This is a genomic window from Neobacillus sp. PS2-9 (genome assembly GCF_030915525.1).
Taxonomy (GTDB): domain Bacteria; phylum Bacillota; class Bacilli; order Bacillales; family Cytobacillaceae; genus Neobacillus.
In genome coordinates this window covers 2,205,001-2,666,373 of record NZ_CP133269.1, presented here as the reverse complement: position 1 = coordinate 2,666,373, position 461,373 = coordinate 2,205,001, and the positions used below count along the sequence as shown (strand labels likewise).

Sequence of the window (461,373 nt, the reverse complement as noted above, 5' to 3'; positions counted from 1 at the left end):
TTTCATTAATAATCTGTGTAAAACCTGTTATTGAGGTTAAGGGATTCCGGATTTCATGAGCAATTCCTGCTGCTAATTCACCAACGAGCGATAATTTCTCCATTTGCCTCAGCTTGATTTCGTTTTCCTTTTCGGTTGTAATATCGATGGCTGTTCCGTTAACTTCAACTGTTTGACCGTTAACGACCATCGGATTTAATGAGGCAATATAGTAGTAGCCATTCATTTGGCCTTCATAATTAACTGGAGTTCCTCTCCACGCTTGTTCATAAAATTCATTCTTCTGTTTCGCAATTTCCTTTGGTAAAAAATCAAAGAGTGTTTTTCCTTTAATCCAAGTTGAGTCAATTCCTAATGTAGTAAGAAAGTCACCCTCACTAAATGTATGGATAAAATGTTCTTCTTTTTTTTCAAACTTAAAGACAAACCCTTTTTGCCTTGGAATTAAGTCGCGGTAATTAATATGAGTGGGAGAAGTTTTCATAAAATACATCCTTTTAAAAATCTATTATCAACTAAATAATAGTTCTTTTTCCAGAGTGAAAACTCCTTTCTTTTTTAAAATTTGTTTTTGCTAAGATGAGTTTTGGTTCATTTCTCTATCTCCTAGACATACATTTATAGTGGAAGGCAAGAAGTGAAAGTGATGGGGACAAGCCTTCTTTCTTTTGCAATTTACTAAATTGAATGAAAGGGAGAAAAAATGGAATTCCTACTAGAACTGCTGAATAGCTATAGTACATTCTTTTCATTAGATGAATTACGAGAAGTTTTTTCAAATCCCGCTAGTTGGGGAGTAATTGGTTCTCTTGTTATTCTTGAGGGGTTATTATCCGCCGATAATGCGCTTGTTCTTGCAGTATTGGTGAAGCATTTGCCAAAAAAGCAGCGTAAGAAAGCTCTTTTCTATGGGATCTTCGGTGCGTATCTGTTTAGAATCATAGCGATTGGTCTTGGAGTGACCTTAATTAATGTGGGGTGGATCAAAATTGTAGGTGGTCATTATCTACTTTGGATTGTGTTTCAAAACTTTATGAAGAAGGATGAAGAAGACGAGGTTCAAAATAAGAAAATGAGTTTTTGGAAAACCGTGATAACTGTTGAGTTAATGGATATTGCGTTTAGTTTGGATAGTATCATCGCTGCATTCGGTGTTTCCAATCAGGAATGGGTATTATTTCTTGGGGGAGTATTAGGAATCTTACTGATGCGCGGAGTGGCCAATTTATTCCTTGCTTTAATTGAGAGGATACCAGAATTTGAGACTACTGCTTTCGTGTTAATTGCTATTATCGCCATAAAAATGATTACCTCTGCATTTGGCTATCATTTAGATGAATTTGTTTTCTTTTCTATTTTAATTATTGTGTTTTTAGGAACATTTGTGGTTCATGCCATAAAGGGGAACTCCGGCAAGGAGAGAACAATGTAAGGGGAGCGAATAGATTCGCTCCTTATTTAATTGCTTACCCAGTAGGCCAGCTGTTCCTACAAACAATGCATTTCCGCTTCCGCTTGATCCCAAGGTACAGAATAGCCTTGTCCCTTTGAGCAAAAAATGGATGACGAAGAATAGTCTGGGTCTGCGTCCTTGTTGTAGTTAATTCTCTCCATTACCTGGTTGGGATTGTGACAAGGGTAATAACCGCCAAACACTAGGTTCAATGTGCCTTTTCCTTGTGTAATCGAAGCAAATTCCGGGCCATAGTTCATAAATGTAGCAACAGGAACTTTACCAGTTAGAATAGCCTTGTTCCCTTCTGTAAGAGGGACATCAAAGGTACCATGTGCATTTTGTATATCAGTTAAAATCTTACCTAGTTGATCTAATTCTAGTTTCATTTTAAAAGCATAGAAAGGTTCCAACAGCACATTTGCAGCTTTTTCCAAACCTTGTCGTAAAGCGCGGTAGGCAGCCTCTCTAAAGTCGCCACCAGAGGTATGCTTATTGTGGGCCCGCCCTGTCAAAAGAGTGATTTTCACATCCGTAAGAGGAGAACCCGTTAACAATCCATGGTGATCCCGCTCATAAAGGTGATGCCGTATAAGGTTTTGGGTTCCAACGGGTAAATCATCCGTATGGCACACAATCTCAAAAGAAATACCGCTATTTCTATCTGCGGGCTCTATTTTAAGGTGAACCTCTGCATAATGGCCCAACGGTTCAAAATGTCCATACCCACAAACTACAGACTCAACCGTTTCTTTGTATAATATTTCTGGTTCCCCAAATTGGACATCCAAGTGAAACCGTTCCTTAACTAATTGCTTTAACACCTCTAGCTGGATTGTACCCATGACCCGAATGTGAATTTCCTGTGATCGTTCCTCCCACGTAACATTTAATGAGGGGTTTTCTGCATCTAAAATATGGAAGTACCGTAATACCTCTTTTACGTGTATTGAAGGGTCAAAGATGACCCTGGATTTTAGCGCAGAACTCATTTCGTAAACGGCTTTTTCCTTTAATGCTCCTAAACCATCCCCAGCACGAGCGGATGAAAGTCCTGTCACGGCGAAAATCTCACCAGCAGACACCTGGTCGACGGTGATAAATTTATTTCCATTGTATATACGAATCTGAGTGATTTTTTCGCTAAGGACGACATCAGCATTAGCATAGCTCACTTCTTCACGAACTTTAAGGGTCCCGCTAACAGCTTTTATAAACGTAATCCTTGTACCTTTGTCATCATAGCGTATCTTATAGACTCTACCTGCAAAGGGTAAATGATGATCATAATTCGTCGAGGTTAATAAGTCCATTTTTCTAAGAAAGCTCTCCACACCGATGTCTTGCAATGCAGAGCCGTATGCACACGGATAGAGTTCGTTTCCGTTTATCATTGTCCTCATTGTTTCCAGCCAAATATCTGGCTGATAACCGGTTTCCATATATTTTTCCAAAAGTGTCTCATCTCGTTCGGCTAAAAATTCAATTAATTCCTCTTTCATTTCCTTTTCGTTCAGAGTCTCGGTTATATCACATACATCTAGTGTTAAATTGTTTCGAATTTCTTCCTTGACCCTGAGCACATCCGCACCTACTCGGTCTGTTTTATTGATAAAGAAGAATGTTGGAACTTGATGTTTTTGTAAAAGTCTCCAAACTGTCTCGGTATGACCCTCGATCCCCTCAACGGCACTAATAATGATTACTGCATAATCCATTACCTGAATGGCTCGTTCCATTTCAGGTGAAAAGTCCACATGGCCCGGAGTGTCTATCAGATAATAGTCTGATTGATTAAAAGTAAATTTAGCCTGGTCTGCAAATACGGTAATGCCTCTTTGTTTCTCTATTTCATGTGTATCGAGAAAGGTATCCTTATGGTCTACACGACCTCTTTGTCTAATCGCTTTCGTATGAAAAAGAAGCTGCTCTGCCAATGTGGTTTTTCCTGCATCCACATGCGCAAACATACCTATTGTTTTCTTCATGATGCACCTCTTTTTACGTTCTTCTTATGTAAAATATTATACCAAATTGAGCGTAGGCCCTCCTAAAAAGTTGCCAACGACTCGAATATATAGAAAAATAGACTTATAGCTAGTAGAAAGCTGAGGTGTTTGATCGTTGAAAAAACTCATCGTTCTTTTTCTAGGGGCATATGCTTTTTTTTATCTTGGGCAAAAAGACCTTCTTCCTTCAAATGATCAAGTGAAAAATTTCTTAGACTACCTTGATTCTCCGTTGAAAGAGGAATCACAACTTGAGAGTGCTCCGAGTTTACCGCAGGTAACAAATCAGGAAACCGTTGATGAACAGGCGGCAACATCGTCGGTTCCAACTACAGCTACTGATGGGAAATATCAGGCTACTGAAATCCAAACTTATCTGGTAACGGTAGAGAGCGGAAAATTAGTGGTTTCAGGAAAACCAACACCCTATGGAAAATACAATCAGGCAGATGGGGTCATTTTATATATTCAAGAACAGCGGGCAGATAAGAAAACAACGATAAAGGTTCCTTTTAAAAAAGGGAAGATTCAATATGAATATCCGCTTTCCTATACAGTTGGAGATGTTATTATCAATTTGGATGAGTATTATAACGGCAAAGAAGATGACCCAGAACGGGTTCTCGGTTATGCTCAATACCATTTAACGGATGGTGATCCTTATTTATTACCAAGCTTTATGGTACAGAGCAAAGACCCGGGTCTAGTCGCGCTCGCACAAAATATAACTAATGGCAAAAAAACGGATGTAGAGAAATCTAAAGCTATTTTTTCCTGGGTAGCGAAAAATGTTGCTTATAATGCACCACTTGTTAATTCAACCAATCCACCTATGTATACTTCACTGCAAGCCTATCAATCTCGTAATGTTCTTTGTTCAGGATATGCGCATTTAAGTGCTGCGCTACACCGTGCGGTAGGGATTAAAACGAAAGTGTCTTACGGTGAAAACCACGCATGGAATGAAGTCCTGCTAAATGGTGTCTGGCAGGCAGAAGACCCAACCTATGGCTCAGGGTTTATTAACGCGAATACCCGAAAATTTGTTCCTCATTATCAACCAGCATATTTTTCGAAAACGGATAAACAAAAGGAAGGCGAATATCCGTGGTAATCGGTTGCGCCTGCAGCTATAAGTGAGAGATACCTTATCTATAACTAACAATAGGAAAAAGCCAAATCCATATATACAAGGATTTGGTTTTTTACGTTCTTATCACTTTTTGGACATGACTTTGTATTTTCTACATAAAATGTACAAGTTGATATTACCGTGTGGTAGGGGTGGCTTTATTGTTGAGTACTAGTATATTAATTAGCTATATTATCTTGGGATTTACCTTAGCAGCACCAATTGGACCAGTGAATTCTGCTCGGTTGGATAAAGGGATAAAAAATGGTTTTTGGCATGCATGGATTGTGGGTGCTGGATCCATGATTGCAGATGGAGTTTTTATGCTTTTGGTCTATTTAGGAATGGTCCAATTTTTAGGGATTCCAGTTGTTCAAATCTTCCTTTGGTTATTCGGAGGGTTTGTTTTAATTTATTCAGGGATTGAAAGTATTAAGAATGCAAATACCATATCTCTTTCGTATAGTAGACAGAAGGACTCACTATTTAAGTGTTTTTTAACTGGATTCATTATGTCGATAACTAGCCCTTTATCCATTTTGTTTTGGTTAGGGATTTATGGATCGGTCTTGGCCAAAACAGCTCAAACAAACGGGACGGAGTCATTATTAATTTATAGTAGTATGATATTTCTTGGGCTCACTTTTTGGGACGTGTTTGTTGCAGCACTGACGACAGGGTTCCGAAGATTATTAAATGTGAAAAGTCTAATTGCTATTTCTATTGTATCCGGGGCATCGTTAATCGTATTTGGTTTATATTTTGGATATCAGGGAATCGACGCACTATTGGGTGATAGGTAAAGGTTATTTTTCCTAAAATATTTATCTTAAGGGTTTTAGCTGTGAATGTTTTTCTTTCCTATGGTATAACATGGATGGATAGAGAGTCAGCGAAAGGATTAAGGATAGACATGAATATCCTATTATCATTTATACATACACTTCTAATTAGTTTTGTTGAGTTGGTTTATCTCTTCGGTGTCATCATGGCTGTGGGAGTAGTTTTAGGGATTTTGGAAAGGTATTCGAATTCGTTTCTTATAAGAGCGTTTGGCCCAAGAGGAGTTTTGTTTACCGCATGGATTGGAACTCCTATTCATGAAATTGGTCACCTAATTCAGTGTTTTATCTGGGGACATCGCGTCACAAGGGTTAAATTACTGCAATTTAATAGTCCTTCAGGTATCCTAGGTTTTGTAGAGCACCAATATAACCGGAACAGCTGGTATCAACAGGCTGGCAATTTCTTTATTGGCCTAGGACCCATTTTTAGTGGGATTGGTTCTTTAATTTTATTTATGTACTTCTTAGTACCGGAAACGTATAAGGCCTTTGTTAAGGAAATACAACTGCACGTTACTTTAGAAAAAATTGATTTTACATTTATACGGATTTTAACAGGAGCCATACTAGCAATTAGTAAGAACCTCTTTACACTTGAAAATATAATCAATCCGCTATTCTGGATTTTTTTAATAGTAGGGATTAGTATTTCTTCACATATTGCACTAAGTAAAGCGGATATTGAGGGAGCTGCAAAGGGACTATTAACCATTTATTTCATTCTTTTATTGATCAATGTTATAGCGGCTGTATTCAAACTCAATAGCTACGGAATGATTGTGAAAATTGCAGAATTAAATGCGTATGTCCTCGCTTTTTCGAGTATCGCTTTATTTTTCTCAGCTGTTGGGTTAGTGGTGAGCATCGTTCTCTTTTATATTAAAAAGCAAAAACGCTAGGAAAATTACAGGTGTTTCATAACTCATTAGAATGAGCACGAAATAAAAACGGCAAACTATAGCGTGGTCGAAAGAATGTATCGATGATTTTAAAAGCTGGAGGGACATTGATCATGAATTCTAAGTATAGTGCATTATTTGAGTCGTTTACGTTTCGGAGTAATGTTTCGTTGAAGAATAGGATCGTGATGGCTCCTATGACCAATTTCTCATCCAACCCGGATGGGACTGTCACAGATGCTGAAGTTAATTATTATGCAAGACGTTCTGCAGGTGTGGGTATGGTTATTACTGCTTGCACATATGTTACAGAAAATGGGAAAGGGTTTCACGGGGAATTTGGGGGAGACCGTGATGAATTGATTCCGAGCCTTCGACAGCTGGCTTCAGGGATTAAGGACCAAGGTGCAAAAGCGATTCTGCAAATATTTCACGGTGGCCGCCAAGTGCCACCTGAATTAGTTCCGAATGGGGATGTGGTTAGCGCAAGTGCTGTTCCTTCCGAAGGTGAAGGGAAACCAGTTCCAAGGGAATTAACGGATCAGGAAGTAGAATCCATTATAAATGACTTTGGTGAGACTACTCGTCGGGCAATAGAAGCGGGGTACGATGGGGTAGAAATTCACGGAGCAAACGGATACCTTATTCAACAATTTTTTTCTCCACATTCGAATCATCGTGAAGATCGATGGGGAGGAAGTTTGGAGAAACGACTTACGTTTCCGCTCGCTGTTGTCGACGAAGTTAAGAGAGTAGCCGCGGAACATACAACCGGACCGTTTTTGATTGGCTATCGCTTCTCACCTGAAGAGGCAGAAACACCTGGGATTACGATGGCAGATACATTGGTTTTAATTGATGCATTAGCTAAAAAAGATCTTGATTATTTACACGTTTCCCTTCAGGATTTTTGGTCCAAGCCAAGACGTGGGGTGGACGATACTCGCTCTCGAATTGAAATTATTCAAGAACGGGTTGGTGATCAGGTTCCTGTTATTGGAGTGGGCTCGATTTATACCGTGGATGATGCAATACAAGCAATTCAAACGGGAGTGCCATTAATTGCATTAGGACGCGAAATCATTATTGATCCTGATTGGGTGCAAAAGGTAGCGGATGGCAGGGAAGACGAAATTGTTACAAAAATAGATAAAGATAAGCAGCAGGAACTGGTTATCCCTGATCCACTCTGGCAAGCAATTATCCATTCACCAGGTTGGTTTCCAGGGATTGAATAAATTAACTAAGAAGGTATCCCATTTATTGGGATGCTTTTTTTGGTATAGCTTTGTTAACTATCAGATAAATCTCCTCTCCAATTAACAAAAATTAAATAATGACCATTATTGCTTTCATTAAAAAAATACTTTGCCCCGTACTTCGGACAGGGTAAACGGAAATAACAGAAAAATGTTATGTGGATTTTTTTTTACATTTTTTATTTGAGACTAGTTTAGCTGGAATTTCGGTGCGCTAGAAGAGGAATTCTACAAATACAAGGACGAATTCTACAAAATTTCAAGTAATTCTACAAAATTACGGGTGAATTCTACAAAACTTGGTAATTACCTTCCAATTATAAAAGTTTCAGAGGAAGATTGAGGATTATTCTACAAATTAAGAGTGGAATTCTACAAAAAATTGATTTATTCTACAAAATTGAAGTTGTATTCTACAAAACATGGAAATCAATTTCCAACTAACGATTGATTGAGCAAAATCGATCCCCAAAATAGGATCATCCACCACGCAAAACTTTTCTATAAATGAATTCACTTTATTATTTGTAAAGTATCTTATTTTTATCAAGTAAGGTATGAAAAATATGCCTTTTACAAGACTGAAGTTATAATAGAGGTATCGTAAAAAATGGAGAGGACAGCATCATGAAATTTTTAGATCAAGCATTGGCTCAGGAAATCGTCGATCGAACGATGAAAATTATTAAGCGAAATATTAATGTCATGAATGATAAAGGGATTATTATTGGCTCAGGAGATCCAACTCGAATTGATTCCATTCATGAAGGGGCTCTGCGTGTTATTGAAAACCAAAAGGAATTTGAAATCGAGGAACACGATACAAAAGGGCTACATGGAGTGAAAGCAGGAATCAACCTTCCGATTAATTTTAATAATCAGGTGGTAGGTGTTATTGGAATTACTGGAGCTCCTGAAGAGATTCGTAACTACGGGGAACTGGTAAAAATGGCAGCGGAAATGATTCTGCAACAGGCTGTTTTAATCGATCAAATGCAGTGGGATGAACGCTTGAAGGAAGAATTAATTAGCCAGCTTCTGCATGGAACAGAAAACCTCAATTCTCTCTATTTTGAAAGAGTTCGCCGCTTAGGAATCAATTTGGATATCCCGCGTCTTGCTGTGATTGTAACAGCTAAGGACAGGGCGAAGGTATTCAAGACTTTACGCGACCGATTGGATAAGGAAGATTTATTAGTCATGCATCCAGATTATTTGATTCTTCTTAAAAAAGTTACGAGCCAGAATGTAGTTAGGATTAGGAGTGAACTAGAGAAATGGACTGAAGCAACTGTTAAATATCTGGGGTTACACAGTAAACTTAGTATCGGAAACTATCATCCTGAATTAAAAGGAATTGCCGATTCCTATCGTGAGGCTGTTGAAACTTCATTTGTTGGTGAGCGTATTGATCCGGTAAAAATGATTTATTTTTATGATGATTATAAAATTCCTGTCCTGCTAACAAGAGCAAAGAATCTTGGAATTGGGGAAGAACTACAAAATTATTATCGAACCCTACAAGAGAATGATAAAAAAGGGGAATTGGTTGAAACGTTATTGGCGTTTATTGAGGAAAACGGGGATGTACATAATATTACAGGAAAGTTATTCATTCATCGAAATACATTAAGATATCGGCTGGATAAGATAACTGAAATAACAGGGAAGGACCCGAGAAAGATTAAGGATTTGCTCGAAATTTACTTATCTGTTATTCAAGTGTTGATAAAGTAATTGTGCAAATGAACAAAAGACCTGATTGAAATGGGTCTTTTTTTTGATGGTTTGCCCAATGAAAACGCTGTAGCAAACGCTTACAATGAGTATACAGACAACCAAGGAGGGATTTACAAATGGATGCAAATATTCAAGTAAGCGCTTTAGGAGCTATTTGTGCACTTGTAATAGCTATTATTTTAATTTTGAAAAAGGTTTCTCCTGCCTATGGCATGATCGCTGGAGCGTTAATCGGCGGACTAATTGGTGGGGTAGATATTACTAATACCGTAACCTTAATGATGGAAGGTGCGAAAGGCATTATTCCAGCTGTACTACGAATCTTAGCTGCTGGTATTCTTGCCGGTGTATTAATTGAATCGGGAGCAGCTGCGGTTATTGCAGAGACAATCGTCAAAAAATTAGGTGAAACAAGAGCTCTACTTGCCCTAGCGGTAGCTACCTTGATTTTAACAGCTGTTGGAGTTTTCATCGATGTAGCCGTTATCACTGTATCACCTATTGCCCTTGCGATTGCGAAAAGAGCGGGCATTTCGAAAACTGCGATCTTGTTTGCTATGATTGGTGGCGGTAAGGCAGGTAACCTCATGTCACCAAATCCCAATGCCATCGCCGCATCGGATGCCTTTAAGGTTCCCTTGACATCCATTATGGCGGCGGGTATTATCCCTGCCATTGTTGGGTTAACCATTACTTATTTTATAGCGAAAAAGCTAGTGAAAAAAGGATCAGCTATTAAAGATATTGAAATTCAAACACACAATGGAGGAAAACTTCCGCTCTTTTTACCAGCGATCGTTGCTCCACTTATAACCATAATTTTATTAGCATTAAGACCACTGTTTGATATCAGCATTGATCCGATGATTGCTCTACCAATTGGAGGGATTATTGGTGCATTGGTCATGGGTAGAGGAAGAAAAATCAATGAGTATGCTGTTTCTGGCTTAGGAAAAATGTCAGGTGTTGCGATTATGTTACTTGGAACAGGAACACTCGCAGGAATTATTGCTAATTCTGGTTTGAAGGACTTGTTAATCGAAGGTTTAAATGCACTAGGACTCCCAGGCTATGTACTTGCTCCAGTATCAGGTATTTTCATGTCAGCAGCAACTGCGTCCACTACTGCAGGAACAGCAGTGGCGAGCCAAGTGTTTAGTGGCACGATTTTAGGTATGGGTGTATCAGCTATTGCTGGTGCAGCTATGATTCATGCAGGTGCTACCGTATTAGATCACCTGCCACACGGAAGCTTTTTCCACGCAACTGGCGGAAGCGTAAACATGGAAATCAAAGAACGTTTGAAAGTTATTCCTTATGAAACGCTAGTTGGTTTAACCATGGCGATTATTTCAACCTTGATTTATGGAGTGTTTCACTTTTTCGGATAGATACATGTGCAAAAGAGGAGCGCAAACACTCCTCTTTTCACATCAACCAATGTAATTGACAGGAGAGGGATCGAGATGAAGATAGTTATTGCACCTGATTCATTTAAAGAAAGCCTCTCAGCTCTTGAGGTAGCTGAGGCAATTGAAAAAGGCTTTAAGTATCATTTTCCAAATGCAGAGTATGTAAAAATACCGATGGCAGACGGTGGAGAAGGGAGTGTTCAATCTCTTGTTGATGCAACCGGTGGAGAAATTATCCGCAAAACTGTCACGGGCCCTCTAGGAGAACCAGCCGAAGCGTTTTTCGGAATGCTTGGTAATAAACGTACGGCAGTAATTGAAATGGCGGCAGCTTCTGGGTTACACCTCGTTCCAAGAGAGAAACGAAATCCGTTAATTACCACAACGAGAGGAACAGGAGAACTAATATCAGCTGCTCTTGATTATGGTGCCACTCATATCATTATTGGAATCGGTGGAAGTGCTACTAATGACGGTGGTGCAGGGATGGCTAAAGCCCTTGGTGTGGGATTATTCGATAAGAATGGGATGGAAATTGGAGAAGGCGGTGGGGCGCTTGGTAAGTTAGCTTCAATCGACTTAGCTCAATTAGATTCACGTTTAGAGAATATTAAAATTGAGGTTGCCTGTGATGTAGATAATCCATTAACAGGAGAAAGAGGAGCTTCTGCTATTTTTGGTCCGCAAAAAGGAGCGACACCGGAAATGGTAGAGCAATTGGATTGTAATCTTGACCACTATGCTTCCGTTATTGAACGTGAACTTGGAAAAAATATTAAAGAAGTATCAGGAGCAGGAGCCGCTGGTGGGCTTGGAGGAGGATTGTTAGCCTTCTTACCGTCCGTATTAAAACGTGGTGTCGACATCGTGATTGAGGCAACTTCTCTTTCCAAAGCGGTAGGAGATGCTGATTTGGTCATCACGGGTGAAGGAAAAATTGATCATCAAACTATTTTTGGCAAGACACCAATTGGCGTAGCAAAAACAGCTAAAAAGTATGATGTACCTGTGATTGGAATTGCCGGAAACCTCGGAAAAGAGAGTCAAGTTGTTCATGATTATGGAATTGATGCTATTTTTAGTATTGTTCCTGGTGTTGTTTTACTTGAAGACGCCTTCGAACATGCAGCAGAATACGTAGAAAGAACAGCTGCCAATATCGCAGCCATTTGGAAGATGAAATAATAAAAGCAAGCCTATCTCTCGGTACAAAGCGAGGGGTAGGCATTTTTATTTATAATACTATATAATGGAAACAACAAACCAACTATCTAAAGGGGAAATCATGATGGGTGAAGAGAGATTCATTGAAGTAACTGGGGGGAAAGTATGGGTACAAATATTTAATGAAAGCGCACCAGGTACGCCAGTTATTATTTTACACGGGGGACCAGGATCTTCCTCCTATTCGCTTCAAGGACTGAAAGCACTAGCAGAGGACAGACCAGTTATCTTATATGATCAACTAGGATGTGGAAGGTCGGACAGACCAATAGATACCTCACTTTGGCGTATGGAACGATTCGTGAAAGAATTAGGACAAGTAAGACAGGCCTTAAATCTCGATGTGGTCCATATTCTCGGTCATTCCTGGGGAACCACCCTTGCTGCTGCCTATTGCTTAACACAGCCAAGCGGTGTAAAAAGTGTGATCTTTTCAAGTTCTTGCTTAAGTGCACCACTATGGGAACAGGACCAGAAGCGAAATCTACAAAAACTGCCTCTTGAGGTCCAAGAAACGATCAAACGATGTGAGGAAAATGGGACAACCGATTCCAAGGAATTCAAAGAGGCAACTGATGAATTTAACAAAAACTTTGTTTGCCGTTTAGATCCTTTTCCTGACTGGTTAAAGCAAGGCTCTCAATATAGAAATCCAGAAGTATACAATATCATGTGGGGGCCATCTGAATTTACGGTATTAGGTAACCTTAAAGAGTTTGATTGTACCGCTCAATTAAAGGATATTTCGTGTCCAACCCTTTTTACATGCGGGCGCTTTGATGAAGCTACCCCAGAGTCTACTGAGTATTTTAGCAGTTTAACACCAAATTCACGCTTCCATGTGTTTGAAAACAGTGCGCATATGCCATATGTTGAAGAGCCAGAGGAGTATTTACAAGTAGTTGGAGAGTTTTTAAGAGAGGTTGATTCAAAATAAATCGTTGGCGGGACACATGGTCTCGCCATTTTTTTTATTTCCTCTCGAAATATGAAACAATTTAGTGAATATGTAGGGAAGGGAAAAGGAAAATTACTGGATTTGTCGAATGGTATAGGAAAATATATCTATATAAGAGGGAAAATATCATGAAAAGATTGGGCCAACTTATTCTCGTTTCCATTTCAATTTTATTTACCATTTATCAGTATCTATCCGAGAAGGATCCAATATTTGAAATTGACTTCTTTCTCTTTACCTTGTTAGCATGGTTTGTCGGCTGGCAATATGATAAGTCACGTTACTATGAAAAAAGGGCACAAGCTGGAGAGATAAGTTATAAGAGATTGATTGATTCGTTGCCCGAACCCGTTTATATTACTAGGGATCATAGATTACTTTATGTGAATAATGCTGCAGTAAGTATGCTTCGTGCTCAGCATAAAGACGAAATCATTGGAAAGTCAATTTTTGACTTCATTGTTCCTGAATATATGGATCGTTTATTAGAGCGCTATAAGCAAATAAAGAAAGAGAAACAGCCAATCCACACGATTGAATATAGAGCAAAGCGTATAGATGGAACCACTTTCTTTTTTGAAGTATCTTCCCTATCTATTGTCTTTGGTGAAAAAGAGGCCGTTCTATCAATTGGTAAGGATATTACGGAGAAAAAGGAAGAAACCGAGCGACTTCTTCAAAAGTCTGAAAAATTGGCTCTACTTGGGCAAATGGCTGCAGGGATTGCACATGAAATTCGGAATCCACTTACTTCCATTAAAGGATTTATTCAGCTAATGAAATCTGGCGCGAAAAATAATCAATACCTCGATATTGTTTTAACAGAACTTGACCGGATTAATTCAATCGTTGGAGAATTTCTTGTCCTTGCAAAACCAACGGCAGCTGTTTTTGTTGAACAAAATATCAAGACATTACTAACTGATGTTATCACCTTAATTAACAACCAGTCTATCTTGAACAATGTCCAAATTCTCACCGAGTTTAGTCCTGAACTTCCCAGCATCAGCTGTGAGGAAAATCAATTAAAACAGGTTTTCTTAAACCTTTTGAAAAATGCAATCGAAGCCATGCCGAAGGGTGGAACGATAGAGGTAATCGTAAAAGAAAAGCAGGAAGGGGAAATTTCAGTACAGATTAATGATACAGGATTGGGAATACCTGAAGAACGAATTTCTACACTTGGAGAGCCTTTTTATACCACAAAAGAAAAGGGAACTGGACTTGGATTAATGACTTGTTTTAAGATAGTTGAAAATCACCATGGTACATTAAACATAACTAGCAAAGTAAATGAGGGAACGTGCATTGAAGTTCTTCTACCAACAATGACACAGCCATTATTAAAGCAGGAACTTGCTCATTCTTAAAGATGTTATTTGGAAATAATATTCCATTGTCGTAACTTAATCTAATACTATATGATTATCCTAACAGCTGGTCCTATATTACTAGTTTCGGAGGGATATCATTCGTTGAATAAAATCATACTTTGTGTAGCAGTGTTATCTTTATTTTTATCTGTATTTCCATTTGGTCACGGGTTTGCAGAAGTGCAGTCAGAACCAATTGTTAAGGTGAAATTGATTAATTTTTTAGGTAACAAATCAGAAGTTACCCTTAAACCAAACGGTGACTATAAAACGAATGACCCAAATATCCTTTTAAAATCTGGAAGCACCTATTTAATAAAATTAGAAAATGAAAAAATAGCACTATATAAAGATAATAATCTTTTACATTCATATGATTCATTTTCGGCCAGTCCTATTCAATCCAGCTCACAACTTTCCATTAATAGTCGTCTCTATTTAGGCAGCTTTGATTTTATGATTGAAAACAAAAAATATATCCGCCCACTAAACTCCGTTTCGATGGAGAATTACTTAAAGGGCGTTGTCCCGATTGAAATGTATCCATTTTGGAATATTGAAGCGTTAAAAACTCAAGCTGTAGCAGCAAGAACGTATGCGATGAGTTATATTAACCGCGGTTTGATAGATGACACAATTTTATATCAAGTATACGGTGGCTACATTTGGACACCTAATACAACTAGAGCAGTGGATGAAACGAAAGGCCAGGTTGCCCAGTATAATGGGCGTTTAATCGATGCTGTATATTCTGCCAGTAATGGCGGTCGGACTGAGAGTAACGCCAATGCATGGGGCACAACTGCTGTACCTTATTTGACCATCAAACAAGATCCTTATGATCCAAAAACAAGTTGGAAATTTGCATTTCATCAAACACAAATAGATATAGCCTCGTTAGACTTAACAAAACCATCAGAATGGTGGTCCTCAACAATAGAACTTGATTCAACGATTTCATCTAATATTAAACTGTGGCTAACCAACAATGGTTATGCAAACAAAGAAATTAAAATTATTTCCATTCCTGAATTCTCACTTCATAGTGTAGGTTCTGGTCAACGTGTCTCAAAAGGAAACATAACAGTAGAGTTTTTTGTAAAAGATAAGGTAGACGAACTAGGTAACTTACTTACACAACGTATGTCGCTTTCAAATGTAAGTATATCTAAAGTAAGGTCTATAATAGGTAACCGTATGATGCTTAGTTATTTAGTAAATGAAGTGAAATCTGAAAATGGTATGATTAATGTTTCAGGTACAGGTGATGGCCATGGTGTGGGGATGAGTCAATGGGGTGCCCAAAACATGGCAGGAGCAGGAAAAAATTATCAAGAAATATTGAAGTTTTATTATTCAGGAATTGTTGTTACGCAAATGTATGAAGGAAATACCCAAGCCATTGCTACAGCTAAAAAGCCAGGTTGGTTAAAAGAGCAAGGCAAGTGGTATTACATTCAATCAAATGGAACGAAAGCAACTGGTTGGATAAAGGATGCTAGTAAGTGGTATTATCTTGGGACCAATGGTGTCATGTTAACTGGCTGGCAAAAAGTTAATGGCAAGTGGTACTTTTTGAATTCAAATGGCGCAATGGCCACTGGGTGGTTAAAATCCAACAATAAGTGGTACTATCTCTATTCCTCAGGTGCAATGGCTACCGGCTGGATAACCGATCACGCGAAGAAATATTATTTATCATCATCTGGTGCAATGGTTCAAAATAAGCAATACATTAATGGAAAATGGTACACCTTCCATTCAAGTGGATATTTATTATAATTCTTAAGCGGTGCCTGACACCCAGCGATTTTTTTTTGCTGGTTATCAGGCGCTTTTTTTTTGGAAAAATATTGACTTTACTCTGATAAAGATTATAATAAAATTTAATTAATATTAATCCGATAAAACTAATGTGAATTATAGGTGAAGAAGGTGAAATACAAATGTTTCTTCATATAGACGATGTGAACAAAGAATTTGGAAATCAATCTGTGACTAATACGGTCCTTTCAAATATTAATCTTGAAATTAAGGAAGGAGAGTTTGTCTCTATCCTTGGACCTTCAGGTTGTGGAAAATCAACATTATTATCAATTGTAGCTGGTTTAACTAAACCTTCTAGTGGTGAGGTATTTCTGAACGGTGAGAAAATAACTAAGCCTGGAAGAGACCGCGGGATGGTATTCCAACAAGCAGCCCTTTTTCCTTGGATGACAGTAGAAGAGAATGTGATGTTTGCATTGCGAAAGGAAATGAAAAAGAAAGAGGCAAGGGAGGTTGCTCACCAGTACTTGAAAATGGTGCAACTAAGCAACTATACGAAGCATTCCCCACATGAGTTATCTGGTGGCATGCAGCAACGTGTATCCATTGCCAGAGCCTTATCAATGAATCCTAAGGTATTATTAATGGATGAACCGTTTGGAGCTCTTGACGAACAAACGCGATCAAGGCTACATCTTGAATTAGAAAAAATATGGATTGAAACGAGAAAAACTATTTTGTTTGTAACGCATAGTATACGTGAGTCTATCAAACTTTCAGACAGAATCATTGTTATGGGAACACGACCTGGTGTGGTACTAGAAGATATTCATGTGAAAATACCAAGGCCTCGAGAAAACCATACACAAATGGTAGCCAAATTAGAGGAAAAGATTATGAGTTTATTACAATCAGAGATTGATAAAGTGGTAAAAGAGGAATTAGCCTATGCAGCCAACAATTAAACGTATTATCTTTTTTGTAGCCTTAGTTGTGTTCTGGCAGGTGGGCGTATCAGTGAGTGGTGTTTCACCCTCTGTTATGCCGTCACCAACGGATGTTCTAGAGGCGTTAGTTAAGGGCTTTTCTGATAAAACATTAATCTATGATATTTTAGCGAGCTTCCGCCGCTTATTCATTGGTTTAAGTATATCGATTGTTCTAGGCTTAGGTCTGGGCATTCTGTTAGCAAAAAATAAAACCGCGGATGAAACGTTAGGTACACTAATTTTAGCATTACAGAGTGTACCAAGTATTGTTTGGTTACCAATTGCAATCATGTGGTTCGGTCTGAATGAAACATCGGTCATTTTTATCGTAATCCTTGGTGCTACGCTCGTCATGACGATTAATATGAGAATTGGGATTAAAAATGTGCCGCCTCTTTATATACGAGCAGCACAAACGATGGGTTCTGGTGGGGTCGGTCTCTTTACAAGTGTGATTTTTCCAGCCTCCATCCCTTACGCTGTAACGGGAGCAAGACTTGGGTGGGCATTTGCCTGGCGTGCACTTATGGCGGGTGAAATCCTAAGCACAGGACCTGGATTAGGATATACGCTGAAATACGCTTCAGATTTTGGGAATATGAGTATGGTTATTGCGATTATGATTATCATTGGTGTCATTGGCACCGTGGTTGATATTGTTTTCTTCCAACGGGTGGAAAAAAATGTTATTCGCCGTTGGGGTTTAGAAACAACTAATTAAGGGGGAACTAGAGAGATGAAAAAACAAACAGCCATTATTAGCTTAGTATTCCTACTCCTAATCGGGGCATTAGCTGGGTGTGGATCAGATCAAGCAAGCTCAGGGGCAAGTAAAGAAGAGAAAAAGGTCGTAATAGGATATTTCCCTAACATTGACCATGCACCTGCCATGATAGCACGTGAAAAGGGCTACTATGAAAAAGAATTAGGGGATGGCGTGAAAGTGGAATACAAGACGTTCCCTGATGGCGGTGCTTTTATGACGGCACTGAAAACTGGAGAAATTGATGCAGGACTAGTTGGTCCAGGACCTGTTATGAATAACTTCACAAATGGTGCTGACGTAAAAATTATTGCTGGAGCATCTTCAGGTGGAACAGCGATTGTTGCCAGCAAGAAAAGCGGCGTTAATTCTGTAGAGGATTTCAATGGTAAAACTTTTATTACTCCAGGCGTAGGTTGTACGCATGATGTTCAAATGGAGACTTTCTTACAAGATTTCGGTATTTCTTCTGCTCGGATTGGTGGCACACTAAAGCATGTAACTGGAAATCCAGCACAATATGCGGCTATGTTTGAATCAGGGAAAGTGGATATCGCGGCTGTTCCTGAGCCATGGGCTTCACAGTTAGTAAAAGAAGCTGGTGCTAAAATTATCGTTGATAGCAAAAAGATTTCATTTGGAACAACATTACCGAATACAATTCTCGTATCAAGCGGCAAGAAAATTAAAGCGGACAAAAATCTTATTCAAAAGATTGTAGATGCACAAAATGAGGCGATTGCTTTTATTAAGGATAATCCTGATGAAGCAAAAGAGCTTACAATTAAGAGCATTAAAGAGAGCACAAAACAAGAACTAGATAAAGCTATCGTTGATGAGGCTTGGGAAAATATCCGATTTACAACTGATGTCAATAAAGATGTCATCCAAGACTTCGCTAACTCTTCTGTAGAGCTTAAGTTCTTGAAGGAAAAACCAGATTTTGCGTCATTAATTGATTCACAATTCATTAACTAATACGAATGAAAGGTGCTGGTGTCATTTGACTCGGCACCTTTTTGTGAAAAAGGGTGGTTTTCGTTGAAACGTATATTATTTCTCCTCCTTTGCGTAATAGTTCTATCTGCGTGCTCTAAGGAAGAAAAGAAGGTGGAGAATGATTTTCCACTTCATATGAAAGTAGGCAATTTCGAAGGGATTAACCAAGCTGGTGAGGAGTTTTCTTTTTCTAAATTAAAGGGAAAAGTGTGGGTAGCTGACTTTATGTTTACCAATTGCGATACGGTCTGTTCTCCAATGACGGCAAACATGGCCGAATTGCAGCGTCATTTAGCAGCTGAAGATATAGATGCCCATCTTGTTTCTTTTAGTATAGACCCAGAAAATGATCAACCAGGGGTATTAAAGGAATATGCGAGTGGGGTAGGTGCTAATTTTTCGAATTGGGACCTTGTTACAGGCTATAAGCAGGAGTTCATTGAGAGCTTTGCAAATAAATCCTTTATGGCTGCAGCGGCTAAACTAGAAGGCTCGAATCAATTTGTTCATAGTACGTCGTTTTACTTAGTAGATGAAAAGGGAATTGTCCTCCAAAAATACGAAGGTGTTTCGGAGCCGCCTTATGAGCAGATTGTGAAGGATATAGAGTCCTTACAATAAGTTTGTTGTTTGTAATTATATTATGTTAACTATTATGCAAACTTTTGGGGCCATTTAGGAAAAACAATGGCCCCATATTTTTATTTTAGTATCTCCATAAATTCTTTCCCTTTTTGCACATAGTGTTCACTGGACATTTGCAGCATCTGCAGGTCTTTTTCAGTTAGTTCTCTAACGACTTTACCTGGCGAGCCTAGAACGAGGGAGCGAGGAGGTATTTTAATTCCTCCTGCGAGTAAAGTATTAGCGCCAATTATACATTCCTCGCCAACCTCGACGTTGTCCAATAACGTGGAACCCATTCCAATAATCGAACCCTTCCCAATTTTACATCCATGTAAAATAACATTGTGACCGACCGTTACATCATCCTCAATAATCACGGGGAAACCCTCATATAAATGAATAGTAGAATTATCTTGAATACTGCATCGTTCACCCACGATAATTGGGCCATCATCCCCTCGTAAGACGGCATTAAACCAAACCGTTGATTCTTTTCCAATCTCAACATTCCCAATGATATACGCCCCAGGTGCAACAAAGACAGAATCATGAACAGTAGGTGAAACTCCTTTGTACGGAATCATCATCACAATCCCTCCTATAACTTTCAGAATAGTCATACATCTAAATGAAATTATACCATTTATTGTGCTAAGTACCGCTCAATTATGCCTAAGTAAATTGTAAGCGCTTCATAATTTACAAAATAGTAAAAATAATCAAAAAACATTGACAGTGATTTTTTTCGGTGGTAACCTTATAAAAAAATTAATCTTGAATCTATGAAGAGAAGAGTAGGATTTGCACCTTGTTTCACAGAGAGTCGGCGTTTGCTGGGAGCCGATAACAGGGCGATCTGAAGATCATCTCAGAGATGTTTAGCTGAACAGTCCAAGTAGGCTACACCGGTTTGTCCGCCGTTATGATGGAACACGTACAAGGATTTGTACGTTGAACGAGAGCCGCAGCTTCTTTTTGAACTTGCGGAAGTAGGGTGGTATCGCGAGTTAACTCGTCCCTATATTATGGGGACGGGTTTTTTGTTGTTTTTAGACAATAGATATCTGTAACATACATGAATTTATTTGGGAGGGAACGTGAAATATGAATCAACAAGTCGATAAAAAAGCGTTTAATGTGGAGGACATCATTATTGCCAGCCATACCATCAAGGATGTGATTTCACCAACTCCATTGCAGTATAATCATTTACTTTCTGAGCGGTATGACTGCCTTGTGTATTTAAAGAGGGAAGATTTGCAAAGTGTCCGATCATTTAAAATTCGTGGCGCTTACAACCGCATTAAAAAATTAAGTGGGGAAGAACTTCAAAACGGGATTATCTGTGCAAGTGCAGGAAATCATGCACAAGGTGTTGCTTACTCCTGCCATCTGTTAAAAATCAACGGAAAAATCTTTATGCCGAGTACGACGCCTAAGCAAAAGGTGAACCAGGTAAAGTTTTGGGGAAAGGACAGTGTAGAGATTGTCCTTGTGGGGGATACCTTTGATGATGCTTATGAGAAAGCTATAGAATGTGGTCAGAATGAAAACCGAACTTTTATTCATCCTTTTGATGATTATGATGTGATTGCCGGTCAAGGAACCGTTGCTGTTGAATTGTTAAATGATTGTCCTGAAAAGATTGATTATCTGTTTGCGGCAATCGGTGGCGGTGGCCTCCTTGCCGGAGTGGGTACGTACTTAAGACACTACTCCCCTCAAACAAAATTAATCGGCGTCGAACCTCAAGGTGCACCAGGGATGAAGGAATCCATTTTAAAAGGAGAAGTAACGAAACTCCAAGAAATCGATTCATTTGTCGATGGTGCTGCAGTAAAAACAGTTGGTACAAAAACCTTTACTATTTGTAAGGATATTGTAGACGATATTACGGTCGTTCCCGAAGGAAAGGTTTGTACGACGCTTTTAGCCCTCTATAATGAGAATGCCATTGTCGTTGAACCAACCGGTGCGCTTTCCATTGCAGCCCTAGATACATATGCAGATCAAATAAAGGGGAAAACAGTCGTTTGTATCGTAAGTGGAGGCAACAATGATATTGGAAGGATGCAAGAAATTAAAGAGCGCTCTAAGCTATACGAAGGACTACAGCATTATTTTATCGTTCAGTTTCCACAGCGCCCTGGTGCATTACGGGAATTCCTATTTGATGTACTTGGACCGAATGACGATATCAGCCATTTTGAGTATACGAAAAAGAACAATAGGGAAACGGGACCTGCCTTGGTAGGGATTGAACTGAAGGATAAAGAAGATTACTTCCCATTAATTGAAAGAATCAAGACAAAAGGCTTCATTTACAGAGAAGTGAACAATGATAGTACGTTGTTTCAAATGCTGGTATAGACGTGAAAAGACCTTCCATTATGGAAAGGTCTTTTTTTACTAACATGATACTTAACAAATGTCATTTTTAAGGTATAATATTATCTGTGTATGAATCAGTATTTTTTTGTGCTGGATTCAATAAATAGAAATTATCATGAACTGCTAATTATTATACTGAAACGGTACATGTTAGTATAATAAATTTGTGTAGATTCAAAGCGGAAAGAGAGTGTTCATAATGGGTCGTAAATGGAACAATATTAAAGAAAAAAAAGCGTCCAAAGATGCAAATACTAGTCGTATCTATGCGAAATTTGGTGTGGAAATCTTTGTAGCAGCGAAGCAAGGGGAGCCAAATCCAGAATCTAATCAGTCATTACGATTTGTTCTCGAACGGGCTAAAACCTACAATGTACCGAAACACATTATCGACCGTGCGATTGATAAAGCAAAAGGTGGTTCTGAAGAAAGCTATACTGAACTTCGTTACGAGGGCTTTGGACCAAACGGATCCATGGTCATTGTTGATGCCCTTACTAATAACGTAAACCGTACTGCTTCTGACGTCCGTGCTGCATTTGGTAAAAATGGCGGGAACATGGGTGTAAGCGGTTCTGTTGCCTATATGTTTGATGCTACTGCTGTTATCGGTATCGAAGGTAAGTCCTCTGATGATGTGCTTGAACTTTTAATGGAAGCAGACGTAGACGTCCGCGACATTATCGAAGAAGAAGATTCAGTCATTGTTTATGCTGAACCAGATCAGTTCCATGCAGTTCAAGAAGCTTTTAGAAACGCGGGAATTACGGAGTTCACTGTGGCTGAGCTTACTATGCTTGCACAAAATGATGTAACCCTTCCAGAAGATGCGCAAGCTAAATTTGAAAAAATGATTGATGCGCTTGAAGATTTAGATGATGTTCAACAAGTGTACCACAATGTGGACTTAGGTGAATAATAAATAGGCAGACCTCCTTTGAAGGTCTGTTTTCTTTTATATTAATGAATAAATTGGCGGTTCCGATTAACAATAAAAACAGTGTTATTTTTTTAACACTAAAATTTCAATGTGGAGGGATATGCTTTGGATATTCTTATTAGCTTACTCTCAACTTTACGAATATTAAGTAATAGAGCGGTTTATTTTATTAGACATATGAATTATAGGCTGCAATGGCTGTTTCGTATGTATGCTCTAGCTTAGGGTATTCAAGTATTGATATTCGCATTGAAGGAAGAAAGGGCGAGCATGGACCATGCTTGCCTTCTTTTATAGAAATAAAAAGATAAATATTTTTGGCTGTTTTTGGAGTGATTGTTTTTAATCATATTATATTATCTGTCGTGGTCTCACATCTACGGACAGGAATGCCTTTGAAATGATTCAAGTTGCTTGAGTCATACCAAATTCGGACAGTTCAAGCATGGATAAGCAAAAAGTTGTCCGAACACGAGTCTCATTCGGACAGACCAAGTGTGAAGAAGCAAAAAGTTGTCCGAATGCGAGGCTCATTCGGACAGACCAAGCGTGAAGAAGCAAATAGCTGTCCAAATGCGAGGCTAATCCACCACTGATTCGGACAGCAAAGCCCTTGAAAGGTCCAAGCATCTATCCAAAGTTACTTATATATATAAAGCAACATAGTTAACGAAAAGAGCTTTATTTTTTTACAGCTGACAGTATAAATATCGTAGCGATAATTAATATTGAACCAATCCATTCTGCTGCTCCAAAGGAAACATGGAGCCAGGCAACTGCTAAAAAGGCGGCTGATAATGGTTCAACACAGGCTAAAAGACTAGCCTCAGATGCCTTTATGTATTTCATACTTTCCATGTAGCAGAAGAAGGCAATTAACGTGCCAAAAATGACTACAAAAATAACGGCTAAAAAAGAAGGCAGGCTCCAGTTTCCTTGAAACACCCATGGCGGATGAATAAAGCTAAAGCTAATTCCTCCGACTGTCATGCCCCATCCAACCGTAATTAATGAACCCCAACTTAATAACAAATCTCTCGGATAAAGTGTATAGAAAGCAAGTGAAAAAGCAGACAAGATTCCCCAAAATAAAGCCGGAACCGTTATGGAAAGTGAATGTATATTTCCTTGAGTAACTAGAAGAAATGTTCCCAACAGAGCAAAAATTATCGCAATCCCTTCATGTTTAGCAGGTAGCTTTTTCCCACGAATGCTTATATATCCAGCAATAATTACAGGTGCAAGGTATTGCAAGACAGTGGCAGTTGCTGCATTTGCATGTTCTATAGCTGCAAAATAGGTAAATTGAACACCAAACATCCCGAAGATGCCAAAAACGATAAGCTTACTAACATCTTGCTTGTTTTTCCAAATTGTCCAGATATTTTGCTTTCCAACCGTTTGAGAAAACCAGAGTAACCCCACTCCTGAAAAAATCAATCGAGTTACGACAAGCCAACTGGTACTGAAGCCTTGTTGATGAAATAAGTATTGTGCAACCGTCCCGGAGACGCCCCAAAGGGTAGCTGCAATTATAACTAATATCATCCCTTTTGCCCTTGGATACGCCAAGATGACACCGCGCGAATTCATTTTATCACTCCGAATGATACAAACTAATTATCTATAAATATAGCAAAGTTTACGGTAATTATGTAAGTTATTTGCTAATAGATAGGTATAATATGCGATGGTACAATTTTTACTGATAGAGCATAAGAAGGCTTGCACTATCATATCATTATCAGATTGCTAGCAAATTGATAACTCTTGCTAACCAATGTCCATTAAAGATATGTATAAGAAATTATTATGAAAATTGATAAGAGATTCATTCTATACGTTATGAATTTTTTACCATAAAATAGAACTATCAGTCAACAAGGGGGAATACCATTGAAAGCAATTATCGTTCATGAATTTGGGGCACCAGAGGTTATGCAATATGTAGAGGTTGAGACACCAAAAATAAATCCTAGTCAGGTGTTAATTAGAGTAGAGAAATCAAGTGTGAATTATGCTGATGTGAAAGCGAGATATGGTCATAAAGGAAAAGGGAACTTCCCTTTTATTCCTGGACTTGATACGTCGGGTGTGATTGTGGAGGTTGGAGCAGAAGTAAATCATTTACAACCTGGGCAAAGAGTCATAGCATTTCCAGCTAATGGGTCTTACGCAGAATTTGTAGTCGCGGAAGGTATTCTTACATATGAAATACCCGATTCAATGGATTTTACCACTGCCGCTGCCTGTCCTACTGTTTCTTTCCTTTCTTATAAACTATTAGCAGATATTGCACGGATCGAACCGGGGGAAACCATCCTCATTCATTCCGCTGCAGGTGGAGTGGGAACTACGGCTATTAAGATGGCAAAACTGCTAGGTGCAAGTAATATTATCGGAACGGTAGGTGACGAAAATAAAGTGTCTATTGCACTAAAGGCTGGTGCAGACCATGTTATTTGCTATAAGAATGATGATTTTTCAAGTAGAGTAAATGAATTAACAGATAATCAAGGCGTAGATATTGTCCTCGATTCCATTGCTGGTGAGATAACTGGGCAAAGTCTAACCTGTCTTGCACCATATGGAAGGTTGGTTCAATTTGGAAATTCAAGTGGGGCAGTTGGAAGCTTTAAAACCAGTGATCTACACTCTAGCTGTCGGTCGGTGCTAGGTTTTAGCTTAGGGACAACAAGAAAAAGACGACCTGAGACCTTACAGTCTACAGCCAAGGAAGTACTCAAATTATTTAGTGATGGAAAATTAAATATGGAGGTTGGTCATCACTATCCCTTGGAGGCTGCTATTACTGCTCACAAGCTAATGGAAAGTAGACTAAGTACTGGAAAAATCATATTAGATGTAAGAGATTCTCTATCATAAAAATTATATTTATTTATGGATATTATTGTAAAAATAACTTACCCATAATTTAGGTAAATGGTATATGATGATTACTATAGTTAGATATACCATTTAATATTTTAGGGGGAATTTTTTAAAGATATGAAAAGACAGTACGATCTCGATTGGATCCGTGTCCTCGTAACATTAGCCGTTTTCATTTATCACTGTTTCATGTTTTTTAATCCCTGGCCTTGGCATGTAAAAAATAATGAGACCGATCCAACCTATATTACAGCGGTCTCCTTGTTTATGAGTTCCTGGTTGATGCCGATTTTTTTCACAGTATCGGGGATGAGCTCCTATTATGCCCTCCAGAAAAGGTCTGGGAACGAATATGTGAAGGAACGACTTGCTAGGTTAGGAGTACCGCTTTTGTTTGGTGTTATGATACTATCGCCTCCACAGGTATATATGGAACGCGTGAGTCATGGGCAGTTTTCCGGATCCTTTTTTTCATGGTTCCCGCAGTATTTTGATGGTGTATATTTAGATATTGGTGGGACGGGGAATTTTGCTTTTGTAGGTCTGCATTTATGGTATTTGTTCATTCTTATGATATTTAGCATTTTAACGGTTCCACTTTTTCTTAAAAAGAAACCGTCTATTATGAAAGAATTAAAATCCTACCAATTATATCTGATGCCTATTCCTTTAATGATTGTATCCACATTCGTGGATGTTGTTCGTCTAGGAGGTTGGGACATTACTTTCTACTTGGTCTTATTTTTATTTGGTTATTTTTTTCTAACCAAAGAATCTTTCAAAAAGGTGATTAAAAAACTGCTTCCTATTAATCTAGTTATTTCAGTTTGTACATCAATCTTTTTTGTATATGGATTCATTTCAGGTATGCCTTCAACTGGGTTTATAGCAACAATGGTGTTTGCCTCCATTAAGGCAATGAATTGTTGGACTTGGATTCTTGTCATTTTTGCTGTTGCGGAAAGACATTTATCTTTTTCTAATAAGTGGTTATCATACAGTTCACAAGCATCTATGCCATTCTATGTTCTCCATCAGCCGGTTATTGTTACTATAGGATTTTTTATCGCTAATAAGGCATGGTCCATTCCTGTAAAACTCATCTTTTTAATGGTTGTTGCTTTTTTTATCATCATGCTCCTTTATCAATTTATCATTTCCAAGGTATATATATTACGTATTCTGTTTGGTATCAAAGGGGTTAAGAAACCAAAGTCTAGCCCAGATGTTAAAAATGTTGGTTCATAAAATGTGTGAAAAGCATAAAACATCCTAAAAGATTAATTTTGAACAAAAAAATGACTATCAAATTTGTTTGAATTTGATAGTCATTTTTGGTTTTATTTTATATGTTTGCGAGAGTTTGTTAACCTGTTAGAAGTCGAAGCTCACTTTAGATAGAGATTTATTCGAAATGTTTGGTGATGAACTCTCCAATTTCATCAATTGCCTGTTGTCCCTCAGGGATGGCGAACGTTTGAAAAACATGCCACATATCATCCCAAACCTTAAAGCTAACTTCTACTCCCGCTGCTCGAGCGCGGTCCACTAGACGGGCGGCATCACTTAACAAGATTTCATCATTTCCAACGTGGACTAACAGAGAAGGAAGCCCTGTTAAATCAGCATATATAGGTGAAACAAGCGGATGACGCGGATCTAGATCGCGAATATACAACGCTGGGGTTAAACGAGTGGCATCTGGTGATAACCATGGGTCCACTTCTGCACGTGTTACCATGGATTCCCCGGTGCCTTCCATGTCTGTCCAAGGGGATAATAGCACAGCTAAGGCAGGTAGTGGGTCGCCCGCATCCTTAAGCGATAAAAGGGTGGCTAATGTTAGTCCGCCACCTGCTGAATCACCACCAATGACGATGTTTTTTGAAGATACACCTGAGTTGAGAAGCCATCGGTAGACACTAACGGCATCTTCAATTGCAGCTGGAAAAGGATGTTCAGGAGCGAGTCTATATTCTGGTACCAGTACTCGTGCGGCAGTGGAACGAGACAGCTTTGATGCTAAGTATCGGTGTGTATTACAGCTACCCATTATGTAGGCACCACCATGAAGATAAAGGAAAACACGGTCTTCTACTGCATTTGGTGCGGTTACCCATTCAGCTGCTATTCCTTCAATTTCTACTTTTTCTACGGTAATATCTTGTGCTACAGGGGTTAAAGCGGATAAAGCTTCTAATCCTTGTCTAGCTGTTTCAATATTTGCTTCAGGTGATTGGTTTGCCTTTGACATCTGTAAATACTGCCTTACTAAGAGACTTTCTTGACTGGCCATCAAAATTTCCCCTTTCAATTTGAGAGTAAGTGCATACATATATGTAATTCTCCGTAATTGACCGATTTCCTCCATAATTTAACAACTATCGTTATGAATGTAGCTTCTATGTGACCGAAAAAATTGAGAAAAACTGAAACCGGTAACGTAGGAAGGTTCTACGTGACCGAAACCAATGGAAGGAACTGAAACCGGTAACGTAGGAAGGTTCTACGTGACCGAAACCGTTGGAAAAAACTGAAATCGGTAACGTAGGAAGCCTCTACGTGACCGAAACCGTTGGAAGGAACTCAAACCGGTAACGTAGGAAGGCTCCACGTGACTGGAACTATTCAAAAAAAATGAAACCAATAACGTAGGGATACCTACATAACTATTTAAAAACAAAAACGGTCACGTAGTAAAACTACTTGACCGTTTTAAACAAGAACCCCATATAGATTCTATGTCTACCATTTTACTCAAGTTCTCACCTTGGGATCAATGGTTTAACCGAGATAGCAGGGGAGAAGTTGGTAACGATGCAGCCCTCTAATTGCTGTGGACTTAACAACCCTAAATTAAAGGCTGATTTTATTTTACTATCATCTGGTTTCTTAACCACTTGGATGAGATCATGCATCTGTAATTCTTCTAGTCTTCTAACGGTGTCCACTTCATGATATTTTTCAGTTTTACGAATCTGTCTTTGTAGTTTGAATCCACTTATTGTAATTTCCCCTTTATGGTTGCACCCTACAAGATTATTAAAATATGCTTGGAAAGCATCCTTCAGTATACTCATTTCCATTTCAATTTCTTTTTTCTTTTTATTAAGCTCGTAATACTTGTTTAACATCTCACCTGTAATTAAGGAATCATTGTTATTTAACAATCTCCTCGCCTCCTTACGAACGTATATTCTATATTATGATTATCCTGCCGAAATAAGTACTGCAGAAAAAAATTCTCATTTGGAGGGAGGAGGATATGAACTAAAACAAATTATGTTTTTAAGAGATATCCTTCAAGATTGGCTAGTAAGATTGAAGTGCATTCCCTTCGAAAACTGTATTTTCCAAGTGTTTCTCCCGCAATTTCTACATTGATTAAGCCGGCTGCTCTTAAACTAATTAAATGATCATGGACAGTACTTTTCGCTAAATCCATATGTCGATAGACTTCTATAAAAGTAGCAGGATGAGTAGCCAGAAATTTCAGGATCTTCAATCTGCTTTTATCAGATAATGCTTTAGTCACTAACATTAATTCCATGGAGGGGTCATCAATTGCAGACGGGTAAATATTAGGTGAATAGTGACAAAGTAAGGTTTCCCCAAAGAAATGGAACAAATTACTTGGTTGTGAATGATAATGAGGAATAAACATAATCCTTTTTAAGCCTTCTACTGGTATAAAAATAACACCGTTTGTTACATGAATACCAAATTCCATTGGGTCAAAACGATTGATTTCCTTCTTTCTGCTCTCAGATTCACTCTTTAATCTCTCGAGTATTTCCGAATTAAAGTCTTTGAAATATTGATTTTCCCACTCAGACAACAGGTCAACCATTTCTTTTCTTTTTTCATTAAGGTCATTTGGGACAGCACTCATCCAGGGAGATAGTCGTTCAAATAATTCTCCTGTACTGGCTTCATCAAGCCACTTTAAAAACGAGTGGGTGTCCATTTCTTTATGCTGAATAGCCAGCAATTGCAGAGGCATCCAAACGTCCTTACCTTCTAATTCGGTTTGAAAGTTGGATGAAAGCTGCTGCTTAACCATCTTCACCCAGCCGACACCTAAATCAATGCGTTTATGTGAGCTCTTACAAAGGTAGGTATGTAAACTTGAAATTAATTCATTCACTTCAGTAAAAGAAATTTCTACCGTATACATGAGACAACACTCCGTTCCATTGAAAAAATTTTATGAAAAGAGATGACAAACAGACTTAAATGGATATATAATCCAATTGTAGTTCGGTTATTGACGAACTAAATTAAAGTTCCTTATAAAACGAATTATAAAGATTAATTATTCAATATTCAATAGGAGTGGAGTGTATCGTATGATAGCTGTAGTTTTTAATCCTGAAAAAGTAATGCCAGAAATACAGGAGGTTCCTATTCCAGTCATAGGAGATCATGAGGTGCTCATTAAGGTTAAAGCAGCTGCACTAAACCATCGTGATCTTCATATAACAAACTCAAAAAATAAAAGGAGTTTCATATATGGTTCAGATGGTGCTGGTGAAATTATTGATGTTGGCAAACAGGTGACCCAATGGTCAATAGGGAACGAGGTCGTGATCAATTCTCAAATCTCATGCTTGCAATGTGAGTATTGCCTAAAAGGGGAACATTCTTTTTGTGAATCAGGAAGTGTATTAGGCGGGGCTGTTTGGGGAGGTACTTTTGCCGAGTATGTAAAAGTCCCGGCGGCCAATCTAGAACGAAAACCCAACCACTTAACCTTTGCGGAAGCAGCAGCCCTCCCGTTAGCATTTGGTACAGCTTGGAGAGCGTTATTTTCTAAAGCAAAGCTTCAGGCAGGTGAATCCATATTAATTGAAGGGATTGGTGGAGGAGTTGCGTTGTATAGTTTGCAGCTAGCCTTATCAGTAGGAGCGAAAGTGTTCGTCACTTCCAGCTCTGATGAGAAATTAGAAAAGGCCGTAAAGCTGGGGGCAACGGCTGGATTTAACTACCGTGATGGTGGGATAAATCCCCTTTCTCTCGTTCCAACAGGGTTTGATGTCATCGTATCGAGTAATAGTCGTACCCTCACTTCAAGTATCCATTATGCAAAAAAGGGTGGCAGACTGGTACAATTTTCTTTTATCGGAGAAAATCTTCCCCTTTTTGATATTGATACAGTGATGGGGAAACAGCTACAAATTTTTGGATCAGCGATGCATTCATATACCGAATTTAAAAATGCTTTCAGATTTGTGGAAGAGTCAAAATTGATGCCAGTCGTATCTAACATCCTGCCATTAGAGTCCTTTGAGGAGGGATTCTCTGAAATGAAACAAGGAAATCAGTTTGGAAAAATTGTCTTTACTTTATAATGAGTTTTTAATATTTGTGAATATCAATCTATTAAAATAGGAGTGATGATTAATGAGTGATTTGAATTCTGCTTTGTTGGTCATTGACATGCAGGTGGGACCTCTTTATGGAACATATATGAAAGAAGAAACAATGGCAACAGTTAAGGATATAATTGCCAATGCAGAAGCAAAAAAGATACCAATCTTCTATATACAACATGAAGAACAGGCTGGAGGTTTTTTGGAAAGAGGCACACCATTTTGGCGGTTTGTTGACGGAATTTCTCCACGTTCCTCCGATCGGATAATAAATAAAATGAGTACGGATGCATTTCACGAGACTTCGCTACAGGATGAATTAGCGTCTCTAGGGGTTTCTCAATTGATTGTGGTTGGTGCAAGAACGGAATACTGTGTTGACACAACATGCCGAAGAGCGGTTACCCTAGGGTACAATGTCACATTAGTATCAGATGGTCATACAACTGCAGACGGTGCTATACCAGCAGAAATGGTTATAAAGCATCACAACCACCATTTAAGCACCGTAAAAACAATCCATCATGAGATAACAGTTACGCCCGCTGCACAAATTGTATTTTTATAAAACACGATGCACATTTGGGGTCAGGCACCACAATAAGAAAAAAAATTTGCATTCTTGTCGAATTACTGGCAATCTAATGTAAGTAGTATTAAAATCTTCTCGGAAAGACAGATAGGTGATTAAATGATTGAAGTAAAAACGTCGAAGCTTAGTGATGGAGAATTAAATAGAGGGGTATTTGCGACACAGGATATAGCAAAAGGTGAATTGTTTCATGAGGCACCTGTTATTCCTTATCCGAACAGAGAGCATGTACATATCGAGAAAACATTGCTAGCTGATTATGCTTTTGAGTATGGACAGAACCACACTGCCCTTTTGTTAGGATATGGTATGCTGTTTAATCATTCTTATCAGCCTAATGCCATTTATGAAATTAACTTTCCAAATCATACTTTTGACTTTTATGCATATCGGGATATAAAAGCAGGAGAAGAAATTCTTATCAATTATAATGGCGATGTGGATGATGATGAGCCGCTTTGGTTTAATAAAGAGGAAAAAACAGATAGTCAAGATGAGTAATTAAAGAGGATAGAAAGTGTGCGATTATATTCGCCCTTTCTATCCTTTTGTTTTTATGAGCAGGTATTATATTTTCATGCTAAAGGGGAATAGTAAAGGAAGGATTTGTCAGGAGTAGTCATTCATAGAAAACCAGGAAATAGGTGAATGGTTTGAGTCATGAAGCAATTGGGATGTTGACAACCATAGCTATAGCTACAATTGGATGCTTATACTTTATTAGAATTGACTGGAAGAGATATGGGCTTCTCTACTTAATTAGTGCTTTAGCGGCTAATCTGCTTTGCTATACCTTTACGTACCTTGGATTTTACAGTTTTCCAAACAACATTTTACATAAGGGTTTCTTAACCCCTTTTGGTCTAGTTTCAACAGTCTTCCCCCTGTTAACCATGTTTGGAGTTCGATTTAGCCCTGACAGCTGGAGTTGGAAAATTCCCTTTTATTGGGCGCTTGTACATTTGGGAGTGCTAGGAGAAGTCATACTAAAGCAAACCATTATTTTTAAATTTGAACCGGAATGGGATTTATGGGATTCCTATACCTTATGGTGGATATATTATTTACTTTTTGAACTTTTAGGCGGAAAAATTGTACCATCAAAGCATAGAAAACCAATTAGCTCAGATGCTTTTCGATACGGTAAATGGGGCTGGATCGTTCTGCATGTGATTGTCATTAGTACGATTTTTTTAGCTGGGGTTTATGTAGGGGTTACCATATTCAAATAGGTTAGAAAAATAGCAATTAGCAGCGTATCTCTTTTATGATAGGCTGCTGTTTCCGTTATAATAAAATTATTTGCTTAATTAAATCACGCCTATTAGATCTTACAACAATTGGTTTATAGTTCCTCTGGAATAGGCTAGAATTAAGATGTAATTTATATTGAAAAAGGAGACTTTTATGGAGATTACTTACAATTTAACAGAAGAGGATTTCTTGCACTTTAATATGTTCCATCTAAAACATTCTAAATCTGCCATTCAATCATTAAATGTACAACGATTTTTAACGCCAGTATTTTTTATCCTAATGGCTTTTCTTTTATCTGAATTTGGAAATATACCATTTCTAGAGCTATTTATAGTTTTTTTGATCACGAGTATCTTGTGGATTATCTTTTACCCATGGTACTTCTATAACACGGTCACAAGAAGAATGAAGAAAATGTTCAAAGAAGGTAAGAATGTAGGTTTACTTGGTGAACATGTACTGACATTGAATGAAGAAGGTTTGGTGGAATCATCTGCAAATGGTCAAATAAAAGTGAACTGGTCTGGCATCACTGATTATAAAGAGGACGAGCAGTACTTTTATTTATATAACAGTTCTGTAAGTGCTTATATTATTCCAAAAAGAGATTTAAATAACAGTGAGGAAGTTGAGAATTTTCTTAAGGGGAAGGTTTCAATTATATAAGATAGGGAGGGGCAGGGAAGTAGTATGAAATGCATGGTTACAAAGGGATGTATTAATTACGAAATTTCAGGTAGTGGTTATCCGGTTCTAATATTACATTCGATGGGGACTGACCACCGGTCGATGGTGCCTTGGTTAGAGCCTATTTTTAATGATATTGAAGGGTTTCAAAGGATATATATCGATATCCCTGCACACGGTAAAAGTTTGATTGATAATCATTTTGCATCTTCTGACGACATGCTTTTGAATATCTTAGATTTTATTGATCGGATTATTCCAAATCAAGAATTTTCTCTAATAGGTTTTTCGTATGGTGGGTATTTAGCGCAAGGAATCTTACACCAGAGGAGAAACCTAGTGAAAAGCATTTGTTTATTGGCTACAGCACTCCATCTAAAAGAAAAAGGAATCCTCCCTAAAAAAGTAATCCAGGATCAAGATACTGATGCATTAATGGAATTGGATTCAGATATAAGAATAGCGTTTGAAACATTAATGAATATCCAAAATAAAGAAAACCTTGAAATTTTTTTACGAGAAATGCAACCTGGTCGCTTATTAGCTAATCGGAATTTTTTACTGTCAAATTGGCGAGAAAAAGGCTATTACTTTTCGGAAGAACCATTACAGGACGCTGACATGGTTTCACTTCCCGCTCTCCTTATCTTAGGGAAACAAGATTCAATCTGTGGGTACAAAGATCACTTTAATCTTTTTGAAAAATTTTCTCATGCTACGTTTGCTGTATTAGATCAAGCGGGTCATATGTTACATATCGAAAAACGTGAAATTGTTCAGGGTTTAATTAAAGATTGGTTAACTAGGTCGAATTCTTTCAGTAAATAATGAATAAAGGCTAGAGAAAAGGTCAATCGGAAGAAAAATTCCGGTTGATCTTGTTTTTTTGTAAGGTAATTCAGTCAAAACTAATAAAACAAACCATTTTGTCGGTATGATAAGGAAGGAGCTTAAATATTGACAAGGGCAGAGATTTTAAATTTATTAGTATTGATTGAGTCGGTCTACACTAACTTTGTGACAAAGGATGAAATGGTTCTTTTTTGGTTTAAGATAGGTCCGTATTTGGACTGTGAAAAAGTATTGGGAAAAGTTCGAAGCCACATTAGAAAAAGCCCGTATCCTCCTAGCGTTGAGGATCTGATTGATTTTTCAGGAGAGATGTTGATGCCTTCATTGTCTTATGCTGCAGGAAAAAGGGCCTTTAGAGGTAACATGAAAGATTCTCTTTCAGCGTGGATGTGTGAGTATTCCATTAGATAGGTTTTAGAGTTGACCTTGTTTAAGAAAAACAGGGTACCCGCCCATGCCTTTTTGAAAATTTAACATAGTCTAGACTGTAACCTATACAAAGGAGAGTTGCTCTAATGAATGATCTTACGCAATTTACAGGTGAAATGAGAACAATGGGTGGTTTCCCAGGCATGGGTGGAGCAGGAACAATGGGTGGATTCCCAGGCATGGGTGGAGCAGGAACAATGGGTGGTTTCCCAGGCATGGGTGGAACAGGAACAATGGGTGGATTTCCAGGCATGGGTGGCATGAGTATGGGAGGATTCCCAGGCATGGGCGGCATGGGCATGGGAGGATTTCCAGGCATGGGAGGCATGGGCATGGGAGGATTTCCTGGCCATGGTTGGCATGGCGGTTGGGGAGGACACCACGGTCATCCATGGCATGGCGGCTGGGGAGGACACCACGGCCATCCATGGTATGGGGGGTGGGGAGGTCACTTCGGGCATGGAGGATTTAGCGGCTTTTGAAGTTCTCCAGTTAATGATTGATATGGAGGCTTGTGACGAACCACCATTAATCAATGAATGATGTTTTTTTAGGCTATAAATAAAATATAAAATGCTTATCTTAAATTGTTTAGAAATATAGAATTAAGTATGCCCTTAAACAAAAATGAAAAAGCCTTGTTCAATCAGGGCTTTTTCTTATTAATTACAAATTTGTGTAAATGGTTAACTGAAATAAAATAATGATAATCCCTATTTCGTAGACTAGCATTTTCTGATAATTACAATTAATATAGAACTATTCTGGTAAATATAGGGGGAAATAAAAATGTTAATTCAAAAGGCTACAATAGATGAACTAGAAGTCGTAACCGAACTATTTGATTTGTATCGAGTGTTTTACGAACAAGCATCAGACCTTACTGCAGCGAAAGAGTTTTTGAAAGAAAGAATAGTTAATGAGGAGTCGGTTATCTTCGTCGCTCTTGAAGACAATGAGGCACTTGGATTTGTTCAGCTTTATCCGTCTTTTTCATCTGTCAGCATGAAGCGCTCTTGGGTACTCAATGATTTGTATGTAAAAAAACAAGCACGCGGCAAAGGTGTGGGGGAAAATCTAATCAACACAGCCCTTCATTTCACAAAAGAATCTGGGGCAAAAGGAGTATTACTCGAAACAGGCAAGGAAAACATTAACGCTCAAAGACTTTATGAAAAAATAGGTTTTGTGAAGGAAACGAATTATTTTTATTATTATACGGTTTAAGATCTGCATAAAATAGAATAGTAAAGTATGTGGGGAGGCTAATATGAACCAGAGAAAGAAACTTATGATTATTTGTTTTATTTTTATGGTTTTAAGTCTCATTGGTTTTGCTTTAATCGCTGGGAGTACGATGAATCCCTCACAATATTCCGGAAATGGTAATTTTGCCATTCTGTTTACCATGCCAACCGTACCAATATACCTTATATTTCTTTATTATCTAAGCAGATGGGTCTATAAAGCGATAAACGGAGTAAGTGTGAAAAATCGGCTTACGTTTCTTGTGTGTATGGCAGTTGTATTTGTTGTACTCATCTTCTTGGAAGTTAGATATATTCAGAATTTGGTTATCTTACTTGGAGGAGGGCCAGAGAGTCCAGAATCGAGAATCTACCGTTTTGGCTGGTATAATCAATATACCAATACGTTTTATTTTAATTGGATCACTTTTTGCTTGGGTATGATTATAAGTGTGATGATCTCAATCGGTTATAATCTAATAAAAAAGAGTTCGCGCAATAACTAGAGGAAGCAGAAAAATGACTGCTTCCTTTTTTTTAGTAACCCTATGATTTTAACCCTGTCCATATTCGTTAATTATTCAAAATTCCTACACTTTTAGTATCCATAAATCTGTTAAATTGAAAATATAGTATATATGAGGTGATGTTATAATGAAAAATTTAGCGTCAACGGATGTGGTTCAGTGTGGGAAAGTCTATATGGTTGAAATGCAGGATGGAGAAATTAGTTCTTTCAGGGTTTTAAATGAGACACCAACCCATTATATTTTTTCTTATTCTACTAACGAAAATGTAGAAGTATTTGAAAAGGGGAAAAATGAAGTAATTGGTATATTTGAGGTTCGTGAGTGGTGGGATACAAAGGGAAAAAAAGAAGGTCCTTTAGTAAACAGGTAATCTTATAAGAGAGAATAATTATTTTCTAATATGTTAAAGTAATACATATATAGAAAATAATTTTTTTGCGGCAAGGGGTGAGGACCGTGCTTTTTCATTACCATTTTTGGACACCATATCTAGAGGAAATGGAGAACTTTTATCATGACCAGGGTTTTCGGATAAATCAACGGTTAGGGAAATATAAAGGAGGTTTTCAAACCTTTAATCCTCCTTTATCCTGGGATGAATTCAGGGATCAAGGAATCATATTTCGTATCATTGAAATGAAGAAAGGGAATGTAAATATAACCTTTGGTTTTGGAAAACGTGTAATGTTTGATCATATCGGGTTCCTCGTGACAAATGAAGAGAAAAGCAAAATATGTGAAAATGCTAACATTTTGAACTGGAAAGTGGAATTAGGAGAAAGAAGAACCTTCATAACCACACCGTATCAATTTTTGATTGAACTACAAACACATTTGGATGCAGTAGATGGAGATGGAAAGAAAGCAGAAATTGATAAAATGGTCATCTCTACGCCCATTGAGGGATTGGGGGAGGACTTGGAGATGCTTTTTGGAAAAAAAGTACTTGAAATACAAAATACAATAGAAGAACCTGTGATGTTGAAAGAAGTAAAGCTATCTATTGTTAATAAAAATGAACTTATTGATCCAAATGGAGTACAAATTAATCTTGGTTCATGAGCAGAATCCTAAATAAAAACCCCCCTTATCTCATATAGGGGGGACTCCAATTATTTTACTTTACCAATCAATTCAGCCAAATGTTTCCGAATTGCTTCTGGATTTCCAGAAATTTGTTCTTCTCTTTGTTGGTCTTTTCTCCATTTTTCGAGTGATCTCACTAATATCTCTTGCTCATTGGCTTGTGGAATAACTACGACACCGTCTGCATCCCCAACAATTAAATCCCCGGGAAGGATAGCAGTACTTCCGCAGGAAATTGGAACATTCACTTCACCAACTCCGGCTTTGCCACTTGCAGCAACAGTCGTTCCCTTACAAAAGACAGGAATATTCAATTCTTTTATTCCGACAATGTCACGAATAACCCCGTCAACAACAAATCCACTAATACCAAGTGTTTGAGCCATTCCAACAACAAAGTCTCCAGCAATGGCTCGATATTGATCGCCTTTTGCATCAATGACTAAAACATCACCTTGTTTTGCTTCGTATATGGCTTTTAGGACTGCAAGATTATCTCCGACAGGAATTTTGACTGTCAATGCTCTCCCTACAAGCTTGTATTCTTCCTTTAGTGGTTTGATGGAAGGATGCAGGTTATTTAATCCGTCCATCGCATCGGAAATACATGTAGTGGGAATATTGCGAAATTTAGTTGTGATCTGATCCATTTTGATTCTCCTTTCTCCAATTCATCTATAATAAATTATAGCTTAAAACAGAAAAAGGAGGACTTTTAATATGAAGTCCTCCTGATCATTATTGATTTTTTAAGGAATAGTATTGGGAAATATGGCTATCTAATATTTGGCTGATTTGAACGGTTCTTTCATTTGTAAGACCATTATTTAGCCCGCAATGAATCATTTCTTTACGAAGAACCTCGATGGCAGCTTTTAATTCACTAAAAGTCAGTTCCTTCACTAGCATAATACCCACATCCAAATTTAGTAGTTTAATACATGTATTTACATTTATAACAATAAATACGGAAAGTAACTTTAGTTCAATTATATGGTAAATAGATGTGGTATAGCAGTGAAACATCGCACAATTAGTGAACATTCTATTACATTTTTCTTATGAAGGTAGGATTATTTACACTGAAGAGATGGTTGAATCAATTTTTAAATAATACTATTTTTGGCAGCATTGCTATCGTTTAAGTCTGAGTCTTGGATGTAGGAGATAGGGATGATCATCGGGACAAAATCTCCATTCTGTTCTCCATATCCTTGATTTCGTTTGTAGGAGATGAAATGGTCTATGAACTGTGTTGGGCCTGTGTTAAGCAGGGAGCCATGATCCAATACGTTAACTTTTAACCCTCCAACATTCACTATCATCGGTGCAAAAATCATTTCGTTCACCCCTTCGAGTGCTGTAGCCTTTAAATAATGCTGTTCTTAACTGAATTACTATCTGTAACATCAGGGTCTACTACCCAAGAAATTGGAATATATACAGGAGAGAGGTCTCCATTTTGTTCTCCAACGCCTTGGTTTCGTTTATAAGTTTGAAACTGATCGATAAGCTGGTAGGGTCCTAGGTTTACAAAGGACCCATTATCTACAGTATTGACCTTAAAGCCTAAAAAGGTAATCGCCATTGGTGCAATGTTCAATGAAATCACTCCTATGCATAATTTCTGTTATATCCATGGTTGTAGATGCAAAAGTTATTTATCATTTTTTACAGAAGGTGAGTCACTACAATCATCATCTAAAATCATGTGGATGGGGATGGCTGTTATAGAGAGGTCTGCACTTTGCTGGCCAAAACCTTGATTCTTTTTTCCAGCAACATTATTACCGATATGGAAGGTTGACCCTAATGAAATAGGACTTGTGTGATCAACACTGTTTATCTTCAAATCACCAATGTTGATTTTTGTTGGGATAAAAAACATCCTTACCTCCTAAGGTTCGTTTTAGAAAGGCTCTATTAAAACTGCCTGTTGATTTCCGCTCCAGGCTCTTCGCTTTCCGTGGGCGTTTCGGCGAGCCTCCTCGGCGCAAGCGCCTGCGGGGTCTCCCCTGAACCGTACTCCCACAGGAGTCTTCGAGCCTTCCGCTCCAATCAACAGGGGATAAAAATCAACATAGTTCCTTAACGCAGCCTTTAGAAAAGTAGATGACATATTGTTTTTTAAATATATTCGTTGGAAGGGAGTATCAGAACGTGATAAAGTTCCATAAAAAAAGAAAGTGGGGGTAAACCACTTTCAAATGAAGGAAAACTTTTATGGGTTAATACAGCATATGTTCATGCTTGTACGTGCATGTAGTGAACATGTCCATTTGAAAAAAATTTTTTTTAAAAAGGGCGCTAACAAATCTCTTGAATAAGCTCAATCGTATTATTTTTGGGCGAGTTGACCAACGATGAAACCTCGTATGACTCCATTAAACTCTCATTCAGTGGAACAAGGAATTGATTTAAAAAATGTGGGTCTGTAATCGATGTGTCCAGCCAGATTTTCTCATCCTCCGGTTTCAATATAACGGGCATTCGATCATGAATATCCTTCATTAGTTCATTTGGTTTTGTAGTAATGACCGAACAAGTATGGATCGTTTGACCACCTGGCGACTTCCAGCCTTCCCATATTCCTGCCATTGCAAATAATTCATTTGACTTTAGTTTGATTCGCATCGGTGTTTTTGTTTTATCTTCATTCCTTTTCCATTCATAAAAGCTATCAGCAATTACTAAACAGCGCTTTTTCTTAAAGGCATTTCGGAAGCTGGGCTTTTCATTTAAATTCTCCGCGCGGGCGTTAATCATTTTATGGCCAATAGTTGCATCCTTTGCCCATGGAGGTATCAAGCCCCACTTTAAATAACCCATCCTATTCACTTTACCATCATTGATTACTGATAATACAAGCTGTGAAGGGGCAATATTGTATGTAGGAAAAAACTCTTCTTCATCTAAGAAGGATTGAATCATAAAACGATCAATAATCTCCTCAATATTTACAGTTAATGTGAATCGTCCACACATTTAAATTCACCTCATCAATTAATAGCTTAATTGTAGCAGATTAGGCTAAATACCCACAAAAATCTAAGGGTATCGGAATAATTTCCAATAATAGTAATTTTTATAGGTAATTATATTCTACCAATATTCAGAATAATTTGGTAATGTTTGTAATTAAGGAGGGGGAACTGGACAATACGGAAGGAGATTGGGCACTTTAAAATTAATTAGAAGGGGTAGTACGACTGTGAAAGAAAAGATTCACGAACAAGTTATGAGTGAAAACCATTTAAGTCAATTGGCATCAGTAGGTCAAATTGCTGCTGGAATTGCTCATGAAGTACGAAATCCGCTAACAGCGGTAAAGGGATTTTTACAACTCCTTGAACATGATAATAAACCAGACTACATACATATCGCTCAATCTGAATTAGAAAATGCATTAACTACCTTGAATAATCTACTTCATGTGTCAAAACCAGATCAAGAAGAAGAGGAGATGCAATCTTTTTCTGTAGTGGTTGAGTTAGAGGCGATCCTGAATTTGTTTCAAGACCAATTATACAATGTAGAGATTGTTACTAAGTTTAAAGACACTGAAATAATGGTTCATGGTAAAAAAAATCAATTTAAAAAGGCATTCTTTAACTTAATTAAAAATGCTTTTGAATCAATGGAATCAAAAGGGACTTTAATCATTTGTCATTATGTAGCTGCGGACCAGTTAGTTGTTACGATTGAGGACACGGGTGTCGGCATACCCAAAGATAAGTTAACCTTACTGGGTACACCCTTTTACACCACTAAAGATCATGGTACAGGAATGGGCCTAACTCAAGTTTTTTCTGTTGTTTATCAACACGGTGGGAAAGTGATTGTGGACAGCAAAGAAAATAGAGGAACAAAATTCACAATACGATTACCAAAGCATTATGTACCACCAAAAAGAGGGGTGTAGAGGTTGGAACTGAAAATAATAGATAATAGTAGCATTAAAGATTTTTTAGTTTCAAATAGAGCCCTTTTTGAAGAAAATTTATTAGCTGAAGCTATAAATGTAAAAGATAAAATAGAAGAAATACATACAATAGGCAATATTAATCTATTAAACAATGCGCATAAACTAGTTATGTATGTTGTTGAAGAGCGTGAGCATGAATTAATTTTATTCGCAAAACAAGAAGGTGTTTCCTGGGCAAAGTACTCCTTAACGATTGCTTTTAAGCTAGAGTGGGTTCAAGCTATTAGAAGAACATTATGGGATTTTCTATACAACTATGAATTAAAGACAAATTTTAATAGTAGTCGTGAGGATTTTTTCACCCTTGAAAAAAATATAAATCAGCTTATTGATCAATTCCTAAACTACTTTTTTATCAGTTACACCAAATATAAGGATGAGCTTCTTGAAACACAAAGAAAATTGGTGGAAAATCTATCTGTTCCAATTATCCCCATTTCCAAAGAGGTTTGTATACTTCCTTTAATTGGTAACATCGACATAGTTAGAATGACCACAATTGAAGATAAAGTGCTATCAAGTATCGAAAATTCACATATTCAAACCTTAATTATTGATTTTTCTGGAGTGGCCCATATGGAAGAGGATGTCATCAATTATTTAAATAAAATAATAAATGGTATATTCATGATGGGTTGTAAGTCGGTTCTAACAGGCTTGCGTGCAGAAAATGTAAAGGTGATGATTCAGTTAGGAATAAGTATTGAACATGTGGCTGAATACAAAGGGACCCTACAATTTGCCTTAAAGGATTATGTATCAGTTTAAAGTTTCAAATTCTTGAATTGAAAAAGGAGACACATCCTCTAAGGTGGTCTCCTTGTTTATTTAATATGGGATTGGTATTAATGTGTTCTCCGTGCAAAATCCACAAAACGAAATTTATCAGGTCTATGTCTTGATTCTGTAAATTGGAAAAGGGTAGCATCATCTAAATAAACATAGTTTTTGATAACAACCACATTATGAAAGCCATCTAAGTCTAAAAGGGTCCGGTCTTCGATCGTAGGCTCCACTACGACAATTTCTTTTTTAGCAAAGCTTATTGTTAGCTCTAATTTGTTTTCAATATACTGATAGATCGAGTCGGCACAAATCTCTTCCGTTAAATGAGGGACAAACTTTTTATTTATGAAATCCTTATCTAAAATAATCTTTTCCCCATTCATTTCCCTTGTACGTACGACCTTCCAAACCTGTTCTTTACTTCCTAATTGCAGCTGCTGTCTAATGAATCCATCGGGTTTCATTAACGAAAGCTCATTCACTATCGTTTTTGGTTTGCTCCCCATTTTATTGGCAAGTTCTTTAAAGCTTACCAATCCTGAAACAGGAAAATCAAATTTGCTAATGTCTATGACAATTGAACCTTTACCTCTAACTTTTTGGATATATCCGTTTTGCGAGAGCAGGTTTAACGCTTTCCGAATGGTTTCCCTCGATGTATCGAATTGGTCCTTTAATTCGTTTTCTGAGGGTAGAAGCGTCTGAGGCGGGATTTCCCCACTTTTAATTTGCTCCACAATATTGTTATAGATAGTTAGGTATTTGTTTGTCATAGTGACATCTCCGTTCATTTTTTCAGGTGGTACACAAGTGATTCAAATGGTCTTAATTGGATTTCTCCGCCAAATTTCGCAGAATCCTTGTAATTAGAGAGTAACATCTCACTTGTAAATTCATCAAGATTTAAATGAGAAGGGAGGTGGAATGTCTTTTCTTTTCCATAAAAATTATTAATCACCACTAATTTTTCAGAGCCACTTGACCGGATATACGCAAATAACTCTTCATCTTCATCCAAAATGAGTTCGAAATCACCGTCTGTAATCACATCATATTGTTTTCTTAATTGGATTAGCTTTTGGTAGTGGAAGAAAATAGAGTCTGAATCGCAAATAGCTTGTGCAGCGTTAATTTCTTTGTAGTTTCTTGCCGTACCAATCCACGGTGTACCAGTAGTAAAGCCTGCGTGTTCACTAGCATTCCATTGAACAGGAGTTCTCGAATTATCTCGAGATTTTTGTTTTAGAATTTCAAGAATTTCTTGTTCTGTTAACCCTTCCTGTTTCTTCATGTTAAAAATATTTAAGGACTCAACATCACGATAGTCATCAATCTTAGAAAAGTTTGGATTGGTCATCCCAAATTCCTCCCCTTGATAAATATAAGGGGTTCCTTGCATCAAATGCAGGGCCGTTGCCAGCATTTTAGCAGATTCTTTATGATAGGTTTGGTCGTTGCCGAAGCGTGAAACCACACGTGGCTGGTCATGATTACACCAGAAGAGGGCATTCCAACCGCCACCTTGATTCATCTGGACCTGCCATGTAGATAGAATTTGCTTTAATGATTGAAAATCAAAATCTGCTTTTGTCCACTTATCTCCATTTGGATAATCAACCTTCAGATGATGAAAACTAAACGTCATATTTAATTCTTCCTGATCAGGATTCGTATAACGAATACAATTATCAATAGATGTAGAAGACATTTCGCCAACGGTCATAATATTGTATTTTGAAAAAACTTCCTCGTTCATTTCATGCAGAAATTCATGAATTCTCGGTCCATCTGTATAAAATTTACGCCCATCACTGTCATCTTGAGGGAAGTGCTGGTCTTTAGAAATTAAATTAATCACATCCAAGCGGAACCCATCGACACCTTTTTTTAACCAAAAGTGCATCATCTCATATAGTGCCTCGCGTAACTTTTTGTTTTCCCAATTGAGGTCTGCTTGTGTAACATCGAACAAATGAAGGTAATACTGGTCAGTTGATTCATCGTACTCCCATGCAGATCCCCCAAATTTTGACTCCCAATTCGTTGGCGGTTCACCGTTTTTACCATCTTTCCAAATATAGAAGTCACGGTATGGGTTATCCTTAGAGGATTTGGCTTGTTTAAACCACTCATGCTCAGTGGAGGTATGGTTGATTACGATGTCCATAATGATTTTAATATTCCGTTTATGAGCTTGTTCTAGGAGTCGTTCAAAATCAGCCATTGTTCCGTAATCTTCATGAATGGAATAATAATCACTAATATCATAACCGTTATCACGTTGAGGGGATTGATATATAGGTGTTAGCCAAAGAACATCGACCCCAAGTTCTTTTAAATAATCCAATTTTTCAATGATTCCTTGGATATCTCCAGTACCATTTCCGGTTGTATCATTAAAACTCTTTGGATAAATTTGATAAACGACTGCTTTTTTCCACCATGCTGTTGACAAACTAAACACCTGCCTATAATTTTTGAATTTTTCTAATGTGGAAAAGGAGGGAGATGGTCTCCCTCCTAAATGGAGTGTCATTTTATTTTTTTAGACTAAACTTTTTAACACCTGTTTTTGCAAAGATGTTAGTTAAAATGAATGGAACCACAATTGCAATCAACATGCATACTGCAAACATAGCCATATATTTTGGCTGTATGGATAGGATTCCAGGGAGACCACCGACCCCAATTGAGTTAGCCATGACACCTGTTGCTACTGATACAACACCAGCAATCATGGAACCGATCATGGCAGCTAAGAAGGGAAAGCCATATTTCAGGTTAATACCGAACATCGCTGGCTCAGTTACACCTAAGTAACAAGAAATTGCCGCTGGTATTGAAACCTGCTTTTCTTCTTCATTTTTACGGTTGATAAAAATCATTGCAAGAACTGCTGAACCTTGAGCAATGTTAGATAAAGCAATCATTGGCCATAGATTTGTACCACCAAGTTCACTCATCAATTGAAGGTCAATTGCATTTGTCATATGGTGTAAACCTGTAATAACAAGTGGAGCGTATGCAAAGCCAAAGATTGCTGCAAATAACCAGCCAAATGCAGAAGTTAAACTTGAGTAAACCACATGAGAGATACCAGAACCGATAGACCAGCCGATCGGACCCAAAATGGTGTGTGCGATTAATACTGTTGGAACTAATGCGAAAAACGGAACAACAATCATAGAGATTGAGTTTGGTACGATTTTACGTAATCTTGTTTCCAAGAACCCTAATACAATTCCAGCTAAAATCGCAGGGATTACTTGTGCTTGATAACCAATCATCTTAATATGTGCAAAACCAAAATCCCATGTTGGTATTTCCTTTGCACCTGCAACGCCATAAGCATTTAATAATTGAGGAGATACTAGGGTAATACCCAAAACGATACCCAAAATTTGCGAAGCGCCCATTTTCTTTGCCACTGACCATGTAATACCAACCGGTAAGAAGTGGAATATAGCTTCTCCGATTAACCATAGGAATGAGTGGACCCCAGCCCAAAATTGTGAAACTTCAATAATAGTTTTTGTTCCATCTTCAAGTAATTTAATGTCACCGATTACATTTCGGAAGCCAAGAATTAAACCTCCGACTACGAGTGCAGGAATTAATGGTGTGAAGATTTCAGCTAAGTGACCCATCATTCGCTGTAGCCAGTTCATATTTTGCTTGGCTGCTACTTTTGCTTCCTCTTTTGATGTACCTTCTACATCTGCAATTTTGACAAAATCGTTGTAGAAACTAGAAACATCATTTCCGATAATGACTTGGAATTGTCCCGCTTGGGTAAATGTACCTTTTACAAGCTGGATTCCTTCGATTTTTTCAACATCAGCTTTTGATGGATCATTTAATACAAATCGCATTCGTGTTACACAATGGGTAACAGCTGCAATGTTTTCTTTTCCTCCAATGTGCTTTAATAAATCCTTTGAAGGTTCTGTGTACTTAGACATTTTCTCTTTCCCCCTGAAAATGGGATTGGCCCCATTATTATCTATTTAGTATCTGATATATATACAAGCAGTAATAAGTACGGTTACATAAGAGGTATTCCTCTTGTATATACAAGTTTTGAGTACGTTTTCATTCTAGCTTGTATATACATGTATGTCAACAACGAAAGCTTAGAAATATTTTTATTGTAAATTACCTTATGACCACGCAATAGTTTCTAAGAAAAAAATGGTAATTTTGTAATATGCCTTTCGTATCACTTTTTGTCTTTACAGCATTAAACCGTTGAATGAATTTTGCGAAAATGGTACACTATAGATGTTTAAATTCTTCTGAGTTTAGACCTCCTAATTGTTGAGAACTTAGCCTAGACCACTAAGTTCTCGTTTGAACCTTTTGAACAACCGTTCAAGGGTTCTTTTTTTATAACTTGTCTGTTGATTTCCGCTCCAGGCGCTTCGCTTTCCGTGGGCGTTTCGGCGAGCCTCCTTGGCGCTTGCGCCTGCGGGGTCTCCCCTGACCCGCACTCCCACAGGAGTCTTCGCGCCTTCCACTCCAATCAACAGTGTATAAATTCAACAATGTTCTATAACGCAGCCTTACAAAAATGAGGTTGGAACATTCCAACCTCATTTTTCACATATAGAGTCCTGCTAAGAAAATCCCAAGTGTTTTTTGATATATCTCGTCAAATTGGGAAAGGGGGAGAGGGTTAATTCCTTTTCCAATCTCTATTGTAAATCCTGGCCTTCTCCAATCTTGGATAAACCAGTCTTTATAACCTGCATAGCTTTCAATCGTTTTTACAGGCTCATATCCACTGACTCTACTAAATTCAGTCACTATTGTCTCTGACTCAGGGGGTTCTTGATTTTCAAATCCCCAGTACATTACTTCACCTTGTGTATGGAACGCTAGCACTCGTGAAAAATCCCGCCTTTTTGTCAAATCTGCCATCGCAATGGCTTCAGGCTCAGAGAGGGGCTTTTCGCCACCATAATCCCTTGGTCCTGGCTGGTCAGGATTCCTTGCCTTTTCGAGCTCCCATCTAGCAGGGAATTGATCGTTAAGGTCAACACCTCTAATGTTGGCCTTCCATCCCGAAAAATCCGTACTGCCTTTATTGTAGTCGATGACTTTTGTATTCCATGGCGCGCTTGAAGGTGGCCCATGTAAAACGAGATCGACACCATCTGGGTTTACCATTGGTACAAATGATAAAGTACTTTGCTGGTAAAACCTGCTGGTTGAAAGTCCACGAATGGCATTGTGATTTGTCAGTGATAATAGGTAATCATTAATAAAAGTCATAATGATGGGAGTAGTAATCCATTCATTTGCATGGAAAGATCCATTGTAGTGAACCCTTTTCCCACCAGTACCAATTACCATCTCAGGAATATTTTTTCCCAAAACGGTTTTTCCTATTGAAGGTATCTGTAAAAATGGGTAAACACTTTCTAATCGGGAGATATCAGTGATCAAGGTTTGATAGTCGTATCTTTGTCCGCCGTTCACTAATCTCCAGGTTATCCTTAATGGAACTTTAATTGTTTGGCCCACTTTTATGTTAGTTGGATTTATGTTTGGGTTAACCAGTTGCAGAGTTTCTAGTGGGAGATTACGATTTTGAGCTATTTTTCATAAAGTGTCCCCTTGGCGTATTTGATATTCCTGAGCGACAAAACCTGGAATCCGAATCTTTTGCCCAATAGAAAGAGCATTTGGTTGCACGGCCCGATTGGAATCATTAATTAATTGCATATCTATTTTAAATAACTGACTATAGTGCCATAAAGAATCCCCTTGCCTAACAATGATATCCATGGAAGCACCTCCAGATGAAATTAGACATATTAGTAAAAGTTATGCTTTAGAGGATAAATTATTAGGATTTTATGGTGTCAGGCACCAAATGGATTGATCCCATTATATGGTAATATTGTATTTGGTAATCTATATTGTTTTTTGCTTATTCTAGGAATCTGCTTTTCCATTCTGGCAATGGCAGCAGGCAGTGATCTTTTTTTCCAAACCATTTATATCGATTTTTGGCAATCCATTCGTAAAGTAAGTCTCTAAAAAATGGAGGGACTACCAGGAAAACGGATAGCATTTTCCAAAGGCCACTCAAATGGGTACAAACTCGTAAAGCGGCTGTGGATTTTACATATATTCTTTTATCTTCAATTAAAACAAAGCTGTTTATATCGGTTGATAATCCGTGCGCTTTTAAGAGGTTTTGACCAGTTTTGCTTTGAAGGGAGGCAAATTTAAAGGTTCCAGACGGATCTCGTTTGAAAATAAATTGTACACTTTTATTGCAAAGATTGCAGACACCGTCGAATAATATTATTCGTTCCATGGGGTTCACCAACTATTTTTCGTTTTTTTCAGCTTACCATAAAAGAGACAATAGAAATTATTAAAATATTCGAAACGAATTTTCGGGTTTTACGTATTAATATTTAACAACAAAAAGGTGGGGGGCAGGGGGATGGATATTTACACTGGATTCGATATTTTTTCAATTATGCAAACTATACTTCCCATATTTTTTATCATTGTCGCTGGTATCATTCTTTTTTCCATTATTAGGGGTATAAGAGAATGGAGTAATAATAATAGACAACCGCGCCTAAACGTTGATGCGGTTGTGGTTTCTAAGCGAACACAGGTACGCCATGGCGGGAATGACCATCATTCTAGTACTTGGTACTTTGTAACTTTCCAAGTAGAGAGTGGTGATCGGATGGAGTTTGGTGTAAATGGTCGAGAATACGGTCAGTTAGCTGAAGGAGACCCTGGAGAACTCGTCTTCCAAGGCACACGCTATCATGGTTTTACTCGAAGACAAGATGGACTGTAAAGTTCACACATATTGCAAAAACACGAAACCTGAAACCAAGATTTTTCGTCTTTATATGTATTAGATTGAATTTAGGGAAGCGAAGGAAGGATACAAGGTCGGAAATGGGGTATACAAATATGTGGAAAAACGAATTAAGTGAATTATTAAATGTTAACTATCCAATCATTCAAGCACCAATGGCTGGCGGTCCAACATCTTCTGAACTAGTATCTGCTGTATCGAATGCAGGTGGTCTTGGAATGGTAGGGGCTGGGTATATGAGTCCGGAGCAGCTACAGAAACAAATTAAGGCTATCCGAAAATTAACTAATAAACCTTTTGGGATAAATTTATTTGTTCCTTCAACCTATTCTACTGATGTTGATAAACTTGAAAGAGCCATGGCTCTATTACAGCCTATAAAGAATCAATACGAAATTGCCGATCAACACACACTTCCTACATTTGAACAAGACTGCAAGATCTTTAAGGAACATATTAATATAATCATTGAAGAAAAAGTACCCATTTGTTCTTTTACCTTTGGCTTGCCTACACAAGAAGTAATCAAAAAGCTTAAGAAATCTTCAGTAATATTAATTGGCACAGCAACAACGGTACATGAGGCAATAATCAATGAACAGGCCGACATGGATGCCGTTGTTGTCCAAGGTGCGGAAGCAGGCGGGCATCGTGGAACATTCCAAAATGAAGATAAAAGAGGCTTAGTCGGACTGATGTCGCTTATTCCACAAACCGCGGATTCTATTCGTATTCCATTAATCGCTGCTGGGGGAATAATGGATGGGAGGGGTATCAGCGCGGCCAAAATACTTGGAGCGTCAGGTGTCCAGATGGGGACTGCCTTTCTAGTATGTGAAGAAAGCGGCGCCCATCCCCTTCATAAGGAAGCTATAGTAATGGCAACAGAAGACCAAACTGTACTAACAAAAGCATTTTCAGGGAAACTGGCTCGAGGAATTAATAACAGTTTTATAGAAATATTGAACCCATATGAAGATGAACTGCCTGACTATCCCATACAAAATGAATTAACGAAGACAATACGAAAAGCCTCTTCGTCTACGGGGAAAAAGGATTGTATGTCACTCTGGTCAGGACAGAGCCCGCGTTTAGCGAAGAGAATTACGGTTAAGGAACTGATGGAAAGGTTAAAACTGGAAATGGATTGCTATTGTAAAAGAAGTTAACTTTGCAAAAAATGATGGGGATAAGGTAATTAGGATTCGGTTGGGAAATTTATGTATACAAACTGTTTTTATGATACTATGAAAATAGTTCGACAAAATATTTATTTAGTAAACTCGTGATTAAAGTGACCAATTTATTTAAGGGGAGGGACTCGCATGAAAAAAAGTATACAAAAAGCTCCCTACCTATTATTTTTATTAGTATTTCCAGCTTTGGCAATTGTTTATAGTTTTCTAAATAACCGTTCACATAAAGCCTTTGATATTTCTACAACAGTGGATCAAGTGATCCCATTTTTGTCGTTTTTTATTATTCCGTATATTTTTTGGTATGTATATATATTTATGTTTTTAATCTACTTTTGGTATAAGGATACGAAGATATATTTAAGAACATTGCTTTTGATTGTGGTTGCCGAGCTGATCTGCTTTGTTATTTATTTCTTTTTTCAAACCACTGTTCCAAGACCAACCATTCAAGGAGATAACTTTCTTCAAGTGCTTGTACAGTGGATATATGAAAACGATCGACCCTATAATTGTTTTCCGAGTATACACGTACTTACAACCTTTGCCGTTATGCTTGCATCACTCCACATAAAAAACAAGCATCTAATTACCAATTTATGTATTCATATTTCAGGGTCATTAATTATTATTTCCACTCTATTTGTTAAACAACATGTTATTCTTGATATGGTGGGTTCGATGTTTCTTGTTACTTTCCTATATGGAATCACATTTGAACTGTTAATCTTTCGTTTGGGCGAAAAGTCTGAGCCAGTTTCATTAAAAAACAAATAATTCCGTATAAAAAGAGTGTGCATAGACACTCTTTTTGTTTTTGGCTGTGTTAAAGAACAGTTTTGATTTATACACCCTGTTGATTGGAGCGGAAGGTACGAAGACTCCTGTGGGAGTATGGTTCAGGGGAGACCCCGCAGGCGCAAGCGCCGAGGAGGCTCGCCGAAACACCCACGGAAAGCGAAGTGCCTGGAGCGGAAATCAACAGGCAAGTTTAACAGAGCCTAGTTTTTAAAGCTTGTTTATAATTCAACCACAAGATAGGGTTTCAAGTCATATGAACCGTTTTAATATGTTGCATATTTACAAAAACAGGGTCTTCTTTTGCACTGATTAATTCTACGAAATTATTTTTAATTCCTTGCACTTTTCCAATTACATTCTCATTTTCCCCTATATTGAAGACAATTAATTCGCCAACACATTTCTCAATTTGAACTTCGAATGATCGTGCAAATGTATGGCCACTTGGATTTACTGGAAGACTTGAATTACTAAGGCCATATGGCCGTTGGTTACTTGTATAAGGGATTAACCATTTTAGATGGTGAAGGGAGATAAACATCGTTTTATAAATAGGGGAATAAAATACAAAGTAATTATTCATGATACTAATAATATACCCATGTAATGCTTGTTTACTTGTTACATAGATTTCTGTAAATATTCCCTTTGCAGCTGTTAGTGTTTTTCTCAAGGATATTTCTTCATTGTGATTGTAAATTGGTGTAGGCTCATCATTAAAACTAATTTCAGCTATTTCATCATGTTTTAAGAATTGCCAGTTTTGTATATGAATTATAGGAATATATAGGTAGTCATTCCCATTAAAAACTACCCATAAATCACTACCAATATCGACTAATAAGCCACTTATTATTTTCTTTCCGGAAATCTCTAGTTTGATATATTTTCCAATCTTATCTTTCAAGCTCATTTACTCACTTCCTTTCCTTATACGTTCCATTTACAAATAGAGAAGGGCTAAAGCAGCAAAAGGATTTTTTGAAATTCATCAAAGAGGACCTGCCCAGCTCATATTTGTAATAGGACTTGAGGGTGCACTAAAGAATATTTCGTCCGAACGATCAACGTATGCTATTTCCATTTCATGTAAGTGTCTGAAATTATAATCTAAAAGTTCTTTTGCTTCTATTTGGCCATCCGGCAAACGGGAAAGCTTTTATTTCATCACGACGGACCGGTTCACCTGCAAAGCGAAATGCTTGTGTTTCTTTATCTTTTTGTTTCCAAACACTCTTCGTATCGTTTGTATTCATTTCATGTGTAGTATTTTCTACTTTATTATTGGAAGCATTCTGAGTAATACTTGGTTTTGGAGTATGTTGTGCAACTTCCTGTGCTTTTGTTGTTTTGACTTCCTTCCTAGGCATTGGTAATAGTGGGGCAGGTTTTGGTTCCAATTTAAAGAGAGGGGCTACTTCTTTTTCATGTTTCATCTCTTTGGAAGGCTCATCAATATTGGATTTATTTGACTTAGGTTCTTCATTCTTTTTGTCATTATTATCCATTTCAATTTGTGGTTTCTTTTTTTCCGCAACCACTTTCGGTGTTGTTTCTTCAGAATAAGTTTTTTTATTCTTGTGAGCTACTTCTTTGACCTGAGTAACAACTGTTTCACCTTTTATTGGTTGTGACCAAATCACTTTTTCCCCTGAATCCATTTCCTCATGCTTCTTATCAACTGCTTTGGATTTCTTTTCAGAACCTTTGTTCGATGAAGATTTAGTTTTTTGTTTTGATTTGTCCTCTGTGTCCTGGCAGGAATGACAATCTTTATCTTCTTCTGATTCCTCTTTTTTATCGTCATCATTTTTGTCGGATTTATTGCTGCTATTTTTGTTCTCATTTGCATCTTCCTGTTTAGACTCTTCTTCCTTAAGAACACCTTTTAAAATGTTAGATACATGTTCTACTTTGATTAGAATCCGCTCTTCTCCGTTTATCACAGTAATGAAGTCTTCATCAATGTCACTTAGGACTCCAGTAAATTTCTGTTTGTTAAATGCTAAAATGGTTACCCAGTTATTTTGAAAGGAATGAAGGAGATCTTTTAAACTTTGAGTTTTTTGAAAGCTTACTACGGATATATCTGGCTGGAATTGTTTTGTGTTTTTTGTGATAGCTTGAATTTTATCGATATTATAATAAAAGATATATTTACTGTCGGTTTCTAGTACAACATGGTCTTTTTCTACACCGATTAATTTTCCTTTGTATACATTCTCACCTACAAAAAGATTTACATTAAATCCTTTTAGTAAATCCAATGCAGCTGAAAATTTATCTAACCCCATGAAAGAATCCTCCTTTGGATAATATGGGTCGCTCCTCACGTGGAGAAGCGACATATGGTTTGGTTTTATTCCTTTTCTTCCTTATCTCCTTGATTGCCATTATCATCGTTTTGGTTTTTATCGTTGTCACTATCTGATTTGCCAGAATCATCTTTTTTTCTTTCAACCATTAAGCCGTAACTAATGTTTCGAATGTGCTTCATGGAGAAACGTACAACTTCTTCTTTAACAATTAGTGAAGCGAAGTGTTTGTTAGCATCGCTTAGAACACCTTCTAATGATTCTGAGCCGCCTCGATTGATTTTTACCCATTGGAATCTGATACTTTCTAAAAGTTTATGAAAGTTTTCAGCTGTTTTAAAATCTAATTTTTCTGGAATGTGTATTCCTAGTTTCATGTCGTCTTTTGAGCTTTCTGTCACACTTCTAACATGATTAGTCTTATAGTAAACAACACCATCATTTTCTGTTAATAGGACAAAATAGTCTTCAAATACGGCAAGTAACTTCCCTTTTCTGGATTCTGGACCACCCCGGTCAACCCTGATTGTTTTACCAACAAATAAATTCATTAATTCTCTATCCATAAAAGTTATATCCTCCTTTTAATAAATAAACATTTACACTGCATCTATATGTATCACGGGGTGATGTTGTACTAATAAAGTAGCCTTTTTTTCATAGTCCCACTAAAAAATAGGCAAAAAAAGGTATATGATACATGACCATATACCTAAAAATTATATAAGAGTTGATAAATTTTTCTTGAGATACGTACCTCTTTTATTAATAAAATTAAAAAATACAAGTTTTTCTTTCTCGAAGGTTTCAATTGTAGAAGTTAAATAGGGATCTTGATGTAGATTTGCCGTTATTTCTTCAAAAAGACTATTAATAATGGGCTTCTGTACTGAAAGGGAAAAATCATTTTCTAAAATATTTGTAAGTATTTCTTGATATTTTCGTTTGAAATTTGAAAAATGAAGCAATCGACCAGTGAGTGTATTATATCCAGTTATAGGCACATAGTCATAGTCAAGCAGCTTACCATGGAGATTTCTTCCCCATGTACCATCATAATCCCAAGGTGTTATTTCATATTGCTTTGTCTCGCTATTTTTATACAAAGCATAATTATGAATAAATCCGTCATAATTTTGTGTACAAACAGCCCCTGCAACCCATTTTAAATATTTTTCAACGTCAAGGTAATGATGAATTTCTTCCTCAAAATTCTCATTTTTATAGGTATTAATCATGGCTATAAAGCGTCCTAATTCCTCTAATTCCTCTTTTTTTCCATATTTTATTGTGTACCCTTGATCTAAACGAGTTTTTAGTTCATTTTTTTTTGTTAAAAGTGAAAAATTTGCTCGGTTATTCGTCGCATAGATAATCGAACCTTCCGGTAAATTCCTTTTTTTAAGAAGAAATTGATCAAAAGATTCTATTTCCAAATATATACCTTTACAAAATCCGTTTATATAAAGAAGAACATGCTTAGAGTGGGGAGAAATAACCCCTATACGATCAAAAAAATCTAGTGATAGTTTGTTTCTAGATAAGGAAACATCAGAATACTCAGCATTAAGATGTATTTCATGAGCTCCATTAAAGGTGTTGGGCTTTTGAAAGACAATCCGATACGATCTCTTTTTCTTATCTCTTATCACGTTTCCTCTATAGGAGAGCTTTATGTTTAGGCGATCATTCCCCATCTTTAATACTGCTGGTACTAATTCATCCTCCCATATATCCTTTTCCAATTTCCTTAACCACTTTGGATTAATAAAAATTTCATATTTTAACACGTAAATACCCCTTAACAGTATTTTTTTTAGTTATATGTGTAAAGCGTTGTGGATGTGTATAATCCCAAAAATATTAAGGGTCTAAAAAATATATGTTTGTCTATGGCAAATGCGCTAAAATTTCATAAATTGGAATAGAAAATATAAATTTTTTAGAAAGTGGTGGAAAAATGGTTTTAAAGCTTGATATTGAGCAGTTACTTTCAGAAGCTAAGGAAAACGGGCTAGATGGGTTTTTAAATAATAATCCAGTAGGTAAAAAAGGAGATAAGTCCGGTTCTGGTAGCGCAGGTAATAGTGGAACACATGGAAGCAGCGGTAGCCATGGAGGTAGTGGAAGCCATGGTGGCAGTGGCAGTCATGGAGGTAGTGGAAGCCATGGTGGCAGTGGCAGTCATGGAGGTAGTGGCAGCGGAGGCCAAGGTGGTACACAAGGTAGCGGTTCAGGCGGTAGTCATGGTGGCAGTAGTGGAAGCAAAGGTAAAAAAGGTCCGAAAGGTAAAAAAGGTAATAGCAGTCACGGAGGCAGTGGTTCAGGCGGTAGCGGCGGCAATGGTTCAGGCGGCAGTGGAGGTAGTCAAGGAGGCAGTGGCTCAAGCGGTAGCGGAGGCAGCCAAGGAGGCAGTGGCTCATGTGGAAGCGGAGGCAGCCAAGGAGGCAGCGGTTCATGTGGAAGTGGAGGTAGCCAAGGAGGTAGCAGCTCAGGCGGTAGTGGAGGTAGTCAAGGAGGCAGCGGTTCAGGCAGCCAAGGAGGCAATGGAAGCCACGGCAAAAAAGGTAAAAAAGGTCCAAAGGGCAAAAAAGGGCATGGTAGTAGCGGAAGCAATGGCAATAGCGGAAGTCAGGGTAGTAGTGGAAGCCACGGCAATAGCGGAAGCCAGGGTAGTAGCGGAAGCCAGGGTAGTAGCGGAAGCCACGGTAGTAGCGGAAGCCAGGGTAGTAGCGGAAGCCAGGGTAGTAGCGGAAGCCACGGTAGTAGCGGAAGCCAGGGTAGTAGCGGAAGCCAGGGCAGTAGTGGAAGCCACGGAAGCACCGGCAGTCATGGAAGCAGCGGCAGTAACGGAAGCGACGGCAGCAGCGGCAGTCATGGAAGCAATGGAAGCCACGGCAAAAAAGGTAAAAAAGGTAAAAAAGGTAAAAAGGGACCAAAGGGTAAAAAGGGTCCTAAAGGTAAAAAATAGTTACGCATTAACAAATCTGACCGATACTCAAAAAGTATCGGTTTATTTTTATGTAACAACCTGTACATAAACCTAGTAAATACAACCAGTGATATTCGTCTACCCCAAAAATAATAGGTATAAATCTATTAAGCATTTTAAAAAAATATTTAGATTTTCGCTGATTTGTTCATTTACGAGATATTCGTTTAGAACAAGCCTCAATTTCCTCACGTACTATAAAGCAAAGGACAAGAGTTATATAAACGGAAAATAAAGAAGGAAAATTATAGAAGGGAGTAAATTAAATTTTATGTATCATCTTTCGACGGTGATTATCACCATTTTAGCTTTCGTGCTGACGATGGTTCTGATCTTTATCCGTCCCAAAAATATGAATGAGGCAATCCCAGCCACCATAGGGGCTATTTTAGTATTCCTAAGCGGTAGTGTATCGGTAGGGGATTTATTTGACATCAGCTCCAAAGTGACAGGTGCAGCCATCACCATAATAGCCACTATCGTTATGGCAATCGTACTAGAGAGCTTCGGTTTTTTTAGCTGGACCGCTGCCCTAATGTTAAAAGTATCAAAAGGGTCAGGTGTGCGACTATTTTGGAATACATTACTACTTTGCTTTTTAATGACCCTATTTTTTAATAACGACGGAAGTATCTTAATTACCACGCCGATTCTCATCCTTATACTAAATAATCTAAAACTAAAAAACCGACAAAAAATACCTTTCCTGTTAAGTGGAGCACTCATTGCAACCGCCTCCAGCGCACCAATCGGTGTTAGTAATATTGTTAATTTAATTGCCTTAAAAATAATTGGGATGGATCTTTATCTTCAAACTGAAATGATGTTTATTCCGGGGGTTCTCGGGCTGTTATTTCTATCATACTTGCTTTTCCTTGTATTTAAAAAGGACATTCCAAAAGAAATTCGTTTCCATTCCTATACCATTCCACTCCAGAAAAACCGACTCTATCATCCACTACAAAAAAACGCAGATAGTCTATTTGAACAACAAAAGAAACTCATGATTAACATGCTTATCTTCGTTTTCGTTGTTAGAATCAGTCTATTTATCGCCTCATTTATTGGTATCTCTGTAACGTTAGTAGCTGTACTAGGTTCTATAATATTATTAATTTGGAGATGGATTCACCTAAAAGTAAATCCAAAGGACGTGTTAGGAAAAATTCCATGGCATATTTTAATATTCGCCTTTAGTATGTATGTTATCATCTTTGGATTACACAATATTGGTTTAACCACCTTTCTAATTGGACATCTTCAAGCACTAGTCAACGATAGCCTACTACACGCGAGTATAACGATGGGAATCATCACAGCATTACTATCAAATATTTTTAATAACCATCCCGCTTTAATGATTTCAACACTAGCATTAACGGACATGGGACTTGACCCGCTGATTATGAAAACTGTCTATCTGGCGAACATCATTGGTAGCGATATTGGCTCACTAATCCTACCGATTGGAACACTTGCTACTTTGATCTGGATGCATATATTGAGGAAAAATAAAATTCATATAAGTTGGCTTGAATATATTAAAGTCACGATTATTGTTATTCCACCAACCTTGATTTTTACTTTAATCAGCTTGTACCTATGGCTCTTACTTGTTTTCGTCAACTAAAAAATTAAAATCCCCAAGTCTCAATGGCTGGGGATTTTTACTATTTTTCTAAAGAGTGGATATAACCAACAGCCAGCGTAAATACCAAGTAAATTTAATAGTAAATCATCAATATCCAAGCTGCCACGGTGGGTGAAAAATTGTAATAGTTCTATAAATGTAATCGCTGTAAACGGGAGAACAATCAATTTCCTAAGAGAAGCACGACTTGTTCTTAGTAAAATACCAAAGGGGAGAAATAATCCTATATTTGCAGCAAGATTATATAACGAAATCAAGCTGTCTACTTTCCCAGATAGGTAAAAGGCAATAGTGGAAAAGGGAATTAAATTTATAGATTCGTAGCTTTGATCGTTTGGACGAAGGAACAATAATATCAATAATCCAATCGTGTAAAAAAGGATAAATGTTAAAAAAAGTGAATAGGAAAGTTGGATTGTTTCCTTCCTAATTAACAAAAGACTAATAAGATAGAACATATAGATACAAAACCAAACAACCACTAATACAACTGGATGTAGATAACTTGTTAATTGGAATAATACAGGAGAGAAAATTAGAAACGTTCCTATTGAAAGGAATAATGATAAAATGTATGATTTTTTCACGCTCACACCGCCAAGATATTTATAAAAAAGGGATTAGCTCATTCCGCTTTATTTTATCGTACTATGATTCGTAAATAAAGGAACAACGTAGTTCAACTGTTGGCTATTATAGATGCACACATCTGTTGCTATTGCATATATGGATAATGGATAACTTTTTGCTCAACAAAGGATGTGAAACATGTGGTTAATTCTCTCAATAACCCACAAGAATGGTCGAAACGGATAGGGAGAATGTTTCAGGAAATTATACAAGAAGTTGAGCAGGTTCGAGAAACGTTTTCGGTAACAGGTGCTGAATACAATCGGGATAACTTACTAGCTTACCTTGCACTTAGAAAACATAACATTTCTGATTTTCAGCTGTCATTAGCGGAACAGGGGCTTGCAGCAATAGAAAAATCCTTTTGCCACGTACTATATTCATTAGAAAAAATCTTGAGTCATTTACATGTTGAAGTGAATTTACCTACGACCCTTGTTATTCCAACCCCTTCTGATTCAAGAGGGATTATGAAAAATCGGTCGGAAGAATTGCTTGGAAAGGGCAACAATCACCTTCATTCGACGATCATGGTGACTTTAGATGGTAAAATGGCAAACAACCAACCACTTATAAGTGAATTGTTACTAAAGGGTATGGATATTGCAAGAATCAATTGTGCCCATGATGATCATGAAGTATGGAAACAGTTAATTGAAGGGGTAAGGATGGCTGAGTATAGGCTTAGGGATACAGGGTATTATCACGACAGGACGTGCAAGATATATATGGATTTAGCTGGTCCAAAGGTACGAATTGGCAAACTTCCTCCTGAAGATATTGTTGTCAAGAAGGGTGATTCCTTACGATTATTATTAGATTCAAATAAACTGGGTCATCCTGCTTCAGCAGATGCACCAGCGGGGGTACCAGTTACACTTGAAAAGGCATTTCGAAACGTCCGAATCCATGATCGTATTTTTATAGATGATGGGAAAATCTCTGGAATTGTACGACATGTTACAAAAGAACACATTGAAATTGAAGTACAATCACCTGAAGGAAAGGCGTACCGAATAAAAGAAGGAAAAGGATTGAATTTACCTGATTCTCTTCTCAGTTTAAATGTTCCTGCTTTGACAGAAAAAGATATTAATGACTTAGCATTTATTTCGAAGTACGCAGATATTTTGGGAGTTTCCTTTGTCCACTCCCCTTTAGACTTGAAAAAACTTCGGGCTGAATTGAGTAAGTATGAAGTGCCTCATTTGGGGGTGGTAGCAAAAATTGAAACCAACGATGCTGTCCATCATTTAGCTAGAATTATCCTAGAAGGATTACAATTTGAGCGGTTTGGTATTATGATTGCTAGAGGAGATCTTGCAGTAGAGGTGGGTCCTGAGAACCTTTCCTTTGTCCAAGAAGAAGTTTTGGCCATTTGTTCAGCTGCTTATGTCCCTGTTATTTTGGCAACGGGTGTCCTAGAACGGTTAACAAAAAAGGGTATACCTTCACGGTCTGAAATGACAGATGTATTTTTAGCAAGACGGGCAAATTGTATTATGCTTAATAAGGGGACTTATATTTTGAACGCATTAGACATGCTGACAAAAGTACTTATTACAGATGAGGCAGAAAGGCTAACATTGAACGAGAGTAAACGGAATCTAACTGCTCAATACGGTGTATTAAGGTAATCAATGAGGATTTTTTTATTATCACCATCCGCGCAGACTTTTTGTCTGCGTGTTTTTTTGTTTCTTCAAATGAAAATAACCTATAAAATAGAAATAAATAGAAATCGATCGGAGGTTTCGAATGAATTCTCAGTATTTATACTATTTTTTAATGTTAAGACGTGCCTTTCAAGCGTATGAAAACCATGTACCTATTCGAACTACAATGAATGATTTAGTTCAAATTCTTTTTTGCACACAAAGGAACGTCAAACTCGTTCTAAATAAGTTAAAGGATGAAAAACTAATTGAATTTCATTCGGGAAAGGGAAGAGGAAACGGCTCTACCATAATTTTTTTAGAAAATCTCGAGCAAAGTTTACAACAACAAACTCTTGCGCTTTTAAATAAAAATGAGATTATGAAAGCTTTGGAGTTAGTAAAAGAATTTGGGGAAGGCACAAAGGTAGAATCCTTTATTATGGAATGGGTTTCTACTTATTTTGGCTATAAGAAAGTGAATTCAAAAGATAACGAGGAATTGGAAATCCTAAGATTCCCTATCTACCGACCACTTACTACCATCGATCCGGTTCAAGTTTTTTTCGATTTGGATGCTCATATCGTGATGCAGGTTTATAACACATTAGTAGAATATGACTATAAAAATAGATCCTTTCGTAAAAGTCTTTCACATAATTGGGAATGCAGTGAGGATAAAAAAAGCTGGTTATTTTATTTGCGAAAGGGAGTTCGGTTCCATAACGGAAGGGAATTAACAGCTGAAGATGTAAAACATTCCATTATGAGATTATGGCATTCTCCACATAAATGGCTTATTAGTGATATAAAAGAGATAAAAATACTATCAAAATACTCGATTCTTTTTCAACTACAAGAGCCTAATTCTTTGTTTCTATATTTTGTTTCGTTCGCACCGATGTCTATCATTGATATTTTTGATCCTTCTGAAGGATTTGCTAAACTACCAATAGGGACTGGACCATTTAAAGTAGAATCAGTTGATTCTGATCATTGCGTATTAACTGCCTTTGAATTCTACTTTGGAGGACGGCCACATTTGGACAAAGTAGAGATTATTAGATTGCCAGAAGATTTAAGAGAAGATATGGAAGAAAAAAAGAGACTTATTTTTGATACTGGAGAAAGTCCATCAACACCTATGACGGACTGGGATGAAAAACAGAGTATCTTTTCTGGAACGAACATTTTAACTATGAATGTAGCAAAAAGTGGTCCAATACAAAATCTAAAGTTAAGGAGATACATACTCTCCCATATTGAGCGAGAAAAACTAACTCAATTAGGAAAACCAAGGTTGGGTGTTGCCAATGGCTTTATGATAACAGAAGAAATGAACGCACATTCTCCTATCTTCGAAAAAGAAACAAAGGTTACTTTTAAAGAGAATTTAACTTCAACAGGATATAGCGGAGAAAAATTGACACTTCTTACTTACAATCGGCACGCACATGATGCCTATTTTATACAACAACAATTAATAGAAAAGGGCTTAAACGTGATAGTTATGATTGTGGAGTGGGATAAAATTCAAAATCATCAGATGTTAGATGAGGCAGATATGGTTTTATTTGAAGGAACGCCAAATGGTAACTTCATTTCCCTATTTGAGTTATTCCTATTTGAAAGAGGGTTTATTTATCCTTTTTTAACGATTCAAATGAAAGAAACAATGAATGAAAGAATAACAAAAATTAAAAAAGAAATCCATCCTTCTAAAAGAATAAAGAAGTATCGGGAACTCGAAAAGTTCCTTGTTGAGGAAGGCGTCTTAGGTTTCTTAGTTCATAAACAAGTGGAAGTTTCCTATGATACCACTTTAGAAGGAGTTTCCTTTAACTCAAGAATGTGGATTGACTTTAAGGACCTGTGGTACAAGAAAACTAAAATTGACAAGTTCAATGCAGATGAATAAAGAAGCCTAATGGCTTCTTTTTAGTTGGAAAACATGAAAAAAAAGAAAAAGTTTTACGATTTTTAGCTGGTCAATGCCAATGTACAATGAAAATAGAATAAGAAAGCAAAGGAGCAAATCTAATGGCAGTTGATCAGTCTTATCAAAAGGTTACTATTTGGCAATACAAGGAATTCACTTTCCTACTTGCTGCTAGTTTGTTATTAAATATTGGAAATAAAATCTATGAACTTCTTTTACCGTTAATTATGTATGATTTATCAGAAGGTTCTTCAATCGTTATGACATCAATGAGGACGGCTGAACTATTACCGAATTTATTCTTTGGAATAGTTGTCGGGATCATTGTGGACCGAGTGAATAAAAAGAAATGGGCTATGTGGATGATTCTCATTCAAGCGGTCGTCCTACTTATCATGTATGGTATGTTTGGGGCGCACTTATACAAACCAATTCTCTTTTATTTGTTTGGATTTATCTTAATGACACTAAATTATGGATTTTTTAATACCCAAGTGAGTCTTATTAAATTAAGTGTGCCTCTTCCGCTGCTAACAAGCGCAAATGCAAAACTTTCATTTATTGAAACTTTTGTTGGGATTATGGGTCCAGTCTTCTTAGGGTTTGTCCTTTTATTTGCCAACAAGACCCAAGGTTTATTTTTAACAGTGATTTTATACGTATTGGCCTATTTCTTAATTATGAATCTTTCGGTAAATGAACCTGTGAAAAAAGGGAGTAAAAACTCGTTCTGGTACGATTTTAAAGAGGGTTGGGATGTTTTTACGAAAAATAAAGCACTCAAAACCATGACATTGTTCATTTTATTCATCAACTGCACTATGATTGTTGTCAGTAATACTGTATTAATTTTTGGAACAGCAGATTTACATCTATCAAATTCTGTTCTTTCGATTATTTTAGCTACAGCTGGAGTAGGGGGATTAATCGCTAGTTTAACTATCAATCGTTTAAGAATTCGGTTTAAATTGGGAGTATTATTTGGGGCTGCTATTGTTGGAAATTCCATCGCATATGCAGGCTTTTATTTAACAAACCATCTTTATCTATTGGCCCTTTGTTTACTATTAAACGGATATTCCACTACTATTTATATTATTTGTGCTTATACGTTTAGACATGAGCAAACACCTTCTGAATTTATGGGGAGAATTGGAGGACTAACAGGTTCTTTGTTCAGAATTGGCATGCCGATTAGTATGCTTTTCTCAGGGTGGATGATTAACTGGTGGGGGACTTCTTCCATATTTATTAGTTCAGCGGTAGTAAATGTAATTATCTTTCTCTTTTACCGACGAACTTTACTTTGGAAGCTGCAGTAAAAAGGAACAACGATAAAAGGCTGATCCATTAGCAATGGATTCAGCCTCCTGTTCCACTTAAGTTTAGATATGAAAAATTTGTTCCATTTCTTCTTGTTTTAAAAGATTCCCAATAAAGAAGGAACCAAATATACCGTAAACGGCACTTACTTCGTCAAATCTTGTTTCATAAATTAATTTTTTAAATTGAAGTGCATCATTACTAAATAATGTGACACCCCATTCATAGTCATCAAATCCTACAGAGCCCGTAACTATTCGTTTTACCTGATCGGTATATGGTCTACCCGTATCAATGTGTTCAAACATCAATCTTTTTCGTTCTTCCATCGGCAGCATAAACCAATTAGTCTTTTCACCACGTAATTTACTCATTGGATAAAAACAAACATATTCAGTTTTTGGTATGACAGGGTATAGCTTAGCTCTTATTGCAGGATCTTCGTAAGGATTTGTTGCTGCTTGAGAGTAACTACTTTTTTCTATTACAGATAGATAAGAGTAGGCTGGTTTTGTGAAATTAGCAAATGAAGTTTTACTGAATTCTGTTTCTACTATATTGAGTTCTTTCATAGTAGGGCGCAAGATCATAAACATAATATCTGCTTTTTGACCTACAATCGTATACACCGAATGACTTCCTCTTTGTTCTGATTCTATTTTATCCCACTTATTAATTAATTCTTTGATTTCATATATCGCGTGCTCACGTTCTTCCTCAGAGGCTGATTTCCATTTCTCCCAGTCAAACATCCTAAAGTCATGTAAGCAATACCATCCTTCAATCGTTTTCATTGCTTGATTCATTATAATCACTCCAAGTATTAATTAATAACATCTTCATAGTGTAAATGATAAATATTTTCATTTGAGAATGTCGTGATTTATATCACTTACATGGACTGATTTCACAAAAAGATCTAGTTACTTGGATTTTTGCGGCAGTATAGGTACAATCTAAGAATGGAGATTTTTATTAAAGGCTATGTTAAACTTGTCTGTTGATTTCCGCTCCAGGCGCGAGCGGTTCGTGGGCGTTTCGGTGAGCCTCCTCGGCGCTTGCGCCTGCGGGGTCTCACCTGAACCACACTCCCACAGGAGTCTTCGTGCCTTCCGAACCAATCAACAGGGTATAAAAATTAACAATGTTCTTTAACACAGCCTTATAATTAAATTATTATTATGATTGGGGAAAGTACAATGATTGCAAAAACCGAAGAGGATTTTAATGGCTTAAAGGAAATTGGAAAAATAGTTGCTTCTATTAGAGATGCATTGGTACAGGCGGCGAAACCCGGCATTACAACATTAGAACTTGATGAATTAGCAGGGGAGTTATTCGAAAAGGCAGGAGCCATTTCTGCACCAAAAGGGGAATATGATTTTCCTGGTTATACATGTATCAGTGTAAATGAAGAAGTGGCACATGGAATTCCTGGGAAGCGTGTCATTCAGGAAGGAGACCTCGTTAACATCGATGTGTCAGGTTCAAAGAACGGATATTTTGCTGATACTGGTATTTCGGTTGTTGTTGGTGAGGGTGAAGAGATTTTAACAAAAATTTGTGATGTGGCAAAAGAAGCTTTCGAAGCCGGCTTAAAGAAAGCTAAACCAGGTTCGAAGAAAAGTGGAATCGGTAAAGCGGTAATTCAAGCTGCTAAACAAAATGGATTAACCGTTATTAAAAATTTAACAGGTCACGGCGTTGGTCGGTCTATCCATGAGGCACCGGACCATGTATATAATTATTTTGAGCCTTGGGATGATGAACTGTTAAAAGAAGGTATGGTGATCGCCTTTGAACCATTTATCTCTACTGAAGAAGAGGAAGTCTTTCAATTGGATGACGGATGGACTTATGTAACTAAAAAGAGCTTTGTTGCGCAAATTGAACATACACTCATTCTTACAAAAAATGGACCTATTATTACTACCCTCTAAAGGAAGGTATGCCTAATCATATTTAGAATGGATATAGATCTTTTCCAAATTAGGGAGAAGATTTATATCTTTTTTGCTTTACCATTCAATACCGTAACGTTGACTGTACGGTTTATCGTGGTATAATTATTTGTTAAAGGGAGTTTTCCTTTAACAACTTGTTCCTTAGAAATTTAATAAGTAAATAGATTCCTTATATAAACAGGAGGTGTAATCCTTACTTTATTTTAGTAAGGAGACCATTGATTATTGGTAATTTAATAATAATAGCAATTTTAATTGCTTTTACAGCATTTTTCGTATCTTATGAGTTTGCTATTGTTAAAATCCGCGGGTCGCGAATTGATCAGTTAGTTGCTGAAGGGAACAAAAACGCCATCTTTGCGAAGACGATTGTAACAAATCTAGATGAATATCTATCAGCCTGTCAATTAGGGATTACCGTGACAGCGTTGGGGTTAGGTTGGTTGGGTGAACCTACAGTGGAACATATTCTTCATCCTTTGTTTATCCATTTTCAACTACCAGAGTCAATTTCAAGCGTCCTATCATTTATCCTTGCGTTTGCTTCTGTAACATTTATTCATGTTGTGGTTGGTGAACTAGCACCAAAGACTTTCGCAATTCAAAAAGCTGAAACTGTTACACTGACCTTTGCAAGGCCTATGATTCTGTTTTATAAAATAATGTACCCTTTTATCAAAGCGCTGAATGGTTCAGCACGTTTAGTAACGGGAATGTTTGGGTTAAAGCCTGCTTCTGAACATGAAGTGGCACACTCTGAGGAAGAACTGCAGTTAATCATTTCAGAGAGTTATAAAAGTGGTGAAATTAATCAATCTGAATATAAATATGTGAATAACATTTTTGAATTTGATGATCGGCACGCAAACGAAATTATGGTGCCACGAACAGAAATTGTAGCATTTGATATTTCACAATCCTTGGATGAATGTTTGCAAATTGTTACCACAGAGAATTATACAAGATACCCCGTCATTGATGGAGAGAAAGATAACATCGTGGGTATGGTGAACATGAAAGAGGTTTTTACTGAATATATAAAAGGTAAAAATGTAGAAGCACCAATCGAGGAGTATGTTCGTCCAGTGATACAAGTGATTGAATCCATTCCTATCCATGACTTACTAGTTAAAATGCAAAAAGAACGAGTGCATATGGCAATCTTGATGGATGAATATGGCGGAACCGCTGGATTAGTGACGGTTGAGGATATATTAGAAGAAATTGTTGGGGAAATCCGGGATGAATTTGATGCGGATGAGGTACCTGATATTAATAAAATTAGTGAAACGAAAACCATTGTAGATGGAAAAGTTCTTATAGATGAGATTAATGACTTATTTGGTTTAGATCTGGAAAATACAGATATGGATACAATTGGTGGATGGATCTTGTCTGAAAGGATGGATGTAGTCGAAGGTGATACATTGAAATATAACGACTATGAATTTAAAGTTCTTGAAATCGACGGATATCATATTAAGTCATTACAAATCTTAAAAATAAACCAAGAATCCTACGCGTAAATAATAGGGGGCTGACTCAAAATATAAGAGTCAGCCTCCTTTTTAATTGTTTAGGAAAAAGGATCCAAGTGTGGATAACTGAACTAGTTGTTGAATCTAGCTCCAGCGCCTAGCCCCTCGGGTCAAATAACCTTCGGCAAGAAAAGTCAAAAGGCGGACTTTTCCCGCCGAAGAACATTTGCCTGTCGGGGCTGAACGAGGCGCTTCCGCCTTTTGTTCTTACCCCAATTTCCTGTAAGTCAATAATCATATTTACAAATTATTCTTGTAATAGTAAGATATGATTCGTAATAAATTTTGAAATTACCAGGTTTGATACATATTGGAAATCAGGAGACCATAGAGTATATATGCTCATTGTGATTTTTTATTAAAAAAGGGGTATTAAACTGTATCTGCATTGATTGGATGGGGGCGAAATGGTGAATTTATTTAAAAAAAGGGGTAACCTGATTAAGTTACATCCTGCACAAATACTGGCAATTGGGTTTGCTACCTTAATTGTAATTGGTACAATCTTGTTAATGCTTCCTTTTTCAACCTATGAAGAAGGGCGGGGACTTAACTTTATTAACGCTCTGTTTGAAGCAACTTCTGCAGTGTGCGTAACAGGTTTAGCTGTTGTGGATACTGGTACCACTTTTACCCTTTTCGGACAAATTGTCCTTCTCTGTCTCATTCAAATAGGCGGTTGGGGATTTATGACGACAGGTATATTAATGTTCATTATTCTAGGAAAGAAAATTGGCTTAAAAGAGAGGCTGCTATTACAGGATTCTCTAAATCTTTTTACACTTTCTGGGGTCGTACAGCTTGTCCGCAAAATAATCCGTATTACCTTAATCGTTGAAATTCTTGGGGCTACTGCTTTAGCAATCAGATGGTCATATGAAATGCCATGGGGAAAAGCCATTTACTACGCTATTTTTCATTCAGTTTCAGCTTTTAATAATGCTGGTTTTGGACTCGAACCTGATAATTTAAGTAAATGGGTGGGTGACCCTACCGTAAATCTAGCCGTCACTTTTTTATTTATCATTGGGGGAATAGGATTTACGGTTATTTTAGAGGTCTGGCAAAAAAAATCACTGAGAAAGCTGTCTCTCCACTCAAAAATAGCTCTACTTATGACCTTAATTCTAAATGTTGTTGGGTTTTTAATTATATTTGTCGCAGAATTTAATAATCCGCATACAATTGGAAACCTTAGCTTAAATGACAAATTATGGGGTTCTTATTTTCAGGGTGTGGTTACCAGAACAGCTGGTTTTAATACAATTCCTATTGGAGATATGACACTATCATCACTAGTATTTATGATGGCCTTGATGTTTATTGGAGCCTCTTCCGGTTCTACAGGTGGAGGAATAAAGGTCACCACATTCGCCATTATTATGTTGGCTTTTTGGTCTGTACTAACAAATAGAGAAGATGTAAATATTTTTAGAAGACGAATATCATGGAGATTGGTTAACAAGTCTTTGTCAATTGGTGTTACAGCTATAATTTTTATATTCATCATATTCTTCTTATTAACTTTCACCGAAAAAGCAGACATGGTTGACATTCTTTTTGAAACCATTTCTGCCTTTGGGACTGTCGGATTATCGACAGGTTTAACAGGGCATCTTTCACCACTGGGAAAATTACTTATTACATTCCTTATGTTTATTGGTAGAATTGGACCATTAACGATGGCATTCGCGCTAATGTCCAACCGTCCTGAATCTAAAGTGAGATACGCTGAAGAAAAAATTTTAATTGGGTAACTATTGATTCTTAATAACATGAAAAAACAGAACGAAGTTTTTTTCGTTCTGTTTTTTCATGTTATTTTTATAAAATTTATGAAACCCTATCGCTTTCAATATATGTTTCAAAGGCAGGATGAAATTCCTTTTGATAATGTTGATCCGGACATGACTTTATCACGATTGCTTTTAAGGTATTGGAACGGTGAGTTTCTAATACTTTATTACATTTAGGACAATGTTCAACAAAGAGATTTTTTAGAAAGCGCATAAGCGGACCTCCTGTTCATTTAATTCCTATAGTTATACTATGAATTATACATAATTAACGTGAATTTACAATAGATTAGTTCGCAAAAGATAAATAATTAGCGTGTTTGTCTTATTATTGCAAATGTCTAGGGGGTGGAAACGGATGTTCTTGGTTTTTTACTTCAGTAAAAATATTAGGTTGCTGATTTTGAGGATTGAGTTGATTACTAAGTTGTACGAAATTTAAATGGTTTGCTGAGATCATTTCTACTAACTCAGCAAAATCTTTTTTTGTCACTGGCTGTGCTTCTGGTATAAGGGTAAAACCTAATTGTCCATTTGGTTCTAAAGTTGCCCATTGAACATCACTAAATTTTGCAATATTTTTCTGGCGTAAATTCATCTCAAGTTGGTCAACGGTTAATCTCAACTTCTTTAAATTCTTTTCATTTATAATTCCATTTTCAATGAGTACTTTTGATTTGCCTGTAAAGAGTTTTTCAAAAATATCAATTTTATTTGTAAAAATTCTAATGTAATAAGGGTTGCTACTAAAACCGCACCGACCAAAAATGTGTTTCCTAGTTTTTCACCAGCGACGGGTTGAATAAGTAGAGAACCAATTGCAATCATAATTACTGTTTCGGCTATGGTCATTTGAGAAATTGTTTTTTTTCCAGCTATTCTTAATATTAATGTACCAAAAAGTACAATAAGGACAGCCTTCCAAACTAAACTCCAATCCACCAATAAAACTCCCTTCAACAAAAGACATGTAGTTTTAATAGTATGTAGCTTTTTATAAGGAAAAATTCGGGAAAGTTATGTGAAATGCTTTTATCCCGTAAAGGATTTTTAGTTAATTTTACCTTAAATAGAACTTTTTAATGAGGAGATACTTTATCTGTAAGAATTGAAGGGGGTAAATAGAAGATGTCGAAGAAAAATCTACAAGATAAACATTCTTGGCAAGAGGTATTAAAGACCGTAAAAACTCTTGATCCTCAAAAATTAGAAATTATTAAAGCAACCTTACCAATTGTTAAGGAACACGGTGAAGCTATAACTAAACAATTTTATAAACGGATGTTTAAACAGCATCCAGAGCTTTTAAATATTTTTAACCAAACACACCAAATGACTGGGCATCAGCCTAAAGCATTAGCAGACGCAGTTTATGGTGCAGCAGCAAATATCGATGACTTTAGCAAAATTATGCCCGTATTAGAGAGAATTGGTGAAAAATACCGAAGCCTGCAAATAAAGCCAGAACACTATCCGATTGTAGGAGAGAATTTACTAGGAGCCATAAAGGAAGTTCTCGGAGATGCTGCTACCAATGAAATCATTGATGCTTGGGCAGATGCCTATGAGGTAATATCCGACGTTTTTATTCGAATGGAAGATCGAATGTATAAAACTACTGAAACTATGCCGGGCGGATGGGCAGGTTTTCGTGATTTTGTTGTAGATAAAAAAGTACAGGAAAGTGATGTCATTACTTCCTTTTACTTAAAACCTAAGGATGGAAAACAAATTGCCGTTTTTATTCCGGGGCAATACATAACAGTAAAACTGGATCATGTTGGAGAGGAATTTACCCATTTACGTCAATACAGTTTATCAGATAGCCCAGGTTTAGACTATTATAGGATAAGTGTGAAAAGGGAAGATTCAAAAGATCAAACGATCCCAGCAGGAATCGTTTCCACCTATTTGCATACCCATGTAAAGGAAGGAGACATTATTCCGATTACTGCACCTGCTGGTGACTTTTATTTGGATACGGAATCTACCCTACCATTGGTGTTAATTAGCGGTGGGGTTGGTCTAACACCAATGATGTGTATGTTAAATACGACGGTCAAAGAAAATCCAAATCGGGAAACTTACTATATACATGCATCCATTAATAGTAAAATGCATGCATTTAAAAAACACGTAATTGATCTGGCCGCAGAGCATAAAAATGTAAAATCTTTTGTTATTTATGAGAAGCCCACAGAACAAGATAGGGAAATGAACAATTTTGATAAAGAAGGGTATATAAGCCTTGAACTACTTCAACAATATATAACGACAAAGGAAGCGGACTTTTACTTTTGCGGACCTGAACCATTTATGAAAGTAGTAAATAAATCATTAAAACAGTGGGGAATCCCAGAAGAACGAATTCATTACGAATTCTTCGGATCATTTGGAAGCTTAGAATAGCTAGAAGAGTTGCTAATCATTAATGAAAAAAACACGCTGAAAATAGCTCAGCGTGTTTTTTTATTATCTTTTTTATCGGTGTAATCCCAATATTTCAGGGTATCCGTTTTCCCTGTAGGCTCACTTTTAACCACATTGCCATCTTTGTCTTTATAAACCTCATATTCCTCATACGTTTCAAGGATATACCCATCTACTTTTTCCCGTTTTTCCAGTTTTTCTTCTAAAACGGGAATGTCTTCCGATACTTCTACGTCAACTGGCTGAGCCATAACAGGCTGATCGGCAGTGTAAGCATAATCCTTATTCAAAAAGGAATATGGCGAATCGAGATAGGCGGCAAAACCTAAAATGGCGATAAGGAAACATACATTAATAAAGGTTTTACGTTTCATTCTTCCAGGCTCCTTTATACATCAATCCTCATAACCCATTTTATGCATGTCCTAGCAACATATTCCTCCAATAAGATATTACATGTTGGTTGTTTTGACTGTAGACATTTGCGGTCTAAATAGAACAAATAAGATAAATGCTGCCATGGATATCACTGTACCTGAAATATATGGGAGACCTATAGAAAGTGAGAACAGCCAGCCACCAATCGGCGGTCCCATTATCCGTCCAAGAGAATCGAAGGAAGATAGAAGTCCAGTTGAACTCCCATGGCCAGCAGTTGACATTTTTGTAATTAGTGAAGATACACTCGGACGGATGACCCCATTTCCTAACCCGAAAATGGTTAAAAAGATAGCAGCTGTTGAAAAGTTATGTACTAGTAAAATTAAGCCAAAACCAATGGCTGAAACAATAATTCCACCTTGAATGACCGTGCTTTCTCCGTATTTCTTAGTCAATTTGCCAACTAATCCCCCTTGCACCAAGGCACTGCCAAATCCCATAATCATAAAAATATAACCTAGTTGAGTGCTCTCTAGACCAGCCCTTTTTGCCGCGAAATAGGCAAAGGTTGCCTCTAATCCGGAAAGAGATAATGAAATTAGTAATTGAACAAAGAAAAGAACCGAGACACTCGAGTTAAAAGCTTTCCAAATGGAGTCTCTTTTAACGGTACTCTTTTTATTAGTAGATTCTTTTAGTAAAAGGAAAACCAGCACCAAAGTGATTAGAGATGATCCACTAGCTAAGTAAAAAGGCATACTCAAGCTGACTTTTGAAAAAATCCCTCCAATTGCAGGACCGAAAACAAAGCCTAGGCCAGTGGCAGCTCCGACAATCCCCATACCTTTCCCACGATTTTCTTCTGTAGTAATGTCTGCAACGTACGCCATTGCGGTTGGCATATTTGCAGAGGAGAGAATACCGCCTAAAATCCTTGCTGCAAACAACATCCATAGTTCAGTGGAAACCGCTTGGATAAAGAAAGATAAGGCAAGCCCGGTTATGCCAATCATCATTACAGGTTTTCGTCCAATTCGATCTGAAACCTGTCCCCATATCGGTGCAAAAATGAGTTGCATGAGTGAATAAACCGCCATCAACTATCCAAGCTCAGTTGGGTTCGCTCCGATTTCTTCAGCGTAGAAAGGTAAGACTGGGATAATAATACCAAACCCAACCATAACCAAAAACATTACTACAAATAAAATAGGTAAAGCTCCTTTAGTTTGCAAAGATATTTCACTCCTTAGATGATTTCAACTGTTGTTGTCATATGGTAAATTTCACTATTAATAGAATAATGGAAAGTACAGTGACAATACAACCTTAACACATTAATTCTAGCTTCAATTATGTGGGTATGATACGTTTATAAAAATGGCATGTAATATCTTACAATATTGTAAGGAACAGGAGCCATTGTGTAAGGATACATTATGGAAAGGCAGCTGTATATTTTTTATAGTAAATATAAGGAATTTACAGAAATGGGTGATAAGTTATGGAAATTATGTTGGAGGCAAAAGGAGTAAATAAAGTCTTTGGTACAAGAAGAAGCTCCTATTCTGCGCTTAAAAATATTGACTTAAAGATGTTAAAAGGTGAATTTGTTGGGGTAATGGGTCCTTCTGGAGCGGGAAAATCAACGTTACTTAATGTGTTATCGTCAATTGAAAAACCTTCTTCAGGGGTTGTTAGTATTGGTGGAAAAAACTTACAAAACTTATCTGACCATGATTTAACAGAATATAGAAGAGGAAAAATGGGGTTCATTTTTCAAGAATATTTCCTTCTAGATACATTAACTATCAAAGAAAATATTCTATTACCATTAGCTTTTAGTCATATATCAGTGGATGAAATGAATAAAAAAGTGATTGAACTTGCTAATCGCTTTGGAATCCAAGATATTCTTGAAAAATATCAATATGAAGTATCTGGCGGCCAGCAGCAGCGCACTGCTGTTTGCCGGGCTATCGTCTGTGATCCAAGTATTATTTTTGCTGATGAGCCAACCGGTGCTCTCGATTCTAAATCCTCATATCAGCTGCTTGAGACTCTTGTTGAACTTAATAAAGAATATCAATCGACAATCTTAATGGTTACTCATGATGCTTATGCTGCAAGTTTTTGTTCACGAATTATATTCATAAAAGATGGATCCCTTTATACTGAAATCCGTAAAGGAGATCATTCACGTAAACATATGTATAAACAAATACTTGATATCCTTTCGACATTAGGAGGGATGCAACATGACATTGTATAGCCTTGCTAGTAAGAATATAAAAAAAAATATTCGCCAATATTTGATTTACCTAAATTCTATGATTATAAGTATTTCTATTTATTTTACATTTGTTTCTTTAGAATACAATAATCAATTACTTGGTTCCACTGTTACTCTTGGTAAGATGGAGTCTGCTTTTCATGTTGCATCAATTGTATTAATGATTTTTTCCGCTATTTTTATTTGGTATAGCAACTCTTTTTTTACTAGAAAACGTAAAAGGGAAATAGGGCTGTATTCACTGTTTGGAATGAGTAAAAGAAAAGTAGCGCAGCTTCTGTTTTTTGAGAATTTGATAATAGGTGCCTTGGCACTGATTCTTGGAATTAGTATGGGTCTTCTTTTTTCAAAAATGTTTATGATGATTATTTTTAAATTAATGAACTTTTCCCTGGAAGTGACCTTCACTATTTCACAAAGTGCCTTGATTCAAACGATTGTCATTTTTCTCATCATTATTTTAATTACTTCCATCCATAGTTATCGTGTAATCTATCGGTTTTCATTGGCTGAACTCTTTAAAGCGGAAAGAATAGGAGAGAGACGAAGTACGCCTTCTATTGTTACTAGTTTTTTAGCAATAGCGTGTATCATTTCAGGATATATTCTAGTAATGAATCCTGGAGAGTTGAATGTAATAGCTCAAACTGGTATTCGAATCATTACAGCTGTATTTTTACTGATAATAGGAACCTACATTTTTATGCATTCTCTATTAGCATATTTATTATTTTTATTGAAAAAAATGAACTCTGTTTATTACAAGGGAAGGAATTTGCTTAGTGTAAGTCAGCTAATGTATCGAATAAAGGGGAATGTCCTCGTCTTAACGGTCATTTCACTATTAAGCAGTATTACCATTGTTGCTTGTGTGTTGACCTATAGTTTTTATTATCATATTGATTCCATATCCCAAAAGGATAATCCCTATAGTTATATTTTTAATTTGATGGACACCAAGGTAAATAATCAATTGCAATCAATTATTGAAGAGGACTCCTCAACAAAGATCACCTATAGTGAGAAAATAGAGTACTTACCAATTCAAACGGATGTATCTGCGTTAGAAAGAGTACCTGATTTTTATCATACGATCCTGATTTCTGAGGATTCGTATCATAATCTGATGAAAAAAAGGAAGGTGAAAGAGGAGGTTCACCTAGAAATGAATGAGGCGATTGCCTTTTACGATGGCACCTTAAATCAAAATAATGACCCATATAGTGGGAAGAGTCTTTCATTACCAAACAATCATACGATTAAAATTATTGACTATAAAGGATATTCCTTACTTAACCAAGGGGGAAATCTTTTTCCGCTTGTTGTTAGCAACTCACTTTTCAACGAGTTAAAAATGGGGATGACCTCGGAAAAACTTTATATCTATAAAATAGAAAATGAAAAAGAGATTAAGGCATTAAATAAAAAACTTGATAGACTAACAGAACCCTATAAATATGTGGATGACACACCGAGACCCATTTACTCCAGTTTCTATGAGAATTACCATTATGGGCTTGAGACTTACGGTTTGCTTATATTTATTTGTGGGTTCCTTGGACTGGTCTTTCTATTAGCCACAGGCAGTATTATTTATTTTAAACAACTAATGGAAGCCACCACGGATAAGGGTCGGTATAAAATTTTAGAAAAGATAGGTATTCCTGACAAAGAAGTGAAAGGATCCATCGCGAGACAAGTAGGCTTTACCTTTTTTCTTCCACTGATTCTTGCAATCAGCCATAGTATTGTCTTTCTAGCTTTCTTTTCTGATTATTTACCTATTAAAATGCAAGTGCCTTATATTACCTGTCTCGGAGTCTATTTATGCATATACCTGGTCTATTATTGGTTAACAAGCGCATCCTATTTTAAAATAATTAAAGGATAAAAAACAGGCTCCTAATGATAACGGATTTACTTCAGAGGTGCAAACATAGTAAAACACATAGGAAAACGCACTTGAATTCACAATATAATTTACAGTGCGTTTTTTATTGATTTATCACCATTTCGACGAATTTCTTTCGTCCGCTTCGCCCTAATTCACATAGTAAATCACAGGTATGAAATAATTATTGGAGGGTGTGCGAATTCTTTGTGATTTAGTGAGTGAATTGTGTTGCAATCACGAAGGTTATTGGATATTTATTTTAAAATCATATTATAGATACTGGAAAGTTTGTGAAAAGATTTTCTTACGCAAACGAGCAAGGTAATCCAAGAAGGATTAACCGCCTTTTTTGTTGAATACTTTCTTGAACATATGGGAATTAGAGTTCAAAAAGATTAATAAATATAGTATGACAAAAGATTTGGGGAGAAGAAAAATGAAAAAAGGAAGAATATTAACTTGGGTTGGCTTACTCTTAATGATGGTAGGCATATATTTCCAAACCTTTTTAGCAACTCATTGGTTTATTATTGGCACATTAATTGCGTTATTCGGAATTTCCTTAAACGCGATTAGCATATACTTGCCTAGGTCTAGTGGAGGTGAAGGAATAAAACTTAAAATACCAAATGTCTTAGGCTGGTTAATTATAATATTTTGGATTATAAGTTGGTCCTTTTTTAAAGAAGAACTATCTTTTATTTCGACTGGTATAGGAGGAGTTATTTGTATAATTATTGGTTACCCGTTAACTTATTATAAGGGTAAAAAGGAATAGATAAACATTAGATATGAAAATAACGACTACAAGCTACCAAAACTGGATATTAAAAAAAGGCTTAGAGTTGGAAATAACTCTGAGCCTTTTTGATTGTGAAATATTATGTGATTTGTGTTGTGAAAGTTATGCTATTACTGCGTGAGTATGTCGGTGATTTGACGTTTTGCACCTCACAAGTAAACCCGTTATCTTAATGAGCTTGTTTTTTTATCCTTTATATAAATTATATCGTTGTGGAAAATAAAGAATCGCTTGGGTTCCTGCGCCGACTGTCGATGTGATGGAAAGGTCATGTCCTAGTTTTTCTGCTGTTTTTTTAGCGAGATATAATCCCATGCCGGTAGAGCGTTGATTAGTTCGTCCGTTTTTACCTGTAAATCCTTTTTCAAATACACGTGGAAGATCCTCAGGTGGGATACCAATCCCTTGATCAATAATTGTCAATGTTCTTTTCTCCGAATTAATAGTGAAGGAGATTTCACTGTATTCATCCGAGTATTTTAAAGAATTAAGGAGGATCTGTCTGATAATAAAATTCAATCCTTTTAGATCACTTATAACCGTTAACTGACTTGTCTCAATTGAAAGTTTTATTTTTTTCGAAATAAATGACTTTGACTCCGCTTTAATTATATTTTTGATACATTTCTCCATATGGATCTCTTCAATAATATAGTCCTTGTTGAAATCATTAAGTCTTGAAAAGTAAAGAGCCTGCTCCACAAACGCTTCTATTTTGTCGATTTCATCCTGAAGACTAGGGGAATCAACTTCAGTTTCCAGTAATAAACGACTGACAGCAATGGGTGTTTTTATCTCATGAAACCATTGTGTCATAAATTCCAACTGCTCCTTTTTCTCTTCATCACGCAGATGGTTGCTCATTACATACTGCTCACTTAATCGTTTCATGGTTTCTATATAAATTTCTTGTTCATGTGTGACTGGCAAAGGGATTGAATCTAAAAAATATCCATTGAATGGGAGCTGCTTCCACTTTACCAGCTGATAATTTTTATAAAGATAAGAGCCAATGAAAAATACGCTAAAAACAATGATAGATAGGAGGACTAAATAAACTAGACTTCCAGTAGAGATATGTAGTTTTGGGTCAACGCTTATTAAGATGACCATAAAAAGTAATACAATCAAAAAAGTGAATAAAAACCATTTTTGGTCAGAAAGAAAATGTGAAAATTTCATTTGATCACATATCCTTGTCTTTTTTTCGTTTCAATAAAGTCATCAAGCCCGAATTCTTCCAGTTTCCTGCGTAGTCGGGCGATATTAACCGTTAATGTATTATCATCAATAAAATTTTCGCTTTCCCAAAGTGCAGTCATTATTTCATCTCTCGATACAATACATTCCTTTTTTTTCAGTAATAAATACAAAATTTGAAATTCATTTTTGGTTAAATCTAGTTCTTTCTCATGATACGAGATACTGCCCTTATCCACATGGAGGATGAGGCCTCTATGCTCCATGTAATCTTTTTCTTTCTCTTTATAGGTATAGACCCTTCTAAAAATAGCATTTATTTTAGCCATTAGTACATCGAGTGAAAAGGGCTTTTGAATAAAATCATCTCCGCCCATGTTCATTGCCATTACAATATCCATATTTTGAGAACGGGAAGAGATGAAGATGATAGGGACATTGGATAACTGACGAAATTTACCACACCAATAATAGCCATCATAAATTGGAAGATTAATATCTAGGAGTACAAGGTCGGGCTTATTATTCATAAATTCTTTGTCAAGATGTTCAAAGTCATTCGCCTCAATAGGATCAAATTTCCATTTGAGCAGTGTATGAGCAATAATTGAGCTTATTTTAGGATCGTCCTCTATGATCATAACTTTGTACATATCTATTCCCACCATTTTCAATTATTTTCTGTTGAATCTATTATACTAATAATTGAATGCATGTGGAAAAATTATCAATTTAACAGGACGTAAGTAACGATTTTATATTCATAAAATTATAAAAACTTGCTATGATAACAGTGCATATATATATTCATATTGAATATGGGGATGTAGTGTTTGTTTCGCAAATAAAACTTGGATTTACGCAAATAAACCCTGATGTTTCGCAAATAAAACCAGGAGAATCGCAAATAAAGCTTGAGTTTTCGCAAATAAACAATGAATTTACGTAAATTTTGATCTAAAATTTCGCGAATACCAAAAAAGGATGTCAATTCAGACATCCTTTTTTACTATTTCACTGCTTTTCTTGTACTTTCTGAGGCAAAATCTGCAATAATGACAAGAATCATATAACAAAGGAGAAGCAGAGTAATTTGAGTATATTGGAAAAAGCTCATTGCTAACTTAAATTCCATACCAAGGCCGCCGGCGCCAACAAATCCGACCACAATGGTTGTTCTCATAATCACTTCCCAGCGATAGAGAATATAGGTAAGAAATCGAGGTACCGCCATTGGCAAGATTCCATAAAAGAAAATCTGAATCTTGGATGCCCCCGAGGATGCTAGGTTTCTTATTGGTCGAGGATCCATATCCTCAATAACCTCCGCCCAAAGCTTCCCAAGTATTCCAAAATTGTGGAGAGCAAGAGCAATGGCACCCGGTAAAAGCCCTGGTTTGAAGATGAAAATGATCATCATCGCCCAAACAAGTTCAGGTACGGAGCGAGAAAAGATATAGGAGACGCGGACAAGACCATATAGAATCCAGTTATACCATCGCTTTGACGAAGTAAGACTTCCATTCGCGACATTTCTTGCAGCCGGAATCACAGTTATGAAAGCGGCAAGGGTTGAAAATCCTATTGCCATAATACTCATTTCTAGTGTTTCAAGCGTTAGTTTTAATGCAGAAGACCAGCTGTCTGCATTGAGGAAGGCTGGATTCTGTTGATGGAGCCCTATTAACCCACCGAAAAATTTCTTTGCATATTCTAAATTCTTATCAGATAATAGCTCAAATAGTTGTGCATTTTCCCCAAGTGTTATATAGAACCATGAGACAAAGATTAACAAAAGAGTGAAGAAAGTGGACATCCAACCAGGGCTAAAGCCCTTTCTTCTTTTCCGGTCAGTTAACCCTTTTCGGACAAAATTACTCCAAATATCAACGAATAGAACAAGTCCGATGAGAAAAAACACATACGTCCATACTTGATCGTATTTCAAGTCAGCGAGGGATAACTGAATTTGATACCCCAAGCCACCGAGCCCAACAAAACTCATAATAGCTGAAGAGCGAATGGAGCACTCAAAGCGGTACATGGTGTAACTAATCATATCTGCCCAAACTAAGGGGAGGTAGCCATATATTAGTATTTGCAGTCGCGATGCCCCGGTAGATTTTAAGGCTTTAATTGGATTCTGAGCTACATCATTTAACATATCGGCAAATATACGGCCTAGAATCCCTCCGTAAGGAATGGCAAGGGCAAAGATAGCGGCGTAGGGGGAAAGACCCATTGCTGCCACAAAAAGCCAAGCCCAGATCAGTTCATGGATGGACCTTGTAAAACCTAAAATCCCTCTAAAAAATACTTTTGAAACCATTCTGGAAACACGGTTTGACGTTAAAGTACCTGATGCCAGAACCCCAACAATAAATGCATAAATAATTGCCAGTGACATTCCAGCCACAGCGTAAGCAAGGGTAATCCAAGATGATTTTAATCCTTTGAGCAGCACTTGCGCAGTCAAATCGGGATGAATAATGCCTTCAAAAATTTGCAACATGGTGGGAATCCCACCAGCATGAAATAAATCCGCATTCCATTTAATAGAGAAGAGACTCCAAGCGAAAATGGCCACTAACAGTAAAGTGAGGATGAAGCGGTTATGCGCGCGAAAGATGGATCTTTGTTTCGTCATCTTACCCTTGCTCCTTTAACTGATAGAGGTCTTTAAGCAATTCATCAGTTACTTGATCTGTTGGTAAATCAAAAAATATTTCTCCGTTCTTTAGAGAAATAATCCTCGTAAAATACTTACGCGCATATTCAACAGAATGCAAGCTTGCGATTAAGGTTTGCTTTTCCTCTGTGACAATACTAGTCAACATAGAAAGCACATCATCTGCCCGCGCAGGGTCAAGAGAGGCAACAGGCTCGTCAGCAAGAATTACCTCTGGCTTTTGTACCATTAAGCGTGCCATCGCTACTCGTTGCTGTTCGCCACCAGATAAGGAAGAGGTAATCTCATATACTTTTTCAGCTAATCCCACTCGTTTAAGTGCATTGACGGCTAGTTCTTTTTCTTGTGGAACAAGTAATGACAAAAGGGACTTGAAAAGACCCCAGTCAGCTAATTTCCCGGCTAGGACGTTATGAATAACAGCAAGTGATCCGATTAAGTCGAATTGCTGGCGAATAACTCCTATTTTTTTTGCAAAGACTTTGCCTTTTTTATAGGAAGTTAGAAGTTTAGTATCAATTATGAGATCCCCGCTATTCAAAGGAACCAACCCGGCAATTGCATTCAAAAGGGTGGTTTTTCCAGCCCCACTTGGTCCAATTAACGCAACTAACTCTCCCTCCTTTATAGAAAAAGAAAGGGAAGATAGGGCTATCTTCCGCTCAAAGTGTTTCGATATGTTTTTTGCTTCTATTTTTATATTTGAAGACATCTCAACTACACCTACTACTTAATAATCTGTAATTCTTTTGCGACCTTTTCAATCTTTTTGTAGTTATCATTTTTTGTTTCGACGAAGCTGTCAGTTTGGAATAAGTCAGCAATTTCTTTTTGCTCACCAGTAATAGAAAGAAGGGCATCCTTTACTTTCTTTTTCGTACCCTTACCAAATACTTCTTCAACATTGCTGTTAATGGTCCAGTTATAGTCATAATAAGCTGGTGTTGTATAGAATACTTTTACTTTATTTGTATCTACTTTTCCTTCTTTAACTGCTGCTTCCCAAACTGCTTCGTTTAGAGCACCGGCTTTAAAGGCACCTGATTCAATTAACTTGTACGTTGTATCATGTGAACCTGAGAAGTTAGGTTTGCCATCAAAGTCTTTATTAGCATCGATACCAGCTTCAGATAAGTAGTAACGTGGCATTAAATGGCCAGATGTAGAACTTTCACTACCAAAAGTAAAAGATTTCCCTTTAAGATCTTCAAGCTTCGTAATATTTTCTGATGCTTGGGTAATAAAAACAGAATGGAATTCTGCATCACGAGGTCTTTGGACAATGGATTCAGCATCTGGAACAAGGTTTCTAGCTTGTACGCTGGTTAATCCGCCAAACCATGCCATATGAATTTCACCACGTTGAAAGCCAGTAACAAGTGCTGCATAATCAACGGATGGGACAAATTCAACCTTCATCCCCGTTTTTTCGCTTAGGTAATTTGCAACAGCTGTCATCCCTTTTTCTAGGTCAGCAGCGTTTTGGTCGGGAATCGCACCTATTTTAAAAACTTCTTTAGTTGTGGTTTCTTTTTTTGTATCATTTGCTTTTTCTTCTTTCTGTCCACAGGCAGCTAGAGAAAATAATAGTAATACAGTAATCATAACAGACAACCATTTTTTCATAAACAAAATCCCTCGGTTCTTATGTTTTATATAGTAGATATGTCCTTGCTTTTAAAATTATAGAGAAATGTTATTTTAAAATAAATTCATTAAATCGATTTATTCCATCTAAATAAATCTGTTTAATCGATAGGTAAATGTCGGTAAAAAGCTTAAAAAGCCTTTGATGATAGGAAAAACTCCTGCAATGGCGCAGGGGTTTTAAAATATCATTAAACGGATAAATGTGACCATTCTTCAACACTCCAAATTTTGTTTTCTCGTGTATGAAAGGACGAACGAAATAGGAGTTTCTATTTTTATTATTATTAATGAAGAAGTTTAGACAAGCTCCCTTACTTGTACATATACTAGTAAAAAATAAAGGGGGACAAAGGGTGGCGCTCAATCAAGACGGGATTAATATCGGTACGATTTCAGGCGGTATTGTCAACTTTGGGGGGGCTGTATATATTGCTCCAATTTCGGTAACAAAATCCATAACTGGTTCTGGTGAAGGAAATCAGGGGACAGATGTCTCTACGAAAACAGTGTCGAATTCTTCAAATCAAAATAGTGTAATGAGTTTAATTGATTTAATCAGGCGGAGCATAGAATAGCTCCGCCTATATTTTTTATGTGTAAATTATGATGCTCTTAAACTGGAAGAAGCTTGCTGTTGCTTGGATGGTTTAACTACGTTAAAAATAATATTTAAAAAGATAGCAGTAAAGCTTCCAGCGACAATACCATTGTTGGTTAAGATTTTTATGCTTTCTGGAAGGTGGGTAAATAAATCAGGTACCGCAGTTACCCCAAGACCCATACCAACTGAGCAAGCGATAATAAGCAGATTTTCTTGTGAAGCAAATTCCACTTTGCTTAGCATTTTGATTCCATAGGCAATTACCATTCCAAACATGGCTACCATTGCCCCTCCTAGAACGGGTGTTGGGATCACCGTTGTAAACGCACCTATTTTTGGTACAAAACCAAGGACCACAAGGATTCCACCCATCGTATAGATAACATTTTTCCCTTTTACACCAGATAACTGAACGAGTCCAACGTTTTGGGAATAAGTGGTATACGGGAAGGCATTAAACAAAGCACCAAGTATGCTTGCAATTCCTTCTGCACGATAACCCCTTGATAAATCCTTCTCGGTAAGCTTTTTTCCTGTTATATCACTTAATGCTAAATAGACACCTGTTGACTCTACTAGACTAACAATGGCTACTAATGTCATTGTAATAATCGGTGTTATTTCAAATGATGGAGTTCCAAAATAAAAGGGTTTGACCATATGAAACCATGAAGCGTCGGTTACAGCTATAAAATTCACCTTACCCAATAAAGATGCTGCAATTGTTCCAGCAACTAATCCAAGGAGGATTGAAATAGAGCGGATAAAGCCTTTTGTAAATCTATAAAGTAAAATGATAAATAACAATGTACCGAAAGCAAGACTGATATTTGAGATACTGCCAAAATCAGGGCTCCCTTGGCCCCCAGCCATGTTGTTCATTGCAACTGGAATTAAGGTAATTCCTATGATGGTAACGACTGAACCAGTAACAACAGGAGGGAAGAACTTAATTAATTTACCGAAAAATTGTGAAATAAGAACAACGATTAGACCTGAAATAAGAATAGAGCCGTAAATAGAAGAAATACCGTATTGGCCGCCAATTGAAATGATGGGTCCAACAGCCGTAAAAGTACACCCTAGAACAATTGGTAACCCCACACCAAAAAAACGATTCTGCCAAACTTGTAAAATAGTGGCTATCCCACACATTAATATGTCGATGGAAACTAAATAGGTTAATTGTTCTCCGGAAAATTTTAGTGCTCCTCCAATAATAAGAGGTACAATCACTGCACCAGCATACATGGCTAACACATGTTGAATTCCTAAAGATGCTATTTTTAAAGGATGTTGTTTCATTTGATATATTCCTCCACTTTTTCATTAATAAATGTAACCTCTCCATTTTTAAGTGAGGCAATTTGGGCTAAAGATTCAACCCTTAAACCAAGATCCAGTAGCTTACGGGAACCGTTTTGGAAGGATTTTTCAATCACAATGCCAATACCAGTAACCTCTGCACCAGTTTGTTGAACGATGTTCACTAAGCCAAGGGCGGCCTCTCCGTTAGCAAGAAAATCATCAATAATGAGCACTTTATCATTTGCGTCCACAAATTTTTTTGAGACAGATATTTCATTTTTTTCATTTTTTGTAAACGAAAAAACACTCGCAGTGAGCAAATCATCGGTAAGGGTTAAAGATTTCTTTTTCCTGGCAAATACGACAGGGACCATCATATGTAATCCAGCCATGACAGCAGGTGCAATTCCAGACGATTCAATGGTTACGATTTTTGTAATCCCGTTTCCATTAAACCTAGCAGCAAACTCTTTGCCAATCTCGTTCATTAAAGAAGGGTCTAATTGATGATTCAAAAACGAATCTACCTTTAGAACATGTTCATTTAGGACCATTCCGTCCTTTTTAATTTTTTCCTCTAATAGTTTCATATTTACCTCCAATAAAAAAATAGGCTCTGTTAAACTGGCCTGTTGATTTCCGCTCCAGGCACGAGCGGTTCGTGGGTGTTTCGGCGATCCTCCTCGGCGCAAGCGCCTGCGGGTCTCCCCTGAACCATACTCCCACAGGAGTCTTCGTGCCTTCCGCTCCAATCAACAGGGTGTAAAAATGAACACTGTTCTTTAACATAGCCAAAAAATAAAAAGCCCAAAAGTCATGTTCACTACAAAAATGGAGTGAGCAATGACCTTTGGGCTTTTATGCCGAAAGGATATAGAAATATTCGTTTGAATAAACGAACTTCTATTACTCACTCATAGTCAGATTGTTAACGGCAATCTGGTAGAAACTTGCGGGCCATATCCCCGCTATTATATGAGTGATACTTTATTAATTTACTAACATTATAGCATGAGCAAAGCAGAAATCAATCATATTTTTCTGAAATACGAATGTTATGTTTGTTATTAGTTGAAATATTCGCCTTTAATCAAGTTTCATATTTATTCCCTCTAAAGATTGAATAACCATTCATTTTCAGGTACTATATAGAAGAGTGTTTTATTCAGAAAATTCTAAATTAGGAGTGAGTGCGATGAATAAAAGTATTCCTGAAAACTGGTGGACTCAGCTAAGGCTTCCTGTTATTTCTGCTCCAATGTTTTTAGTATCTGGGCCAGCCCTTGTTAAAAATTGTTGTTTGAATGGAGTGATTGGTTCCTTTCCTGCTCCCAATGCAAGACCTATCGAGGTACTTGATCAATGGATGGGACAATTAAATGAAGAGCTAGAGGAAGCTCGTGTACAGAACCCTGATCGTAAAATTGCTCCGTGGGCCATGAATATGGTGGTACATAGCACGTATGGCCGCCTTCAGGAAGAGTTGGAGCTGATTAAAAAGCATAAGCCACAATTAGTGATTACGTCTTTAGGCAGTCCCAAACATGTAGTCGACATTGTACACGAATACGGTGGTCTTGTATTCTCAGATGTAAGCGATTTAAAATTTGCTAGAAAAGCAGCAGAAACAGGAGTCGATGGTTTAATTTTAGTAGCAAGCGGGGCAGGTGGCCATGCTGGTCAAATTAATAGCTTTGCTTTTGTTGACATGGTAAGAAGTTTTTGGGATGGAATAATCATCCTTGCTGGTTCCATTTCAACAGGTAAAGGGATTTTAGCAGCTCAGGCAGCTGGTGCGGATCTTGCTTATATGGGGACACGCTTCATTGTTGCCACAGAAAGCATGGCAAATGATGAATATAGAGAGATGCTAGTTGAGTCCACACAGGAAGATATTGTTTTAACAGATGCTTTTTCAGGTGTGATGTGTAATATGTTAAAGCCTAGTATTGTAAAAGCGGGATTAAACCCTGAACAGCTTGTAAAAAAAGACCAAGTTAATTTTGATAGTATGCAGAGAGAGACGAAATCAAAAGCATGGCGTGATATTTGGTCTGCTGGTCATGGAGTGGGGGCAATTGATAAAATTGAATCAACCGCTGAAATTATTAATCGATTAGAGCTTGAGTATAAAGAGGCTCTCGAAAAAGTGAATCGGAGTGTTAGTCAATTAAACGGAATTCATGTGAATTAATAGGTTCTTAGTGGAATAAATGTAGTATATAGAAGAGAAGGCTCATTGTGGGTCTTCTCTTCTATACAAATACTAACCGGTTAGAATGTAAAAATTTAAAACAAAGTATTTTCTATTCTTACAATATAGGAGAGATGTAAATGGTAGAAAAAACTCACCCTTACTGGCCAACACAATTACCCGCTAAACTAACTTATTTACAGGGAGAAAAGCCCCTCGTTGATTACTTGGAACAACATGCCAAACAGACACCTAATGAAACAGCCTACATTTTTTACGGTACGAGGATTTCTTGGAGTGCACTTTCGAATCAGGTACAGCGATTTGCACACTATTTACATAGGATGGGTGTGAAGAAGGGGAGTTGTGTAGCCCTTTATATGCAAAACTGCCCTCAATATATTATTGCTCATTTTGCTATACAAAAATTAGGCGGAATGGTAGTTCCTTTGAATCCTATGTTTAAAGAGAATGAATTAGCATACTTTTTAGAGGAAGCACCAATTGAAGGAATCATTTCAGGTTCAGAAGGGTATCCCCTAGTGAAAAAAGCTATAGAAAAAACCCACCCATTACAATTTACTGTTACCACAAATTATTATGATTTCCTCCCAGAACAGCCCGAATGGAAGTTTCCAGAAGAATTCCTATTATCCAAACAACATTTCACTGAAACAGATGACTTTTGCGAAATTCTCCAAAATGAATCACCTTATGAAGGCAAAGAAACGATTGATATATGGAATGATGTTGGATTAATCGTTTTTACCTCAGGCACAACCGGCAGGCCGAAAGGTGCCATGTTAACTTACGGAAATGCACTATTCAAAACAGCTGCCTCTATGCAAGCAAATGGAATGGGGGAAAAGGATGTTTTATTAGCTAGTGCCCCGTTATGTCATATTGCTGGTATGGTCATGGGACTTAATAGTCCCGTATACACAGGGCGACCATGTGTTTTATTCACTCGTTTTGATCCTCTTGCCACCGTTGAAGCCATTGAAAAAGAACGGATAACGTATTGGTATAGCATCGCCCCTATGAATTGGGCCATTTTACAACTTCCAACCATCAAGGATAAAAATCTTTCCAGTTTAAAAACGAATTTGGCAACAAGCTTTGGTGTCCAAGTGACTGCAGAATTAGCGGATAATTGGCGTACTCTGACAAATGGATGTAGCCTCTTTGAAGCAGCCTACGGTCTTAGTGAGACACACACCTGTGATACCTTTATGCCAATAGATAAAATTAAGTATGGATCCTGTGGAATTTCCATTTATGAAACACAAATACGGATTTTGAGCCTTGAAACAGGCGAGGAACAACCGGTAGGTAAAGAGGGAGAAATTGTTATTAAAAACCCTGGTGTATTTAAAGGGTATTTAAACAGACCTGATGCTACCTCAGAGACACTACAGGACGGTTGGGTTCATACAGGAGATATAGGATATCTTGACGATGAGGGTTATTTATATTTCCTTGGTCGGGTAAAGGAAATGATAAAAAGTTCGGGTTACAGTATTTTTCCTGAGGATGTTGAAGCACTACTAAACCTCCATCCTGCTATTAGACAATCCGCAGTCATTGGTGTTCCTGATCCTTTAAAAGGTGAAGTGGTGAAAGCGTTTGTTGTTTTACATGATAGAGAAAAAGTGAAATTTACAGCTGCAGACCTCATTGCATGGGCAAAAGAGACGATGGCTGCCTATAAATATCCCCGCTATATAGAAATCATTGACCAACTTCCCGCAACACCTTCTGGGAAGGTACTTCGAAAATTACTAAAAGAGGAGTAGGAGAGCGAAACATGGATACTTTAAAGCAACTTACTGATGATCTGCTGGCCAAGAAGGAAGCCGCTCTTTTAGGTGGAGGACTCGAAAAAATAGCCGCACAACATAATCGGGGACTGCTGACAGCGAGGGAGAGAATAAATAAATTAACGGATGCAGGGACCTTTATGGAACTCGGTATGCTTAATACTTCTGATGTAAAAGGAACTGAACATAAAAGCTATGGAGATGGCCTCATTACAGGGGTAGGTAAAATAAACGGCAGACCTGCGATTATTCAAGCAGGGGACAAGACTGTATTCGCCGGTACAGAAGGCAATGTCCATATTCGTAAATCAAAGAGTATACATGAATTTGCAGTGAAAAACGGCCTACCTATTTTCTCTCTTCATGAAGGTGGAGGCTTACGGATGCCTGATGGAATGGGGTCTGATGGAATAAGCGATAAATTGTTTCCGCGTGAAATGCTTACCCTTCATCGCCAAGTTCCGACCATGACGGCTATTCTTGGTGATAGCTTTGGCGGTCCTACCTGGGCCGCAGTATCTTCTGATTTCGTTACTCAGCTTCAAGGGACATGTATGGCTATTGCTGGCCCGCGAATGCTTGAACTTGCAAATGGTCAAAAATTAACTCCGGAGGAATTAGGAGGAGTTGATATTCATCATAAATTTACGGGTCAAATTGATGAGGATGGCAGTACAGAAGATGAATGCATTGAGCAGTTAAAAAACTTCTTTTCTTACATGCCACAGCATGCAGGTGAACGGCCGAAAATGAGACAAACGAACGATGATCCCTATCGTCTGGTTGAAGAAGTATTTACTATTTTGCCTCAGCAAAACAATCGTGTATATGATATGAAGAAAATAATTGAAGTGCTCGTTGATGATGGGGTTACCTTTGAGTATCAAAGAAAATTTGGTAAAGGACTCATTACAACTTTTGCTCACTTAAATGGACATTGTGTGGGTATCGTTGCTAACCAGCCAAATCAGTATGCTGGTGCACCAGGACCACAGGAATGTCAAAAAGCAACGGAGTTTATTTGTTTATGTGATTCCTACCATATTCCGCTTATTTTCCTCCATGATACACCTGGTTTTCGAATCAGCAGTGAAGCGGAGAAAGCAAAAATGCCGACAAAAATCATGGTTTGGAACCAGGCATTGGCGCTAGCAACTGTACCTAAAATATCCGTTGTGATTCGAAAAAGTATTGGTGCTGCTTACGGGAATATGTGCGGCCCAGGAATGGGAGGAGATTTAGTCGTCGCCTGGCCGACAGCAGAGATTAATTTTACCGGACCAGAAGTTGGAGTCAACGTAGTTTTTGGGAGAGAACTTGCTCGCGCTGAAAATCCAAAAGAGGAAAGGCAGAAGCTATTAGAGCTATGGTCCTTTGACAGCTCACCATATAAAGCTGCAGCCAAGCATTTAATTGACGATGTGATACACCCCAGTGAAACGAGAAAATTTCTCTGTCAATCCCTCGATTATCTGCTCACTTCTAAGCGTGAAAAAAGTGAACGGCTGTTGTCGGCGTGGCCAACCGGTATATAAAGTGAAAAGGAACCTGTCCATGATATGGATAGGTTCCTTTTTGTTCAAGATTAAGTCATTTATTTTTTCTTTTTTGCTCTTTGGCAACCATTTTAATTACTTTATAACCCGGTTTCAATTTGATCTTTTTTGTTTCCTTGTCTGTTACTACTTGGTACATTGTATATTTTCGAGGTACATGTTCTAATCGATCAATTTTCTTAATCGTTTCTTTATGAAAATATTTGTGTATTTTCCTCATTTGCTTTTCTTGATTTTCGCCGTAAAAGAATTCATAGGCAAGCTTGAATAGGAAAATAAACACGAAACCAATAAGAAGTGTATAAATAAGAGAATACTTAAATGACAAAGTTGACATCCTTTCTTTGAAACAATCTGTTTGCTTAATTAGATGATTATAACGTAATGGTAGTCGTAAATGAAATGAACAATATTCCAAATGTAGGTTTAATGCTTAAATAAGTGCTATTTAGATAGGGTATCTTAAAAAAGTATAAAAATATTTTCATCTTTTGTCCTCTAGGTATGAACAATAAGTTAGTTTTATGATAAAGTATGGATAGAAATCCTTTGATTACGCTGTTTAACAGCTATCTATTGTCCATTCCACGCGGACAAATGTTTTTTAAGGAAAAATAATATAACCTACGAACGCAAATAGGGGGAATTGAGCATGTCCAGTACGATTTTGGAGCAATTTTTAAATGAAAACCTAGAGGATTTAAAAGGGAAGGGTTTATACAATGTCATTGACCCACTTGAAAGTCCCAACGGCCCATTAATTACGATAAATGGCAGAGAGCTTGTCAATCTTTCTTCCAATAACTATTTAGGTTTAGCAACCGATGAACGATTAAAAAAGGCAGCAGCTGATGCGATCGAAAAATTTGGTGTCGGTGCTGGTGCGGTCCGGACCATCAACGGGACACTTAAACTTCATGTTGAATTAGAAGAAAAATTAGCAGAATTCAAGCATACTGAAGCAGCAATTGCTTACCAATCCGGTTTTAATTGTAATATGGCAGCTATTTCTGCTGTAATGGATAAAAATGACGCCATTTTATCTGATGAATTAAACCACGCCTCTATTATAGATGGTTGCCGCCTTTCTAGAGCAAAAATTATTCGTGTCAACCACTCTGACATGGAAGATTTACGTGCAAAGGCCAAAGAAGCGAAAGAGTCCGGCCTCTATAATAAAATCATGGTAATTACTGATGGTGTGTTCTCTATGGACGGGGATATCGCTTTATTACCTGAAATTGTAAAAATTGCAGAAGAATTCGATTTGATTACATATGTAGATGATGCCCATGGCTCCGGTGTCCTTGGTGAGGGGGCTGGAACAGTTAAGCATTTTGGCCTTTCTGATAAAATAGATTTCCAAATTGGGACACTATCCAAAGCAATTGGTGTTGTTGGCGGATATGTGGCTGGGAAGAAGAATTTAATTGACTGGTTAAAGGTTCGTAGTCGCCCATTCTTATTCTCTACTTCTCTAACTCCTGCAGATGTTGCCGCAAGTAAGAAGTCCATTGAAATCTTAATGGAAAGTACGGAACTTAACGAAAAGCTTTGGGAAAATGGTAACTATTTGAAAAAAGGGTTAAAAGAATTAGGCTTCAATATCGGCAACAGTGAAACCCCAATCACTCCATGTATCATCGGGGACGAAGCACTTACTCAACAATTCAGCAAACGTTTGAATGAAGAAGGTGTATATGCAAAGGCGATTGTATTCCCAACTGTACCAAAAGGAACAGGGCGTGTTCGGAATATGCCAACTGCTGCCCATACAAAAGAAATGCTCGATCGAGCTATTGCGATTTATGAGAAGGTCGGCAAGGAAATGGGCGTTATTTAATAAGTGAATATGAACGGAACCTTTAGGTATTAGGTGACGTAGCTATAAAGGAAGACAGAATTACTTAGCAAAAGTGAAGAGGACGGAGAAACAATGAAGCGTATTTTAATTACAGGTGCCTTAGGACAAATTGGTTCAGAATTAACCTTAAAACTAAGAGACATATACGGAGCAGATAACGTTATTGCTACAGATATCAAGAAGAATGACAGCGAGGCAGCAAATAGCGGACCGTTTGAAACGGTAGATGTAACAGATTTAAACAAAATGGTGGAAACAGCAAAAAAATACCAAGTAGACACAGTGATGCATTTAGCGGCACTTCTTTCAGCAACCGCGGAAGCAAAGCCGGTATTTGCTTGGAACTTGAATATGGGCGGTCTAATGAACGCATTAGAAACAGCTAGAGAACTTAATGCTCAATTCTTTACACCAAGTTCTATTGGAGCATTTGGCCCAACTACACCTAAAGACAGTACACCACAGGACACGATTATGCGTCCAACCACCATGTATGGTGTCAATAAGGTAGCAGGAGAATTGTTATCGGATTATTATTATCACAAGTTTGGTGTTGATACTCGTGGCTTACGTTTCCCAGGATTAATTTCTTATGTGGCTCTTCCTGGTGGAGGTACAACGGATTATGCGGTCGAGATCTATTATGAAGCCATTAAAAATGGTAAGTATACTTCCTATATTGATAAAGGCACATATATGGATATGATGTACATGCCTGATGCCTTAAATGCTATTGTTAATTTAATGGAAGCAGATCCTTCTAAGTTGATTCACCGCAATTCATTTAACGTAACAGCCATGAGCTTTGACCCTGAGGAGATCGCAACTAGTATTGCTAAGTATATCCCTGGCTTCGAAATTTCATATAATGTTGATCCAGCCCGTCAAAGTATTGCGGATAGTTGGCCAAATTCGATTGATGCAACAGCTGCTAAAAATGAATGGGGCTTTACTTACGAGTATGATTTAGACAAAATGACAAGAGATATGATTGAAAAACTGCGTCAAAAACTGTAAAAGTGGAATCCTGAGTCTAGAATGGCTCAGGATTTTTTTATCGATATGGGTATTGGCTCATTTTTATTGGAGATTGGCTCATTTTTTTGTAAGAATGGCCGATTTTCAAGTTGTATTGGCTCGTTTTTTACATTGATTGGCTCATTTTTCTCTAGCTTTGACATTTTTACCATAATTCGGAATAAATACACGATAAAAAAACAGCGAAGCATAAGCACTTCGCTGTTATCTTTTTACATAAATCAATTTATCTTTTTTCTCGGTCACGCGACCGATAATGGCTGCATGTGACAAGCCTTTTGCATGGAGATCATCAACGTATGTTTGCGCTTCCTCTTCGCCCATTGAAATAAGTAAACCACCAGAAGTAATTGCATCACACAGAACAAGCTGCTCCTCAGGGAGAATCCCATCCTCATAAACAACATCGTCGATTAACCATTTATGATTTGATTTGGATCCACCTGGTACCACACCGTCCTTCGCTAACTGCAAAGTACCTTTTAGCATAGGAACGTGACTATTGGTGATTTCAAAGCTCACATCACTTCCACGAGCCATTTCACTGCCATGACCCAATAGCCCGAAACCGGTAATGTCAGTAACGGAATGCGGCTGATAATTGGTTAGAACCTCTGAAGCAGTCTTATTCAACATCGCCATTGTTTCCGTAACAATTTGTTCTTGCTCATCTGTAACTACACTTCTTTTGATTCCGGTTGTCAAAATTCCTACACCAATTGGCTTCGTTAATACAAGGACGTCACCAGGTTTAGCTCCGACATTTTTCCAAACCTTATCAGGATGTACAATTCCAGTTACCGATAGACCGAATTTAGGTTCTTGGTCATCGATTGAATGGCCGCCAACAGTAATCGCGCCAGCCTCTTTCACCTTATCGGCAGCACCACGTAGGATCTCTGAAAGCATTGCGGCTCCTAGTTTTTTAATGGGAAAACCAACAATATTTAAGACCGTTTTAGGCTGTCCGCCCATGGCATAGACATCGCTTAATGCGTTTGCAGCGGTAATTTGCCCGAACATATAAGGATCATCCACAATAGGAGTAAAATAGTCTACGGTCTGTATAAGTGCAATTGAATCAGTTAACTTATATACTCCAGCGTCATCAGACGTATCCAGCCCCACTAATAATTCGGGAACAGGTTCTTGTTTAGGTAACAGACGCAAAACTTGCGCCAGGTCCTCAGGACCAATTTTGCAGCCTCAACCAGCTTTTGTTGATAAAGAGGTTAGGCGAATTTTTTCTTGCTCACTCAACATGTCCACCTCCATTCTCATAGTATAACTCTTTAGTAATAAATCCGCACTTAAAAGAGACAAAAGATTTGCGATGGAATAGGGGATGGGGTAAAATAATTCTACTATATAGATAGAGGAAATGTGGAGGTTTACAAGATGAAGAACTATCATGTCGTCGTTGAATTTTGCATGCAATGAAACTACGCACCAAAAGCCGCGAGTTTCGCGGAAGAGTTGTTTAACCATTTTTATCGAAATATACAAAAACTTGAACTAATCCCAAGCTCAGGTGGGGCATTTGAAGTAACAGTTGATGGAGAAAAAATATACTCCAAGCTGGATACAGGAATTTTTCCTGATACAGATGAAATCATTCAGATAATGGAATCTAAATAATAAAAAAGAGGCCGACTCCATGGTTTATGAGTCGGCCTCTTTTATCGACGATAATTGTATTATGTTAACTTATCTTTAAAAAATAATTGCCTCTTTAAGCTTAAGGCAAGGTAATAAATCTATTCTTCCCAACACCATTCTTTGTTTTTGATATAAAAATCTCTAAAATACCATTTGTAAAGGTGGCGAAGACCTCTTGTTTTATCACTAAAAAAGGAAAATCGATACTTCGCAACTTTTTGGAGTGGTTTTCTGAAGGGGGATATTTTGTAGCAGTGATACATAATTTACTTTGTTCAATATATACTTTAATCTCTGATGCATCATATTCACTTAACAGCGCTTCAACAATCCATTCCTTTTCCGTCTCATAAAGATCGATACGGAATTGAGTTTGATCTTGATAAGATGTTAGTGGATCCAAAAAATAGTTTTCAAGCCATTTTTCTACTAACTCATAATCAAAGGATTGATTTTGAGTTTGTCTTTTTTTAGTCATAATTAAACCCCCTTGCTCGTTTCATTTTATTCATTGGTCCTTAAAATGTGAAACTCCTATGGTATAATGGGGCAAAAGATGGATGAATGAAGGAGTTTTTAAGGTGAAACAATGGTTACGTTCCATTCCTGCAGTGCATGAACTTCAAAATCATGAGAGGTTTTTACATCTCCTTAAAGTAAGCCAGTTGGATTCTGCTCAGCTTACAAAACAATTAAAAGAAGTACTCGATGATATAAGAACTGCTCTAATAGAGGATAGATGGCCAGGTTCTATTCCTGGAACAAACTCTTTTATAGATGATTTATTTCTCATTTTGGAAAATAAATTAGAAAAACAATTTTCCTTTACTATAGAAAAAGTAATTAATGCAACGGGGACTATCCTACATACCAATCTTGGCAGGGCAAGATTAAGCGAGAATGCCATCAATCATGTCGTTGAAACCGCTCGGAATTACTCCAATCTTGAGTATATGTTAAAAGAAGGGGAAAGAGGTTCACGTCACAGTCATGTTGAAGCACTTATTAAGGAAATTACCGATGCAGAGGCAGCAATGGTTGTAAATAACAATGCCTCCGCTGTTTATCTTGTTCTAAGAGCACTAGCGAAAAATAAAGAGGTCATCGTTTCAAGGGGACAGCTTGTTGAAATTGGTGGATCCTTTAGAATTTCATCTATTATGGAGGAAAGCGGTGCAATCTTAAAAGAAGTAGGGACAACCAATAAGACACATCTTTTTGATTACGAAGATGCGATTACTTCTGAGACAGCGATCATTATGAAGGTCCATACGAGTAATTTTAAGGTGATTGGCTTTACAAAGTCTGTGGAAACAGAGGAACTTATTGCACTATCGAAAAGCCATGAAGATGCTATTTTTTATGAGGACTTAGGTAGTGGGGCCCTCTATGACTTCAGAAAACATGGAATCGGAGAAGAACCGGTTGTAAAAGAGGTCATCGAAATGGGGGCAGATATTGTTACTTTTAGTGGCGATAAGCTTCTTGGTGGTCCGCAAGCAGGCATAATTGCTGGCAAGAAAGAAATCATTGATAAATTGAAGAAACATCAGTTAGCACGGGTGGTTCGAGTCGATAAGATGACTTTAGCAGCGCTTGAGGGTACACTAATTGATTATGCACGAGGTGAAAATGCCATGCGAAATATTCCGGTCATTCGTGATTTATTAGTTTCTATTAATGAATTAGACGAAAGATGCCATTGTTTTGTTACCAGATTGTTACAAAGGACAAAGAGATATGAGACAAAAATTTTCAAAGACATTAGTCAAGTAGGTGGGGGAACCATGCCTGATGTCGAGTTGCCAACATGGGTAATCGCCCTTAAACATGATACCTTTACAGCCGAACAGCTTGGCAGAAAATTAAGAACGGAATGCAAGCCAGCTATTGTAGGACGAATCCAAAAAGATGAGTTTATTATTGACCTTAGAACCGTAACAGTTGAAGAAGAAAACAACTTGTTAGATGCCTTAGTAAATGTTGACCCCTCTTAAAAAAGAGGGGTTTATTTTATAAATCACATATCATGGTGTGTATTATGTTTTGCACGGGTATGGTTGCGATTCTTTACTTTATGAGAACCGCTTAATGGTTCTGGCTGCCCCGATTGTTTTGGTGCATTTTTCCTCATATCTTTGCCATCGTTTTTGTTCATTTTTCATCCCTCCTACATATTAGGATGCAAGGATTAAGTCTTTTTATGCTGAATAAATTTTGTTCTTCTGTGCAATTTAACGGTAAACAAAATTAAGGAGTGAAAAAGACAATGCAGAAATATCCTTACAACAAGGACAAGCAACAGGCATTTCAGGCAGCACAGCAAGGATATGAAGAGGTTCAAGGATTTTTTAATCAAATTGTAAATGATAGTGCCAATTATGGCCACCAACTAAAGCATCTAAAGAACGAAGTAAATGAAGCATATCAGCAAATTGAGAATGCTCTGGAAGTTGCATCTGAACATCAACGTGCACAATTAGAGCGATTCCAGCAAGATTTACAAAGTATTGTAGCCGAAGTAAATCAGACTGAATAAGGCATTAAACAAAAAAGGGTCTCGTCCCACTGCTTCAGTGGACGAGACCCCTTTTTTATTGATTTTTCTTCCGCTTTTTATTGTTCATCTTTTCTTTTACACTTAATCCTTGTTCACTTGCTAGTTCCTCATTAAATCCGGCACCATTTCCTTGTCCCTTAGCAGCATTGGCACCAGGAATGACATGGTTTGACTTGCGTTTCGCCATCTTTTACTCACCTCCTGATAGTGTTACTATTTCCTTTAGACCTTGAAAAATGACAATCAATTGGTTTTTTGAGATAATATTAACGAAAAATTTGATTTTCACGATTTCTGAATTCACTTTTGACCAATAAGATTTTCGAAATATTCCGAACAAAATACATAAAAAAACATAAGAAAAACTTATCAATCACAATAACTTTCTTGTTATTTACTTATGTAAAAGGTTGTATTAAGATTAGAATTGTGAGAAAAGTGAAGATGGATGGGAAAATTCAAACTTTTCGACTTTTCATTAAACTTGTATTATGATGACGAACGAGGGGGTTTTTACACATGGTAAAAAATGATGTATTTAATGCGCGTTCTTCCTTTGAAGTAAACGGCAAACGCTACCACTATTACCGTTTAGCAGCATTGGAAGAAGCAGGCATTGGTAATGTTACCAAATTGCCTTATTCTGTAAAAGTATTACTTGAATCTGTTTTACGCCAATATGATGGCCGTGTAATCACAAAAGAGCATGTTGAAAACTTAGCAAAATGGGGAACAGCAGAGCTTAAAGAGGTGGATGTACCATTTAAGCCTTCACGTGTTATCCTCCAAGACTTCACTGGTGTTCCAGCAGTAGTAGACCTTGCTTCTTTAAGAAAAGCGATGGCTGACCTTGGTGGAGATCCAGATAAAATCAACCCTGAAAAAACAGTTGATCTTGTTATTGACCACTCTGTACAAGTTGATGCATATGGTTCAGCTGATTCATTAAAAGTAAACATGGATCTTGAATTCGAACGTAACGCAGAGCGCTACCAATTCTTAAGCTGGGCTCAAAAATCATTCAATAACTACCGTGCAGTTCCACCAGCAACTGGTATCGTTCACCAAGTAAACCTTGAATACTTAGCAGACGTTGTTCACGTTGCTGAAACTGACGGCGAACTTGAAGCATACCCAGATACATTAGTAGGAACTGATTCACATACTACCATGATTAACGGTCTTGGTGTTCTAGGATGGGGCGTAGGTGGTATCGAAGCAGAAGCAGGAATGCTTGGACAGCCTTCATATTTCCCTGTTCCTGAAGTTGTTGGTGTTAAGTTAACCGGTGAACTTCCAAACGGTGCAACCGCTACTGACTTAGCATTAAAAGTAACTCAAGTACTTCGCAGTAATGGAGTAGTTGGTAAATTTGTTGAATTCTTTGGACCTGGTGTATCCGTACTTCCACTTGCAGACCGTGCAACTATTGCCAACATGGCCCCTGAATATGGTGCTACTTGCGGTTTCTTCCCGGTTGACGGTGAAGCAATTGAGTACTTACGCTTAACTGGCCGTGAAGAAGAACAAATTCATGTTGTTGAACAGTACTGCAAAGCAAATAGCTTGTTCTTTGATGCATCTTTTGAACCTGTTTATTCAAATGTGGTTGAAATTGATCTTTCAGTAATTGAACCAAATCTTTCTGGTCCTAAGCGTCCTCAAGATTTAATTCCACTTTCAAAAATGAAAGAGGAATTCACAAAAGCTGTTTCTGCACCACAAGGAAACCAAGGTTTCGGTTTACATGCTGACGAACTTGCAAAAGAAGCAACAATTAAATTCAATAACGGTGATGAAGCCGCCATTAAAACAGGTGCAGTTGCGATTGCTTCTATCACTAGCTGTACAAATACTTCCAACCCATATGTTCTTGTTGGAGCAGGACTTGTTGCGAAGAAGGCTGTTGAGCTTGGAATGGAAGTTCCTAAATTTGTAAAAACTTCTTTAGCACCTGGTTCAAAGGTTGTAACTGGATACCTTCGTGATTCTGGATTACTTCCATATTTAGAACAAATTGGTTTTAACCTTGTTGGTTACGGCTGTACAACATGTATCGGTAACTCCGGTCCATTAAAAGAAGAAATCGAAAAAACTATCGCTGAAAACGATCTTTTAGTTACATCTGTTCTTTCAGGTAACCGTAACTTTGAAGGCCGTATTCACCCGCTTGTAAAAGCTAACTACCTTGCTTCACCACCACTTGTGGTTGCATATGCTCTTGCTGGTACAGTGAATATTGATTTCGGCTCTGAAGCAATTGGTAAAGATAAAGACGGTAACGATGTATTCTTCAAGGATATTTGGCCATCAACTGCTGAAGTAAATGATGTTGTTAAACGTACTGTCACTCCTGAATTATTCCGTAGAGAATACGAGAATGTGTTCGGTGATAACGAACGTTGGAACGAAATTAAAACTAGCAATGAGCCATTATACACTTGGGATGAAGATTCAACTTATATTGCTAACCCACCATTCTTTGAAGGTTTATCACCAGAACCTGGTACGGTTGAACCTTTAGCAGGACTTCGTGTTGTTGGTAAGTTCGGTGACTCTGTTACAACGGACCACATTTCACCTGCAGGAGCAATTGGTAAAAATACTCCAGCTGGTAAATACCTATTAGAAAAAGGCGTTCAACCACGTGACTTTAACTCTTACGGCTCACGTCGTGGTAACCACGAAGTTATGATGCGTGGAACGTTTGCAAACATTCGTATCCGTAACCAAATCGCACCTGGTACAGAAGGTGGTTTCACAACTTACTGGCCAACAGGCGAAGTTACTTCTATTTACGATGCTTGCATGAAGTACAAAGAAAATGGCACTGGACTAATGGTTCTTGCTGGTAAAGATTACGGAATGGGTTCATCTCGTGACTGGGCTGCTAAGGGAACAAATCTTTTAGGTATTAAAACTGTCCTTGCAGAAAGCTTCGAGCGTATCCACCGTTCTAACTTAGTATTAATGGGTGTGCTTCCACTTCAATTCAAGGATGGCGATAGCGCTGAAACTCTTGGATTAACTGGTAAAGAGACATTTGAAGTACAAGTAGACGAAAATGTAAGACCACGTGATCTCCTAAAAGTTACAGCTACTGACGAAGCTGGTAACAAGAAAGAATTCGAAGTTCTTGTTCGTTTCGATTCTGAAGTTGAAATTGACTACTACCGTCACGGTGGAATTCTACCAATGGTTCTACGTGAAAAATTACAAGCTTAATTTAGTTTTAAAGATAAACACCATGCAGACTTGCATGGTGTTTTTTAACGAAAGGATTATTTATGACCTTACATCAATTTGCTGCAAGGTATGACCTTGCACCTGAAGAACTTATCCCTATTAATAACGGGTTCCAAAATTCTGTATATACCTTTTCGAAAGATGGAAGGGACTATATACTAAGATTATCCAATAGAGAGAGGAAGAGCTTCTCTGACCTAGAAAATGAATTAAAGTTTATTGAAGCCCTAGCAAAAGAAGGAGTTTCCGTTTCAAGACCAGTGCCATCCAAAAATAACCTTTTAATTGAAGAGGTAACCAATTTGTTCTTGGTTGCTTTTGAAAAAGCGCAAGGTGTAGCAGTGGATGTTACGGACGATAACGTTTGGACAACTGATTTATTTTATAATTGGGGAAAACAAATCGGCAGGATGCATAAAGTATCAAAACTAATACAGCTTGAAAGGCCCAAATGGACAAAAGAGGAACCAGATCTTTTTAGGCTTCTTCCTAAAATTAATTCAAAACTCATTAAAGAACGATACACAAAATTATTGGATGAACTAAGAGATTTTCATCAAGATTCAAATTTATTTGGACTTATCCATAATGATTTTCATCAAGGCAATTTCTTAGTGAAGGACAGAAGGATTACTGTTTTTGATTTTGATGATTGTGCATATCATTGGTTTGCATATGATTTGGCCGTTTCCTTTTATCATGCATACTGGCAGGCATCATCTTTTACCCCAGAACGAAAGGATTTTAGCAAGATTTTTTGGCTTCATTTTTTAAAAGGGTATGAGGAGGAACGTGCTATTTACAGGGAAATGCTTGAACAAATTCCTATTTTACTGAAAATAAGAGAGATATTCTTATATGTGTTATTTTTAGAAAAGTGGGATTTACATAGTCTTGCGGAATGGCAAGCCTATACGCTTGAAGACTTGAAACATAGAATAGAGGAACAAATACCATATTCTAATGTCAATTTTAAAGAATTAATTGACAACTTTAGCTAATTTTAAATAAAATATAAATAACAAAATGTAAAGGAATGAATTTGGGCCGATGAAGTTATAATCTTATTTTTCAGTACATGATTCGAAAAACGAAAAATGTTGAACCTGAAGAATAGGATTAGTCTGTCCTTTTTTATGTCCTGATCGTACATGTATAACAATGCAAACCTTTAAACAGGTTTAATTGTTGTCTCGTTTTTACGGGAATTCATGATATTTTTAGACATAAATCTCTCTTTCAGGTTCATTGAAGGGAGTTTTTTTATGCTTACAAATCTTAAAACAATAATAAAAGTTACAGGTTTAGAGAAAAGTTATCAATTACAAAAGGTATTAGACCAGATTCATTTTGAAATCAAAAACGGGGAAAGAATCGGTCTGGTTGGCTATAATGGAACTGGAAAAACAACCTTGGCAAATATTCTCTCCGGAAAAATACTACCTGATAAAGGACACATCGAAAAGAGTAAGGAATTAAAAATTGGCTACCTTTCGCAATCGATTGATTATGAAATGAACGATTTTCATGAGTCCATATTCGGGAGCGCTAATAATGTGTTGTACCAGCATACTAAAGAGCTTGGGCTCAAGAAGGTCTCTGAATGGGAGGAAACACGCCTATCCCATCTAAGCGGTGGAGAAAAATTAAAGCTTGCCTTATCTATGATTTGGTCATCCCAACCAGACTTTTTAATTCTAGATGAACCTACTAATCATTTAGATTTTAAAGGTATTGAATGGCTTGTGTCAGAATTAGAAAAATTCCATGGTCCTGTTTTGATCATCTCCCATGACCGGCATTTTTTAGACAGGACGGCTAATCGTATATTTGAATTAGAAAATAGTAAGATTCATTTTTACAGTGGGAACTATAGCAGCTACCGGAAGGAAAAACAACAACGAACCGAGAACCACCGACACCAATATAATGTACAACAGCGTCAAATTGAATTAGTTGAAAAGCAAATGGAACAGCTAAAGTCTTGGTCTGATAAGGCCCACCAAAGTTCAACCCAAAAAAGCAGGGATTACGGTCTAAAAGAATACCACCGAGCAAAAGCAAAAAAAAGAGATAATCAAGTCAAATCAAAGATCAAACGATTGCAGAATGAACTTGAGAAAAATCAAATTGAAAAGCCTCTTGACGAAGCATCAGTTAAATTTCAATTTGAGAGTCAAGGAAAAAGAGGGAGACGGATTATAGAGGCAAAGAATCTTCGAAAAGTTTTTACAGACGAGACTCTTTTCTATGAATCCCACTTCTACATTAATCATGGAGAACGGATTGGACTGTTAGGTGAAAATGGCTGCGGGAAGTCAACCTTACTAAAAATGATATTAGATCAGGAGAGCGTCTCATTTGGGGAACTATGGAGGAGCGACTCTATTCAGATTGCCTATTTGAGCCAGGATGTTGTTGACTTGCCAGCAGAAAAAACGGCGATTGAGGCACTGGGTTTTACAGATAGGGAAAGTATTCTTAAGGCTAGGACTTTGCTTGCTAATTTAGGGTTAAAGGAAGCTTTTATTACAAAGCCTATTTCTACATTAAGCTTAGGAGAACGGACGAGAGTCAAGCTTGTGGAGATGTTAATGAAGGAATATGATGTTCTCATTTTAGATGAACCTACCAATCATTTGGACTTACCTAGCAGGGAGCAGCTCGAACGGACATTAGCTGATTTTACAGGAACGATTATCACAGTGTCACATGACTATTATTTTCTAAATAAACTGTGTGATCGATTGTTAGTGTTTGAAGTTCAACAAATAAAGCGAGTGGAAATGAAGCCAGAGCAGTATTTGAATAAAGATAAAACGGGTGGACAACGTTCGAAGGAACAGCTTTTAATTATCGAAAACAGAATTGCTTCTATTTTGGGGGAATTATCAACAATCGATCAAAAAGACCCGAAATATCTTGTTTTAGACAAGGAATTTAATGAACTTCTTAAACTAAAACGAAATTTTAACAACTAAAAACCTGAAGAGAGCATTAATATTTGCTCTCTTCAGGTTTTTTTCATCGTTTATTTGCGGTAACTTCATTTTTATTTGCGAAAAAGTGTATTTTATTTGCGTAAAACATGCTTTTATTTGCGATAAATCGCCCTTTATTTGCGTAAAGCATACTTTTATTTGCGTACCACAATTTCCCTTAATTTCTACCCAATAACGACAGTAGCTCTTTCTCTCTTTCTGCTCTCATTCCTGATTTCCACTCATCCTGAGATATATGTCGAGTCTTTTCCCACTCATAAATATCCGATATGCTCTCGTCCAGCGTCCTGAACGTAAGTCCACTTTTCACTGCCTTATCAATATTGATTGAAAATGCACCCTTCCAAGGCTTTTCAAGTTCAGGAGATAGTGGGGCATTTTCTGGAACCCATAAAGGCATTTCAGTCCACGGTGCAACCTTTTGTTCAAGCAGGAACTCCTCATCAGCCCATACAATTTCCGCATCAGAACCAGTAACTCTTAAGCATGCGTCTATGAATTGTTTCATCGTTAGAGGATAATCAGGGCCTGTTGCATTAAACGTTCCAGAGGAGTTAGCTGTCATCATCTTCAAAATCCACTTCGAAAGGTCTTTGTTATCTATTAGCTGTACACGTCGGTTCTCATTACCGGGCACTAACACCTTTCCACCCTTAGCCAACCTATGTACCCAATATGGAATACGATCTGTATAGTCATTAGGACCAATTAATTGCCCAGCTCGGACATTCAATACTCTCCCAGGCATATTCATTTCTGCAATCTGTTCACATAATGCCTTAAAATGACCGTAGTATTCATAAATAGGGCCATGCACATCTTTTGATATTTCATCTGCTTTCTCGACTGACATATTTAATAGAGGATAGTCTTCATCTAGATTTTCTGGAACCCAGTCCTGATAAACGGAGATACTGGAAATAAATGAATACTGGTCAACACGATCCTTCAATAACTCAGTTGATATTTTTACGGTAGAAGGAATAAAACCGCTAGTATCCAAAACCGTATCCCAATAGCGGTTTTTAAGCTCGCACAAGTCTCCAAACCGATCGCCAGTAATGATTTCAACATCCTTAAGACCTACGTTTTGATTCCCACGATTAAAAATCGTAACTTCATGATTTTGAGATAATGCTTCTTCAACGAATGTTCTCCCTAAAAATCTGCTTCCACCTAAAACTAGTATTTTCAAAATTAATCATCTCCTCTCACATACTTCATCTTAACAAATTTCTTGATAATTTTGTTAATGACAAGAAATCTAATTTTCAATAATGAAAGTATTGCATATGTCATGAATATTGTTAAAATTACAAAGGTAGTAGTACTTTTAAAAATATATTACTTCTGAGTGAACAATGAGGAGATGTTTTTTTATGGAACAAGCTTTTTTACAATCCGTATCATATGATAATGGGATATTAAAAATATTAGATCAAACCAAAATTCCAAATTTTACAGAATTTCTTGAAATTACTAAAATTGAAGATGCATGGGACGCCATTAAACAATTAAAGGTTCGTGGTGCACCGGCAATCGGAATAGCCGCTGCTTATGGACTAGTAGTGGGAATAAAGGATGCGCCTGAGAATTCCTTCGACGATTTTTATACTTATTTTAAAAAGCAAGCTGATTATTTAGCTACCTCACGGCCAACTGCGGTCAACTTATTTTGGGCGTTAAATCGGATGGATGAGCGTGCACAAAAAGAGAAAGACCAACCTGTTCAACAAATAAAAGTTGCACTCGAAAATGAGGCACATACCATCCGTAATGAGGACGAAGAGGTTTGCAGGACAATCGGAGAGCATGCGTTAACACTATTAAATGATGGAATGGGCGTCCTTACCCATTGTAATGCAGGCGGAATTGCAACCGCAAGATATGGAACAGCTCTAGCACCCCTATACCTGGCAAAAGAAAAAGGGTGGAATATAAAAGTATTTGCAGATGAAACAAGACCGCTCCTTCAGGGTGCACGACTAACTGCTTGGGAACTTATGCAAGCTGGCATTGATGTTACATTAATAACTGATAATATGGCTGCAATGGTTATGCAAAAAGGTTGGGTGCAAGCGGTGATTGTGGGATGTGACCGAGTTGCAGCGAATGGTGACGTAGCAAATAAAATTGGAACGTATGGAGTAGCGTTATTAGCGAAAGCCCATAATATCCCGTTCTATGTAGCTGCACCTATTTCAACGATCGATTTAGAAACTAAAACTGGGGATGAAATCCCGATTGAAGAACGTGAGGCGGCTGAAATTACTGAAGGTTTTGGAAAAAGAACGGCTCCCGAGGGTGTGAAGGTATTTAATCCAGCTTTTGATGTGACGCCACATGAGCTTGTAACAGCTATTATTACAGAAAAGGGAATCCTAACAGGAAATTACCAAGAAGAGCTTCCAAAACTTTTTAAATGATAAAAGTGGAAAGCGGGTATGTACATGATTTCTGAAATTAAATATAAAAAACAAATTTGTGAAATTGGAAAAAGGATCTATGACAAAGGTTTTGTTGCTGCAAACGATGGAAATATTTCGATTCGGCTTTGTGAGGATGAATTTCTTATCACCCCTACAGGTGTTAGTAAAGGCTTTATGACTCCAGAGATAATCGTCAAAGTGAATGCGGCGGGTGAAGTATTGGAGGGGGACTATCGACCGACTTCTGAAATGAAAATGCATATGCTTGTGTACCAAGAGAGGCCTGACATACAAGCTATTGTGCATGTACATCCACCCTATGCCACTGCGTTTGCTATAGCAGGAATCCCTTTAGATCAAGCTATAATGCCAGAGTCTGTAGTCTATCTTGGGACCATTCCTGTGGCAGAGTATGGGACCCCTTCAACGGAAGAAGTGCCAAATGCGGTGAAGAAATATGTGTACGACCATCAAGGGGTCTTATTAGAAAACCACGGAGCGTTAACATGGGGAAGAGACCTTGAACAAGCCTATTTCCTAATGGAATCGATGGAATTTACCGCGAAAATTAACTGGATCGCCAAGCAATTAAATGGGGATCGGGAGTTATCGAAGAAACATGTTCAGACTTTAGTTGACATGAAAACTAAAATGGGTATAAAGGGAAATTCACCCATTGGTGTTGATACTGAACCAGGAGTTCATGCAATGAAACGTATTCCTCCAATGGAAAAAAACTTATCAAAACAGGATCTTCAAACCATTGTTGAGAACGTAACAAAAAATATATTGGACGAGTTAAAGAAACATTTGTAGGTAGGAAGCAAGCCATTTGTGCTTGCTTTTTCCTTATTTCCTTCCTACCATTTAGAGTTTATAAAATTGTCACAGTTTCGGCATATCCCAGTTTTGTTTCAACTGAGTTTATAGTGTAAAATCGATATAGCAGATTAAGAAACAAAAGGAGGAGTCGGGGATGATAAAGAAAATAATTGCTGCCGTTGTTTTGGTTTCTCTCCTTACAGTAGCAATTGTACAAGCAATGGATAAAAAGACAGAGGCACCCGAAACGACAAGTCAAGCAACTGCTAATAAAGAAGGTCTATCAATAGGTGCAAAAGCACCCGATTTTGAATTAAAAACATTAACAGGTGAAACCGTAAAACTCTCCGACTTAAAAGGGAAAAAAGTTATGCTTAACTTCTGGGCTACCTGGTGTCCACCATGTAAAGCAGAAATGCCTGAAATGGAACAATTTTCTAAGCAGGCTGGAGATGATGTCGTTATTCTTGCAGTTAACATTGACCCACAACTGGATGTCCAAGGTTTTGTTAACGAAAACAAGATTACCTTCCCCGTCCTCTTAGATGCTGAAGACAAAGTGAATGAAGCCTATCAGGTATTATCTATCCCAACCACGTATTTTATTAACTCAAAAGGGGTTATTAAAAATAAATTTACGGGATCAATGAACCTAGATGTGATGAAAGACTTTACCGAAAAATTAAAATAGTAATGAAGACATTGGTTTTGGCCGATGTCTTTTTTCTTTCCCTTCTATCAAATAAAAGGAAAAACTCTTTTTAATTAATTTTCAAAAAGTTGTAATAATTGAAACCGTTTCCGGGCATAATAACTGTTACAATAGGAAATAAGGAAGGTGATACTAATGAGAAAACCTAGAAAACGCTCATTTGCAGAACTTGTTTTAGAAAATAAATCACAACTATTAAAAGATCGTGCTGCTATGGAAAAAATTGAACAGCGCCTAGAAGAAAAGCGTCTCGGAAAAGCCGAGTAACCTTAAAAGTTTACCAATTATGTTTTCCATCCTTATGGACAAAATGTTAGTAAGGAGGGATCATGATATGAGTAATCCAAAAAAAGACCATAAGCATTTTACACCTAGCCATTTAGGAACACAGCCTCGAGGCTTTAGTGGGAATAAGGGGAAAAAAATGAATGATACATCAGGTAAACACGCTCAGGTAATTCAAACTAAGGGCGAATAATAGATGAATGGATAAGGCCTACTTTTTTAGTGGGTCTTTTTTATGCTAATGTTAAAATTGCATTTTTTTCTCTGTGATATTTTTCTGCTACCGTTACAAACTATATCTGTAGTAAAAACATTCTAAGGAGGAATTCAACAATGGCCTACAATAACAAACCTAATCCTGATGATCGTAGCGATAATGTAGAGAAACTTCAATCAATGATTCATAATACAATTGAAAATATGGAAGCGGCTGAAGAATCGCTTGCTTTTACCGATAGCGAGCAACAGCGCCAACAAATTGAATCGAAAAATCAGCGGAGACGTGAAAGTATCGACTCATTCCGCTCAGAAATCAAAGACGAAGCCCAAAATCAACAAAGCTAAATAATAACAAAAGAACCTGTTCCATTTTTGGACAGGTTCTTTTTTCACCTGTTATGCCCTCCTTAGTACAGGATATTTCTTTTGCTTAGGCTTGTTATGGTAAGATAGAAGGGAAATTTTTAAAAAGAAGTGATGACCTTGAAACAACTAACCAATCAACGAACTCCATATACTGAACAAATCAAACAGTGGGAAAAGGAACTAAACGAAACAGGTGCCCTCTCTAATGAAAGTCAGCTCATTAGTGCGCTCAGTCAGGAAACTGATTCTAAATCCTTATCCAAGCTTTTAACGCTAGGGGCACAATCTAGGCTTAATCGAGATAAAGAGAACACTTTAGCAGCTGTTTGGTTTGCAAAAGCACTTAAACTTGACCCTGAAAACCAAAGGGCAAAGGAATTTAGTATTCGATCTGACTGGAAGAAAATGAAGGATTTTCTGGCTACACTTTCGTTCCCCCCTATAAGAGAAACGGATAACCGAACGGCCAAGAAAAAAACAGCTGAGCAGTACATAGATATTTGCCAAAGCTTTTTAAACGCATCAGAAGAACAATTGAAGGATTTACAAACAAAAGTAGACATAGCTTCCACGATGTTGAATAAAAAGCTTCTTCTTAAATACCAGAAACTATCTGAATTACTATTGACTGCCATAGAGGAAACAGGAGGTCTGTTAAAAGCAGCGAAAGAATACGATCAATCAATTACCGGCGTATTCCATACATCTACTTTTTTTGAGGATTTAAAATTGCATATGGCCAATGTTGATGAAGTAAAAAGAACCTGGGAACAGCAATTTCTTGAAGAACAACCCTCAGAAATCACAGCAGAAAACGCATTGGATGAATTAAATAGTATGATTGGGATGGATTTAGTTAAAAAACGCGTGAATGATTTTTATCGATTCCTAAAATACCAGAAGCAACGGAAAGAGCTTGGTTTTCAAGTTAAAGATGAACTAAGTTTAAATATGATTTTAACAGGAAACCCCGGAACTGGTAAAACAACACTTGCTCGTTTATTGGCAAAAATTTATTATGAGTTGGGTGTACTTCCACGTGAAGAAGTAATTGAGACAGACCGCTCGCAATTAGTCGGGGGCTTTGTAGGACAAACAGAGGAAAACGTTCGATCTATCGTTGAAAAGTCCATTGGCGGTGTATTATTTATTGATGAAGCCTATAGCTTAAAACGCGAGGGGCAAACGGGAAATGATTATGGTCAATCTGCAATTGATACTTTGGTTTCACTTATGACCGGAAGTGAATACGGCGGAAGGTTTGCGGTTATTTTAGCTGGGTATCCAGAAGAAATGCGCTCATTCATAGATGCCAATCCTGGATTACGCAGTCGTTTTCCTCAATCAAACTTTATCCATTTACCTAATTATTCAAACGAGGAATTAATCCGGATTGCCGAAAAAGTGGCATTAGACAACGATTATCTCCTAACCGAGGAATCAAAAAGCGAAATTGAGCTTCGGCTTGAACAAGAACGAGTAGATGAAACCTTTGGTAATGCGAGAACAGCACGAAATATTGTTTTAGATGCTATTTTTAAAAAGGGGTCAGAGAAGCAATCTGTAGAAAATGATCTTTTAGATTATATGCTCCTCAACAAAGAAGATTTTCGTTTGGAAAAAGCGCACAGCACCTATTCACCACAGGAGAAACTGGACCAGCTCATTGGTCTTAACGCCTTAAAAGAAGAAATGAGCTCATTAATTTCGTTTGTTAAAATGCAACAGTTTAGAAGAAAACAGGGATTACCAACAGTACCCATTCAACTTCATGCTGTATTTACCGGAAATCCTGGTACAGGTAAAACAACTGTGGCTAAAATTTATGCTGAGTACTTAAAAGAATGCGGTATTCTAAAACGAGGGCATCTTATTGTAGCTAGCAGGGCCGATTTTGTTGCTGGTTATGTAGGTCAAACTGCCGGGAAAACAAAGAAAAAAATTAAGGAAGCACTTGGTGGTGTGTTATTCATTGACGAAGCATATTCTCTTCTTAGCCATTCAAACAGTGATTTCGGGAAAGAAGTTATTGATACACTTGTCGATGAAATGACAAAGCAAAACGAAAACCTTGTAGTTGTCTTAGCAGGCTACCCAAATGAAATGGATCAACTCTTGGAAAGCAATCCAGGGCTCCGCTCAAGGTTTAAAAAATACTTCTTATTCCCTGATTACTCTTCAGAAGAGCTTCTTGAAATCATGGCCACGTATGCCAAAAGCTATCAATACTACTTAACAGAGGAAGCAAAGCAGCAATTGATTGAGACCATCGAAATAGAAGATTCCAGAGGGAACGGTCGTTTTGCTACAAACGTGGTGGATGAAATAATTCAAGCACAAGCTTCACGGCTAATGAATTTAGTACAGGATCAGGAACTTATAGAAAAATCAATGTTCCTTGAAGCAGAAGATGTTAATGTAGCCTTAAGTAAAATAAAAAAATATTAAAGTAATGAGAGGAACGTTGTCCGTGGAGAACTTTTTTATTTCAACAAGGGAGATTCAACTTTATTATGCAGACACAGATATGATGGGTGTCATTTACCATGCAAATTATTTAAAGTTTTTTGAGCTAGGCAGAACAGGGTTTATTGAGGATCTTGGCTATAATTACTTAGCAATGGAAGAGTCTGGTTACTATGCTCCCGTATATGATATTCAAATCACTTACAAAAAACCGTTACGCTATGGCGATAAGGCCTTTGTTAAAACGTGGGTAGAGTTAAACGATGGAATAAAAACTATTTATGGATATACGATTATTAATGGGAACGAAGAAATATGTGCAGAAGGAAAGTCTACTCATATTATTGTTAAAAAGGATAATTTCAGACCTACCTCCTTTAAAAAAGCCTTCCCAGAGTGGTATTTAAAATATGAGGAAGTTAAGAAAAAATAGCTGAGGACTTTTCGAAAAAGCATTTATTTCCTAGATACTTAAAGTTTGGGGTGACGTAGTGGCATTCGGTATTAAGAGACAGGAAATTATAGATTGGAAAAGAAAAATTGACAGGGGAGAAATTGCTTTTTTAACTCATTATTGGTTGGATGACCGCTTTCCGGGAGCAAAAACCGTAACAAAGGTAGGTTGTCAGGATCTTGACAAACTCGCAGCCTGGGGTAAAAAATATGGTTTGAAAAAGGAATGGATTCATCACAGAGAAGATGGTTATTCTCATTTCGATTTAATTGGTGATAGGGGCAAAAACGTTTTACAAAAAGCGGGCTTAACAGAGCATATATGGAGTGAATAAATAGAGGCTGGCTCATCAATGAGTCAACCTCTATTGCTTTTTATTTATGATAGTTAAAAATAGGTTCTTCATACGTTTCTTGATAGTCAATTGTTAAATCATGATTATCAAAGAACCATACATCCTTTTCTTCAATATAGAAGACAATTCCGTCAACCTCAGTTTTTGTACCAATATCTATGGGTTCGTCTGTTGAGATTCCTAAAGAAAAACCACTTTGTACTGTACTGCATCCTCCGTACCGAGCAAAAAAGCGAACATAATCACCATTTTTAAGACTTAGTTCTCTTTTGTACCATGCTACAGCCTCATTTGTAATATGTATATTCATGTAAGGGACTCCTTTCTAGCTGCTAATCATTTTATTATATAAGAAAAGCGATTGAGAATCGAATGTTTCGAACTTTATAACGGAATAACTACCCAGCCAAGAAGTAACAAAAGGATTGTAATGATGCTATGAATAATAAAGGAAGGGAGTAAACTCTTTGATTTAACAGTGACGAAGCCAAATATAACACCCAATAGGAAATAGAACAAACTTATTTTTATTGTGTAACCAAACATTGTTGTATATAGCCCATATGCAGCACTACTTAGTAAGATACCCATACGCTTGCTGCTCATTCGGATAAACTGCGTACATAATATTCCCCGCCACAATAATTCTTCTAAAAACGAATTCAATCCAGAAAATAGTAGAATCAAACTGATCTTTAAGATAGTCCATTCTCCCACCTTCATTACAAGGACAAGAATTACACTTAACACAAGCAGAGATAGCATGAAATAAAAAAGCTGAAAGAAGGAGATCGTGAAATGGCTGGTTATTTGAATGGGTGAATTCCTTATTAAGCTTATGTAAGAATAGCCAGTAGGCTTATTGAATTTCTTTGTCACATAGGTTATTAGTAAAATTGGGATTGTCCATAACAATTGACTTATTAATACAAGTGCAAAAGGCGATAGTGGGTATGCACCGATAAAATGGTCTGCGTAGCCAATTAGTAAATTACCTAGAAAAAATGCAACGATCAACCAGACAAATAGTCGATTGTTTTCCTTAAAAAAAGTAACCAGTATTAGTAAACCTAAAAGGATTATAAAGAAAAGAGAATAAAAACCTCTTGTAAAAAGGAAGGACATAATTGTAAAAAGTCCACCTAACAGCAAACCACTTGAGTATCTAGTGTCCATACCTATTTCTCCTTTCTTACCATTTGTTCATTAGAAAAAAGCCCCGTCTTAACGGAGCCATTGTTTCATATGTTGTTGAATTTCTTTGTATTTTGCATCTGCATTCGTAAGCCCAAATGTTGATGCATTCTCTAATGGAACAACCTTAAAGTGGTGATATTTTTGACTAGTAATATAGGTTGGAAAGAAGACTGGATTCGAAATTTCGATAGTTGTCCCTTTGTCTGTAATTTGTTTAGTTACATCGATTGTGGCTAAACCGCCAATGTCTTTATAATTATTATTCTGAGCAGAAATAAAGTTTCCTAATGAATAAACCACAAATGCTTTCCTGCCATCCGTTGTGTTGAGCCATTCCATAGGTTGAAGGACATGAGGATGAGAGCCAAATATAATATCCACACCTTCATTTGCCAAGAAACGCGCTAAATCCTTTTGATTATTGGTAGGAATTCGTTGATACTCAATCCCCCAATGAATGCTCATCACGACTATATCCGCTGCATTTCTTGCTCGATGGATTTCTCCCTTCATTTTCTCACGGTCAATCAAGTTGACAAGAAAATCCTTCCCTTTGGGTAACGGGATTCCATTTGTTCCATATGTGTAGGAAAGGAAGCAGATTTTTATTCCATTTTTATTTATAATCCTTAAATTTTGTTGATCCTTATCATCTACAAAGCTCCCCACATATGGTAAACCAATGCTTTGTAAATAGGCAGCTTCTGATTGGACGCCTTTAATCCCTTTATCTAATGTATGGTTATTTGCGGTTGAGACAATATCGACACCAGTATGAACGAGGGCATCGGCTACCTCATGGGGACTATTAAACCTAGGGTAACCTGAAAGTCTCAGCTGCAAGCCTCCGAGAATGCTTTCTTGATTTGCTGTTAAGATGTCTGGTTTTTCTAATAGCGCTTTCATATTTTCAAACATGGGATCGAAGTTATAATTTTGTCCATTGAATGCATCTTGGTAGACTACATCGTGGATCAGTATATCCCCAATTGCTCCAATCGTTACTTTTTCAATCAGCTTTCGATTTGTTAGTTGGAAAGGCCGCATACTATGATTTTTTGAAGGATAATTTTTCTTTTCGTTTTTTTCTTTTTGCTCCTTCACATAGAGAATAGATGCAAGAGTGGTACAAATAATAATAATTAAAACAGAGGTAGTAAAAGCTTTCTTTCTCATAAATTTCTCCTTGTATGAGCTTGTTCAGGCAAATTATTTTCGTACTCCTTGATAATACTATAATATATTAATATGATTTTTAAAATTTTTATTTGGACAAAGAATAAGAAGATAGGGGCGTGAATCTGATGTTTCGTATTACAGGGAATGCTCATAAGATATTACAGGATTCAATAAACAAAGACAAAAAGACGGAGAATGAAATACTTTATATCCGATTAAGCATGGGAATTGGTTGAGGTGGACCAAAATTAAATCTGTCTCTGGAAGAGCGGAAAATTCAAGGGGATCTTACTTTTGAGTTCGATGACCTAACTATCCTTATTCATGAAAAAGAGTTTGTTTACTTCGATCACACAAAGCTCGATTATATTGACGATGTATTAGGAAATAAAAAATTCCATCTATTAAGAATGTAGGAAATAGGCTGGCCCATTAAAAGACAACCTATTTCTAAAAATAACTCTTTATGACTCTTCTAATACACCAAGAAACTGAAGTAATTCCTCAAAATTTCTAGTAACTTTTATCGGAGAACAGTCTGTTCCTTCCTCAGGGTTCATAAACTCGACAATAAAGTCATTTACATCGGTGCTCTCTGAAACAACGGTTGAAAAAATAAGTTCTTGTTTAACAATTTGCAATTTTATCCCCCTCCATGAACTGACGCTTATTCCTACTTCTATTCTATAGGAAATAAAAGGGATATGACTGAAGGGATTTCGACAATTTCATGAAAAATGGCTATAAAAGAACCGATTCGGTTCCTTTATAGCCATTTAATTTTTGGTTCTGTCTTATTGATGATCCTCTTAATATTTGCCCGATGGCGGTAAATGACAAATGATGCTAATAACGTTACAGCAATTAGTAACGGGACATTCCATATGACCAGTGCGTAAATGACTGCACAGAGACCTGCAATCATAGAGGATAACGAAACATATTTTGTTATGTACAGACTGAGAAAAAAGACAACCAAAACTGTGATGAACATAAATGGAGCACAGAGTAGTAAAACTCCTCCTGAAGTGGCAACTGCTTTACCTCCACGGAATCCCGCAAAAATTGGATAAGTGTGACCAATAACAGCTAAGACACCAGCTAGTAATGGGTTAATGTCTACATGAAAGAGGTAGGGTAAGGAAGCTGCTAAAGTCCCTTTCAAAATATCAGCAAGAGTAACGGCAATTCCTGCTTTCACTCCAAGTGTTCGAAAAGTGTTCGTCCCTCCTAAATTTCCGCTTCCGTGCTGACGAATATCGGTTTTATAAAACGTTTTACCGATAATTAACCCTGAGGGGATTGAGCCTAGCAAATAGGCAAGGATCAAGACTAATATAATTTGAACCATTCATAATTTCTCCTTCGATAAAAGATCCAGTTCTTTTATTTTACCATGTATTGATTAAAAAACACTATTGCTTTCTTGATTAACTTTAATTATTAGTGAAGAAGGGACCGAAAGAGATTCTAAAAATACCTTCTCAATTGCAATAAGATACCTTAGGATAGAAATAAGGAGGAAGGGAAACATGGCACGTCTAGAATATACAAAAAATAATAAACTATCAACTAAATGGATAATTGGAGGATTAATAAGTGCTATCTTACTTATTATCTCTTCTATTTTTCTGATACTTTATCCATTTGCATCCACAGAGAAAAAGACCTATTTTCAAGGCCAGCATCCCATCCTTTTCATGGGAAAGCAACAAGGAAATGCTATTATTGAGAGAAACACTTTGTTTGTACCACTTTCATTTGTGAAAAAAAGTATTGATGGCACGATCCATTATGATGAGAAATCAAAATCCGTTGTTATCACTACGACAGATAAAGTTGTACAAATGCCAACAGATTCGTTAAGTTATTATGTGAATCAAAAGCCAGTAAACTTACAGCTGTCTCCCATTCTTGCAAAGAATGGAGAACTGTATATTGCGCTTGATTCAATCTTATCTTTTTACCCTCTTCAATATAAAACATTACCAGATAGTGATGCGATATGGATTCAACAGGATGGTGATCAATACGAGAATGGTAGATTAAAAGACAAGGAAATTAATAAAGAGAAGCTTAGACTTCGCACAAAGCCCACCTGGCAGTCACCATATGTCGCTGGCATGAAATCGAAAGAAGAGATTATCATCGAGGGTGAAAAAGACGATTATTATTTAGTTAGGAAAGCAAACGGTGTTAGCGGCTATATAAAAAAAGAGTATGTCTCTAAAGAGGATCACGTAAAGATATCCATAAAGCACGAGCGGAAAACATTTCAAATACCCAAAATAAATGGACCCATTCAGTTAACCTGGGAGGCCGTCTATACCAAGAATCCGGACATGTCAAAAATACCCGAAATGACAGGATTAAATGTTATTTCACCTACATGGTTCTCCCTTGCTAGCAATGATGGAGCAGTTAAAAACCTTGCCTCACTTGATTATAGTAAATGGGCACAAGGAAAGGGATATCAAGTTTGGGGTGTGTTTTCAAATTCTTTTGATCCTCAATTGACCCACGAAGCATTCAAAGATTTTGATACAAGATCAGCGATTATCCGGCAACTGCTTCACTTTAGTCAGATGTATCATCTTCAAGGGATGAACTTTGATATTGAAAATGTTAATCCTGAGGATGGACCATTAGTTACTCAATTTATGAGAGAGGCAGCGCCATACCTGCACGAAGCAGGCCTTGTCATTTCGATGGATATTACCTTCTCAGCGGGTGCTGACAACAACTGGTCTTCATTTTATGAAAGACCACAACTAGCCGAAATTGTCGACTACCTTATTGTAATGGCCTATGATGAGCATACCAATGCCTCTTCAGGATCAGGGAGTGTGGCAAGTTTGCCATGGGTGGAACGAAACCTTGAAAGACTTCTGACAGAAGTGCCAAAGGAAAAATTAATTCTTGGCGTTCCCTTATATGCAAGACTCTGGAAGGAACAAATGAATGCAGATGGTACAGTTGAAATAACGGCAAAGGCCCTAGCAATGGATAAAGTGAAAGCGTGGCTGAGTGAAAAAGGTCTACAGCCAAAATATGATGAAGAAAGCGGCCAAAACTACGCAGAATTTTATGCAGCAGATGAAAAAGCAACCTATAAAATATGGATTGAGGATCAATTTTCATTGAATAAACGAGCGGAGCTGGCGATTAAATATGAACTCGCTGGGATTGGTACATGGTCCCGATTATTTGGGGATCAAACCGCTTGGACAGCATTAAATCTATTAGCTGATCGATCAGTGACGCAAAAATAATCAAAGGGGGGCACTCCTTTGATTATTTTTTTTGCAATATACGCTTTTTTCAAAGTAACTAAGAACAATTAGAGTCAATTTTATTACAAAAATATGAAGAATTATCAAACCATTTGTTAACTCGTTGAAAGCAATGTATAGAGACCATATAATTTAGATAAAATCAGATAAACAAGCAAAAACCGGCCGATTTCAAACAAACAAATGGGTCGGTTTTCTTACATAACTCTCATTAAAAGAAGAAAGAGGTGATCATCATATGGCAAGAAATATCCCACAATATTTAACCTATCAATATCCTGATATTAAGGTGTTGTTAGTTGAAGAAGAAAAATTTTCTCGTGAGAAGCTTTTTCGTATTCTTAAGCGCCGTTTTACTACGCTTTTTGTTGCTAGTAACAGTGTGGAAGGTATAAAGCTCTATCAGCAATTTAAACCAGACATTATCATCGTTGATATGACAATGGATCAGATAAGTCAGTTAGAAATGGTGCAAAGAATAAGAGAAATGAATGATAAAGTACAAGTAATTCTAACAACTAACCATGATGATAATGATATCTTTATTCACATGATTAAGGGTTACTCGAATCATATCATCCTAAAGCCCATAAATTTAGATTATTTCTTTCAAGCCATACAATCATCTGTGAACCAAATTCAATTGGAAAATGAAATTAAATGCAAAGTAGCTGCCATCGATTACTTCCCAAATAGTATAGATCGTGTGAAGTTCCATGAATATCTGATAAATGAAGTAAAACGTACCAAACAAGGTACGTACCCTTTGTCTATTATTAAAATGGAAATCGACTTCTTTCAAAAGATTATTGATTGTTTTGGCAAGAATGCAGGTGAGGAAGTGTTAACTACCATTTCAACCATTATCCAACAGAGAATTAGAGAAAAGGATATTTTAGGTCATGGGAGAACTGATGAATTCTTCCTTTTGCTCCCGAATACGAAAGCAGATGATGCTGTTGATATTGCAGAGTCCCTTCGTTTTTTAATTGGGACCTTTGATTTTAAAAGTATTGGTAAGGTGACATGTAGCTTTGGTGTTACTGAATATTTAAACTGTAAATCAAAGGTAGAACTACTAAACGACGCAGAGATCGCTCTCCATGAGTCAAAAAAGAATGGACGTAATCGTGTAACATTGTTCAGAAAAGCTCATTAAGAAGGTGTCCAATTGTTATTTTTGTATATAACACTATCTCTAACCATTTCTTTAATGGTGGTAATATTGTTCATGTGTTTTATTAAGATTCGTAAGTTAATGAATCAGCTAAAAACAAGTGAAAGTAATTATCAAGATTTAACAGAAAAGTATAACTTGAGGAATCAAAAATTTGAAATACGCATACAGGAAGAACTTGAAAAAAACAGGCAAAAAGATCTTCTATTAATCCGACATTCTAGATTTGCAGCAATAGGTGAAATGATTTCGAGCATGGGGCAACAATGGCTTCACCCCCTAAATAGTCTATCACTATTAATTCAGGATGTTAGAGAAGCACGTGAATTTAATGAAATTGATGATCAGTATATTGACCGCTTTACAGTGGAAGGTTTGGCTCAAATAAATGTAATGTCCGGTATTGTGAACGATTTACGGAAGTTTTACCAGCTAAATACCGAAAAAAGCTACTTCTCTGTGGGAGATTTGATTGAGGATGCATTAATTATGTTTTCCTCAAGCCTTAAAAATCATAATATCCAGGTGTCATTTGAATATAGGGGGCAACATATCGGATATGGTTATCCAAATGAATTTAGCCAGGTCATGGTCATTCTATTTTCAATCTTTCGAGATACCTTTGTGGATAAAAATATAAAAAAACGCAAAATGGTTATCAAATTAGAGGAATCAAAAGAACGCGTAATTGTAGAGGTCTTTTTAAATTCAGGTGGTATCGAGCCCGCTCATATTCAGAAGATATTTGACCCGTATTTCTCCACCCGTTCTGATGGATCCGGATTGGACCATTATATAGCAAAAATGATCCTTGAGAAAATGGATGGTCGAATTTCTGTTGAAAATACAAGCGATGGCGCCAAATTCCACATTGCACTGCCAAGGTGTGCTGTTTCAACGGAACCAGAGGTTGTTTCCGTATAAATAATTCTCGTTAGCTCCTGATTAAAGCAGGGGCTTTTTTAAAATTTGAAAGCGTTAAATTATGTTTTTTACAACGATAACGGTAAAATAAAAGAAAAAGGCTAGGAGTGAGTATGATGACAGTTGAAATCCCAAGTCGCGAAGAACTAGGGGCAATTTTAAAAAAAGCAAAAAGAATTGCTGTTGTAGGTTTAAGCAATAACCCTGAACGTACCTCCTATCAGGTTTCTGCAGCCATGCAAAAGGCAGGCTACGAAATTATTCCCGTAAATCCTACCATTGATGGGGAAGTACTCGGTGTAAAAGCCGTCGCATCACTAAAGGATATCGAAGGACATATTGATATCGTAAACGTATTCCGTCGTTCTGAACAGTTATTTGATGTTGCAAAGGAATTTGCTGATATTGATGCAGATATCTTTTGGGCCCAGCTTGGTCTTATCAATGAAGAAGCCTATTCATTCCTTAAAGAAAAGGGATATACGGTTGTTATGGACCGTTGCATTAAAGTCGAGCACGCTTTAACAAAATAATGTTCAAAAAAACTGCTAATCATTAGCAGTTTTTTCTATTTTTTTAAGCAAAAAGTGAGGAAGATGATATGTCAAAAATATGTTGTTTCAAATTACGTATTTGCCAAATCTGAATAAATCGCTACAATTAAGCATAGACGTCACAAGAACATGTGATAAAATAAATAGTGGCAAACATGGGTTCTATTTCATTTTTTAAAGGATTAATGACTCATTTGAGCGAATGATTAAATTGAAAGTTTATAAAGCAATTAGAAGGTTTTTTCTTTTTGTAGGGTATGAAAGGGGTATTTTAGTGGCAAGAACTCAGCAAGCTTTTGATTATAATGATGATGCCATACAGGTGCTTGAAGGGTTAGAAGCCGTCAGAAAGCGCCCGGGAATGTACATTGGCAGTACGGATACACGAGGACTGCACCATCTTGTGTATGAGATCGTGGATAACTCTGTCGATGAAGTGCTAGCTGGCTTTGGTGATCACATTATTGTAAAAATACACAAAGATAATTCCATAAGTGTTATTGATAGAGGACGTGGAATGCCTACAGGAATGCACAAAATGGGGATACCTACACCTGAGGTTATATTAACGGTCCTTCATGCCGGCGGTAAGTTCGGCCAAGGCGGTTATAAGACGAGCGGTGGTTTACACGGTGTTGGTGCATCTGTTGTAAATGCATTATCAGAGTGGTTAACCGTTACCATTAAAAGGGACGGATTTATTTATGAGCAGAGGTTCGAAAATGGCGGTAAGCCTGTAACCACACTTGAAAAAATCGGTAAAACGAATCAGACAGGAACAACGATTCACTTTAAGCCGGACCCATCTATTTTTTCAACCACAACGTATAATTTTGAAACTTTATGTGAGAGGTTAAGAGAATCAGCCTTCTTGCTAAAAGGACTGAAAATCGAAATTAATGACGATAGAAACGGATTTCACGAAGTGTTTCACTTTGAAAATGGTATTGAAGCATTTGTTGAATACCTAAACGAAGAGAAGGATACTCTCCACCATGTTGTCAGCTTTGAAGGAACACAAAATGGAATTGAAGTAGAATTTGCTTTTCAGTTTAATGATGGCTATTCCGAAAATGTCCTTTCGTTTGTAAACAATGTTCGCACGAAGGATGGCGGTACACACGAAGCTGGTTCCAAAACAGCAATGACCCGTGTTTTCAATGATTATGCTAGAAAAGTATCGCTTTTAAAGGAAAAAGACAAAAACCTTGATGGTGCAGATATTCGTGAAGGGTTAGCGGCAATTATTTCTGTTAGAATCCCTGAACAATTGCTCCAGTTTGAAGGACAAACGAAAGGGAAATTAGGTACTAGTGAAGCAAGATCATCGGTTGATGCAGTTGTATCTGAGCATCTCACTTATTTCCTTGAAGAAAATCCTGATATTAGTTCTTTACTCATTAGAAAATCTATCAAAGCATACCAGGCACGGGAGGCAGCTAGAAAAGCTCGTGAAGATGCAAGAAGTGGAAAGAAAAAGAAACGGTCTGAAGCAGTCTTGTCAGGGAAACTGACTCCGGCACAATCAAGAAATCCGCAAAGGAACGAGCTTTATCTGGTTGAGGGTGACTCTGCGGGTGGATCAGCTAAGCAAGGTCGTGACCGTCGTTTTCAGGCGGTACTGCCACTTCGGGGTAAAGTTATTAACACGGAAAAAGCAAAGCTCGCTGATATTTTTAAAAACGAAGAAATTAATACCATCATTCATGCAATCGGCGGCGGTGTTGGTTCAGATTTCAATGTAGAGGATATCAATTACGATAAAGTCGTTATCATGACAGATGCTGATACAGATGGAGCTCATATTCAGGTTTTGTTGCTTACTTTCTTTTATCGTTATATGAAGCCATTGCTAGAAGCAGGAAAAGTATTTATTGCCCTTCCTCCACTGTATAAAGTGAGTAAAGGCACGGGTAAAAAAGAAATCATTGAATATGCCTGGAATGAAGATGAGCTTCAGGATGCCATGAAAAAGATTGGCAGAGGCTATATTATTCAACGTTATAAAGGTCTCGGAGAAATGAATGCGGATCAGCTATGGGAAACAACCATGGATCCTGAAACTAGAACGCTGATTCGAGTGAGAATTGATGATGCTGCAAGAGCGGAACGCCGTGTAACCACACTTATGGGCGATAAGGTAGAACCGCGACGTAAATGGATTGAAAGTAATGTGGCATTTGGTTTAGAAGAGGATGACACGATATTGGAAAATGAAAATATTACGGTCTCTGAGGAGGGTTCTGAAGGATGAGCGCTACAGAAAAATTCCGTGACTTACCTCTAGAAGATGTACTTGGCGATCGTTTTGGTAGATATAGTAAATATATAATTCAGGAGCGTGCCCTGCCAGATGCCAGGGACGGTCTAAAGCCCGTACAACGAAGAATTCTTTATGCTATGCACGTGGAAGGAAATACATTCGATAAGGGCTTTCGTAAATCAGCAAAAACAGTCGGTAACGTAATTGGTAACTACCATCCGCATGGTGATTCTTCCGTGTATGAAGCAATGGTCCGGATGAGTCAGGACTGGAAGGTTAGAAACGTTCTTGTCCAAATGCATGGAAATAACGGTAGTGTAGACGGTGACCCGCCTGCTGCAATGCGTTACACAGAAGCTCGCCTCTCGGCTATTGCTGCTGAACTGTTACGTGATATAGAGAAGCAAACTGTAGAATTTATTCCCAACTTTGATGATACTTCAAAGGAACCAACTGTTTTACCTGCGATGTTTCCAAACCTCCTTGTTAACGGGTCTACCGGGATCTCTGCAGGATATGCAACGGATATTCCACCGCACCATCTTGGGGAAATCATTGATGGGGTAATCATGAGAATGGAACAACCTGATGTTTCAGTCGATGAGCTCATGACGATTGTCAAAGGCCCCGACTTTCCAACGGGTGGGATTATTCAAGGAATAGATGGGATTAAAAAAGCCTATGAAACTGGTAAAGGCAAAATTATCGTTCGAGGAAAGGCCGAAATTGAGGAAGTTCGCGGTGGTAAGCAGCAAATTGTGATCACTGAAATTCCTTACGAGATCAATAAGGCTAACCTTGTCAAAAAAATGGATGAATTCCGCCTTGATCGGAAAGTCGAAGGAATGTCTGAGGTTCGGGATGAGACAGACCGTACAGGCATGCGAATCGTTATTGAATTGAAAAAAGATGCCGATGCAGAAGGTGTTTTAAACTATTTATATAAAAATAGTGATCTTCAAGTAACCTACAACTTTAATATGGTTGCTATTCATAAAAAACGACCAAAATTAATGGGTCTTCGAGAGCTACTAGATGCTTATATCGAACATCAAAAAGAAGTGGTTACAAAAAGAACCCAATTTGAACTAAACAAGGCAAAGGAACGCCAGCACATCGTTGAAGGATTAATGAAGGCATTATCCATCCTTGATGAGGTTATTGCAACGATCCGTTCATCGAAGGATAAACGCGATGCTAAGGACAATTTAATTGCGAAATATGCGTTTACCGAGCTACAGGCAGAAGCTATCGTTTCTTTACAGCTTTATCGCTTAACAAATACAGATATTACTGCTTTAAGACAGGAAGCAGAAGAATTGGCCAAGAAAATCGAAGAGCTTACTAGCATCTTAGCAAGTGAGAAAAAGCTTTTCTCTGTCATTAAAAAAGAGTTAAAAGATGTAAAAAAGCGCTTTGCTGATGAACGACGCTCCAAAATTGAAGCGGAAATCGAAGAATTGAAAATAAATCTAGAAGTAACTGTACCAAGTGAAGATGTTATTGTTACCGTCACAAAGGAAGGGTATGTAAAGCGGACAAGTCAGCGTTCGTACGCCGCTTCCAATGGACAAGATTTAGCAATGAAGGATTCCGACCGATTATTTGCACAGCTCGACATGAATACAAAGGATGTCCTTCTCCTCTTCACGAACAAGGGGAATTACTTATTCTGCCCTGTTCATGAACTGCCTGATATCCGCTGGAAGGATCTTGGACAGCATGTGGCCAATATTATTCCAATTGAACGTGACGAGGAAATTATCAAAGCCCTTCCGATTAAGGATTTTGAAACGGAAGCCTTCATAGTGTTTGTTACCAAAAACGGAATGGTAAAGAAAACTGAGCTTAAAGCATATAAAGCACAGCGATATTCCAAGCCGCTTGTTGCTGTAAATCTTAAAGATGATGACCAAGTGATTGACGTTCACTTAACCGATGGAACGAAAGAAGTATTCATGATTACCAATTTCGGGTATGCCCTATGGTTCCATGAGGAAGAAATTAGTATTGTTGGTCAACGGGCAGCTGGAGTAAAAGGCATCAATTTAAAGGATGGCGACTTTGTTGTTGGCGGTAAACTGATTACTCCTGACAGCAAGGAAAGCATTGTCATTGCAACGCAGCGTGGCTCTGTAAAGAGGATGAAATTAAAAGAGTTTGAAAAATCTTCTCGTGCTAAACGTGGTGTAATCATTTTAAGAGAGCTTAAATCGAACCCACATCGAGTCATTGGCTTCGTTGTAGGTAATGACCTGGACCTTATTTTTATTCAAACAGAAAAAGGCTATATAGAAACCTTTAAAGCCGAAGATATTCGTTTTAGTGACCGTTACTCAAACGGTTCGTTTATCCTTGATGAGGGTGACAACGGTAAGGTTAGTAACGTTTGGAAAGAGGAAGCTACTCAAAATCCAAGTGAATAAAATGATGAAAAAAAGACTCTCTAAAATTTAGAGAGTCTTTTTTTCATCATTTTTCCATTTCTGGACATACTAGTTATTAACAAGGTTTGGAGGGGAAATGGATGAAAAAAGAGATGCTACTTGCTATGGTTGCGTGTTTTTTTATATCTTTAACTGCCATTACCGGAGTTTACGCAATCGAAAAAAGCAAAGAAACAGTAACGTTATACAAAGAGGAAATGGATATTACCGGAGATGGAAAAAATGATGTTATTTTGTTAAAGGGAGTTCCCTATAACGAAGAGGATTCTTTTTTAAAAAGAATTTATCTTGAAGTGGCCGCTTCCAATGAGAAAACATATACCCTTTCATTAGAAAGTGGTTCTAAAGCTTCCGTTCAGCTCATCGACCTAAACAATGATGGTGTAAAAGACTTATTTACGAGTGTGTTATCAAAAGAAAATGAAGGAACCGTGGTCAACTTCCTTTACTCTTTAAAAGACTTTGAAGTCACCAAATTAGCAGTACCTGAACCACTCGAGATGGAGAGTCACTTTTTAAATAATTATAAGGCAGTGATCCGATTAGCCCAAACTGGAAAGTCTTATTTATTCGATCTAAAAGATCGAAAGAATTATTATAGGAAAATGGGCGTCTATTATAAAGGAAAATTAAATGAACCAACCGAATTAACCGTCAATACATTTAATAGTCTGAATCCAGTTACACTTGAAGGAGAGATAAAGGGGCTAAAAGGAATACAACGCGTAACTGGTATTGCAAATGGTGACACAATTGCATTGGTTGAATCTACTTGGATATTTGACAAGGGTCATTGGAGATTGCTTTTTAGCGATGTAAAGAAGAACCAGCCAAATTAACTAAACTGTGTATTCATGCACTAGGCATTTGTCACGAAAAAATTGCATTTTCATATACTAAGGTAGCTCTTTTGAAAGGAGGAAGCTTTGATGAGTGTCTTCATTCCTTCAAAACTATCAGTTACCTATCTTGCCCCTGCTACCCCTTTTCGTCCTGTTGAGGGAAGAAAATATACACTCACACATTCCGATACCACAGGACAGCTTTTTCTTTCTATTGGCTGCAACTATAATTATAGTGCTATTAACTATAGTATGCGCGATGAGGTATTGGCTGAGTGGATACCCCAATTAGGGGAATATTCATTGTGTGCTCGTGTTTATGTAAGCGGTGGGGAATATGATGAAAATTACACAAAAGTCCGTTTTATGATTTTTCAAAAGGAATTAAATTTAGCATTACAAGCAATGGTTAATGGGGACCAAGCATTCTATTCAAACTTCCCATGGCTGTTGGATGCCCCAATCTATGTTCATTTTGAATCTATCTATCCTCAATTTAATCAGGTTATATTTTACGGTACACCGAGGAACTATTTGATTTAATCATAACTAAGATATTAATTGTAAGCACAGGTAAACCTGTGTTTTTTTATGGGAAAACAACTAATCTTGGTAAAATTTGACCAAATTTTTCATGGGGAATATACTTAATTCACTAATGCTGAAAAGGAAAGTAATAACATTATTTTTTCAAGTTTGAAGTAAAAAGGGAGGGAAGATTTTTGTTAAAATTAACAAAATACTTAAGACCATTTCAGCAGCCAATCTACCTAGTACTTATCCTTGTCCTTCTACAGTCATTAGCTGAGCTATATCTGCCAACGTTAATGTCCGATATAGTCGACAAGGGCGTAGTAACAGGAGATACGGACTACATATGGAAAATTGGCGGTTTTATGTTGCTCGTAGCGGCTGGAGGAATGATTTGTTCCATAGCAGCTAGCTTTTTCTCAGCGAAGGCCGCATCAGGTTTTGGAAAATTACTGCGTTCTAGCGTATTTTCTCATGTGAGCAAATTTTCCTTACATGAATTTGATCTATTGGGTACGTCTTCATTGATTACAAGAACAACGAACGACATTACCCAAATCCAACAGGTGCTTGTAATGATGCTGAGAATGATGGCCATGGCACCAATGATGTGCATTGGTGGGATTATTATGGCCTATTCAAAGGATACCAAATTGACGCTAGTGCTGGCCGTTTCTTTGCCTGTTCTTGTAATTGCCATTGTCATCATCGCTAGAAAAGGGATCCCGCTATTTAAAGCTATGCAGGTAAAACTGGATAAACTTAACCGGGTTTTACGAGAAAACTTAACAGGAATTCGCGTCATTCGCTCCTTTAATCGGACTGATCACGAGAAAAAGAGGTTTAATGAAGCCAACTGGGATTTAACGCAAACCGCTATTAAAGTAAACAAACTTATGGCAGCTATGATGCCAATTATGATGCTCGTCCTCAATCTTTCAACCGTCGCTATTATTTGGTTTGGTGGTCTTCGTATTAGCAGTGGCCATATGCAGGTCGGAGATATGATGGCATTTATTCAATATGCCATGCAAATAATGTTCTCGTTTGTCATGCTATCTATGATGTTCGTGATGATACCACGGGCCTCCGTCTCAGCTGTCAGAATAAACGAGGTCCTTGAGACTGTAGCAGATATTAATGATCGGTCTGTGTCTATGTCCTTAGAAAGTGTGCGGGGTCTAGTAGAATTTAAAGATGTCACGTTTAGTTATCCTGGAGCTGAAATGCCAGCGATCAAGAATATATCGTTTAAAATGAAGCCTGGTGAGGTAACTGCCATAATAGGTGGAACAGGGTCTGGTAAATCAACACTCATTAATTTGATTCCTCGTTTTTATGATGCGGACAGTGGCACAGTCTTAGTAGATGATGTAGATGTGCGAGAAATGACACAGGAACGACTCCGTGAAAAGATTGGCTTTGTTCCGCAGCAGGCTGTGCTTTTTACTGGGACGATATCAGAAAATATTCGTTACGGTAAAGAAAATGCAACAGAGGATGAAGTAAAGCATGCAGCTGATATCGCACAAGCAACTGATTTTATTTCTGCAATGGATGATGGCTTTGATGCGAAGATTGCTCAAGGGGGAACAAATGTTTCGGGTGGTCAGAAACAGCGCTTATCCATCGCCCGTGCACTTGTGCGACAACCAGAGATTTATATTTTTGATGATAGTTTCTCTGCATTGGACTTTAAAACAGATGCTAAGCTGCGGTCTGCATTAAAACAGGAAACTGTTGATTCCACCGTATTAATTGTTGCGCAGCGTGTCAGTACAATTATGGATGCAGACCAAATTATTGTTTTAGATAAGGGCAGAATCTCAGGCATTGGTACACATAAAGAACTGTTGGATAAAAGTCCTGTATATCGTGAAATCGTAATGTCTCAGCTTTCCGAGGAGGAGATAGCATGAGTAGAGAGCCGGAAAAACAAGACGGCGTACCAGATGGTCCTCGGAGACCGGGGCCTGGAGGCGGATTCGGGCCTATGGCCATGGGGATGCCTGTCCAAAAAGCAAAGGATTTTAGAGGAACACTTAGAAGATTAATAGGATACTTAAGACCATATAAACTACAGCTTCTTTCTGTATTACTTACTGCAATGATCAGCACTGTATTCGCTATTGTCAGCCCCAAAATTATGGGTAAGGCAACAACCAAACTGTTTGAAGGCTTAATGATGAAGCTTAAAGGTGTGCCTGGAGCAAAAATAGATTTTGACTATATTGGTCATATCATTATTTTATTAATTGGTCTTTATTTATTGAGTGCGATATTTGCCTATATTCAGCAGTATATTATGGCCGGAGTCGCTCAAAAAACCGTCTATAACCTGCGAAATGAAGTGGAAGAAAAACTTAACCGACTGCCGCTAAAATACTTTGATTCCCGGACACATGGGGAGATTCTCAGCCGTGCAGTGAATGATGTAGATAATATTAGTACTACTTTACAGCAAAGCTTAACCCAGCTCATTACTTCAGTTGTCACGCTAATTGGAGTGATTGTGATGATGCTTTCAATTAGTCCGTTGATGACACTCATCGTGGTTGTAACACTGCCGTTGAGCTTTATTGCCACTGCAAAAATCGCAAAAAAATCACAACAGTTTTTCAAAGGTCAGCAAAAATCGTTGGGACAGCTTAATGGACATGTTGAAGAAATGTATACAGGTCATAAAGTCATTAAGGTTTTTGGGCATGAAAAAAAGTCCATTGAACAATTTGAGGGAATAAATGAAAAGCTTTATCAAGCAGGCTGGAAAGCGCAATTCGTTTCTGGCATGATTATGCCTTTAATGTCTTTTATTAATAATATTGGGTATGTTTTAGTATCCGTTGCTGGCGGTATTTTAGTTACAAAAAAAGCGATTGAGATCGGTGATATTCAAGCTTTTATCCAATATACTAGACAATTTTCCCAGCCAATCGCTCAAACAGCATCGATTGCAAACATAATTCAGTCCACGGTTGCGAGCGCGGAACGGGTGTTTGAAATACTAGACGAAACCGAGGAGATACCTGAAGCGGTTGATGCTCTCGTAATTGATTCTCCTAAGGGTGACGTTGCATTTGAAAATGTCTCTTTTGGATATAATGAAAACGAACTGTTAATTGAAGACATGAATATTAAAGTGGAAAGAGGACAAAAGGTGGCGATTGTAGGGCCAACAGGTGCTGGTAAAACGACTCTTATTAATTTATTGATGCGATTTTATGAAATCAACGAGGGTAGAATTTTGATAGATGGCATTGATATTAGAATGTTTAAACGTGCGCACCTTAGAAGCTTTTTCGGTATGGTGCTGCAAGACACATGGCTGTTCAATAGCTCGATTCGTGACAATATCGCGTACGGTAGAGAGGGAGCAACAGAAGAGGAAATTATTTCAGCGTCACAAGCGGCTAACGCCGACCATTTTATCCGCACACTACCTGAAGGTTATGATACGATATTGAATGAAGAAGCATCCAATATCTCGCAAGGACAGAAGCAGCTATTAACGATTGCCAGGGCGATTCTAGCAAACCCTGCTATATTGATTTTAGATGAAGCAACCAGCAGCGTAGATACTCGGACTGAAGTCCAGATTCAGCGGGCCATGAATCATTTGATGAAGGGACGCACGAGCTTTATTATTGCACACCGGTTATCTACGATTCGAGATGCCGATCTGATTCTTGTGATGAATAATGGAAGTGTGATAGAAAAAGGCAATCACACAGAGTTGTTAGCAAGTGGCGGCTTTTATGCTGATTTGTATAATAGTCAGTTTACTGGTGGTAGTGGTGGAATAAAGAATGTAGGATAGCGTGTTTTATAGAGACGTTTAGGGAGTCTAGTGGACTTTCTAGACGTTTTTTTGTAACTTTTGGAGTGGTGGGTCGTAGATAAGAGGTAGGGAGTTACACGTGGATTGGGAGTATTATCCATATTTTGCGGAATTCCTCTGTGATTTTGTAGAATAACTCGTAAATTTGTAGAATTCTTCTTTAGTTTTGTAGAATTGATTATGGATTTTGTAGAATTCCTATGCAGCCTATATGCCATTTGTAGATAAAAATCAATTTTGTGTAGAAATCCATTGATTTTGTGTAGAAATCCATTGATTTTGTGTAGAAATCCATTGATTTTGTGTAGAAAAAGCGTAATTTTATGTAGAATAATAATAATTTCGTGTAGAAATATTTTAATTTTGTGTAGAAAAATTATTTGAGGTGACCATTATGAATGAAAAAATCGAAAATGCAATGAAAAATGCTCGAGCTTCGTTAGAAATCAATGGATTATCTCTAACAGAGGCACAAATTCAGTTGGTACGTGATCGACTTAAAGGAAAAATCACAGAAGAGGAGTTTTTAAAAAAGGCAAATGACATGGCAACTAATAAGGATAAAAAATAGTAGAAGGGAGGCCTAACGATATGCGGTTCTATTCAAAAAAAGGGCTTATCACCGGGGTTCTTTTATGGGGTACCATACTCTTTTTAATAGGATCAATCATTTTTCTCCCCGGAGGACCAGAGGGGATGGGGGAGACCACTACAACCATATTAACTACTATTTTATTAACCGCATTTATTAGCTGGGTGTGGTTCGGAACGTATTATGAAATTAAAGGAAAACAATTAATCGTTGTCGGTGGACCATTTCGTTGGAAAATTGATATTATGTCAATCAATAGCATTCGAAAAACACTAAATCAATTATCAAGCCCAGCATTATCAATAAAACGACTTCAAATACGATACGGTAAATACAACACAATTTTAATTTCACCTAAACATGAAAAAGAATTCTGTAAGATGATCAAAGAAATAAATCCTAAGATTGAAATCAATTTCAACTAAAAAAATTCACTCCGTCTCAATATCACAAGTATACTTTGGATATGAGACGGAATTTAATTTGCTTTTTATAAGTTCCTAGAATATGTATTATGTAAACTGTAAACAAATTTTTAATATTGCTTAACTAACAAACCTGTTACCACTTCCATTAATAAAAACAGCCATCACACTTAAGTGACAGCTGTTTTTTTATCCTTACTCCTTCGGCATATCCATCTTATCAACAGCATCCTTTAGATCATCATTCCGTATATGAGTATATATCATCGTTGTTTGGATCGATGAATGGCCTAATTGGCGTCGTAATTTCGGTACATCATTAATCTCTGAATGGTATCTGGTAGCAAATGAATGCCGGAGCTTATGTACCGATAAAGATGGTTTACCGAATGCTGCAGCGTACTTTTCAATCAATTTTTCCACCGCACGCGCTGTCAGTCTACGAGATTTACCTTTAGGACCCATGGGAGCCGAAATAAATAGCGCTTTATTATTCTTATCAATCTGGTATTTTGAAACTCTGACAGCCAAATATTCTTGTAAATCCGCCATCGCCACCTGGCTGAAATACACATATTGTTCTTTATTTCCTTTACGAATCACTCTTGCTGTGAATTTACTAAAATCAATATCATCTACATCTAATCCGACCAACTCAGATAGACGGAGGCCGGAGCCTAAAATCAACGATACAATAGCCGTATCACGCTGCTGATTCATTTTATAAAAATGATAGATTCTCTTATTATCCTTGTTTAATTCGCCGTAATCATGGGCAATAAACGCTCTAAACTTTTCATATTCATCTCCAAGAAGGATTTTGCCTTCCATTTTATTCGCTATTGTTTCCATACTTTCCTTAATCTCATTAAATTCAATCTTAGCCATAACATTTCGTTGGATATAGGGCTGTAAATCACGTGTCTCAGCGATATTCTGCAAATAGTTAAATAAGGATTTCAGCGCTGAGAGCTTTCGATTGACGGTGATTTCTTTGTTATTTAATTGATAATGTAAAAAGTTCAAGAAATTATCAACCTCGATAACAGTCATTTTCTCTAATTGTTCAAGCGGAATATCTTTAACATCACCAGACCATAATTGTTCACTGACCATCCAATTAAAAAAGATCTTGAAATCATGACAATAGTTCAATAAGGATGCTGCCGAGAGCTTTCGTTGTTTATGATTGATATATTCAGCCACATACCAAGGCAATTCATTTAATAATTGCTGCAGTTTTTTATAATTTAATTGTTTTGTTTGATTTGCCATAAATTCACCTCATCGTTTATATATTCGACCCCCCTTTTTAAAATCCCTCTATTATTACGTCAAATTTATATTTTACGTAATATTTATCTTCGCCAATTGAGCCCTCTTCAACAGACAAAAAAATAATGACAGAAAAATCCTGTGTTTCAAGGAATTTCGTGTCATTACTCTTAGGTTATCTCGGGTAAAAGAATAATAAATTCTGTCCCCTTATCCTTTTCACTGTTCACATATATTTTACCCTTGAATAAACGGACGATTTGAAAACTTACCATCATCCCTAGTCCCGTTCCACTTTCTTTTAAGGAGTAAAACGGAGATCCGAGCCTATCAATTTGTTCTTTTGTCATACCGATCCCTTGGTCCTTAATGATCATCTTTATATATCCATCATTAGTTGATGAACATGTAATCCAAACAGTCCCACCATCCGGCATAGACTCAATCGCATTTTTTAATATATTTATCAAAGATTGGTTCAATTTTTGAGGATTAGCATAAATCCAACAGTTATCACGAACATCAGTTTTTACGTCAACCTTATGGTTCTTGGCATAACCTTGGATTATATTTGCTACACGTTGCAACTGATAACCTACTTCGATTTTTTCGAAATGATTTATGGAAGGTTTTCCAAAAGATAAAAAATCATTAATAATTTCATTTGCACGATCTAATTCTTCAATGGATAATTGGATATATTCCTTCTTTTTATCAGGCAAATCAGGCTCATTTAAAAGTTGCAAGAAGCCACGAGTAACCTGCATCGGATTTCTAATTTCATGAGCGAAAACACTTGTTAACTCACTTATAACTCTTAATTTCTCCGAATTTTGCATCTCTAACCGGAGCTGGTGAATCTCCCTTATATTTTCAATTAACAAAGTGAAGACCCATGTAACGACCACTACAAAAATAAGATGAATCATCTGTACTTTTATATACTCTGCGGAAAAATCTCTTAGAATACCAAAAAAAACAAGGCCAAACATACAATAGTAAAAGGAAAGACTGACAGCAATTTTAACCCTTTTATCTTTTTTCGAACTCGCAAACGATTTTTGAAAAAACAATATTACAGGCAGAGAGAATAATAAGACAAGAACAGTATTATAAAATCCTATACTGAACCCAGTATATAGCCGAAAGATAATGATAAGGGCTGATAGAAAGATGCCAGGCCAAAATCCGCCGTATAAGGTTCCAAATAAAAGAGGAATAATTCTTAACTCCAATCGAGCATTTTGACCATAACTCACTGGAAAGGACATGCAAAATAAGATTGATATTCCCCACAGAATGGTCATTATTAAGTTTCGATTCTTATCAGTCTTTACCCTCTCAGTAATAAATGTATAGTAAATAAATATGGGTACGACCATAAACGTTAATTGTAGCAAAAAATCCTTTATTATACTCATCTTCGTTACCTTTTCTTTTCTATTCAAAATCTTACACTGATTCCATAATATACTTTAATGGTGTAATTTGTCGACTATGTTCTTTTGAACGAAAAAAGTAGTATTTCTTTCCCCTTATATTTGATATCTTATAAATAACATAATGAAAAAAAGATCGTGAGGGCTGCTGCAATGATCTTAACTAAAAGAAGACGTGAATTTTTGGATCAAATTTGCCGACAATATCATACAACCAATCTTCCTGTACATTATTCTGAGGTGGCAGAAGCAATTGGTGTGAGTAAATGGACAGCGTACGATGTGCTAAAAACCCTTGAAAGCCAAGGTCTTGTAAAAAGAAACTATTCTACTAATGAAAATGAAACAGGGCGTTCAGTTGTGGTCTTCTCCCCTACAGAATTGGCAGAGGAAATGTTTCAAAAAGAACGAAGAGAAACATTAAATATAGAAGAATGGGAACCTATTCTACACCATATGACAGAATTAATTGAGAATCATCAAAATCTGCCCTTAATGGATGCGATTCATAATATTATCACTCGCATGAAAACAGTCGACGTTAAGCTGGAATTTTGTGCGTACTTTCTATGTGTCCTGATTTTATATTTAAATAGTTTAGGAAAAACTGTTAAGAGTCTCACCGTCAACATGGTCAATTCGTCACCAGAAACCAAAGTCAAACTTACTGTATTCGTCGGTGCGGTTATAGGAATGATTATTCAGTCTGTCAGTGATGAATTAAGTCCTGAAATGATTACATTAGTACAACAATTTTTCGAAAATGTTAATCAATTAAACGGAGAGGAACTACAGTTACTTATAGCGTTTATCGAGCAAAGCTAATAGCTTCCTTTCCCTTCTTTTCTTTTGTTAGTCAGTCAGGACTCTCCACTGTCTGACTATTCTTTTTTATTTAGGAATTTATATTGATTCCATGAATATAATTATCTGAATATTAATTATATTCATAAGACTCTCTTGACAATTTTCAAATAATCACGTTATATATGTTGTATACCTATTTGTTTTTGGTCTTTTGGGTATGAATAAACCCTCTTTTTGGGTCTTTTGTGTATCCTTAGATTTACATCTACTTCGTAGACTACTATAAAAGGCAATCCTATATTTTTATAAAAGCGAGGTAATGTTATGTATAAAGTCTATTGCAGAACCTTTCAGGGAGTGATGAAAACTACATCGTACTTCTTACCCTGGAAAGAGCCTGAATTATTAGAGGGTGAAAATAGTTTATATGAATTACCGTTACGAATCAAAAGTCAAAATATCGAAAGCGTTTTAATCGTTACCGACCAAGGTATTGTATCTGTTGGATTAATAGATGAATTTCTTGAAGCCTTACGTAAAGAAAGTATTAAATTCGTTGTTTATGACAAAACCGTACCGAACCCAACCATAGATAACATCGAGGAAGCTTTGAAATTGTATCATTCTAACAATTGTAGCGGGATTGTTGCTTTCGGCGGGGGCTCTCCCTTGGATTGCGCTAAAGGTGTTGGTGCAAGGGTGGCTAGGCCTAATAAAAGCATTCCCCAGATGAAAGGTATATTGAAGATTCTAAAGAAAATGCCGCCCCTTTTTGCCATTCCTACCACGGCTGGTACAGGAAGTGAAGCCACTATTGCAGCGGTAGTCTCGAACAGTGATACGCATGAAAAATATGCATTAATGGATCCTTCTCTTCTCCCACATGTGGCTGTATTAGATCCTTTGCTAACGGTTAACCTGCCCCCACATATCACTGCCGCTACGGGAATTGATGCTTTGACACATGCGGTTGAAGCCTACATCGGGAGAGGTAACACAAAGGAAACAAAGAAATACAGTATTGAAGCCGTAAAATTGATTTTTGAAAATTTGTATGTAGCTTATTCTAATGGGACAAACATAATGGCACGTAAAAATATGCAAAAAGCAGCCTATTTGGCAGGAATGGCATTTACTAGAGCGTATGTTGGTTATGTCCATGCGATCGCACATACACTAGGTGGTTTTTATTCCGTACCGCACGGTTTGGCAAATGCCGTCATTTTACCATATGTACTAGAGTATTATGGGGATTCTGTCTATCAGCCGCTTTCAGAGCTTGCTGATTTAGTTGGACTCAGTCAACCTGGAGATACTATTGAACAAAAGGCACGTAAGTTCATTGATGCCATAAAGGAACTGAATGAGAGATTAGAAATACCCAAAAAAATCAGCGGAATTATCGACAATGATATCTCTGTGATGGTGGATCGAGCTTTTAAGGAAGCCAATCCCCTCTACCCTGTGCCGAAAATTCTCTATAAACAGGACTTAAACACACTTTATCAACTAATTAAGGAATAAGATGTATGTCATTACGGCTGTAATGTCAAATATAGCAAGGTGGTTGAAGAAATGGAAAACTATAGCTCCCTAGTAGCTAAACAAAAATCTTACTTTCGAACGGAAATGACAAAAGACCTTACTTTCCGCCTCGATGCACTTCAGAAGCTGCGAGCAGCTATTAAAAATAATGAAAACAAACTAATGGAAGCACTTAGAGCAGATTTAAACAAATCTGCGTTCGATGCCTATACCTCTGAAATTGGTTTTGTTCTCGAGGAATTACGATTTACGATTAAACATTTACGTTCTTGGGTGAAGCCAAAACGAGTAAAGACACCGCTCACCCATATCGGTTCAACTAGTTACATTTATTCGGAACCATATGGTGTGACGTTGATTATCGCTCCATGGAATTATCCGTTTCAGTTAGCCATAGCACCTTTAATCGGCGCCATTGCGGCAGGAAACTGCGCCGTCATTAAACCTTCAGAGTTAACACCGAAAACATCTGAATTACTTGGTACAATGATAAAAGAGTTATTCTCCGAGGAATTTGTTGCTGTTGTTCAAGGAGGTGTAGAAACTAGTCAAACGTTACTGCAGGAGAAGTTTGATTATATATTTTTTACCGGAAGTGTCCCTGTGGGAAAAGTAATTATGGAAGCTGCTGCGAAAAATTTGATTCCTGTTACATTAGAGCTTGGTGGTAAGAGCCCTTGTATTGTACATGAAGATGCCAATATAAAACTTGCTGCCAAACGAATTGCTTGGGGAAAATTCACCAATGCCGGTCAAACATGTATTGCACCAGACTACTTATACATTCATAAAAACATCAAAGATCAATTCCTTCACCAATTTAAAGAGACAACAATGGAGCTATATGGAATACAACCATTAAACAATCCAAACTTTACTCGGATTGTAAGTGAACGTCATTTTGAACGATTAACTTCCTTCTTAGATAACGGAAAACAGTACATGGGAGGTCAAACTAATAAAGACAAACTAAGTATAGAGCCGACCGTCCTTACTCAAATCACTTGGGAAGATCCGGTTATGCAGGATGAAATTTTTGGTCCGATCCTTCCTGTACTAGAGTACAGTGATTTACATGAGGTGATTGAGGGAATTCACCGTCACCCGAAACCGCTCGCCCTTTATATTTTTACAGAAAGCAAAAACCTCCAACAAGAGGTCTTAAACAGTGTTTCTTTTGGTGGAGGGTGTGTAAACGATACAGTGTACCACTTTGCCTCTCCTTACCTCCCATTTGGTGGCGTGGGAAATAGCGGCATCGGTGCTTATCATGGTAAAGGAAATTTTGATACCTTCTCACATAATAAGAGTGTACTTAAACAAACCACCTTATTCGATATCCCCTTTCGCTATCCGAATGTTAAAAATGGACTACAAAAAATTAAGCTCTTTATGAAATAAAAGAACTCGGCCTCTGATAGAGTGCCGAGTTCTTTTATGTTACCTTTATTCATTTACTGCTTGTTTCTTCCCTTTTCTCTTAAATTTCATTAATGTTTCATACACAATCGGAACAATCAACAGAGTGAGTAAGGTAGAACTTGTTAACCCACCAATTACAGTTACACCCAAACCTTTTGTGATCAATCCGCTTCCTTCGATACCCACTGCAAGTGGAATAAGAGCACCAATAGTAGCAATTGCAGTCATAAGAATCGGTCGAACGCGCGTTCCTGCTGCTTCAATAATAGCATCTCTTGTAGATAAACCTTCGTTTTCTTTATGAATGACACGGTCTATTAAGACAATCGCATTGGTTACTACGATTCCTATTAACATGAGTGCGCCTATCATTGCAGATACGCTCAAGGTTTCTCCAGCAATCAGTAACCCCATCAAACCACCAATAATTGTAAATGGTAGAGAGAACAGAATAGAAAATGGAGCTAATCCGCCTCCAAATGTGATTACAAGGACTAAGTAAACAATCGCAATTGCAGCAAGCATCGCAAGTCCAAGTTGTTTGAAAGAATCATTAATATCTTCCGTTACACCGCCCATTGAAACATCCACATTCGCTGGAATGTCAAGCTTATCTACTTTTTTCTGTATTGCAGTTGAAACTTTTGCTACATCCTTCGTTTTAATCTCACCCGTAACATTCGTATAAATACGACCATCTCGACGTTTTATCGTATCTGACGTATTTCCTTCTTTAATTTCGACAACGTCTTTAATTGGAACAGTCACTCCAAGTGGTGATGTTAGGGTCTTATCTGTTAGTTCATGAATATCAGAATAGCCCTTCTTCTCCACATCTACATATACATTTAATTCTTTATTATCTTTTTTAATAGTTGTTAATACCTGGCGTTGTCCATTAGCTGAAAGCTCCATGCCAATTTGGGCTGCTGTTAGACCCAGTTGACTAAGCTTTTCTTGATTGGCAACGAGCGTATATTCATCATAGGTAGCAGAAATACCTGTTTTTACGTTCGTAAGTGAGCTATTTTCTTTCATGATCTTTTCTATATGGCTGACAATAGGTTTAATGTCATCAATGGTATCTCCATAAACATTAAGTGCCAGCTGGTTACTTGAGCCCATACCAGAGAAATCCTGTTTCCCCCACTCACCTTTATCGTTTCTTTCCTTTAAGGCCTTAATTACATTTTCTGTCTCTTTATCAAAATTCTTCGTGTCTTTATCGTAACCAACGAAAAACATGGCAGAATTACTTTCACCAGGATTCATTGGATTCTCTCCACCAACAGAAAACTGTATATCTTTTACGTTCTTTCTTTTACTTAAAAATTCATTTGCTTCTGTGGCAATTCGCTCTACATCTTCTATTGTTTGTCCTGGCGCAGGCTTGTAAGTCGCCACAATCATTTTCTGTTCATCAGAAGGTAAAAAGCTCACTCCAATGACAGGCACAAGGAACAAACTTCCAACCAACATCAATATTGCCAAACCAGAAGTGATTAGTTTATGATTTAACGCCCATCTCAAAACTTTTCTATAAATAGAAGCTAATTTATTGGGCTTATCTTCCTCGTGAATGTGTTTTGAGTTAACACCTTTCTTAAATAGTGAATGAGCCATCATAGGAACGACGGTTATAGCTACTAATAAGGAAGCTAGTAACGAGAACACTATGGTTAATGCAAATGGCAGGAACATTTCTCCGATTGGTCCCTTAACTAAACCTAATGGAAGGAAAACTGCAATAGTAACAATGGTAGAAGACATAATTGGCATAAACATTTCTCTTGTGGCTTCTACAATAAGTTCTTTACCAGTAAACTTTTCATTTTGTAAGGACATTCTTCTAAAAATATTTTCAATGACAACAATGGAGTCGTCAATCACGCGACCAATTGCAACGGTCATGGCACCGAGTGTCATCATATTAAGTGTGATGTCCATTTGTTTTAACAGTAATACAGCAATAAGTAGTGATAGCGGAATAGATACCACTGAAATGATTGTAGTCCGGAAGTTTCTTAAGAAAAGCAAAATGATAACCATCGCAAAGATAGCACCAAATATGGCTTTATCCAACATAGTAGATACAGATTCTTCGATTGGTTTTCCTTGATCAAATATTGGTGTTACCTTTAAACCATCAATCTTCTTTTCCAACTCACTTAGTTGCTCTTTAACCGCATTGACAACATCGACTGTATTGGCATCTTGTGCGCTTACGATTTGTAATCCAATAGATTCACGGCCGTTTGTTTTTGAGATGGATTCTGCTTTCCCAACTACTTCAACCGAAGCAATATCCCTTAATTCAATTGTTGGAATACCAGCCTGTGTTGGGGTGTTTTGCCCTTGAATGGATGATACCCCAGTTGGGTTTTGCTGTTTCCCTTGTGTAGGGGAGGTATTTCCCGTCATCCCTTGCTGTTGTCCAGCTGAAGATGGAATAACTGGTATTTTTAATGACTTTAAGTCCTCAAGCGTTTGAATATTTCCATCAACAACTACAGACTTTTGGGTATCCTTGAAGGTATATAAGCCTAATGGAAAAGAAATATCAGATGCTTTAATAAGATTGCGAACCGTATCTTCCTGTAATCCATATTGTTTTAATTTATCCTGGTCAAATCTTAACTGAACCTCATCTATTTGCTGGCCAGAGATTTGAACTGAACCGACTCCATCAATTCCTTTAAGTTCCGGAACGATTTTCTTTTCCACCGTATCAGTTAATTCAGCTAATGTTTGTTTTTTATTTGAAATGCTTAATGACATTACAGGTATGGACGAAAAGCTTAAACGTGATACTTTTGGTGCTTGCACACCATCAGGTAAAGTAAGATCATTTAATGCTTCTTTTACTTCATTTTGTGCCTTATCCATGTCTTTATCAAAATTGTACTCAATTTGAAGGGAAGAAGCATTTTGAAATGAAGATGAACTTACAACTGAAACACCATCTAAATTCTTGACTCTACTTTCAATCGGTTCTGTAACTTTTTCTGCGACCTGCTCAGGTGTTGCTCCTGGATAAACGGTCAAAACTGTAACAAGAGGCGTATTGATATTTGGAATCGTTTCAAGCTTCATATTCATACCTGAATACAAACCGGCTACTGTCACAATAATCGTTAATAACCATACAGCAAACTTATTTTTCAATGAAAATTGAATGATCTTTTTCATATATTTCTCCTTATTTGTAATGATGTTGACAATTAAAATGAATTCGTCTAGCATTTGACTATATTGAACAAAACTAATGTTACTGACCGGACAGTCATAAGTCAAGAAATAAAGTTGTTTTTATATAGTATTATGCTGTTTATTTGGAGGGTTTATTTTGAATGAGAAGGAAAAATTAATAATTGAATCGGGAATGAAGCTTTTTGCAACGAAGGGATTTTCCTCCACTTCAATTCAGGAAATTGCAACTGATAGCGGTATATCTAAAGGAGCTTTCTATTTACACTTTAAATCTAAGGATGAGTTATTATTTGCCATACTAGAGTTTATCTTTGAAACAGTTCATTCAAACATCCTGAAGTTCGAACATACAGATTTACCATCACGTGAAAGGTTTTGTAAGCAGCTATCATCTCTCATGGGGACCTTCATGGGACATAAAGAATTTTTTATCATGCTTTCAAAAGAACAAGCCATCCCTCGAAATGATGAAATAAAAAAGCTACTATTTAAAAAGCAATCCGAAACACACCAGCTTTTTCGAAATGGATTAGTGTCTATCTATGGAAAAAATGTCGAGCCCTATTCAACGGACCTTTCAATGATATTAGAAGGACTATTCCATTCCTATATGAGGCTAATCATATTTGAACCAGCTGAGTTTGAATTAGAGGCTCTAACACAATTTCTTATGAGAAGAATGGATAGCATTGTAAAGGATATCACCGCTGAAAAACCATTTATATCTGAGGAGAAATTGGAGAAGGTCATTCAAAAATCCATGGACCTATTTGGTAGTACAGATATCAACGAAATTGTACAAAAAATGAGAAATGAATTAGAGCAGTTCGAAAATAAGGAAGCACTAGAAATATCACTTGACGTATTAGAAGAGGAAATGAAGCGAGAGAATCCTAGAAAACCGGTTATTAAAGGAATGCTTACAAATTTTAAGGAAGTCGACTCATTTAAAGGGTATGTGAGAGTGATCTCTTCCTTTTACACTCTTTAAAATGGTGGAGTTTAACACCCTAATGCATGCTATTGACTGACTGGACATTCAGAGGTATAATTTCTGACTGAGAGGTCACCCATAGATGACAATATAAAACCAACTAGATTGGAGAAAAAAAGATGGAAATACAACAAAAAGGGATCAATACACGATTAGTCATAACTGGACTAATTATCGGAATGTTCTTTAGTGCTCTTGAACAAACAATTGTAGGAACTGCCATGCCTACGATTATTGCTGAACTCAATGGATTTAAAATTTTTGCTTGGGTGACAACAGCCTATATGATAACGTCGACAACCATCGTACCTGTTGTCGGTAAATTATCAGACCTTTATGGCCGGCGTTTTCTTTATTTACTTGGTACCATTATCTTCATTATTGGTTCTGGTCTATGTGCAACAGCCACGTCCATGGAACAACTAGTACTTTACCGAGGTCTTCAGGGAATTGGTGGTGGAATGATTATGCCACTGTCACAAACAATAATTGGTGATATTTTCTCAGCGGAACAACGTGCAAAATGGCAAGGAATATTTGGCGGTCTATTTGGGTTAAGTTCCGTCATCGGTCCTTTCCTAGGCGGACTTATTGTGGATCATATCAGCTGGCATTGGATTTTCCTTATTAACGTACCTTTCGGATTATTATCTGCTTTATTAATTTTTGCTGGACTTAAACATGAAAATGTTGGGAAAAAGGAAAAAGTAAGTATCGACTATTTAGGTATCGTCACTTTGATACCAGCAATCGTTTTATTATTGCTTGGTTTAACCTTTGGTGGCGATAAGTTTGAATGGCTGTCAACGAAATCTTACTTGATTTTTGGCGGAAGCATTGTGCTGTTTATACTCTTTGGATTTATTGAGAAAAAAGCAGAAGAACCGATTTTAGATCTTTCTTTGTTTAAAAATAGAATTTTTGCAACGATGAATGGGTTAGGGTTCTTGTTAGGTCTTGGAATGTTTGGGGCCATTATGTTCGTTCCAATGTTTATGCAAGGAATTTTAGGTGTTTCTCCCACTCAAGCGGGCTCGACAATGACACCTATGATGATCGCCATGATCGCTGCCAGCGTTATTGGCGGACAACTGCTTCTTAGATTCACTTTCCGTACGGTGTTAACAGCTGGTATGTTACTAGCATCTGCGGGGTTCTTTTTAATGAGTACTATGGGACTTGAATCTAGTGAGTTTACTGCCTATGCATATATGGTTGTTCTGGGGTTAGGAATGGGTCTAGTCATGCCAACACTGATGATTGCCATTCAGAATGAATTTCCAAAATCTCAGCTCGGAACAGTTACTTCGGCGTCCACCTTCTTCCGTTCAATTGGTGGCACGATCGGAATTACCATTTTGAATTCTGTTATGAATCATTCATTAGGAACAAAAATGGTTGAATCTGCAAATAATGCAGATAATCCAATCGCCCAGGCTGCATTAACCAAGCTGTCTGAAAAAACGGATGTATTATTTGGTTTATTGATCAACCCTGGTTTGTTAAAATTGCCAAGTGACATTCAAAAGATGGTTATTCATGGTATTCAAACTGCATGGTCAGAATCGTTTACAACTGTATTCTTATCAGGTCTAATCTTTATTTCGATTGGAATATTAGTCGCGTTATCTGTAGGAAAAGGTCGTATTAAGAGAGATAAAGAACTAACAGAAGAAAACGATCATCCAGCAACAATCCATGAGCAAGAAGCAACTGAATAAAAAGTTTAAAAACCTCGGCAGCTTCACACGTGCCGAGGTTTTTCTATACCTTTTTTATAATTCAAACTCCCATTCATCCTTTAGAATCAAATAAAGGACAAAAAGCATATTTTCTAACTCCTCTTCCGTTTTCCCCTCTGTCTCTAACTTGATCTTGGGTAGTAGAATATCTGCAATTTGTTTAGTAAAATCACGCCTGTCATTCAACGATAATTGATGAAATCGGCGGGAGTATGTACTGATTAGCTTCCATTCCTTCATACCTAAAGAGTTCAATGACCAATCATCAATGGACAGGTCATTTACTGTTAACCCTCTGGCTTGTATTTCCTTCTCAATGGGTGAAAGTTTTCTTTTCATTTTTGCTTTCCGCTCGTGAACCACCATGGTCCCCGCAACAATATCTCCAAGCCTTTTATGTTTGGAATGGAAAAAAATCATGATCATCCCAAGAAAATAGCTAACTGGCAATGAATCAACAATGCGCATTAGGTTTCGAATAAAGCTCGAAAGCACCGTGATACTGTGACCATTTTCCTGAATGACTCGAATCCCTATTAATTTCTTCCCAATCGTCCGTCCCCCTGAAAAGAACTCAAAAGCGAAGAAGTACCCCCCATTCAAGATAAACAGCAGAATTATTGTAATAGCAAGAGGAATGGAATTATCCATAATAAAAAACGGCAAGGATGACATTCCACTCATAACTACAAAGAAGACAACTAAAATGATGACATTGATCGTCATTAATAGTAATTGATCAATGATAAAAGCTGCTGCCCTGCTTCCTAATCCTGCAAGCTGAAACTGAAGGGATACGTATTCAGGTGTTTTTATATCTAAATGGTCTTCATTCAACAGGAATCCCCCATCTCTATCTAGAATATTTCTAAAGCTGTTTCAATTTACTAACAAAATTACTATAATTAGGTGAATATGAATGTTTTAATAGTATGAAAACTTTACAAAAATGCCAAACCAAGAAGGTGTCAAGATGAATGTTAAGCAATTTGTTAAAAAGCACCGTGATGAGTGGAACCAGCTAGAGCTTTTGGTCACTTCCATAAATAAAAGTAGAAAAAGGATTACAGGTGAGACCATTATTCAATTTCATCGGCTTTATCAAAAAGCTGCTCAAAATCTTTCCTATAGTCAAACATACTTTCCTAATGATGATGTTACCTTTTATCTAAACGGATTAGTAGCAAAATCACATAACCTTATGTATAAGGATCAAGTATCGAGTATGAAACAAATTCGTTATTTTTTCAGCACAAAGTTTATTGGATTATTAATCGAACAATGGAGATTTGTTGTCGCTGCCATGATTCTTTTTACTATCGGTGCCATTGGCAGCTTTCTATCCGTATTGAATGATCCCTTACATATTTATTCCATTCTCCCAGCAGAAATCGCTCAAGGAGTTGACCCTGAACAACTTGGAAATGGACATGGTGCGGTTGATTCCTCGGTAATGTCAGCAAGTATAATGACGAACAACATCAAGGTTGCCATTTTAGCCTTCGCAGGAGGAATCACATTTGGTCTTTTGACAGTTTATTTACTTATCTATAATGGCATCATCATTGGTTCATTAGCCGCACTTTTTTGGCATCACAATAAGTCCTATGATTTTTGGGCCTATATCGTTCCACATGGAATGATTGAGCTTACAGCCATTTTTATTGCTGGCGGTGCTGGTTTATTAATGGGCTATAAGCTCTTTGTTCCAGGCCATTTTTCAAGGGGCTTTCAATTGAAGCAGCAAGCGATACGATCTGTTCAGCTACTGCTTGGTACAATCCCATTATTTGTTATTGCTGGAATAATCGAAGGCTTTATCACACCAGCAGCCATTTCATTAGAAGCTAAGTATATGGTTGCTTGTTTAACTGTGCTTGGTTTAGTTCTATATGTTGTTATAGGTAAGCTCTTACTCATAAAAAATCAGCCTACAAAAGGTTTTGATTCATAATGTCGATATACTGAGATACTGCAGTAATTGCCAATTTTTCCTCTGGGGCCTCAATCATTTGGAGGCCCTGCTTTTCCCACTTGATTTTCTCCCTCTTCTTAAAAAGTAACTGCTGTTGGGCCATACTTTTTATCATGGCAACATGTACTTCCTTAGGTTCTTCGTTGCTTCTTTTTAAAAGGGTCTCATCTTCAATACCTACCATTAAAAACATATGACGTTGCCTAAGACGCTTTAAATATGTAAGTGCACTCTCCTCATGTAGAAAGGTGCGAACATCACTAAATAAAAGCAAGAGACTTCGTTTTTTTTGTACAGTTTCTAAGTATTGTAATACTGAAGCATAATTAGATTCAGTTGCTTCAACATTTATATCATAGACGGCCTTTAGAATCACCTGTAAATGAGCCATCCCTTTGGCAGGTGGCACAAACACCTTTATCTTTTTTGAAAAGGCAAGGACAGAAACATAATCGCCTTTTTTTAGTGCAGCCGCCGCTACAGTTAATGCAGCCTCTAACGATTTTTCTAAGCGATTTCCCTTTTTTAGTTCTGCTCCCATCATTCGTCCGCAATCAATTAATAAAGTAATATACTTTCCATGCTCGGGTTCATAATCATTTGTCATAACTTCTTGTAGCTTTGCAGTTTGACGCCAATTGATTTTTCGCGGATCGTCGCCTACTACATAACTTCTTATTTTTGAAAAATCACCCACACCACTTCGATGTTTACGAATTTGCAAACCCTCATTCACAAGAAACCTTTGTGCATTGGCTAAATATTGCTTTGTCTCTGTTAAATCAGGTATCACTTTTACTGAATCATTCATCTCTAGAGTAATCTGTTTCTCCCATAATCCAAGGAAACTTTTATAGCGAAAATATAGTTTAGAAACATCATAATTTCCTCTTTTTGTAGCTGTCATTTCATAGGTTACCTGTACAGGAGTTTTTCTTGGTATCTCACCAAAGAGGGGAAACGATGTGGTGAATGATTGTGGTAATCCATCAATTATTCGATAGGTAAGAGGCCAGCTTGATGCATTTGTTACCTCGATCACTGTCTTATAATTCAAGCCTCTTTCTAACTCCTCTGGTAAAGATCGTTTAAAAGTTAATTGAGCCTTTTTAGGAGAAAAAAACAAATCAAGTAAACTCGCTACTATCATCATTATATCAACCGTAATAATAGATACCCATGATATTTCTAATACGCTGCCAATTACCAACAGAATCGAAAGAATCATGACAATGAGCATGAACCTTTTCGTTGGAAGAATCCCTCTATCTTGGAACAGGAACCGACCCCACAAGCTCTTCAATGATTTGGTCAACGTTTGCTCCCTCCAATTCCACATGTGGAGATAACTGTATTCGGTGTCTTAAAGCTGGCTTTGCCACCATTTTGATATCATCCGGCGTTACATAATTCCGACCATGTATGTATGCCCAAGCCTGAGCAGCTTTCCCAATAGATATTCCAGCACGCGTGCTTGCCCCAAAACGAATGGAATCTGACTCCCGGGATCTCCTGACAATCTGCATAATATAATCTAAGACATTCTCTCCTACTGTAACTTGCTCAATTTCTTGTCTAATTGTTTGAAAAGTGTTCATATTTATGAAGGGTTCTACTTGATTTTCAGTAAATCGCTTTTCAATCACTTGTTGTAATACCTTCTTTTCCTCCTCAAACGACGGGAAGTTAATTTGTAGTTTGAATAGGAAGCGGTCCTGCTGTGCTTCTGGCAGCGGATATGTACCTTCAAATTCAATTGGATTTTGGGTGGCGACGACAAAAAATATTTCCGGCAATGTATACGTTTCACCTTGAATCGTCACTTGTTTTTCTTCCATCGCTTCTAACAAAGCGGCCTGTGTCTTTGCAGGTGTGCGATTGATTTCATCTGCTAGAAGAATATTTGTAAAAATAGGTCCCTTTAATGTTTGAAACGCACTTTCTTTCATGTTGTAAATGGTACTTCCGGTAATATCACTTGGAAGTAAATCAGGCGTAAATTGAATCCTATTAAAGTTTCCTCCAAGGAGACTCGCCAGTGTCCTGACCATCTGCGTTTTACCAGTACCCGGAACTCCTTCTAGAAGGACATGTCCTCCAGCTAAAACAGCAGACAATAAGAGTCTTAGATTGAGTCCTTGACCTAAAATTCGTTCCTCATATTTTTCTAAGAAGGATGTTAAAACAGTTTTCATCCCTCATTCACCTCTTTCCTTAATCGATCAAGTTTTCTTGACCAAAGCAAGTATTCTTGTTTACTAAGCTTTTCTTTTTCTAATATGATTTCTAATCCTTTTAAGAAAGAATTAATTTCACTGCTAGGCATTTGCTTCCATTTCTTCTCCAACAAACTAATGGAATCCCTCCACTCTTTGCTATATGGGATTCGCCAATGTTCCTGTAGCAAGTGTTTCACATAATCAGCCTGAATCCTAATGGAGTCTTGATATCTACTGCCACGTATAAACCAAGCAGTCAAGGCTTGGATACCCTCATCACTAAATCGAACGGTATCTTCTCTTGGGGTAAAAATAGGGCCAAAGCGTTTTCCTTTTTTCCATAGCCAAAGAATCATGATAAGAATACCTTGTAACAGCAGTATTAAGAACCACATTGGATATACTGCTAATCGGCCAGCTGTACCCTTGCCAGTATGCAGGTATTCATCAAACAATATGTTTTGAGGTTTAGCTTCATCTAAGAGGCTTAAAATAAGTGGCAAATGATCATGGTTTAACAGATTACCATTTGTCATCCATTCTGGTGCAATAGTTACAATCAGCTGACCTTGTCCATACGTTCGTTTTAATGCAACAGCTCCTGCAGCATCCTTTAGTAAAAGCTGATCCTTATCTGTGGGATATAATCGAATAAATGAGTTCATTTCCGCCTTAAAGGTGACATGATTTTGATTCGTCACACTCATTAAGTCATTTGATGTTGAAGGAGACTCTTCAAATGGCCCAGTGTTTAAATCAAACATTCCTTTTGGATTGTTTTTAAACAATAAAATGGTATTTCCAGCTTTCATAAAATCTAAATAAGCCTTCGTTTCTTTTCGATCTGGAGTAAAAAACGGTTCGACCATAACAAGAAGTTGATGGCTTTCTTCTTTTGGCAGTAGGTCAGGGGAATAAGACCAGGTTTTTCCTCCTATTTCATTCTTTACAAATGTATAAAATGCTTTCACACCGGTTGGAGCAGGAGAGTCAGAAACGTAACTTGGATAACTCTTCGGCTTTTGCGAATAAATGAAAAAACTTATAAGAATAAATAAAAGGAGTAAAACAGTCAGCCCCATCCATGAACGGCTAATAATTGGAAGTTTTCTCAAAGCTCTCCTATCTCCTTTCTCCAAGGTGTTCAACTTCATGTTCAGCAAGCCATTGGTTAATTTCTTTCGAAAACTTACTATATTCTTCTTTGCTCACTTTTCTTTCACCATAAGTCACTTCATCAAAAAAATTGGCTAAGAGGAAAAATTGGTCCGCTCTCTGTTGCTGTATTGTCCGAAGTTCTTCATAATACTCCCAATTTGTTTTCCAAATCCTCGCTTCAAGCCATTCCTTATCATGAAGAAATAAAAGTAAGGCCAAAAATAAATGACGGGTTGAAAGTGTGTATTCTCCCAGTTCTTCTTGTTTTTTCGCCTCTTCAATATGTTTTTGATAGGACCAATTCATTTCCTTTAATAATCGCAGAGGCATTTTTTCTCGAATCGTCCGGTTTCGTCTAATGTTACGCACCATAAAAAATGTAAAAATTAACAAAAAAAGAACAAATACTACGATAATACCAATAAGGATTGGTCCTGAAGCGCTACTTGCTGATTCCATGGTAGGAAACAGCTTAGCCAATTGGTCAGCGACCCATTCCTTTGCTTTTTCCCACCAGGTCTCTATCAATCCTTTGGTATCATTTTGGTAGACCCTATATTCTTTACCATTTAAAATATTTTTCAACGTGTCACGAGCTTTGCTTGGATCAAGCATTTTCATCACCTAGCTTACTTTAGGTATTTACTTTACCAGGTTATAATCATTGATCATTTCTTTTAAATCATCGGCATCATGTCTGAGCTTTAAATCAAGATACATGACACCATAGCCAACTGTAAAAATCAAGGTTGTAAATAGAGTTGCAATGTTTGAAATAATGCTTAATAGTACACTATTGCCTAAAAAGAGACCAAAGGTCATTTGAACAGCGAAACCGATACTTGAAATAATCAAATAAAATACGAGATAAAGCCCCACTAATGGCCATGTCCTCTTTTTCGTTAGTCTCCAGCTTCTGGCCATCCCTGGTGATTCTTTATCTAATACCACAGAACCAAAATAAAAGCTCCAACGAGTCAAAAGCAGCCCAACTCCAACTGCACAACCCAAAAACAATAAGATGGCACCTAGTATACTTATTACTGGATGAATTTCAACGCCAATAACTACTACTAAAGTAATGATTAATATCGGAACTAGGATGATAGCAAAAACGATCAATCCAAATAAAATGCTGCTTCCAATCATCGGCCAAAATCGGGAAAAGGCCTGTTTAATGACAGAACCAACCGTATATTCTTCATTTCTTCGCACATGATCAATCGCAAAGAGAATAGCAGCCTCAGCCACCGGACCTAGTATGAGGCTAATCAGTCCCACCAAGATCACGCCAACGTCTGCTCCCAAACTGCTTGAGTCAAGTGTGCCTGTTTCTTCAAAGCTAGATAGCATTTGTTCATACCAAGCACCACCAGAACCAACTGCTCTAAAAAAACTAGTTCCAGAAGCCAACTGGACAATAGCTTCCAGTAAATATATAGGTCCCATTATTAAAAGTAGTATACGGAAAAAATCCTTAAAGCGGCTTTTACTTATACTAAAGGTATGATCAAGAATCTCACCAAATCCTTTTGGTTTATTAAACTTTGTATCCAATTTGAAACCCCCTAGTCTGATATGGTTAATCTAAATTTATAAAGCCTTTATTACCCTTTACTTTTTTGCAACCTGGTCTTTATTTTCATATACTAACCAATCAGAACCATTTATTTTATTTGAAGCATCAATAATTTTTTTCTTAACGCGGTCATGCTCAGCACCTGTTAATAGAGTAGGTTGATAGTTATTCCTTGAGGAAACAGATGATATAGAAAATGGAACGACATTAATTTCTTTTTGGTCTGTAAGGACCCCATTCTTCAAATGAAACGTTTGTTGAAATACAAATGTGTCCTTATCTCTTGGGTTTCTATTCCCACCAAACATGAAATTCCCAAGACTATAGACAATAAACTTACCTTTGTATTCTTCTATACCTTGTACAACATGCGGATGATGACCCAATACCAAATCCGCACCACTATCGATGGTAAAATGGGCTAATGACTTCTGTGACCCTTCTGGTACATAATGCCCCTCATTTCCCCAATGATAATGGACAAGAATAATCTGCACACCCTGATTCCTTAGGTTTTTAATATCCTGAGCCGTTCTATTGCGAACTTCTGGAGTGTCATTCCAGCCTTCATATCCTATAGCGCCAATTTTCACACCTTTAACCGTTGTTATAAATTGATGATCGTAACCAAAATAACCGATTTTTTGATTTTTCAGTGTATTAATTGTATCAGTATACCCTTTATCAAGGTAATCATGGATATGATTGTTTGCTAGATTGACAGCCTCAATCCCACCAAGCACTAAAATTTGTGCGTACGATGGGTCACCTTTAAAGCGGAAAGTCTTCTGTGCTTTTTGGGTAGCATTTGTTAAGGTTGTTTCTAGATTGACAGTTGTGAGATCGTCATTCTTAAAAATATCATTTAATCCTTTTACAAAATAAGGCAGACCATTTGCGGAGGCCGTCTTGACAAAGGAATCGCTATAAGTAAAGCTTTCATCTGTTCCAAGCGTGAAATCACCGGCTGCGCTAATTTTAATACTAGTTTCTGTAACAGGTTCAGGAGTAGCAGTTTGGTTATCTTCTGTTTTTTCTTCCTGTTTGGTTTCTTCCTTCGTCTTAACTTTTGTAACCTGCTCCGTTCGTACGGGCTCTTTATTCACTAATTTTGTAGAAGCTTTTTCTGAGTTTAAGCCAATGAAATAATACGTTCCACCGGAAGCAATCAAAATTAAGAGGATCATGAGGATCATATTCCGTCTTTTTTTTGGAGATCGATGGCGCAGTAATCTGGTATCTGTCCCTTTTTTATCTGACTCTTCATTCATAAATGCAATTAACCCCTTTAATATTTTTCTAACTTTCTTAATTCTATAACAAATTCTTACAATACTCTATTAAAAAAAAGTGATCCCCTAACAAAAGGAAAGATCACATTTTTTTGGTAAATTTACAGTTGGGAGAACTCTTCAACTAATTCTTCAAATTTCTTTAATGAGTTTTCAATTGGATATGGTGACATCAAATCTACACCAGTCTTCTTCAATAACTCTAAAGGATAATCGGAACTGCCACTCTTTAAAAATTCCAAGTAGGATTGAAGTGTATCCTGATCACCTTCAAGAATCCTTGTGGCCAAATGAATGGCTGACGCAAAACCAGTTGCATACTTATAAACATAAAAAGGACGATAAAAATGAGGTATTCTTGACCATCCATATTTCACTTCCTCATCAAAAACAAGTTCATTCCCATTGTATTCTCTAAACAAGCTTTCGTATGTTTGATTAAATACCTCAACATTAAGCGGTGTCCCTTTTTCTGCCATCTCATGGGTTATCTTTTCAAACTCAGCAAACATCACCTGTGTAAAGAAAGTACCCTTAAATTGATCAATAAAATGATTGAGCAAATGTTTGCGAGCTTCTACATTCTGCTCATTATTTAATAAATAATTAATTAAAAGCACTTCATTAACTGTAGAAGCTACCTCTGCTACAAAAATGCTATATCTCGCCGTTATTTGTGGCTGATGCTCGGAACTTAGTCTGCTGTGTACTCCGTGACCGCATTCATGCACTAAGGTAAATAAACTATCCAAATCATCCTGATGATTTAAAAGGATAAAGGGATGCACCCCATAGACACCTAAATTGTAGGCACCAGATCGTTTGCCAGGCGTTTCCCGAACATCGATATATCTAGCATCCTTAAACTCCTTAAGAATTTGAATGTATTCCTCTCCGAGCGGAGCTAATGCTTTACACATGGTTTCATAAGCTTCCTCATATGAGATGACTTGCTTCACTCCACTTACAAGTGGAACACTCATATCGTATTGGCGAATTTCATCTAGCTTTAATTTTTCCTTACGGATTTGTGTATATCGATGCAATGGTGCAATATTCTTTTTTGTTGTTTGTATTAAGTTCTCATATACATCCTTCGGAACTTTATCACCAAATAAAGACTTTTCAAGTGCAGATGGATATTGACGTATTTTAGCTAAAGTAACATTATTTTTAATGGCAGCTGCAAGAGTGGATGCAATGGAGTTTTTTAATTGAACATATGGCTGATAATATGCCTTATAAGCTTCTCTTCGCTTATCACGGTTTTCATTCTCAATGAGCTTTGCATACATTCCCCTGGTTAACTCCACACGTTCCCCGTTGTCATTCGTTACATCTCCGAACTTAATGTCAGCGTTATTAATCATCCCAAACGTATGACTAGGAACAGACAATGCATCACCTAATTGTGATAGTAGTTCTTCCTTTTCCTTACTAAGCACATGTTTCTTATAGCGAAAGGATTCCCATAAATCTTCTGCAAAGTATTCTAGCTTTTCTTCTTCTTCCAAGTATCCATCTAAAGTTGTCTCATCTAAGCTTAATAAATAAGGCATAAAGAATGAGGTGGAGGAGCTAACCTTCACACTGAGTTGTTTCGCCCGCTCTAATAGAGATTGAGCATTTGTAACCCTTGTGTTTTCATCCACAGATAACATGGCATAGGCGTACAACTTATTAAAATGGAACGATAAAACCTCTTTTTGCTGGAGGTATTGATATAAGGCATGACCACCGTGAATATCTCCGTCAAATTTCTTTAATTGTTCCGCTATTTGTTCAACTAGCTGATAATCTTCATCCCATTTGCTAAGATTCGTATAAATATCCGCTACATTCCATTTTTCTTGGATTGGCACTTCGTTCCGGCTTGTGTACGTTGGCATTTTATTACTCCTTTATCCGTATTTGTTGATTTCATTTAATCATATTAAACAGAAAAAAGCTTGGAGAACCCAAGCTTTTTCTTATTTTTTTACGACTTCCAATTGTGCAATCCGCCAAGGTAGGGAGCTAGTCGTCTTTTTAAGAATAAATTTGTAGGTGACTTCTTCTGAAAACTCTTTGTTATTACTATCATTATATTTAAAGGATTTTGTTACTATTACTGTAGCTTGATCTGCCGTTTGATTTTCAATAGTTAATTCCTTCACATCTGCGGCTGTAAAGACATAGTTAGAAAATAGATTTTTAAAATTATTTGTTAAGTCTGTGTATTGCTTTGATCCAGGCTCATAAGCAAATGTGCTCAAATAACCCTCTAAATCTCCCGCAAATTCCGCATCTGTTTGATAGTTGATGGTTCGTTGAATTTGCTTTTCATCAGTATCCACACCCACACCTAACATGTTTACGTTTATGACATCAATATCAGGGTGATCATAACCTGCTTTTTTAAGTTTTTCTAAATCATCTGCGATAATTGTTGATATCTTTTGTCCGTTAAGCTCAAGGTCTTTGTTTGCTCTATACAGCTTAAAGGCATCTCTGAAATGATCGGTTAATAGATAGGCATGGGCTAAGTTAACCTGAATTAATATATTATTCGGTTCATAATTCACTGCTTGCTTTAAAGAATTAATTGCATCTTCTGGGAGTTTATTTAATAGCTGACTCCAAGCTAGATTTCCGTAGGCATTCCCTAGAAGCTTTAAGTCGGATAGCATGTTTTGTTTCTGTAGATCTGTTAAAATTGCCACATTGTCATTGCTATCCTCAAGTGCATGGTATGGGTATCCAAGCTCAATTTTAAGGGAACTCATTGTGTCTGCTAAGTTTGCTTCTGTAAGACGAGCTTCTGCAAACACATCTGCTGAAAGACCTTTTGCTTTGAGTAATTCACCTACCATCTCCCGTGTTTGAGTATAACCCTCAAGCGCTTGTTCCCACTTCTTCTGATCATAAAGTGCATTGGCCTGGTCAACATATTGATAAATAAGTGCCATTCCTTGCTGTTGGATGGTTGCTGTATCAACGGGGAGTTTAACGCCACTATTGACAGTTATGTCAACCTGTGTGTTCTTTCCTTTTTTTGTATCAGCTTTAATTGATTGGGCAAATACTCGACCCTTTTTCGAAAATAGGTCTTTTTGTTGAATCACTTTTCCGACCTTCAAACCCACTTTTTCTAGTTCCGCTTTTGCTTCTTCCGCGGTTAAGTTATAAAGTAATGGAACAGAAACTTGAACGGATTCGTTTACATCTCCATTATTATTGTTGTTATTATTGTTGTTAGTAACAGGATCTGTTTTTGACGTAGGGTCATCCTCAGCCCCGCTTCCTAATATGAACAGAAACCCAATAAATAAACAAAATAATAGAAACAAACCACCTATTACAGCGCCAACGATAAGACCGGTTTTTTTCTTTTTTATAGGCTGAACTGTTTGAACTCCTTCTTGATTCTGGGTCTGATCGTTTGATACATGTTGAATTGAATTTGAATGGTTTTGCTGCAGCTGTTGTTGTTGAATATGGGGAGTAATTGAATTTTGGGAAGGTTCTTTTAAGGATAGTTGAAATAATTCCATACTCTGAAATCGATCTTGAGCTTTTAAAGATAAGGCCTTAATGAGCGCTGCTTCCGCATAGGGTGGAATAGACACTCCGAGCTGACTGGGTGGTACTAAGGTATCTTCCTCTAGTCGATCGAGAGATTCTGGAGGTACAACCCCGGTAATAACTCGATACAAGGTTGCTGCTGTAGCGTAGATGTCTGTCCAAGGACCTTGTTTCCCCTTGCTTCGATATTGTTCCTCAGGAGCATAGCCAGGCTTTAGAATAACAGATAAACTTTTATTGGAATCGTTCATCGCATGTCTCGCTGCACCAAAGTCTAGAAGTTTAACCTCACGATTTGTTGTGATATATATATTGTCTGGACTAATGTCCCTGTGAAGTATTCCATCCCTGTGTACAGTTGATAAAGCATCTATGACAGGCGATAAGATACTAAGTGCTTGTTCATACGTTAGCCGGCCTCCTACTTGTTCTAAGTACTTCTTTAAATCAATTCCATCTAAATAGTACATTACTAAGTATGCCGTTCCATTTTCTTTAAAGAAGTCACGAACAGATACAATCCCTGGATGGTTATTATATTTTGCTAGAATCCTAGCTTCTTCTAAAAATTTGTGAAGGCCATTATCAAATAAATATTTCACATTTCCTGTGAAAAATGTAATGTTAGCCTCACCTGTATTTCTTGTAGCAAAATCTCGTGGCATATATTCCTTGATGGCAAGCTTCATATCTAATTGAAGATCCCATCCAAGATACGTGATCCCAAAACCACCTTGACCAAGGACACGTCCGACTAAGTACTTCCCATGAAGCATCGTCCCTGGAGTTAAATGTTGCGGAGATTCTGGCATCGTCCCTTCTATCCAGCCACAATTTGGGCATCTAGGTATGGTCCCTTTTTTGTTCATACACCCCATGCAATATTCATTGTATTGTGTCAAGATCCACCCTCCTTAATAGTTCAACTACACTTTGATTAAAAGAAAACACTTATAATTAATGTGGCACAAAAGGTTATTCCGACGAGGCCCATTGCTAAAGTTAAACATCCTGCGGAAGCAGGAGGCGTAGGAGGAGTACTAGTTTTTTCGTTTGGTAGGCTCTGTGGGTTACTTTTTTCATTTCCTGGTGAACTGGTTATAAGCGCTTCATAAAATTCCTGCATCGTCTGATATCTGTCTGAGGAACGTACTGCCAGTGCTTTTAACAGGGCACGTTCGATACTAAAAGGAATAGTAATGCCTAGCTTTGAGGGTGCAATCAGTGAATCTTCTGCCAACCTTTCTAACGAATCAGGCGGTGTAACTCCCACTATTGCCCGATAAAAGGTTGCTCCGGCTGCATATACATCCGTCCAGGGTCCCTGTTTTCCTCTAGTGCGATACTGTTCTTCCGGAGCATAGCCTCGTTTTAATATGACATCTAAACTTTTGCTTTGTTCGCCCAACACTTGTCGTGCCGCTCCAAAATCAAGTAATTTAATTTGGCGATCTTTTGTAATATAGATATTGTCTGGGCTAATATCACGGTGGAGAATATTATGCTTATGAACCTCTGATAACGCTGATAGTGCAGGCAATAAAATGGTCAGTCCTGTTTCATAAGGAATAACTTCATTATTTCTCTCTAAAAACTCTTTAAAGGTAATTCCATCCAAATAGTACATTACAAGATAGGCGGTATTGTTTTCCGCAAAATAATCACGAACTGTTACAATACCAGGCATCGTACTAAATTTAGCCAAAACCATGGCCTCTTCCAAAAACTTTTTTAATCCATCACGATAAGCAGATTCTTGATTACCCGAATATACAGAAACATGTTGATTGGTCCCATTGCGGGTAACAAATCCGTTAGGTAGATACTCCTTAATGGCAAGCTTAATTTTCAAATCAAGGTCCAATGCTAAATATGTGACCCCAAACCCTCCACTTCCGAGTACCTTACCAAGAAGATATTTATGATTTAAGATGGTTCCTGGTGGTAAAAATAGAACCGATTCTTCCTCGTCTCCATCCTGCCAGTGACAGGTTGGGCAAATGTCAGCCGATCCCTTTACGGACATACAGCCCATACATAAATCTTCTAGATTCATAGTTGTCTACCCCCACTACCTACATCACTTCCAGTAGCTTTTCAAGTTGTTACATCAAGGCTTTTTTTGCGAAGGTTACGCCATTTTTTTATTAATAGAATGATACCCAATGTAGGAAAATAGATGACTGCGTTATAGAAAATGAATAGAAGAAAAGTAATGATGAATCCATAACCGCCCAATAGCTCCCCATTAATTGCAAGAGTGACAAGATTGATAAACAATGCATATGTTAGAAAGGTTATGGTGTTAGTCACGATAAAAGACAAAACTGGTCCTAATAACCAGTGCATCCACCATTTTTTTATCCGACTAATAAGTAAAGCCATACCAATATTGGCTGCGGTAGCTACTACTCCAAGGAATAAGAAACCTAGCAAATCATAATCATCTTTCTTAACCAGACCAAAAAGAAGATCCTTCTTATTCATTGTTGAGAAAGCTAAATTCCCTTTAGGTAAGGCCTCAAATTCACCTTGGAAATAGTCCCATTTTTCCTCATTTTCCTTTACATCTTCTGGTAAAGACAACCAATCAATAGAATCTCCATGTACTTCTTTCATTGATAAATCAGAGGCAAAATAATGATTCTTTGGAACAGCAATACTGATTTGTAGATGGTGGAATTCTTTCCATGCTGATGCAGGCTGTAATAAATATTGATATAAACGGATCGGCTGTATATAGTCTTTTTTATCGGTTCCAAAATCTTGCTGGTACTGAATTCGTAGGCTCGTTTCTTGGCTGGCTGGAAAAGGAACTTTAAATGTCGCTATATCTGAATTATCGATTGTATCGTATCCTTTCCAATCATCCAAATGTTTTCCTGTAACGGGATCCACATGAACAACAGCGGCGGAATTAAAAGCTTCCAAAAAACGGTCTAATTCACGATCTTCTTTATTGATTTCAATCGAGCTTTTGGGCAGTTCAACTCCATTGATAAAGACACGGGGAACAGAGTCTGGAGCAGCCGGTGTATAGGGAAAAGCTAGGTAGGCATCAATTGGCTTATCAGTTGGGTTCAAAAACGTATATTGAACCACGACATCTGCAGGTTTATATGCCTCATGTAAAACAAATTGAAGCTTTTCTTCCTTAACCACAATTGGGATATCATGTATGGGAATGATGGCCCCATTTCTACCAGGTTGAATGATGGGTGCACTATTTGCCATGGCAGCTGTTGGTAAAATCAAATAAAAAAGAATAATGGAAAGGAAAATAATTTTTCTATGAGAAGTTTTAATTTTCATAGCTTATTTGACATTATTCCAATCAAAATGTTCTCCACATAAAGGAACAAACATAAGTTTTGTTTCTCCTAATTCAATAATATCGTTTGCCTTTAAAGGAGTGCTAAAATCAATCACTTCATCATTCACATATACTAAACCTCTTCCTCCTCCTGCAAGCAATCGGAAGTTCTTTTTCTTTGGATCATAGATAACGGTTGCGTGATTATCTCTAGAAACCGTTTGGTCCTTGGCAATCCGAATATCATTGTTCTCTGAACGACCGATGGTATTTTTCTCTGGATGTATACGGAAGTCTGCACCTCGATCATTTCCTGCAATGCATACAAGCCAGCCGACTACAGGATCAATTCCTTCTTTATTATTAAAGATTCCAATCGTCCTGCCTTCGTCCTTCGCAACTACCGGTTTTGCTTTTTTTATAGGTTCAGGAGTCACTTGTGGCTGCTGCGGTACTGTTTTTTCAAATCCTGGCAGGGGTTGTGGAATTGGTTTGTCAAATCCAGCGTTCTTCCAAGGATCCGAATTAGGTTGTGATGGTGTTAATCCCATTGTTTTCCCCATATTTCCCTGTCCTTGACAATGAGGACAGGTACTATTCATTTGCTGATTATAAAAATGGCCATTCGCACACTGCACCATACTCATTCTATTACCCCCTTAAACATTCTTCTCTCTCGTTATCCATTGGGCTATTAATCCCTGCAAAAAATGGCGATTGCTGTATAATTATCATTATTCTTACTTGCACGAGCTAACAATCTTGTTTCCATCTTTCTTAACCATTCCTCGGGTGTCCGGGATTTAAAGTAATCAATTTCCATTTCATATTCATATACGTATTCCCAAAATCCATCGGTACATAATAACCATGTGTCACCGGACTGAAGCGGTCGGTCCAGAGATCTTATGGTCGGTTTTAGTGATTCCTCTTTTCCAAGTGATTTCAATACTTTGTTTCGGTCTTCATGCGACCGCATCTCTTTTTCAGTAATTTCTCCTTGATTGACTAGTACTTGAACCACGCTATGATCCTGAGTACGAGAAACTAACGTCCCTTGTTGAAAAAAGTAACACCTTGAATCGCCTATGTGGGCACAGACAGTGTTAATGGGATCTGCGACTACTAACACCATCGTCGTGTGCATTCTTCTTAACAGTTCTTTTTCTCTTTGCAGAGATAATATTCGCTGATTTGCTTCTGAAAATAGTGAAAAAACGGTATCCTTGGTAACTTCACTTTGATGTTTAAATCGTTCTAAAATAACTTCAACCGCTTCCTTTGAGGCGACCTCACCACCAAAATGCCCACCCATCCCATCAGCGACTACCCAGATATTTGATAGATTTTGAGAAAGAAAGGCACAATAATCTTCGTTATATTTTCTTCCACCCACATTTGATAAGGATGCTGTGGTAATGTTCATTTATTGATTCTCCAATCGCACTTCAAATGTAAATTCTGGGTTGCTTAAATAAAAGTGCTGTCCAGATTGTAAAGGGGTTTTAAGATTGGGATGAAGTCTTTGACCATTCCCAATAAAGGTTCCATTAGTTGATTGTAGGTCTGTCACATAAAAAACCTTTTGAAATACATCATAGGAGACGGTACAGTGGGCACCACTCACCGTGTTGGATGGAATGATGATCTGGCTATTGGAAGGACTTCTCCCTAATGTAACCTGCTGGTTAAGTTGAAACTTCTGACCGCTATATGGACCGTTTATGCCTACCAAGCATGGTTTCGTTTGTATAACAGAACCATCTGATGGTACTGCTGGTTTTACAATGGGAGCGGGATGATTTTTTTCCTGAGTTGGGTTCGGTATTACACGACGGCTTACTTCTTTCACTACGACTCTACCTTTTTTAGTTAAGGATAGGATAACAGCAAGGGCTGCTAATAATACTGCAAGAAGTCCCAAACCTAAGGTGGCAAAGTTAAAAATGGTGGAACCACCACTTTCCCCCCCGCCTCCTGAATACGGTTTTTCTTGTCTGCTTTCAAGCTTATATTTTATTCCTAGCTTATCAAGTTCCACTATAAGTTCATCGGCCTGAATGGACCAGCCAATGTTATCTCCTAAACGAATTCTGTCTGTCTTTTCCTGTCCATTTTCATCAAGTACAACCCCTGCAACAAGTGAAGCCATACTGTTTATGCCAATGACCGAACCGCTGTCCGTGAATAATGGACCACCAGAATTCCCAGGATTGATAGGTGCATCAGTTTGATACAAAGCCACTCCAGCCTTTGATTTCACTTTGGCACTAATAATCCCCTGTGACACTTTTACTGTAGCAACGAAAGAAGGATCAATAATACTTTGATCATTGGCTGCGCCCGGAAAACCCATTACATAAACATGGTCCGTTACTTTTACATCCTTTGAAAGTGTAAAAGTAACAGCTGGTCGATCTAATGTGCTCTCTGTCTGTAGTACAGCTAAATCTTTCTCCTGTGAGGACCATTGGACGGTTGCAGGTACGATTTTTCCTACTTCTAAAATGATATTTACTGGTCCACCCTGTTCAGCACAGTCAATGACATGATGATTGGTAACTACATGGTCTGAGTTTCCAATCACAAAACCAGTCCCCATGCTGACTGCTCCGCTTAAATCACCACACGTAACAAGGATGGTGCTTGCCTGCATTTCTTCCGTTGACTTTGCATCGGCTGATGGTGGAAGAAGACCGAAAAGAGTAATCAGCAGGGCAACCAACAATAAAGGATAATATCGTTTTAATCCTTTCATTTGTTTTTATCACCTTCTTTTGTATGTTTTGGTTCTGTTTTTTCATTTAAATGAAGAGCGTTCAAAACCTTAGATTTGATTTCATTAAAACTTCCATCTTTACCGTAAAAGTAATAACCTGCTAGTCCGCCAGTTAAAAGGATTAGTATAAGTAAGAGAGTAAGGAGAAATGGAAAGAACCTTCTTTTTCTTTTTAATACAGATTTACTTCTAGAGGGAGGGTCATCCGTTGTTTCTGTAAATGTGGTGATATTTTCTATCCTTGCTGTTTGATTTTCCTTTTTACATTCTAAAAGGACTGCTGTTATGTTGTCTTGATAGGGATGTTTAAAATCTAATACTTTATTAACAAGTAAATCGCAAACACCGTCTTTATTTTCAGATAGAAGTTGAACGATATCCCCCTCACTCATAAACCCGTAAAGGCCGTCACTGCATAATAATATTCGGTCACCGACCTTCAGCGGAAAAGGAACGACATTTTGGTCAATTTCTGTTATTTCCTCTAATCCAAGGAAGCTTGTCAAGGCTGCTCTTTGAGGATGTGTTTCGGCTTCTTCTTTTGAAATGGTCCCTTTTGCCGCTTCTTCATTTAATACCTTTGCATATACATGGTCCTCTGTTAATTGAATAAGTTCATTATGCCGGTACAAGTAAATACGGCTGTCTCCTACTGAAATCCAGTATAAGTGCCCATCTTTAACGGTGGCAGCAATGAGGGTTGAACCCACCTGATTTTGTAAACCCTTGGTTTCCGCGAACTGTTGAACTTGACTGTTTGAATAAATTAGCGCATCATGCAAAAGTGTGGGAACATCTTCTCCAAAACGGACATCTTGATAGTAACTTAGAAATGACTGTACAGCCAGTTGGCTCACTTCACTTCCGTGTGTCATCCCACCCATTCCATCTGCAAGAACCGCCGTAAAACCACGTTTATTTATAATCTCAGTTTGATCAAACGAGGAAAAACCGAATGAATCCTCTTGCTGTTCCCTTGCACCAATATGCTGTGCATTATCAGGTCGGATTTGCATCTTTTCACCCCAAGAAATTGTCATACGAAACTAAGTTTTTTCATTTCATAAAAGCTCCCCACCCTAGTTCGATAGTCGTAGTAAAAAAATAGGATGGCTCACAAAAAATGTATTTTCTAAAATGTAATTTTATGTCCATCGATGATGTAAATTTATTTGCATGGAGTTTAAGGAAAAGGAACTAGAGGATTATTTTCCCTAATTCCTCTTTATTTACATAGAGTACGCTCGATTTAAAAGTTTACGTTCGCAATTCTCAATACCATCCGCTGCTAGATTAATATAGTTAATGCAATTTTGGATATTTCCATCATTGCCAATACCCCAGTCATTAAAGAGGAGCTTTAAGCTACCTATAATATCACTTATTGTATAAAGGGAATCTATTCTCCTATCAATGGTATTTAGCCTGTTTTGAATACTTTGTAGCTGCACCGCCATATTTCGAAGCCTATAAATATCTACATTAATCGGTAAATAGTAAGTAGGGTTAAACCAAGAATTCCACAGTTTTTGAATCGAGTTCGAGAGACTAGAAAACACATTAGAAATAGTCTCAGAGACTGCTTTACTAAAATCATGAATAGCCTTACCAGCTGCAACAGCTGTGTGCACAAGTCCGTCTATTACATAATTCACCATGCCGACAACTTTGTTGTAAACGGCCGAAACAAACTTTGAAACCTCTTCGACAACAATCGGAATGACCGTTTGGGCAAGAGCAACAGCCGCAACGATTATCCCGCCTACAACGATGGCGCCTGCAAATAATGCCGCTGTTCCCACTAGCACACCTGCATAAGCTATAGTCGCTTGTGGACTGATTACGAACATAATCAAACCAGCTTTGATTAAACCACCATAATCAATTCGCATATTTTTAAGTGCAACAACAGTGTTGATTAGCCCTTCAAGCATAGGGTCGGGAAGTACTTCTAAGTCGATGGTCATGTTATGAATCCATTGTGTTGTAAAATCCTTTTTTTGGGGTACCTTTCTTTTAAGGTTTACACCATCATTAGCCATAAAGTGTACGAAGTGATTATCGGTAAGGTCATCAACCGTCGCTTCAATAATTATGGGTGTGGTTGGGTTATATAATATGGAGGATACATAGTCTTTTTCATTTTGAAGTTCTTTTATCCTCGACTTCATTTCATGAAACTCATCCCTATGTGAAAGTTGGAATGTTTGATTAAAGCCTGGTGCATTAAAGGTAGTCGTGTTAGTTATTTTGTCTCTAATTTCTTTGCTTGCACCTACAGTGGCTGCAATAGCAATATTCCCACCCAAGGAATGTCCAATGAGACTAATAGAACCATACTTTGGTCCATTAGTATTAAGATAATCAATAGCTTTACCTTGTTGAATGGTTAATGGTGAAGTAATTGTATTAAAATTATTAGTCCAATCTGTATTAAAGTGATTAAGGTTATTCATGTCTTCACTACCGCGGAAGGTCATTATTGCTTGACCTTCAAGTGGTTCAAAGGTATAAGCAACAAATCCTGTCTTCGTATTTTGGTCGTCTACATCTTTAATCTTCCAATAGTAATATTTTGATTTGGGGTCGGAAATGGAAAGAATTATACTTTGAAAATGTTCAAATTCAGCTACTGTTTTGAATTTAGGCCTAAAATCCTTTAAATCTTTGAGAACAGCCTCGTTATCTTTCATTAATTGTCCAATTGTTAATGTCCCATTTATTGCAGCATGTTTTTGTTTTTCACTTAGGTCAAAGTACACAATATAAGCCAAAATCAACTGATCAATTTCCGTCAGTTCTAACGGCATAAAATCCCACCCTTGTTATTTGAAATTTCTCTGTATGTCTTCTGCCGATTCAAGAATAATCGAATTTTCAATTGTTAGCCAAGAGTGTTGATAGGTATGGTCTTTTTTTGAATAATAATCATAAGCCTCGATACTATCAATAAGGAGTTCTTGTTTTTGGTCTATTTGCTGGTATGTGGCAGGCTTAACAAGAAACAAACGAATGTATGCTTCTTTTACCCCGAGGGAAATGGCCTCATTTGCAAATTCATGAAGTCTCTCCGCCAGGTTAGTTAGATTCACTTCCTTATCACACTTAACGAAAAAATATATAATCACTTCTGAATTATTTTTTAAATATGTTTTTATAGATATTCCTCTATCGGTAAGACTTTGGTCAGGAAAGGACATACCAGTAGAGGATAAATAGGTTTTTTGGTGATAGGGATCATCAAAATAGTGATCTACCAGTTTTCTTACTTCTGTGTCTAATTTCTCAGCCATTACGATATTCATATATGAATCCCACATGTTATTTAAATCCATTGTGATCTCTACGCTGAATTTCTTAGATACTGTCTCTTTGGGATAAACAATGGCCTTTAATGTATTTGAATGAAGAGTGCCGTAGCCTCCGCCAATTCTATCGACCACAAATTCTTGGCCGTATTTTTCTTTTAGTTTTTGTTGGATTGTTTTGGCTGCTTCCAAATTCTTTTCATTACATGCTGCCAAAGTTAACAAAGTAAACACACTCATAGTAACGAGCACCGCCTTAAGGTACAGATTCATATCACATTCCAAAAATCTCCCTAAGTGAGTTCATATAAATTATTTTTTATTTGGTTATAGTGGCTTGCCACCTTATTTAATTTTTGAGAACAATATTCTGTACCAATTCCTTTAAATTCCTTTAACTCATTAGCTGTATTATTTAGGTCTCTAATAATGCTATTTAATTCATTTATTATGGAGTAGATTTCTGCTTTTGCTTTTGCATCCATACCTCATTCCTCCAATTTTAAGAACAATGGGATGAGGGTAACAAAAAATATCTTTGTTACCCCCTGCGAAATATTTAAATTATTTAAATTGGCTTGCGTTGTTATTAATTGCAGTTTCAGTTTGATTATAGTTATCAACTGTTTGGTCTAAAAAAATCGCATACGAGTTAATAACGTTTTTATATTCTTCAAATCTCGGGGCAAGTGCATTAAACTTATCCCTAATGGTATTTGATGCATCGCTTTGCCAGGATTGTGCCAGGTTACCCATTTCCTTTTTAATTTCTTCTAATCTTGTTGAAAGGTCTTGATTGATTGCTTTAATCGATTGAGCTGTACTCGATACCTCTGGTAAAGATATATTAATTCCTTCAGCTGCCATGGAAGAACCTCCTTAATGTTCAATTAATTGGTTAGTTTTTTCGCAGCATTAATTGTTTCAGATTGCGTTTGTCTGTATACTGTTGCAGCCTGCTTCAAAAACTCTGAGTATTGCTTCATGAGAGCGACCATTGCTTGGAAATCGTCCATAAAGCCTTTAATTTGCGTAACATAAGCAAGGTTATCTGCTCCTTGCCATGCAGAACCCATTCCATCGACCTCACTGAAAAGCTTGGTGTATTGGCGCTCATAATCAGCTGCTTGCGCATCAATTTTTTGTGAAGCTGATTCGAGTTTTGCCGGATCAACTACAATTTTCCTCCCCAATACTAAAACCCCTCTCTATTAAATTTTAAATTTTATATTAACATCAGGTTTGAGCCGTTTTGTAAGCCGAGCTCACTCGCTGATTTGTTAATATCAATGATAATTCCATTTTTCCTTTCGCATAACACGGTATCGGGTGATTTTGCAAAATAACCGCTAGATAATTCAGATATGGCACTAGATAACAACATCTCGATTTCATGCATTTTAAGAGTTGGAGGAATGTATACATCAAAGGTTTTTTCGATTGCTGGCACAAATACCTCAATTAGAATTTTCTCCATCACAGCATAACCTCCACATTCCGATTACACGAAGTCAGTAATTTAACTAGAGAGGTGTTTCCACTTTTAATCATGTAACCGAAATCCTCACCGATTTCCTGATACATATCATTGGTGATTTTGTTTAATTTGAATTGATATTGGTTAGTTATTCCATTACCAATCCATATCCCATCCTTCATTGATAAATGAGTTTTAAACCAAGGCTCAAAGGATACGGTTGATAGATAGGAGACACTTTCACAGATGAAAAAATGCACATTGTAGGTCCTATCCCCTTTTTCTAGCAATATTTTCAACTTATCCTTTGAATCTGCAGATAGTCTTATTTGTAATGCAGATAGGGAAGTAATTATATAAATTTGTTTTTCGAAACATGGAGCAGTTTCTCGGGCAGTCAAGGCCTCTTTATAGGTATTGTTTCTTAATACTAAGAGATTGAACATTTCCACGACTGTCTGATCATAGTCTGATTTCTTTCCTTGATAGCTGTATGTTTTTGAGCTATCATGTAAAAATTTATCTTCAGGATCGAGAACTGTAACGGTGGAATTCCCTTTCTCTATTAATAATTCAGCTAGACCTTGAACAAAATCAGCTTTCTCATTGTTTTGTGATAATACAAGATTGATATACGACCGATTATACTCAAAATATGAAATTTCCAGTCTGTTTTTTTCTACTCCAACAGGTATTCTTCCGTCAGGACTGTTTTTTATCTCATTCATTAAGAAGTCACTATCTACCTTATCAGGAAGAGTTGGAATTCTTTTGGCAAACATATGGCTTTTCTTCGCTAAGTTGTCACAGTAGTTGCGGATGTATTCTAAAATGTTATCAAGATCTTGATGGACAAGAGCGATTTGGAATTCATAGACTTGATCCGTCTTATAAATCCCTCTACCTTTTAATTTGGAGGGATAGACACCTTCTATATTCCCGAGTACCCCTGAATAATCAGAGGTGTCATTCAACTGCAGGACAAAAAGCTGTTTAAAGTTTTGAAGTAGTCGGTACCTTACTGCTCCAGTATTAGCAGCCGTAACAATAAAATAGATACCATATTTCAATCCTTCTCTAGTGAGATATCCAAGCGCTTCTTCTTTGTCCTCAAACATTTCCGTAAAACCTGCAATGTTGTGAATGACAATCACAATTGACGCCAGCGTTGTCTTTGTTGCTTTGCGGTATGACTGATAATCTCCACCATAATCCGAGAATTGCTTCTTCCGTTGTTCAACTTCCTGATATAACATTTTGAATAAATTGTTGACTTTCTCCGCTTCATGTGATAATAAAACATCACCGACATGCGGTGCTTTTGAAAAGGCACGTAAGGTTTCAGAGCCGAAATCAAGAAGATACAGGTTTAATTCTGCAGCTGAATGATCTTGCATTAATGAGTAGATTAGTGTTCTTAAGAAGGTGGATTTTCCACTAGTAGCAGATCCGTATATTACGGCATTTCCTTCTTTTGATAATGGAAAAGTCATGACTAGCTGGCGTTGATTTGCTGGATCATCAATTTCCCCAATGACTGGATTGATTTCAAAGTTAGGAGGACGAGTTACTTTATATTTTTCTTTTAACTCATTGAGGTAGATTTTTTGAGGTATTGGTTCAAGCCATAATGGACGAACTCGTATGTTCTCTTCTTTGGCTATTCCTGAGAGATATTTATTAATTTCATCGATTTGCTTTTGCGGATTCGTAACCATCATTTGTCTTTTGTTTATCTTAACTTCCTTAAGCAGCCTTCCTTGTTTATCTATTACAACTACACTATCGTCTATTTTCTTTTCCACACGTTCTGATGGATAGTACGGCGCACCTCCCCAGGCAGATTGACCAAGATCGAATAATTCATTAAAACCAACTTGAACAAAAAAACGACCAGTTACAGAGAGCTCTGCGGCGTCAGGACGTTTAATGACATCCATGCTATCCGCTTTTTCTTGTACCTTTAAACAAATGCGAAACTTACTGTTACTCCAAATCTGATCATCTACCACTCCTGATGGTTTCTGGGTGGCTAGAATTAAATGCACACCTAAGCTTCGTCCAATACGGGCAGCACTTACAAGTTGCTCCATAAACTCTGGCTGTTGTGTTTTTAACTCTGCAAACTCATCAGAGATGATAAATAGATGCTGTAATGGCTCGGAGACTTGACCTTCTCTAAATAGTTTTTGATATTTATAAATATCAATATTACTGACATTTAGTGTTTTACTTGCTTCTCCGAAAATGGCTTGCCTTCGTTTCAGTTCACTCTGTATGGAAATTAATGACCTTTTCACCGCTGAACCATCTAGGTTTGTAATGGTTCCCGCTAAGTGTGGTAAATCAGTAAAAGCGTTAGCCATTCCACCACCTTTATAATCAATTAAGATAAAAGCGACCTCATGCGGGTGATAATTTACGGCCAAAGAAAGAATGTAGGTCATAATGACTTCGCTCTTTCCAGAACCAGTCATCCCAGCAATCAAACCATGTGGGCCATGAAATTTTTCATGTAAATCCAAATAAAATTTTTCACCAGAAGTATCTACACCAATGGGGGTTTGAAGTGTCCGTGTTGGATCGTTTTCCTTCCAGCGTGTTAGTGCATTTAAGTGCTCAATTTTCCCCACTTCAAACATATCTAAAAACGTTAACATGGTTGGTAGGGTAAATTTTGATAAAGTAGAATCTAATTGAATATTAGCTAAACTCTTTGCAAGCTCCATTTCATTAACATCTAAATATTTGTCCGCTTGGAAAGAGATATATTCACCTGTGATATCATCTTTATCATAAATTTTTGCTTCATCGCCGTCGTGCTGAACGACAATAGAGCATTCTTTAGGTAGGTTCATTAGTTCATCATAGAGATGGATCAGACTTATCCCATGATTTTTTTTATGTTTAAGGACCATATTTATCATTTCAGCCTTTGTAGCAAGGCCTTTATCCATAGCAAAAATCAAGTAATAAGGGGTAATTGATTTAAGGTCTTCTGAATTTGAAATACGTTCCCTTTCTGCTAATTCTTTTTCAAAAAAGGAGGATACCTCCTTCACTTCAGTGAGATTTGTAGCGATATATCTCGTCACTTTATTGTCATCCCAAACATGTGGAAGCCACTTTACAAATTCCCATTTCTCACTCTCTTTATGGTTATAGAGAAAGACTAGCTTTACCTCATCGTAGCTATGCAGTGCGGTCGTTTGAAAAATCAGACTTTTAACTAATGGTAGGACGTGTTCTCTTTTTCCGATTATCCCGCAAATCCAATCCTCTATTAAAGAAAGAGAGATTGGTACCTGTTCTAGATTTCTTGGTTCCTCTACTAAACGATCAAGCTCGTTTTTTAGTAAATCATCTTCGAGAGAAAACTTTTTTTCAGGTACTTTAAGATCGACCTCCAAGGGCAGAGTGCCTAAACCGAGACGGAGCGTGAGAAAATCATTTTGTATATGTGTTCTTTCCCAGAGATTTCTCTTTCTTTGTTTAATCCTCTCCATACATTCATTAATGGTAATATGATTTTCATGTAAGATTTTTCGTTGATGCTCTGTCTCTTTAGCAATCTGATTTCGAGTGTCATTAAGATAGGCTTTATATTTTTCCTGCCTAGCTAACTCATCTTTTCTTTTCTTTTTACCTTCGTATCTTCTTGTTAAAATTGGCCAAAGAATCATCCCAATAAGCATGCTAATAGACATGACCAATGTTGGCATAGCGGTCATGAGGTTCCCATTATTTAATGCGTTATTTAAGGTAACAATCCCTGTAAATAATGATGCCATCCCCATGGTGATAGAGGGACCTAGCATTAACATTAACGGGGTTTGTTCTTGATTCCCAAGTGATGGGGGAGAATCAATTTTAATTTCCTTCTTTTTGATATCCCGTTTAAACCGTGGTGAACGGAAAAAGACATTGGTTACTTGCTCCTCTACTTCCTCTTCTTCAACATCTGCGGTAATGGCTTGTTTTTCATATTCTATAAACACATGATCGTTATATGTTACTTGGTTGTTCGGATTATTAATCGCAATATATCTATTCCCAATTATTATTTTAAGGCCAAGGATATAAATGACATCACCAGGATGGAGTTCTAGAGAGGTGACGCGTGTGCCATTCACAAACGTACCGTTATAACTCTTGTTATCTCTGATTGATAGTTGATTTCCACTGATAAAAAGTTCAGCGTGAATCGAGGAAGTGAATGGACTAAAATACCGTATATCACATTCATCATTACGCCCAATTGTAATCTTTCCATTAGGAGGAAGAATTAACTTTTTAAAAACCTTTCGATCATTGGTGTTTGGCTCCGATAACAAGATAGCCTCTTCATCTGTTTTTTTAAGTTTTATGGAATAAATTTTCCGTGGTTCAAGATTCACTTCTTTTACATGTTCCCCATTATCAAAAATAGCTGCTTTTCGATTGGATTTTAATACCCACTGATTTTCAATTCCTTCGACTCCAATAACTCTTTCTTCCACTCCATCAGTATTAACTTCTGTAATCCAATACTGTCCTTTTTTCTTTTCAGGCAAGACACACGTATAAATTACATCCCCTTTAAGTAATGAAAGTTGCATGGACCACGACTCCTTAAATAAGGTAATTGGTTCTTCATGTATGTAGAAAGGTCCATTGCCAAGAATAGAGAGAAATGACTACTGGATATACATACCCAATTTTTTGATAATGATACCAATGTTTATGCTCATCTAATGAGTAAATATACTCATCATAAAAAATAAAAAGCAGGTCGGTATACCGACCTGCTTGGTTTCATTTATGCCTTTAGGGCCATTAATCTTTCGTTGACTTCTTCTTCACTTAATCCATGCTGAGCAACATAACGGTTTTTTGGGTGAACCCTACACTCATGTGAACAGCTACGTAAATGTATGTGTTCGTTCTCTTCAGAACATAGAATTTTTCGATTACATTCTGGATTTGCACAGTTCACATAGCGTTCACAAGGCTCTCCAGTATAGTAGTCTTTTCCTACAATGACATGCTCTTTTTGATTAACAGGCACACTGATCCGCTCATCAAATACGTAGAGTTGGCCATCCCAAAGATCTCCCTGTACTTCTGGGTCTTTTCCATAAGTAACAATACCGCCATCAAGCTGTGATACATCTTCAAATCCCTCTTGAAGCATCCAACCTGAAAATTTTTCACAGCGGATGCCACCAGTACAATAGGTAAGAATCTTTTTCCCTTCAAACTGTTCCTTATTCTCTCTAATCCATTGCGGAAGATCACGGAAATTTAAGATATCCGGCCTAACAGCCCCTCGGAAATGTCCTAAGTCATATTCATAGTCATTTCTAGCATCAATAACCACAGTGTCTTCGCTCTGCATTTGTTCAAAAAATTCCTTCGGTTTCAAATGCTTTCCAGTGAGAACATTTGGATTGATATCGTCCTCTAAACGTAAGGTAACCAGTTCCGATCTAGAACGGACCTTCATCTTTTTGAAGGCATGTTCAGATGCTTCATCCATTTTAAAAATTGTACCAGAAAACAGCGGGTGCTGCTCCATGTATTGGATATAGGCATTTGTTTGGTCAATAGTACCCGAAACAGTTCCATTAATTCCTTCTGCGGCAATAATAATTCTGCCTTTTAAGCCTACTTCATTACAGAATTGGCGATGTTCATCCGCTGTTTCTTCAGGATTCTCTATCTGAACATATTTATAATATAATAACACTCTATATTCTTGAATCATATTTACCACCTTGCACTTTCCTATAATAAAACGTATAAAACATACGTATTTTTGAAATTAACCTTATTATTATATCAAAAACTCGAACTACTTTTCAAATGTTTGAACCTCTTCCCGCTAAAAGGTGGATATTACCAACCTATCTTCCCTGCTTTTTCTGTTACAATTTTCATTGAAGAAAACGGAGGAGGAACAATCTAATGAAAAAACATTATAGCCTCCTTGCATTGGTAATTTCTATTACCTTCATTGGAGGCATTTTTACTGGAGTATTTTTCTCTACTAACAACGATCATTCAAAATCTAAGAATATACAAAAAGTAGCGCAGTCTGAGATAAAGCCGCAGACAAAGGACTTACCAGAAGTTAAAAAAGCCTCTTCGAAAGTCCTTATTGGTTATGTCCAGGATTTTCGCGATCCAAATATCGTGGATTACGAAAAATTAACTCATGTGATTTTTTCTTTTGCCCATCCGACAAAAGACGGAGGGATTTTGCTCAATGGTGATGCTGCTATAGGGAACCTTCGGGCAATGGTTGCTAAAGCTCATAAATATAATACAAAAGTGATGCTAGCCGTTGGCGGTTGGTTCCATATAAACGGCGGCGAATCGTATGAGTATTTTAAAACTGCAATTTCTAATCCTGTTAGCCGAACAAGGTTAGCTAACGAGCTTACTAGCATCGCTGAACGAGAAAAGCTAGATGGTATTGATATAGATTTTGAACATCCACGTTCCAAAGCAGATGCAAAAAATCTAGCTGCTTTTACAAAGGAATTAAGTTCCCAGTTACATGCAAAAAATAAGGAATTATCAATTGCTGTTTACTCCAAAATTCATGCACAAACTCTTACAGAAATTGGCTTTGTGGTGTATGAGCCATCGATGTTCGCCGATGTGGATCATGTTAATATTATGGCTTACGACGGACAGTGGGATGGTGGGTATAATGGAGCAAACTTATCACCCTACCCGTTTACTGAAAAAATTGTAACCTATTGGACTCGTTTATTTGAAACATACCATTACCCAACAGAAAAGCTAGTATTAGGTGTACCGCTTTATGCACAACCTGCTGATCCAAAAATTAAACAGGTATCTTATGGGACGATCATTAACGAAAACCCTGCAAATGCAAATAGTGATACAGTAAAGATGAACGGAACAACCTATTATTATAATGGCGATGCAACGATGAAAAAGAAAACGAAGCTGGCATTGGACCACAGCTTAGGTGGAATGATGCTCTGGGAAGCGGGTCTCGATGCACAAGGTTCTCATAGTTTAACTTCATCCATTTTCAGTGTTTTGAAGGATTCTGATAAGGAACCAGTTAAATACTATACGGTTAAGAAGGATTAGGTATATGAAGCTGAACTCTCTTTAAAAGATGGTTCAGCTTTTTATTGTTTACTTTTTAGCGTCTAGATTATACACGACATGAATTCGTCACAAAATATGGTATTTGTCGAATATTTTTCCAAGTTTTTTGAAGGAGATTGTCGAAAAAAAGAGAATGAAATAAGTAGTTGAAAAAAGGAGGAAGAAAGATGAAGAAATTATTAACAATATTATTTGGTGCCTTAATCGCTTTATCCCTCTTTGTCACTACGGGGAATACGGCAAAAGCAGCTAAACCTGGAGATGATTGTGGATGTACAGGGACACTAGTAGGTGCGGAAAAGAATAAAATTGTGGCTGACTTACTAAGCAGTCAAGAATTTAAAACAGCTAAAGCAGAGCTAACATCAGCTGGTTATTCTTATAAGGGAGCATCTCTCATCAAAGTAGCAAAAATGGAAGTAAATATTATTACGGTTGTTCCTTTTTATACTAGTGAAGGACAAACGATTATTGCTGGATTTGTTAATGGTGAATTTAAAGGAGCTGTTAATCCAGCGACAGGAGAAACAGTACTACATCCTCAAGAAAAGGAAACACAATTACAATCTCTACTTGCAATTTTTTAATAATAAAGGTTCCCATTAATTATGGGAACCTTTATTATTGCAATTTACCCTGGACAAAAACGCTTGTATCTCCCTAAGCAATTCCTTTGGATTTTCGTACATGCTCATATGTCCCGAAGATTTTATCACTGAATGAATAATATTAGGTTTTGTCACTGAGAATGTTTTCTCTGCTGGGATGATTTGATCTTGTTCCCCTGCTAATAATAGGACAGGTAACTCTGTATTTTCTAATACAAGATTTCGGTCAGGTCTGACTTTCATTGCTTGCAATGCATGAATGGTACCCTCTTGTGTCGTTCCGTAACCAATCTCCTTTGCTGTTTCTACATATTCTTCACCCTTATGTTCAGGAGAAAAAAGCTTTGGTACTAGCCCATCAATTAGTGGCCGCACTCCCTGCTGCATCACTTTTTCAATGTTTCCTTGTCTTCCCTTTTTAGCCTCATCTGAATCTGGATATGCAGTGGAATGAACTAAAGAGAATCCAGTTAATTGGTCACTATATTTCTCAGCAAAAGCAAGAGTAATGTAACCTCCCAAAGAGTGCCCGAACATCGTTACCTTCTCTAAATTTAGCCCATCGATAAGTTCTTTTATCCGATCTGCCATCGCTTCAATCGTCGAACCATTTGAAAGTGGTTCTGATTCCCCATGACCAGGCAAATCTGGTGCAATGACTCGGCAGTTTCTTGATAATTCTGGTATGACCTCTTCCCAATAACGAGAACTACCACAAAAACCATGAAGAAGAACAACTGGCATTCCTTCTCCTTTATCCACATATGAAATCGATGAACCTTCATGTTTTTGAAATTTTACTTCCATCATCCTCACTCCTATCCATTTCCACTCTTCTTGTCATATATATACCCCATTTTACCATAAAGAAAGCATTGCTTTTTTAGAGCAATGCAATAATTATTTTTATATACATGTTATCCAATCTGTTCCTCATTTTGGTCTGTATTCAATAAAGCTCGTTTACTCGGGATTTGCGTTAAATTAGACCTTTTCAATAAGTAATTCATATGTTCAACTGGCATAGACCCATGTCCCTTACTGTCTCCAAGAATGAATTGGACCGTGATACCATTATTACTTTTCACCGTCATTAATTCAGCAGAATTAAAAAAACCTTTGATACTTTGGGAAATTTGATACTTTGAACCCTCTTCAATAAACATGAAAGTCTCCTTTGTAGATATTCTCCATGTTAGTATGCCAAAAAAAAATGTTTACATACATAATTTTTCCAGCAGGTTTATAACCAAAAAAAAAGAGAGGTATACCTCTCTCCCAAAGTAAACTATTCATCATCTTCTTCCATCATATCATCAAAAGCCTCAGATACCTTATCAAATTCTTCATCACTTTCAATCGCTGTAAAATCTCCATCCTCATCGACTTTTAAAAAGAAGATATCAATATCCTCTTCCGTTTCTTGTTTCACTTCGTCAGCAAATGCGACGGCCACATACTCTGAGCCTTCAATCGTCATAACTCCAAGTACTTCTACTTCCTGTTCATCGTCATTTTCATCACTAATTGTAAAAATCTCACCAATTTCAATTTTACTCATGTTCATTTCACCCCTAAGGAAAATTTTCTACCCTCAAACAGTATCTCATAAAACCATTGAAATTAATCTAAGTTAGTAATGATACTTATTAAAAATCTCAGCAACATAGTTAAAAATCCGATATAATTGTGATATAAGGTTTTTTGTAAGGAGAATTCAAATGAATCAAAAAGAGGTAGAAGAAAAGATCATTGAAAACTATCGCGGGGAAGAGAAAATGATGATCCTCGTATTTGCCCAATGGTGCATAAATCACAACCTGAATCCGGAAGAATTATACATAAGGGCTTACCCTAACCAAGCATCCAACCCTGCATTGAGGGAAGCCCTTGAGTTAACCGTACCGAAGGAAGAAGCTGGTGAAGTGCCTGATGAAACTCTTCTAGGTGTATTATCCTTGTTTGGAAACGATGACCTTGCATTCGTAGTGACGGAAGAGATAGAAAAAAGAAAATAGCCATTTCATGAGAAAGACACCTGAGAGTTCATTCAGGTGTCTTTCTTACTTTATAGAATTCCAAGCATTCTAACCGTTTGGGTAATGATTAATGGAACCAAGATGGCGATGACTGTTGGGATTAGGAAGGCCATGACGGTCCATTTTTTACTTTTTGTTTCTTTGTAAATATTAAGCAAGGTAGTTCCGCATGGATAGTGCAATAGTGAAAATAACATCATATTTAACGCGGTCAGCCACGTCCATCCATGATCAAGGAAAATATTCTTTAAGTCCGCTAAGTTATCAACTTCAGTTAAGGAGCCTGTTGATAAATAACCCATTAAAAGGATAGGTAAGACAATCTCATTAGCTGGTAAACCAAGAATAAATGCCATCATAATATACCCGTCAAGGCCGAGCATTTTTCCAAACGGGTCTAAAAATTCCACCGCATACATCAAAATACTTGTATCACCGATATAGATGTTTGCGAACACCCATGTGAGGATGGCTGCTGGTGCAGCAACTTTAACTGCACGTATTAATACCGACCACGATTTAGTTAAAGAGGAACGTATCACCGTATCAAAAATCTTTGGCCTACGATAGGGTGGGAGCTCTAGAGTATAATGTGTAGGTACTCCCTTTAAAGCCGTTTTTGACAAAACCCATGAGACAAAAAATGTGACGATAATTCCAAATAATACAATTCCTACAATAACCCCTGTGGTAACTAGCGATTTTAACCCGCCTGTAAAATTAGCAGCCATGAACAGAGAAGCTAATACTATCAATGTTCCCCAGCGGCCGTTACATGGTACGAAGTTATTTGTCAGTATGGCAAGCATCCTCTCCCTTGGAGATTCAATGATTCGTGTCGATATAACAGCTGCTGCATTACAGCCAAAGCCCATTGCCATCGTTAAGGATTGCTTACCGTGTGCTCCCACCCGCTTAAACAAACGATCCATATTAAAGGCAACTCTTGGCAGATAACCATAGTTTTCAAGGAGAGCAAAGGTTGGAAAGAAAATAGCCATTGGCGGCAACATCACACTGATGACCCACGTCGTTCCCCGATACAACCCGAGAACTAATATACCGTGAACCCAATCAGGCGCATGCAGGAACTGAAAGAATGAAGTAAGATATCCCTCGAGGATTCCAAAAAATTCTGCTAACATTGATGAAGGGATATTCGCTCCAGCAATGGTTAAATAGAACAGTACACCTAGCATGGTAACCATAATCGGGAATCCGAATATCGGTGAGGTAAAGATTGCATCCAGTTTTTCCGTACGCAAATCCTGTTTTGATTTCGTGTAAGAAATTCCTTCATGACATAATTTATGACTTCGGTCGTATAGATGTTGGACAATCTCATCTCTAAGCTCTGATGTTGACAAACTTCGTGCTTCTGCATAAAGCTCTTGAAGACTCATGTTCTATACCTCCCCAGCTACCACTAACCGCTTACTTAGTTCATTAAGTAAAGCCTCATCACCATCTAGTAATCTTAAAGAAACCCAGCGGGCAGAAAGATGATTCCCGACAATTCCCTGAATTTTTGGCTCAATTTGTTTGATCTTTTCTTCTATTTCATCAGGATACGTGATTTGTACCGGATTACATTCTATTGCTCCTGTCACAATCCGGTCTATCGTATCTAGGAGCATAGGAAACCCCTTTTTATTCCTTGCAGAAATTTTAATAACTGGTACACCTAATCGATTTGTCAGCAATCTTTCATTTATATGAATCCCACGCTGTTCTGCAACATCGATTAAATTTATGCAAATCACTACGTTTTTTGTCATCTCTAGGACCTGTAATGCCAAATTGAAATTTCTTTCTAATGAGGTGGCATCTAGAACTACAAGCGTAATATCTGGTTTCTCAAAAACAATATAATTGCGTGCTACTTCTTCATCTGTTGAGTTAGAAAAAAGTGAATATGTCCCAGGAAGGTCAATTAGATGAAAGGTTTTGTCTTTATACTGAACACTTCCTTGTGCATGTGAAACGGTTTTTCCTGCCCAATTCCCTGTATGCTGACGAAGCCCTGTTAGAGCATTAAATAAGGTACTTTTACCCGTATTCGGATTTCCTGCTAATGCAATGCGATATTCATCCCGCATCAGAAATCAGCTCCCCCTCGATTTTGGAACTTTCCTCTTTTCGTAAGGCAATCGTTGTTTGACTCACACGAAAAGCAATAGGGTCTCCTAATGGACTCTTACGAACAACTTCTACTAACGCTCCATTCACAAAGCCTAAATCTAGCAGTCTTCGTCTCATCACTCCATCTAAATTTAAGGATGTTATTTTTATTAAATTTCCCTTTTCCCCTTGAACCAATTTCATTGTTTTAGGTTTATCCATCTCTCTTTCCCCACTTTCAAAGTTTTTACCTCGTGCAACTTTTGTTTAATTATATGTGATGATTCCCCTATTTGTCACCTTTTTTTAAAAAATAAGCTGCCTATTTTTAGGCAGCTTATCAACTATCGCTTATTATAAAATAGTAAACTCATTCCACTCCTCTGGCAGAAGGCTCTGGTAGTGGTTATGCAAAAATCGATCATCTATCAGGACGATGGTTCCATGGTCGTTTTCAGAGCGAATTAATCTTCCTCCAGCTTGTAACACTTTATTCATTCCTGGATAAATGTAGGCATAATCATATCCACTCTTGTTCTTTTTATTAAAGTGATCCTTAATGAGATTTCTCTCAAAACCTATTTTAGGTAATCCGACTCCTACGATGACCACACCGTTTAATCGATCACCGATTAAATCTATTCCCTCTGAAAAAATACCGCCGAGGACAGCAAATCCTAGGACTCCCTTTTCTGATTTAGGTTTAAAGGTTTCTAGAAAGTGTTCCCGCTCTGCTTCAGACATTCCTGAAGCCTGAATGATCGTTTGTGTTTCTTGGTCCTCTGCCTTAAACCCTTCATAGACAGTTAGTAAGTAATCATAGGAAGGTAAGAAGAAAAGATAGTTACCCGGTCGTTGTTTTACCAAAGCAAGTAACAAACGTATAATTTTCTCTTTTGTCTTTTCGCGGTCACGATATCTGGTGGACAATGGTTTAATAAAAATATCCACCTGTTCATTTGAAAAAGGAGAAGGAATGGAGAGTAGATAATCCCCCTCATTTCCTCCAAGCATTTCTTGATAATAAGGTAACGGCGAAAGGGTAGCTGAAAAGAATACTTTTGTTCGATAACCTTTCCCCATTTGTGCAAGGAGCTTAGAAGGGTCCATACAAAAGAGCTTGACCAGCAAATCATTCTTAATTTTTTCTGCATATATGACATAATCCTCATCAACAAAGTCAACAATTTTTATGAATTGATTCACCTTAAAATAGGCTTCCAATAAATCAGGAGATGCATTTTTAATAAGCATTTCTTCTGCCTTTTTTACAAAATCAATAAGATGACTTACGAAGGTTTCATTTAAAACCTCTAACACCATTTCATTCTCTCTGTCCATATCCTTTTTCATTGAAATAAAGATGGTATTGATCCTGTTGGCAGACTCGTAAATTTCTTTATCGATCGCTTTATAATCTTTTTTCAATTGTAGAAACATTTCTTTATTTAGTGATGCTGAGAACATATCCCTCCCCCGGTCAACGAGGTTATGTGCTTCATCTACCAGTAAAACAGTCGTTTTCTTTTGCTCTTCAACTAAGCGTTTTAAGGATACTCGTGGATCAAAAATGTAATTGTAATCACAAATAACACCATCAGCGGCATAGGAAAGGTCAAGTGAAAATTCAAATGGACATATCGAATGCTTACGTGCATAGTCACCGATCACTTCACGAGTCAGTCTATCTTCCTTGGATAAAATATCAAGAATAGCTCTGTTGATGCGGTCATAGTAACCGTCAGCGAATTCACAATAATCCTTTTGGCACTTGGTCTCTTCCTTAAAACAAACTTTGTCCTTAGCGGTAATCGTGACAGTTTTCATACATAATCCGTGTGATGTCATCCTTGCAAAAGCTTCCTCTGCCGTTGATCGTGTAATTGTTTTTGCTGTAAGATAAAAAATACGGGTTAGATGACCTTCCCCTACCGCCTTAACTGCTGGAAAGAGGGTAGATATCGTTTTGCCAATTCCGGTTGGTGCTTTAACAAAAAGATTCTTTTCATCTAAAATGGATTTATACACAGCTCCCGCTAATTTCCTTTGTCCTGCGCGATACGTTTCAAAAGGGAAAGAGAGATCTTTTATACTCTCATTTCGCTTTAATCGATGGATGTGCATCAATCTTGCATAGGGGGCGTACTTTTCTATCACATGAAAGACAAACGCCTCAAGCTCTGAAAAATGACAATTGGTTTTTAACTGCCTTTTTTCTAAGGTATCCACATGTACATAGGTAAGCTGAACGGTGATTTCCTGTAATTCATGATCCAGCATATACATATAGGCATACATTTTTGCCTGCGCCCAGTGGACAGGGACTCCTTCCAAGTTCAGTTCCTCAAGTGGTCTTGAAAAAGATTTAATTTCATCTATCGTCACGACGTGATTCTGAAACAAAAGTCCATCACAACGGCCGTCAATAAGAAAGGTAAACTCTTCAAAGGGAATTTCTGAACGAAGATACACTTCTTTCTGATCACCATCTTTATAAGTTTTCTGGATTGATTGATGAATTCTTGTTCCATCTAATAGAGAAGATTGGGAGCGGAAACGGTTATCTATGCTACCAGCCAGATAAACATGTTCTAAAAGCTTCCGAACAGATAGTTGAATCGTATTTGTCACATGATCACCAACTAATAATAATATAAGAATGTATGTTTGTATTTTAAGTATAGCAGAAATGAATGCATAACAAAAACAAGTAAGGACTACATCGCCCTTACTCGTTTGATATTTTAGGGTATCTTAGATTTATAACCTAATTTGACCTGTACCACGAACAATTGTTTTTGTCGTTGTCATTGCCTTTAGGCCCATTGGTCCCCTAGCATGAAGCTTTTGCGTACTAATTCCGATTTCTGCCCCATAGCCAAACTGCTCCCCATCTGTAAAGCGGGTAGAAGCATTATGGTATAAAACCGCCGCATCCACCGTTTGATAAAACAAATGAACATTTGCTTCATTATCACTAATAATCGCTTCCGAATGCTTCGTACCATAACGGTCAATATGTTCAATCGCTTCCTTTACATCGCTAACCACTTTAACTGCTAATATCGGTGCTAAGTATTCTGTGTGCCAGTCCTCTTCTAAGGCTTGCTGTACAAACGGATAAGCAGCTGCTAATGATTCATCCCCTCGAAGTTCTACTTCTCGATCATAAAGGGCTCTTAAGAGTTCCGACTTATAAGGCCATTTTTCATGAATTAACAACGTTTCAGCAGCATTACATACGGAAGGCCGATGCAATTTGGCATTGATAGCAATTTCAATTGCCATTTTTTCTTCAGCTGATTCGTCAATATACACATGGCAATTTCCAACGCCCGTTTCTAAAACTGGAACAGTAGCATTTTGGATAACGGATTGAATGAGTCCTGCTCCGCCTCGAGGAATGAGGACATCTAGGTATTGGTTCAACTTAAACATTTCAGAGGCTGTCTCACGGCTTGTATCTTCCAATAGTTGGACCGCATCCTTTGGAATCGACGTTCCTTCGAGTGCCTCTTGCATAGTATGGACGAGAGCTTTATTGGAATGAATAGCGGTAGAACTACCTCTTAGAAGAACCGCATTTCCAGCTTTTAAACAAAGACTTCCTGCATCAACCGTTACATTCGGTCGAGCCTCGTATACCATCCCAATAACCCCGAGCGGAACCCTAATCGTTTCAATTCGAAGTCCATTTGGTCGTTCCCAAGCAACAATCGTTTCACCAATTGGGTCCTCTAAATGTATTAATTGACGAACTCCATCCACAATCTGTTCGATTCTCTCGTTTGTTAATGAGAGTCGATCAATTAAAGAGTCTGATAGTCCATTTTTTTCCCGGTCTCTATGTCCTTCGCATTTTCACTGACTATCCATTCCTTGTTAGATTGTATATGATCAGCCATTTTTTCTAACGCTTCGTTTTTTTCGTTGGATGAAAGCATTCCTAATGTTTTTGAAGCATTTTTTAAAAGACGGGCTTTCTCTAGTAATTCATTCATTCTCCCACTCACTCCTTTGGCATAATGACCCAATTATCACGATGTATTACTTCTACTTTTTTATTAATCGAATACCCTTTCGATTGGTCACCAGGTAAGCCTTTCACTTTTAGTAAATTTTTAGAAGAATAATAAATTTGCCCCTTGCCTATGACATTCCCTTTTTGGTTTCTAACCATGACAACGTCTAAGGCATTAAACTCGCCGATGACATTGGTAACTCCTACAGGCAACAAGCTCTTTCCATGAAACACAATGGCTTTTTCTGCGCCTTCATCAATCTCAATTACACCGCCGACTTGCGAATGATAAGCAATCCATTGCTTTTTCATTTGCATTTGTGTTTGGAAGGGTCCTCCAATATATGTCCCGTCGCCTTTCCCAGTTAAGATATCGACCAGTTTTTCCTTTCCAGTGCCGGTGCCGACAAAAACACTGACGCCAAGGGATAATGCTTTTTTTGCAGCAAGCAGCTTTGACTTCATCCCTCCTGTACCGACCGAAGACCCACTTTCTCCAGCAACTGAGATGAGTTGATCGGATATTTCTGGGATAAAATGATATTTTTTTGCCTCTTTATTCACTTTTGGATTTCCATCGTAGAGTCCATTGATATCCGTTAGAATGATTAATGCATTGGCATGTAGAAAACCACTAACCAGTGCTGACAATAAATCATTGTCTCCGAAGGTCAATTCCTCAATTGACACGGAATCATTCTCATTAATAATTGGTAAAACGCCTCGTTGAAGAAGCTCGGTCATCGTTGAAAATAAGTTTTGAAACCGGACCTGACTGTAAAAATCTTCTCGTGTTAATAAAATTTGAGCTGGAATGATACCAAACTCTTTAAACAGTTGAATGTACTGCTGCATTAGTAGACCTTGCCCGACAGCTGCAGCTGCCTGTTTACCAGCTGTACTTTTAGGTCGTGTTGGATATCCAAGCGATCCAAAGCCTGCAGCAACAGCTCCGGAAGAAATGAGAATAACCTCATGCCCCTGTTCCTTTAAATAGGACAGTGCTTTCACATGATCATGTATTTTTTCTTCTGAAATATGCCCCGAGGCACTTGTTAGTGAGCTACTTCCAATCTTCACTACCACCAGCTGTTTTTTCATCTGTCTTCGGACCTTTCCTAATAAAATAAAAAAACGACTCTCCTGTCCTTATAAAAGGACGGAAGAATCGTTTCCGCGGTACCACCTTTATTGATGCAGGAAACTTGCGCCTACATCCACTTGAACCTGTAACGAGGGAGGACGGCTTATGTTTGCATAAGCAGCATGTGAGGGCAGGTTCAATTATTTTTCCGTGAGAAACCTTTCAGCCAGTGGGTTTCATTCTCTAACACGTTCCAATGATTTACTAATCCCATACCATTTTTTCGATTTTTCAATTTATTTGATTATCCATAGAAAATGGTAAATTGTCAAGACGGATTTTTTAGATTAATAAGGTAATAGTTCTTCGGAGGCTTAACATGTAATTGTTCACATAGAAATTTAGGTACCCGAATAAAATGATAAGTAAAATAAGTTGAATAGGGTCTTGGGAAATAGGAGGTTATTTAATGGAAAAAAGCAGCTATAAACGTTTATGGGGTTATGCCACTATTGGTATGTTAACAACTGTTGTTGTTCTAGCATTTGCAAGACTTTCTTATGGAGTGATTCTTCCGTTTATGCGTGAAGGCCTTCATCTAACGTATAAGGAAGCAGGTTACCTCGGAACCACAACTTCCTTAGGGTATTTAAGTACCATTATCTTTGCAGGGATCCTTGCATCAAGATGGGGTAGTAAACGGACTATTTTACTTGGAATTTCTCTGGTTACGCTAGGCTTAGCTGGGCTTACGTTTACTTCTTCATTCCTAGTCACCTTTCTTTTTATGCTGTTATTAGGGATTGGAACCTCCTTTACCTATACCCCTTTTATCTCCTTACTTGTTGCCTGGTTCCCGCAAAAAAAGGGATTTGTCATTGGTTTAACAACGAGCGGGGCAGGTATTGGTATCCTTTTTGCAGGAATCACTGTTCCCTACCTTGGCAGCTTGAATTCCGAGATAGGTTGGAGAATTGCCTGGGGAGTATTCGCAGTTATTGGGTTGAGTGTTGTATTGCTAACTTTATTATTTATAAAAAACCCACCAGTTGAATTGGCTTCTGAACAGAACAGCCGGAAAGAATCGTCAAAAGAAATCTATAAAAATCCGAAAGTGATTAATGTTGGCTTAATTTATGGAATTGTTGGTGTAACTTACATTGTCCAGATGATTTTTATCATGAGCTTTATGATTGAATCAGGCATTAACATAAAGTTTGCCGGGCAATTAATGGCATTGAATGGGATTTTGTCTATTTTTAGCGGCCCAATATGGGGATTTATTTCTGATAAAATCGGACGGAGAACTTCGCTCATTTTAACAATGGGCCTGACCTTATTTTCTATGGCACTGCCTATTTTCTTTACCACTCTCTTAGGCTTTACCCTCCATATCATTATATTAAGCTGCACGTCTACCGGATTATTTACGTTAACACAGGCTTCAAGTATGGACCATGTTCGGCCTACTGAAATGCCATTAGCTTTTAGTTATGTTACGTTTTACTTTGCAGTGGGACAATTTATTGGTCCTACCATGGCTGGCTGGTTGATCGAGGATTTCGGCGGCTTCAAAAGTGCTTTTTTATTTTCTTCTCTGTGTTTAGTTGTTGGGTTATTGCTGACGTTTAAGGTAAGAAATTCTGAACAACATGTTCGATTGAATTCAACGATTCATAGTGAAATAAGTGAACGAGTGACACAGTAAAATTGGATTCGCGAATAAACTTATCATATTCGCGAATACCTAATAAGAATTCACGAATAAAAAGCAATAATTCGCGAATAAACTCTCTAAATTCGATAATAAATTTAACATTTTAATCGGAAGTAAGAATTTTTCTGGCTGGATTACCTCAAATACAGAAAATTTGTATATAAGAGTAGAAACTGAAGCTAAAAACGCCGCAATTTCTACTCTCTTTTCATAAACTGCCCTAAAAGATATTCAGATACCTTTTCGGAATCAAGTCTTACCGCAATGTATGGCGGTCTAACACCTTTCAGCCCTTCTAAAGGCAACCCCAACCAAAGAAACCGTTGATCGATGACGATAAATGGAAACGACAAAGCCTCGTCTACTCTTTCATTTACCAAAAGCTCCGGCCATTCATCATCCGAAATTATCGTTAAGTTTACCTGTTGTGCTCGATTTCTTAACCGCTTCCTCCATTCTTCCGTTAGAGCCGTTTGGGATGGTAAAGAAATCACAATTGACGACCTAGCCATTTCGATATCTTTAAATATCCTATCAAGCTTACGTCCGTGCATCCATTGCAATCGTGGGTGCTGATTCCGAAGCCACTTACCGATATCCACTGTGCCAACCAATTGTTGGCGAAGTTCTTGGTGTTCCACCAACTGTCTCAGTGTTTTCCCAGAATACACATGATTACGAATAAATGACCGATTACTAACATGAATAAACTTACCCTTCGTTCTTGTGATTGCTACATTGATTAATCGTTCACTATCTTTGCCAGTAAGAAGCATGCCTGCACGGGTTTGAGGCTCGCTATCGACGGTGTCAAAAATCATCACATCACGTTCACTGCCTTGAAAGCGATGGACAGTTGCTGCAGTAATATCGGCTGAAACTTGTTCTTGTTCATAAATATCTTCTAATAGCAGATTCATCAGCTGAGCTTGAGCACGGTATGGAGTAACATAACCAATCGACTTTAAACCAGCCTGGTAGGATTCATGAATTAATTGAAACGACAATAATACTTGCCATGGATTCATTCGAGAATGAGAGGTTCGCTCTTGTATACAATGCCCACCAGTATAACTTGTATCAATAAGAACAGAGGCTCTGCCTTGAAAAGGGGCTTTTTCAACAATACTATTCCTGCTGGAGCGGACACTCTCATGGTCACCAACTAGTGAATGATATATATACTTGTTAGTGAAGGCTGATATATCTGGATGCATTCTCCTTTGCTCTTTTAATAAAAAAAGATGGGGGTGGAGCCTGCCATTATTCACCCATTCAACAACACCAGATCGATGAAAAATGTCCTCCTTTAGCCACGTGCTTACTAAGTGATCCCGTGAAGAAGCAATCGGGGGCAATTGCTTAAAATCACCGCAAATAATCACACGTTTCCCGAGTGAAGCAGCAAAGGCAGCCTGAGGTACATAGGCCATACTGGCTTCATCTAGGATGACCACGTCAAACTCTTTCTCAAAAATAGCGGAATCAGCTGCAGCTTTTGCAAGGGTTGCCCCAACTACATATGCGTCTTTTATGAATTCAATTTCTTTTTGTCGGATTTTTTCGAGCACTCGTGCCATTTTTGTCTCTAACTCTAAAAGGTGATTTGTATCTCGCTTACTAAAGGAACGGGCCAAGTCCTGCTTTAGCTGCCTTCTTTCCTCTGTCAGCATTTCCTTCTCTTCGGCAAGCATAGGACTGTGTAGCTGAAGAAGTTGACTCGTAGTGATGGCTTCATGGTTGGAAAGAAGTCCACCTGTATTTACCCCATATCGGAGTACCTCCCCTTCACGAAAGCGACTTTTCTTTTTTAAAAAGGAGGTAACTTCACTAATTAGCACGTCAACTGCTTGGTTACTATGAGATAAAACTAGCACCCGTTTATCCTGAAAGTATTTATTAGCCGCCACACGTGCTAGGGTAAAGGTTTTTCCCGTTCCCGGGGGACCCCAAACAAAGGTTATAGGATTATATTTTGATCTTAGTACTAACTCGTGTACATTGCTTTTTATCTTTTCGACCGGATGTTTCGCGGGCATAGATGGATCCATCAATTTTTTGACACGCAGACGCTTTTGTTTATTTTTTTTGATATCATCAAGCCGCTCGATGAGCTGTTCAAGCAGCTCCCACGGGTCATGAAATAGATAGGCTTCCGGGATTAAATCGCCAAATGACTTCTCTAAGTCAATCATCACCCCTCTTCCCTCAGAAGAAAGCACACGTCCATTTTGTTTCATGTCTCCCCATTCAATCCTAATGGTAGAACCCACAGGAATTTGTAAAGGTCCTGATGTATCAAAGTAATACGTATAGGAAGCTTCTGTGGACAGCAGTCTCCCATTTGTGACAAGAAATTTATTACTACCGTATTTTTTCAAATAAATTATTTCATTTTGCAGTGCCTGCTGCCATTCTCTTATGTATGATATTGTATTTGTCATTTTTCTCTTCCTTTAACATTTAGCTCTTAATAAGAATAGTCTATTTATAGCCCTAAAACAAAAGGAGAATTTTGGCGGTTGTAAAAAAAAGGAGGAATGTCCAAATGAGTAAATTAATTTACTTAGAAATCACTCGGAATTTTAAGAGCTATTATCAAACACTTCGAGATATAAATTACTATTTAAACAGTGATTCTGAAGTTGATCAGGTAAAACTACAAGCAACATCTTCAGTCATTTCAAAGTTAATCCTTGGTTTTATTCGGACTAATGGAAAAAGTTTTAGAGAGATGGATCGAGAACAGTACGAAAAAGAATTTCTAATTTTTTATGATGATTTTCTTAGTGTAATACAAAATAGTGGTGAAAATAATGTCGACTTTGAGCAATTCGCAGCTCTGATTGATGAGATAATTGGTATAGCAGTCAGGAGAAAGGACGCACTTGACAAAATTCAAAAAGAAAAACTTGGAACCTCTGTTGAAAACGAAGAGGTTATTGAGGAAGTAGGTGACCATTTTTCTAACATTGATGAAGAGCTTTTGGCTAATAAAGAGGTTAGCAAAGCGAACGTACCTGTAGATGATAAAATTGATAATATTATAGTTGAAGACCAAAAACAAGAAGAAGTTGACAATAAGAATGTTGAAGTTGAAATTGAAAATGAAAGCGATGATGCAAATTTAGTTGAGGAAGAAGATAGAGATTTAGATTCTGCTATGGGATATAGAAATAATGAAAATCTAGATGGTACTATCAATGTGTTTGAAAGTGATGATAATTATCGCTTTAGACCAAGAAAGAAAAGATTTAGATAGTCGATAAACAAATTGACTCTTAGAGATCCATTCCCTATGAGTCAATCTGTTTTTTACATAAAAAAATCGCCTTAAGGGCGATTTTAAGTGGATTAGATTGAAACATCTCCAATGGAGAACGAGCAGTTTAATGCTTCTGAAATTTTCGCTAAGGTTGATATTTGTACATCAAGCTCGCCATCCTCTATTGCCGTAATCAGATCGGCATCTAAACCAGATAAAGAGGCAAGTCTTTCTATTTCAATTTCGCGATTTACTCTTATTTTCTTTAGTTGATGTCCAATATTGTTCATTATAAACACTCCTCGTGTATGTAAGCGATTACATTTTGTTAATATAATTATAGTAAACAATCTAAAAATTTTCAATACTTTTTAGATTAAGAGGAATAGAAAGTTGAGAGACAGACCCAAATTTAACGAAGATCAGCCTCTCGACTATTCTTTGAACATGACAACTTTCATTACTCGTTAATTAATTAATATCCAGTTCCCTGACCGCCAGTAATGATGGCAATACTTGAGCTAGCACCAATTCTCGTTGCACCAGCTTGAATTAATTTTCTAGCTGTATCTAAATCTCTAACACAAGCAGATGCTTTTACTCCCAAGTCTGGACCTACAGCTTCACGCATTAACTTAATGTCTTCCGCTGTAGCACAACCAGGGCCAAAACCAGTTGAGGTTTTAACGAAATCCGCGCCAGCCATTTTTGCTAAAATACAAGCCTTTTTCTTTTCTTCAATTTCAAGAAGCCCTGTTTCAATGATTACTTTTACAGGAGCATGACCTTTCGCAGCTAACACAACACCTTCGATGTCTTTTTTCACTGTTTCGAAATCACCTGATTTAAGTGCACCAATGTTGATGACCATATCAATCTCTGTTGCTCCGTTAGCAATCGCATCACGAGTTTCAGCGATTTTGACAAATGTGCTTGTTGCACCTAATGGAAAGCCAACTACTGTTGTAATACCTACACTAGAGCCTTTAAGTTCTTTTGCAGCAGTGGAAACCCAGTATGGATTTACACATACTGTGGCAAATTTATGTTCTTTCGCTTCTTCACAAAGCTTCACAACTTGCTCTTTAGATGCTTCAGGCTTTAATAGTGTGTGGTCAATCATTCTAGCTACAGAAGGACCTGTAATGATGTTAGAAGAAGAACCTTCTTTATATGTTACGTTTCCAGAAGAAACAGGTTTTACTTCTTTTAACTCTTCTTTATTCGTTAATTGCTGCATAATTTGATTTGTTATTTGTTCAACCAATGCTTCAATTTGCATCGTGCTCACCTCACATTAATGTAATCGATCAACAATACCGGCAATGACCGCATCAAAAGAACCTTTTGGGTCTTCTAAAATATCTCTTGCCGATCCACCCTCTTCTAGTATCAGCACATAATCGCCCACCCCTGCATGAAAGCGGTCAAACGCAATCATTGCATCACCGCATTCTTTACCTGATGCGTCAACAGGAATGACAACCATGAGCTTTTTATTTTGATGACTGGGTGTTTTAATCGTTGAAACGACATTCCCTACTACTTTTGCTAGTTTCATTATTTTGCTACAGGAAGAATTTTCTCGATATCTGAGTGTGGTCTTGGGATTACATGAACTGATAAGAATTCTCCAACACGTCCAGCTGCATCCGCACCTGCTTCAGTTGCTGCTTTTACTGCACCAACATCACCACGAACCATTACACATACTAAACCTCCGCCCACATTTACTTTTCCAAGTAATGTCACGTTTGCTGCTTTTGTCATTGCGTCTGCTGCTTCAATAGCTCCTACTAAACCCTTAGTTTCGATCATTCCTAATGCGTTACTCATTTATATTTCCTCCATTCATTTAGTCACATTATAGTAGTCAATAATTCCTAATATCCCCGCGTCTGACGGGACCAAGTCTTTGTTTAGCGGTAAGGAAGATTCTCTGCTTTTTGCTAAGTAAACGAGATCTCCTTCTCCTGATTGTCCAATCGTATCTATAGCCACAAGTGGTTTGCCTTTATCATTCAATTGATCATCTACTGGTTGAACAATCAGAAGCTTTAACCCTTTTAAATTTTCATTTTTATGTGTACAGACCATATTTCCAATCACTTTGGCTACAAACATTTTAAAACCTGCTTTCTAGAATTCCTTAAAAGTCTATTTCGAAGGCTTTATTAAACATGTCTGTTGATTTACGCTCCAGGCGCTTCGCTTTCCGTGGGTGTTTCGGCGAGCCTCCTCGGCGAAAAGCGCCTGCGGGGTCTCCCCTGAACCATACTCCCACAGGAGTCTTCGCGCCTTCCGCTCCAATCAACAGGGTATAAAAACCAAAAATGTTCTTTAACAAAGCCATTTCGAAAACTTAACGCCCTAAGAAACGGCTTTCTATTTCCATGATTTTCGTTACTCGACGGTCGTGACGTCCGCCAGCAAAATCTGTTTCCAACCATGTTTTTACTAATTGCTTGGCAAGACCTTCACCAATAAATTGACCGCCGATGGAAAGCACATTTGCATTATTATGTTCACGGCTGTTTATTACCGATGATAAATCCCAGCAAACCGCACCGCGTACACCTGGTATTTTATTTAATACCATTCCGCTACCAACGCCGACTCCATCTATCATAATCCCTACATACTCTTCATTTGTAGCGACTGTTTCACCTACAAGGAAAGCGATGTCCGGATAATCTACTGATTCATTGGCTTTACATCCATAATCTAAATATTCATAGCCTAATTCCGTTAAATAGGCTTTTAACTTTTCTTTAAGTTCGTATCCACCATGGTCGCAACCGATTGCCACTTTTTTCATTGATTTTGTTCTCCTTTGGCAAATACATTGATAATTGCATCAAATGAATGTGCTTGTAAGCTAGCTCCTCCTACAAGTACGCCATCGATATCTGGCATTGCACTGTACTCGGCTGCATTGCTTTCATTTGCAGATCCACCGTAAAGAATCGAGATGCTTTCTGCTTTTTGTCCCATCATATTTGTTAAAATTGATCGAATGTAAGCATGGGTTTGCTGGGCAAGTTCAGCTGTAGCTGATTGACCTGTTCCAATTGCCCAAACCGGTTCATACGCTAGAATAAAATTGCTTGAAGCAATTTCTTTCAATGCACCGAATAGCTGGGTTGATAAAACTTGTTCTGTTTGCATTGAATTTTTTTCTTCTAGTGTTTCGCCAATACAGATAATGGGGGTAATACCAGCCTGAATCGCCTGCTTAACCTTTAGATTAATTAGTTGATTATCTTCACCTGCATATTGTCTTCTTTCGGAGTGCCCGATGATACAATAATCACAGCCCACATCCTTTAACATACTGATGGATGTTTCCCCTGTATAGGCACCTTTATCTGCCCAATGTACGTTTTGCCCACCCAACCCAATGGACTTCTTTGATTGGTTGATAAACAGATGGGCTGGATACAGGAGCTGTGTCGGAGGACAAACAACTACTGAAACTTCATTACTACTATTTATTTTTTGGAAGAATTCCGCAGTCTCAGCTAGATTTTTATTCATTTTCCAATTGGCAATGACATAGGTTTGCCGATCGTTTTGAAGCTGAAGTTCACCTAGAGACTGACCAATGACATCTCTTACCAAATTTTTGATATAGCTTTCAATGGATTGTTCCATCATGTTGCCCCTTATTCAGTCTTTGGTAGGATACCTTCTACATCTCCGTTTGGACGTGGAATGACATGTACAGATAGTAATGAGCCCACACGCTGAGCTGCTTCTGCACCAGCTTCTGTTGCAGCCTTAACGGCACCTACATCACCGCGAACCATTACAGTAACAAGACCAGCACCAACTAATTCTCTTCCAACTAACGTTACGTTTGCAGCTTTAACCATAGCATCTGCTGCCTCAATGGCACCTACTAAACCTTTTGTTTCAATCATTCCTAATGCTTCTTGACTCATTGTATTTCCTCCTTTAGTTATAACCTCTAATTTTGGTTTTTCTTGTTTTTTTACTTTTTCTTCTTGTGAAGTGACGGTTTTTTCTTCTTTTGCTTTAGTCAATTACAAACACCCCACTATATGATTCTAAATCCATCAACTAAAACACAGCGGCGCTGGCGCGTAAATGTTTTAGCACTGGTTAATCCTTCACCTGTTGGGCCTGCAATGGTTAGTGTGGTGAATCCTTCACTTTCAAAGCCAAGTCCAGCAACAGATGGACCATTTTTAACAAAAATCGTCGCTTGAATTTCTTGTGCCATTTTTGTTAAGTTGGTTATATTTTGTGAGTGCATAATCGCTGTATGACGGTTACCCTTTTCAGCAATAACGGCTAACTCAATCGCTTTATCGACATCAGGAACTCTGACAATCGGTAAAACTGGCATTAACATTTCTGTCATCACTAATGGGTGATCCTTTGACGTTTCAGCAATAATGAGCTTCACGTTTGGACCTGCTTGAATGCCTGCAGCTTGTAAAATAACAGAGGCATCTTTTCCAATGTAGTCTCTGTTTGGATAAAACTTATCGTTTTTCTTCACAAGGACTGTTTCAAGTAGTTTTTCGAATTGGAAGCCTTTAAGTTCAATAGCCCCATTCTTTACCATTTCTGCCTTTAGTGCATTAGCCACCTTGTCAACAACAAATACTTCTTTTTCAGCAGTACATAGAACATTGTTATCAAAGCTTGCACCCTTAACAATATCTGCTGCTGCTTTTGAAATAATCGCTGTTTCATCTACAACAACAGGAGGATTACCTGGTCCTGCTGCAATTACTTTTTTACCAACAGACATCGCTGCCTTTACAACAGGTCCTCCCCCTGTAACCACAAGTGCATTAACCTTTGGATGGTTCATAACCTGTGCTGACGTCTCTAAATTAGGTGCTGCCACAGATGTTAGAGTATTTTCAGGACCACCCGCTGCTACAATCGCTTGGTTTAAAAGTTTAAGTGTTCTAATTGAAACTTGTTTTGCACTTGGATGTGGATTGTAAACAACCGTATTACCTGCTGCAATCAATGAGATCGAATTGTTAATGACGGTTGCTGCCGGGTTCGTAGAAGGTGTAATGGAACCAAATACTCCAATTGGTGCATATTCAACAAGTGTTAAACCATCATCACCAGAATAAGTGGTGCTAACTAAATCTTCCACACCAGGTGTCTTATTTGTTGCTAAAAGAATTTTGGCAACTTTATCTCCGACTCTACCAAGTTTTGTTTCTTCTACTGCAAGCTGTGCCAATTCATTAACATGCTTGCGGCTTGTTTCTCTCATGTTTTCAATCATTTGTCTTCTTGTTGACAATGGAAGTTTACGAAGCTTTTCCCATGCAACTCTTGCTGCATCTGCAGCTTCGTCAACAGTAGCAAACACTCCATCGCCTAAGCTAATATCATTTTGTTGGGAAGCAGTTGCATCAGTTGTTTGATTTTGACCTAATTGCTGAAGCACTTGTTCAACCATTTTTTTGATATCGGTTTCATTTATCTGCAAAATTAATTACCTCCTTTATTAAAGGTTAATGACCCTTGTATTTCAATTTGATCGACAATCCCTACAATTGCCGCATCAACGGGGACACCGTTTGTAATTTCTGTTTGTCTTGCTGAGCTTCCACTGACTAGTAATACAACTTCTCCGACGCCAGATCCTACAGTATCAATAGCAACGAGTGGTTTTCCGTCTTCCTCGATACTCTTCATATCTAATGGCTGTACAATAAGAAGTTTCTTCCCAGTCAACTTCTCTGCTTTAGTGGTGGATACAATGGAACCAATTACCTTACAAATAATCATTGAGTCCCTCCTTTCAAGCGTCTGATTTCGTAATCACAATTTTTAATTCTTTCGCTACATCCTTTGCTGAAGGAGTAATCTTACTCTTTAACGGAACAACCAGTTCCTTTAATCCTGTGTGAAAGGCCTTTTCCACATGCTTCGCTAGAATAAGAGACTGCTTTTCTTCGTAAGCAGTAAATTGATGTTCCACCGTTTGAGTAAGCTTATTTAACGGTACCCATTTCACCTGGTCTGTCTGAATTTGTCTTATGTAAGACTGTATGCGCTCCTGAACAGTATGTGGAGCATGAATTTGTTGATAAACATTCGGTTCTACTCCATTGTTTGCGATAACAACCGGCTTTCCAAGTAATTGATATTGAATAGCAACCCAAACTGCCTTTTCATCATCCATTGTTAATGCCAGCTTCGATAACAATTGATAAGAAGCAGCAGGAATAACAAGTACGGATGATTCTTCAATAATCGCAGTCAATTCTTGCTGATTAATCTCTTCTAATAAAACAAATGGTCGTTCGCTAATAGTTGAATATGAGTTAGCCCACTCTTTTGATACAATCAATTTTACTTCGTAAGTATTAAGGAGCGGGGTAATCGCTTCCAAAACATGAGAAGGATTTGGAGATTGATAACCTAATAGAATAGCAATCGGCTTTTTCTCGTTCTCTAGTATTTTATCTTTTAAGTAAGCTTCGACCACTTGCTGGACTAATATTTTAATCTGTGATTGGATATCCACCAGCATCAACCCCCGCTCACTTGCACTCGACTTTCAATGGCTACAATTTCACCAAGCTGTCCATTTTTGATGTTTGCTGCATTTGCTTCATCAATATCGATATGCATTTCAAGTTTATATTTTGGTGAAACACGAATAAGTACATTTGAAAAAATAACTCCGCGTTCACCCTCGACTCTTACTTGAACACGATCTCCGTCAGAAACACCAAAACTTTCACCATCACTTGTATGCATATGAATATGGCGAGCTGCACAAATCAAACCCTCATTAATCGTGACTTGTCCTCGTGGTCCTTGGATAGTAATAGCCCCTGATCCTTTAATATCGCCGGAGTTACGAATAGGAGGTTTTACACCTAATGTAAAGCCGTCAAATAAGGATACTTCCACTTGTGTACTTCCCCGAGCAGGACCAAGAACCCGGACATTTTGGATCTTACCCTTAGGACCAATCAATGTGACTGTTTCCTTTGCTGCAAATTGATTGGGTTGTGACAAATCCTTCAGCTTGTTTAATTGATGACCTTTTCCAAATAATCTGTCCACATGTTCGGGCGATAAGTGAATATGCCGGTTCGAAGCTGCTATAGGTATTTGCTTTGGTTGTTTTAAAGTGGCTTTGACAATCTCTTCAACTAGTACTCTAATTTTTTCTTTATCCATTAATACTAATCACCTCCCATTTCGAGTAAAGCCTTGGCAGTATATTGGTCGGTTATGAGAACATTTGCATGCTTGCCCTTTAAGGCACCAAAGATCCCATCAATTTTTGAATTTCCTCCTGCAATAAGAATGCCAAACTCTTTTTCCGCTAAATGGGAGAGTTCAATACCGATTGTTCGATCATTTAAAGCTTCATGGCTTATTCGCCCTTCAATATCAATAAATCTAGAGCATATATCCCCAACCGTATTATTCGATCTGAGAATTTCTACATCATTGTCTAAAAAATAGCCTGCATGCATCAAAGTAGAGTTTTCCCCCGGCTCACCCACTGTAAAAATAGCAATATTTGCCTGTTTCCCTAGTTCTAATATTTTGTTGACATGCCTGTCCGCAATGATTGCTTGCTTGACAACAATGTGGTCAACAACAGCAGGAACAGGTAAAAAATGAGGTGTCGTATGAAATGCATTGGCTAATCCATTGATAATTTCTGAAGCATAAGTGTTTGACTCTGAGTAACTCACCCCACCATTAAGCTGGACAACAGTGACATCCTTTACGTTCTTAGGCTGCAAATTTTTCACTAGTTGAAAAAGGGTTGTTCCCCAAGTAATTCCAATGGTATCGCCGCTTTGGACAATGTCATTTAAGTAACCCGCGGAAACTTCTCCTAGCTTATCTTTTATCAGTTCATCTTCGTACTCAGGGATTGGAGCAACAATACAATGTTTTAATTGAAAAAGCTCCTTAACCTGTGCTGCGAGTTCCTGAACATCCTCAGCCGGATCACATATTTTAATATGAACAACGCCTTCCTGGACGGCTTGCATCAAAAGCCTTGAGACGGTGGGGCGGGAAATACCTAACTTTTTCGCGATGTCCTGTTGACTATAGTCTAATTGGTAATACAATTTAGCTACTTCAACGAGGCGCGAAATTTTTTCATCCGCCATAAGTACATTCACCTAATCTTAAATAATATGAAAATTTGAAACTCCCTTTCTTTTCAAACAAGTAAACGGTTACATCTTTGATAAAAAAATAAAGATAAATGAAATTATGTAAATCTTGGATGAACATTTGCTAATTCAATTATAACCGATGCTCCATTTCTGTCAATCACTCTTTCGAAGTATTTCGACATTTTTTTCTCTTGATTATAGAATTGACTAGATTTTACCTGTGTTGCCCATTTCGTGAACATTTTCTTTCATGAAGGCTCTGTTAAACTTGCCTGTTGATTTCCGCTCCAGGCACGAGCGGTTCGTGGGTGTTTCGGCGAGCCTCCTCGGCGCTAGCGCCTGCGGGGTCTCCCCTGAACCATACTCCCACAGGAGTCTTCGTGCCTTCCGCTACAATCAACAGGGTGTAAAAATCAACACTGTTCTTTAACACAGCCTTCATGAAAAAAAGAACATTTGTCAATTACAAAATGTAAGGTGACAAATGTTCTCATATATCATCTATTCAAGCTTTCCAAGTGCCTCTGTTAGTGTTTTAGTGATAAATTGTAAATCCTTGTGCTCAATATTCAATGGTGGAGCCAGGGTTAAAACATTGTTAAAACCAGCTACCGTTGCTCCATTCTTACCGATTATAATCCCCGCCTGCTTACAATGTGCAATAACTTGATTGACCAGTTCAGCGTCCAAAGGATCCTTTGTATTTTTATCTTTAACTAGTTCAATCCCAATTAACAATCCTTTTCCGCGCACATTCCCTACATAGGGATGATCCTGGAGAAGATTAGTTAAATCATTTAATAACTGTTCCCCTAGGTCTCTTGAACGATCAAACAGTTCTTCCTTTTCCATAATTTCAAGATTTTTCAAAGCAAGTGCACAAGCTGCTGGATTTCCACCGAAGGTATTCACATGACGGAAGTAATCATATTCTTCCGTCCCTTTAAAGGCTTCGTAAATCTCTTTACGAACGGCAGTTGCTGAAAGTGGTAAATAGGCGCTTGTAATCCCTTTGGCCATGGTAATAATATCTGGCTTTACACCGTAGTTCATAAAACCAAATGGTTTACCGGTCCGGCCAAAGCCGCATATAACCTCATCCACAATCAGCAGGGCACCGTGTTTTTCACAAACCTCTTTTGCTGCCTTCATATACCCGTCTGGTGGAACAAGAACTCCTCCACCGGTAATAATTGGTTCCATAATCATAGCAGCAATCGTCTCACTTAATTCCCATGTCATTGTCCGGTCAATTTCTTTTACGGAAGAAAGTTCCCGTGCATCTGTCACATTTGTATCGTCTCGGTAGGAATCCGGTGGTGAGACGTGGATGAACCCTGGTGCAAGTGGTTCATATTTGTATTTCCTTTGAGCCTGCCCTGTTGCGGCTAGAGCCCCCATTGAGTTTCCGTGATATGCTCGGTAACGAGAAACGATTTTATAGCGATTATGTTCACCCTTTTGCTGGTGATATTGGCGTACGATTTTAAAGGCAGTTTCGTTTGCCTCCGACCCGCTATTTGAGAAAAAAATGACGTACTCTTCGCCAAGTAATTCATTTAGTTTTTCAGCTAATTTTATAGCTGGAACATGGCTTTGTGAAAGTGGAAAATAGGCCATTTCTTTTAATTGTTCATATGCTGCTTCAGCCAGCTCAGTCCTGCCATAGCCGACGTTCACACACCACAGTCCAGCCATCGCATCTAAATATCGTTTACCATCTGCATCGGTTACCCATGAACCTTCTGCTTTTGATGCAACAATGGTTGCCTTCGGATTATATGGCTTCATCGAATGCCAAACATACTTATCATCTTGTTCCAATAACGTTTCATTCGGTCGACTTGTTTGAACCATCCCGTATACCCCCAATTCTTTAGATGGTGCCTGACACCAAAAGTATTATAGCTACGATGTTTATGCGTCAAACCTTGAAGTAATCATTTTTTTACGTGTATAGAAGTTTAACCCGTCTTTTCCGTTGACGTGAAGGTCACCATAGAATGAATCCTTCCAGCCTGAGAATGGGAAAAAGGCCATTGTTGCTGGGACCCCAACGTTGATACCAAGCATCCCTGCGTCTGCTTCTTCACGGAACTGTCGAACCGCTTTTGCATTATTTGTATAGATGGTTGCACCATTTCCATACCTAGATTTTCGAATGTATTCCAATCCCTCGTCTAAGTCCTTTGCTCTTAGTAAGCTTAAGACAGGAGCAAAGATTTCGTCCTTTGCAATTGTCATATCAGGGGTAACACGATCAAAGATGGTAGGTCCTAAGAAGTTCCCTTCTGGTAGTTCATCCATCTCTCTTCGTCCATCCCTGATTAAATCAGCACCTTCAGAAATTCCCTTTTCAATGTAAGTGAGTACTTTATCACGATGTTCTTTACGAATGATAGGAGTTAATAATACCTCATCGTCCATACCATTTCCGATAATTAATTCATCCGCTTTTTTCTTTAAAGCTGCTACAAATGGCTCATTGTCTCCCACCACGACAACGGCACTACATGCCATACATCGTTGACCTGCACTGCCAAATGTAGAACTGATGATATGTTGTACCGCCTTATCCATATCGGCATCTGGCATAACAATGTGGTGGTTCTTTGCTCCGGAGAGTGCTTGAACTCGTTTTCCTTCTGCTGCAGCACGCCCATATACATACTTTGCGACCGGTTGTGAACCTACAAAGGAGATTGCTGCAATATCCTTATGTTCTAGTAAGCCGTTAACCACATCGTGTGCACCATGCACTACATTTAAAACCCCATTTGGTGCTCCTGCTTCAGTAAAGAGCTCGGCTAATCGATTAGCTAAAATGGGTGTCCGTTCAGATGGCTTTAATACAAAGGTGTTTCCACATGCAACGGCAAGTGGGAACATCCATAGAGGTACCATCATTGGGAAGTTGAATGGAGTAATTCCGCCAACAACACCTAAAGGGTAGCGGAACATTTCTGAATCGATATCCTCAGCAATACCAGATAAGGTTTCACCCATCATTAAAGTAGGTGCTCCTGAGGCAAATTCAACACACTCGATACCTCGTTGAACTTCACCATAAGCCTCTTTGTAAGCCTTTCCATTCTCTTGAACAATCAATCTAGCCAATTCCTCATGATTTTCTGTTAATAAATAGTGATATTTAAATAGAATCCTTGCACGCTTTGGAACCGGTACGTTTTTCCACTTTTTAAATGCTTCCTTAGCTGCGCTAACAGCAAGATTCACATCTTCTTTTGAAGAAACCGGCACCTTTGTGATTACTTCATTCGTGGCTGGATTAGGAACATCTAGTGTTTGCACACTGTTCGAACTTACCCATTTACCGTTAATAAAATTTTTAAGTACTACTGTTTCGTTTTTTGTTACGCTCATGTTTTATCCTCCTCATACTTCAAAATAATTTCAAAATTCGTTTAATTAATAACTTATACTCTTATTATCTCGAAACTACTTCCCGCTTTCATTAGACATTCCGTAAAACCTAATGAAGTATTTCTTCGACAAAATGAACATGTTTATTAGTTTTAGGCTCTGTTAAATTTGCCTGTTGATTTCCGCTCCAGGCACTTCGCTTTCCGTGGGCGTTTCGGCGAGCCTCCTCGGCGCTTGCGCCTGTGGGGTCTCTCCTGAACCGTACTCCCACAGGAGTCTTCGTGCCTTCCGCTCCAATCATCAGGATATAAAAATAAACAATGTTCTTTATCAGAGCATAGTTTTAAAGTATTTGATTTATTTTCTTGGGCTGTGAGGCGGCCAAGTAATCGTAAACAAGTAGCATGAATTCAATGGCTACCCGTTTTTCATGTCCCATGAAGTCCTCTCCTAACAAATTCTCAAGCTTTTGTAAACGATGATAGAGTGTCTGTCTAACTATAAAAAGCTTATTGGAGGTTTCTTGCTTGGAACCATTACATTCTAAGTATGCTTTTAATGTTTCAAGCAATTTCCCATTATATTTTTGATCATACTGAATCACCGGTTGGAGGTATTCAGAAGCAATCTCCTGTAAATCAGTATGTTTACTCATTTGCGAAATCAGACGATATAAATGTAGATCCTCATAAAAATGATAAATTTGTTTATTTGTCATTTTTTGCTGAATTCGAAGAGTCTCTTTTGCCGTTTGATAACTCTTATGTATGTCATCGAATGCTTGAATAAATTTACCAGCAGCAATAATAAGCTTTGCAGAACTCTGTTTTCTAATGAATTCTGAGTCCTGAATGGAATCAATGGACCTTTTAATTCGTTCCTTAAGATTTTTCTTTGGTCGATTATTTAGAAGGATAAAGGTAATTTCATTTCGTTTTTCCACAAAGATAACTGCAAACCCATTCTGTTCGAATACAGAACGAAATAATAATTTTAAATAGGTAACATCCTGACTAAGTTTGTCCTTAAAGGAAATGAGTTTGGTAATTAAGACTGCTGCATCACTCGATTTTGTTTTTATCCCATTTTCAATTAGATATTCTTGTATGTCCTCAAGTGCATGCTCACCTTCTAACCATCCATGAAGCCATTCATATTCTTCCACTCGTTTTTTTTCCTCAACATACAAATCTCTTAATAAATGCTGAGCTAATGCGGTTGCTGTTCGGTCTAGAATCAACAAATCATATTCACTAACGGGAATATCCTCTGAATAGATAAACAACTCAGCGTATTCTTGACCGAATAAAAAAATGGGCGAGGATGCAATCCATTCACACGGTTGTGTTTTTGATTTTTCTAACTGGTTAATAATTGCAATTTGTTCTTTGCGATTGATTTCAGGCACAAATTCATACTCATTGTCCTTCAATCGAAAAATGATTTGCAGATCTAGTGCTGAAAATATAAATTGAAGTATATCTTCATATGTTTCAATCGTTAATAACCGTTTATTTAAGCTTTGAGAATAATTCTCTAAATCAGATATCTTTTGATATTGCTGATTAATAATCGTCGAATGAAGGTCTTGCGTGATTTCAACGAACGGAACTTCCTGTTGAAAAACAATAATAGGGAATTGATGTTCATCTGCTAATGTAGTTACTTCGCCAGGTATCTCCGTAATATATGTTCCTATTTCAATACATAATCCAGCAGCCTTGTTTTCGATTAATTCTTTGACAAGTGAGACAAATAAACCTACATGATCCTTCCAAGCAACACCTGTGGATAAAATTAGCTCGTTCCCATTTAACAGATTACGGATACTCGTTACTTCAACGACATGAACCCATTTAACAATTCGATGGATCCCTCCCTCACCTGCAATAACTCTGGCATGTTCAAAATGCTTTCTCTTAAAAACATCTGCAACCGTTAACTGAAAATGTTCTTTCATAGATTTATCTCCTTAAATATAAGAAGTTAATAGTAGAAAAAGAAGGATTGGCACTTTCCACCAATCCTTTTCTTTCAACGGAATACCTAGATTTCCTGGTTCTGTTTGAGTAATAAACTAGAAAAATATTTTCTTGCATTAGCTGTACCGATATGAAGTGTTTCAGTTACGTTTCCACTTGGATGTACGAAGTCAACCGAAGCGCCATTTAAATGCTCTCTCACACCGCTTATCCTGCATCCTTTTTGGATGAGAAAGTCAATTTTATCTCGTTCATCTAAAAATTGTTGATGCTCTGACATCCTATCCATCCCTCCAATAAGCCTAATTTAGTATAAATCAACATTATTAGGAATTTCTTCAATGACAGGTTCGTAGGCATTTTCCTCGATTACCCAATCACGGCCAACAGAAATACCTAAATATTTTTCATCACTTGGATCTTCAATTTCTGCTTGACGATACTTTTGGAACCACCAGTATTTTGCTAGAACATAATAGATTCCCGCACCGACAAGGAAACCTACTAAGAAACCATAATTCGGTACAATATAAGATGCTACAGCTCCAATTATCCAAGCAATAAAACCAGCTAGATTCACTCCGCCCAAGTATTTATACTGACCTTTGTCTTCGTATAATTCTGGCACATTTACACGTCGTTTACGTAGCAGGTAATAATCAGCAAACAGGATACCGACAATCGCTGAAAGAATCCCACCTACAAAGAGTAAAATAGGAATAATAACCCCAAATAGTGTCCACGGCTGAACGATTGTTCCAACAACTCCAGCTGTGATTACTCCTGCCCAAAATGGAAACTTAGGACCACCTACATTTGAGAAAATTGTTGCTGCTGGAACCACGTTTGCTGCAGTATTTGTAGACCATTGAGCTAATACAATCATTAATAATAAAATAGCTAGAATAAATCCGCCTGCTGCTTTTTGTAATGCTACAACGGGGTCATAATTTAAAACAGCAATATAAGAAACGGCACCAATGATAATCATAAAAGTCTGAGTTAATGGCATTGCTATAAGGTTGCCAATTAATGAGCCTTTATTTCGCTTAAACCAATTTTTTTCATTAATAGGTGCTTTAATGAAACGAGAAATTGAAGGAATATCCGCACTTAATGTAGCCCAAAAGCCCATGTTACTAAAAATAACAACTAAAAAGGCTGAAAAAGCTGCACCACCTGTAACTGGTGATTCCACCCAGCTCCAAACATCTCTTCCTGCACTTGCTGCCTGATCCGATAATGTCACATACATCCATAATGAAATGATAAGAATAATAGGGGCCGCTAAATCGGCAAACCGTTCAATAGATTTTATTCCAAGGGCCGTATTGACTAATTGAACGACGGCAAAAATAAGGAAACAAACAAACCAATTATCAAAGCCAAATAAAATATTTAAAATACCATTCATCGCTGTTGCACCAAAATAGGTATTTATACCAAACCACATCGATGCTGTTACACCACGGGTGATCGATGGGATATGAGTGCCAATCGTCCCAAACGGTGCTCTCATATATACAGGAAAAGATATACCATGTTCGATTCCAATATCAGCAATTAAAGAAATGAAGAAACCAATCGCAAGACTGCCAATCACAGTTGCGAGAATAACCCATGGCAATGATAGGTTAATAACTCCTGCGCCGCCTATTGCAAACGTTGCAAGTACAACGACCATTCCTACCCACATGAACGAGTACCCTAATTTAGTAATCGTCCGGTCTTTTTGATGAATTGGTAATAAATCTGGTGATTTTAAATGGCTTTTTTTCATGTAAACACTCCTTGTTTCGGTTTAATTTTATAGAATATAACATCCCAAAATTCAAACAACCGACAAATAACAATAAAAAATAATAATGGGAGCAACTGCTCAGAATCTGAGCAATTGCCGGAGTGTAGTGCAACTATTGATGGAGACTTGAGCTGTAATAGTTGTTAGATTGATAGGGTTTCACCTTGGTTTAGCGTAGTATTCAAATTATATCTTGCTCTCTTTAAATATTGACCAGATCCTGGCTTACCAACAAACTGTTTGTCGCGAACAACATACTCCCCGCGTACTAAAACAGAAACAGGCTCACCTGTAACCTTCATTCCTTCAAAGGCATTATAATCAACGGCCATATGATGGGTTTCTGCAGATATTACTCTTTCAACATTAGGGTCAAAAATAACGAGATCTGCATCAGCACCAATTGCAATAGTCCCTTTCTTAGGGAATAATCCGAAGAGCTTGGCAATACGTGTTGAAGTAATATCAACAAACTGGTTCAAACTAATTCGCCCTTTCTTCACCCCCTCAGAGAATAATATGGATATACGGTCCTCAATTATTGGGCCGCCGTTCGGGATTTTAGTGAAATCATCCCTACCTAAATCCTTTTGTCCCTTAAAATCAAATGAACACTGATCAGAACCAAGTGTCTGAAGTTGGCCGCTCTTCAGGGCGTTCCATAAAACTTCCTGATTCCACTTTTCTCTAAGTGGCGGCGACCATACATATTTTGCTCCTTCAAAATTTGGTTTTTCTAAATAGCTTTGATCAAGAACTAAATATTGTGGGCACGTTTCCCCCCATACATCAAACCCTTTACTGCGTGCTTCTGCAATTTTTTCAACGGCATCTGCGCAAGATACATGGACTACGTATAGTTGCGAGTTTGCTAGTCCCGTTAGCTTGGCTGCACGGCCTGTGGCTTCTCCTTCAAGTTCAGGTGGTCTTGTTAGTGCATGATAAATCGGTTCAGTTTTTCCTTCCTCAAGAGCTTTCTTAGTTAAATAATCAATAACATCTCCGTTTTCTGCATGTACCATAACTAAGCCGCCATGTTCCTTCGCGGTCACAAGTGTTCGGAATAGTGTTTCATCATCGGCTTGAAACACATTTTTATAAGCCATAAATACTTTAAATGATGTAATTCCTTCCTCACTAATTACCTGTGGGAGTTCATTTAGAACTTCCTCATTGATTTCTGAAATCATTAAATGGAACCCATAATCGATTACTGCTTTTTCCCTGGATTTATTATGCCAGGTTTGAATCGCATTTTTCAGAGGTTCCCCTTTATTCGTTAAGCAGAAATCAATTACCGTAGTCGTCCCCCCGAAAGCAGCTGCGATCGTTCCGGATTCGAAATCGTCCTTTGTGACAGTTCCGCCAAATGGCATATCTAAGTGAGTATGTGGATCAATACCCCCTGGAAAAACAAGACAGCCTTTCGCATCAATAACTTCCGCTCCTATGGCAGAAAGATTTGTACCAATTTGTGTTATTTTCCCATCTTCAATTAATACCTCAGCTTGATACGTATCTGTTGCTGTGACAATTGTTCCGTTTTTAATAATTTTCTTCATCAATTTTTCCCTCCTAATCTATTTTTATTTAGCTACGTCTGCTTTACATTCAAGTGCACCATTCAATGCAGCTTGACGTTCATTCCAAGTCATTGGAGGCATTTCTCTTGCTGCCTCTACCATATCTATAGCCCCATCTACAGGACATACAATCGAACATAGATTACAGCCCACGCAATCTTCTTCCCTAACCTTTAAGTAGCTTTTTCCATTTTCGTCTTTCAGCATATCAATACACTGATGTGAGGTATCTTCACAAGCGATATGACACTTATTACAATTAATACAAACTTCTGTATTAATTTTTGCAACAATATTGTAGTTTAGGTCAAGGTTACCCCAGTCAGAATATCTTGGTACTGATTTCCCAATAATATCGGTAACCGAGGCAATTCCTTTACTATCTAGATAATTGTTAAGACCTTCGATCATGTCCTCTACAATGCGGAAGCCATGATGCATCGCTGCCGTACATACCTGAACACCAGTTGCTCCCATTAACAGAAATTCTACTGTATCCTTCCAGTTGGAAATTCCGCCAATACCAGAAATAGGTACATTAATATGCGGGTTTCGTGCACATTCTGCCACCATATTTAATGCAATAGGTTTAACTGCAGGTCCACAATAGCCTCCATGTGCTCCTTTTCCTGCCACATGTGGGACGGTATTCCAGGAATCAAGGTCCACTCCCATCAAACTATTAATCGTGTTAATCATACTTATGGCATCCGCACCGCCATTGCAGGCAGCTTCAGCTGTAGCCGTAATATCGGTAATATTTGGTGTTAATTTGACTATTACAGGTGTTTTAGCCACTTCTTTCACCCAGTAAGTTTGACGCTCTACTAAAGAAGGTACCTGCCCAGAGGCTGCCCCCATACCCCGCTCTGCCATTCCATGTGGACAACCAAAATTTAATTCAAGTCCGTCGACCCCTACATCTTCCACACGCTTAACAATTTCATGCCATTTCTCTTGTTTTGGTTCCACCATTAACGAAGCAATGATTGCATGATTGGGAAATCGCTTTTTAGTTTCATAGATTTCTTTTAAGTTCACATCCAATGGTCTATCGGTAATCAACTCTATGTTATTGAAGCCAGCAACTCTTTGTCCGTTAAAACTGATAGCAGCAAATCTAGAAGAAACATTCAAAATAGGGTCTCCTAATGTTTTCCAGACCGCCCCTCCCCACCCAGCTTCAAAGGCTCGCTGTACCTGATAACCCGAATTGGTAGGAGGTGCTGACGCCAGCCAAAATGGATTAGGAGATTTTATCCCTGCAAGATTAATTCGTAAATCAGCCATCATTCTTTCTCCCCTTTGCTTTCAAAAATAAATACTATACCGATCCAACAACTGATAATTGCTTATGAATGGCATAGGCCACATTCTTCCCTTGTTGTGCTGCGGTTACGACCATTGCGTCCCCTTTTCCCTTACCAAACACAACATCACCACAGGCGAATATCTTTGGATTGGAGGTTTGGAATGTTTCCTGATTTACTTTTACAACCCCGCCTTCATGCTGAAGGCCAAATTTATTAATGAGCTCCAGATGTCTTGTTTGACCAATTGCTTTCACTACAGCATCAACTGGTAAGACGTGTTCAGACCCTTCAATTTCAACTGGTCTACGACGTCCATCCTTTTCTGGTTCTCCAAGCATCATCTTGGTACACTCAATTCCTTTTACATTCCCAGCTTCATCACCAATGAGCCTTTTCGGTGCGGTTAACCATCGGAACTCGACACCATCTTGCTTAGCAAATTCATACTCAAAATCATAAGCTGTCATTTCATCTTCCGTTCTTCGGTAAAGGATTTTTACGTTATCAGCCCCTAAACGAACGGAGCAAGTGGCACCGTCAATCGCAGTATTTCCTGCACCGATTACGACCACTCTCTTACCGACTAAGTCCTTGGATAATTGACCACTTTTAGTAGCCTTGACAAATTCAATAGCATCATAGACACCATTTAAATTTTCACCGTCAATACCAAGGTTCGGTACATGAGCCATACCAACTGCTAAAATGACATAGTCAAAGTTTTCAGTGATTTCCTCAACGGAGACATCTCTTCCAACCACGGTATTTGTATTTATTTTTACATTTAATTTTTCTACTTGTTCTACTTCCCAGAAGGAAATCGTTTGCGGTAAGCGAAAGGAAACGATACCGTAAGTGTTTAATCCACCCGCTTTTTCTGCCGCTTCAAATATGGTCACGTCATAGCCTAATCTAGCTAACTCTCTAGCCGCTGATAATCCAGCAGGTCCACCACCAATTACAGCTACTGTACGACCATTTGAATCACCTGGCTGGAAAAGTGTTTGTTCATTTCTAATAGCCCAATCTGTCGCATACCTTTGCAGATTGCCAATCATTATTGGTTTTGTTGAATGATTTAGGACACAAGCTCCTTCACAAAGTTCTTCTGTGGGACAAACTCTCGAACAACTTGCACCTACTGGATTTGAGGACATAATGGTTTTTGCTGAGCCTAGTAAGTTTCCTGAGGCGATTTTTTTAATAAAGGTTGGAATATCAATCCCTGTTGGACAGGCTTTAATACATGGGGCGTCATAGCAATAGAGGCATCGATTGGATTCTTCAACCGCTTCGTTGTTTGTTAGACCTTGTTCCACCTCTAAAAAATTCTTTTCAAGATCGGAAAAGGATATACGCTGCATTTTTTCGTTTGGCAAAGAGAAGTCCTCCTTTAACATGTAAAATACATTTCCAATTACATTTAAAATAATAAAAATAAAAATGAAAGCGCTTTAAAAATATTGTTCTTTTGTAATGGATTTTGGAGTAACACCAGCCTCCTTTAACTTAATTATGTATTTTGCAGAAAATTCTGCATCTTAATCCTATTTTACAGACCTGAAATAGGCATTGCACCTTACATATTGTTAAATGATGCAAGCATTTGATTATCCATTATGTAAAAAGTAGATCTATTTACTTCTTGTACATATTCCGAATACTTTTTCAATTTAACATAAGTATACTAAAAAAATTGTAAAAATATATCGAACTGTCAATTTATCTAACATGGTTTTTTCTCGACACCTTTCTACAGTTGTCCTAAAAGAGAATGAATGAAAAAAAGCATACCATCTATTAGGTATGCTTAAATCGAATTTTCATTTTGATAATATTTTGTAAGCGTGATAACCATCGCACCTATTCTTTCGTGCTCTGGAACGAGTACACGTTTAATTTCTTCCTCTTTTAAGGCTTCTAAAGTAACTTTTCCAATTGCAACTGCTAATACATGTTGATTAAGTGCATAAACTATTTCTTTATGAATACCATTTTCTTTTGCATAATTAAAAAGTGACCGTACTTGGGTGGCCGTCGTGAAACATACTGCATCACAATGTTTACCCTGCACTTCATGACATAATCTATTCACCGACTCCCCATCAGGCGCATTGTATTGATAGGGAAGAATTTTTTGTACAATTGCACCACGGTCTTCAAAGAACTTTGTTAATTCCGGAGCAGTTTCTCCATGTAACTGAATCATGACTCTCTTTCCTGAAAAGTCAAAGTTTTGTAGAGCATGAATTAATCCCTTTGTCGTTCCATCTTCATCGACGACCACTGGCGTAATCATTAATTTCTTTAGTGCTGCAAGTGTCTTATACCCTCTCGAAGCAACCTTTGCCTTGCGAAAAATAGAAAAAAATTCTTCTTTAAACCCAAGCTTTTCAGCTATATTGACCATGGTTTCAATGCCAATACCGGTTGTAAATACCATCCAATCTGCACCTTGTTTGACAAATTCAACTATATCGGGCTCTACTTCCTTCTCGGCTAAAAATACAGTCCCCTGAAGAGAACGTACTAGTGTAATGCCACCTTGCTTTTCAATTAACGATTTTATTTCCTCAATCTTCCGCGAACCGCCGATGACAATTCGTTTACCAGCTAGAGCTTTTCCCATTAGACTTTCTTCCTTCTTGCCAATTGTTCTATTTCGTGTGATGGATAAATATGAACTCCTTTTTTATTTAAAAGAGCTACCTCTGCCATTGCAGCAGCAACATTTTTTGCTTTGATTGCTTTATAACTTCGTAAAGGACCAACCATTACTACATTAATTAGAGCACTTGCTTTTTCTGCTATTTTTTCTCCCAAGCGGAATTCACCTCTATCCCCTAGCAACAAGGATGGGCGGAAAATATGAAGGGAAGGTAAATTCATATTTTTTAGAGTTTCCTCCACGTCGCCTTTCACTTGATTGTAAAAAAATAACGATTTTGGATTAGCACCCATTGCTGTAATTATAAGGAAGTTTTCTGCACCGCCCTCATAAGCTAATTTAGCAGCTTCTACTGGGTAGTCAAAATCCACTTTACGAAAGGCTTCTTTCGTTTTTGCCTTTTTAATTGTAGTTCCTAAACAGCAAAAAACATCTGAAACATGAAACAATTCTTTATGGTTATGTAACTCATTAAAATCAACCAAATGTGGTTCGCAAACAGGATCGATAATTTCAATAGGTCTACGTACCAACAAAAAAATTTTTTCATATGTATTTTTTTGAATCAGTATTTTTGTTAATTCCTTTCCTACAAGCCCACTAGCACCTAAGATTAATGCAGTTTTCCCTTGATTACTCACTTATGTTCCTCCTACGACGATCATTTCAAAACTAAGACTGTGCTTTTTATTTTACATTCTTATTCTCCCATCTTTATTAACAAATTCCAACGGCTTTTTTTTCGAATCTTTGGAAATACTGAATGGAGTGAAATTATATGAAAGGAAGGAATACTAGTGGTTAACGAAAGTCACTTTAGTGAATTTATTAATGATGTTTCCATACAAGCAAAAATGGAAAATGTTTGGAGCTATACGTGTGGTTCATGGGAGAATTGTAATGAAAATACCATTCAATCTTTCTTGTCTCATTGTCTGGAATATAATATTGACCCGCAGTTTTGTATGAGTTGGGTGGAAATGCATCAGAATGAAATTCCTAATTGGTCAGCCGTTTCGGAAACCTCACTTGGCTGGGTAAATCAGCATACATCAACTGGTTCAGCTATTTCTATTTCAGAACAAGATTTAAGTTAGCAAGGAAGAGCATGACAAAATCATAAACCGACTATTTGTCATGCCTCTTTCATTAATGAGTAATAAAGTATAAATTACTTTGCTTTTTCAAGACAGGATATAAGCCTCTTTTCAATATCGAGGGCAATTTGTCCAAGTTTTTCATCTGACACCATGCTCATTAATGCAGACGGCTTTGGCATTCCTATTTTCGTTTGGTCCTCATCCCTATATACAACAACTTTACAGGGTAGAAAATAACCGACTAAATTATTTTCCATCAATACTCTTTTTGCTTCATGCGGATTGCAGACCTCTAGAACTATAAATTCCTTTTCGAGGTCTACCCCTTTTTCTTTCAGCTTTTCTTGTATATTAAAGCTCCACAGCACACCAAATTTCTCTTCTTTTAAAGCTTCCTCCACAGCTTTAACTGCTTCAGGAAGTGATTTATTTGATTCAACCGTATAATGAAACATATGGACTACTCCCCTCTACTTTCTATTATCTTACAGCACAGCGGTTTGGACCAATTTCCATTTCTCTTTGTTTTTCTTCATTAGGTGCTATTTTCCCCATGTTAGTTTCACGAATTTCTTGATATGAATTTGGTTGTGGAGGCAAGTTTTCTGTAACCGTCTTTCTAAAATCCGCTTCGTCTCCGATATTTAATCCGTGATTTTCCTTATATAAAGTACTAAGTTTTTCTGAAATACTTCCATCGTCATTCATTTCGTTAATACCCATATAATGTGCCGGTAATACCAATAGTTCATCAGGAAGGTCCTTATAACGATGGTACAAGGTATTCCGTAAATCCCCCACCCAGTCCTCTGCTTTACCAGCTAAGTCAGGACGTCCAATAGAATCAATAAATAAAATATCACCAGATAATAAGTATTGATCATCAACGAGAAATGATGTACTGCCAATTGTATGACCAGGAGAATATATCGCCTTAATAGTGGTTTCACCAACGTTGTACTCATCTCCATCATTTATAGGTTTAAAATCAAAAATTACTTCTTCCGCATCTTTTGGTGATAAAAAGTAGGTTGCTCCATGATTTTCAGCAAGCCTTCTTCCACCAGAGATATGGTCTGCATGGAGATGAGTATCCAATACATGAGTCAGCTTAATATTGTGTTTATTTATATGATGTTCGTATTGCTCGAGCATTCTATTTGTATCAATCATAGCACCGGTTCCCTGTGATTCAACCAAGTAAGATAAACATCCTTTTCCTATTCGCACAAATTGATATATTGCTCCACCAATTTTTAAATCTCCTATCTTTTTGAGTTCTAAATGTTCACTGTAGGCTTTCATTCCGCCTTCAACGCTGTAAACATTTGTAAATCCTGCTTCTGCTATTTGCTCTGCCACAAATTCAGATGAACCACCTTTTGCACAAACTACATAGATAGCAGTATCTTTAGGAAGTTTATCTACGATTGAATCTACTCCTTCAAGTAAATCAAAATATGGTGCATTAATGATATGAACATTCTTCCCCTCAATTTTCCAATCATCAAAGTCAGCTGTATTTCTAGCGTCGAGGATAAAGACTTCTTCATGATTCAGTATTTTTCTTGTTAATTCTTTTACGGTTACTGTTTTAACTGCAGCTTGCTCTGACATATGTGCACCACCATTTTTAATCTCTTTTTTAGAAGGTTAGAGTGACATCGGCATCCTGAGCAAAAGTTAGGAATGTCACAGCTCCACCTACATCAATTCCTTCAATAAAATGCTCTTTTTCTAAGCTCATTACATCCATGGTCATTTGACACGCAATCATCTTGACACCCATTTCAGTGGCCGTTCCTACTAGTTCATGAACGGGAGGAACATTCGCTTTCTTGAAGCCTTCTTGAAAATGTTCCGTTCCAGCAGGCATCGGTAAATTTTTATAACCTTCTTTGTGTATAAGATTTAACCCCTCAAACGTAAAAAAAATACACACTTCTGCATCTGTTGCTGCTGCTGCCGTTGCGATATTAAACACTTTATATGCATCAAACATACCACCATTTGCTGCGATTATTTCTACCTTCTTTTTCGTTCCTCCTATTAGTGGCTTTTATTAATTGATCCAGTCCAGTCTTTCATACCGGGGACAACATTCTTTACATTATCAAACCCTTTTCCTGCTAGTTGTTGGGCAGCTAAATCACTGCGATTACCAGTACGGCAAACTATATGAAGACGATCTTCTTTATTTAGTTCCTCAAATCGGTTTTCTAAATCACCTAATGGTATATTAATCGCTCCTGGTATATGACCAAAGGCATACTCAGCTGGCTCTCGAACATCCAAAATAGTTACTGTTTCATTTCCCTCAAGCTTCTTTAACAAATCATCTAAGGAAACAACATCTGAATGCGTGGTCTCACTTTTTTCCTCTTCAGCACTGGCTTTTCGAAGGTAATGTTTAAGCATATCCCCTTCCTCAATTGTTCCAAGGTATTGGTTCCCAGTACTTGTTGCCCATGCTTTTAAATCAGCTGTTGACCCTTTATCCGTAGCTTGAATTTCTAATACCTGACCAGGTTCTAATGTAGCCATTTCTTTTTTAGTTTTTACAATAGGCATTGGACAAGCTAAACCCTTTGCATCTAAGACTTTATTGACATCCATTGAATCCCCTCCTTTCTTATTTATTATCTTTATCAATCACTTTTACATGCGTATATTGATTTTCCAAAAAGTTTTGCAACTGTGGGAGACAATCGAGTTCAATTTTGTCTAATTTGTGTACCTTTCTCAATATTCATTGCTTAATCTATTTACCTGATTTAGTATATGGATATAGAGTTTATATACCCTTTAGGGTATATAAAAGTTGTTCTGTTTGGTGATATATATCACAGAATAAATTTAATATTATCAGTAGTATACCCTTATAGGTATTTAATATTAAGGAGGAAATTGACATGGCTAAGAAAATTGCTATTATCGGTGGAGTAGCTGGAGGAGCAACTGCTGCAGCACGTTTAAGAAGATTAGATGAATCATCAACAATAGTTCTGTTTGAACGTGGAGAACATATCTCGTTTGCCAATTGCGGTCTGCCATATTATATTGGTGAAACCATTAAAGATCGGCAAAAGCTACTTGTCCAAACAGTGGAAGGAATGAGCAAGAAATTCAACTTAGATATCCGAAATTTAAGTGAGGTTGCTGGAATTAATCGTGACAAAAAAACCGTAACGGTTAAGAATTTAAAAACAAATGAAGTATACGAAGAAAGTTATGATACCTTGGTACTTTCACCTGGTGCGAAACCAATATTCCCACCAATAGAAGGAATAAATGATGCTACAAATATCTTTACACTAAGGAATATTCCTGATACTGATAAAATTAAAAACGCTGTTGACCAACAGCACCCACAAAAGACAGTTGTTGTTGGTGGTGGTTTTATTGGTCTTGAAATGGCAGAAAATCTTGCCGAACGAGGTATTGAAGTAACAGTAGTTGAAATGGCAAATCAGGTTATGGCTCCACTTGATTATGAAATGGCTTCAATAGTTCACGACCATTTACGTAACAAAGGAGTCATCTTGATTTTAGAAGATGGTGTAAAAGCATTTAAGGACCAAGGCAGCATAATTGAACTTACTAGTGGTACAAAATTAAACTCTGATTTAACTATTTTATCGATTGGTGTCAGACCAGAAAATCAACTTGCAATTAACGCTGGTTTAAATGTCGGAGACCGCGGTGGAATTCAGGTTAATGAATATTTACAAACAAATGATGAGAATATATTTGCCATTGGTGACGCCATTGAAGTAACTGATTATATCAACGGCAATGCTGCGATGATTCCACTTGCAGGACCTGCTAACCGTCAAGGACGAATTGTTGCCAATAACATCTATGGGAAAGCTGAAAAATATAAAGGAACTCTCGGAACATCAATTGCGAAAGTTTTTGATATTACCGTTGCTGCTACTGGTAATAATGAAAAACGGTTAAAGCAGTTAAATGTAGACTATCAAGCCATTCATATTCACCCAGCGTGTCATGCCAGCTACTACCCTGGTGCAGAATCTATTGCTTTAAAATTGTTGTTTGACCCAAGTAATGGAAAAATCTTAGGTGCACAAGCTGTCGGCAAAGATGGTGTGGATAAAAGGATAGATGTAATTGCAACTGCAATAAAAGGAAACCTAACTGCATTTGATTTAACCGAAGTAGAATTATCTTACGCACCACCATATTCATCTGCTAAGGACCCTGTAAATATGGCGGGATATGTGGCTTCCAATATTATCGATGGAGATGTTGCAGCGGTTCAATGGCATGAAGTTGATGAAATTGTCAAAAATGGCGGGTTACTTATTGATGTTCGTGAGCCAAATGAGAGAGAAAATGGATTTATCAATGGTTCAATTAACGTTCCACTAGGTGAGATTAGGGAAAAAATTCATACTTTCCCTAAAAATCAAACCATTTATGTATCTTGTCAGGTAGGATTAAGAGGCTATTTAGCAGCAAGAATTCTTACTGAGAATGGCTTTAAAGTCAAAAACGTAGATGGTGGTTGGAAAACTTATTCATCTGTAATCAATCAAAAAAAGAAGCTTGATGATACAGTATTGTAACAATTACTCTAAGTTATTTGCTTGAATTATTATAAAATAAACCTTGTAGGCAATATTGCATTGGGGGAATTACTAATGAAAAAATTTGTGACAGGAGCATTTACAGCCATTTTGCTACTTGGGTTAGGAACTGGGGTTATGGCAGCTAGTGATCAGATTGCATGTAAAGTCGGTGACTTTAAAGAAATGCTCCCATTTATGCAGCAAAAGCATCCAGAATTAAGTGAAAAGCAACTTAAGGAAATGCATAAGGATTGTGCTGCAAAAATGAAAAAAGAAACAAACACTGATTGTATGATTAACAATTAATTCACAAAATAAAAAAGCACATCCAAAGTGCTTTTTTATTTGTCTTTATGTAATTTATTACTTTAAAACATGGCTGTGTTAAAGAACATTGTTGATTTTTACCCCCTGTTGTTTGGAGCGGAAGGTGCGAAGACTCCTGTGGGAGTACGGTTCAGGGGAGACCCCGCAGGCGCAAGCGCCGAGGAGGCTCGCCGAAACGCCCACGGAAAGCGAAGCACCTGAGCGGAAATCAACAGGCAAGTTTAACAGAGCCTAAAACATTAAAAAGTAGGCTCCAAATAACACGGTAATAAAAATAATGAAGATACTAAGTGTTATGATATATTTTTTGGAAGCTGTAAAGGTTTGTTGATTAATAGTAGAAACTTTTTTCAAATAAACAATTGTCGCCATTAGAATAGTAACAATTCCTAGTCCTACAGAAGCGATCCCTATTAAGTTTGCTAAAAGATCGCCTATTGGGGAAAGACTAGACATCATATTAAAATGTAAATTAGTTACTAAAAAGCCGACACCTATTATAGCGATAGCGGTACGAATCCAGGCTAAATATGTCCGTTCATTTGCAAGATGCTGTTGAATATATTTTGAATCTACTGTCTGTCTAATTTCTTGCTCCCTTATTTCTTCCTTGCTCATTATATCCCTACTTTTCGTTTAATCCACACTTTGTAATAATTCAGTCATCATTTCTTTATCCATAGGACCTACAATCTTTTTCCGGATAACGCCTTTGGTATCAATAATATAACTGGTTGGAATAGTAACATCCTGATATGTTTGTCCAACTTGTCCTTCGCTATCAAGTACTATTGGGAAAGTTAAGCCATAATCTTTCACGAACGCCCCAATATTATCACTGCTTTTTTCTGAAGTAGTTAAATTCACAGCTAAAATTGTTACTTGATTGTTTTTTTGTTTCTCATAAAACTCCTGCATATGCGGCATTTCAGCTTTACATGGTGGACACCATGTGGCCCAGAAATTTAATATTACTTTCTTCCCTACCATATCAGAAAGCTTAACTTCTTGTCCATCCAAGGTTTTTAATCCAAAATTCGGCGCCTTATTCCCTTCCTGCAGCCCTATTTCTAGATTCTTTGATGTTGTTGCAGCTTCCTTCACCTCACTACTTTTTTCTGTTTTAATTGACAACGATAATGAGGTATCGTAAATTCCCCATCCAATTAGACCAATTAATGCAATTACAATCATTAAATTTTTCTTATTCAAAATCGCCACTCCTTTGGTATTAAAATAAAATAAAGAATGATAAGTGTGAAGGTACCTACTAGTAAATGGTATAAATCATTTTCATCTAAGGCAAATAAAAAAGTAAAATGATAACAGCTAAGAACGGTTAAACTGAAGATAAAAATAGTTTGTAAAATAAGTCTACTTGAAATTTCGGCTTTCATATTCTTATAAATAAAATACATAAAGGAAATGAGTGTCGCTATTACTAGCCCCTTAGTGCCTCCAGTAAAATAAAGGAATGAAAGAGGACTTTTTAAAATAAGCTTTGGTTCTAGTAAAATGAGACTCCCTTTCCAAGCTAAAATCATGATAAAAAGGCTATTTGTTAAGGTATCAAAGATTTTTTTATTATTTTCTTTTGTTTGTGTCCGTTGCAACCATAATTTAATAACCACTAGTCCTAATAGAATTGCTGAACCAAGAAGCACCCATTTCAGCATAATGGTTAGTGAACCTATTTGGATTACGTTCATGTATCAAGCCCCCACAACGATAATGATTTTGCCATCAAATCTTCCCCCACTATATCTCTTAAATATTCCCATTTAATTGTTAAGAATCTATTAAGAAAGGGATAATAAAAAGGAGGCTATTATTAGCCCCCAAAATAAATTATAAAATATCTATCCAAATTTTTACTGCAGTAGAAAAAATCAAGATTCCTAAGATTACTTGTAATACCTTTGTATTCATTTTTTTACCTAGTTTAACACCTAATGGTGAAGCAAGGAGACTTGCAACTACCATAATGAGAGATGGAATAATCTCTACCTGTCCTGTCGATATTTTACCAACAGTTGCCCCAATTGAAGAAATGAAAGTTATCGCTAAAGAAGAAGCAATGGTCATTCTTGTTGGAATTTTTAAAACAACAAGCATAATTGGGACTAATAAAAACGCCCCACCTGCTCCAACAATTCCTGCGCCAACCCCCACAATTAATGCAAGAGATGCTGCAAGCCACTTATTGAATTTCACTTGTTCCATAGAGATTTCATCGATTCCTTTTTTAGGAACAAACATCATTATCACTGCTAATAATGCTAGGACTCCATAAACGATATTAATTCCGCTTTCCGGTAGAAGTGTAGAACCAAATCCACCCACAAAGCTTCCAATTAAGATACTTATACCCATATATGCAATTAATGTTTTATTTAAGTATCCGCCTTTTCGGTATGCCCAGACACCGCTGATTGTCGCAAAGAATACCTGTATCGCAGTAATACCTGCTACATCGTGAGCTGTAAAATGTGCTACACCAAGAGAAGCTGGGATAAGCAATAGCATGGGGAAATTAATAATGGCGCCACCGATTCCTAACATTCCAGAAATAAATGAGCCTACAAAACCAATTAAGAATATGGTAATGACAAAATCGATACCCATTTTTTTACTCCTCCTAAAAAGGGAACCAGTAAGGTTCCCGCTATTTTTATCCCTTTTTAATCCAGAACTTTAATACACTGCCTTCTTCTTCATGATTTAATAATTCATGGCCCAATGATTTTGCCCATGCGGAAAGATCATTTTTTGCACCTTTATCAGTAGTATGAATTTCTAAAATTTGACCAGCCTCAAGTTCGTTAATTGCTTTTTTTGTCTTTACAATTGGCATAGGACATGCCAGACCTTTTGCATCTACTACCTTAGTTACTTCCATTTTATAATACCTCCCAGTTTTTTATTGTGTTGTTTCTAAGTTTCTTTTTATTTTTATCTTACTGCACAACGATTTGGTCCAATTTCCATTTCGCGTTGCTTTTCGACGTCAGGATTTATTTTTCCCATATTTGTTTCGCGAATCTCTTGATAAGCATTCGGCTGTGGTGGTAGGTTTTCGGTAACTAATTTCCTAAACTCATTTTCATCTGCGATATTTAAACCGTGATTCTTTGCAAATAAAGTACCAAGCTTTTCAGATACACTTCCGTCTGCATTTAATTCGTCAATGATCATAAAATGAGCAGGTAACACAATCAATTCTTCAGATAACTCTCTATAACGCTTATAAAGACTTTCTCTTAAATCTGCAACCCAATCCTCTGCCATACCTGCAAGATCTGGACGTCCAATTGAATCAATAAAAAGAATATCCCCAGAGAGTAAGAATTTTTCATCTACAACAAATGATGTAGAGCCGATAGTATGACCTGGAGAATACAATGCATGGATATTAATCGTTGTACCCCCAATTGTAACATCATTGCCACCTTCTAAAGGCTGATATTCGAATGTTACTTCTGTTGCATCTTTTGGAGGTAACCAATACATTGCATTTGTTTTCTCAGCAATCACACGACCACCAGAAATATGGTCTGCATGTAAATGTGTATCGAACACATGAGTAATTGTTGCATTAATACTATTAGCGAAATTAAGATAAATGTCAGTCATTCGTGTTGCGTCAATAATTGCAGCCTCACCTTTTGAAACGACCATGTATGATAGACAGCCTTTACCAATACGTACAAATTGATAAATCTCTCCGCCATCTTTTAGATCTCCGACCTTAACTGGCTCTAAGTGTTCACTCCAAGCTTTCATACCACCTTGAAGATAAGAAACTGTTAAACCTTCTTCTGAAAGCATCTCTGCTACCATTACAGAAGAACCTTCCTTAGCACATACCACTAATACCTCTTTATCAGTTGGGATTTTATTTAAGATTTCTTCTACTCCATCAAGCAATTCAAAATAAGGAATATTTAAATACTCAAAATTTTCCCCTTCAATTTTCCAATCTTGAAAATCACTTACGTTACGAACATCAAGAATAAAAAATGGTTCCTTATTAAATACCTTTTTAGTTACTTCTTTTGAAGTCATCGCGTTAACTGTCATGCTTGTTTTACCCCCTACGGTATATTAGTTTTCAAAAAAAATGGCTCTGTAAATTTTGCCTGTTGATTTACGCTCCAGACTCTTCAATCAACAGATTATAAAAATCAACAGTGTACTTTAACACAGCAAAAAAATAAATGATCATTTAGTGTGGGGCGATTAAGCCCCATTAAATTAACTGTTTAAGCTTGTTGTTTTACCAGTCCACTCACTCATACCTGGTACTACATTAAAGACCGTACTAAAGCCCTTTTCTGTTAATTTTTGTGCTGCAAAGTCACTTCGATTACCTGTTCGGCAGACAACAAAAATTTCAGCATCTTTGCTTAATTCATTTACTCTGTCATCCAATTCACCCAAAGGAATAGAAATTGCATTTGGAATATGATTAAACACATATTCTGCTGCTTCTCTTACATCGAGTACGACAATGTTTTCATTTGCGTCTAACTTTGCTGCAAGTTCAACATTTGAAGTGACATGCGGATGTTTTCTTTCGGCTGCTTCTTCGTTAGAAGAAGCTTTTCTAAGGTAGTGTTTAAGCACATCGCCTTCTTCAATTGTTCCTAAATATTGATGACCTGAACTTTGAGCCCAAGCCTTAATATCAGCTTTCGAACCTTTATCAGTTGCTAATACTTCTAACACTTGACCTGCTTCTAAACCATTCATAGCCTTCTTTGTCTTCACGATCGGCATTGGACATGCTAATCCTTTTGCATCTAAAACCAAATCAGTTTTTAATGTTGTCATGATTGACCTCCTGTAAATTACCCTAAAAGGTATAAATTTCATTGAGTTCTATTAATCTATTAAATAAACAAGTTTACATTGCCATTTTCAGCATCAGCTAAATACGCTGCTACACCTGCATATTCAATATTCTCTAAAAGTTCTTCTTGCTTTAGACCTAATAGATCCATCGTCATCGTACATGCGACTAACTTTACCTCTTGTTCTTGTGCCATTTCAATTAATTGTGGTAATGGCATTGCATTGTGTTTTTTCATAATGTCTTTAATCATTTTGGGTCCAAATCCTGCAAAATTCATTTTAGATAGTCCCATTTTATCTGCGCCTCTTGGCATCATCTTTGCAAACATCTTTTCAATAAAACCTTTTTTAACCATAATGTTTTCATCTTTACGCAAGGCATTTAATCCCCAAAATGTATGGAAAATAGTTACTTCATGGTCATAGGCAGCAGCTCCGTTTGCAATGATGTATGCCGCCATGGCTTTATCATAATCTCCACTAAACAATACAATTGTCGTCCTTTTCTTGTCCGTCAAAATAATTCCCCCTGATTATAGTTATTTTCACATATACCTGTACAGGTATTAAATTTACTAAAAAAAATTAACCTTTTTTAATCCAAAACTTTAGTACTTCTTGATCTTCTTCAAAATTTAAAAGCTCATGTCCACCGGATTTGGCCCAAGCAGAAAGATCATTCTTGGCACCTTTATCAGTAGTATGAATTTCTAATATTTGACCAGAGTTTAGTTCATTTATTGCTTTTTTTATTTTTACGATTGGCATTGGACATGCTAAACCTTTAGCATCTAAAATTTTATCTGCATTCATTTTTATAGTCTCCTTTGAGGTTGTTCTTCTTTTAAAAAATGTGAGGTCGTTTTTATTTCCACTATTACCCCTACGGGTATATTACTAAAGAAATATAAATGTGTCAACACTGTGAATTAATTTTATCTGCTCTTGACAAGTAAATTTACTGCATCTTTTATTAAGACATCTGTTTTCTCGCCATTTTTTTCGGCATCAAGCACACATTCCACTAAATTCGAGCTCACAATTACTCCAATTGTTCTGTCTACGGCTGAGCGCACTGCCGACAATTGAGTAATAACCGCACGACAATCTTTATCTTCTTCCATCATTTTCAAAATTCCTCTAAGCTGGCCTTCCATCCGTTTAATTCTATTTTTCATTTGATCGTTGTATTCCATTTGATACACCTCCATTTACCTATTGATAAGCTTATATGAAATGCTTATGGTTTTGAGCAATAATGATGTAATAGGAATTATATTATACCTACACGGGTATATTTGTCAATATTATGAACATCCTATTTGTTAATATTCATCTCGGAGAAAAAATAAATGTAGTGTAATTGAAGTAAAGTTTCTATAACAATAAAAGAGAAACAGTGTACTCTCTGCTTCTCTTTTTGTAAACCTATTTAACTAAGCTCATGATTGTTTCTGGGTCGAATCCTAATACCCATTGTCCATTAATTTCTGTTTGCGGAACACCTAACTGACCGGTTGTTTGGACTAGCTTGTTAGCAGCTGCTTGGTCCATTTGAAGCAAGGCCTTGTGTGATTAAGAAATTTTTTAACATGGTGCAATACGGACAAGTATTGGTTGTATAAACCGTAATTTGATTCATTGATATCTCTCCTTTATTAAAAAAATCTACTGAATGCTTTAATAATAAGGTAAATGCCTCCTACCAGGAGCCATACTAACGTTCCAGGTCATATAGGAATAGGTATTTTTCCTTTGTTCCCATCGTTCCCAGACGTATTAGATCTGTTAATACCTCAGGAACCTGATGTGGTGCAATCCACTTGTTTTTTTTGTTCGCCCTGCATAGTACAACCACCTTCCGATTAATGTGTATGATGAAGGGCGCAACGATTTGGCCCGATTGCTTACTCTTGTTGCTAATCAGCTGATGCACTATAACGATTACCCCATATGGTATTATTTTTCTTAAAAATTTTTGAGATTTCCCCTGTATATAATCGATGATTGGTTTAAAATTCAAATTCGCCTTCCCAAACCATCATTCCGCCGTCCATGTTGGTAACATCGAATCCGTAGCTTTCTAAGAACATGGTAGCTTGTGAGCTTCTTGCTCCTGAGCGACAAACAATAATATACTTTTGCTTTTTATCAAGATCTGGCATTTTAAACTCAACTAATCCTAAAGGAATGTTAACTGCGTTTGGAATTTTACCAGTAGCCACTTCTGCTACTTCACGAACATCAATAATATTTAACTTTTCACCATTTATTAATTTTTGTTCTACTTCTTTAGGTGTAATACGTTTCATCTGTCATTTCCTCCTAATTTTCAATTCCAGGCGCTCATGCCGCCCTTTACATTTGTAATTTGTTTAAAACCTAATTTTTTTAGAATTTTTGAAGCTTGTGAACTTCTCATTCCGCTTTGACAAATAACAATAACTTCTTTATCTTTTGCCAGTGTAGCTGCTTTATTAGATAATTGATCAAGTGGAATATTCTTAAATCCTTTAATATTCCGACCTTTAAACTCCATTGGTGTACGAACATCAATGTATTGTTTGTTCTTGTCACTAAGTTCATCTTTCAATTGACCGGTTGTTATATTGCGTACTCCTTTTACAGGAATAAGCCTCCAAGCAAAAAATCCAACCAATAAAATAATCATGATTATGGTGCTTGTACTCAAGTCCATTCATCTCCTTAATTTTACTCTCTACCTATCTTGAGAGGATTTATTTTTAAATACCGATAGGGGTATATTAATGAAGAAAAAAATTCATGTCAATACTTTTTATTTTCGACTTCTAACCAAAAGTTTAACAGCATCATTAACAAATTCATCTTTGTTGCCGGCATCGGATTGTTCCATTAAACAATACTTAAGGTTTTCACTCACAATGACTCCAACTGTATGGCTAATGGCAGAATAACAGCCGATAATTGGTTTATGACTTTTTCACTCTTCCATCATACGTAAGATACCTCTTATTTGGCCTTCGGTACGCTTCAACCTATTTTTTGTTTGCTTATCATACTCCATTTATTTTCACTCCTTTTTTCATCTAAAATCATAAAACCATGAATAGAAAATTGTCTTTTTCTTAAAAAACGAATGGCTAGATTCTTTTCAATTGAATCCGAAGCGATGATTAGAAGTTTCTTATTAGGTATTTCTTTGTAATATCGCTTTAAATAAGCATATGGGATGTTTATTGAATTTGGAATCACCTTTTTTGAAGATGTTTGATAGTCTCTTAAATCCAATAACAGCAGTTCCCCATGATCTGTAAAATTCTGCACAGATGAAATTCCAATGACAGGAACATATCTTTGATATATAGATAAAATAATTAACGCTCCAATAACAGACGAAATAACCATTGAATAACCTCCAAGATGTATAATACAAAAATAATTATATACCCATATGGGTATTTTGTAAAGCGGATTGTATTTCCAAGTTAAGGCTTCCGTTTTGAATTGCATTCCATAAAATACGTGCATAAATGACAGTTGTATTGGCATCTTTATTAGTATAAAAATACCTTATTTATATACAACCTCACTTATGAAACGGTTCTCCTTGGTTTATCTAAATGAGGTTTTTCTAAATTAGAGTAAAAAGTCTAGCACTCGTTAACTACATGCTAGACTCTTTGAATTTTTTCCAATGTTTTTTCACTATAAGAAAATAAAATAGGAAACTTTCCTGTGGGGATTGTGAATGGAGAAAGGCATAAACAAACTGGTGAACCCTATTAGCGATGTACCTCCTTTCTTAATTAGGTTTAGGAGACTAATCCAATATTTCTAGGTTAAAATTTCCAGTGATAGTAGTACTTTTAGGTAAAAACAATTTCACTTGGATTAGTTAGGATTTAATTTACAATTTTTTAGCCAATGAAGAACCAGGAACTAAAAAAAATTTAAATCATATATAGGTGATATCCCGTGCGAAATTTTTGAGGAGGAGATCATGAAACCTATGTTACCTATGGAAAAATATTTCGGTAAGTTAGAACTAGTCTATGTATTTTATGGGGCTATGCCCACAGGCGTTAGTGTATCAGAAACCGGTCGTATTTTCATTTGCTTTCCGAAATGGGGAGACGACGTTAAATTCACAGTTGCGGAGATTGTTGGGGATACTTTGCAGCCTTATCCTAGTTTAGAAACCAATTTGGGTAATCAAGGTAATATCATAATGTCTTTTATCAGTGTCCAAAGTGTTGTTGCTGATGGAAGGGGAACACTTTGGGTATTAGATACAGCAGCACCGAATTTTTCTGAACCTATTAAAGGAGGGGCAAAATTAGTCGCTGTTGATTTAAAAACCAATACAATAAGAAAAGTATATACCTTTACAGAAGATGTTGTCCTGCCAACAACTTATCTGAATGATGTCCGTTTTGATTTTCGTGTTGGAAAAGCGGGTTATGCATATATAACAGATTCATCTTCCAAAGGACCAGGAGCTATTATCGTTGTAGATCTTGAAAATGGAAACGCGTTTAGACGGCTAAATGGAGCAAATTCAACTTCACCCGACCCTTATTTTTTACCGAAAGTAGAAGGTGCAATTTTGATGAACCGAAACAAAGATGGCTCAACATCTCCATTTAGATTGGCGTCTGATGGTATAGCGATTTCTCCCGATGGAAAGATTTTATTTTATTGTCCACTTACCAGTCGGCATTTGTATTCGATCTCAACAGAAGCTCTAAGAGACAGAACGATACCTGAAATGGATTTACTTTATCAGGTGGAATACTGGGGAGAAAAAGGTGCGTCTGATGGAATGATCACTGGGGCAAAAGGAACCATTTATGCCGGAGACTATGAAAACAACAGTATTCGAAAGATATTGCCGAATGGCATAATGGAAACAATCGCTCATGATCCGAGAATTTTGTGGCCAGATACTTTTTCAATTGGGCCGGATCAATACTTATATGTCATTGTGAACCAATTACATCGGCAGGCAAGGTTTCATTATGGAAAAGACCTGCGACAGAAACCTTATAGTTTACTTCGTATGAAAATTGATGAATTCCCTGCTTCTACCTTTTCGTAATAAAAAATAGTTGAATAATTTTTACATTACGTCAGGTGAAGTTTAATCGGTTTTTATCCGGGAATTAGCTGACGATTCTACCTTCAATCTTAAAACTCATATATTTCCGACCATTTCACAAAAAAGTGGTTTTTAGGAACCGTTTTATTGGTCAATGTTAAACTGTTCCTAAAAATTTTCTATAGATTAGGTAAGTTTAATGCTGTATTAATATTATCAAGATCCAAATTGATTTGTTCGTTCATATCCCAAGCGTGGTACCATCCCTTTTCTATCATATAACTAGAAATTTGTTCATGCATATCAAGAGCTTCCACCAAGTGACGAGTTAGAATCTCTTTAACTTCAGGCGTTCCTGATTCGGTAACTGCAAACACATAATTTTCTAATTCCACTTTTAGCTGCATTTAATTAATCCATTGCAACCATTTGATCAGATAGTCCATCTATTCCAGTTAACGTTTCAACGATTGGATTCATATTCATTCATCTCCTAATTATTGCTTTGCATTGGATAAGATAGAAGCTAATTTTCATACAAGAGGTTTTGCTGCATCTGGAGTAAATCTTCCTAATACCTCTGTTGACATACACATTCAATCCCTTCTCTCTTGTCTATCCTCAAAATTTCTATAAAATGTCCAAAGGCATTTTTCTAGTCGGTTGCGGAAATACTTCATCAAGTCTATGTAAATCCTCTTTTGTTAATTCAATAATAGCAGCTTCCGCATTTGCTAGTACATGTTCTTCTTGAACAGCTTTTGGAATAGCTAGACAATTGTTAGAACGGATTGTCCAAGCGAGAGCGATTTGTAAGGGTTGTACAGCGTATTTTTTTGCAATCTCTAAAATGGTTGGATCCGTTAACAGTTGTCTTCTTAAAGAACCTCCTTGAGCTAGCGGGCTATATGCCATAATAGGCATGTGATGTTCTCGCTGCCATGGTAAGAGATCATACTCTATACCCCTTGAACCAAGATGATATAATACTTGATTAATCATACAATTTTTTCCGTTAGTGGTGTTCCATAACTCTTTCATATCATTGGAATCAAAATTGGAGACTCCCCACCTTACTATTTTTCCTTCCTTGCGTAGCTTTTCCATTCCTTCAATGGTTTCTGCTAATGGCACACGTCCTCGCCAGTGTAAAAGGTACAAATCAAGAAGATCGGTTCCCAGCCTTTTTAGACTGTTTTCACACGCTTTGGCAATCATATCTAATCCTGCATGATGAGGATACACCTTTGATACTAAAAAGACGTCACCTCTTCGTCCTTTAATTGCTTCACCTACTAAGCGTTCAGAATCGCCATCACCATACATTTCCGCCGTATCTATTAGTTTCATGCCTAATTCTATTCCGAGTTGTAAAGCTTTGATTTCCCTTTCTCTCATTTGAGGATTTTCTCCCATGTACCAAGTTCCTTGTCCTATTCTTGGCATAGAAGTTCCATCAGGCAATGTAACTACACGACTTTCAAGGGAATTTTTTATTTTTGTTAATTTATTTTCGTCCTGTACACTCATTAAAAATCAACACTTCCTTTTGTATCTTTTTATGTACCTAATAACAAAAAAGGCGGCAATACTCTTTTGCAGTATTGCCACCAGTAAATTACTTAATTCTTAACTTATTTCTATTTTAGTTAGAACCGCTGCTTGGCAGGGTGATAAGCTTCCGTTCAACATCCATTTAGGCCATTATACTAAGTGGGCTCCACCATCAATAAGAACAGCCGTACCAGTAGTAAAACCATTTTTAGCAAGGTATACATAGGTTTCAGCTATGTCTTCCGGCTTTGCAATCCGTCCAACAGGGAGCTGTTGTGCAATGCCGTTGAACAGTGCTTGCCTCTGATCATCTGGCATTCCAGCATAGATTGGAGTGTCTACAATTCCAGGTGAAACCACGTTTACCCTAATAGGGGCTAGGTCTACGGAAAGTCCTCGAACCAATCCTTCAATGGCTGAATTGATTGCCGCTAACGTAGTAGCGCCTTGAGGAGGACGAACGCCATATACACCAGAGGTTAAGGTGATTGAGCTCTCATTGTTTAAATATGGAAGTGCTGAACGGACGGTAATATATTGCCCCCAGAACTTACTATCAAACGCCTCTTTAGCACTTGCCACAGGCAATTCGCTAAAGTGCCCCATTGCGCCTTCTCCTGCTGTTACCACAAGGTGGTCAAATTTTCCAACCTTGCTGAAAAATTCTGCTACTTTTTCTTCGCTTCGAAAATCGATTTCATTTCCTTCTACATTGCCACCAAGAACTTGTTTTGCTTCATTTAATTTGGAAACAGAACGGCTGGCAATGATCACTTGAGCTGATTGATCGAGAAACGCTTTGGCAGTTGCTAAACCAATACCAGAAGTACCCCCTAAAACAACTACTCGTTTACCATTTAATGACATAGTAAAACCCCTTTCTTATTAAAACCTTTTTTGTATTGAAATTCATTGAGAAATATTAATTTCTAAAACGATACTATTGAGTACTTACGCTATTATTCAGCTAATAATTTTAAGGATTCACGATTAAAGGCAGGAATGTCATCCGGAAAACGGCTTGTTACAATATTATTGCTTACCACAACTTCTTCATCTTTGTAGTTAGCACCTGCATTTTTGAGATCATTCCTTATTGATTTGAAACCTGTTATGTCGACGCCTTTTAATAGGTCTGTATCAATTAATACTTGTGGGCCATGGCAAATGGCAAAAACAGGTTTACCTTCTTGTATAAATGCTTTTGCGAATTCACCAAAACGGTCGTCTTCACGTAATAAATCGGGAGAGAAGCCGCCAGGGATGAGTAAAGCATCAAAGTCTTGAGGATTAACTTCCCCAATTCCTTTATCTATTTTTACTGCTTCACCTTTTTTACCAGTAATATCTTTTCCAGCCTGTATGTCGATTGTGATCACTTGATGACCAGCATCTTTAAATGCTTGTGCTGGTTCTGTGAATTCTACATCTTCAAATAAGTCTGTTATTAGTGTAGCGATTTTTTGCTCATTATGATAAGCCCCCTTATAATTGTAAAAGCATCGTTGGTATTATTCTCATTTAACACAATAAATACAAGTAATCTACTGTGTTTAGTATATGATACTCCTAGATATATGAAGGTATAAAAACATTTAGTATCGCTCTGTCACGTGTTTAATGATGGTGATGCCCTTTGGAAGAATTCGTGATGTCAAATCCTGCTTGCGGCACATAGAAATACTTGATCCAAACCCCATCTAAAAACGGTTCCCTTTTATCAAGTAAAACATCAATGCCTTTGTCTGTTTTCACAATTTCATCATGGTCCGTGGGCGTATCAAGTTTTACTTCATAATGGGCATGGTCCCCATGGTCTAATGTAACGTAGACACGAACCATTTTCCCTTCAGCCTCTTCACTTTCCAACATTTGTTTCAGCACTTTAGCAGCATTTCGGTTAATTTTGCAGTTCATATAATTGTCTCCTATTCTAACAACTTTTATCTTTTTAATTAAGGAATCCTGTAAACAACCTCATAACCTGATTTCACGGTTTCATCCATATTCACTTCCCTAGAAAAATCAAAAAGGTTTCCTTGCTGATGTCCTCCTTTTTACCTTTCGCTTTTTGTAATTTCTGCCAGAAGCTCGTATGAATGCAGGCGAGCTTTGTGGTCGTAAACTTGGGCAATGGCCATGATTTCATCTGCCTGGCTCTCCTCCAAAAATGTATGCAGCTTGTCCTTTACCGTCTGCTGGCTGCCAACAATCGATGAGCCTAATTGCTGCTCGAGAGCCTTTAATTGGTAGCTGCTGGCCACTTCGGATATGTCATCTACCGGTGGTTGAAGCGGTGTAAGGTTGCCACTCATCAGATTCAAAAATTGCTGCTGTATTGTTGTAAAAAGGCGCTTTGCCTCTTTATCCGTTTGTGCTGTAATGATATTCAATGCCACCATCGCATACGGCTTATCGAGAACATTCGAAGGCTTAAACGCCTTGCGATAGATCTGTAGAGCACCCAGAGTGTTAAGTGGCGAGAAATGGGCGGCAAACGCGAATGGCAAACCCAGTTCTCCGGCCAGCTGCGCACTGAAGCCGCTTGAACCCAGCAGCCAGACTGGAATATTCAAACCTTCACCTGGAATCGCTTTTATAGGGTTCCCTTGTGCCAGGGATGGATCAAAGTAACCGCGGAGTTCCGCTAATTGCTCAGGAAAGTCATCTCCGGTACTTCCTAAGTCGCGTCTCAATGCACGAGCGGTCCCCTGATCTGTACCGGGTGCCCGCCCCAGACCAAGGTCAATTCGCCCAGGATATAATGATTCAAGAGTGCCAAACTGCTCAGCGATGACGAGCGGTGCGTGATTCGGCAGCATGATTCCTCCTGAACCAATCCTGATTTTTGATGTACCGGCAGCCACATGGGACATCACCACAGAAGTGGCGGAACTGGCGATAAACGGCATATTATGATGTTCTGCGAGCCAAAAACGGTTGTAACCAAGTTTTTCAGCAAGCTGTGCGAGTTCCAATGTATGGCGGAAAGAGTCAGCAGGAGTACTTCCGGCTGTTATCGGTGAAAGATCAAGCACCGAGAATGGAATTTCGTTTAGTTTATTTGCATGTTTAGACATAAGTTCATCTTCTTCCCTTATCTAATTTTTTTAAAAACTAATCTAATACTGGAATTTCATGAGTTGGAAAGTAAGGCAACACAAACTCTCCAAGCTCCTGGATGACTTCCTCGGGAGGGCGCTTTGAAAAATACAATACAAATGCCAGGTGATTGACACCAATGGATTGAAATTGATATAGAATTTCTAATAACTGTTTGCGCCCTACACGAAATCCTAACGGAATCGGAACAGGAAACAAATCGGTATTTTCCGATAAATCGATAAATAAAGTCTGAGTGAAAGGTTTAAACACTCCTGGGGCGTGAATTTTCGACAACTCGCGATACTCGTTAATCAATTGAGTTTGTTGTGGGATAATCCTCGGGTACTGGATCCAGCCGTCCCCATTCTGGGCGATCCATTCAATCGATTGATTGCTGAATCCTGTCACCATGGTCGGAATCGAAGAAAAAGGTTTGGGGATCATTCTCATATCCGTTCCATCGATGATGCCTAAATCGCTGTTGATTGTCGGATTGTCCTCCTTTAACAGCCGTTCAAGGAATGCATAATTCTTTTTAAACAGCCCTCCACTTTCGAGCTTGGATATTCCCAAAGCTGTGAAATCTTTATCCCGGTCTCCTGAAGCCACTCCCATGATCAGGCGTTCGGGAAACAACCGGTCAATAGATGATGCTTCCTTTGCCACTCGGACAGGATGGCGCAGCGGGAGGACCACACTCGCCGTCCCAAGTGCAATATCCTTGGTATGGGCCGCAAGATAGGTCAAATAAATCCATACATCATACATTTGACCATTATCATCAATATTCAAATTCTGAATCGTAACGTCCCGAAGCCACAATGCCGCGAAACCATGGTCTTCAATTTTGCGGGCAAGCGACAGCTGATTTTCCATAATCGGATATTTGGACATCCTTGCCGTCGGAATCGCGAAACCAAGTGTCATTTTATCCTGTTGGTACAACCTGTTAAATGCTCGATGCTGTAATAAACTCACTTCAATTCTCCTTAAATTTTTGTACCAATGTATTTTTCGAACTTTTTAATCGTCTCCTCATTACGGCGATAATACGTCCATTGTCCGATTCGCTTCATTTCAACCAGTCCGCTTTGCAGCAGAATCGATAAATACTGTGAAGTAGTGGATTGCGAAATCCCGGCCTTGCTTCGGATATCCCCTACGCAAACCCCGCCTTCAAATCCTTCATCAGCAATAATATGGGCTTGCGGTGAAAAATGACTGTGGGGATCTTTTAACATTTGAAGAATGCTCACCCTTGTCTGGTTCGACAATGCCTTAAAAATTTCAACGGCTTGTTCATCATTTAAGCGTTCCAATTCCTGCTTCAATGTCATTTGCCTCTTTCTATATCGATTATCACTATCCCAATGGAAGCTGGATAGATGATCTAAAGCATCATGCCAAATCGGTAATTCCCGATATTAATATATTAGCCATCTGGTCCTTCCAAATCAAATGATTTGTTTCGAAGGAGATACTGTGAAAAGCTCCCATCTTAAAAAAGACCACTAAAAAACCTGCAAATAACAGGTTTTTTCGACGGTTCCGCCACTCCATCTTTGAACTTATTCCATTATTTTTAGCTTATACACTTCTCTATTTGATACAAGGTCTGCAATATTGTTCCTGTATTCCTGATAATGAGCCGACTGAATATGGTATTCCAGCGCTTCCTCATCCTTCCACACTTCATATAAAACGAATGTTTGGTCTTCAGATTGGTGCAAGTCATACTTTATACAACCTGCCTCTTCCCTTGATGCCGCTTGTACCTTTTTGAGTTCTGATAATAGTTGCCCCTGCAGGCCTTCTTTTGGTTTTAATACAGCAGTAATTACAATATGCTCCATTTTCATCCCCCTAAATAATGAGTAGTTTGTCTTTCTTTTATAAAGTTTTTAAGGTGGCAGCGGAGTTTATGTCCCTCTCAGCATCGTGTAAAAAATATACCCTTTTAAATCTCTTATCCGCTTCAATTATGAAAGCTTTTAACTGTTTACTCTTAACTTTTTTAGTATGACCAAAAAGTTGAGGCTTTTTTTCGATTGATATTCAACTAAAAGACGACCTAGTAAAACTATATAAATATAGTAACACGGTTCATATTGAATCAGAGTTAATTTTTTGTGTATTTTTCTTACATTTGGATAGCCAAAAGCCTAGGGAATTAATTCCGTAGGCTTTTGATTATATGAAAATTCAGGGAGGAAATGTAGAATTAGCTTAATGCTTTTACTAAAGCTTCTCCAAATTCTTTAGCGCCATCTGGACCATCACCAGTGATAATATCATCATGAGCAACAACATGCTTTTCAACATATGTTACTTTATTCGATTTTAATTGGTCTTTTTGTACATCTACTGGATAGCAAGTTGCTTCTCTTCCAGTAAGTAAACCCTTTTTAGCCACAGTAACCGCAACTGCACAAATTCCTGTTACAAGAACTTTATTAGTATACGCTTGTTTCAAGTAGTCTTGTAATTCTTTATTTTCCCATAGATGATCGTTCATACCAGATCCACCAATAACAGATACAACATCATAGTCAGAAGCAAAAACGTCTGAGAAAATGACATCAGCAGTTGCTTTACCTTCATAATCCCCTATGATTTCACCTGTTTTTGTACTTGCAATTGTCACATCAATTCCGTTGCTTTCCAATTCCGCTTTTGGTTGAAATAATTCGTCTTCATTGAAACGTTCTGGTGGTATAATTAAAAGTGCTTTTTTACTCATTTGTAGTTCCTCCTCATTAATGAAAAAGATTTGCCGGTAAGACGACCATTTCATTCTACTGCTTGTTTTCTTCACTGTGAAGAATACACTTTTTTGTAAGGAGGTTACCGACAGGTTACAATTGATACGTATAAGGAGGTAAGAATTTATGCCAGATACATTTAGAGATGAAGTTAAAGAAAAGATCATAAATGGTGATTATAATTGTGAAAAAGAACTTACCTTATCAATTATAAGTGGCAAATAGAAAATTGTTATTTTATGGCATTTGGGGGTAGAAGGACCACAGCGATTCAGTGATCTCCAAAGGCTTTTTCCAAAAATATCTCATAAAATATTAACGAATCAATTAAGAGAACTGATGGAAGATGGAATAGTTCATCGCGAGGTTTATCCAGAAGTTCCACCGAAAGTGGAATATTCCATGACTGAATTGGGGATGACTTTACTTCCTATCGTTGAAATGATGTATGAATGGGGAAAAAATCGGATAGCAGAAATCATAAAAGAAATGGATATTTCGGAATTAAACAATTAAGCATAAGCTTACATTTACAATGTTGCTTTACAAAACCTATTAGAAAAGAAGCACCTTCACTTAACTGTACGGGGCAGATCAAAGGAAGGTGCTTTTTTTCTACCCATCATTAAAAATTAAAATGTTCGAAGGGTCCAACACTACTAAACCAAGGCATTTTTAATCCATTTTATTAATCATTTTTGGTAACTTCCTTTATTATTTCAGTTGCAACCGTAACCATGACTGGATTCCCACACTTCCTATCACCTCCTTTAATTACTTTTATTAACTATTACAATCTTTGCTGATAACCTTCTCCCATCTTATAGACAAACTAAAAAGAGTGGATTATTGGTTTCTGCTTCTAAGGCAATTCCAATAACCCACTCTGATTCTGAATTATATATATATATGTGAAATGAAACTGGGTTCGGTAATATTTGCAACACATCCTCTGAAATGAGTTTCTCGTCTAGTTCCTCGTGATATAGCAGTACCGTTTCCTCGCCTATCTCATTTGATTCAACTGCTACACCAAATTTTTCTCCCATAAAATCTATTAATTGCTCTATACCAAACATAGCGTGACTCCTTTCGAATAATAATATTATTGGTTCACATTATGACATCGTCATACGGTACTAATTTCCACTGATGCTTCAGGGCAGGATAGAGAGGATGGAAACCTTTCCGACCAAAATTCGCTTCTATTTGAAAAATGTTTGCTTTCTTGTCTAGCAATATAGCTAAAATCGTGTTTAACCGTTCAACTGCTTTCTTGTTTATCTCTGCTCCTTTTCCAACCGCAATAATGACATCATCTACTCTTGCGATAGCTTCTTGAATACATTTCAAATTTTCAATAACAGACTCTTTCTTTTCATCTCCTTTAATAGATGGAAATAGATTTACAATATCTACAACAACGTATTCCAATTTAGAAAGGTTATTAATGACATACATCGTTGTTTGGTCTTGCATAATTTCATCTGCCTGACCCGCTTTTTTCTTTTTCCTGTCCCACTCTTTCCTAATAAGATACTTGTTTTTCATTTCATCATCATAAGTGACTTCTGTTTTTATCGTGCTTTTTGTTGTTCTCACTGTTTTTTTACCCCTTTTAGATTACACTTTGCTCTTTCAACGAAGTGAAGGTATCATCGCCAACGATTATATGGTCAATTACATCTATGCCAATAATTTTACCTGCTTCAACTAATCTTTTCGTGACTTCAACATCTTCCTTGCTTTGTTCCGCCTTTCCAGAGGAGTGATTATGATCAACAAGGATTGAAGCTGCATTTGACAATATTGCCGATTTCATTACTTACCTAGGATGGACAATACTAGCGTTTAGGCTGCCAATATGGCAAATATTAATGGAGACTGGCTGGTTCTTTGTATCAAGGGATAAAACAATTCAATGCTCACGGTCTTTGTCTGCTAAGAACAACTTCATTAGTTGATAACCAACTTCAGGCGACCTAACAGAACGCTCCTTATATAGAAGGCTAGACTCCTTAACAAGCTTTACTGATACGGTATTTACTCTTTTAGCAGCTGATTTTTTCATATGACATCTCTCCTTTAGCAAATTAAAAGAGGATGCCCCTACGTCCTTTTGACGTGAGAACACCCTCTAATAAACTCATAACTAAAATATATATTTACATCTACTTTCATTACGCACATCAGCTAATTTTCGGGCTACTGGAGTATACGTCCTCATCTGTATTGTATGTTAGTGCAAAGACCATATCGGATAACCATTTCTTAAAGGAATCATTAGCATTATACTGCTTAAATACTTCCATGTTATCAGACATTAGATTAAAAAAAGGAATCCAGCCGTCCGTTGTTTTTAAGGTAACGACTGATTTTCCATCGGTTAAAGCTGGATAAATTGCCACCAATCAACCCTCAAGATTTTCATTATATAAAAATGGTACGGCCGTTCCAAGATAAGGAATACCAAAAATATCCCTATTAATAAACTCTGAGAACTTTTGCTTCGTCACCATTGCTTTATGGATAATGGTTCCTTCCTTTATAGGATCTCCGGCGCTAATTTTCAAATCAATTCGTTTACTTGGCCGATAGTAGATATATTCTTTTGTATTAGAAACAGCAATCGAAATTTCATCCGAAAATAATTCACCAATGACGTCCAGCAGTGAACTTAAGGTTATATCTTCCATACTATTAACACCTCATTCACATCTATATTAACACTAAATTTCAGTGATGCTTAGAAACTATAGGCTAATAGTAATTATTTTAAGCCATTACTAATAACGAGTATACTAATAAGGAAAGGATGTGTTCATCATGAATACAATGAAGGCGGTAGGATTAACTCGTTACCTTCCAATTGACAATCCCCAAAGCCTGGTGGACGTAGTTGTAGAAAAACCAAAAGCAACGGGTCGTGACATTTTGGTCAAAGTTGCGGCCATATCGGTCAATCCTGTTGATACAAAGGTACGAGCTCCTAAAGAAAGAGTTGAGGAAGTTCCTAAAATTCTAGGTTGGGATGTAGCAGGAGTCGTCGAAGAGACAGGACCGGACTGTTCATTGTTTCGTCCGGGAGATGAAGTTTTTTATGCTGGCAGTATTGCACGACAAGGCGGAAACAGTGAATACCATCTAGTCGATGAACGAATCGTTGGGCGCAAACCTGTTTCCTTAAGTTTTGTGGAAGCCGCAGCTCTTCCCCTAACCTCCATTACAGCTTGGGAAGCGTTATTTACCCGAATGTCTATTTCCCAAGATCCGGGCCCTAACAAAGGAAAGCCTCTGCTGATCATTGGTGCAGCCGGGGGTGTAGGTTCCATTGCCACTCAGCTTGCAAAACAAGCTGGGCTTACTGTAATCGGGACTGCTTCCCGATCGGAAACTGTTAGCTGGGTTAAATCAATGGGCGCGGACTATACCATTAATCACCATGACCCGCTCCTTCCACAACTTCAAGCAATTGGATTTACAAACGTTCCGTACATTTTTTGCCTGAATGCTTTGGAAAAACACTGGGCCGGTATTAGCGAAGCTATTTCTCCGCAAGGAGTTGTGTGCGCAATTGATGATCCAACCTCTCCGCTGGACCTCAAATTGCTTAAGCAAAAAAGCGTCACCTTCGTGTGGGAGTTTATGTTTACTCGCCCTGTTTACGAAACAGATGATATGATTGAGCAGCATCTATTGCTTAATCGTATTGCTGATGCTGTGGACCATCAAAAATTAAAGACAACACTGGCCGAAGTCCTTGGACCGATCTCAGCAGAAAATCTCCGTCAAGCCCACAAATTTTTGGAGAGCAATAGGACGATTGGTAAAATTGTACTAGAAGGTTTTGTTTAAAAACCTGTTTGCAGAGAGTATAAAAAACAATGAGGTTTCCCGATATATCGGTGATTCGATAATTGCAATTGGATATAAATATAAAGCCGACTGCTGATCGCAGCCGGCTTTAATTACACAAAGAAACTTTCTTTTACTTATGATATAGTTCTTCGTAATCTAAATGAGGTTTTCTATATTTATCTGGCTCACTTATGGCCCAATTTTTTCATTTTTATTTACTGGACTTTTTACATTAACATAGGGGTTTTGAAAGCTGAACTAAAAAATGATGAATCAAGGGCCTTATTAGAAAATAACCAAATCATTTCCAAAACTGCATAATCCAAAAGGCTGGCTAAAAGAAATTTCTGTTTTTTAGTCAGCCTTTTTGCTTTATTTGCCTGTCAACATCCTTTCACAGTGCTAGTCAATTTAAAAACTGGATTAAATAGATTAAATATTTTTCAATGTTTAGATTCCTATATTCCCTCAAAAACCTCATTTACTTGTGATACGGTTCACCGTAATACATTTAAATGAGGTTCTCTTGGATTTTTAAAATTATACTTACTCCCCTTAAAAAAAGATAACTTGTCCTTTTTCAAGTAACCAGCAAAAGTAAAATAAGGGGAGATTTTCCGGTTAAATGCAAAATGAAGCTCATTTCGGGGGTGAATAAGGGGAGTTTTTCCGCTTAAGCAAAAAAAAATCTCCCGTTTTCGAATTTTTTGAATCAATAAGCGGTATTTTTCCGTCTATTTATCGCCTCGGGTGCTTAACCTGATCGCCCAACCGATAAGTGCGGGCTCTCTTAATCCTAGATGCGGGAATCAGCAGCTACGTCAATTCTTGTGTCTTTTAATAACAAAGCACTCGAAAACGGAACCCTTTGCATGTAAATCAAAGGCTCTTATTTTTGAATCAATCCGATTAACTTTTCTAAACCATCAAGTAGTCTTGGTGAAGGTCTACAATAAAGTTCTTCTTCTAAAATAAGAATGCGCTCATCATTAAGATGCTTCAATTTTTCAAATCCTGGACGTTTTTTGATGATACTTTTTTGGACTTTATCCCTTCTAACCCCCACCCAAACAAGACAAATATAATCTGGTTGTCGTCTCAACACGTCTTCCCAATCTGTTTGGACACTTGCGAATTCTACATCTTGAAATAAATTGACTGCACCTGCTAATTCCGAAATTTCGGTAAGCCAATTTAGCTTTCCTGGCGTAAAAACCGGCCTCGGCCACCATTCCCAATATAGCTTGAGTGTACGATGATTATTCGAACCTTTCTGTTTTACCTTTGCGACTCTAGTACGAAACCGTTCGGCAGCTCGCATACCTCGTTCCGGATATCCCAGCACCTCTGCAGTGGTAATAAGGTCATGTTCTATATCCGATAGCGATTGTGGATTCAAGATAATGTGAGGAATCCCACGTTCCTTTAATTGATTAACATTCTTCTCCATTCCTGGGACACTTAAAGAAGCTAGAACCATGTCAGGGTTTAATTTTTCTACTAGATTCATATTTATCGATAAATCTGGCCCCAATTTTGGAAGACTGGCAATAGTCTCAGGCCAATCAGAAAAATCATCCACCCCGACCAATAGATGTGTCAGACCTAAATATTCTATAATTTCTGTGTTACTCGGGCATAAGGAAATAACTCGCACCGTTCCCCCTCCATCTTAATTCTATTTATATTGAAAGTTAATTCACAACTACTACCGTATCTTAATAATAAATTAAGCTTGAAAACTTATCATTAAGACATACTAATAAATTTCCTAGTGAGGTAATTACAAATGAAAAAATAACCAGCTAAAATAGCTGGTTATTTTTTTAACTTTTTCCTACTTTAACTGCTTCCACTAAATTATTTAGGAATTGATAAATTACTTGGAACGCTTCATTTAAGGTCATATCTTCCTTAAAACCTTTAACATAATTCAAAGCAAAGTTTAAATTCCATAGGCCATCATCTTGACTAAAAATCAAATCAAATTTGGCTTCATTTCCATGTAAAGTTGTATTTAGATGTTCATTTAATGTTTTATCGAATTTCTTTTGAAGCTTTAGCCCTAACATCACGTCATAGGTTCCAAACACATCATCAACCTCTAACGAAACAGCTTCTACTCTAATCGCTTCAAACCAGTTTGACTCTAGATAGATAAACTCATTCTTATTCTTTTTCAAGTAAGTGAGTGGTTGAGATAAAAAAGCCCCTGTTTCATTCTTTATCATATTTTCTGTTTCTTTATCACAACGTTCAATGTAAGCATCTGAAAAATTCACCATAAAGCATCCTCCTAATATAACTTCCCTTACTAATATTGAGTATTTTCCCCTAAAAAGCAAATATAGGATAGTCTTAAAATAAAAAAAGCGCCAGGCACTTTTGTGCTTGGCACTTAAATCCTTAATTTTCAGCTAGCTTTGCAGTTACTTTATTGCCTGCTGGCTTAGCTTCACCTGGGTCTTCTGCTTGTTTTGCACGTTTAATGAAAAGTGCAAGGACTAAAGCAAGACCAGCGATAAAGACACTTACGTAGAACGCATCATTTATCCCTTCAAGCATAGCTTTCATTTGGATGTCGTGTTGCATTTTTAATTTCATAGCCTCAGTAATCGCTGTTGTCGGCGGATTGCTAAGCATCTTGGCCTTGGCTGCCGCAACAAGTTCCGTTGCGTGTGTTTTCGCACGGGTTGTCATTACTGTTACCAATAAAGCCGTACCAATAGCACCTGAAACTTGTTGCATGGTATTATTCATCGCTGTACCATGTGGGTAAAATCTTGCCGGCAACTGGTTTAAACCATTAGTTGTAACCGGCATATTTACCATTGACATACCAAACATACGCAAAGTGTATAAAAATATTAAGTGTTTATAAGACATATCAAGAGTTAAATTACTAAGAAGATAACTTGTGATCACTGTAATCGATAAACCAATGATAGCCAGTAGTCGTCCGCCAAACTTATCAAATAATTTACCAGTAATCGGCATCATAATAGCCATTACGATTGCCCCAGGTAACAACAATAATCCAGCATCTATCGGAGATATTCCTCGAATCGTTTGAACATAAATTGGCAAAAGAAGCATCCCTGAAAACATTGCCATAGTAACAACCATGGAAATCGCTGACGATAATGCGAACATTGGGTATTTGTAGATTCTAAAATTAAGCAATGGTCTTTCTTGATTTAATTGACGTAAAATAAAGGTTACTAAGGCAATGACACCAATTGCAAGCGTGCCGTATACCTTTGGACTGTCCCATCCGTCCTTACCAGCAGAACTAAATCCATATAATATTCCACCAAACCCTACGCTAGATAAGATAACAGATAAGAAATCAAGTTTGATATCAACTTTTCCTTTTTTATCTTTAAGTAAGAAGAATCCAATTAATACGACAATAATCGCGATTGGCGTAATAAAATGGAAAAGCATTCTCCAATCATAGTGTTCAATAATCCAGCCTGATAATGTCGGTCCAATAGCTGGGGCAAACATTAATACTAATCCAAATACGCCCATCGCCATTCCACGTTTTTCAACCGGAAAGCTAGTTAACATTACGTTCATTAATAAAGGCATCATTATGGCAGAACCAGAAGCCTGAATCATCCGACCGGTTAGTAATAGCGGGAAAGCATGCGCAAATCCAGCTAAAACAGTACCGACTGTAAATAAAATCATTGCTGCTAAGAAAAGTTGACGAACAGAGAATTTTTGAATTAAAAATGCTGATAATGGAATAAGAATTCCATTTACTAACATAAATCCAGTTGTTAGCCATTGAACCGTCGAAGCTTCAATTTCTAAATCCTTCATAATGGAAGGTAGTGCGATATTTAGTAATGTGTTATTTAAGAATGCAATAAAGGCTCCAATCATTAAGACCGCAATAATCCCGTATGGAGGACGTTTAGCCTCAGCTTTTGATTGATCCATTGAATTTCCCCCTATAAACTTTTAGTTCAGTTTTTTATACCCCTGTTTCACACTTACATAATAATATACTGCGAGTTCAATTTTTGCAATTAAAAATATCTACAAATTTATGGGTTTGTAAAGAATCTATAAATAATGTACTATATTTTTATACAGTCAGTACAAATCCATTTTAGGGTGATTATATGTACAATCGGAAACAAAATGTTATTCATTCTGCCCACCAATTATTTATTGAAAAGGGTTTCCAAGCGACATCTATTCAAGACATTTTAGATTACAGCGGTATTTCAAAGGGTACATTTTATAATTATTTTTCTTCAAAGAATGAATTATTAATCGGAATCTACAAATCCATTCACAAAAAGCTGGAGAAGGAAAAAAATGACTTACTTGTCGGTCAGGATCCTTCAGATATTGAAATATTTATTAAACAGATTGAATTGCAAATGATTACAAATAGAAAAAATAAATTAATTGCTTTATTTGAAGAAGTAATGGCCTCGAATGATAATGACCTTAAACAGTTTATTCTGCGTAGTCGCTTAAATTCTCTTAACTGGTACTATAAGCGTTTTATTGAAATTTTTGGTGAGGACAAAAGACCTTATTTGTTAGATTGCGCAATAATGTTTCAGGGAATTCTCCAAATAAATGTACATTACAATCGAATGGCGTATGAAACAGGAGAAAAAGTCAATCAAGTAGTACGTTATAGTGTTAGCCGCCTAGTGAAAATGGTGGAAGATGTAGTCGAATCCAATGATCAATTGCTTCAACCAGAACTGATTGAAAAATGGCTTCCTGGCTGCCAAAAAAATGATAAGGGATTTAAAACTCAACTTCTTCAGCACTCTGTCACATTAAGAAAAACGATTGCAAAGCATATTTCTAATGAAGCAGAACAGGCTAAATTTATTGAACTGCTGGATTTTATTATTGATGAATTATTACATTCAGGTGTACCCCGCAAATTTATTACTGAAAGTGCTCTTTATACTCTTAAAGAGAATAATTATCTGGCTAAAGAACTTCCACCATTGGAAAAGTTGGTTAAAGACTACTTTAGTCAACTTGAGGATTGATACGAACGAAAACCCCTATTCTAAACGATTAGGGGTCTTCCTATGTATATGTTTATGAATGAATATACTACTGAAAAAACGCCTTCTGAATCTCCCAAATAAAATAATGTCTAGAGTATTGTCGGACTTCCACCACAGCATCTTCTCCATTTTTGGTAAAAATCAATCCAGAACCCATTTGCTCTTGAAACGACCATCCTTTTGATTTCATAAATTCTTGCACAACTAAGTAGCCATCATTACCCTTTTTTTCTGACAAGTACCTGCTTCTTTTATCTGTTTTAGAGAACTGTGCATAATTTGACTCAGAAAATTGAAGTTTGATTGCAGACACAAGGATTGGCAGTGGATTTCCTTCTTGATAAATGGCCGATCCAAATGGACTCATCACCAAACCGGAACCAAGGGCAAAAATAATCACTAAGGTAATGACTAAGTTTTTCATCTTCCCCATCTGTTAACCTCCCAAGCAATAAGCTCCTACTTTATTTGACGGCTAGAAGGCTCCATTTGTTTCAATAGACAACATTTCATTTTGATGACAAATTTTCAAAAAAATAGACTGACTCTTAGTTTTGAGTCAGCCCCTTGCTATTTAGATTATTCATTTTTTAAAAATGTGCTTGGCATGACGACCGCAATAACCTCACCACGAGCACAGAGTGTATCATTGGCATAAACCTCTGTTTCAACCTTATATTTCTTTGGGTGAATCTCGTGTACTGTTCCAACTGCCTTCAGAGGCACGCCATGGGGAGTTGGCTTAATAAAGTTTACGTTCAGTGAAGCAGTGACAAATCGAGGTGGCTCTGCTCCTTCACCCGGTTCATGACCATTCTTTCGGTGAAGGGCCAATGATGCGGTTCCCGTCCCATGACAATCGATTAACGACGCAACAATTCCGCCATAGACAAATCCCGGAAGTGCTAGATGTCTTGCCTCTGGACTAAAAATTGTTACCGTCTTCTCCCCTTGCCAACAAGTACGAAAATGGTGCCCCTCTTCATTTAATCTGCCACAGCCGTAACACCAAGCAAAATCATCTGGGTACTCATCTTGAATGGCTACTACTATATTTTTTTCCACTGTTTTCTCCCCCATTACGTTATATTTTTCTTAATAAATCACGATTTAACTCGCTTACCGAACTTTTCCCTGATAAAGCAAGGGTTAAGTCAAAATCTGCAATCAAATTACGGAGTACCTGTTTCACTCCTTCTTCTCCAGCCAAAGCTAATCCATACATATAAGGTCGACCTACCAATACCGCTTTGGCACCTAGCGCAATGGCTTTAACAATATCAGAGCCTCTTCTAATCCCACTGTCCATTAAGACTGGGATTTGGCCTCCGACAATTTCTACAATATCAGGTAATGCATCAATGGCCGGAATGGCTCCATCGACCTGCCTGCCTCCATGATTGCTCACAATGATTCCATCCACACCATGAATTAATGCCAGCTTCGCATCTTCAGGATGTAAAATACCTTTTAACAAAATTGGCAGTGAGGTTTGTCCTTTAATAAATTCTATGTCTTTCCAGCTTAAAGATGGATTTCCGAATACTTGTGCCCAAAGCCTGATGGCGGATTTCATATCCTCTTTTGGGGACTTTTCTAAGCGTGAACAAAAAACAGGATCTTCCAAATAGTTACCAATACCTTCTGCTTCTAAAAACGGCAAATATGCATGTTCAATATCTTTTTCACGCCATGCCATCATTGGGGTATCAAGTGTAATCACTATAGCACTATATCCCGCTGCCTCTGCTCTTTTTACCATACTTGCAGCAATTTCCCTGTCGCTACTCCAATACAGCTGAAACCATCTATCCCCTACACCCATTTCTGCAGAGATTTTTTCAAGACTGTATGTAGAAGCAGTACTTGCTATGAGCGGGATACCCATGCTCGCTGCGGCCCGTGCTGTTGCTAGTTCGCCTTCAGGATGGACAATCGATTGAACTCCTATTGGTGCGAGCAAAAAAGGATACTGAAGTTTTTTGCCAAACAGCTCGATACTTAGATCTCTTGATGAGGTATCACTTAACATGCGTGGGACAATATGCCACTTTTCAAATGACTTATTATTGTTCCTTGCTGTTACTTCAGCACCAGCAGATGCGGCAACGTAGTGATATGGTTTTGCCTCAAGTTGCTCTTTAGCCTTAGCCTCTAACTCTTCATATGAAACTGGAACAATATTATTCTCTATTCCTTGATAAACTTTAAATTGGACTTGATTACCGAAACCCATCGTGGTATACCCCCTTTTACAGTAAGCGTTTCCATTAACATGATATCATTCAAAAAAATAAATGGTCAATAAATAGTCAAAAAATTAGGAAAACCATAAAGTTGGTTTATTAGTTATTATTTGACTTAATTTTCTAATAATATATGATAAATTTAGTAGCTCGAAAGAATGTTAGGAGGAGACTAGATGAAAAAAACAGTAGCAAAACGGTTAACCCGCTCAGAAGTACCAGAAGATTTGACATGGAATCTGGATGACTTATTCCCCTCAGAACAGTCATGGGAAGAGGAACTAATAGCAATTGACCATGAGATAAACAAGTTTGACCAATTTAAGGGGACTTTACATACAGGTGCAAAGGCATTATTAGACTGCTTATGTGCACAGGAACAGCTTTCCATGAAAATTACAAAAGCTTGGACATATGCGAACCTTAAACAATCCGCAGATGGAACTGACCCAGTTAATCAGGAAAATTCAGCAAAATTTTCAGCATTACGAACGAAAAGTATCGCTGCTTTATCGTTCATTCATTCTGAAATTCTTGCCCTTGAGGAAGGAGTTGTCGAAAAATACATTTTAGAGGAACCTGGTCTTGATGCCTTCCGAAAAAATTTAGTGGAGCTTCTAGAAACGAAAAAACATAGACTTTCTCCTGAAACAGAGGAAGCGCTTGCTGCTTTAGGTGAACTTCAAGGAGCCCCATATCAAATCTACCAAATGACAAAATTGGCGGATATGGATTTTTCTCCGATAAAAGATGAAAGTGGTCAGGAATTGCCTGTTTCGTTTGCTTTATTTGAGAGCCGCTACGAATTCTCAGCAAATACAGAGGTTCGAAGAAAGGCCTATTACTCTTTTGTTGAAACTTTAAAAAAGTACACAAATACGATGGCTGCAACCTATGCTACAGAGGTAAAGAAGCAAGTCACTCTTGCACACTTACGGAATTACGAGTCCGTTACCCATATGTTGCTTGAGCCCCAGCAGGTAACATTGGAGATGTATAATAACCAAATAGACATTATATATAAAGAACTTGCCCCACATATGAGGCGGTTTGCCCAATTAAAACAAAAAGTTCTTGGTCTTCCGCAAATGCTTTTTTGTGATTTGAAAGCACCACTTGACCCAGACTTCGATCCAAAAACTACATATGAAGAGGCGAGCCAACTCATATTGGATTCTTTAAAGATAATGGGTCCTGAATATTCCGAAATCATGGAAAGAGGGTTTAAAGAAAGATGGGTTGACTTAGCAGATAATGTTGGCAAATCCACAGGAGCTTTTTGCTCTAGCCCGTATGGGTCTCATCCATATATCCTTATTACTTGGCAGGATAATATGCGTGGCTGCTTTACCTTAACACATGAATTTGGGCATGCAGGACATTTCTTTTTAGCCAATAAAAATCAACGAATAATGAATGTGCGCCCTTCAATGTATTTTGTAGAAGCACCATCAACTATGAACGAAATGCTATTAGGCCAGCATTTACTCAATAAATATAAAGATAAACAAATGCGCCGTTGGGTTGTTCTTCAACTGCTAGGAACCTATTATCATAATTTTGTCACCCATTTACTTGAAGCGGAATATCAACGTAGAATATACACTCTTGCTGAAGATGGAAAAGCACTAACAGCTAAAATATTAACAGAAGTAACCAAATCCGTTCTTACCGAGTTTTGGGGAGATACGGTTGTAATAGATGAAGGAGCAAGCTTAACTTGGATGCGCCAACCACACTATTACATGGGATTATATCCATACACCTATTCTGCAGGGTTAACTGCATCAACAGCTGTCGCGCAAATGATTCAAGAAGAAGGCCAGCCTGCCGTAGATAGATGGTTAGATGTACTGCGTGCAGGTGGAACAATGGAGCCACTTGAGTTGTTGAGACATGCCGGAATTGATATGTCTACACCAGAACCTATCATTAGAGCTGTGGCTTTTGTAGGTTCATTGATAGATGAATTAGAAGAATCATTTAAGTAGTTATTTAAGAAGAGGTTGCCTCAATTGCAACCTCTTCTTGTTTTACTTTTTACTTTTTACTTTTTACTCTTTATCTTTAGATCACTTCGATAAAGTAGGACTTTTTCCAATACAATTTCAACAAACCGTATGCAACGGCTCAAGTCTTTCTTCTGAGGTGAAACCTCAATTTTAAGTGTAACAGCTAAATGAGTGTGATAATAAAGCATAGTTTTAAATTCATCAACAGCCCCGCAAAAATTTAGATAGCCACTGTCACCTGTCCCGACAACTGCAGTAACAATATTCTTCACGTCTTCTGTTTTAAAAGCACGAAAAATGCCCATCATTTCATGTGGTATATTTCCATTTCCCCACGTATAGGTTCCAATCACAATAGCTTCATAGTTACTTAAATCATTGATTGGAAATTGCTCAATTCTAAAAAGTTTAACAACAACTTTCTTCCTATTGAATAACTCTTGAATCAAATGAACTAATTCTTCTGTATTCCCCGTTTTGGAAGAATACACGATAGCTATTTTCATAATTCATCAAATCCATTGGATTGGGTAACCTTTGCATAGGTCCTTGATTTCTGCTCAAAAAAATCGGACTTTGTTTCATTCATCATTTCATCACTGAAAACATGAATCCACGGCATTGGATTGCTTCTGTCCACGTAGAGATTTTGCAAACCAAGCTGACGTAGACGTTTATTAGCAAGATATTCGGTGTACTCCTCATACTGATTTATATTAATTCTATCTATATCTTGGAAAATCACACGAGCCCATTCTTTTTCTAGCTCAACAGCCTGTCCAACTGTATGATAAATATATTCAATATTTGAATCATTATTTAGTTTTGGATTCTCTGTTAAAAGGATGCGTAAAAACTGAGCCATAAAATAAGCATGTTGCATTTCATCACGTTGAATATAGCTAATCATTGTGCTTGTCTTTAACATTTTTTGCTGTCCGGCAAGATAATAAAAAAAAGCAAAGCCTGCATAAAAATAAATACCCTCCAGATTGATAGAATTCACACCTAATTCAAATAGATTTTGCGGAGTAGGATTTTCTCGAAAGCTTTCATAAGAATTTAATATGAGTTGATTTCTTTTTTGCACTATCGGATCACTTTTAGCTTGATTGAATCGGTCATTTTGCTCACTTAAAGGTACAAGAGAACTTAGAATATAGGAATATGATTCGTTATGAACCGCCTCCTGCTGTGCAATCACCGCAAATATGGCTTTCATACTTGAATCTGACACATAATCCATCACTTGGCACATCGTTGGTGTTTGCAGGCTGTCCAATGAGGCCAGTTGTGTATTAATACGCAAAAATACATCTTTCTCTGTTAAGCTAAGTTGGTCCCACTGCTTAACATCATCTTGCATAATTATTTCCTGTGCTTTCCAAAAATTTGATAATAATGTTTGATACAAATCGTACATTTGTGGGTAAGCGATATCATTCCAGTTAAGCAATCCTGAAGACTGCCCGTTAATTATTCCTGTCGTTTTATTTGGAAACTTCGGATTTAGTAGTTTAACTTTTAATAAAGGTGAATGAATGTCCATTAAGCTCTCCTCCCATTAACTATGACACGCCTCGCATTCTTCTATTTCAGCTTGTGTTGTGCTTCTTACATAATAAGTTGTCTTAAGCCCCTGCTTCCAAGATTCCAAATGAAGATTTAATAAATCTTTCGCTTTTATGTCATGTCGAACATAAAGATTGAAACTAATTGCCTGATCAATATGACGTCCACGAGCAGCATTCTGTTTGATACTCCAAACTTGATCAATTTCATGCCTTACACGACGATAATAAGTGTAAGTATGATGATTTAGGTCAGGTGCTGTCACTTTAAATTTAAAATTTTTCTTCTCTTCAGCGTATTCCACCGAATAGATAGGATCAATTCCATCTGTTGAACCACCAATTTTTGCTGTTGAAGAGTTTGGTGCAATAGCCATAAGCCACCCATTTCGAAGTCCATGAATAGCTACTTTCCTCTTTAAATCATTCCACCTATCTGTCTGGTAATTTCTACGTGTAAAATAGTCACCGGTTTGCCACTCAGAACCGCTAAACTGACTATACGCCCCTTTCTCTTTTGCTAGTTCCATTGAAGACCGAATGGTGTAAAAAGCAATGTCTTCATATAATACATCTGCAAAATGAACGGCAGCATAGGATTCCCATTGAATTCCCTTTAGTGCAAGAAGATGGTGCCAACCAAACGTGCCAAGGCCAACGGCTCTAAACTTTTTATTCGTAATCTGTGCTTGCCCCACTGAGATTGTATTTAAGTCAATGACATTGTCTAACATTCTTACCTGGATCCGTATTAGTCGTTCTAAGACATTCGCTGGTACAGCTTTTGCAAGATTAACAGAGGATAAATTACAAACAACAAAATCACCTGGTTTACGTACCATTACGATGTTTCCCTCTTCGTCCTGAAATTCGTTAACGATCGTTGTAGGTGACATATTTTGCGTAATTTCGGTACATAAGTTACTGCAATAGATTGAAGTACGACCCTTGCCTAAAAGATGTTTATTCGGATTTTTCCTGTTCACTTCATCACGGTAAAACATGTATGGAGTTCCAGTTTCTAGTTGTGAAACCATAATTCGTGCCATAATATCCATAGCTCGATATGTTTTACGTGGAAGAAGTGGGTTACTTACCGCCTCCTCATATTTCTCGGTAAAATATTTGTGATCACTTTCATCATAAAAATCTTCCAATCCAAGAAGATTACCCTTTTCATCTTTCCAGCCCATGATCTGTTTTACCTCATGTGGACAAAACGTATGCCATTCTCCAATACTTCTACCGTTATCATCTTTTTCTTCAAGTTTTTGCATAAATAAGTCCGGGATAGAAACCCCGGTAAAAATATCATGGGCTTTCCGGCGCTCATCTCCATTATTTGTTTTTAAGTCAAGGAATCCATTCATAATATCTTTATGAAATATATCCAAATATACAGCGATGGCTCCCTGCCGCTGACCTAATTGGTCAACACTTACAGCAGTATCATTTACTAACTTGATCCATGGGACAATACCGGAAGAGTTTCCTCTAAATTTCTTAATATCGGAACCTAAAGCACGAACCTTACCATAATAGATTCCAATTCCCCCACCATCTTTACTCAACCTGGCAATATCCCAATTATTTAAATAAATGCTATCGAGGGAATCATTGACTGTGTCAATAAAACATGAGGAAAGCTGACCAACGCTTTTTCCTGCATTTGCTAATGTAGGGGTTGCGACCGTCATATATAAGTTGCTTAAAGCCCAATATGCCTCTTTTACTAGACTTAAGCGAATGGACTTCTTTTCATACTTCATAAGCGTCATAGCAATAATCATGAAACGCTCTTGAGGAAGCTCATAGACGTTCCGTTCATAATCCCGTGCAAGGTAACGATCTGCAAATAGGAATAATCCTATGTAATTAAACAAGTGGTCCTGATCTTGACTGATCTCTTTTGCTATACTATGTATTTCATCTTTACTATATAGGGTTAGTAAGTCACTAGAATAGATTCCTAAATCCGTTAGTATTTTAATGAGCACATAAAATTTTCCATATTTTTTTGTGGATTCATATCCCCGATTTTTTGCTGCCTCACAATATAATTCCTGCAAATACAAGCTAGCAGCCACGAAAGTCCAATCGGGTTGATCTAGTGCTATTTGGTTAACTGCATAGAATAGTGCTTGCTTATTAACGTCTGTGTCTGTTCCTCCCAACTGATTTATATGCTTTTTAAAATCAGAAGCATCAATGTTAAATTTCTGTTCAGCTTGATTAATAGATTCCAAAACAGAATCAAGCTCTTCTTGTACCTTAATGGCCATAATTTTTCCCCCAAATTAAAAAAATCCGCTCAAGGTGAACTGAGCGGATGAAACGATAACAGTAGAGAAGACGCAAAAATTTCTGGTGTCTCCTGTCGCCACCGTTTCATCTTCTCAATCCCCGAAGAAGTTGAAACATCTTAAGAAAGACAGGTCTCCTGACTTATGCTTCTCCCTACTATGAGTCCTTCCCGTATAAGCGCCTAATCAATTAAACTCTCTTATACAGTGGTTTTCTCATTTCGTCAGCATTTACAGTTGCGGGGGCAGTTCTGGTATTTCACCAGATTCCCTTTTAAGCCTAACGGCATCTCTTCTCAAGGCAAACACAATATATAGTTTTTTATCACAAAAACATAACAACATCTTGTATAAAGCGGTTAAAATAAATACTAGTATATATTCCATAAAATATCAAGCATCTTTTTCTTTATCATTCATCTTGTTGATAAAGATTCTTTTCCAGTTCTCTTCTAATCTCTTGAGGTATTGTTTCAGATTGTTGTGTTTTGAGATTAAAATTTACATAAGTGGCTGTTCCTTTTACACAAATTCTTCCTTCCTGATGGATTTCCTCATAAAGCTGTAAACTGGAATTTCCTATCCTATTAACCCATGTAAAAACTTCTACATCCTTTCCAAAATATATTTGTTTTAAATAATCCACGTTCATATTGAGAATAATCATTTTCCAATTTTTAAAGGAAGAGTCAGGGGTAAATAATTTGAAAATTTCGTTTCTAGCGGCTTCAAACCAAATTGGTATGGTTGTATTATTGATATGACCCACCCCGTCCGTCTCAGAAACACGAGGTTCAATGACTTTTTTATACATATAGGCTTCCCCCTTCTCCATAAGTTAATTATCATTTGTTATAACTCCTTCATAAGCCTTGACGTAAATTTGCTCAATTGCTTCAATAGTAAACTCTTTTGGGCTCCTATTTAATAGCCTTTTCTGTTTAAACCCATTCTCAGCCAACCTTTTAATATCCTTCCGTTGGATGTTATATGCACTTAGTGTTGTAGGCAGACCGACATCTTGCACCAAGTCTAGTAAGCTATGAACCACTTCCTGCGCGATTTCCTTTTCACTTTTCCCCTTGCTCGTTATCGAAAATAGGTCAGCGACTGCCATGATTTTTTCCAAACAAGCCGGCCATATATAATCATAGACGTAAGGCAATAAAACAGCATTTGATTCCCCATGAGGTATTTTATATAAGCCACCAAGGGGGTAAGCTAGACCATGAACCCCCGCCACACCTGCATTAAAAAAACTTAATCCCGCCAATAAACTGGCTAATGACATTTGTTCTCTTGCTGGCCGATCTTGACCGTTCTCTACTGCCGTACGAATACTCCCAATTATCTTTCTCATTGCTTCTAGTGCTAAAATATCAGTTAGTGGAGTGGCGTTTTTTGAAGTATAAGCCTCTAAGGCGTGTGTGAAGGCATCAATGCCACTTGCAGCTGTTACTCTTGGTGGTAATGTGTAAGTTAACGATGAATCGACAATTGCATAATCAGCCAACAAATATTCGTGAGTAATAACATCTTTTGTTTCCTCTAAAGAAAAAACAGCGATATCTGTAACCTCTGCACCTGTTCCAGATGTCGTCGGAATTAAAATCTTTTGTAGCCCCTTTTTTGAAAGCTTTGTCGTTCCGCTTAAATTTAAATAGTCCTATATCCATCCTTCATTTTCTACAAGGACGGCAGCAGCCTTTGCTAAATCAAGAGCACTCCCTCCACCTACACCAATAACTAAACAAGGATTGTATTTTCTAATTTTACTTACCACTTGATTCCCTACCTCTATAGAAGGCTCCGGTACAACATTAATATCTAATTGAATTCCAATATTTAGCTCTTCAATGATGCTGAGAATGGGTTGAATCACACCTAATTCCTTTACAATTGGGTCAGATAATAAATACACTCTTTTAGCTTGTAAATCCTTTAATATATCTTTTAAGTTTGTTAACGATCCTGCCCCATGGTAAATTTTCTTTGGTGAAATAAATTGCTCCATGTTTCTCACTTCCCCTATTAATTAATGAAATCGTTTATATAGATTATTCTAAATCTTCTATCCACTTAAATCAAAGGTCAACTAATGAAAAAGGACGGCTCTAAACAGAAGAGCCATCCTTTATTGTATTATTGTACCCTCTGTATCCTATTTTGAAGTGGATAGGAAAACGATTTTGGCTGTGCGGTAATGTAATTAACTAGCGCATCTAAATCAACCGGACCAACTTCTTTATTTTGGGCTTTAGTGAATTCAGTAAAACCATCTCCCCCACCAGATAAGAAGATATTTGCTGTTACCGTATACGACTTAGCGGAATCAAGTTCTGTACCGTCCGAAAGCTTGACACTCACTATCCTGTTTCCAACAGGCTTATTAGGGTCCCAAGTATATGTTAAACCAGAAATTTGTAGGATCGCAGTTCTTGTACCCCACTGCTGGTTAAGCAAGTCACGAATTTGTTGCCCGGTCATTGTCATTTTTACCAATTCATTATTAAAAGGCTGTACCGTATATACCTCACCCCAGGTAATATCACCCGGATCAATATCAGCTCGTATACCTCCAGGGTTCATAAAGGCAAAATCTGTATTCATCGCTTTTCTTTGTGCATCGGCAATTAAATCCCCAAGAACAGATTCACCATTTTCATTTTGCTTTGCTGTTAAGTTATCAGATGTAGATCCAACTATCCGTTTAACAATTGGCTCTACCTTCGCTTCATAACCTTCAAGCATTTTCTTAATTTCAGGATCTGGCTCTATTCCTTCTTGAAAGGTTGTCACAATCTCTGCCCGCTTGGAAACAATATCCTTCGTTTTCGGATCAATTTCAATATCAACGTCTGAAAAAGCCGTCCCATAAGAATACGACTGAACTACCAGTTTATTATCAATTGTAGCATTCATATAAGCATGATTATGACCGCCAAAAATAATATCCACTTCATCGTCCACTCGATTGGCGATATCTACAAGCTGACCTGTAGGATTTTCTCCATTTGGGCCAGATGTACCTGGATTATGGGCTAGAACAACAATCGATTTTACTCCTTGTTTTTTTAATTCAGCAACATTGAGGTTAATCGCTTCTACCTCATCGGTGAATTTTAAGCCCGCTACACCACTTGGTACAACGACAGTCGGTGTCTCAGTGGTTACAACCCCGATGAAACCAATTGGCATTCCATTTACCTTAATCACGTGATAGGGAGGTAGAATAGGTTTTCCTGTTTTCTCATTGATTACATTAGCTACTATCCATGGAAATGTAGAACCAGCAAAATCCCCTGTTTTTGGATGGGGGCCACCCTTTATTAGACGAAGGAGTTCATTTAAACCTTCATCAAATTCGTGATTTCCAACAGTTCCAATATCGAATCCAAGTTTATTTAGTAGCTCAATGGTCGGTTCATCTTGTAATAATGCCGATACTGGTGGACTGGCTCCAACCATATCTCCATCCTGAACAAGAAGTGTGTTTTTATTCACCGCTTCTCTTTGTTTTAGATAAGCAGCTAAATAGTCAATGCGCCCTGCAGGCTTTCCATTTACTTTACGAGTAACATTTAATTGACCATGTAAATCATTGATTCCTAAAAGTTGAACTTGAACAAGCCGGTTGTCCGCTGCAGGTGGCTTTGCCTTTTTAGGATTTTTGGCTTCAGGACGCTCAGATTGATGTCCATGATATTCTTCGGATAGGCCTTGATCCCCTTGTGGATTTTGCCTTGCCACTTGAAGTACATCTTTTTTTGTTTTGTTTGCACCGTAATGATTCTGATTATCTAAAACTCGTGATAAAGCTTGATGCTTTTCCGTCCACCCAAATAGGGCAAGTATTACTGAGTACATAATTATTCTATAAAACCACTTCATATATTACCTCCTATTTTTTACTAAATAGCCAAATGTATTTTTTGCTTGAAAAAGGAGGAATATGTATAAAATCGTCATAAAAACCACGTATAAAATACACGTGGTTTCCTAGAACCTCATTGCTCTGCCATTCAAAAATTACGCATGAGCAAAATCGATAATATATTTTTCTATCATTCTAGCATCATCCGGATGAAACATATGCGATGAATTTCCATACCAAACCATATCTTTTCCAAGTGGTGCCTCTAGATTATTAAAAAATGTTTCCACCGGTTTCCCTTCTACATGAGCATCTTTTGTACCATGTAAAAATGCAATTCGAGTTTCTACTTTTTTTAGTTGATTTAAATTTATTTTTGCAAAATCCTCGATTAATTCTTGGGTGTATGTAAGATTATAGGCACTATAAAAGGAATGGAAAATATCCATTAAGGAATACTCAGAACTAGTAAAAAATTGTTTTAACCCTCCAATCATACCTGGATGTTTTACCGTTTCACTTTTATATACCATAGAATTATATTTAATTAGCGGTCGGCGAAATTCGGTCCATTGTTTTACTTTGAGATAGGGAGGTTGTCCTAATTCATACAGTTTCTTCAAAGTCTTTTGATCATTGGCTTGTTTTGCTTTATTTACAACCCAGTCATAACAGAGTTTATCATTATTTGTCCAATTTAAAATTTGTGAAATACCAATATAGGCATGAAGTTTTTCCGGATATCTTAAGGCCATATTTAATCCAATAATGGAGCCCCATGAATGGGCGGCCAAATATATCTTTTCTTGGTTAAAGCGACTTCTGAGTACATCTACTAATTCATTGCAATCAGTAATGTATTGCTCGACTCTCATAAATCCAGCAGGTGTATTCTTATCATAAGATTTTCCTGCACCTCGTTGATCATAAAACACAACAACAAAGTGTTTAACGAGTTCTTTAGTTGTAGTAGACACGGCATAATCTTGACCTCGAGAGACTACACCTGGAACAGGCATACACGGTCCTCCATGAATAAAAAGCAGAACTGGTTTTGTAGGATTTTCTGCCTGAATTAGTACGGTCTGTTCCACTCCGCCCAATCTTACTTTCTCAACAGAATCTATCCCGGAAGTTGCGATCCTGAACTCTCTTTTTTTAAAAAGTAACACCATTATTTACCACCTCTCTTTAATACTATTATACAATAAAAGGTGACAAGCAATCGCTGTCACCTTTTGTGTTCTTTTTTATCTCTTTGCTATGAGGTTTTGATAAGCAGCTGATGTTCTTACTTCCACAGTTAAGGTGCCTTTTCCATAAATTGCTTTTATTAAAAATGGATATCCTGTTGTATTCTTAAATTGAAAATCTGGGCCACCATATGACACTGTCGCATCACGACCGGCAGGAACATAACCAACGGATAATGAGTGGTGATGCTTTTCTACATAGGTTACTGCTAATAAATCCACTGCATTAAATAACGTGGAAGAAGTCTGGCAAATTCCTCCACCAATCCCATCTACCATTTTTTTATTTACAATTTCTTTTGCCTTTTGATATCCGTGTGCAGCATCACTAGGTCCAACCGTAGTATTAAAGGAAAAAATATCATCGGATCCAACAATGATATTGTTGATAGCTTGTGCTGATAACTCGATATTCTTTGAACGCCCCACCACTCCGCTATTAAATCTTGTAGTAAATTTTCCTATTATTACTTCTCCTAAATGAGAGATTTCCTCAGGCTTATAGCCACTTTCAGTAACGTACAAAGGCAGTTCAATGTCTCCACCAATAAGAGATGCGGCCATAACCTTTTCTACTAATTCCGATTCCTCTAATATCACTTTCGGTTTTCCCTTAATGATTTGCCCATTTGCATCAATTTTATCGAGTACCATTCGCTGGTCATACCCCGTTGATGTTTCAGTTCCTCTCGCCAAATCTTTAGCCCATTTTTCAATTTCCTTTTTGTAGGTCTCTTTGTTGTTTTCAAACCCCATATCTTTCGGAATAAAGCTCTTAATAATTGTTTTCGTATTCGGGTCAATGACATTAACAACAATTTGCTTAGGTTCCTCTACCTTCGGTGGTTCTTCTTTCGGCTGTTTTTCGGATTGCTTTTGAGGTTGTATTACCTTTTTTTCCTGTGCCACCTCTTTTGTTGTTCCCTCTGTACACCCCGTCAATCCTATCAGACTACTAATGACAAAAATTGAAATAGCCCAATTTCGTTTGCTCATTGCCCCAACTACTCCTCTTATTAGTTATTCAGTGGTGTTCTAATCCCAATTTATTGATCACTATGGGATTCAATTCCATTCACCCATTTTATTCGTCAAGGCATGTCATTATTACTGTGGCTATATCGATACAATCCGATTGCTTTTCCGTCACCCATAATAAAGTATGGTATAATAAGAATAGAAGGGATTAGAATGAGCGTTGTTATACAAGAAGGTTTCTAACTACACCACCATTCTTAATTCATTAAGATAGAAAAATAATTGGAAAAAAGGTGCTATACATGGACGGTTCGATTGAAACGGTTTATTTCTTAGAAAATCCTGAGAGGAATATGATTAAATTTGCAACTGGGAAACAGCTACGTTATGAGGATGTAATAAAAGAGGTTTTTGGGGTTGCGAGTATCAATGATTTACACATGATGATTCAGTTTAATAAAGGTTTTCAAACAAGTATTTGTAATTGTCATGGAATCAGTGAGAAAAGTATTACTTTAGATCGAATCATTAGGATTGCATCTAAAACAGATTTACTTCGTTTCAAGCAACTAATATTGGAGCAAATGACCACTGGAGAAGAAGAGTCAAACATAAACCCCTCTACGTGTCCCTTCGATCTTAGAATAAAGCTTCAAGAAGGCATATTCCAATGGGATGATACTAATTTTTCTTATAATGCCGTAAAACCTGGTGCCTAACCTTTGTGATTGTAATAACCACAAAGGCTAGGTGCCTTTTTTAATCCAGATTGATTACTTTTTTCGCTTGCCATAAAATCCTCCTTTGTCCCAGAATCCTCTTTCAGAACAGCCAATACACGAAAATCCCGCAGAAATACAGCGGTCATACCCCATTGATTCACAAGCATTGAAAGCAGTTGGACCCTTGCAGCCAATTTTAAATAAACAATACCCCTTCCTAGCTCCTTCATCATCATAAGATTCTGCAAATAATTTTTGATCAAAATAAGGTTTGCGGTGGCAAGCCATGTGCACAGTAGTTTGATAATACACTTTAGGTCGCAGTTTTTTGTCAAGTTCTGGCAATTTACCATGAAAATGAACATGTAATAATGTACCTATAATAACCTCCGGAATAGGGGGACAGCCGGGAACAAGTGCAACAGGTACTTCCTCGGGAATGATTGCTCTGATGTCAACAGCATTGGTCGGGTTTTTTCCTGCAGCTGGAATTCCACCCCAAGCAGAGCAGCTTCCAAATGCAATAACTGCTTTAGCACGTTTAGCTGCATGGATAATTTTCTCTCTAACAGATTTACCCCCAATCATAAGAAACTCATCACTGCCTGGAATACTACCTTCAATTGCAAGGATATACTCTCCACTATATTTTTCAAAAATGGATTCCTTATGGGCTTCTACTCGATCCCCACTGGCCACAGAAAGGAGTTCACTGTATTCTAATGAGATAAAATTGAGGATTGTGTCCAAGGTAGTTGGTTCAAATGATCGGGTAAACGCTTCCTTACAACCAGTACAATCTAGTGCACTAATCCATATAACCGGAAGACGCTGTTTTGTTTTAATCAGCATATCTTCATTAACATTGATTGCCTCTAACCAATTATATTGAGTCATAAAAGAAATCTCCTCTATTTAAATATTGTTCAGCATTTCACATATATTCGAATGACAACTCCTATTTTTCCTTATAATTGAAGTGTATTGTGTAAATACATTATTGTCCATGAGTTTGACAAACGTTTAAAAAAAGTTCTTATTCCTAATTTCACTATGTAAAAAATAAAATGTACATTTCCTTAAATGGGACCATCGATAAATTCTTTAGAATATATATGGTCAATTCGATAATAAAAAATCCTCACATCAATTTGATGGGAGGATTTTGTCTGTATTATTTTCTTTTTTTCTTGGTTTGCTTGTTAGTCATTTTACCTAATAAGAATGCACCTGCTGCTACACCAATAATTGTATTTGTTTTTTTGTTGAAAACTTGTTTAGCAACAAGATTTAAGTTTTGTGGCCGTTCAGCTAGACGTCTCATGAAATATCCATACCAGTCATTACCAAAAGGAACATATGTGCAGAAATTGTATCCTTCACTTGCCAACTTTAATTGCAGCTCTTTTCTAAATCCATATAACATTTGGAACTCGTACTTGTCATTTGGGATATTGTTCTTTTTAACAAAATCCTTTAAGTAGTTTATTATTCTATGGTCATGAGTAGCAATTGATGTAAATTTACCATTTAATAAATGCCATTCAGATATTTTAATAAAATTAGCATCAATATCATTTTTATCTTGGTAAGCGATTTCTGGTGATTCTTTATACGCACCTTTTACAATTCGGATGCGATAATTTTTATATCTTTCTATATATTCTTGCGCCTGATGGAAATAAGACTGAATAACTGTTCCAACGTTATCGTACTCTAAAGAAAGATCGTCAAGTAAATCAAATGTAGGACTTAAATGACTATAATCCTCCATATCTATATTTACAAAGATACCATAACGGTTTGCTAGATCAACAATTTCTCTTAAGTTATTTAAACAGAAAGAATATTCAATATCTAAGCCCAATTGAGTAGGTTTTAAAGAAATATGCGCATCCACTTTATGTTCATGAATCGCTTCAATTACATTAAGGATTTGTTCTTTTGCAGCATTTGCCTCTTCTTCATTAAAAACGAACTCTCCTAAATTATCCACTGTACAAGAAATTCCGTGTGAGTTCAGCTCTTTTATACTTTTAATAACTTCTTCAATATTCGTTCCTGCAACGACACTTTGTGCCCCCATTTTTAAACCATATTTTTTAGCAGCACTATTTAGAAATTGGTTTTGAGATAAACTCATAAAAATATCTTTCAACATAGCGATTACTCCTTGCAGTGATTTTTATATCATCATTATAGCATACGCTTTCAATAAAATTTATTTTGCGAATATTCCAACTTAATGTCGAAGAATTTGGCTGGGTTTTTGTTCAATTTTCATGACTAATATATGATGATATCCCACAAGGAAAGCTCATTTCTATAATAGAAATGAGCTCGCTATTATTCTTTCAACTTCTATTTCTCTTCTATTTGTACCCAAACTAAGGCTATCTATTCCTTTTATTCCGATTTCGTAAAAATGTTGGAATATCAAGTGAATCGTCTGACTCATGAACTTGATGATGACTATAATCATTTTTCGGTTCTTCCTGTTCCTTCAACTGTCGACTGTTATCAACAACCGATTCCTCACGGACATATGGTTCCTGTTTAGGTTGAAGGGTTCCAAACTGTGGTCTAGACTTCCCTTCCCTTGAAGGAACAGATGACACATTTTTGTGTGAAGGTTGTTCATCTGAGAAGCCTGTCGCTATCACCGTTATCATGATTTCATTTTTAAAATTTTCATTAATAATTGAACCAAAAATCATGTTTAATTCATGGTCTGCTGCAGAAGCAACAAGGTCTGCAGCCTCTTGAACTTCATACAAACTTAAATCGGTTCCTCCGGTAATATTCATTAATATTCCTTGAGCACCATTGATTGAAGTCTCGAGTAATGGGCTAGAAATTGCCTTTTTGGCCGCTTCCACCGCACGTCCATCGCCCTTTGCTACTCCAATCCCCATTAGAGCTGTACCTTGATTAGACATGATCGTTTTTACGTCAGCAAAATCAAGATTGATTAATCCAGGAACTGCAATCAAATCGGAAATCCCTTGTACACCTTGGCGTAGAACATTATCTGCTTCTCGGAAGGCTTGGATCATCGGTGTTTTTTTATCTACAATTTGTAATAAACGATCATTTGGAATAATGATAAGAGTGTCAACCGCTTTCCTCATTAAATCGATTCCACTTTGAGCGTTTGATGCACGTTTTTTTCCTTCAAATCCAAACGGACGTGTAACTACTCCAATAGTTAGTGCCCCAAGTTCACGGGAAATTTGGGCAATTGCAGGAGCCGCACCTGTTCCAGTTCCTCCGCCCATACCGGCTGTTACGAAGACCATATCTGCACCCTTTAACACCTCTTGCAGTTGACTCCTGCTTTCCTCCACTGCTTTCCTACCTACTTCTGGATTTGCACCTGCTCCTAATCCTCTTGTCAATGTAGCACCAATTTGCATCCTAATCTCTGCTTTTGATAGATTGAGAGCTTGTGCGTCAGTATTAACTGCTATAAATTCCACACCTTGAATTCCTGCCTCAATCATTCGATTAACGGCATTGTTTCCTCCTCCACCAACACCTATTACTTTAATTCTAGCTACCTGATCTATATCCATATTAAAATCCCACATTAATAATTCCTCCTACTCGGCTACTACATTGCCACATTATTCAAAAAATTCATCATAGACTTTGTTACTATGTATTTTGTAGAAATCTATTCTACTTATTGTTATTTTAGCAAACTATACTGGTATTTTATATAGTGAGAAAGTTGCCCTATCAGAAATAGTTTTACACTTTATCTTTCCTACTATTCTACTAAACTTTGGTAAAGGTTCCAACAGGAAATGTCGAAATTTGGACAATTAGTCATATTGAACGGTAAGTAATAAGAATTTTAAATATTTTTAATAGCAAATAAGCCCTCAAATTAATTGAGGGCTTTACCTATTTTTATTCCAATCTTAAAAGTATTAACATCCTTCTTTATTTTCCTGTTTGTCGCATTTTTTCGCTTTTATGGAAGAATTGAAGACCCAACAAGATTCCAAATGAAACTAGCCCAATGATGTCACTAATCTTTTCTGGATATATAAGACACAATCCAGCAATTATAGCTACTATCCTTTCAATCCAGAACATTTTTCTCATCCAGTACCCAATTACTCCAGCACTTATGGCAAACATCCCAATAAATGCTGTAAATACCACCCAAATAAGATACGTCCATGTTGTATCAATCATTAACAATTGCGGTGATAAAACAAACATATAAGGAATGATAAAAGCTGAAATAGCAAGTTTTGACGACTCAACACCAGTTTTAAACGGCTCACCTCCAGAAATGGCTGCTGCAGCAAATGCAGCTAAGGCAACAGGAGGGGTTATATCTGCCACGATACCAAAGTAAAACACAAATAAATGAGCAGATAAATCAGGTACACCTAATAAGATAATAGCTGGTGCTGCAATCGTTGATGTAATCACATAATTTGCTGTCGTTGGAGATCCCATTCCTAAGATAAGCGCTGCAATCATTGTTAAAAATAATGTTGGCAATAAAGCGCCTCCCGCTAAATCTAGCAAACCGTTTGCCATTTTTAAGCCTAACCCCGTTTTTGTCACCACTCCAACAATAATCCCTGCGGCTGCAGTGGCTGCAGCAACTCCCAGTGCGGACCGCGCTCCATCTACCAATGCATCAACTGTTCCTTTAAAACCAATCCTAGTATCTTTTCTGAACGCACTTACCAAAACAGTTATTACAATTGACCATAAGGCTGAGCGGATCACACTCATACCAGACATTAAGAGTATGATAATTGCGATAATTGGTAGCAGCAAATACAGCTTTTTAAGCACTTCTTTCCGATTTGGCATTTCTTCCTTTGTTAACCCTCTTAGCCCAATTCGCTTCGCTTCTAAATGTGTCATAATCCATATACCGGTAAAATAAAGTATCGCTGGAATTGCTGCAGCCTTTGCAATATCCCAATAGCTTATTCCACCACCGATGAATTCTACCATTAAGAAGGCAGCAGCACCCATTACTGGTGGCATTAATTGGCCACCTGTTGAAGATGAAGCTTCCACTGCACCGGCAAATTCCTTCTTGTAGCCAAGATTTTTCATCATAGGTATAGTGAAGGCGCCTGAGGTAACCACATTTGCAACAGAACTTCCACTAATCGTCCCCTGTAAAGCGCTAGAGAAAACAGCGACTTTCGCTGGGCCACCAACGCTCCTGCCAGCAATCGCAATGGAAAGGTCATTAAAATATTCACCAACCCCTGTTTTTATTAAAAAAGAACCGAAAAGGAGGAAAAGAAAAATAAAAGTGGAAGAAACTGCAATTGGAGTGCCTAATATTCCTTCAGTGGTAAAAAACATTGTTTGGACTAATCGTTCGAGATCCAGGCCTCGGTGGGCAATGAATCCTGGCATATAAGGGCCGAAAATAGCATACCCCATAAAAATTACAGCAATAATTGTAATTGGCAAGCCAACCGCACGACGCGTTGCTTCTAATACTAATAAAATTGCAACAAGTCCAACATAAAAATCAAGATTGGTTACATTTCCTGCGCGTAGAACCAAATCATCCATCATCAATGGCCAATAAATACCGACGATAACAGAAAATATGGCCAATATTAAATCATACCAAACTACACGGTGTTCCTTGCCTCTATTTTTTCTACGAGCTGGAAAAAGTAAAAAAATAAGTGCAAGGGCGAATCCTAAATGGATAGATCGTTGAAGTTGAGCGGTTAACACTCCGAATATGCCAGTATAGAGATGAAATAGGGAAAATGCTAATAAACCCAAAAAGGCAATCCAGCCAAATACACCCGTCAACTGCCTAGTTCCAGCTTCTGGGTCATACTTCTCCATCAATTCCTGCTGTTTTTCTTCAGAAAGTGCTTCTTCATAGTGACTCAAGGATATTCACTCCTTTCCATTGCTGAAAAAAGGTTATCTTTCGTACCTCTACTTTGACAGAAGTACCAGGTTTTATGGCTCGGGATAGAGGATATTCGTTGCTTTGAAAAATCACCCGATGATTAGCCCGAACCTGGCCAATTCGTAAATAAAAATAAGGAAAGACTCGTTTCATATTTTTGATGTAATATTTTCCATTTTGTTGTTCAAATGTTTCACCTACCTCCGCATTAGAGGGCATACCAATCGAAAAATCCTCATACATCAGCTCATACTGTTGTATTTGCTGACTTGTTGTAATTTTGTAGCTTTCGACTACATCTGTTAAATGGATCGAGTGTGTATATTTGATCTGGAACTCAGATTCACCTTTTAATGGAATATAAGCTAGCTTGGCATAGGAATGAAATGGTTGAAAAACAATCGCTAGCTTTAGTGGTATAAACACTATGAGAGTAATAGCAATAAAAAAGCAGGATGCTAGCAAGATGATACTTAGTAATAACTTTTTCCGTCTCATATACACTCCTTTTTTAAGATATGGAGAAAGTGAGACCGGCAAGCTACAGTGCTGCCGGTCACACACCAATACGAACAATATTATTAAGGTGCCTTAACACCCTTTTCATCAAAATATTTTTGTGCACCCGGATGAACGTCAATTCCTACGCCGTTTAGCGCATTTTCAACTTTTATTAACTTTCCTTTTGCATGTGTTACTTGGTCTAGATTTTCAAAGATGGCCTTCGTAATATCGTAGACTACTTTTTCAGAAAGATCACTTCTTACCACTAACATTGCTTGAACAGCGACAGTGGTTACCTTATCCTTTAAACCATACGTACCCGCAGGCACTTCATCCTTTACATAATAAGGATACTTTTTGATAAGGGCATCAATTTTGTCCTGTTCAATCGGGATAATGACTACATCCTCAGTTGCCGAAAGTCCTTCAACAGCACCTGTTGGTGTACCTGCTGTAACAAATGCTGCATCAATGGTACCATCTTGAATTCCTTGTGTGGATTCATCAAAGGATAGGTCTTGTTTCTTTACATCATTTAAGGTCATCCCGTGCACTTCAAGAATTTGTTCAGCATTCGCAGCAGTTCCAGATCCAGGAGCACCAATGGATACCTTTTTCCCTTTTAAATCTTCGACGGATTTAATCCCGGATTTCTTCGTTGTTACTAGTTGTATCGTTTCAGGGTATAGAGTAGCAATTGCTTTGACATTGTCTACCTTATTATCTTTAAACATCAACTTCCCTTGATTTGCATATGAAGCAATATCTGTTTGGGTAAATGCAATTTCGCCATCGCCCTTTTTAAGAGTTGTCATATTTTCCGCAGATGCCCCAGAGGTTTCCGCATTTGCTTCAATTCCTGTTGCATCCTTAATGATTTTTGCAAACGACCCACCTAACGGATAATAGGTACCACCTGTACCACCTGTAAGAATACTAATAAATTTTGGTTTTTCCTCTGTCTGTTTTCCTCCTGTTCCCTCTTTTTCTCCCCCCTCATCCTTACTGCCGCAAGCTGCGAGAATCATAGACATGGTTAAAAGAAAGACCATCGAAAGATTTAACCTTTTCTTTTTCAACTAAAAGTTCCCCCTTTATTAAATTACTTTCTCGTATCCATACTTATTAAAAAAGAGGTACAAACTTTCCATTTATTACAAAGTTGGTACTTTAGTCCTAAAACAAAATACTACCCCTTTTTTTTCATAATAATCATATTCCTTTCTATGAGACTGGTTGACTCACACCACATTCTATGTCAAGTTATAGATATAAAATATGCATAAGAACAGGGGTTCCCTTTTTGATGAAAAGAAAAATAATAGCCTATAACTTTGTATTAACAGAAGCTCTTGAACAACTTGATAATCGTTTCGAAGTGGAATTTTTTGACGGAATTAACCCCAAAACAGACTCTGCTTTTTTACATGCACTTAAGCAGGCTGAAGGTATTGTGGGTCTAGCCCTTCCTGTTGACAAGGAATTACTAGAACATGCCCCTCTGTTAAAAATTGTCTCAAATAACTCTACTGGTTTTAATAATCTATCTCTCGATGAGATGACAAAGCGTGGGGTAATGGGAACAAATACTCCTGGCGTATTAGAAGATACAACGGCTGATGCAATATTCGGGATTCTCCTTACAGCAGCAAGACGCATTTCGGAATTAGACCGCTTCGTGAAAAATGGAAAGTGGAAAGGACATTTAACAACCGATCAATTTGCCATTGATGTCCATCATAAAACATTGGGGATTATTGGAATGGGAAAAATCGGCTCAACAATAGCTAAACGAGGACATTTGGGATTTGATATGAAAATTTTGTATCATAATCGCAGCCGTAATATTGAAGCTGAGGAAATATATGATGCTACATATTGTGACCTTGATACACTCCTAAAGGAATCAGATTTTGTTTGTTTGATGACCCCACTTACACCTGATACAGAGAATTTAATTGGTGAACGTGAATTTAAGTTAATGAAGAATTCTTGTGTTTTTGTAAATGGTTCCCGTGGAAAAACAGTCGATGAATCTGCTCTTATTGAGGCACTGAGAAAAAAAGAGATATATGGTGCAGCATTGGATGTTTACCGAATAGAACCCATAAATGAAAACCATCCACTTCTTCAATTCCCTAATGTTGTCACAACTCCGCATATCGGATCATCTACCTTTGAAACCGAATTGAAAATGGCTAATTTAGCTGTAGAAAATATACTTGCTGGCCTAACAGGAAAACGACCTAAGAATATAGTAAATCCTGAAGCGTTTAAAGGAGTATAGTAAGTCAATATAATGCCGTCGTATACTAAGTTTCATTTTTAGTATTCGATGGCTTTTTTATGATTGGAATTTTCCCCAATAGTGATTACTTCATTATATTTAGGAGAAAATATTAGTAATTTAGTAAATTACGGAGGAACTTATGGAGAAAAATGTATATCCAAAAGACATTTCAAACGGGCCCACCCGTTCTATATACATAAATCGTAATCTATGGTCTGGCATTCTATTCGGAATTGGATTAGTTGCTTGTATTGATGAAACGGTATTTCATCAATTGCTGCATTGGCACCATTTTTACGATAAATCAACAAAAGCAATCGGTCTAGTTTCAGATGGTTTTTTCCACGCGTTTAGTTGGTTTGCCACAGTGGGTGGGTTGTTTATGTTGGCTGACTTTCGGCGAAGAAATGCATGGTTACCAATGAGGTGGATGGGAGGAGTACTGCTCGGTGCTGGAGGGTTTCAATTTTATGATGGTACGATTCAGCATAAACTGATGCGACTTCACCAAATTCGTTATAATGTCCCAATCTTGCCCTACGACATGGTTTGGCATATTACTTCTATCATTATGATTATAATAGGGATCGTTCTTGTCATCCGCAGTGCAAAAAAAATCAGGGGGGCTGCAAGTTAGTATGCATTCCAATCATCACATGGAAGAACCTATGGGGAATTTTTCGCTCCAATTGCTATTAGCAATGCCTTTTGTTTTGTTATTAGTTATCTATCTTGTATTTGTGTTCTTAACCATTCGCCAGCATAAGACATGGCCTGTTTACCGTGTTGTTTTATGGTTTGTCGGAGTTTCCTGCGCTATGGGGGCAGTTGCTGGGCCAATCAGTGTTTATGGTCATATGTACTTTAATGTGCACATGATTGGTCATCTCCTTCTTGGGATGCTGGCTCCACTTTTAATGGTACTGGCAGCCCCTTTGACACTTGTTTTCCGAACGATAAATGTAAGAACAGCTCGTACCCTTTCAAAGATTTTAAGAACTGCACCGATCCGATTTATTAATAACCCAATTATTGCCTCCCTCCTCAATATGGGAGGACTTTGGGTATTGTACACTAGCAGTCTATACATTTCAATGCAACAAAGTATTTTGCTCCACGTGGTAGTACATTTTCATGTATTTCTCGCTGGTTTTGCCTTTACTTCGGCATTTATCAATATAGATCCAACACCACACCGGACAAGCTTTGCCTATCGAGCCATGGTACTGGTATTGGCCTTAACCGGTCACAATGTCCTTTCCAAGTACATTTATGCTTATCCCCCGCAAGGAATTTCCGCGAATCAGGCAGAATCCGGTGCAATACTTATGTACTATGGGGGAGATGCTATTGACCTAATACTTATCATCATACTTTGCTTCCAATGGTACAAAGCCACTCGGCCACAAAGAATGGTTAACAACCAAAATAACCACTCATTTGAGACAAAGTAATTATAAACATATACGAACAACCGTTCTATTTAATTTTTATTTTCTATCAACCATTTTTTTGCAGTTTCTAGATCTGGCATCATTAAAGGGCCGCCTTTATTGAAGTTCATAATGGTTTTAAGTGCTAGAATGGTTGGGGGAGCCAACGAAATGTCTCCATTTTGATGAGCGCATATTGCCTCTTCTGGAGAGAACCAAAAGGCCTCATCAATCTCATTACTATCAGGATTGGGAAATTGTCCAGTAGGCAGTTGAGTGAGAAAAAATCTTGTATCAAATCGAATGGGGTTAACCTCTGGTGTAACGAGATGTCCAAAATAGGTTAAGTTTTCAAGTTGCAGCTGAAATCCTTCTTGTTCCAACATATTTAGGAATGACATTTCTCGATTCAGAAGAAGACGACGGTATTTATTTACCTTATCTGATTCTATATTAGTAAGAGCTCCGTCTCCAGTACTTACAAGTAGTATCCCTACTTCTTCAAACAATTCTCTTGCTGCAGCTACATAATAAGCAGGATGAAAGGTCTCATCATGGTTTCCATACTTAATGTAATGACTATCAATTTCATAGTCAGTCTTATCTACCGCACCCCCAGGAAAAACACAATAACCACCAAAAAATTTCATGGTTGTTGGTCTTTTGGTCATGTAGACCTGAGACAAATCGTTCATTAATACAACAGTTGATGCAGGTCTAGGAATAACAGCCATCAAAGGTCCCTCCACTTTCTTTAGTACATTTGTCAATATAAGTTAATTTAGTAAATTGATTATTGATTCATTATATATTCCATTTACAATAGATATTCCCTTCCTATAATTCTAGATTACTGAATAAAAAAACGGCATGGAGGAGAACCCATGCCAATTCGTGCTGACTAAATTTAAGAAAGCTCTATTCCTCTAGACTTGCATTAATAAGTGACAATACTTCCCCGATTGATTCCTTGATGACATATGTATCCTTTTTATTGTCGTATGGTGTATGTTGATTTCACAGTGTTTGAAAAATAAACGGAATAATTCCGCTTAAATTGGGAAATACCCTTATTTCCTTAAAAATAAGGGTATTTTTTCCGTTTATTTGATCCAAATCGTTGGATTTTGTCTTATTTAGAGTAGTTAACCGGAATATCTCCGCTTATTTCTGCTTCATAAGCGTCCTCTATATACAATAGCCGGAAATTCTCCGCTTATGAATTCTCATACCTACACGAAAATCAATATGGAATAATAACAGACCCTTTTATTAACAAACAAAAACCATATTGGCTTTCTCCATGGGGCGTTCTGTTCCAAGATAGAACTCTTCAGCTTTCCAATATCTATTTTTTAATTTCTCTATATTCTTTTGCGTGTTTGAACTTTCTCTTAGAAATCTTTTTTCTCTAGGGCAATCTAGATAGAGAAGAAAATCATAATAATTACTCCATTCTTTCCGCTGTAGAAAAACGCCCTCAATAATGACGACACACGGATCGGGAAGGTTAATCTGTTTGGTCATTTGCGTATCTGATTCTTCTTGGTAGAATGAAAGTTTAAATGAATGAGAACCTTTTATTTTTTCAAAAAGTTGATCCCTTAACCCCTGAATATCCCATTGTAATTGATAATATTCGAACCACTCTTCATGACCTGTATTGTATCTCCTGTCCCTTTCGACAATGTGATCATCTATATGAAACACATAAAAAGGTAGTTTTTTTTCTGTTAACATTTGGCTTATATGTTTTACTAATGTTGTCTTTCCAGAGCGACTTAATCCATCTATACCTATAATAAATCGCTTCCCTTCCTCAAGCTTGGGAATTTTACTCACTATCTTTTTGATTTGCTCATTCATGCTCATACATCCTTTTTAAAAAAAAGGCTCTGTTAAACTTGCCTGTTGATTTCCGCTCCAGGCACTTCGCTTTCCGTGGGTGTTTCGGCGAGCCTCCTCGGCGCTTGCGCCTGCGGGGTCTCCCCTGAACCATACTCCCAAAGGAGTCTTCGTGCCTTCCGCTCCAATCAACAGGGTATAAAAATTAATAATATTCATTAACACAGCCAAAAAATAAAACCTTTTTATACATTTACCCATATGATATTCCATCAACAAATTTGAATGAAAAGGTGGTAAATATGAATACTAATATGAATTTGATTAATGATTTTAGACCCGTTCATGGCGGTTATGGACATGGACATGGTGGTTGGGGACACGGTTATGGACATTATCACGGTCATGGTGGTTGGGGATATGGTGGGGGTGGATTTTATCCAGGATTTGCAACAGGTGCTCTTACAGGCTTAGCTCTTGGTGCCGCAGCCGGCACACCTGTTGGATACCCAGTACCAGCATATCCAGCATATCCAACCTACCCTGCATATCCTTACCCCTATCCGTACCCATACTAATTTCCAACACGCTAGAATAGGACCAATCCTATTTATTAAGCACCCAATTGGGTGCTTTTATTTTACTTATTCTATAGTGGAAGTTGCACCAGCTACATCATAGCAACCCATGTCTATTTCCGTTCGTCTGCCTAAGACAAGCTTAGCCAGTTCTGCCCCGAGATACGGGCCACTTGTTAAACCGGATGCCCCTAAACCATTAGCAAGATATATACCATCAAAGTTAGGTAACGCTCCCACCACTGGTAAAAACCCAGGGGTGAACGGTCGGAAACCTACTCTCGTTTCTAGATAGGTACTTTCCGATAAACCAGGAGCCACTTCTAAAGCCTTACTTAAAATTTCATTTATTCCACCTGGCGTAATTCGGTTGTCGAATCCAGCTTCATTTTCATGAGTAGAACCTACCACAACACGCCCATCCTCAAAGGTTAATATGTAATGGTTACTTGGGGGAATTACGACGGGCCATTGGCTCGTATTTGATTTTGGTAATTCAAGATGAACAATTTGTGCTTTTTGTGGAGTAACTAAAAATTGAACCCCTAAAGGACGTAGCAGCTCTTTAGACCATGCACCAGCAGTGACGATAACAAGGTCTGCCAAAATTGTTTCAGCCCCCACCTTGATACCCATGACTCGGGTTTCCTCCCTAACTATAGACGCATCGCCTCTTAAAAAGGTTACTCCATGTTTTATTGATGATCGTATTAGGGATTCACGCAATGCTCTTCCATTTACACGCGCCCCTCCACTTACATGTACAGACCCAAATTCCTCTGACAGAGGTGGGAAAAGTTGTTTTGTTTCTGCTGGCGATAAGATCGTAATATCACCTATTTCAGGTGCTTCCTCTCGACGTTTTCGCGCTCGTTCTGCCATTTGTTCGAGCTTATTTATGTCAGAATGAAGACTAATTGCTCCAACACGTTTATATCCTGTCTCTTTTTCCCCGTCTGCCTCTAGCTGAGCAATTAATTCAGGATAATACCGAGCCCCACCTTTTGCCAGTTGATACCAAGCTTTGTTCCGCCGCTGTGACAGCCATGGACAAACAATTCCTGCTGCTGCATCCGTTGCTTGACCTGCATCCCCCCGATCCACCAGCGTGACATCTGCACCAAGTTTTGTTAAGTGATACGCGGTAGACGCACCGAGAATCCCTGCACCAATGACAATTACTTTCAGAATAAATCACCTTTTTCATTTTAATTATGTCATTAGTAGTATTCTATCAAAAATAATTACTTTTCATAGTTAAACCATAATAAACACAGAAATACCTGACAGTCAGACCAAACTACTGCCAGGCATTTTTTTTAGGTATTACCATCAACTGATTAATAATATACCACGTCTCACCTTGAATACTTACTTAAAAAAAAGACTTATTGATGTTTTGTTCTTTCTTGCATTCATTACAAATATATTCAATTTCTAATGCATCTTCCCGTACGATGTGCTCTGTTTCTTTTCCACACTTTTCACAATATAGGTTTTTAGGAAATTCTATCATTACCCACACCACGCTTTTGCTTAATCAATGTTGCTCCAACCATCAAGAATACTATTCCCTCGGGTCAGAAATACCATACATTTACTTCAGCTAGTAATGAAAGAATCCTACTTTAAATCTTCAAATTCCCGTGCGATACGTTCAAATGCTTCTTTAATAATCGGTCTTGGTGAAGGAATACAAATTCTTTGGAAATGCAAGCCTTCCTCCCCAAACATTTTTCCGTCTTCAAGTAAGACATTTGCTTTATTATAGATTCGATCATGAACTTCTTCTGGTGTTAATCCATAACCGCTAAAATCCATCCACATGATATAGGTTCCTTCAGGAATTCTCACTTTTACCATCGGCATTCTTTCGGCCAAGAATTCAACTACCCACTCCATTGTCCCATCAATATATTCCTTCAATTGCTCTAACCAATCCTCTCCCTCATGGTAAACCGCTATAAGAGCTGAAACGGTAAATGGGGAAGGTAAATGCATGCCCATGACGCTACCGAATGTTTTCCTATGTTCTGGATTCGATATGATTACGTTCGTACAATGAAGTCCAGCAACATTAAACGTTTTGTTGATGGCAGTAAAAGTAATAATATGCTCCTGCTGATCAGAAGCTTTTGCAATAGGTATGAATATTTGATTTCGTCGAGTGAGATCTCCATGAATTTCATCTGCAATAATAAGCACATTATTTTTTTCACAAATCTCCGATAATCTTCTAAGTTCATCCTGGTTAAAGATTCTTCCTGTTGGATTTTGAGGATTACACAAAATAAACATTTTTGTCTTTTCATCTTTTGCTTTTTCTTCAAAATCTGCAAAATCAATTTGATAATAGCCGTCTTCATTACATATAAGAGCGTTGTTTAATAGTTCTCTGCCATTCGCTTCAATGGCGGATGTAAATGGAGGGTAAACCGGACGTTGAATAATTATCCCATCTCCTGGCTGGGTAAAGGCCCTTACAGCAACAGTCAGTGCATGCACGGTACCAGGGCTAAAGAGGATGTCTTCCTTCTGAATTTCCCAATCATGCCTCTTTTTGAACCAATGTTGAATCGCTTCAAAATACTCATTAGGAAAAATGGAATAACCAAATATTCGATGGTCTACCGTCTTATGTAAAGCGTCGATTAATGGTTGAGGTACGGGTAAATCCATGTCAGCTGTAAATAATGGAATGGTGTTTTCATCATACCTCTCCGTTAGGCCCATCTTTTTAATTAACTCACCACCATCCCATTTAACGGAATAGGTACCTCTGCGGTTGACGATTTCATCAAAATTATATTTCATGAAAACCCTCCTTTTTATGTTATTTTAACAAAAGTTACTAGAATTTACCTTCAAAACAAATGGTTATGTAATAGTAAATTTAAAAACACCAGGTATCATTAAGACCTAGTGTTTAGAGCGCGGAAATTTCACCATTTAACAAATGCAGATGTATTTTTAGCGATTTTGAAAATAAATGGACAATGCGTTTGCAATATCGTCCACTTTTTCCTTCGCTTGAATAGTATAGTGGTCTCCGTCTAATGAAGAGGAGAAACTATTGAAACCTTGGTTACGTAAAAAGTCATCAATATCTGACAGTTCTTCTCCTTGTGTCTTTAATGCTTTGTGTCCAACGAAATTATCGTTTACATAAACATCATAGCGATCTTCATTTAATTTTGAATCCACGTCGCTTGAAAGGCCAGGGTTAATTATAGGAAAGGTACTATTTGAAGTATTTTGATTAATCATGCAATTCCCTCCAATCATATTTATAGTTACCTTTTCCCAGATTGAATAGAATATGATTAAGTTTTTTTTATTGTGTAACTCCATACTCAGTAATGTTGACTTTTACCTTTGCTTCGATGCTCATTTCTGGATAGTAATCCTTGTATCTTTTAAAATCAAAGTTTCTTATTCGACTATTTAAGATATCTCCAATTCCAAGGGAATCAACCTTTAATGTTTGAGTCCTTGAAATAATGCGTTGATAATCTTTATTTAACCGCTTCTCAAATTGATTCTCCAATCTTTGTATAACTTCGTGATTCATTTTTGTTCCTTTATATTCCCTAATTACTCCTTCTACCTTAATATCAATGTTTACTTTTGGAATCGAACCTGTGTTATCCACCTGATAATGTCTTTTTGATTTTATATTTTCTAGATCTGCTGAGAATTTTTGAACATGCAGTGGTAATATTCCAAATTTATAGTCTTCAACAAGAGTTTTAAAGGCAAAAAGTTCTTTAAACGAGATTTTACCAACGTATTTATCTCCCTTAAATAAAGCCATTCCGTTAATCTTAACCTTATCATCCTTTAATACTAATAGGGGTAGAAACAAATCAGCACCTTTTGAATAATACTTATAGAGCATCTGATGTAAATTTGTCTTTGGAATGGTCCCTCCTTTAATATTTTTCTCAAGGATACCGGAAATATAGATGCCTGTATCCTGTGTTTCGTATTTTTTTGTAAGATAATCTTTTGCATTTCCCTCAACCACTGCAAGAAAAACATGTGAACCGACACTAGGGTCTCTATTAAGGTAATCGAGGTAATCATATATTCCATGCTTGGCAAGCTCTTCATTATATAAGGCAATCTCTAGTCTTCCGCTTAATAATGGTTTATTAGATTCGGAATCCAGCTTTGCACGATTTTCTCGTAGCAAGGTTGAGATATTTGAATATGTTCCGCTAGTAATAGATTTATCAGGCTTAAAAATAGGAATAGACACGGTTCCTCTTACGTGATTTTCATCAATATAGTCATAGCCAACAGCTGTCACTAAATCGATATCATCAATGATATTCTGTTCTGACGAACAACCTGATACTACCAATAGAATGATAAAGTAAAATATGAGTAAGTGATTTTTATTCATTTTGTTTTTTCACCTTGCTATAAATAAAGTGACTGATAAAAATGAATGGTATGTATCCTCCCATCATGATATATCCTCCATATGATAGTATCTCACTTAGTTGTCGTATTTGGTTATACCCTTTTATTAATGTCACCATACTTAATATGATCATTAAAGCAATCAGCAAAATGATTCGTTGTTTCACACCAAAAATCCGTTTCATTCCTCTCATAAAACACCATAAAGCTAAAGAAATGTTAGGGAGTATCACTAATGCCCATGAACTGATTCCTATATATTCAAAGCGTTCGACAAAAGGCATTTTCATAATCTTCCACAAACCTAACGTCGGCCAAAGATTCGATATTAATTGTTCTTCACTATAAAATATGATTGTGACAAGATAAGTGGATAAATAAAGAAACGTACTAAATGCAATACCAAATTGTGCCCATTTCTGCGATTTTTTTGGTTCTTTAATAAAAGGATAATAAATAAATAGGGTGGAAAACCCTATATAGCTAATAACCATCCCTTTCGATGATAACAAGATTTCCTTAATCGAATGGTTCCAAATAGGAAGTAAGTTTTCACCATGCGCAAATTGTAATGGAAACAATAAAGTCAAAACTAAATATAAAGGCAGTGTGACTCCAAAAAAACAAATACCAGTCACTATTCTAAAACCACCTTCTACTATGTAGTAAAGTAGTGGCAGAAAAAACAAGCATAATGAAAATAAACTAATTCTTGGAAACATCCAAACCTGAATGACTTCAAAATAAACTCTGATGACCACAATAGCAATTAAAAGAAAATAAAGCAGTATAGCAATATTCAATAAGTTACCAATCCATTTTCCAAAAATTTTTTGATTAATGGCTAGGACATCCGTACCCTCTTTATTTAACACGTGAAACATCATCCAAATCAAAACGTGTATAAACGTACCAGTTAGTAAAATCGAAATCCAGGCATCATTTCCAGCCCATCTTACAATTTCAGATTGAAATGTAAGAATCCCCACTCCAATTTGAATGGAATTAACTAAGAAAAAAACTAGATAAGGTGAAACCTGGAATCTTTCTTCAACAGTTGATTGCATTTTTTTCACACCAATCACTCATCAACATCTTTATTTTCTTTTGCTTTTTTGGGATTAAAACGTAATGGATTTTCTGTTTGGAGTTTAATAGGTCTCTTAGCACTAGCTGAGAACGGAAACCTAAAGATCGCATCTTTTAGATCTTGTAAACGACTAGGATATAACGGCTCTAAAAATGGTCTCCCTAATGAAGTTAATCTAAGTAAATGGGTTAACATGTAACAAAAGCAAATAACCACACCAAGCATTCCATAAATATTAGCAAATAATAGAAACGGAAAGCGGAGTAAACGAATCGTGTTACCCATTTGATAAACAGGAGTCGTAAACGACGCAAGGGCAGCCAGAGCAACAATAATTAGAAGGACATTACTAGTTAAACCAGCTTCAACTGAAGCGGTCCCAATTACAATCCCTCCAACGATACCAATTGTTTGTCCTACCTTTGTTGGAAGTCTGGCACCCGCTTCTCTTAATAGTTCAATCGTTAATTCGAGAAAAACTGCTTCTAATATAGGTGGGAGTGGAACTCCCCTTCTTGAAGTAATAAGTGTCCCCATTAAATCCTTTGGTATCATTTCATAATGAAAAGTCAACGCCGCCACATAAATTGGAGTAACTAAGATGGAGAAGCTTACGGCAAATAATCGAATGATTCGAAAAGTTGACGCAATTAATGGATTTAAATAATAATCCTCAAAGGCAGAGAAAAATTCCACTAAAGAAGTGGGTCCAATTAAAGCATGAGGAGAGCCATCAACAATAATGACAACCTTTCCCTCGGCCAATACGGCAACTACACGATCGGGTCTTTCTGTATCAACTAATTGTGGAAATAATGATTTATGATTATCTGAAATGATCTGTGTAATAAAGGAGCTGTCGATAATTTGGTCAAAATCAATCTCAGATACCCTTTGTATGACCGTATTGACATTTTCCTCATTAGCAATACCATCAACATACAAAACAGCAATATTTGTTTTAGATAATCTGCCAATTTCAAATTGCTTAACTGTCAATTCCTGAACAGGTAATCTTTTTCTCACTAAATTGATATTAATATTTAAAGCTTCTACGAATGCTTCCTTCGGCCCTACAACTGAAAACTCCACTTCTGGCATGGAAATGGTACGAGACTGATGGGATTCTGATTGAACCAACAAACAGGAAGGATCATAACCTTCTAATTGAATTACTACGTAACCTGAATGCAGTTTATTTCTTATTGTGTTGACATCACTTGTAATAATGATATTCTCTATTGGAATGACCGATTTTACACTTTCTAGTGAGTTTCCGCTTGTTTTTTCTAAATAACACATAATATCTTTATGTAAAACATCTGGATCCACAATAGTTTGATAATAAGAAATCCAGTAATGGTGGTTCTGTACTGGGTAACAGTAGTGAACAAAGTCATCTGATTTCATCGATGTTTTAATTAATTCAAAGGCATTTTTCGACTCAGTCTTTTCATTAGATTGATTGGAATCTTTTGATGTTTCCTTTACCTGGGTATCAATTGGTAGGTGAAATTTTGGTTTTCTTTTGAACATACCTTCACATCTTTCTTTCTACCTTTTTCTTCTTTAACCATTATTTTCTACCATTATGTTTTTTTTAATCGGTTAAATTAAACACGAGCAATTTTTAATTGCTCAAAAAACTTCGTCGGGAGTGATGTATCATGGCAAGAAACAAACTTTTGGTTCCTGGTGCAGAGAATGTTCTGGATCAAATGAAGGAAGAAATCGCCAGCGAGTTTGGAGTTCAACTTGGTGCTGATACAACCGCACGAGCAAACGGTTCCGTAGGCGGTGAAATGACAAAACGTCTTGTCGCTTACGCTGAACAAACATTAAGAAATCAACAAGGTCAATAACTTGTGATTTCCAAAATAGAGGCTGCCAAAATGGCAGCCTCTTCCTTTAATTATTTACTCAGCAAAATTAGCATAACTTTCAATTCTTAGAAAAAACTAAGAAAAAAGAGCTAAGGGGACTATTAGATGGAATTGAATCAACCCATTAAACCGATTAACTTACGTCCAATTCAAACGCAGACGAGTGCAAAATTAACCGCTCCGGAAATGGCAAAACTTTGGGCAACTTACGTTGGCAATAGTATGTCAAATAAAATATTACAATACTTCCTGCAACACGTTGAAGATGATTTAATTAAGACCTTAGTAGAAAATGCTTTTTATTTAACTGAGGATTTTATGCGAAGAATTGAACAAATACTAAATAAAGATAACTTTCCTATTCCAAAAGGTTTTACAAAAGATGATGTTAATTTGAAAGCTCCTCGGCTATTTGAAGAAGAATTTTATGTTCATTATATAAAGTATGCTGCAAAGGCAGGTATGAGTATATATGGCGTTGCACTTCCAATCGTGTTACGTGAGGATATTAGAGATTTTGTTATATATTGTAATTCTTGTACCATTGCTCTTTTAACACAAATAAATGATATTTTAATGACAAAGGGGCTAATTATTAAACCACCTATTCTTCCCATTCCCGATAAAGTGGACTTTGTTAAGGACCAAAGTTTTTTACATGGGTTTATGGGTAAAGTTAGACCTCTACATGCACTAGAAGTCACTCACCTTTACGATAATATTGAAAACAATGTCACAAGTAAAGCATTGATACTAGCATTTAGCCAAGTTGCCAGAAACGAAAAAGTCAAACAGTTGTTTATTCGGGGGACTGAAATCACAGATAGAGCAGTGTCCAGTTATAAAGAAAAACTTCATAAAGATAACTTACCCTCTCCATCACTTTTAGATCATTTGGTAACGGAATCGAAGATTGCTCCTTTTTCAGACAAACTCATGCTCTTTCACAAAGTGGATATGTTTTCAATGAAAATAAGAGCATTTGGAAATTCAGTAGCAGTAAATGGGCGACGAGATATAAGCTTGCTGTATGCGCGCTCACTCAAGAGCATAGCTTTGTTTGTCGATGATGGTGCTAATATCCTGATTGAAAATGGCTGGATGGAACAGCCACCACAAGCTGCTGATAGAGAAGATTTGTTGTAAGCACCCCATTAAAAGCCGTGATCTTAAAAGAAACGGCTTTTTTTAATCACCTGCTTATTGACAAGGATAGATATTGAATTTATCGTAGTCTATGGTTTGTTATTAAATTTGATAAGGTACATATATTAAATAGTTTACTGGATTAATATAACAAGCCTAGAATTGTAATCGGTGGTGTACTCGTGAAGGAATCTGTCGTCATTCAGCAGAAAAAAAGTCCGAATTTGAATTTTAGTCTATTAAAAAAAGACCTGGTTTTTACGATCTCCTTTATCTTAGCAGCTATAAGTTGTTTCATTCATTTACCCAAAATTGAATATATTAATTTTCATGTTTTGATAAGTTTGTTTAATTTGATGCTTGCTATAAAAGCTTTAGAAGAATTAAAGGTACTAGACAAATTTGCGATATCTATTTTGAATAAAAGTAAAAATAGTAAAAGTGTCTCAGGCATTCTTATTCTATTTTGCTTCTTTAGCTCAATGTTAGTAACAAATGATGTTGCTTTACTTACTTTTGTACCCTTAACCCTTTTAATTAGTAAAAAGACCAAAATAAATATGATTGACACCATTATTTTACAAACCATTGCCGCTAATATTGGAAGCAGCTTAACTCCAATGGGGAATCCACAAAATTTGTTTATTTATTCTTTTTACGGTTTAAAACCCATGCCGTTCTTCATGGCTGTCTCCTTTATTGCTGTGCTGGGTATAGGAACTCTTTATTTCCTTTTTCAAAGACTCGAGCCAAAAGAAATAAAAGTTGATTTATATCCTGTTACTGTTGGAGATCCAAAAAAGGCAATCGTTTGGGGAATAGTGTTAGTCATCATCATTGCATCGATATTTGGTGTAATCAGTTATCCTATCGCACTTTTCATTACACTCGGAACAGCGTGTATTGTTAACGCTACTCTTCTATTAAAAATTGATTATCTTCTGTTAATTACTTTTGTTTGTTTTTTTATTTTTATCGGAAATATTTCCAGTACAACGGCTGTACAGACCTTTGCAAGTATGAGTATGAAAGATCCTTCTTCCGTCTATTTTAGTTCGATTGGGTTAAGCCAATTGATTAGTAATGTTCCTGCTTCGATTCTACTTGCACAATTCTCTACAGACTGGAAACCATTACTGCTTGGTGTAAATGTGGGCGGATTAGGAACGATAATTGCTTCATTGGCCAGTGTTATTTCCTTTAAACTGTTTAATCAGGCAAACCCAAATGAAAGTAAAAATTATCTTATTAAATTCAGCATATATAATTTCGCATTTTTAGCATTTTTGGCCAGTGCTCAATATTTAATTTTTATTATTCTAGATATTTTGTAAGAAAGCTGTCTTCTCGAATGAGAAAACGGCTTTTTTCTTTTTCGTTATGGAAGGACCCAAACAAATATAACTTGGTGAGCATAGATTAGTAGAAAAATCTTACCGTGATTTTGCCGAACAAGAGTTTGAATGATGGTGGTGTATAAAAAGTGTTTGAAGTGAAGAAATGTAAATACGGTAGAGGCATATTTGCAACCCGGGATATCCAGAAGGGCGAACTTATTCATGTAGCCCCAGTCATTATATCTCCTAAGAATGAGTACAAAAATTTAAAAAAGACCATATTGATGGACTATGTATTTTGGTGGGGAGAAGACTGTGCTTTAGCATTGGGATATGGTTCTTTATTTAACCACTCCTATACACCAAATGCTTTATACAAACTCCGAAAAAAGGAGAAAACAATTGACTTTTTTGCTTACACAGATATTAAGGAAGGAGAAGAAATCAAAGTTAATTACAATGGAGACCCCGATGATGATTCAGAAATTTGGTTTGATGTCCTTTGAAAAATTGATAAAAAGAGGCTGACTCATAACAGCCTCTTTATTCAAATATAATTATTTTCAAGATTTTTTTTTCGAAGTGCTTGTTTATTTAAGATCCTATTTAGTCGCTTCGTTTTTTCTTTTTCGTAAAAATAATGAACAATGAAGTAAGAAATTACGCCAAATACGACCCCAAAAATTGCCATTCCAATTAACACGTGGACTCCTCCATGAAGAAGACTGATTACACCTCGAAAATCACCGTGTAATAAACTTTGAAAGGAAAATGGAGTATTATGTCCTAATTTAACCTTCATTGGAAAGATAATTTTCCCGATTTTTTTTGCAAAAGGTAATAACAGTACGGGGAGAAAGGTAAGTTTCCCAATAACATTTCCAATAATTGCTGCTGGCAAGGAACCTTTGGCAAGTCGAACAACGGGCAAAAACAATATATATATCAGTGATGCAGAGGAAAGAACAACCATTTCCATACCAAAGCCAATGGCAAATCCGAGCGATACCTTTCGAGCCCCACCTGGTGAACGTAGCAGTTTTATGAAATTATACTTGAACGCTCGTCCTAAGCGCTGAATAAAATTATATTTTTTACGTTTATTGGTCATATGCCTACTTCCTCTTTAACAACAGATTTATAAAGAATGAAGATAATTTCAGCTTGGATGGTTATTACTTAAATAATTACCTTGCCATTATCATTACACTATAAATAAATAATAAGTCACATTTTGTGAAATGTAAACGAAATCACACCGATAATGTCATTGTTAAATTTTTTCTTTTTTTGAACTAGTTATAAGCCTATAAAAAAATACTAGGTATTTGAAAACCTAGTACTTTTTATTGATGTAATTGATTTTTTTTACTTAAAAATAGTTGAAAGAACTTGGTCGAATGTCATTTCAGTATCTACTACATATGTCCCCGGCCGCAATTTGTTGGAAAGTCCTCTTTGCTCTATGATTTGAGAAAACTCGAAAGCGTCTGAAACGATTTTAGATGGAATAAGCATTTTTCCTACATCGAAACTTGTCATCCCCTCGGTTACGTTAACGGTTACTACTGTTTTAGAAGGCTTATCGTTTTCTGTTGCTGCCTTTTTTGTTGTCGTTTCCTTTGCTGTCTGCTTTGTTGTCGATTCCTTTTTATCAAAATCTGCTTTCTTTTGTACGATATAGCCTTTAGCTACCAGCTTCTTTTCCATTTCTTTTACAGATGGTTGCACGGTTATGGTTTTGTCGGTTACCTTTGTATTTTTAGATACATGATCATTCGTAAGGTACACGACGCTACAAATACTTGTGGTAAGTAGAATACCTGCTGCAAAGCTGCTTAATAAGTTAATTCTCATTGGCAACTTTTCTCCCTTCATCCTTTAAGTGTTGGTAAGGTATAAGCAGCTGTTCAATTTCACTTATTGTTACTTGTTTCATTTCAGCAATGCTCTCAACTGAATAATTTCGTTTATATAAATCTAGTACTTCACGCGTGAAAAGTTTTTCATTAGAAGAAAGTTGAACACCTGCTTCTTTCATCACCACTTCCATGTCAAGTTCCATATTACGAATCGTTTCTTGAATCGCATTGATTTCCTTCATTGTTGAAATATGTGCTAAATCAATTTGTTTATGCTCTACTTTTGCAGCATGATTCGTTTTAAGAATAGAAAAGATTAGCAGTAGTACGGAAACCACAAATAACGAAATTAATGTCCATTCCATTAGAGTAACGCCCTCCTTCTTATAAAGAGAAATTTGCAAGTCCTTATTATACATCGAAACGACAAATTTTTCGATTTAAATCATAAAAACAAGTAGAAAGTCGGAGGGATTTGACAAATTACGGTGAAATAGGAATTCATTTCTCTGGTATAATATTCTATAAAAACCCACTCCTGAATAGATGTAATAGAAAAAATGGTTATGTTAAAGAACATTGTTGATTTTTATACCCTGTTGATTGGAGTGGAAGGCGCGAAGACTCCTGCGGGAGTAGCGGTCTCGGGAGACCCCGCAGGAGGAACGACGAGGAGGCTCCCGGAACGCCCGCGGAAAGCGAAGTGCCTGGAACGGAAATCAACAGACAACTTAACAAAGCCAAAAAAATAAATCCACAAACCTTCCAACCGTTTAGGAAGGTTTGTGGATTTATTTATTGCACCCAAAACTATTGTTAGGCTAATGATCGTAATTTTTTATTCTTTTTTATTTGTAGTGGCTGATGAGTATAATAAATTTTTACAAGTGCACGACAATCACAGAGTGAACATTTAATTTGATAGGAAGCTTTACTAATATGTGGAGTTTCTAAGAAAGGTAATATTTCTTTCATATGCCTGTCACATGCCCACATGATCTCACCCCAAATAGAAAGTTTTATAGATTAATATTCTTTACTTGGATTTATTTTACGGATGATACTTCTTTTTGAATCTTTTCCGGCTTTTTCTTAATTACTTGTTTGGTAATTTCCTCATCCCAAGAAATCGTAATATCCCCATTTGTCACAAAGGTTTGACACCCGAGACGATATCCATTTCCTAACCACTCTTCACCTAATTTTCTTCGTTCCTGTACCTTTACCTTATCAAGATATTCAGAACCTTCTTCAACTTTAAAAACGCAGGTACCACAAATACCTCCACCGCAACGATTAGGCAACTCCCCATCATAACGGAGTGACATTCTCAAAATATTTGAATTGTCTGGAACCTCTAATCGCTTATTACTGTTTTTGAAATGAATGTTTGGCATATTGATTATTTCCTCCCTTATATTAATCTAAATTATTTTAAGTGCTTTTCACTTTATCTTTTCTATTCATTTTCTCTTTAATATTTTTTATATAGTTGATATATGCTTTTTTAGAGTTTTCAATATGGATTCTCATTAAATACTCTGCTAATTCCGTTTCTTTATCCCTTAAAGCTTTCATGATATCAATATGCTCTCTTAATGATTCTTTCCTTCTACCTGGAGTCTCGTAGCCCATATTAGCTGCCATGTGTATATAATCGATAAGGCCAGATAAAATTTCGAATAATTTTGGACTTTTAGATGCTTTATTTATCAACCGGTTCATCTGAATATGTTCAAGATTAAAATCCTCTTCCGATTGCTTTTCTAATGCTAACAGTTCTTGAATCTTTTGTTCTAGTTCTAACTGAGTTTCTTGATCCATTCGTTGTGCTGCCAACTTTACGGCCAAAACCTCTAACGAAGCAAGGATTGTAAAAACCTCAATTACTTCACTTTCAGAAATATTCGAAACGACGACCCCTTTCCTGGGAACCGTTTTAACAAAGCCTTGAGACTCAAGCCGGAATAATGCTTCCCTTATAGGCGTTCTACTTATGTTTAATTTCCCTGCAAGTTCTCTTTCAATTAAACGGTCACCTGCCTTCAATTCGCCTTCCAAAATCATTTCCTTTAGAAACAAATAGGCATGTTCACGAATCGATAAAAGATTATTTTCCTCCCATCTTATGTCCATCTATTCCACCTGCTTATTTTTATAGTTTTTACAAAAGCTTACGAGAGAAATACTCCGCCATATATTAATGCACATAGAATTAATAAGGAGGGATGAATTTTGAATCTCATTAAAGCAAAATAACTGACCCCAGCCAAAAGGATTAAATGGAATATCCCACTATTTTCAAATGCTGTTAAAAAGAACTGATAAGCCATTATGGCAAGTAAGATGGCAATAATAGGTTGTACTGCTCTTGTCATTAAGGTTACCTTTGGAGAGCCTTTAAATAGATTTACAAATTTAAATAATAAAATGACAGCAAGAGCAGAAGGAAGTATGGTAGCAATTAGTGCAATAATGGCCCCCAAAAAGCCTCCTAACTGAAAACCAATATACCCCCCCATCTTAGTTGCAATTGGACCAGGTAAGGCATTCGCTATTGCTAGTACATCTCCAAACTCAGATAGGGTCATCCAATGGTAATGATTGACCACTTCATTTTGAATTAGTGGAATGGTCGCAGGTCCCCCTCCGTAACCCAGTAAATTAGCAATGAAAAAAGACCAAAAGATGTGCCAATAAATCATGAGCTTTTTTCCTTTCTCTGAATAAGTACCTCAGTGGTGCCTGTAGCAGCTTTTTCTTTACGATCTGCAATCAAGTAGGCAACGATTAGAAAAATACCTATTAAGATTCCCGGATGTAAACCAAGGAACTGAACAAAGACCAGAGATACCACTGAAAGAGTAACCATTTTTTGTAACCCTAACCCTTTACGACCATTTTGGAAAAATCGATACGCCATTTCGATTAACATAAAGCCAATAACAGGGGTAACTCCTTGGACCATTCCGCTGACAATGGGCGAATCCTTGTAAGAATAAAGAACACCTAATAAAGCGATCATGCCAATAATAGAAGGAAGAATGTGAGTTAGGATGGCGACTATTGCCCCAATAGACCCTTTAACTTTATATCCGATATACGCTGCCATTTTAGTAGCAATCGGGCCTGGCATGGTATTAGCTAAGGCTAAAATCTCAACAAACTCTTCTTCTGTCATCCATTTATATTTTTTGACGGCCTCAAACTCTATCAACGGTATAGTCGAGGGGCCGCCCCCATAACCGGTTACACCAGTGCGGGCAAATCCAAGTGCTAACTCCAGATAGGCTTTCAGTTGACTCTCCCCCTTTTTATACCTTTTCATTATTAATTTGAGAGTAGTAGTTTGAAGACCCCATTCAGCCTATACCTATCTCCTGAATGAGGTCCTAATTCTATTACTTTTTTATATCCGCCGAGGTGATTACTTCTAGCCCCGCACTAGCCAAATAGCTTTGTAAGGCTTGTAGTGCGGCTGTTCCTACGGCCGTATCTTGCTCACCGTTTCCACCACTTACACCAATTCCACCTACTACTTCTCCATTTACAACAATAGGAAAACCACCTACAAAAATAGCGAATTTTCCAGGGAGCATCATTTGGATTCCAAATGCTTCATTTCCTGGAAGGGCAGGACCATTAGGTTCTTTGTTAAATAAATGGGTGGAGCGTTTATGTCCTGCAGCAGTGTAGGCTTTAGCAATCGCAATCTCTGGTCCTGTAATACGTGCTCCATTCATTCGTTCAAGAGCAAGTAGGTTTCCCCCGTCATCACAAATAGCAATTGTTTCAAGGACATTGATTTCTTCTGACCTCTTTTTCGCAGCCTCTATCATTAATTTAGCTTCTTCTAATTCTAATTTTAGAACTGATTTCATGTAAAATCTCCTTACTATAAGAATTTTTTAATAACCCATATACACAGTTTTTAATTGAGTGAAAAATTCTAAACCAACTCTTCCTGACTCCCGGAAGGTGGACGTGCTTGATTTTTTTAGACCTCCAAAAGGTGCATTCATTAAATTACCGGTTGTAGTGCGATTCACTTTTACTGTCCCTGCTTGTATGTCCTTAGTAAATTGGTTGGCAATCTTTAGATTATTCGTCACGATTGAGGCAGACAAGCCGTACTCGACATCATTTGCAATAGCGATAGCTTCTTCATATGTATCTACTTCTATCACAGCCACAACCGGACCAAAGATCTCTTCCATCGCAATTCGGGAATTGGGGTTAACATTTGTAAAAATTGCTGGCTTAACATAAAATCCCTTTTGGTATTCACCAGAAGTTAAATGGTCCCCACCGTATTCCAATGTCGCACCATCTTGTTTTCCATATTCCACATATTTCAAGACATTTTTCAATTGCTTTTCATTCGCAAGCGGCCCAATTTTAACACCAGGCTCAAAACCATGTCCTATTTTAAGGGCACTAGTCTTTTCCACAAGTTTTTGAACGAATTCGTCTTTAACATCTCTTAAAACAATGACCCTGCTGGTTCCTGTACATGCTTGCCCCGTTAAGGAAAACCCTCCGTTAACAACCAACGTAGCTGCTAGATTGAGGTCGGCATCATCCATAACAATTAACGGATTTTTCCCTCCAAGCTCCATTTGTGTACGGGTCGTAAATCCTGCCTTTTTATGAATATCTTCCCCTGCTGCTGTTGATCCTGTAAAAGTCACTGCCCGAACAGAAGGATGCGTCACCAACAAATCACCTACGTTAGATGCTTTTCCTGTTACAAAGTTAATAACACCTTTAGGAATTCCAGCCTTATCCAATGCTTCGACTAAACGTAAGGCGATCAGTGGAGTATCAGAAGAAGGTTTAAAAACAACCGTATTTCCTGTGATTAATGCAGGAGCAATTTTTCTAGCAGGAATAGAAAGTGGAAAGTTCCAAGGAGTAATTACACTCACTACTCCAAGTGGTTCTCTTTCGGTTGAAACTTTCATATTTGAGTCATCATTTGGAAAGGTCTCCCCTGTAAAGCTTTGACCTTCTACTGCATAATACCGAAGAGTTTGCGCAGAACGTAACACTTCATTCTTGGCATCATCAACGTGCTTACCTTCTTCTCTAGTTAACTCTTCAGCAAGGGATTGAACATTTTGTTCTAAAAAACTTGCCGCTTGATTTAAGATGGACGCCCGTTTTGATGGTGCAGTTTGAGACCAGCTAGGAAAGGCCGTTTGGGCAGATTCAATTGCTAATTGGACATCCTGTTCGTTTGATGCTTGGAAACTGCCGACAATATCTTCGTTATTGGCTGGGTTCACACTATTAAACGTTTTCTTGCTTACTGATTCTTGCCATTCTCCATTAATATAATTATTGAAGGTTGCTACTTTTGTTGTAAGCACTACGATCACCTTTTTCATGATTGATTTAATCCTATAAAACAGGGATTATTTTATAAAAATGGCCGTCAATTAAACCTCTAAACTACAAGATTATAATGACGGCCTGTCAAAGGGACGGATTCACAATGATTCATTTAAATCCGTTATATATGATTATTATTTCGCTTCAACTAACGCGCCTAAATCTTGTTCTAAATACTCTCTCCATAGCCCATCCATGTACATACGGCGCATTTTTGCTCCAGTCCGTACAACTTCTAGGCATCGTTGCTGCAATTCAGGAGTATCCGCATGGTCTAGAACAATTTTGTATCCACGCTCACCATGGATCTCATCAGATACGATGTGTAAGTCGAAGAATTCAATTTCTTCATCCGTAAATCCATATTGTTCGCGTAATGCTGGAGTCTGCTTTCTATAGATATCAGGCACTTGAGATTCTAACCCTACAACTAATGCTGCTGTTGCTACAACGAAATTTTCCCTCGCCGCAACCGCGTAGCACCAGCTTTGTAACCCTAATGTAGTCGGCGCCATATTGGCCGGATCGATAATGCGTTCTCTTGTTGTACCACATGCTTCAGCAAAACGAATGAGTAAATCAGTATGGCGATCTGCAGCAATTTCTTCTTCATACATGTTTTGTAATGTAAAGTCTTTTGCCGATTCGAATTTTGGATCGCTTGGAGTATTGTGATAAATATAAGCTAAGTAATCTGCAAACGGTCCTACATAGTGGTAATGATTTTCAGCCCAACTAGCAAAATGTTTTCTTTCAAGTCTTCCCTCGGCCCAAGCTACTGTGAATGGAGCCTTCTGGCTATGATTTCCTTTTATAGCTTCTTCTAATTCCTTGCGAAATTCATCTTTTGATAATAATTCTGTCAACTGAAACTCCTCCTCTTTTTTTATGTAGGTACCAATGTTTTTCTTGGTATTTGATATTTTGTATACCAAATTAGTTAAAAAATAAAAAGATTGTTATTTTATTCACTGTCCAACAGCCTTTTACTCTATGAAACTATCCATTTGGTATACCTTGAATTAATACTATCAAGAAGTTGTTTATTTGTAAATATAATTTTTAGAATTTTTTAAAGATTATTTATTTTCATGTTTTAATTTTGCACATCTACTTTAATATTGATTAATTTATAAAGTTCTAGAGTAAGTTGATCTAATGACTCTTCGACAATCTGCCGCCCTATCTCCCAGCTTGCTTTGGTTCCATCACCAATACAACCATTTTTGGTCATTTCTTCGTAGTAATAAAACCCTTGAATTGCTTTACCAGGTCTAAGCTGTTTCCATCTTCCTTCTACCTGAATATCACCTTTCTCTAATTGTTCAGGACGGACGAGCTCTGGTGCTAAATAGAGTGCTTCTGAAACTTCTCGTTCGCAGCTATGGCCAAACAATGTGGATTTCACATGCTCTTTAATTGCCTCTTTTGCAGAAGCTGTCGTTTTGGCATAATAAACTTCAACATTCAATTCTTTCGTTATTATCATTGAAGCAACATTAAGCGTCGATTGGTTTCCACCGTGAGAATTTAATAATAAAAACTTTTTCACACCATGATGCTTTAAGGATGAAATGACATCCTTTAAAATGGCTATTAACGTCGTTGGCTGCAACGATATGGTCCCTGGAAAATTCAAATGATGTGGTGAAACACCCATATTAATTGTAGGAGTAACTAGCGCATAGGGAAACATTCTTTCACCTAGTTTCTTCGCCATTCTTTCTGCTAAGACTGCATCACAGCTTTCTACCATATGTGGTCCATGCTGTTCATGTGCCCCAATTGGAATAATAGCAAACTTCACAGTCTGTAAAGCTTCTTCTACTTCTTTCCATGTCATGGCTGTAAGATCATAACTATTCAACACTCATTCACCTACCGGTACTTATTGTATTTTGTATACCATATTCCATTTAAAAAAAAGCGCATTATGCTTGATATGCTGATTTTTTCTTTGGAGCCTGGATTGTAATATTTTCTTGAGAGATTTCAATATCTTGTTGAATTGTTAATTGACATGTAAGACGGTATCCCTCATTTACTTTTTCACCTAGCATTTTTTCTTCTTTCCAATTTGGTGGTGCTAATGAGTCTGCGCCGTTTATAACAATACACGAACATTTAGTACATCGTCCCATACCACAACCATACTTTAATTTAGGCAATTGGCGTGTCCCAGCTAGCACTACTAAATTGGCATTATCTTTTACTTCTTGTTCAATTGTTGTCCCATCTACATGAAGAATAACTTTTGGCATAAAACTTCCCCTTTCTATTTATTCTAAAAATTTTGAACCTTTACTGAAGTATACAATCTTTTCGTGGGAGAAGCAAACTGGATTTTGTAATTTCAATAATTATTTAAATATTTTGAATATACCTTGAACATTTAATCTACTTGAGATAAAATGGTAACAAGTACTTTGGTATACAATATTCCACTCAGGGGTGATAGAGCACTTTAATAATTTTTTTATTCATTATACTTAGTTACAAATGGTTTAATACTTACTTAAAGGGGTGTTTTATTTGGGAAAATATATTGTATTAACGAATAAGGATACGTTTCAAACAATTCTCGAGAATGATGGTTTAGAGCCTGTTGAAACCTATCACTTCTACTTCTTTGATAAGTTAAAGGCGAAATACACAATTGCAAAAGTACTTGATGAAAATATGAAAATTCAACTATTTGAAATCTATGAAGGAAAAGAATACGTAAATCATATAGCTGTTAAGTTTTTTGAACGATTTGATACAATTGAAGCCGCTCGAGAGGAATTAAGCGAGATCGTTAAAGCATCTGGTAACAGTGATGACTCTGTAAATTCTAAGCTAGTAAAATCAGATGAGGTAGCCGTTTAAGAAATAATTAGCCATAAGAGATCTTCTTTATATACAAAATCCGGAGAGAAAAGCGGTGTCTCTCCGTTTTTTTATATATTGTGCTTAATAAATGAAAAAACCGCCACATAAAGTGACGGTTTGTAATAGATTTTTTTAGAACTTTAATGTTTTTTTAAGTGATGCTAATTTCTTTTCAGCTTTCTCCGCCGCTTTTTTAGATCCAAATAGAAAGTTAAACATGTTATATCCCCCTGTATAAATAGTTATTTGATACTGTAATTGTATTATGTGATTAAAAATAAAACAACATTTTGTATACCAAATACCAAAAATAATTTAAAAATATGGCTAAAACGTGACAATATCCACAAAAAAAATACGTTTGGTATACAACTTTAAAGGTAAGGGTGTAAATATGCTTAGATTTATGCTGTTTTCGGTTATTTTATTGTATTTATTCGATGTTCTTTTGCCTATGTTCCATATTGGCCCCATAATATCCTGTTTAAGTCTTGTCATAGTCCTATGGACATTATTTCAAGCGAAACGATTTGTCCAACTATTGGGAAGCACATTTTTGATCCTCGGTTCTGTATTATTGTGGTCGAGCGGAGCCTCTTGGCAGCACTATATCCTATCCTTCGGTCCAATGCTGGACTTGCTAACTATGTTTACATTGATTCCAATTTTAGGAATACCAATTAAATTAGGAGGTTACAGCGGAGGTATTCAAACGATTATTCAAAAGAAAGTGAAAACCTCTGGACAACTCTATATGATTACATCGGGTATATCCTATTTTTTTAGTATCTTTATGAATCTTGCCACCTTACCAATGACTTACTACTCTATAAGGCCTGCATTAGATATCATTCCAGTAAAAAATAAAGAACGCTTCATGAGCAGAGCCATTACGCGAGGATTCGCCATGCCTTTACTGTGGGCCCCAGTTACCCCCATTGTCGGCATTGTCATTACAATGACGGACGTAAGCTGGGTATCAATTTTGCCTTATGTTGTTCCCTTAAGTATCTTTGGCATGGGGATTGACTGGTATATTGGTTCTCGTAAAGCAAAAATTATGACCCCTAATAAAGAAAACACTGCCATACATGAGACTGCTGCAACGATAGATTCTAGTCAGTCCCCTCGATCTGGTAGAGTCTTTCAAATTTTTCTAGCAATTATTATTTTCAATGTTGTTATTTCATTAGTAGAAACAAAGTTTCCTTATCCGTTTTTAATTCTAATATCCTTAATGGTCATCCCTTTTTCGCTTACTTGGTCTCTATTTTTAAAAAAAGGGAAAGAGTTCGGTTCACACTTAATTACGCATTTTCAATCCTTTTCTGTAAGTATGAAAGACCAATTCTTCATTTATCTATCAGCAGGTTTTTTTATTTCAACTATCAACGTTTCTCATACCAATGTCTGGTTGGACGCGCTAGTCAATCATTTTATTAGTTTTGCTGGTGTGGAAATCTTTTTACTTTTACTGCCCTTAATCCCTCTGGCTTTTGCTTTTCTAGGACTTCATCCTGCTGTTTCTCTTGCATTAATGCTTGAGGGCTTAAATCCAAAGGTCATAGGGATATCTCCTCATATATTAACAGTAGCTATGTTGGCAGGAGCTGTTTCATCCTTTCTTGTGGGGCCATATAACGCCACGTTAGGTCTTATGTCAAACATTGTAAAGGAGAGCTCTTACAAAGTATCCAATTGGAATTTATCCTTCGCTGGGCTTTATATTGCATGCGTAATGTTGTATTTATTTGTCTTACAATTGTTCTTAGGTTGAATGTGAACATTAAAAGAGGTGTCAATCTAATGACACCTCTTTACTATGACCCTCACTTTTCTTCATGAATTTGTTTCACAATTTCCTTCGCAAAATGTCCAAGACTCCCCTCACTATACGAACGGATAACCTCTGGAGCAAGGGATGCTAATGCTCTTTGTAGATACTCCGAAGATAGCCCCTTTTTTGCAAATTCATTCTCTAAATTTATTGCAGTTTTAAGTGCGTAATAGGTTGCTATTTTATTTACTTGCGTTAAGGATTCTTCACTGTCCACTACTATCTTTCCAAGAAAGTTAAAATATTCTTCTACAATGGATGGTATTACGGTTTCTGAAATAAACAAGCCATTTCCATGTTCTAATAAATCTCTCGCATGCCCCATATATTTTATTCCATGCACATTTAATGTTGAAAACGTGTTCCTCATTTCATTCGTAGGGAGGTTTGTAGCCATATTAATGATATAAGGTGAATGTTGCGTCTTACTTTGGAGTTTTAGACTTGAGATAAATGGGATTACCTCCATCGCTGGAAGTGCTAGGATTAACACATCTAATTCTGATAAATCTTCTTCCTTTAATAGATAGCTAGTTTGGTAATGCTGAACACATTGTTCTGCTTTCGTTCGATTAGGGTGGTAAAGGCCTATTGATATTCTTTGTTGATCCCAATGTGTTAGCATCGCAGTGCCTAATTTACCAAGTCCTACTAAACCGACTTTTTTTTGATTCATTTTGTCCCTCCTCTTTTTTCTATCATCCTATGATAACCGTCCCACCAAAATAACAACTGCACCTTCCTTCATGAAAATAAGGGCCTCCTATTAATCAGTATTACTGACATTTAGGATAGCCCCCTATTTATAGATACTAGCTTATTATTTATTTTACCAAATGATTACCGCTATAATTGTAGCGAGAATAAGACCTGTCATAACTGGAATGAAGTTTTTTCTCGCAAGCTCTATAGGTGAAATTTGTAGGAAGCCTGCTACTGCTACTAATGATGACCAAGCAATAATTGTGCCCCCGCCTCCCCAGATAGCACCCATTTGTCCAATAGCTGCCATAGTCGAAGCATCAAGTCCACTACCATTAGCTAACGCTCCAGATAAAGCTCCTGTTAATGGAAGCCCCGAGAATCCAGAACCATCCAATCCAGTAACTAATCCCACGATCAATATACCAATTCCTGCAAAAAACGGGTTATGCGGGATAAAATTTTGACCAGCTTGGATCATATCAAATAGAAAAGCAGGCTTTGCAGCGTCTTCCCCTAACGAAAGAATTGCAGGTGTAAAATCACTACTACCCATAAAGAAGAACCCTGCAATCGGAATAACGGGAGCCATTGCCTTAAAAGCAAAGACAAATCCTTCTGTAATATGATCGCTTATCTTATCGAGAGAATGCAGTCTGTTAAATGCGATTGTAGCTAATAGTAACAGAATCGTTGCAACACCACCTATAAATGCAGCTCCATCTGTGCCCTCAAATCCAGATCCACCACCTAACTTGGTCTGGAACATAAATACCATTACAGCTAACATGGAAAGAGGAACAATAATCGAAAATACTTTGCCCCATGTTTGTTTTCTCTTGAGGATCTCTTCACTATCTACTGCTGTAGCGGCAAGCTCATCTGCTACTTCGAAGAATGCCTTTTCACCTTGATTAAATCCAATTCCGGATTCTGATGTAGATTTTTTTGTAATCGTCTTGCGCTGCTGTAAATATACCATTGTTAATGCACTAACCCCTGTAATAACTGAAAGGATTAATCCCTTATCTGCAACTGCAGCTTTATCGATTCCTGCTGCCTTCGCACTTAGCATAGGCGCAACCTGCATAATATAGTCGGAAGAAAGTGCCATACCTTGACCTGCAATGACAATAACCATTGCTGCCGTCATTGGTTGAAGACCTGCACTTACTGCAGCTGGTACAAGCAGAGCACAAATGAGCGGTACAGCAGGGGTTGGCCAGAAAAAGAGTGAAATCACATACGTAGTAACCATTAGCACTAAATAAGAAACATGTCCATTCACCATAATTTTTTGTATAGGAACAACCATCTTTTTATCCGCGCCGATATCTTTTAAAGAGTTAAGAAGACCAATCATAATAGATATAATGAGGAAAATACTAAATAGCTCCTTAGCAGCTACAAGGTTCGCGTTAAATACTGCTTGAAACCCAGCTATTAAACTACCTTTATAGACAACTGCCACTAAAAAGGTTCCAATGATAATAGGTAAAACAACACCTTTTCTAAAAAGCATGGTGACGATGACAGCTATAGTTACAATTAAATAAATCCAGTGAGCTGCAGTTAATTCCATAGTTCCCCTCCGTTATCTTAAATAATTTAAAACAATACGAAAGTCTTCCATAATTTCATGGAAAGGAGCACAGGAGAGGAATTAGTTAATTTTGCTTCTTTACTCTTGGTGTTTTCCTCAACTATATAAATCTTTTGTCACCTTAGAGCTTAACAAGTGCTATTTTCATTGTTTAGAGATACTAACAAAGGAAATATTTTGTATTTTGTAGATTGTATACCATGGTTATATAAAGAAAAATGCATAATACCCAAATCAATTCTACTTCGTATGAAATAACAGATAACTAATCGTTCATAGTATCCTAAAGAATTCTTTCCACCAATTAATTAATAGTAAAAGATTTTTTGGTAGTATGATCTCCCCGGAAAATGGCCATCCCCCCTTCTTTTGCACTATGTAGACCTTGTTAACTATAAGGTTGAAATAAATATAACATTATTCTTTTTACTTTGCAAAACAATTTTGAAAATTTAGAAGTTTATATATATTCGTAATTTAACCCTTGATTTCAAGACATGTTTTAGATAAAATAAAGAAAATTATTGGTATACAGTATACGAAAATAGTCATATAAGGATTCATTGTTTATAAATTTGGCTCTGTTAAACGTGTCTGTTGATTTCCGCTCCAGTCGCTTCGCTTTCCGTGGGCGTTTCGGCGAGCCTCCTCGGCGCATGCGCCTGCGGGGTCTCCCCTGAACCGTACTCCCACAGGAGTCTTCGCGTATTCCGCTCCAATCAACAGGGTATAAAAATCAACATTGTTCTTTAACACAGCCATAATTTAATAGTTTGTTAAAATTTATACAAGAGGAGAATAAATATGCTTAGAGCTGGTATTATAGGTTTCGGAACACTTGGTAGGAGTATTAGCGAATTAATTGCGTCCGGACAGGCTGGGAATGTAAAACTTCAAGCTATTTTAGTTAGAACCCCACTAAACCCGACTGATACTCCCCCCGTACATTGTACTGTTACAACGGAGGAAGAAGTTTTTTTTAATCAAAATTTAGATATCATTATTGAAGCAGCTGGACATCATGCCCTCCAGCTCTACGGTGAAAAAGCCCTTACATCTGGGAGTAACCTAGTTATTCTTTCCGTCGGTGCACTAGCAAATGTTGACTTCTATGAGTCATTGATGAAAACAGCCACTACCCAAAACAAACAACTGATTATCCCCTCTGCAGCTATCGCTGGTTTAGATCGAATAGCTGCTGGTGTGTTAGGTGAGATTGATGAAATAACACTTATTACGAGGAAACCACCAAAAAGTTGGTATGGAACAATTGCAGAGGAAAAAGTAAATCTTGAAACTATTCAGGAGCCCTATTGCATTTTCGATGGCAATGCTAGACACGCCGCAAAATTATTCCCTGAAAATGTAAATGTCTCAGCTGCATTAAGTCTTGCTGGTATAGGATTTGAGGATACAAAGGTTCAAGTGTATGTTGACCCGACGATTAATAAAAACACACATACGATCATAGCAAAAGGCTATTTTGGTCAGGTGGAGATATCAGTGCAAAACAATCCTTATACACAAAACCCAAAATCTAGCCCCATTGTATCAATGAGTGTAGCAAAGGTTTTAAAAAATCTAACCTCTTCTCTTGTCATTGGAGTATAAATACAAAAAAGTGAAACTCCATCCGTTGATGAAGTTTCACTTTTTATTTGTTTTTCTTTCCTATATTTACAGCTTCAATATACGCTTTGCGAGAATTTTCGATATGGATTTTGGTCAAATACTCAGCCATCTCCACTTCTTGATTTACAATGGCTTCCATAATTTTTAAATGCTCTTCCATAGACTTCTTTGGTCTACCTGGATTTTTATATCCCGTTTTTGCAAACGCCCTAATATAATCAGATAATCCACTCAGCATTTCATATAGCTTGTTATTTTTAGCAGAACTGTATAGGAGATGATTCAATTCACCATGTAGCGAAGAGATATCAGAATCAGAATCATTATCATCCTGTAAACAGGCTTCAATCTTCTGACTGTATTCAATAAATTTACTTTTCGTTTCATCATCTAACTTTTGAGCGGCTAATTTTGCTGCCAATACTTCAAGAGACGAAAGAATTGTAAATACTTCGATAATTTCCTTCTCAGAAATATCTGCAACGATTACACCTTTCCTAGGAACTGTTTTGACAAACCCTTGTGATTCTAATCTAAATAGCGCTTCACGAATTGGTGTTCTACTTATATTCAATCGTTCAGCCAGTTCACGCTCCACTAAACGATCTCCTGTTTTAAATTCACCTTCTAAGATCAAGTCTTTTATGTGTATATAGACTCTTTCACGCAAAGATATTAGGTCTTCCTCTACCCAATTATTCCCCACTTTTTCTCCTTCTTTCTAGGTATACATTGTACCAATTATATCGTAATCTATTTGTAAACATCAACTTCTTTGGATGAATTTTCCACGATAAAATTCCTTGCATATCTTCTAAATGTACTTAATTAGGGACCCTAGAGTCATCAAAAACAGCATCCGTAATCATCCTTGTCATCATTTCAGCTAGTCTCATAACGACAAACAATCTTGTATTATTAAGTGATTGAGTGGGTGATAGCGGGTCTAGGTAATTAACAATTGCTTTCAAATGATAATCCCCAACATTAGGTAAAGATTTGTTTAAAGCCATTCCTGGTATAAACGGACCTTCTTTTAGCAAGATGTATCCTATTTGCCTTTCATCACCCAAACAGGCATCAATACCCAAAATAAATGGATCATGATAAGTTTGAAAAATATCCTTCATTATTTTCTTTATATTTAATGCATGGACTGGTTCTTCTAATGTTCCATAAACAGGATAAGGAATCTTTCTATCTTTTAACATCGTACCCACAAGAGGCCCGAGTGAGTCTCCTGTTGAGCGATCAGAACCCACACACAAAATAATGAATGGATTGGAGGTGTTAGAAAACAATTCTCTCAATTTACTAACCATTTCTTGAAACTCAGTTCCTTCAGTGGTCTGTTTAAGGGAATAATAATATGGCCTTTCATCCCCTTCAAATTTCTTTTTCTTGCCAACAAAAGGCCACATACCCCTCCACCTCAGTTCTAGTTGTTTTTTCTCTTCTTTTATGAATACTCCACGTTTTTCACTACACTGACATTGTATATTCTTTATTTTATGATATGTATGACAAAACCTGCTATATTCGTGTGAATAAAAATCAATTAAAAACACTAGTTCGTTCACAGCTTTGTAACATTTATAGCCTTATTGAGAACTGGACAATACATTTTTGCCAAACACATCTTCACTAACCGGTCCCAAAAAGCAGAAAAGTCAGATTTTTATATTAGAATCTGTTATACTATTAGTATCCCCAAAAATCAAATAAGGGAAAATAATTAATTGTTCTTGTTCCCCATTGTTCTTTTTTATGAGATCTATAATTCATTGCAGGAGGTTTGCTATGTACAAGATTAAAGAAAAAGAAAAAATATTTATTTACACTGGACCAGATGGCTCTGGAAGAAAAACCGTCGCCAAAATGGTAGCAACTGCGTTTGATATGGAAACTGTACTCTCCTACACTACTCGTCCTCCCCGTCCATATGAGAAAAATGGTGAAGACTACCATTTTATAAATGAAGAAGATTTCAAAAAAATGCAAGAAAACCATGAGTTTCTAGAAAGTGTAGAAATAGATGGATTCTATTATGGTATTTGTGAGCAGGATATTGTAAAAGCATTCGAGAATCATAATCTTGTTTATTTAACTTTAAATCCTGAAGGTACAGAAAAATTGAAGAAGTTATATGGAGAACGGGTCATGCGTTTCTTCATTTATGCTGATCGCGATACAGTTATTGAAAGACAAAAAGAACGCCAAGATCATACTGACGAAATCAGTCGTCATATGAGCCATTATGATGAAATTATGGCGTATAAATCAAATTGTGAGCACGCCTTTGAAAACTATGACCTACCACAGGTTTCTTTTCAGATTAGTGAAGTCATCGAAGCTTTTCTTGACAGAGGTTTTGAAGTAACCGATTATTAAGCAATAAATAACATAGGACCATTGAGAAGGATACATTATCCAATTTTTCAAGGTCCTATTTTAAATGGATGGATATTCCATAAAATCCATTTCATTGATTTTCGACTTTAGTAAGTACTATACTTATTTTTATAAATTACTAGGAGGCAACTAATATGAAAAGCTTACACGATACAACTACATTACATAATGGAGTTAAAATGCCATGGTTTGGACTTGGTGTATATAAAGTGCGCCAAGGAGAAGAAGCACTTCATGCTGTAAAACATGCTCTAAATGCCGGCTACAAAAGCATTGATACTGCTGCACTTTATGAAAATGAAGAAAGTGTAGGACAAGCTATTAAAGAGGCAGGTATTCCACGGGAAGAGTTGTTTATAACAACAAAAGTGTGGAATTCAGATCAGCGGAATGATACCGTCCTTGAAGCATTTGAAACAAGCTTAAGTAAACTTGGTCTTGATTATGTTGATTTATATCTCATTCACTGGCCTGTAAAGGAAAAGTATAAAGAAACGTGGAAGGTTCTAGAAACATTATATACAGAGGGCCGTGTGAGGGCAATTGGTGTCAGCAATTTTAATATCCACCATCTTGAAGATTTAATGACTGTTGCTGAGATCAAACCAATGGTCAATCAGGTGGAATTACATCCCCTCTTAGCACAGCCAGAATTACGAGAATTTTGCACGAAGCATGAGATACAAATTGAGGCTTGGGCTCCTCTAGGACAAGGTCGTCTACTTGATCACCCTGTATTACAGGAAATTGCTTCAGCTCACCATAAATCAATCGCGCAAGTTATCTTGCGCTGGGATCTACAAAATAGAATTGTAACCATTCCAAAGTCAATCAAAGAAAGCAGAATTATTGAAAATGCTAATATTTTTGATTTTACGTTAAATGAAAGTGACATGGAGAAAATTAATGCACTAAACGAGAACAAGCGATTTGGAGCAGATCCGGACAATTTTAATTTCTAGAATGGTAAAAAGAGGCTGACTGAGTCGGCCTCTTTTTGAATGACTTCAGCTTTTTTATTTCATTGAAGTCATTTTCGGATTAGTTGATGAGAACGTTTTTGTTGCTCGACTTATAAGACTGTTAGCTGCAAGAAGCCCTAAGATAATTGCTATCACAATTGTAATTATGGAACCACTCATAGATAATTTTACAGTCATTAAGAACAGGATAGAGATCGTTAACATTGTCATTATCAAAACAGAATTCCAAAGTATACGATCTCTAACTTTTTCCAACAATCCTGCTGACGGAACCACCTCCGTCTCATCTATGGCACCATTTAAAATAGACTTTAATCTGCGCAAATTAATGATCGGCCCCATTACTGTCATAATAAGCAACAAAGCTAACGAAATGTCTACCCATGAATTCCCCCATCCCCACGAAGTAAATACCAAGTATAGACCTGGGACTAAAATCAAAATCACGCTGAATGGAAGTAAGCCATCCAACTTAACCGCTAAGGCAGCCCAATTTCTCAACCCTTCCGTTTTTGTAGAATAAAGCATCGAAATCATAGCCAATAAGGTAAAAGCAACGGCTACAAACATGATTACAGCCCCTAAAATATGTATAAATAATACAATGTTATATAACAAAACTCCTATTCCCTCCTTTTGATTTTTTAATTTTAACATATACATATTGAAAATAGAGGTAAAATGTCCTACTATTTTAAAAAATATGTAAACTATGCGGATTCATAAAAGTAGATTAAGTACCTAACTAATGATTTATTAGGAATTGGCTAAAACTAGGATTATTATGGTTCATATTATTTTCTGGAACAAAGCAAAACAATTGAAATAAAGGTTTTAAAGGAGGAACTATGAAAGTCACGGACGTACTTGTACATTGCTTAGAAAATGAAGGTGTGGAATATGTATTTGGCATTGTTGGTAAGGAATCGCTTGATTTAACTGATTCGTTATCAAAATCAAAACAAATTAAGTTCATAAATGTGAGGCACGAACAAGGTGCTGCATTTATGGCGGATGTATATGGCAGACTGTCAAAAAAAGTGGGTGTTTGTTTAGCGACATTGGGCCCAGGGGCTACAAATTTATTGACGGGTATTGCTAGCGCGCAGCTTGATCATTCACCTATGGTTGCATTAATTGGCCAAGCTGGAGTGGATCGACATCATAATGAATCACATCAATATTTAGATATAGTTAAAATAGTAGAGCCCACAACCAAATGGAGTACCCAAATCAAGGAAGCAGTGTCTGTGCCTGTCATAATTCGAAAAGCTTTCAGAATCGCAAAAATGGAGAAGCCGGGTTCGGTAGCCATTACATTACCGGAGAACTTTTCTCCCCAAATGATTCAAAATAGTCCCTTACCTGTGACTCCTCTACCTAAAAGTATCCCTTTTTTAGAATCAATCAAATCAGCTATAACTTCTATTCAAAAACATAGAAAACCCTTCATTATTATTGGAAACGGAGTAATTAGGCAAGATGCAATCTTAGAGCTTCAGACGTTTATCAATACCCTTCAATCGCCAGTTTCTCACAGCTTTATGGCAAAAGGTGTGTTAGATAAAGTGAACCCACTAAATTTTTTTACATTTGGATTTAATGAAAACGATATGGTTTTACGAGGCATTAATGAAGCTGACCTCCTAATTGTTATTGGTTTCGACTTTGTAGAGAAGCTGCCCAAGGAATGGAATCCTAACAAACTTCCTGTTTTACATATCGACAGCCTCCCTGCTGAAATAAATGAATATTATCCTGTAGATTGTGAATTGGTTGGTAGTATACAGGAAACTCTTCAATTCCTAAATCAAATGGAAATTCCTATAAAATCATGGGTACCTTCTGGCAATCTTAAGGAAGAAATAAAAAAAGCTTACCAAATAAGTTATAAACCTGACAATCTTAATAGCGAGCCTCTAACCATTGAAAATGTTCTTCATATCATTGAAAGACATACTTTGGAGAACACGATTGTAATTTCAGATGTCGGGTCTCATAAAGTTTCAATTGCTCGTACCTTTCAACCAAAAATGCCAAATAGATGTATCATTTCAAACGGTCTTGCTTCAATGGGAATCGCATTACCAGGATCAATAGGAGCCAAACTTGCTTGTCCATCTGACCCCGTAATCTGTATTACTGGCGATGGTGGTGTGCTAATGAATTTTGCAGAAATTGAGACGGCTAAACGCCTTGGTCTCTCCTTTGTCATAATTGTTTTAAATGACTCGATGTTAAAACTTGAGGTGCAACAGATGGACAAAATGTTTGGAAAAAGTTATGGAGTAACCTTCCAGAATCCAGACTTCGTTCAATTAGCAGAAAGCTTTGGAATAAAAGGAAGAAGAGCAAGTAACCTCATTGAATTTGAGACCATACTCAAAGAAGAATTACAGTCTTTGGAGGGAATTGTCTTAATTGATATTGTCATGTGATTTGGAAGGTTACCAGGCTTTAATTTTCTTAAGTCGTTTAAAACAAAATAAGCCAACATCTACCCAAATCCAATTATAAAGAAAGGAAAATAAAAAAATTCCACCTGTAATAAAAAATGAAAAAGATTTAGAAACAATTGGACCTAGAACGGGGAAATGAAAAACATATAATAGGCTATGAATTCCTAACGTTAAGACAATGGTACCAGTTATATTGATGGTCAGTCTCCTCTTGAAAAAATGAAATGCAGCTCCTACACTAAGTCCTAACAAGCCAGTTGTGAAAGGAAATACCATTAATTCACTTGGTTGAAGGATGAGTAGTAATAGATTTGTTAGAATATAGGACATAACTCCAAGAGGAAATCTAAGCATGGCGCAGAGTAGGATGGGTGCTGTTGAAAATGGACTTATAAAATATCCAACTCCAGGTAAAAGACCACCCGCTGCTTGGAGAACAGCTGCCAAACTGGCGAATAGTGCACCAAAAACAAGCTGTCTTGGTTTTGGTTGCTTACGGAAGGTCAATTGGCTTGATGTAACATCTTCAGAAATTAATTCAAAAAAATACATAGGTTCCACCTCACTTTAACTACAATATATTATAGTTTACTGTGAGTGGAACCTATGCCTGCCCCATCACTTTTTTAATTCCAGAGTCTGTGAGCAGGCACTATCCTTTATTCTTTTATAAAATTGACAAATCGTTCTATGACAACATCAAGAAATGATAGTGTTGATTCATCTACTAACTTTCCTGTTTCCTCATCAAACTTTGCAGATGCTTGATTAATTAGAATCTCGTTGCCAACTGGCGACAAAAGTTTTACCTGTAAGGCGGTTAAGATTTGACGCAAATGGAGCTGTGCTCGTAGAGTACCCATTAATCCAGTAGCCGCACCAGCCGTCATTACTGGTTTTCCAATGAGTACTTTATCAACACGAGATAGCCAATCGAGTGCATTTTTTAACACACCAGGAATAGACCAATTGTATTCAGGAGTAATGATAATCACCCCGTCTGCTTCTTTTACCTTCCTCTTAAAGTCGATTACAGACATAGGAGGATTGTTTTCAGTATCCTGATCAAAATGCGGGAGCAAGCCAAGATCCAATATTTCTAAGTCGAATGTTTGGCCATGCCGTTCCTTAATAGTATCTGCTAATTGCTTGTTATAAGACCCTTTTCGCAAACTTCCTACAATTGCTACTAATTTCATAAGTCTTCACACCTTTGTATAGAATCATATTATGTAACATTTCGATTATAGAAAGAAAAAAATGAATATTCAATAAATGTGCCTAGTCCATCTATTTTTTATTGAAAGCCTCTACAGATATAAATAAATCACTATAATAAGTTTCAATACTATTTATAAAAACTCCATGTGCTTGAAATAAATCCATTGTGTTCCGATTTAAACAACAACCATCACAGACTTTTTTCCATGCCGGAGTTAACCATTCCTGAAGTGCACCTAAAAATTGACTTTTCATTTTTACATGTTCAAATAACAGAATACTTCCTTCAGGTTTGCATACCCGCTGGATTTCTAAGAGTGCTTTCTCTGGATTGGGAATCGTACAAAAGACAAGCGTTGCTACAACTGTATCAAATGTATTATCTTCAAAAGGCAATTCCTCTGCACTTGCCTGAACCATTTCGATTGGGATGACTGTTTGCTTCATTTTGGATAGCGATCGTTCAATCATGTGCGGACTAGGTTCTATTGCAGTCACCTTTTCTACGCCTTTATATAATGGGAAATTGATTCCAGTCCCTGCCCCAATTTCCAGGACATACCCCTCTGCCTTTGAAATAAGTTCATTTCTTATCCTCTTAAACTTCTTTTTCTCAAGCGGATTCATAAAAAAGTCATACCATTTAGCAAATAAACGACTCAACAGATTCAACTCCAAAAAAGTAAATTGTAATTCTATTATACTGTTTTTATATTTAAATGACTGACTTAATGTTTTAATAACTTACTCGAGTTAACAATATATCCCTAGTGTCAATAGTATGCTATCTTTAGTTAGAAGAAAAATAGATATGCGAGGTGTTCATCCTTTGTCTCGAAAGGAAAAAGCAGTAATAATTGGTGGAGGGATTTCCGGAAAATTAGCAGCACGTGTGTTGTCTGATTTTTTCCAAGAGGTACTCATCATTGAACGGGATCAAAAACCAGAAGGACCTCTCCCTAGAAAATGTGTTCCACAAGGGGAACACATACACGCACTTCTCCATGCGGGTGAATCCGGACTCGAATCCTTATTTCCAGGAATTACTGAAAAATTTTATTCAAGTGGTGCCATAAAAATAAACTCTACAAAAGATCTTGCATGGTTTCATCATGGTGTTTGGAAGCTACGATTTGATGGTGAATACTCCATTATTCTTCAAACCCGTCCGCATTTAGAATGGCACATAGAACAATATATTAAGAGAATACCTAATGTAACAGTTCAGTACAACCAATCGGTCCAGAACTTTTTATATAAGGAAAAAGAGAATATCATTGTTGGGGTTGAAGTTGTTGATAGAAGTGGCGATACAGAAAACATACTAGCAGACTTAGTAGTGGATGCTAGTGGAGTGAGCGGTATTACCTCTAAGTGGTTTGAAAAACTGGGAATACATATACCAGAAACAAAGGCTAAAATTGGCTTAAGTTATATTAGTAGAACCTTTCAATTAGCTAACAATCATGACAGAGACTGGGCAATAAAAATCTTATACCCCAACCCTCCAGTAGAGAAAATTGGTGGTACCATTTCAAAAGTAGAAGGAAACCGTTTCCTCGTCACCATTAATGGCTACCATAATGTAATAGATGAAAAAGAAATCCTAAAAAACAATACCGGCTTTCTAGAACTTGCTAAAAAATTACCAAAACTAGATATTTATGAAGAAATTAAGGATGCTGTCCCATTATCAAGCACCTCCATCTACCGGGTACCACAAATTGTCTGGAGACAATATCAACAAGTTAAACATTTTCCAGAAGGACTTTTAGTTATAGGTGATACCCTTTGCAGAATTGATCCTGTTTTTGGACAAGGCATGAGTATATCCGTTTTAGAAGCACTTGCCCTGCAACGACTCTTTAAGAATAGTGACCATTCCATAAAAAAATTGGCAACTACGTTTCATAGACAGGCAGCGAGAATCATCTCGCCTATCTGGAATATGGTCATTACTGAAGATTTTCGCTATCCAGAAACAAAGGGAAAAAAGCCGCTAGGACTCTTCATCCAACAATGGTACGCCAAAAAAATCTTTCTTATTTCGTCGCAAAATCAATATGTTTATAACTCGTTATATAAAGTTATGAACCTTATTCATCCAATGACAACACTCATGCATCCTAGAATACTAAAAACTGTATTAAAACAGACTTTTGTAAAATAGAAAATGCTGCATCCTGATACCAGACTGCAGCATTTTTACCTTTTTATTCAATATCTAAAGTACTTTCTCCATATAATAACGATCTTCCCCTACTCCGAACTCAGAGTATCTAGTTTCTTTAATTTCAAATCCTTCTTTTTCATATAACTTTACAGCAGGAAGGTTTTTCACACTAACAGTTAAGCAAACAACAGAAAACCCATCATTTTTCAGAATAGAACTTACTTCCTGCAAAAACATTTTTCCGACTCCCTTGCCTTTATAATCGGATCGAACATAATAGCCAAAGATATAGGCTTTATCGGGATTATTGTAATCTCTTATGCACTCGCAAACGGCCACAGGCCGTTCATCATTCTGCTGTTTATATAATATGAGTTTTCCATAACGGGCTAAGGGAACAAGTGTCTGTTCGTCAACTGCACCTGTTCCTGGAAATGCATCCAATTCGAGATCCATCATCATTTTTTGGTCTTCGGGTGTTAATTTCGCTGGAACATCAATATAAAAATTCTTCTCAATAACTTTCATAACTTATACCTCCATGAGTTCAGTATAATCTATATCTTTAAGAGGCCAGATTTTCTCTGGTATATTTTTATAAGAAAAATGCTTTAAATCATTCGATGCCACGCCTGGCGCATCGACATAGATGACCTTACTAATTAAGGGATCAAATGCTGCCCGGAAGTGATTTTTGACTTTTAACCCTAGAATGGTATAAGAGGTTGGCTCAATACCTATATGGCGAAACATTTCCGGATCATTGGCTGACATTGGACGGCCGATGAGAAGAATATCCACTTCTCCTGCTCTTATATAAGCTGCACCTTTCACATCCACTCGTAAATGTTGATTAAAAGGACCGCTATTGTAAAAAACTCCATCTGAAAGAGCCAGCACCTTTGCAATTACTTGAACAGGCCTTCCAAAATCCGGAGAAATTTTACCTCCCAAGGCAAGCATGACCTCATTACCTACACCTGCCATTCTACATCTTTCAATCGATTCAGGGTCAGTCAATCCGCCAAATAATGTGTGCGGATGATTCACGCTTATAAACTCTTCTAATAAAAAAGTCGTGTCTCCACTTCCACAGCTTAATGGGTTATCAGAGATATCAGCCAAGACAATAGGTTTTTGTTCCTTTAATGACAAAGCGTGCTTCATTCCCTCTTTAACTGTTGGAAGCTGCATAATAAAATCATTACGAAGGTCCCAAAATTGATTGGCTAACTTTTTTGCTACTCTATCTGCATTGGTTTGATCCCTTCCAATAACGAGAACACTAGCCCCCACCATTGGAATGTCGGAATACGGAAAACCGCCAAACACAGAAGCATTTATAATAGAAGGTTCACTCTCAAGTTGAAAAGCTAATTCCATCAAATCATGCATAGGCCCTTCTTCTGTACGCATGTTAATAGAAGGTGGCATCATGGGTAGCTTGATAAAGGAAGCAACATAGTTTTTTTGTTCTAATATGACCTCGAGGAGTAATTTAGCTGCATTAACTCCTTGATTATACATATCAACATGGGGATAGGTTTTAAATCCGAAATGATAGGGAGTATGCTCTAACATTCTGGCACTTAGATTTGCATGCATATCTAAAGTCGTTGCAATTGGAATATCATTCCCTATTACTGTTCGGATTTCCTTTAACAGCTTCTCTTCAGGGTCAAAGAGATCTTCTACGACCATTGCACCATGTAGAGCTAATAACAAACCGTCTAAATGGTCGGCCTTCTCTAATTCCGTCAGCATTTCTTTTTCTATTAGCTGATAGGCTTCATTCGTTACTGGTCCCGCAGGTGTCGCAGCTGCACAAAGAAGCGGAACCACTTCAATATGCTCTTCCTTTGTAAGGACATCCAGAAAACCGCCTACTTCTGTTTTCGTTGCTGAATAGGCTGAAAAGATTTCGTCTCCTTTAAAGTATCCTTCATTATAAAATGCTTCGATATCCGTTTTTAAAGGAGCAAAACTGTGGGATTCATGATAGAAAAAAGCGATTCCAACTCGAAGCTTTTTCATTAGACATCTCCCTTTAATACAATCCTAATAGGTCGTATAAATTGATTTCCACTCTGTCATCACATCAAAAGCATGATGGGATACCTCGCGATGTCCGTTTCCCGATTGTTTCGTTCCACCGAATGCTACACCCAGTTCTGCGTTGGAAGTACCATTATTAATGTAAACTAACCCGCTTTCAATTTCTTTTGCTCCACGATTCGCATAGTAAAGGCTGTTTGTAAATAACGAAGTAGATAGCCCATAAATGGTATCATTATTTACGTCGATCGCTTCTTCAAAACTATTAACTTCTATAAATGCTAAAACCGGACCGAAAATTTCTTCTTGTGCAACCACAGCCTTATTTTTTACATTACTTAAGATCGTAGGCTCATAGAAGTATCCTCTTTCACTTGCTAATCGTTTTCCGCCGTATTCTATCACAGCTCCCTGTTCAACAGCTAAAGCTACATATTTTTCAACCGTTTCTAGCTGCTGTTTATTGGTTAATGGACCAATGTCATTTCCTGGTTCAAGACCATTTCCTGCTTTTAGTTGTTGGGTTAGAGAAACAACTCGGTTGAGTAATTCAACCTTTACTTCTGATTCAACAATGACACGGCTAGCGGCTGTACATCTTTGCCCCGTTGTTGTAAACGCAGCCTTAACAATCGCTTCCGCAGCTAGTTTTAAATCTGCATCTTTCAACACAATAACAGCATTTTTGCCCCCAAGCTCTAAAGCTACTCTTTTTAATGTCTTGGCGGCAGTTTCTGATAGTTTAATCCCCACTTCAGTTGAGCCAGTAAATGAGATGACCTTTACATCCTTATGTTCAGCCAGCTTAGCCCCAACCTTACTTCCTGAACCTGTAACTAAGTTTAATACCCCTTTTGGAAGCCCAATCTCATGGAAAATATCTGTGAAAATTTGGGCTGAAAGGGCAACCTCAGAGGCAGGCTTCCATACAACGGTATTTCCACTAATAAGGGCTGCTAATATTTTATAGCCAGCCAGGGAGACTGGGAAGTTCCAAGGTGTGATACAAGCGACAACACCCACCGGCTCACGAACCATCATAATATGGCGGTTTTCAGCACCCGCACCAACGGTTTCACCGAAAAGTCTTCTTCCCTCTCCCGCCATATATTTACAGGTTTCAATTACGACACCCACTTCACCAAGTGATTCAGCTACTACTTTTCCCATTTCCTTGGTCATCATTTGAGCTAAGAATTCCTTTTTCTCTTCAAAAGCCTTGGCAGCTTTCCAAAGAAATTGTGCCCTCTCTGGCAGTGGAGTGTTCTTCCACTGTTTAAAAGCCAATCGGGCACTTTCTACCGCTTCATCAACTTGTGAAGGTGTAGCTGCCGCACAATAGCCAACTACTTCCTCTGTCGCAGGGTTGATACTTTTAAAAAATTCCTGCTCCTCTTTTTGAATCCAAGAACCATTTATATACAATCCTTTTTTTTCAGCTTGTTGGATCATACCTTGACCTCCTTTATAATGTTTCTTTAATCGCCTCTTCTAAAATGGATAGGCCCTCATGTAAATCCTCTTCATTAATATTGAGAGGGAGCATTAACCTAATTGTTTGTCCCTGTACTCCGCAATTCATTATGAGAAGTTTTTGTTCTAAACACTTTTGCTTAATAATGGGAACAGCGTGGCTAGCAACATCTTCATGAAATTCGATACCAATCATCATTCCTATTCCGCGAACTTCCTTAATTCCAGGTAATCCATCTAGAGATTCCTTTAACCGGACTACAATGTTTGCTCCTAACTCCCAGCTTCGGTCGACTAGTTTTTCCTCTTCAATCACAGCAATATTTGCTAATGCTGCAGCACAGGAAATCGGGTTACCACCAAAGGTTGACCCATGCCCTCCAACTTGCCATTTTTCATGAAGCTCTCTACTTGCTACAATCGCACCAAGAGGCATTCCACCTGAAAGTGCTTTTGCTAGAACCATAATGTCAGGTGTTACACCAGAATGCTCAGCAGCAAACATTTTTCCTGTACGCCCAAAACCAGTTTGTACTTCATCAAAGATTAAGAGAATGCCATGTTTTTCTGTCATTTTTCTCAATTCTTGGAGAAATTCAGCCGGGGCTGGGTAATATCCTCCTTCACCAATCACAGGTTCAATCACAATGGCTGCCACTCGGGATGGATCAATTCGTAATTCAAAGATCTTTTGAAGCTGGTGCAAGCAATAAGGAACAATCTCTTCTTCGTTCACACATTTTAATTGAGATGGATATGGATATGGAGCATGGTATACCTCACCTAAAATAGGTTCATAGTTTTTCCTGTATTTGGAGCTAGAAGCAGTGATAGCAGTTGCTCCAAGTGTTCTTCCATGGAAGGAACCTTCAAAAGCAATTATTCCTGGTCTTCCTGTAGCTGCTTTAGCCAATTTTAATGCACCATCAATAGCTTCACCGCCGGAATTAGCAAAGAACACAGTATCTAAATTACCCGGTGTAATTTCAGCAAGTTTTTCTGCAAGGTTAGCAGCTGATTCATAGTAACCATAGTTCAGACCGAAATGAATAAATGACTCTGCTTGTTTCTTAATTGCTTGAACCATCGCATCATTTGCGTGACCAACAGCATTAACTGCCACACCGGATACAAAGTCAATGTATTCCTCTCCATCTGCCGTCCAAAATCGGGCACCCTTTGCTTTTTCTACAACTAATTCTGTTACCCTCGTTAAAACAGGAGATAAATGTTTTTTTGCTTTTTCTTTAATTTCATCTGATTTATTTTGTAATTTCATATGCTTCTTCCTCCTTTAGTTCTTCTATAAAAATATTCAAGGAACTTTCTAGAACTCTAATCATTTCGTCGATCTCCCCCGTTGTAACGTTCAACGGTGGTGTGATTAATATATGGTCTCCTAAATAGCCGTTAATCGATCCACTTCCTGGATAAAACACAGCTCCAAGCTCCATTGCGATGCTATTGATCCGTTCAGAAGCATGTAAATTTTCTGGGAAAGGTGTTCCTTTTTCTCCATCAATAGCTAATTCAATACCTAACAAAAGTCCTTCTCCACGAACATCATATATAATCGGACACCGGTATTTCAGGGCGAACAGTTGTTGTTTAAGGTAATCTCCTGCAAGTTGAACGTTGTTTACAATCCGATCTCGTTCATAAATGGTTAAAACAGAAAGACCAGCTGCAACGGAAACGGGATGGCCGCTGTACGTATATCCATGAACAAATTTCCCCTTGCTATTTTCTATTAGACTATCGACAATCCGGTCGTGAACAATCATACCCGCTAGTGGAGCATAACCAGCAGATACCCCTTTCCCAAACGTAATAATATCTGGCACTATCCCAAAGTGTTGAATACCAAAATCTTTCCCCGTTCGACCAAAGCCTGTCATTACTTCATCTACTATGAGGACAATATTGTAATAATCGCAAATCTTTCGGATTTCTTTAAAATAATCCTCAGGGGGGCTCACAGCACCTAGCTGGCTCCCTACAATCGGTTCAGCAATAAAGGCAGAGACATTTTCTGGCCCGATCTCATTGATAACGCTTTCAATATCCCTGACACAGGACCAATTTTGCTTGTGATCGCAGTCCTCTTTTTCTCTCTGATATGGACATCTCTTACAGTTAGGGGAATAGACATGGTTGAAATTAATTAAACTTGGAGTATATGTCTGTCGCCGCTTTATATCGCCTCCGGCAGAAAGAGAACCAAATGTGTTTCCATGATAGGACTGCCATCTGCCAATGACGATGTGTTTTTCGGGTCTCCCCGCATCCTTATGAAATTGTCTTGCAAGCTTAATAGCACTTTCGTTTGCTTCCGATCCGCCGCTTGTAAAATAAACCTTATTCAATGTATCAGGTGCTAGTAAAGCAATTTTTTCAGCAAGTTGGAACAATACCTCTGTTTCAAATCTCATGGTATGGACAAAGGCTGCTTGCTTTGCTTGAAATGCTATGGCTTCAGCAATTTCTTCCACACCATGGCCTAAATTAGCCGCGACTGCCCCTGAGCAGGCATCCATGTATTTTTTTCCATTCTTATCATAAAGATAAATCCCCTTACCATGCGTGATAATAGGGTATGTTTTTGAAAAGTCCCTATGAAATACATAATCTTCTATTAGTCCACCCATTATTCCACCACCATCGATTTTGCTACAGTCGTAAAATATACTTTAATTACCTTCGAATTCGGAACGAATCTTTTCTTGTAATTCCTTATCTTTAACTACTTTTAACCCCGTTAATGCCATAGCATGTGCAGCTAATAACATCGTTTCGTAGGCATCGTCCGTATTACACATTTGCGCAAATTCTACCGTATGACCAGGAACGAATTGATCTGTCAATGAAATTACAGGGTGAATGGCAGGAACGACATTGCTTACATTCCCCATATCAATGGAGCCCATCCCCTCTTCATATTGTGAAGGATCGATAAAATTTAATTCATCTAATGATTCCTGAAAAATATCACCTAAAGCTCGGTTACTTTTCATAGCTTCATAGGAATGGCCAATTTTTTTAATTTCCAGTTCTGTTCCCGTGCTTAATGCGGCGCCCCTTGCACAATTTTTAACCTTTTCTACAAGTTGCTCGAGATAATCATTATCGCTCGAGCGGACACAGAATTCAGCAATTGCACGTTCAGGAATGATATTGGTCGCCAATCCCCCCTCTTTAATAATCCCATGGATCCTAACATCTGGTTTTACATGCTGCCGCAATGCGTTAATGGAATTAAATGTTTGTATAACCCCATCAAGTGCATTTCTACCCTCCCAAGGTTCTGAAGCAGCATGGGCTGTTTGGCCATGAAAAATAAATTCAAAGGAATGAAAAGCAAGAGATTGAACATGTATCTCCGTACTAAATCCGGGATGAAACATCATAGTCAGATCAACGTCTTTAAAAACCCCAGCATGAATTAAGTCAATTTTTCCGCCTGTACCTTCCTCATCAGGTGTACCAATGACAGACACTCGGAAAGGGATTCCTTCTTCCTTCAAACTTTCAGCCAACATGACACCAGCGGTAACACTCGCCATTCCAATTAGATGATGACCACACGCATGCCCAATCTCTGGGAGTGCATCGTACTCGGCACAAAATGCTACGTGATAACCACCTTCCCCCATCTCAAAACTAGCAATATATGAAGTTGATAATCCACCTACACCTTTCGTAACCGTAAACCCCTTTGACTGCAAGTATTCGCACATATTGGATGAAGCGAATTTCTCTTGTAGCCCTAATTCTGGAAAATTGAATATTTGTTTACTTAAATGGATGACTTCGCTTCGTTCTCGCTCCAAAACCTGATTTAATTTATCCAAAAGATTCTCCTCCTTCTACACAAGGTGACATGCAACGTAATGGCCATCAGCCACTTCTTTTAGACCAGGCTCCTCTGTTTTACATCGATCTGTCGCAACTGGACAGCGTGGATGAAACCGGCAGCCTGTTGGGATACGACTTGGATTAGGTGTTTCACCTTTTAAGATTATTCTTTCTCTATTTTTTATTTTTCTTGGTACAGGCATGACACTAACTAACGCTTTAGAGTATGGATGTAGACAAGCACCAGCGATAAGTTCTGCGTCACCCACCTCTACGATTTTCCCTAAATACATAATGGCAATGCGATCAGATATTAACCATGCCAGAGAAAGGTCATGAGTAATAAAAAGATAGGATATTCCTTTTTTGTCTCTTTGTTCTACCATTAGTTTTAAAATATCTGCACGAATCGAAACATCCAGCATGGAAACTGGCTCATCAGCCACAATAAAGGAGGGATTTAAAATTAATGCACTTGCAATGACTACTCTCTGTCTTTGTCCACCACTTAACTCATGAGGGTACTTATACATAAATCGCTCGGCTGGTTTTATTCCCGCACTTTCCAGCGCTTGTATGACTCTTTCCTTTTTTTCCTGCTCAGACGTAACGAGTTTATTAACCACTAATGGTTCAGCAACAATATCCATGATGATGTTCCTTGGATTGAGTGATTGATACGGGTCTTGATAAATCATCTGAGCTTTCTGACGGAATAATTTCATCGCCTTCTTGTTTTTTTGATTAATAGACTCTCCTTCAAAGAGAATCTCTCCATCACTTTGATGAGTTAAGCTTAGTAATGCTTTACCCGTTGTTGTTTTTCCGCTTCCACTCTCTCCAACAAGAGAGACAATTTCCCCTTGTTTTATGTTAAAATCAACGCCATCAACAGCTTTAATAACCTTTTTTTCTTTTGAGAAAAAATCCTTTAAAAAGCTTTGGTGACCATCAAAATGAACCTTTAAATTTTTTACTTCAACAACGTTAGTCACATGACCCCTCCTCTTACATGGCAGGATACAAAATGATTAGGAGAGACTTCCTTTAAGACAGGCTCTTTTGAGCGACACTCCTCCGTTGCAAACTCACATCGCGGATGAAATAAACAACCACCAGGAGGATTTAAGAGATTAGGAGGGGAACCTGGTATGGAAGAAATCATTTCTCTACTCCCATAAATATCTGGAAAAGACTGTACCAGCTTTTCTGTATAGGGATGAAGATGCTTATCTAATATATCTTCAACACTTCCTAATTCAACAATTTTCCCGGCATACATGATAGCTGCTTTATCACACGTTTCTCCCATTACTGATAAGTCGTGAGTGATGAGAATCATGGACATATTTAAGTCCTTCCGAAGTTTTTCGAGCAAATTTAGAATTTGGGCTTGAACCATCACGTCAAGGGCTGTTGTTGGTTCATCACCAATAATTAACTTTGGGTCACATGCTAATGCCATTGCAATCATGGCACGCTGCTTCATTCCGCCGCTGAACTCATGTGGATATTGGTCCATTCGTTCACTATTAATCTCTACTAATTCAAAAAGTTCTTTTACTTTCTTTTTTGCTTCCATACGACTGCTACCTTTATGTAACATGATCGCCTCAATAATTTGGTCCCCGACCTTCATTACAGGATTCAAAGAGTTCATTGCACCTTGAAAAACGATCGAAATATCATTCCAGCGGGTTCTCCTCATTTTTCCATGAGTTATATTGACCAGATCATTTCCATTAAAAAGGACGTTTCCCCCCGCTATCTGACCCTCCTGTGGCAGAAGCTTTGTAATAGATAAAGCTGTTGTTGTTTTTCCGCAACCTGATTCACCAACCAGAGCAATAGCCTCCCCTTCTTCAAGAGTAAAGGTAACTCCATCTACAGCTTTAACTATCCCTTCTTTTGTATGAAAATATGTTTTTAAATCCTTTACTTCTAATAGACTCATATTATTTCCTCCGTAGCTTTGGGTTGAAGTATTCATCGAATGCATATCCCAGGAATGTAAAACCAAGTACAACCCCTACTACACATAGTCCAGGCGGCAATAAAAACCAATAGGCTCCTACACTAGCAGCCCCTGAAGTAAAGGCGTAATGTAACATCATTCCCCAGCTCGGATGGGATGCATCGCCCATTCCTAAAAAACTAAGACTTGTTTCTGATAATATAGCCACAGCGGATACAAGGATCGTGTTTGCAAAAATTAACGGAAAAACGTTAGGTAATATGTGTTTATACATAATATAGAAATCATTCGCCCCAATAGCCTTTGCCCGTTCAATAAATTGTCTTTCTTTTACTGATAATGTTTGTGCCCGCACAATCCTTGCAGTACTTGACCAACTCGTTAGTCCAATGACTAAAATAATATTCCATATACTAGAGCCTAAAAGAGCAGCTAGCACCAACATTAACGGCAGCCATGGTAAGACAAGGAATATTTCTGTAAATCTCATTAAGATGGTATCTACTTTACCACCACTATATCCTGAGGCAATCCCAATTAAGGTACCAACTACCATAGTAATAACGGTTGCTAGAACTCCAACCCCCAAAGATACACGTGAACCTGAAATCAATGCGGCAAACACATCCCTGCCTAAATCATCCGTCCCTAGCCAGTGTTCACTACTTGGAGGCTGTAATACCTCATTTCCAGATCCGATTTGCAAAGGATTAAATGGAAAAATGATTGGTCCAATCAGAGCAATTAAGCCAAAGAAAACAAAAATACTGATTCCAACCATACCCATTTTATTACTTTTAAAAACAGTAATAATTTCTTCATATTTTTTTCGACTGACATCTTTTTTTCTTGTCATTTCTATTTCCGGTAAAGACTGTACTACTTTTGGTTCGACCATGATGAGCTCCTTTCTATCCTTTTACTCTAGGGTCTAAATACCCGTAAAGTACGTCAGCGATTAAGTTGGCAAAAATAACGCATGTACTAATAATAAGGAAAATTCCTTGCAAAAGCGGATAATCACGATTTAAAAGGGCTTCATACATCAACCGGCCTATACCTGGCCAAGAAAAAACCGTTTCAATTTCAATCGCACCTGCAATCATAAATCCAAGATTGATTGATATGACAGTAACCATCGGTAACATAGCATTAGGTACAGCGTGCTTACGTACAATATATTTTTCAGAAAATCCCTTCGCTTTTGCAGTTTGGACATAATCTTCTGTTAGTTCGTCGATAAGTGAATTTCTCATTATCAGTACATATTGTCCTAATAAGACCAAGCTAAGTGATAACGCCGGAAGAAATAAATGGTGTGCAACATCAACCACCGCATCCATAGAACTTGAAAAGACCAAACCAGCCGTTGTCATGCCTGAGGTAGGAAAAAGTGTTAAATGAACACTCAATAGTGCAACCAACACCACACCAACCCAAAAGGTTGGCATGGAGTAGGTTAATAAGGAGAATGAGAGTGACATAACATCCACTTTCTTTCCTCTTTTTCTTGCAGCAAGAATCCCTAAAAAGATACCGCCAATTAGGGAGACTAAGGTAGCAACACCTACTAAAAGAAGCGTAGGCACAATTTTAATGGCAATGAGTTCTGTTACCGGTTGTTTAAATAAAAAGGACATGCCTAGGTCACCAGATAAAAGCTGTTTCACATATAAGCCAAACTGCACGTACCAAGCCTGATCCAACCCAAAAAGATGCTTCATTTTTTCTACGGATTCAGGGGATGCCTTTGGATCACGCAGCATCATGGCTAGAGGATCACCCGGCATAACCCGAAACAAAAAATAGTTGATGATAAGTACACAAAACAAGGTGAATATCGCATTAGCTATCTTTTTTATCAAGTATTTAAGTTTCATAGATTCTCCTTCAACAGATCGTTCTACATCTCATCAAACTGATCGATACCCTTTTTTCTTCTTGCAAAAATAACGATTACACCAACAATTAAAACGAGAGCCACCCCACCATATATCAGCCAAGTGTTACTGCTTTCTTTAGTATTTGTATTATTCGCCGTTCCATTTGTTGGCTCTACATGCAGATAATTATAGTTATTCGCTGCCATAAAATAGGCGCCTTTAACAGGAGTCCAGCCCTTCCATTTATCTGTCCGAACGGCTTGCATAGCATTTTCTTCCATAAGGATGATATAAGGAAGATCTTCAGCAAGTAAATCCTGCATCTGATACACCATACCTTGACGTTCCTTAAAATCAAGTGTCGTTTCTTGCTTAGCTAATAACTCATCATACTTAGGATTAGAGTAGTAGGTTTCACTAAGATTTCCAATTTGGTCGGTACTTACAATACTTAAGATTGTCGTTGGGTCTATATCTGTGGTCCATCCCCATATGAATAAATCATAATCTCCATTGTCATAAATGCGGTCACCTAGTACACCATCATCAAGCGTCTCTACTTTTGTCTCAATTCCAGCATCCTTTAACATGGAATGAACCATTTGACCTGCTTTTACTTCTTCTGGAGAATCACTTCGTAAATAAAAACGAAACTCTAAAGGTTTGCCACTTTGATCTTCACGTACTCCATCACCATTTTTATCTAGAAAGCCAGCTTCATCTAAAATGGATTTAGCTTTATTAAGATCGAATGCCCTCGCCTTTTCTGGACTCAACTGAAAATGCCAGTCGCTTAAAAACGAAGGGACAATCGTTGTTCCTGGTTTCCCTTGACCCGAAAACGCCACATCAATGATTTTTTGCTTATCAATCGCATATTCCATTGCCTGTTTAATAGAATTGTTTAATAATAACGGATTTCCCTTTGACGCCTTATCCTTCCACGTATTAATACCAATATTGGTAAAGCTGTTTGTTGGAATTGATACAACCTTGATGTTCTTCTCTGACTCTAGTAATTTTACTTGATTGGAGTTAATATTAATCGCTGCATCAATCTCACCAACTTTTAGGGATTGAACCATTGTATCGTTGTTTGCGTAAAGAGGATAGATTAACTCATCGAACTTCGGTGCGCCCATGAAGTAGTCCTTATTCGCCTCTAACTTTACATATTCTCCTTTTTTCCATTCAACAAATTTAAAAGGACCTGTTCCAATTGGTTTCTTGTTCGGCCAAGTTTCTAAATCTTTAAATTTCACTTTCTCCCAAATATGCTTTGGTATGATTGGAGTTGTAATATAAAGCATATTTGCTTTTGGTTTGTCTGTTTTTATAACTACTGTGTAATCATCAGGCGTTTTAATACTAGATATACCTTTCAAGAAATCAGAGTACATTCCCATTTCCGATTTTAAAATCGTTTCATAAGAAAACTTGACGTCTTTTGAGGTAAATGGTTTGCCGTCATGCCACTTGACGCCTTTCTTTAATTTAAATGTCCACGTTAAATTATCGTCACTAACTTTCCAGCTTTCTGCTAATCTTCCTACTGGCTTTAAATTATTATCGAAAGCAACTAGAGTATCATAGATTAATAAGTGCAATTCAAAAGTAGAAACTCGATTCGAAATAAACGGACTCAAGCTATCCGGTTCTTTCGTCCAACCGACTCTTAATGAAGAGGGACTAGCCGCTTTTACATTCATACTTGCAAGAGGTGCACATAACATAACGAAAACAATAGAAACAATAAATAAAAGCGATAACTTCTTTTTCATCTTTTACCCCCTACGAACGCGTTCCGCATTCCTCTATAATTAGTTTTCCATTTGTTGCATCTAAAAAGCCTTGTACCCCTAATGGAATGGTGGCCAAATCCTTTGTATGTCCCAGTGGCAAGCCATATATTGCTGGGATTCCTAATGGCTTTATATACTCTTCTAAAATATCTTCTAAACTGAAGGTTACGGGGAAACCTGGGTTGTGCTTAAATGGTTCACAATCTTTACATTCACCAATGACTATCCCTGCAACTTTCTGCAGTTTTCCTGCATTTAATAAATGTGAAAGCATATGATCCATAACCCATGGTTCAGTATCTAGCTCTTCAAAAAATAGAATTTTCCCTTCAGTTTCAATTTCGTATGGCGTACCTAAAGAGGAACAGATTAAAGTAAGATTTCCACCTACCATCTCGCCTCTTGCTTCCCCTTGGTGAATGATGTTAATCCATTTTTTCTTATCAGCGAGCTCAATATCACCTATTGGCTGGTCAGATAGTAATGCTTTAAAGAGCTGATTCTTTCTATATTCTGTTAACTCCTCAGGATTAAATCCCGCCATTCCAGGCCCGTGAAAGGATACCAAACCAGTCAGCTTCTGTATCGCAAGATGAATGGCTGTAATATCACTGTAGCCTATAAAGATTTTGGGATTTTGTTTAATAGCATCAAAATCTATGTATCGCAGCATCCTCGCTGACCCATAGCCCCCTTGAGTGACGAAAATTGCATCAACGCGATCATTTTTAAACATTGAGTTCAGATCCTGTCCCCGTTGTTCATCCGTGCCTGCTAGGTATTCATATCTCGCATTTACATGGTCTCCAAGTATTACTTCAAAGCCCCATTCCTCAAGTGTTTTTATGCCTCGAATAAGATCACTTTTATTGTATAAAGGACTTGCAGGGGCAACAATTCCAATGGTATCCCCTTTTTTTAATCTGGCAGGTTTTATTTTTTTCATCGCTCTTCAGCACCTACTGACCTCATGTTAACGGCACCTAATTGTCTGGATATGAGTGTAGCCGTCTGTAAAAGCTGGTTACGGAAATCAATTTGTTTTTCTTCTACATAATGATGTTCAGGACCAGAAATAGAGATTCCAGCAACGACCTCGTTTAAATAATCGTAGATAGGTGCGGCTATTGCTGCTTCCCCGATGGTTAGTTCTCCCCTAGATTCGGCATAGCCTTGTTGTCGAATTTTTTCAAGTTCTTTTAATAATAGGTCTCTGTGAGATATCGTTTGTGGTGTAAAAGATGGTAAATCATCTGAGATGAGGGTAGATATTAAACCTGTTGGAAGATGAGCTAAGATGACTTTTGATAAAGCCCCTCCATATACAGGGAGACTCTGTCCTACTTTAATCCCCATAAAATAGCTTTTAAAGGATTCAATATTGATTAGACATAAGACCTTCCCTTGATCGTACACACTGAGGTTACAATTCTGTGCGGTTTTATTGGATAGTTCTTGAAGGTAGGGCATTGCAGTTTGAACCAGATCTAGGCCTCTCACGACTATTCCACCTAGTCTGACAAATTGCTTACTTAGTTTGTACTTACTAGATATTGGATCTTGCTCAATATAGCCTCTCGCCAACATCGTTTGAATAAATCGATGAATCGTGGCTAAAGAAAGTGAAGTTTTTGCCGAAATTTCAGTAAGCGTTAATTCCGAATCATCTAAAGAAAATGCTTCAATTATGTCGAATGCCCTTTCTAAGACACGGATATTTTGACTTTTTTCTTTGTCTATTTCTGACACCCCCTTATCATATTTCAACTTTGTTTTCATATTTCCACCTAGTGGAAATAGTGTTTTCACTTTCTTAGTACCATTATAGGTATTTGAAAAATAAAAAGTCAATATATTTTGATAATTTAGAGTAGTTAGAAATATAAAATCACCGAGTAGCAAAAGTTTTCATGATTTTAGCAATTGGTATTTCGTAAAGGGTATTTCCGTTTCTGCCACTAACCGTTTTTGCTTTGAAAATGGCATTTAATATAGATTCTTCTACACAATCAATCGCGGCCTCAAACAGGTCATTTAGGAACTGATCATTTAACATTATTAGGTTTAATACTTCTGAATCCTCCCCCCTTTTCAAATGATTCCCCGTTGAGAAAGCAAGAGATATTTCTCCGCTTCCATGGTAAGCCTTAGAACCTACTTTCCCCAGTCCTAATGCCGCTCTTTTGGCCAGCCTACCTAGTTGATGAGGCAGCAATGGTGCATTGGTTCCGATAACAATGATAATAGACCCCTCAGGAACATGACTCTTTGGCATATATTCTAGAAGTTGTTCTCCAACAGAAGCGCCATTTAATAGGAAATCTCTACGTTTACCAAAATTGGTCATTACAAGGGTTCCGATAGTATATTGATCTAAAATAACTCTTGATGAGGTGCCGATCCCCCCTTTGAACTCAAAACAGCTCATACCAGTGCCACTTCCCACACTGCCCTCTTCCACTTTGCCGCTTGTCGCCTTCCTAATTGCTGATAAAACATGTTCTTGCTTCACATGTCTACCACGAGGATTATTCAAAAAACTATCATCACACTCTGCTACTATGGGTAGCACAATATCCTCCGTTTCTCCTAGTTCGGGATATCTTTGTGTCATATATTCAATGATTCCATCACTGACAATCCCTACATTCATAGAGTTAGTAAGGGCAATTGGTGTTTCGATGATGCCCCATTCTTTCATTTGTACCATACCGGTCATTTCACCTGCACCATTAATCACATGGCTATTAGCAAATATACGTTGATTGTAAATATCTTCATTCGGCAGAATCACCGTTACACCTGTTCGCGCCGGACCTTGCCCCTCCTGTATGTCAGTAATAACCGTTTCGTGTCCCACTTTTACACCAGGGATATCTGTAATAGCGTTGTTAAGGCCAGTTGGAAATCTCCCTATTTTTATTCCTAACTCACTCACTCGTTTTCTTTCTTCCATTTAAAGTCTCTCCCTCCAAAAATTATGAGCCTGTCTGTAAAATACGCTATACATATGTTATTTCCTCTAACCAAGAAAGAAATAGTGAAAAAGAAATAGCCCGTTTCGGGCGTAACATTGCTCATACTTTTTATTTTTAAAGGAGAAATATGACTTATAAATCATTAATAATAGGGAAAAGTAAGGAAGAAAAAAATCAAAAGCAAGGTTATCACTTATGCATATTAAGAAAAGAGGTGAAGGTACCAATGGAACAGGATTTTACGGTCGAGCATAGTCAAATTCCTTCTTTTAAAAGTCATGAAGAAGCTAGAGAGTGGTTTAAAGGACAGTTTGGAGATCGATTTTTACTAAGAATGACAGATATGAAAGATGGAAAAAGAGTCAATTTTTATCATCTTGTGAAAAACCCTGAGGTGTACCAACCATACATGGAGAGCTTTGCAAGCTCGGTAAAACATGAAATCACGAACATGGATGTTTTTAAAAGTTATACCACGATAGAAATTGATGAGAATGGACATGTGGAGTTCAAGGATTAGATTTGTTAGAAAAAGGCTGATCTCATATCAATTGAGTCAGCCTTTGCGAATAGCCATTTTATTTGGTTCTTATTATTTCTTGGAAGTTATATTAAACCCATTAATTTGTAAAAAGAATTTTGATTTCAGCCTCTGCTTCAATCATTCTTCCAAACCGATACCCTTCTATCAACACATGACGTTCGTGTTCGCTTAAACGACGATTCCATTTTGATTCTAAATAGTAAATTACTTCATTATAGAAAATTTCTGGATAATTAAATGGTTGATCCATCATTGCTTTCCTCCTTATTAATCGCCCCATCTCTTAATGTTTTATCCAATTTACTCGATATTTAAAAAGAATACTGAAAGATTTAATACAAATGTACTCCTTATTTTAAGATATGTGATAAGCTTCTAGCTTGGGAATGCTAAATAGAGGGCATGGAGGTTTTTCAGTAACCTTTCTGGAAGCTACTCAGACTGTTATGGAACAATTGCAGGAAGCACAAAAAAACCGCTAGGATATCTTCCTACGGTTTCTGACAAAATATAACTTGCCTACCTTCTTGTTCATTTTCTTCAAAAACCAGTACTTTCCAATCGCTAAATTCAGTTAACAACTCTTTAGGCTGCAGCTTATACTGATTCGACACTCCCTGATTCTCGTTCTGCGGGGACTGGTAGAAGGTTTCCATAAAAAAATAACCTTCCTCTTTTACGAGGTTCTTAACAAAGGGAAATAATGAGCGATCAAGGAAATATGTAATGACTACTAAATCAAAAGTTTGGTTACGCCAATGTTGATTGTTTAATTCCGTAAGGTCACAAACTTTTGGGTGGATTGTGAGATTATCTCTTGTAACCTGTTCTTGAATATAACGGATAGCGACTTCCGAAATATCAATCGCTTCGACCTCATAGTTCAATTGTGCAAGAAAAATACTATTACCCCCTAGACCACAAGCAAGATCAAGGGCCCTACCACCAGTTAAATAGGCAGATAGATTCTTTATTCTAGGATTTGGTTCAGGTAGCCTCTGTTGATCCAGGCGCTCTTTATGTTTTGAGTTCCATTTCATCCTTGAATTCATTTTCATACTCCATCTCTATATCCTTTTTTCCACAAATCATAAATGACCTCTTTAAAAAGTTCATTCAATCGTGCCCTTTTCTGATTCTTTAGCCATTCAACTTGGTCAATGGGAAGCTTTAATTTTATACTAAATTCTTCATCAGGCATTTCCACTTTTCTAATATCCTCTATTGTGATGCCTTCTTCTATATTAGGAAACCAAGAATCATTTTCGTTCACCCGCTCAAAATCTTTATACTCCTCAAAGTCATCCAGTTCGCAGAATAAATTAAGCTGTGGTAATCCACCTGAGAGGATTTTAACATGCATGATTGAATGTATGACTCTACCATCATCTAATTCTACCTCGATAATGAGTGTCTCTTCCTTTTTATATTTTTTAACAACAATCTCACTTACAATTAGATTCAGTTCTAAAGTGAAGTTCGAACCTGTTTCAAAAATATATATTGCACTTTTAAATACGTGAATGCCCTCACCATCAATTTTTACTGATTTTACAACTACCATAATCCGTTCCCCCATACAGTTGTTCCATCTATAAATCATAAATGCCCGAAAAACACTCTTTCATTACACCTATCCATTGTATATCCTTTCAAAGAATTCTGCCACAGCCCATATTGTATAGGACATTCACCCCCCTAATCTCAACATGAATATACTGTATAAGCCATTAGGAGGTGATTATAATAAGCAAACTATTCAAAGATGCCCCCGCATCACGAAACCAACTCCAACAATGGAAAAAAACTGTATTAGGGAAATTCCAAGAGAAAATAAAAGATAAAGAACGACTATTTCCATGTATACCTGCCACCATTGGCTATTCAACAAACCAATTACGATATGGGTTTGTCGGTGACCCAAGGCGTTCAGCTACGACTGATGAGGTTGCATTGTTATTAAGCGACTACACGAAGTCATCTAAAGAGTTTGGTGATTTTACATCTCTAATCATTTTTTATGAGACTCCGAACGATTTAAAGGAAACATATACTGTTGAAATGTTTGAACAATTATTTTGGGAACAATTGAGTGGCTTAAGTGACATAGATGATATGGAATGGCCTAATCAAATTCCGTATGACCCGCATAATCCTATTTGGGAGTTCTGTTTTAACGGAGAACAGTATTTTATGTATTGCGCGACACCTTCCCATATGAATAGAAGAAGCAGACATTTTGATTTTTTCATGTTAGCCATCACACCTAGATGGGTATTAAGGAATTTTAATAAGAACGTGGCTTTTGCAAAAAATATTAAATCACAGGTTCGAAAAAGACTGGAAACCTATGATTCTATCGATATTCATCCTGATTTAAATAGCTATGGTCTGGAAGACAATTTTGAGTGGAGACAATATTTTTTACGAGATGATGACTCCTCTTTATCAAAATGTCCTTTTCATCAATTTATAGAAAAAGAATAGCCTTATATATATAGAAAGCGCAAGCATCAATCTTGCGCTTTATTTAATAGCTGTGTAATAAATTCATCGGTAGTTAATATAGTAGCAAACTCTTTATTTAGCGTAGCTAATTCTATTTTGTGTATTTCATCAGCGGAATGCTTAACCCCTTTGTGATCTGTAATTTCAAATGCAGCAATGGCGTCTTCAATCATGTAAGTATCGAATCCTAAGTTCGCACTCATTCGAGTAGTAGTTGAAACACAATGTTGTGTAGAAAGACCTGTAATCACAACCGATTTGATTTGTTGACCATGTAAATAGGTTTCCAGTTGTGTTCCGATAAATGCACTATTAACGTTTTTTTGAAAAACCATTTCTCCTGCTATTGGTCGAATACTCGCTTTAAACTCCGTTCCATCCTTATTCTTATAGTTAAGTGGTGAGTAGGACAACAGGGATAAATGTTGTGAATAGATAACCGGCCATTTCTTCTTCCGCCATTCTGTTAGCAACCTTAGGATATTGTCCTCCGCCTGCAAATTATTGCGTTTCCCCCAATATGGATCATCAAAACCCACTTGAACATCCAGAACTAATAGTGCTGGTGGTTTTAAAAAGTTTTGCATCAAGTATCTCCTTACCTTAAATCTAGTTTAATCAAGTTTACTTTGTGTAAAATTGACCCTCTATATTCATAGATAAGTAATGCATAGACATGGGTAAGTGAGATGTAATATGGAATTATTAACTGCAGGACACAAATAGTATACCTAATCAAAAAAATCCCTATAAATAGGGATTCTTAGAAAACGATCGTTTTATTTTGATGAACAATAATACGGTCTTCTATATGCCATTTTACCGCTCTAGCCAACACGCTTCTTTCAATTTTCCTACCAATTTTTTTAAGGCTTTCAACATTATCATGGTGATCGACACGACTAATATCCTGTTCAATAATCGGTCCTTCATCAAGGTCATTGGTAACATAATGAGAGGTCGCTCCTATTAATTTTACACCGCGATTAAATGCTCTTTCATAGGGCCTAGCACCAACAAAGGCTGGTAAAAATGAATGGTGAATATTAATAATTTTATTTGGATTTCCCTCAACAAACTTCGGTGATAAGATCTGCATATAACGTGCTAATACAACGAAATCAATCTCATACTCTCTTAATAGTTGAAGTTGTCTTTCTTCGGCTTGTCCGCGAATCTCTTTATTTGCTGGAACATAATAAAACGGTATATTTAACCCTTCGACAACCTCTCTTGCGTTTTCATGATTGCTTATGACAAGTGCGATGTCAGTCATCAAATCTCCACTTTGCCATTCCCATAAAAGCTCAAGCAAACAATGCAGTTCTTTTGATACAAAGATTGCAGCTTTTTTCACATGATATACATGGGTAAAATTCCATTTCATTGAGAACTTATCAACAATTTCTGCAAACTGTTTTTCAATTTCTTTCGCTTTTTCCTTTAGACCCGGGCATTCAAATTCAATACGAATGAAAAATGTTCCTCCCTCAGGATTGGTTGAATATTGACTTGATTCAATAATATTTGCATTATATGAAAACAAGAATTTTGATATGGCTGAAACAATACCTGGTTGATCGGGGCAACTAACTAATAGACATCCACGATTCTTATTCTTTTCTTGAAATAATTCGATTTGATTTTTAATATAGGAGTTCATGGGCAAGGACCTCGCAATCATTGTTTAAAACATTATACATGAGTTGCCCTTATTTGTTAAATAATTATTTGAAAATTCTTAACTAAAGATTCTTATGCAAAGCGGTAGTAAATCAATAAAAAGGTCGCTAAAACAAAAATGAAGTTTAAGAATACAAAGATAAATTGATCTGTTTTTGTTTTATGCATTTTAATTGGTGGGTTATAGAATGAAACACCCTCAATAATGAAAATGATTAAAACAATGTGAATCATAAAATGGCCGATCACTTCTGTCATTCCAAAGAGCATCGTTGTTGAGATAAAAATCCCGGTTACCACAAAACCTAGCACCCGATTTAAAATACCCACAACTAATAAATACCCTACGACAAATTCGATAAAAGCTGCCATAACAACAAATAATCCTGGTTCAAAGCCAAATGTAGGCACATGGTGGTTAGCGACAATATCTAATGCCATACCTGGATACACCCATTTTTCAACGGCAACCCAGCTAAGCGATAATCCTGTACCCAGATAGAGAAATGGGAACCCCGCCTTCTCAAGCTTAGTACTTCCCACTAATAGTACACCTATGATTGCTACATAAAATCCGTAGTCTAGCATATAGAAAATTCCATGATGGATGGTTACATAAATAAATAAACCTAAGAGAATAGAAGCACCAATTTTAGTTGAGATATGATGCGGAATCAATAAAAATCCAATGGTAACCCACGTTATTACGGTAATGAATGTATTAGTGACATGGAACTCAGGAGCAAATAGTGTTCCATTTATCATTTGAATCATTAGCGCAATGGCTGTTCCGTATTTTAATAAATATCGAGAATACTTTCTTAAACTAGAAAGGCGATCCTCCATTTTTTTCACTGGGCCCCATTCAGCCATTTTTGGAATAATCAATGTTAATGTGGCTAAAACAACAGCTGCAAGTAATGTAAAAAATAAAAACATCGGAGAAAGTATATGTTCAATAGACTCTTTATGTGGAGTAACATTTGTGAACCACTTCACATGAGCTTGTGCAAAAAAAGGTGTCATTATAAGTCCTACTATTAATAGTATCTGAAATATCTTTTTCATCAGTAATCCCCCTAGTTATATAAACAATGTGACTATAGTGTTAATATACAGGATAAATCAAATTCATATCCAACCTAATATTGAACGTTTTGTGAAATTGTTCACATGAGTGATTTAAAAAACGCCCCTAAGGACGTTTTTGATAGTATATCTTTGTGCTTTATCCACATTGATAAGAGTTCTTAACAGGCTGACCTATTTCGTAGCTGTTGCCACAGATACTTCGGGCGATGTCACTTTGTCATAAAAATCTACAAACTTATCACGATCGGTACTATCACGATAAGCCATGGCGACACGTGGATGTTCATTAAGTACACCAGAAATCATATAAGGAATGATATAGCCCCATTCCCACTTTTGACGCATTTCAAGCATGTGCTTTTCAATTACGCCAAGAACAGGTTTAATCTCATAGCTTGATTTCTGGATGTAACTAACGAGCAGCTCAGTGTTACAGTTACCAGCCGCACGCCCCATGCCATAAACAGAAGAATCAAGAAAGGTAACCCCATTTCGGATTGCAGTTAATGTATTAGCGAACGCTAACTGCATGTTGTTATGTGTATGAATTCCAAGTTGCTTGTTAGGTACCATCGCTTTAAACTTTTTTACTTGGTGCTCAATATCAGTGGGGTCCAAGCTTCCAAAAGAATCAACGATATATACTACATCAACAGGACTTTCCTTCACCAATTCAAACGCTTTAATAAGCTGTTGCTCGGGGACACTTGATAAAGCCATAATGTTTAGTGAAGTTTCATATCCCAAATCATGAAACATTTGTACAAGCTCTAAGCCCTTATCTACTTCTCGAATATAGCAAGCAACTCGAATCATGTCTAAAACACTATGCTCACGGGGTAGTATGTCATTGGGATCAACCCGCCCAATATCGACAAGAGCTGATAGCTTCGTGAACTTTTTCACAGGAATAATTTCTTTGAGAAAGTTATCATCAAGAAATCTCCATGGATTGGGTTCAGTTGCTTTAAGAAGCTTAGGAGAATTCTTGTAGCCAATCTCCATGTATTCCACTCCCGCTTCACTTAAACCATTATACAAGTCTTGAACAAATTCAACGCTAAAATCCCAATTGTTAACTAAGCCTCCGTCACGAATAGTACAGTCTAAAATTTTGGAATGTTGTTCCATGATAATTAATCCCCCTGTTTGTCCCATTTTTATCAATTTACCTTTTACGCTTTTACGTACTAAAATATCTTATTGTGTTTATATCACGGTTGTTGTACGGAGTCAATCTTTTTCCGAAAATTCGACTTATTAAAAGTAATCATTTTTAACTAGGATGTTGATTTTCAATATAATCAACAAGTTATAAAATCAACATCGACCTTTAGCATAGTCAATTAAAAAAAGCAGGGACACTGAGGCTGTTGACAAAAAGTTTATCGTTCAGCCTGAACTACCCTGCTTTTTTATTTAGAATTTAGTATGATAGTTATCAATTTCCCAAGCATGAACTGCTGTACGGTAACTATCCCATTCCGCTTTCTTCATAGAAACATACTCACTATAGACGTGCTGACCTAATGTTTTTGAAGCGATCTCTCCTGATTCTAAAGCTTTTAACGCATCAGCTAAACTTCCTGGCAGGTTATCAATGCCTAGGAATGCTCTTTCTTCTTCTGTCATGTGGAAGATATCTTCATTAATTGGAGCTGGTGCTTGTAATCCTTTTTCAATTCCATCCAACCCTGAAGAAGCAATGACTGCAAATGTTAAGTAAGGGTTTGATGATGGGTCTGGACAGCGTAATTCTACACGTGTAGCAAGACCTTTCTTTGCTGGGATACGAATAAGCGCTGAGCGGTTTGAAGCAGACCATGCGATATAGCAAGGAGCTTCATAACCAGGTACTAAACGCTTATAAGAGTTTACTAGCGGATTGGTTACTGCCGTAAAACTTTTTACATTTTCTATTACACCTGCAATAAACTGATACGCTTTTTCCGATAATTGTAACTCATCTGAAGGATCATAGAATGCATTTTCGCTTCCTTCAAAGAAAGACATATTAACATGCATACCAGAGCCATTAATTCCAAAGACTGGTTTCGGCATAAATGTAGCATGTAATCCGAATTTCTTCGCAACGGTCTTTACGACCCATTTATATGTAGTTGCAAGGTCTGCTGCCGTAAGAACATCTGAATATTTAAAGTTAATTTCATGCTGCCCTTCAGCTACTTCGTGGTGAGATGCCTCAATGGTAAAGCCCATTGCTTTTAACGCGCGGTAAATTTCTAAACGGACGCGTTCGCCCAAATCATGTGGTGAAGGTTCGAAATAGCCTGCCTTATCACTGATTTCTTGTGTTGCATACCCATTTTCATCCGTTTTAAAAAGAAAAAACTCTAATTCAGGGCCAACTGAAATGGTATAACCATGATCAGCCGCACGAGCTACCGTTTTCTTTAGAACATTTCTTGTATCCCCATCAAAAGGTGTTCCGTCCGGATTGTTAATAGAGCATAAGAATCGACCTTCTGCATAACCCGATTCAACTGTCCAAGGTAGAACAGCAAACGTGGCTAGATCTGGTTGAAGGTAAAGGTCTGATTTATTTATAGGCGAAAAACCTTTAATTGAGGAGCCATCAAACATCATTTTACCTTCTACTACATCTTCTAATTGCTCACTTGTAACAGTGATATGCTTTAGAATCCCTTCAATATCAACGAATTGCAAATGTAATAGTTCAACGCTTTTTTCTTTGATCGTTTCTTTAATTTGTTCTAATGTTGTTGTATCTACAGGTACCTTTGAAATAAGTGTTTCAGTCATGTTACATTACCTCTCGTTTTCATGTTAGATTTTATAACATCATTAATTAATACTATGATTATAGTTAAAAAAAGTTAGTTTGACAATCTTTTTTAAGTATATTATTTGAATATTTATACCATTATTTAAGTAAGCGTTTTCATTTTCAGATCTATAATATTGAGCTTTCATTAAATTTTACACCCAATATATATTCATCTATTCGCATAAATACTTATTATTGTTTCGTCTCAGTTAAATAAGGAGGATTTTTTTATGCTAAACTATCAATATTACAAACTACATAATTATGCTAGTGAGGGTGAACTATCGTGAAGAAACGAATTGCATTATCTTGGAGTGGTGGGAAAGATTGTTGTATGGCTTTGGATATGCTAATAAAGAAAGGATACGAGATCGCATGCTTTGTTACAACCGTTCCCAAAGAACTTGGTCGAACCTTCGGTCATGGTGAGCTCACAGAAATGATTATTTTACAAGGAGAAGCTCTTTCTATACCTGTTCACTTTATCGAATGCTCCTACGACACTTATACAGATCAATTTGTTATAGCTCTTCTAACCTTAAAGAAACAATATAAAATTACGGGCATTGCATATGGAGATTTATATTTAGACGAACACCGTGATTGGGGCGAAAAAGTTGCTGACGCTGCAGGTTTGGAATCAATGTATCCCCTATGGTCCCAAAAGGAAGATGCATTGCAACTGCTGAGAAATTTTGTCCAATCTGGCTATAAAGCAGTTGTTGTTCGTGTAAGAGAGGATGTACTAGATGAGACTTGGCTTGGTAGAAGTCTTGATGAATCGTTCCTCCATGATGTAAATAGTACTACTATTTGCCCAATGGGAGAGTCAGGTGAATACCATACCTTCGTATATGATGGTCCCTTATTTTCGAAAAAGGTCCAATTGGAGAATGGAGAAGTCATCCAACTTGAAACAACTAAGAAATTGGAATTTATAGGATATTATCTAAATGATTGAAATTAGCTTTAATTATTAAACTACTAACTTTATTTCTTGTAGGAATTGTCAATTCCGAAAAAATAAAAAAAAACGCCTATTGGCGCTTCCTACTTGTACTTCGGACCAGAGTGAATCTGGTCTTTACCATTTTTCCCTTTACCTAATTCTTGCTTACTAATTTTATTTTTCCATTGTTCATAGGTGATTCTAGAATATCCTTCATCATTCAAGTATTGGATATAATCTTTACCATAAGGATAGATCAATTACATCACCTCCAGTGCTTATTAATAAATGTATGCGCTTACATTTTAAGAAAACACTATGTTTACTAAATATTTCTTTAATCCTATATTAAATCCGTTACGTCAATTTCTTTCTTTTTTCGATCGTTTCTCTAAAAAAGTAACATACTTTTCATATCCTTCTAATATATTGAAAAAGAAAAAGTTGAAGGGTGGAGACTAATAATGGAGAACAATTCGCATGTTTTTTACAATGGCAAGAGATATGTAATTCTTTATAAGTATACTTCAGGTTATTGCGAGATTAAGGAAGTCGGAAGCATACATAATATTGAATTAGTACATTTAACAGAAATAAAAACACTAGACTAAATAATAGTGCTGGAAAAGGCCATTTTCCCTTTTTCACTTCTTAAATCACTCGCATTAGAAAAATTATTCACTTGAAGTTCATATCCATTATAAAAAGCCCTAAACAAGGGCTCTTTATATTATGGATACCATATTCTCCAGACGATCCACTTTAGTTTGTATTTTTCTAAACAGGTTGTTTGATATCATATTATTTTATTTAACAATAAAATCACTCTATCAATTTCTTCCTTGGTTGTATTCCTGCCTAAACTAAACCGGATTGCTCCCATTCCAACCTCTTCAGGAACATTCATCTCCTTTAAAACAGGTGATAGTTCTATGCTTCCAGCATGACACGCTGATCCAGTTGATGCAGCAAGACTAGGAATAGACTCTAGTAGTTCTTGGCCTATTTTATTTACAAAACTTACATTCAAGGTATTCGGCAGCCGTTCCTCAGGATGTCCATTCAGCAAAACCTGTTCACCAAACTTTCCCTTTAGTTGCCCCCAAAAATAGTCGATCAAATCTTTTATTCTATGATTCCGTACTTCTTTCGAAGCGATTTCACATGCCTTACCCAATCCCACTGCTAGTAAAGTATTTTCGGTACCAGCACGAAGTCCAAATTCATGCCCCGCTCCATGTATCAGTGGTTCAAGTTGGATTCCATCTCTTATATATAGCGCACCAATTCCTTTCGGTGCATATAGTTTATGACCAGCAATCGTTAGCATGTCTACTTTTAAATCATTCACTTGGACAGGGACTTTTCCAACGGATTGAGAAGCATCTGTATGAAAGGCAATTCCATTCCTTTCCGCTATTGCCCCAATCTCCTTTATCGGCTGTAACGTGCCTATTTCATTATTGGAGTGCATGACTGTAATCAGAATTGTTTCTTTTGTAATAGCCTTTTCGATTTCTTCAGGTGATACTCTTCCATACCGGTCAACGCCTACGTAAGTTATCCTTGCCCCTACTTGTTCAAGGAACTTACACGGACTTACAATAGCGGGATGTTCTATTTTAGAAGTAATGATATGGTTGCCTTTATGCTTATTTTTAAAATAAAACCCTTTTAAAGCAAGGTTATTTGCCTCACTTCCACCACTCGTAAAAATGATTTCCCCAGGAGAACAAGCAATTAATTCAGCCACCTGTTCTCTTGCTTTATATAAAAATTCCTTAACTGGTTTTCCTGACCAATGTAAGGCTGAAGGATTTCCATAATAATCCTGTAGCAGAGGTTTCATCGCACCAACTACCTCAGGAGCCAAAGGGGTACTAGCATTGTAATCCATATATATATTTTCCAAATTGCCCTCATCCCTTCTAAGGATCATTTCACCTATGTTTATCTAATTCTACCACAAGTTGTATTCGCATTTACCCTCCATTTGTCTTCTATTCCATTTAGCTTGAGGTTAACAATCAACCCATTCATAAATAAAAAAAGCCTTTTAAATGCAGCTTTGCATTTAAAGGGCTCTCTCTATCTTGACATGTTAAAGTGCTGGAGCATCCATTCCAATATGAGTCCATTCTTCTCTTGCTGGCCCATAAATACCTGGAACCTTCAATCCTGCCTGACGCATGAGGACTGTCATTTGACCACGGTGATGAATGATGTGCTTGATGAGCAATGAAAGTGTTACTGCTTTTGGCATTGTCATACCAAACACATTAACCATTTCCTTTAGGGAATCATCCGTCCATTGCTGTTTCACTGCGTCAAATGTATCGGCACTGACCTTTCGAAATGTTTCTGCCATTTCCTTTGCTGAGGAAGGAACGGTTCCTGAATTTTCTACCGGTTCCACCTTGATTCCGAACTCGATTAGCATTCCAGGAGTACTTGTAACAATGTGCCAGGCAATTCGGCCTAATGTACGGTCTTCCGATGAAACCTGTTGTTGAAGGGAATTGTCGGTTAACGCATCTAATACTTTTTGTGTAGACCCTGCTTCCTGATTCCATTCTTGGATAAATTCAGCTATTGAAGTATACATTTTGTTTTTCCTCCGTTTTTCGTATTTTTAAGACCTTTAGGGAATTCATTGATATGACAGGCATGATTATGACAAAAAAAGTATACCATTCATAACGATAATTACAAACTTCCCTTATTTGTTCTTTTCCTAGTTGAGCTACCTAATATTTAAATTCCTAACTTTTCCAATTCAATAAGTTTTTTCAGATAACCATATCCTTTTTGCCCAAGAATGTCGATTTCATTATCGGTTGCTAAAAGAATTTGATCCCTGCACTTGGATATTCTTTGAATCATTGGGTGGATTGTTAGACTTGATAGATTCACAAAATCATATAAATCGTTTAAGCAAGCAGGTAATTTATAGCCCTTATTGCTGCTAGCAATTAAGAGACCACTATCACGGAGCTTAGACACCACGGTTGAGCGGAAGTTGTGCGGATTTAGTTTTAAGTCCCTAATGGCATTTAGATTATCTAAGATTTCTTCCGTATACACATATTCATCAGGATTTTCTTTCAGATTAAATAAAAGAAACTTAAGAAAATCGATTCGAAGCTTTTCTTCATCTTCCTCACTTTTTCGATGTTTTTCAATATATTGATAGGTTAGATTCACCGAATGTTGGATGATAACGTCATTGTACCTAGAATCCTGATTCGTTGATTTATAATCATAGAGAAAGTCCTTATAATCAAGAGGTAATAGATTAATGGCTGCTATTTTATTTCTTATAATTTTGAAAAATGAGCGGTACTGGTCAGATTGGTGGGTACGATCATAGCCTTTTGCCAAAGTTCCAGCGATTACATCTGCCAACTGAAGAAGATTATTCGATTTACTATTGTTAAACCCAAATGTTGAATGATTAAATAAATCAGGGATACTCTTTGTTCTTATATACCTTTTAAATTCTCGTATAAATGATTTTTCATCTCGGTCGTCTGCCACCAGGTCAAGCTGTTCAAACGTTCTATTCAGGTCCCTATAGACCATTTTATTTACATATTTTAAAAATGAAGTTTTAGACATGATGCCGCTGTCTTCTCTTATTTTTCGCTTATCAATTGCATAGGCATATACACTAAAAGGTAAATCCTTTATTTCATTCAAAATTTGCATTCTTTGAGTATGGTCATTGTCGAAACTTCTAGAAGTTAGATCCCCAGTTTGAACATATACTTGTCTTATCCTATCCATTTCTTGCTCTAAACTAGCTTTATTAGAATCTTTTACAAGAATGGCAACAATAATAAAGTGGGTTGAAACATCGCTTTTATCAAAGTCAAAACGATAATCCCCAAATTCATCTAAAAATCCATATTGAATCTCGTCCAAGGTCTCCCACCTCACAAATTTTACTTTTATAAACAAATTCAACAAAGAATACTCTAACCCTCTAAAAAATTATTTTTTGGTGCCTGTCCTCCATCACTTTAAAGGATTAACGTCATGTGATTCAAAAAAAGAACTTCCATCATGGAAGTCCTACTCTCGTATAAACCAAACCTTTGATATTAAATTGTTCTCTACTTCATAAATGGCCATTAAGCTTGTACTTTCTCCAGTAAGCCCGCTCGTTGCAATTTCCCAATCTATTACTTTGTTGCCGACAATGGAACGATTTTTTATGTCCGCAAAATTCTTCTTTTTGAATGTTTCTGTATACCTTTCAATCAATTCTTGTTTTCCACTTAAGGTTATGGTGTTATCCGGAAATGTGTAAACCCTAATATCATCTGCATATGTACTGGCAAAACCTTCAATATCCTGTTTGTTGTAGTATTCAATTTGTTGTTGAACAACCTGTTCAATCGTCATAAGCTTCCACTCCATTACTATTTATTGATTTTATATTAAAAGTGTGAGCGTTGGTTGTAAACTTTTTCACTCTAGAATGGTATCTCAGTATCGCTTATGAAGGACAGTTTACGAGTAATTCATGAAGCATGTTCTTTCCTACTTTTAAAAACTTTTTTCACATACTTGTACTTTTAGCACAGAATGGGAAAAATATTTACAAATGATTAAAAGGGGCGTTTAAATGTGAAAGAAAACAAAAATGAGGCAGTAGAAGCAAATCAACAAATGGATCAATTATTTTATGACTTCAGGTCTAGGAACTACGTTTCAGATGGTTCTGAAGAAGATAGGGCAAATAACGAAATCCAGGAGCAGTTCTATGGAAATGACAAAGCGGACAATTCTCTTCCGTTTCATGTAGACGTAAACAATCCACCAATCAAAAACTGACAACTCCCACAGCTAAAGCAATGAGGTTCTAGGGTATAGGGGATAATGTTACCTCGTACACTTCTCAACGGTACCCTTATCTTTCCTTCCAGAAAGAGTTTCTACCGAAACACTGGTGTACATTCTCCTAGAACATTAACGGATGTATTGCGTATAGCAAGGCACTTCTCCAAGCAGGCCTTAGACCCCTCGTGTGCTTTTCATACCGACTTCTCTTGGGCGTTGTCACGACCAATCAGATTTGTGTTTACGCTACAAACCAACGCAAAGTGTTACTAGATAATTGTTTTAACCGTGCAATTTCACGGTTATGCAGTTCAACAAAGATGTCCCATTGTGCGTTGCATAAGTCCAGGTTAACCCTATTGAGCGTTTCCGTTGAGTTTCCGATTAAAAAAGCACTATATAAATCACGTTGGATTCGATATTCCCCTACGTAATTCCAACGATCTGAAAGTTGCTTCTTCGTATACTCACAGGTCAAATGATTGAACTGACTAGCCTTTGTAGCATAGGTATCAATTTTCTTGATTGACCGTCCTTGATACCTTAGTTTTCGGTCAATAATCGTTAGCAGCATGGAAGGAGCATGATTCGCGATGGATTTACCAAACCGTTTCTTAGAGTTAATCTTGCCGTTTTTCTTATTTCGGGTCGTTTTCTTCGCTCGTTTTTGTAGCTATTGAAATCGCATGGTTTCCACTCGTACATCCGAACCAAGTGCTAAGATTTCGTTCGCTAACTTCTCATGGGACTGTTTTCGGTGGACAGCTATTTTACGAAACAGCTCTTTTCGCTCTCGGCGAAGTTGGATATAACGCTTGGAATACGTCCACGTCTTTCTCCCTTTTTTAGTAGTGCTGTTCTCGTTATAGTTTTGAGGATTAGTGGAGCGTTGTGATCGGTCCATTGCTCGCTGAATACAACGGAATTTCTTCTCGTCAGCATGGCATTCTGGGGCTAGTTCTCGAAGTTGTACTGTTTTTTCACTACTAATGGCGATTGTAGAGGAACCAATGTCGATCCCTACCCGTTTGCTTTCATCATCAGCCACCTTACGATTTCGTTTTGTTGGAGGATAGCCTTCTTGAACAAGTTGGACAAAAAAGCGAACCTTGCCACGCACTTCACGCTTCAAGATCCGCACGTACTTTGTCTTATCCATTAAGGCTAGGTGTGCATATTCATCCTTTGCTTTTGGTACAACAGGGATACAAAGCCGGCTCTTAGGCTTAGGCTGTTTCTTTGTAGGTTTTTCTCCCCAAAGAATGTTGCCATCTGCATACCGCAAGCCAGTAGCATTTGATTTGTTTTCAACAGAAATATCATCATCATACGCTTTGATGTGCACTTTTTTTGCTTTTCCAAAATGGAGTTTCTCGACTGCTTGAAAAGCCCTTGTAGCAAGTTTTTGTGCTTCAAAGCTACCGATATTTCCCTTAAATTTGCGCTGAACATTTCTCACGAAATCGTGCAAACCATATTCAGAAAAGCCGTAGGCTAAACGTATATCTGAAAGCTTTTTTTCACGTTCTTTAGACTTTGGAACACAAAGCAAAGCACGATGCTCTTTATCCACTTTCACACGTTTATGACGTTTGAGAGCTTCACCCAGACAAGAATTGTAGACGTACCGAGCAATATTGAATTTCTTTTCCAAACGGTGTTGTTGCCAAACTGGAATAATTAATGGGAGTTCGAGTGTATAAGTCGGTGTAGTCTTTCTTGCCATAGGTATCAGCTCCTTTCTAGTTACGCTTTTTCTGATTTTCAACGTATCGTTTTATCGCTTCACTCGATACATTTCCAGCAGTGGAAACAAAATAAGAACGTGTCCACAAACTTGCAAGTGTTGTAGATGCGGAAATTCTTCACGCAATTGTTTAGGATAGTTGATTAAGGATACGGTAGCACTAGTTCTTCTATATTCTTCCATACTTACATTTTATTAGTTTACTATTATTACTGCAACTTTGAATCAAAAAAAGGACGTGATACTTTCAAATGCTTGAAGCACCACAAACCTTTCGGTTTATGTGGAACTCCGCATTTGACCTCACGAACATCCCATGTCTAAAGACGGGCTAAGGCCCTGCATGGGCTTTCTCGTTCGGAAAATCTGTAAAAAGAGCTTCTTTCTTCTTATGAATTTAGTCCTTCGTATTTAATGAAAAAGCAGCTTAATAAGGGACACTATTATTGTGCCCCTTATTAGGGAGCTTGAATTTTTCTTATTCCTCCGCTACCTTCACTAACTGTTTACCAATGTTATCTCCACGGAATAGTCCTAGAAATGCTTCCACCGTATTTTCAAAGCCTTCAACGATATTCTCGCGGTATTGAATCTTACCTTCTTTTACCCATTGTGATAACTGAATTAATCCTTCCTTATTATGATCTGCATAATCAGATACAATAAAGCCTTTCATCAATGAACTAGTTGTCAGCAGTTGCCCCGCTACCCTTGGTCCTATCTCCGGCTTTTCTAAGTTATACTGCGAGATTTGTCCGCAAATAGCTGTTCGAGACTGAAAGTTAATCAATGTCATTACAGCATCACTTACTTTACCTCCGACATTGTCGAAATAAACATCGACTCCTGAAGGACAAGCTTCCTTTAGTGCCTTGCGGAGGTTTTCTACTGTTTTATAGTTAATAGCAGCATCAAAGCCTAATTCTTCTGTTAAAAAGCTACATTTATCATCTGCTCCTGCAATTCCTACTACACGGCAGCCTTTTAACTTTGCAATTTGACCAACAATTGTTCCAACTGCTCCCGATGCTCCTGAAACAACTACTGTTTCCCCTTCCTTCGGCTGTCCTATGAACATTAACCCAAAATAGGCAGTTAACCCAGGCATTCCTAGTACATGAAGGGCCGTGGTAATCGGCGCTAATTCAGGATTAACCTTCCGAATGGTACTACCATCTGACACATTATATTCTGCCCACTCCAGGCGGCCTTCCACATATTGTCCCTTTTGAAACCGTGGATTTTTAGATTCAACGATTTCTCCAACCATACCTCCAATAAATGGTTCTCCCACCTCATAAGGTTTCGCATAGGATTTTGCATCCGACATTCTACCGCGCATATAAGGATCCACTGATAGATAAAGAGTACGGATGAGTACCTCTCCCTCACTAATTTCCGGAATCCGGCTCTCAATAATTTCAAAATTACTTGCATCTGGCATTCCGTTAGGACGACTAGCTAATAATATTTTTCGATTGACATTCTTGCTCATGCAATCACTCCATTCATTAAAATACAGCATGTAACTGCCGTTAGTTGCTTTGTTTATAAGTTCAATTTTGTAATCTCATTTCCCTGCTTTTTTTTCATGAGTTAATTTTTTCAAACTGAGTTATACTCATATCTAAGTCCTTCTTGCACGGGATTGAAGACCGATGTGTTATACTGTGCTTATACTTTGCGTAACCCACTGAGAATACATTTTAGGAGAGAGTTTATGAATTACAAGTTAGTCATCTTAGATGTAGACGGAACGATCCTTCCTCATGGAAAAACAAAATTGAGTCACGCTACTAAGGCTGCGATCCAGCAGTTGAGGGAGAAAAAGATACAGCTTATCATCGCTACGGGGAGAGCACCCTATTTTTCAGATTCCATAATTCAAGAAACCGGAGTAGAATCCATGGTCTTTTTTAATGGGTCCTATGCTTATCACCAAGGGATAGAAATATATAAGAGCGCTATAAATAAACAGATTTTAGAAAAAGTACATTTATTATCAAATGATTTTCAGCATCCACTCACTTTCTTAAGCGGCACAAGCTTTAAGTCCACAGATCTAAGCCACCCATACGTGATTGAAGCGTACCAACACGATCCATGGAAGCCCGAGCTTGCACCCGCTCAATTTTGGACAGATGAAGACATATACCAATTATTCTTACATTGCGATTTGGAGGAAGAGCTTCACTATCAAACCAATGTACCCGAGTTAGATTTCAGAAGATGGAGTTCAGGAGCTAGAACCTGTGATGTTAATTTGTCTAACTCCAACAAAGCAGTTGGTATTACTAAACTATTAGAAAAACTAGGAATAGCACCCGACGAGGCTGTTGCATTTGGAGATGGCCTAAATGATATCGAAATGCTGTCCTTGGTTGGAATGGGAGTGGCTATGGGGTCTGGGCGCGATGAATTGAAACAAGTGGCCAATATGGTAACACTCTCAGCAGAAGAAGACGGAGTAAGATATGGTTTAGAACGTCTAGGATTAATCTAAAAATTTTTCTCTTCCATAATAAAAAATAAAGGGAGATTATCTGAACCAAGATAATCTCCCTTTATTTTTTATGCTTTTACATAGAAAAGGTAAGAATATGTAAATATATTAATTATAGTTGGTTTGGAGGTTAAGTAGTGCAATTGAGTACATTCATAAAAATACCGCTGATTTTTACCATATTAACTGTAATCGTATTGACTAATGGGAGACCAAAGTAAAGTAGTACAATCATTTTCAAATCAAGTCCTACAGCAAGGGGCTGTTGGGGAAGACGTAATTGAATTGCAAACACGACTTACATATAATGGTTTTTACAAAAGTAAGATAGATGGTGTGTTTGGTTGGGATACCTACTGGGCGGTTAGGAATTTTCAGGACAAATTTGGACTCCCTGTTGATGGAGTTGTAGGCGCCAAAACGAAAGAAATGCTGGTGAGAGCGACAAAATATGAAAAGAAAGGAAATTCTGTTAATAGCTCAAATGTTCCAAACGGCTATTCCCAAAATGACATACAGTTGATGGCAAACGCTGTTTACGGAGAATCACGTGGAGAACCATATGAGGGCCAAGTAGCTGTAGCTGCCGTTATCCTTAATAGGGTCCAAAGTATATCTTTCCCTAATACCGTCGCAGGAGTCATCTATGAACCTAGAGCCTTCACGGCTGTTGCGGATGGACAAATAAATTTAACACCAAATGAAACAGCAAAAAAAGCAGTTCTTGATGCCATAAATGGATGGGATCCTAGTGGTGGAGCTCTATATTATTTTAACCCCGCTACTGCGACGAGCAGTTGGATCTGGAGTCGACCCCAGATCAAAAAAATTGGGAAACACATATTTTGCAAATAAATATAGCTGTCATATACAACGAATCATTTCTTGTATATGACAGCTTTTTATTTATTTGCCTGTATAAAAGAACATTGTTGATTTTTACACCCTGTTGATTGGAGCGGAAGGCGCGAAGACTCCTGTGGGAGTATGGTTCAGGAGAGACCCCGCAGGCGCAAGCGCCGAGGAGGCTCGCCGAAACACCCACGAACCGTTCGCGCCTGGAGCGGAAATCAACAGACAAGTTTAACAAAGCCAATTATTTAAAATTGGAATTAGTAATGACTTATCATATACTTTTAATAGCTATTAATTACCACTTTATTAATCTCTAGAAAGGAAATTTATTTATGGCTATCCAATACGAAGTAATTTCTGAAGATAATATTAGTTGCCTAAAGGATCTTGTAAATGAATTAATGGCTTATCAAAAATCTAAAGCAACCATTCATCCTGAATTTTTTGATAACATGAATTTTGAAACTAGAATGATCCCTTCTGTCAACAGCGCCAAATATAATTACATAGTAGTAGCAAAAGATGATGATAAAATTGTGGGATATGTGTATAGCAACATTTCACCAAAGGAAACGTATTCAAATGATTTTGCTACCTTTTTTGATCTTGACTCAGTTAATAATGAAGATGTCGGTTGTCTTTCACAGTTTTATATCAAGGAAGGTTATCGTAGCCTTGGCATTGGTTCCGTTTTATTCGAAAAGTCGAGGGATTGGTTACGTTCATTTCCGACAATTGATGATTTGTTTATTTTTGTATCAAACGGAAACGATGAAGCCTTAAAGTTCTATGAAGGGAAAGGTTTCAAAATAAGCCACCAGATCCTCGATGGGTTTATTACTGTTTTAAGGAATACTTGATCAACATAAATAAAAGCTTGTAGAATTGGTCCATTTGGACTTCTTTCTACAAGCTTTTATTGTACCTTTTCTAACTATCAATTTGATAAGGACTCCTATCAAACAGCTATCAGTTTGGTAGTTAATGCTATCAACTGTTATTTGTGCCTTCCCACTCAGCGATTTCCTCTCGAACCTTAGGCGCTACCTCTTTACCCAACAGTTCAATAGCTTTCATGACCTCTTCATGAGGCATCGTACCTACAGGAACGTGAAGGAAAAAACGTGTGATTCCAACATTCTTTCGAAGGTGAATGATTTTTTGAGCAACTGTTTCTGAATCGCCAACGTACAGTGCTCCTTCAAAGCTTCTTGCTGCATCGAAGCTTGAACGGTCGTAATGTCCCCATCCCCGCTCCCTTCCTAGCACATTCATAGCTTGCTGGGTAGAAGGGAAAAATTTATCTGCTGCTAGATGAGTTGTTTCAGCGATAAAACCATGTGAGTGTGAGGCAACAGATAGTTTCGACAAATCGTGCCCTGCTTGTGCTGCAGCTCTCTTGTAAAGTTTAACCAAGGGTGCAAATCTAACTGGACTTCCACCAATAATGGCTAGAACTAGTGGTAAGCCAAGGACACCTGCTCGAATAACTGATTCCGTGTTTCCACCACTGCCAATCCATACTGGGAGGGGGTCTTGAACAGGTCTTGGATACACGCCAAGGTTAGTAATGGCTGGCCGATGCCTCCCTTTCCAAGTTACTTTCTCAGACTCGCGTAATTTTAACAGGAGATCCAGTTTCTCCTCGAATAATTCATCATAATCCCTTAGATTGTAGCCAAACAGCGGGAACGATTCAATGAAGGAACCCCTTCCGGCCATGATTTCTGCTCGTCCATTTGAAATAGCATCAAGTGTAGAAAAATCATGAAATACACGTACTGGATCTGAAGAAGATAGTACCGTAACGGCACTAGTCAACCGGATCCGCTTCGTTTGTGATGCTGCAGCAGCCAGAACAACTGCAGGTGAAGAAGCTGCATAATCCTTTCGATGATGCTCCCCGACGCCAAACACATCCAATCCAATTTGGTCGGCGAGAACAATTTCTTCGACTACTTCACGTATTCTCTGTGCATGACTTATTACTTCTCCGGTCTGAACGTCCGGTGTGGTTTCTACAAAGGTACTAATTCCTATCTCCAAAGTTCATTCCTCCTATTTTACACTTCTGCTCTTTGAGACTATGTAAGTATATACCATTACCAGTAATATTTTTATTTTTTAGCACTGAATTTAGGTTATTAAAAACATATCAGAGAAACAATAAGTTTTAGTTTACTGGAAAAAGGGTGCATTAAATGAATTTTTTTCAAAGTCAAGAATCACTAACCTCATTTGAATGGGTTTTACGTGCTGTTGTTGGTTTTTTCTTCTTGGTCATCGTTGGTAAAGTTCTAGGACAACGTGCCATCTCCCAATTAAGATTGCTTGATTTTGTTATTGCTCTAGTCATTGGCAACATTATTGCCCATCCGTTGTCTGACCAGCATCTTGGGTTAAAAGGGTCCATCATTTCCACCATTGTTTTAGTAACCTTATATCTTGGTGGTATATTCACCATTCTTAAATGGCCATGGTTAAGAATGCTCATTAATAGTGCACCAATCCCACTCGTAAAAGATGGAGAGATTTTATATAAAGGCCTTAAAAAAGCAAGGATTTCTGTAGATTTGTTACTAGGGGAATTACGTAAGGAAAAAGTAGCAGATGTCACGAGCGTGGCATTAGCTTTTTGGGAGTCAGATGGTACAATATCCATTTTTCTAGATCCTAATTACCAACCCATTACACCATCGACCATGCAAATAAAGACAGAACCTTTCGATTTACCAAAGACGATTATTAAAGAAGGTAAAATCATTTCTAATGAGTTAGAACAAATACAAAAGGACGAAGATTGGGTTATCTCTAAATTAGATAATATATATAAAACTGAAATCAAAGACGTCTTGCTGGCAACTGTGGATAAAAATAATAACCTTAAGGTCTTTTTTTATCGGTAGTTACTTTGTTATCTACCATTAAATTATTAAAACCAGGGTATCTTAATAACGGGTTCTGTTACCTATCACAAAACTTAAAAATGTATATGAAAATGACCATTAATTTGTATGTGAATTTGATGGTCATTTTTTATTGATATAACGCTGAAAATCACAAAAGTAGGCGTGAAAGTGTAGTCCAATTTGTATATCAAAATGTAGGATTACAGAGACTTCAGTTACCTTACATTTAAGACTGCAAAGTGCTTTTTTTTTTATTAAAAAACTACGCTTTTCTTTGGTCTTGGCTCTGTTATTATTCATTTTTGATTTTCGTGTAGGTATGAGAATTCATAGGCGGAGAATTTCCGGTTAATGTATAAAGAAGAAGAGTAAGAAGCAGATATAAGCGGAGATATTCCGGTTAACTGCTCTAATTAAGACAAAATCCAAAGATTTTGATCATATAACCGGAAAAACTCCCTTTATTTTTAAGGAAATATGGGTATTTCCCAAGATAAACGGAATTTTTCCGTTTATTTTTCAAAGAAATCCACATCCAGTTGTAACCGTGCCTTGACCTTAAAATGCTCTATACAATAGGTTTAACAGCACTTTGTAATGTTTTTACATAACAAAAAGCCCTGCATTTAGCAGGACAAAATGTATAACAAATAGGAGCACATTTTTAAATGCATTTTTATAAAATGTGACAAGTATCCGAACCCGTTAGTATCTTAACCTGGTTTTAAGTAATTTACCCTTCCACTATTATTAAATGAAAGACTAAACTGACCTTTTTACATAATAAAGTTATAAAACACTCGAAAGTATTTTATATGATCACTTCTTTTAATAGCGATTTTTTTATAACCATTCATCAGGCACTGAACTATTGTCTGCGATTGAAAATGCAGCATTTGTTATTGCTTCTGCTAACGTTTCTCCCATTTCACAAACATCATTAAAGCAAACCTCGGAAACGTCATTTGATTTATATGTAAACCCTAATTTTTCTAATCTCTTAACGATAACCATTGCATGGTCAAGGTTATGTTCAGGTTCAAAATCTGAAACAGGAATGAATGTATCCTTTTCAAAATCATACCATCGATCCCATCTATTTAATTTCCATCCTAGTATTCTTCGAGCTATAATTTCTGTTCTGTTCATATGTATTGGCTCCTTTTCTTTAGACATTATTATTTTACCACTTTAGCTTTTCGGTCCTATATTATTTATTGTCAATTTTTTTAATAAAATTTGCTATCATTGTAAAGGTGTAAAGGTTTTTCACGAAGGGTAATTTATTAGTGAGGTGATCATATTGAAAATTAATCTAACAAAAAACGCATATCTTCAATTAAAAACGGTTGTCCCTGAGAAAACTTCTGTTAGGATTATTGCTCATCAAACGAGTGGTTGAGGTAGTACTATTGTGTATGAACTTGCTCAGGATGAGCAGGTAGAACATGATGAGGTGTATCTATTTGAGGAGATTACTATCCTTGTTAGCCCGGAAGTACAAGCATATCTTGATGGAGATATCGTTATCGACCATACAAAAAATTATGGGTATGTGCTAAAGAATGATTACGAAATCTTAACTTTTGGTATGAAGCTGAAAAAGGGTTAATAAGCCCCCTGTCATTGCTATGAAAGACAAAATACAATAAATCTTTATAAAAAATGTCCTTCATCCTGCCAATGAAGGACAAATCTCTTACTCATTCAATCATAAATGTCTTTCATTCATCTAAAAAGAACAATATTCCTGCATCCAAGTTTACATAATATATTTATAGTAACTAATAAGCTATTTATTTAAAGTCTACCTTTCCCTCCAACGCTCTACTACCATTGCAATTCCTTGGCCCCCTGCAATACATAATGTCGCCAGTCCGTAAGTTAACTTAGTCTTTTGCAATTCATGAAGAAGGGTAACAAGGATTCTTGCACCTGAACAGCCTAGTGGATGACCTAAAGCAATCCCCCCGCCGTTTACATTTACCTTTTTTCGGTCTAGGTCAGGCCAATGCTTTAGACATGCAATTGCTTGTGCAGCAAACGCTTCATTCAATTCGATAAGATCAATCTCTTCTACCGTTAATCCAGCTTTCTCTAAAGCTTTTTCACTGGCAGAAACTGGACCGAGGCCCATCTCTTTTGGCGACACACCAGACACAGCCCAAGATTTAATAGTTGCGAGTGGGGTAAGACCCAGTTTTTCTGCTTTTTCTTCACTCATCAGCATTAAGACCGCTGCCCCATCATTCCGACCGGATGAATTACCTGCTGTCACTGTGCCCCCTTCCTTAAAGGCAGGCTTAAGGGTGGATAATTTTTCAAGAGATGTCCTTCTTGGATGTTCATCAACAGCAAAGAACAAGCTTTCCCCCTTGCCAATAGGAACACTTATTGGCACAATTTCAGCTGAAAATCGCTCGGTCTCCAATGCTTTTAGTGCTTTTTCTTGACTATCAAGTGCGAAGAGATCTTGTTCTTCTCTAGAAATCTCAAATTTTTCTGCTAACCATTCAGCTGTTTGGCCCATATTAAACGTTCCATATAAATCTTGAGGCTGGGAGCATGGTTGGCTACGAGTATTAGAATCAAATAAAGTTAAATCCCCTGGTTTTACCCCCTTCCTATTTCCAACAAAGTAATATGGTGCTTGTGACATACATTCCACTCCGCCTGCCAAAACAACCTCCGATTGACCTGTCTTGATGGACATAACTCCATTTATTACGGCTTGAAGTCCTGAACCACATTGCATTTGTACTGTATGCCCAGTCACCTGTTCTGGAAATCTGGCCTTTAATGCTGCTACCCTTGCGATGTTAGGAGTTTCAGCACTCTGTTTTGTTTGACCAATTATTACTTCATTTACAATAGAAGAATTATAACCAACAGAAGATAAATTATTATTCATAACAGTAGCTAACAATTCTTCTGGTGGCACTGACGAAAGCGCACCACCAAATTTACCGACCGCCGTTCTAAGTGCACTTACAATAACGACCATTATTGTTTCACTCTCCTTTCATTCTCCAAACTTTCCCTACAGCTTAAAGCAATCATAAATCGCGCGTCTGTCTTTGCTTTGACAGATTCGATAGTTTGACCAGGTAAAACTTCAATAAGGACTAATCCTTCCTCATCCACCTCGAAAACTGCCAGTTCCGTTATGATTAGGTCCACTTTTCGAAGTGAGGTGATAGGGTACTGTAATTCTTTTACTATTTTAGATTCGCCTTCTTTGGTGGTGTGTAAAGTGGTGACAATGACTTTTCTTGAGCCCTCTAACAAGTCCATTGCTCCACCGACACCTAATACACTCTTCCCAGGGACAGCCCAGTTTGCCACACGACCTTTTTCATCTACCTGGAGGACTCCTAAAATGGACACATCTACATGGCCACCGCGAATCATCGCAAATGAAGAGGCACTATCAAAGAAGGAAGCTCCTTCTTCAATCGTAACGGGAAGCTTACCGGCATTCACCAAGTTCTTATCTACTTCATCGGCTTGAGGGGTGGATCCTACACCTAGAATTCCATTTTCTGAGTGGAGGTAGACTTTAATTCCCTCGGGAACAAAATCGGCAACCAATGTCGGTATACCAATGCCAAGATTGACAATATCACCATCTTCTAAAGCTAGACCTGCCCTTTTTGCAATGACATGTTTTTCACTCATTGGATTTCTTCCTCCTTCATAACGAGATAATCTACGAAGAGATGAGGTGTAACGATTTCTTCGGGTGATAACTCACCTTTCTTCACAATTTGATCAACCTCCGCAATCACTACTTTGGCCGCAGTTGCCATAATAGGATTAAAGTTTCTAGCTGATTTTATATATACTAAATTTCCTAATTCATCTGCTTTATGTGCTTTTATTAAGGCAATATCGGCCTTTAATGATGGCTGTAGAATATATTTTTTACCTTCAATTTCTCTCTCTTCTTTTCCTTTTGTAATCTCCGTACCAGCACCAACTGGCGTATAAAAGGCTGCAATTCCTGCCCCGCCAGCACGAATTGCTTCTGAAAGCGTTCCTTGTGGGAGCAATTCAATGTCTAACTCTCCCATTTGGTAGGCTTTTACCACATCTGGATTGCTTGTAAAATAAGAACCGATTCCTTTTCGAACTCTTTTTTCCTTAACAAGCACGCCAAGCCCTTTCCCAGGCTCACCAAGATTGTTACTAATTATTTCTAATTTTGCAGTTCCTGACTGTTGTAACGAACGCAATATGGTTAATGGACAGCCCACTAAACCAAAGCCTCCAACCATGATCCTATTTCCATCTTTAATCATTGATGCTGCTTCCATTGCCGAAATTAGCTTATTCATTCTCATTCCTCCAAAGTTATTTACTAGTAATCTTAAAAAACGCAAAAAGCTGAGCAATATTCTAATAAGCTACAAAAATGGAGAACATTTTGTAGCCTTTCAAATTTGCTCAGCTTTAATAAGACCATGAGAGAGGAAAATCTCTCACTTTATTAAAACCAATCTAGATTTTATTATTAATATGGTCCCAATATCTTTGTACTGCCGATTGGAGTGCGACAATGATCGCCTGTTGGGATGGAGCGAAATAATGATCCTTTATTTTTTGGACTAGAGGATCAATCCCATCTTTCAAACAATAACCAATGAGAATTTTTTCAAAAAATTCTTTAGTTAGACCAGTCACAAAAGTGAAATCCGCTTTTTCTATGGTATGACTATGATGGTTTATTTCCAAAACAATTCCAGCATGTTTATATAATTCATGCATGGATGTCCCTTGAGGGGCTTTTGCATAACCCGTAACAATCACTGTTTCTAATTGATTAATAACAACCCCTCCTAAAAACAATTATTATTTTTAGATAATAGTAAAGATTCAGAATAATTATAGTAATTAGAAGGTGACTTGTCAATAGCTCTTATCTTTTAAGAAAATACTACATTTTCCTTCCATATTTTTTCTAATTCCAATCTTGCTTCTATAACTTTGGGATGAAATTGAATATCTGCAGTAGCTCTTACACTATTAACATGATTATTACCTTTTTCTATTTCCGCCACACTGACAGCCCCTGCATTTAATCGTTTACAAATTGACAATCCAGCCAGTCTGCCTTGTGCCATAGCCACTTTAGCACTTTCAATTCCAGTAATATTTCCAGCTACAAACAGATTGGGTATATTCGTTTGTAGTTCCCTATTATGGAGTGGCACTACACCTGATAACCCTTCTATATGAACAAATTTGCATCCAGCTGTGGCTGCCAATTCATAAAGGGGTGTTAATCCACCAGATAAACAAACACAATCAACTTTAATGTTTGTTACCTTTTCAGTGAGGCCGCCGTTGACATCTATCTTGGCTATAGATACACTCAACACTTCTGTCTGACCAATGATGGCATTCAAGGAATGTCGTATATAGATTGGTATTCCCCACATTTTAATACCCATTGGAGGATAAAAGCGTGCTGCTAACTTTCTCCCTGTTTTAGATTTTAATAGTTTTCCACTACCTCTTATCCATCTTGAAGGAGCATGAGGGATTAGATCTTTTAATGTATCTAATTGTGATATTGGCGATGAAAATGGAGAAAAAGGATTATTAGGAAGCATATAGATTCCAACTACATCAGCACCAGCAAGTTTCATTGCACGTGCAATGGATAATGATAGAATATCTATCCCAGCCACAATTACTTTTTTTCCTGGTAATACTCCATAGACATTTGTCATTACCTGTGCAGCGCCAATCGAAATTACCCCTGGGAGCGTCCAACCTGGGAGGGGGACCGGTTTTTCAACTGCTCCTGTTGCAAGCAAAACACATTCAGCATTGATGACCAAGGCTTCTTCATTTTTGGTGAGATCTGAAACATGTACTTTCCACCCAGCTTCCAATCCCCAAACTTGCTTTCCTGATAAAATTTGTACATTAGCTGAACGGGCCTTCCGAATTAAATCTTCTGCATACTCCCTACCCTTCCACCATATCTTTGCATTTCCTTCTTCGTGAAGTTGACCTAGTAATTTCCCCCCTGGCGTGGGATGATCATCGACCACTACGACTCTGACACCTCGTGATCCCATTTCAATTGCAGCGGACAATCCCGCTGGCCCCCCACCGACAACCACTACATCAGTTTTCATCCTTTCTCCCCTTCCCAAGGCTGTTCTCATTATTCCTCCAATGAATAATATTTTTCTCCTTCTTTAATAAGCGTTGTACAGGCCTTAACTAATCCAATATCCGAGCGGTAGATTCTACATTCATAGCATTGGCCAATCCCACAGTACATCCCTCTAGGCTCGTTATTCTTTTCACTATGTCGCAATGTTTTTACGCCGTTTGCCCACAAGGCGACACCAATCGTATCTCCTTTCATTCCTTTATATATTTCATTATTGAAAGAGAAGGAGACTGTCTTTCTTGACTTGTTTCCAAACAATGGATGGTCAATTCTCATCTTTGTATCTCCCTTGCAACAATTTGTGATAGGGAAACAGGACGAGTGGGCTGATGAATGGTTAACATACTTGGATGTTCCAGAAGCCCATTTTTTTGATTTGGAATGAAACATTCCAATGCTGTTCTGCAAATCCTACCTTGACAAATACCCATCCCTGCACGGGTTGCCATTTTTAGTTCCTGCAAGGTACTGGCTCCATCGTTTATTGCCTCTTGTAAACTATCAAGTGAAACTTCCTCACAACGACACACCATGTAAGAAAGGTTAGACATATTGATCCCCTACCTTTTGTCCAATCCGCGCCACTGAAAAATTAGACAAAATAGTTGTTTCAACAGGATTTACCTTACCTGCGAAATAGCTTGATAAACTTTTTGCCATTAATTTTCCCATCACTGTAGACATTCCGTAACCATGTCCATTATATCCTGCAGATATAAAGGCATTATCCCAAGAATTAATTTTTCCAAAGTAAGGCAGATGATCCCTTGTTAACTCAACTGTCCCTGCAAAGGCCCTGATTAATTGCTTATTCCTATAACCTGGGAATATTTCTATGAATCTCTTAGTAAGAAATTCGATTGCAAAGTTAGTATTAGATACATCATATCCATTGGTCTCCCATGGTCCTCCGCCTCCAAAAAGGATGTTCCCTGCGTGAGTTTGTCTGAGGTAAATGGAATTACCCGCAACAAAGGGATGGATTTTTCTCTTTTTCATGATTTCAGTTACAAGAATTTGAGAACGTCTTGGTAAAACAGGAATCTCTTCATTTAATTTGTTGCAGAGCTCTGTGGTCCATGGGCCTGCGCAAAAAAGGTAGGCGTCAGACTGATAGTTTCCTTTATTTGTGGTAGCATATTCTATTTCTTGTTGATTTGTCTTAAATTCATATACCTCGCAATGATCAATGACCTTTACACCATTTTCTTTTAGATAAGAAATGATACTTTTAATCGTTGTAAACGGATAGCTTTGTGCATCTGTTTCACTTAATAACCCCATGTTAATTTGAGGAAATATATCAGGTACTATTGTTTTCATTTCATTAGCTGAGAGGATTTTTACTGTTAATCCCGAAGCCTGATAAAGGTCATGTGCGGCCAGCAGCTTCTGCTTCTCGGTTTCATTACTAGCAACCATTACATTACCTGAACGGACGAATTTAGTATCAATACCATCAAGTTCGAGTGCATCCCAAATCTCGATTGCTAAACGGGCAAACGGTATTTCTCTAAGCTCACGCCCTAACGCCAATACTCCTCCGCCATTCCTTCCAGATGCCGCAGCACCAAATGATTTTCGTTCTAAAATTGTTACACCGTACCCATTTTTTTGAAGGAAATAAGCCGCCATAAGCCCAATAATTCCCCCGCCAATAATTGTAATTGTTCTCTTTTTTGAGGAGAGCATTATAGAATCTTTTAAAAATTCTCCTAAGTGATTATAGATCTCTTTTGCCTGTAAAGCCGTTGCTATTGATTCTTTTTCAACCTGCATTGATAGTAAACTGAGTCGATTCATCTCTTGATCCATATATCTTACACCCTTTAACTTCTATTTGGGGTGAAAAGCATTCCCAATTATTTTACCAATCTTAAAAATGAACTGAGCCTCTGGCTTTTAGGATTATTTAGAACTTCCTCTGCGTTACCTTCTTCTTCAATGACTCCATTGTGCATAAAAATAACACGATCAGCTACTTCCTTTGCAAATCCAATCTCATGGGTAACAACAACCATCGTCATTCCTTCCAATGCCAATTGCTTCATTACCTGTAAAACCTCTCCAACCAACTCAGGATCAAGAGCGGATGTCGGCTCATCAAAAAGCATGATTTTTGGATTCATTGCTAAAGATCTAGCAATTGCAACACGTTGTTGCTGTCCTCCGGAAAGCTTCTTAGGATAAACATCTTTTTTATCAAGTAATCCTACTTTTTCTAAAAGTTTGATTCCTTGTACTTCTGCTTCTGCCACACTCATTTTTAGAACTTCAATCGGACCCACAGTTACATTTTGAAGTACGGTCATATGTGGAAATAGATTAAATTGCTGAAAGACCATCCCCACTTCTTGCCTAATTTTGCTAATATTCTTGTCTGAATTATTCAGTGTAATATTATCAATAATAACCTTGCCATTATTAATTGTTTCGAGGCGATTCAAACAGCGAAGCAGTGTACTTTTCCCTGAACCACTTGCCCCAATTAAAGCAATTACTTCGCCTTTATAAACTTGTAGATCAACTCCTTTTAACACTTCTAATTGATCAAATCTTTTATGAAGATTTTCTACAGTAATAATTGGTTGTGCAGTTTCTATATCGTTTTGCATTTTTAGGGCTTCCACTCCATTTCCTCCTAGCGATCACTTATGCTCATTCGAACTTCCACTTTATTTAAAATAAAGGTGAAAAGTGTCGTCATAATCAGGTAAAATCCAGCAGCGGCAACGTAGAATTCTATAAAGGCAAAATTCGTCGATGCGAATCGTTGTGAAACCATCATAAGTTCAGATACTGTTACTAATGAAGCCAAGGAAGAATCTTTTAACATCATGATAGCTTGATTTCCTAAGGACGGAACACTCACTCGAATAGCCTGAGGAAGAATAATCTTCTTCATAATAGTTGGATATTTCATTCCTAGTGACTCTGCTGCTTCCACCTGCCCTTTTGGAATTGATTGAATCCCCCCTCGGTATATCTCAGCAATATAGGCTGCAGAGTTGATTCCTAATGCAATAACCGAAGATACAAATGGTGAAAGCTCAATTCCTATTTGCGGCAAGCCAAAGTATACTATGAATAATTGGACAAGCATTGGAGTGCCGCGAATAATCCATAAATAGAAGTCAGCAATTAGAGACAAAACTTTTATCGATGAAATTTTCATTAATGCTATGAAAAGGCCCAATATTATACCAATTAGTATGGATACAACTGAAAGTTCTAATGTTACAACTGTTGCTTTAATCATAAACGGAATAAACTTTGTAACTAAACTAAAATCAAGCATCTAATCTCCCCTTAGCGAATATCCTCACCAAACCATTTCTTACTAATTTCTGAATACGTTCCATCATCCATCATGGCTTTTAGATGTTTATTGATTTCAGCTTTAAGGGCCTCTTCGTTCTTATTCAAGGCAATCCCGGCAGCGTCCTTTAGAATCATGTCCCCTACGAATTTAAATGGATAATTTTGCTCTTTAATTAACCGTGCCCCAACTGCTTTGTCTGTCAACACACCATCAACTCGTTTATTAGCTAAATCTTGAAATGTTAGCAAGTCACTTTTATATGTGATGACATTTGCACCTAACTCAGTAGCCTTTTTTTCAAAGGTTGTTCCAATTGCTACTCCTATTTTCTTTCCTTTAATGTCTTTTTCAGGATTCTTGATATCTTTATTATTTTTATTGATAAATAATTGAGCACCTGTATGATAATATGGTTCAGTAAAATCTACCTTTTGTTTTCTTTCTTCTGTGATGGCCATACTAGATAAGATAATGTCATATTTTTTAGTTAACAAGCCTCCAATAATGGTATCCCAAGGGGTAGGAACATAATTTGGCTTTACGCCCATTCTTTTGGTTATTTCATTTGCTATATCTACATCAAACCCTATTAACTTATTATCCTTGTCAAAATAGTTAAAAGGAGGATATACTCCCTCAATTCCTATATTGATTACGCCATCTTCTTTAATTTTTGCTAGTATTCCAGTATCCTCTTGATTTTTCTTGGACTTTTCAACTGAGCCTGTACTTTCTTTACTGGTTCCACAACCGGCGAGCATAAAAACCATGGTAATTAAAATGAATAAATACTTTTTCAATTTCTTTCCTCCTCATATATTTTTATAGAATTCTAGAACACTTTTACATGTAAGAGTTCTAAAAAGTGTAACTAAAATAAAAAATAAAAAACCGTACAAGACATGAAAACGTAAAATGAGCATGACATTCCATAAGCTCATTCGACGTAATCACGGTTGTACGGTTTAATGGAACATGAAAAGAGGTGATCTTTTCACAGCATTATTACCTGACCTTGATTATGTACAAATTATCAATTTGTAAGTGATCGATATTTTCTATTAGTGATTATTATAAATAGTTTGAGTAAACCCGTCAATGATATTTTCTGAATATTTTATTAATTAATACTCCTTTATTATAAAATGTATCACTTTTATAAGCACAATGTAATTTTCACATTGTGCCAACTGGTTAAATTACATATTTACCGCCATTCGACCAAGTGGACCCATTTCGTCTATTATGTTCTGTATATCATAAACCGAAATCGGAAACATAGGAAATCCAAATACATAGGGAGTTATTTCGTATAGCTGAAAATAGATAATCAGTGCCTTATCAGCAATATAATAATCTTGATTCGATTTAATTACTGTAAAGTCTGTAATAAGTTGAATTTTTCGTTCTACGATTTGCTCTTTAATTATTGTTGAGAGCCTCTGAATATAATCACTTCCAGGCTTAAATAAGTCTTTCAATTCACATGACTTCGCTTTTTCTACGTCAAATGTTAGAGACTTTATATACGTCATTCCATGTGCGGAGTGATAATGGTAAGAATAATTAGAGAGTGACAAACTCAGAACATTACGTTGGTTGTTTTTAATTTCATATAAGCCGAGCATTTCCTCTACTGTTGTCGGCATATTCCCCACTTGTTGATCAATTAACTCCTGAGTTTGATTTACGATAGTACGATTAATTAATTTTTCCGTTTCCCGATTCTGCATCCCAATGACTTGTGGATAAATGACCCTTTTATTGGACCCTCCACTAATTGAAGCTGTTTTAATATTTACCGGTAGAATAATGGGCATATCGATCATCTCTCTTACATTTTTTAACCCATTTTATTCTTGCAATAATAATGTGTTCTTCGATATATATTGCCTTCTTATTCATAAACTTCTCTCAATCATTTTCTAAATCCCATTTCCGTTTGAATTTTCATTGATAAAGATTTGATTTTTACAATTTTCAGGGAGATTTGTCCAAGCCTCTTCTTTCTATATTGAATAACTTATGATGAAGCCGATTAGAAAGTCCAAAGATGATGTTGAAAGGAGACGACTTATTTGCCAAAAGCTCTACATTTAAATTTAAGAGTGGACCCGACTCAATATATTTCACAAATACGTGAGGTCCCAGAATATGATTACATTCATTTAGTCCGTCAACCCAAGTACATGACCGACCTTACTCTGCTTAATGAAAAAGTTCATTATCTCAATGAAATTTTCTCCCCAAAAGATTACGTTAAAAAAAATAACATTTCACTTTTACATGCACACCACGGTCAACTAGGTATATTACTACTCCCTTTTAAGCACGCGACAAACCTCCCTTTAGTCACCAGTATTCGAGGCAGAGATGCAACCTTAGCCAATCAGCCTGTCGGTTACTTAGAGAATATGAAAATGCTTTTTAACCAAGGGGATCTTTTTTTTCCAGTTTGCCAGTATTTAGCCGATCGGATAATTGATTGGGGCTGTCCTTCAGAAAAAATAAGAGTGTTGTATGGAGGGGTTGACCTCAGTAAGTACCATTATCGTGCACCAAGTCTTGAGGGTTCACAAAATATCCTTTCTGTAGGTAGGTTAGTAGAAAAAAAAGGGCACCACATATTAATGAAGGCATTTCAAAAGATAAGAGATAAATTTCCTAAGGCCACTCTGACTATTATCGGAGGAGGAGAACTTCAGGATGAACTCACTTCCTTAGCTAAGCAATTAAATTTAGGAGATTCTTTTCGTTTATTAAATCATCTTCATAAAGACAAAGTTAGAGAGTATATGTCAAATGCTGATTTATTCTGCGCTGCAAGTTTAGAAGCAGCTAATGGAGATGTAGAAGGTATTCCGAATACATTAAAAGAAGCTATGGCACTTGGTGTACCGGTACTCTCAACTTATCATGCAGGCATTCCAGAACTAATCACACATAATCAAGAAGGATTCTTAGTAAAGGAAAATAATGTGGATGAATTAGCTACTGGACTTGAATTTATGCTCACTAATAGGCATCTATGGGAGACCTATACAACATCTGCACGGAATAAAGTTGAAACCCTCTTTGATTCTAAACAACAGCTGCTTCTACAAGCAAAATATTATGATGAACTACTGATAGGAGGATAGTAATGGCAGATTATAAATCAATTAAAGTAACAAAAGGATTGAAAACTTTAGAAATAGATAACCCTACAAACTATCCGCTAATTGGAATGGGCGCTCAAGGTGCAGTTTTTAAAATTTCTGAAGATAAGTGCGTAAAAATTTACACTGATCCTCTGCAAGCAAAAATGGAAGCAGAAGCTCTTAAAGCAGGACAACATTTATCCTTTTTTCCTAAAGTCTTTAAAACTGGTTCAAACTTTATCGAGATGGAATACTTTAATGCTCCAACATTGAAAGAATACCTTAAAAACTGTACGTATATTCCCGAATCAATCACCAAAAAACTTCTAGATGTTTTAAGAGAAATGAAAAAGACGAAATTTACAATGCTCGATGCACCTTTAAGACATATTTTCGTCCTTGAAAATGAAGAACTGAAATTGATTGATCACGTAAATGCCTTCAAACGAAATCACCCAATTCCACTTAAATTATTGAGAGATTTAAATATCATCTTATTAAAAGAATCATTTTTATCCCAAGTGAAAAAGCTAGAGCCGGAAACTTTTGAAGCCTGGCAAAAATACTTTAACGAAAACAGTTTTGACTACAAGAACATTCCTGTTTATTCAGGTGGATCAGGTAAAGGGGTTAAAGTTGAAAGTTCCGTAACTCAAACACTAATTGGTTCAGGACACCAAGGAGCTGTATACCGAGTTGCTGAAGATAAATGTGTAAAAATTTACGGAAAACCAGAACATGCAAAGCAAGAAAAAGAGGTTTTAATGTCTAGTCAAAAATTATCTTTCATTCCAAAGGTCTACGAAACTGGCTCCAACTATGTATTAATGGAATATCTAGTAGGACCCGATTTAAATACGTTCCTAAAAAAGCAATCCAGCCTTTCAAATGACATAGCTGGAAGATTATTAGACATTTTAACCACCATGAAAAAGAATGGTTTTAAACAAATCGATGCCCCACTAAGGCATATTTTTGTAACTAATAATGGATTTAAGTTAGTCGACCATGTATATTCGTTCTCAAGAGTGCAAGAAAGACCTCTTGAGTTATTTCAGAACCTTCATGAAAGGGGCTTCTTAGACACATTTCTCCAACAAGTAAAGGAATTGGATCCAAAAACACATGAGGAATGGACAAGGTCACCTATTCCACTTACTAATGAAGAGGTCACTAACGATAATTTAAAGAATTCGAAGAAAACTCGGAGCAGTAAAAAAGGGCATGATCGTAAAAAAGAGAACAACCGAAAGAAAAACCATAATCATAAAAAAGAGTCTAATCGTAAAAATGGACACGATCGTAAGAAGGATTCGAATCGTAAAAATGACCATGAACGAAAAAAGGGATCGGATCAAAGAAAATGAAGATCTTAGTGACAGGTGCGGCTGGTTTTATTGGGTTTCATCTCTCTAAACGTTTGTTAGCTGAAAGTTACCAGGTTATTGGTCTAGATAATCTTAATGAATATTACGATGTACGTTTAAAGGAAGAACGAATCAAAATTTTAGAGAAGCAACCCAATTTTACATTCTACAAAACAGATTTGGCAAACCTGGAATCATTAAAACAACTATTTGCAGATCATTCTATCAGAATTGTCTTTAACTTAGCAGCCCAAGCTGGAGTTCGTTATAGCCTTAAGAACCCTCATGCATATGTTCATTCCAATCTCTTGGGTTTCTTAAATGTATTAGAGGCTTGCAGAAACTACCCGGTAGAGCATTTAATTTATGCCTCATCAAGTTCCGTTTATGGCTCGAATACAAAAATTCCTTTCTCACCGAAAGACTCCGTTGACCATCCGATTAGTATGTATGCTGCTACCAAAAAATCCAATGAATTAATGGCACATACCTATAGCCATCTATATAATATCCCTACAACAGGGCTCCGTTTCTTTACAGTATACGGACCTTGGGGTAGACCAGATATGGCATACTACTCATTTACAAAAAACATTTTCGAAGAAAAAACGATTAAGGTATTTAATCAAGGTAACATGAGTAGAGACTTTACTTTTATTGATGATATTGTTGAAGGGATGATTAGGCTTATTGATCATCCCCCTAAATCCAATAACTATTGGGATAAAAACAACCCTGACCCAAGCTCCAGCTACGCTCCATACCAAATTTATAACATTGGTAATAATAATCCAGTAAATTTAATGGAATTTATTCAGATATTAGAGAAACTAATAGGTAAAAAAGCAAAGGTTGAATTTTTGCCAATGGAACCAGGTGACGTAAAAGAAACCTACGCTGATATTAGTAGCTTACAAAAAGATATTGGATTCTCTCCCTCTACCCCACTTGAAATAGGTTTGGGACAGTTCATTGAGTGGTATAAGGAGTATCATCTCAAAGAATAAGTATGCTTATATTTAAAGTAAAGGCTGTGTTAAAGAACAGTGTTGATTTATACACCCTGTTGATTGGAGCGGAAGGCACGAAGACTACTGTGGGAGTATGGTTCAGGGGAGACCCCGCAGGCGCAAGCGCCGAGGAGGCTCGCCGAAACACCCACGAACCGCTTGTGCCTGGAGCGGAAATCAACAGGCAAATTTAACAGAGCCAAAGTAAAAAACCGAGAAGGAAACCTCGGTTTTTTGGTTTTGTGGGGCTTTACGCTTATTTAATTATATTGAGTAATATGTTTTTTAATTGATAATTTAAATTTAAAGAGGCCTAAGATGAAAGAGAAAATAGAAATAATTAAAACATAAAACCAAATCTGTTTAATAAAAGGTGTATCCCAGACACCGATAAAATATAGTATAGCGGGAATCGTAAGAGTTACCCATGATTGGACAAATGCAACAATCCCGATATAATGGTCAATTTTCTTATTAAGGGCATTTGATAAAAAGAACAAAAACCATAAAAATGCCCACATTCCCCATGTTAGCGTATTAACCACATTATTAAAATGAATAAAAGATACAAAGGTATAAACAACCCCAATTATTGCCACCCATAAACTAAACCAACCGAGACCACTGCCATCCAGCCCCCTCAATACCGTGACACCAACGTATAAATAGGTTAACCCAAATAAAAAAATGGAGGCGACATTATAAAGATCCCAATTATTTTGATCAGCTCCCACCATTAAATAAGTGGGAATCATTATTTGAATCGTTCCTACAAATATATTAAAAATACCAACACTTTTTGCTTCTGCCTTACCAAGAAGCATAAGACTATTTAAAAATAATACAGCACCAGATAAAAATAACCCAACAAAACTCATCCTACTTGTTGTGAAAAGCCTGTTTCCACAACACTCCCCTCCTTCAAAAGGAGAAAAAGCAATTTCTAACTATCAATTAGTATAGAAATAGCTTTTTCATCACTATTTATAAAACTATACTTACAATCACTGAAGTTAAAATACTAACTAATGTTGCTCCAAATAATAGTTTTAATCCAAATCGAGCTACCGTATTGCCTTGTTTTTCATGTAAGCTCTTGACAGCTCCAGAAATAATACCAATAGATGAGAAGTTTGCAAAAGAAACAAGGAAAACAGATATTATTCCTAAGGTCCTTGGTGTAAAGCTATCTTGTATTTTTGCTAAATCCATCATGGCAACAAACTCATTTGTTACAAGCTTTGTCGCCATAATTCCTCCCGCACGAACAGCTTCTGAAAATGGAACACCCATAATGAAGGCAAACGGAGCAAATATATAACCTAAAATTTCCTGGAATGAAATTCCTAAAATCAATTCAAAAATATTATTTATTCCTGCCATTAAAGCAACAAACCCAATCAACATGGCACCAACAATGATGGCAACTTTAAAGCCATCAATAATATATTCCCCAAGCATTTCAAAGAAGCTTTGTTTTTCTTCCTGAATAATAAGAATGTCTTCACTTTCAGTCACCGTATATGGATTAATGATGGATGAAATAATAAATCCACCAAACAAGTTAATCACAAGTGCGGTTACAACATATCTTGGTTCTATCATCGTCATATATGCACCGACAATTGACATTGATACAGTAGACATGGCTGAAGCACATAATGTATATAAACGGTGTGGTTGTAGTTGTCCGAGTTGCTTTTTAACAGTAATAAACACTTCAGACTGGCCGACAATTGCAGAAGCAACTGCGTTGTAAGACTCTAATTTACCCATGCCATTTATTTTGCTTAACAATAATCCAATTGCTTTCATAATGATAGGGAGTATTTTAAAATGCTGTAAAATTCCAATTAATACTGAAATAAAAACAATTGGTAGTAATACTTCAAGGAAAAAAGACATTTCTCCTTTATTTGCAAGTCCGCCAAACACAAATGAAATTCCGCTTGCTGCATATTCTAATAATTTACTAAAAACATCAGCAAACCCTTTAACTAATACTAGACCAAACTTTGTATTTAATAATAACCAAGCCAAAAGGATTTGAATAATAATCATAATAATAACAGGTCTAACTTTAATATTCTTTCGGTTATTACTAGCTACATAAGCTAATCCAAAAACAATAAGTAATCCGATAATAGCAATAATGTATTTCATAGTTTCCTCCACAATGTTGTAATTAATCTTGATGAAAATATTGCGCTTACATTTTTAAGAACAGAACTAATATAACATATGTATTGAACAGATGTTAAGTATCATTTGAAAAAATGTAAAAATATTTTTTAAGATATTTAATTTTATTCACGAAATTATCAATATTTAAATAAAAATATTCACCTAGTTTAAAAATTACTGAAATTTTGTAAATGAACATATGAAAAATTGCGAAATTTTAAAAACCTAACAACACACAGGACTCCTAAAAAACAAAAAACATCCATCAGCTTGTCACTGATGGATTATACAGAGCATACTGTCCACTCCACAAAGACAAATGTACACGAATGGTGCCTGACACCTTAAAGTGACAGCCTAAAGTGAGCTAGACTACTTCCAGTCTTTCGGGGCAGGTGTAGACGTTTAGGGTTTCATTTCGTATGAAGCCGATGGTGGTGATACCTAGTTGTTCGGCAAGCTGTAAGGCCAATTCAGTTGGTGCTGATTTTGACAGGACCATTTCACATCCGATTTTTGCTGCCTTAACGAGGATTTCTGATGAAATCCTGCCGCTAAACACAAGCAATTTATTTTGAAGAGAAATATTATTTTTTAGACAATAACCATATATTTTGTCCAAAGCATTATGACGGCCGATATCCATCCGGCTTATTAACATTTGATCGACTGTACATAAAGAGGCGTTATGAACGCCTCCGGTGCTTTTAAAAATAATCGAAGATTGCTGTAGCTCATTCATAAGCTTAAAGCATTCATCAGAAGATATTTTCGTTCGGACTGTATTCTTCTTCCTAATATGCAATGCATCATTGACAAATACAAAACCTGGTCTACTCATTCCACAGCATGAGGTGATATAGCGTTTATTATGAAACCTTTGATAGTAAGGATTACTATTATTGGTCTGCACGTGAACAAAACCATTGTGCTCATCCGTCCAAACCTCTATAATTTCCTCATACTTTCGAATGATTCCTTCTGAAGCTAAGAATCCAACCACTAAATCTTCAATATACTCTGGTGAACATATAAGCGTGACAAATTCCTCACCATTTATTTTGATAGTTACTGGATATTCGGTTACCACGCTATCTTCTATCTGTTCGGTATATCCTTTTCCAAGCCGAAGAATCTCCCGTTTAACCTCAATTGGTTTCAATGTACCTCACCCGCTGTAGTAAAATATTTGCTAAATAGTCACTATTTAATCTCTTAAAAACACCAATGAGCTCTAAATCTTCGACTTACTCAAAAGGTTCGTCGAAAGTGTGCCACTTCCTATCTTCCTGGCAGCTTTTACAAACATGAAGGATGACCGATTCGATTGCTCCCTCGACATTTTGTTCCGTATCTTCCTGCAACCCACAAATTTCGCATACTTTCATCTTGACTCCTCCTGGTCGGTGATTTCGAACCCTGATTCGACCAGTGCTTGTTCAAAATCATGAACCGAGGCCATCTTTTCATCAAAGCTAAAACTAGCTTGGCTTTTTGATAGGTTAACCTCTGCTTTGGTAATCCCCCATACATGCTCGATAGCTTCAAGAATCTTATTTGCATCCTGCTGGTTTGCCATGTTCTTAACGGTTACAACCCGCGTTTCCAATCTTTTCAGCCTCCCGCTATGAGTTTTCTCGTCTGTTACGTAAGAATACCTCACCTAATCCATCCATAAAATTCATCATACTTGTCATGGCTGCACGCATTTCCCTACTCCACAGTCTTTTTCTTAACTGCCAAAGACTTTGCTTCTTCCCCTCTTGTCCGGATTCAGCCATACGTTCAAATCCATGAGACAGTCCATCCAATACGTCAGAAAGTTGGCCTGGCTGAAGTTCACCTAAAAACGAGAAGGTATTCATTGCATTTTTGATAACGTTTCTTATTGCAGGTTGATTCACTTGTTGAATCGCAATCGCCCCAATCTCAGTTCGCTGGTCAATCATTGATTCAACTGCATCTAATACTTTTGTTTCCTCAAGTCCCTTCATAATGCGAATGGTTTTTAAAATAACATCCTTATTTGCGACAATCTCGCTCATAATCTCAGTCATTGCCTGTTCCTGCTCTATCTCTGGTTTTGGTACTTCCCTAATTTGCGTAATTGCCTTCGCCATATTCGTCGCCCCTTAATTCGATCATTTCTGGAATCGGAGTAAAATCGGAACGATTCCATTTGTCCTCTACTTTCACACTGATCTGCGGAAGTCTATTCCCAAATCGGTGATTATGTTTTGGCAGCGGTGGTTCTCCTTTCACTTCCAGAACTTCCATTTTAACGCCCGTTTCTTTGTAAGCAGGTGTATGAGTCACAATGTCATGGTAGCTACTTGTCAGTCGGTTTACCGCTTCGTAATCTTCCCTCGTGTTCATTGTCAGGTATAGTTCCTTTCCTTTCACTCGATCAGTAACCATTACACGTACTTTTACTTGGCCATATGGGGAAGTCAGCCTTACTAACGTACCATCCTCTAGATTTCGCTCTTTTGCGAGTTCGAGCGAGACCTCTAGCCATGGATGTGGAACCTTATGCGTTAAGCCCTCTGATTGATAGGTCATATTTCCTTCGTGAAAATGCTCAAGCAAGCGACCGTTGTTTAAATGTAAATCGTACTCCTCCCCTGAGATGAAAGGAGGCGTCCAATCGACTGGTACCAACCTCGCCTTTCCTTCTGGTAAAGCAAAGCGATTTTCGTATAAAAGTGGAGTACTTGAGCCATCTTTTAAAACCGGCCATACTTGACTATTCCACCCATCTAACCGCTCATAGCTTACACCCGCAAACAATTTAGCAAGACTTGCCGCCTCATCCATGATTTCGCTTGGATGCTGATAGTTCCAATTTGCTCCGAGTCGATTAGCTACCTCTTGGAAAATTTCCCAGTCAGGTTTCGATTCTCCAAGTGGCTCAAATACTTTATGAAAACGTTGAATTCTTCGTTCTGTATTTGTAAACGTCCCATCTTTCTCTAGGCTTGGTGCAGCCGGTAAAATGACATCAGCAAACTGTGCAGTTTTACTGAAAAAGATATCTTGAACTACAAAGAACTCTAAACGTTCAAATGCAGAATTCACATGATTGGAGTTTGCATCCACGAGCGACATGTCTTCTCCAAATAAGTAGAGCGCTTTTAGTTTTCCTTTATCCATTCCTTCTACCATGTGATGGTTATCCATTCCTGGTTCTTCGGGAAGCTTGACTCCCCAGGCTTTTTCATACTTTTCACGAACATTAGGATCTTGCACTGGTTCATAACCTGGCATCCATGTCGGCATGGTTCCAAAATCACAAGCACCTTGTACATTATTATGACCGCGAAGCGGATAAGCGCCTGTTCCAGGGCGACCATAGTTTCCAGTAATCAAGAGCAAATTGGAAATGGCAGTGCTTGTGTCTGTTGCTCCTTTATGCTGGGTAACGCCCATAGCCCATAAAATACAAGCGGAATTCGAATCATGGATCATTTCTGCTATTTGAATTAAGGTTTCTTGGCTTAAGCCTGTCTTTTCCTCTGCATACTCTAGAGTGAATTTTTCAAGACTCTCAATGTATTTTTCCAAACCGCTAACTCGGTGTTTCAAAAATTCTGTATCCTCCCATTTTTGATCTAAAATGTACTTCGTTACAGCTGAAATCCAAATTAGATCCGTACTTGGCTTGGGATGAATATGAAGATTAGCCCGCTGCGCCAACTCATTTTCCCTTAAGTCTGCAACAATTAACTTTTGACCATGTAATTTATGTGCACGCTTAATTCGTGTGGCTAAAACAGGATGTGACTCTGCAGGATTTGCACCCACGATAATAATCAGTTCAGATTTAATAATGTCCTCCATCGTTCCAGAGTCTCCTCCATACCCTACGGTCCTTAATAAACCCGCAGTTGCTGGAGATTGACAATACCTCGAACAGTTATCAACATTATTTGTTTCCATAACTGCACGGGCAAATTTTTGAAATAAATAATTTTCCTCATTGGAGCATTTAGAAGAAGCGATGTAGCCGATTGAATCGGGACCATATTCTCGTTTGATATGCCCAAGTTTGTGAGCAACCAGATCCAGTGCTTCCTCCCAAGTTGACTCCACAAATTCATTCCCTTTGCGAATTAATGGTTTCGTTAATCGCTCTTCACTATTAACAAAATCCCAACCCCATTTTCCTTTCACACAGGTTGAAATACCATTTACCGGGGCTTCGGTATGTGTTTGAATCTTTAAGATTTCACGATCCTTTGTCCATACCTCAAAGCTACATCCCACTCCACAAAATGTACAGACGGTTTTCGTTCGTTTAATCCGTGCTTTCCTCATTGACGCTTCTACCTCAGAGATGGCGAAAATCTCTCTGTACCCTGGCTCCACCTCTTTTGTCAGATCAATCATCGGCCCTAAGATTTTAGGAGGAATCCCTGTTAAGAAGCCAGCATTTCCCAACATTGATTTTTCCATCAATGCGTTGCACGGACAAGCACTCACACAATGTCCACATGAAACACATGAGGATTGATCAATCGGAACATCGTTATCCCAAATCACACGTGGTTTCTCTCGATTCCAATCAATCGTTAATGTCTCATTTACCTGAAGGTCCTGACATGCTTCCACACATCTACCACACAGAATACACTGATCTGGTTCATATCTATAGAATGGATGAGAATTATCTGGAGGATATGGTTTTGCCTCAAAAGGATACTTTTGATGTTCCACCTCCATTAACTCAACAGTATTATGAATCGTACAATTTCCGTTATTGTTATCACAAACCGTACAATAGAGTTCATGATTCTTTAAAATACGGTTAATCCCCTCATTTTGAGCCTCTCTTGCCATAGAGGATTGGCTATCTACCTCCATTCCCGCTTCTGCTTTTGTAGCACAAGATCGAACGAGATTACCTCCAACATTTACATAGCAAGTATCACAGGTTTGAATGGTTCCTAAATTAGGGTGAAAGCAGATTGAGGGTATAAATATGTCGTTTTCTCTAGCCACCTCTAAAATAGTTTGTCCGGGTCTCGCTTGGTACTCTTTCCCATTAATCTCTACCGAAAAGCTTGACTCTTCCATGTTAGTACCTCCTTTTTTCGGTCATTTTATCTATAAATATTAGGTTTTCGATACAGCTTCTTTTTTTATGTAATCCTTATACGATAACCAATAGGCAAGTGAAACAAAGATACTTCCGCCAACTGCGTTTCCTATAATAACGGGAATAAAATTCCTAAAAAAATCGGCCCATGTAAAGTGGTCTGAGAAGATTGCTGCAGGTATGAGGAACATGTTTGCTACAACATGTTGAAACCCAATCGCCACAAATCCCATAATTGGAAACCAAATGGCCAAAATCTTACCGCTCATTTCTTGGGATCCATAGGATAGCCAGCATGCAAGACCCACTAACCAATTGCATCCAATGGCAGAGAAAAAACAAGCCCAAAACCCTTCATCTAATTTGGCTTGTGCAATGGCAACGGTTTTCTCAAGAAATGGACCCTCACTTGTAAGCCCTACTACATGACCGAAAATATAAGCTACAAAAATAGCACCAATAAAATTACTAACTGTAATCCAAAACCAATTGTACATAAGCCTTCCTAATGATACTTTTTTCGCGAAAAAACCCATGGCAACCGCCATCATATTTCCTGTTAACAGTTCTCCACCTGCTAAAAGAATTAAAATGAGACCAAGCGGGAACACAGCTGCTCCTAAAAACGATCCAAAGCTTCCCCAATTCTTAGGGAGATTTGCTGTTACACGAATATCTAGGAGAAAACCTATTGAGATAAAAGCACCACCTAGAATTCCTAATATGAACACCTTATTGACAGGAAGCTTTGCTTTTTTTGTTCCTGCATCAATTGCAATTTCAGCTATTTCATACGGTTTAAGAAATGCCATTTCTCATTTCCTCCTTAATGGGTTCAAGAATTAATATTTACTTTTATGGGAATTTTATTAAAAACTAATTTTAAGAGAGTAAAATTGAAGGAGGTTTCATTTTGGAACAAGAGAATCTATTTCAATATGTCCAGTCCATGATTATTTCATCAACGCATCGACCAAAATACATGTCTATTTCTACCGTAAAAGTGGCTGATCTACTTGGTGTACCTTGTACTGCGGTTGAGAGTGGTTTAAAGAATTTAGTTGCTGAAGGTCGCTTGAAAACAACCAAACTTGATCAACCACCATATACAGAGGTTTATATGCTTCACTAGAAACAACTGAATGGACTTATATTGATAAGGCTGTGTTAAAGAACATTGTTGATTTTTATACACTGTTGATTGGAGTGGAAGGCGCGAAGACTCCTGTGGGAGTACGGTTCAGGGGAGACCCCGCAGGCGTGAGCGCCGAGGAGGCTCGCCGAAACGCCCACGGAAAGCGAAGCGTCTGGAGCGGAAATCAACAGACAAGTTTAACAAAGCAATTGATAAAAAAAGCTCAAAAATTCTCTATCTAATAATTGGAGAATTTTTGAGCTTTTATATTTTAAGTTCCTCATATATTTACATATCCTCTTTAAAGCGTTAAAATTTTTATTATTTAAATTTTTCAAAAATATGTTATAGTCTAATAAACGAAAAATGGAGTGAGGTAAATGAAATTGCAAGTACACCGTACCTATAATTTTAATGCAGGTCCTTCCGCTTTACCTTTTTCAGTCCTAGAGAAAGCGCAAGCAGAACTGATTGATTTTCGAGGTACAGGAATGTCTGTCATGGAGCTTAGCCATCGAAGCCGTACCTATGAAGAGGTACATAATCAGGCAATCAACAGCTTGAAAGAATTGTTATCAATCCCAGATTCCTATGAAATTCTCTTCCTCCAAGGTGGAGCAAGTCTTCAATTTTCGATGATTCCCATGAATTTTTTAAAGCCGGGAATAAAAGCAAGTTATGTAATGACAGGATCTTGGTCTGAAAAAGCATTTTCAGAAGCTAAATTATTTGGAAATGTCTATCATGCTGCCTCTACTAAAGATGGAAATTACCGAGGTATACCAAAGGTAGATCACTTAAAGTACGATGTTGATGATGCCTATTTACACCTTACTTCCAACAATACCATTTACGGAACTCAATGGAAGGACTTTCCTGACGGTGGAGATGTGCCACTAATTGCAGACATGTCGAGTGATATTCTTTCAAAGCCGATTGATGTAAACAAGTTCTCCCTTATCTACGCAGGAGCACAGAAAAATCTTGGCCCATCAGGAGTAACGGTAGTCATTATCCGGAAAGACCTTTTAGAACAAGCCAATACTTCTATTCCAACAATGCTAAAATACAGTACGCATGTTATGAACAATTCACTATATAATACACCACCAACCTTTGGCATCTACATGCTTGGAGAGGTGCTAAATTGGGTACGTGAATTAGGGGGATTGACGGCAATTTCTCAACGAAATGAACAAAAAGCAAAATTTATTTACGATGCCATTGACTCTAGTAATGATTTTTATTCTGGCCATGCTGAAAAGGACTGCCGTTCTCTCATGAACATAACCTTTAACTTGAAAACAGAAGAATTAGAAAAGAAATTTTTAGAACAGGCAAAACAAGAAGGCTTTGTAGGAGTTAACGGTCACCGATCCATCGGTGGGTGCCGTGTATCTTCATATAATGCCGTTCCGCTTGAAGCATGTCAGGCATTTAGGGAGTTTATGATCGATTTCCAAACAAAAAATAGCTAGTAAAATCACACCCTCTCAAACTATTAGAGAGGGTGTGTTTTTATGATCCCGTTCTACTATTTTCGTTTTCTATTTCCCTAGGTTTTTCTCTTGTTACGAAACTGTAATACTATTCTATTGTTCTTTTTCATAGAAATAGAAACTAATAAGAGAATCATGTGAAATCAACTAGGAGGGAAAAGAACGATGAAAAAACTAATCTCAGCACTAACTGTAGTAGCTTCACTCTTATTTGCTTCTCCTGCTTTAGCTCATACTGTAAAAAGTGGAGATACCATGACGCAAATTGCCAAGGACCACCATATTAGCTTACAAGAACTCTCTCGGCTTAACCCACAAATTAAAAATATTGATTTAATATATGTTGGACAAACTGTTAATACTAGTAAATCAGTGAATGCAACTGACTCGCCTGAAATGGTAGCGGTTCCTCCAGAAAAGGAACCAGCACAACCCGAAATCACAGTGGGTTACTCTGAGTACGAAATAGACTTGTTAGCTAGATTAGTAAGAGCAGAAGCAGAAAGTGAGCCTTATCAAGGAAAAGTTGCGGTAGCCTGTGTGGTTCTAAACAGAGTGGACAGCTCCGCCTTTCCTAACACGATAAAAGAAGTCATTTATCAAAAAGGACAATTTCAGCCTGTTCGAAATGGAGAAATCAATAAACCGGCTGATGTGGATTCAATTAAGGCTGTAAATGAAGCGTTAAAAGAGAAGAGAAATGTGGCTGCCGGATCCCTATTCTTCTATAATCCTGCTATAGCTACTAGTCGTTGGCTTGATTCTAGAGCAACCACACTAGAGATTGGTCACCATGTATTTAAAAAATAAATGAAGATGAAACTTCGCTGAAAAGAGTGATACCCATGGAAGCTATTACCTTTAAAGCATTTGCAATGACAAACGAGATTGATTTAAACCAGATCGCTATTCATTGTGGGATTCCTAAAAAATTCACATGGGAACAACCATTATTTCTTAGAGGACAAATCCTAGAAACCATCTTAGATAAAAAGATAAATGAAACTCAAATGGTACTTGTTTTTTCCTTTGGAAGTATTGTATTCATTAATCATAATCAATCAGAAGAAATTACAAAAGTTTTAAACTTCCTTTATTCTTTCGAACCTGACATTGATATAAAAAATATAGAGAAATATACGGATGATTATTGTCTCCACATTAAAGAATCCCAACCAGTTGAATTGACTGACGAATATGTGGTTGTTCCTATATACGAGAGTTTTTATCCTGAGTTGATATCAACCGTACTTGCCAAATCAGTAGCTCTAGAGAAAACAGAGGAACAGCTGGGAAAGATTCACGATAAACTTGAGACGATGATTGACCGGCTGGAAAAAGGCCGACTCCGAATCGGTAACAAGGAATTAGCAAGGACCACTGCGAAAATTGTCCGTCACGAGTATAATACCCTTGCCTATATTATGATTTTGGATAAACCAGATATGACATGGACTAACAGCACGGCAAACGAATTTTATGATCGAATGACGGGATTCTTTGAATTAAACGACCGTTATAAAATTTTGAAAAGCAAAACGGATATTTTATATAACATCATGGATGGTTTTTCTACTATTAGTCATTCGATCCGAGGACTATTCGTTGAATGGATTATTGTTATTCTTATAGTGGTTGAGATTTTCCTCACCATTTTAGAAAATATATAGGTTGACACTGTATACTTGCCAAATAAGACCGTAGGAAAGAATTTCTCTCCTAAACAACATCAATTCCTACGGACTTATTTTTATGTATACGTGCTATTTTATTAAGTACATTTTTGAGAGTTCAGTGTACCGTAAAAAACTATCAAACATATTATATAAGGAAAACTTTTAGAAAGAGGTGTTACGATTGTCTTATACGATTACAACTGGCTCACATCCTGGACAACCTGGTGCGTGTTTGGCGAAATACAACCATTCTACCCTTCAACATTCTAGCCATAATCCTTCTCAAAACTCCTTTACTTCTCACAATCACTTAGTGCCACCTATTCAACAACCAGGGACAAGTTATGGTTATTATGGAAATCCATCGTGGAGACCGCCTGGGGCTTCCTATCCATTTTATTATTAATCATTAAATGGGCTATTTGATATCAATTATTTATCATCAAGTAGCTCTTCCCACTAATAAGAAAGTAGATTCAACAGGTTAACCCACATGAACATCTTGTATTTCCAAATAAATGTGAATAAGCCAAGGGAAATTCCTGATTCACCCTTTGCACCTCCCTCGCAAACTCCTCTTCCGTATTTGGTACTGATGATAAGGCATCTGCTTTTTCCTGTGTATTGATATGAGCACCAGGAGGAACAAAGCTGCCTTCCTTTAGCTTTACTCCAACTGTGATAACTGCTCCAGTCGAAATAAAGCATCGCTCTACCAATTGTGCGTTATAAACTATCGTCTTAAATCCAATAAAAACATACTCATCAATCTGACATGGTCCATGGATTAATGCTCCATGAGCGCACGATACACCATTGCCAATATAAATCGAATATTGGTTATTATTAACCTTTACGTATTGTTTTTTCAATCCGTGAAGAATCACTCCATCTTGTAAATTACTATTTTTTCCTATATAAAATGGAGTCCCTTCATCCGCACGGATACTGACAAATGGACCGATATACGTATGTGAGTGAATGGATACATCTCCCACAATATAGGTAAATGGACTTAAAAATGCTGTTTTATTTATCTTTGGAAAAATTGGATTGGGATTTACAGTAGTTGGAGGATTGGAACTGACCAAGTAACTATACATATTATATGGACCAATCGGAACTGTTGGCTGGTACCACATTAGGTTTACCCCCTTCAGATGACGGTTTTTAAGTTATTCATACTACAACTGATAGATTTTTATGATTAAGTTCTAAATGAAAGTTATTCTGTAGGAGAGCAGCAGCATTTAAAACTTCAAAGGCAACAAAAAAAGCACCATCTAATTTTTGATGATGCCTAATACAAATTCATTTATGACTTTTTAATTTTATAATTTTTATGATTTACAACCGTAATAAGGGGTTCTCCTTTATCTTTTGAAAAACCGTAATTAACCATTACGGAATTTTCCCTTATTGCGGAAACCTCTCCCTCAAGATCTTTCCCATCTCGTTTAAAGGAAATTACATCGCCAATTTTAGCAGTAGCCATTCCATCACCTCAAATTTATAATATCCAAAAGCTTATAAGGGTAAACTCTTAAAAATAAAACGCTTGCATTTTTTTTAAACTGTTTTATAATACTTGTATACAAGTATACTTGATTTAATAGAAGGTGACAATATGTTGCAAGGACAGGAATCACTCTATCCTCATAAATGGCTTTCAAAAGCTTCCACAGGTGAGCGGATAACTTCTGAACTTAGAATGCGCATTATTTCTGGATTGATTGAAAGCGGTACCATCTTATCAGAAAATAAGTTAGCCACAGACTTTAATGTGAGCCGTTCACCCATTCGTGAAGCATTAAAAGTACTGGCTTCCGAGAATATGATTCGATTAGAAAAAATGGGTGCAGTGGTTATTGGTTTAACAGAGAAGGAAATAGAAGAAATATATGATGTTCGACTATTGATAGAAACGTTTGTATTTGAGCGTTTAGTCAAACTAGAGACAACTGAGTTAGTTCAGGAATTAAGTAAAATCCTTGAAATGATGAAAATTGCCATAAAATATAAAGATGCTGACGAGTTTTCCTTTCAGGATGTCTTATTCCATGAAACGATCATTCGGGCAATTAATCATTCTTATATCTTAATGATTTGGAATAATGCAAAACCTGTTATGGAAGCCTTCATACTTTTATCAATGCGCGTGCGTTTAAAAGAAAAATACGAAGACTTCTCACGAATTGTTGAAAATCATCAGCTATATATTGAAGCCATCAAAACTAAGAATAGAAACCTCATGATTCAATCTTTACACCAAAACTTTGATGATGTTCAAGGTAAAGTAGAAGACCTTTGGATGTCGCAACAAATGCTATCTAAAGGAGTAGTGAGAGAAAATGACTAACTATATGTTAGGTATCGATATTGGTACGACAAGTACTAAAGCAGTATTATTTAGCGAACAAGGCGAAGTGTTTCAGCAAGAAAATATCGGTTACCCTCTTTACACACCTGATATTTCGACTGCTGAACAAGACCCCGAAGAAATTTTTAATGCTGTGACATCTGCAATTGCTAAAATTATGAAACATCATTCTCACAAAAAATTATCGTTTGTTTCTTTCAGTAGTGCGATGCATAGTCTCATTGCCATTGATGAAAATGATGAGCCACTTACACCATGCATTACCTGGGCAGATAATCGAAGTGAAGCATGGGCGCATAAAATTAAAGATGAATTGAACGGGCATGAAGTTTACAAACGAACCGGAACACCGATTCATCCTATGTCACCATTAAGTAAAATCACATGGATAGTGAATGACCGACCTGAAATTGCTACCCAGGCTAAAAAGTATATTGGAATTAAGGAATATATTTTTAAAAAGTACTTCGACCAATATGTAGTTGACTATTCTCTCGCTTCTGCCATGGGTATGATGAATCTCAAAAAACTAGATTGGGACGAGGAAGCTTTAATGATTGCTGGTATTACACGGGATCAGTTATCAACGCTTGTGCCCACAACAGAGATTTTTACAAATTGTAATCCTGAATTAGCTAAACAAATGGGAATTGACCCACAGACTCCTTTTGTAATAGGTGCAAGTGATGGTGTACTTTCTAACCTTGGGGTAAATGCGATTGGAAAAGGCGAGATTGCTGTGACCATTGGGACAAGCGGTGCTATTCGAACCATTATTGATCAACCGCAGACAGATGAAAAAGGCCGTATTTTTTGCTACGCATTAACAGACAAACACTGGGTCATTGGCGGTCCTGTTAATAATGGTGGGATGGTACTTCGCTGGATTAGAGATGAATTTGCTGCATCTGAAGTTGAAACAGCGAAAAGACTTGGTATTGATCCATATGATGTATTAACCAAAATTGCTGAACGCGTAAGACCTGGAGCAGATGGATTACTCTTCCATCCCTTCCTTGCAGGTGAACGAGCACCATTATGGAATCCTGATGTACGCGGTTCATTTTTCGGGCTAACCCTGTCGCATAAGAAAGAACATATGATTCGCGCAGCCCTCGAGGGCGTTATTTTCAATTTATATACTGTATTCTTAGCACTAATTGAATGTATGGAAGGTCCAGTTACACGAATCCAAGCAACTGGTGGCTTTGCCAGATCGGATGTTTGGAGACAAATGATGTCTGATATCTTTGATTTGGAAGTTGTCGTACCAGAGAGTTATGAAAGTTCCTGTTTGGGTGCTTGTATTTTAGGGCTTTATGCAACAGGAAAAATTGATTCATTTGAAGTAGTTTCTGAAATGATTGGCAGTACCCACAAACATGCACCTAAAGAAGAGGCTGCGAAAGAATATCGACAACTGGTACCTATCTTTATTAACTTGTCTAGAGCATTAGAAGAGGACTATACGAGGATTGCCAATTATCAAAGAAGCTTAATAAAGTAATACGGGCCTAAGCGGGGATTTATCTCTAAATTCCCGCTGATGGTTAACATATTTCACATATTTGACAGCGCTTACCAAAGAATATTCAGATGAGGATAACTTTAAGAAATTTTCATTTTTGGTGCTACCACCGCTAAAGCGGAATCTATAAATATAAAACATCATAGGGGGAAATGACAATGCCATTGGTTATTGTAGCAATAGGGATATTAGCTTTACTCGTATTAATTATGGGTTTAAAATTAAACACTTTCGTTTCACTTATCGTGGTCTCATTCGGTGTGGCCATCGCACTTGGAATGAAATTAGATGAAATCATCGCAACAATTGAAGCAGGCTTAGGTGGAACACTCGGACATATAGCATTAATCTTCGGACTTGGAGCCATGTTGGGTAAATTAATAGCCGATTCAGGAGGCGCCCAGCGAATTGCGATGACTCTCGTTAATAAATTTGGTGAAAAGAATATTCAGTGGGCTGTAGTGGCTGCTTCATTCATTATCGGTATTGCTTTATTCTTTGAAGTAGGATTAGTTTTATTGATTCCAATCGTATTTGCCATTTCTAAACAATTGAAAGTTTCTATTCTATACCTTGGTATTCCAATGGGAGCAGCTTTATCTGTCACACACGGATTTTTACCGCCGCATCCAGGACCAACTACCATTGCGGGTGAATTTGGTGCCGATCTTGGCCAAGTATTACTTTACGGTTTCATAATTGCAGTTCCAACAGTCATTATCGCTGGACCTTTGTTTACAAAACTTGCTAAGAAATTAGTTCCTGCATCATTTACAAAAACGGGTGATATCGCCTCTTTAGGTGAACTAAAAACATTTAAACTTGAAGACACACCTGGATTTGGTATCAGTGTATTTACCGCAATGCTTCCTGTTATTTTAATGTCGATTGCTACTATTATTACGTTACTTCAAAAAACAATGGGATTTGCAGATAATAGTTTACTAGCCATTATCCGTTTTGTTGGCGGTGCATCTCCTGCCATGGTGATCTCTTTATTAGTAGCTATTTACACAATGGGATTAGCGAGAAAGATACCGATTAAAAACGTAATGGATTCTTGTACAGAGGCGATTTCACACATTGGCATGATGCTCTTAATCATTGGGGGCGGCGGTGCTTTCAAACAAGTATTAATTAATGGTCATGTAGGTGACTATGTAGCTGAATTATTTAAAGGAACTAATATTTCACCGATTCTACTGGCTTGGATTATTGCAGCAATCTTACGTATTTCATTAGGTTCTGCTACAGTGGCAGCCTTAACCACAGCTGGGTTAGTTATTCCAATGCTTGGTCAAACCGATGTAAACCTAGCTTTAGTTGTTCTTGCAACTGGTGCTGGAAGCCTTATCGCTTCACACGTGAACGACGCTGGTTTCTGGATGTTTAAAGAGTATTTTGGTTTAAGTATGAAAGAAACATTTGCCACTTGGACATTACTTGAGACGATTATTTCGGTAGCTGGACTAGGATTTATTCTAATACTAAGCTTAATCGTATAACAATTTCGGGGACAGTCCCCCACCGCTTTAAAGTGGTGAGGGACTGTCCCCTCTTTATTTATTTTCCGTCTACTACTTCTTTCAAGATTTCATAAGATCGTTTTTGTTTTTCAGGATCATAGATATAGGATACAGCCATGATTTCATCTACTTCATAGTAATTTTGGAATGAAGTCAACTGATGATGGATGGTCTCTTTGCTTCCTAATAGTGTAACACTGGACATAGAGGTAGCCATTTCTTTTTCCATTGGATTCCAAATCTGATCCATATTATCCACTGGCGGTTGTAATGGATTCCTAGAACCACGAACTACATTTAGGAAGAATTGCTGCATGGTTGTAGACAACCATTCGGCTTCATCATCACTCTCTGCGGCAATAACATTTAAACAAACCATCATATATGGTTTATCCAAATACGCTGAAGGCTGGAAACGGCTGCGATATATTTTAATTGCTTCTTCCATGTATCTAGGTGCAAAGTGAGAAGCAAAAACATACGGAAGCCCTAAACTTGCTGCTAAATAAGCTGAATCTGTGGAAGAACCAAGAATATAGAGTGGAATATTTGTCCCCACACCAGGATTGGCTTTCACATAGCTTTGTTGATCCTCTGGACCAAAGAACGTTAGCAGTGCCTTAACATCATCTGGAAAGGTATAAACTGAGTCGTTTTTAGAGCGTCTTAATGCATTAGCCGTCATCATATCTGTACCAGGAGCACGCCCAAGCCCCAAATCCACTCGTCCTGGGTATATTGTCTCCATGGTGCCGAATTGTTCAGCAACCACTAAAGGTGCATGGTTAGGAAGCATAATCCCACCAGACCCCACACGTATGGTATTGGTATGTTCTAATGTATGCTTGATTAGAATAGATGTAGCTGAGCTAACAAGGGTGGGAGTATTATGATGTTCTGCAATCCAATAGCGTTTATACCCCATCTTCTCTACTGCTTGGGCAAGGTCCACCATTGAATTAATCGCTTCTTTCGATGTTTGACCCTCCCGAATCGGAGCTAAATTTAGAACAGAAACTGGTATTTGAATTGATGCCATATTAAATTTGTCCTTTCATTTTGAAAATATATTACTATACTATCAATTGGAGCACAGTAAACAAACTTAAATGCTTACTATCCATGAAAAAGAGGAGGTCATCCCCCCTCTTACATTTTTCCTTGAATTATTAAAAGTTACGTTACAAAATATTTTTTCTAAAGACTATTTACCTTTGTTGCTACTTTGCTGATGTATAGCTACATGTTTTGGCCGTTCGGGGTACGCGCCTTTACCATCATCAGGCCCAGTAAGGTCATTTCTTTGATCCAAGACTTTCCCCGTATACTCTATTGGATGTTTACCAGACATTTCTATCACCTCATATTATTTTCGTTTCTAGTCCTCTAACTCTTCTTTCCTTGAAACTTCATTTTCATTTCTGCTTCACTCATATTTGGATTTTTTCTTGGTGTACTTTTATTTAGTGCTTTTTTTAATTCGACAGTTGCATCATCGTTTGTATTATACTTTCCGTCCATGTGGCTCCCTCCTTTTTGATATTTATTATTAAACGGAATCAACATGTTCATTCCTTTATTAGAGGTTTTCTCTTTATTGACAACATAGAGAGAACATGATATATTTATCTCGAATTCTAGATATATTAATTAAAGGTAATTTATTCTTTCTAGGTATTTCCATCAATTCAGTAGTTATATCAATACAACTTGGCATAATATAGACATACCCAAAATGAAATAATTGGAGGGTTTAATTTGAACGGATTAAAAGGCATTCACCATGTAACAGCTATTACAAGTAGTGCAGAAAAGAATTATGACTTTTTCACCTATGTTTTAGGAATGCGCTTAGTAAAGAAAACAGTCAATCAAGATGATATTCAAACCTACCATTTATTTTTTGCTGATGATAAGGGCAGCCCAGGTACTGATATGACATTCTTTGATTTCCCAGGTATTCCAAAAGGAGTGCACGGGACGAATGAGATATCAAAAACCTCCTTCCGGGTACCTAATGATGCAGCGATAGAGTATTGGGCGGAACGATTTAATCGTTTAAATGTGAAGCACTCAGGAATAAAGGAGTTTTTTGGTAAGAAAACCTTATCCTTTGTAGATTTCGATGACCAACAATACCAATTAATTTCCGATGAAACAAATAAAGGAGTTGCCAGTGGCACTCCTTGGCAAAAGGGGCCAATCCCTTTAGAATACGCCATCACTGGATTGGGACCTATCTTTGTTCGTGTAGCCAATTTCGATTACTTTAAAGAAATGATGGAAAGAGTTCTTTTGTTTAAAGAAATTGCACAAGAGGAAGCTTTTCATTTATTTGAAGTAGGAGAAGGCGGTAACGGTGCCCAAGTAGTTGTGGAATACAATGCAGTACTGCCCCCATCCCAACAAGGCTTTGGTACTGTCCATCATGCAGCATTTCGTGTGGAGGATCGTACGGTTTTAGAAGAATGGATGACTCGGATTGAAGGCTTCGGTTTTGGTACCTCCGGTTTTGTCGACCGGTACTTTTTTGGGTCATTATATGTAAGAGTAGCACCTCAAATCTTATTTGAATTCGCTACAGATGGTCCTGGATTTATGGGAGATGAGCCATACGAAACCCTCGGAGAAAAACTATCTTTGCCCCCATTCTTAGAAACAAAACGTGGCCAAATTGAAAAAATGGTTCGTCCAATTGATACAGTTAGAAGCACAAAAGAATTAGTTAAAGAATATAATTAACACTCAATCACCAAAGGAAGCTTGAGATTCAAACCATCCTCAAGCTTCTTTTTTATATTCAAAGTCTCATCCTTTAATCATTGTTGAAAAAGAACAATTATTTGAATTAAATTCATTACTCTTAACAAATCCCATTTTTTCGTAAAGATGAATGGCCCTCTTATTAAAATTGGCCACAGTTAAGCGGATAGGAAAGTTCTTATATTTTTCTTCAATCAAGTTAAGGATAAATGTACAGTATTCATAGCCATCCCCTTTTCCTGTTTCTTCGGGATGCATTCCAAGTCCAAAATCAATAAAACCATCAACATATGCTCCAAACTGCTGGCCTGTCGGAACCTGGGCAGACTCTCCGACACAAAAAAAACCTATTAAATTTTTTTCAGCGTTAACTACAGCATAATAACTGCCATTCAATAGTTCTTGCAGGGTTTCATTAGTTAATTCATTATTATAAAAATTATATGGATGGTTATATTTCCAACCTAATACTTCTTTAGCATATTGTTTATTCATTTTGTGAGAAATTAGTTGCACTATCAAAACCACCTCTTTATTTTAATTCTTTTCACTATAATATTATATTTATAGATAAATATGGAATTATGACACTTCCCGCCTTGGCTTCTTTTCTTTTTTCTTCCAAATTCCTTGTATAATAATAGAAATTCTGTTATAGTAACAGTCAATTAAATATTTCTTACTTCAATACCATTTGAAGTGAGGATAGAGGCGCAAAAACCATGAGTACACAATTCGAGGAGAATGAGATCCAATGACCATTGTGAAAAGGGGAATTTGCCGAAGCGGAAAGAATCTCATAAATCTTGAAGCTGGTTCTGCTATTGAATAAATACAGAACTGTCATATAGGAAACTATATGGAGGGCTATCTCACGCATGGGAACAATTATTTAATCATGTTTCTAGTGCAGCAGCGAACCCTCGTTGCTGCTTTTTTGCGTTGACTATTAAGGTGCCTTCTCCGTTATAATTCTAAAAAACTATATAAAGGGTGAGAATGATGAATTTTGGCCAAGTTTTAACCGCGATGGTTACGCCGTTTGATCAGCATGGGGAAATTAATTATTTTGCAACAAAAGAACTTATTAACTATTTAATTGCGAATGGTTCTGATGGATTGGTAATTGCCGGAACTACAGGTGAATCTCCCACATTAACAACTGAAGAAAAAGTGGACCTATTTAAATTTGTAGTAGATGTGGTTGATAGCAGAGTTCCTGTCATAGCTGGAACAGGATCCAATAATACAAGAGCCTCTATTAACTTAACAAAGCAAGCTGAAGATGCTGGAGTAGACGGAATTATGCTGGTTGCTCCTTACTACAATAAACCATCTCAAGAAGGATTATATCAACACTTTAAAGCAATCGCCGAATCTACATCACTCCCAGTCATGCTATATAATATCCCAGGACGAAGTGTGATTAATATGACTGTCGAAACAATCGTCCGTTTATCCAAGATTACTAATATTGTTGCTGTCAAAGAAGCTAGTGGGAACCTTGATGCCATGTCCGACATTATTAGCCAAACTCCTAGTGACTTTACACTTTATAGTGGAGACGATGGATTGACTTTACCTGTTTTAGCGATTGGTGGAACAGGAGTGGTCTCTGTTGCATCCCATATCATTGGAAATGAAATGCAGACAATGATCAATAACTTTAAAAATGGCAATCTAAAGGAAGCCGCAGCAGCACATCGTAACCTCCTTCCAATTATAAAAGCATTGTTTGCTGCACCAAGTCCAACACCGGTAAAAGCAGCATTAAAAATGATTGGTGTTCCTGTGGGTGGTGTCCGTTTACCACTTGTCCCATTAACGGATGGAGAACAACAGACATTACAAAATAGCCTCCCAATCAATTTACTAAAGGTACACTGTTAGTAGAGAAGAAAAGTCAAAAAAAGTTAGAAAAACCTCTTCGATTGATTCTATTTCCCTTGAGAATTTGTTATAATTAAGTAGTTTTAACACTATTGAGGGGAAAAAGATTTCATGTCAGTTGAAGTAGGCAGCAAAGTCCAAGGAAAAGTAACAGGAATCACTAATTTTGGAGCATTCGTCGAATTACCTGGAGGTACAACAGGTCTAGTGCATATTAGCGAGGTTGCAGAAAGCTATGTAAAAGATATTAATGACCATCTAAAAGTAGGCGACATGGTTGAAGTTAAAGTAATTAGTGAAAAGGATGGTAAAACTGCCCTATCCATTAAAAAAGCGATAGAAAAACCTGAAACATCATCTTATTCACAACGCCCTGCACGGCAGGGAAGATCTGATAACCGTTCTAAAGACTTCCGTCCAAAAGGGAATTTTAAACCTAAAGAAACATTTGAAGATAAAGTGGCTAAGTTCTTGAAGTCTAGCGAGGAAAATTTATCTTCTCTTAAGCGCAACACAGAAACAAAACGCGGTGGTCGAGGCGGAAGACGCGGATAACATCTACGTTTAAAGAATTGTTCATATAGAAAAAGAGGTTGATCCTAAAGGGGCAACCTCTTCTTTGCATATTCCCTACGATAAAACTGATTTAACACTATTTTTAAATTGAACCTCTTCAATTGCCGGGTCAACGGTAACCTGATTACCTACTACCATTATATACTCCTCAGGTATTTTTGAGCCAATAATTACCCCTTTCTTAATCAAAGATTGACTTCCTACTACAGAATTCTCCAACCAAACATTTTCTTCAACTACGGTATGAGGTAAGATTACCGAGTTTTTTATATGTGCCCCCTTTCCAATTTTCACACCATTAAATATAACTGCCCTTTCAACTGAACCACTTATTTCGCAGCCATCACTTATTAAACTATGGTGTACTTTGGCATTCCCGTCTATAAATGAAGGTGGCTCATTATTTTCAACACTATAAATTTTCCATTCTGGAGTTTGTTGGAAAATATTTGTTTCTATATTTAAAAGATCCAAATTTGCCTCCCAAAAGCTTCTAATCGTTCCCACATCTCTCCAGTACCCTTGAAATAAGAAGGATGACAAATGAAATCCCTCGTCCAGCATGGAGGGAATAATATCCTTTCCAAAATCTCTGTGTGTAAATTCCTTTTGTTCTTCCTTAATCAAAGTGTCTTTTAGAATAGGCCAATTAAAAATGTATATTCCCATCGATATTAAATTGGTAGTGGGCTTTTGCGGTTTTTCATTAAATGCTAGAATTTTATTTGACCGCTTATCAATTTCTAGTACACCGAATTGGTGTGCACTTTCCCATGGAACTTCTATCACTGCAATGGTACAATCAGCATTTGTTTCAATGTGATGCTGCAGCATCTCTCTATAATCCATCTTATAAACTTGGTCAGCTGACAGAATGAGAATATAGTCAGGATTGTGTTGCTCGATGAATTGAAAGTTTTGATATACTGCATGTGCCGTACCCTCATACCACTCCACACCTGAACCGTCCCGTTGATATGGTGGAAGGATTATTAATCCACCATATCTGTCTGCAAGCTTCCATTGATTACATTGACCAATATGCGAATGTAATACCAGGGGCTTATATTGAGTTAAAATCCCTACAGTTTCTATCCCTGAGTTTTTGCAATTACTTAAGGCAAAGTCAATGATACGATATTTACCACCAAACGGCACAGCTGGCTTTACGATCGTTTTTGTAAGTAGATTAAGTCTTGTCCCCCTACCTCCCGCTAACAGCATGGCTATCCAATTTGGTTTATTCATTGTTCTCCTCCTTCCATTGGTTTTGTATTTGTGTTTATACTCCTATTATCACCTGATTTTTCCATTTAAGCGGCTTACATGTTACATCTCTGTGAAAAGTACTTATTATTTTATCGACACCCTCTTAAAGAAATAGTACGCAATATGGCTGTTTTTGTCCGAATGTTGACGGAATTAAAAAAGGATCCTAGAGATAGGAACCTTTTTTAGGGTATTTTTATACAGTAGTTTTAAATTCGAATACTAAAATCTATCTAATACCCGTTTTCATTATAGATTGAACAATCTTTGGCTCTTGATATGGTACATCTTTTTTGCTATATGCATGCCAATAAGCCATTGCAATAAACACGGATCCTCCTACTGCATTACCTAAGAGAACCGGAACAAAATTGTTAATATACTGCGTCCAAGAAAAATGACCTGCAAAAATCGCAGCAGGAATGACAAACATATTGGCTACTACGTGTTGAAACCCAATTGCCACAAAAGCCATCGTTGGAAACCAAATCCCAACTATTTTCCCTGTCATATCGTTGGCTCCATACGAAAGCCAGACCGCGGAAGCAACCAACCAGTTACAACCTATACCTGAAACAAAGGCTTGGAGAAATGATGCTTCAAGTTTATGCTCTGCAATACTAACCGTTTTTTCTAAAAATGGACCAGTTTCAGTTAGACCTACTAAATGACCAAAGAAATAGGCGACAAAAATAGCTCCTAGAAAGTTACTAATTGTCACAAGAAACCAATTTATAATGACCTTACTAGTAGAAACCTTTCTTGCCATCCTTGCAAGCGGCACAGCCATCATATTACCTGTTAATAACTCGCCTCCTGCAAGTAAAGTAAGAATTAATCCAATAGGAAATACAGATGCGCCAATCAAGCTGCTTAATCCTTCCAAATTGATTGATAAGCTTGCTGTCACACGTATGCAAAGTAAATATCCCAGCGCAATAAATGCACCTGCTTCAAAACCTAAAATTAACGTCTGCAATGGAGAGTTTTTAGTTTTCTTCGTACCATTCTCTATGGTTATTTCCATAATTTGATCTGGTTTACTATAGGCCATAAGGTGTTACTCCTTTTTTAATAAAATTCTTTTATTTGTGATGTTCTTAACATACTTTTATTTTATCGCACTTTAATCCTTATTCCAGTGAACGTTTCTTTAACAATTATTAAACGTTTTCGATATTTTTTCTAAATCAGCAAAAAGATTTTATTCCTGTGAAATATTTGTTATAATGAAGTGGTTTTAACATTATTGAGGGGGAAATATATTTCTATGTCAGTTGAAATAGGCAGCAAAGTACAAGGAAAAGTAACAGGAATCACTAATTTTGGAGCATTCGTAGAATTGCCTGGCGGTACAACGGGTCTTGTGCATATAAGTGAAGTTGCGGAAAGCTATGTTAAGGATATTAATGACCACCTTAAAGTAGGCGACATGGTTGAAGTAAAGGTAATTAGTGAGAAAGACGGAAAAACTGCCTTATCCATTAAAAAAGCAATCGATAGACCGGAAAGTCAAACCTCTTCTTACTCACAACGCCCAGCAAGGCAAGGGAGATCTGACAACCGTTCTAAAGATTTTCGTCCAAAAAGCAATTTCAAACCTAAAGAATCATTTGAAGATAAAATGGTTAAGTTTTTAAAGTCTAGTGAAGAAAATTTATCTTCACTTAAACGCAACACAGAAACAAAGCGTGGCGGCCGAGGCGGAAGACGCGGATAACTGACTCGTAGTAACTATATAACCAAAGAGAAGAGCTGACTGTTTCTAGTCAGCTCTTCTTTTTGGGAAATGATTAGTTCTCTCAATACTTTTCCAAATAGAAATTAAATTCTATAGTTTTTTCCAAATTTTTTAATTGCAAAGAACGTAAAGACGGATAAAGTAATAATAGTCCATAACAAGGAGATCTGTGGATTGATATCACTTACTACAAATAAGGAAGGAATTTTCCCAAAGACTGCATCATCCATGGTTAAAAACCAACCAAGAAACATATTATTTGCCGCATGGGCACCAATCGTTATTTCTGCGCTATTTGTTTTTGCAGTAATGTAACACCACACTATTCCAGAAAGTACATAATCACTACCCACAAAAAATGCTGAATAATTCATTTCCGGGTTACTGAAATGAAGCATACCAAAAATAGAACCTACAATGATTGATAATAATAGTGAATGATTAATCTTTCGACCAAACCACTGCATTAGGTAGCCCCTAAAAAACACCTCTTCCGCTGTTGTTTGCATAGGTGTTAAGATTAAAACAAAGAAAAACAGCTTAAGAAAGTCCTCCCATTTAATATTATTGAATGCATAATCTCCTGGATTGAAAATAAAATCAATCAGTGTCGTTCCGGAAACTAAGCAAAAAAACAAGCTGAATCCCCAAAAAATTCTCATCCAGTTTATTTTTTTATTAGGAGTGATGAGAGTTTTGAATGTTCGTTTATGAATCAGCCTAATGGTAATAACTAAACCCAGTAGCCAAAAAACATAATTAATATGTGTCAAAACAAAATCATATAGCGGATTAACATGAACACCCACCAACTCAATTCTATCGAAATAAGAATTTGGATCTCCATCTGCCTCAGCAAATGCACTTAAAGCAAAAAGGTACATTATACCCCCTAAGAAAATAAAAAAAACTATAATGACAAATGATAATAAAAACCTTTTCCAATTGTTTTTTCCTTGGTTCATTTTAATAAAATTTTGTTGCAAAACCTCTCCCCCTAAACCGATCTACAAGAATTTATTCTTAAGTTCTCCCTTATTAATTTTGTTGCTTATTATTATATCTTCTTCCAAAAAAATACACACGAGAAATGTTTTAACAAATCTCGTGTGTATATGACTATCTTGTTTACTTAAACTTCTCTGGAAACTGCTTTACAATCCCATCAGTTAGTATTTCACCCATATGGATAAGATGTTCTTCGTTCGTGTCAGCTGTTTTTATATCACCAGCCCAATCCCCTTTTAACCGATCCACTACTTCATCTGTTGTTAACTTTAAATGAGTATAAAACATTTCTGTTAAACCTTTTTTAGACCAATTTGGGTTGGCACTTGTTAGGAATGCCACAATTTCATCTGCGTTTCGATACCAGGTTTTATTTAATTGTTCCACACTTGCTTGGTCATTTTTTTTGGCCGCCTCGATTATCTTACCAGCTATCATAATATGTTCCTTCAATAAAATAGTAAGCTTGTTTCCTGCCTCTTGACCGTAATAAGGTTTAATGATATTTCCTAGATCCTCTTGATTATTCAGTAGTCTTTCTAGTACAGCATTTTGATCCTTGAGCCCTGCTATATTTGACACAATGAATTCTCTTGTCCACCAGGCATGTTCTACCCACAGTTTTTGCATTGGATATTTTAGATTGATGACAGATTCAGTTATACATATCTTCTTTACTGGTGTTCTTACCTGTGCCCCAACATTAGTTGTGTTGATCATGGCAAGAAAGATAATAATTGTAATCGTTAGTATCTTCTTTTTCATGGTTGTTTTCTCCTCTTTGTCTGTACTATTCGGTATTAGTATTAATGACTTCTTTTATCTTATGCTTCTAGGCACCATAAATTTTGGCAACCCACTTTTTGTATAAATTCTGATATAGTAGTTTATAGAGAAGAATGGAAAGGATTTATGACAACCATGAAATGTTTATCAATAGATTTAGATGGTACATTATTAAATTCCAAGCAAGAAATTACTGAAGAGAATGTGAAAGCATTGAACGAATTGCAAGAACGAGGGCACTGCGTTATCTTAAATACAGGACGTGCTTACGCAGATGTGATTAAATTACCGGCAGTACAAAATATGGAGGTTCCTATCTTTTGTATCAATGGTTCTGTTTTATATTCTGCATCAAGAGAGGTACTGTATGAAGCAACTCTTCCTGTTTCCATTTATCAAGAAATGTTTTCAATTTTAATAGAATTAGGGGTAGGAATTCTTGTTTATACAAATTACGGTGGCTTTCCGTCTACCTTGCCTCCTTTACATGGCAAAAGTAAAGAAGAGCTAAATATTCTTTTTCAAAAATTCAATTATGATGGAATTTTGGAAAAGGAACAATTAAAAATCTATAAAGTAATTGCTTTGGTCCATCCCGAGCAACAAGAACGTGTAGAGGAAATAAAAACTGCATTAGCTGGCAAATTTCCGATATCTATGGCATCATCTTTTCCCAATAATGTCGAGATTACCTCCAATGAAGCACATAAGGGGAAGGCTTTATTGCGTTACCAACAGATGATGAACCTTTCGTTTGAAGATATTATTGCATTTGGTGATGGCGGCAACGATTTGGCACAGTTTGAGGTGGCCAGCACATCGGTTGCAATGGGGAATGCCCCTCTCCATGTTCAACAAAAGGCCAATCTCATTACAAAAACAAATGATGAAGATGGCTTTGCTTATGCTGTACGTCATCTATTACAATTATTACCCAATGATAAAGAAGAATTGGTATTTTAATATGTTTAAATAATACAAGCTGCCCATAAGGTGGCTTGTATTTATATATGGAAATATTAGTTTACATAATAATATTATAAATAACTTATTGTTTTGTAGTTTTTAATAAAGGTAACGGACTAAAGGTGTCATTTTGAACGAGGAAAGACATATCATTTCTACTAAGGGGGGATTTTTATGACCAATGAATTCGCAAATAACACGTCTTCAAAAACATCGATTATACTTGGTGTGATTTTTGGAGTAATCGGGATTGGTATTTTGTTTTTTCATCTTTTGCTAGGTTTAATTTTCATTGTTTTAGGAGTTATCATTTTTTTATTAATGCGATTCTTTGCGAATGACACCAAGGTTTCTTGTTATGATACAGGTTTTAGTGTAACCATTGTAAATAAAAGGAAAGGTACCAATGTTTATAACTACAAATGGGAGGATGTAACTGAGACACTCTTTTACGAGAAGGATTCTGGGGGAGAAAATAACACAACCACTTCTTATTTTATGGTTAAATCAGTAAATGGAACTGCATTTAATCTATATAAAATGAAGAACTTCGCCCTATTAATTCAGCTTTTCAATCAACAGACAGAGCATCTTCCATACATTTGGGAAAAACCAAAGGGAAAACATCAAACCACATATTCAAAACAGCCTCGTAGTTCTTTCTGAAAAATCAATTACTAAACAATTCATTTATATAAAAAAAGCTACTAGGTTATGTCGGGACGAAATTCTATTTTTCAACATAACCTGAGTAGCTTTTCGATTTTTATAATTTTATTATGTTTAAGCCTTTTTTTCAAAATTTACATATTTCTTGTGTTATTTTAGGTCTTCCTACTCCTTACATTATTTATTCTAGTCCGGCCTCTTCCATCGAAATCCTAGTTAAGGCTGACCAGTCTTGATTCTCTCGGCCCTTTGCTACAGAAGCAAGGAGACGATTATGTACTAAGTTAGCAAGTGGCATCGGGGTTTTTGTTGCGGTTGCTTCCTCCAGGACAAGATTGCAATCTTTTAGACCAAGTGATAGCTGAAAACCTGCAGGTTCAAACCTTTTCTTAGCAATCATCTGACCGTATCCTTGATAGACTGTACAGTTAAATAAGGTTGACGCATAAACCTCTGCAGCTAACTCTCGATCAATTCCATTTTTCTCTGCTAAATTAAAAGACTCTGCCATCGCCTCCATGGCAGCCATAATCATAAAGTTACCACCCAGCTTTATCACATTGGCAGCCCCCGGTTCTTCACCAATATCAAAAATCCGCTGCCCTAGAGCTTCTTGCACTGGCTTGACACGCTCTTTAGCTTCAAGTGGACCAGATGAGAGGATATTTAGTTTTTGAGCTGTCGCTGCCTCAGGTCGACCAAAAACAGGGGATGCTACCAAATAACTGCCATGCTGTTGATGAGATGCTGCTAGTTTCTTTGATGTCTCGGGAGATACGGTGCTCATTGATAAGTGAATACCACCAGCACCTAACTTTTGAGCAAATCCATCAGGCCCCAAGACAATCTCTTCGAGTGCCTGGTCGTTCGACACCATGGTGATCACTATTCCACCAGTGGTAACTGCATCACATAATTTATTTACCTGCTGAGCCCCTGCTTCCACTACAGCAACTGCTTTACTAGGTGTACGGTTATACACCTTTACCTTATATCCTGCTTTTAAAAGATTCAAAACCATTGGTTGTCCCATGTTACCAAGACCGATAAAGCCCACTTCTTTTGTCATCTTAAGTGCCTCCTTTATAATATATCTTTACAACCCATAATATAGATGGTTATTTCCCACTGCAATTGTTAAGTATAACAAAAAAAGCCACTAAAGGTCATAGCTGAACTGCACCCGAATTGTTAGACACACAGCTAACAATTGGAGGTGCAGTTTTTATATGTCTAAATTTACTATTGAGGAAAAACTAGAAGCAGTTATTCGATATCACCAGGGATCGGAAGGGGTAAAATTTATAGCTAAATCCATAGGAGTACATCATACTGTCTTACTAAATTGGATAAAACAATATGAACACCACGGTGAAGATGCCTTTAAAAATCCCTATACATCCTACACAACAGAGTTTAAACTAGACGTACTAAATTATATAAAAGAGACAGGGACGTCTATAAGGGAAACTGCTGCAATTTTTAATATTGCAACACATAGCACCATTCAAAAATGGTTAAAAGGTTTCGAATCAAATGGAATAGATGCCCTAAAAACAACACAAAAGGGGCGTTCACCTATGAAAAAGGAAACAAACAAACCTCAACCAGTGGAAGGATCTGACGAAGCACTAAGAGCTGAAAATGAGCGTTTACGTATGGAGATTGCTTACTTAAAAAAGTTACAAGCCTTAATTCAAGAAAAGGAAAAATTACAGAACAGGACAAAGCGCAAATAATCTATGAATTAAGGCATGAATTTAAAGTAATCGATCTAGTAAAGGTCGCTGGTATGGCGCGTAGTACGTATTACTATTGGGTTAAACAAATGGATCGTCCAGATAAGTATAAGGAGGTCAAAGAATTGATTCAGGAGATCTTTGATGAACATCAAGGACGTTATGGATATCGTCGAATCACATTAGAATTGCGTAAACGGGACTTAAAAATTAATCATAAAACAGTCCGACACTTGATGAATGAAATGGGGATAAAATGTCTTGTACGCATGAAAAAATATCGTTCTTATCGTGGAAATGTAGGGAAAATTGCCCCTAATATTTTGGAGCGCAATTTTAAAGCGTCAAAGCCAAATGAGAAGTGGGTAACAGATGTAACAGAATTCCATTTACACGGAGAAAAGCTATATTTATCCCCCGTTTTAGATTTATACAACGGAGAAATCATCGCTTATAACATAGAAAAACGTCCTGTTTATCTACTTGTTTCAAAAATGTTGGACAAAGCTTTTGAGCGTTTAGCAGAGGGAGACGCCCCCATTCTCCATTCTGACCAAGGTTGGCACTATCAAATGAAGCATTACCAACATGCATTAAAAGAACATGGTATTACTCAAAGTATGTCACGTAAGGGGAATTGTTTAGATAATGCGGTCATGGAGAATTTCTTTGGCCTATTAAAGTCTGAACTACTCTATTTAAAAGATTTTGAAAGTATGGAGCATTTTAAAGTAGAATTAGAGAAATATATTTATTACTATAATCACAAACGAATTAAGGTAAAACTAGAGGGCATGAGTCCAGTCCAATACCGAACTCATGCCCAAGTAGCTGCCTAAATTTATTTGTCCAACTTTTCGGGTTCAGATCATAGGAGACCTTTAGTGGCTTTTTTCAGCTATTTCGGTCCTGTAGAACCACTAAAGGTCTATTGTAGTTGGTATTAAAATAAATGTGGAATATTCATCAATGGAGGAATGAGCAGCGCAGCCCAGATAAGGGTAATGAAGGCCGCAAAAATCATCGCTAAGGATGAAAACGTTGCTTCCTGTTCACCGTACTCTAACGCTTTATTAGTCCCAGCTCCATGTGCCCCCATCCCTAATGCGAGCCCTTTGGCAATAGGGGTTTTGATTGACAGAGTTTTAAGAACCATCGGACCGACAACACCGCCAATTACACCGGTTAAAATGACAAAAACAGTTGTCAGGGTTGGCAATCCACCAATTTCTTTTGATACTTCAATCGCAATTGGAGTCGTGATAGACCTTGGAAGGATGGAAGTGACGAAATCATAGTTCAAGTGGATTAATTTTGAAAGTCCTAAGGTTGACAAAATAGCCACGAGTGAACCTGAAGTAATACTAATGATAATAGTACCGATATACTTTTTAATAATCGATAAATTTTTGTATATGGGTACCGCAAAGGCAACAGTGGCTGGACCCAATAGATGAGTTAGCCACTTAGATGCCTCCAGGTATTGAGTAGCTGGTACATGTGTAATCGATATAAGAACAATTAATAAGATAGGTGCAAGCAGTAACGGATGAAAAAACGGAAGTGCCATTTTGGTATAGGTTCTTTTGGCAAACCGATAGACAAGATAGGTTATGACCGTAAATAGTACCGTCATCAATGCTGCTCACTCCTTTTACGCCCTGATATTTTTTCAGCAATTAGTGCAGTCATTCCCATAACTATTGCTGTACTAATGGCAATTAAAACAACAATTTCCGCACCCTGAAGGCTAATAATTTCATCATAATTTACTATTCCAACTGCGGATGGAATAAAAAATAACAGCAACTCAGCCATCAGCCAACTTGCCCCTTTTTCCACCCATTCCAATTTAATAATTTTGAAATAAAGTGCTAGAAAAAGAAGAGCTAATCCGAACATAGAAGCGGGAATTGGAAGAGGAATCAATTCCTTTAGTGCCACACCAAGAAATAAAAAAACATGTAAAAATAAAACTTGTATCACTATTACTCCTAGTTACATTGTGTACTTCCTTTCTAAATATGAAAAAGGGAGCAAATAATCTCCCTTTTGTTTCCTTGAATTCACTATTAGTAATAGTACAGCGATATTTACCATTCGTAAAATACATATTTAGAATGTTTTTCATAACTCAAAGTTATAATGGTTCTTTTAGAATGAAATCAATAAAGGTTCTCCCCGCGTTAGAAATGTAGCGGTCTTTTTTTGTAATGACAGCTAGTTTCCACATAATATTATCCTGAAGTTTAATTACCTGTAAATCCGAATTAAAAGCCCGGTTGCAGATCGATTGTGGAAGGATAGTAATCCCAAGGTTTGCTGCAACCATCTCCGTCATCAGGTCCCATTGAGAACTTTTGAATAAAATTTTAGGTTCAAAACCAACAGCAATGAAATGATTTCTCATTATTTGATTTAAAGCAAATTCCTCATGATAAAAAATAAACTCTTCTTCCCTTAATTCCTTTAACTCCACCTCTACACGATCTGATAAATGATGATCTTTGTAAACCACTAGCCTCATCTCTTCCTCTACGATGGGATAAACCGAAAATTGCTGTTCATCGATTGGAAGTACAGCAACACCCAGTTCAAATTCACCTTCTTCCACACTTTTTACGACTCTTGCACCACCATACTCTGTAATATTTAATTCTATATTCGGAAAAGCATGATGAAATTTGGCCATGACCCTTGGAAAAAAAAGGCTTCCAATAAATGGAGGTAATCCAATATTGATTTGACCTCTTGATAAGTTCGTCATATCAATTAAAGTAGTTTTCATTTCATCTACTAAGACGGTCATCCTTAGAGCATATTCGAGGACCACCTTCCCTGCATCTGTAAGGTCACTTGTCTTGTTGGTCCTAATAATCAATTTCATGCCCAGTTCATCTTCTAGTGCCATTAGAGACTTGCTCAATGCTGGCTGAGAAATATGCATATTCTCTGCTGCTTTTGTAATGCTTTTATGCTTAGCTACCTCAATAAATAATCTTAACTGCCGTAATTCCAATGAAAACACCTCCATTTTCAGTAACAGTAACTAATTTTTATTATAAAAATGATTTTATATAAACAAAACATCTCCCCTATTGTAGGGAGATGTATGAATACTTACAAAGCGCTCTCTGTTTTATTTTTAACACGGACTGCAGTAACCTTCTGTAGCCTTACAAACAATGATGTAATAATAATCGCAGTCAAAACAGGAAGCAACCAACCAAGTCCATCCTTGTATAGAGGTAACGCTCGCTCATAAAACGAAACAATCGGAGCCAGCCAAGCAAAATAGTCCATTTCTAGCAAACTGCATAAGGTTTTAAACCCATCAATTATACTTATACAAAATGTGACACCGATAACAGTAACATATACAATTTGCGAATGGTTAAATAGCTTAGATACAAAGGCTAGCAACATTAAGGCAATTGCAAGTGGATAGAGAAACATTAACACAGGAATGGAGAATGTAATAATGTTTGATAATCCAAAATTTGCTATAATTAAAGAAATCAAGGAAAAGAACACAACCCACATTTTATAACCGATTCTAGGCATTAAAGTATGAAAGTATTCACCACAAGCTGTCATAAGCCCGATACTGGTTGTGAGACAAGCAAGTATGATTATAATGGATAGCATGACTGTTCCGAACGAACCAAAATAATAAGATGCAGCCTTTCCAAGGACAGGTCCCCCTGTATCAAATAGGCCGAACGCTTCCGTACTTGTTGCCCCTAGGTAGGCAATCCCAACATAGATGATTCCAAGAAAAAATGTTGCGACAATCCCTGATTTAGCTGATGCTAAAAGGATACCATGGGATGAGGTTATACCCATGGAACGAATCGCGTTGATGACAATAATACCAAATACAAGCGAAGCGAGTGCATCCATTGTATTATAGCCTTCCATTAAACCTTTCATAAATGCGCCTGTTGAATAAGATGCTTGTGGAGCTTCAATCGTACCGACTGGTTTTACTATTATCATGAACAGTAGCACAAAAATAAGGATGATAATGCCAGGAGACAGTATTTTCCCCACATTATCGACTATTTTCGCAGGGTTTAGAGAAAACCAAAGTGTAACAACAAAAAATAATAGGGTAAATATAATCAGTCCAGCATGTCCATTATTTTCATTCACAAAAGGTGCAATTCCGATATCAAACGCAACAGCTCCCGTTCTAGGAGCTGCAAAAAATGGACCTATGGTTAGGTATAGAAGAGATGTAAAGACCACTCCAAAGACTGGATGAATACGGCTAGCAAGCTCTTGTAAATTCTTACTTCCCGAAACACCCATTGCCAAGATTCCCAGAAACGGCAAGCCTATTCCCGTTATTAAAAATCCTCCAACTGCCAGCCAAATGTTTGATCCTGCTTTTTGACCAAGCGATGCAGGAAAAATTAAATTTCCTGCGCCGAAAAACAAGGCAAACAACATCACACCAATGATGAAATACCTTGAAAAACTTAATTTATTTTGCATAAATAATGCTCCCACCTTAGAATTCCAATACTTATAATAGATTAGTAATTTCAAATATTATTCCTGAATAATATTACTATTCAAACACTCGAAATTCAACCTATTTTAACGATTTATTTGATAATTTCAAACTGACAAAAGTTTACTTTTTGTTTTGGGACTAACCTTAATTTACTCCCGATCTAATGGAGATTTTAAATTGTCATTATATAAATCAATAAAAAGAGAACTATTAGATGATATAACAGCGTATTGAATATCTTTCAGTTCCAGGTTTCGAGATTGCAACTCCTGATTGAGCCAAGCGCTTGAGTATTGTGAGTTAAAATTCTTCTCAACAACCCTTCCATCCATGATTAGCTCTATAGGAAGATGGATATCAACACTATTATTAGTTGGGACAATTTCATTTTTGGTTACATTTTGAAATTTTGTCTTTTTCAAAACAGATAACTTACCACTAACTTCTAATAACGCAAACTCCACTTCGATTAAATCAAAAATCCCTTGCTCTCTTAGCTGCTGGTTTAAATCATCAAGCGTATACCGTATTTTCTTCATATTACCATCTAAAAGCTTCCCATTCTCAATAACAACGGTAGGCTCCCCTGAAAGCCACAACCGAAAACGTCTGTTTTTATTAGATATGAGTGAACTAATTAAGTACATAGAAATAAGTGCAGTAAAAGAAGCCAACATTGGGGTGAATTTTAAATTCGTATCAAAACCCATATTAGCAATAAAAGAACCTAGCGTTACAGATAATGCAAAATTATAGTGATTGTTATGGGAATTTACTTGTTTTCCAATCCATATCGAAACTGTCAATAATATTAAAAATGAAAAACACGTTCGCAGAACGGCAATAATTAAAGTCTCCACTTGATTCATCCTTCAATTTTCATCTAAAAGCTCTCTTTGTAATATGAGCCAAATAAGAGATGAATATTAATCATTTCTATAAAATTATAGAAACTAAGGTAAGAATAAAAGGCGGAAGCGCCTCGTTCAGCCCCGACAGGCAAATGTTCTTCGGCGGGAAAAGTCCGCCTTTTGACTTTTCTTGCCGAAGGTTATTTGACCCGAGGGGCTAGGCGCTGGAGCTAGATTCAGACAATTAGTTCAGTTATCCACACTCGGACCTTTTTATAATTTACTAAACAACAAAAAAGACAACCCATTACAGGTTGTCTTTTCAATTGCCTGGCAACGTCCTACTCTCACAGGGACTTTCGTCCCAACTACCATCGGCGCTGAGAAGCTTAACTTCCGTGTTCGGTATGGGAACGGGTGTGACCTTCTCGCCATAGTTACCAGACTATTTTGTTAGAGAGATCGTTCTCTCAAAACTAGATAATGCAGAAGAAGTGTTTGTAAAAAACGAGTTCGCTTTAAAAATTGGTTAAGTCCTCGAACGATTAGTATCAGTCAGCTCCACATGTTACCACGCTTCCACCTCTGACCTATCAACCTGATCATCTTTCAGGGTTCTTACTAGCTTGACGCTATGGGAAATCTCATCTTGAGGGGGGCTTCATGCTTAGATGCTTTCAGCACTTATCCCGTCCGCACATAGCTACCCAGCGATGCCTTTGGCAAGACAACTGGTACACCAGCGGTGCGTCCATCCCGGTCCTCTCGTACTAAGGACAGCTCCTCTCAAATTTCCTGCGCCCACGACGGATAGGGACCGAACTGTCTCACGACGTTCTGAACCCAGCTCGCGTACCGCTTTAATGGGCGAACAGCCCAACCCTTGGGACCGACTACAGCCCCAGGATGCGATGAGCCGACATCGAGGTGCCAAACCTCCCCGTCGATGTGGACTCTTGGGGGAGATAAGCCTGTTATCCCCGGGGTAGCTTTTATCCGTTGAGCGATGGCCCTTCCATGCGGAACCACCGGATCACTAAGCCCGACTTTCGTCCCTGCTCGACTTGTAGGTCTCGCAGTCAAGCTCCCTTGTGCCTTTACACTCTACGAATGATTTCCAACCATTCTGAGGGAACCTTTGGGCGCCTCCGTTACTCTTTAGGAGGCGACCGCCCCAGTCAAACTGCCCACCTGACACTGTCTCCCACCCCGATAAGGGGTGCGGGTTAGAATTTCAATACAGCCAGGGTAGTATCCCACCGACGCCTCCACCGAAGCTAGCGCTCCGGCTTCTCAGGCTCCTACCTATCCTGTACAAGCTGTACCAAAATTCAATATCAGGCTACAGTAAAGCTCCACGGGGTCTTTCCGTCCTGTCGCGGGTAACCTGCATCTTCACAGGTACTATAATTTCACCGAGTCTCTCGTTGAGACAGTGCCCAGATCGTTACGCCTTTCGTGCGGGTCGGAACTTACCCGACAAGGAATTTCGCTACCTTAGGACCGTTATAGTTACGGCCGCCGTTTACTGGGGCTTCGATTCAGAGCTTCGCTTTTAAGGCTAACCCCTCCTCTTAACCTTCCAGCACCGGGCAGGCGTCAGCCCCTATACTTCGCCTTGCGGCTTCGCAGAGACCTGTGTTTTTGCTAAACAGTCGCCTGGGCCTATTCACTGCGGCTCTTCGAGGCTATTCACCTCAAAAAGCACCCCTTCTCCCGAAGTTACGGGGTCATTTTGCCGAGTTCCTTAACGAGAGTTCTCTCGCTCACCTTAGGATTCTCTCCTCGCCTACCTGTGTCGGTTTGCGGTACGGGCACCTTTTATCTCGCTAGAGGCTTTTCTTGGCAGTGTGGAATCAGGAACTTCGGTACTAAATTTCCCTCGCTATCACAGCTCAGCATTTACGGAAAGCGGATTTTCCTACTTTCCAGCCTAACTGCTTAGACGCGCATATCCAACAGCGCGCTTACCCTATCCTCCTGCGTCCCCCATCACTCAAACGATAAAGAGGTGGTACAGGAATATCAACCTGTTGTCCATCGCCTACGCCTTTCGGCCTCGGCTTAGGTCCCGACTAACCCTGAGCGGACGAGCCTTCCTCAGGAAACCTTAGGCATACGGTGGATGAGATTCTCACTCATCTTTCGCTACTCATACCGGCATTCTCACTTCTAAGTGCTCCACCAGTCCTTACGGTCTAGCTTCAACGCCCTTAGAACGCTCTCCTACCACTGACATCTAAGATGTCAATCCACAGCTTCGGTGTTACGTTTAGCCCCGGTACATTTTCGGCGCAGAGTCACTCGACCAGTGAGCTATTACGCACTCTTTAAATGGTGGCTGCTTCTAAGCCAACATCCTGGTTGTCTAAGCAACTCCACATCCTTTTCCACTTAACGTAAACTTTGGGACCTTAGCTGGTGGTCTGGGCTGTTTCCCTTTTGACTACGGATCTTATCACTCGCAGTCTGACTCCCACGGATAAGTCTTTGGCATTCGGAGTTTGTCTGAATTCGGTAACCCGATGAGGGCCCCTAGTCCAAACAGTGCTCTACCTCCAAGACTCTAACTACGTGAGGCTAGCCCTAAAGCTATTTCGGAGAGAACCAGCTATCTCCAAGTTCGATTGGAATTTCTCCGCTACCCACACCTCATCCCCGCACTTTTCAACGTGCGTGGGTTCGGGCCTCCATCCAGTGTTACCTGGACTTCACCCTGGACATGGGTAGATCACCTGGTTTCGGGTCTACGACCACATACTCAATCGCCCTATTCAGACTCGCTTTCGCTGCGGCTCCGTCTCTTCAACTTAACCTTGCATGGGATCGTAACTCGCCGGTTCATTCTACAAAAGGCACGCTATCACCCATTAACGGGCTCTAACTACTTGTAGGCACACGGTTTCAGGAACTATTTCACTCCCCTTCCGGGTGCTTTTCACCTTTCCCTCACGGTACTGGTTCACTATCGGTCACTAGGGAGTATTTAGCCTTGGGAGATGGTCCTCCCTGCTTCCGACCGGATTTCTCGTGTCCGGCCGTACTCAGGATCCACTCAGGAGGGAACGAAGTTTCGACTACAGGGTTTTTACCTTCTCTGACGGGCCTTTCCAGACCGCTTCATCTACCCCGTTCCTTTGTAACTCCATGTTGAGTGTCCTACAACCCCAAGAGGCAAGCCTCTTGGTTTGGGCTATGTCCCGTTTCGCTCGCCGCTACTCAGGGAATCGCGTTTGCTTTCTCTTCCTCCGGGTACTTAGATGTTTCAGTTCCCCGGGTATGCCTTCAATACCCTATGTATTCAGGTAAAGATACTGTTCCATTACGAACAGTGGGTTCCCCCATTCGGAAATCTCCGGATCAAAGCTTACTTACAGCTCCCCGAAGCATATCGGTGTTAGTCCCGTCCTTCATCGGCTCCTAGTGCCAAGGCATTCACCGTGCGCCCTTTCTAACTTAACCTAAAAGGTTTGTTTCTCTTAATTTAATAAGAGAGAAAACTAAAATGGCGATTACTCGATGTATTTACTTGACTTCTTCATTACGATTATCTAGTTTTCAAAGAACGATGTTTTGAGAGAAATTGCACTCTCAAAACTAAACAAACAAGAAACAATCAAACAAACATGTTTTGTCTGGCTCATATGTCCAGCTTATATCCTTAGAAAGGAGGTGATCCAGCCGCACCTTCCGATACGGCTACCTTGTTACGACTTCACCCCAATCATCTGTCCCACCTTAGGCGGCTGGCTCCTTACGGTTACCCCACCGACTTCGGGTGTTACAAACTCTCGTGGTGTGACGGGCGGTGTGTACAAGGCCCGGGAACGTATTCACCGCGGCATGCTGATCCGCGATTACTAGCGATTCCGGCTTCATGTAGGCGAGTTGCAGCCTACAATCCGAACTGAGAATGGTTTTATGGGATTGGCTAAACCTCGCGGTCTTGCAGCCCTTTGTACCATCCATTGTAGCACGTGTGTAGCCCAGGTCATAAGGGGCATGATGATTTGACGTCATCCCCACCTTCCTCCGGTTTGTCACCGGCAGTCACCTTAGAGTGCCCAACTGAATGCTGGCAACTAAGATCAAGGGTTGCGCTCGTTGCGGGACTTAACCCAACATCTCACGACACGAGCTGACGACAACCATGCACCACCTGTCACTCTGTCCCCCGAAGGGGAACGTCCTATCTCTAGGAGTGTCAGAGGATGTCAAGACCTGGTAAGGTTCTTCGCGTTGCTTCGAATTAAACCACATGCTCCACCGCTTGTGCGGGCCCCCGTCAATTCCTTTGAGTTTCAGCCTTGCGGCCGTACTCCCCAGGCGGAGTGCTTAATGCGTTAGCTGCAGCACTAAGGGGCGGAAACCCCCTAACACTTAGCACTCATCGTTTACGGCGTGGACTACCAGGGTATCTAATCCTGTTTGCTCCCCACGCTTTCGCGCCTCAGCGTCAGTTACAGACCAGAAAGCCGCCTTCGCCACTGGTGTTCCTCCACATCTCTACGCATTTCACCGCTACACGTGGAATTCCGCTTTCCTCTTCTGCACTCAAGTCCCCAGTTTCCAATGACCCTCCACGGTTGAGCCGTGGGCTTTCACATCAGACTTAAAGGACCGCCTGCGCGCGCTTTACGCCCAATAATTCCGGACAACGCTTGCCACCTACGTATTACCGCGGCTGCTGGCACGTAGTTAGCCGTGGCTTTCTGGTTAGGTACCGTCAAGGTACCGGCAGTTACTCCGGTACTTGTTCTTCCCTAACAACAGAGCTTTACGACCCGAAGGCCTTCATCGCTCACGCGGCGTTGCTCCATCAGACTTTCGTCCATTGTGGAAGATTCCCTACTGCTGCCTCCCGTAGGAGTCTGGGCCGTGTCTCAGTCCCAGTGTGGCCGATCACCCTCTCAGGTCGGCTACGCATCGTCGCCTTGGTGAGCCGTTACCTCACCAACTAGCTAATGCGCCGCGGGCCCATCTGTAAGTGTCAGCCGAAACCGACTTTCAGCTTTTCCTCATGAGAGGAAAAGGATTATCCGGTATTAGCTCCGGTTTCCCGAAGTTATCCCAGTCTTACAGGCAGGTTGCCCACGTGTTACTCACCCGTCCGCCGCTAACCACCGAAGTGGTTCGCTCGACTTGCATGTATTAGGCACGCCGCCAGCGTTCGTCCTGAGCCAGGATCAAACTCTCCAAGAAAGTTGATTAGCTCATTTTGTTACGTTGGCTTAGTTTCATAAGAAACTAATAATTTTTGTTTGTTGACGTTTTTGTTTGTTTAGTTTTCAAAGGACAATTCCCGCTTGTCTAAGAAGCGATAAATATAATTTTATTACATCCATTTCACCAAGTCAATACATAATTTTTCGCTGATTATGTTTGGCCGTTTCGTGAGGAACTTTCTTATAATATCATCCACCCCTTTTCTGTTCAATATATAATATTTTCCAATTCTAATAGGGATGAAGAATATAATTAATAGTAGGAAAAGGCCTCTTTCCTATTTCTAGGAAAGAGGCCTTCTATTATTTCTTATTAATCGTAAAATTAATTGTTTTAGTCGCTTTAGAACTTGCACCGCCATCATTTTTAAAGTTTGCTGTCTTACTATCTTCTGATGGTTCGATATGAATGCTTAACTTATTTTCACCAGCATTTAGTTTAATAGAATGGGAAAAAGTCATATCACTATTGATGGTAACAGGCTCTCCATTAATTGTTAGGACACCTTCCTTAATGGCATTTCCTTGTAAAGTAATACTATCAGTTGATACCGTCTGCCCATCTGTATGGGATGTAACCACCACTGGAAGGTCAATCCAGCGAATGATTCTATCTTGTACCACCATTTGGTTACCGCCTTGGTTAGTCACCACAACTGAAAGGTCAGTACCTTGTGCCCCATAGCCATAATAACTGACGTCATCATCAGTTGGGGTTGCTGCAGTATGGTCCGGTAACCCCTCTTGATCCCACGTACCATTTTTCACATATTTGTAAGTAAGAACTTCTCCTTCTTGTGCTTCCACCGTATATTCATAATCATTAGTAACCGCTCCAGCACGAGTCATCTGCCATGCGCCAGTATTCCAACCGTTTTTACTTCCTGGCATTGTAATGTAGATACCTTGTGGAGTATAGGCTGGTGCATTTACTTTAAACGTTACTTTTACTGTAACTAGTTCAGGTGTGATAGTAACAGCGTTGGATTTTACCATATTTCCTGCCTTATCATATATCTGAACTTCGTACGTATACGTTTTTCCGTTGGTCACATTAATATCTCTAAATGAGTTTTTTGATAGATCCAATAACTGATCAATCATTTCACCATCACGGACAATCGTTACCATATATGGGTCATTTGCACCCTCAACCTTCCAGGAAAGGTTGACCTGACCAGATTCCTGTTGAGGCTGTTCAAGTGTCAATTTTTCTGCAGGTGCTGTTGTATCGTCTCCTTTTGTAAAGCTAACTGACTTTGTTTCGCTTGTTACCCAACTACGAGCTAAATCATTCGAGAAAGCAAAACGATATTCATAAGTTCCTACATTAAATGGCAGGAAGTTGGTACTAAATACATTTGATGTTTCCTGCTGATTTACGTATCCAGCCTTAATTGAGGTCCACTTTTCACTTCCTGGCTGTTTAACTTCAAGCTTTGCTTGCAAGCCTTCCATTTGTTCTACCTCAGTTTCACCTTTTACAAAAATATTGGCAGTAACCGTTTCAGGCTTGGAGAGATCAATAATTCCTGGTTCTAAAGCTGTCACATGATCAATCTTATAATTATCAGAAGTTAGCGATACATGTGGAATAACAGCTTCCTTTGTCTCTACCTTTTCAGATTCATTTCCGTTTTTATCAAGTGCAACAACTGCAAAATAATATTTTCGGCCATTGTCTAAACCGTCAATTGATATTGTAGTATTAGTAGTTTCTTTTACTTTTTGATAAAAAGCTCCGGAGATTGTTGATTGGTAAATGGCATATTTTTTTGCATCGCCATTCCATTTAAGTGTCGCGGTATGACTTCCTTCTGCTACAGTTAAGCCTGTTACCAAAGCTGGACGTTTTAGGTTCTGCCCTTTATCGGATATAAGCATTCGTCCGCTCATAGCAGGAATTGTCACACTTAACTTTCCTTCTTTGGTTACAATTGTGTATTTTTTATCTAATTGATCTGTAAACTTAATACCATTAATCAATAAATCCTCAACATTCAATTCAACCGTTTTATCTTCTTTACCACGATTTGTTAGAACTATAGCAACATTCTTTTTATCTGAACGAGAAAAAGCAAGCACATCTCCCTTAGCATACAGATGATTTAAATCACCATAGCTAAATAAATCATGAAAGTCATTTCTTACTTTTCCAATTGTTTGATAATGTTTGATTAAATCTTTGTTTTCATTACCCCATGGATAGGTTCTGCGGTCATCAGGGTCTTTTGAACCTGTGACACCAGCTTCATCGCCATAGTAAATCGTTGGTGCACCTGCATAACCCATTTGTAGAATAGAAGCGAGCTTTAAACGCTGAATTCCTAGTTCAGGATTATAATTATTATCAAACTCCGCTCTCTCATACGAGTCTGTACCATTTCCCAGAACAAACGCTGCACGAGCTGTATCATGTGAGCCCATCAAATTCATAAGGGAATAAAATGCTTCCTTAGGATAGTCCTCAAAGACAGCATTGAGCTGATTTTCTGCTCCTTCCGCATTTCCTGACTTTAAATAATCAATCATCGCACCGCGGAAACGGTAATTCATAACCGAATCATATAAGTCACCAAGAAAATATTCTGAAGCATCATCCCAAATTTCACCGAGAATTAGTGGGTCGTCTTTTTTTCCTGTTTTCAGTTCTTTACGAAATTCACGCCAAAACTCAGGATCAACTTCATTTGCCACATCTAATCGCCAACCTGAAGAACCGTTTTTAATCCATGACTTTGCCACTGAATCTTCATCATACATAATATAATCCGCAAATGACTTGTTATTGAGTTCGGATGAATAGTCGACAGCTTCACCAGGCACTGATTTGATTTCTGGAAGGGAATCGTAACCCCACCAGCACTGATATTTATATACGCCATCAACTTTTTCATTTTGAATGTTAAACCAATTTTCGAAGCCGTATGGACTAAACGTTTGTCCTTCAGCGATAAATTTATCTTTTACTTGCTTTTTTGCCTCAGCTTCTGATATTCCTTTATTTACAAGATCATAGATAGCTGCCCAGTACTCATAAGCACCAACTGTTGGGTATTTACTGTAACGATCAAAATAAATGGAATCGTCCCCTACATGGTTAAACACTCCATCTAAAATCAAGTGCATTTTCCGTTTCTTTAATTCTTTCGTAAAGGCTTTAAATTCTTCAGGTGAACCAAACATTGGGTCAACATTCTTGTAGTCCGCAGCATCATATTTATGGTTCGATGCAGCTTCTGCAATTGGATTTAAATAAAGTGTGTTTACGCCTAATGACTGGATATAATCCAATTTCTTTTGAATTCCAGCAATATCTCCACCGAAGAAATCATTAGAGAAAATGGCATCTCCTTTATACCCTTCTGTCCCTTCTAGACGAGGATTATCAGGCAAGTCATTCCACTGTTTATGCTCAATCGGTTCATCACCGCGGGCATTTTTCTTTGCTTCATCATTCTTTTTGTTCCCATTGTTAAAGCGGTCTGGAAAAATCTGATATACAACCGCTTCCTTCATCCAATCTGGTGTTTTAAAAGAAGGGTCATATACGGTGAGTTGGAATAAAGATGCATTTGAATCAGAAGCCGTACCTTTTCCACCTTCCTGAACGTCTTCGCCGTATTCTTTTTGTCCTTCACCGTCTCGAGCAATAAACTTATATCCATAAACCCCTTTAACATCTGGTTTAACGTCTGCTTCCCAAAACTCAACCTCTTTACCCTTTTGATCCATCCAACCGGCATATTCCATATCTACCATTACCGTATTACCAGTATTGTAGTTTTTTAGCTGGACTTTAGCACCAGTTAAGTCACCCTTCTTTGCTTGAAGACGGAGCTTGACTGTTTCTCCCGCTTTTACTGCACCAAATGGTGATCGGAAAGCCGAATCCCATGTGTTGTGAAAAAGCTTGTCCCCTTGGACACTGCCATCAGGTAAACCAGGATCATAATCAGTGTAAACTTCGTTTGTATCATGGTTGTAAAAGAACGTAACCGTTGCATCTTTTAGGACATTTAACACAAAGTTATTCTCTGGATAGGCAGGCGCACTCCAGTTGTTCCCTAGTACAACCTTAAATTCATGCTTCCCCTTTGGAACTTGAGCTGTATAGGTGTATACATTGTCATGGTCCTCATCTTGTAAAATGGCAGTTGACTCATTAGGTGACCACTCTCCACCTGCATTTAGCTCAGGCTGTATATCGCCTACTATTCTAGGTTTTTCACTATCCGGCAATTCGATTGGTAGGGTTACACGATGGGTACTATCATCATAAATAAAAGTAACCTGTGTTTCCTTATCTAATGTAAACTTATAGTTATCCCCCCCAGGAGTACCATCCACTCCATAGTTTTCATCCCATGAACCATTAATGGCTACTTTATATTCATAGCTTCCTGCAGGAAGTGTTCCGGTTAGTTTATACTTCCCATTCTCCTGTTGCTTCATTTGTGTTGCAGGATCAGCTGGGTTCCATTCACCTGAACCACCCAATTCATCTTGTAGGTTACCGACTAGCGTTACTACTTTTCCTTCCGCCTTTGTTGGTGACGGATGAAATAACGCCGTTCCTGCAATCGTTTGCACAATTAACATTATAAGTGCTAAGTAACTGAATAACTTCCGTGATTTACCTTTCATTCTTTTTCCTCCCCTAGCTATATGTTTATTAGAGCAAACGTTTGCACAAACAAGTTTAGAAAACGCTTACTTAAAGCTATTATCTCATCTCCTACATTTCCATAAGAATAGGCCTTTCCTACTTTTTATATCCACTTTAAACATGTCTTTCATCCTATCTTTCTGATAATTCTATAATTTATATAATAAAAGGGTCAGACCATAATTGGTTTCTGACCCTTATGTTATCTATGCTGCCTCTTTTGAGTCGATATCCATTCGTCTCTCTAATTTCCTTAGCAAGTAAGAAAATATCAAAACAAGGACTAAATAATAGATACCAACCACCATGTAAGTATCTAGTTGGCGATAATTCGAGGCTGCTTCACTTAAACCCGAACCCCATAAATCCGACATTCCCACATAGGCAACTAGGGAGGAATCCTTTAATCCAATAATAAATTGATTTCCCAATGGAGGAATGGAAAATTTAAAAGCCTGTGGTAAAATAATTCTTCTCATCGCAAGTGGATAGGTCATTCCAAGTGAACGAGCTGCTTCCATTTGCCCCTTGTCTATGGATTGGATTGAACCTCGAAAAATCTCTGCAATGTATGCTCCATTATGGATGGCTAAAGCGATAGCACCTGCCCAGAACTGCGAGAAGGTAACAACAGATGCAATTCCAAAATACAGAATGGCAATTTGGACAATTAACGGTGTTCCTCTAATAAGACCAATATAAATAGTTGCTAATTTATTAAGCCATTTATTTGAAGAAATTCTTAAGAAAGCAACAATGAGCCCAATAAGACACCCAATGATTAGTGATGTAATGGTTAACCTTAAGGTTAGTAGTGCCGCAGAAATAAATACATCATAGGTGTCCAGGAAGATTTGAACGATGATTAACACCCTCTCTTTATTTAATCAGTAGGGTTTCTGACACCCATACTTGACACCCTTAGGAACTCCTATTCTCCTAAAATACTGCGACCAAACCATTTGTTACTAATTTTTTCATAGGTTCCGTCCTTAATTATTTCAGCAAGGGCTTTGTTTAATTTATCAAGCAGTTCTTTATCCTCTTTTCGGACCGCTATTGCCTGGTCATCGTGTGAAAGTGGCTCACCTACATCCTTAATCTTGATTGCACCGTCTTTGATGATTGGTAGCCCCACCATTTGATCAGTAATAACCGCATCCAGTCTTCCAGTTGGAAGATCCATTAGCGCTGTGATATCACTGTCATATTCAACAATGTTACCTTGATCTGTATTTTGTAATGCCAGTTCTTTATACGTACTTGCCTTAACAACTCCAATTTTTTTCCCTTTTAAGTCAGCAACTGATTTAATGGTCTGATTGTCTGCTGCAACAAAGATCTGTGCACCTGAACGATAGTAGGTATCTGTAAAGTTTACTGATTTTTTACGTTCTTCCGTCACAGTCATACTGGCAAGAATGGCATCAAATTTCTTTGCCTGTAATCCTTGAATAAGTGTTTCCCAAGGGTTTGTAACCGCTACTGCCTTCATTCCCATTTTTTCTGCAAGGGCTTCTCCAACCTCCACATCAAACCCTACTAATTTACCATTCTCCTTAAAATTAAATGGCTTATACAATCCGCTCATTGCATAACGAAATTCTTTTTTCTCGTTGCCACTGCTTTTCTCTGAACTACCACAAGCCGTCAACATAACAGACACAAAAAACAGAGAAACAATCAATCCAATCATCCAACTTTTTTTCAACAAAATCCCTCCATCTTTTAAAGTATACTATTTAAAAATTGCTTGGCTTTCGCATGCTGGGGATTGACGAAAAATTCGTTCGGCGGTGCTTCTTCGAGAATTTCCCCCTCCCCCATAAAGACAACACGATCTGCTACTTCTCGTGCAAATCCCATTTCATGTGTAACCACAACCATCGTCATTCCCTCTTTTGCCAGCCGCTTCATTACCTGAAGAACTTCTCCCACAAGTTCCGGATCAAGTGCAGATGTCGGCTCATCAAACAGCATGATTCGCGGTTCCATGGCAAGTGCACGCGCAATAGCTACGCGTTGCTTTTGACCACCTGAAAGATTTTTTGGATAGGCTGAAGCTTTGTCATATAATCCTACTTTTTCAAGTAATACTAACGCTTTTTGTTTTGCTTGAGTCTTGTCCATCCCTTTTACATGCACAGGGGCTTCCATCACATTCTCTAACACAGTCATGTGTGGAAAAAGATTAAAATGTTGAAATACCATTCCGACATCTTCACGAATTTTGTTCAGGTTGTTGCTAGTTGGTTGAATTATTTCTCCATTTAATGTGATTTCTCCCTGATCATATATTTCAAGGAAATTAATGCAGCGAAGTAAAGTGCTTTTACCAGAACCACTCGCACCAATAATGACAACAACCTCTTTTTCAGAAACGGACAAATTAATATCAGTTAGAACAGTTTGTGAACCAAAAGACTTTACCAGATTTCTTACCTTAATCATGTCACCCTCCTTTTTAACAAAAAAGTAGACTATACCTATATATAGTAATCCTATTAAACACTAGAGGATTATATTCGTTTCAAGAGAGCAACTGTTTTAAAAATAGGCTATGTTAAAGAACATTGTTGATTTTCAAACCTGTTGATTGGAGCGGAAGGCACGAAGACTCCTGTGGGAGTATGGTTCAGGGGAGACCCCGCAGGCGCTAGCGCCGAGGAGGCTCGCCGAAACACCCACGGAAAGCGAAGTGCCTGGAGCGGAAATCAACAGACTAGTTTAACAGAGCCTAAAAATAAAAAAACCTACCATGTACCCCTATTACTAACAGGTGGCCTGGCAGGTTTAAGTTTTTATTTCGACTCTTTAAAAAACCTTTCAATTGTGTTTTGTCCGCTTTCCTTTTCTGAATAGACAAATGAAATCTGGTCACCTTCTTTTATTGATGTTAGTTGTTTGATTGCTTCATCAGATAATTGAAAGGCGGTTTTATTTCCATCAACGTTTACTTCTATTGTATGTGGATCCATTTGACCTACATACTGACCCGAACCATTCGTATATAAAGAATTCTTTACTATAAACTCTGCCTCAGTCTTTCCCTTTTCCTCTTTTGAATTCAGAAAAACTTCCAATTTATATTGACCATTTGGAAGATCAGATATAGTAAATTTTTGTTTCACTTCTTTATTATTATCTAATGAAATTTCTAGGGTAGCTTGTGTTGCAGAAACTTCATCTGAGTATTGTTTAACTTTTTTTCCATTCTGATCGTATACAATAAAGTCAGCCTTTAAACCATTAGTAAAGGTTAGTGTCTGTTTTTTGCCAGATATATTTTTAACTGCATATTTGACTGTCATGTCATGTGTATCCTCTTTTATTTCAAGTGAAGGAATAAATTTTGCTGTCACTTTTTCTTTCTTTTGATTTTCCGTTTTGGTTCTATCATTGGTACCATTCGTTTTTGTACTTGTGCCACAACCTGTTAAAAGTCCAAATAGTAAAGCGGTGCTTATGACAAAATATATTTTTTTGTTTGCCATTTTCATATCCCCTTATTTAACATGTTTTTTGTTATCAGCACTATAGTCGCTAAAAACAGGAATAAAGTTACACTTCAAGTGAGAATTGTATTTTTCACCAAAATAACATATTAAAAGGTAAAAAGTCCCATCATTAGCTGATGAGACCTTTTTTACCTTTCATAATTTATTGCTTTTTAGGAGAGAATTCTCTTTTCACCTTCAATAGCTTTTATCGGATCAATATTCTGTGTAAATTCTAGTGTACCAATATAGTTTCCTTTCTCATCCCGAACAGCAAAATAACGAATATATACATATTTATCTCGGAACTTAATCCAAAAATCCTCACTGTCTTTTTTCCCAGCTTTAAAATCTGCCAATAATTCTTCTACTACATGAACGCTCCGTGGCGGATGGCAATTCTGAACCGTACGTCCAATAACTGCTTTTGTACGGGCGAAAATTCTTTCTTTTCCGTGGGAAAAATAACGAACTACATCCTCATGATCAATAAAAGTAATATCAACCGGTAGGTGGTTTAATAGCAGTTCTAATTGCTTTAAAGATAAAAATCCAGTTTCCATCTTTATATATCCTTCGGTTATAGCATTCTCAGCTAAAGCTTTTCTCTCTGGCTTCCATTCTTCCTCAGGGCCTGATAAACAGAATCCAATCTCATCACTTTCATGAGCAATTTTTATCCACTCATCCTCAGATAAATTTTTCAAAGCCATTGGAAAAAGGATGTTTTCTTCTTTGTATATCATTCCAGATACTTCCTGAATGACAAAATCCAGGACCCCAAGGACCTCCTGCCTTTCACCTTGATAGCTGGCTAATTTTTGTTTTGCTTCTTTTATAGCATCGCGAATAAAGTCATCAATTCTCCACATATTGGTAGTTGGCCCAAAGATTCCGTACTTTTCTAAATAAGGAAATAGTAAGTTCTCTTTACGACTGTAGTGTTTATCAATGTCAAGTAAGAGATTAATATCCTGCAGAAGATGGAAAATATTTTCGGAAGAGTCGTCTTTCGCAAACTCATCCACATGGACCTGTACCTGTTGTTGAAGCAGCTTTTCAATTTCTCTATTTTCCAGTTTAAACGTATGAACCGGATGCCCTGGTGCACCCTCTGGCTTTTCCAAATTTTTTTCCCTTTCTATTGATCCTTGAAAAATGACACTATGTTCCTGATAGATACGCTGTAACTCATCTTTCGGAATACTTCCGTCCTCTGAAAACTCATGCTGGAGCTGTGTGATTTCATCCACTGTAATTTTCCCAATCAATGCATCAAAATGAGCTTTTACTTCATCTAAATTTCTTCCGTTATGAAGATCTTGGAAGATGCCTTTTAATATGGTAAGACGGTCTGTATTTTTAGTCATTAGTTGTTCACGATTATTAATAATTTCACTCATTTTAGGACTCTCCTTCACTGTTGCTAAATACTTTTGATAAAGTTATCTCATTACTAACTTACCATTAAGAAAATTAGCTGATAGTGATTAACATCATTAATATAGTTATAAATGTGAAAACTTTAAGAACATGTTATGTGATTATCCTAATAAAAAGACACTGCCCACATGTATGGCAGTGTCCTCTTATAAATTATTTTTAGTTTCTATTTAATTTTTCTAATATAGGATAAAGGTCTTCCAAATGTTTAATTTCAAATGTGGGAATGACTTCATTTCGTTGTTTATCATGACGGTTAATCCACACAGTTTTTATTCCAGCTCTGTTTGCGCCAAGTACATCGGTCATAAGGTTATCACCAACCATTATAACTTCGTCCTTTTTCAAAGACATACGTGATAAGGCATGCTCGAATATCGAAGGATCTGGCTTTCCTCGACCAAAATCACCAGAAATAACAATATGATCAAAATATGGAACCAATTCAGGTGTAATGGATAGTTTCGTATTTTGAAGATCAGGAGATCCATTTGTTAATAGAAGAAGTTGATAGTTTCCTTTTAAGCCATCTAGAATCTTAAACGTTTCATCATAGACAAATGGATAGTTTCGCCGCTCCTGGGGAAACCGCTCTGCTAACTCCATTCCAAATTCAGGGTCATCAATACCCATTGCTGATAATCCTGATGTCCAAGCATCTTTTCGATAGGTGGGTACAATTTCTTTCATTTTCTTAAACTCTTCCGTATCATCTAAAAAATCCCCCCATAATCCTTCAAAAGGATTAATCCCAATCATTTGTGTAAACGCAAACGTTTCATAGGAAGAATATAAGTTTCTAGCTGCATCACGAACAGCTTCCTCAAGTTGATCTGCAGAAAGGCCGTACCTCACCTCTGCTAATCTACATGTTGCTGCAAAGGCTTCTTTTACACTTTTTTGGTCCCACAGTAGCGTATCATCTAAATCAAAAAAAATGGCTTTTATCATTTTTGTCCTCACTTCGATTAATGATTTTTTATTAGTTTATCATTAAATCCCTCGTACATGAAGACTTAAGTTTCTGACAATTAACGTATAAAGAGGTATGAAACTCCTTCTATCCTCATATCTTTTTAAGATGGGAAAGGAGGATACAATATGGTCAGCATTGAAGTTAATAAGAAAATCGAGAGTATCACACATCCGAAAGTACGTAATATTGTAAGAGTTTGCGTGGAACAGGGGTGTACGTTCAGACCACATCCAAGCAATCCTAACTTAGTTCATTTGTTTGATCCTGAACGTGGGAAAAAAATTATTGGTGACATTAACCTATTAAGTCCAAGAGGGTACTTTACACTGGAAGTAGAGAATGGACGTTTTAAATCCTTTAGAAATGAAATATTGGATTTAGATATCAATCATGCAAACTTTGTAGATAAAGTACTCGAACGGTTGAGGCAATAGTTGAAAAAAACAGTAAAAAGGCAATGATTCCAGTACTTGAAATCATTGCCTTTTACTATGTAAATATTATCTTAACTCCGAGTTTCTTCTATAATATAAAGTTTTTCAAATTCTTTGGTGGAGACTGGTTTGCTGAAAAAATACCCTTGTGCTTCGGTGCATTTTTGTTCAAGCAGAAAATAGACATGTTCTTTTGTTTCCACGCCCTCTGCGATAACCTGTAGTTTTAGGTTATGAGCCATCGCAATGATCGTCTTCACAATGGTCTCATCATTCGGGTCAGTTGTACTATCACGTATGAAGGATTGGTCTACTTTTAGTTTATCAATGGGAAACTTTTTTAGATAGTTAAGCGAGCTGTATCCTGTGCCAAAGTCATCCATACTTACTTTCACACCAATTTTCTTCAAATCTACCAGCGTTGTTATCGCTCGTTCAACGTCCATTGTCATACTTTCTGTTATTTCAAGCTCTAAATACCTTGCTTCAAGACCTGTTTCAAAAAGTATCTTTTCGACGATTTCAGCTAAGTTTGATTGAAAAAATTGTTTAGCCGATATGTTTACCGCTATCGTGATAGGTGGTAAGCCTTTATCCTGCCATTTCTTGTTTTGGTAGCAAGCTGTCCGTAGTGCCCATTCACCTAATTGAATGATGAGACCAGTTTCCTCAGCCACTGGGATAAACTCAGCTGGTGAAATTAGCCCCTTCTCAGGATGCACCCAACGAATCAATGCTTCCGCACCTATTATCTGATTCGTTAGTAGATTGATTTGTGGCTGATAGTATAAGATGAACTCATTCCGTTCCAATGCTTTCCTTAATTTGATTTCTAAATCTAACTCGTGTTGTGATTGATCTATTAAATCATTGGTGTAAAATTGATAGTTATTTTTCCCTAAGCTCTTTGCAAAGTACATCGCTAAGTCTGCATGTTTAATGAGCATATCATATGTTAACCCATGCTCAGGAAACATACTGATACCTATACTAGGAGTAACAAAGACTTCATGATAATTTAATTGCAACGGGTTAGATAAGCTAGTTAAAATACCTTTTGCCACTTCCCGTGCTCGGTCGACAGTAGACTGTGGAAGAAGAATGGTAAATTCATCTCCTCCATACCTGGATATAATATCTTTTTCATCTAAGCAATTTCTTAATCTAGAGGATACCTCAACGAGTAATTTATCCCCTATTTCATGGCCCATTGTATCATTGACAATTTTAAAACGATCTAAATCAAGAAATAATAAGGAAAAAACGTTAGGATATTCACTTGATTCTCTTATTAATTCATCTACCTTTTCCTTTAACAGATAGCGATTGGGAAGGTCAGTTAACTGATCATGGTATGCCATATGTTTTATCATTAGTTCGGTATTTTTTCGATCAGTAATATCAATTATGGTTCCAATTATTGCATCTTTTCCTTCATATTCAATTTTTGATCCGAATACTTCTAAAGAAACAATTCTTTTATCCTTACAAACTATTCTAAATTGATCAGTCATACTTATCATTTCATTGGTAAACAACTTTTGAACATTTTTATGAACGGTTGGTAAATCCTCTGGTAAAATTAAGTTCGTTAGATTAAATCCAATGACTTCTTCGTACGTATAGCCTGTCATCTCACATAATCGTGGATTTACATAAACAATCTTGCCGTCTTGTAAAATATAAACCCCCACCTGCGAATTTTCTACAAGACTCCTATATTTTGCCTCTGCTTCTACTAGATTAAGCTGTGCGCTATTATGCTCAGTTATGTCTTTGATAATAGAATAGACACCGGTAATTTTTTTATTTAAATAGATGGGAATATTAGTTACGTTTATCTTCCTTTGCTTTCCATTCTTATCATAAACGGAACATTCATAATTGGAAGATTCACCATTAATCGTTGTATTAAATTGTAATAATGCTTTCTCCAAGTCATTTGGAACAATAAGGGGGATAAATGGTTTATTAATCAAATCATCTAGAGAATACCCAAATATGGAAGATACCGCTTTATTGGCACTTATAAACATTCCATTTAGGTCAAAGGTAATCACTACGTCTGGGTTTTGTTCAAACAAAGATCTATAGTACTGCTCATTTAATAGAAGTTGTTTTTTCTGCTTAGTGAACCTTTTAGAGGTAATAATGCAAAAAACAACTACAATACATAATAAAAAAATAAGAAACAAATCTAAAATGCCAAAGGATATCTCCTCTATCATTGACAAAAAACCCCCAGTAACCCGATAAAAGTACCATAATTTTACAATAGTATATTAATAAACTTTTATAAATGTAACAATGGATAAAATAGTAAGAATAGTTCGGTATACTAAAGTATAATGAAATTATGCTTCTATAACAATAAATTTTTATTAATATTTGCATAATTTGCGAGTAGTTCAAAATACCTGCTTTTATTCAAGCTTTGTTAAACTTGCCTGTTGATTTCCGCTCCAGGCACGAGCGGTTCGTGGGTGTTTCGGCGAGCCTCCTCGGCGCTTGCGCCTGCGGGGTCTCCCCTGAACCATACTCCCACAGGAGTCTTCGTGCCTTCCGCTCCAATCAACAGGGTGAAATATCAACACTGTTCTTTAACACAACCATTTTCAAAAAAAATAGAGGTATCTTTATTAAGATATACCTCCTTTAATATCTTGTTAACCTCTTCATAATTTCGGTTTTTCTTGCTTTATCTTTAATTCTTGTTAAATCAAGGGCCACCTCATGACCTTTATTTTTTGAACGCAGGATTTCTCTTATGGCTTGTTTCACGCTTTCTTCATCATCCCTCACCATGATAACATTTCGCAGCATTTTCCCCCTCCTCATAATAAAGACTATTCCCTTCTGTTCCAATTTACTTCAATTAATTATCTTTTTTTAAACGAACCATCGTTTTATTTTCAAAATAAGCTTTAACTGATTGGTTTATTAGTGCAACACTAATGGCCGTAACAATAAAGAATCCGATTGGAACTAAGACAATCCACGGCTGCAGTGAATAAAGATAACTGATATCTCCGCCAATCACACCAGACCATTCATAGGAAATTGTCCGAGGAGGCGTGTCATCGTCCGGATAGTGGGTTCCTCCAAAGAATAGCTTCATAAATCCAAGATGAGCGAGAAGCTGTAAAGTCTGAATAAATTGTTGGCCAAATGATATGATCCATTTTTCATACACATGTGGGATTATATGTTTAAAAAAGATATAGCGCTTACTAGAACCTAGTGTTCTTGAGACTTCAATGAAATCTTCTTTTTCAACATGCCTCATTTCACCCGATATGTGAATGGTTAAGCTCGGAATGGCAAGAGCGACTAAAATAAATACTTGAAAGGATGCTCGTAACCAAAAGGGAGTATGAAAGCCATCAAGTGGCATCCATAAAACACTAAACAAAATAAAGTATGCAATAATGGTCTGAGGTACAACCGAGAATGGTTCGAAAATAGTTTTTATACAGCTATAGATCCGATTGTTTAAAGAATAAATGAAGGACGCCAATATGATTGAAAATAACATCCTGAGAATGACGATTGTGATTGTAATACCTATTGTCCATTTTGCCCCCTCCACCATCAAATGTACAAGATCATAGCCAAAAGGATCAGAACCTAATACATACTCGGTGAATGGCGCATAAGGCGGACGATCCACAATATTCCCCTTTTCATCAGAATGAAACCTAATCTGCCTGATTTGCCCGTCATTCAATAAAGTATTAAGAATACTCCCAGTAAATAGTACGATTAGAAACATAGCACTGAATATGAACCTTTTCCTCTTTAGCAAAAATACCAGCATATTATTGTGTATCCTTTCTGTTTTCAAAACTCACCCATTCATAAATCCGAAAAATAACAAAAAATGGAACAAAAATCAGGATGCATCCGATAATAAATGGATCTACAGCCGTTAACATCACTCTAAGCAGGCCATTCATATTAAACAAGTAATCAATCACTAATAGAGTTGAAAGCATAGACCAGAATATCATTTTTGATGTTCCAAACATCCCATCCGCAATATTTCTAAGAACATGGATATTTAGGATATATGAAAAGGTAAAGCCCTTTGCTTTCGCCAGCATGACATAATGCTTCTCTAATTCTTCTTCAATGTAATGAATTAGTACTTTTGTTATGTATAGACTGATAGGGACACTTAAACTGATGACTGGGAGAAGAATCGCTTCTTCTCTTACGGTAACAACTTGGGCCAGCTTAATACCAGTTTTCTTATAAACTATGATAACCGCAAATTGCAGTAACAAAATAATCATTAGGTCAGGTATAGACTCGAGGATCTCTAGGAAGCTTTTAATATACTTTAATTTACTTTTGAAAAATATAAGACCCACATACGCAATTATGAAGGCAATCAAACAGGCTGTTAAAAAGCTTAAACCTAACATTTTCATCGAAACCATGTATTTATAAAAAATAACCGGAAATACAGAATTCTTCTGGTCCCATAATAAGAAATCTCCAAACGTAAATAATTTTATATTTAAATCATAAACAGCTTGCAGATATGGAGAACCGTTAAAGGTTAAATTTTTAAATAACTCTGGGAAAACAGCAATTAATATTAGTACTTCAACCCCGACAAGACACTGAACAATGAGTAAGAACAATCTTTTAACCATATTTATACCTTTCATAACAACATCCTCTGTAAAAGTAATTGAGTTCTTTCGCATTCCTAATAGACGTAAGATTCAGAAAATAGTTACAGAGTTTCTTATTAAATTTATAAAATTTTCTATATTGTGGAATTTTCATTTCACCTGTTATATATTTGTAAATACGGAAAATCATTGGAGGAAGGGACTGAAGTTCTTGTATACGAAGAAAATATTTTTACCTATAAGATTTATAGTTATTCTAGTAGGTTTTATTTCTGCTGTAAATTTACCTATCCTATTAACATTTAATCCTTATCAATTAAAAGTTGAGTTTAGGCTTAGTTTTTTTAAGGAATATGTATTAAGCAACTTAAGTTGGTTTACCCATGCAAATGAATATCCATGGATTTTACAGTACTTTGAAGGAGATGGCATCCATAGATATCTGTATACCATGTCGTTACTAGGTATTGCATTATTCATCGTAATCATTCTCAGTTTGATCATCGCAACAGGCATCATGCTCCTACCATTAACTATCCAAAAGCGGTTTAAAGGTTTTATAGACTTCTCCACGACAGTACCAGATTTGCTTATTATCGCTCTAATACAATACCTTGTATTCTTTCTGTTTAAAACGTACAATTTTAGGCTTTTACGACTATATGGTGGAGTGGAAACAGAACCATATTTTGTACCAATATTCATCGTGATTTTTGTTCCAACACTTTTTTTAACACAGCTGATTTTAAAAGAATATTCTTCAGAAGAACTCCAGGATTATGTTCTGTTTGCAAAGGCTAAAGGTCTTTCATTAAGAACGATTTATATCAAACATATTTTTAGAAATATTATTCCATTAATACTCATTCATTTAAAATACATAGTTTGGTTTCTACTTTCAAGTATTTACGTGATAGAACACATTCTTAATATCAAAGGCTATAGTGCTGCTCTGACTTACATGTACGGAACTAGGGTTGTTCTTTTTGTTGTAGGGCTTCTCCTTTTCTCCCTACCTCTTGTTATTGTGAGCGCAGTTGGTTATGTAGTAAAACTTATAATGAAAAGAAAGGAAACACCTAGTATATGAGAAAATATAAAAAGACAATTTGGGGTTCATCTTTTTTATTATTTGTACTGATTGTAAGTCTTCTCTATCCTTTATACGGTCCAAGTGATTTCGATAAAATCTATTTTTTATATGACGATAAAGGAGACCTGGTAGGTGTCCCGCCCATACCTCCTTCTTCCTATTACCTGTTAGGTACAGACCGAAATGGTGAAAGTATTCTTCTTATGATTCTTTATGGTGCGAAATTTACCATTTTAATAGCTCTGTGCGTAACCATATTAAGAGTCTTTGTTGGTGGGATTTTAGGAATTTTATTTTCTTTATGGTTGAAACCTCTTCTACTTGTTATTAAAGATTACCTTTTAGTTTATAAAATAGTCCCACCTATTATTATTACCATCGTTCTCATGGGCAGGGTCTCTTTCTATATGGAAGATGCAATATATGGTATCATCCTATACCAAATTGTGGTCTTAGCTATTGTCGGAATTCCATCGGTTATAGTGACTACTTCAGAAATTATTGAGGAACTAAGTAAGAAATCATTTATCCTCACTTCTTACTTGATGGGCGGTACTCATTTTCATGTATTAAAAAGACAAATCAAACCATTCCTAACGTCTTATGGGATATTGATCGGTATCCAGCAATTACTCAATACCTTTATCCTTATTATGTACCTTGGAATCTATAAGATTTACATCGGTGGAATTTCCAAAGAAAATGTACGTGGATTAGAACTTTTAAATTCAAACTCAAAAGAATGGGCTGGACTTATTGGGCAAAACTTTGATGAGTTTTATCGCACTCCCTACCTGGTCTTTACACCTTTAATATGTTATTTTATTCTTATTTTAATTGTAACAATGATTAAAAAAGAACTTGAAGAAGCTTGGGATATTAACTCATTAGCTTATAAAACAAAAAAGAGAAAGTCCAAAAAGTCACAGAAAAAACAGACCGAGAGCAAAACCACAATTGTTGCTGCAGACTTTACCTTACAAAAAGAAATGAGTTAGCACGTTTCAGAACAAGTATTAGCGTCCCAACATGGTTGGGACTTTTTTTACAATTTTGTGGAAATCCGTCGAAAGTTAGTATATATTTATTCTTGCAATTAAAAATATTTAGAAAGGAATGAGTGTGGTGATTAAAAAGATTGCCTACCTTCCAGTTAGATTACTAGCGATGCTAGCTGGTTTTATCTGTTTATTAAACATTCCCATTCTATTAGTCTTCAATGTAAATCACAAAAACATTGAATTCCATTTTAGCCAATACAAAGAATATGTAATAAACAATTTATCCTGGTTGTTCCAATTCGAACAATATCCATACATATTAAGATTTTTTGAAGACGATGGAATGGAAAAGTATATTTATACTATGACTATATTGTCTGTCTCCCTTCTGGTAGTAATAGTCATTGGGTTGATAGTGTCCATCACAATTATGTTACTGCCTCTTTCCGTTCGAAAGCGTTTAAGCGGGTTTATAGATTTCACTACTACTGCACCTGATTTACTCATTGTCTTCCTATTACAGTATTTAGTCATTTATTTATATAAAACATTTCATATCAAGCTTTTTCAGCTATACGGAGGTAATTATACCGAGCCATATTTCATGCCTATTGTTATTGTTAGTTTTGTACCTACTATTTTCTTGGTCCAATTTTTATTAAGAGAGTTTGCGAATGAAGAACAACAAGATTATGTATTATTTGCAATAGCAAAAGGGACGCCATTAAAAACCATTTACACGAAACATATCATCCGCAACATTATTCCTTTATTACTCATCCACCTAAGAACCGTTATTTGGTTTCTATTATCAAGTATTATAGTAGTTGAGTATTTATTTAACATACATGGGTATGTGGATGTGTTACGTTCCATGTATGGGACAAGAGCCATCTCTTTTGTTTTTGGTTTTCTCCTTTTTGCTGTACCTGTTATTATCGCCAATATCATTGCTAAAATTGTAATGATGTCAAAAAATAGAAAAGGAACTAGCAGTGTATGAAACTTCAAAAATATAAAAAGACCATTGTTGGATTATCTATTCTAAGTATCATTCTTATTGCCAGTTTACTATATCCATACTTTGGACCTGCGGATTTTAATAAGGTCACCTATCTATATGATAAAAAAGGAAATCTAATCGGAGTACCTCCTATCCCACCATCCTCTCATTACCTTCTAGGCTCTGATCGGAATGGTGCAGATATTCTTTATATGATGATTTACGGGGCAAAATTCACACTATTAACTGCTTTTGGTGTCACCCTTTTTCGAGTGTTAATCGGCAGCGTCCTCGGATTATTATTTTCCTTATGGTTGAAACGTTTGCTTCCACTGGTAAAGGATTTTCTAGTTGTCTTCAATTTAGTACCACCTATCCTAATTACTTTAGTGCTGATGTATCCTGTTTCAACAAACTATATTAAAGATTCCATTTATAGTGTAATGGTCTATCAGATTATCATTCTTGTGATAATGGGGATTCCTTCCGTATTGTTTATGACTGTAGACATTGTTGATGAATTAAAAAAGAAAACATTTATCCAGTGTTCGTATTTAATGGGTGGGAATCATTTTCATGTCCTTAAGACCCAGATTAAACCTTATTTAACTTCTTATGGGCTATTGATGGTTATTCAGCAGTTGCTTGGTACACTTGTACTTATGATGTATTTAGGTGCATTTCAGGTATACATAGGGGGAGTTTCAAAAGAAGAGGTCCGTGGATTGCCCCTTCTGAATTCCATATCTAAGGAATGGGCCGGCCTGGTTGGACAAAATTACCGTGAATTTTATATGTCGCCTTGGGTGGTACTAATCCCGCTCGCTTGTTACTTTATCTTAATCCTCATTATTAACATGATTAAGAAAGAACTAGATGAAGCATTAGACATTAACTCCTTAGGCATCCTGTCCAAAAAGAAAAAATCAAGAAAGAAGAAACAAATGAATGAGCAAAACCCAACATCCCCCCTTAATGCAACTGACTTGACGTTTCATAGGGAACTATAGTAAAAAACGGGGACAGTCCCCCAGCGCTTTAAAGCAGCGGGGGACTGTCCCTTTTTATTCTATACTTACCATCATTCTTTTTAGGTAATTCCTTCTTCCAATCATATATTCCTTTATTACATCCATTTCTTTATCGAATTGTTCTATTTCTTTATTTTTATAAGGATCCCTCAAGACATATGGTCTAATCAATTCAAGCAACTGTTCCACCCTTGGAACCATATAGTCTAATGTGAATTGCTGTGACATGATTTCTTTAAGCAATTTTACATACTTTTTCCGGAAAGAATCTACGCCCAAAATTCTTGACGTTAATGTATTAAACCCGTCTATTGGAACATAATCCGCTTCCATCGGTTTTCCGTTCACATCCCTTCCCCATGTTGCATCATAATCCCAAGGAATGATTTCGAAAAGGCAAGTCTCTCCGTTTCGATACAACGCGTAGTTATGAACAAATCCATCATAGTTCGAAGTGAAGATTACTCCTGCGATCCAACGTAGATATTTATCTACATTTACATATTTTTGTATTCCCCTTTCGAATTCACTATTAGATAATGTATTAATATTAAAGATCATTTCTTCTAAGTAATAATCTTCTTGTCTGTCTCCACATTTTTTCTCATAACCCAAACGTAACGATTTTTTGGTTTCTTTGTCTAATTCACTCATCAGGGAAAAATTTGCGTCACCATCTAGGGCATAAAAAATGCTGCCTTTCGGTAAATTTCTTCTTCGTAAGAAATTTTCATCCACTGACTCAATTTCCAAGTAAACTCCTTCCGATTTACCGTTTTGTGTAAAAAAAACATGTCTGGATTTTGGTGATAAAACACCAATATCTGAAAAGAAATCAAAGGATAATTTATTTCGAATGAGTGAGGGGTCCATATACTCTGCATTTAAATGAATAATATTAGCCCCCCTAAAAGCTTTAGGTTTATAGAACGCTATCTGATAGGACTTTTTCTCCAAATCTCGGATATGAGACCCCCGATAACTTAAATCAATCTCTAGTCTCTTTCCTTCTATGGTTAATCGTCCAGGTACAGGATCATCATTCCATAAATCCCTCTTTAGTTCCTTTAGGTCATTGGGATTAATAAAAAGTTTATACTCAGGTACCTTAGTCACCTCGTCCATTTTTATTCCTCCTTCTTTTATTCGTATGAAAAAAAAGGAGTAGTGGTCACGATTGGATAGCAATTTTTCCTTTTATAGGCTTTTTTCTCATTCAAAAATAGCTCAACAAACGTAAATTGGTAAAAGAAGAGGTAGGTTTATAGGTATATGTATAATGAGCAAACGTACTCCCTTTTCTATATTTAAAGGAGGTGCTAAAATGAGTGAATTTTCATCAGAGGAAATACAAAGGGCTGCAGATGAGGTAAGACGTGGTGGTTTCGGAGACTTCATGTTTAGAGGACCAAGCCGTAATCGTCGCACTTCATCTTCTAGTCGAAATACTACTCGGCATTCAAGTAGACACACAACCAGAAGGCATACATCTGCTAAACGCTGTACGACAAGAAGATATCCAACCAAATGCTTTAAAATAAAATCTTGTTGGCAGAGTAGCCACCGCAGCAATCATCAATCGAAAAGCTATTGGAATAATGGAAATATGTGGAAATTAAGAGTAAGAAGACGTTAAAACGTTTATTAGAATGAAAAGAGGGTGAATCCATGCATGGACTCCCCTCTTCTTTTTTTGTTTTTTCCTTAATAATAGGAAATTGGTTGATTTTGCCTTAAAAAAAGGTAAAATTAACTAGTTAACTAATTTTATTGGAGGTGTATTTAAATTAGAGAGTTTTTAAAAGGCATAATTGGTTTTCTTATTTTAGATTTATATTTTAATTTAATTCCTGTTCAGCTTGGAAATCCATATCTTCAATTTGGGTCCACTATACTTTTCTTTCCGTTAGCCTTCTTTATTTCTAAATGGGTGGGACTAAAAGGATTAAAAGGGTTGGGTATGATATTTCATCCAGGCTGGAAAAAGAACTTTATATTTAGCTTTCTGATAGGTTTTGGATTTTGGATGGTTATGTTCGGCATACAATTTTATGTGGGTGATTTAGAGTTTGTTGGAATTCACGACCCAGTAAATGTAATCATGCCTGTTGTGGAAGTCTTTGTTGGTTATTTAGTTGGCTCACTAATTAATGATTTAATTGTCAGAGGCTATGTTATCAATCTATTAAAAGGAAAGATTCACATTGTCTGGGTATTTATAATAAGTATTTTAATTTATGCACTTGATGATTATTGGTATGCGGGATTCAGCCTCAGCAATATGATCTTTTCAATTATTTTAGGCCTTTCTTTAACTCTTGCATATTATAAAACAGGATCAATATGGGCAGATACAGGGCTCCATTATGGTTTAAATATTGCCTATGGTCTTTTCTTTGGTCTAGTTGGTAATTCCGGGAGTGCTCTTTTTATCGTTAAGGAAACTGGGCACGAAACTGCCTTTTCCAGTCTCCTCAACTATATCATCCCTGCACTGATGTTTATCTTTGTACTATGGGCACTAAAATACTATTCTTCTAGTAGTACATTAAGTAAAGATAATAAAATAACTTTTTCCCATTAAAAAAGCCGATTGGAGAGCCAATCTGACTTTATTTCTAAATAAAACTAAGCCCTTTACCAACAGGTTGGACGGATTCTAAAACAGTATCAACCATTTCTTCATTTATTAGAGTCTTGATAATCCATGCGGAAAGCTCTTGAGCAGCAAAACAGCCTGCTGCTGTTGATACATTACCAGAGTTAACAAAGCTCTGTTCAATCACTTCCACATTAAATTCTTTAAGCTGTTCAACCACTGTTGGATATGTAGTTGCCTTTTTACCGGACAGTAATCCCTTCGCTCCTAACAACAAAGCACCAGAACACATGGAGCCAATCAGTTGTTTTTCAGGATTTACTTTTAAACGATTAATATAATCTTGATTCCTATACAGTTCTTGGACACCTTTTCCACTTGCAAAAATAACAGCATCTGCCAAAGTAATTTCAGAAATCGTACCTGTCATGGGAATACGTAATCCAGCCATGGAAATATGGGTTGGCTCTGTACCTAATAGCTGGACCTTCCAATCATCTAATCCACCTACTAATCGAACACGGTTTAGCAAATCCCATGGCAAAAATACGTCTATATCAGTAAAATCATCAAAGCAAACAATTGCTATTTTCATTTTCATCCCCCTTGTTAGTTAAACTAGAATGATATTCCGAGAAAACAGACGTATGAACATTCTTAAAAGTTTCAAATAGAAGATTTTTGTGGGAAAATGAAACTTTTTCAACCTTCCAACGTCTTGATTTTATAAAAAAAATTTGGGGGTAAATCTATGAAAATCATTGGTTTGGTTGGCGGAATGAGCTGGGAGTCTTCTGTCGAGTATTATCGTATCATTAACGAGGAAGTCAAAAAGAGATTAGGTGGATTGCATTCGGCTCATTCCATCATGTACAGTGTTGACTTCGCGGAAATTGAAAAGTGTCAATCTAAAGGAGATTGGGAAAAAGCAGGAGATATATTAGCTAATGCAGCAAAAAGTCTAGAAAAAAGTGGTGCCGACTTTATTATCATTTGTACCAATACCATGCATAAAGTTATAGATGCCATCCAAGAAAACATTAATATCCCAATTTTACATATTGCTGATGCAACGGCTACCCAAATTAAAAAGAATGGGTTGAAGACAATTGGTTTGCTTGGCACCAAGTATACGATGGAGCAGGATTTTTACAAATCACGATTAGAATCCCAAGGATTAAAGGTTCTTATACCACCTGACCAGGAAAGAGAAATGATAAATACCATAATTTTTGAAGAATTATGTTTAGGTAAAATTCTCCCCTCCTCAAGATCTTCAATTAAAAGAGCCATTGATTATCTAATTGAAAACGGAGCCGAAGGAATCATCCTAGGTTGTACGGAAATAGGATTATTAATAAAACAAAAGGATTCTCCTGTGCCATTATTTGACACAGCTTCTATTCACGCTCTTGCTGCGGTTAACAAAGCACTTGAATAATATTTATTTTTCATAAAACAGAATGGAGGGTAAATATGAAGTTTAAGAAATTTCTAGTCGGTTTTTCTACGTTTGTAATAGCAACTGGCCTTTTGTATGCAATTGGGCATCTCTTTAAGATAGAATGGTTAATGTTTCATCATAAATATGAGCTAAGTGTAAATAGTTTCTACATTGAAACAGGTTCCTTAGTTCCGTTTATTATTGGTATATTCCTCAGTTTTATCGCAGAGAAAATCTATGTATATAAAAACCAAGCACCATTTCGCTAAAGCAAAAAGAAGTGCCCTATCCAAAAAGGGCACTTCTTTGCATAATCCTACTCATGTTCATGTTCGAATTCATCTTCCAATCGTTTTATTTCTTCAACTGATTTTTCTAATGCAGCTTGAGGTCCTTTAAAGTGTTTTTTGTAATAACCCAAGTCCATGATGATTAGAATGACAAACATGCCTCCTAGGGCGTAGGCAGCCATTTGATTTGGTGGAATCACCATGATGATACATATAAAGAGAATCCAGATTAAACTAATTACATTAATTGGTTTGCTCCATTTTCCTAAACTCCACGGACCGTAATGTTTAGGTAAGAAAATCCCTCTTGATTCGGCCCTTAATTTCAGAAGAATAGGAATTCCGTAAGCCACATATAAACCAACTACACTCACAGCAGTTAAAAATGCGATTGTAGAATACCCTACATTGGGATTGACTAATTTCGTAATATAATCGATTAAAGCTAAGACAAAAGAAAGAATAACTGAAAGCCAAATTGCTTTCGCAGGGGTCCGATACTTTCGGCTAATTTCCGCCCAGTGCCTGCTAAAAGGCATTCCCTTATCTCGCGAAAAAGCATACATCATGCGTGAAAAGGAAGTAATTGATGAGAGACCGCAAAAGAACATGGCAAAGGTAACGAGCCAAAGAACAATATTTCCAAACGTTCCACCTAATGCTTGGCTGATAACGTAGATGAAGGCATTATCTGAGTTTACCGCACCATTCGCATCATGAATGGAAAGAGTAACAAATGAGAGCATGATAAAACCAAAAACGAACGAAAAAGCAACTGAGTTAAAGATTCCCCAGGGTGCCCTTACCCTAGGGTGAACCGTCTCTTCAATCGTATGAGCAGATGCATCATAGCCTGTAAAGGTCCATTGTGCTTGCAATAATCCGATTAAAAAGGCAAGAAAATAGGGCTTATCTGAGAAGGTTGTTCCAACTTGGAATAAATAGTCAAGTGGCTGCAGCCCATCTTTTGTAAAAAAGGCAAGACTTACGACCAAAATAGCAACAACAATCATATGATACCATGCCGAGAAGTCATTTAATTTAGCAACTATTTTAATGCCCACATGGTTTAGGATTCCGTGTAAGAGGAGGACGATGCCAAAAACAATTAGGATGGTAGTATCGGTAGAAGAATAATTGAAGATGGTTGCTAGGAGTGGATCAGCGAATAAGGCTACAGAATAATCAATCCCTGCTACAATTCCGATTTGACCAATTAAATTGATCCAGGCAGTATACCAGCCAATTCTCGTACCCTTTAAGGCAGCAGCCCAGTGATATAAAGCACCTGCTGTTGGAATCGCTGAAGCAAGTTCAGATAAAGAGGCCGCAATTAATAGTACAAAAAAGGCAACGATGGTCCAGCCAAATCCCATCATTCCAGGTCCCCCATACAGTAATCCATGGCCATATAGAGAAACAGCACCTGTTAAAATAGAAATGATTGAAAATGAAATGGCAAAGTTTGAAAATCCACCCATATCACGAAGTAGTTCTTGTGCATATCCATAGCGATTTAGCTGTTTTTTATCAGCCAGCATTTGTTGGTCTTTATTTTTCATAGTTACATCTCCTTTCGTGCTTTGACTTTTTTATCACTTCCCACGAAAATCTCATGTTCTTCCTCTTTAAAAGCTCTTACATTTTTATTCGCTCTCAGGCCAATAGCCGAACCAACTGCCAGTGTAATGATGACTAAAGCGATTCCTATTAACACCTCCATCCACGGTCACCTCCTTTAATAAGGTTTAAACCAAGACCTAAATGGGTCAAGTTATTACTATAATTATTCTGAAAAATTAGATTATATTCATTATAAATCATAGAATAGAAAAAGCAGCCCTCATAGAGACTGCTCAATTTACTCGAAAATTATATGTTATTATCTGTTTACAACATCCTTTAATTCTTCATGTGAAGTAATATCTTCTATGGATACAAATTCTTCTGACATTGGGCGTAGATTTTTCGAACCTACTAAGAAATAGTAGACAAGCGCTACTCCAAAGATGGATAAAATGACATAACCTAATGGAAGTTCTACTCCAAACAATGGTAAAGCTGTAGTTAGAACACTATATTTAACAACACAGAAGAAAGAAAACACGCCTAAAATAAGTGCAATCGCTGGTACAACTGGATAACTTACTTTGAATGGTCTCTCCATATTTGGTTCTTTCTTTCTTAACACAAATAATGAAATCATACTTAAGCAGTACATGGTAATCGCACCAAAAACAGAAAGGATAATTAGTGCATTTGCAAAATTAGCAGAACCGGCAGCAATGACACCAATTGCACCTGGTACAATAAGACCCCAGTGCGGTACGCCTCTTTTCGAAAGATTAGAAAGGAATTTCGGTAAGTACCCTGCTCTTGCCAAGGCAAACGTCTGGCGGGAGAATCCAATAATAATTCCATGTAAGCTGGCAATTAAACCAAAGAGTCCAATAATCGCAACAGTAATAGGAATGATACTACCTTCACCGTACACGCTGGATAAGGCTTGTGGAAGCGGGTAATCCGCCGGCTTGCCAGTTCCTCCACCAAGACCAGCCGTTACGAATAATGTTAAAACCGTGGCAACACCTAGAGTTAAAATACCTGAAATGAATCCTTTTGGAATATCCTTCTTAGGATCACGAACTTCTTCAGCGGCCATCGCACCGCCTTCAATAGCTAGGAAGAACCAAATGGCAAAAGGAATTGCAGCCATAACCCCAGACCAGCCATTTGAGAAGGCTGTTTCATTAAAAATATTAGATGTCTGTACATGTGGTAACCCTGCTACATAATAAATTGCTAAACCGATAAGGGCCATAATAGTAGCTACCAATTCAATGATTGCAGCTCCCTTTACCCCAATGAGGTTGACTAAAATAAACAAAATAAACATCCCAACAGTCGCATAAACGGCATTAATGCTAGGGACTAAGAAGTTAATGTATGCACCCACTGAAACAGCAATTGCTGGTGGAGCAAATACAAATTCAAGTAAACAGGCTATACCTGTTACAAACCCCATAAATGGCCCCATTGCTTTCCTTGCATAAGCAGATGGCCCACCAGCATGTGGAATAGAAGTGGATAACTCAGAATAACTAAAAATAAAAGTTGTATAGAACACAGTAATTATAAGTGCTGCAATAGCAAGGCCAATGGTTCCCCCTTGTTCGAACCCGTAATTCCAACCAAAATACTGCCCAGAAATAACCATACCCACAGCAATACCCCATAAATGGATAGGCTTCAGACTTTTATGCAATTGGTTTTTTTCCTTCTCCAATAAGATCGTCCCCTTTTAAGAACATTTTTGAATTTAAAGCTTCCACTATTGTTTGGTCTTTTTCTGAAAATTTTTCGTAGGAGAATGTATACCTTATTCTACAATATTAATAGACTTGAACTACTTGTTAAAAATAGTCATAACATTTCGGACGGATTGTGCAGATTTATCTAATGCAGATTTCTCTTCAGGAGTTAACGGGATCTCAATAATACTTTCTATTCCATCCCCGCCAAGAATGGTCGGAACCCCTAAATAAAGATCATGATATCCATATTCACCTTCTAAATAAGCGATGGATGGTAAAATGCGCTTTTTGTCTTTAAGAATGGCCTCTGCCATTTGGACCATTGATGCGGCAGGAGCATAATAAGCACTTCCTTGTCCAAGTAAATTGACAATCTCACCGCCGCCCTTACGCGTTCTTTCTACAATTGCTTCAATCCGATGCGGTGGGAGAATTTTATCAAGTGGGATTCCTCCAGCATAGGAAAAGCGTACTAAAGGTACCATATCATCCCCGTGACCACCAAGTACAAACCCAGAAATGTCCTCAACTGATACATTCAATTCCTGGGCTACAAATGTGTTAAAACGGGCTGTATCTAATACACCTGATTGACCGATTACACGATTCTTTGGAAACCCGGTCGTTTTATAGCATACATACGTCATTGCATCCACCGGATTACTTAGAACTATAATGTAACTATTAGGCGCAAACTTTTTCACGTTTTCTGATACTTGCTCGATAATTTTAGCATTTGTTGACACTAAGTCGTCGCGGCTCATTCCCGGTTTCCGAGCAATCCCTGCTGTAATAAGCACTAAGTCAGCATCTTGGATATCCTCGTAATTTGACGTTCCAGTAATATTTGCATTAAATCCCTGCACAGGACTTGCTTCTAACATATCGAGTGCTTTCCCTTTGGTTGGATCACTTTGAGCTGGAATATCTACTAAAACCACGTCACCTAATTCTTTCTGAGCAAGCATCAATGCAGCCGTTGCACCGGTAAAGCCTGCTCCGATTACTGCAATTTTTCTCCGTTTGAAAGCCAATTTCTTCTCCCCCCATTTTCTATACTCATGGTAGATTTTCAGATTAATAGTTTAGTTGCTTGGAGGTTCTTCTTGTGTAGAATCAACTTTAGGAGAAATTGATTTTGCTTTTGTATCCTTTTTATTTGTTCTCGATATTTCTTGATCCTTTTTTGGCTGCTCTGCAAGAATCACTCCTACACCATCATCAGGACGTGGAATCACATGTGCGGAAACCAGCACTCCTGCCTTAGCTGCTGCATACTTGCCTGCATCAACGGCAGCCTGCACGGCTCCTACATCACCTTCCACTAATACAGCCACAAGGCCTGCATCTACCTTTTCTTTCTTTATGAGCCTGACATCGGCCGCTTTTACCATTGCATCTGCAGCCACGATGGAGGCAATTAACCCTCTTGTTTCAATCATTCCTAATGCCTTCGCCATGCTCGGCACCTCCTGTAACGTCTATCGAATCAATTATACCGATAATAAGAGCATCGATAGGTAGACTAGTCTCTGCAGCCATATTCGTTGCAGCACTACCTAAAGTTACCATCACCTTGTCCCCAACACCTGCACCTATTCGGTCTACAGCAATAAAGGGGGTTTGAATTGGCGAACCGTTAGGAAGCTCTGGCTGCACAAATAAAAATTTCAATCCAGTTAAATGGTCTTCCTTTCTAGTCGCCCATACATTTCCAATTACTGTACCTACTTGCAAAAAAATCATCTCCCATCGTTAGTCAATTACTTTGATGGTTTTCCCTAACTCTCTTGCGGTATCACGTGCTAAAGGAGTTACAATTGTACGCTTATTTATCGTAATTGTGTGGTCCTTCCATGTTTGTACATCTCTTTGTGATAAAAGCTTATTCTCAAAGACGACTGGTTCATTAAGTTGCTCAATAGCCGTTTGCTTTTCGGGTAGTTTGACAAAACTTTCTTTCTTTACCTCGTCCATTTCCTCATATTTCTCTAGAATACCCACATCTCCGCTAGTAATCAGACCGGCATTGGCTTCATCCGTATCAATATGCATCTCCAACTTATATCTAGCAGACACACGAATGAGTACTTTTTCAAAGGATAGAGGACGTTCATCGCCCGTTTTAATCCGGACATATTCTCCATTCTCCACACCAAAATTCAATGCATCTTCAGGTGTCATATGGATGTGTGCCTGGGCTATAATAAGACCTTCTTTTTTTAAAATACTTCCTTTTGGGCCAACTAGTGTAATAGAAGCAGATTCTTTTATATTTCCAGATTCACGAATCGGAGGTTTTACTCCCAATTTAACCGAATCTGTTTTACTTACTTCTACTTGAGTGAGCGAACGGGCAGGACCAAGAATTCTGACCTTTTCAATAGAACCCCTTGGTCCAGCAATCATCACCGTTTCATTTGCAGCAAACTGACCTGGTTGTGATAAATCAGCTTTTTTAGTTAATTCATATCCTTTACCAAATAGCACCTCTAAATCACTTTGACTTACATGACAGTGTCGGGCGGAAACAGCCATCGGAATGTTACGAGTCACCGAATTTTTATTCAAAAATTGCTGAATGACCTCTTCCACGATCATTTGAATGGCCTGATTATTCATCACTTATCTCCTAACCTAGTAAGCTAAAGATTAGAGTTCAGCTTCTAATTTTGGTAAAATGCTTTCCAATTCATTGTGTGGACGAGGAATGACGTGTACAGATAAAAGCTCCCCAACACGTTGTGCAGCTGCAGCACCAGCATCTGTTGCTGCCTTTACCGCACCTACGTCCCCGCGTACAAATACAGTTACAAGGCCTCCTCCAACCTGAACTTTTCCAATAAGGTTGACGTTTGCAGCTTTTACCATTGCGTCTGCTGCCTCAATTGATGCCACTAACCCTTTTGTTTCAACCATTCCTAATGCTGTTAACTCTCTTGCCATTGTCCATTCCTCCTAATTAGTTCATTTGATATTTTTTTAAAACTTGATTCACCATTTCAGAAATCAAATTTGGATCTACATTTCCTGCGATATTTACTTGTTTTAAAACCTGTTCAACAATTTCAGATACATTTTCCTTTGATTCTGATTTTGTTTGACTAGGTTGATTTTCTTGCTTTGGAATGATGACCTCTTTCGTTCCATATGCCATTCTTTTTATATTGATTAAATGCTTGGCAGATACATTGTCTGAAGTAATATTGCCTCCAAAAGATCCACAGCCAAGTGTCAATGATGGCACGAGCCCAGTTGTAGCACCTACCGCCCCAATTGAGGAGAGCGTGTTTACCATCAACCTTGAAACCGGCATTTCTAAGGCAAATTCCCTTGCTACCTTGTCATCATTCGTGTGTAGGGATAAACTATGTCCTCTCCCGCCAAGGTTTAGCAAGCTTAAGCATATTTCTTTTGCCTGATGATAACTATCCGCTGTGTATAGAGCTAGGATGGGTGAAAGCTTTTCTATTGAAAATGGTACGTCTTTCCCCACTTTTCTTTCTTCAGCAACTAAAATTCTCGTATCCGCTGGGACAGTAATCCCAGCCATTTCCGCAATTTTCAATGCGCTTTGTCCCACAATATTAGGATTTAATTTTCCTGGAATAGGTGAAATGACTTTTTCTAATTTAACTTTTTCTTGATCATCCAACAAATATGCGCCATTTTTCTTTAGTTCTCTAATCGCCAACTGCTGGACATTGCGATCAACCACCATAGCTTGTTCTGTTGCGCAAATCGTACCATGGTCAAATGATTTACTTTCCACAATCATTTTCATAGCTTTTGCTATATCTGCTGATTTTTCAACATATACCGGAACATTGCCAGGACCTACCCCATAAGCTGGTTTTCCTGAGCTATAAGCCGCCCGGACTAAATCTTTTCCACCCGTTGCGAGGATTAAATCAATGTCACGATGTTTCATTAATTCCGTCGTTGCTGCCATTGTTGGTTTAGAGATCCAGCCGATAATCCCATCAGGTGCTCCTGCCTCTTTAGCTGCCTCCAAGCAAATTTCCAATGCAGCTATCGTACATTTAACTGCTCTAGGGTGTGGGCTAAAAACTATTCCATTTCTTGTTTTCAAGCTAATTAATGCTTTAAAGATAGCCGTCGAAGTTGGATTGGTCGTTGGAATTATACCAGCGATTACTCCAAATGGTGCCGCCACTTCTACTACTTTGTTAACATGGTCCTCTTTAATAATGCCAACTGTCTTTTCATTCTTGATAGATTGGTATACAGCCATTGATCCGACATCATTTTTCATTCGTTTGTGTTCAACAATACCCATTCTAGTTTCTTCAACCGCAAACTTTGCTAATTCCAATGATTTAGCAAAAGCAGCCTCCGCTACTCGCTTCACGATTGCGTCGACTTGCTCTTGTGAAAACGCCATGTACTTCTGTTGCGCTTCCTTTGCTTTTTGAAGGGCATCCCGCATTTCTTGGATTGATTGTAAATCATGGTCAAACTGCACCTGGGATACACACCTTTCTTTAAAAAATAGTAGTTAGTTAAATTTGTCTTGGATTTCTGCTGATATCAAGAATGACTTCACGGAACGCATCTGCTGCTGCCTGACAGGCTGATTGCGAACCCGTCAGTAGCCCCCCTCCAAAGTTCGTTTCTGATGGCGGACCAAAAAATTTAACTAACTTTACATCTGCTGCCTTTACCGCTGCATCAATTCCATAAACCGCCTCGAGTGGCGGAGCAATCAAGTAAGCAAGTGCTTCCCCTTGATTGATTCCAGCTTCTTTCGATAAATAGCTTCCCGTCCTTGCTACCACATGTGCATACAACGCATGGCTTTTATCCTCATTTACCGCTTCGAAAAAAGCATCGTTTTCAGCTGTCTGGAAGACCGCCTCCATTCCACTTTTCACTTCATCTGGTGTTGGACCAGCTAGGATGCCGATCATTTCACCTGATAATGGTCCAGAGGAATGTGCAGAACCCGCATAGAATGAGCGAGCATAAACAACCTCTACATCCGCTCTTTTTGTAGCCTCATCTAATGCTGTATAACCAACATCATCGATGGTGGAAGTAAAAATAGCGAGGCTTCGATGATTGGGCTGTAGTTGAAATTGCTCGGCCAGGGCGGAGTCTACGTTTGGGATAATTCGGACAGCTAAAATTTCTGCATGAATTCGCTCTAAGGTCACAAACAAGTCCTCCCTTATTGTTCTTTTTGAACTAGCGAAACTCCACTAGCTTGATATTTTAATATTTTTTGAATGACCGTACCTAGGTAGGCACCCGCTTCAACCGGCGGGATTCCACCTTTATGAATATTTGATACAACCATTCGGTCCGCCTCAATTGTCCCTAAGCGCGGTTCATAGCATAGATAGGCACTAAGAGATTCTGCACTCACAAGACCTGGACGCTCACCAATCAAGTACACAATCACTTTTGGATTTAACAGCTCACCAACATCATCCATGGCAGCTACTCTTCCTTTTTCAATAAAAAAAGGTGTTCCAACATCAAGCCCTAAACCTTGTAGTGCTTGATTAAGAGATAAATAAACATCCTCTAAGTTTTCATCAATCGCCTTTGAACTTAAACCATCTGATACAATGATTTGAACGGTCGGAGATTTTTTGCATTTTTGTGTAATCAGTTGCTTAGCTTCTTCAGAAAGCTTGCGCCCAAAATCAGGACGTCTTACATACACTTCTTTGTCAGCTACCTTTGTGTTAACTTTAAACAGCGATAAACTTTCTAATAAACCGGGATTTACATCACCGTACACGGCATCCACCGCAGCTGCATGATCGTAACGAAACTTCAACCAGGTATTCGTTTTAGGTCTTAGTCCCGCTCTCCCCACCCCAATTCTTGCAGGTGTCTTACTAATCAAAGATTCTAACTCATCTTTATCAAATGGGGATTCAATTCCAATAACAGGCTTTGATTCTAAGTTAATTTCTTCAATTTCATCTTGTAGGGTTTGATACATCTTTTCTTTTATTGGTTGATAGTTATCACTCGCAGAAGTGTGTGATTGACCATCTGCATTATGGTTCCAAAACTTCACCTCTACTTCTGATGACGTCTGTTCATCGGTCACCACAGTTTGTGATTGTAATTTTTCATATATTAATTTGGTAATTTGTTCAACTAATTCAGGATTCATTCTATACACCTCCTACCCTTGAAAAAATAGTTGGATCTCCTGCTTTTTTACTTAACTTGCCATTTTCAAAAATCCCCATCTTTTCAAGCCACTCTTCGAACAATGGAGCAGGGCGCTTATTCAATGTTTGTCTTAAGGTTGCCACATCGTGATAACTTAAGGACTGGTAATTCAACATGCAATCATCACCCATTGGTGCAGCAATGATAAAATTCACTCCAGCAGCGGTTAAAAGCACACCCAAATCCTCAATATCATTTTGATCTGCTTTTATATGGTTTGTATAACAAATATCTACTCCCATCGGAATCCCATGCATTTTGCCCATAAAGTGGTCTTCTAACCCTGCTCGGATTACCTGTTTATTGTTGTACAAATATTCCGGCCCAATAAATCCAACTACTGTGTTTACGATATATGGATCAAAGTATCGAGCAAAGCCATAATTACGTGATTCTAAGGTCATTTGATCGATGCCATAATGTGCTTCTGCCGATAACTCAGAGCCTTGACCCGTCTCAAAATACATACGCTGTGGCCCTGTTCCAGTTCCATATACCTTAGCCATTTCATTAGCTTCTTCTAGTAGGGAAGCAGTAATACCAAATGAACGGTTAGCGGCTTCGGTTCCTGCGATACTTTGGAAAATCATATCTGCAGGAGCTCCTTGCTGAAGTGCTTTCATCTGAGCAGTGACATGGGCTAGCACACAGTTTTGTGTCGGTATTTCCCATTTTTGAATGAAGTCATGGGTAGCGTGTAGCAGTCTCTTTACACTCTCTACTGAATCATCTACGGGGTTGATTCCAATGACCGCATCACCAATTCCATAGGAAAGACCTTCTTTCATTGATGCCATCATTCCCTCAACATTGTCTGTTGGATGGTTAGGCTGTAGTCTTGAAGCAAGTACTCCTTTTTGACCAATCGTAATATTACATTTTGATAGAATCTCAATCTTGTTTGCTGCATGAACCAAGTCTAAATTGGACATAACTTTCGCAACTGCAGCGATCATCTCACTATTTAAACCTCTGCTTAACCGCTTTAAATCTTCACCAGTGGTTGTATCATTTAGGATATACTCCCTAAGCTCGGAAACGGACCAATTTTTAATCGATTGATAGATTGGTTCATTGATTTGACCTTCAATAATGCGTGAGACTTCATCTTCATCAGGAGATAGTAGTGGATTCTCCCTAATATCATGAAGTGTTAGGTTGCTTAATACTTCCTTTGCAGCTATACGCTCTTGTACGGTTTCTGCTGAAAGACCTGCTAAGCGGTCACCTGATTTTTCTTCGTTTGCTTTTGCAAATAAGTCCTTTAATGAGGAAAATTGGTAGACTGTGCCGAAATAATTCGTCTTTAATCTCACCTGAAAGTCCTCCTTTCTTCATTCTGGAATGTTAAGGTTTTTATGATAACCGGAACGACATCTGATTCTAGTACGCGCCCAATGTCTAAATAGTCACCATTTTCAACGGTAATTTGATCTATGCAAATGACCGATTGCGAAGAATCTTTCCGATTAATCGTTTGTCCGAGTACTTTTGCATAATCTCTATCTAAAACAAGGACCACGGGCTGCGATCGATTAGGTTTTTGCTTTAACCCTTGAAGGATGGATTCTGCCCATGCGTCAATTTCTCGAAAGCGTAAATAGGGTAGATTCGAAAAATATAGGGCAAAATTCTGACCTTCCTTCTGGGGATCATATAGTTCAATTGCTTCTGTCACCTTTTTCGAAATAGAATCCACTACCTCGTTAAAATTTTTGTCAAATCGGATTTGAAAAACCGGCAAATTCTTAAGAGGCAATTGGCTACTATCTACTTCAATGGTCGCCCCGCTGATTTCCGTTGTTTGCAACCCTGCACCTAAGACGGTTGCCCTTACAGTTTCCTCCGGCTTGACCCATGACCATTTATGTAAGAGCTTGTTTTCTTTCAAGGAAGCAGCCAGTACCATGCCGATGTCATCATATTGGGCTGGGTTAGCAGACTCGTCTTCATAACGATAGATACATTCACCAACTCCTCCTGAAAACATAATAGCCTCTACATCTTCCTGCCAATTAGGTTCATGACCTAATAAAAGGAATTGATCTTCTTTCGTAAGCGACTTTTGTAGCATCCTTCCAATCACATCAGCCATAAAATCAGTAATTCTCTTTATTTGATTTACACTTATGGATTGTCCCTCATTTATGATTGTCCCCCAATGATTAAGCAGATTCTTCACAGGTGGAGAAATACTTTTGATTTTTGAGTCATGAAATTCTATAAGTCTACCGCCTATATGGAGTGTACAAGTGCCACAAAGTCGCCCTGATTTATAAACGGCTATATTTGCTGTTCCTCCACCGATATCAATATTGGCAGTGACTTTTCCTGATGATTTCGAGTACTCATAGGCACCAGAACCCTTTGCAGCAATGATCCCTTCTAGATCTGGTCCGGCTGTGGCTACCAAAAATTCACCGGCATGATCCGATAGCTGGTGGATCATTACTTCTGCATTTGTCTTCGTTGCTGTTTCTCCCGTAATGATGACAGCCCCGGTTTTAATATCTTTAGGCTCAACCCTTGCTTTTTTATATTCATCTTTTACTAATGCCTCAATCTTCCCGATATCAATTGATGTTGGAGAAAGAAGTGGTGTTCGATAAATGGGACTGCGATAAACGACCTGCTTATCAATTATCTCGATGCGAGGAACATGTGCCCCGCCAGCCATATTCATCAATGTAAACTTACTAATCACTACTTTAGTTGTACTCGTTCCGATATCAATTCCAGCACTGATCATTTCTTCTTTATGTGGGCTAGTAAATTTCATATCCCATCTCCCCAAAAACAAAGGCGCCCCTTTTAAACCATCCAAGATTAGATGGTTTAAAAGAGGCGCCTTTGCCTGTAAATTCATTTGTGTAACCATAATATAATTTATTTTCTGAATACTGTAAAGGCTTTCATTCAAAAAAATATATACGGGGAAGGATGATTGTCGATATACTCCTTCATTTCCTGTATCGTATTCATGCCCACCAGCATTTTAATTTCCTCTATCCCCTCATTTTTAAGGGAAGATGTAATCACAATGGGCCCTCTGTTCACCATTACCTTTTTTAAAAGGGAGACAGCTAATTCGATATCTGCCTTATCGGAATCACTCTTTGTGACGACACCAATCGGAAGTTTATTTATCCCTGTACTAAACCCATGAGGAAAAATCATCTTTTTCTTCGTACTATCCTGTAAATAAAGGACATGAGTAACCTCAAGTGCAGTTGCCATGATATTTTTATAAAAAAATGGGTTTTCACTATATTCACCAGGAGTATCCACAATCCAATCAAAATATAGTAGGGATTGTGTTTTTACCGCTTTTACTTCTCGGCCAAGGAGAGCATTTGTTAAGGTGGATTTTCCTGCACCAATTGAACCGATTAACATTGCTCTATTCTTCATTTGGATTCTCCTTTTCAGAAATTAAGACTTTGTAATTTGCGCTGGTGTATAGTGAAGGGTATCAGCAAGAAACCGGTTGATTTCCCTCATGGCCATATCTACTTCAGATACATTCCCGACAATGACTAAGCTGCCTGTAAAGCGATCGAGGAAGCCTAATTTTACATTTGCTGCCTTTGTTGCTATATCTCCGGCAATAATAACCGTTTCACTCGGTGTTAATGTTAGGATTCCTAATGCACCACTTTCCTGGATACCCAATTTCTCAAACATATCTGGATCTGGATTTGCAATTAAATGGCTTAATGTTACTTGTTTACCAGGGACAAATTCTTGAATAAATCTCTTTTTCTCTTCACTCATGAGAACACCTCTCCATTTCTTTCAATAAGACAAAAAATGCTTAATAGATCTTATTTTTTTTAAAAAATAAAATCTATTAAGCACCATTGCTTATGGTTATTTACTTGTAATCAATCAGTCTAACTGGGGTATTTCAAGAGAATGTACTTAGCTACCTTTTCCAATGGGAGCTGTTTTTTCATACTGATGCTTCTCATCTTATTGTAAGCCGTTTCTTCTGGTAAATTCAATTGTTTCATTAAAATTCCTTTTGCTTTTTCAATTAATTTGCGATTTTCCAGTTCTTTATTCATTTCTTCTACTTTTTCTTTGTAAAGGCTTGTGTTTTCTGCCTGCCTTAGAGCGATCTCAACTGCAGGGATTAAACTGGCTTCAGAAATGGGTTTCACTAAGTAACCTAAAATATTGGCCTGTTTTGCTTTTTCAATATATTCCTTTTGGCTATAAGCAGTTAAAAGAAGAATAGGAATATCAAATTTGTTAGAAATAATTTCACTGGCTTTCAGCCCATTCAACTTTGGCATTTTTATATCCATGATGATTAAATCAGGTTTTAGTTGAAAAGCTAATTCAACAGCCTTTTCCCCATCAGCTGCTTCGGCAACAACCTCATACCCCGCATCCTTTAACATGAGTGAAACATCCAAGCGAACGATTGACTCGTCTTCTACTACCATTATTCGTTTTTTCAAGATTAATACTCCCTTTCTAAGGGGAATTCAACTGTGGCGATAGTACCCTCACTTGTTCCAATGATAGTAAATTCACCTGATAAATCATGTTCTATCATCATTTTTACAATATCCAAACCTAAAGACGGCTTCATAGTAGACTGACACCCTATACCATTATCCTGAACTTGAACTTTAATCATAGCTGTATGATTTTGAATGGTTACAGCAATTTCACCTTCATTTAATCCAGTAAAAGCATGTTTAACACAATTCTGAATAAGTTCATTAATGACCAATGCAACAGAGACAGCAACATTTGATTTTATTAAAAGTTTAGGACCTGAATATGTGATTGTAATATTTTTACTATCATGGTCATCACTACATACCAACATATTGCCTATTTTTTCAATTAAACTAAAAATCTCAACATCATCAATACTAGAATTTGATAGGATGATTTCGTATACAGAAGCAATGCTTAATATCCGATTAAGACTTTCAATAAAATGAACCCTGCTTTCTTCTGGAATCCCTCTCCTCATTTGAAGCCGCAATAGGCTTGCAACAGTTTGGAGGTTATTTTTCACACGGTGATGGATTTCGCGAATAGCAACTGTCTTCACTGTAAGTTCTCGTTCCTTTTCCCTAAGTTCAGTCAGGTCACGAAAAATAATGAAGGAACCACTGTTATTATCATTTTGGACCAGGCCGATCTTTTTCATTTGAAACACTTTATTCTTTATCGTTACTTCTTGAATGAGTAATTCGTCAGGAAGCAAACAAACCTCATGTAAGTTAGGAAAACATTCTAAAAAGGAAGTGCCATTTTTATACTCTTTGGAACACATTTCGAACAATAGATTCATAGCAGACGGGTTTGCATATTGAATTCGTAATTCAGAGTCTATGATAAACAAGGACTCTTCAATCACTTCATGGATAAAGGGACTATTTTCAGCAATTCCGAGCAGAAGCTCACTTAGAGTCTCATTTGCCTCTGTTAGCGTTTTCAATTTATCTTGGTTTTGAAGCTTATCACTGATATCCTTTTCCATAATTAACGTCCCAATCACCCGGTTATTTATGCCTTCAATAGGCACCACACTCTGCTCTACTTTTTTCCCTTCTTGTGTTAACGCATGGTTCAAGAAGATGGGCTTTCCTGTTCGAAGTGCATAAAAAACAGCTGGTTCAAACGTTTCATAGGCAAACTTACCTACGACAGGATTTTTGTATACCGATTTAGCTGTTGTGGGTGAAGCCTCCGCTACCACAATCGCATGCTTTCTTTCGCTAGTTGGACAATCGATAAAGACATTTGCTTGATTTAAATCAGCAATTAATGATAGATTTTGTACCACATCATTTATCTTTTGAATGTCATCGTCTGAGAGATCTGTATGTATTTTGCACAGGGAATACACTGCATTTATTTCATGATTTGTCATCCATTTACCCCCTGTCAGTAACTAGTAGTATTTAAATATATTAAATATTTTATATATCATCATTTGTAGTGTCAAATTAAGATTCTGGAAAGTAATAATATTCTAAACACAAAAAAGAAGCTGCATTTGGCAGCGACTGTTTATAACGGTTTAATCATCCTTTTACGTTTTTCAAATGTTGCAACTCCCTTAACCCCCATTTCCCTTAGGACTCCCGCATTCTCGGCAACATAATTTCCAAGATCATCTGGAAAATGAGCATCTGAGGACAGAGTAAATGAGACATTTTTGTTGACAAGAATTGATAAAAAATCAGGCCCTGGGCACATTTCTTTTACAGGATAGCGGTAATAAAGACCAGCATTTATTTCAGTTGCAGTATCCGTATCAATAAGAGCTTGGGCAATCCGTTCTTGCCACGTTTGGGTAAATGATTCGTTTTCTGCACGTACATTGAAGACTTTTAAGTTATCTAAATGAGCCACAAAATCAAACAAACCTGACCGAATCATTTTCTCTACAGTCCCGTAAAAGTGAGCATATAAAGTAAGAGTGTCCCATTCATTAAAAATGTGGATGGTTTCTGGATTGTCGAACCCCCAACCGTTAACAAAGTGGACAGACCCAATAACAAAATCCCATGGATAGTCCCCAAGCAATTTTGACAGTTCTTCTTCCCCTCCTGGAAAATAATCAGCTTCGAGACCGAGTTTTAAATGAACACCTTCTTTTTCCCATATTTTTTTTGCATTAACTATTACTTCGACAAAATGCTCCATTTCTTCATTCATCACTTTCGATAGCCAGTAATTCTGTAATGATCCAATGGTGTCATTCTGATCAAGATTCATTCTTTTGGAAAAATAATCAGCTGCTTCACGAAATCTATAAAGATGATCGACAATTCCAACCTCTTTTATCCCCAACTGTTTTGCTTTACGTAAATATAAATGTAACCATTCTTCACTATAACAACCCTTTGACAAACGCTCTTGTAAAGAATTTATTTGCTCTATAAGTCTTCCTCTAGAACCAATAGATGAAAAGGGGGATTCCTGAAATGCTTCTAATGCCTTTGCTGTCCGGGCCAGCCATTTAAAAGAATAGGGTCCTTCCTCTAAATGAACATGGTAATCTATGAGCATATCTAGATTCCTCCTTTCTTAACTAATCGATGTCCATTTAATAGTATTACGATTTAGTGATTTCACCCAATCATGGGGACAGTGTCTATTGGTAATAATTTCATCTACCATATCTATAGAACAGATGGAAAAAAAAGATGACTTACCTACTTTCGAATCATCTGTCAGTAAAAAGGTGGACGTACTCTGTTTAACCATCTCCGCTGAAACAAGTGATTCATCAAGGTCATATTCATAAATAGTCGTTTTTGTTACTCCGCCACATGAAATAAACGATTTGTTAATTTTCATTTGCGAAAGCATTTCAAGGGTCATGGCTCCTGCAACGGAAGATTGCTCCGGATTTGTTATACCACCAAGCATTATGACCCTCCCCGTCATTCTTTTTTCTTCTAATGCCAAATTGAATCTTTCTGCTGCTGCAATTGAATTAGTTACAACAGTAATATTTTCTAAGTTTTGTATCATATCAGCGATATGAACGGTTGTTGTCCCTACATCAATAGCAATAAAATCTCCATTGTTAATATACTGTGCGGCCCTTGCTGCAATTTTTATTTTTGCCTCCCTATTCAAATCGAGCTTACGTTGAAAAGCTAATTCCTTTTGTGAAGGAATAAAGGTTACCGCCCCACCATGAACCCTTGTTAACAGTTCTTTATTTTCTAGATCGGCAAGGTCACGGCGAATCGTTTCTGGAGTCACATCTAGTATGTCAGCAAGTTTAGAGACCCAGATTTTTTTCTCACCCTCTAACCTTTTTAAAATTGTTTTTTGTCTTTCTTCTTTTATCACATTCATTTAAGTCCCACCACATCTTCTGGCTCTATAAAGCAGTCATAAATTTTCCCCTTTTGTAAGGTTCCTGTCCCATGATGCAAACGCTCGCAAGAAAAACGGATACTCTCCGCTTCAAAAATAGTTCGAATCACATTACCGTGCATCGTAGAATCAATCGCTTCAGCCCGCATATGATAGGATGAAGGTGTTTGACTAAAGTGAATAGCTTCCGGACGTATGGCGTATTTTCCAAAGTCATTCCCTAAATGACGTTCTATTAGTTTTTCTAATTGTTCTCGTAGGATAATATTGTAATTCCCTATAAATCTCGCAATAAATTCTGATTCTGGCCTTGTATAGATGTCAATAGGGGTTCCCCTCTGGGCAATTTTCCCTGTCTTCATTACAAAAATGTGATCCGAAACAGCCATTGCTTCCTCTTGGTCATGAGTAACAAGTATCATTGTCATTTCCATCTCTCTTTGGATGTTGCGTAAATCTGTTTGAAGCCGCTTGCGAATTTGTGCATCTAGAGCACTTAGGGGTTCATCTAATAACAATACTTTTGGACGTACGACTAGAGATCGAGCTAAGGCAACTCGTTGTTGCTGGCCACCAGATAAATGGTTAGGATATGCGGCCTTTTTTTCAGTAAGGTGTACAACATCTAGGATGTGATCTACCCTCTCTTTAACCTCTGACTGTGGAACCTTTTTCATTTTAAGTCCAAAAGCCACATTATCCTCCACCGTCATATTTGGAAACAATGCATAGGACTGAAACACCATTCCTATTTCTCTATTCTTAGGTGCTACATTTCTCATATCTTTACCATCAATATAAACAGATCCTGAAGTTGCTTCTGTTAACCCTGCTAAGATACGTAATATGGTACTTTTCCCACACCCACTCGGTCCAAGAAGTGTAACAAATTCACCCTTATTCACTTCCATGTCAATACCAGATAATACAGGTGTTTCATGGTATATCTTTTTTATATCCTGAAGCAGTACATAACTCATCCGCGGGTAACCCCTTCCGACTTTTTCGCTAAAAATGCAGTAATAACAGTTGTAGCCCCCATAAGAATGATATATATTAGTACAACTGCACTAGCAATATGACCATTAGATTTTAAAACGGCAATTAAAAATATTTGAACCGTTTCAAATTGTGAACCTACCACTAAATTAACTAATACAAATTCTCCAAAAAGAACAGAAAAGGATAAGATTGATGCAACGAAAATTCCTGGATAGATGGATGGTAGTAAGACACGCCTAAAGGCCTCCAGTTTTCCAGCCCCTAATAGCTCTGCTGCATCCATTAATTCTCTTGCATTAAAGTTTCTTAAACTATTTCGAGTCCCCTGATACATAAATGGCAGAATACCAATTACATAGGCCCCCAACAAAATAAGGACCATAGAAAGGCCTGTACCTGAATATGAATTGATCAAGCCGACAGCTAGAATGATAGGTGGGAACGCATAGACCATCACAACCATAGATTGAATCCACTTCTCATATTTAGGATAGTAAATCACAATAATCAATATAGCTGGAATCATTAGAATAACTGCTAATATGACCGCACTTCCAGAAAGGATTACTGATCTACCAAAAGCTTCGATAAATCGTAGATCATTGAATAAGGAAGAAATCCATTTTAGTGTTAGGCCCTCAGGAAACACTGTTCTATTCCATTCAGTTGAAATCGCGTAAAGAGCGGTTGAAATTATCGGCAAAGCCAGGTATAAACTGGTAATGGCAAATACGAAACTATTAAACCTTTTCATGGCTGGGCCAAATCCTTTCTAGACTTCTTGATAAACCACTCATTTAGCAACATGGCAGATACCATTGTCGCTCCAAGTAACACAGCAATAGCACAAGCAAATTCAGGCTGTGCAAAAATATCTCCTTTTATCAAAGATCCAATTTTAATCGAGGCTAAATTATAACTACTTGCAGTTAATGCATAAGCGGATGCATAAGCGCCCATGGCATTGGCAAAGAGCACACTAAATGTTCCCGCAATTCCCGGCAGTAATATTGGGATGCCAATTTTCCACCAAAAAACAAATGGTGATGCTCCAAGCAGTGAAGCAGCTTCCTTCCATCTGTCCTGAATCCCATAATAAATGGGATAAAGCAGCATGAGCGCTAAAGGAAGCTGAAAATAAATATAGACTAATAACAGCCCGCTCCAGCTATATAAAGAAAACGAGGATGAAAAATCTACTCCCCATTTTTTAAAAAGAAGGGTGAAGAGACCACTATTTCCTAGTAGGATAATAAAGGCAAATGCAAGTGGTACGCCCGAAAAAGTGGAAGTGAGGTTTGATAATATTAGTATTTTTTCTCTTAAAGATTCCGAAAAGCGCATAATCGTGTAAACAGATAGGAGTGATGCTATAAGCGCTATAAAAGCAGACAATAATGACAAGGTTATACTATTCTTAAACCCTTGCAAAATATAGCTATCCGTTAATGCGTTTTTGTAATGTTCAACTGTGATTCCTGTAGATGCTGACGTAAAGCTACTAATTAACATATACAGCATGGGGACAATAAAGAATAACAAAACCATTGCCAAGAAGGGCAACATTAAAAAAATGGTATTCTTTTTTCTGCTCACAGCACCAAATCCTTTCCTTTTATCTCATTTTTTACAGGAATAAGAAATGGCACCATATCCTTGGACACTACTATTCCTAGTAAATGACAGGCAAGAGGAGCTATTTGCAACTGTGAAACAACCTCCTTATAAATACCTGGCTTTACTTTTTCAGAAAAAATAAATAGCGGTACATGTCGGTCCGCAACCGTGTTACCCCCATGATTACCATCTGCTGTCATACCGTGATCAGCCGTTACGATAATGTCATAGCCCCGCTCCTGACAAATCGGCAAAAACTGAGCTAAAATAGCGTCGACGGCCATTACACGATTCCTATATTCAACAGATTCAGCAGTATACTTATGACCATCATCATCTACATTCATGGGATGGATATATAAAAAGTCGGGTTCCTTTTCTTTTAATAGCCAAAGTGCGTCGGCAAACAAATGGTTATCAGGGTAATGGTCCTCAAAATAAAAAATTCCATTTTCAATTGGGTGCTCTTGATCTAATTGAATACGGTCCTCACCCCTTTGGAAAGGTGCACGATTGTACAACTCACTAACCCAATAATAAGCCGCAGCAGCGGTTGATTTCCCGCTGCTTTTGGCTAAATGAAATAGGCTGGTTTGTTTAGTTAATCTAACAACCTGGTTGCCAGTAATACCATGTACATGTGGTGGAGTTCCAGTCAATATGGTCTCGTAAAGCGGACGTGACAATGCGGGTAATTCAGAACGAACTTCAAAGCGTGCAACTTTTTTATTTTCCACAAGATGATGCATAAAACCCATGTGTGAACAAGCAGTATCAAAACGCAGGGCATCAATTACAATTAAAACCAATCGGTTATTTGACATGGATGAGTACCTTTTCCTGCCACAATTGTGGGATGGTCTTTGTTGTCTCCGCCCATGCCTTTTGATCTCCGACAGGACGCGCATTCTTATAAAGTTCATCTGGTAAAAGTAGTGCCTTTACATCATCGGACAGTTTTGCGTTTTCACGGATTGGTCTTGCGAACCCTTTTGCAAGATTTTCCTGCCCTGCATCAGATAAAATATATTCACGTGTTAACATGGCGGCGTATGGATGTTTGGCGTATTTGTTAATGACAGTTGCGTACCCTGATGTAACAGATGCTTCTTTTGGAATGGTAATTTCAAATCGATTCTTATCAATTTGACTACTATAACCTAACGCATTAAAGTCCCAAAGAATAGCAACTTCAATCTCACCTTTTTCAATATTTGCCACACTTGGATCCCCAGATAAACGGCCTTGCTTTGCTAATTCAGCATAGAAATCAATACCAGGCTGCAGATTCTTTTCATCTCCACCGTATGCATAAGCGGCTGCAAGAATAGCAAACTGTGCTTGACTTGCCACCAATGCGTCCCCAATACTCACTTTATAATCTCCATTTTTAAGGTCCTCCCAAGAAGTTGGGGGATTTTTCACTTTGTTTTTATCAGTTAGAAAAGCAATGGTTCCAGTGTAGCCAACAATCCAGTGCCCCTTATCGTCTTTTGCCCAATCGGGGATATCATTCCAATAAGAAGTTTTATAGGGAATTGTTAAATCTTTTTCTACAGCGATTGGTCCAAAAGCAATTCCAACATCCCCTATATCCCCACTCGCATTTTCTTTATCTGCTTCAAACTTTGCCAACTCTTCCGCACTGGACATATCTGTATCTTTATGTTTAATTCCGTATTCACTTGTAAGTTCTTCCCAAGTTTCTTTCCAATTTGCCCATGTGTCTGGCATAGCGAGTGAATTAATTTTCCCTTCTTTTTTCGCCTTCTGAATAATCTCATCTAAAGGAAGGTCTGTTTTCACTTCCTCTTTTTTCCCTGATGAACAAGCTGACAAAATGGATATAGACAAAACTGTGACGAGAATACTCTTCCAGAGATGTTTGATTTTCATTTGTATGCCCCCTTTTACTTTTTGGTTGACTTTTGTTTCTATCATGAATATATACAAGACCACAAAAAACATACCAGTAAATTTCTAAATATTTAAAATATTTTCCCAACCAACATTTTTGTTTATTTAGTAATTTATTTGGCAATAATAACCTCGATATAGATTGAAAGGATGGGATGTTTGATGTCATTAGAATGGTTTGACAGAGTATGTGGGGAATTACAGGATCATCTTGAGTCTATTTGTGAAGAATATGATCAAGTTGGCCAAATGACAGTTGAAAGAGCTGCCAAACATCCAAGAATCGAATTTTTCGTCGATACGGCAGATGTTGATACCGAAGAACTCGATCGTGATTATTTCTGCACCTTGTTCTTTGACCCGCAAAACGAGGAATTTTATATTGATACTTTCGACGTTGACAGTGGGCATACAGCGAAGATCATCCTTTCTGACATTGAGGAAATCATTCAAGAGGTTCATGAGAGCCTGCATGATTATATGAACGACGATGATCACTATACAGATGATGGAGTATACCTCAATACTTCTGAAGAATGTGATGATGAGGATGATAGCAGCGAAGTTATATATCAAACTATTGATGAAGATAACACCGATGAATACTACGAAGCAGAACAACTGAATGAAGACGATATTTTTGAAGAAATCGATGTGGAATGGTCAACACCAGAGGTAACTGCCTTTAAGCATGAGGATGAAGTCGAAGTTACCTATCAATTTGGGGTAGTACAAGAAACCGGAGATGGTGTCCTCAAACGAATTAACCGGATTTGGACAACGGATGAAGAGTTAATTAAAGATGAATCTCATTTTATTTTTAGTAAGGAAGAAGCAAGTACCATTATTGCGATGATCGCAAGCCATATGGACCAGTTAAGCGAGTTTGATTTTTAATTATAGGCTTTGTTAAACTTGCCTGTTGATTTCCGCTCCAGGCACGAGCGGTTCGTGGGTGTTTCGGCGAGCCTCCTCGGCACTAGCGCCTGCGGGGTCTCCCCTGAACCATACTCCCACAGGAGTCTTCGTGCCTTCCGCTCCAATCAACAGGGTGTAAAAATTAACACTGTTCTTTAACACAGCCTAATTATAAAGGAGGAGCATACTACTGTGGTATGCTCCTTTTCCTCAATCAACTGTATAATCGATTTCAATAAGATCCCATGCTGTAATGATTCCAAGCGGTGCCTCATCTGCTTTTCCGTTCTCAGTGATTATTACACCCTCTAGCTTTCGCTTCTTTTTATGTGCCTGTTCAAATATATTTTCTACCTCAAAAATGTTAATATCTTTAGCTACGATTTCGATTGGGTGTTCCTTTTCGTACATCATAATGTCGGATACATGGATGTCAGATAAGTTCACCATACTGTTTTCCATATTTTGTGCCATCTATTTTACAATTGACCCTGCTGTCAGAAGACCGTTACATGTTTTATTTTTATAAATTGGAAATTTTGAATAGCCGTACTCTTTAATAGCTGTAGTTACTTTTAATATCCTATCCTGAAAATCAAAGAAAACCACATTTTTCGTTGCAATAGATAGTGCGTAATTAGGCCGGCTAAACACGTTGGCGATTTTTTCAATATGAGATACCACCTTGGCATTTGGCTCAGCAATATAAAAGCCAATCTCCATTTTTTCATGAACAATGGCATTACGAAGTCTAGCATACTGTTCTAAGTCCTTTTTATAGGTGTCAATCATTTGATATTTTTTAGCGCCAACCTTGACCAATACCACAAATCTATCATCTTTAATCTGTACGATATCCCTAAGTGCATCATGTACTTGATTAAAAGCTACCTCAAAACGCTCCGATAGTAACGGACTCTGTTTTTTATTCATATAAGACGAGCTCTCCCATTTCAATGCTTTTTTATATTATTTATCCACCATTTTTATAGTAAAATCAATACTTGTTATTTTCAAGAAAATTCGGTTTCCCAATTTTATTCGTAAAATTATTGATTTGCTAGAATGGTCACAATCTGATCCTCTATTTTCTTCCCCTTCACTTCTTCTATCAAATTGTTTAACAGGATTGAAAAAATAAGCGTTTGCCCGTTTTTGGTTGTTACATATCCAGAAAGCGAGCTTACTGTTGAAAGAGTACCTGTTTTGGCTTTCACTTTTCCAAGAGTATTCGGACCTTTCATTCGGTATCTTAAAGAGCCTCCGACCATTTTGTCTCGGACACCTGCTACTGGTAAAGCATTTAAATAACTAGGAAACCATTTCTCTTTTTGAACTAAAAATAAGAGCTGTGAGAGCTGATTCGCTGGAATTAAGTTGACATGAGAAACTCCCGACCCGTCTCGTATAACCATTGTTTGAGGGTTGAACCCAAATTTTGACATCTCTACATTTAAAACTTGTAATCCTTTTTCCCAGCTGCCTTCACCATAAACCACCCTTCCCATTTCCTTCACTAAAATTTCGGCATGTCCATTGTTACTTAACTTCATAAAAGGCACAAGCAGTTTGGACAGTGGCATAGATTGATGAGTGGTTAATATTTTAGCGGAGTCAGGCACCGTTCCCGTTTTGATTTTTCCAGTTACGGAAATCCCTTGATTGGTTAATGATTGTTTTAAAAGGGTAACTGCATAGAGAGTTGGGTCCCATACCCCTACCCATTCTTTTTCAGGTTTTGCTTTTACAGGAATAGTCCCTTCGATAATTATTGTATTTTTAGCATGCTCCCGTTCGATCGTCATTTCTTTTATTCCACCCTTAGCGACCGTTTCAGCAAGGTTTATGATTTTTACATAATTTGTTTTCGGGGTCATTTTCACCGTCGGCTTGTCCCCTGCTTTAAGACCTGGTTTTACTTCAATTTTGACTGACCCGGCGTCAAAATCTACGGTTGGAGATGTAGTAAGTGCAGATATTTGTGCTCCATAATGCTCTGTTTCGTCACTCCAAGGCAAGTCTAATGAATAGCGGACGTCATCATACCACGAATCATCACCGAACAGATTTCCTTTTATTCTTTTGATTCCTTGCTTTTTAATGTTCTCGGCCATCCGATCAAAATCAGTTTTTAATAGGGTTGGGTCACCTTTTCCTTTTATGTATAGATCCCCATTAAGGATGTTCCTTTTTATCGGACCATCTGCGAATACTTGAGTTGAGAAGGAATAATTCTCACCCAAAACATTTAGAGCTGCTGAAGCCGTTAAGAGTTTCATATTAGAAGCAGGGCGTAACCGAACATCGCCTTGATAATCATAGATGACTTGCCCGCTCATAGCTGACCGAACACTAATTCCTGCAATGGCTCCTTGTAAAGCTGGCTCATTCATCAATAGTTGGTTGAGCTGTACAGTGATGTTTGCGGGGGGACTCGTAGCATTTACATGTATGTTAGGAACTGTTGCCCAAAGCAATAGGTTGATGAAAAATACAATTTTCAATTTTAGATTCAAGCGTAATCCAGCCTTCCCTTTTTCCTTGAGTTTGTCCAAATAGTACCATTTGTATGTTGGATTCAATAAAAATGTGGTTCGAATTCCAAATAATGTATATTAATACAAAACACCTTAAAAATGGCACAAAACAAAGTGATTTTTGCACAAAACACCCTAAAATAAGCACAAAACCAAGAGATTATGGCACAAAACCATCCCAAAAAAGCACAAACTTCATATCACCTTATACTCAAAGCCAGCAAACAGTGTATTATTACACTCTCCCCTACAAAACTGTAATATTTTTACTCAAATATGCCCAATTTTGTGGTGCGGGCAAGCTTATTTGCCAAAATGTAGTCCCTACTAACTGGTACAGATCCATCAACCGATACTTTTCTACAAAACTACGAATATCCTCAAACCAAACAATATGCTCCTCAGCACCTTGATAGTAGCGAAACCAAGGTGATTTAGCCATATTATCGAATTCAATCATCGCCCCCTTAGCAATAGCTTGATTCTGGGCTGCGAGTACAGATAGTGCACGGGTAACATGGGTAGAAACCACTTTGTCGTAACCATATAACGGCAACGCAATTTGAAGTTTACCATGTTCAACCTGAGTAATGGTATATTGAATAACCTGTTCCATCCAATTAATTGGAGCAATTGGATCAGGCGGTCCACCTGGGTATCCATAGTCAATCGTCATCACAGCCATAATGTCTGCTACTTTTCCAATTGCCGCATAATCGTAAGCACCAATAATGCGGTTAGTCGGAATATCAGCTATCTTTGCATGTACATTCACCTGCAAAATAAGATCTCCTAGGGCAAGCTTTAACTCTGTTAAGAAACTAGTAAAAACATTTCGCTGGGCTGGTGGTATAAATTCAAAGTCAATACTGACACCACCAAATCCCCTCTCGAAAGTTAGAGTGACTATACTTTTAACCAAGTTTGATCTAAAAGCAGGATCTTTTAACACCTTTCCCGCCAACTCTGCACTAAACTTATTGCCAGTATAATTCCTAATCATCAACAATGGGATAATGCCTAATTCTTTACTTCGTGTAACAATCCCAGCATCATCAACTTGATTAAAAGCATAACCTTCCTCCGTAAAGGAATATGCAACAACTGCTACATACGTTAATTGACCAGCGAGAGTATTAAGAGTCAATACATTGGCAGTTTCAGACGATGGTACCAGAAAACCAAGAGTAGCTATTTCTAATTTTACAAGTGAAGGGATATTAATCACTTGGCCAATGGTAAGACGGTTAGGATTCAAGCCTGAATTTGCAGCCAAAATACTTTCTATAGTTGAGCTATATTGTTGTGCAAGCTGCCAAATATGGTCGCCCGCTTTTATTCGATAGGAACGGATTGGCAGCAGGTTATCCGGAAGATAAAGGGCAAGGCCAGGCACGATAGAAGTAGCGGATGGCAGTCCATTAAGCTCTACTATCGTTTGTATAGAAACACCATATAAGGTTGAAATGGTCCACAAGTTTTCGCCAGCAGCTACAACATGAACAGCCATAACATCACGCTCCTTTATTTACCATCATATGGTCCTAAAAAGTGAATATACTCTCCTACAGACAAAAAACGAACTCGTCGCTCGACAAGTTCATCTTCCTCAAATCTATAATGGTAGGTCAATCGGGGCAGATTCTAATACCAAAATTCCTAACACACATTCATGATAGCGCTTATAGAAAATCCACCAAACGTTTGCTTGGTGGATTTGTTTTATGCATGTTTTTTAAAATTGTTCAAACCCGCCATTATCGTACCTTCTAAATTTAGCCCTATGACAGGCATCACAGGTTGGAAACGAATGGTCCCAAGGGAGTTTTTTACCGCAATTTTTACATTTCTTAACAAACTTTTTTATATCTGTTTTTAACCGATCCTGGACTCGATCACTCACTTCTTCTCGGAGTCGCTCCCAATAGATGGCTTCCGTTCTTTCATCCAAACGATATAAAAATAAGAGATGAAGTCCAATGGCTTTGTAGCTTAATTCCAGTTCTTCTAGACTTCGCTCCTTTACAATGGGTTCAGAGAGTTCTCTTCCTTGAATGATGCTGTACATTGTTTCCTCCCATTGTCTTGTTAATGCTGACTCATTTTTGGAAAAAGGAAGATGTAAAAATCCATATAAGTCCATTAAGGAGAGCCTTGCTTCAATTTCTGTTCCTGCAATCAATTGGTATAGCGTCTTTTCTTCTGAAAGTGAAGCTTTTTTTGTACCTTTCGGACTTTCAAATTTTCCCCATAATTCAAAAAATGTTCCGAGGTCATGATAATAGCGCTGAAAGCGTTCGAAAACTGAATTAGTAGGGGCAATCGCAAACGTATGGACAGGTTCATCCTCTTGTAAAAGCAAATTTCTCATTTTTTTAATATCGGCTGTAAATGCCACTTTTCCAACATCATAGATTCCTTTACGACCTGCACGTCCAGCAATTTGTTTTACTTCTTGAGAAGTAAGCAGTCGCCTTCTTGTTCCGTCAAACTTTTCATTTTCTAAAAAGACAATCCGGCGTATCGGGAGATTTAAACCCATACCAATCGCGTCTGTCGCCACAATGACTTTCGTCCTGCCTTTATTAAACTGTTCAATTTGTTTTTTCCGGGTTTCAGGAGGCATGCTTCCGTAAATCATACTGACCGAGTGACCATCATTTTGCAATCTTGAGGCTGTTTCTAGGACACGTCTTCTTGAAAAACAAATAAGGGCGTCGCCTTTTTTCACATGTTTAATATGAAATTCTTTCTTCTCCACTTCTAACGGTGTATCACGGGAATACTCATTAATTTCAATATTCGAATCACCTAATAACTGGAGAATCATGAATTTAGAATTTCTGCTTCCTATAATATGGACTTCCTGTGCATTTGCTTTCGTGATGGCTTTATACCATGAAAAGCCACGGTCCTTATCTGTAATCATTTGCGCTTCATCAATAACTACTACTTCATAAAACTCCTTTTCATGAAACATTTCTACCGTACATGAAGTATGGCTAGCATTTGGAATGATTTTCTCTTCTTCTCCTGTTTTTAAGGAACAGGGTGTCCCTTCTATATTTAACTTATCATATACCTCTAAAGCTAATAACCGTAGTGGTGCTAAATATAATCCACTGTCTGCCTCTTTCATTTTTTCTAATGCATGATGGGTTTTTCCTGTATTAGTCTCACCAATGTGAAGGACATACCGGATTTTTCTCTTTAGTGAAGGATCATATTCAGTACCAAATATATCCTTCATCATCCGCTCTTCTGCTTCCTTTTTCCTTTCTACCTCTTCCTGCTCTTCTCGCTTCTTTTTTTCCCTTTCCTTCAAATCTTTTTCAAAAACTTCCTTGTGTACCGCAAGGTCAAAAGGAAGTTCAGTTAGTTTGACTAAGTCTGAAAGATATTCTTCTTGAATGTCTTCGATAAAATAGCCCTCAACTTCATAAAGAAGCTGTGCAATACTGCCTTTAACGAACGATGCAGAAAGTGGTTCATGAAAAATATCAAAAAAATTCGCTTTTAAATCAGGTGGAAGCTGTTTTAACACTTCTTGTGGTATAAGCTCTGACACATAATCAGAAATTAAACTTTCATACACAAAGAAGTAGGTTTGGTATTCGTAGAAACTTCGTCCCAAATGAAGGGTTTTATGAATATCACCTGTCAGTTCTTCAAAGAAAGTGGCAACAGTAGTATATGTAGCTGGATTAAACGGACCTTCATTAACCAATTTTTCCTCGAGTGCAAATGTATCAACCGATTGAAACTTCGTATTATTTTCGAGATCCGCCCTTAATTGGGTAGCAACGAAGAATCGAACATGTAAGTAAAATAATTCGTAATTGTTCTCAATAATGTTGCTGGCTTCCTCTTCTATATCCATTCGTATTACTTGTTTCTGCTCATCAAGCTGTTTCTGCACTTGTTGCTTTATATAGTTTTCCTTTGCATTATGATATCGTTTTTCCCACACCTCTTCTTGCCCAGCAAATGTTTTGTTAACCCAGTTAAGTGCATCAAAGGGCTGATAGGTTCTCATTTCATCCCTAAATAACTTATTTAAGAACTTCCTGTCAATCCCTTGGACCTCATAACCTTTTTCGCTTAAATAACTCTTTTTTTCATTTTTCGGTACATCATTTGTTGATTTATTTAACCATACATTGACCCAAATTTGTTCTATATAGTGGCTGCGATCAGCTAAATATTCTTCAAAGGTTGGCAATGATTCCTCCCCTTCTAAATAACGATCCATATCTTCTTGAATCTTCATTTTTGTATGTTCAATTGCTTGAGGGTAAATGGTAAGTAATTTACTCAATACGACCCCTCCTATATATATTTTGAATTTCCTTTTTACTTAAAGTTATGTATAATGTGAGTATAGATAATCATATAGTAAAAAAGACCGAGAGTCCTGAGACACGCTCGGTCATGCAATAGTTGATTCCCGTACAGGGGATCGGCATAAAGGGCATAATCCACCACTTCTGCTTGCCGGCTCAAGGGTGGGTTATTTTTTTTTGTGGAAAGACAGAACAGTGACAATGAGACTAGCAAACGATATAGCTAACGTCAATGCTTGAAAAACTGTCAAAAAGCATCACCCCCTTTCGATAGGAGAGTGTGCCGTCCACCCTTGAGAAAACTATACTATTGCATTTTCAATTATATCATTAAACAATTTACCGAACAAGCGTTCTTTAAATATTATGTAAATCACAGTACTTTTCGACTAGATCCTCTATTTGGTCTAGTTCTGGAAACTTTCCCGAAAACTTAAATTGGATTTCTTCAATAAAATCCTCTCGTTTATAGACATGTATGGCCCCATTCTGTTGAATCACACTGTATTCTGGTACAAACCGAAACCCATTCCGCTCTATAGCCCCCATATTCTAACCCCTTTGATAGTATTTTTTATATTATTTGCAAAAATAGACTAATCATGATTACATTTTCAAAAATAAGAGGATGCTGCTTAAGGCACACATCCTCTCTTCATATTATGCTGTTGTAAATACTTCTTCTTTATTTAACTCATGACGAATGGTTGCCTGTGCCGCTGCTAGTCTGGCTAATGGTACACGGTATGGAGAACAGCTCACATAATCTAAACCTGTTCGGTAGCAGAAATCAATCGAGCTCTTTTCGCCTCCATGTTCGCCGCAAATTCCTGTTTTTAATGAAGGTTTTGTTGAACGACCTAGCTTCACTCCCATTTCAACTAGCTTACCTACTCCATCTTGGTCAAGAACAGCGAAAGGATTTTCTGGTAGGACTTTATTTTCGATATAGGCCTGAAGGAATTTTCCTTCCGCATCATCTCTGCTATAGCCGAAGGTTGTTTGTGTTAAGTCGTTTGTACCAAACGAGAAGAAATCAGCTTCCTCTGCTATTTGGTCTGCAGTTAATGCTGCACGTGGAATCTCAATCATTGTTCCGATGGTATATTCGAAATTCTTCCCTGTCTCTTCTTGGATACGTAATGCTGCTTCTACCACAAGCTTACGCATTTGTTTTAGCTCATTCACATGACCGACTAAAGGAATCATGATCTCTGGCTCAACTACCATTCCCTTTTCTGCAAGTGCTGCTGCTGCGTAGAAAATAGCTTTTGCCTGCATTTCGTAAATTTCTGGATAGATCATTCCAAGACGGCAGCCACGGTGACCAAGCATTGGGTTAAATTCATCTAACTGACGAATTTTTTTAAGTAATTTTTCTTTTTGCTTTAATTCCACAGATTGAGGGTCAGTCAGTTGAAGCTTAGTCACTTCTACTAACAGTTCCTCTTTATCTGGTAAAAATTCATGAAGCGGCGGGTCAAGTAAACGAATAGTCACAGGGAACCCTTGCATTGCTTCAAAAATCCCTTCAAAATCACTTTGCTGCATTGGTAGCAGCTGGTTCAAGGCTTCCATTCTCTCCCCATAATTATCAGCAAGAATCATTTTTTGTACTATCGGAATACGTTTTAAATCCATAAACATATGTTCCGTGCGGCATAAGCCAATTCCGCCTGCCCCAAATTCAAATGCTTTCTTCGCATCTTCAGGGTTATCAGCATTTGCTCGGACACCAATTTTCCGCTCTTGGTCGGCCCATGCAAGTAATAGCTGGAACTCATCTGAAAGTTCAGGATCAATCATTGGAATTTCACCAAGCATAATTTCACCAGTCGAACCATCAATGGTAATAATATCTCCATAATTAACGAGGGTACTACCAATTGTGAACTGTTTCGCCTTTAAATCAATCTTTAAGGCTTCACATCCACAAATGCAGGCTTTCCCCATCCCTCGTGCTACAACAGCAGCGTGGCTAGTCATTCCACCCCGGCTTGTTAATATTGCTTGGGAGGCCACAATACCATGGATATCATCAGGTGTAGTTTCTGGACGTACCAGAATCACCTTCTTGCCATCATTTCCTAATTGTTCTGCTTCATCCGCATCAAAGACTACTTGACCTGTTGCAGCACCAGGTGAAGCTGGGAGACCTTTTGCCAAAATTTGTTTCTCAAACGCATCATCAATACGCCGGTGGAGCAATTGGTTTAATTGATCAGGATCGACACGTAAAAGAGCTGTCTTTTTGTTGATGATTCCTTCTTCTACCATTTCAACGGCAATGCGAATCGCAGCTTGTGCCGTACGCTTCCCATTACGTGTTTGCAAGATGAACAGCTTACCGCGTTCCACGGTGAATTCAATATCCTGCATTTCTTGATAGTGTTGTTCCAACCGTTTGCACGTTTCAGCAAATTGTTTATATACACCTGGCATTTCATCCTCTAATGTAGCGATTGCCTGAGGTGTACGGATTCCGGCAACCACATCTTCGCCTTGAGCATTGATTAAGTACTCGCCGTAGAGAAGATGTTCCCCAGTAGATGGATTTCTTGTAAACGCCACACCTGTTCCAGAATCGTTCCCCATATTTCCGAACACCATGCTTTGAATATTAACAGCAGTTCCTAAATGATCCGGTATTTTATTTAAACGGCGATAAACAATTGCACGTTGATTATTCCAAGAATTAAAGACGGCATTAATTGCAAGAAACAATTGTTCTTTGGGTTCCTGTGGGAAGTCTTTTCTTGTATGCTTTTTAACAATTCCTTTATACCCCTTGATTACCTCTTGCCAGTCTTCTGCAGTTAACTCTGGATCAGTGGAGTATCCCTTTTGCTCACGTGTTTCTTCTAATAATTGTTCAAAGTAATAGGTATCAATCTCAAGGACTACGTTACTGAACATTTGGATGAATCTTCTGTATGAATCATAGGCAAAACGAGGATTATTCGTCAACTTCGCCATACCAACAACCGTTTCATCATTCATTCCTAAGTTTAAAATGGTATCCATCATACCTGGCATGGAAAAAACGGAACCTGAACGTACTGAAACAAGGAGAGGGTTTTCAGGGTCGCCTAATTTTTTACCCATTTTCTCTTCTAAGCGGACAAGTGCTTCTAGCGTTTGTTTTTCTACAATTGTAGGAATGGTTTTACTAGCTTCATAGTATGCATTGCAAGCCTGTGTCGTAATGGTAAAACCGTATGGAACAGGTAATCCAATTCTAGTCATTTCAGCTAGATTGGCTCCCTTGCCTCCTAGCAATTCTTTCATATTGCCATTTCCTTCATGAAATAAATAAACGAATTTGTCCATTATTAAAAGCTCCTCTCTTTTTTTAACACTTCTAATATTAAGCCTGCCGTTTCTTCCACAGCCTTATTAGATACATCAATAACGGGACAGCCTACACGTTTCATAATTTTTTCAGCATGGTCGAGTTCCTCTAATATTCTCTCAAAGCTTGCGTAATTTGCTTGTGAAGCTAACCCTAAAGCCTTCAGACGTTCTGTCCGAATTTCGTTTAATTTATTTGGTGAAATGATTAATCCAATACAATTTTTTCTAGGGATTTGAAATAATTCATCTGGTGGCTGCACTTCCGGGACTAATGGAACATTGGCCACTTTAAAGCGCTGATGTGCTAGGTACATAGATAATGGTGTTTTTGATGTTCGAGATACACCGACTAAAACAATATCAGCCTTTGTAATTCCTCTTGGGTCACGCCCATCGTCATATTTCACAGCGAACTCAATAGCTTCAATTTTTCGGAAATATTCTTCATCCAGCTTTCTCATCAAACCTGGTTGATGATGCGGTTGCTTATTAAATCTAGTTACGAACGCATTCATTAATGGACCAAGCAAATCTACTGCTAATATACCCTCTTCTAAGGCTCTGCTATCTAAATATAGTTTTAAAGTAGGAACAACAATCGTATATGCAATGATGGAGTTGCCTCTTTTCGCTAGTAAAAGGACATCTTCAATATCTTCAAAGTCCTCTACATATGAACTTCTGCGAATGTCCACATGACCTCCATTAAATTGTGTTGCGACTGCTTTTACTACAAACTCAGCTGTTTCCCCCACTGAGTCAGAAACTACATAAACCACTTCTTTCTGTACCAAAATAACAGCCACTCCTCTTAGTCTGTTTTTTCTTCCATAATTTCTAGATATGCCCTTGTAATCGTGGTTTTTGTGATTCTTCCCACAAGCAAATATGTATTTTTCAGTTGGTCTTCTACCTTCACTACTGGTAGAGAATCAATGTGATTGTGAATCATTTTTTTGGCGGCTTCTAACAGTGTTTCCTCTGGTTCGATGGTGATGATATTAGGCATTCTAGTCATAATGACACTTACTGGTAAGTCATTTAGATTCTTATTGCCAAGTGAAGCTCTTAATAAATCTTTCCTTGATATCACTCCCGCTAGAAGCCCTTCAGAATCAACTGCATAAAGTGTACCTACATCTTCTAAAAACAACTGAACAATAGCATCGTAAACGGAGGTTGATTTTTCGACTACAATTGGATGCGCCTTATAATCATTTACTTTTTGGTGAATAAACTTTTTTGCCTGCTGTTTTACTTCAAAATTGTCATTAAAGTAATACCCCACTCGCGGTCTGGCATCCAAGTTTCCTGACATTGTTAAGATGGCAAGATCTGGTCTTAAAGCTGCCCGTGTTAACGAAAGCTTTTCTGCAATTTCTTTTCCTGTAATTGGTCCATTTTGTTTCACAATCTGTAGGATTTCATCCTGTCGTTTAGTTAGTTTAATCATTACCACCCCCTTATTCATAATAAATATGTTATATTCGTTAGCTTAATTATAAATGTGCTATACTTATTTGTATATAGTATATTACATTTGTGTAAAATACGAAACAATTACTTTCACTTTTTTTTGACAAAAATAAAAACCCGCTACTGTAGCAGGTCTTAGTTTACGTTTGACAATTAGGACAGTAAAATGTCTTTCTAGAAGAAACCATTTCATTTATGATAATGGCCCCGCAACGATTGCAGTTTTTGCCTTCCCTGTCATAAACTTGACATCTACCATTTATTCCCCCCGTTAAGGTATCGCCCTTAAATAAAGGATTTTCCATATAACCACCGTACTTTATTCCGTCATGAAGGACTGCCTTCATTGAATGATATAGCATGTTCCTTTTTGATTCCTCAATTTGATCAATGTCTTTCATAGGCAAAATTCCAGCATGGAAACAAATTTCTGCTGAATAGCAATTACCGATCCCAGCAATAAACTCTTGATCAAGTAAAGTGGTCTTTAATCGTCCATGCTTATGACGAATCATTTCTAGAAAATGATTTAAAGTGAAATCATTAGTCAATGGTTCAGGTCCTAAATCGGTGAGTTTCTCCTCCGCTTCTTGATGACTATATAGGTGAAGATATCCCAGTCGAAGACCGATAAAGTAAAGATGATTTTCTCCAAAAGAGATTTGGACTTGGATGGTTCGTTTTGGTTTTTCCGACTCAAGTCCGTAGAACATCCATCCCCCTAACATTAAATGCAACAGCATCACATGACCATTTTGGAGATGGAAAAGTAGGTGCTTTCCTCTCCTTTGAACATTAGTTACTTTTTGATGAAGAACTGTTCTTTTAAAAAGCTCTGGATTAAGGTTAACGGATTTTTCTCTATTAATTTGAATATCTGAAATTACTTGACCAACTATTTTTTGATTTAAAAGGATCTTATACGTTTCCATCTCTGGAAGCTCTGGCATCGAACTACCCCTTCCATCTATGTGTCTGCATGCAAAATAGGTTTCCCAAAATAGTTAAATAAAATGAAACAATTTAGTCATTGTGGATAGAACTGCACCTTCATCTGAAAAAGAATTAAGTGAGTATCATTTTTTAGGAACATTCGTTTCTCTTAATAAAAGAAAAAGACCTTCAACTAATAAGTTGAAAGTCTTCTAAAATAAAGGCTGTGTTAAATTTGACTGTTGATTTCCGCTCCAGGCGCGAGCGGTACGTGGGCGTTTCGGCGAGCTTCCTCGGTGAAAAGCTTATGTGGGGTCTCCCCTGATCCGTACTCCCACAGGAGTCTTCGTGCCTTCCGCTCCAATCAAAAGGGTAAACAAATCAACAATATTCTTTAACACAGCCTATTGAAAAAAGTAGAAGTGGAGCCCGTCTACATCGACGTTATCGGACTTTTTTTTAAAAAAGTAGAAGTAGAACCTGTCTCCATCGAAGAAATCGGATTTTTTATTGAAAGAAACAGGGTAAACAAATCAACAATACTCTTTAACACAGCCAAAATAAAAAAATTCCAAAGTACAAACTTGGAATTTACATAAGTAATATTGACAGGGGTAGTAGGAATTGAACCCACACCAAAGGTTTTGGAGACCTTCGTTCTACCTTTAAACTATACCCCTAAAATGGTGGAGGGGGACGGATTCGAACCGCCGAACCCGGAGGGAGCGGATTTACAGTCCGCCGCGTTTAGCCACTTCGCTACCCCTCCACATATTAATATTAGAAAAAATGGCGGAGGAAGAGGGATTCGAACCCCCGCGCGGTTTAACCCGCCTGTCGGTTTTCAAGACCGATCCCTTCAGCCAAACTTGGGTATTCCTCCATTTTTATAAAAAAAATTATATAAGTATTTTAATAGCGGCGGAGGGGATCGAACCCCCGACCTTACGGGTATGAACCGTACGCTCTAGCCAGCTGAGCTACACCGCCAAATCAGTTATATAATTAAAGTGGAGCCTAGCGGGATCGAACCGCTGACCTCCTGCGTGCAAAGCAGGCGCTCTCCCAGCTGAGCTAAGGCCCCAAAATATGAATGGTCGGGAAGACAGGATTCGAACCTGCGACCCCTTGGTCCCAAACCAAGTGCTCTACCAAGCTGAGCTACTTCCCGTAAAAATAAGTGGTGCCGAGGACCGGAATCGAACCGGTACGGTAGTCACCTACCGCAGGATTTTAAGTCCTGTGCGTCTGCCAGTTCCGCCACCCCGGCACTTATGGAGCGGAAGACGGGATTCGAACCCGCGACCCCCACCTTGGCAAGGTGGTGTTCTACCACTGAACTACTTCCGCATATAAAAATGAAATGGTGCGGGTGAAGGGAGTCGAACCCCCACGCCTTGCGGCGCCAGATCCTAAGTCTGGTGCGTCTGCCAATTCCGCCACACCCGCATTTGTAAAATCAAAAAAGGATGGTGCCGGCGAGAGGACTTGAACCCCCAACCTACTGATTACAAGTCAGTTGCTCTACCAATTGAGCTACCCCGGCATAGGTATAAAATAAATATTAGATTGTTCACGCTGTCTTTATAATCGTCATCCTGACCTCAGAAAGCTTATGCAAGTTGCAGCTCGGTCAGTATGCTGAAGTTAATTCAGGAAGCTTATTCGATCGTGCTCTACCAATTGAGCTACCCCGGCATAGGTTTAGAATGATTATTAGATTGTTCACGCTTTCTTACTCTAGCATTAGAATTACATCGGCGTAAATATTAAAAATATATATGGTGGAGGATGACGGGATCGAACCGCCGACCCTCTGCTTGTAAGGCAGATGCTCTCCCAGCTGAGCTAATCCTCCATAAATATATAGCCTGGCAACGTCCTACTCTCACAGGGACTTTCGTCCCAACTACCATCGGCGCTGAGAAGCTTAACTTCCGTGTTCGGTATGGGAACGGGTGTGACCTTCTCGCCATAGTTACCAGACTATTTTGTTAGAGAGATCGTTCTCTCAAAACTAGATAATGCAGAAGAAGTGTTTGTAAAAAACGAGTTCGCTTTAAAAATTGGTTAAGTCCTCGAACGATTAGTATCAGTCAGCTCCACATGTTACCACGCTTCCACCTCTGACCTATCAACCTGATCATCTTTCAGGGTTCTTACTAGCTTGACGCTATGGGAAATCTCATCTTGAGGGGGGCTTCATGCTTAGATGCTTTCAGCACTTATCCCGTCCGCACATAGCTACCCAGCGATGCCTTTGGCAAGACAACTGGTACACCAGCGGTGCGTCCATCCCGGTCCTCTCGTACTAAGGACAGCTCCTCTCAAATTTCCTGCGCCCACGACGGATAGGGACCGAACTGTCTCACGACGTTCTGAACCCAGCTCGCGTACCGCTTTAATGGGCGAACAGCCCAACCCTTGGGACCGACTACAGCCCCAGGATGCGATGAGCCGACATCGAGGTGCCAAACCTCCCCGTCGATGTGGACTCTTGGGGGAGATAAGCCTGTTATCCCCGGGGTAGCTTTTATCCGTTGAGCGATGGCCCTTCCATGCGGAACCACCGGATCACTAAGCCCGACTTTCGTCCCTGCTCGACTTGTAGGTCTCGCAGTCAAGCTCCCTTGTGCCTTTACACTCTACGAATGATTTCCAACCATTCTGAGGGAACCTTTGGGCGCCTCCGTTACTCTTTAGGAGGCGACCGCCCCAGTCAAACTGCCCACCTGACACTGTCTCCCACCCCGATAAGGGGTGCGGGTTAGAATTTCAATACAGCCAGGGTAGTATCCCACCGACGCCTCCACCGAAGCTAGCGCTCCGGCTTCTCAGGCTCCTACCTATCCTGTACAAGCTGTACCAAAATTCAATATCAGGCTACAGTAAAGCTCCACGGGGTCTTTCCGTCCTGTCGCGGGTAACCTGCATCTTCACAGGTACTATAATTTCACCGAGTCTCTCGTTGAGACAGTGCCCAGATCGTTACGCCTTTCGTGCGGGTCGGAACTTACCCGACAAGGAATTTCGCTACCTTAGGACCGTTATAGTTACGGCCGCCGTTTACTGGGGCTTCGATTCAGAGCTTCGCTTTTAAGGCTAACCCCTCCTCTTAACCTTCCAGCACCGGGCAGGCGTCAGCCCCTATACTTCGCCTTGCGGCTTCGCAGAGACCTGTGTTTTTGCTAAACAGTCGCCTGGGCCTATTCACTGCGGCTCTTCGAGGCTATTCACCTCAAAAAGCACCCCTTCTCCCGAAGTTACGGGGTCATTTTGCCGAGTTCCTTAACGAGAGTTCTCTCGCTCACCTTAGGATTCTCTCCTCGCCTACCTGTGTCGGTTTGCGGTACGGGCACCTTTTATCTCGCTAGAGGCTTTTCTTGGCAGTGTGGAATCAGGAACTTCGGTACTAAATTTCCCTCGCTATCACAGCTCAGCCTTTACGGAAAGCGGATTTTCCTACTTTCCAGCCTAACTGCTTAGACGCGCATATCCAACAGCGCGCTTACCCTATCCTCCTGCGTCCCCCATCACTCAAACGATAAAGAGGTGGTACAGGAATATCAACCTGTTGTCCATCGCCTACGCCTTTCGGCCTCGGCTTAGGTCCCGACTAACCCTGAGCGGACGAGCCTTCCTCAGGAAACCTTAGGCATACGGTGGATGAGATTCTCACTCATCTTTCGCTAC

Annotated in this window: 445 protein-coding genes, 11 tRNA genes, 5 rRNA genes, 13 pseudogenes, 3 riboswitches and 1 other annotated feature (2 of these 478 cut by a window edge); of the genes and pseudogenes, 154 read left to right on the top strand and 320 right to left on the bottom strand. The window is 37.6% G+C overall.

The annotated features are described in order from the left end of the window. A protein-coding gene (locus RCG25_RS13435; RefSeq protein ID WP_308079325.1) for an ATP-binding protein crosses the window boundary here: on the bottom strand, nucleotides 1-484 show its 5' portion. The gene continues 566 nt to the left of window position 1, outside the view; the window shows 484 of its 1,050 coding nt (coding positions 1-484); it begins with the start codon at nucleotides 482-484; its stop codon lies beyond the left edge, outside the window. A 219-nt stretch (nucleotides 485-703) separates the two neighbouring features. On the opposite strand from RCG25_RS13435, the gene RCG25_RS13430 reads away from it, so the two are divergent. Beyond that, nucleotides 704-1,432, top strand: coding sequence for a TerC family protein (locus RCG25_RS13430; RefSeq protein WP_308079324.1), 729 nt, complete (start codon nucleotides 704-706; stop codon nucleotides 1,430-1,432). A 56-nt stretch (nucleotides 1,433-1,488) separates the two neighbouring features. Here RCG25_RS13430 and RCG25_RS13425 read toward each other — a convergent pair whose 3' ends face one another. Continuing rightward, complete coding sequence (locus RCG25_RS13425; RefSeq protein WP_308079323.1) at nucleotides 1,489-3,441, bottom strand: TetM/TetW/TetO/TetS family tetracycline resistance ribosomal protection protein; 1,953 nt, start codon at nucleotides 3,439-3,441, stop codon at nucleotides 1,489-1,491. 136 nt (nucleotides 3,442-3,577) lie between these two features. Here RCG25_RS13425 and RCG25_RS13420 point away from each other — a divergent pair, with 136 nt between their 5' ends. From RCG25_RS13420 to RCG25_RS13355, 14 genes are all read left to right on the top strand, one after another. Beyond that, nucleotides 3,578-4,576, top strand: coding sequence for a transglutaminase domain-containing protein (locus tag RCG25_RS13420; RefSeq protein WP_308079322.1), 999 nt, complete (start codon nucleotides 3,578-3,580; stop codon nucleotides 4,574-4,576). A gap of 182 nt (nucleotides 4,577-4,758) precedes the next feature. Continuing rightward, a complete protein-coding gene (locus tag RCG25_RS13415; protein ID WP_308079321.1) occupies nucleotides 4,759-5,397 on the top strand; it encodes a LysE family transporter in 639 nt (212 codons plus the stop codon). A gap of 41 nt (nucleotides 5,398-5,438) precedes the next feature. Next, on the top strand, nucleotides 5,439-6,338 hold the full coding sequence (locus tag RCG25_RS13410) for a hypothetical protein (protein ID WP_308079320.1): 900 nt from the start codon (nucleotides 5,439-5,441) through the stop codon (nucleotides 6,336-6,338). A gap of 113 nt (nucleotides 6,339-6,451) precedes the next feature. After that, nucleotides 6,452-7,576, top strand: a complete 1,125-nt coding sequence (locus RCG25_RS13405; protein ID WP_308079319.1) for an NADH-dependent flavin oxidoreductase — start codon at nucleotides 6,452-6,454, stop codon at nucleotides 7,574-7,576. 648 nt (nucleotides 7,577-8,224) lie between these two features. Then, a complete protein-coding gene (locus tag RCG25_RS13400; RefSeq protein WP_308079318.1) occupies nucleotides 8,225-9,334 on the top strand; it encodes a sugar diacid recognition domain-containing protein in 1,110 nt (369 codons plus the stop codon). A 119-nt stretch (nucleotides 9,335-9,453) separates the two neighbouring features. Continuing rightward, a complete protein-coding gene (locus tag RCG25_RS13395; RefSeq protein WP_308079317.1) occupies nucleotides 9,454-10,728 on the top strand; it encodes a GntP family permease in 1,275 nt (424 codons plus the stop codon). Between the two features lie 75 nt (nucleotides 10,729-10,803). Continuing rightward, nucleotides 10,804-11,934 (top strand): glycerate kinase, encoded by a 1,131-nt coding sequence (locus RCG25_RS13390; RefSeq protein ID WP_308079316.1) that lies wholly within the window; start codon nucleotides 10,804-10,806, stop codon nucleotides 11,932-11,934. A 100-nt stretch (nucleotides 11,935-12,034) separates the two neighbouring features. Then, on the top strand, nucleotides 12,035-12,910 hold the full coding sequence (locus tag RCG25_RS13385) for a proline iminopeptidase-family hydrolase (protein WP_308079315.1): 876 nt from the start codon (nucleotides 12,035-12,037) through the stop codon (nucleotides 12,908-12,910). 149 nt (nucleotides 12,911-13,059) lie between these two features. Then, nucleotides 13,060-14,301 carry an ATP-binding protein gene (locus tag RCG25_RS13380; RefSeq protein WP_308079313.1) on the top strand — a complete coding sequence of 414 codons (1,242 nt, stop codon included), beginning with the start codon at nucleotides 13,060-13,062 and terminating at the stop codon, nucleotides 14,299-14,301. Between the two features lie 105 nt (nucleotides 14,302-14,406). Then, the gene (locus RCG25_RS13375) at nucleotides 14,407-16,086 is read left to right on the top strand and encodes a SpoIID/LytB domain-containing protein (RefSeq protein WP_308079311.1); all 1,680 of its coding nucleotides are present in this window, start codon (nucleotides 14,407-14,409) and stop codon (nucleotides 16,084-16,086) included. Between the two features lie 164 nt (nucleotides 16,087-16,250). Then, a complete protein-coding gene (locus tag RCG25_RS13370; RefSeq protein WP_308079310.1) occupies nucleotides 16,251-17,036 on the top strand; it encodes an ABC transporter ATP-binding protein in 786 nt (261 codons plus the stop codon). Further along, the gene (locus RCG25_RS13365; RefSeq protein ID WP_308079309.1) at nucleotides 17,020-17,781 is read left to right on the top strand and encodes an ABC transporter permease; all 762 of its coding nucleotides are present in this window, start codon (nucleotides 17,020-17,022) and stop codon (nucleotides 17,779-17,781) included. The genes RCG25_RS13370 and RCG25_RS13365 overlap by 17 nt, the downstream gene beginning before the upstream one ends. Before the next feature lie 15 nt (nucleotides 17,782-17,796). Beyond that, nucleotides 17,797-18,801 carry an ABC transporter substrate-binding protein gene (locus RCG25_RS13360; protein WP_308079308.1) on the top strand — a complete coding sequence of 335 codons (1,005 nt, stop codon included), beginning with the start codon at nucleotides 17,797-17,799 and terminating at the stop codon, nucleotides 18,799-18,801. 63 nt (nucleotides 18,802-18,864) lie between these two features. Beyond that, nucleotides 18,865-19,443: an SCO family protein gene (locus RCG25_RS13355; protein ID WP_308079307.1), complete on the top strand. Its 579-nt coding sequence runs from the start codon at nucleotides 18,865-18,867 to the stop codon at nucleotides 19,441-19,443. Nucleotides 19,444-19,523: 80 nt separating this feature from the next. Here RCG25_RS13355 and RCG25_RS13350 read toward each other — a convergent pair whose 3' ends face one another. Continuing rightward, the gene (locus RCG25_RS13350) at nucleotides 19,524-20,036 is read right to left on the bottom strand and encodes a gamma carbonic anhydrase family protein (protein WP_308079306.1); all 513 of its coding nucleotides are present in this window, start codon (nucleotides 20,034-20,036) and stop codon (nucleotides 19,524-19,526) included. A 186-nt stretch (nucleotides 20,037-20,222) separates the two neighbouring features. Then, nucleotides 20,223-20,472: a binding site (T-box leader), on the top strand. 81 nt (nucleotides 20,473-20,553) lie between these two features. On the opposite strand from RCG25_RS13350, the gene ilvA reads away from it, so the two are divergent. Next, nucleotides 20,554-21,819, top strand: a complete 1,266-nt coding sequence (ilvA, locus tag RCG25_RS13345; protein ID WP_308079305.1) for a threonine ammonia-lyase IlvA — start codon at nucleotides 20,554-20,556, stop codon at nucleotides 21,817-21,819. A 220-nt stretch (nucleotides 21,820-22,039) separates the two neighbouring features. Then, nucleotides 22,040-22,759 (top strand): YebC/PmpR family DNA-binding transcriptional regulator, encoded by a 720-nt coding sequence (locus tag RCG25_RS13340; protein ID WP_308079304.1) that lies wholly within the window; start codon nucleotides 22,040-22,042, stop codon nucleotides 22,757-22,759. 702 nt (nucleotides 22,760-23,461) lie between these two features. Here RCG25_RS13340 and RCG25_RS13335 read toward each other — a convergent pair. Further along, nucleotides 23,462-24,373 carry an EamA family transporter gene (locus RCG25_RS13335; protein WP_308079303.1) on the bottom strand — a complete coding sequence of 304 codons (912 nt, stop codon included), beginning with the start codon at nucleotides 24,371-24,373 and terminating at the stop codon, nucleotides 23,462-23,464. A gap of 303 nt (nucleotides 24,374-24,676) precedes the next feature. On the opposite strand from RCG25_RS13335, the gene RCG25_RS13330 reads away from it, so the two are divergent. Together RCG25_RS13330 and RCG25_RS13325 are read left to right on the top strand one after the other, a co-directional pair. Then, entirely contained in the window at nucleotides 24,677-25,666 is a 990-nt protein-coding gene (locus RCG25_RS13330; RefSeq protein ID WP_308079302.1) for a quinone oxidoreductase family protein, read from the top strand. Between the two features lie 123 nt (nucleotides 25,667-25,789). Next, nucleotides 25,790-26,920, top strand: coding sequence for an acyltransferase family protein (locus RCG25_RS13325; protein ID WP_308079301.1), 1,131 nt, complete (start codon nucleotides 25,790-25,792; stop codon nucleotides 26,918-26,920). Between the two features lie 157 nt (nucleotides 26,921-27,077). Here RCG25_RS13325 and RCG25_RS13320 read toward each other — a convergent pair whose 3' ends face one another. From RCG25_RS13320 to RCG25_RS13310, 3 genes are all read right to left on the bottom strand, one after another. Then, the gene (locus tag RCG25_RS13320) at nucleotides 27,078-27,968 is read right to left on the bottom strand and encodes an alpha/beta hydrolase (RefSeq protein ID WP_308079300.1); all 891 of its coding nucleotides are present in this window, start codon (nucleotides 27,966-27,968) and stop codon (nucleotides 27,078-27,080) included. A 469-nt stretch (nucleotides 27,969-28,437) separates the two neighbouring features. Further along, on the bottom strand, nucleotides 28,438-28,842 hold the full coding sequence (locus RCG25_RS13315; RefSeq protein WP_308079299.1) for a hypothetical protein: 405 nt from the start codon (nucleotides 28,840-28,842) through the stop codon (nucleotides 28,438-28,440). A 110-nt stretch (nucleotides 28,843-28,952) separates the two neighbouring features. Further along, the gene (locus RCG25_RS13310) at nucleotides 28,953-29,849 is read right to left on the bottom strand and encodes an ArsR/SmtB family transcription factor (RefSeq protein WP_308079298.1); all 897 of its coding nucleotides are present in this window, start codon (nucleotides 29,847-29,849) and stop codon (nucleotides 28,953-28,955) included. A gap of 172 nt (nucleotides 29,850-30,021) precedes the next feature. Between RCG25_RS13310 and RCG25_RS13305 the strand changes: the two genes are divergently transcribed. The 12 genes from RCG25_RS13305 (at nucleotide 30,022) to RCG25_RS13250 (ending at nucleotide 37,700) form a co-directional block, all read left to right on the top strand. Continuing rightward, a complete protein-coding gene (locus RCG25_RS13305; protein WP_308079297.1) occupies nucleotides 30,022-31,023 on the top strand; it encodes an alcohol dehydrogenase catalytic domain-containing protein in 1,002 nt (333 codons plus the stop codon). Between the two features lie 52 nt (nucleotides 31,024-31,075). After that, nucleotides 31,076-31,612, top strand: coding sequence for a cysteine hydrolase family protein (locus tag RCG25_RS13300; RefSeq protein WP_308079295.1), 537 nt, complete (start codon nucleotides 31,076-31,078; stop codon nucleotides 31,610-31,612). Nucleotides 31,613-31,735: 123 nt separating this feature from the next. Beyond that, on the top strand, nucleotides 31,736-32,137 hold the full coding sequence (locus tag RCG25_RS13295) for an SET domain-containing protein (RefSeq protein WP_308079294.1): 402 nt from the start codon (nucleotides 31,736-31,738) through the stop codon (nucleotides 32,135-32,137). Between the two features lie 152 nt (nucleotides 32,138-32,289). Next, nucleotides 32,290-32,868 (top strand): CBO0543 family protein, encoded by a 579-nt coding sequence (locus RCG25_RS13290; protein WP_308079293.1) that lies wholly within the window; start codon nucleotides 32,290-32,292, stop codon nucleotides 32,866-32,868. A 175-nt stretch (nucleotides 32,869-33,043) separates the two neighbouring features. Next, nucleotides 33,044-33,559 (top strand): YcxB family protein, encoded by a 516-nt coding sequence (locus RCG25_RS13285; protein WP_308079292.1) that lies wholly within the window; start codon nucleotides 33,044-33,046, stop codon nucleotides 33,557-33,559. Between the two features lie 24 nt (nucleotides 33,560-33,583). Further along, nucleotides 33,584-34,408 (top strand): alpha/beta fold hydrolase, encoded by an 825-nt coding sequence (locus RCG25_RS13280; protein WP_308079291.1) that lies wholly within the window; start codon nucleotides 33,584-33,586, stop codon nucleotides 34,406-34,408. 129 nt (nucleotides 34,409-34,537) lie between these two features. After that, entirely contained in the window at nucleotides 34,538-34,843 is a 306-nt protein-coding gene (locus tag RCG25_RS13275) for a replicative helicase loader/inhibitor (RefSeq protein WP_308079290.1), read from the top strand. 104 nt (nucleotides 34,844-34,947) lie between these two features. After that, a complete protein-coding gene (locus tag RCG25_RS13270; protein WP_308079289.1) occupies nucleotides 34,948-35,343 on the top strand; it encodes a hypothetical protein in 396 nt (131 codons plus the stop codon). Between the two features lie 307 nt (nucleotides 35,344-35,650). Further along, the gene (locus RCG25_RS13265; protein WP_308079288.1) at nucleotides 35,651-36,088 is read left to right on the top strand and encodes a GNAT family N-acetyltransferase; all 438 of its coding nucleotides are present in this window, start codon (nucleotides 35,651-35,653) and stop codon (nucleotides 36,086-36,088) included. Between the two features lie 43 nt (nucleotides 36,089-36,131). Beyond that, nucleotides 36,132-36,614, top strand: a complete 483-nt coding sequence (locus RCG25_RS13260) for a hypothetical protein (RefSeq protein WP_308079287.1) — start codon at nucleotides 36,132-36,134, stop codon at nucleotides 36,612-36,614. A 148-nt stretch (nucleotides 36,615-36,762) separates the two neighbouring features. Then, entirely contained in the window at nucleotides 36,763-37,008 is a 246-nt protein-coding gene (locus RCG25_RS13255; RefSeq protein WP_308079286.1) for a hypothetical protein, read from the top strand. A gap of 86 nt (nucleotides 37,009-37,094) precedes the next feature. Beyond that, nucleotides 37,095-37,700, top strand: coding sequence for a hypothetical protein (locus RCG25_RS13250; RefSeq protein WP_308079285.1), 606 nt, complete (start codon nucleotides 37,095-37,097; stop codon nucleotides 37,698-37,700). 50 nt (nucleotides 37,701-37,750) lie between these two features. On the opposite strand, the gene RCG25_RS13245 is transcribed toward RCG25_RS13250, so the two are convergent. The 6 genes from RCG25_RS13245 to RCG25_RS13220 all read right to left on the bottom strand — a co-directional run bounded on the left by RCG25_RS13245 (nucleotide 37,751) and on the right by RCG25_RS13220 (nucleotide 40,709). Beyond that, nucleotides 37,751-38,374, bottom strand: coding sequence for an RraA family protein (locus tag RCG25_RS13245; protein WP_308079284.1), 624 nt, complete (start codon nucleotides 38,372-38,374; stop codon nucleotides 37,751-37,753). Nucleotides 38,375-38,462: 88 nt separating this feature from the next. Beyond that, entirely contained in the window at nucleotides 38,463-38,633 is a 171-nt protein-coding gene (locus RCG25_RS13240) for a Spo0E family sporulation regulatory protein-aspartic acid phosphatase (RefSeq protein ID WP_308079283.1), read from the bottom strand. Nucleotides 38,634-38,830: 197 nt separating this feature from the next. Continuing rightward, on the bottom strand, nucleotides 38,831-39,064 hold the full coding sequence (locus RCG25_RS13235; protein ID WP_308079282.1) for a hypothetical protein: 234 nt from the start codon (nucleotides 39,062-39,064) through the stop codon (nucleotides 38,831-38,833). Between the two features lie 29 nt (nucleotides 39,065-39,093). Continuing rightward, nucleotides 39,094-39,312, bottom strand: a complete 219-nt coding sequence (locus tag RCG25_RS13230) for a hypothetical protein (RefSeq protein ID WP_308084178.1) — start codon at nucleotides 39,310-39,312, stop codon at nucleotides 39,094-39,096. A 69-nt stretch (nucleotides 39,313-39,381) separates the two neighbouring features. Further along, on the bottom strand, nucleotides 39,382-39,612 hold the full coding sequence (locus tag RCG25_RS13225) for a hypothetical protein (RefSeq protein ID WP_308079281.1): 231 nt from the start codon (nucleotides 39,610-39,612) through the stop codon (nucleotides 39,382-39,384). Nucleotides 39,613-40,031: 419 nt separating this feature from the next. Beyond that, the gene (locus RCG25_RS13220; protein WP_308079280.1) at nucleotides 40,032-40,709 is read right to left on the bottom strand and encodes an SOS response-associated peptidase; all 678 of its coding nucleotides are present in this window, start codon (nucleotides 40,707-40,709) and stop codon (nucleotides 40,032-40,034) included. 226 nt (nucleotides 40,710-40,935) lie between these two features. On the opposite strand from RCG25_RS13220, the gene RCG25_RS13215 reads away from it, so the two are divergent. Both RCG25_RS13215 and RCG25_RS13210 read left to right on the top strand, forming a co-directional pair. Beyond that, complete coding sequence (locus RCG25_RS13215; protein WP_308079279.1) at nucleotides 40,936-41,646, top strand: ATP-binding protein; 711 nt, start codon at nucleotides 40,936-40,938, stop codon at nucleotides 41,644-41,646. A gap of 3 nt (nucleotides 41,647-41,649) precedes the next feature. Then, nucleotides 41,650-42,477 carry an STAS domain-containing protein gene (locus RCG25_RS13210; RefSeq protein ID WP_308079278.1) on the top strand — a complete coding sequence of 276 codons (828 nt, stop codon included), beginning with the start codon at nucleotides 41,650-41,652 and terminating at the stop codon, nucleotides 42,475-42,477. Nucleotides 42,478-42,554: 77 nt separating this feature from the next. Here RCG25_RS13210 and treR read toward each other — a convergent pair whose 3' ends face one another. The 5 genes and pseudogenes from treR to RCG25_RS13185 form a co-directional block, all read right to left on the bottom strand. Beyond that, nucleotides 42,555-43,268 carry a trehalose operon repressor gene (treR, locus tag RCG25_RS13205; RefSeq protein WP_308079277.1) on the bottom strand — a complete coding sequence of 238 codons (714 nt, stop codon included), beginning with the start codon at nucleotides 43,266-43,268 and terminating at the stop codon, nucleotides 42,555-42,557. 14 nt (nucleotides 43,269-43,282) lie between these two features. After that, a complete protein-coding gene (gene treC, locus RCG25_RS13200; RefSeq protein WP_308079276.1) occupies nucleotides 43,283-44,950 on the bottom strand; it encodes an alpha,alpha-phosphotrehalase in 1,668 nt (555 codons plus the stop codon). An 82-nt stretch (nucleotides 44,951-45,032) separates the two neighbouring features. Continuing rightward, a complete protein-coding gene (gene treP / locus RCG25_RS13195; protein ID WP_308079275.1) occupies nucleotides 45,033-46,457 on the bottom strand; it encodes a PTS system trehalose-specific EIIBC component in 1,425 nt (474 codons plus the stop codon). Nucleotides 46,458-47,094: 637 nt separating this feature from the next. Further along, nucleotides 47,095-48,285: pseudogene (locus RCG25_RS13190) on the bottom strand (M14 family metallopeptidase). A 145-nt stretch (nucleotides 48,286-48,430) separates the two neighbouring features. Then, a complete protein-coding gene (locus RCG25_RS13185) occupies nucleotides 48,431-48,823 on the bottom strand; it encodes a thiol-disulfide oxidoreductase DCC family protein (RefSeq protein WP_308079274.1) in 393 nt (130 codons plus the stop codon). Nucleotides 48,824-48,955: 132 nt separating this feature from the next. On the opposite strand from RCG25_RS13185, the gene RCG25_RS13180 reads away from it, so the two are divergent. From RCG25_RS13180 to RCG25_RS13170, 3 genes are all read left to right on the top strand, one after another. Continuing rightward, entirely contained in the window at nucleotides 48,956-49,327 is a 372-nt protein-coding gene (locus RCG25_RS13180) for a DUF2500 domain-containing protein (RefSeq protein WP_308079273.1), read from the top strand. A 119-nt stretch (nucleotides 49,328-49,446) separates the two neighbouring features. Further along, entirely contained in the window at nucleotides 49,447-50,520 is a 1,074-nt protein-coding gene (locus RCG25_RS13175) for an NAD(P)H-dependent flavin oxidoreductase (RefSeq protein ID WP_308079272.1), read from the top strand. Between the two features lie 156 nt (nucleotides 50,521-50,676). Then, nucleotides 50,677-51,324 (top strand): phosphatase PAP2 family protein, encoded by a 648-nt coding sequence (locus tag RCG25_RS13170; RefSeq protein ID WP_308079271.1) that lies wholly within the window; start codon nucleotides 50,677-50,679, stop codon nucleotides 51,322-51,324. Nucleotides 51,325-51,592: 268 nt separating this feature from the next. Here RCG25_RS13170 and RCG25_RS13165 read toward each other — a convergent pair whose 3' ends face one another. The 4 genes from RCG25_RS13165 to RCG25_RS13150 all read right to left on the bottom strand — a co-directional run bounded on the left by RCG25_RS13165 (nucleotide 51,593) and on the right by RCG25_RS13150 (nucleotide 55,453). Next, nucleotides 51,593-52,261: a DUF2642 domain-containing protein gene (locus tag RCG25_RS13165; RefSeq protein ID WP_308079270.1), complete on the bottom strand. Its 669-nt coding sequence runs from the start codon at nucleotides 52,259-52,261 to the stop codon at nucleotides 51,593-51,595. Nucleotides 52,262-52,451: 190 nt separating this feature from the next. Next, on the bottom strand, nucleotides 52,452-53,642 hold the full coding sequence (locus tag RCG25_RS13160) for a hypothetical protein (protein WP_308079269.1): 1,191 nt from the start codon (nucleotides 53,640-53,642) through the stop codon (nucleotides 52,452-52,454). Between the two features lie 65 nt (nucleotides 53,643-53,707). Continuing rightward, on the bottom strand, nucleotides 53,708-54,229 hold the full coding sequence (locus tag RCG25_RS13155; RefSeq protein WP_308079268.1) for an LOTUS domain-containing protein: 522 nt from the start codon (nucleotides 54,227-54,229) through the stop codon (nucleotides 53,708-53,710). Nucleotides 54,230-54,382: 153 nt separating this feature from the next. Next, the gene (locus RCG25_RS13150; protein ID WP_308079267.1) at nucleotides 54,383-55,453 is read right to left on the bottom strand and encodes a CotH kinase family protein; all 1,071 of its coding nucleotides are present in this window, start codon (nucleotides 55,451-55,453) and stop codon (nucleotides 54,383-54,385) included. Between the two features lie 297 nt (nucleotides 55,454-55,750). Between RCG25_RS13150 and RCG25_RS13145 the strand changes: the two genes are divergently transcribed. Together RCG25_RS13145 and RCG25_RS13140 are read left to right on the top strand one after the other, a co-directional pair. Continuing rightward, nucleotides 55,751-56,704: a hypothetical protein gene (locus tag RCG25_RS13145; RefSeq protein WP_308079266.1), complete on the top strand. Its 954-nt coding sequence runs from the start codon at nucleotides 55,751-55,753 to the stop codon at nucleotides 56,702-56,704. Nucleotides 56,705-56,926: 222 nt separating this feature from the next. After that, complete coding sequence (locus tag RCG25_RS13140; RefSeq protein ID WP_308079265.1) at nucleotides 56,927-58,285, top strand: arsenic transporter; 1,359 nt, start codon at nucleotides 56,927-56,929, stop codon at nucleotides 58,283-58,285. Between the two features lie 20 nt (nucleotides 58,286-58,305). On the opposite strand, the gene RCG25_RS13135 is transcribed toward RCG25_RS13140, so the two are convergent. Further along, a complete protein-coding gene (locus RCG25_RS13135; RefSeq protein WP_308079264.1) occupies nucleotides 58,306-58,893 on the bottom strand; it encodes a VanZ family protein in 588 nt (195 codons plus the stop codon). A 234-nt stretch (nucleotides 58,894-59,127) separates the two neighbouring features. On the opposite strand from RCG25_RS13135, the gene RCG25_RS13130 reads away from it, so the two are divergent. From RCG25_RS13130 to RCG25_RS13120, 3 genes are all read left to right on the top strand, one after another. Continuing rightward, nucleotides 59,128-60,573 carry a pyruvate kinase gene (locus tag RCG25_RS13130; protein ID WP_308079263.1) on the top strand — a complete coding sequence of 482 codons (1,446 nt, stop codon included), beginning with the start codon at nucleotides 59,128-59,130 and terminating at the stop codon, nucleotides 60,571-60,573. A 121-nt stretch (nucleotides 60,574-60,694) separates the two neighbouring features. After that, entirely contained in the window at nucleotides 60,695-62,509 is a 1,815-nt protein-coding gene (locus RCG25_RS13125) for an ABC transporter substrate-binding protein (protein ID WP_308079262.1), read from the top strand. A gap of 122 nt (nucleotides 62,510-62,631) precedes the next feature. Beyond that, a complete protein-coding gene (locus tag RCG25_RS13120; RefSeq protein ID WP_308079261.1) occupies nucleotides 62,632-63,852 on the top strand; it encodes an MFS transporter in 1,221 nt (406 codons plus the stop codon). Between the two features lie 63 nt (nucleotides 63,853-63,915). Here RCG25_RS13120 and hemQ read toward each other — a convergent pair whose 3' ends face one another. Beyond that, on the bottom strand, nucleotides 63,916-64,659 hold the full coding sequence (gene hemQ / locus RCG25_RS13115; RefSeq protein WP_308079260.1) for a hydrogen peroxide-dependent heme synthase: 744 nt from the start codon (nucleotides 64,657-64,659) through the stop codon (nucleotides 63,916-63,918). 393 nt (nucleotides 64,660-65,052) lie between these two features. Between hemQ and map the strand changes: the two genes are divergently transcribed. From map to RCG25_RS13100, 3 genes are all read left to right on the top strand, one after another. Then, a complete protein-coding gene (gene map, locus RCG25_RS13110) occupies nucleotides 65,053-65,793 on the top strand; it encodes a type I methionyl aminopeptidase (protein WP_308079259.1) in 741 nt (246 codons plus the stop codon). Between the two features lie 242 nt (nucleotides 65,794-66,035). Further along, the gene (locus RCG25_RS13105) at nucleotides 66,036-67,343 is read left to right on the top strand and encodes a hemolysin family protein (protein WP_308079258.1); all 1,308 of its coding nucleotides are present in this window, start codon (nucleotides 66,036-66,038) and stop codon (nucleotides 67,341-67,343) included. 419 nt (nucleotides 67,344-67,762) lie between these two features. Next, nucleotides 67,763-69,112, top strand: a complete 1,350-nt coding sequence (locus RCG25_RS13100; protein ID WP_308079257.1) for a TrkH family potassium uptake protein — start codon at nucleotides 67,763-67,765, stop codon at nucleotides 69,110-69,112. A 76-nt stretch (nucleotides 69,113-69,188) separates the two neighbouring features. Here the strand turns inward: RCG25_RS13100 and RCG25_RS13095 are convergent, their stop codons facing one another. Then, nucleotides 69,189-69,365: a hypothetical protein gene (locus RCG25_RS13095; protein WP_308079256.1), complete on the bottom strand. Its 177-nt coding sequence runs from the start codon at nucleotides 69,363-69,365 to the stop codon at nucleotides 69,189-69,191. 114 nt (nucleotides 69,366-69,479) lie between these two features. After that, nucleotides 69,480-70,093 (bottom strand): annotated as a pseudogene (locus tag RCG25_RS26090) (DUF421 domain-containing protein). A gap of 186 nt (nucleotides 70,094-70,279) precedes the next feature. Between RCG25_RS26090 and hmpA the strand changes: the two are divergent. Next, on the top strand, nucleotides 70,280-71,560 hold the full coding sequence (gene hmpA, locus RCG25_RS13080; protein ID WP_308084063.1) for an NO-inducible flavohemoprotein: 1,281 nt from the start codon (nucleotides 70,280-70,282) through the stop codon (nucleotides 71,558-71,560). A 47-nt stretch (nucleotides 71,561-71,607) separates the two neighbouring features. On the opposite strand, the gene RCG25_RS13075 is transcribed toward hmpA, so the two are convergent. Together RCG25_RS13075 and RCG25_RS13070 are read right to left on the bottom strand one after the other, a co-directional pair. Beyond that, the gene (locus RCG25_RS13075) at nucleotides 71,608-71,955 is read right to left on the bottom strand and encodes a hypothetical protein (RefSeq protein WP_308084062.1); all 348 of its coding nucleotides are present in this window, start codon (nucleotides 71,953-71,955) and stop codon (nucleotides 71,608-71,610) included. 78 nt (nucleotides 71,956-72,033) lie between these two features. Further along, nucleotides 72,034-73,194 (bottom strand): annotated as a pseudogene (locus RCG25_RS13070) (MFS transporter). Nucleotides 73,195-73,463: 269 nt separating this feature from the next. On the opposite strand from RCG25_RS13070, the gene RCG25_RS13065 reads away from it, so the two are divergent. From RCG25_RS13065 to RCG25_RS13055, 3 genes are all read left to right on the top strand, one after another. Further along, nucleotides 73,464-74,231: an ABC transporter ATP-binding protein gene (locus RCG25_RS13065; protein WP_308084061.1), complete on the top strand. Its 768-nt coding sequence runs from the start codon at nucleotides 73,464-73,466 to the stop codon at nucleotides 74,229-74,231. Then, on the top strand, nucleotides 74,218-76,143 hold the full coding sequence (locus tag RCG25_RS13060; RefSeq protein ID WP_308084060.1) for an ABC transporter permease: 1,926 nt from the start codon (nucleotides 74,218-74,220) through the stop codon (nucleotides 76,141-76,143). The genes RCG25_RS13065 and RCG25_RS13060 overlap by 14 nt, the downstream gene beginning before the upstream one ends. A 439-nt stretch (nucleotides 76,144-76,582) precedes the next feature. Beyond that, on the top strand, nucleotides 76,583-76,924 hold the full coding sequence (locus tag RCG25_RS13055) for a hypothetical protein (protein WP_308084059.1): 342 nt from the start codon (nucleotides 76,583-76,585) through the stop codon (nucleotides 76,922-76,924). 210 nt (nucleotides 76,925-77,134) lie between these two features. Here RCG25_RS13055 and RCG25_RS13050 read toward each other — a convergent pair whose 3' ends face one another. The 5 genes from RCG25_RS13050 to RCG25_RS13030 form a co-directional block, all read right to left on the bottom strand. After that, the gene (locus tag RCG25_RS13050; protein WP_308084058.1) at nucleotides 77,135-78,130 is read right to left on the bottom strand and encodes a sensor histidine kinase; all 996 of its coding nucleotides are present in this window, start codon (nucleotides 78,128-78,130) and stop codon (nucleotides 77,135-77,137) included. Beyond that, a complete protein-coding gene (locus RCG25_RS13045; RefSeq protein ID WP_308084057.1) occupies nucleotides 78,127-78,801 on the bottom strand; it encodes a response regulator transcription factor in 675 nt (224 codons plus the stop codon). Before RCG25_RS13045 ends, RCG25_RS13050 begins: the two co-directional genes overlap by 4 nt. Nucleotides 78,802-79,157: 356 nt before the next feature. Beyond that, a complete protein-coding gene (locus RCG25_RS13040; RefSeq protein WP_308084056.1) occupies nucleotides 79,158-80,795 on the bottom strand; it encodes a PhnE/PtxC family ABC transporter permease in 1,638 nt (545 codons plus the stop codon). Between the two features lies 1 nt (nucleotide 80,796). Further along, nucleotides 80,797-81,549, bottom strand: a complete 753-nt coding sequence (locus tag RCG25_RS13035; protein ID WP_308084055.1) for a phosphonate ABC transporter ATP-binding protein — start codon at nucleotides 81,547-81,549, stop codon at nucleotides 80,797-80,799. A gap of 14 nt (nucleotides 81,550-81,563) precedes the next feature. Further along, the gene (locus tag RCG25_RS13030; RefSeq protein WP_308084054.1) at nucleotides 81,564-82,463 is read right to left on the bottom strand and encodes a putative selenate ABC transporter substrate-binding protein; all 900 of its coding nucleotides are present in this window, start codon (nucleotides 82,461-82,463) and stop codon (nucleotides 81,564-81,566) included. Nucleotides 82,464-82,840: 377 nt separating this feature from the next. On the opposite strand from RCG25_RS13030, the gene RCG25_RS13025 reads away from it, so the two are divergent. Beyond that, nucleotides 82,841-83,062, top strand: coding sequence for a spore germination protein (locus RCG25_RS13025; RefSeq protein ID WP_308084053.1), 222 nt, complete (start codon nucleotides 82,841-82,843; stop codon nucleotides 83,060-83,062). Between the two features lie 26 nt (nucleotides 83,063-83,088). Here the strand turns inward: RCG25_RS13025 and RCG25_RS13020 are convergent, their stop codons facing one another. Both RCG25_RS13020 and RCG25_RS13015 read right to left on the bottom strand, forming a co-directional pair. Continuing rightward, on the bottom strand, nucleotides 83,089-84,393 hold the full coding sequence (locus tag RCG25_RS13020; protein WP_308084052.1) for a nucleobase:cation symporter-2 family protein: 1,305 nt from the start codon (nucleotides 84,391-84,393) through the stop codon (nucleotides 83,089-83,091). After that, nucleotides 84,390-84,986: a xanthine phosphoribosyltransferase gene (locus RCG25_RS13015; RefSeq protein WP_308084051.1), complete on the bottom strand. Its 597-nt coding sequence runs from the start codon at nucleotides 84,984-84,986 to the stop codon at nucleotides 84,390-84,392. The genes RCG25_RS13020 and RCG25_RS13015 overlap by 4 nt, the downstream gene beginning before the upstream one ends. Before the next feature lie 307 nt (nucleotides 84,987-85,293). Then, nucleotides 85,294-85,395: riboswitch (purine riboswitch) on the bottom strand. Between the two features lie 196 nt (nucleotides 85,396-85,591). On the opposite strand from RCG25_RS13015, the gene RCG25_RS13010 reads away from it, so the two are divergent. From RCG25_RS13010 to RCG25_RS13000, 3 genes are all read left to right on the top strand, one after another. Then, nucleotides 85,592-86,590: an NAD(P)H-dependent flavin oxidoreductase gene (locus RCG25_RS13010; protein ID WP_308084050.1), complete on the top strand. Its 999-nt coding sequence runs from the start codon at nucleotides 85,592-85,594 to the stop codon at nucleotides 86,588-86,590. A 140-nt stretch (nucleotides 86,591-86,730) separates the two neighbouring features. Next, nucleotides 86,731-88,386: a class I adenylate-forming enzyme family protein gene (locus RCG25_RS13005; RefSeq protein ID WP_308084049.1), complete on the top strand. Its 1,656-nt coding sequence runs from the start codon at nucleotides 86,731-86,733 to the stop codon at nucleotides 88,384-88,386. An 11-nt stretch (nucleotides 88,387-88,397) separates the two neighbouring features. Beyond that, entirely contained in the window at nucleotides 88,398-89,945 is a 1,548-nt protein-coding gene (locus RCG25_RS13000) for an acyl-CoA carboxylase subunit beta (RefSeq protein ID WP_308084048.1), read from the top strand. 55 nt (nucleotides 89,946-90,000) lie between these two features. Here the strand turns inward: RCG25_RS13000 and RCG25_RS12995 are convergent, their stop codons facing one another. Beyond that, nucleotides 90,001-90,294, bottom strand: a complete 294-nt coding sequence (locus RCG25_RS12995; RefSeq protein ID WP_308084047.1) for a hypothetical protein — start codon at nucleotides 90,292-90,294, stop codon at nucleotides 90,001-90,003. A 324-nt stretch (nucleotides 90,295-90,618) separates the two neighbouring features. Between RCG25_RS12995 and RCG25_RS12990 the strand changes: the two genes are divergently transcribed. Together RCG25_RS12990 and RCG25_RS12985 are read left to right on the top strand one after the other, a co-directional pair. Next, entirely contained in the window at nucleotides 90,619-91,809 is a 1,191-nt protein-coding gene (locus tag RCG25_RS12990) for a glycine C-acetyltransferase (protein ID WP_308084046.1), read from the top strand. Between the two features lie 93 nt (nucleotides 91,810-91,902). After that, a complete protein-coding gene (locus tag RCG25_RS12985; protein WP_308084045.1) occupies nucleotides 91,903-92,847 on the top strand; it encodes an L-threonine 3-dehydrogenase in 945 nt (314 codons plus the stop codon). 225 nt (nucleotides 92,848-93,072) lie between these two features. Here RCG25_RS12985 and selD read toward each other — a convergent pair whose 3' ends face one another. Beyond that, nucleotides 93,073-94,131, bottom strand: a complete 1,059-nt coding sequence (selD, locus tag RCG25_RS12980) for a selenide, water dikinase SelD (RefSeq protein ID WP_374121052.1) — start codon at nucleotides 94,129-94,131, stop codon at nucleotides 93,073-93,075. Between the two features lie 135 nt (nucleotides 94,132-94,266). On the opposite strand from selD, the gene RCG25_RS12975 reads away from it, so the two are divergent. After that, nucleotides 94,267-94,506, top strand: a complete 240-nt coding sequence (locus RCG25_RS12975) for an Rdx family protein (protein WP_374121051.1) — start codon at nucleotides 94,267-94,269, stop codon at nucleotides 94,504-94,506. Nucleotides 94,507-94,606: 100 nt separating this feature from the next. Here the strand turns inward: RCG25_RS12975 and RCG25_RS12970 are convergent, their stop codons facing one another. Continuing rightward, nucleotides 94,607-95,005 (bottom strand): Hsp20/alpha crystallin family protein, encoded by a 399-nt coding sequence (locus tag RCG25_RS12970; protein ID WP_308084044.1) that lies wholly within the window; start codon nucleotides 95,003-95,005, stop codon nucleotides 94,607-94,609. 103 nt (nucleotides 95,006-95,108) lie between these two features. On the opposite strand from RCG25_RS12970, the gene selA reads away from it, so the two are divergent. Further along, nucleotides 95,109-96,524: an L-seryl-tRNA(Sec) selenium transferase gene (gene selA, locus RCG25_RS12965; RefSeq protein ID WP_308084043.1), complete on the top strand. Its 1,416-nt coding sequence runs from the start codon at nucleotides 95,109-95,111 to the stop codon at nucleotides 96,522-96,524. A 23-nt stretch (nucleotides 96,525-96,547) separates the two neighbouring features. On the opposite strand, the gene RCG25_RS12960 is transcribed toward selA, so the two are convergent. Beyond that, nucleotides 96,548-96,685: a small acid-soluble spore protein P gene (locus tag RCG25_RS12960; RefSeq protein WP_088087701.1), complete on the bottom strand. Its 138-nt coding sequence runs from the start codon at nucleotides 96,683-96,685 to the stop codon at nucleotides 96,548-96,550. Nucleotides 96,686-96,796: 111 nt separating this feature from the next. Here RCG25_RS12960 and RCG25_RS12955 point away from each other — a divergent pair, with 111 nt between their 5' ends. Beyond that, entirely contained in the window at nucleotides 96,797-97,066 is a 270-nt protein-coding gene (locus RCG25_RS12955; protein ID WP_308084042.1) for a hypothetical protein, read from the top strand. A 55-nt stretch (nucleotides 97,067-97,121) separates the two neighbouring features. Here RCG25_RS12955 and sspO read toward each other — a convergent pair whose 3' ends face one another. Further along, entirely contained in the window at nucleotides 97,122-97,274 is a 153-nt protein-coding gene (gene sspO / locus RCG25_RS12950; protein WP_307287702.1) for a small acid-soluble spore protein SspO, read from the bottom strand. A gap of 332 nt (nucleotides 97,275-97,606) precedes the next feature. Between sspO and acnA the strand changes: the two genes are divergently transcribed. The 3 genes from acnA to abc-f all read left to right on the top strand — a co-directional run bounded on the left by acnA (nucleotide 97,607) and on the right by abc-f (nucleotide 103,314). After that, nucleotides 97,607-100,312, top strand: a complete 2,706-nt coding sequence (gene acnA / locus RCG25_RS12945; RefSeq protein ID WP_308084041.1) for an aconitate hydratase AcnA — start codon at nucleotides 97,607-97,609, stop codon at nucleotides 100,310-100,312. Between the two features lie 62 nt (nucleotides 100,313-100,374). Further along, a complete protein-coding gene (locus RCG25_RS12940; RefSeq protein ID WP_308084040.1) occupies nucleotides 100,375-101,334 on the top strand; it encodes a phosphotransferase enzyme family protein in 960 nt (319 codons plus the stop codon). A gap of 264 nt (nucleotides 101,335-101,598) precedes the next feature. Next, nucleotides 101,599-103,314, top strand: coding sequence for a ribosomal protection-like ABC-F family protein (abc-f, locus tag RCG25_RS12935; protein ID WP_308084039.1), 1,716 nt, complete (start codon nucleotides 101,599-101,601; stop codon nucleotides 103,312-103,314). Between the two features lie 178 nt (nucleotides 103,315-103,492). Here the strand turns inward: abc-f and RCG25_RS12930 are convergent, their stop codons facing one another. After that, complete coding sequence (locus RCG25_RS12930; protein WP_308084038.1) at nucleotides 103,493-104,530, bottom strand: NAD-dependent epimerase/dehydratase family protein; 1,038 nt, start codon at nucleotides 104,528-104,530, stop codon at nucleotides 103,493-103,495. A gap of 184 nt (nucleotides 104,531-104,714) precedes the next feature. Here RCG25_RS12930 and mtnA point away from each other — a divergent pair, with 184 nt between their 5' ends. The 9 genes from mtnA (at nucleotide 104,715) to RCG25_RS12885 (ending at nucleotide 111,422) form a co-directional block, all read left to right on the top strand. Beyond that, a complete protein-coding gene (mtnA, locus tag RCG25_RS12925) occupies nucleotides 104,715-105,761 on the top strand; it encodes an S-methyl-5-thioribose-1-phosphate isomerase (RefSeq protein ID WP_308084037.1) in 1,047 nt (348 codons plus the stop codon). A 24-nt stretch (nucleotides 105,762-105,785) separates the two neighbouring features. After that, the gene (locus RCG25_RS12920) at nucleotides 105,786-106,580 is read left to right on the top strand and encodes a class II aldolase/adducin family protein (RefSeq protein WP_308084036.1); all 795 of its coding nucleotides are present in this window, start codon (nucleotides 105,786-105,788) and stop codon (nucleotides 106,578-106,580) included. A gap of 160 nt (nucleotides 106,581-106,740) precedes the next feature. Continuing rightward, complete coding sequence (locus RCG25_RS12915; protein WP_308084035.1) at nucleotides 106,741-107,277, top strand: redoxin domain-containing protein; 537 nt, start codon at nucleotides 106,741-106,743, stop codon at nucleotides 107,275-107,277. A 156-nt stretch (nucleotides 107,278-107,433) separates the two neighbouring features. Continuing rightward, on the top strand, nucleotides 107,434-107,565 hold the full coding sequence (locus tag RCG25_RS12910) for an FbpB family small basic protein (RefSeq protein WP_160723454.1): 132 nt from the start codon (nucleotides 107,434-107,436) through the stop codon (nucleotides 107,563-107,565). A 67-nt stretch (nucleotides 107,566-107,632) separates the two neighbouring features. After that, nucleotides 107,633-107,776, top strand: a complete 144-nt coding sequence (locus RCG25_RS12905; RefSeq protein WP_308084034.1) for an acid-soluble spore protein N — start codon at nucleotides 107,633-107,635, stop codon at nucleotides 107,774-107,776. Between the two features lie 140 nt (nucleotides 107,777-107,916). Further along, nucleotides 107,917-108,147, top strand: a complete 231-nt coding sequence (gene tlp / locus RCG25_RS12900) for a small acid-soluble spore protein Tlp (protein ID WP_308084033.1) — start codon at nucleotides 107,917-107,919, stop codon at nucleotides 108,145-108,147. Between the two features lie 132 nt (nucleotides 108,148-108,279). Next, nucleotides 108,280-110,616, top strand: a complete 2,337-nt coding sequence (locus RCG25_RS12895) for an AAA family ATPase (protein ID WP_308084032.1) — start codon at nucleotides 108,280-108,282, stop codon at nucleotides 110,614-110,616. A gap of 22 nt (nucleotides 110,617-110,638) precedes the next feature. After that, nucleotides 110,639-111,067 (top strand): acyl-CoA thioesterase, encoded by a 429-nt coding sequence (locus RCG25_RS12890; RefSeq protein ID WP_374121050.1) that lies wholly within the window; start codon nucleotides 110,639-110,641, stop codon nucleotides 111,065-111,067. Nucleotides 111,068-111,125: 58 nt separating this feature from the next. Further along, nucleotides 111,126-111,422, top strand: a complete 297-nt coding sequence (locus tag RCG25_RS12885) for a hypothetical protein (protein ID WP_308084030.1) — start codon at nucleotides 111,126-111,128, stop codon at nucleotides 111,420-111,422. A 40-nt stretch (nucleotides 111,423-111,462) separates the two neighbouring features. On the opposite strand, the gene RCG25_RS12880 is transcribed toward RCG25_RS12885, so the two are convergent. The 5 genes from RCG25_RS12880 to plsY form a co-directional block, all read right to left on the bottom strand. Further along, entirely contained in the window at nucleotides 111,463-111,753 is a 291-nt protein-coding gene (locus RCG25_RS12880; protein WP_308084029.1) for a HesB/YadR/YfhF family protein, read from the bottom strand. 74 nt (nucleotides 111,754-111,827) lie between these two features. Further along, nucleotides 111,828-112,619, bottom strand: a complete 792-nt coding sequence (locus RCG25_RS12875) for a CPBP family intramembrane glutamic endopeptidase (protein ID WP_308084028.1) — start codon at nucleotides 112,617-112,619, stop codon at nucleotides 111,828-111,830. 48 nt (nucleotides 112,620-112,667) lie between these two features. Next, nucleotides 112,668-113,816: a CapA family protein gene (locus tag RCG25_RS12870; protein WP_308084027.1), complete on the bottom strand. Its 1,149-nt coding sequence runs from the start codon at nucleotides 113,814-113,816 to the stop codon at nucleotides 112,668-112,670. Nucleotides 113,817-114,283: 467 nt separating this feature from the next. Continuing rightward, nucleotides 114,284-114,460, bottom strand: coding sequence for a hypothetical protein (locus RCG25_RS12865; RefSeq protein WP_308084026.1), 177 nt, complete (start codon nucleotides 114,458-114,460; stop codon nucleotides 114,284-114,286). 125 nt (nucleotides 114,461-114,585) lie between these two features. Beyond that, nucleotides 114,586-115,170, bottom strand: a complete 585-nt coding sequence (plsY, locus tag RCG25_RS12860) for a glycerol-3-phosphate 1-O-acyltransferase PlsY (protein ID WP_308084025.1) — start codon at nucleotides 115,168-115,170, stop codon at nucleotides 114,586-114,588. Nucleotides 115,171-115,351: 181 nt separating this feature from the next. On the opposite strand from plsY, the gene RCG25_RS12855 reads away from it, so the two are divergent. From RCG25_RS12855 to RCG25_RS12800, 12 genes are all read left to right on the top strand, one after another. Further along, a complete protein-coding gene (locus RCG25_RS12855) occupies nucleotides 115,352-117,091 on the top strand; it encodes a glycosyl hydrolase family 18 protein (RefSeq protein ID WP_308084024.1) in 1,740 nt (579 codons plus the stop codon). A 259-nt stretch (nucleotides 117,092-117,350) separates the two neighbouring features. Beyond that, nucleotides 117,351-118,271, top strand: a complete 921-nt coding sequence (locus RCG25_RS12850; RefSeq protein WP_308084023.1) for a diguanylate cyclase — start codon at nucleotides 117,351-117,353, stop codon at nucleotides 118,269-118,271. A 12-nt stretch (nucleotides 118,272-118,283) separates the two neighbouring features. Then, on the top strand, nucleotides 118,284-119,213 hold the full coding sequence (locus RCG25_RS12845; protein WP_308084022.1) for a sensor histidine kinase: 930 nt from the start codon (nucleotides 118,284-118,286) through the stop codon (nucleotides 119,211-119,213). Nucleotides 119,214-119,329: 116 nt separating this feature from the next. Next, nucleotides 119,330-119,746 (top strand): CoA-binding protein, encoded by a 417-nt coding sequence (locus RCG25_RS12840; RefSeq protein ID WP_308084175.1) that lies wholly within the window; start codon nucleotides 119,330-119,332, stop codon nucleotides 119,744-119,746. 295 nt (nucleotides 119,747-120,041) lie between these two features. After that, nucleotides 120,042-122,021: a DNA topoisomerase IV subunit B gene (gene parE, locus RCG25_RS12835; RefSeq protein WP_308084021.1), complete on the top strand. Its 1,980-nt coding sequence runs from the start codon at nucleotides 120,042-120,044 to the stop codon at nucleotides 122,019-122,021. Then, entirely contained in the window at nucleotides 122,018-124,456 is a 2,439-nt protein-coding gene (gene parC, locus RCG25_RS12830) for a DNA topoisomerase IV subunit A (protein WP_308084020.1), read from the top strand. Before parE ends, parC begins: the two co-directional genes overlap by 4 nt. A gap of 101 nt (nucleotides 124,457-124,557) precedes the next feature. Beyond that, the gene (locus RCG25_RS12825; protein ID WP_308084019.1) at nucleotides 124,558-125,316 is read left to right on the top strand and encodes a VCBS repeat-containing protein; all 759 of its coding nucleotides are present in this window, start codon (nucleotides 124,558-124,560) and stop codon (nucleotides 125,314-125,316) included. Between the two features lie 90 nt (nucleotides 125,317-125,406). Next, on the top strand, nucleotides 125,407-125,862 hold the full coding sequence (locus RCG25_RS12820; protein WP_308084018.1) for a staygreen family protein: 456 nt from the start codon (nucleotides 125,407-125,409) through the stop codon (nucleotides 125,860-125,862). Between the two features lie 179 nt (nucleotides 125,863-126,041). Continuing rightward, nucleotides 126,042-127,769, top strand: coding sequence for an ABC transporter ATP-binding protein (locus RCG25_RS12815; protein ID WP_308084017.1), 1,728 nt, complete (start codon nucleotides 126,042-126,044; stop codon nucleotides 127,767-127,769). After that, nucleotides 127,766-129,667: an ABC transporter ATP-binding protein gene (locus RCG25_RS12810; protein ID WP_308084016.1), complete on the top strand. Its 1,902-nt coding sequence runs from the start codon at nucleotides 127,766-127,768 to the stop codon at nucleotides 129,665-129,667. The genes RCG25_RS12815 and RCG25_RS12810 overlap by 4 nt, the downstream gene beginning before the upstream one ends. 415 nt (nucleotides 129,668-130,082) lie before the next feature. Further along, a complete protein-coding gene (locus RCG25_RS12805) occupies nucleotides 130,083-130,259 on the top strand; it encodes an antitoxin VbhA family protein (protein WP_308084015.1) in 177 nt (58 codons plus the stop codon). A 20-nt stretch (nucleotides 130,260-130,279) separates the two neighbouring features. After that, entirely contained in the window at nucleotides 130,280-130,705 is a 426-nt protein-coding gene (locus tag RCG25_RS12800) for a PH domain-containing protein (RefSeq protein WP_308084014.1), read from the top strand. A 195-nt stretch (nucleotides 130,706-130,900) separates the two neighbouring features. On the opposite strand, the gene xerS is transcribed toward RCG25_RS12800, so the two are convergent. Then, nucleotides 130,901-131,980 carry a tyrosine recombinase XerS gene (xerS, locus tag RCG25_RS12795; protein WP_308084013.1) on the bottom strand — a complete coding sequence of 360 codons (1,080 nt, stop codon included), beginning with the start codon at nucleotides 131,978-131,980 and terminating at the stop codon, nucleotides 130,901-130,903. 170 nt (nucleotides 131,981-132,150) lie between these two features. Then, nucleotides 132,151-133,401: an ATP-binding protein gene (locus RCG25_RS12790; protein WP_308084012.1), complete on the bottom strand. Its 1,251-nt coding sequence runs from the start codon at nucleotides 133,399-133,401 to the stop codon at nucleotides 132,151-132,153. A gap of 171 nt (nucleotides 133,402-133,572) precedes the next feature. Here RCG25_RS12790 and RCG25_RS12785 point away from each other — a divergent pair, with 171 nt between their 5' ends. The 3 genes from RCG25_RS12785 to RCG25_RS12775 all read left to right on the top strand — a co-directional run bounded on the left by RCG25_RS12785 (nucleotide 133,573) and on the right by RCG25_RS12775 (nucleotide 137,172). After that, the gene (locus RCG25_RS12785; RefSeq protein ID WP_308084011.1) at nucleotides 133,573-134,244 is read left to right on the top strand and encodes a helix-turn-helix domain-containing protein; all 672 of its coding nucleotides are present in this window, start codon (nucleotides 133,573-133,575) and stop codon (nucleotides 134,242-134,244) included. Nucleotides 134,245-134,550: 306 nt separating this feature from the next. Further along, nucleotides 134,551-135,750: an iron-containing alcohol dehydrogenase gene (locus RCG25_RS12780; protein WP_308084010.1), complete on the top strand. Its 1,200-nt coding sequence runs from the start codon at nucleotides 134,551-134,553 to the stop codon at nucleotides 135,748-135,750. A gap of 51 nt (nucleotides 135,751-135,801) precedes the next feature. Further along, on the top strand, nucleotides 135,802-137,172 hold the full coding sequence (locus tag RCG25_RS12775) for an aldehyde dehydrogenase (protein WP_308084009.1): 1,371 nt from the start codon (nucleotides 135,802-135,804) through the stop codon (nucleotides 137,170-137,172). A gap of 45 nt (nucleotides 137,173-137,217) precedes the next feature. On the opposite strand, the gene RCG25_RS12770 is transcribed toward RCG25_RS12775, so the two are convergent. Next, nucleotides 137,218-140,382 (bottom strand): efflux RND transporter permease subunit, encoded by a 3,165-nt coding sequence (locus RCG25_RS12770; protein ID WP_308084008.1) that lies wholly within the window; start codon nucleotides 140,380-140,382, stop codon nucleotides 137,218-137,220. A 157-nt stretch (nucleotides 140,383-140,539) separates the two neighbouring features. On the opposite strand from RCG25_RS12770, the gene RCG25_RS12765 reads away from it, so the two are divergent. Further along, on the top strand, nucleotides 140,540-141,394 hold the full coding sequence (locus RCG25_RS12765) for a TetR/AcrR family transcriptional regulator (protein WP_308084007.1): 855 nt from the start codon (nucleotides 140,540-140,542) through the stop codon (nucleotides 141,392-141,394). 122 nt (nucleotides 141,395-141,516) lie between these two features. Then, on the top strand, nucleotides 141,517-143,118 hold the full coding sequence (locus RCG25_RS12760) for an MDR family MFS transporter (RefSeq protein ID WP_308084006.1): 1,602 nt from the start codon (nucleotides 141,517-141,519) through the stop codon (nucleotides 143,116-143,118). Nucleotides 143,119-143,172: 54 nt separating this feature from the next. On the opposite strand, the gene RCG25_RS12755 is transcribed toward RCG25_RS12760, so the two are convergent. Continuing rightward, on the bottom strand, nucleotides 143,173-143,976 hold the full coding sequence (locus tag RCG25_RS12755) for an RDD family protein (RefSeq protein WP_308084005.1): 804 nt from the start codon (nucleotides 143,974-143,976) through the stop codon (nucleotides 143,173-143,175). Between the two features lie 136 nt (nucleotides 143,977-144,112). On the opposite strand from RCG25_RS12755, the gene RCG25_RS12750 reads away from it, so the two are divergent. After that, the gene (locus RCG25_RS12750; RefSeq protein WP_308084004.1) at nucleotides 144,113-145,093 is read left to right on the top strand and encodes a stage II sporulation protein M; all 981 of its coding nucleotides are present in this window, start codon (nucleotides 144,113-144,115) and stop codon (nucleotides 145,091-145,093) included. Here the strand turns inward: RCG25_RS12750 and RCG25_RS12745 are convergent. The 22 genes from RCG25_RS12745 to RCG25_RS12640 form a co-directional block, all read right to left on the bottom strand. Then, on the bottom strand, nucleotides 145,071-146,429 hold the full coding sequence (locus tag RCG25_RS12745; protein WP_308084003.1) for a DUF58 domain-containing protein: 1,359 nt from the start codon (nucleotides 146,427-146,429) through the stop codon (nucleotides 145,071-145,073). The two genes, RCG25_RS12750 and RCG25_RS12745, sit on opposite strands and share 23 nt — an antisense overlap. Beyond that, the gene (locus RCG25_RS12740) at nucleotides 146,380-147,309 is read right to left on the bottom strand and encodes an AAA family ATPase (protein WP_308084002.1); all 930 of its coding nucleotides are present in this window, start codon (nucleotides 147,307-147,309) and stop codon (nucleotides 146,380-146,382) included. Before RCG25_RS12740 ends, RCG25_RS12745 begins: the two co-directional genes overlap by 50 nt. After that, nucleotides 147,306-148,448 carry a DUF4350 domain-containing protein gene (locus RCG25_RS12735; protein WP_308084001.1) on the bottom strand — a complete coding sequence of 381 codons (1,143 nt, stop codon included), beginning with the start codon at nucleotides 148,446-148,448 and terminating at the stop codon, nucleotides 147,306-147,308. The genes RCG25_RS12740 and RCG25_RS12735 overlap by 4 nt, the downstream gene beginning before the upstream one ends. A gap of 7 nt (nucleotides 148,449-148,455) precedes the next feature. Continuing rightward, nucleotides 148,456-149,106 (bottom strand): DUF4129 domain-containing protein, encoded by a 651-nt coding sequence (locus tag RCG25_RS12730; protein WP_308084000.1) that lies wholly within the window; start codon nucleotides 149,104-149,106, stop codon nucleotides 148,456-148,458. 27 nt (nucleotides 149,107-149,133) lie between these two features. Continuing rightward, nucleotides 149,134-150,048, bottom strand: a complete 915-nt coding sequence (locus tag RCG25_RS12725) for a hypothetical protein (RefSeq protein ID WP_308083999.1) — start codon at nucleotides 150,046-150,048, stop codon at nucleotides 149,134-149,136. Between the two features lie 57 nt (nucleotides 150,049-150,105). Then, a complete protein-coding gene (locus tag RCG25_RS12720) occupies nucleotides 150,106-151,341 on the bottom strand; it encodes a CapA family protein (RefSeq protein WP_308083998.1) in 1,236 nt (411 codons plus the stop codon). Nucleotides 151,342-151,463: 122 nt separating this feature from the next. Then, nucleotides 151,464-153,251, bottom strand: coding sequence for an oligoendopeptidase F (gene pepF / locus RCG25_RS12715; RefSeq protein WP_308083997.1), 1,788 nt, complete (start codon nucleotides 153,249-153,251; stop codon nucleotides 151,464-151,466). An 81-nt stretch (nucleotides 153,252-153,332) separates the two neighbouring features. After that, nucleotides 153,333-155,828: a protein kinase domain-containing protein gene (locus RCG25_RS12710; protein WP_308083996.1), complete on the bottom strand. Its 2,496-nt coding sequence runs from the start codon at nucleotides 155,826-155,828 to the stop codon at nucleotides 153,333-153,335. Nucleotides 155,829-155,863: 35 nt separating this feature from the next. Beyond that, entirely contained in the window at nucleotides 155,864-156,982 is a 1,119-nt protein-coding gene (locus RCG25_RS12705; RefSeq protein ID WP_308083995.1) for a serine/threonine protein kinase, read from the bottom strand. A gap of 41 nt (nucleotides 156,983-157,023) precedes the next feature. Next, complete coding sequence (locus RCG25_RS12700; protein ID WP_308083994.1) at nucleotides 157,024-158,238, bottom strand: hypothetical protein; 1,215 nt, start codon at nucleotides 158,236-158,238, stop codon at nucleotides 157,024-157,026. A gap of 3 nt (nucleotides 158,239-158,241) precedes the next feature. Then, nucleotides 158,242-158,886 (bottom strand): FHA domain-containing protein, encoded by a 645-nt coding sequence (locus RCG25_RS12695; protein ID WP_308083993.1) that lies wholly within the window; start codon nucleotides 158,884-158,886, stop codon nucleotides 158,242-158,244. Between the two features lie 47 nt (nucleotides 158,887-158,933). Then, entirely contained in the window at nucleotides 158,934-159,665 is a 732-nt protein-coding gene (locus RCG25_RS12690; protein WP_308083992.1) for a PP2C family protein-serine/threonine phosphatase, read from the bottom strand. Continuing rightward, a complete protein-coding gene (locus RCG25_RS12685) occupies nucleotides 159,666-160,997 on the bottom strand; it encodes a trypsin-like peptidase domain-containing protein (RefSeq protein ID WP_308083991.1) in 1,332 nt (443 codons plus the stop codon). Beyond that, nucleotides 160,994-162,034: a PP2C family protein-serine/threonine phosphatase gene (locus tag RCG25_RS12680; RefSeq protein WP_308083990.1), complete on the bottom strand. Its 1,041-nt coding sequence runs from the start codon at nucleotides 162,032-162,034 to the stop codon at nucleotides 160,994-160,996. Before RCG25_RS12680 ends, RCG25_RS12685 begins: the two co-directional genes overlap by 4 nt. A gap of 213 nt (nucleotides 162,035-162,247) precedes the next feature. Then, nucleotides 162,248-163,828 (bottom strand): Mbeg1-like protein, encoded by a 1,581-nt coding sequence (locus tag RCG25_RS12675; RefSeq protein ID WP_308083989.1) that lies wholly within the window; start codon nucleotides 163,826-163,828, stop codon nucleotides 162,248-162,250. Between the two features lie 15 nt (nucleotides 163,829-163,843). After that, complete coding sequence (locus tag RCG25_RS12670; RefSeq protein ID WP_308083988.1) at nucleotides 163,844-164,566, bottom strand: hypothetical protein; 723 nt, start codon at nucleotides 164,564-164,566, stop codon at nucleotides 163,844-163,846. 53 nt (nucleotides 164,567-164,619) lie between these two features. After that, nucleotides 164,620-164,811 carry a hypothetical protein gene (locus RCG25_RS12665; protein ID WP_308083987.1) on the bottom strand — a complete coding sequence of 64 codons (192 nt, stop codon included), beginning with the start codon at nucleotides 164,809-164,811 and terminating at the stop codon, nucleotides 164,620-164,622. Between the two features lie 79 nt (nucleotides 164,812-164,890). Continuing rightward, the gene (locus RCG25_RS12660) at nucleotides 164,891-165,193 is read right to left on the bottom strand and encodes a pore-forming ESAT-6 family protein (RefSeq protein ID WP_308083986.1); all 303 of its coding nucleotides are present in this window, start codon (nucleotides 165,191-165,193) and stop codon (nucleotides 164,891-164,893) included. A gap of 23 nt (nucleotides 165,194-165,216) precedes the next feature. After that, the gene (locus tag RCG25_RS12655; RefSeq protein WP_308083985.1) at nucleotides 165,217-165,519 is read right to left on the bottom strand and encodes a WXG100 family type VII secretion target; all 303 of its coding nucleotides are present in this window, start codon (nucleotides 165,517-165,519) and stop codon (nucleotides 165,217-165,219) included. 32 nt (nucleotides 165,520-165,551) lie between these two features. Then, entirely contained in the window at nucleotides 165,552-165,803 is a 252-nt protein-coding gene (locus RCG25_RS12650; RefSeq protein WP_308084174.1) for a methyltransferase, read from the bottom strand. After that, entirely contained in the window at nucleotides 165,803-170,401 is a 4,599-nt protein-coding gene (gene essC, locus RCG25_RS12645; RefSeq protein WP_308083984.1) for a type VII secretion protein EssC, read from the bottom strand. The genes RCG25_RS12650 and essC overlap by 1 nt, the downstream gene beginning before the upstream one ends. A 200-nt stretch (nucleotides 170,402-170,601) precedes the next feature. Then, nucleotides 170,602-171,549 (bottom strand): oxygen-dependent tRNA uridine(34) hydroxylase TrhO, encoded by a 948-nt coding sequence (locus tag RCG25_RS12640; RefSeq protein WP_308083983.1) that lies wholly within the window; start codon nucleotides 171,547-171,549, stop codon nucleotides 170,602-170,604. A 200-nt stretch (nucleotides 171,550-171,749) separates the two neighbouring features. Between RCG25_RS12640 and RCG25_RS12635 the strand changes: the two genes are divergently transcribed. Beyond that, nucleotides 171,750-172,913: a glycoside hydrolase family 18 protein gene (locus tag RCG25_RS12635; RefSeq protein ID WP_308083982.1), complete on the top strand. Its 1,164-nt coding sequence runs from the start codon at nucleotides 171,750-171,752 to the stop codon at nucleotides 172,911-172,913. A gap of 188 nt (nucleotides 172,914-173,101) precedes the next feature. Beyond that, nucleotides 173,102-173,521: a hypothetical protein gene (locus RCG25_RS12630; RefSeq protein ID WP_308083981.1), complete on the top strand. Its 420-nt coding sequence runs from the start codon at nucleotides 173,102-173,104 to the stop codon at nucleotides 173,519-173,521. A 15-nt stretch (nucleotides 173,522-173,536) separates the two neighbouring features. On the opposite strand, the gene RCG25_RS12625 is transcribed toward RCG25_RS12630, so the two are convergent. From RCG25_RS12625 to RCG25_RS12615, 3 genes are all read right to left on the bottom strand, one after another. Beyond that, entirely contained in the window at nucleotides 173,537-174,352 is an 816-nt protein-coding gene (locus RCG25_RS12625; protein WP_308083980.1) for an alpha/beta fold hydrolase, read from the bottom strand. 107 nt (nucleotides 174,353-174,459) lie between these two features. Further along, nucleotides 174,460-174,708 (bottom strand): hypothetical protein, encoded by a 249-nt coding sequence (locus RCG25_RS12620; protein WP_308083979.1) that lies wholly within the window; start codon nucleotides 174,706-174,708, stop codon nucleotides 174,460-174,462. Between the two features lie 122 nt (nucleotides 174,709-174,830). Beyond that, nucleotides 174,831-175,109, bottom strand: coding sequence for a DUF1292 domain-containing protein (locus RCG25_RS12615; protein WP_308083978.1), 279 nt, complete (start codon nucleotides 175,107-175,109; stop codon nucleotides 174,831-174,833). A 154-nt stretch (nucleotides 175,110-175,263) separates the two neighbouring features. Here RCG25_RS12615 and RCG25_RS12610 point away from each other — a divergent pair, with 154 nt between their 5' ends. Beyond that, complete coding sequence (locus RCG25_RS12610; RefSeq protein WP_308083977.1) at nucleotides 175,264-175,560, top strand: hypothetical protein; 297 nt, start codon at nucleotides 175,264-175,266, stop codon at nucleotides 175,558-175,560. A gap of 50 nt (nucleotides 175,561-175,610) precedes the next feature. Here the strand turns inward: RCG25_RS12610 and RCG25_RS12605 are convergent, their stop codons facing one another. From RCG25_RS12605 to proB, 6 genes and pseudogenes are all read right to left on the bottom strand, one after another. Then, nucleotides 175,611-176,984 carry a nucleoside recognition domain-containing protein gene (locus tag RCG25_RS12605; RefSeq protein ID WP_308083976.1) on the bottom strand — a complete coding sequence of 458 codons (1,374 nt, stop codon included), beginning with the start codon at nucleotides 176,982-176,984 and terminating at the stop codon, nucleotides 175,611-175,613. Nucleotides 176,985-176,987: 3 nt separating this feature from the next. Continuing rightward, nucleotides 176,988-177,680, bottom strand: coding sequence for a FeoB small GTPase domain-containing protein (locus RCG25_RS12600; RefSeq protein WP_308083975.1), 693 nt, complete (start codon nucleotides 177,678-177,680; stop codon nucleotides 176,988-176,990). Further along, complete coding sequence (locus tag RCG25_RS12595; protein ID WP_374121079.1) at nucleotides 177,670-177,906, bottom strand: FeoA family protein; 237 nt, start codon at nucleotides 177,904-177,906, stop codon at nucleotides 177,670-177,672. Before RCG25_RS12595 ends, RCG25_RS12600 begins: the two co-directional genes overlap by 11 nt. 150 nt (nucleotides 177,907-178,056) lie before the next feature. Further along, nucleotides 178,057-180,333 carry an ATP-dependent DNA helicase gene (locus RCG25_RS12590; RefSeq protein ID WP_308083973.1) on the bottom strand — a complete coding sequence of 759 codons (2,277 nt, stop codon included), beginning with the start codon at nucleotides 180,331-180,333 and terminating at the stop codon, nucleotides 178,057-178,059. 129 nt (nucleotides 180,334-180,462) lie between these two features. After that, nucleotides 180,463-181,703: pseudogene (locus tag RCG25_RS12585) on the bottom strand (glutamate-5-semialdehyde dehydrogenase). Between the two features lie 8 nt (nucleotides 181,704-181,711). Continuing rightward, nucleotides 181,712-182,824: a glutamate 5-kinase gene (proB, locus tag RCG25_RS12580; RefSeq protein WP_308083972.1), complete on the bottom strand. Its 1,113-nt coding sequence runs from the start codon at nucleotides 182,822-182,824 to the stop codon at nucleotides 181,712-181,714. Between the two features lie 452 nt (nucleotides 182,825-183,276). On the opposite strand from proB, the gene RCG25_RS12575 reads away from it, so the two are divergent. Next, nucleotides 183,277-184,515, top strand: a complete 1,239-nt coding sequence (locus RCG25_RS12575) for an MFS transporter (protein ID WP_308083971.1) — start codon at nucleotides 183,277-183,279, stop codon at nucleotides 184,513-184,515. 206 nt (nucleotides 184,516-184,721) lie between these two features. Here RCG25_RS12575 and RCG25_RS12570 read toward each other — a convergent pair whose 3' ends face one another. After that, the gene (locus tag RCG25_RS12570; protein ID WP_308083970.1) at nucleotides 184,722-186,968 is read right to left on the bottom strand and encodes an AAA domain-containing protein; all 2,247 of its coding nucleotides are present in this window, start codon (nucleotides 186,966-186,968) and stop codon (nucleotides 184,722-184,724) included. Nucleotides 186,969-187,072: 104 nt separating this feature from the next. On the opposite strand from RCG25_RS12570, the gene RCG25_RS12565 reads away from it, so the two are divergent. Next, nucleotides 187,073-187,786: a hypothetical protein gene (locus tag RCG25_RS12565; RefSeq protein ID WP_308083969.1), complete on the top strand. Its 714-nt coding sequence runs from the start codon at nucleotides 187,073-187,075 to the stop codon at nucleotides 187,784-187,786. Nucleotides 187,787-187,878: 92 nt separating this feature from the next. Here RCG25_RS12565 and RCG25_RS12560 read toward each other — a convergent pair whose 3' ends face one another. The 23 genes from RCG25_RS12560 to RCG25_RS12450 form a co-directional block, all read right to left on the bottom strand. Continuing rightward, nucleotides 187,879-188,079 (bottom strand): helix-turn-helix domain-containing protein, encoded by a 201-nt coding sequence (locus RCG25_RS12560; protein WP_308083968.1) that lies wholly within the window; start codon nucleotides 188,077-188,079, stop codon nucleotides 187,879-187,881. Nucleotides 188,080-188,264: 185 nt separating this feature from the next. Next, nucleotides 188,265-188,912 carry a deoxyribose-phosphate aldolase gene (gene deoC, locus RCG25_RS12555; protein ID WP_308084173.1) on the bottom strand — a complete coding sequence of 216 codons (648 nt, stop codon included), beginning with the start codon at nucleotides 188,910-188,912 and terminating at the stop codon, nucleotides 188,265-188,267. A 174-nt stretch (nucleotides 188,913-189,086) separates the two neighbouring features. Continuing rightward, nucleotides 189,087-189,350 carry a EutN/CcmL family microcompartment protein gene (locus tag RCG25_RS12550; protein WP_308083967.1) on the bottom strand — a complete coding sequence of 88 codons (264 nt, stop codon included), beginning with the start codon at nucleotides 189,348-189,350 and terminating at the stop codon, nucleotides 189,087-189,089. Then, on the bottom strand, nucleotides 189,350-189,625 hold the full coding sequence (locus RCG25_RS12545) for a BMC domain-containing protein (protein WP_308083966.1): 276 nt from the start codon (nucleotides 189,623-189,625) through the stop codon (nucleotides 189,350-189,352). The genes RCG25_RS12550 and RCG25_RS12545 overlap by 1 nt, the downstream gene beginning before the upstream one ends. 15 nt (nucleotides 189,626-189,640) lie before the next feature. After that, the gene (locus RCG25_RS12540) at nucleotides 189,641-189,913 is read right to left on the bottom strand and encodes a EutN/CcmL family microcompartment protein (protein ID WP_308083965.1); all 273 of its coding nucleotides are present in this window, start codon (nucleotides 189,911-189,913) and stop codon (nucleotides 189,641-189,643) included. A 238-nt stretch (nucleotides 189,914-190,151) separates the two neighbouring features. Then, on the bottom strand, nucleotides 190,152-190,607 hold the full coding sequence (rpiB, locus tag RCG25_RS12535; RefSeq protein WP_308083964.1) for a ribose 5-phosphate isomerase B: 456 nt from the start codon (nucleotides 190,605-190,607) through the stop codon (nucleotides 190,152-190,154). Next, nucleotides 190,604-191,446, bottom strand: a complete 843-nt coding sequence (tpiA, locus tag RCG25_RS12530) for a triose-phosphate isomerase (protein ID WP_308083963.1) — start codon at nucleotides 191,444-191,446, stop codon at nucleotides 190,604-190,606. The genes rpiB and tpiA overlap by 4 nt, the downstream gene beginning before the upstream one ends. Before the next feature lie 8 nt (nucleotides 191,447-191,454). Beyond that, nucleotides 191,455-191,733, bottom strand: a complete 279-nt coding sequence (locus tag RCG25_RS12525) for a BMC domain-containing protein (RefSeq protein WP_308084172.1) — start codon at nucleotides 191,731-191,733, stop codon at nucleotides 191,455-191,457. A gap of 116 nt (nucleotides 191,734-191,849) precedes the next feature. Then, entirely contained in the window at nucleotides 191,850-193,277 is a 1,428-nt protein-coding gene (locus tag RCG25_RS12520; protein ID WP_308083962.1) for an aldehyde dehydrogenase family protein, read from the bottom strand. 2 nt (nucleotides 193,278-193,279) lie between these two features. Next, entirely contained in the window at nucleotides 193,280-193,579 is a 300-nt protein-coding gene (locus RCG25_RS12515; RefSeq protein ID WP_308083961.1) for a EutN/CcmL family microcompartment protein, read from the bottom strand. A 13-nt stretch (nucleotides 193,580-193,592) separates the two neighbouring features. Next, the gene (locus RCG25_RS12510) at nucleotides 193,593-194,321 is read right to left on the bottom strand and encodes a hypothetical protein (RefSeq protein ID WP_308083960.1); all 729 of its coding nucleotides are present in this window, start codon (nucleotides 194,319-194,321) and stop codon (nucleotides 193,593-193,595) included. Nucleotides 194,322-194,326: 5 nt separating this feature from the next. Continuing rightward, nucleotides 194,327-194,986 carry a phosphate propanoyltransferase gene (gene pduL, locus RCG25_RS12505; protein ID WP_308083959.1) on the bottom strand — a complete coding sequence of 220 codons (660 nt, stop codon included), beginning with the start codon at nucleotides 194,984-194,986 and terminating at the stop codon, nucleotides 194,327-194,329. 5 nt (nucleotides 194,987-194,991) lie between these two features. Beyond that, on the bottom strand, nucleotides 194,992-195,942 hold the full coding sequence (locus RCG25_RS12500) for a DNA-binding transcriptional repressor DeoR (protein ID WP_308083958.1): 951 nt from the start codon (nucleotides 195,940-195,942) through the stop codon (nucleotides 194,992-194,994). Nucleotides 195,943-196,452: 510 nt separating this feature from the next. Then, nucleotides 196,453-197,808, bottom strand: coding sequence for an aspartate aminotransferase family protein (locus tag RCG25_RS12495; protein ID WP_308083957.1), 1,356 nt, complete (start codon nucleotides 197,806-197,808; stop codon nucleotides 196,453-196,455). 60 nt (nucleotides 197,809-197,868) lie between these two features. Further along, nucleotides 197,869-199,335 carry a CoA-acylating methylmalonate-semialdehyde dehydrogenase gene (locus RCG25_RS12490; RefSeq protein WP_308083956.1) on the bottom strand — a complete coding sequence of 489 codons (1,467 nt, stop codon included), beginning with the start codon at nucleotides 199,333-199,335 and terminating at the stop codon, nucleotides 197,869-197,871. A 343-nt stretch (nucleotides 199,336-199,678) separates the two neighbouring features. Beyond that, nucleotides 199,679-201,295, bottom strand: a complete 1,617-nt coding sequence (locus tag RCG25_RS12485; RefSeq protein ID WP_308083955.1) for a PucR family transcriptional regulator — start codon at nucleotides 201,293-201,295, stop codon at nucleotides 199,679-199,681. An 86-nt stretch (nucleotides 201,296-201,381) separates the two neighbouring features. Continuing rightward, nucleotides 201,382-201,597, bottom strand: a complete 216-nt coding sequence (locus RCG25_RS12480) for a hypothetical protein (protein WP_308083954.1) — start codon at nucleotides 201,595-201,597, stop codon at nucleotides 201,382-201,384. Between the two features lie 27 nt (nucleotides 201,598-201,624). Beyond that, nucleotides 201,625-203,097: an NCS1 family transporter gene (locus RCG25_RS12475; RefSeq protein ID WP_308083953.1), complete on the bottom strand. Its 1,473-nt coding sequence runs from the start codon at nucleotides 203,095-203,097 to the stop codon at nucleotides 201,625-201,627. Nucleotides 203,098-203,261: 164 nt separating this feature from the next. After that, nucleotides 203,262-204,680, bottom strand: a complete 1,419-nt coding sequence (gene hydA, locus RCG25_RS12470; protein WP_308083952.1) for a dihydropyrimidinase — start codon at nucleotides 204,678-204,680, stop codon at nucleotides 203,262-203,264. Nucleotides 204,681-204,704: 24 nt separating this feature from the next. Beyond that, complete coding sequence (gene preA / locus RCG25_RS12465; RefSeq protein ID WP_308084171.1) at nucleotides 204,705-205,991, bottom strand: NAD-dependent dihydropyrimidine dehydrogenase subunit PreA; 1,287 nt, start codon at nucleotides 205,989-205,991, stop codon at nucleotides 204,705-204,707. A gap of 34 nt (nucleotides 205,992-206,025) precedes the next feature. Further along, entirely contained in the window at nucleotides 206,026-207,378 is a 1,353-nt protein-coding gene (locus tag RCG25_RS12460; protein WP_308084170.1) for an NAD(P)-dependent oxidoreductase, read from the bottom strand. Between the two features lie 446 nt (nucleotides 207,379-207,824). Beyond that, nucleotides 207,825-208,643: a uroporphyrinogen-III synthase gene (locus RCG25_RS12455; protein ID WP_308083951.1), complete on the bottom strand. Its 819-nt coding sequence runs from the start codon at nucleotides 208,641-208,643 to the stop codon at nucleotides 207,825-207,827. Further along, on the bottom strand, nucleotides 208,643-209,323 hold the full coding sequence (locus tag RCG25_RS12450; protein WP_308083950.1) for an oxidoreductase: 681 nt from the start codon (nucleotides 209,321-209,323) through the stop codon (nucleotides 208,643-208,645). Before RCG25_RS12450 ends, RCG25_RS12455 begins: the two co-directional genes overlap by 1 nt. Nucleotides 209,324-209,479: 156 nt before the next feature. Between RCG25_RS12450 and RCG25_RS12445 the strand changes: the two genes are divergently transcribed. Beyond that, entirely contained in the window at nucleotides 209,480-209,779 is a 300-nt protein-coding gene (locus RCG25_RS12445; protein ID WP_308083949.1) for a hypothetical protein, read from the top strand. 74 nt (nucleotides 209,780-209,853) lie between these two features. Here the strand turns inward: RCG25_RS12445 and RCG25_RS12440 are convergent, their stop codons facing one another. The 4 genes from RCG25_RS12440 to RCG25_RS12425 are packed head-to-tail and all read right to left on the bottom strand — an operon-like array spanning nucleotide 209,854 to nucleotide 212,398. Beyond that, on the bottom strand, nucleotides 209,854-210,237 hold the full coding sequence (locus RCG25_RS12440; RefSeq protein WP_308083948.1) for a DUF302 domain-containing protein: 384 nt from the start codon (nucleotides 210,235-210,237) through the stop codon (nucleotides 209,854-209,856). 25 nt (nucleotides 210,238-210,262) lie between these two features. Further along, nucleotides 210,263-211,399, bottom strand: coding sequence for an MBL fold metallo-hydrolase (locus RCG25_RS12435; protein WP_308083947.1), 1,137 nt, complete (start codon nucleotides 211,397-211,399; stop codon nucleotides 210,263-210,265). 28 nt (nucleotides 211,400-211,427) lie between these two features. Beyond that, nucleotides 211,428-211,832 carry a DsrE/DsrF/DrsH-like family protein gene (locus RCG25_RS12430; RefSeq protein ID WP_308084169.1) on the bottom strand — a complete coding sequence of 135 codons (405 nt, stop codon included), beginning with the start codon at nucleotides 211,830-211,832 and terminating at the stop codon, nucleotides 211,428-211,430. Beyond that, nucleotides 211,832-212,398, bottom strand: a complete 567-nt coding sequence (locus RCG25_RS12425; RefSeq protein WP_308083946.1) for a sulfurtransferase TusA family protein — start codon at nucleotides 212,396-212,398, stop codon at nucleotides 211,832-211,834. Before RCG25_RS12425 ends, RCG25_RS12430 begins: the two co-directional genes overlap by 1 nt. Nucleotides 212,399-212,694: 296 nt before the next feature. Here RCG25_RS12425 and RCG25_RS12420 point away from each other — a divergent pair, with 296 nt between their 5' ends. Further along, nucleotides 212,695-214,371, top strand: a complete 1,677-nt coding sequence (locus RCG25_RS12420) for a CoA-disulfide reductase (RefSeq protein ID WP_308083945.1) — start codon at nucleotides 212,695-212,697, stop codon at nucleotides 214,369-214,371. Nucleotides 214,372-214,446: 75 nt separating this feature from the next. Continuing rightward, the gene (locus RCG25_RS12415) at nucleotides 214,447-214,680 is read left to right on the top strand and encodes a hypothetical protein (protein ID WP_308083944.1); all 234 of its coding nucleotides are present in this window, start codon (nucleotides 214,447-214,449) and stop codon (nucleotides 214,678-214,680) included. Nucleotides 214,681-214,932: 252 nt separating this feature from the next. On the opposite strand, the gene RCG25_RS12410 is transcribed toward RCG25_RS12415, so the two are convergent. From RCG25_RS12410 to RCG25_RS12335, 16 genes and pseudogenes are all read right to left on the bottom strand, one after another. Next, entirely contained in the window at nucleotides 214,933-215,319 is a 387-nt protein-coding gene (locus RCG25_RS12410) for a YidH family protein (protein WP_308083943.1), read from the bottom strand. An 18-nt stretch (nucleotides 215,320-215,337) separates the two neighbouring features. Continuing rightward, entirely contained in the window at nucleotides 215,338-215,922 is a 585-nt protein-coding gene (locus tag RCG25_RS12405; RefSeq protein ID WP_308083942.1) for a redoxin domain-containing protein, read from the bottom strand. After that, nucleotides 215,910-216,410 carry a hypothetical protein gene (locus RCG25_RS12400; protein ID WP_308083941.1) on the bottom strand — a complete coding sequence of 167 codons (501 nt, stop codon included), beginning with the start codon at nucleotides 216,408-216,410 and terminating at the stop codon, nucleotides 215,910-215,912. Before RCG25_RS12400 ends, RCG25_RS12405 begins: the two co-directional genes overlap by 13 nt. Before the next feature lie 139 nt (nucleotides 216,411-216,549). Then, complete coding sequence (locus RCG25_RS12395) at nucleotides 216,550-217,326, bottom strand: sulfite exporter TauE/SafE family protein (RefSeq protein ID WP_308083940.1); 777 nt, start codon at nucleotides 217,324-217,326, stop codon at nucleotides 216,550-216,552. Between the two features lie 46 nt (nucleotides 217,327-217,372). Further along, entirely contained in the window at nucleotides 217,373-217,600 is a 228-nt protein-coding gene (locus RCG25_RS12390) for a sulfurtransferase TusA family protein (RefSeq protein ID WP_308083939.1), read from the bottom strand. Nucleotides 217,601-217,653: 53 nt separating this feature from the next. After that, nucleotides 217,654-218,781, bottom strand: a complete 1,128-nt coding sequence (locus tag RCG25_RS12385) for an MBL fold metallo-hydrolase (protein WP_308083938.1) — start codon at nucleotides 218,779-218,781, stop codon at nucleotides 217,654-217,656. A 174-nt stretch (nucleotides 218,782-218,955) separates the two neighbouring features. After that, complete coding sequence (locus RCG25_RS12380; RefSeq protein ID WP_308083937.1) at nucleotides 218,956-219,534, bottom strand: sulfurtransferase TusA family protein; 579 nt, start codon at nucleotides 219,532-219,534, stop codon at nucleotides 218,956-218,958. Nucleotides 219,535-219,593: 59 nt separating this feature from the next. Continuing rightward, complete coding sequence (locus tag RCG25_RS12375; protein ID WP_308083936.1) at nucleotides 219,594-220,073, bottom strand: DsrE/DsrF/DrsH-like family protein; 480 nt, start codon at nucleotides 220,071-220,073, stop codon at nucleotides 219,594-219,596. Between the two features lie 67 nt (nucleotides 220,074-220,140). Then, nucleotides 220,141-220,368, bottom strand: coding sequence for a sulfurtransferase TusA family protein (locus tag RCG25_RS12370; protein WP_308083935.1), 228 nt, complete (start codon nucleotides 220,366-220,368; stop codon nucleotides 220,141-220,143). A 122-nt stretch (nucleotides 220,369-220,490) separates the two neighbouring features. Then, nucleotides 220,491-220,751, bottom strand: a complete 261-nt coding sequence (locus RCG25_RS12365; protein ID WP_308083934.1) for a metal-sensitive transcriptional regulator — start codon at nucleotides 220,749-220,751, stop codon at nucleotides 220,491-220,493. A 232-nt stretch (nucleotides 220,752-220,983) separates the two neighbouring features. Next, nucleotides 220,984-221,197 (bottom strand): annotated as a pseudogene (locus RCG25_RS12360) (glutaredoxin family protein). Between the two features lie 75 nt (nucleotides 221,198-221,272). Continuing rightward, on the bottom strand, nucleotides 221,273-221,578 hold the full coding sequence (locus RCG25_RS12355) for a hypothetical protein (protein ID WP_308083933.1): 306 nt from the start codon (nucleotides 221,576-221,578) through the stop codon (nucleotides 221,273-221,275). After that, the gene (locus RCG25_RS12350; RefSeq protein ID WP_308083932.1) at nucleotides 221,568-221,867 is read right to left on the bottom strand and encodes a rhodanese-like domain-containing protein; all 300 of its coding nucleotides are present in this window, start codon (nucleotides 221,865-221,867) and stop codon (nucleotides 221,568-221,570) included. Before RCG25_RS12350 ends, RCG25_RS12355 begins: the two co-directional genes overlap by 11 nt. Nucleotides 221,868-221,887: 20 nt before the next feature. After that, nucleotides 221,888-222,253, bottom strand: coding sequence for a rhodanese-like domain-containing protein (locus RCG25_RS12345; RefSeq protein ID WP_308083931.1), 366 nt, complete (start codon nucleotides 222,251-222,253; stop codon nucleotides 221,888-221,890). A gap of 264 nt (nucleotides 222,254-222,517) precedes the next feature. After that, the gene (locus RCG25_RS26085; RefSeq protein ID WP_374121078.1) at nucleotides 222,518-222,601 is read right to left on the bottom strand and encodes a metal-sensing transcriptional repressor; all 84 of its coding nucleotides are present in this window, start codon (nucleotides 222,599-222,601) and stop codon (nucleotides 222,518-222,520) included. After that, a complete protein-coding gene (locus RCG25_RS12335) occupies nucleotides 222,568-222,942 on the bottom strand; it encodes a sulfurtransferase (protein ID WP_308083930.1) in 375 nt (124 codons plus the stop codon). Before RCG25_RS12335 ends, RCG25_RS26085 begins: the two co-directional genes overlap by 34 nt. Before the next feature lie 595 nt (nucleotides 222,943-223,537). On the opposite strand from RCG25_RS12335, the gene RCG25_RS12330 reads away from it, so the two are divergent. Continuing rightward, a complete protein-coding gene (locus RCG25_RS12330) occupies nucleotides 223,538-224,635 on the top strand; it encodes an L-dopachrome tautomerase-related protein (protein WP_308083929.1) in 1,098 nt (365 codons plus the stop codon). Between the two features lie 179 nt (nucleotides 224,636-224,814). Here the strand turns inward: RCG25_RS12330 and RCG25_RS12325 are convergent. The 10 genes and pseudogenes from RCG25_RS12325 to RCG25_RS12280 form a co-directional block, all read right to left on the bottom strand. Next, nucleotides 224,815-225,115, bottom strand: a pseudogene (locus tag RCG25_RS12325) (spore coat protein). A 150-nt stretch (nucleotides 225,116-225,265) separates the two neighbouring features. Then, nucleotides 225,266-226,165: an aldo/keto reductase gene (locus RCG25_RS12320; protein ID WP_308083928.1), complete on the bottom strand. Its 900-nt coding sequence runs from the start codon at nucleotides 226,163-226,165 to the stop codon at nucleotides 225,266-225,268. 174 nt (nucleotides 226,166-226,339) lie between these two features. Continuing rightward, nucleotides 226,340-227,056 carry an SDR family oxidoreductase gene (locus tag RCG25_RS12315; protein WP_251455834.1) on the bottom strand — a complete coding sequence of 239 codons (717 nt, stop codon included), beginning with the start codon at nucleotides 227,054-227,056 and terminating at the stop codon, nucleotides 226,340-226,342. A 92-nt stretch (nucleotides 227,057-227,148) separates the two neighbouring features. Continuing rightward, nucleotides 227,149-227,649, bottom strand: a complete 501-nt coding sequence (locus tag RCG25_RS12310; protein ID WP_308084168.1) for a cysteine protease YraA — start codon at nucleotides 227,647-227,649, stop codon at nucleotides 227,149-227,151. A 157-nt stretch (nucleotides 227,650-227,806) separates the two neighbouring features. Beyond that, nucleotides 227,807-228,106 (bottom strand): iron-sulfur cluster assembly accessory protein, encoded by a 300-nt coding sequence (locus RCG25_RS12305; protein WP_192654929.1) that lies wholly within the window; start codon nucleotides 228,104-228,106, stop codon nucleotides 227,807-227,809. A 140-nt stretch (nucleotides 228,107-228,246) separates the two neighbouring features. Beyond that, nucleotides 228,247-229,269, bottom strand: coding sequence for an LLM class flavin-dependent oxidoreductase (locus tag RCG25_RS12300; protein ID WP_308083927.1), 1,023 nt, complete (start codon nucleotides 229,267-229,269; stop codon nucleotides 228,247-228,249). A gap of 37 nt (nucleotides 229,270-229,306) precedes the next feature. After that, on the bottom strand, nucleotides 229,307-230,272 hold the full coding sequence (locus RCG25_RS12295) for a TIGR03571 family LLM class oxidoreductase (protein ID WP_308083926.1): 966 nt from the start codon (nucleotides 230,270-230,272) through the stop codon (nucleotides 229,307-229,309). 11 nt (nucleotides 230,273-230,283) lie between these two features. Beyond that, on the bottom strand, nucleotides 230,284-230,631 hold the full coding sequence (locus tag RCG25_RS12290) for an ArsR/SmtB family transcription factor (RefSeq protein ID WP_308083925.1): 348 nt from the start codon (nucleotides 230,629-230,631) through the stop codon (nucleotides 230,284-230,286). Between the two features lie 231 nt (nucleotides 230,632-230,862). Further along, nucleotides 230,863-231,147 carry a putative quinol monooxygenase gene (locus RCG25_RS12285; RefSeq protein ID WP_308083924.1) on the bottom strand — a complete coding sequence of 95 codons (285 nt, stop codon included), beginning with the start codon at nucleotides 231,145-231,147 and terminating at the stop codon, nucleotides 230,863-230,865. Nucleotides 231,148-231,515: 368 nt separating this feature from the next. Then, nucleotides 231,516-232,034 carry a DJ-1/PfpI family protein gene (locus RCG25_RS12280; protein ID WP_308083923.1) on the bottom strand — a complete coding sequence of 173 codons (519 nt, stop codon included), beginning with the start codon at nucleotides 232,032-232,034 and terminating at the stop codon, nucleotides 231,516-231,518. 148 nt (nucleotides 232,035-232,182) lie between these two features. Between RCG25_RS12280 and RCG25_RS12275 the strand changes: the two are divergent. Continuing rightward, nucleotides 232,183-232,572 (top strand): annotated as a pseudogene (locus RCG25_RS12275) (winged helix-turn-helix transcriptional regulator). 305 nt (nucleotides 232,573-232,877) lie between these two features. Here RCG25_RS12275 and RCG25_RS12270 read toward each other — a convergent pair. The 4 genes and pseudogenes from RCG25_RS12270 to RCG25_RS12255 all read right to left on the bottom strand — a co-directional run. Continuing rightward, on the bottom strand, nucleotides 232,878-233,135 hold the full coding sequence (locus tag RCG25_RS12270; protein ID WP_308083922.1) for a hypothetical protein: 258 nt from the start codon (nucleotides 233,133-233,135) through the stop codon (nucleotides 232,878-232,880). Between the two features lie 34 nt (nucleotides 233,136-233,169). After that, nucleotides 233,170-233,658: a DUF1643 domain-containing protein gene (locus tag RCG25_RS12265; protein WP_308083921.1), complete on the bottom strand. Its 489-nt coding sequence runs from the start codon at nucleotides 233,656-233,658 to the stop codon at nucleotides 233,170-233,172. 16 nt (nucleotides 233,659-233,674) lie between these two features. Beyond that, nucleotides 233,675-234,127 (bottom strand): annotated as a pseudogene (locus RCG25_RS12260) (JAB domain-containing protein). 265 nt (nucleotides 234,128-234,392) lie between these two features. After that, nucleotides 234,393-234,752 (bottom strand): annotated as a pseudogene (locus RCG25_RS12255) (LytTR family transcriptional regulator); the annotation flags it as partial. A gap of 130 nt (nucleotides 234,753-234,882) precedes the next feature. Between RCG25_RS12255 and RCG25_RS12250 the strand changes: the two are divergent. Next, nucleotides 234,883-235,911, top strand: a complete 1,029-nt coding sequence (locus RCG25_RS12250; RefSeq protein ID WP_308083920.1) for a zinc-binding alcohol dehydrogenase family protein — start codon at nucleotides 234,883-234,885, stop codon at nucleotides 235,909-235,911. Between the two features lie 892 nt (nucleotides 235,912-236,803). Here RCG25_RS12250 and RCG25_RS12245 read toward each other — a convergent pair. The 3 genes from RCG25_RS12245 to RCG25_RS12235 form a co-directional block, all read right to left on the bottom strand. Beyond that, nucleotides 236,804-237,571 carry a cobalamin-binding protein gene (locus RCG25_RS12245; RefSeq protein WP_308083919.1) on the bottom strand — a complete coding sequence of 256 codons (768 nt, stop codon included), beginning with the start codon at nucleotides 237,569-237,571 and terminating at the stop codon, nucleotides 236,804-236,806. A gap of 169 nt (nucleotides 237,572-237,740) precedes the next feature. Next, on the bottom strand, nucleotides 237,741-238,199 hold the full coding sequence (locus RCG25_RS12240) for a branched-chain amino acid aminotransferase (RefSeq protein WP_308083918.1): 459 nt from the start codon (nucleotides 238,197-238,199) through the stop codon (nucleotides 237,741-237,743). Between the two features lie 121 nt (nucleotides 238,200-238,320). Next, nucleotides 238,321-239,865, bottom strand: a complete 1,545-nt coding sequence (locus RCG25_RS12235; RefSeq protein WP_308083917.1) for a DHA2 family efflux MFS transporter permease subunit — start codon at nucleotides 239,863-239,865, stop codon at nucleotides 238,321-238,323. Between the two features lie 185 nt (nucleotides 239,866-240,050). Here RCG25_RS12235 and RCG25_RS12230 point away from each other — a divergent pair, with 185 nt between their 5' ends. Continuing rightward, nucleotides 240,051-240,950, top strand: a complete 900-nt coding sequence (locus tag RCG25_RS12230; RefSeq protein WP_308083916.1) for a TetR/AcrR family transcriptional regulator — start codon at nucleotides 240,051-240,053, stop codon at nucleotides 240,948-240,950. A 67-nt stretch (nucleotides 240,951-241,017) separates the two neighbouring features. On the opposite strand, the gene RCG25_RS12225 is transcribed toward RCG25_RS12230, so the two are convergent. From RCG25_RS12225 to RCG25_RS12215, 3 genes are all read right to left on the bottom strand, one after another. Continuing rightward, nucleotides 241,018-241,404 (bottom strand): hypothetical protein, encoded by a 387-nt coding sequence (locus RCG25_RS12225; RefSeq protein ID WP_308083915.1) that lies wholly within the window; start codon nucleotides 241,402-241,404, stop codon nucleotides 241,018-241,020. 146 nt (nucleotides 241,405-241,550) lie between these two features. Beyond that, nucleotides 241,551-242,036: a PaaI family thioesterase gene (locus tag RCG25_RS12220; protein ID WP_308083914.1), complete on the bottom strand. Its 486-nt coding sequence runs from the start codon at nucleotides 242,034-242,036 to the stop codon at nucleotides 241,551-241,553. Nucleotides 242,037-242,055: 19 nt separating this feature from the next. Beyond that, nucleotides 242,056-243,207: a lactate 2-monooxygenase gene (locus RCG25_RS12215; RefSeq protein ID WP_308083913.1), complete on the bottom strand. Its 1,152-nt coding sequence runs from the start codon at nucleotides 243,205-243,207 to the stop codon at nucleotides 242,056-242,058. Between the two features lie 186 nt (nucleotides 243,208-243,393). Here RCG25_RS12215 and pepF (RCG25_RS12210) point away from each other — a divergent pair, with 186 nt between their 5' ends. Continuing rightward, nucleotides 243,394-245,208 (top strand): oligoendopeptidase F, encoded by a 1,815-nt coding sequence (pepF, locus tag RCG25_RS12210; RefSeq protein WP_308083912.1) that lies wholly within the window; start codon nucleotides 243,394-243,396, stop codon nucleotides 245,206-245,208. A 56-nt stretch (nucleotides 245,209-245,264) separates the two neighbouring features. Here the strand turns inward: pepF (RCG25_RS12210) and RCG25_RS12205 are convergent, their stop codons facing one another. From RCG25_RS12205 to RCG25_RS12170, 8 genes and pseudogenes are all read right to left on the bottom strand, one after another. Continuing rightward, nucleotides 245,265-245,735: a flavodoxin domain-containing protein gene (locus tag RCG25_RS12205; protein WP_308083911.1), complete on the bottom strand. Its 471-nt coding sequence runs from the start codon at nucleotides 245,733-245,735 to the stop codon at nucleotides 245,265-245,267. Further along, nucleotides 245,732-246,778: a ribonucleotide-diphosphate reductase subunit beta gene (locus tag RCG25_RS12200; protein WP_308083910.1), complete on the bottom strand. Its 1,047-nt coding sequence runs from the start codon at nucleotides 246,776-246,778 to the stop codon at nucleotides 245,732-245,734. The genes RCG25_RS12205 and RCG25_RS12200 overlap by 4 nt, the downstream gene beginning before the upstream one ends. A 15-nt stretch (nucleotides 246,779-246,793) precedes the next feature. Beyond that, entirely contained in the window at nucleotides 246,794-249,082 is a 2,289-nt protein-coding gene (locus tag RCG25_RS12195) for a ribonucleoside-diphosphate reductase subunit alpha (RefSeq protein ID WP_308083909.1), read from the bottom strand. A 130-nt stretch (nucleotides 249,083-249,212) separates the two neighbouring features. Further along, nucleotides 249,213-249,412, bottom strand: a riboswitch (cobalamin riboswitch). A gap of 103 nt (nucleotides 249,413-249,515) precedes the next feature. Further along, a complete protein-coding gene (locus RCG25_RS12190; protein WP_308083908.1) occupies nucleotides 249,516-249,917 on the bottom strand; it encodes an acyl-CoA thioesterase in 402 nt (133 codons plus the stop codon). 24 nt (nucleotides 249,918-249,941) lie between these two features. Continuing rightward, nucleotides 249,942-251,117, bottom strand: a pseudogene (locus RCG25_RS12185) (iron-containing alcohol dehydrogenase). Between the two features lie 128 nt (nucleotides 251,118-251,245). Then, complete coding sequence (locus tag RCG25_RS12180; protein ID WP_308083907.1) at nucleotides 251,246-252,994, bottom strand: bifunctional metallophosphatase/5'-nucleotidase; 1,749 nt, start codon at nucleotides 252,992-252,994, stop codon at nucleotides 251,246-251,248. A gap of 138 nt (nucleotides 252,995-253,132) precedes the next feature. Beyond that, nucleotides 253,133-254,152 carry an alpha/beta hydrolase gene (locus tag RCG25_RS12175; RefSeq protein WP_308083906.1) on the bottom strand — a complete coding sequence of 340 codons (1,020 nt, stop codon included), beginning with the start codon at nucleotides 254,150-254,152 and terminating at the stop codon, nucleotides 253,133-253,135. A gap of 75 nt (nucleotides 254,153-254,227) precedes the next feature. Beyond that, nucleotides 254,228-255,226 (bottom strand): VanW family protein, encoded by a 999-nt coding sequence (locus RCG25_RS12170; RefSeq protein ID WP_308083905.1) that lies wholly within the window; start codon nucleotides 255,224-255,226, stop codon nucleotides 254,228-254,230. A gap of 284 nt (nucleotides 255,227-255,510) precedes the next feature. Between RCG25_RS12170 and RCG25_RS12165 the strand changes: the two genes are divergently transcribed. Next, nucleotides 255,511-255,927 (top strand): hypothetical protein, encoded by a 417-nt coding sequence (locus RCG25_RS12165; protein WP_308083904.1) that lies wholly within the window; start codon nucleotides 255,511-255,513, stop codon nucleotides 255,925-255,927. 54 nt (nucleotides 255,928-255,981) lie between these two features. Here the strand turns inward: RCG25_RS12165 and RCG25_RS12160 are convergent, their stop codons facing one another. The 6 genes from RCG25_RS12160 to RCG25_RS12135 all read right to left on the bottom strand — a co-directional run bounded on the left by RCG25_RS12160 (nucleotide 255,982) and on the right by RCG25_RS12135 (nucleotide 263,439). Continuing rightward, nucleotides 255,982-256,827 carry a hydrogenase small subunit gene (locus RCG25_RS12160; RefSeq protein ID WP_308083903.1) on the bottom strand — a complete coding sequence of 282 codons (846 nt, stop codon included), beginning with the start codon at nucleotides 256,825-256,827 and terminating at the stop codon, nucleotides 255,982-255,984. A 277-nt stretch (nucleotides 256,828-257,104) separates the two neighbouring features. After that, complete coding sequence (locus RCG25_RS12155; RefSeq protein WP_308083902.1) at nucleotides 257,105-258,091, bottom strand: proline dehydrogenase family protein; 987 nt, start codon at nucleotides 258,089-258,091, stop codon at nucleotides 257,105-257,107. A gap of 232 nt (nucleotides 258,092-258,323) precedes the next feature. Beyond that, complete coding sequence (gene ftsZ, locus RCG25_RS12150; RefSeq protein WP_308083901.1) at nucleotides 258,324-259,520, bottom strand: cell division protein FtsZ; 1,197 nt, start codon at nucleotides 259,518-259,520, stop codon at nucleotides 258,324-258,326. Nucleotides 259,521-259,878: 358 nt separating this feature from the next. Next, nucleotides 259,879-261,786: a TRAP transporter permease gene (locus tag RCG25_RS12145; protein ID WP_308084167.1), complete on the bottom strand. Its 1,908-nt coding sequence runs from the start codon at nucleotides 261,784-261,786 to the stop codon at nucleotides 259,879-259,881. A gap of 34 nt (nucleotides 261,787-261,820) precedes the next feature. After that, on the bottom strand, nucleotides 261,821-262,354 hold the full coding sequence (locus RCG25_RS12140; protein ID WP_308083900.1) for a DUF1850 domain-containing protein: 534 nt from the start codon (nucleotides 262,352-262,354) through the stop codon (nucleotides 261,821-261,823). A gap of 83 nt (nucleotides 262,355-262,437) precedes the next feature. Beyond that, complete coding sequence (locus tag RCG25_RS12135) at nucleotides 262,438-263,439, bottom strand: TAXI family TRAP transporter solute-binding subunit (RefSeq protein WP_308083899.1); 1,002 nt, start codon at nucleotides 263,437-263,439, stop codon at nucleotides 262,438-262,440. Nucleotides 263,440-263,666: 227 nt separating this feature from the next. Here RCG25_RS12135 and RCG25_RS12130 point away from each other — a divergent pair, with 227 nt between their 5' ends. The 3 genes from RCG25_RS12130 (at nucleotide 263,667) to RCG25_RS12120 (ending at nucleotide 266,104) form a co-directional block, all read left to right on the top strand. Beyond that, nucleotides 263,667-264,647 carry a 2-hydroxyacid dehydrogenase gene (locus RCG25_RS12130; protein WP_308084166.1) on the top strand — a complete coding sequence of 327 codons (981 nt, stop codon included), beginning with the start codon at nucleotides 263,667-263,669 and terminating at the stop codon, nucleotides 264,645-264,647. Between the two features lie 142 nt (nucleotides 264,648-264,789). Continuing rightward, nucleotides 264,790-265,287 carry a DUF2243 domain-containing protein gene (locus RCG25_RS12125; RefSeq protein WP_308083898.1) on the top strand — a complete coding sequence of 166 codons (498 nt, stop codon included), beginning with the start codon at nucleotides 264,790-264,792 and terminating at the stop codon, nucleotides 265,285-265,287. A 1-nt stretch (nucleotide 265,288) separates the two neighbouring features. Continuing rightward, on the top strand, nucleotides 265,289-266,104 hold the full coding sequence (locus tag RCG25_RS12120; protein WP_308083897.1) for a cytochrome c oxidase assembly protein: 816 nt from the start codon (nucleotides 265,289-265,291) through the stop codon (nucleotides 266,102-266,104). A 29-nt stretch (nucleotides 266,105-266,133) separates the two neighbouring features. Here RCG25_RS12120 and RCG25_RS12115 read toward each other — a convergent pair whose 3' ends face one another. Beyond that, complete coding sequence (locus tag RCG25_RS12115) at nucleotides 266,134-266,817, bottom strand: NUDIX hydrolase (protein WP_308083896.1); 684 nt, start codon at nucleotides 266,815-266,817, stop codon at nucleotides 266,134-266,136. Between the two features lie 538 nt (nucleotides 266,818-267,355). After that, nucleotides 267,356-267,955, bottom strand: coding sequence for a kinase (locus tag RCG25_RS12110; RefSeq protein ID WP_374121049.1), 600 nt, complete (start codon nucleotides 267,953-267,955; stop codon nucleotides 267,356-267,358). A 275-nt stretch (nucleotides 267,956-268,230) separates the two neighbouring features. Here RCG25_RS12110 and RCG25_RS12105 point away from each other — a divergent pair, with 275 nt between their 5' ends. Further along, the gene (locus RCG25_RS12105; RefSeq protein ID WP_308083894.1) at nucleotides 268,231-268,506 is read left to right on the top strand and encodes a hypothetical protein; all 276 of its coding nucleotides are present in this window, start codon (nucleotides 268,231-268,233) and stop codon (nucleotides 268,504-268,506) included. A 66-nt stretch (nucleotides 268,507-268,572) separates the two neighbouring features. On the opposite strand, the gene RCG25_RS12100 is transcribed toward RCG25_RS12105, so the two are convergent. The 6 genes from RCG25_RS12100 to RCG25_RS12075 all read right to left on the bottom strand — a co-directional run bounded on the left by RCG25_RS12100 (nucleotide 268,573) and on the right by RCG25_RS12075 (nucleotide 275,434). After that, nucleotides 268,573-269,697, bottom strand: a complete 1,125-nt coding sequence (locus tag RCG25_RS12100) for an NAD(P)/FAD-dependent oxidoreductase (protein ID WP_308084165.1) — start codon at nucleotides 269,695-269,697, stop codon at nucleotides 268,573-268,575. Between the two features lie 432 nt (nucleotides 269,698-270,129). Then, the gene (locus RCG25_RS12095; RefSeq protein WP_308083893.1) at nucleotides 270,130-271,320 is read right to left on the bottom strand and encodes a MalY/PatB family protein; all 1,191 of its coding nucleotides are present in this window, start codon (nucleotides 271,318-271,320) and stop codon (nucleotides 270,130-270,132) included. Nucleotides 271,321-271,476: 156 nt separating this feature from the next. Further along, a complete protein-coding gene (locus RCG25_RS12090) occupies nucleotides 271,477-271,773 on the bottom strand; it encodes a hypothetical protein (protein ID WP_308083892.1) in 297 nt (98 codons plus the stop codon). Nucleotides 271,774-271,840: 67 nt separating this feature from the next. Beyond that, complete coding sequence (locus RCG25_RS12085; RefSeq protein WP_308083891.1) at nucleotides 271,841-272,914, bottom strand: Ger(x)C family spore germination protein; 1,074 nt, start codon at nucleotides 272,912-272,914, stop codon at nucleotides 271,841-271,843. Then, nucleotides 272,907-274,001 (bottom strand): GerAB/ArcD/ProY family transporter, encoded by a 1,095-nt coding sequence (locus RCG25_RS12080; protein ID WP_308084164.1) that lies wholly within the window; start codon nucleotides 273,999-274,001, stop codon nucleotides 272,907-272,909. The genes RCG25_RS12085 and RCG25_RS12080 overlap by 8 nt, the downstream gene beginning before the upstream one ends. Before the next feature lie 14 nt (nucleotides 274,002-274,015). Beyond that, nucleotides 274,016-275,434: a spore germination protein gene (locus RCG25_RS12075; RefSeq protein ID WP_308084163.1), complete on the bottom strand. Its 1,419-nt coding sequence runs from the start codon at nucleotides 275,432-275,434 to the stop codon at nucleotides 274,016-274,018. A 257-nt stretch (nucleotides 275,435-275,691) separates the two neighbouring features. On the opposite strand from RCG25_RS12075, the gene RCG25_RS12070 reads away from it, so the two are divergent. The 4 genes from RCG25_RS12070 (at nucleotide 275,692) to RCG25_RS12055 (ending at nucleotide 278,896) form a co-directional block, all read left to right on the top strand. Further along, nucleotides 275,692-275,886, top strand: a complete 195-nt coding sequence (locus RCG25_RS12070; RefSeq protein WP_308083890.1) for an alpha/beta-type small acid-soluble spore protein — start codon at nucleotides 275,692-275,694, stop codon at nucleotides 275,884-275,886. Nucleotides 275,887-276,012: 126 nt separating this feature from the next. After that, on the top strand, nucleotides 276,013-277,053 hold the full coding sequence (locus RCG25_RS12065) for a DUF3231 family protein (protein WP_308083889.1): 1,041 nt from the start codon (nucleotides 276,013-276,015) through the stop codon (nucleotides 277,051-277,053). A 182-nt stretch (nucleotides 277,054-277,235) separates the two neighbouring features. After that, nucleotides 277,236-278,387, top strand: coding sequence for an SLC13 family permease (locus RCG25_RS12060; RefSeq protein WP_308083888.1), 1,152 nt, complete (start codon nucleotides 277,236-277,238; stop codon nucleotides 278,385-278,387). Nucleotides 278,388-278,536: 149 nt separating this feature from the next. Continuing rightward, the gene (locus RCG25_RS12055) at nucleotides 278,537-278,896 is read left to right on the top strand and encodes an SET domain-containing protein (protein WP_308083887.1); all 360 of its coding nucleotides are present in this window, start codon (nucleotides 278,537-278,539) and stop codon (nucleotides 278,894-278,896) included. A gap of 41 nt (nucleotides 278,897-278,937) precedes the next feature. Here the strand turns inward: RCG25_RS12055 and RCG25_RS12050 are convergent, their stop codons facing one another. From RCG25_RS12050 to RCG25_RS11995, 12 genes are all read right to left on the bottom strand, one after another. Further along, entirely contained in the window at nucleotides 278,938-279,501 is a 564-nt protein-coding gene (locus RCG25_RS12050) for a DUF2062 domain-containing protein (RefSeq protein ID WP_308083886.1), read from the bottom strand. A 257-nt stretch (nucleotides 279,502-279,758) separates the two neighbouring features. Further along, the gene (locus tag RCG25_RS12045; RefSeq protein WP_308083885.1) at nucleotides 279,759-280,247 is read right to left on the bottom strand and encodes an aminodeoxychorismate lyase; all 489 of its coding nucleotides are present in this window, start codon (nucleotides 280,245-280,247) and stop codon (nucleotides 279,759-279,761) included. Further along, complete coding sequence (locus tag RCG25_RS12040) at nucleotides 280,237-280,617, bottom strand: hypothetical protein (protein ID WP_308083884.1); 381 nt, start codon at nucleotides 280,615-280,617, stop codon at nucleotides 280,237-280,239. The genes RCG25_RS12045 and RCG25_RS12040 overlap by 11 nt, the downstream gene beginning before the upstream one ends. Before the next feature lie 681 nt (nucleotides 280,618-281,298). Further along, nucleotides 281,299-281,649: a 2Fe-2S iron-sulfur cluster binding domain-containing protein gene (locus RCG25_RS12035; protein ID WP_308083883.1), complete on the bottom strand. Its 351-nt coding sequence runs from the start codon at nucleotides 281,647-281,649 to the stop codon at nucleotides 281,299-281,301. A 37-nt stretch (nucleotides 281,650-281,686) separates the two neighbouring features. Continuing rightward, nucleotides 281,687-282,388 (bottom strand): GntR family transcriptional regulator, encoded by a 702-nt coding sequence (locus RCG25_RS12030; protein ID WP_308083882.1) that lies wholly within the window; start codon nucleotides 282,386-282,388, stop codon nucleotides 281,687-281,689. 38 nt (nucleotides 282,389-282,426) lie between these two features. Beyond that, a complete protein-coding gene (locus RCG25_RS12025; RefSeq protein WP_308083881.1) occupies nucleotides 282,427-282,957 on the bottom strand; it encodes a chromate transporter in 531 nt (176 codons plus the stop codon). Beyond that, nucleotides 282,954-283,580, bottom strand: coding sequence for a chromate transporter (locus RCG25_RS12020; protein ID WP_308083880.1), 627 nt, complete (start codon nucleotides 283,578-283,580; stop codon nucleotides 282,954-282,956). Before RCG25_RS12020 ends, RCG25_RS12025 begins: the two co-directional genes overlap by 4 nt. Before the next feature lie 73 nt (nucleotides 283,581-283,653). After that, complete coding sequence (locus RCG25_RS12015) at nucleotides 283,654-284,133, bottom strand: GlcG/HbpS family heme-binding protein (RefSeq protein WP_308083879.1); 480 nt, start codon at nucleotides 284,131-284,133, stop codon at nucleotides 283,654-283,656. A 27-nt stretch (nucleotides 284,134-284,160) separates the two neighbouring features. Next, nucleotides 284,161-285,642, bottom strand: coding sequence for an aldehyde dehydrogenase family protein (locus RCG25_RS12010; RefSeq protein WP_308083878.1), 1,482 nt, complete (start codon nucleotides 285,640-285,642; stop codon nucleotides 284,161-284,163). A 138-nt stretch (nucleotides 285,643-285,780) separates the two neighbouring features. Beyond that, nucleotides 285,781-286,512: an iron-containing redox enzyme family protein gene (locus tag RCG25_RS12005; RefSeq protein ID WP_308083877.1), complete on the bottom strand. Its 732-nt coding sequence runs from the start codon at nucleotides 286,510-286,512 to the stop codon at nucleotides 285,781-285,783. Nucleotides 286,513-286,742: 230 nt separating this feature from the next. Then, nucleotides 286,743-287,513, bottom strand: a complete 771-nt coding sequence (locus RCG25_RS12000; protein WP_374121047.1) for a creatininase family protein — start codon at nucleotides 287,511-287,513, stop codon at nucleotides 286,743-286,745. A gap of 64 nt (nucleotides 287,514-287,577) precedes the next feature. Further along, nucleotides 287,578-287,907: a 2Fe-2S iron-sulfur cluster-binding protein gene (locus RCG25_RS11995; RefSeq protein ID WP_308083875.1), complete on the bottom strand. Its 330-nt coding sequence runs from the start codon at nucleotides 287,905-287,907 to the stop codon at nucleotides 287,578-287,580. Between the two features lie 271 nt (nucleotides 287,908-288,178). On the opposite strand from RCG25_RS11995, the gene RCG25_RS11990 reads away from it, so the two are divergent. Together RCG25_RS11990 and RCG25_RS11985 are read left to right on the top strand one after the other, a co-directional pair. Next, nucleotides 288,179-288,514, top strand: coding sequence for a hypothetical protein (locus RCG25_RS11990; RefSeq protein WP_308083874.1), 336 nt, complete (start codon nucleotides 288,179-288,181; stop codon nucleotides 288,512-288,514). 397 nt (nucleotides 288,515-288,911) lie between these two features. Next, entirely contained in the window at nucleotides 288,912-290,294 is a 1,383-nt protein-coding gene (locus tag RCG25_RS11985) for a hypothetical protein (protein WP_308083873.1), read from the top strand. 52 nt (nucleotides 290,295-290,346) lie between these two features. On the opposite strand, the pseudogene RCG25_RS11980 reads toward RCG25_RS11985, so the two are convergent. Next, a pseudogene (locus RCG25_RS11980) lies at nucleotides 290,347-291,036 on the bottom strand (NAD(P)-binding domain-containing protein); the annotation flags it as partial. 147 nt (nucleotides 291,037-291,183) lie between these two features. Next, nucleotides 291,184-292,638 (bottom strand): hypothetical protein, encoded by a 1,455-nt coding sequence (locus tag RCG25_RS11975; RefSeq protein WP_308083872.1) that lies wholly within the window; start codon nucleotides 292,636-292,638, stop codon nucleotides 291,184-291,186. A gap of 825 nt (nucleotides 292,639-293,463) precedes the next feature. Between RCG25_RS11975 and RCG25_RS11970 the strand changes: the two genes are divergently transcribed. Further along, complete coding sequence (locus RCG25_RS11970) at nucleotides 293,464-294,270, top strand: aspartate dehydrogenase (protein WP_308083871.1); 807 nt, start codon at nucleotides 293,464-293,466, stop codon at nucleotides 294,268-294,270. Nucleotides 294,271-294,313: 43 nt separating this feature from the next. On the opposite strand, the gene RCG25_RS11965 is transcribed toward RCG25_RS11970, so the two are convergent. Further along, nucleotides 294,314-294,997 (bottom strand): GntR family transcriptional regulator, encoded by a 684-nt coding sequence (locus tag RCG25_RS11965; protein WP_308083870.1) that lies wholly within the window; start codon nucleotides 294,995-294,997, stop codon nucleotides 294,314-294,316. 118 nt (nucleotides 294,998-295,115) lie between these two features. Further along, nucleotides 295,116-295,712 carry a spore protease YyaC gene (gene yyaC / locus RCG25_RS11960; RefSeq protein ID WP_308083869.1) on the bottom strand — a complete coding sequence of 199 codons (597 nt, stop codon included), beginning with the start codon at nucleotides 295,710-295,712 and terminating at the stop codon, nucleotides 295,116-295,118. Between the two features lie 379 nt (nucleotides 295,713-296,091). On the opposite strand from yyaC, the gene RCG25_RS11955 reads away from it, so the two are divergent. Both RCG25_RS11955 and RCG25_RS11950 read left to right on the top strand, forming a co-directional pair. Further along, on the top strand, nucleotides 296,092-296,682 hold the full coding sequence (locus RCG25_RS11955; RefSeq protein ID WP_308083868.1) for a guanylate kinase: 591 nt from the start codon (nucleotides 296,092-296,094) through the stop codon (nucleotides 296,680-296,682). Nucleotides 296,683-296,837: 155 nt separating this feature from the next. Beyond that, nucleotides 296,838-297,665, top strand: coding sequence for an aldo/keto reductase (locus RCG25_RS11950; RefSeq protein WP_308083867.1), 828 nt, complete (start codon nucleotides 296,838-296,840; stop codon nucleotides 297,663-297,665). A 54-nt stretch (nucleotides 297,666-297,719) separates the two neighbouring features. On the opposite strand, the gene RCG25_RS11945 is transcribed toward RCG25_RS11950, so the two are convergent. Further along, on the bottom strand, nucleotides 297,720-298,304 hold the full coding sequence (locus RCG25_RS11945; RefSeq protein ID WP_308083866.1) for a hypothetical protein: 585 nt from the start codon (nucleotides 298,302-298,304) through the stop codon (nucleotides 297,720-297,722). Nucleotides 298,305-298,534: 230 nt separating this feature from the next. Here RCG25_RS11945 and RCG25_RS11940 point away from each other — a divergent pair, with 230 nt between their 5' ends. Next, entirely contained in the window at nucleotides 298,535-300,124 is a 1,590-nt protein-coding gene (locus tag RCG25_RS11940; protein WP_308083865.1) for an acetolactate synthase large subunit, read from the top strand. Nucleotides 300,125-300,133: 9 nt separating this feature from the next. Here the strand turns inward: RCG25_RS11940 and RCG25_RS11935 are convergent, their stop codons facing one another. The 3 genes from RCG25_RS11935 to RCG25_RS11925 all read right to left on the bottom strand — a co-directional run bounded on the left by RCG25_RS11935 (nucleotide 300,134) and on the right by RCG25_RS11925 (nucleotide 302,029). Continuing rightward, nucleotides 300,134-300,697, bottom strand: a complete 564-nt coding sequence (locus tag RCG25_RS11935; RefSeq protein WP_308083864.1) for a hypothetical protein — start codon at nucleotides 300,695-300,697, stop codon at nucleotides 300,134-300,136. 107 nt (nucleotides 300,698-300,804) lie between these two features. Continuing rightward, nucleotides 300,805-301,344: an NADPH-dependent FMN reductase gene (locus tag RCG25_RS11930; RefSeq protein WP_308083863.1), complete on the bottom strand. Its 540-nt coding sequence runs from the start codon at nucleotides 301,342-301,344 to the stop codon at nucleotides 300,805-300,807. Between the two features lie 91 nt (nucleotides 301,345-301,435). Next, a complete protein-coding gene (locus tag RCG25_RS11925) occupies nucleotides 301,436-302,029 on the bottom strand; it encodes a class I SAM-dependent methyltransferase (RefSeq protein WP_308083862.1) in 594 nt (197 codons plus the stop codon). Nucleotides 302,030-302,195: 166 nt separating this feature from the next. On the opposite strand from RCG25_RS11925, the gene RCG25_RS11920 reads away from it, so the two are divergent. Next, complete coding sequence (locus tag RCG25_RS11920; protein WP_308083861.1) at nucleotides 302,196-303,536, top strand: FAD-dependent oxidoreductase; 1,341 nt, start codon at nucleotides 302,196-302,198, stop codon at nucleotides 303,534-303,536. 54 nt (nucleotides 303,537-303,590) lie between these two features. Here the strand turns inward: RCG25_RS11920 and RCG25_RS11915 are convergent, their stop codons facing one another. The 14 genes from RCG25_RS11915 to RCG25_RS11850 all read right to left on the bottom strand — a co-directional run bounded on the left by RCG25_RS11915 (nucleotide 303,591) and on the right by RCG25_RS11850 (nucleotide 319,538). Then, nucleotides 303,591-304,067 (bottom strand): GNAT family N-acetyltransferase, encoded by a 477-nt coding sequence (locus RCG25_RS11915; protein WP_308083860.1) that lies wholly within the window; start codon nucleotides 304,065-304,067, stop codon nucleotides 303,591-303,593. 3 nt (nucleotides 304,068-304,070) lie between these two features. Continuing rightward, nucleotides 304,071-305,573: a M81 family metallopeptidase gene (locus RCG25_RS11910; RefSeq protein WP_308083859.1), complete on the bottom strand. Its 1,503-nt coding sequence runs from the start codon at nucleotides 305,571-305,573 to the stop codon at nucleotides 304,071-304,073. Between the two features lie 24 nt (nucleotides 305,574-305,597). Then, entirely contained in the window at nucleotides 305,598-307,046 is a 1,449-nt protein-coding gene (locus tag RCG25_RS11905; protein ID WP_308083858.1) for an aldehyde dehydrogenase family protein, read from the bottom strand. Nucleotides 307,047-307,059: 13 nt separating this feature from the next. Beyond that, nucleotides 307,060-308,346: an aspartate aminotransferase family protein gene (locus tag RCG25_RS11900; RefSeq protein WP_308083857.1), complete on the bottom strand. Its 1,287-nt coding sequence runs from the start codon at nucleotides 308,344-308,346 to the stop codon at nucleotides 307,060-307,062. Beyond that, nucleotides 308,330-309,715: an aminotransferase family protein gene (locus tag RCG25_RS11895; protein ID WP_308083856.1), complete on the bottom strand. Its 1,386-nt coding sequence runs from the start codon at nucleotides 309,713-309,715 to the stop codon at nucleotides 308,330-308,332. The genes RCG25_RS11900 and RCG25_RS11895 overlap by 17 nt, the downstream gene beginning before the upstream one ends. Before the next feature lie 42 nt (nucleotides 309,716-309,757). Further along, entirely contained in the window at nucleotides 309,758-310,918 is a 1,161-nt protein-coding gene (locus tag RCG25_RS11890) for a M20 family metallopeptidase (protein WP_308083855.1), read from the bottom strand. A gap of 15 nt (nucleotides 310,919-310,933) precedes the next feature. After that, nucleotides 310,934-311,917, bottom strand: coding sequence for an ABC transporter ATP-binding protein (locus tag RCG25_RS11885; protein WP_308083854.1), 984 nt, complete (start codon nucleotides 311,915-311,917; stop codon nucleotides 310,934-310,936). Continuing rightward, complete coding sequence (locus RCG25_RS11880) at nucleotides 311,914-312,876, bottom strand: ABC transporter ATP-binding protein (protein ID WP_308083853.1); 963 nt, start codon at nucleotides 312,874-312,876, stop codon at nucleotides 311,914-311,916. Before RCG25_RS11880 ends, RCG25_RS11885 begins: the two co-directional genes overlap by 4 nt. Nucleotide 312,877: 1 nt before the next feature. Further along, nucleotides 312,878-313,795 (bottom strand): ABC transporter permease, encoded by a 918-nt coding sequence (locus RCG25_RS11875; RefSeq protein ID WP_308083852.1) that lies wholly within the window; start codon nucleotides 313,793-313,795, stop codon nucleotides 312,878-312,880. A gap of 13 nt (nucleotides 313,796-313,808) precedes the next feature. After that, complete coding sequence (locus RCG25_RS11870; RefSeq protein WP_308083851.1) at nucleotides 313,809-314,777, bottom strand: ABC transporter permease; 969 nt, start codon at nucleotides 314,775-314,777, stop codon at nucleotides 313,809-313,811. 23 nt (nucleotides 314,778-314,800) lie between these two features. Then, nucleotides 314,801-316,561, bottom strand: coding sequence for an ABC transporter substrate-binding protein (locus tag RCG25_RS11865; protein WP_308083850.1), 1,761 nt, complete (start codon nucleotides 316,559-316,561; stop codon nucleotides 314,801-314,803). A gap of 10 nt (nucleotides 316,562-316,571) precedes the next feature. Next, nucleotides 316,572-317,528, bottom strand: coding sequence for a S66 peptidase family protein (locus RCG25_RS11860; RefSeq protein ID WP_308083849.1), 957 nt, complete (start codon nucleotides 317,526-317,528; stop codon nucleotides 316,572-316,574). Beyond that, a complete protein-coding gene (locus RCG25_RS11855) occupies nucleotides 317,525-318,361 on the bottom strand; it encodes an IclR family transcriptional regulator (protein ID WP_308083848.1) in 837 nt (278 codons plus the stop codon). Before RCG25_RS11855 ends, RCG25_RS11860 begins: the two co-directional genes overlap by 4 nt. A gap of 109 nt (nucleotides 318,362-318,470) precedes the next feature. Next, nucleotides 318,471-319,538 (bottom strand): DmpA family aminopeptidase, encoded by a 1,068-nt coding sequence (locus RCG25_RS11850; protein ID WP_308083847.1) that lies wholly within the window; start codon nucleotides 319,536-319,538, stop codon nucleotides 318,471-318,473. 149 nt (nucleotides 319,539-319,687) lie between these two features. On the opposite strand from RCG25_RS11850, the gene RCG25_RS11845 reads away from it, so the two are divergent. Further along, nucleotides 319,688-320,080, top strand: a complete 393-nt coding sequence (locus tag RCG25_RS11845) for a hypothetical protein (protein WP_308083846.1) — start codon at nucleotides 319,688-319,690, stop codon at nucleotides 320,078-320,080. Between the two features lie 100 nt (nucleotides 320,081-320,180). On the opposite strand, the gene RCG25_RS11840 is transcribed toward RCG25_RS11845, so the two are convergent. The 3 genes from RCG25_RS11840 to RCG25_RS11830 all read right to left on the bottom strand — a co-directional run bounded on the left by RCG25_RS11840 (nucleotide 320,181) and on the right by RCG25_RS11830 (nucleotide 321,668). Next, a complete protein-coding gene (locus tag RCG25_RS11840) occupies nucleotides 320,181-320,357 on the bottom strand; it encodes a hypothetical protein (RefSeq protein WP_308083845.1) in 177 nt (58 codons plus the stop codon). A 238-nt stretch (nucleotides 320,358-320,595) separates the two neighbouring features. Then, nucleotides 320,596-321,156 (bottom strand): class I SAM-dependent methyltransferase, encoded by a 561-nt coding sequence (locus RCG25_RS11835; RefSeq protein WP_308083844.1) that lies wholly within the window; start codon nucleotides 321,154-321,156, stop codon nucleotides 320,596-320,598. Between the two features lie 2 nt (nucleotides 321,157-321,158). After that, nucleotides 321,159-321,668, bottom strand: coding sequence for a hypothetical protein (locus RCG25_RS11830; protein WP_308083843.1), 510 nt, complete (start codon nucleotides 321,666-321,668; stop codon nucleotides 321,159-321,161). A gap of 182 nt (nucleotides 321,669-321,850) precedes the next feature. Here RCG25_RS11830 and RCG25_RS11825 point away from each other — a divergent pair, with 182 nt between their 5' ends. Further along, nucleotides 321,851-322,591: a YqcI/YcgG family protein gene (locus tag RCG25_RS11825; protein ID WP_374121077.1), complete on the top strand. Its 741-nt coding sequence runs from the start codon at nucleotides 321,851-321,853 to the stop codon at nucleotides 322,589-322,591. A gap of 26 nt (nucleotides 322,592-322,617) precedes the next feature. On the opposite strand, the gene RCG25_RS11820 is transcribed toward RCG25_RS11825, so the two are convergent. The 5 genes from RCG25_RS11820 to glnA all read right to left on the bottom strand — a co-directional run bounded on the left by RCG25_RS11820 (nucleotide 322,618) and on the right by glnA (nucleotide 328,171). After that, nucleotides 322,618-323,199 carry a cysteine hydrolase family protein gene (locus RCG25_RS11820; protein WP_308083841.1) on the bottom strand — a complete coding sequence of 194 codons (582 nt, stop codon included), beginning with the start codon at nucleotides 323,197-323,199 and terminating at the stop codon, nucleotides 322,618-322,620. Between the two features lie 176 nt (nucleotides 323,200-323,375). After that, nucleotides 323,376-324,275 (bottom strand): formyltetrahydrofolate deformylase, encoded by a 900-nt coding sequence (gene purU / locus RCG25_RS11815; protein ID WP_308083840.1) that lies wholly within the window; start codon nucleotides 324,273-324,275, stop codon nucleotides 323,376-323,378. Between the two features lie 92 nt (nucleotides 324,276-324,367). Continuing rightward, nucleotides 324,368-325,363, bottom strand: a complete 996-nt coding sequence (locus RCG25_RS11810) for a hypothetical protein (RefSeq protein ID WP_308083839.1) — start codon at nucleotides 325,361-325,363, stop codon at nucleotides 324,368-324,370. 195 nt (nucleotides 325,364-325,558) lie between these two features. Then, entirely contained in the window at nucleotides 325,559-326,518 is a 960-nt protein-coding gene (locus RCG25_RS11805) for an aldolase catalytic domain-containing protein (RefSeq protein ID WP_308083838.1), read from the bottom strand. Between the two features lie 288 nt (nucleotides 326,519-326,806). Continuing rightward, nucleotides 326,807-328,171: a type I glutamate--ammonia ligase gene (gene glnA / locus RCG25_RS11800; protein ID WP_308083837.1), complete on the bottom strand. Its 1,365-nt coding sequence runs from the start codon at nucleotides 328,169-328,171 to the stop codon at nucleotides 326,807-326,809. Between the two features lie 311 nt (nucleotides 328,172-328,482). On the opposite strand from glnA, the gene RCG25_RS11795 reads away from it, so the two are divergent. Then, nucleotides 328,483-329,157: a Dph6-related ATP pyrophosphatase gene (locus tag RCG25_RS11795; RefSeq protein ID WP_308083836.1), complete on the top strand. Its 675-nt coding sequence runs from the start codon at nucleotides 328,483-328,485 to the stop codon at nucleotides 329,155-329,157. An 89-nt stretch (nucleotides 329,158-329,246) separates the two neighbouring features. Here RCG25_RS11795 and RCG25_RS11790 read toward each other — a convergent pair whose 3' ends face one another. After that, a complete protein-coding gene (locus tag RCG25_RS11790; protein ID WP_308083835.1) occupies nucleotides 329,247-329,405 on the bottom strand; it encodes a hypothetical protein in 159 nt (52 codons plus the stop codon). Nucleotides 329,406-329,609: 204 nt separating this feature from the next. On the opposite strand from RCG25_RS11790, the gene RCG25_RS11785 reads away from it, so the two are divergent. Beyond that, nucleotides 329,610-329,756, top strand: a complete 147-nt coding sequence (locus RCG25_RS11785) for a hypothetical protein (RefSeq protein WP_308083834.1) — start codon at nucleotides 329,610-329,612, stop codon at nucleotides 329,754-329,756. A 185-nt stretch (nucleotides 329,757-329,941) separates the two neighbouring features. Here RCG25_RS11785 and RCG25_RS11780 read toward each other — a convergent pair whose 3' ends face one another. The 4 genes from RCG25_RS11780 to RCG25_RS11765 all read right to left on the bottom strand — a co-directional run bounded on the left by RCG25_RS11780 (nucleotide 329,942) and on the right by RCG25_RS11765 (nucleotide 333,552). Next, on the bottom strand, nucleotides 329,942-331,057 hold the full coding sequence (locus RCG25_RS11780) for a cysteine desulfurase family protein (RefSeq protein WP_308083833.1): 1,116 nt from the start codon (nucleotides 331,055-331,057) through the stop codon (nucleotides 329,942-329,944). 189 nt (nucleotides 331,058-331,246) lie between these two features. Beyond that, nucleotides 331,247-331,750, bottom strand: coding sequence for a DinB family protein (locus RCG25_RS11775; protein WP_308083832.1), 504 nt, complete (start codon nucleotides 331,748-331,750; stop codon nucleotides 331,247-331,249). Nucleotides 331,751-331,899: 149 nt separating this feature from the next. Next, nucleotides 331,900-333,069 (bottom strand): DUF3800 domain-containing protein, encoded by a 1,170-nt coding sequence (locus tag RCG25_RS11770; RefSeq protein ID WP_308083831.1) that lies wholly within the window; start codon nucleotides 333,067-333,069, stop codon nucleotides 331,900-331,902. Between the two features lie 150 nt (nucleotides 333,070-333,219). Next, complete coding sequence (locus RCG25_RS11765; protein ID WP_308083830.1) at nucleotides 333,220-333,552, bottom strand: nuclear transport factor 2 family protein; 333 nt, start codon at nucleotides 333,550-333,552, stop codon at nucleotides 333,220-333,222. A 225-nt stretch (nucleotides 333,553-333,777) separates the two neighbouring features. On the opposite strand from RCG25_RS11765, the gene RCG25_RS11760 reads away from it, so the two are divergent. Further along, the gene (locus tag RCG25_RS11760; protein WP_308083829.1) at nucleotides 333,778-333,984 is read left to right on the top strand and encodes a hypothetical protein; all 207 of its coding nucleotides are present in this window, start codon (nucleotides 333,778-333,780) and stop codon (nucleotides 333,982-333,984) included. A gap of 247 nt (nucleotides 333,985-334,231) precedes the next feature. On the opposite strand, the gene RCG25_RS11755 is transcribed toward RCG25_RS11760, so the two are convergent. From RCG25_RS11755 to RCG25_RS11740, 4 genes and pseudogenes are all read right to left on the bottom strand, one after another. Beyond that, nucleotides 334,232-334,564, bottom strand: a complete 333-nt coding sequence (locus RCG25_RS11755) for a hypothetical protein (protein WP_308083828.1) — start codon at nucleotides 334,562-334,564, stop codon at nucleotides 334,232-334,234. 99 nt (nucleotides 334,565-334,663) lie between these two features. Beyond that, entirely contained in the window at nucleotides 334,664-335,716 is a 1,053-nt protein-coding gene (locus RCG25_RS11750; protein ID WP_308083827.1) for a hypothetical protein, read from the bottom strand. A gap of 16 nt (nucleotides 335,717-335,732) precedes the next feature. Further along, nucleotides 335,733-335,863, bottom strand: a pseudogene (locus RCG25_RS11745) (transposase); the annotation flags it as partial. A gap of 352 nt (nucleotides 335,864-336,215) precedes the next feature. Then, nucleotides 336,216-337,232, bottom strand: coding sequence for an NADP-dependent oxidoreductase (locus tag RCG25_RS11740; RefSeq protein ID WP_308083826.1), 1,017 nt, complete (start codon nucleotides 337,230-337,232; stop codon nucleotides 336,216-336,218). Nucleotides 337,233-337,457: 225 nt separating this feature from the next. Here RCG25_RS11740 and RCG25_RS11735 point away from each other — a divergent pair, with 225 nt between their 5' ends. The 3 genes from RCG25_RS11735 to RCG25_RS11725 all read left to right on the top strand — a co-directional run bounded on the left by RCG25_RS11735 (nucleotide 337,458) and on the right by RCG25_RS11725 (nucleotide 339,955). Then, nucleotides 337,458-338,240 (top strand): Cof-type HAD-IIB family hydrolase, encoded by a 783-nt coding sequence (locus RCG25_RS11735; protein WP_308083825.1) that lies wholly within the window; start codon nucleotides 337,458-337,460, stop codon nucleotides 338,238-338,240. A 204-nt stretch (nucleotides 338,241-338,444) separates the two neighbouring features. After that, nucleotides 338,445-339,095: a spore cortex-lytic enzyme gene (gene sleB / locus RCG25_RS11730; protein ID WP_374121046.1), complete on the top strand. Its 651-nt coding sequence runs from the start codon at nucleotides 338,445-338,447 to the stop codon at nucleotides 339,093-339,095. Nucleotides 339,096-339,427: 332 nt separating this feature from the next. Beyond that, a complete protein-coding gene (locus tag RCG25_RS11725; protein ID WP_308083824.1) occupies nucleotides 339,428-339,955 on the top strand; it encodes a GNAT family N-acetyltransferase in 528 nt (175 codons plus the stop codon). 130 nt (nucleotides 339,956-340,085) lie between these two features. Here the strand turns inward: RCG25_RS11725 and RCG25_RS11720 are convergent, their stop codons facing one another. Continuing rightward, entirely contained in the window at nucleotides 340,086-341,141 is a 1,056-nt protein-coding gene (locus RCG25_RS11720) for an LLM class flavin-dependent oxidoreductase (protein WP_308083823.1), read from the bottom strand. 155 nt (nucleotides 341,142-341,296) lie between these two features. Here RCG25_RS11720 and RCG25_RS11715 point away from each other — a divergent pair, with 155 nt between their 5' ends. Beyond that, nucleotides 341,297-342,001, top strand: a complete 705-nt coding sequence (locus RCG25_RS11715; protein WP_308083822.1) for a DUF421 domain-containing protein — start codon at nucleotides 341,297-341,299, stop codon at nucleotides 341,999-342,001. An 846-nt stretch (nucleotides 342,002-342,847) separates the two neighbouring features. On the opposite strand, the gene RCG25_RS11710 is transcribed toward RCG25_RS11715, so the two are convergent. After that, a complete protein-coding gene (locus RCG25_RS11710) occupies nucleotides 342,848-343,153 on the bottom strand; it encodes a BC1872 family protein (RefSeq protein WP_308083821.1) in 306 nt (101 codons plus the stop codon). Nucleotides 343,154-343,418: 265 nt separating this feature from the next. On the opposite strand from RCG25_RS11710, the gene RCG25_RS11705 reads away from it, so the two are divergent. After that, the gene (locus tag RCG25_RS11705; RefSeq protein WP_308083820.1) at nucleotides 343,419-343,616 is read left to right on the top strand and encodes a hypothetical protein; all 198 of its coding nucleotides are present in this window, start codon (nucleotides 343,419-343,421) and stop codon (nucleotides 343,614-343,616) included. A 195-nt stretch (nucleotides 343,617-343,811) separates the two neighbouring features. On the opposite strand, the gene RCG25_RS11700 is transcribed toward RCG25_RS11705, so the two are convergent. From RCG25_RS11700 to RCG25_RS11645, 12 genes are all read right to left on the bottom strand, one after another. Beyond that, nucleotides 343,812-345,008, bottom strand: a complete 1,197-nt coding sequence (locus tag RCG25_RS11700; RefSeq protein ID WP_308083819.1) for a thiolase family protein — start codon at nucleotides 345,006-345,008, stop codon at nucleotides 343,812-343,814. Next, complete coding sequence (locus RCG25_RS11695) at nucleotides 345,008-345,682, bottom strand: 3-oxoacid CoA-transferase subunit B (RefSeq protein WP_308083818.1); 675 nt, start codon at nucleotides 345,680-345,682, stop codon at nucleotides 345,008-345,010. Before RCG25_RS11695 ends, RCG25_RS11700 begins: the two co-directional genes overlap by 1 nt. Continuing rightward, nucleotides 345,679-346,341, bottom strand: a complete 663-nt coding sequence (locus tag RCG25_RS11690; RefSeq protein ID WP_308083817.1) for a CoA transferase subunit A — start codon at nucleotides 346,339-346,341, stop codon at nucleotides 345,679-345,681. Before RCG25_RS11690 ends, RCG25_RS11695 begins: the two co-directional genes overlap by 4 nt. A gap of 163 nt (nucleotides 346,342-346,504) precedes the next feature. Beyond that, the gene (locus RCG25_RS11685; protein ID WP_308084162.1) at nucleotides 346,505-346,813 is read right to left on the bottom strand and encodes a DUF3870 domain-containing protein; all 309 of its coding nucleotides are present in this window, start codon (nucleotides 346,811-346,813) and stop codon (nucleotides 346,505-346,507) included. A 116-nt stretch (nucleotides 346,814-346,929) separates the two neighbouring features. Beyond that, nucleotides 346,930-348,153, bottom strand: a complete 1,224-nt coding sequence (locus RCG25_RS11680; protein WP_308083816.1) for an NAD(P)/FAD-dependent oxidoreductase — start codon at nucleotides 348,151-348,153, stop codon at nucleotides 346,930-346,932. A gap of 29 nt (nucleotides 348,154-348,182) precedes the next feature. Next, nucleotides 348,183-348,470, bottom strand: a complete 288-nt coding sequence (locus RCG25_RS11675) for a (2Fe-2S)-binding protein (protein ID WP_308083815.1) — start codon at nucleotides 348,468-348,470, stop codon at nucleotides 348,183-348,185. Further along, nucleotides 348,467-348,745: a (2Fe-2S)-binding protein gene (locus RCG25_RS11670; RefSeq protein ID WP_308083814.1), complete on the bottom strand. Its 279-nt coding sequence runs from the start codon at nucleotides 348,743-348,745 to the stop codon at nucleotides 348,467-348,469. The genes RCG25_RS11675 and RCG25_RS11670 overlap by 4 nt, the downstream gene beginning before the upstream one ends. Beyond that, nucleotides 348,738-350,009 carry an NAD(P)/FAD-dependent oxidoreductase gene (locus RCG25_RS11665; protein ID WP_308083813.1) on the bottom strand — a complete coding sequence of 424 codons (1,272 nt, stop codon included), beginning with the start codon at nucleotides 350,007-350,009 and terminating at the stop codon, nucleotides 348,738-348,740. The genes RCG25_RS11670 and RCG25_RS11665 overlap by 8 nt, the downstream gene beginning before the upstream one ends. Nucleotides 350,010-350,056: 47 nt before the next feature. Continuing rightward, on the bottom strand, nucleotides 350,057-350,809 hold the full coding sequence (locus RCG25_RS11660; RefSeq protein WP_308084161.1) for an amino acid ABC transporter ATP-binding protein: 753 nt from the start codon (nucleotides 350,807-350,809) through the stop codon (nucleotides 350,057-350,059). A gap of 26 nt (nucleotides 350,810-350,835) precedes the next feature. Then, nucleotides 350,836-351,492 carry an amino acid ABC transporter permease gene (locus RCG25_RS11655; protein ID WP_308083812.1) on the bottom strand — a complete coding sequence of 219 codons (657 nt, stop codon included), beginning with the start codon at nucleotides 351,490-351,492 and terminating at the stop codon, nucleotides 350,836-350,838. Nucleotides 351,493-351,503: 11 nt separating this feature from the next. After that, nucleotides 351,504-352,316 carry a transporter substrate-binding domain-containing protein gene (locus tag RCG25_RS11650; RefSeq protein ID WP_308083811.1) on the bottom strand — a complete coding sequence of 271 codons (813 nt, stop codon included), beginning with the start codon at nucleotides 352,314-352,316 and terminating at the stop codon, nucleotides 351,504-351,506. 399 nt (nucleotides 352,317-352,715) lie between these two features. Further along, complete coding sequence (locus tag RCG25_RS11645) at nucleotides 352,716-353,336, bottom strand: DUF3298 and DUF4163 domain-containing protein (RefSeq protein ID WP_308083810.1); 621 nt, start codon at nucleotides 353,334-353,336, stop codon at nucleotides 352,716-352,718. A gap of 258 nt (nucleotides 353,337-353,594) precedes the next feature. On the opposite strand from RCG25_RS11645, the gene RCG25_RS11640 reads away from it, so the two are divergent. From RCG25_RS11640 to RCG25_RS11630, 3 genes are read left to right on the top strand one after another with little or no spacing between them, the layout of a single operon-like run. Then, nucleotides 353,595-354,656: a glycosyltransferase gene (locus RCG25_RS11640; RefSeq protein ID WP_308083809.1), complete on the top strand. Its 1,062-nt coding sequence runs from the start codon at nucleotides 353,595-353,597 to the stop codon at nucleotides 354,654-354,656. A gap of 2 nt (nucleotides 354,657-354,658) precedes the next feature. Next, nucleotides 354,659-356,023, top strand: coding sequence for a hypothetical protein (locus RCG25_RS11635; RefSeq protein WP_308083808.1), 1,365 nt, complete (start codon nucleotides 354,659-354,661; stop codon nucleotides 356,021-356,023). Continuing rightward, on the top strand, nucleotides 356,020-357,030 hold the full coding sequence (locus RCG25_RS11630; protein ID WP_308083807.1) for an NAD-dependent epimerase: 1,011 nt from the start codon (nucleotides 356,020-356,022) through the stop codon (nucleotides 357,028-357,030). The genes RCG25_RS11635 and RCG25_RS11630 overlap by 4 nt, the downstream gene beginning before the upstream one ends. A gap of 263 nt (nucleotides 357,031-357,293) precedes the next feature. Here RCG25_RS11630 and RCG25_RS11625 read toward each other — a convergent pair whose 3' ends face one another. From RCG25_RS11625 to RCG25_RS11590, 8 genes are all read right to left on the bottom strand, one after another. Further along, complete coding sequence (locus tag RCG25_RS11625; protein ID WP_308083806.1) at nucleotides 357,294-357,911, bottom strand: AmiS/UreI family transporter; 618 nt, start codon at nucleotides 357,909-357,911, stop codon at nucleotides 357,294-357,296. Nucleotides 357,912-358,017: 106 nt separating this feature from the next. Beyond that, nucleotides 358,018-359,196 (bottom strand): NupC/NupG family nucleoside CNT transporter, encoded by a 1,179-nt coding sequence (locus RCG25_RS11620; protein WP_308083805.1) that lies wholly within the window; start codon nucleotides 359,194-359,196, stop codon nucleotides 358,018-358,020. Between the two features lie 388 nt (nucleotides 359,197-359,584). After that, nucleotides 359,585-360,379 carry a formate dehydrogenase accessory sulfurtransferase FdhD gene (gene fdhD / locus RCG25_RS11615; RefSeq protein WP_308083804.1) on the bottom strand — a complete coding sequence of 265 codons (795 nt, stop codon included), beginning with the start codon at nucleotides 360,377-360,379 and terminating at the stop codon, nucleotides 359,585-359,587. A gap of 85 nt (nucleotides 360,380-360,464) precedes the next feature. Next, complete coding sequence (locus tag RCG25_RS11610; RefSeq protein ID WP_308083803.1) at nucleotides 360,465-360,605, bottom strand: hypothetical protein; 141 nt, start codon at nucleotides 360,603-360,605, stop codon at nucleotides 360,465-360,467. Then, nucleotides 360,602-360,826: a heavy-metal-associated domain-containing protein gene (locus RCG25_RS11605; protein ID WP_308083802.1), complete on the bottom strand. Its 225-nt coding sequence runs from the start codon at nucleotides 360,824-360,826 to the stop codon at nucleotides 360,602-360,604. The genes RCG25_RS11610 and RCG25_RS11605 overlap by 4 nt, the downstream gene beginning before the upstream one ends. A gap of 16 nt (nucleotides 360,827-360,842) precedes the next feature. Then, nucleotides 360,843-361,337, bottom strand: a complete 495-nt coding sequence (locus RCG25_RS11600) for a helical membrane plugin domain-containing protein (protein ID WP_308083801.1) — start codon at nucleotides 361,335-361,337, stop codon at nucleotides 360,843-360,845. Then, nucleotides 361,312-364,293, bottom strand: coding sequence for a formate dehydrogenase subunit alpha (gene fdhF / locus RCG25_RS11595; protein WP_308083800.1), 2,982 nt, complete (start codon nucleotides 364,291-364,293; stop codon nucleotides 361,312-361,314). The genes RCG25_RS11600 and fdhF overlap by 26 nt, the downstream gene beginning before the upstream one ends. Before the next feature lie 39 nt (nucleotides 364,294-364,332). Beyond that, on the bottom strand, nucleotides 364,333-365,127 hold the full coding sequence (locus RCG25_RS11590; RefSeq protein ID WP_308083799.1) for a formate/nitrite transporter family protein: 795 nt from the start codon (nucleotides 365,125-365,127) through the stop codon (nucleotides 364,333-364,335). Nucleotides 365,128-365,228: 101 nt separating this feature from the next. Here RCG25_RS11590 and RCG25_RS11585 point away from each other — a divergent pair, with 101 nt between their 5' ends. From RCG25_RS11585 to RCG25_RS11565, 5 genes are all read left to right on the top strand, one after another. Beyond that, on the top strand, nucleotides 365,229-365,447 hold the full coding sequence (locus tag RCG25_RS11585; RefSeq protein WP_308083798.1) for a hypothetical protein: 219 nt from the start codon (nucleotides 365,229-365,231) through the stop codon (nucleotides 365,445-365,447). A 383-nt stretch (nucleotides 365,448-365,830) separates the two neighbouring features. After that, nucleotides 365,831-366,928 carry a 3-phosphoserine/phosphohydroxythreonine transaminase gene (gene serC / locus RCG25_RS11580; protein ID WP_308083797.1) on the top strand — a complete coding sequence of 366 codons (1,098 nt, stop codon included), beginning with the start codon at nucleotides 365,831-365,833 and terminating at the stop codon, nucleotides 366,926-366,928. A gap of 186 nt (nucleotides 366,929-367,114) precedes the next feature. Next, on the top strand, nucleotides 367,115-367,759 hold the full coding sequence (locus RCG25_RS11575; protein WP_308083796.1) for a cell wall hydrolase: 645 nt from the start codon (nucleotides 367,115-367,117) through the stop codon (nucleotides 367,757-367,759). 35 nt (nucleotides 367,760-367,794) lie between these two features. Next, a complete protein-coding gene (locus RCG25_RS11570) occupies nucleotides 367,795-368,619 on the top strand; it encodes an RMD1 family protein (RefSeq protein ID WP_308083795.1) in 825 nt (274 codons plus the stop codon). 187 nt (nucleotides 368,620-368,806) lie between these two features. Next, nucleotides 368,807-369,031 (top strand): hypothetical protein, encoded by a 225-nt coding sequence (locus tag RCG25_RS11565; protein ID WP_308083794.1) that lies wholly within the window; start codon nucleotides 368,807-368,809, stop codon nucleotides 369,029-369,031. A 70-nt stretch (nucleotides 369,032-369,101) separates the two neighbouring features. Here the strand turns inward: RCG25_RS11565 and RCG25_RS11560 are convergent, their stop codons facing one another. Both RCG25_RS11560 and RCG25_RS11555 read right to left on the bottom strand, forming a co-directional pair. Next, complete coding sequence (locus RCG25_RS11560) at nucleotides 369,102-369,767, bottom strand: LbetaH domain-containing protein (protein WP_308083793.1); 666 nt, start codon at nucleotides 369,765-369,767, stop codon at nucleotides 369,102-369,104. 173 nt (nucleotides 369,768-369,940) lie between these two features. Continuing rightward, nucleotides 369,941-370,120, bottom strand: a complete 180-nt coding sequence (locus tag RCG25_RS11555; RefSeq protein ID WP_308083792.1) for a DUF2187 family protein — start codon at nucleotides 370,118-370,120, stop codon at nucleotides 369,941-369,943. 132 nt (nucleotides 370,121-370,252) lie between these two features. Between RCG25_RS11555 and RCG25_RS11550 the strand changes: the two genes are divergently transcribed. From RCG25_RS11550 to RCG25_RS11540, 3 genes are all read left to right on the top strand, one after another. Further along, the gene (locus RCG25_RS11550) at nucleotides 370,253-370,984 is read left to right on the top strand and encodes a GntR family transcriptional regulator (RefSeq protein WP_308083791.1); all 732 of its coding nucleotides are present in this window, start codon (nucleotides 370,253-370,255) and stop codon (nucleotides 370,982-370,984) included. Beyond that, nucleotides 370,977-372,512 (top strand): gluconokinase, encoded by a 1,536-nt coding sequence (gene gntK / locus RCG25_RS11545; RefSeq protein WP_308083790.1) that lies wholly within the window; start codon nucleotides 370,977-370,979, stop codon nucleotides 372,510-372,512. The genes RCG25_RS11550 and gntK overlap by 8 nt, the downstream gene beginning before the upstream one ends. Before the next feature lie 179 nt (nucleotides 372,513-372,691). Continuing rightward, a complete protein-coding gene (locus RCG25_RS11540) occupies nucleotides 372,692-374,038 on the top strand; it encodes a GntP family permease (RefSeq protein ID WP_308083789.1) in 1,347 nt (448 codons plus the stop codon). A 58-nt stretch (nucleotides 374,039-374,096) separates the two neighbouring features. On the opposite strand, the gene RCG25_RS11535 is transcribed toward RCG25_RS11540, so the two are convergent. The 3 genes from RCG25_RS11535 to RCG25_RS11525 all read right to left on the bottom strand — a co-directional run bounded on the left by RCG25_RS11535 (nucleotide 374,097) and on the right by RCG25_RS11525 (nucleotide 375,580). Continuing rightward, the gene (locus tag RCG25_RS11535) at nucleotides 374,097-375,098 is read right to left on the bottom strand and encodes an LLM class flavin-dependent oxidoreductase (RefSeq protein WP_308083788.1); all 1,002 of its coding nucleotides are present in this window, start codon (nucleotides 375,096-375,098) and stop codon (nucleotides 374,097-374,099) included. Nucleotides 375,099-375,263: 165 nt separating this feature from the next. Beyond that, on the bottom strand, nucleotides 375,264-375,410 hold the full coding sequence (locus RCG25_RS11530) for a hypothetical protein (RefSeq protein ID WP_308083787.1): 147 nt from the start codon (nucleotides 375,408-375,410) through the stop codon (nucleotides 375,264-375,266). Nucleotides 375,411-375,445: 35 nt separating this feature from the next. After that, nucleotides 375,446-375,580, bottom strand: a complete 135-nt coding sequence (locus RCG25_RS11525; RefSeq protein ID WP_308083786.1) for a hypothetical protein — start codon at nucleotides 375,578-375,580, stop codon at nucleotides 375,446-375,448. A 237-nt stretch (nucleotides 375,581-375,817) separates the two neighbouring features. Between RCG25_RS11525 and RCG25_RS11520 the strand changes: the two genes are divergently transcribed. Then, nucleotides 375,818-376,801 carry a ring-cleaving dioxygenase gene (locus tag RCG25_RS11520; protein WP_374121045.1) on the top strand — a complete coding sequence of 328 codons (984 nt, stop codon included), beginning with the start codon at nucleotides 375,818-375,820 and terminating at the stop codon, nucleotides 376,799-376,801. A 66-nt stretch (nucleotides 376,802-376,867) separates the two neighbouring features. Here the strand turns inward: RCG25_RS11520 and RCG25_RS11515 are convergent, their stop codons facing one another. Beyond that, nucleotides 376,868-377,338 (bottom strand): GNAT family N-acetyltransferase, encoded by a 471-nt coding sequence (locus RCG25_RS11515; protein WP_308083785.1) that lies wholly within the window; start codon nucleotides 377,336-377,338, stop codon nucleotides 376,868-376,870. 182 nt (nucleotides 377,339-377,520) lie between these two features. Further along, nucleotides 377,521-377,700: riboswitch (Lysine riboswitch) on the top strand. A gap of 121 nt (nucleotides 377,701-377,821) precedes the next feature. Here RCG25_RS11515 and dapA point away from each other — a divergent pair. Both dapA and RCG25_RS11505 read left to right on the top strand, forming a co-directional pair. Then, a complete protein-coding gene (dapA, locus tag RCG25_RS11510) occupies nucleotides 377,822-378,712 on the top strand; it encodes a 4-hydroxy-tetrahydrodipicolinate synthase (protein ID WP_308083784.1) in 891 nt (296 codons plus the stop codon). Between the two features lie 111 nt (nucleotides 378,713-378,823). After that, nucleotides 378,824-379,267 (top strand): S1 domain-containing RNA-binding protein, encoded by a 444-nt coding sequence (locus tag RCG25_RS11505; protein ID WP_308083783.1) that lies wholly within the window; start codon nucleotides 378,824-378,826, stop codon nucleotides 379,265-379,267. Between the two features lie 75 nt (nucleotides 379,268-379,342). On the opposite strand, the gene RCG25_RS11500 is transcribed toward RCG25_RS11505, so the two are convergent. Then, a complete protein-coding gene (locus tag RCG25_RS11500) occupies nucleotides 379,343-380,536 on the bottom strand; it encodes a glucose-1-phosphate adenylyltransferase (protein ID WP_308083782.1) in 1,194 nt (397 codons plus the stop codon). A gap of 250 nt (nucleotides 380,537-380,786) precedes the next feature. Continuing rightward, entirely contained in the window at nucleotides 380,787-381,611 is an 825-nt protein-coding gene (locus tag RCG25_RS11495; protein WP_308083781.1) for a formate/nitrite transporter family protein, read from the bottom strand. 216 nt (nucleotides 381,612-381,827) lie between these two features. Here RCG25_RS11495 and RCG25_RS11490 point away from each other — a divergent pair, with 216 nt between their 5' ends. Then, nucleotides 381,828-382,277 carry a S1 domain-containing RNA-binding protein gene (locus RCG25_RS11490; protein WP_308083780.1) on the top strand — a complete coding sequence of 150 codons (450 nt, stop codon included), beginning with the start codon at nucleotides 381,828-381,830 and terminating at the stop codon, nucleotides 382,275-382,277. A 104-nt stretch (nucleotides 382,278-382,381) separates the two neighbouring features. On the opposite strand, the gene RCG25_RS11485 is transcribed toward RCG25_RS11490, so the two are convergent. Beyond that, nucleotides 382,382-383,182 carry a CPBP family intramembrane glutamic endopeptidase gene (locus RCG25_RS11485; RefSeq protein WP_308083779.1) on the bottom strand — a complete coding sequence of 267 codons (801 nt, stop codon included), beginning with the start codon at nucleotides 383,180-383,182 and terminating at the stop codon, nucleotides 382,382-382,384. Nucleotides 383,183-383,426: 244 nt separating this feature from the next. Beyond that, on the bottom strand, nucleotides 383,427-384,071 hold the full coding sequence (locus RCG25_RS11480; RefSeq protein ID WP_308083778.1) for a glycosyltransferase: 645 nt from the start codon (nucleotides 384,069-384,071) through the stop codon (nucleotides 383,427-383,429). 147 nt (nucleotides 384,072-384,218) lie between these two features. Here RCG25_RS11480 and RCG25_RS11475 point away from each other — a divergent pair, with 147 nt between their 5' ends. Continuing rightward, complete coding sequence (locus RCG25_RS11475; protein WP_308083777.1) at nucleotides 384,219-385,055, top strand: HAD family hydrolase; 837 nt, start codon at nucleotides 384,219-384,221, stop codon at nucleotides 385,053-385,055. Nucleotides 385,056-385,232: 177 nt separating this feature from the next. Next, nucleotides 385,233-385,724, top strand: coding sequence for a hypothetical protein (locus tag RCG25_RS11470; protein ID WP_308083776.1), 492 nt, complete (start codon nucleotides 385,233-385,235; stop codon nucleotides 385,722-385,724). 184 nt (nucleotides 385,725-385,908) lie between these two features. Here RCG25_RS11470 and RCG25_RS11465 read toward each other — a convergent pair whose 3' ends face one another. After that, nucleotides 385,909-386,796 (bottom strand): NAD(P)-dependent oxidoreductase, encoded by an 888-nt coding sequence (locus tag RCG25_RS11465; protein ID WP_308083775.1) that lies wholly within the window; start codon nucleotides 386,794-386,796, stop codon nucleotides 385,909-385,911. A gap of 160 nt (nucleotides 386,797-386,956) precedes the next feature. Here RCG25_RS11465 and RCG25_RS11460 point away from each other — a divergent pair. Then, nucleotides 386,957-388,305, top strand: a protein-coding gene (locus RCG25_RS11460) for an IS3 family transposase (RefSeq protein ID WP_308080502.1) whose coding sequence is annotated in 2 segments (ribosomal slippage) — nucleotides 386,957-387,416 and nucleotides 387,416-388,305 — 1,350 coding nt in all. Because the reading frame shifts where the segments join, the coding sequence is not laid out codon by codon here. A 104-nt stretch (nucleotides 388,306-388,409) separates the two neighbouring features. On the opposite strand, the gene RCG25_RS11455 is transcribed toward RCG25_RS11460, so the two are convergent. The 15 genes from RCG25_RS11455 to RCG25_RS11385 all read right to left on the bottom strand — a co-directional run bounded on the left by RCG25_RS11455 (nucleotide 388,410) and on the right by RCG25_RS11385 (nucleotide 408,624). Next, nucleotides 388,410-389,102 carry an LrgB family protein gene (locus RCG25_RS11455; RefSeq protein ID WP_308084159.1) on the bottom strand — a complete coding sequence of 231 codons (693 nt, stop codon included), beginning with the start codon at nucleotides 389,100-389,102 and terminating at the stop codon, nucleotides 388,410-388,412. Then, nucleotides 389,102-389,452: a CidA/LrgA family protein gene (locus RCG25_RS11450; RefSeq protein WP_308083774.1), complete on the bottom strand. Its 351-nt coding sequence runs from the start codon at nucleotides 389,450-389,452 to the stop codon at nucleotides 389,102-389,104. The genes RCG25_RS11455 and RCG25_RS11450 overlap by 1 nt, the downstream gene beginning before the upstream one ends. Before the next feature lie 154 nt (nucleotides 389,453-389,606). Further along, the gene (locus RCG25_RS11445) at nucleotides 389,607-390,494 is read right to left on the bottom strand and encodes a LysR family transcriptional regulator (RefSeq protein ID WP_308084158.1); all 888 of its coding nucleotides are present in this window, start codon (nucleotides 390,492-390,494) and stop codon (nucleotides 389,607-389,609) included. A gap of 92 nt (nucleotides 390,495-390,586) precedes the next feature. After that, entirely contained in the window at nucleotides 390,587-391,966 is a 1,380-nt protein-coding gene (gene brnQ, locus RCG25_RS11440) for a branched-chain amino acid transport system II carrier protein (protein ID WP_308083773.1), read from the bottom strand. 171 nt (nucleotides 391,967-392,137) lie between these two features. Further along, nucleotides 392,138-392,857, bottom strand: coding sequence for a DUF421 domain-containing protein (locus RCG25_RS11435; protein WP_308083772.1), 720 nt, complete (start codon nucleotides 392,855-392,857; stop codon nucleotides 392,138-392,140). Nucleotides 392,858-393,167: 310 nt separating this feature from the next. Continuing rightward, nucleotides 393,168-393,284: ribosomal RNA gene (rrf, locus tag RCG25_RS11430) — 5S ribosomal RNA — on the bottom strand. An 80-nt stretch (nucleotides 393,285-393,364) separates the two neighbouring features. Next, nucleotides 393,365-396,301, bottom strand: a 23S ribosomal RNA gene (locus tag RCG25_RS11425). A gap of 203 nt (nucleotides 396,302-396,504) precedes the next feature. After that, a 16S ribosomal RNA gene (locus tag RCG25_RS11420) occupies nucleotides 396,505-398,041 on the bottom strand. The 16S, 23S and 5S rRNA genes sit together here, the layout of an rRNA operon. Nucleotides 398,042-398,367: 326 nt before the next feature. After that, nucleotides 398,368-402,711: an alpha-amylase family glycosyl hydrolase gene (locus RCG25_RS11415; protein WP_308083771.1), complete on the bottom strand. Its 4,344-nt coding sequence runs from the start codon at nucleotides 402,709-402,711 to the stop codon at nucleotides 398,368-398,370. 228 nt (nucleotides 402,712-402,939) lie between these two features. Further along, nucleotides 402,940-403,596 (bottom strand): amino acid ABC transporter permease, encoded by a 657-nt coding sequence (locus RCG25_RS11410; protein WP_308084157.1) that lies wholly within the window; start codon nucleotides 403,594-403,596, stop codon nucleotides 402,940-402,942. 68 nt (nucleotides 403,597-403,664) lie between these two features. Next, a complete protein-coding gene (locus RCG25_RS11405; RefSeq protein ID WP_374121075.1) occupies nucleotides 403,665-404,429 on the bottom strand; it encodes an ABC transporter substrate-binding protein in 765 nt (254 codons plus the stop codon). 32 nt (nucleotides 404,430-404,461) lie between these two features. Then, nucleotides 404,462-405,184, bottom strand: a complete 723-nt coding sequence (locus RCG25_RS11400) for an amino acid ABC transporter ATP-binding protein (RefSeq protein ID WP_308083770.1) — start codon at nucleotides 405,182-405,184, stop codon at nucleotides 404,462-404,464. 350 nt (nucleotides 405,185-405,534) lie between these two features. Next, complete coding sequence (locus RCG25_RS11395) at nucleotides 405,535-406,227, bottom strand: BsuPI-related putative proteinase inhibitor (protein ID WP_308083769.1); 693 nt, start codon at nucleotides 406,225-406,227, stop codon at nucleotides 405,535-405,537. 176 nt (nucleotides 406,228-406,403) lie between these two features. Beyond that, entirely contained in the window at nucleotides 406,404-407,633 is a 1,230-nt protein-coding gene (locus RCG25_RS11390) for a DUF438 domain-containing protein (RefSeq protein ID WP_308083768.1), read from the bottom strand. 199 nt (nucleotides 407,634-407,832) lie between these two features. Then, nucleotides 407,833-408,624, bottom strand: coding sequence for an HAD family hydrolase (locus RCG25_RS11385; protein ID WP_308083767.1), 792 nt, complete (start codon nucleotides 408,622-408,624; stop codon nucleotides 407,833-407,835). A gap of 150 nt (nucleotides 408,625-408,774) precedes the next feature. Between RCG25_RS11385 and RCG25_RS11380 the strand changes: the two genes are divergently transcribed. Beyond that, nucleotides 408,775-409,083 carry a hypothetical protein gene (locus RCG25_RS11380; RefSeq protein ID WP_308083766.1) on the top strand — a complete coding sequence of 103 codons (309 nt, stop codon included), beginning with the start codon at nucleotides 408,775-408,777 and terminating at the stop codon, nucleotides 409,081-409,083. 71 nt (nucleotides 409,084-409,154) lie between these two features. Here the strand turns inward: RCG25_RS11380 and RCG25_RS11375 are convergent, their stop codons facing one another. The 4 genes from RCG25_RS11375 to RCG25_RS11360 form a co-directional block, all read right to left on the bottom strand. Then, the gene (locus RCG25_RS11375; protein WP_308083765.1) at nucleotides 409,155-411,311 is read right to left on the bottom strand and encodes a sensor domain-containing protein; all 2,157 of its coding nucleotides are present in this window, start codon (nucleotides 411,309-411,311) and stop codon (nucleotides 409,155-409,157) included. 427 nt (nucleotides 411,312-411,738) lie between these two features. After that, nucleotides 411,739-411,906, bottom strand: coding sequence for a hypothetical protein (locus RCG25_RS11370; RefSeq protein WP_308083764.1), 168 nt, complete (start codon nucleotides 411,904-411,906; stop codon nucleotides 411,739-411,741). Nucleotides 411,907-411,958: 52 nt separating this feature from the next. Next, nucleotides 411,959-412,753 (bottom strand): ABC transporter permease subunit, encoded by a 795-nt coding sequence (locus RCG25_RS11365; protein ID WP_308083763.1) that lies wholly within the window; start codon nucleotides 412,751-412,753, stop codon nucleotides 411,959-411,961. A 148-nt stretch (nucleotides 412,754-412,901) separates the two neighbouring features. Beyond that, on the bottom strand, nucleotides 412,902-413,759 hold the full coding sequence (locus RCG25_RS11360) for an ABC transporter permease subunit (RefSeq protein WP_308083762.1): 858 nt from the start codon (nucleotides 413,757-413,759) through the stop codon (nucleotides 412,902-412,904). 178 nt (nucleotides 413,760-413,937) lie between these two features. On the opposite strand from RCG25_RS11360, the gene RCG25_RS11355 reads away from it, so the two are divergent. The 4 genes from RCG25_RS11355 (at nucleotide 413,938) to RCG25_RS11340 (ending at nucleotide 417,833) form a co-directional block, all read left to right on the top strand. Next, complete coding sequence (locus tag RCG25_RS11355; protein ID WP_308083761.1) at nucleotides 413,938-414,816, top strand: ABC transporter permease subunit; 879 nt, start codon at nucleotides 413,938-413,940, stop codon at nucleotides 414,814-414,816. Next, nucleotides 414,813-415,817, top strand: coding sequence for a hypothetical protein (locus RCG25_RS11350; protein ID WP_308083760.1), 1,005 nt, complete (start codon nucleotides 414,813-414,815; stop codon nucleotides 415,815-415,817). The genes RCG25_RS11355 and RCG25_RS11350 overlap by 4 nt, the downstream gene beginning before the upstream one ends. 127 nt (nucleotides 415,818-415,944) lie before the next feature. After that, nucleotides 415,945-416,823: an ABC transporter permease subunit gene (locus RCG25_RS11345; RefSeq protein WP_308083759.1), complete on the top strand. Its 879-nt coding sequence runs from the start codon at nucleotides 415,945-415,947 to the stop codon at nucleotides 416,821-416,823. Further along, a complete protein-coding gene (locus RCG25_RS11340; RefSeq protein ID WP_308083758.1) occupies nucleotides 416,820-417,833 on the top strand; it encodes an ABC transporter permease in 1,014 nt (337 codons plus the stop codon). Before RCG25_RS11345 ends, RCG25_RS11340 begins: the two co-directional genes overlap by 4 nt. A gap of 54 nt (nucleotides 417,834-417,887) precedes the next feature. Here RCG25_RS11340 and RCG25_RS11335 read toward each other — a convergent pair whose 3' ends face one another. After that, complete coding sequence (locus RCG25_RS11335; protein ID WP_308083757.1) at nucleotides 417,888-418,979, bottom strand: CotH kinase family protein; 1,092 nt, start codon at nucleotides 418,977-418,979, stop codon at nucleotides 417,888-417,890. A gap of 199 nt (nucleotides 418,980-419,178) precedes the next feature. On the opposite strand from RCG25_RS11335, the gene RCG25_RS11330 reads away from it, so the two are divergent. Then, the gene (locus tag RCG25_RS11330; RefSeq protein WP_308083756.1) at nucleotides 419,179-419,490 is read left to right on the top strand and encodes a CotG/ExsB N-terminal domain-containing protein; all 312 of its coding nucleotides are present in this window, start codon (nucleotides 419,179-419,181) and stop codon (nucleotides 419,488-419,490) included. A 324-nt stretch (nucleotides 419,491-419,814) separates the two neighbouring features. After that, nucleotides 419,815-420,438: a CPBP family intramembrane glutamic endopeptidase gene (locus RCG25_RS11325; protein ID WP_308083755.1), complete on the top strand. Its 624-nt coding sequence runs from the start codon at nucleotides 419,815-419,817 to the stop codon at nucleotides 420,436-420,438. Nucleotides 420,439-420,472: 34 nt separating this feature from the next. Here RCG25_RS11325 and RCG25_RS11320 read toward each other — a convergent pair whose 3' ends face one another. Continuing rightward, entirely contained in the window at nucleotides 420,473-421,048 is a 576-nt protein-coding gene (locus RCG25_RS11320; RefSeq protein ID WP_308083754.1) for a DJ-1/PfpI family protein, read from the bottom strand. 156 nt (nucleotides 421,049-421,204) lie between these two features. On the opposite strand from RCG25_RS11320, the gene RCG25_RS11315 reads away from it, so the two are divergent. Together RCG25_RS11315 and RCG25_RS11310 are read left to right on the top strand one after the other, a co-directional pair. After that, nucleotides 421,205-421,894, top strand: a complete 690-nt coding sequence (locus RCG25_RS11315; RefSeq protein WP_308083753.1) for an aspartate/glutamate racemase family protein — start codon at nucleotides 421,205-421,207, stop codon at nucleotides 421,892-421,894. Between the two features lie 35 nt (nucleotides 421,895-421,929). Continuing rightward, nucleotides 421,930-422,166 (top strand): hypothetical protein, encoded by a 237-nt coding sequence (locus tag RCG25_RS11310; RefSeq protein WP_308083752.1) that lies wholly within the window; start codon nucleotides 421,930-421,932, stop codon nucleotides 422,164-422,166. Between the two features lie 47 nt (nucleotides 422,167-422,213). Here RCG25_RS11310 and RCG25_RS11305 read toward each other — a convergent pair whose 3' ends face one another. The 24 genes and pseudogenes from RCG25_RS11305 to RCG25_RS11190 all read right to left on the bottom strand — a co-directional run bounded on the left by RCG25_RS11305 (nucleotide 422,214) and on the right by RCG25_RS11190 (nucleotide 444,098). Continuing rightward, on the bottom strand, nucleotides 422,214-423,749 hold the full coding sequence (locus tag RCG25_RS11305) for an amino acid permease (RefSeq protein WP_308083751.1): 1,536 nt from the start codon (nucleotides 423,747-423,749) through the stop codon (nucleotides 422,214-422,216). A 2-nt stretch (nucleotides 423,750-423,751) separates the two neighbouring features. Continuing rightward, nucleotides 423,752-423,910, bottom strand: a complete 159-nt coding sequence (locus RCG25_RS11300; protein WP_308083750.1) for a hypothetical protein — start codon at nucleotides 423,908-423,910, stop codon at nucleotides 423,752-423,754. 159 nt (nucleotides 423,911-424,069) lie between these two features. Further along, a complete protein-coding gene (gene eat / locus RCG25_RS11295; RefSeq protein WP_308083749.1) occupies nucleotides 424,070-425,473 on the bottom strand; it encodes an ethanolamine permease in 1,404 nt (467 codons plus the stop codon). Between the two features lie 120 nt (nucleotides 425,474-425,593). Continuing rightward, nucleotides 425,594-426,535, bottom strand: coding sequence for a malate dehydrogenase (gene mdh, locus RCG25_RS11290; protein ID WP_308083748.1), 942 nt, complete (start codon nucleotides 426,533-426,535; stop codon nucleotides 425,594-425,596). Nucleotides 426,536-426,586: 51 nt separating this feature from the next. Then, nucleotides 426,587-426,961 (bottom strand): BMC domain-containing protein, encoded by a 375-nt coding sequence (locus RCG25_RS11285; RefSeq protein ID WP_308083747.1) that lies wholly within the window; start codon nucleotides 426,959-426,961, stop codon nucleotides 426,587-426,589. Continuing rightward, nucleotides 426,936-427,238 carry a EutN/CcmL family microcompartment protein gene (locus RCG25_RS11280; protein ID WP_308083746.1) on the bottom strand — a complete coding sequence of 101 codons (303 nt, stop codon included), beginning with the start codon at nucleotides 427,236-427,238 and terminating at the stop codon, nucleotides 426,936-426,938. The genes RCG25_RS11285 and RCG25_RS11280 overlap by 26 nt, the downstream gene beginning before the upstream one ends. 240 nt (nucleotides 427,239-427,478) lie before the next feature. Beyond that, a pseudogene (locus RCG25_RS11275) lies at nucleotides 427,479-428,123 on the bottom strand (phosphate propanoyltransferase); the annotation flags it as partial. 30 nt (nucleotides 428,124-428,153) lie between these two features. Continuing rightward, complete coding sequence (eutM, locus tag RCG25_RS11270; protein WP_307287352.1) at nucleotides 428,154-428,447, bottom strand: ethanolamine utilization microcompartment protein EutM; 294 nt, start codon at nucleotides 428,445-428,447, stop codon at nucleotides 428,154-428,156. A gap of 16 nt (nucleotides 428,448-428,463) precedes the next feature. Then, nucleotides 428,464-429,987, bottom strand: a complete 1,524-nt coding sequence (locus tag RCG25_RS11265; RefSeq protein ID WP_308083745.1) for an aldehyde dehydrogenase family protein — start codon at nucleotides 429,985-429,987, stop codon at nucleotides 428,464-428,466. Between the two features lie 37 nt (nucleotides 429,988-430,024). Beyond that, nucleotides 430,025-430,678: an ethanolamine utilization microcompartment protein EutL gene (gene eutL / locus RCG25_RS11260; protein ID WP_308083744.1), complete on the bottom strand. Its 654-nt coding sequence runs from the start codon at nucleotides 430,676-430,678 to the stop codon at nucleotides 430,025-430,027. 14 nt (nucleotides 430,679-430,692) lie between these two features. Beyond that, nucleotides 430,693-431,655 carry an ethanolamine ammonia-lyase subunit EutC gene (gene eutC, locus RCG25_RS11255; protein ID WP_308083743.1) on the bottom strand — a complete coding sequence of 321 codons (963 nt, stop codon included), beginning with the start codon at nucleotides 431,653-431,655 and terminating at the stop codon, nucleotides 430,693-430,695. A gap of 1 nt (nucleotide 431,656) precedes the next feature. After that, nucleotides 431,657-433,033, bottom strand: coding sequence for an ethanolamine ammonia-lyase subunit EutB (locus RCG25_RS11250; RefSeq protein ID WP_308083742.1), 1,377 nt, complete (start codon nucleotides 433,031-433,033; stop codon nucleotides 431,657-431,659). Beyond that, nucleotides 433,030-434,496, bottom strand: a complete 1,467-nt coding sequence (locus RCG25_RS11245) for an ethanolamine ammonia-lyase reactivating factor EutA (RefSeq protein ID WP_308083741.1) — start codon at nucleotides 434,494-434,496, stop codon at nucleotides 433,030-433,032. Before RCG25_RS11245 ends, RCG25_RS11250 begins: the two co-directional genes overlap by 4 nt. Nucleotides 434,497-434,633: 137 nt before the next feature. After that, the gene (locus tag RCG25_RS11240; RefSeq protein WP_308083740.1) at nucleotides 434,634-435,128 is read right to left on the bottom strand and encodes a EutP/PduV family microcompartment system protein; all 495 of its coding nucleotides are present in this window, start codon (nucleotides 435,126-435,128) and stop codon (nucleotides 434,634-434,636) included. A gap of 21 nt (nucleotides 435,129-435,149) precedes the next feature. After that, complete coding sequence (locus RCG25_RS11235; RefSeq protein WP_308083739.1) at nucleotides 435,150-435,491, bottom strand: ethanolamine utilization microcompartment protein EutS; 342 nt, start codon at nucleotides 435,489-435,491, stop codon at nucleotides 435,150-435,152. Between the two features lie 119 nt (nucleotides 435,492-435,610). Next, the gene (locus RCG25_RS11230; protein ID WP_308083738.1) at nucleotides 435,611-436,183 is read right to left on the bottom strand and encodes an ANTAR domain-containing response regulator; all 573 of its coding nucleotides are present in this window, start codon (nucleotides 436,181-436,183) and stop codon (nucleotides 435,611-435,613) included. A 2-nt stretch (nucleotides 436,184-436,185) separates the two neighbouring features. Beyond that, entirely contained in the window at nucleotides 436,186-437,616 is a 1,431-nt protein-coding gene (locus tag RCG25_RS11225; protein WP_308083737.1) for a histidine kinase N-terminal domain-containing protein, read from the bottom strand. 140 nt (nucleotides 437,617-437,756) lie between these two features. Beyond that, complete coding sequence (locus tag RCG25_RS11220) at nucleotides 437,757-438,761, bottom strand: histidinol phosphate phosphatase domain-containing protein (protein ID WP_308083736.1); 1,005 nt, start codon at nucleotides 438,759-438,761, stop codon at nucleotides 437,757-437,759. Nucleotides 438,762-438,779: 18 nt separating this feature from the next. Continuing rightward, nucleotides 438,780-439,562 carry a DeoR/GlpR family DNA-binding transcription regulator gene (locus tag RCG25_RS11215; protein WP_308083735.1) on the bottom strand — a complete coding sequence of 261 codons (783 nt, stop codon included), beginning with the start codon at nucleotides 439,560-439,562 and terminating at the stop codon, nucleotides 438,780-438,782. Next, nucleotides 439,559-440,563, bottom strand: coding sequence for an ABC transporter ATP-binding protein (locus tag RCG25_RS11210; protein WP_308083734.1), 1,005 nt, complete (start codon nucleotides 440,561-440,563; stop codon nucleotides 439,559-439,561). Before RCG25_RS11210 ends, RCG25_RS11215 begins: the two co-directional genes overlap by 4 nt. Beyond that, the gene (locus RCG25_RS11205; protein ID WP_308083733.1) at nucleotides 440,560-441,339 is read right to left on the bottom strand and encodes an ABC transporter permease; all 780 of its coding nucleotides are present in this window, start codon (nucleotides 441,337-441,339) and stop codon (nucleotides 440,560-440,562) included. The genes RCG25_RS11210 and RCG25_RS11205 overlap by 4 nt, the downstream gene beginning before the upstream one ends. After that, nucleotides 441,336-442,151, bottom strand: coding sequence for an ABC transporter permease (locus RCG25_RS11200; RefSeq protein ID WP_308084155.1), 816 nt, complete (start codon nucleotides 442,149-442,151; stop codon nucleotides 441,336-441,338). The genes RCG25_RS11205 and RCG25_RS11200 overlap by 4 nt, the downstream gene beginning before the upstream one ends. Nucleotides 442,152-442,177: 26 nt before the next feature. After that, on the bottom strand, nucleotides 442,178-443,026 hold the full coding sequence (locus RCG25_RS11195; protein WP_308083732.1) for an alkaline phosphatase family protein: 849 nt from the start codon (nucleotides 443,024-443,026) through the stop codon (nucleotides 442,178-442,180). Continuing rightward, nucleotides 443,016-444,098 (bottom strand): ABC transporter substrate-binding protein, encoded by a 1,083-nt coding sequence (locus tag RCG25_RS11190; RefSeq protein WP_308083731.1) that lies wholly within the window; start codon nucleotides 444,096-444,098, stop codon nucleotides 443,016-443,018. Before RCG25_RS11190 ends, RCG25_RS11195 begins: the two co-directional genes overlap by 11 nt. 183 nt (nucleotides 444,099-444,281) lie before the next feature. Here RCG25_RS11190 and RCG25_RS11185 point away from each other — a divergent pair, with 183 nt between their 5' ends. Further along, a complete protein-coding gene (locus RCG25_RS11185) occupies nucleotides 444,282-445,016 on the top strand; it encodes a hypothetical protein (protein WP_308083730.1) in 735 nt (244 codons plus the stop codon). 231 nt (nucleotides 445,017-445,247) lie between these two features. On the opposite strand, the gene RCG25_RS11180 is transcribed toward RCG25_RS11185, so the two are convergent. The 24 genes from RCG25_RS11180 to RCG25_RS11070 form a co-directional block, all read right to left on the bottom strand. Further along, nucleotides 445,248-445,499, bottom strand: a complete 252-nt coding sequence (locus RCG25_RS11180; RefSeq protein WP_308083729.1) for a hypothetical protein — start codon at nucleotides 445,497-445,499, stop codon at nucleotides 445,248-445,250. 12 nt (nucleotides 445,500-445,511) lie between these two features. After that, on the bottom strand, nucleotides 445,512-445,970 hold the full coding sequence (locus RCG25_RS11175; RefSeq protein WP_308083728.1) for a hypothetical protein: 459 nt from the start codon (nucleotides 445,968-445,970) through the stop codon (nucleotides 445,512-445,514). 116 nt (nucleotides 445,971-446,086) lie between these two features. Then, the gene (dacB, locus tag RCG25_RS11170; protein ID WP_308083727.1) at nucleotides 446,087-447,592 is read right to left on the bottom strand and encodes a D-alanyl-D-alanine carboxypeptidase/D-alanyl-D-alanine endopeptidase; all 1,506 of its coding nucleotides are present in this window, start codon (nucleotides 447,590-447,592) and stop codon (nucleotides 446,087-446,089) included. Between the two features lie 229 nt (nucleotides 447,593-447,821). Continuing rightward, nucleotides 447,822-449,084 (bottom strand): LysM peptidoglycan-binding domain-containing protein, encoded by a 1,263-nt coding sequence (locus RCG25_RS11165; protein WP_308083726.1) that lies wholly within the window; start codon nucleotides 449,082-449,084, stop codon nucleotides 447,822-447,824. Between the two features lie 225 nt (nucleotides 449,085-449,309). Beyond that, nucleotides 449,310-451,892, bottom strand: a complete 2,583-nt coding sequence (locus RCG25_RS11160) for a DEAD/DEAH box helicase (RefSeq protein WP_308083725.1) — start codon at nucleotides 451,890-451,892, stop codon at nucleotides 449,310-449,312. 192 nt (nucleotides 451,893-452,084) lie between these two features. After that, the gene (locus RCG25_RS26080) at nucleotides 452,085-452,168 is read right to left on the bottom strand and encodes a putative holin-like toxin (RefSeq protein WP_374121074.1); all 84 of its coding nucleotides are present in this window, start codon (nucleotides 452,166-452,168) and stop codon (nucleotides 452,085-452,087) included. A 106-nt stretch (nucleotides 452,169-452,274) separates the two neighbouring features. Next, nucleotides 452,275-452,466, bottom strand: coding sequence for a YbxH family protein (locus RCG25_RS11155; RefSeq protein WP_308083724.1), 192 nt, complete (start codon nucleotides 452,464-452,466; stop codon nucleotides 452,275-452,277). A gap of 111 nt (nucleotides 452,467-452,577) precedes the next feature. Then, on the bottom strand, nucleotides 452,578-455,247 hold the full coding sequence (gene ppdK, locus RCG25_RS11150; protein WP_308083723.1) for a pyruvate, phosphate dikinase: 2,670 nt from the start codon (nucleotides 455,245-455,247) through the stop codon (nucleotides 452,578-452,580). Nucleotides 455,248-455,249: 2 nt separating this feature from the next. Further along, nucleotides 455,250-456,065, bottom strand: a complete 816-nt coding sequence (locus RCG25_RS11145) for a pyruvate, water dikinase regulatory protein (protein WP_308083722.1) — start codon at nucleotides 456,063-456,065, stop codon at nucleotides 455,250-455,252. A 17-nt stretch (nucleotides 456,066-456,082) separates the two neighbouring features. Further along, nucleotides 456,083-456,724, bottom strand: a complete 642-nt coding sequence (locus tag RCG25_RS11140) for a transcriptional regulator CcpN (RefSeq protein ID WP_308083721.1) — start codon at nucleotides 456,722-456,724, stop codon at nucleotides 456,083-456,085. Nucleotides 456,725-456,887: 163 nt separating this feature from the next. Next, the gene (gene mutM / locus RCG25_RS11135; RefSeq protein WP_308083720.1) at nucleotides 456,888-457,697 is read right to left on the bottom strand and encodes a DNA-formamidopyrimidine glycosylase; all 810 of its coding nucleotides are present in this window, start codon (nucleotides 457,695-457,697) and stop codon (nucleotides 456,888-456,890) included. A 592-nt stretch (nucleotides 457,698-458,289) separates the two neighbouring features. Beyond that, a tRNA-Trp gene (locus tag RCG25_RS11130) sits at nucleotides 458,290-458,360 on the bottom strand. A gap of 4 nt (nucleotides 458,361-458,364) precedes the next feature. Continuing rightward, a tRNA-Tyr gene (locus tag RCG25_RS11125) sits at nucleotides 458,365-458,449 on the bottom strand. A 21-nt stretch (nucleotides 458,450-458,470) separates the two neighbouring features. Further along, nucleotides 458,471-458,563 (bottom strand) — tRNA-Ser (locus RCG25_RS11120). 33 nt (nucleotides 458,564-458,596) lie between these two features. Continuing rightward, nucleotides 458,597-458,670 (bottom strand) — tRNA-Met (locus tag RCG25_RS11115). A 21-nt stretch (nucleotides 458,671-458,691) separates the two neighbouring features. Then, nucleotides 458,692-458,764 (bottom strand) — tRNA-Ala (locus RCG25_RS11110). Between the two features lie 10 nt (nucleotides 458,765-458,774). Next, nucleotides 458,775-458,851: transfer RNA gene (locus RCG25_RS11105), tRNA-Pro, on the bottom strand. A gap of 10 nt (nucleotides 458,852-458,861) precedes the next feature. Next, a tRNA-Leu gene (locus RCG25_RS11100) sits at nucleotides 458,862-458,950 on the bottom strand. A gap of 5 nt (nucleotides 458,951-458,955) precedes the next feature. Further along, nucleotides 458,956-459,030, bottom strand: a tRNA-Gly gene (locus RCG25_RS11095). A gap of 14 nt (nucleotides 459,031-459,044) precedes the next feature. Then, a tRNA-Leu gene (locus RCG25_RS11090) sits at nucleotides 459,045-459,129 on the bottom strand. Between the two features lie 21 nt (nucleotides 459,130-459,150). Further along, nucleotides 459,151-459,226 (bottom strand) — tRNA-Thr (locus RCG25_RS11085). A gap of 236 nt (nucleotides 459,227-459,462) precedes the next feature. After that, nucleotides 459,463-459,538 (bottom strand) — tRNA-Val (locus tag RCG25_RS11080). Nucleotides 459,539-459,549: 11 nt separating this feature from the next. Next, nucleotides 459,550-459,666 (bottom strand): 5S ribosomal RNA (gene rrf / locus RCG25_RS11075). 80 nt (nucleotides 459,667-459,746) lie between these two features. Continuing rightward, nucleotides 459,747-461,373, bottom strand: a 23S ribosomal RNA gene (locus RCG25_RS11070) (it continues 1,308 nt past the right edge of the window).

Coding starts and splice junctions, on each gene's coding strand:
- RCG25_RS11140 (WP_308083721.1), bottom strand. CDS start 456,724: ATGATTAAACTAACTAAACGACAGGATGAAATCCTACAGATTGTGAAA.
- RCG25_RS13005 (WP_308084049.1), top strand. CDS start 86,731: ATGGTAGAAAAAACTCACCCTTACTGGCCAACACAATTACCCGCTAAA.
- RCG25_RS11155 (WP_308083724.1), bottom strand. CDS start 452,466: ATGGGGGCTATAGAGCGGAATGGGTTTCGGTTTGTACCAGAATACAGT.
- RCG25_RS12030 (WP_308083882.1), bottom strand. CDS start 282,388: ATGGACATAAGATGGGAGGAAAATAATCTTTTATCGATTCGTGAACAT.
- RCG25_RS11900 (WP_308083857.1), bottom strand. CDS start 308,346: ATGAAATTACAAAATAAATCAGATGAAATTAAAGAAAAAGCAAAAAAA.
- RCG25_RS12425 (WP_308083946.1), bottom strand. CDS start 212,398: ATGGATGTCAATAAAGTCTTAGATGCAAAGGGTTTAGCTTGTCCAATG.
- RCG25_RS12545 (WP_308083966.1), bottom strand. CDS start 189,625: ATGAGTAACGCATTAGGAATGATCGAAACTAAGGGTTTAGTAGGAGCT.
- RCG25_RS13095 (WP_308079256.1), bottom strand. CDS start 69,365: ATGCGCTTTCTAAAAAATCTCTTTGTTGAACATTGTCCTAAATGTAAT.
- RCG25_RS13280 (WP_308079291.1), top strand. CDS start 33,584: ATGAAATGCATGGTTACAAAGGGATGTATTAATTACGAAATTTCAGGT.
- RCG25_RS12620 (WP_308083979.1), bottom strand. CDS start 174,708: ATGTTTATTGAAGAGGGTTCAAAGTATCAAATTTCCCAAAGTATCAAA.
- RCG25_RS12025 (WP_308083881.1), bottom strand. CDS start 282,957: ATGATTTATTGGCACATCTTTTGGTCTTTTTTCATTGCTAATTTACTG.
- RCG25_RS11320 (WP_308083754.1), bottom strand. CDS start 421,048: ATGAAAATAGCAATTGTTTGCTTTGATGATTTTACTGATATAGACGTA.
- ilvA (WP_308079305.1), top strand. CDS start 20,554: ATGAATCAACAAGTCGATAAAAAAGCGTTTAATGTGGAGGACATCATT.
- RCG25_RS12720 (WP_308083998.1), bottom strand. CDS start 151,341: ATGAATGAAGAGTCAGATAAAAAAGGGACAGATACCAGATTACTGCGC.
- RCG25_RS12350 (WP_308083932.1), bottom strand. CDS start 221,867: ATGAAACGTATTACACCTAAAGAAGTAGAACAAAAATTAATAAATGGT.
- RCG25_RS12475 (WP_308083953.1), bottom strand. CDS start 203,097: ATGAAAAAAAGCCATTTAAAATCACCAGATTTATTACCAATTCATCAA.
- RCG25_RS13015 (WP_308084051.1), bottom strand. CDS start 84,986: ATGAAACTATTAGAGGAAAAAATTAAAAAGGACGGAATGGTCCTAAAT.
- RCG25_RS11385 (WP_308083767.1), bottom strand. CDS start 408,624: ATGATAAAAGCCATTTTTTTTGATTTAGATGATACGCTACTGTGGGAC.
- RCG25_RS11950 (WP_308083867.1), top strand. CDS start 296,838: ATGAAAAGCTTACACGATACAACTACATTACATAATGGAGTTAAAATG.
- RCG25_RS11680 (WP_308083816.1), bottom strand. CDS start 348,153: ATGAAAACTGATGTAGTGGTTGTCGGTGGGGGGCCAGCGGGATTGTCC.
- RCG25_RS13075 (WP_308084062.1), bottom strand. CDS start 71,955: ATGAAACGTAAAACCTTTATTAATGTATGTTTCCTTATCGCCATTTTA.
- ppdK (WP_308083723.1), bottom strand. CDS start 455,247: ATGGACAAATTCGTTTATTTATTTCATGAAGGAAATGGCAATATGAAA.
- RCG25_RS12800 (WP_308084014.1), top strand. CDS start 130,280: ATGCGGTTCTATTCAAAAAAAGGGCTTATCACCGGGGTTCTTTTATGG.
- eutM (WP_307287352.1), bottom strand. CDS start 428,447: ATGGCAAGAGAGTTAACAGCATTAGGAATGGTTGAAACAAAAGGGTTA.
- RCG25_RS13065 (WP_308084061.1), top strand. CDS start 73,464: ATGGAAATTATGTTGGAGGCAAAAGGAGTAAATAAAGTCTTTGGTACA.
- RCG25_RS11755 (WP_308083828.1), bottom strand. CDS start 334,564: ATGCTGCTAACGATTATTGACCGAAAACTAAGGTATCAAGGACGGTCA.
- RCG25_RS13030 (WP_308084054.1), bottom strand. CDS start 82,463: ATGAAAAAATGGTTGTCTGTTATGATTACTGTATTACTATTATTTTCT.
- essC (WP_308083984.1), bottom strand. CDS start 170,401: ATGCAACTTTCATTACTTAAAGGGGATGTAATTTATACGTGTGTCTTG.
- RCG25_RS12515 (WP_308083961.1), bottom strand. CDS start 193,579: ATGATTATTTGTAAGGTAATTGGTTCCATTGTATCCACCACTAAAGCA.
- tpiA (WP_308083963.1), bottom strand. CDS start 191,446: ATGATGGAACAATCCATTGAAAGCTATATCAAAAATTTGGTAAGAGAT.
- RCG25_RS12415 (WP_308083944.1), top strand. CDS start 214,447: ATGAAAAAATTTGTGACAGGAGCATTTACAGCCATTTTGCTACTTGGG.
- RCG25_RS12500 (WP_308083958.1), bottom strand. CDS start 195,942: ATGGCGGATGAAAAAATTTCGCGCCTCGTTGAAGTAGCTAAATTGTAT.
- RCG25_RS11975 (WP_308083872.1), bottom strand. CDS start 292,638: ATGGAATTAACTGCAGCTCACTGGATTTATTTAATTGTAACTATAGCT.
- RCG25_RS12960 (WP_088087701.1), bottom strand. CDS start 96,685: ATGAACAAAAACGATGGCAAAGATATGAGGAAAAATGCACCAAAACAA.
- RCG25_RS11880 (WP_308083853.1), bottom strand. CDS start 312,876: ATGAGTCTATTAGAAGTAAAGGATTTAAAAACATATTTTCATACAAAA.
- RCG25_RS12125 (WP_308083898.1), top strand. CDS start 264,790: ATGGAGAAAAATGTATATCCAAAAGACATTTCAAACGGGCCCACCCGT.
- RCG25_RS12095 (WP_308083893.1), bottom strand. CDS start 271,320: ATGAAATATAATTTTGATGAAATCGTCAACCGCAGAGGTACCTATTCC.
- RCG25_RS11695 (WP_308083818.1), bottom strand. CDS start 345,682: ATGAGTGAAAAACATGTCATTGCAAAAAGGGCAGGTCTAGCTTTAGAA.
- RCG25_RS12165 (WP_308083904.1), top strand. CDS start 255,511: ATGGACGGTTCGATTGAAACGGTTTATTTCTTAGAAAATCCTGAGAGG.
- RCG25_RS13255 (WP_308079286.1), top strand. CDS start 36,763: ATGAAAAATTTAGCGTCAACGGATGTGGTTCAGTGTGGGAAAGTCTAT.
- RCG25_RS13285 (WP_308079292.1), top strand. CDS start 33,044: ATGGAGATTACTTACAATTTAACAGAAGAGGATTTCTTGCACTTTAAT.
- RCG25_RS11490 (WP_308083780.1), top strand. CDS start 381,828: ATGTCAGTTGAAATAGGCAGCAAAGTACAAGGAAAAGTAACAGGAATC.
- sleB (WP_374121046.1), top strand. CDS start 338,445: ATGGGAGACCAAAGTAAAGTAGTACAATCATTTTCAAATCAAGTCCTA.
- RCG25_RS12365 (WP_308083934.1), bottom strand. CDS start 220,751: ATGGAATACAACGATCAAATGAAAAATAGAATTAAACGGATGGAAGGC.
- RCG25_RS11930 (WP_308083863.1), bottom strand. CDS start 301,344: ATGAAATTAGTAGCAATTGTAGGAAGTTTGCGAAAAGGGTCTTATAAC.
- purU (WP_308083840.1), bottom strand. CDS start 324,275: ATGAACTCCTATATTAAAAATCAAATCGAATTATTTCAAGAAAAGAAT.
- RCG25_RS12750 (WP_308084004.1), top strand. CDS start 144,113: ATGAATGTTAAGCAATTTGTTAAAAAGCACCGTGATGAGTGGAACCAG.
- RCG25_RS12690 (WP_308083992.1), bottom strand. CDS start 159,665: ATGAACATTACCACAGCATCCTTATCAAATGTGGGTGGAAGAAAATAT.
- RCG25_RS13230 (WP_308084178.1), bottom strand. CDS start 39,312: ATGGCGATTACCTTTTTAGGCTTTAAGGTCAATACTGTAGATAATGGG.
- RCG25_RS12895 (WP_308084032.1), top strand. CDS start 108,280: ATGACCTTGAAACAACTAACCAATCAACGAACTCCATATACTGAACAA.
- treP (WP_308079275.1), bottom strand. CDS start 46,457: ATGTCTAAGTACACAGAACCTTCAAAGGATTTATTAAAGCACATTGGA.
- RCG25_RS12215 (WP_308083913.1), bottom strand. CDS start 243,207: ATGGGTTTCGGTAATCAAGTCCAATTTAAAGTTTATCAAGGAATAGAG.
- RCG25_RS12280 (WP_308083923.1), bottom strand. CDS start 232,034: ATGAGTAAAAAAGCACTTTTAATTATACCACCAGAACGTTTCAATGAA.
- RCG25_RS12330 (WP_308083929.1), top strand. CDS start 223,538: ATGAAACCTATGTTACCTATGGAAAAATATTTCGGTAAGTTAGAACTA.
- RCG25_RS11325 (WP_308083755.1), top strand. CDS start 419,815: ATGATATTTCATCCAGGCTGGAAAAAGAACTTTATATTTAGCTTTCTG.
- RCG25_RS12205 (WP_308083911.1), bottom strand. CDS start 245,735: ATGAAAATAGCTATCGTGTATTCTTCCAAAACGGGGAATACAGAAGAA.
- RCG25_RS12320 (WP_308083928.1), bottom strand. CDS start 226,165: ATGAGTGTACAGGACGAAAATAAATTAACAAAAATAAAAAATTCCCTT.
- RCG25_RS12970 (WP_308084044.1), bottom strand. CDS start 95,005: ATGACTAAAAAAAGACAAACTCAAAATCAATCCTTTGATTATGAGTTA.
- RCG25_RS11470 (WP_308083776.1), top strand. CDS start 385,233: ATGACCAATGAATTCGCAAATAACACGTCTTCAAAAACATCGATTATA.
- RCG25_RS12080 (WP_308084164.1), bottom strand. CDS start 274,001: ATGCAATCAACTGTTGAAGAAAGATTCCAGGTTTCACCTTATCTAGTT.
- glnA (WP_308083837.1), bottom strand. CDS start 328,171: ATGACTGAAACACTTATTTCAAAGGTACCTGTAGATACAACAACATTA.
- RCG25_RS11285 (WP_308083747.1), bottom strand. CDS start 426,961: ATGGCGAAGGCATTAGGAATGATTGAAACAAGAGGGTTAATTGCCTCC.
- RCG25_RS12130 (WP_308084166.1), top strand. CDS start 263,667: ATGAAAAGAAAAATAATAGCCTATAACTTTGTATTAACAGAAGCTCTT.
- RCG25_RS12610 (WP_308083977.1), top strand. CDS start 175,264: ATGAATCAAAAAGAGGTAGAAGAAAAGATCATTGAAAACTATCGCGGG.
- RCG25_RS11750 (WP_308083827.1), bottom strand. CDS start 335,716: ATGGCAAGAAAGACTACACCGACTTATACACTCGAACTCCCATTAATT.
- RCG25_RS11370 (WP_308083764.1), bottom strand. CDS start 411,906: ATGCTGCGAAATGTTATCATGGTGAGGGATGATGAAGAAAGCGTGAAA.
- RCG25_RS12955 (WP_308084042.1), top strand. CDS start 96,797: ATGCAGAAATATCCTTACAACAAGGACAAGCAACAGGCATTTCAGGCA.
- ftsZ (WP_308083901.1), bottom strand. CDS start 259,520: ATGTGGGATTTTAATATGGATATAGATCAGGTAGCTAGAATTAAAGTA.
- RCG25_RS12190 (WP_308083908.1), bottom strand. CDS start 249,917: ATGTATAAAAAAGTCATTGAACCTCGTGTTTCTGAGACGGACGGGGTG.
- abc-f (WP_308084039.1), top strand. CDS start 101,599: ATGCTTACAAATCTTAAAACAATAATAAAAGTTACAGGTTTAGAGAAA.
- RCG25_RS11340 (WP_308083758.1), top strand. CDS start 416,820: ATGAAACTTCAAAAATATAAAAAGACCATTGTTGGATTATCTATTCTA.
- RCG25_RS12435 (WP_308083947.1), bottom strand. CDS start 211,399: ATGTCAGAGCAAGCTGCAGTTAAAACAGTAACCGTAAAAGAATTAACA.
- hydA (WP_308083952.1), bottom strand. CDS start 204,680: ATGAAGAAAATTATTAAAAACGGAACAATTGTCACAGCAACAGATACG.
- RCG25_RS12335 (WP_308083930.1), bottom strand. CDS start 222,942: ATGGTTATTTCGTCTGTTATTGGAGCGTTAATTATTTTATCTATATAT.
- RCG25_RS12300 (WP_308083927.1), bottom strand. CDS start 229,269: ATGTCTAAACATGCAAATAAACTAAACGAAATTCCATTCTCGGTGCTT.
- RCG25_RS11525 (WP_308083786.1), bottom strand. CDS start 375,580: ATGGACGGAAAGTATAATACAAACGATGATGCAACTGTCGAATTAAAA.
- RCG25_RS12390 (WP_308083939.1), bottom strand. CDS start 217,600: ATGGAAGTAACTAAGGTAGTAGATGCAAAAGGTCTGGCATGTCCTATG.
- RCG25_RS11350 (WP_308083760.1), top strand. CDS start 414,813: ATGAGAAAATATAAAAAGACAATTTGGGGTTCATCTTTTTTATTATTT.
- RCG25_RS12805 (WP_308084015.1), top strand. CDS start 130,083: ATGAATGAAAAAATCGAAAATGCAATGAAAAATGCTCGAGCTTCGTTA.
- RCG25_RS12560 (WP_308083968.1), bottom strand. CDS start 188,079: ATGAACAATATTGGACATCAACTAAAGAAAATAAGAGTAAATCGCGAA.
- RCG25_RS12740 (WP_308084002.1), bottom strand. CDS start 147,309: ATGAAAACTGTTTTAACATCCTTCTTAGAAAAATATGAGGAACGAATT.
- RCG25_RS11485 (WP_308083779.1), bottom strand. CDS start 383,182: ATGTACCTTTTTGCTTTAAGTGCATTTGCTGAGGCAGATGGAGATCCA.
- RCG25_RS11405 (WP_374121075.1), bottom strand. CDS start 404,429: ATGATTGGATTGATTGTTTCTCTGTTTTTTGTGTCTGTTATGTTGACG.
- RCG25_RS12775 (WP_308084009.1), top strand. CDS start 135,802: ATGGAAAACTATAGCTCCCTAGTAGCTAAACAAAAATCTTACTTTCGA.
- RCG25_RS12225 (WP_308083915.1), bottom strand. CDS start 241,404: ATGGGGAAGATGAAAAACTTAGTCATTACCTTAGTGATTATTTTTGCC.
- RCG25_RS11455 (WP_308084159.1), bottom strand. CDS start 389,102: ATGACGGTACTATTTACGGTCATAACCTATCTTGTCTATCGGTTTGCC.
- RCG25_RS13365 (WP_308079309.1), top strand. CDS start 17,020: ATGCAGCCAACAATTAAACGTATTATCTTTTTTGTAGCCTTAGTTGTG.
- RCG25_RS12485 (WP_308083955.1), bottom strand. CDS start 201,295: ATGAAAGAACATTTTCAGTTAACGGTTGCAGATGTTTTTAAGAGAAAG.
- RCG25_RS11875 (WP_308083852.1), bottom strand. CDS start 313,795: ATGGTCGAACCAAAAGTAGTACAGTCTTTACCGGAAATAGAAATGACA.
- RCG25_RS13170 (WP_308079271.1), top strand. CDS start 50,677: ATGAAAAAAAGTATACAAAAAGCTCCCTACCTATTATTTTTATTAGTA.
- RCG25_RS11635 (WP_308083808.1), top strand. CDS start 354,659: ATGGCAGATTATAAATCAATTAAAGTAACAAAAGGATTGAAAACTTTA.
- RCG25_RS11215 (WP_308083735.1), bottom strand. CDS start 439,562: ATGAATGTGATAAAAGAAGAAAGACAAAAAACAATTTTAAAAAGGTTA.
- RCG25_RS12990 (WP_308084046.1), top strand. CDS start 90,619: ATGTCCAGTACGATTTTGGAGCAATTTTTAAATGAAAACCTAGAGGAT.
- RCG25_RS13245 (WP_308079284.1), bottom strand. CDS start 38,374: ATGGATCAGATCACAACTAAATTTCGCAATATTCCCACTACATGTATT.
- RCG25_RS13155 (WP_308079268.1), bottom strand. CDS start 54,229: ATGGATAGAGAATTAATGAATTTATTTGTTGGTAAAACAATCAGGGTT.
- RCG25_RS12605 (WP_308083976.1), bottom strand. CDS start 176,984: ATGAGTCTTCAAGAGCTTTATGCAGAAGCACGAAGTTTGTCAACATCA.
- RCG25_RS12480 (WP_308083954.1), bottom strand. CDS start 201,597: ATGTCAGAGCATCAACAATTTTTAGATGAACGAGATAAAATTGACTTT.
- RCG25_RS26085 (WP_374121078.1), bottom strand. CDS start 222,601: ATGGAGTATGATAAGCAAACAAAAAATAGGTTGAAGCGTACCGAAGGC.
- RCG25_RS13055 (WP_308084059.1), top strand. CDS start 76,583: ATGAAAAAAGGAAGAATATTAACTTGGGTTGGCTTACTCTTAATGATG.
- RCG25_RS13020 (WP_308084052.1), bottom strand. CDS start 84,393: ATGAAACAACATCCTTTAAAAATAGCATCTTTAGGAATTCAACATGTG.
- RCG25_RS13045 (WP_308084057.1), bottom strand. CDS start 78,801: ATGTACAAAGTTATGATCATAGAGGACGATCCTAAAATAAGCTCAATT.
- RCG25_RS12810 (WP_308084016.1), top strand. CDS start 127,766: ATGAGTAGAGAGCCGGAAAAACAAGACGGCGTACCAGATGGTCCTCGG.
- RCG25_RS12790 (WP_308084012.1), bottom strand. CDS start 133,401: ATGAGTATAATAAAGGATTTTTTGCTACAATTAACGTTTATGGTCGTA.
- RCG25_RS12155 (WP_308083902.1), bottom strand. CDS start 258,091: ATGTTGAAAGATATTTTTATGAGTTTATCTCAAAACCAATTTCTAAAT.
- yyaC (WP_308083869.1), bottom strand. CDS start 295,712: ATGTGGCCTTTTGTTGGCAAGAAAAAGAAATTTGAAGGGGATGAAAGG.
- RCG25_RS11550 (WP_308083791.1), top strand. CDS start 370,253: ATGTTGCAAGGACAGGAATCACTCTATCCTCATAAATGGCTTTCAAAA.
- RCG25_RS11480 (WP_308083778.1), bottom strand. CDS start 384,071: ATGAAAAAGAAGATACTAACGATTACAATTATTATCTTTCTTGCCATG.
- RCG25_RS11995 (WP_308083875.1), bottom strand. CDS start 287,907: ATGCCAAAAGTTATTCTTCATGTAGATGGGACAACAATTGAACAAGAA.
- RCG25_RS13125 (WP_308079262.1), top strand. CDS start 60,695: ATGAATTCTCAGTATTTATACTATTTTTTAATGTTAAGACGTGCCTTT.
- RCG25_RS12760 (WP_308084006.1), top strand. CDS start 141,517: ATGGAAATACAACAAAAAGGGATCAATACACGATTAGTCATAACTGGA.
- RCG25_RS12200 (WP_308083910.1), bottom strand. CDS start 246,778: ATGGACATTCATTCACCTTTATTAAAAGTTAAACTACTAAATCCGAAG.
- RCG25_RS11850 (WP_308083847.1), bottom strand. CDS start 319,538: ATGGAAGAAAGAAAACGAGTGAGTGAGTTAGGAATAAAAATAGGGAGA.
- RCG25_RS12440 (WP_308083948.1), bottom strand. CDS start 210,237: ATGTTTCATTATACGGTTGAATCAAATAAATCACTTCCTGAAGCAGTT.
- brnQ (WP_308083773.1), bottom strand. CDS start 391,966: ATGCAAAATAAATTAAGTTTTTCAAGGTATTTCATCATTGGTGTGATG.
- RCG25_RS13165 (WP_308079270.1), bottom strand. CDS start 52,261: ATGAGCTTGAAAGATAAGATTGGAAAATATATCAAACTAGAGATTTCC.
- RCG25_RS13305 (WP_308079297.1), top strand. CDS start 30,022: ATGATAGCTGTAGTTTTTAATCCTGAAAAAGTAATGCCAGAAATACAG.
- RCG25_RS12575 (WP_308083971.1), top strand. CDS start 183,277: ATGGAAAAAAGCAGCTATAAACGTTTATGGGGTTATGCCACTATTGGT.
- RCG25_RS12090 (WP_308083892.1), bottom strand. CDS start 271,773: ATGATTAATCAAAATACTTCAAATAGTACCTTTCCTATAATTAACCCT.
- RCG25_RS13130 (WP_308079263.1), top strand. CDS start 59,128: ATGTTTCAGGAAATTATACAAGAAGTTGAGCAGGTTCGAGAAACGTTT.
- RCG25_RS11530 (WP_308083787.1), bottom strand. CDS start 375,410: ATGTCTGGTAAACATCCAATAGAGTATACGGGGAAAGTCTTGGATCAA.
- RCG25_RS11715 (WP_308083822.1), top strand. CDS start 341,297: ATGAATTTTTTTCAAAGTCAAGAATCACTAACCTCATTTGAATGGGTT.
- RCG25_RS11535 (WP_308083788.1), bottom strand. CDS start 375,098: ATGGCATCAATTCAAATACCAGTTTCTGTTCTAAATTTAGCTCCGATT.
- RCG25_RS11820 (WP_308083841.1), bottom strand. CDS start 323,199: ATGCAAAACTTTTTAAAACCACCAGCACTATTAGTTCTGGATGTTCAA.
- RCG25_RS12230 (WP_308083916.1), top strand. CDS start 240,051: ATGTACAATCGGAAACAAAATGTTATTCATTCTGCCCACCAATTATTT.
- RCG25_RS11645 (WP_308083810.1), bottom strand. CDS start 353,336: ATGCCCATTATTCTACCGGTAAATATTAAAACAGCTTCAATTAGTGGA.
- RCG25_RS12235 (WP_308083917.1), bottom strand. CDS start 239,865: ATGGATCAATCAAAAGCTGAGGCTAAACGTCCTCCATACGGGATTATT.
- RCG25_RS12040 (WP_308083884.1), bottom strand. CDS start 280,617: ATGGAATGGACATTAATTTCGTTATTTGTGGTTTCCGTACTACTGCTA.
- RCG25_RS13395 (WP_308079317.1), top strand. CDS start 9,454: ATGGATGCAAATATTCAAGTAAGCGCTTTAGGAGCTATTTGTGCACTT.
- RCG25_RS13235 (WP_308079282.1), bottom strand. CDS start 39,064: ATGATTTTTGCACCGATGATAGTGAATGTTGGAGGGTTAAAAGTTAAC.
- RCG25_RS12985 (WP_308084045.1), top strand. CDS start 91,903: ATGAAGCGTATTTTAATTACAGGTGCCTTAGGACAAATTGGTTCAGAA.
- RCG25_RS12140 (WP_308083900.1), bottom strand. CDS start 262,354: ATGAGACGGAAAAAGTTATTACTAAGTATCATCTTGCTAGCATCCTGC.
- RCG25_RS11500 (WP_308083782.1), bottom strand. CDS start 380,536: ATGAATAAACCAAATTGGATAGCCATGCTGTTAGCGGGAGGTAGGGGG.
- RCG25_RS11665 (WP_308083813.1), bottom strand. CDS start 350,009: ATGGATCAAGAGATGAATCGACTCAGTTTACTATCAATGCAGGTTGAA.
- RCG25_RS11330 (WP_308083756.1), top strand. CDS start 419,179: ATGAGTGAATTTTCATCAGAGGAAATACAAAGGGCTGCAGATGAGGTA.
- RCG25_RS12065 (WP_308083889.1), top strand. CDS start 276,013: ATGGAATTGAATCAACCCATTAAACCGATTAACTTACGTCCAATTCAA.
- RCG25_RS13060 (WP_308084060.1), top strand. CDS start 74,218: ATGACATTGTATAGCCTTGCTAGTAAGAATATAAAAAAAAATATTCGC.
- RCG25_RS13390 (WP_308079316.1), top strand. CDS start 10,804: ATGAAGATAGTTATTGCACCTGATTCATTTAAAGAAAGCCTCTCAGCT.
- RCG25_RS12015 (WP_308083879.1), bottom strand. CDS start 284,133: ATGAAATCAGTTCTAAAATTAGAATTAGAAGAAGCTAAATTAATGATA.
- RCG25_RS11305 (WP_308083751.1), bottom strand. CDS start 423,749: ATGAAAAATAAAGACCAACAAATGCTGGCTGATAAAAAACAGCTAAAT.
- RCG25_RS11840 (WP_308083845.1), bottom strand. CDS start 320,357: ATGATGGATCAACCATTTAATTATCCAGAAATTTTCTATAATGAAGTA.
- RCG25_RS13010 (WP_308084050.1), top strand. CDS start 85,592: ATGAATAAAAGTATTCCTGAAAACTGGTGGACTCAGCTAAGGCTTCCT.
- RCG25_RS13180 (WP_308079273.1), top strand. CDS start 48,956: ATGGATATTTACACTGGATTCGATATTTTTTCAATTATGCAAACTATA.
- RCG25_RS12105 (WP_308083894.1), top strand. CDS start 268,231: ATGAATACTAATATGAATTTGATTAATGATTTTAGACCCGTTCATGGC.
- RCG25_RS11725 (WP_308083824.1), top strand. CDS start 339,428: ATGGCTATCCAATACGAAGTAATTTCTGAAGATAATATTAGTTGCCTA.
- deoC (WP_308084173.1), bottom strand. CDS start 188,912: ATGATTGACCACACACTATTAAAGCCTGAAGCATCTAAAGAGCAAGTT.
- RCG25_RS12070 (WP_308083890.1), top strand. CDS start 275,692: ATGGCAAGAAACAAACTTTTGGTTCCTGGTGCAGAGAATGTTCTGGAT.
- RCG25_RS12170 (WP_308083905.1), bottom strand. CDS start 255,226: ATGAGCAAACGAAATTGGGCTATTTCAATTTTTGTCATTAGTAGTCTG.
- RCG25_RS11690 (WP_308083817.1), bottom strand. CDS start 346,341: ATGAATAAGCTAATTTCGGCAATGGAAGCAGCATCAATGATTAAAGAT.
- RCG25_RS11610 (WP_308083803.1), bottom strand. CDS start 360,605: ATGAAAGTATGCGAAATTTGTGGGTTGCAGGAAGATACGGAACAAAAT.
- map (WP_308079259.1), top strand. CDS start 65,053: ATGATTGCAAAAACCGAAGAGGATTTTAATGGCTTAAAGGAAATTGGA.
- RCG25_RS13370 (WP_308079310.1), top strand. CDS start 16,251: ATGTTTCTTCATATAGACGATGTGAACAAAGAATTTGGAAATCAATCT.
- RCG25_RS12640 (WP_308083983.1), bottom strand. CDS start 171,549: ATGATTCAAGAATATAGAGTGTTATTATATTATAAATATGTTCAGATA.
- RCG25_RS11400 (WP_308083770.1), bottom strand. CDS start 405,184: ATGATTAAGGTAAGAAATCTGGTAAAGTCTTTTGGTTCACAAACTGTT.
- RCG25_RS12840 (WP_308084175.1), top strand. CDS start 119,330: ATGACAGTTGAAATCCCAAGTCGCGAAGAACTAGGGGCAATTTTAAAA.
- RCG25_RS11165 (WP_308083726.1), bottom strand. CDS start 449,084: ATGGCTGTTCATGTTGTAGCTGCTGGCGAAAACTTGTGGACCATTTCA.
- hmpA (WP_308084063.1), top strand. CDS start 70,280: ATGTCGAAGAAAAATCTACAAGATAAACATTCTTGGCAAGAGGTATTA.
- RCG25_RS11870 (WP_308083851.1), bottom strand. CDS start 314,777: ATGAAACTTAAATACTTGATAAAAAAGATAGCTAATGCGATATTCACC.
- RCG25_RS13185 (WP_308079274.1), bottom strand. CDS start 48,823: ATGGAACGAATAATATTATTCGACGGTGTCTGCAATCTTTGCAATAAA.
- RCG25_RS12085 (WP_308083891.1), bottom strand. CDS start 272,914: ATGAATAAAAATCACTTACTCATATTTTACTTTATCATTCTATTGGTA.
- RCG25_RS12630 (WP_308083981.1), top strand. CDS start 173,102: ATGAAGAAATTATTAACAATATTATTTGGTGCCTTAATCGCTTTATCC.
- tlp (WP_308084033.1), top strand. CDS start 107,917: ATGGCCTACAATAACAAACCTAATCCTGATGATCGTAGCGATAATGTA.
- RCG25_RS12460 (WP_308084170.1), bottom strand. CDS start 207,378: ATGCAGCGTATATCCTTTTCCGATCTTGAAAAGAATTTTTTAGAGGTG.
- RCG25_RS12285 (WP_308083924.1), bottom strand. CDS start 231,147: ATGGAGCATATTGTAATTACTGCTGTATTAAAACCAAAAGAAGGCCTG.
- RCG25_RS12770 (WP_308084008.1), bottom strand. CDS start 140,382: ATGAAAAAGATCATTCAATTTTCATTGAAAAATAAGTTTGCTGTATGG.
- RCG25_RS12615 (WP_308083978.1), bottom strand. CDS start 175,109: ATGAACATGAGTAAAATTGAAATTGGTGAGATTTTTACAATTAGTGAT.
- RCG25_RS12650 (WP_308084174.1), bottom strand. CDS start 165,803: ATGGAGAAAATTCTAATTGAGGTATTTGTGCCAGCAATCGAAAAAACC.
- RCG25_RS12820 (WP_308084018.1), top strand. CDS start 125,407: ATGAGTGTCTTCATTCCTTCAAAACTATCAGTTACCTATCTTGCCCCT.
- RCG25_RS11620 (WP_308083805.1), bottom strand. CDS start 359,196: ATGAAATACATTATTGCTATTATCGGATTACTTATTGTTTTTGGATTA.
- RCG25_RS12880 (WP_308084029.1), bottom strand. CDS start 111,753: ATGAATATACATATTACAAATGAGGCTGTAGCATGGTACAAAAGAGAA.
- RCG25_RS11830 (WP_308083843.1), bottom strand. CDS start 321,668: ATGGTAGTTGTAAAATCAGTAAAAATTGATGGTGAGGGCATTCACGTA.
- RCG25_RS12045 (WP_308083885.1), bottom strand. CDS start 280,247: ATGAGAATTAACTTATTAAGCAGCTTTGCAGCAGGTATTCTACTTACC.
- RCG25_RS13260 (WP_308079287.1), top strand. CDS start 36,132: ATGAACCAGAGAAAGAAACTTATGATTATTTGTTTTATTTTTATGGTT.
- RCG25_RS11505 (WP_308083783.1), top strand. CDS start 378,824: ATGTCAGTTGAAGTAGGCAGCAAAGTCCAAGGAAAAGTAACAGGAATC.
- RCG25_RS12870 (WP_308084027.1), bottom strand. CDS start 113,816: ATGAGAAAGAAAGCTTTTACTACCTCTGTTTTAATTATTATTATTTGT.
- RCG25_RS11205 (WP_308083733.1), bottom strand. CDS start 441,339: ATGAAAAGGTTTAATAGTTTCGTATTTGCCATTACCAGTTTATACCTG.
- RCG25_RS12240 (WP_308083918.1), bottom strand. CDS start 238,199: ATGGTGAATTTTTCAGATGCTTACATTGAACGTTGTGATAAAGAAACA.
- RCG25_RS11540 (WP_308083789.1), top strand. CDS start 372,692: ATGCCATTGGTTATTGTAGCAATAGGGATATTAGCTTTACTCGTATTA.
- RCG25_RS11765 (WP_308083830.1), bottom strand. CDS start 333,552: ATGACGATTGAACAGGTTGTTCAACAACAAATTGAATACTACAACAAA.
- RCG25_RS12910 (WP_160723454.1), top strand. CDS start 107,434: ATGAGAAAACCTAGAAAACGCTCATTTGCAGAACTTGTTTTAGAAAAT.
- RCG25_RS11395 (WP_308083769.1), bottom strand. CDS start 406,227: ATGGCAAACAAAAAAATATATTTTGTCATAAGCACCGCTTTACTATTT.
- RCG25_RS11835 (WP_308083844.1), bottom strand. CDS start 321,156: ATGAATTCAAGGATGAAATGGAACTCAAAACATAAAGAGCGCCTGGAT.
- RCG25_RS11235 (WP_308083739.1), bottom strand. CDS start 435,491: ATGAGTGAAGAGAAAAAGAGATTTATTCAAGAATTTGTCCCTGGTAAA.
- RCG25_RS12695 (WP_308083993.1), bottom strand. CDS start 158,886: ATGAGTATGGTGCAGTGTGCGAATGGCCATTTTTATAATCAGCAAATG.
- RCG25_RS11810 (WP_308083839.1), bottom strand. CDS start 325,363: ATGAAAAAGATATTTCAGATACTATTAATAGTAGGACTTATAATGACA.
- RCG25_RS13300 (WP_308079295.1), top strand. CDS start 31,076: ATGAGTGATTTGAATTCTGCTTTGTTGGTCATTGACATGCAGGTGGGA.
- RCG25_RS13160 (WP_308079269.1), bottom strand. CDS start 53,642: ATGGGGTTAGATAAATTTTCAGCTGCATTGGATTTACTAAAAGGATTT.
- RCG25_RS13175 (WP_308079272.1), top strand. CDS start 49,447: ATGTGGAAAAACGAATTAAGTGAATTATTAAATGTTAACTATCCAATC.
- RCG25_RS11335 (WP_308083757.1), bottom strand. CDS start 418,979: ATGGACGAGGTGACTAAGGTACCTGAGTATAAACTTTTTATTAATCCC.
- RCG25_RS11190 (WP_308083731.1), bottom strand. CDS start 444,098: ATGAAAATCAAACATCTCTGGAAGAGTATTCTCGTCACAGTTTTGTCT.
- RCG25_RS12700 (WP_308083994.1), bottom strand. CDS start 158,238: ATGAAAATTAAAACTTCTCATAGAAAAATTATTTTCCTTTCCATTATT.
- RCG25_RS11630 (WP_308083807.1), top strand. CDS start 356,020: ATGAAGATCTTAGTGACAGGTGCGGCTGGTTTTATTGGGTTTCATCTC.
- RCG25_RS11300 (WP_308083750.1), bottom strand. CDS start 423,910: ATGGAGGTGTTAATAGGAATCGCTTTAGTCATCATTACACTGGCAGTT.
- RCG25_RS13270 (WP_308079289.1), top strand. CDS start 34,948: ATGAATGATCTTACGCAATTTACAGGTGAAATGAGAACAATGGGTGGT.
- RCG25_RS12050 (WP_308083886.1), bottom strand. CDS start 279,501: ATGACCAATAAACGTAAAAAATATAATTTTATTCAGCGCTTAGGACGA.
- RCG25_RS11735 (WP_308083825.1), top strand. CDS start 337,458: ATGAATTACAAGTTAGTCATCTTAGATGTAGACGGAACGATCCTTCCT.
- RCG25_RS11380 (WP_308083766.1), top strand. CDS start 408,775: ATGGTCAGCATTGAAGTTAATAAGAAAATCGAGAGTATCACACATCCG.
- RCG25_RS12110 (WP_374121049.1), bottom strand. CDS start 267,955: ATGAGCATGAATGAGCAAATCAAAAAGATAGTGAGTAAAATTCCCAAG.
- RCG25_RS13310 (WP_308079298.1), bottom strand. CDS start 29,849: ATGTATACGGTAGAAATTTCTTTTACTGAAGTGAATGAATTAATTTCA.
- RCG25_RS13050 (WP_308084058.1), bottom strand. CDS start 78,130: ATGAAATTTTCACATTTTCTTTCTGACCAAAAATGGTTTTTATTCACT.
- hemQ (WP_308079260.1), bottom strand. CDS start 64,659: ATGAATCAAGCAATGAAAACGATTGAAGGATGGTATTGCTTACATGAC.
- RCG25_RS12570 (WP_308083970.1), bottom strand. CDS start 186,968: ATGACAAATACAATATCATACATAAGAGAATGGCAGCAGGCACTGCAA.
- RCG25_RS12785 (WP_308084011.1), top strand. CDS start 133,573: ATGATCTTAACTAAAAGAAGACGTGAATTTTTGGATCAAATTTGCCGA.
- RCG25_RS13035 (WP_308084055.1), bottom strand. CDS start 81,549: ATGTCTTCAAATATAAAAATAGAAGCAAAAAACATATCGAAACACTTT.
- RCG25_RS11955 (WP_308083868.1), top strand. CDS start 296,092: ATGTACAAGATTAAAGAAAAAGAAAAAATATTTATTTACACTGGACCA.
- RCG25_RS11390 (WP_308083768.1), bottom strand. CDS start 407,633: ATGAGTGAAATTATTAATAATCGTGAACAACTAATGACTAAAAATACA.
- RCG25_RS13350 (WP_308079306.1), bottom strand. CDS start 20,036: ATGATGATTCCGTACAAAGGAGTTTCACCTACTGTTCATGATTCTGTC.
- gntK (WP_308083790.1), top strand. CDS start 370,977: ATGACTAACTATATGTTAGGTATCGATATTGGTACGACAAGTACTAAA.
- RCG25_RS11740 (WP_308083826.1), bottom strand. CDS start 337,232: ATGAGCAAGAATGTCAATCGAAAAATATTATTAGCTAGTCGTCCTAAC.
- RCG25_RS12730 (WP_308084000.1), bottom strand. CDS start 149,106: ATGCTTGATCCAAGCAAAGCTCGTGACACGTTGAAAAATATTTTAAAT.
- pepF (WP_308083997.1), bottom strand. CDS start 153,251: ATGCCAACGTACACAAGCCGGAACGAAGTGCCAATCCAAGAAAAATGG.
- RCG25_RS12780 (WP_308084010.1), top strand. CDS start 134,551: ATGTATAAAGTCTATTGCAGAACCTTTCAGGGAGTGATGAAAACTACA.
- RCG25_RS12175 (WP_308083906.1), bottom strand. CDS start 254,152: ATGGTGTTACTTTTTAAAAAAAGAGAGTTCAGGATCGCAACTTCCGGG.
- RCG25_RS12410 (WP_308083943.1), bottom strand. CDS start 215,319: ATGAGCAAGGAAGAAATAAGGGAGCAAGAAATTAGACAGACAGTAGAT.
- RCG25_RS11315 (WP_308083753.1), top strand. CDS start 421,205: ATGAAAATCATTGGTTTGGTTGGCGGAATGAGCTGGGAGTCTTCTGTC.
- mtnA (WP_308084037.1), top strand. CDS start 104,715: ATGGAACAAGCTTTTTTACAATCCGTATCATATGATAATGGGATATTA.
- RCG25_RS11675 (WP_308083815.1), bottom strand. CDS start 348,470: ATGAGAATTGACCATCCATTGTTTGGAAACAAGTCAAGAAAGACAGTC.
- RCG25_RS12565 (WP_308083969.1), top strand. CDS start 187,073: ATGAGTAAATTAATTTACTTAGAAATCACTCGGAATTTTAAGAGCTAT.
- RCG25_RS12855 (WP_308084024.1), top strand. CDS start 115,352: ATGGCACGTCTAGAATATACAAAAAATAATAAACTATCAACTAAATGG.
- parC (WP_308084020.1), top strand. CDS start 122,018: ATGAGCGCTACAGAAAAATTCCGTGACTTACCTCTAGAAGATGTACTT.
- RCG25_RS12595 (WP_374121079.1), bottom strand. CDS start 177,906: ATGAAATTGGTTCAAGGGGAAAAGGGAAATTTAATAAAAATAACATCC.
- RCG25_RS11905 (WP_308083858.1), bottom strand. CDS start 307,046: ATGATCCAACAAGCTGAAAAAAAAGGATTGTATATAAATGGTTCTTGG.
- RCG25_RS13325 (WP_308079301.1), top strand. CDS start 25,790: ATGAAAAGACAGTACGATCTCGATTGGATCCGTGTCCTCGTAACATTA.
- RCG25_RS12825 (WP_308084019.1), top strand. CDS start 124,558: ATGAAAAAAGAGATGCTACTTGCTATGGTTGCGTGTTTTTTTATATCT.
- RCG25_RS12670 (WP_308083988.1), bottom strand. CDS start 164,566: ATGAGTGTGTTTACTTTGTTAACTTTGGCAGCATGTAATGAAAAGAAT.
- RCG25_RS13220 (WP_308079280.1), bottom strand. CDS start 40,709: ATGTGTGGACGATTCACATTAACTGTAAATATTGAGGAGATTATTGAT.
- RCG25_RS11195 (WP_308083732.1), bottom strand. CDS start 443,026: ATGTCAAATAACCGATTGGTTTTAATTGTAATTGATGCCCTGCGTTTT.
- RCG25_RS11660 (WP_308084161.1), bottom strand. CDS start 350,809: ATGCAAAACGATATAGAAACTGCACAACCAATTATTACTGTAGAAAAT.
- eutC (WP_308083743.1), bottom strand. CDS start 431,655: ATGAATCCTGAATTAGTTGAACAAATTACCAAATTAATATATGAAAAA.
- RCG25_RS11210 (WP_308083734.1), bottom strand. CDS start 440,563: ATGAGTTATGTACTGCTTCAGGATATAAAAAAGATATACCATGAAACA.
- RCG25_RS13340 (WP_308079304.1), top strand. CDS start 22,040: ATGGGTCGTAAATGGAACAATATTAAAGAAAAAAAAGCGTCCAAAGAT.
- RCG25_RS11575 (WP_308083796.1), top strand. CDS start 367,115: ATGAAAAAACTAATCTCAGCACTAACTGTAGTAGCTTCACTCTTATTT.
- RCG25_RS11785 (WP_308083834.1), top strand. CDS start 329,610: ATGGAGAACAATTCGCATGTTTTTTACAATGGCAAGAGATATGTAATT.
- RCG25_RS12315 (WP_251455834.1), bottom strand. CDS start 227,056: ATGTCATTAAATGGTAAACGAGTAGTTGTTTTAGGGGGTACTTCTGGT.
- RCG25_RS13120 (WP_308079261.1), top strand. CDS start 62,632: ATGGCAGTTGATCAGTCTTATCAAAAGGTTACTATTTGGCAATACAAG.
- RCG25_RS12665 (WP_308083987.1), bottom strand. CDS start 164,811: ATGGATGCAAAAGCAAAAGCAGAAATCTACTCCATAATAAATGAATTA.
- RCG25_RS11245 (WP_308083741.1), bottom strand. CDS start 434,496: ATGAAATTTACTAGCCCACATAAAGAAGAAATGATCAGTGCTGGAATT.
- RCG25_RS12400 (WP_308083941.1), bottom strand. CDS start 216,410: ATGAACGTAATCCAAATAGGTTCACTAACCATTATGCTGAAATGGGTG.
- plsY (WP_308084025.1), bottom strand. CDS start 115,170: ATGGTTCAAATTATATTAGTCTTGATCCTTGCCTATTTGCTAGGCTCA.
- RCG25_RS13000 (WP_308084048.1), top strand. CDS start 88,398: ATGGATACTTTAAAGCAACTTACTGATGATCTGCTGGCCAAGAAGGAA.
- RCG25_RS12305 (WP_192654929.1), bottom strand. CDS start 228,106: ATGAACTGCAAAATTAACCGAAATGCTGCTAAAGTGCTGAAACAAATG.
- RCG25_RS11175 (WP_308083728.1), bottom strand. CDS start 445,970: ATGAATAAAAAACAGAGTCCGTTACTATCGGAGCGTTTTGAGGTAGCT.
- RCG25_RS12270 (WP_308083922.1), bottom strand. CDS start 233,135: ATGTTTGGTATAGAGCAATTAATAGATTTTATGGGAGAAAAATTTGGT.
- RCG25_RS12120 (WP_308083897.1), top strand. CDS start 265,289: ATGCATTCCAATCATCACATGGAAGAACCTATGGGGAATTTTTCGCTC.
- RCG25_RS11895 (WP_308083856.1), bottom strand. CDS start 309,715: ATGGGTGGACTAATAGAAGATTATGTATTTCATAGGGACTTTTCAAAA.
- RCG25_RS13140 (WP_308079265.1), top strand. CDS start 56,927: ATGTATCATCTTTCGACGGTGATTATCACCATTTTAGCTTTCGTGCTG.
- RCG25_RS11855 (WP_308083848.1), bottom strand. CDS start 318,361: ATGAAAACAAAGTTGAAATATGATAAGGGGGTGTCAGAAATAGACAAA.
- RCG25_RS12380 (WP_308083937.1), bottom strand. CDS start 219,534: ATGACAACATTAAAAACTGATTTGGTTTTAGATGCAAAAGGATTAGCA.
- RCG25_RS12020 (WP_308083880.1), bottom strand. CDS start 283,580: ATGAAAAGGTATAAAAAGGGGGAGAGTCAACTGAAAGCCTATCTGGAG.
- RCG25_RS13040 (WP_308084056.1), bottom strand. CDS start 80,795: ATGACGAAACAAAGATCCATCTTTCGCGCGCATAACCGCTTCATCCTC.
- preA (WP_308084171.1), bottom strand. CDS start 205,991: ATGGCTGATTTACGAATTAATCTTGCAGGGATAAAATCTCCTAATCCA.
- RCG25_RS12675 (WP_308083989.1), bottom strand. CDS start 163,828: ATGCCGTTAGAACTGACGGAAATTGATCAGTTGATTTTGGCTTATATT.
- RCG25_RS12550 (WP_308083967.1), bottom strand. CDS start 189,350: ATGAAACTAGCAAAAGTAGTAGGGAATGTCGTTTCAACGATTAAAACA.
- RCG25_RS13405 (WP_308079319.1), top strand. CDS start 6,452: ATGAATTCTAAGTATAGTGCATTATTTGAGTCGTTTACGTTTCGGAGT.
- RCG25_RS12010 (WP_308083878.1), bottom strand. CDS start 285,642: ATGAAAAAGGTGATCGTAGTGCTTACAACAAAAGTAGCAACCTTCAAT.
- RCG25_RS12385 (WP_308083938.1), bottom strand. CDS start 218,781: ATGACAGTTAACGCGATGACTTCAAAAGAAGTAACTAAAAAGGTATTT.
- serC (WP_308083797.1), top strand. CDS start 365,831: ATGAAATTGCAAGTACACCGTACCTATAATTTTAATGCAGGTCCTTCC.
- RCG25_RS11475 (WP_308083777.1), top strand. CDS start 384,219: ATGACAACCATGAAATGTTTATCAATAGATTTAGATGGTACATTATTA.
- RCG25_RS12905 (WP_308084034.1), top strand. CDS start 107,633: ATGAGTAATCCAAAAAAAGACCATAAGCATTTTACACCTAGCCATTTA.
- rpiB (WP_308083964.1), bottom strand. CDS start 190,607: ATGAAAAAAGTGGCAATCGGTTGCGACCATGGTGGATACGAACTTAAA.
- pepF (WP_308083912.1), top strand. CDS start 243,394: ATGAAAAAAACAGTAGCAAAACGGTTAACCCGCTCAGAAGTACCAGAA.
- fdhF (WP_308083800.1), bottom strand. CDS start 364,293: ATGGAAGAGTCAAGCTTTTCGGTAGAGATTAATGGGAAAGAGTACCAA.
- RCG25_RS11935 (WP_308083864.1), bottom strand. CDS start 300,697: ATGTATTTTTTTGAATTAATTTCTGAAGATGTTACATCAAGCCAATTG.
- RCG25_RS11700 (WP_308083819.1), bottom strand. CDS start 345,008: ATGGTCGTTATTGTAAGTGCACTTAGAACGGCGGTCGGTAAATTTGGT.
- RCG25_RS12370 (WP_308083935.1), bottom strand. CDS start 220,368: ATGAATGCAGATAAAATTTTAGATGCTAAAGGTTTAGCATGTCCAATG.
- RCG25_RS11560 (WP_308083793.1), bottom strand. CDS start 369,767: ATGTGGTACCAGCCAACAGTTCCGATTGGTCCATATAATATGTATAGT.
- RCG25_RS11225 (WP_308083737.1), bottom strand. CDS start 437,616: ATGACAAATCATGAAATAAATGCAGTGTATTCCCTGTGCAAAATACAT.
- RCG25_RS12875 (WP_308084028.1), bottom strand. CDS start 112,619: ATGGACACTAGATACTCAAGTGGTTTGCTGTTAGGTGGACTTTTTACA.
- RCG25_RS12705 (WP_308083995.1), bottom strand. CDS start 156,982: ATGAATCTAGAAGATTTATGTATGGGCTGTATGTCCGTAAAGGGATCG.
- RCG25_RS11670 (WP_308083814.1), bottom strand. CDS start 348,745: ATGTCTAACCTTTCTTACATGGTGTGTCGTTGTGAGGAAGTTTCACTT.
- RCG25_RS11360 (WP_308083762.1), bottom strand. CDS start 413,759: ATGAAAGGTATAAATATGGTTAAAAGATTGTTCTTACTCATTGTTCAG.
- RCG25_RS11985 (WP_308083873.1), top strand. CDS start 288,912: ATGCTTAGATTTATGCTGTTTTCGGTTATTTTATTGTATTTATTCGAT.
- RCG25_RS13295 (WP_308079294.1), top strand. CDS start 31,736: ATGATTGAAGTAAAAACGTCGAAGCTTAGTGATGGAGAATTAAATAGA.
- RCG25_RS12420 (WP_308083945.1), top strand. CDS start 212,695: ATGGCTAAGAAAATTGCTATTATCGGTGGAGTAGCTGGAGGAGCAACT.
- RCG25_RS11915 (WP_308083860.1), bottom strand. CDS start 304,067: ATGAAAGTTATTGAGAAGAATTTTTATATTGATGTTCCAGCGAAATTA.
- RCG25_RS13360 (WP_308079308.1), top strand. CDS start 17,797: ATGAAAAAACAAACAGCCATTATTAGCTTAGTATTCCTACTCCTAATC.
- RCG25_RS13430 (WP_308079324.1), top strand. CDS start 704: ATGGAATTCCTACTAGAACTGCTGAATAGCTATAGTACATTCTTTTCA.
- RCG25_RS11435 (WP_308083772.1), bottom strand. CDS start 392,857: ATGAATCAAGTGGAGACTTTAATTATTGCCGTTCTGCGAACGTGTTTT.
- RCG25_RS12680 (WP_308083990.1), bottom strand. CDS start 162,034: ATGCAAATCCGACCTGATAATGCACAGCATATTGGTGCAAGGGAACAG.
- RCG25_RS11180 (WP_308083729.1), bottom strand. CDS start 445,499: ATGGAAAACAGTATGGTGAACTTATCTGACATCCATGTATCCGACATT.
- RCG25_RS11240 (WP_308083740.1), bottom strand. CDS start 435,128: ATGAAGAATAGAGCAATGTTAATCGGTTCAATTGGTGCAGGAAAATCC.
- treR (WP_308079277.1), bottom strand. CDS start 43,268: ATGACAAACAAATACCTAACTATCTATAACAATATTGTGGAGCAAATT.
- RCG25_RS13425 (WP_308079323.1), bottom strand. CDS start 3,441: ATGAAGAAAACAATAGGTATGTTTGCGCATGTGGATGCAGGAAAAACC.
- RCG25_RS12395 (WP_308083940.1), bottom strand. CDS start 217,326: ATGGGTATCGATTTTGTCATTACCATATTCTTAATTGGTTTTGTAGGC.
- RCG25_RS12250 (WP_308083920.1), top strand. CDS start 234,883: ATGAATACAATGAAGGCGGTAGGATTAACTCGTTACCTTCCAATTGAC.
- proB (WP_308083972.1), bottom strand. CDS start 182,824: ATGAAAAAACAGCTGGTGGTAGTGAAGATTGGAAGTAGCTCACTAACA.
- pduL (WP_308083959.1), bottom strand. CDS start 194,986: ATGGATAAAGAAAAAATTAGAGTACTAGTTGAAGAGATTGTCAAAGCC.
- RCG25_RS11710 (WP_308083821.1), bottom strand. CDS start 343,153: ATGAACAGAACAGAAATTATAGCTCGAAGAATACTAGGATGGAAATTA.
- RCG25_RS11775 (WP_308083832.1), bottom strand. CDS start 331,750: ATGTATACTTCAATAGCTGAATTTATCCAAGAATGGAATCAGGAAGCA.
- RCG25_RS11415 (WP_308083771.1), bottom strand. CDS start 402,711: ATGAAAGGTAAATCACGGAAGTTATTCAGTTACTTAGCACTTATAATG.
- RCG25_RS13385 (WP_308079315.1), top strand. CDS start 12,035: ATGATGGGTGAAGAGAGATTCATTGAAGTAACTGGGGGGAAAGTATGG.
- RCG25_RS12920 (WP_308084036.1), top strand. CDS start 105,786: ATGATTTCTGAAATTAAATATAAAAAACAAATTTGTGAAATTGGAAAA.
- RCG25_RS11495 (WP_308083781.1), bottom strand. CDS start 381,611: ATGGCCTATAGTAAACCAGATCAAATTATGGAAATAACCATAGAGAAT.
- RCG25_RS12455 (WP_308083951.1), bottom strand. CDS start 208,643: ATGGGAAAAGCTCTAGCTGGTAAACGAATTGTCATCGGCGGTTCGCGG.
- RCG25_RS12345 (WP_308083931.1), bottom strand. CDS start 222,253: ATGGACTTGAGTACAAGCACCATAATCATGATTATTTTATTGGTTGGA.
- RCG25_RS13225 (WP_308079281.1), bottom strand. CDS start 39,612: ATGTTTTTTATCCCAACAAAAATCAACATTGGTGATTTGAAGATAAAC.
- RCG25_RS12290 (WP_308083925.1), bottom strand. CDS start 230,631: ATGACATTGAAGCAGGAATTGGAACGCTTAAATGATGAACAAGCCGTT.
- RCG25_RS11625 (WP_308083806.1), bottom strand. CDS start 357,911: ATGAGTTTTGTTGGGTTATTTTTATCTGGTGCTGTATTATTTTTAAAT.
- RCG25_RS12195 (WP_308083909.1), bottom strand. CDS start 249,082: ATGGCCATTAAGGTACAAGAAGAGCTTGATTCTGTTTTGGAATCTATT.
- RCG25_RS12180 (WP_308083907.1), bottom strand. CDS start 252,994: ATGAAGTGGTTTTATAGAATAATTATGTACTCAGTAATACTTGCCCTA.
- RCG25_RS13335 (WP_308079303.1), bottom strand. CDS start 24,373: ATGAATTCGCGCGGTGTCATCTTGGCGTATCCAAGGGCAAAAGGGATG.
- acnA (WP_308084041.1), top strand. CDS start 97,607: ATGGTAAAAAATGATGTATTTAATGCGCGTTCTTCCTTTGAAGTAAAC.
- RCG25_RS11805 (WP_308083838.1), bottom strand. CDS start 326,518: ATGGAACAACATTCCAAAATTTTAGACTGTACTATTCGTGACGGAGGC.
- RCG25_RS12625 (WP_308083980.1), bottom strand. CDS start 174,352: ATGATGGAAGTAAAATTTCAAAAACATGAAGGTTCATCGATTTCATAT.
- RCG25_RS13380 (WP_308079313.1), top strand. CDS start 13,060: ATGAAAAGATTGGGCCAACTTATTCTCGTTTCCATTTCAATTTTATTT.
- RCG25_RS11600 (WP_308083801.1), bottom strand. CDS start 361,337: ATGGCGAAGGCAATTACGCAAATTAGGGAAGTACCAAAACCAGAGATA.
- RCG25_RS12685 (WP_308083991.1), bottom strand. CDS start 160,997: ATGAAAGGATTAAAACGATATTATCCTTTATTGTTGGTTGCCCTGCTG.
- RCG25_RS11570 (WP_308083795.1), top strand. CDS start 367,795: ATGGAAGCTATTACCTTTAAAGCATTTGCAATGACAAACGAGATTGAT.
- RCG25_RS12940 (WP_308084040.1), top strand. CDS start 100,375: ATGACCTTACATCAATTTGCTGCAAGGTATGACCTTGCACCTGAAGAA.
- RCG25_RS11465 (WP_308083775.1), bottom strand. CDS start 386,796: ATGACAAAAGAAGTGGGCTTTATCGGTCTTGGTAACATGGGACAACCA.
- dapA (WP_308083784.1), top strand. CDS start 377,822: ATGATGAATTTTGGCCAAGTTTTAACCGCGATGGTTACGCCGTTTGAT.
- RCG25_RS11910 (WP_308083859.1), bottom strand. CDS start 305,573: ATGAAAAAGCTTCGAGTTGGAATCGCTTTTTTCTATCATGAATCCCAC.
- xerS (WP_308084013.1), bottom strand. CDS start 131,980: ATGGCAAATCAAACAAAACAATTAAATTATAAAAAACTGCAGCAATTA.
- RCG25_RS12635 (WP_308083982.1), top strand. CDS start 171,750: ATGAAAAAACATTATAGCCTCCTTGCATTGGTAATTTCTATTACCTTC.
- RCG25_RS12075 (WP_308084163.1), bottom strand. CDS start 275,434: ATGAAATCAGATGACTTTGTTCACTACTGTTACCCAGTACAGAACCAC.
- RCG25_RS12490 (WP_308083956.1), bottom strand. CDS start 199,335: ATGAGCGTAACAAAAAACGAAACAGTAGTACTTAAAAATTTTATTAAC.
- RCG25_RS13320 (WP_308079300.1), bottom strand. CDS start 27,968: ATGGCCAGTCAAGAAAGTCTCTTAGTAAGGCAGTATTTACAGATGTCA.
- RCG25_RS12145 (WP_308084167.1), bottom strand. CDS start 261,786: ATGGAGAAGTATGACCCAGAAGCTGGAACTAGGCAGTTGACGGGTGTA.
- RCG25_RS13265 (WP_308079288.1), top strand. CDS start 35,651: ATGTTAATTCAAAAGGCTACAATAGATGAACTAGAAGTCGTAACCGAA.
- RCG25_RS11590 (WP_308083799.1), bottom strand. CDS start 365,127: ATGGCATTTCTTAAACCGTATGAAATAGCTGAAATTGCAATTGATGCA.
- RCG25_RS12495 (WP_308083957.1), bottom strand. CDS start 197,808: ATGGTTCAAACAAGTCGACCGAATGAAACGTTATTGGAACAAGATGAT.
- RCG25_RS11940 (WP_308083865.1), top strand. CDS start 298,535: ATGAAAGTCACGGACGTACTTGTACATTGCTTAGAAAATGAAGGTGTG.
- RCG25_RS12850 (WP_308084023.1), top strand. CDS start 117,351: ATGGCAAGAAATATCCCACAATATTTAACCTATCAATATCCTGATATT.
- RCG25_RS11655 (WP_308083812.1), bottom strand. CDS start 351,492: ATGCTTGATTTTAGTTTAGTTACAAAGTTTATTCCGTTTATGATTAAA.
- RCG25_RS11845 (WP_308083846.1), top strand. CDS start 319,688: ATGACTTATAAATCATTAATAATAGGGAAAAGTAAGGAAGAAAAAAAT.
- RCG25_RS12915 (WP_308084035.1), top strand. CDS start 106,741: ATGATAAAGAAAATAATTGCTGCCGTTGTTTTGGTTTCTCTCCTTACA.
- sspO (WP_307287702.1), bottom strand. CDS start 97,274: ATGGCGAAACGCAAGTCAAACCATGTCATTCCTGGTGCCAATGCTGCT.
- RCG25_RS12525 (WP_308084172.1), bottom strand. CDS start 191,733: ATGAGTCAAGAAGCATTAGGAATGATTGAAACAAAAGGTTTAGTAGGT.
- RCG25_RS13100 (WP_308079257.1), top strand. CDS start 67,763: ATGGTGAATTTATTTAAAAAAAGGGGTAACCTGATTAAGTTACATCCT.
- RCG25_RS11860 (WP_308083849.1), bottom strand. CDS start 317,528: ATGAAAAAAATAAAACCTGCCAGATTAAAAAAAGGGGATACCATTGGA.
- RCG25_RS11555 (WP_308083792.1), bottom strand. CDS start 370,120: ATGGCTACTGCTAAAATTGGCGATGTAATTTCCTTTAAACGAGATGGG.
- RCG25_RS13400 (WP_308079318.1), top strand. CDS start 8,225: ATGAAATTTTTAGATCAAGCATTGGCTCAGGAAATCGTCGATCGAACG.
- RCG25_RS13240 (WP_308079283.1), bottom strand. CDS start 38,633: ATGCTAGTGAAGGAACTGACTTTTAGTGAATTAAAAGCTGCCATCGAG.
- RCG25_RS11220 (WP_308083736.1), bottom strand. CDS start 438,761: ATGCTCATAGATTACCATGTTCATTTAGAGGAAGGACCCTATTCTTTT.
- mutM (WP_308083720.1), bottom strand. CDS start 457,697: ATGCCAGAGCTTCCAGAGATGGAAACGTATAAGATCCTTTTAAATCAA.
- RCG25_RS11310 (WP_308083752.1), top strand. CDS start 421,930: ATGAAGTTTAAGAAATTTCTAGTCGGTTTTTCTACGTTTGTAATAGCA.
- RCG25_RS12600 (WP_308083975.1), bottom strand. CDS start 177,680: ATGCGGGATGAATATCGCATTGCATTAGCAGGAAATCCGAATACGGGT.
- RCG25_RS12160 (WP_308083903.1), bottom strand. CDS start 256,827: ATGACTCAATATAATTGGTTAGAGGCAATCAATGTTAATGAAGATATG.
- RCG25_RS11200 (WP_308084155.1), bottom strand. CDS start 442,151: ATGTTGCCCTTCTTGGCAATGGTTTTGTTATTCTTTATTGTCCCCATG.
- RCG25_RS12115 (WP_308083896.1), bottom strand. CDS start 266,817: ATGGCTGTTATTCCTAGACCTGCATCAACTGTTGTATTAATGAACGAT.
- RCG25_RS12660 (WP_308083986.1), bottom strand. CDS start 165,193: ATGGCAGCTGAAGGAATTAATATATCTTTACCAGAGGTATCGAGTACA.
- RCG25_RS11970 (WP_308083871.1), top strand. CDS start 293,464: ATGCTTAGAGCTGGTATTATAGGTTTCGGAACACTTGGTAGGAGTATT.
- RCG25_RS11865 (WP_308083850.1), bottom strand. CDS start 316,561: ATGAAAAAGAAGTTATCGCTTTTATTTATTGTTTCTATTGTTTTCGTT.
- RCG25_RS11375 (WP_308083765.1), bottom strand. CDS start 411,311: ATGATAGAGGAGATATCCTTTGGCATTTTAGATTTGTTTCTTATTTTT.
- RCG25_RS12540 (WP_308083965.1), bottom strand. CDS start 189,913: ATGTTTGTAGCCAAAGTGATTGGAAATATGGTCTGTACACATAAAAAT.
- RCG25_RS12035 (WP_308083883.1), bottom strand. CDS start 281,649: ATGCCAAACATTCATTTCAAAAACAGTAATAAGCGATTAGAGGTTCCA.
- RCG25_RS11185 (WP_308083730.1), top strand. CDS start 444,282: ATGTCATTAGAATGGTTTGACAGAGTATGTGGGGAATTACAGGATCAT.